Here is a 461,373-nt window from a genome sequence, read left to right on the forward strand (position 1 = left end):
GTACGAGGCGGCCTGCGCGGAGGCGCCCTCGCTCATGGTGTGCTCCTGGTAGTCCAGCAGGCGGGCGTCCACGCCGATCGCCTGCAGGGCGGCGAAGAAGGCGGAGATCGGACCGTTGCCGGAGCCGGACAGGACGGTCTCGGCGCCGTCGACGACCGCCTCGACGGTCAGCGTGTCCGTGCCGTCCGTGTCGGAGGTGGTCTGGCCGGAGCGCAGCTGGATGCGCCCCCAGGCGTTGTCCGGGTTGGGCAGGTACTCGTCCTGGAAGACGGACCAGATCGCGGCCGGGGTGACCTCGCCGCCCTCGGTGTCCGTCTTCTGCTGGATGATCTTCGAGAACTCGATCTGCATCCGGCGGGGCAGGTCCAGCTTGTGGTCGTTCTTCAGGACGTACGCGATGCCGCCCTTGCCGGACTGCGAGTTGACCCGGATGACGGCCTCGTAGGAGCGGCCGACGTCCTTCGGGTCGATGGGCAGGTACGGCACCGCCCACTCGATGTCGTCGACGGTCTTGCCCTGGGCGGCCGCGTCGGCCTCCATGGCGTCGAAGCCCTTCTTGATGGCGTCCTGGTGGGAGCCGGAGAAGGCGGTGTAGACCAGGTCGCCCGCGTAGGGGTGGCGCGGGTGGACCTCCATCTGGTTGCAGTACTCGGAGGTGCGACGGATCTCGTCGATCTGCGAGAAGTCGATCTGCGGGTCGACGCCCTGGCTGAACAGGTTCATGCCCAGGGTCACCAGGTCGACGTTGCCGGTGCGCTCGCCCTGTCCGAACAGGCAGCCCTCGATGCGGTCGGCACCGGCCATGATGGCCAGCTCGGCGGCAGCCACGGCCGTACCGCGGTCGTTGTGCGGGTGGACCGACACGCAGATGTGCTCGCGGCGGGTCAGGTTCCGGGACATCCACTCGAAGCGGTCCGCGTGCGTGGAGGGCGTCGAGCGCTCCACGGTGGCGGGCAGGTTCAGGATGATCTCGCGGCCCGGACCCGGCTGCCAGACGTCACAGACCGCCTCGCAGACCTCCAGGGCGAAGTCCAGCTCGGTGTCGGTGAAGATCTCGGGGCTGTACTGGTAGCCGAAGGTCGTGCGCTCGTCGAGCAGCTTCTCCGCGTACTCCATGACCAGGCGGGTGCCGTCCACGGCGATCTGCTTGATCTGCTCCTTGGAACCGCGGAAGACGACCCGGCGGAAGGTGGGCGCGGTGGCGTTGTACAGGTGGACGGTGGCGCGCCTGGCGCCGACCAGGGACTCCACGGTCCGTTCGATCAGGTCCTCGCGGGCCTGGGTCAGTACGGAGATGGTGACGTCGTCCGGGATCGCGCCCTCTTCGATGATGGAGCGCACGAACGCGAAGTCGGTCTCGCCGGAGGACGGGAAGCCGACCTCGATCTCCTTGTAGCCCATGCGCACGAGCAGGTCGAACATCTCGCGCTTGCGGGCCGGGGACATCGGGTCGATCAGGGCCTGGTTGCCGTCGCGCAGGTCGGTGGACAGCCAGCGCGGGGCCTTGGTGATCCGCTGCTCGGGCCAGGTGCGGTCGGGGATCCGGACCTGCTCGTACTGGCCGTACTTGTGGATCGGCATCCCGGACGGCTTCTGCAGCTGCGTCGCGTTGGTGATCGGCGTGGGACGGCTGACGAACGGGGACTGGGTCATGTGCGTTGGGCTCCTCGGGTCCAGCAAGAAGGACGGCCGACTGTCGAACGCAACACCAGGTCCCGCGGGGAGGGGGTCGGCCTACGACTACAGGCCCTCGCCGCGGCAGCTAAGGAGAAGCAGCCCGAAACGCATGATGTGCCGCAGCCTAGCCCAGGGACGTCGGAGACGGACGTCCCGTATCAGTATGCGGGACGGCGTCGGCGTCAAGGGCGAACAGTGACGCATCACTCCATTTCGCCAATCCTCGTCTCATCCCGTGACAGTGGGCTCACTCAGTGCCACATTGCGAGCATGACTCCCCAGACGCCCGTCTTCTGCTCGATCGTCCCTCCGCACCTCCTGGAGCACCTGGCGCACTCCGCGAACCCGGCCGTCGCCGCGGCCGCGCGCCGCACGCTCATCGCGGACGCCTCGGCCCGTACGTTCCGGATCCTGCCGCTGCCCGGCACCGCGCCCACGCTCAGCCCCGCCGAGGCCGGGAAGCCGCACCGCACGATCTACGACTGCGAGCGCGGCACCGACCTTCCCGGGACGAAGGTCCGCGGCGAGGGCGACGCCGCGACCGGGGACGCCACCGTCAACCGGGCGTACGCCGGCCTCGGTGCCACCTTCGACCTCTTCCTGAACGCCTTCGGGCACAACTCCATCGACGGCTCCGGGCTGCCGCTGCTCGCCTCCGTCCACTACGACGAGAAGTACGGCAACGCCTTCTGGAACGGCGAGCAGATGGTGTTCGGCGACGGCGACGACGAGATCTTCCTCGACTTCACCCTTCCCGTGGACGTCATCGGCCACGAGCTCGCCCACGGCTTCACCCAGTACTCGGCGAACCTGGAGTACTTCAGCCAGTCCGGCGCCCTCAACGAGTCGGTCTCCGACGTCTTCGGCTCCCTCGTGAAGCAGTACGCCCTCGGCCAGACCGCCGACACCGCCGACTGGCTCATCGGCGAGGGCCTCTTCCACCCGAACGTGGAGGGCGCGGCGCTGCGCTCCATGAAGGCCCCGGGCACCGCGTACGACGACGACGTCCTCGGCAAGGACCCGCAGCCCGGCCACATGGACGACTACGTCCGCACCGGCCGCGACAACGGCGGTGTCCACATCAACTCGGGCATCCCCAACCACGCCTTCTACCTGGCGGCGACCGAGCTGGGCGGCAACGCCTGGGAGCGGGCCGGGCAGATCTGGTACGACGTGATGACCGGCGGGACCCTCACCCCCGAGGCCCGGTTCTCCGAGTTCGCGGCGGCCACGGTGGTGGCGGCACGGGCGCGGTACGGCGACGGGGAGGAGATCCAGGCCGTCCTGAAGGCCTGGTCGGCGGTGGGCGTTCCGACCGACTGATTCGGCTGGTACACAGGTCCCATGCGGATTCGAGTGCGGCGCACGGGCGGTTTCGCGGGCATCGAGCGGTCGGCGGAGGTGGAGGTCTCGGGCCCCGAGTGGGAGTCCCTCGCCGGCGCCGTGCTCGCCGACGGCGACGACGAGCACCAGGGCGTGCCGGACGGCTTCCGGTACGAGATCACCGTCGACGCCCGCACGGTCCGCTGCCTCGACCCGCGTCTGACGGAAGCACAGAGGACCCTCGTCACGAGGGTCCTCAAGGAAGGCGCCTAGACCGTCCGCCGGCCTCCGGCCGGACGGTGGGGGCCGGCGGACGGTGGGGGCCGGGCTCAGAAACCGAGCTTGCGGAGCTGCTTCGGGTCGCGCTGCCAGTCCTTCGCGACCTTGACGTGGAGGTCGAGGAAGACCGGGGTGCCGAGGAGGGCCTCGATGTGCTTGCGGGACTTCATGCCGACCTCCTTGAGGCGACTGCCCTTCGGGCCGATGATGATGCCCTTCTGGCTGGGGCGCTCGATGTACACGTTGGCGTGGATGTCGAGCAGCGGCCGGTCCGCCGGGCGGTTCTCGCGCGGGATCATCTCCTCGACGACCACCGCGATCGAGTGCGGCAGCTCGTCCCGTACGCCTTCGAGCGCGGCCTCGCGGATCAGCTCCGCGACCATGACCTGCTCCGGCTCGTCCGTGAGGTCGCCCTCCGGGTAGAGCGGCGGGGACTCGGGAAGCAGCGGGATCAGCAGGTCGGCGACGAGCTGGACCTGCTTGTTGCCGACGGCGGAGACCGGCACGATCTGCGCCCACTCGAAGCCCAGCTCCTTGCCGAGCTGGTCGACGGCGATCAGCTGCTCGGCGAGGGTCTTGGAGTCGACCAGGTCGGTCTTGGTGATGATCGCGACCTTGGGGGTCTTCTTGATCCCGGCGAGTTCCTTGGCGATGAACTTGTCGCCGGGGCCGAGCTTCTGGTCGGCGGGCAGGCAGAAGCCGATCACGTCGACCTCGGCCCAGGTGGTGCGCACGACGTCGTTGAGCCGCTCGCCCAGGAGGGTGCGCGGCTTGTGGAGGCCGGGGGTGTCCACCAGGATCAGCTGCGCCTCGGGGCGGTGCACGATGCCGCGGACGGTGTGCCGGGTGGTCTGCGGCCGGTTCGAGGTGATGGCCACCTTCTGGCCGACCAGAGCGTTCGTGAGAGTGGACTTGCCCGCGTTGGGGCGGCCGACGAAGCAGGCGAAGCCGGCCCGGTGGACGGCTTCGGTTTCTTGGTTGCGAGCGCTCATGGGGGCCATTGTCCCCGATGAGCGCCCGCCTCACGTACTCACGTGCGCACTCGGCTCCGTGCGGGCCGCCCGGTGGCGCCGGATCCGCAGGCCCAGGAGGCCCGCGGCGCCCCCGACGAGCAGGGTCGCGGCGGCGAGCCAGGGCAGGGCGAGGAAGGACACCGTGCCGGTTTCCCGCACGTCCTTCGCGGTGGCGGTGAGGGTGATGTCGCCCCAGTCGAGCTGCGGGGAGCCGGTCCACCGCTCGGTGAGCCGGATCTTCTGCCGGGGCAGCAGCTCGGACGGCACCGTGGCGAGGTCGCGGGCGAGGAGGGTGCGTCCGAAGAGGCCCTCCGCCCTGAGGGCGACCTTGGGGTTGAGGGTGACGTTGCCCCGGTTGTGCAGCGTGTACGAGACGACCGCGCTGCTGGTGCCGGCGCCGGGGACCAGCGGCCGGTCCTGGTCGACGGTCACGTCCTCGACGCCGAGGGCGGGCACGGTCGGTCCGTTGACCCGCAGGTAGAGGCGGGCGGCGACGGCGCGCTGGACGCCGACGGCGACGGCGCCCTTCCCGCCGGGGCTGATCCGCTCGTCGAGGGCGACGAGCGCCCCCGGGTGGTCGCCGGGGTCGGCGTCGGCGGGGACGGTCAGCGTGTACCGGACGGTGACGGCGGAGCCGGGCGGGACGGTGATCCGGGTCCGCTCGGGCGTGATCCAGGCACCGGCGCCGGTCTGCCTCTCCCGCTGGGTGCGGACGGCGAAGCCGCCGTCCCGGTCGGTGTTGTAGGCGTCGGCGCCGTAGAGCCGGAAGGTCAGCGGGGCGGCCGTCTTGTTGGCGACGGTGACCTTGTCGGTGAGCGTGGAGCCCGGATCGGCGGTGAGGAAGAAGTAGGGGCGGCTGCCGAGCCGGGCGGCGGCCGGATAGACGGCCCACTCGCCGTTCTCGGCGGCCCGTGCGTGCGGGGCGGGGCCCAGGAGGAGGAGCAGGACGCTCAGGAGGAGTACGTACAGCGTGCGCACGAGTCGAAAACCCCCGGGGTGCGGAGCGGGCCGGCCGGGTGCGCGCCCGGCCCGCACGGTGGTCAGGACAGGGTGAGCGTCAGCACGCCCGCGTACGAGCCCGGCGCGGTGAAGGCCGGGACGTCGAGGGAGAGCCCCGCGTCGATCGTGAACTCGCCGCCCGTGAGGGCGCCGTTCGGCGTGGAGGCGAGGGTCGCGCCGCCGCTGCCGACCGGACCGGACGAGCCGGCCGCGCAGGCGCTGGGGCTGCCGGCCTTGGCGGTGCAGGCCGGGGTCCAGCTGAGGCCGCCGGCGCCGATGGAGCCGCCGGTGCCGGTGAAGTCGGTGACCTTGCCGGTGAGGGACCAGCCCGCGGGGCCGCCGCGGAAGTCCTTCACGGTCACCGTCTTGAGGTCGCCGGTCGCCGCGCCGCCCTGACCGAAGTCGACGGACGACAGCTCGACGGCGTCCCCCGCCTGGGTCATGGACAGCTCACCGGCGGTGACGGCCGCGGTGATGGTCTGGCTGTTCGGCGGCGCCGGTACGACGACCTTGTACGCGGCCGGGCCGGCGCCCTTGCCGGGGTCCCAGGCCGCCCCCTCGTAGGCCACGATCCCGGTGGTCGTCACGTCGTTGACCTTGAGGCGCGCGGCGAAGGAGCCCTCGCTGTCGGTCGTGACGGTCATCCTGTCCGCGGTCTCCGCCGCCCCGGCGCGGCCGACGACGGTGACGTCGGTGAGCGGGGTGAACTTCGACCCGTTGACGGTCACCCGGACGCCCGGGTCGCCGGACGCGGTGTCGAGGGCCAGCGCGCGGGTGTTGGGGCTGGTCACGGGGCTGGCGACGACCGTCTCCGAGACGGGGGCGGGCGGGTTGAGCACCGTGCAGGGGGTGTCCAGCTCCATGAGGTAGCTGGTGTGGATGTTGTAGTCGCCGGGCGAGAGGGTGATCGACCCGGCCTGGGTGACGGTGAACGTGCCGGTCATCGAGAAGGCCGGGAAGGAGCCCTTGCCGGGGACCGGCGGGTTCTTCTTGGGGCCGTTGACGGTGACCGCGCCGCTCTGGGCGCCGCCGAGGGTGACCTTGCCGCTGGGCGTCATGATGTCGGCCGGCAGCGCGAGGTCGACCGGGTTGGACGCGGCGGGCTTGGTGATCGTGTACGTCACGGTGACCGTCTCGCCGACCTTGGGACTGGCCTTGTCGACGGTGATCTCGGCGGTGGTGGTGCCCGTGATGGGCGGGATGCCGGCGATCGGCGGCGGGACGCAGCGGGTCTGGAATTCCACCGGCTGGGAGGTGGTCGTCGCGCCGGCCGGGGCCGCGAGCGCGCCTCCTGCGACCGCGAGCGCGGTGGCGCCGAGGACGGCGGTCCAGCGCCGTCTTCGGGCCGCCGCCCGGGATCGGGTGAGTGCCATGGGTGTGCCCCCTCCTGAGGGATGAGTGGGCGCCATTGACGGCTGCGGGCGGAGAGAAGTCAATGCAAGCGAGAGACATCGACTGATGACCCATCAGATACTGTCAAGATCCTCGAACCGAAGACGTTTCCGCAGGTCAGACATCCTTTCAGGGATGCCGGAACACGACGGAGACCGGTGCCGCCCAGGGCGACACCGGTCCGTGGGGTGCGGGGCTCAGCTGAAGACGAACGGTCCCGGCGACTGCGAGGTCAGCGCGTCACAGTTCACCGTGACCCCGAAGATCACCATCTTGAGGGCGACACCCGCGAAGTACGAGTTGAGGCTGTCGCCGGAGGCCACGGTCCCGCTGAGAGGTCCGATGGTCACGGGCCCCACGGGGAGCGCCGGGTTCTTCTTGCCGCTGAAGACCCGTGTACCGCCGCCGGCCTTGGCCAGCGTCAGCGTGGCGTTGATCTGGTCGGCGCCGACCGGGATCGGGGTCGTCACGGACGAGGTGAGGGTGATGGTGGCGGCGGTGCCGCTCTGCGTCGCGACGAGGGTGGCGCTGCCGCCACCCCACGAACCGCAGTCGTACGTCGCCGTGGCCGACCCCGGCGAGACGGCGGCGGCCGTCGGCGCGAAGGCGAGCGAGGCGGCGGCGATTCCTCCGGCGACGACCGCGACGGTCCCTAAGGTGCTTCTGCTTCTCATGGCGAGTTCGAACCCCTTCCGATGACGAACGCAGGGGGTGCGGACACTGCGTGGACGGTGAAGATCTGACGGTCCGTCGGGCGGACCGGTGTTCATTGAGACGCAGACGGCATGGGAAGGCAAGAGAAGATGCGGTGATCCTTCACAAACACACAAAAGCCAGGAGGACCCGGCGCGCACGCCAGGCCCTCCTGTCCGGTTCTCGTCGCCCGCCCGCGGGGCGACCGGGCCGCTCAGCCCGCGGTGACCGCCACGCGCAGCTGTCCGTCCGGGCCGGCCAGCAGGACCGGGGTCTCCGGGCCGCCCAGGTCCCGTACCGCCGCGCGGTCCTCGTCCGAAGCGGACTCGGCGCCGGACACGACGGCCGCCGCCTCCAGGGACCGGGCGCCGCTCGCCACCGCCATCGCGACCGCGGTGCGCAGGGCGCTCAGCTTGAGCGACTCCAGCTCCACCGTCCCCGCCACGTACGTACGACCGGTCTCGTCCCGTACGGCGGCCCCCTCGGGCACACCGTTGCGGGCGCGGGCGCTGCGCGCCAGCGTGATGATCTTGAGGTCCTCGGCGCCGAGGTCGCCGTGCTCGCTGCTGAGTGTCATGCCCTGAGCATAGGTCCGCCGCGGAACGCGGCCGCGACGGCCCCGAGGCCCGACCGGCGACACCCCCGGTGCCGGCGGGCGCCCGGGCCGGGCTCTCAGCCCGCGACCGGGTACATCGCCCCGCGGCGCCCCTCCGGCGACACCAGCCACTCCAGTTTCTCCGCCGTGCCGGCCTCCGGCAGCGGGGTGTGGAGCACGATCACCAGATCCGGGCGGGCCGGGACCCTCAACTGGGTCGCCTCGACGTACAGCGTGCCGACCAGCGGGTGCTCCAGCTCCTTGCGGTTCTGCCCGCCGGGGAGGATGTCCCGCCGCTCCCACAGCTCCGCGAACTCCGGGCTCAGCTCCTTGACCTCCTCGACGACCTGCCGGAAACCCTCGTCCTCGGGGCGCTCCGAGCACGCCGAACGGAACTGGGCGACGACCCGGGGGGCGATCTCCTCCCAGTGGCCCATGCGGGTGCGGTACAGAGGGTCGGTGAAGAAGGTGACCAGGCAGTTCTGCGCGCTGTCGGGACCCATCCCGAGCACGATCGCCGCCGCGTCGTTGTAGAGGACGGTGTTCCAGTACGCGTCCATGATGTGCGCGGGGAACGGCATCCACGCGTCGATGAGCCGCCGCAGCCCGTCGCACATGTCCCGGTCCTCCGGGGCCGTCTCCGGCGCCGGCGGGTTCAGCGCCGCCAGGACGTACAGATGGCGCCGCTCCGCCGGGCTCAGCCGCAGCACCCGCGCCACCGAGTCGAGCACCTGCGGCGAGACCGTGATGTCCCGGCCCTGCTCCAGCCACTGGTACCAGGAGACGCCGACGCCCGCGAGGACCGCGACCTCCTCCCGGCGCAGCCCCGGCGTGCGGCGGCGCGCGCCGCCGTCGGGGAGACCCGCCTCCGCGGGGCTCACCCGGGCCCGACGGCTCATCAGGAACTCGCGCAGTTCGCCGAGTCGGTGCTGCTTCGTCGTGGTGCTCTCGAGCGCGGTGGCCACGTGTGCTTCCTCCCCCTGGATGCCTGGTGGTACGACCAACAGGATAAGTTCCCGCTCCCCAGCCTTGTTCCCGGACGCCGAAGGTAGGGGTCATGGCAACCCTGACCTCTCCCCCCGCGGACACCGGCACCGAGACCGCCCCTCAGGCCGCTCCCCCCGTCCTCACCGGCCGCACCCGGCTCATCCTCTTCGTGCTGTGCGCCGCCCAGTTCATGGTCGCGCTCGACTTCTCCGTGCTGAACGTGGCGCTGCCCGTCCTCGGCGCCGACCTCGGCCTCGGCCAGTCCGCCCTCCAGTGGGCGGTCACCGCCTTCGCGCTGCCCTCCGGAGGCTTCCTGCTCCTCTTCGGCCGCGTCGGCGACCTCTACGGACGCAAGAAGCTGTTCCTCGCCGGACTCGCCCTCTTCGGCCTCGCCTCGCTGCTCGCCACCTTCGCCTGGAACCCGGCCGCCTTCCTCACCGCACGCGCCCTCCAGGGCATCGGCGCCGCCGCGATCGTGCCCACCGGCATGTCCCTGCTGACCACGACCTTCCCCGAGGGGCCGCTGCGCGACAAGGCGCTCGGCATCTCCGGCACCCTGCTCTCGCTCGGCTTCACCGTCGGCATGGTCCTCGGCGGCGTCATGACGGACACCCTCGGCTGGCGCTCCACCATGGGTCTGCTCGCCCTCTTCGCCGTGATCGTGCTGCCGCTGGCCCCCGGACTGCTCCCCGAGTCCCGCACCCCCGAGCGCCCCCGTCTCGACGTGCCCGGCGCGGTGACCGTCACCGGTGGTCTGCTCGCCCTGATCTACGCCCTGTCCACGGCCGCCGAGCGGGGCTTCGGCGGCACGGACGTGCTGGTCACCCTGGCGGCGGGGATCGTGCTGCTCGCGGTGTTCGTGCGGGTCGAGTCCCGGCACGCGGCCCCGCTGGTGTCGCTGCCGATGCTGCGGCGCCGCACGGTCGCCTTCGGCAACCTGGGCGGTCTGATCACCTTCTCGATGATGTCGACCGTCGTCTTCGTCCTCACCCTGTACCTGCAGGAGACGCTCGGCCTGTCGGCCTTCGCGACCGGACTGGTCTTCGGCGTGCAGGGCGTGATGTCGGTCGTGGCCGGCATGCTCGCGCCGAGGGTGATCGGCCGGATCGGCACCCGCGCCACCCTGGTCGGCTCGCTGGCCGGTCAGGGCGTGCTGACGGCCGCACTGCTCGGCCTGGGCGAGGACTCGGGCGTGGTGCTGGCGACCGTCGCCGTCTCGCTGGCCTCGATGTGCCACCTCGGCGCGATCATCTCGTACGGACTGACCGTCACCTCGGGCGTCCCGGACGCGGAGCAGGGCCTGGCGACCGGTCTGGTGACGACCACCCAGCAGGTCGGCCTCACGATCGGCATCCCACTGCTGGGCGTGCTCGCCACCACGGGCGGCGACCTGTTCGGAGGCGTGCGCACGGTCCTCGTCCTGGACGCGGCGATCGTCCTCGGCACGGCGGTCCTGGTCGGCCTCGGCCTGCGGCGCCGGTCCTGAACCACGCCGGCGGGAGAGCTACGGCCTGTCGAGACGGAGCCGTACGGCCTTCGGCAGACCCGCGACCACCAGGTCGTACGAGTCCTCGACGAGCTCCCGGACCATGCGGTCCGGGAGCTCTCCGACGCTCACCGTGTTCCAGTGCCGCTTGTTCATGTGATAGCCCGGGGTGATCGCCGGATGCTCCTCACGGAGCCGTACGGCGTCGTCCGGATCGCACTTGAGGTTGACCCGCAGCGGCTCGGCCTCGAGCCACGAGAGCGCGAACAGCTTCCCGGCGACCTTGAAGACGGAGACGTCGGGCCCGAACGGGAACTCCTCCGCCGCGTCGTTGAAGTCCAGGCAGAGGGCGCGCAGCTCGTCGGGGGTCATGCCTGCTTCTCCTCCGGTTCCAGGGGTTCCACCAGAACGGTGACGATCTTGTTCCGGCGGCCGGCCGGGGACTCGGCCGTCAGCCGCAGCGAACGCCCGTCCGGCAGCTCCACGACCGCCTTGGCGCCCGAGATCGGCACCCGGCCGAGCGCCTTCGCGAGCAGTCCGCCGACGGTCTCCACATCCTCGTCGTCGTACTCGTCGGGCCCCAGGCCGTACAGCTCGCCCAGGTCGCCGATGTCGAGGCGCGCGGTGACCCGGTGACTGCCCCCGCCGAGGTCCTGGACCGGCGGCAGCTCCCGGTCGTACTCGTCGGTGATCTCGCCGACGATCTCCTCCAGGATGTCCTCGATGGTGACGATCCCGGCCGTGCCGCCGTACTCGTCGATCACGACCGCGACGTGGTTGCGCTCCTGCTGCATCTCGCGCAGCAGGTCACCGGCGTTCTTGGTGTCGGGCACGAAGGTGGCGGGCCGCATCGCCGTCGACAGCACGTCGGACTCGGAGTCCCGGTTGATGTGCGTCTTGCGGACCAGGTCCTTCAGATACACGATGCCGACGATGTCGTCCTCGTTCTCCCCGGTGACGGGGATACGCGAGAAGCCGGAACGCAGCGCGAGGGTGAGGGCCTGACGGATCGTCTTGTACCGCTCGATGCAGATGAGGTCGGTACGAGGCACCATCACCTCCCGTACGAGCGTGTCGCCCAGCTCGAAGACGGAGTGCACCATGCGGCGCTCCTCGTCCTCGATCAGCGACTCCTGCTCGGCGAGGTCCACCATGGCCCGCAGCTCGGCCTCGGAGGCGAAGGGCCCCTTGCGGAAGCCCTTGCCGGGGGTCAGCGCGTTGCCGATGAGGATCAGCAGCTGCGGGATCGGCCCCATGATCCGGGCCAGCGGCAGCAGCACGTACGCGGCGGCCGTCGCCGTGTTCAGCGGGTGCTGGCGGCCGATGGTGCGCGGCGAGACGCCCACGGCCACGTACGACACGAGGACCATCACGACGATGGCGACGAGCAGCGCCTCCCAGGTCTCCGGGAAGGCTTCGATGCAGGCGTACGTGACGAGGACGCCGGCCCCCATCTCGCAGGCGACCCGCACCAGCAGGGCCACGTTGAGGTAGCGGGTGGGGTCGGAGGCGACCTGGGCGAGCTTCTCGGCCCCGCGCCGGCCGGATCGTACGGCCTCGGCGGCGCGGAAGGTGGAGACGCGCGCGAGACCGGCCTCGGCGCAGGCGGCGAGCCAGGCCACGATGACCAGGGCCACGGCACCGAGGATCAGCGAAACGTCCATCGGGGTCAGGAGACGGTCGGCGCCGGGGACGGGCCGGTGAGGCCCTTCTCCTCGCGCCAGCCGTCGACGATCGCCGCCTGGAGGCCGAACATCTCGGCCTTCTCGTCGGGCTCCTCGTGGTCGTACCCGAGCAGGTGGAGCACACCGTGGACGGTGAGCAGCTGGAGCTCCTCGTCCATGGAGTGCTCCGTCGGCGCGTCCTTGCCCTGCTGGGTGGCGACCTCGGGGCAGAGCACGATGTCGCCCAGGAGCCCCTGCGGGGGCTCCTGGTCGTCCTTCGCCGGCGGGCGGAGCTCGTCCATCGGGAAGGACATGACGTCCGTCGGACCCGGCAGGTCCATCCACTGGATGTGGAGCTGCTCCATCGCCTCCGCGTCCACGACGATCACCGAGAGCTCGGAGAGCGGGTGGATGCGCATGCGCGCGAGCGCGTAGCGGGCGATGTCGAGGATCGCCTGCTCGTCGACCTCGGTACCGGACTCGTTGTTGACGTCGATCGACATGTGTTCTGCGTTCTACTTCCCGTTGCGGCCGCGCCGATGCTCGCCGCGGTTGTCCTCGCGGCCCTCGTTGCGGAGGTCGTACTGCTCGTACGCGTCGACGATACGGCCGACGAGCCTGTGCCGGACGACATCCTGCGACGTGAGCGTCGAGAAGTGGACGTCCTGGACGCCTTCCAGGATGTCCCGGACCTGCCGCAGACCGCTCTTCGTCCCGTTCGGCAGGTCGACCTGGGTGACGTCACCGGTGATGACGATCTTCGAGTCGAAGCCGAGGCGGGTGAGGAACATCTTCATCTGCTCGGGGTTCGTGTTCTGCGCCTCGTCCAGGATGATGAACGCGTCGTTCAACGTCCTGCCCCTCATGTAGGCCAGCGGCGCGACCTCGATCGTGCCCGCGGCCATCAGCTTGGGGATCGAGTCCGGGTCGAGCATGTCGTGCAGCGCGTCGTAGAGCGGGCGCAGGTAGGGGTCGATCTTCTCGTAGAGCGTGCCGGGCAGGAAGCCGAGGCGCTCGCCGGCCTCGACGGCCGGGCGGGTCAGGATGATCCGGGTGACCTGCTTGGACTGCAGGGCCTGGACCGCCTTGGCCATGGCCAGATAGGTCTTTCCCGTACCGGCCGGACCGATGCCGAAGACGATCGTGTGCTTGTCGATCGCGTCGACGTACCGCTTCTGGTTGAGGGTCTTGGGACGGATCGTGCGACCGCGGTTGGAGAGGATGTTCTGCGTGAGCACCTCGGCGGGGGTCTCCTCGCCGCCCTCCGAACCGTTCCCGCTCGCCCTGAGCATGGCGATCGAGCGTTCCACTGCGTCCTCCGTCATCGGCTGACCGGTGCGGAGCACCAGCATCATCTCGTCGAACAGGCGCTGGATCAGCGCGACTTCCGCCGCGTCGCCGACCGCGCTGACCTGGTTGCCCCGGACATGGATGTCGGCCTGCGGGAACGACCGCTCGATCACGCGGAGCAGTGAGTCACCCGAGCCGAGGATGGTCACCATCGGGTGCTTGGCGGGGACGGTGAACTGTGCGCGGGCTTCGCCGGGCGCGCCGTTGTGGGATGTGGGCGTCTGAGTCATGGGCCGGCACTGTGGCCTGCACACACCTCCCGATGCAGGGCCGTCGCCGCTCGACCGCCTCTGGGCTACCAAGCCTACGACTCGGTGCCGACAAGCCCGTAGCGGTTTACGGTGCCGCCGTGGGCGGCGGGCACCCCGCGTGTTCTACGTGTGTGCCGCGCGGAACCCGATCGTCGGCACCGCCCTGCGCAGCGGCCAGGGGCGGGCGGGAGCGGGGAGGAGCCGCTCCAGGAAGGCGTAGCGGTCGCGCAGGGCCTCGGGGTCCTGGCTCTCGTGGACCTGGACGTGCTGCCACCACGCGGCGATCTCGCCCCAGGTGGGGGCTGACAGGGAGCCGCCGAACTCCTGGACGGAGAGGGCGGCGGTGAGCCCGGCGAAGGCGAGGCGGTCGGCGAGCGGCCAGTCGGCGAGGGTGCCGGTGACGAAGCCGGCGACGAAGACGTCCCCGGCGCCGGTCGGGTCGAGGGCGGAGACCTGGATGGCGGGCACCTCGGCGGTCTCGCCGGTGCCGCCGTCGACGGCGTAGGCGCCCTCGGAACCGAGGGTGACGACGGCGTAGCGGACCTTGTCGGCGAGGGCGCGGGCGGCGGCCCGGGGGCAGTCGGTCCGGGTGTAGCGCATCGCCTCGGCGGCGTTCGGCAGGAAGGCCTCGCAGTGCGCGAGGTCGGTGAGGCCGGCCAGGTCCCAGCGGCCGGTGTCGTCCCAGCCGACGTCGGCGAAGACCTTGGCGCCGCCGCGTGCGGCCTGGGCGACCCAGTCCTCGGCGCGGCCGGGGACGAGGGAGGCGACGGCCGCACGCGCGTGCGGCGGATAGGCGGGCAGGGCGCCGTCCGACGGCGGGGCCTCGTGGCCGTGGGAGACCATCGTGCGCTCGCCCTCGTAGGCCATGGAGACCGTGACCGGGGAGTGCCAGCCGGGGACGGTGCGGGAGAGCGACAGATCGATCCCCTCGCCCTGTTCGAGCGCGTCCCAGCAGTACTCGCCGTAGTGGTCGTCGCCGAAGGCGGCGGCGAGGGAGGTGCGGAGCCCCAGCCGGGCGAGGGCGGTGGCCATGTTGGCGACGCCGCCTGGGCTGGAGCCCATGCCGCGGGCCCAGGACTCGGTGCCGCGGACGGGTGCGGAGTCGAGGCCGGTGAAGATGATGTCGAGGAAGACAGTGCCGGTCAGGAAGACGTCGCAGGCGGGGTCGGTGGGCTCGCGCAGGCACACCAACGGGTCGACCCCGGCGTCCTGTTGCGGTTGGTCTCCCCTTGCTGTGGTCACGGCGGACTCCCCGGTCGTGGTGCGTGGATCGGCACCGTGGTGCGGATCTGGACAGTGTGCCCGATGGGTCTTGAGAGACGGGGTGACACGACACGACGCTCGCGCGATACCCATCCCAATCGACTCCAAACCAATTGTGACCCGTATCACGGACCGAATCGGGGGATTCCACCTTCTCCGCTCACTCGGATGCTTGATACACATGGTGCCGCGACCCCGTGGTCCACCGGGCGCCGTCTCACATCCCTGTTCAGTTCCTGGAACGCCCATGTCGTCGCGCCCGCGCGTCCCGGGGGCCCTCGTCGCCCTCGTCTCCCTCTTCACCGCCGGTTACCTCGCCCCGTACCTGCTGCCGACCGTCGTCGGCCGGCTCTCCGCCGGGCTCGGCCTCACTCCGGCACAGGCGGGCCTCGTGGGCTCCGTCCTGCTCCTCGGCTCCTCCACCGCAGGCTTCACGCTCGCCGCCCGCGGGGAACGGATCGGCCCCCGCCGGGCGGCCCGCGCGGGCCTGCTCGCGATGGCGGTGGGATACGGCTCCGCCGCCGCGACCGGCATCGTGCCCCTGGTGGTCGCGGGCGCGGTCCTCGGCGGCTTCGGCTCCGGTACGGCGACGGCGGTGGCGGCGGCCGGTATCGCCGGGCAGCGGGACCCGCACCGGGCCTCCACGCTCGGCCTGCTCTCGGTCTCGGCCACGGCGGGTGCGCTCTACCTCACCCTCCCGCACCTCTCCGGCGGCCACGCGCCGCCCCTGCTCGCGATCGCCTGCGCGGCGGCCCTGGTGTGGCCGCTGACGTCCAGGCTCCCGGGCGCCGTCCGGGAGCCCCGCGAGGCGGCCCCGACCGGCCCGCTCCCCCACCGCCCGGCGGGAGCGGTCCTGGCAGGCGGCATCCTGCTCTGGTCGCTCTCCCAGAACGCCCTGTGGGGCGTGAGCGGCCGCATCGGCCTCACCCAGGCCGGTCTCTCCGAGGTCACCGTGGGCGCGGTGTTCGCGGCGGCCCTCGGCGCGGGACTCCTGGGCGTCACGGCGGCCGGCGCACTCGGCTCCCGCCTGGGCCGGGCGGTGCCGATCGGTGTGGGCACGCTCCTCATCGCCGGCTGCGTCCTGCTCAGCTCGGCGGCCGGGGACCTCGCGTCCTTCGCGACCGGAGAGATCCTGTGGAACGCCTGCTACCCGGTGGTCCTCTCCTACCTCCTGGGCCTGGCCGCCTCCCTCGACCCCCGGGGCCGCTGGGCGGTCCTGGTCGGCGCGGCGTCCTCCCTGGGCGTGGCCTGCGGCCCCCTGGCGGGAAGCCTGCTGTCGGAGAGCGCCGGATACCCGGGCATGGGCCTGGTCCTGTGCGCCCTGCTGACGCTGGTCGCCGTCCCGATGACCGCGGTGGCCCGCCATGTCTCGGGCCGCCCCCTGGTCCCGGGCTCCGTGCGGCGCAGGGGCGGTGCGGCGGGCGCGGTCCTGGCGGGCACGGCGGCGGCGACCCCGCCGACAGTCCCGCAGATGGGCGCACCGGAACAGGAGATCGCCCCGGTACGGGTCCCGACGGGCCGCCGGCGTCTCGTGAAGTCGGCCTACAGACTGGCGAGACCGAGCGACCGGGGCTGAGGGGGCGCCTGCGGCGCGGGGGCCGGGGCGGAGCCCCCGTTCGGGAAGCGGCGGGTGGGGAAGGGGCCCCGCCGCAGGCGCCCCCCGCCCCCATCCCGCCCGCCTACTCCCCGTCGAACCCGTACGCCTCGACCTCGGCCAGGTACCGCGCCCGACGAGGCTCGTCGTCCTCCAGGAACGACGCCTCGAACGAGTTCCGCGCCAACTCCCGCAGCTGCTCCGACGACAGCCCCAGAGCCTCCCGCACCCCGTCGAAGTTGTCCCCCACATACCCCCCGAAGTACGCCGGGTCGTCGGAGTTCACGGTGACGAGCAGACCCGCCGCCATCATCTCCCGCAGCGGGTGATCACCCAGCACGTCGATCGCCCGCAGCCGCACGTTCGACAGCGGGCAGAGCGTGAGCGGCACCCGCTCCCGCACGAGCCGGTCGACGAGCTCCGGGTCCTCCATGCACCGCAGCCCGTGGTCGATCCGCTCCACGCCGAGGACGTCGAGCGCCTCGCGGACAAACTCCGCCGGGCCCTCCTCGCCCGCGTGGGCGACCCGGCGCAGCCCGAGCGCCGCGGCGGCCTCGTACACCTCGCGGAACTTGGCCGGCGGGTGGCCGACCTCCGCCGAGTCCAGGCCGACACCGGTGATCCGGTCCAGGTAGGGCTTCGCGGCGTCGAGGGTGGCCAGCGCCGACTCCGCCGACTCGTCGCGCAGGAAGCACATGATGAGCCGGGTGGAGATCCCGTACCGCTCCTCGGAGCGTTCGAGGGAGGCGCTCAGGCCCTCGACGACCGTGCCGAGGGGGACGCCGCGGGCGGTGTGCGCCTGCGGGTCGAAGAAGATCTCGGCGTGCCGGACGCCCTGGGCGGCGGCCCGCTCCAGATAGGCGTCGGTGAGATCGGTGAAGTCCTCGGCGGTGCGCAGCACCGCCATCAGGCCGTAGTAGAGGTCCAGGAAGGACTGGAGGTCGCTGAAGCGGTACGCCTCGCGCAGGGCTGCGGTGTCCGCGTACGGCAGGGTGACGCCGTTGCGCGCGGCGAGCGCGAAGGCGAGCTCGGGTTCGAGGGTGCCTTCGATGTGGAGGTGCAGTTCGGCCTTGGGGAGAGCCGTGGGGAGGGGCATGGGTGGTGCTCTATCTCTTCGGTACGGGGACCCTCATGAGGTCCTGGGCAATGCTCAGTTCGCCGTCGAACCCGGCCGCCCGTGCCTGCCGCCCGAACTCGGCCGGGTCGGAGTAGCGCTGCGAGAAGTGGGTCAGGACGAGGTGTCGCACACCCGCGTCCCGGGCGACCGACGCGGCCTGTCCGGCCGTCAGATGGCCGTGGTCGGTGGCGAGGCGGACGTCCTCGTCGAGGAAGGTCGATTCGATGACCAGCATGTCGGCGCCGTCGGCGAGCGCGTACACGCCGTCGCAGAGCCGGGTGTCCATCACGAAGGCGAACCGCTGACCGCGCCGGACCTCGCTGACGTCGTCGAGGGTCACGCCGTCGAGGACGCCTTCGCGCTGGAGGCGGCCCACGTCGGGGCCCTTGACGCCGTGCGCGGCGAGCCGTTCGGGCAGGATGCGGCGCCCGTCGGGCTCGGTGAGCCGGTAGCCGTACGACTCGACCGGGTGCGAGAGCACGCACGCGTCGAGGGTGTACGCCTCGGTGACGGCGAGCGGCCCGTCGGCGGTCACCGGCGCCTCGGCCAGCCGCACGGTCTCGCGGTAGGCCGTGGCGTACCGCAGCCGCTCGAAGAAGTGCTGCCCGCTCGCCGGGTAGTGCGCGGTGACGGGGTGCGGGACCTGGTCGAGGTTGATCCGCTGGATCACCCCGGCGAGGCCGAGCGAGTGGTCCCCGTGGAAGTGCGTGACGCAGATCCGGTCGATGTCGTGCGCGGCGACCCCGGCCCGCAGCATCTGCCGCTGCGTGCCCTCACCGGGGTCGAAGAGGATGCCCTGTCCGTCCCAGCGCAGCAGATAGCCGTTGTGGTTGCGGTGCCGCGTCGGGACCTGGCTTGCGGTCCCGAGCACGACGAGTTCCCGTACGGACATGGCGGCCGCCGGTCTAGCCGGGGGGCCAGTTGAGGCCGCGACCGCCGAGCACGTGCGCGTGGGCGTGGAAGACGGTCTGGCCGGCGCCGGCGCCGGTGTTGAAGACGATCCTGAAACCGCTGCCCTCGACCTTCTCCTGCGCGGCGACCTCTCCCGCCTCGCGCAGTATGTCGGCGGCGACCCCCGGGACGGCGGCGGCCAGGGACGCGGCGTCCGGGTAGTGGAGGCGCGGGATCACGAGGACGTGGCTGGGCGCCTGCGGGTTGATGTCGCGGAACGCGACCGTGGTCTCCGTCTCGCGCACGATCGTCGCGGGCACTTCCCCCGCCACGATCTTGCAGAACAGGCAGTCGCTCTGCGGCTCTCCGGCCATGGCCCGGGCCTCCTCGCCTCGTCGGTCGCTACACGCGCATGCTATCCGCCGCCTCGTCCGCCGCCGTGTCCCAGGTCAGTCCTTGGGCGCGCGGCGGTTGAGGGCCGAGCGGCTCACCCAGTACGTGATGATCACGGCCCAGAACAGCGGTGACCCGAGCCCGCCGACCACCCCGGCGTCGAAGGACCAGAGGGCCATCGACACCACCGAGTAGAGCCCGAGCAGCCCGACGGCGGCGGCCATCGCGATCACCGGCCGGCAGGAGCGCGCCACCAGGAGCATCGGGCGGCGCAGCCGGGGCGGCACCCGGCGGCTCATCCACAGCACCCAGGCGCCCCAGGCGCCGACGATCACGGCCGCGCCGATCACGAACGGCACGAGCGCCGCGGCGCCGGTCTCACCGTTGCGGACCGGAGCGGCGCCGAACGTCGAGGCGACGAAGCCGAGCAAGGCCACCCAGCGCGCCCCCGCCACGGTGTTCCAGGCCATGGCCTCCAGGTTGTAGCGGGCCTTGCGGTCCTGGAGGTCGAGCGCGGCGGAGGCGACGAAGCCCTCGGCGGCCTGGGTCCAGGCCCCGCGCCGGAACCAGCGGCGCCGCAGCCGCAGCAGCGACAGGTTGTTGTGGGCCTCGCTGCTCTGCGGGTTGAGCCGCAGCGTCGCCTCGTACGCCCGCTGCGCGGTGGCGTGGTCGCCCCGGCGCTGGGCGGTGAGCCCCACCAGGAAGTGGGCCGCGTCCTCCTCGGGGGCGAGACTCACGGCGGCCCGCGCCGCCTCGTACGCCTCGACGGTCCGCGCGGGCGTCCGCGCCTGCTCCGCGAACTGCGCGAGGGCGGTGCCGAGGGCGTAGTGGGTGCCCCAGTACTGCGGGGCGAGGCTGACGGAGTACCGGGCGGCGGTCTCGGCCTCCGGGAACCGCCGCAGTTCGAGCAGGATCTGGACGCGCATCAACCAGGCCATGAGCAGCTCGGGCTCGGCGCGCAGGGCCGCGTCCACGGCCTCCAGGGCTGCCTGGTGCTCCTCGGCGCGATGGTGGCAGCGGGCCAGCAGCACGAGCGCCTCGGTGTCCTCCGGTTCGCTCGCCAGGTGCTGGGCGACCAGCTGTCCGGCCTGCGCGAACCGCCCGGTGTCGTACAGGGCTTCGGCGCGCAGGAGGGTGGTAGGCGTGGTCACAGCTTGCGCTTCCGCTTGAGGTGGGCGAGGAGGTCGTCGTACAGCCCGCCCTCGTTGGCGAACATGGCGACGTTCCGGGCGGCCGCGAACCACGGCTCGGTGGACGGCTTGATCTGCTTGGCCGCGCCGAGCAGGTCCTTGGTGGTGATCAGCCGTACGGAGCCGGTGCGGGCGGAGTCGAGGAGCGCGGCCTCGGCGGCCGACTCGCAGACATGGGCGAGGTCGGCGCCGGAGAAGTCCTCGGTGACCTTGACGAGCTTGCCGAGGTCGACGGCCTCGATGGGGCGCTCGCGCAGGTGGTAGCGGAGGATCGCCTCGCGCGCGGTGGCGTCCGGCGGCAGCACGAGGAGCGTGCGGTCGAGGCGGCCGGGGCGGCGCAGCGCGATGTCCACGTCCCAGGGCACGTTGGTGGCGGCGAGCACGAAGACGCCCTCGTTGCCCGCGCCGCTGGCGATGCCGTCGAGCTCGGTGAGGAGCTGGTTGACGACGTTGCGCAGTCCGCTGTGGTGGGTGCGGGAGCGCTTGGCGCCGAGGGCGTCCAGCTCGTCGAGGAAGACGACGCAGGGGGCCTGGCGGCGGGCGGTCTCGAAGATGTCGTGGATGTTCTTCTCGGAGGCCCCGATCCACATGTCGAGGACGTCGGAGAGCGAGACGGTGAGGAAGTTCGCGCCCAGCTCGCCGGCGACGGCCCGCGCGATGAAGGTCTTGCCGCAGCCGGGAGGTCCGTAGAGGAGCAGACCGCCGCGCAGCGACTTGCCGTACAGCCTGCGCAGTTCGGGGTTGCGCATGGGGGCGAGGAAGGCGGCCTCCAGGCGCTCCTTGACCTCGTCCATGCCGCCGACGTCCGCGAGGCGTACGGCGCCGGGCGCGTCGACGTCCCAGGCGTCGGCGTCCCCGGCGGGGCCCTGGCCCTCGGCGGTCTGCGGGGCCTCCAGGAAGCGGGGGCCGACGACGTCCTGCACCTGCTGCTCGGCCGCTTCCCAGTCGAAGGCGGGGGCGCCGCCGACGGGCGGCGCGGGCGGCTCGGTCGGCTCGGGCCGCTCGGGCCGCTCGGGCCGCTCGGTCGGCTCGGGCCGCTCGGGCCGCTCGGGCCGCTCGGCCGGCGCGGGGCCGTTCTCCGTGGCGGCCGAGGTCGCGGCCGGCCCCGGCGCGGGCTCCGCGGGAGGTGCGGCGGGGGCCGTCGGCATCCCCATGGCCCGCATCATCAGCGCACGCGCGTCCGCGTCGCCCGGCGCGTGCTGGAGCGCGACGGCCGCCTCCGCGACGGCCTCGTCGTTCCGTTCCTCGGAGAGGAGGAGTTCGGCGAAGTGGAGACGCAGGGGTACGTCACCGGGGGCGGCGGCCACGGCGGCGCGCAGACTGCGGATCAGGGGGGACTCGTCGGCCATGCGGTCAGCCTAAGGAGCGCGCGGGGGCCGCCGTCCACCGGGTTCGATCCGTTGCGGACTCCGGACACTCCGCCGGACGCCACGGGACCGCGCCCCGCAGGCCGACGTCGGCGTCTAACTCCAGCGGCCCGTGCGGCCCAGGACGAGCGCCGTCGCCGCCGTGCCCGCCGTCGACGTCCGCAGCACGCTCCGGCCCAGCCGGTACGGCTTCGCCCCGGCCGTCTCGAACGCCGCGAGCTCCTCCGGGGAGACCCCGCCCTCGGGGCCGACGACCAGCACGATCGAGCCCTTCTCCGGGAGTTCGGCGGTCGCGAGCGCCCCGCTCGGGTGGTCGCGGTCCTCGTGCAGCACGGCCGCGAAGTCGGCGGTGGCGAGCAGCGCGGCGAGCTGCTTGGTCGTCATCGGCTCCGCGACCTCGGGGAACCGCGAGCGGCGCGACTGCTTCCCGGCCTCGCGCGCGGTGGACCGCCACTTGGCGAGCGCCTTGAGGCCCCGATCGCCCTTCCACTGCGTGATGCAGCGGGAGGCGGCCCACGGCACGATCGCGTCCACCCCGGTCTCCGTCATCGTCTCGACGGCGAGCTCGCCCCGGTCGCCCTTGGGCAGCGCCTGGACGACGGTGATGCGGGGCTCCTCCTCGGGGTCCTCGTGGACCTCGTCGACCCGCACGGTGAGCTGGTCCTTGCCCTCGGCGGCCAGCACCACGCACGCGGCCCAGCGGCCCCGGCCGTCGGCGAGGACGAGTTCCTCGCCCTCCCGCAGCCGCTTCACGGAGACGGCGTGGCGGCCCTCGGGGCCGTCCAGGAGGAAGCTCCCGGGGCCGGGAACGGCGTCGACGACGAAGACGGGTGCGGTCATGAGGCGCTCCTGTGGGGCAGCTCGGAGAGAGCGGTGTCGAGTTCGGCGGCCAGCACCTCGACCAGCTGCCCGGCGGGGAGTTCGCGGGCGAGCCGGTGGCCCTGACCGGCCCACAGGGCCATGCCCTGGGCGTCGCCCGCGGTGGCGGCGGCCTTGCGGACCGGGGCGGTCAGGTGGTGGATCTCGGGGTAGGCGGCGGGGGCGTACGGCCCGTGCTCACGCATGAAGCGGTTGACGAGGCCGCGCGCCGGACGCCCGGTGAAGGCCCGGGTGAAGGCGGTCCGGGTGTACAGCGGATCGGTCAGGGCCCGCTTGTGCAGCGGGTGGGCGCCCGACTCGGGGCAGCAGAGGAAGGCCGTGCCGAGCTGGGCGGCGTCCGCCCCGGCGGCCAGGACGGCGGCGATCTGCGCGCCGCGCATGATGCCGCCGGTCGCGACGACCGGCAGGGTCACGCTCTCGCGGACCAGGCCGAGCAGGGCGATCAGTCCGGTGCCCGGGACGTCGTCGGCGGGGTCGTCGCGGAACGTGCCCTGGTGTCCGCCCGCCTCGGCGCCCTGCACGCAGACGGCGTCCGCCCCGGCCTGCTGGGCGGCGAGGGCCTCCTCGGCGGAGGTGACGGTCACGATCGTGAACGTTCCCACACGCGCGAAGGAGGCGAGGACCTCGGGCGCGGGGCAGCCGAAGGTGAAGGAGACGACACGGACCGGGTCCTCCAGGAGGATCGCCAGCTTGGCGTCGTAGGCGTCGTCGCGGTGGTCGTCGGTCTCGCCCAGCGGGGTCTCGTACCAGGTGGCCTCGCCCGCGAGCTGATGCCGGTAGACCTCGACGGCGGCGGGGTCGGCGGGCCGCCCGGACTCCGGCAGGAAGAGGTTGACGCCGAAAGGACGTGCGGTGAGCCCGCGCACCTGCTTGATCTCCTGGTAGAGGCCTCCGGCCGTCTTGTACCCGCCCGCCAGGAAGCCGAGCGCCCCGGCCGCGCACACGGCTCCGACCAGCTCGGGAGAGGAGGCGCCACCCGCCATGGGGGCCTGCACGATCGGAAACCGAGAGAGATCGTTCAGTGCGGTGGTGGACATATGGGCATCGTGTCATGCCCCTGCTTCCGGACCGAATCCGTACGTCAGGTCACGGAAAGGGGCGACGACCGCGGTCCGCGGTCGTCGCCCCTTCCGTACGGGAATCCTGCCTACCGCCCGTTGAAGGCGTCCTTCAGGCGCGAGAACAGTCCCTGCTGCCCCGGCTGGAACTGCCCCGTGGGCCGCTCCTCGCCACGCAGCACGGCCAGTTCGCGCAGCAGGCGCTCCTGCTCCGCGTCGAGCTTCGACGGGGTCTGCACCTCGACGTGCACGATCAGGTCGCCCCGGCCGTTGCCGCGCAGATGGGTCACGCCCCGGCCGTGCAGCGGGATCGACTGGCCGGACTGGGTGCCCGGACGGATGTCGATCTCCTCGACGCCGTCGAGGGTCTGCAACGGCACCTTCGTGCCGAGCGCGCCCGCGGTCATCGGGATGGTGACCGTGCAGTGCAGGTCGTCGCCGCGCCGCTGGAAGGTCTCGTGCGGGGTCTCGTGGATCTCGACGTAGAGGTCGCCGGCGGGGCCGCCGCCGGGGCCGACCTCGCCCTCACCCGCGAGCTGGATCCGGGTGCCGTTGTCGACACCGGCCGGGATCTTGACCGTGAGGGTGCGACGGGACCGGACCCGGCCGTCGCCCGCGCACTCGGGGCACGGGGTCGGGACGACGGTGCCGAAGCCCTGGCACTGCGGGCAGGGGCGCGAGGTCATGACCTGGCCCAGGAAGGACCGGGTGACCTGCGAGACCTCACCGCGGCCGCGGCACATGTCACAGGTCTGCGCGGAGGTGCCGGGTGCGGCGCCCTCACCCGAGCAGGTCGTACACACGACCGCCGTGTCGACCTGGATGTCCTTGGTGGTGCCGAAGGCCGCCTCGTTGAGGTCGATCTCCAGACGGATCATGGCGTCCTGGCCGCGGCGGGTCCGCGAGCGCGGGCCGCGCTGCGAGGCCGTGCCGAAGAAGGCGTCCATGATGTCGGAGAAGTTGCCGAAGCCACCGGCCCCGAAGCCGCCCGCGCCGCCTCCGCCGGAGGCCGAGAGGGGGTCGCCGCCCAGGTCGTAGACCTGCTTCTTCTGCGGGTCCGAGAGGACCTCGTAGGCGGCGTTGATCTCCTTGAAGCGTTCCTGCGTCTTCGGATCGGGATTCACATCCGGGTGCAGCTCGCGCGCGAGCCTCCGGAAGGCCTTCTTGATCTCGTCCTGGGAGGCGTCGCGGCGCACGCCGAGTACGGCGTAGTAGTCCGTGGCCACTTACGACTCCGCCAGGATCTGTCCGACGTAACGTGCCACTGCGCGTACCGCTCCCATCGTTCCGGGGTAGTCCATGCGGGTCGGTCCGACCACGCCGAGTTTGGCGACTGCCTCGCCGCCCGAACCGTAGCCGACCGAGACGACGGACGTGGAGCTCAGCCCCTCGTGGGCGTTCTCGTGCCCGATACGTACGGTCATGCCCGATTCCTTGGCCTCGCCGAGCAGCTTGAGGAGCACGACCTGCTCCTCCAGAGCCTCGAGGACGGGCCTGATCATCAGGGGAAAGTCGGGTCCGAAGCGGGTCAGATTGGCGGTTCCGCCGATCATCAGCCGCTCCTCGTGCTCCTCGACGAGGGTTTCGAGGAGGGTCGCGAGCACGGTCGAGACCGTGGCCCGGTCCTCAAGCTCCTCGAAGGACTCGGGGAGGTCCTGCACCAGCTGTGGCACGTCGGCGAACCGGCGGCCGACGACCCGGCTGTTGAGCCGGGCCCGCAGGTCGGCGAGCGAGGACTCGCCGAAGGGCGCGGGGCAGTCGATGACACGCTGCTCGACGCGGCCGGTGTCCGTGATGAGCACCAGCATCAGGCGGGCCGGGGCCAGCGAGAGCAGTTCCACGTGCCGGACGGTCGAGCGGGTCAGCGAGGGGTACTGGACGACGGCGACCTGACGGGTCAGCTGGGCGAGCAGCCGGACCGTACGGCCGACGACGTCGTCCAGGTCGACCGCGCCGTCGAGGAAGTTGTGGATGGCCCGGCGCTCGGGCGTCGACAGCGGCTTGACGCCGGCGAGCCGGTCGACGAAGAGGCGGTAGCCCTTGTCGGTCGGAATGCGGCCGGCGCTGGTGTGAGGCTGGGCGATGAAGCCCTCCTCCTCCAGGACGGCCATGTCGTTGCGCACGGTGGCGGGCGAGACTCCGAGCTTGTGACGCTCGGTGAGCGCCTTGGAGCCGACGGGCTCCTCCGTCCCGACGTAGTCCTGGACGATGGCGCGCAGGACCTCGAGTCTGCGTTCGCTGAGCATCGTGCGCACCTCCAGCTGTCGTCGTCGTTCCGGTTGCTCCGCTTTTGGCACTCGCCCTGTCCGAGTGCCAGCGACCCCCCGGCCAGTGTACGGCGGCGGGCGTCGCTCCTGGCAAGGTGGCGACGCCTCCACCGGCTAGCGTCGCCGCATGGACGTGCATTGGGAAGCGTACGGATGGGAGCGGCTCGCGGACGGGGTGGGCCGGCGACGGCTGCCCGGGTGGGACGCCACGGTCGGACTGGTACTGGGTGAACGGGCGGTGCTGCTGTACGACACGGGCTCCTCGCTCGCGGAGGGCGCCGAGCTGCGGACCCGGATCGCGGAGCTCACGGGCGGCCGCAGAGTGACGCACATCGCACTGAGCCACCCCCATTTCGACCACGTTCTCGGCACGGCGGCGTTCTCCGGCGCGGAGGTCTTCGGCGCGGTGGGCTCGGACGAGCTCCTCGGCCGGGCGCGGGACCGGGAGGCGCTGCGCGCGGACGCCGTACGGCACGGGCTCGACGAGACGGAGGCGACGGAGGCGGTCGACGTCCTGGTGGCCCCGCGGCACGTGGTCTCCGGCGAGTGGACGCTCGACCTGGGCGGCCGGCAGGTCCTGCTGGCGAACGTCGGCCCCGGCCACACGGGCCACGACCTGGTGCTGCTGGTGCCGGGCGAGCGCGAGGTCGTCTTCTGCGGCGATCTGGTCGAGGAGTCGGGCGAGCCGCAGGCCGGCCCGGACGCGATCCCCTCCCGCTGGCCGGACGCTCTGGACCGGCTGCTGCGGCTCGGCGGCGAGGACGCGGTGTACGTGCCGGGGCACGGGTCGGTGGTGGACGCCACGTTCGTACGACTCCAGCGGGAGGAACTGGCAACGCGCTTCTCCGTCGCATAACGTCGCCCGAATGCGCAGCTACAACCCGGACTTGACGCCCCCCTGGAAGCGCTCGGCGCCCGTTCCCGAGGTTCCGGCCGACCGTGATCTGGTCGTCGAGGAGGTCACGACGGGCTTCTGCGGGGCGGTGATCCGCTGCGAGGCGGGCACGGTGACCCTGGAGGACCGCTTCGGCAAGCACCGTGTGTTCCCGCTGGACCCGCGCGGGTTCCTCCTGGAGGGCCGGGTGGTGACCCTGGTCCGCCCGTCGGCCGCTCCCGCCCGCCCCACCCGTACGGCGTCGGGCTCGGTGGCGGTCCCGGGGGCGCGGGCCCGGGTGGCCCGCGCGGGCCGGATCTACGTGGAGGGCCGCCACGACGCCGAACTGGTGGAGCGGGTCTGGGGCGACGACCTCCGCATCGAGGGCGTGGTCGTGGAGTACCTGGAGGGCGTCGACGACCTCCCTGCGATCGTCGCGGAGTTCGACCCCGCCCCGGACGCCCGGCTCGGCGTCCTGGTGGACCACCTGGTCCCGGGTTCGAAGGAGTCGAGGATCGCCGCTCAGGTGACATCACCGGACGTGCTGGTCGTCGGCCACCCGTACATCGACATCTGGGAGGCGGTGAAACCCGCCTCGGTGGGCATCCGGGCCTGGCCGCGGGTCCCCAGGGGGCAGGACTGGAAGACGGGCGTGTGCGAGGCCCTGGGCTGGCCGCCGAACACGGGCGCGGCCTGGCAGCACATCCTGTCGAAGGTGACGACGTACAAGGACCTGGAACCGGAGCTGCTGGGCCGGGTGGAGGAACTGATCGACTTCGTGACGGCGCCGTAGGAGGCCGTCACACCGCTCCCTTCCGGGCGAGGGGCGACCCCCGGTGACCGCCGGGGGTCACCCCTCGCTCCCGTGCCGACAGGGGTGCCCGGGCGGGGCGCGGTCGGGTAGCGTGCGCGGCATGTCGAGCCCCGAGTCGGACACGTCGGGGGCTTTCGGTCACGCCGTCGGCCCCCTGGACCCCCGAGTTCTCGCGGACCACTGAGTCCGCTCCGCAGGCCCCGGTCGTGCGGACCACGCGGGTACCCGTGGGTGCCGACCGCGGTGACGAGATGCCTCTGTCGTCTCTTCCTCACCCCGGAGCCACTCGATGCCCCTCCCGCTCTTCCTTCTCGCCCTGGCGGTCTTCGCCATGGGCACCTCGGAATTCATGCTCGCCGGCCTGCTGCCGGACATCGCCTCCGACCTCGGCGTCACGGTCGGCAGCGCGGGCCTGCTCACCTCGGCCTTCGCCGTCGGCATGATCGTCGGTGCGCCGCTCCTGGCCGCGCTCGCCCGCGCCTGGCCGGTACGGGCGAGCCTGCTCGCCTTCGTCCTCGTCTTCTCGGCGGCCCACGTCCTGGGCGCCGTCACGGACGGTTTCGCCGTCCTGTTCGCCACCAGGCTGGTCGCGGCCTTCGCGAACGCCGGCTTCCTCGCCGTGGCCCTGACCACCGCCACCCGGCTCGTACCGCCGGACCGCAAGGGGCGCGCGCTGGCCGTTCTGCTGTCGGGCACGACGCTGGCCACCGTCGCCGGGGTCCCCGCGGGATCGCTGCTCGGCACCCTGCTCGACTGGCGGGCCACGTTCTGGGCCGTCGCCGCTCTCTGCCTGCCCGCGGCCCTCGGCGTCCTCCGGGGCGTCCCGGCACGTCCCGCGCGGGAGGGTTCGGCCGAAGGGCCGGACCTACGCGCGGAACTGGCGCGGCTCAGGCATCCGCGGCTGCTCGTGGTGATGCTGCTCGGCGCCCTGGTGAACGCGGCGACCTTCGCGGGCTTCACCTTCCTGGCGCCCGTCGTCACCGGTTCGGCCGGGCTGGGCGAGCTGTGGGTCCCGGTCGCCCTCGTCCTCTTCGGGGCCGGGTCCTTCGCCGGGATCACTCTCGCGGGGCGGTGGTCCGACCGCTGTCCGGGCCTGGTCGTCGCGGTCGGCGGTCCACTGCTGCTCGTCGGCTGGCCGGCCCTGGCCGTGCTGGCCGAGGAGCCGGTCGCGCTGCTCACCCTGGTGTTCCTGCAGGGCATGGCGTCCTTCGCGCTGGGCGGGACGCTGATCGCGCGGGTCCTCTACGAGGCCGCGGGAGCCCCCACGATGGCCGGCTCCTACGCGACCGCCGCCCTCAACGTCGGAGCCGCCACCGGACCGCTCGTCGCCGCCGTCACCCTCCGGGCCGGAGCGGGGACGCTCGGCCCGCTGTGGGCGAGCGGCCTGCTCGTCCTGGGCGCCCTGCTGATCGCCCTGCCCTCCCGCAGGGTGCTCTCGGCCGCCTAGGGCCTGTCGTCAAACTCCCGTCGTCGCCCGGAGGGCGGCCCCGCGGCGTCTGGTGCGTGCTCTCGGTGTGCCGGGAGGAAGCCCTCGTACTGGACGTACTCGGGCTTTCGCCCGGTGCGGCGAGAGTGCGTGCCAGGCGTCGCGGGGCAGACGGGAGTTTGACGACAGGCCCTAGTACTCCAGCAGGACTTTGCTGTCTGACCTGCGGGTTTCGCTGGGCGGCTGGAGTGTAGCGGGACTTCGGTCGTGTGGGGGCGGTCTCAGGGAGACCGCCCCTCGATCGTGCGACAACGCCGCAGATAGTGACAGCAGCGGGGCAGCCTCCGAGGGTGATCACCGAGTATGCCGCCGCGCAGTGGGACGTCGAACTGGACGATCTCTTCCTGACCATCGGGCACCGCTTCGGCCGAGTCGAGCTCCGCCGCCGGATGCGTGACTATGTGCGCGGGCTGCTCGCCCCGGTGGCCCGCAAGAACAGCTGGCAGCTGGCGGAACAGGCCGGCCACCGCACGCCCGACGGCCTGCAGCACCTCCTCGCCGGATCGAAGTGGGAGCCCGACGACATCCGCGACGACCTGCAGGAATACGTTGCCGACAAGCTCGGCGAGGCCGACGGCGTCCTGATCATTGACGACACCGGGTTCATCAAGAAGGGCACCACCTCCGCCGGGGTCCAGCGCCAGTACTCCGGCACCGCCGGCCGGACCGAGAACTGCCAGATCGGCGTCTTCGCCGCCTACGCCACCACCCGCGGCAGGGCCCTGGTCGACCGCGAGCTCTACCTCCCGAAGTCCTGGACCGAGGACCGGGAACGCTGCCGCATCGCAAGGGTCCCCGACGAGCGGGAGTTCGCCACCAAGGGTGAACTGGCCCGGCACCTGGTGCTGCGGGCCCTCGCCTCGCCGCTGCCCATCGCCTGGGTCACCGCGGATTCCGCCTACGGTCAGGACAACCGATTCCGCCGGCTGCTGGAACAGTCGGGTGTCGGCTACGTGCTGGCCGTCCCCAAGTCCCAGTTTAGTGTGGGCTGTTCACGGATCGAGGTTCTGTTCGCGCAGGCTCCGGACGAAGCGTGGGAGAAGACCTCGTGCGGCGACGGCGCGAAGGGACCCCGCGTCTACCACTGGGCAGCGGTGCGGCTGCCGGCCGTCGCGGAGTTCGACTATCAGGGCGAGGTCCCTCACCGGATGCGCTGGGCACTGGCCCGGCGCAGCGTCAGCAAGCCCGACGAGATCGCCTACTACCTCGCCTACGCACCCCTTCAGGTCACCGTCCAGGAACTGGTGCGGGTCGCCGGGACCCGCTGGGCGATCGAGGAGTGCTTCCAGGCCGCGAAGAACGAATGCGGCCTGGACCAGTACGAAGTCCGCCGCTACGTGGGCTGGTATCGGCACATCACTCTGGCCATGCTCGCCCACGCCTTCCTGACCGCCACGGCATGCCAGCCCCGGGAAAAAGGGGCGGGACAGATGGGACAGCCGAGGCCATCGAACTCACAGTGGCGGAGGTTCGGCGACTCCTGGCAGCTTGTCGTGCCCGGCCCCCGCACCTGAGCGGACACCGAGGACTACATCACGCGCTGAGCTGGTCGAACTGGCGCCGCCGACGCCAAGCAGTCGCCCGCCGCTGCCATTACCTGCGGCGTTGTCGCACGATCGAGGGGCGGTCTCCCTGAGACCGCCCCCACACGACCGAAGTCCCGCTACACTCCAGCCGCCCAGCGAAACCCGCAGGTCAGACAGTAAAGTCCTGCTGGAGTACTAGGTGTGCGTCTGCCGGACAGGCCCTAGTCCACCAGGTCCCGCACCACCGCGTCGGCGAGCAGTCGGCCCCGCAGGGTCAGCACGGCGCGGCCCGTCTCGTAGGGCTCCGGGGCGAGGAGCCCGTCGGTCAGGGCCTTGGCGGCCGACGCGAGGCCCGCCGGCTTGAGGAGGGACAGTTCGACGCCCTCCTTGAGCCGCAGCTCCAGGAGGATCCGCTCCACCCGCCGGTCCTCGTCGGACAGCAGCTCCCGGCCGGCGCCCGGGGTCTTCCCGCCGGCCAGCGCCGCCGCGTACGCCCCCGGATGCTTCACGTTCCACCAGCGGACGCCGCCGACGTGGCTGTGGGCGCCGGGGCCCGCGCCCCACCAGTCGGCCCCGCGCCAGTACAGCTCGTTGTGGAGACAGCGCCCGGCCTCGGAGGTGGCCCAGTTGGAGACCTCGTACCACTCGAAGCCGGCGCCGGAGAGAACGTCCTCGGCGATCAGGTACCGGTCGGCGTGGACGTCGTCGTCGGTCATGGGGACCTCGCCGCGCCGGATGCGCCGCGCGAGCTGCGTCCCCTCCTCGACGATCAGCGCGTAGGCGCTGACGTGGTCGGGTCCGGCGCCGATGGCCGCGTCGAGCGAGGCCCGCCAGTCGTCGTCGGTCTCGCCGGGGGTGCCGTAGATCAGGTCGAGGTTGACGTGCTCGAACCCGGCGGCCCGCGCCTCACCGACGCAGGCCTCGGGGCGGCCCGGGGTGTGCGTCCGGTCGAGGATCTTCAGGACGTGCTGTCTGGCGCTCTGCATGCCGAAGGAGATCCGGTTGAACCCGCCGGCCCGCAGCTCCGCCAGATAGGCCGGGTTCACGGAGTCCGGGTTGGCCTCGGTCGTCACCTCGGCGTCGTCGGCGAGCCCGAACTCCTCGCGGACGGCGGCCAGCATCCGTACGAGATCACCGGCGGCGAGCAGCGTGGGCGTGCCGCCGCCCACGAAGACGGTCCGCACCGGCCGCGGGTCGTCCCCGAGGACCTTGCGGGCGAGCCGGATCTCCTCGACGACCTGCTCGGCGTAGTTGTCCCGGGAGGCGAGCACGCCGCCGGTCCCCCGCAGCTCGCTGGCCGTGTAGGTGTTGAAGTCGCAGTATCCGCAGCGCGTCGCGCAGTACGGCACGTGCAGATAGAACCCGAGCGGCCGCTCCCCCGCCCCTTCGAGGGCGTGCGGGGGCAGCGCCCCGTCGTCGGGAACGGACTCACCATCGGGCAGTACGGAAGGCATGAGCCCCATTGTCCCGTACTGCCCGAGGTGAACGCCCGGCCTGTGGACAACCTCTCCACAGGGTGCGGTCAGGACTCCCGCGACCCCGCGTACATCTCCTCGATGAGCGCCTTGTACTCGCGCTCCACCACCGGCCGCTTCAGCTTCAGGGACGGGGTCAGCTCGCCGTGCTCGATGTCGAGGTCACGGGGCAGCAGGCGGAACTTCTTGATCGTCTGCCAGCGCTGGAGGCCCTCGTTGAGGCGGTCGACGTAGCCCTGGACCATCGCGACGGTCTTCGGGTCGGCGACGACCTCGGCGTACGACGCGCCCGCGAGTCCGCGGTCGGCGGCCCAGCCGAGGAGGGTGGGCTCGTCGAGGGCGATCAGCGCGGTGCAGAAGTTCCGGTCGGCGCCGTGGACGAGGATGTTCGAGACGAACGGGCAGACGGCCTTGAACTGGCCCTCGACCTCGGCGGGCGCGATGTACTTGCCGCCGGACGTCTTGATCAGGTCCTTCTTGCGGTCGGTGATCCGCAGGTAGCCGTCGGCGGACAGCTCGCCGATGTCACCGGTGTGGAACCAGCCGTCGGACTCCAGGACCTCGTTCGTCTTCTCCGGCAGGCCGTGGTAGCCCTCCATGACGCCGGGGCCGCGCAGCAGGATCTCGCCGTCGTCGGCGATCCGGACCTCGGTGCCGGGGAGCGGCTTGCCGACGGTGCCGGTGCGGTAGGCCTCTCCCGGGTTGACGAAGGAGGCGGCGGACGTCTCGGTGAGTCCGTAGCCCTCCAGGATGTGGATGCCGGCGCCGGCGAAGAAGTAGCCGATCTCGGGAGCGAGCGCGGCGGAGCCGGAGATGCACGCGCGCAGGTTCCCGCCGAAGGCCTCGCGGATCTTGGCGTAGACGAGGGCGTCGGCGACCTTGTGCTTGGCGGTGAGGCCGAAGGGCGCGGAGGCGGTCCCGGTGCGGCGGAAGTTGTCCTGGGTGGCCTTGGCGTACTCGCGGGAGACGCCGGCCGCCCACTGGAAGATCTTGTACTTGGCTCCGCCGGCGGCACGGGCCTTGGCGGCGACGCCGTTGTAGACCTTCTCGAAGATGCGGGGCACGGCCGCCATGTAGGTCGGCTGGACGACCGGCAGGTTCTCGATGATCTTGTCGACGCGGCCGTCGACGGCGGTGACGTGCCCGACCTCGATCTGGCCGGAGGTGAGGACCTTGCCGAAGACGTGGGCGAGCGGCAGCCACAGGTACTGGACGTCGGCCTGGGTGACGAGACCGGTGGCGGCGATGGCCTTGGCCATGTACGACCAGTTGTCGTGCGGGAGACGGACGCCCTTGGGGCGGCCCGTGGTGCCCGAGGTGTAGATGAGGGTGGCGAGCTGCGTGGCGGTGATCGCCGCGACCCGCTCCTTGACCGCCTCGGGGTGCTCCACCAGGTAGCCCTTGCCGCGCGCCTCCAGCTCGGCGAGCGTGAGGACGAACTCGCCGTCGCTCTCCACCCCGGTGGCGTCGATGACGACGACGTGGCGGAGGTTCGGCAGTTCGGCGCGGCGCTCGACGGCCTTCGCCAGCTGGGCCGCGTCCTCGGCGATGAGGACCCGCGACTCGGAGTCGGAGAGGATGAACGCCGACTCCTCGGCGTTGGTCTGCGGGTAGACCGTGGTGGTCGCGGCGCCCGCGCACATGACGCCGAGGTCGGCGAGGATCCACTCGACCCGGGTGGAGGAGGCGAGGGCGACCCGCTCCTCGGACTCGACACCGAGGTCGACGAGGCCGGCGGCGATCGCGTAGACCCGTTCGGCGGCCTGCCCCCAGCTGAGCGACTTCCAGTCGTCGGGACCGGCACCGGAGGCGGCGGGCACCGGGTAGCGGTACGCCTCCGCATCCGGAGTCCGCTCGACGCGCTCAAGGAAGAGGGACGCCACGGAGGGCGGCCGGTTCTCGATCTGGGTCTGTGTGTCGCTCACGACGTCCTCCGGGCGGCGGCGGTGCCTTCTGGCGGTTCGTAACTAACTGGCGAGTAACCTTCGAGCCGGGATCAGAGTAAAGGCCCGAGGTCCGGCGCGTAAGGGCCTACAGGGCGCCGCTTCATAACGAACGGGCCCACGCGCACCTGGCGCGTGGACCCGTTGCATGCACAGGACAGCTACGTGGGACGCCCTGGTCTACTTCTTCTTGCCGGAGGACTCGTCGCTCGACAGAACGGCGATGAAGGCCTCCTGGGGCACCTCCACCGAGCCGACCATCTTCATGCGCTTCTTGCCTTCCTTCTGCTTCTCGAGCAGCTTCCGCTTACGGGAGATGTCACCGCCGTAGCACTTGGCGAGGACGTCCTTGCGGATGGCGCGGATGGTCTCGCGGGCGATCACCCGGGAGCCGATCGCGGCCTGGATCGGCACCTCGAAGGCCTGCCGCGGGATGAGCTCGCGCAGCTTGGCGACGAGCCGCACACCGTAGGCGTACGCGGCGTCCTTGTGGGTGACGGCCGAGAAGGCGTCGACCTTGTCGCCGTGCAGCAGGATGTCGACCTTGACCAGGCTGGAGGCCTGCTCGCCGGTGGGCTCGTAGTCGAGGGAGGCGTACCCGCGCGTCTTGGACTTCAGCTGGTCGAAGAAGTCGAAGACGATCTCGGCGAGGGGCAGGGTGTAGCGGATCTCGACCCGGTCCTCGGAGAGGTAGTCCATGCCGATCAGGGTGCCGCGACGGGTCTGGCACAGCTCCATGATCGCGCCGATGAACTCGCTCGGAGCGAGGATCGTGGCGCGTACGACGGGCTCGTACACATCGTCGATCTTGCCCTCGGGGAACTCGCTCGGGTTGGTGACCGTGTGCTCGCTGCCGTCCTCCATGACCACGCGGTAGACCACGTTGGGGGCGGTGGCGATGAGGTCGAGCCCGAACTCGCGCTCCAGCCGCTCACGGATCACGTCGAGGTGGAGCAGACCGAGGAAGCCGACGCGGAAGCCGAAGCCGAGCGCGGCGGAGGTCTCCGGCTCGTAGACCAGCGCGGCGTCGTTGAGCTGCAGCTTGTCGAGGGCCTCGCGGAGGTCCGGGTACTCGGAGCCGTCCAGCGGGTACAGCCCCGAGAAGACCATCGGCTTCGGGTCCTTGTAACCGCCGAGGGCCTCGGTGGCGCCCTTGTTCAGGGAGGTGATCGTGTCACCGACCTTGGACTGGCGGACGTCCTTCACACCGGTGATGAGGTAGCCCACCTCACCGACGCCGAGACCGTCGGACGGCGTCATCTCGGGAGAGGAGACACCGATCTCGAGCAGCTCGTGGGTGGCGCCGGTCGACATCATCTTGATGCGCTCGCGCTTGTTGAGCTGCCCGTCGACCACACGCACATAGGTCACGACACCGCGGTACGAGTCGTACACCGAGTCGAAGATCATCGCGCGGGCGGGCGCGTCGGCGACACCGACCGGGGCGGGAACGTCCCGGACGACCCGGTCCAGCAGCGCGTCGACCCCGACGCCGGTCTTCGCGGAGACCTTGAGGACGTCCTCCGGCTGGCAGCCGATGAGGTTGGCCAGCTCCTCGGAGAACTTCTCCGGCTGGGCGGCCGGCAGGTCGATCTTGTTCAGCACGGGAACGATCGTGAGGTCGTTCTCCATGGCCAGGTAGAGGTTGGCCAGCGTCTGCGCCTCGATGCCCTGGGCCGCGTCGACCAGCAGGACCGTGCCCTCACAGGCGGCCAGCGACCGGGACACCTCATAGGTGAAGTCGACGTGCCCAGGAGTGTCGATCATGTTCAGGATGTGCGTGTCGCCCTGACCCGGCCCCTCGGTCGGCGCCCACGGCAGCCGGACCGCCTGGGACTTGATCGTGATGCCGCGCTCCCGCTCGATGTCCATGCGGTCGAGGTACTGGGCACGCATCTGCCGCTGGTCGACCACACCGGTCAGCTGGAGCATCCGGTCGGCGAGCGTGGACTTGCCGTGGTCGATGTGCGCGATGATGCAGAAGTTGCGGATCAGAGCCGGGTCGGTACGGCTCGGCTCGGGCACGTTGGTAGGAGTCGCGGGCACGCAGGGTCTCGTCTCGGGGCGATGTCGGATCGATACGTAGGCTCCATGGTCCCATGCCCGTCGCCCTGCGCCCGGTTTGGGCGGTCAGGAGAGTGGCTGATACTGTGGACAGCTGTGTCTCGTGTGCCCTCTCAGCCTGCGAGACGCATCCAGAAGGAACATCGAACCTGTAAAGGCTCTTTTCGTGGCGAACATCAAGTCCCAGATCAAGCGGAACAAGACGAACGAGAAGGCGCGCCTGCGCAACAAGGCCGTCAAGTCCTCGCTCAAGACCGCGATCCGCAAGGCCCGCGAGGCCGTCGCCGCGGGTGACGTCGAGAAGGCCACCGTGGCTTCCCGCGCCGCCGCCCGCGCGCTCGACAAGGCTGTCTCGAAGGGCGTCATCCACAAGAACGCCGCCGCCAACAAGAAGTCGGCGCTGGCCACCAAGGTTGCCGCTCTCCAGGGCTGAGCTCTGATGTAACCGGCCGCACGGGACCCAGCGGGCCCTCTCTCCCGCTCCCACCCGGCCACCCAGGACTCGCACGCGGACGCGTTCGCCACGCGGGTGCGAGCCCACCAGCTCAACACCGAAGGCCCCACCACCTCCTTCCCCAGGAGCGGCGGGGCCTTCGTCGTACCCGGGGGCGCGTAGGGCCGAGGCGCAACCTCAGGCGAGTTCCACACAACCGGCACCAGGCCCACCCCGGCCACCCGCACGGCCCGGGCCCGCCCGACGCGGGCGCAACCACGGCGGCAAGCGCCTTCACCGAGCGCGCGGGCGCAGCCCGAGGCCCGACCCAATCCCTACCCGCCCCGCCGCATCCTCGCCGCCCGAGCCACCGCGACCACCGCCTTCTCCAGGGCGTACTCCGGGTCGTCCCCGCCGCCCTTCACCCCCGCGTCCGCCTCCGCGATCGCCCGCAGCGCCACCGACACCCCGTCCGGGGTCCAGCCCCGCATCTGCTGTCGTACGCGGTCGATCTTCCACGGCGGCATGCCCAGCTCCCGCGCCAGATCCGCCGGCCGCCCGCCCCGCGCCGACGACAGCTTGCCGATCGCCCGTACGCCCTGCGCCAACGCACTCGTGACGAGCACCGGTGCGACCCCGGTCGAGAGCGACCACCGCAGGGCCTCGAGGGCCTCCGCCGCACGCCCCTCCACCGCGCGGTCCGCGATGTTGAAGGAGGAGGCCTCGGCGCGGCCGGTGTAGTAGCGCCCGACGACGGCCTCGTCGATCGTCCCGTCCACGTCGGACGTGAGCTGCGCGACCGCGGACGCGAGCTCCCGCAGATCGCTGCCGATGGAGTCGACGAGCGCCTGGCAGGCCTCGGGCGTCGCCGAACGCCCCAGCGTCCGGAACTCCTGCCGCACGAACGTCAGCCGTTCCGCCGGCTTCGTCGTCTTCGGGCAGGCCACCTCCCGCGCCCCCGCCTTGCGCGCCGCGTCGAGCAGTCCCTTGCCCTTCGCGCCCCCGGCGTGGAGCAGGACGAGCGAGATGTCCTCGATCGGGTCGTCGAGGTACGCCTTGACGTCCTTGACCGTGTCGGCGGACAGGTCGTGGGCGTTGCGCACGACCAGCACCTTGCGCTCGGCGAAGAGCGACGGGCTGGTGAGCTCAGCCAGCGAACCGGGCTGGAGCTGGTCGGGCGTGAGGTCGCGAACGTCCGTGTCGGCGTCGGCGGCCCGCGCGGCCGCCACCACCGCCTGGACGGCACGGTCGAGGAGCAGGTCCTCCTGCCCCACGGCGAGCGTCACGGGGCCGAGGAGGTCGTCGGGGGAAGTCTTTCTGGTGGCCATCGCGATCCAGCATCCCACGGACCACCGACAGCAGGGCGATGCCCGAGAATGACGGGGTGAGTGAACGACACGTACTGGTACTCCCCGACCGCGACGCCGCCGAGGAGGTGGCCGGAGAACTCCCCGACCGTTTCGGCGTCGCCGAGGAACCGCAGCTCGTCCGGGACTCCCTGGCCGGGGAGGACGACGCCGAGGACGCCCAGTGGCTGGTGGTCGTCGAGGACCCTGACGGCCGGCTCGACCCGACGGCACTGGACTCCCTCGCGGCGGAGTACGAGGGCTGGCTGGAAGCCCCGTAGCGCCACGCCCCTCCCGGGTTGCGGGAGGATCCCTCAGCCCCGCCCGGCCTTGGGCACGATCTGCACGTCCAGATCGATGCTGATGCTCGACCCCACCGCCGCGATCCCCCGTGCCGGCAACGCCTGCCAGGTGAGCGTGAAGTCCTCCCGGTGCAGTTCGGTGGTGGCCCGGCAGGCGCACCGGGTCTCGCCCTCCAGACCGCTCCCGAGGCCCAGGTACCGGGTGTCGAGGGTGACCGTGCGGCTCACCCCGTGGAGGGTGAGCGCCCCGGTGACGGCCCACCGGCTGCCGCCCTTGTGCGTGAAGCGCTCGCTGGAGAACTCCAGCGTCGGATACGCCCCGACATCGAGGAAGTCACCGGACCGCAGGTGGTCGTCGCGCATCCGCACCCCGGTGTCGATGGAGGCGGCGTCGATGACGACGCGCATCGCGGAGCGCTCCACGCGGTCACCGATCCGGACCACGCCGGCGAAGCTGTTGAACCGGCCGTGGATCCGTGCGAGCCCGATGTGGCGTGCGGTGAAGCCGATCTGGGAGTGCGTCGGGTCGATCTCCCAGTCGCCGGGCTCGGGGAGCGGGGGCTGCGGGGCGATCTGGAGCAGCACGTCGTCGAGGCCGGTGTGACCGCCCTCGGTGACGACGGCCCTGCCGTGGTGCGGCGTGTACCCCTCGGCGGTGATCGCGAGCCGGTACTCGCCCGCCGGTACGGTCGCGAGCGCCGTGCCGTACGGGTCGGTCTCGCCGGCGATCACCTTGCGCCCGACCGCGTCGCTGAGGACGAACTCGGCCTGCCGGACCGGTTCGTGCACGGGGTCGAGCACCCGGCAGCTCAGCATCCCCGCCGAGGCGGGGACGATGAGGCCGGCGAGCGGGCCGCCTCGCACGGCGCCCGCCGCACGCTTCCCGAAGAGACGATCGAACATTCTTCACGCACCCCCGTGCGACTCGTTCACCATGCAACGAAGTCGCATTCGATCACCGCGGGGGCGTTCGGCGCAAACCGGTCACAAGGTGAACAAGCGTTACCGAGGGTTCGAATCGGAAATTCCGCCACGGACGACCGGCAGGGCGTCGAGCTCGATCCCGAACAGCTCCCGGTACGCGCCCCGCACCTCGTCCTCGCCGTCGAGGATCCGCTCGTCGCGCTCGCTCCCGGCCCGCGTGATCAGCTTCCGGTCGCTGAGGGTGATCCGGCCCTCCTCGGTGAGCAGGGAGCAGACGAGGCTCCGCGGGAAGTGCGAGTCGGGTGAGGTCCGGTGGTACCAGGCGCCGGCCGTGAAGTCGGCGAGCCCACGCGGCCGGAGCTCCACGCGGTACTGCGGCTTCCCGTCCCGCAGCACGTCCACGTCACCCTCGGCGGTGTCCACGAGCCGGAAGACACCACCCGGGTCCGCCTGGTCACTTCGGTCCTCGTAACGGAGCGGGAAGTGACTGTGGTCGCCGAAGCCGACGTCGGCGAGCCACCGCTCCCCGTCCACCGTCTCCACGAGCAGCGCCATGTGGTCGTACGGGATGCCCACCCTCCCCTCCGGCCCGAACACCCGCGCCTGGAGCAGCGACACCCGGTAGCCGAGCCCCCGGAGCAGCACGGCGAAGGCCGTGTTGATCTCATAGCAGAACCCTCCCCTGTGCGCGCCGATCACCTTGTCGAGCAGCGCCTTCTCCTCCAGGACGATGTCCTCTCCGAGGTGGATCGAGAGGTTCTCGAACGGCACGGTCCGCAGATGGCGCAGATGCAGCTCGCGCAGCCCTTCGGCGTCCGCGCGGTCCGGCCGTTCCGCGTCGATGCGCCGCAGGTAGGCCCGGACGTCCCCCGCTGTGGGGACGAAGGGGTCGGACGGGACGGGAGCCCCGGAAGGTACGGGGGACTCGGAGGGGACGGAAGCTGTCGGTCGCGTGGTCATGCCGCCAGTCTGCCCGGTCAGCCCTGCCCTCCCCCCGGCTGTCCGACCGGCTCCGACTCCTCTTTCGGAGAGGGCAGTTCCCGCATCCGCGGCAACGGCGAGGGCAGCACCCACAGCACGGCGAAGACGGCCCCGACGGTGGCGATCCACAGCGTCGGGCGCAGTCCGAGCGCGGTGCCGAGGAATCCGCCGACGAGCGCGCCGAGCGGACGGAAGCCGTGGTTGAGCGTCCGGAAGGCGCCCATGACCCGGGCCCGGACGGCGTCGGGTATCAGTGCCATCTGGAACGATCCCGCGGCGATGTCGACGATCATCACGCCGACGCAGGAGAGGAACTCGGCCAGGAACAGCACGAACACCACGAGTGGCAGCGGCCCGTCGGCCAGGGGTATCAGGACCAGGGGCAGGGTGAATCCCAGGAAGCCGGCGACGAGCGAGCCCCCGATGCCGATCCGCCGGACGACCGTCCCGCTGACCACCGCCCCGAGGAGACCGCCCACGGCTCCCGCTCCGAGGATCAGGCCGAGCAGCCCGGCACCGAGACCGAGTTCGGTGGTCACGTAGAGCACGAAGAGGGTGTGGAACATGTAGTTGAAGAACTGGACCGTGCCTGAGGCGGCGAACAGCGCCCGCATCGAGCGTTCCCGGACCACCCAGCGCAGCCCCTCGGTGAAGTGGCCCTTGGTCACGGGTGCAGGCAGGGGCTCGACGGGGTCGATCCGGGCCAGGTACCCGGCCGACACGAGATAGGTCAGGGCGTCCGCGACCAGGGCGAACGGGGCGGTGAGGAACTGCACGAGCAGTCCGCCGACCCCCGGCCCCGCCAGCCAGGCCGTCGAACGGCTCCCGTTCACCAGCGAGTTGGCCTGCACATAGCGCTCGGTGGGCACGAGCGCCACGAAGAGCGTGGTGTTGCAGACCTCGAAGAGCACGGTGAGCGCGCCGATCCCGAAGGCCACCACGTACAGCTGGGTGAGCGTCAGCACGTCGAGCAGATAGGCGACGGGGAGGGTCAGGACCAGCACCGCGCGCCCGATGTCGGCCGCGATCATCGCCCGTCTGCGACTGGTCTGCCGGTCGGCCCAGGCGCCGAACGGCAGGTTGAGCAGGAGCGCGGGCAGGAGCTCGGCGGCCTTGAGCCAGCCCATCGCGGCGGCGTCGGCACCGAGGACGAGGACGGCGGCGAGCGGGATCGCCATGAGGGATATCTGGTCCCCGGCGAGGGAGATGGTCTGGCCGGTCCAGTAGCGCCGGAAGGTCCGCTCGCGCAGCAGCTCCGGTACGCGTTCCACGAGAGTCATCCCGCTCACTCCTGCTCTCTGTCGGGGACGTCCAGATCCAGGTAGGCGATCCGCAGGACGCTGACGGGCCTGGCGCCCTCCGGGCGGAGGGACGGGTCGGAGGTCCGTGCCTCGTAGGGCCGGACCAGCGCGTCGATGCGTGATCCGAGGTCCGCCAGCTCCTCATGGGTCAGGTGGAGCAGCGAGTCGCCGAACTGCTCGGCCTCCTGCCACTCCCTCGGCAGCCGGTGCCGGTTCGCCATGGCCCGGGTGACCCGCTCGAAGTACTGCTCGGCGACGGCGGCGCTCAGCGCGTCGGCCGCCTGGGCGATCGACGGGTCCTCGCTGTACTCCGGCCACTCCGTGTACTGGGCCGTCGCCTGCCAGGGCTTCTCACGCCCCCGGCCGCCCGGCGCCTCCTCCACGAGGCCGTACTTGGCGAGTATCCGCAGGTGGTAGGAGCAGCTGGCCACGGACTCGCCGGTCAGCTCGGCGGCCCTGGTGGCGGTGAAGGGGCCGCTGCTGCGCAGCAGCCCCACCAGCGTCATCCGCAGGGGGTGGGCGTAGGCGCGCAGGGCCCGTGGGTCGGTGAGTCGGATGCTGCGGGGCCGCTGGCCCTCGGGCTGCGGGTCGATGATCTCCTCCGGCATGATGAAAAGGTATCTTTAGAAAGACTTCTTTACAAGGTTCTCTTCCTCCGCGCGTCACCCTCCCTCCGGTACGGCCACCAGCCCCGGCCCCGCCCCGACGACCGCGATCGCCCCGTCGCGGTCCGTCCGCAGGACCTTCGCCCCACCGGCCCGCAAGGACTCCACCGTCCGCGGCGAGGGATGCCCGTACGGGTTGTCGCTCCCCGTCGACACCAGCGCGATCCTCGGCCGCACAGCCCTTATCAGCCCCGGGTCCTGATGGGCCGAGCCATGGTGGGCGACCTTGAGCACGTCCACCGGCGCGAGCCCCGGATGAGCCCGCAGCAGTCCCCGCTGCGCCGGCGGCTCCAGATCACCGAGCAGCAGCAGCGTCAGCCCACCCACGGCCCTGACGAGCAGCGCGACACTGGCGTCGTTCGCCCCGCCGGAGCCCCCCGCCGCCCGTCCTCCCCCTGCTGCCCCGCGCCCGGCCGTCAGCGGCCACAGCACGGTCCACTGCAGCCCGCCGATCCTGCGCCGCTCCCCCGGCCCCGCACGGATCAGCGGCACCCGCGCGGCCGAGGCCGTCCGCCGTACGAACGCCGCCTGCGCCTGCGGCTCGTCGAGACCCGTCGTCTGGATCGCCCCCACCGACCGCCCCCGCAACACCCCCGGCAACCCGGCCACATGGTCCGCGTGGAAGTGGGTCAGCACCAACAACGGCACCCTGCGCACCCCGAGTCGCCGCAGACACCGGTCCACCGACACGGGGTCGGGGCCCGCGTCCACCACCACGGCCGTGTCCCCGCCCGCCGCGAGGACCGTCGCATCCCCCTGCCCCACCTGGCACATCGCGAACACCCAGCCCCGCGGCGGCCACCCGGTGGCCCACCGCGTCAGCGGCACCGGCCGTACCACCACGAGCAGCAGCAGGACGACGACCAGCCCGGCGACCGGCCCCCGGTACGGCAGCCTGCGCGCACCGAGAACCGCCACCACCGTCACCAGGGCCAGGGCGAGCCCGCCCCACCACCCACCGGGCCAGCTCAGCTCCGCCCCCGGCAGCGCGGCGCCCGTCCGGGCCACCCGCGCGATCCACCCCGCCGGCCACCCCGCCACCCACGCCAGCCCTTCCGCGGCCGGCATCCAGACCGCCGCCACGGCGAGCGTGGCGAAGCCCAGCACCGTCGCGGGCGCCACCGCGAGCTCCGCGAACAGATTCGCCGGGATCGCTACCAGACTCACCCGGGCGGCGAAGACCACCACGACCGGAGCACACACCGCCTGCGCCGCCAGGGACGCCGCCAACGCCTCCGCCAGACGGTCGGGCACCCCACGCCGACGCAACGCGTCGCTCCAGCGCGGAGCCACCGTCAGGAGGGCCCCGGTGGCGAGGACCGAGAGCAGGAATCCGTAACTCCGCGCGAGCCACGGGTCGTAGAGCACCAGCAGCAGGACGGCGGCGGCCAGCGCGGGGATCAGCGACCTCCGCCGGCCGGTGCCGATCGCGAGCAGCACGACCAGCCCGCACGCCGCGGCGCGCAGCACACTCGGATCGGGCCGGCAGACCACCACGAACGCGAGCGTCAGGGCTCCCCCGGCCACCGCCGTGACCCGCAGCGACATCCCCAACCTGGGCGCGAGCCCACCGCGCTCCACCTGATGCGCCCGCCCGGGACGCCCCACCAGCAGGAGCAGGACCACGGAGAGATTGCTCCCGGAGACGGCGAGCAGGTGAGTGAGATCGGTCGCCACGAAGGCGTCCCGCAGCTCCGACCCGATCCGCGAGGTGTCCCCGACGACCAGACCGGGCAACAGGGCCCGCGCGTCCGGGTCGAGGCCGTCGGTCGCCCGCCGCAGGCCGGCGCGCAGGTCCCCCGCCGTCCGCTGCAGCGCGCTCGGCGGGCCGACGACCCGAGGCGGTCCCCCACCGCCGACCTTGAGCACCGCCGCGAAGAGATCACCGGAACGCGAGGGCGGCGCGAGCCGGGCCCCTACCCGCAGCCGCGTGGACGGCAGCAGGCGCAGCCACTCCGCCCGCCCCTCCCCGGGCGGCACGATCAGCAGCACCGGGGCCCTCGTCCGGTGGACCGTCCCGTCCGAGCGCTCGACGCGGGTCACCTCGCCGTCCAGGACGACGGAGACCGGCACCGTCTCGCTGCCCCGCACCCGGGGCCGGGTGAGCCGGGCATCGGAGGTCACCGTCACCTCCAGCTGCGCTCGCGCGTACTCCCGTGCCAGGACCGGAACGGGCCCGCGCCGCAGATCCGCCGTGTGCAGCCCCGCCGACGCGGCCCCGGCGGCGGCGCAGAGCAGGACCCCGGCGAACGCCGTCGCCCGTAACCGCCACCCGGGTGCGCCCCGCCGCGTCGGCCCGCCCTCCGCCACGATCCGCTCGCCGGGCCGGGCGGTCCCGCCGAACCGGCGTGCCGCCCCAGGCGTCAGGAGGAGACAGCCTCCCACCAGGCAGACGACGACTCCCGCCACCGTCCACCACCCGGCGACCCCCACCGCGATCGCCGCCGCCACCCACGCGGCCACCGCGAGCGGGACGAGCCTGAGATCGGCCGGCCCCTCCTCCCATGAGGGCGCCCCGGCTCCGCGCCCGTCCTCCTCCGCCGCCCCCCTCGTCGCCTCGTCCGCCGGAACATCGGCCACCCTCGTCCCGTCCGGCTTCACGGCCGCACCAGCCGTTCGAGTTCGGCGAACCGTCGCTCGCCGATGCCGTTGACCTCGCGCAGCTCCCCGACCGACCGGAAACCGCCGTGCTCCGCACGATGGTCGACGATGTGCCGGGCGAGAACCGGACCGACGCCCGGCAAGGTGTCGAGCTGCTCGACCGTGGCCGTGTTGAGGCTCAACGGCACTCCGGGCCCGCCCCCACCCGCGCCACCTCCGGGCCCCGGTCCGCCGCCGGAGCCCAAGCCCGGACCCCCGGCCGGCATCCCCGGCAGCCCGACGAGCACATGCTCGCCGTCGAAGAGCACACGGGCCCGGTTGAGTCCGGTGAGATCGGCGTCGGGCCTCGCCCCACCCGCGGCGCGCAGGGCGTCCGCCACCCGCGAGCCCGCCGGCAGTGTCAGCACCCCGGGCCTGCGCACCTTGCCCCCGACGTCCACGATCACCCGCGCCCCACCCGCGCCAAGCCCCTGCGCCGGCCCCGGCCCGGTCCGGGTGGCGGGCGACGCGGGCGCGAGGGGTGCGGGGGGTACCGCGGCGACCCGCGCGGCGCGCACCAGCTCCGGAGCCCGCACCGGCTCCGGCCGCCCCGTCCAGAAATAGCCGCCCGCGAGACCCGCAGCCACGACCAGCACCACCGTCAGCGCGGCCAGCGCCCTCGGTTCGAGCCCGATCCGCGTCTGGACCCACACCGGGGTCCGGTCACGCAGCAGCGCCGCGAGCCGGGCCCGCGCCCCGGGCGGTGCATTAGGGTCCCGTACCCCCGAAGGAGATCCCCGCTCCGGCGCCGCCGGATCCGCGACCACGCCCTCGGCCGCCGCAGCCGCATCCTCCCCGGCCGCCGCGGCCGGGAACAGGTCGTCCCCTCGTCGCCGTACGACAGCCTCGGGAACCGCCCCGGCCCTCCTCACCCGCGTCCGCCTCCTGGCCCGCCCAGAAGCCGCGCCACGCGCTCCGGGGCGGCTCCTCCCGTCCGAGCCCGGCGTCCGGCCGGGACCGCTGGTCGGAGCGCCCGCCGCGTCGAGTGCGCCGGAGGTCGTCGATGAGATACGTGTACGAAGAGTCATGCGGGTGACGGTAGGAGTCACCGCCGTGCCGCGCGGGACTCAGCCACGTTCCGTGGACAGGGCCCCCGCTGTGGACAACTCCGTCACTCCCCCGGGTGATGGACCCGAGTACGGCCTCAGCGCGGCGAGACGACGACCGCGAGCAGCCCGGGTCCGGTGTGGGCGCCGATGACCGCTCCCACCTCGCTGACGTGCAGCTCCGCCACCCCCGGCACCCGCTCCCCGAGCCGGTCGGCGAGCGCGGCGGCCCGCTCGGGCGCGGAGAGATGGTGGACGGCGATGTCGACGGGGCCGGAGCCGGCACGCTCCACGGCGATCTCCTCGAGCCGGGCGATGGCCTTCGAAGCCGTGCGCACCTTCTCCCGCAGCTCGATCCGCCCGCCGTCGAGTTCGAGGAGCGGCTTCACCGCGAGCGCGGAGCCGAGCAGCGCCTGCGCCGCCCCGATGCGTCCGCCGCGGCGCAGATAGTCCAGGGTGTCGACGTAGAAGTAGGCGCAGGTCCCCGCGGCGCGCTTCTCGGCGGCGGCCACGGCCTCGTCGAGCGATCCGCCCGTCTCGGCGACCTGCGCCGCCGCGAGGGAGCAGAAGCCCAGGGCCATGCCCATCATGCGGGTGTCCACGACCCGTACAGGCACGGGAGCGTCCTTCGCGGCGAGCACGGCCGCGTCGTAGGTCCCGGAGACCTCGGCGGAGAGATGGAGGGAGACGATGCCCTTCGCACCGGCCTCCGCGGCCTCGCGGTAGGCCTCGGCGAAGATCTCCGGGCTGGGCCGCGAGGTGGTGACGGCCCGCTTCTTCTGCAGGGCCTCGACGAGCGCCTTGGCCGAGACCTCGGTGCCCTCCTCGAGGGCGCGGTCGCCGATGACGACGGTCAGCGGGACCGTGGTGATGGCGTGCCGCTCCCTGGTGTGGCGTGGCAGGTAGGCCGTGGAATCGGTGACGATCGCGACATGCCGGGACATGAGCGGGAGGTTACCCGCCGAGACCGGCGCGTGGCAGCCCGGCCCCCGTCGTGGGCGCTTCGACGCCGGCGAGCGCGCGCCCCGCCGGGAGCCCGGCGGGGCTTCCGCTTCCGCGGTCAGGTCAGGTGGTGGTCTCCGGGCGGGCCGACTTCTCCCACGGATAGGAGGTCACGCGGGGGTCGGGCGCGGTGATCTCGGACGGCCCGCCGCCGGCTCCCGGCCGCGAACTCCCGGAGGCGGCACCGTGGTCGCCCGTCGCCCGGCTCCCGGAAGTCGCTCCCGGCACCGTCCCCGAGGTCCCCGGCCCGGCCGTCCCGGAGGTGGTCTCCGGACCCGTCGTGGTCCAGTGCCGCAGCGCACCCGCCTCGACGTCGATCTGGGCGCTGAGCGACGACAGGTCGTCCTCGGCGAACCTGAGGGCCCGCTCCCGGGCGGCGCGCCTCAGCGCGTCGGCCGAGCTGGTGATCCGCTCGGTCCGCGCGGCGAGTTCGGGGAGCTGCCCGGACACCCAGGCCCGGTCGGGCTCGCGCTCGATTCGCTTGAGGTCCTCGTCCAGTTCGAGTCCGTGCGCGCTGAGCCGGTGGAACAGGTCCAGCGACTCCTTCAGCGAGGCGTCCTCGCCGACCCCGGCCTGCAGGGCCTCCTGCGTGGCCCGCATCGAGGTGCGCAGCGAGAGCCTGAGCCGGGCCAGCTCGCCCGCCGCCCCGGTCTGGCCGAAGCTCTTCGCCCGCAGCGTGGTGTCCTCCACGGTGCGCCGGGCCTGGTCGATCGTGCGATCCACGCCGCGCTTGGCGGCCTTGGCCGCCTTCACCGTGGCGTAGACCCCCAGCGCCACGAAGGACAAGAAGAGCAGCGCCATGATCGTGATAATCGTGGCTTCCATGTGCGCCCCTCCGGCGTCCGTCCGGTCCCCACGGTTGTGGTTCCTCCACGGTAAACGGAACGGGCAGGCCAGGGGTTCCATCGGAACCCCCAACCTGCCCGTAGGGGACATCCCTATGTGCGTCAGCCGGCAACGATGTTGACCAGCTTGGGCGCCCGCACGATCACCTTGCGGATCTCGGCGCTGCCCAGCGCGGCGACGACGTGCGCGTCGGCCAGGGCCAGCGTCTCGAGCTCCGCGTCGGTGATCGACGGGGAGACCTCCAGGCGGGCCTTGACCTTGCCCTTGATCTGCACGACGCAGGTCACGGTCTCGTCGACGACGTACGCCGGGTCGGCGACCGGGAAGCCCTGGTGGACCACCGAGTCGCTGTGGCCCAGCCTGCGCCACAGCTCCTCCGCGATGTGCGGGGCCAGCGGGGCGACCAGCAGGACCAGCTGCTCGGCGACCGACCGGGAGAGCGCGCCACCGGACTTCGTCAGGTGGTTGTTCAGCTCGGTGATCTTGGCGATGGCCGTGTTGAAGCGCATCGCGACCATGTCCTGCGCGACGCCGTCGATCGCCTTGTGCAGGGCGCGCAGCGTGTCCTCGTCGGCCGCCGTGTCGACGACGGTGACCTCGCCGGTCGACTCGTCGACGATGTTGCGCCACAGCCGCTGCAGCAGCCGGTACTGGCCGATCACCGCGCGCGTGTCCCAGGGGCGCGACACGTCCAGCGGACCCATCGCCATCTCGTACAGGCGCAGGGTGTCGGCGCCGTACTCGGAGCAGATCTCGTCCGGCGTCACGGCGTTCTTCAGGGACTTGCCCATCTTGCCCAGGACGCGGCTGACCTTCTCGCCCTCGTACCAGAAGCCGCCGTCGCGCTCCTCGACCTCGGCCGCCGGAACGGCGATGCCGCGCGCGTCGCGGTAGACGAAGGCCTGGATCATGCCCTGGTTGTAGAGCTTGTGGAACGGCTCGGCCGAGGAGATGTGGCCCAGGTCGAACAGCATCTTGGACCAGAAACGCGCGTACAGCAGGTGCAGCACGGCGTGCTCGGCGCCGCCGACGTACAGGTCGACGCCGCCGGTGGGCATGCCCTCGCGCGGGCCCATCCAGTACTGCTCGACGGCGGGGTCGACCAGCTGCTCGGAGTTGTTCGGGTCCAGGTAGCGCAGCTCGTACCAGCAGGAACCGGCCCAGTTGGGCATGGTGTTGGTCTCGCGGCGGTACGGGCGCGGACCGGCGCCGTCGCCGAGGTCCAGGGTGACGTGGACCCAGTCCTCGTTGCGGGACAGCGGGGTCTCCGGCTGGGTGTCCGCGTCGTTCGGGTCGAAGGTGCGCGGCGAGTAGTCCTCGACCTCCGGCAGCTCCAGCGGCAGCATCGACTCGGGCAGCGAGTGGGCGACGCCGTCCTCGTCGTAGACGATCGGGAAGGGCTCGCCCCAGTAGCGCTGGCGGCTGAACAGCCAGTCGCGCAGACGGAAGTTGACCGTGCCTTCGCCGATGCCGCGCTCGGCCAGCCAGTCGGTGATCCTCGCCTTGGCGTCGACGACGCCCAGGCCGTCGAGCGCCACGTCCTCGTTGGAGGAGTTGACCAGCTTGGCCTCGTACGAGGAGAAGGCCTCGTCCCAGGTCGACGGGTCGGTGCCGCGGTCGTCGCTCGGCTCGACGACGCAGCGCATCGGCAGCTCGAAGGCGCGCGCGAAGGCGAAGTCGCGGCTGTCGTGCGCGGGGACGGCCATGATGGCGCCGGTGCCGTAGCCCATCAGGACGTAGTCGGCGATGAAGACCGGGACCTGCTCGCCGCTGACCGGGTTGGTCGCGTACGCGCCGGTGAAGACGCCGGTCTTCTCCTTGGCGTCGGCCTGCCGCTCGACGTCGGACTTGGAGGCGGCCTGCTTGCGGTAGGCGTCGACGGCCTCGGACGGGGTGGCGTGTCCGCCGGTCCACACGTCGTGGGTGCCGTCGGGCCAGGCGGCCGGGACGATCTTCTCGACCAGGTCGTGCTCGGGCGCCAGGACCATGTAGGTGGCGCCGAACAGGGTGTCCTGGCGGGTGGTGAAGACGGTGATGGCGCCGGTGTCGCCGACCTGGAAGTCGACGCGGGCGCCCTCGGATCGGCCGATCCAGTTCCGCTGCTGCAGCTTGATGGCCTCGGGCCAGTCCAGCGCGTCCAGGTCGTCGAGCAGGCGGTCCGCGTAGGCGGTGATCCGCATGTTCCACTGGCGCAGCTTGGACTTGAAGACGGGGAAGTTGCCGCGCTCGGAGCGACCGTCGGCGGTGACCTCCTCGTTGGCCAGGACCGTGCCCAGGCCGGGGCACCAGTTGACGGGCGCGTCGGAGGCGTACGCCAGGCGGTACTCGCCCAGGACGTCGGAGCGCTCGGCGGCGGTCAGCTCGTTCCACGCGCGCGGGGAGCCGGGGACCTCACGCGTGCCGTTCTCGAACTGCGCGATCAGCTCGGCGATCGGACGGGCCTTGCCGGCCTCGTCGTCGTACCAGGAGTTGAAGATCTGCAGGAAGATCCACTGGGTCCACTTGTAGTACTCCGGGTCGATCGTGGCGAACGACCGGCGCTTGTCGTGGCCCAGGCCCAGCCGGCGCAGCTGGACCTTCATGTTCTCCATGTTGGCCTCGGTGGACACCCGCGGGTGCGTGCCCGTCTGCACGGCGTACTGCTCGGCGGGCAGGCCGAAGGCGTCGAAGCCCAAGGTGTGCAGCACGTTGTGGCCGGTCATGCGCGCGTGGCGGGCGAAGACGTCCGTGGCGATGTAGCCGAGCGGGTGGCCGACGTGCAGGCCCGCACCCGAGGGGTACGGGAACATGTCCATGATGAACTTCTTGGGCCGGGCGGCGATCGCGGGGTCGCCCGCCAGGTCACCGGTGGGGTTGGGGGCCTCGTACGTGCCCTCGGCGTCCCAGAAGTCCTGCCAGCGTGCCTCGATGTCGGCGGCCATGGCAGCCGTGTAGCGATGCGGGGCCGCCGTCTCGGCGGCCGTATTGATCTCGGTCATGGTCCTTGAAGCTCCATCGATCGTCTCTGCCCACTGCCACGGACTGCCGTGAAATGAAAAAACCCCTCGCACAGGAGGGGACGCCGCGCCGACTCCGGCGGATGTCTGTCATCCGCCGGGACTGATCAGCGCGGCTCGGTAAGCAGAAGGCGTACGGCACGCATGGCGCCAGGGTACCGCAGGGCCTGAGCGGGCCGCACCGACGTTCCACGGAGCGGAGCCGTGGCCGGCGGGGCCGAGGACGGCGAGCGAGAAGCCGGTGGCGTCGAAGCGAGTGGCGCCGGACGACGAAGAAGCGGGCCACCCGATCCGGGTGATCCGCTTCTTTTCTGTGGAGCTAAGGAGAATTGAACTCCTGACCTCCTGCATGCCATGCAGGCGCTCTACCAACTGAGCTATAGCCCCTTGCTTTCCGTCTCCGTTTCGGTTTCCCTCGCGGCGACAGACAGAACATTAACCGGCTTCCCGGCAGATCTCCAAATCGATTCTCCGGGCCCTCCTGACCTGCCGGGTAGGGTCGCCGACTGTGTCCGTCTCCGTGCTCTCCAAGACCCGCGCCCGGCCCTGGCCCCTGGCCACCGCCGCGGCGATCTGCCTGCTCTCGTTCGTGGCCTTCTGGGTGGCGCAACGCCTCGCCCACGTGAACATGCTCGACGTGATGGTCTACCGGGCCGAGGGCGAGACGGTCCGGGCGGGCGGTGATCTGTACGCGATGCGCGCGACCTCGGCGAACCTCGGGATGACCTACCCGCCCTTCGCGGCGCTGCTGTTCGTCCCGCTGACGCTGGTGAGCGTGCCCGTGATGCGGACGCTCGCCACCGCGGGGAACCTGCTCCTGGTGGTCGCGCTGGTGCAGCTGTCGCTCCAGCTGGTGCGCCCTTCGCTGTCGCGTACGGACCTGTGGCGTACGACACTGTGGGTCGCCGCGGTGGTGGTCTGGTGCGAGCCGGTGTGGACGACCCTGCGGTACGGCCAGATCAACCTGCTCATAGCGGTGGCGGTGCTCTGGGACCTCACCCGGCGCCGGGACAGCCGCTGGGCCGGTCTGGGCATCGGCCTGGCGACCGCGGTGAAGCTCACACCGGGGCTCTTCGTGGTCCTGCTGCTCGTCGCGGGCGTGCTGCTGTGGCGCCGGGACCGGAGCTGGAACACCTGGCTGCGCACGGCGGCGACGGCGACCGGGGTGTTCCTGGGGACGACGCTGGCGGTGGCTCTCGTGCTGCCTGCGGACTCGAAGCGGTTCTGGACGGAGACGCTCTTCGAGACCGGCCGGGTGGGCTTCGCCGAGGAGACCGCGAACCAGTCGATCCGCGGGGTCCTGGCCCGGCTGATGCACACCGACGACCCGGGCATGTGGTGGGCCGTGACCGCGGCCGTCCTGGGCGGTGTGGCGATGGTCCTCGCCGTACGGGCGGCGGTGCGGGGGGACAAGGCGGTGGCGGTGATCGTCTGCGCGTTCACGGCACTGATGATCAGCCCGATCTCCTGGTCCCACCACTGGGTCTGGTGCGTGCCCCTGCTGATCCTGCTCGCGGACCGCGCCACGCGCACGTGGCCGGTGACGGGAGCGGTGGCTCTGGCCTTCGCCTCGTTCGCGCTGTGGTGGGTTCCGCACGACCCGGGTCGGCCGGAACTCGACCAGAACGCGGGCCAGATGGTGCTGTCCGCGATCTATCCGCTGACGACCACGGCCCTGCTCGTGGGGTACGCGCTGACGCTGCGGCGTCAGGCCGTGGCGAAGGAGTAGAACCGCTTGAGGGTGCAGTGCTCGTCGAGGAGGCGGCCGTAGATCGGCTCCCCCTCGAGTTCGCGGTACGTCTCGATGGGGTCGCCTTTTATGATCAGCGCCCGCGCGCACTCCTCGCACCAGTACTGGAACCCCGTGTTGACGGGGTCCATGTCGCGCACGATGGGCGTGCCGCTGCCGCACCAGTCGCACTTCCGCCTGTGTGCACCCATCAGTCAGCTCCAGCTGTGGCCGCAGGCCGTGCACCCATAGGACACCCCGCCGTTGTCGCCGAGCACTTGGGTCACCCTCCCGTCCGGATCCTCGTCCCCCTCCGGCCGTCCGATTCTGCCATGGCCCCGCAAGGGGGTCAGCGTGCTCGACGCCACGGTCCGGCCGCCGCGCCGGCGAGGGCCGCGACTGCCAGGGCGATCATGGTCGTCCACAGCGCGTCGGCGGAGTTCTGTGCTCCGGACCCCTCCGCCGCGGCGAGGAACAGGGTCCCGAACGCGGCGACCCCGATGAGCTGACCGAGCTGGGTGACGGTGGCGAGCAGGCCGCTCGCGTCGGCCGCGTCCTCCGGTCGTACGGTGGCCAGCGCACCGGTCAGGGCGGGGCTGAAGGCCAGCGAGATCCCGGCGCCGAGCGCACCCAGGGCCGGATAGAGCCCCCAGCCACCGGCGCCGCCGTCCGCGAGCACCCCGCCCACGCCGAGGGCCCCCGCGGCGGCGAGCAGGAATCCGCCGGGGATCAGCGCGCGGTGGAACCGGGCCGGCCAGCGCCGCCAGGTCAGTCCTACGGCGCCGAAGACGACGGCGGCGGGACCGAAGGTGAGCCCGGCGCGCAGCGCGCTGTGGCCGAGTCCGCCCTGCAGATGCAGGGTGAGGGTGAACAGGAATCCGGCGTTGACTCCCATCGACACCGCGATCCACAGGACGGCCCGTCCCATGCCGGGGAGCCGCAGCACACGCGGGGCGATGAGCGGCGCGCCGCCGCGCCGGGCGAGGCGGGACTCGTACGCGCCGAAGAGGGCGAGGACCACCAGGGAGCCGCCGAGCGAGAGCCAGGACCACAGAGGCCAGTCCTCTTCCTGGCCGAGGACCAGGGGGACGGTCAGCAGGGACACGGCGCCGGCGAGCAGGACGAGGCCGGGGAGATCCAGGGCACGCGCACGCGTGGCCCGGGTCGGCGCGTCCTGGGGCAGGACGCGGGCGCCGAGGGCGAGCAGGGCGATGCCGATGGGGACGTTGACGAGGAAGACGGGCCGCCAGCCGGTGCCGAAGAGGTCGGCGCTCACCAGGAGCCCGCCCACGACCTGCCCGGCGGCGGCGCCGGTGGCCAGGACCGCGGAGTACGCGCTGAGCGCCTTCACGCGGCGCTCGCCGGTGAACTCGCGCTGGATGAGGCTCAGCACCTGAGGGATCATCAGGGCGGAGCCCGCGCCCTGCGCGATCCGGAAGGCGATCAACTGGTCGGTGCCCGCGGCGAGTCCGCAGGCGAGAGAAGCCGCGGTGAAGAGGGCGAGACCGCCGAGGTACATCCGACGGTGCCCGACGAGGGCGCCGAGACGGGCCCCGGTGATGAGCAACACCGCGTAGGCGACGGTGTATCCGGCGACGACGAGCTGGAGCGCGGCTCCGGACGCGGAGAGCTCGACACGGATCGTGGGCGCGGCGACGTTGACGATGAAGACGTCGAGGAGCGCCATGAACTGGGCGGCGAGGACCACGCCGAGCAACAGCCCGGGCCGGTTGTCGGTGCCACCGTCTTTACTGAGTACGGGACGTGTTGTGGTCGAGGTCATACGCCGAGCGTGACGTCGATCGGATACGGGTAACGAGAGCCCGCCGATGCTGGTACTGACACCACCTGGCAGCGGCGGCACGGGGACTCGACCATGGGGGTGTGACGATCGTGGCAGCGGTACCGACACAGCGACGCCGACGACCGGAGCTGGCCGCGTTCCTGCGCAGCCGCCGGGCCAGGGTGACACCGGAGGACGTCGGGATGCCTCCGGGGCTCCGCCGCCGCACGCCGGGGCTGCGCCGCGAGGAGGTCGCCCAGCTCTCCGGCGTCGGCGTCACCTGGTACACGTGGCTGGAGCAGGGGCGCCCGATCAACGCCTCGGCGCAGGTGCTCGACGCGGTGGCCAGGACACTCCGGCTGGACCGGCCCGAGCGCGAGCACCTCTACCACCTGGCCGAGGTGCCGTACGCGCCCGAACGGTCGGCATCGGACGTGGCGGTGGTCAGCCCGGAGATCCAGGGCATCCTGGACGCCCTGGACCCGCACCCCGCGGTGCTCTACAACGCGCGGTACGACGTGCTCGCGACCAACGCCATGTACGAGCTGCTCTTCTTCCAGGAGGGCCGGGACGATCTGGACACGGGCCCGTTCGGCATACGCAACGTGCTGTGGGCGCTGTTCAGCGTGCCCGGGCCCACCTGCCCGGTGGTGGACCGGAAGCGGGAGCTGCCGCTGATGGTGGCCCAGCTGCGGGGCGCGTACGGCCGCCATGTCGGGGAGCCGGCCTGGGAGGAGTTCGTACGGGCCCTGGCGGAGGCCAGCCCGGAATTCGCCCGGCTGTGGCGCAGCGGCGACGTGGTCCCGCCGGGGACACGGGTGAAGATCTTCCGCCACGAGCGGACCGGGGAGGTCCGGATGACCTCGGTCTCCCTCTCGGTGAACGGGATGCCGGAGTGCCGGATCGTGGCCTACACGCCGAACGACGAGGAGAGCCGCCACGGACTCGCGTCCCTGCGGGAGCTGACGGAACGACCGACCTCGTAGGACGGCCGAAACGGACCGACCCGACCGCCCCGACCGCCCCGACCAGTCGGCCGACGCACCCTGGAACGAGGGAACCGACCCTCGAAACGACGGGCCCCTGGAACGACGAATCCCGCCCCCTGCTGGGGACGGGATCCGGTGATTGTGGAGCTAAGGAGAATTGAACTCCTGACCTCCTGCATGCCATGCAGGCGCTCTACCAACTGAGCTATAGCCCCTCGTGTTCTTCGCGCTCTGCGCTGCGAACAAGAAGAACTTTAGCCTGTGACCTGCCGGAAAGTGAAATCCGGGTCCGGCAGGCCGGTCGTGGGGCTCAGTCGTCGTCGCCGAGGACCGGCTCGGGCAGCGTGCCCGCGTTGTGCTCCATCAGACGCCAGCCGCGCGCGCCCTCGCCGAGCACCGACCAGCAGCAGTTCGAGAGGCCACCGAGGCTCTCCCAGTGCTGGGACTCCAGACCGAGGAGCCGGCCGATGGTGGTGCGGATGGTGCCGCCGTGGCTGACCACGACGAGCGTGCCGTCCTCGGGAAGTTTGTCGGCGTGCTCCAGGACCACCGGGGCGGCCCGGTCGGCCACCTCGGTCTCCAGTTCGCCGCCGCCCCGGCGCACGGGCTCGCCGCGCTTCCACGCGGCGTACTGCTCGCCGTACCGCGCCACGATCTCGTCGTGGGTCAGTCCCTGCCACTCCCCCGCGTACGTCTCGCGCAGCGCGGAGTCGTGAGCGACGGCGTGGCCGGTGAGCACGGCCAGCTCGGCGGCGGTGGCCGCCGCCCGCTTCAGGTCGGAGGCCACGATGGCGTCCGGCTTCAGCGCGGCGAGCAGCCGGGCGGCCCGGCGCGCCTGGGAGACGCCGGTCTCCGTGAGCTCGATGTCGGTCGAGCCCTGGAAACGGCGCTCCAGGTTCCAGGAGGTCTGGCCGTGACGCCAGAGGACGATGCGGCGCCCAGTGCCGCTCTTGGTGGTGCTCAGCTCAGCTCACCGTCCGGTCCGTCGGGCAGCCCGGCGGCGTGCTCGGAGAGGTCGACGCCGGTCAGTTCGGCGTGCTCGGCACCCTTGCCGCGGGTCTTCGCCGCGTCCTCGGGGAGCTCGAGCTCGGGGCAGTCCTTCCACAGGCGCTCGAGCGCGTAGAAGACACGCTCCTCGCTGTGCTGGACGTGGACGACGATGTCGACGTAGTCCAGGAGGATCCAGCGCGCGTCGCGGTCGCCCTCACGGCGGACCGGCTTGGCGCCGAGGTCCTTGTTGAGGCGCTCCTCGATCTCGTCGACGATCGACTTGACCTGGCGGTCGTTGGGCGCGGAGGCGAGCAGGAAGGCGTCGGTGATCGACAGCACATCGCTGACGTCGTACGCGATGATGTCGTGCGCGAGCCGGTCGGCGGCCGCCTGAGCGGCGGCGTTGACGAGCTCGATGGAACGATCCGTGGCGGTCACAAGCAGGCTTTCGTCGGCGGTCCAGTACCCCTCCAGGGTCTCACGGACCGCCGACGGCCCCGCCAAAGTTTTCCGGAGCGCCGTTACCGGGCCCCCGGGACCTTGTAGTCCTGGCCCAGAATCACGGTCACGGCGGCCGCTCCCGAGGGCTTGCCCTTGGTGACCGAGCCGGCCGGCAGACCCAGCGTCTTGGCCACCTCGGCCGCCGTCGCCTTCTGGAGGTCGTCACCGTAGACGACCTGCGACTTCGCCTGGGTGTCCGCGTCGCCGCCGCCCACGAGGGCGAAGCCGCCGTTGATCAGGACGATCCGGGCCGCCTCGCTCGCCTTCTTGCCGGAACCGTCCCGGAGCGAGACCCGGGGGACGTCGCCCGCCTCGGGGGCGGTGACCTTTCCGCCCAGGATGTCCTTCACCACACTGTCGCTCGCGCCCTCGGTGAGCGCGCCGTCCTGGCCCACCGGGAGCAGGGCGGTCTTGTAGTCGCCGACCTTGGCGTGCTCGGCGAGCTTGGCCAGGGCGGCGCCCAGGTCCTTCTCGGAGAGCGAGGGGTCGAAGATCTGGGTGAGGCTCTCGACGGTCATCGTGGCGGACTCGGGATTGTCCGAGATCTTGCGCAGCACCGCGAACATGACCTGGCCGAAGCGCTGGAGCTGCTTGGTCTCGGCCTCGCCGGGGGCGCGGTAGGTCGCGTAGGCGACGGCGGCGCGGCCGTTCAGGGACTGCTTCTCGCCCTTCCTGACCAGCGGATCGGCGCCCTTCTTCGAATCCGGCACGTCGGTGTCGGTGTCCGTCTCGATTCCGCTGACAAGGTCGACGAGGGTGTCCAGGTACGGCGTGTCCAGGCGCCAGGTGCCGGCGATCGGGGCGCCGAGCAGGTTGCCGATCGCCTCGCGGGTCCCGCTGGAGCCGTCGTCCTCGACCGACTTGCCGAGGGTGGTGGCGGCGCCCTCTCCGTCGGCGACGACGACGGAGTTGGGGATCAGGACCGAGGTGCCCTGGCGGGTGGTGGTGTTGTTGACGAGCAGGACGGTGGAGGTGCCGCCTCCCGTGGTGTTGTGGAGGTGGACGACGATCGTGTCGCGCTTCTGCGGACCGGTCGCGGTGTTCCCCTTCGCCTCCTCCTCGGACCCTCCGGGGAGCATGCCCGCGGACCAGAGGTAGCCGACGCCGCCCACGACGGCGAGGACGAGCACGACGACGAGGGCGATGATCCGGTTGCGGCCCCGGCGCCTGGCCTCCTCACGCCGCTCGGAACGGCTCTCGGTGAACTTCAGCCAGTCGATGACGTCCTCGGAGTCCTCGTCCGGCTCCTCGATGAACGAGAACTGCTCGGTGCGGTACTCACGGTCGTCGGCGGCGGGCCGGGCCTGTGCGGGGCGCTCGGAGGCGGGGCGCTGGCCGGGGACCCCGGCGGGCGCCGCGACGGACGCGGCCGGCGCCACGGGGTGTGCGGCGGGGGCGACGGGAGCGGCGGCTTCGGGCTGGGCGGCCCACTGCTGCCCCGTGTCGTAGGAGGGGTAGCTGTAGCCCTGCTGTCCGTACGGGTCGTACTGCGGCTCGTGGGACGGCTGGGGCTGCTGAGCCTGCTGGGGCTGTCCTTGATACTGCTGGGGCTGCTGAGCGTGCTGCGGTTGCTGCGGCTGCCCCTGGTACTGCTGCTGCTCCGGATGCTGCTGCTGGGCGTACGGGTCGTAGCCGTAGCCCTGCTGCGGCTGCTGCTGTGCCTGCTGCTGGTGCTGCTGGTACACCGGCTGCCCGTACTCGTCGTAGCCGATGATCTGCGGCTGCGGATAGTACGGGTCGTACGGCTGCTGCTGGTCGTTCACCGGTGGCCCTCCCCGAAGCTCACTCGCCGCGGTACAGCTGGCGCTTGTCGATGTAGCGCACCACGCCGTCCGGGACCAGATACCAGACGGGATCGCCCTGTGCGACCCTCGCCCGGCAGTCGGTGGAGGAGATGGCGAGCGCGGGCACCTCGACCAGCGAGACACCGCCCTTGGGCAGTCCGTCGTCGGTGAGGTCGTGGCCCGGCCGGGTGACGCCGATGAAGTGCGCGAGCGAGAAGAGTTCCTCGGCGTCGCGCCAGGTGAGGATCTGCGACAGCGCGTCGGCCCCGGTGATGAAGAAGAGGTCCGAGTCACTGTTGAGGGAGCGCAGGTCCCGCAGGGTGTCGATGGTGTAGGTCGCCCCGCCGCGGTCGATGTCGATCCGGCTGACCGAGAACTGCGGGTTGGAGGCCGTCGCGATGACCGTCATCAGATAACGGTCCTCGGCCGCCGACACGGCCCGGTCGCTCTTCTGCCACGGCTGCCCGGTCGGCACGAACACGACCTCGTCCAGGTGGAACAGGGCGGCGACCTCGCTGGCCGCCACCAGGTGTCCGTGGTGGATCGGGTCGAAGGTTCCGCCCATCACCCCGAGTCGGCGCTTCCCGCGCCCGCCAGTAGGCATTTCCTGCTCTCCCATGCGTGCAGAGCCTACTGGCACGGCAGCGGACGCCTGATCAGGGTCGCCGGTTCAGCGGTCGCGGTTGAAGCGGGTGGTGATCCACAGCAGCAGGAGCAGGGCACCGAAGGCGCCGAAGCCGGTGAGGTAGGGGCTGAGGCTGTCGTGGTTGCCGCCGTGCTCGGCGCCCTCGGCGAGAGTGACCAGGTTGGCGGCGGTGCTGTGGAGGCTCATCTTCGGCAGACCTAACGATCGGGGATGGGAGCGGAGACTTCGCGCACATCGTATGCGGGCGGTCCCGGCGGGCTCACGCCGACTCAGGCACTCGCGTCACGGTCCGTGTTGCCGCTCGGACCGCCATCGGCGCCGCCGCCGGTGCCGGCGTCGCCCGAGTCGTCGGTGCGGTAGCCGCGCAGCAGGAACCAGGCGAGCAGCGCGCCGCCCACGATCGAGACCAGCAGGACGATGCGGAGCGTGTCACCCGGCCCCTGCTGCGCGGCGGCGGCGAGCAGGGCGGTGGCGGTGTCGACGGTGTCCGGCATGTCGGTCGTGCTCCTCGGTCGTCCTCGGTGCCCGAGTTATCCACAGGCCCCGGCACACGGTAGCGCCAGCACCTAGGCTGGGGTTCGTCAGGGGGACGAGCACCGACTCGTACGAACAGGGGGCATCCATGACCGAGAACGACCAGGGGAACGTGCCGAGCAGGCAGCGGAAGCGGTTCCCCGGCATCTCCTCGCGGGCCTACGAGCATCCGGCCGACCGCTCGGCGCTGGTGGCGGTGCGCAAGCTCAGCGGGTTCGACACGGTCTTCAAGGCGCTCAGCGGACTGCTGCCGGAGCGCAGTCTGCGACTGCTCTTCCTCTCGGACTCCGTCCGGGTGAGCGACGCGCAGTTCAGCCATCTCAACGACATGCTGCGGGACGCCTGTTACATCCTGGACCTGGAGAAGGTCCCGCCGATGTACGTGACGCAGGACCCGAAGCCCAACGCGATGTGCATCGGCCTGGACGAGCCGATCATCGTCGTCACCACCGGCCTGGTGGAGCTCCTCGACGAGGAGGAGATGCGTGCGGTCGTCGGCCACGAGGTCGGCCACGCCCTGTCCGGGCACTCCGTGTACCGCACGGTGCTGCTCTTCCTCACCGGCCTGGCCCTCAAGATCGCCTGGATCCCGCTGGGGAACGTCGCGATCATGGCCATCGTCACGGCCCTGCGCGAGTGGTTCCGCAAGTCGGAGCTCTCCGCCGACCGGGCCGGGCTCCTCGTCGGGCAGGACGTGCGGGCCTCGATGCGCGGTCTGATGAAGATCGCCGGCGGCAACCACCTCCACGAGATGAACGTGGACGCGTTCCTCGCCCAGGCCGACGAGTACGAGAAGGCCGGGGACCTGCGGGACTCGGTCCTCAAGATCCTCAACGTGCTGCCGCGCACGCACCCCTTCACCACGGTCCGGGCGGCGGAGCTGAAGAAGTGGTCGGAGAGCCGCGACTTCCAGCGGATCATGGACGGCCACTACCCGAAGCGCTCGGAGGACAAGGACACCTCGGTCACGGACTCCTTCCGCGAGTCTGCCGGGCACTATGCCGACACCGTGCGGACCAGCAAGGATCCGCTGATGAAGCTCGTCGGCGACATAGCCGGCGGCGCCGGCGACCTGGCGGGCGACCTGGGCGGGAAGCTGCGTAACGCCTTCGGCGGCGGCCAGGACCCGAAGAAGCCGGACGCCTCGGGGACGGACGGATCCACCGGGACCGCCGAGGACGGCAAGAGTGGCCCGGAAGGCACTGCCGGGGGCGCCCGGTAGCGCGGCGGGTTCGCGAGCGCCCCCGGTAGCGCGGCGGGTTCGCGAGCGCCCGCGCCCGGTGGCGGGATCACAGCGAGGGCTGAGCGCCCGGCGCCAGGGCTCCGCACAGGGAGGGGGCGGCGGGTCGGCCCGTGGCGTACGGGTCGGTGACCAGGGGTCCGCCGCCCGCCTCGGGGGCCCGCGCTCCGGCGAGGAGCGGCTTCAGGGAGCCGGTGGTGTCCGCGCCGCAGGCCTGGGGGCCCGCCTCGACGGTGCTGGTCACCAGCTCGGCCCGGTGCATGCGCAGGTCCTCCGGGTCGAAGCGGAAGTGCACCTCGCGGTGGACGGTGAAGAGCGAGGCCTGGCCGACCGGTCCCGCGCCCCGGGCCGCCGGGCGGAGGGCGTAGGTGTACGTGTGGTCCGCGGTGACGTCCAGGGTGTCGGGTCCGGTCTCCTCGAAGCGGAGAGTGCCCTGGACACGGACGGCAGGGTCCGCCAGGACGGCCTGGCGCGGGTCGAAGCGGACCAGCCAGGCGGCGAGGGCGTGCCGGCCGTCGTCGGCCGGTGCCTCCACGCTCCGGTCGAACTGTTCCAGCTGGTCGGGGTCGAGCAGCAGGCGCGCGGGCCGCACGGTGACCCCGGACAGGACGTCGGGTTCCAGGGACGAGGCCACCAGATACTCCTTGGCGATGCTCAGGGCGGCGACGACCTGGCTCTCGGCGAAATGGGTGGTGCGCCCGGCGACGGGGAAGTTGATGCCGGCGGCCCCCTTGCGGTACTCGGCGACCGGGCTGTGGTCGAAGAGCCGGTCGGGCAGACCGCCGACGACGGGGCCCTGCGGGGCGAGCGGGACCACCGTGGTCCGCAGTGGCTCGGCCCGCAGGTCGACGGGCGGCTGGTAGGGGTTGCGGACGCCCAGATAGATGGCTGTACCGAAGGCGAGGAGGATCAGCAGCACCAGCATGAGGGCCTGGCGGGAGCCGCTCCGGCCCTCCCAGGACGAGGGGCGGCTGCGGACGGCCTCGGCGTGCTCGCCGCCCATCCGCTCGCGGGCCGAGAATTCCTGGAGGTGGGCAGCGCGGACGAACGCCTCGTCGAAGACGACGGACCTGTACTCGTCCTCACCACCGGGGAGACCCTCGGGTGTCCCCTCAGGCGGGTCGCCACGCCCTGCCATACCTTCAGGGTAGGTCTGCGGGGGCTTCGATAAACGCCCAGGTACACGACAAGTTCGGAAGAATTCCGCCGTCAGGGTGAGTGCGCGGCGACGTGGAACCGTGCGGATCGGCCACCTGGGGGAAAGGGACCGCGCCGGGGCGGCTGCGGACCGCGTCGCGGGGGACGCGGAGCGTGCCTACTTGGGGGACGCGGAGCGGGCGGCGGGCGCGTAGGCGGCGGGCGGGGCCGGGTTCGGGTTGGGCGTGTCGACGCCGGTCGTGGCCGGCGGCGGGACCTGGTCCTGGCGGTTGGCGGCCGCACCCCGGTAGACGGCGCTGAACGCCAGGGCGACCATGCCGATGCCCATGACGAGGGCGAGGAGCCAGGCGACGGGCCGGTGCCAGCGGGCGCTGCCCCGGTAGGGGCGCAGGGCGCCGCCGTGGCGGCCGTAGGGGCTGGCGTCGTCGCCGATGTCGTCCGGCTCGTAGGTGAGGCCGGAGGAGTCGTGGAAGTCCTCGTAGAGGTCGTCGTCGCCCGATCCGCCGCCGGTGAGGGCGCGGGCCGACTCGGCCTCCGCGCGGGCCTGGGCGGCGGCGAGGAGCCGTTCGACGGCGCTGGGTTCGTGGACGGTCGCGGCCCGGACGAAGTCCTCGTCGAAGACCACGTCGGCGTAGACCTCGTCGGCGCCTCCGCGGTCGACAGAGTCCTCAGGGTCCCCGCCGTCCTGGAACGGCATGCCCCCCACGTCGTCCGGCACGGATTCAGAGTAGACCCGCGAGGTGGTTTTGGGCAGGGAGAGTGCGAACCCTCCCCGCCCGTACCGAAAGGAGTGGTTACCGCACGTGACCGTCACCGGTGACGATGTACTTGGTCGAGGTGAGCTCCGGGAGGCCCATGGGGCCCCGGGCGTGCAGCTTCTGGGTGGAGATGCCGATCTCCGCGCCGAAGCCGAACTGTCCGCCGTCCGTGAACCGTGTGGAGGCGTTCACGGCGACCGTGGTGGAGTCGACCAGCTGGGTGAAGCGGCGCGCCGCGGCCTGCGAGGTGGTCACGATCGCCTCGGTGTGGCCGGAGGACCAGGTACGGATGTGCTCGACGGCCTTGTCGAGGGAGTCGACGACGGCGGCGGCGATGTCGTACGAGAGGTACTCGGTCTCCCAGTCCTCCGGCGTGGCCGGTACGACGGTGGCCTTGGAGCCCTCGGCGAAGGCGGTGACCCGCTCGTCGGCGTGGACGGTGACGCCGGCCTCGGCGAGCGCGTCGAGGGCCCGGGGCAGGAAGGCGGCGGCGATGTCCTGGTGGACGAGGAGGGTCTCGGCGGCGTTGCAGACGCTGACCCGGTGGGCCTTGGAGTTGATCAGGATGTCGACGGCCATGTCGAGGTCGGTCTGCGCGTCGACGTAGACGTGGCAGTTGCCGGTGCCGGTCTCGATGACCGGGACGGTGGACTCCTCGACGACCGTCCGGATCAGGGAGGCTCCGCCGCGCGGGATGAGGACGTCGACGAGGCCGCGGGCGCGCATCAGCTCACGGACCGAGTCGCGGGACTCGCCGGGGACGAGCTGGATGGCGTCCGCGGGCAGTCCGGCGCCGCCGACGGCGTCGCGCAGGACCTTCACCAGGGCGCTGTTGGAGGCGTAGGCGGAGGAGGAGCCGCGGAGCAGGACGGCGTTGCCGGACTTGAGGCAGAGGGCGGCGGCGTCGACGGTGACGTTGGGCCGGGCCTCGTAGATGATGCCGACGACGCCGAGCGGGACGCGGACCTGGCGCAGGTCGATGCCGTTGGGCAGGGTCGAGCCGCGGACGACCTCGCCGACGGGGTCGGGCAGCGCGGCCACGTCGCGGACGTCGGCGGCGATGGCCCGGATGCGCTCGGGGTTGAGGGTGAGACGGTCGATGATCGCCTCACTGGTCCCGGCTTCGCGGGCCTTGGCGATGTCCTCGGCGTTGGCCTCGACGATCTCGGCGGTGCGCACTTCGAGGGCGTCCGCGATCGCCAGCAGGGCGTCGTCCTTGGCCGCGCGCGGGAGTGGCGCGATTTCGGCGGCGGCGCCACGGGCCCGGTAGGCGGCCCGGGTGACCGGGGACAGGTTGTCGAGGGGCGTGAGCGAGGTCATGCCCGCAGGGTACTGGCACCCCTGCGGACATCCCTCACGTATCCCGCACTCCGAGACGTGGCCCGGTCGTTCCGGGACGCCTCGCACGGGAAGGCGTCCTGAACACGACCCCCGTCCGGGAGCACACCCCGGTCAGTACGGGTGGACGCCGACCGGGGCGGCCGGCGGCGGGCCGTAGCCCTCCGCGATCCGCTGGTGGTAGGTCTCGCGGTCGATGACCTCGAGACCGACGATCTCCCACGGCGGAAGCTTGGCGGTCTGCCGGTGTTCGCCCCACAGGCGCAGGGCGACGGCCGCGGCGTCGTGCAGGTCGCGGGCCTCCTCCCAGTACCGGATCTCGGCGTGGTCGTTGGCATACCGGCTGGTCAGCAGGAAGGGGTGGTCGTGGGCCAGCTGTTCGAGCCCCCGGCGCACCTCCTTCAGCGGTGACTCCGCACCGGACACGCTGAGCGTGATGTGCCAGAGCTTGGACACGGGCTGTTCCTTGGCGCGTGCCTCACGTGCCTCGGGAACCTCGCGTGTCTCGGTGGTGGTCTCGGTCTTGGTGTCCGTGGACCTGTCCCGTGCCTCGTCGAAGTCGGCTCCGGCCTCGACACTGGTCAGGGCGCGTTCGGCAGTCCCTCGGGGCGGTGCCCCTGGGCGCGCTCGTCTCACCGGCGGCCTCCTGTGTGATGCGTGTGGTGCTGTACCCCGCCCTGCTCTCTTACCCCCGAGACAAAGTTGACCAGCCCGAGGCGGCACTTGGGGCGGTTTTGGTAAACGTCCCTTCCGGATGGCCGCACTTTCAGCCGTTTCGGGAGGGGCTCGAGGGTCAGCGGATGACGACCAGGTCGTCGCGGTGGACGACCTCGCGCTCGTACTCGGGGCCGAGCTCCTTGGCGAGCTCGGGGGTGGAGCGCCCGAGCATCCGGGGCATCTCCTTGGCGTCGAAGTTGACGAGACCGCGGGCGACGGCCCGGCCCGCGGTGTCGCGCAGTTCGACCGGGTCGCCCGCCACGAAGTCGCCCTCGACGCCCGCGACACCGGCCGCGAGCAGGGACTTCTTGCCCTCGACGACGGCGCGTACGGCTCCCTCGTCCAGGGTGAGGGAGCCCTGCGGGGTGGAGGCGTGCGCCAGCCACAGGAGCCGGTCGGCGGAGCGGCGGCCGGTGCGGTGGAAGTACGTACCGGTGTCGCGCCCGGCGAGGGCGTCGGCGGCACGGCTCGCGGAGGTGAGGACCACGGGGATGCCGGCGGCGGCGGCGATCCGGGCGGCCTCGACCTTGGTGACCATGCCGCCGGTGCCGACGCCCGCCTTCCCGGCGGAGCCGATCTCCACATGGGCGATGTCGTCGGGGCCGGCGACCTGGGCGATCCTCGACGTGCCGGGCTTGGACGGGTCGCCGTCGTAGAGGCCGTCGACGTCGGAGAGCAGGACGAGCAGGTCGGCGCGGACGAGATGGGCGACCAGGGCGGCGAGCCGGTCGTTGTCGCCGAAGCGGATCTCGTCGGTGGCGACGGTGTCGTTCTCGTTGACGACGGGCAGCGCGCCCATCGCGAGGAGCTGGTCGAGGGTCCGGTAGGCGTTCCGGTAGTGCGCGCGCCGGCTGGTGTCGTCGGTGGTGAGGAGGACCTGGCCGACGCGGACGCCGTAACGGGCGAAGGAGGCGGTGTACCGGGCGACGAGGAGGCCCTGGCCGACGCTGGCGGCGGCCTGCTGCCGGGCGAGGTCCTTGGGCCGGCGGGTGAGGCCGAGCGGTGCGAGGCCGGCGGCGATGGCACCGGAGGAGACGAGGACGACCTCCTTCTCGCCACCGCTGCGGACCTTGGCGAGCACGTCGACGAGGGCGTCGACGCGGTCGGCGTCCAGGCCTCCGGAGGCGGTGGTGAGGGAGGAGGAGCCGACCTTGACGACGATCCTGCGGGCCTCCGTCACAGAGCGCCTCGCCTCGCCCGGCTCTCCGGTCATCTGCGTCGTCACCTGTGCCGCCACCTGCGTCGTCCTCACTCGGCTGTCCTCCGCGCCGCGTGTTCCCGGCCGCGACTGCCAGGCAATCTACGCGAGCCGGGAGGGCTGCCGCTCCTCCGTTTCGCTCCCTGGACCGGAGCCGTCGGCGTCCTGTCCCTTGTCCCGGGGGACGAGGATCCGCTGGGAGATGAGGTAGGTGAAGGGGATGGCGACGACCGCCGCGACGAGTGGCGCGATCCTGTCGTCCATTCCGGCCCAGGTGACGAGCGCGTACAGACCGACGCTCTGCACCAGGTAGTTGGTGACGTTGGTGAGCGGGAAGAGGGCGAACTTCTTCCAGGTCGGCCGGGTGCGGTAGGTGAAGTACGTGTTGAGGAAGAAGGAGCCGATCATGCTGAGCACGAAGGCGAGCGAGTACGCGGCGAAGTACGGCATCCACGGGTGGAGCAGCAGGTAACAGCCGAAGAAGGTACCGGTGTTGACGCCGCCGACAAGTCCGAAGCGGAAGATCTCGGCGAGCCGCGCGCGCTTCGCCGAGGGAGCCACGTCCGCCATCAGCGCTCTCCGTCGACGGCCGCGACGTGGACGCGCTCGGCGACGGCGTGCGCGGCGGTACCGCGACCGAAGGAGCGGTGGGTCTCCTTCACGAGGAAGTGCGGGCGGCGCTTGGTCTCGTAGTAGATGCGGCCGATGTACTCACCGATCAGACCCAGCATCACCATCTGCACGCCGCCGAGGCCCACGATGATCGCGACCAGGGTGACGTATCCGGGGGCGGTGACACCGTGGGCGATGGCGGCGACGGCCACCCAGACCACGTAGAGGGCCGCGAAGCCGCTCAGCATCATCCCGAGCCAGAGGGCGATGCGCAGCGGACGGTTGTTGAAGGAGATCAGCCCGTCCATGCCGTAGTTGACCAGGGAGCTGAACTTCCACTTGGTCTCGCCGCCCTCGCGCGCGGCGTTCTGGTAGTCGAACGTGACGGTGTCGAAGCCGATCCAGGAGAACAGGCCCTTGGAGAAGCGGTTGTACTCGGGGAGCGAGAGCAGCGCGTCGACGGCGGGGCGGGAGAGGAGACGGAAGTCGCCGACGCCGTCGGTGAGTTCGACGTCGACCCAGCGGTTGACGGCCCGGTAGTACATACGGCTCAACGCGGAGCGGAGCTTCTTGTCGCCTTCGCGGGTCCGGCGCGCGATGACCTGGTCGTGGCCCTGGTGGTGCAGGTCCAGCATGCGCGCGAGGAGCTCCGGCGGGTGCTGGAGGTCGGCGTCCATGATGACGACGGCGTCACCGGTGGACTTGCGCAGGCCGGCCAGCATGGCGGCCTCCTTGCCGAAGTTTCGGCTGAAGGAGGCATACTGGGTGCGAATCGGGTGCAGTGCCGCTATTTCGCGCAGCTTGCCCAGTGTTCCGTCCGAGCTTCCGTCGTCCACGTAGCAGATCTCGTAGTCGACCGGGAGGGCGTCGAGCACCTGCCGCATCCGTGCGTCGAACAGTTCGACGACGTCCTCTTCGTTGAAGCAGGGGACGACGACGGAAAGTTTGGTCATGGAACGTTCACTCCATCGGGATGAGCGAGGGCGCGCCCTGAGTCGACGACCAGCAGGCCCTTCCTCGAACTGCGGGCTGCGGTCCAAGGCGGGTGAAGGCCGCGGGGGGCATGTCCCGAGCAACCGACTCGGTCGGCATGCCGTCCTTACAATAAAGCATCACGGAAGACCTTGAATCTGCGTGGCATTTCCACATAATCGCCACCTTGAGAGCGGCCGATGGCCAGGGGAGCTACCACCGGTGAGCAGAATCACCACCTCAGAGCACGGCGACGTACCGCTTCGGGAGGACGAAGCGGAGACCATCGCCCCAGGTGGGAACAGGTTCCGGCAGGCACTGAGCGGCGTCGGGCTGCTCGTCGCCGTCGGATCGGGCGCGCTCCTCGCGGTCGGCGCCTTCCTCGGCCTCTACGTACGGCCCACGTCGGACGACTGGTGCGTCCTCTGGAAGGCCCGGGACATGGGCCCGTTCGGGCTGGTCTCGGACTTCTACAACACCCAGAACGGCCGTGTCACCAACGCCTTCCTCAGCGGCGTGATCTACACCGACGACATGGTGGGCCCGAAGCTGCTGCCCGCCTTCCTGGTGGTGGCACTCGGCCTCGCGCTCTTCCTGCTCACCCGCGCCACGCTGCGCGCCCTCGGCCGTCCGCAGCCCCCCGCAGTGTTGCTCGTGGCCGCCGTGGGGCTCCTTGAGGCGCTGCTGTTCTTCGCCGGTACGCGCTCCTACCAGGTGCTGCTGTGGGCCCCGGCCACCATTTCCCACACGCTGCCGAGCGTGATCGGCCTCTGGGCCGTGGTCGTCGCCGTCTTCGCGGCCCGCAGCCCGCGCGCCCGGGTCGTCGGCGTGGTGACGGCGGTCCTCGTCGGCATGGCGATAGGGACGCTCAGCGAGCCGTTCACCATGGTGGCCGGCATCTCCGCGGCCGCCGTCGGCGTCCTCTGCCTGCCCCGCCTGGGCTGGGCGAAGGACTGGTACGCCTCCGTCTGGTGCGCCGCCGCCTGTGCCGGCCTCGCGGGCGGCCTCGCCCTCCTCTACACCTCTCCCGGTGCGCAGTGGCGCCGCGCGCAGGTCCCGAAGGAGCCGCTGACGCTCACGGAGGTGGGCGAGATCGTCGACGACTGGTGGCGCATGTGGCAGACGATCACCGACCAGTGGGCGTACGCGGGAGCACTCGCCGTCGGCGTCCTGCTGGGTCTGGGCCTCGTCTTCGCCGGCCCGTCGCGTGACCGTGCAGCCGCCCCCGCCGGGCGCCGCCCGCGGGGCGTGATGATCGTGGCGGCGCTCCTGCCGCTGCCGCTGCTCGCCCTCGCGAGCCTGGGCGTCGCGTACGGCCTGCGCAGCGGATACGGCATCACCGGCTGGACGTACGCCCGCACCTGGACGAACTTCCTCGTCCCGATGCTGCTCATCCTCTGCGCGTACGGCACGTGGGTCGGCCACCGGCTCGGCCGGCGGCTCGTGGCCCCCCGGCCCGCCGTCCGCGCCGCCCGTACGGTCACGCTGCTCGCGGTGGGCGGGCTCGCCGTGGCGAGCGTGATCGCCCTGGTGCATCCGGTGTACTCGATGACCACCGGCACGGTGGCGCGGAGCGTCGACTGGGACCGGCAGAACACACGGATCCGCGCGGACATCGCGAACGGCGCCACGGAGGTGACGTACCGACCCCTGGAGATCGGCTGGCTCGCGGAGCCCTTCTACACCCGGTCGTACGCGCGTGACTGGGTGTCCCAGTGCGCGGCCCGCTACTACGAGGTGGACCGCCTCAAGCGCCCCTGACGCCCGGCGGACGCTCCCGGCGTCCGGCGGACACCGCACGACGGCCCCTCCCGGCGTGTCGCGTCGGACACATCCGGCCGCCACGCCGAACCCCCTCTCCCCCGCTTCCGGAGGCCGGAAGCGGGGGAGAGGTGTGTTCCCCGTCACTCCGGAGAGGCGGCCGGGGGAGGACATGAGGTACCGTCCCGGCACTCACTGCCCCGTGTGGACGCCGCTGATCAGTCAACGCCCGTACGGGCGACTCCCGGCGCGTGAGAATGGTTGCCCCACGCGCGCGGCCCGCCCATCACGATCAGGACACGGCACATGCAGTAACCGCCGGAAGGCGCGACAAGCCGGGTGGGGAACACCAGGTAGCTTGGGTGTGTCTGGAGGAAAGACAAGTGGATCGAGGTGGAAGTGCCTGACGTCTCCGTGGTCGTCATCGCATACAACGACGCAGAGCGTCTGCCGACGGCCGTACAGTCGGTGCTGGAACAGACCCTGCACAGCGTCGAGGTCGTGATCGTCGACGACTGCAGCAAGGACGACACCTTCGCCGTGGCCCAGGCGCTCGCCGCCCGGAACCCTGACCGCGTCAGAGCGTTCCAGCTGCCGAAGAACAGTGGCGGCTGCGGCGCGCCACGAAACTTCGGCGTCCAGCGGTGCGCCGGCGATTACGTCATGTTCCTCGACAGTGACGACGTGCTCGAGCGCAACGCCTGCCGCAACATGCTGGAGGCCGCCGAGAGCACCGGCTCCGACATCGTCTCCGGCCTCTGCGTCCGTGTGCACCTCGACAGCCGGAACCAGAAGCGGACCTCCTGGTACCCCTGGCTCTACGCGACGACCCGCACCATCGAGTCGATCACCGAGCTGCCGGACCTGCTGACCTTCGACACCCTGTCGACGAACAAGTGCTACCGCCGCGAGTTCCTCCTCGAGTCCGGGCTGGAGTTCCCGGTCGGCATCCACTACGAGGACCTGCTCTTCTCGGCCCAGGCCTACGTCGCCGCGAGCCGGATCACGCTCATCCCGAACACGGTCTACTACTGGAACGTGCAGGAGAGCGCCGCCGCCAAGTCGATCAGCAACAGGCGCCACGAGATCGCCAACTTCGTGCACCGCATGGAGATCCACCGGCGCGTGGACGCCCTGCTGGAGAGCAAGGGCTACGACGAGCTCAAGTACCGCAAGGACATCAAGTTCCTCAAGCACGACCTGGTCCTCCACTTCCGGGACCTGGCGCTGCTCGACGAGGACTACCGGCGCGAGTTCGCCGCGGTCGCCAACGGCTACCTCGCCGAGATAGACCCGCAGGCGTACGACGAGGTGCAGCGCATGCACGCCATCTGCGCGTACCTGCTGAGCAAGGAGGACTGGGACAACCTCCTCCCGGCCACCGACGCGCTGACCAACTCCGGCCGCCTCACCTCCCCGCTCGCCGAGAAGGACGGGCAGGTCTACTGGTGCGCCCAGCACCTGGACACCGAGCAGGGCCGGCAGATCCTGGACGTCACCGCGTCCAACTTCCACTCCAGGCCGCTGACCTCGATCGTCCTGGGCAACCGGCTGACCTCGTACGCCAGTGCCGACGGTGTCGTCACCCTCGCCGGCCGCGTGGTCAACCCGCTGGGCCGGATCAGCCCCGACGCGGAGATCAGCGCGGTGCTCGAGTTCTCGGCCCGCCGGAGCGTCGGCGGCAAGACCGTCCAGGTCCCCGTCACGACGATCCGCCACGCCGGCGACCGCATCGAGTGGGAGGGCCGGGCCGACGTCGCCCGCACCGTCCGTCCGCTCGGCATCATCGACGCCGTCTGGGACGTCCGTCTGATCCTCACGGTCGACGGCCAGCGGCTCAGGACCCGGGTCTCCGTCGGCGGGACGCCCATCGACGAGGCCGACACCCTGCGGATCCGCCCGCGGCTCACCCAGCTGGTCTCCGACCGCTTCGTGCCCGAGGTCACCAAGAAGGGCAACCTGTCGTACGTCCTCGGTGCCGAGGGCAAGGCGGCCGTGCACACCTCGGCGATGATCGAGGGCGCCATGCACGGGCGCGCGGCCGGACTCGCGAAGACCAGCCTGAAGCGCCTGCTGAAGGCGAAGAAGGACCTGCGTTCGGGCGAGACCAAGCTCCGGGTGTACCACGAGTTCTACAGCAAGCTGCCGATCCGCAAGGGTCTGGTCGTCTTCGAGAGCCACCTCGGCAAGCAGTACAGCGACAGCCCCAAGGCGATCTACGAGGAGATGCGCCGCCAGGGCGTCCCCTTCGAGGCCGTCTGGTCGTACGCCGGGGCCAAGCCGACCGGCTTCCCCGAGGACGCCACCCTGGTGCAGCGCTGGAGCTGGCAGTACCTGCGCGCGCTCGCCCAGGCCGAGTTCTGGATCGACAACCAGGGCTTCCCGCTGCGCCTCACCAAGCGCCCGGGGACCACGTACATCCAGACGTGGCACGGCACCGCCCTCAAGCGGATGGGCTTCGACGAGCCCACCACGAAGGCGCGCGGACTGGCCTCGGCGGCCTCGTTCCAGCAGGCCCTGGACCGCTTCGACCACTTCCTGATCCGTGGCGAGCACGACCGGCGCACCCTCGCCCGGGGCTTCCGCCTCCGCGACGAGGTGCTGCTGCCGGTCGGCTACCCGCGCAACGACGACCTCGCCGAGGCGCGCCGCCGGGAGACCGAGACGGGTCACCGGGACCGTGGTCCGCTCGCCGCCGAACTGGGCATCGACCCGGAGAAGAAGGTCCTGCTCTACGCGCCGACCTTCCGTGCCGCTCCCGGTGGCAAGGTGCGCGCCTTCCAGGCGCCCTTCGACGTCGAGGAGTTCGCGGAGCGCTTCGGCGACACCCATCAGCTGCTGATCAGGACGCACTACCTGAACAGCGTGACGCTGCCGCCGTCGGTCCGGGGACGGGTCATCGACGTCTCCGGCCACCACGACATCACCCCGCTGCTCGCTCTCGCGGACGGGCTGATCACCGACTACTCGTCGGTGATGTTCGACTACGGGCTGCTCGACCGCCCGATGATCTTCTTCACGTACGACTACGACGAGTACGCCAAGGAGAACCGCGGCACGTACTTCGACCTGAAGAAGCGCGCTCCGGGTCCCGTCGTGGACACGGCGGAGGAGCTCTTCGGAGTGATCGCCAACTTCAAGGACGAGGCCGACACCAAGTACGCGGCGGCCCGTCAGCGGTTCAACACGGAGTTCAGCGAGTACGACCGGGGCGACGCGGCCCGTCAGATCGTCGCCAAGTTCTTCACCAGGAGCGGGAAGTGACCCAGCAGACCACCGTGTCGGGCCGCGACATCTTCATCGTCTCCAACAGCGTGGACGAGATGGGCGGTGTCACGACCTGGACCCACCAGATGGCCAGGGAGTTCACCGCCCGGGGCAACCGGGTCCACGTCATCGGCATCACCCCGGCACCCGAGGGACGTCGGCACGAGTTCCCCGACGCGCTGCCGTACGACACCACCACGCTGTACGACGGGCATCCGCCGCAGGTCCGCCCGCTGCGCGGACTCAAGGGCAAGCTCAACGCGGCCGAGCGCCGGCGCCACGCGGCGCGCGCCGCCGGCATGCGCGAGCGCGCCGACCGGATGACGGCGCTCTTCGCCGCCGCCGGGCCCGGGGCCGTCGTGATCGTGACCCAGGTCTGGGCCATGGAGTGGGTGGCGCTCGCCGACACGAAGAACCTCGTCGTCATCGGCATGAGCCACGAGTCGTACGCCGCCAGCGCCGGCTCCTCCCGGCTCGGCCGGGTGAAGCGGTACTACAAGGACGTCGACCGGCTCCTCGTGCTCACCCCGGGCGACGCGGACCAGTGGATCCGGGCCGGCATGGACAACGTCGGCCACATGGCCAACGCGCTGCCCTTCATGCCCGACACCCCTGCTCCGCGCACCGAGAAGGTCGTCGCCTGCATCGGTCGCCTCTCGCACGAGAAGGGGGTGGACATGCTGCTCGACAGCTGGGCCGAGATCGCGTCCCACCACCCCGACTGGAAGCTGCGGATCTACGGCGCCGGTGACGAGGAGGACGCGCTGCGGGAGCGGACCACGCTCCTCGGGCTCGACGGGTCCGTGGAGTGGATGGGGCGCACCAACGACGTCCTCGGGGCGCTCTCGCAGGCTTCGGTGTTCGCCCAGGCCTCCCGGGCCGAAGGTTTCCCGATCACCCTGCTGGAGGCGATGGCGGCGGGCGTGCCCTGTGCCGCGTTCGACTGCGCGCCGGGTGTCCGGGAGATCATCCGTGACGGCGAGGACGGTCTGCTGGCCCGCCTGGGCAACACGATGGAGCTCGGCGGTCACATCAACACGCTGATCACCGACAAGGAACTCCGCGACCGCATGGGCGACGCGGCCTTCGAGAACGTGAAGCGGTACGCCGCCGACGAGATCACCGACCGCTGGGAGGCGCTCTTCGCCTTCCTGGAGCGCTGACCGTTCCACTGCGGGCGGGAAGACAGACAGACGGAAGGGCCGGGGAGTCGAACTCCCCGGCCCTTCCGCTGTTTTCGCCCGATCGTGAGGGTCAGACCGCCGCGCCGCGGCGCGCGACCCAGCCGGCCCAGGCCGAGGAGATCATGTCGCGCACGTCGTGACGGGCCTTCCAGCCCAGCTCCGACTCGATGCGGTCGGCGGCGGCGACGACCCGGGCGGGGTCGCCGGGACGGCGCGGGGTGACGAGCGGCTCGGTGGTGTGGCCGGTGATCTCGTTGATCAGCTCGACCATCTCCGTGACGGAGACGCCCTCGCCGCGGCCGATGTTGACCGTCAGGTCGCGCGGCTCGCCGGCCTCGGCCCACTCCGCGAGCTTGCGCGCGGCGACGAGGTGCGCGTCGGCCAGGTCCTCGACGTGGATGTAGTCACGGATGCAGGTGCCGTCGGGCGTCGCGTAGTCGTCGCCGAAGATCCTCGGGGCCTCCCCCGCGTCCAGGCGCTCGAAGACCATCGGGACCAGGTTGAAGACCCCGGTGTCGGCCAGCTCGGGGGTCGCCGCGCCGGCCACGTTGAAGTAGCGCAGGCAGGCCGTGGAGATGCCGTGCGCCGCGCCGGCGGCGCGCACCAGCCACTCGCCGGCCAGCTTGGTCTCGCCGTACGGGCTCAGCGGCAGGCACGGGGTCTTCTCGGTGACGAGGTCGACGTCCGGCATGCCGTAGACGGCGGCGGAGGAGGAGAAGAGGAAGTTGCGCACGCCGGCGGCGGCGATGGCCTCCAGGAGGACCGTGAGACCGATGACGTTCTCGCGGTAGTAGTGCAGCGGCAGCTCGACGGACTCGCCGACCTGCTTCTTCGCGGCGAGGTGCACGACGCCGGTCACGCCGTGCTCGGCGATCGTCCGGTCCAGGACCTCACGGTCGAGCGTGGAGCCGACCACCAGGGGAACACCCGCCGGGATCCGGTCCTCGTACCCCGTGGACAGGTCGTCCAGGACGACGACCCGCTCGCCCGCCAGCGTCATGGCGCGGACCACGTGAGAGCCGATGTATCCGGCGCCACCGGTGATCAGATAAGTCATGGTGCCCCAAACCCTTTCACTGTGAACTGCGGGCAAGCCGACGGAGCCGGGCCCTGACCGCCCGAAAACCATCCCGGGCTCCGGGTGCGATCCGTACCGCCAGCGATCCGTTCGCCGTGGCGTACGGCTGCACCAGAAGTACACCGTACCGGCTGCTCGGAAGCACCGAGCGCCGCTGGGAGCCGTCCCGCGGGCGCAGCGAGGTGGCGAACGTCTCTCCGTTCGCGCATGTCACCGTGACCCCGATGTCCCACAGCTGGACGCCCTCACGGCCGCGGGACCGGCCGCTGCCGGCGAGCCCGGTGAAGCGGACCGGGACGCGGGCGGACCACCCGCCCTCCGCCCCGACGAAGCCGTCCGAGCCGTCGGAACCGTCCGAGCCGTCCGTCGCGGGGACGGCGCGCAGCTCGACGCGTTCCGTGCGCGCCGGCGCGGTGTCGCCGCGTGGCAGGAAGGCGAGTTCGGCCGTACGGGGGCCGGCCTCGGCCAGCCGTCCGTACAGGTCTCTGACCGTGAACAGCAGCTCGCCGCCGCCCCCGGTGCGCAGCCGCGCGTCCACGACGAGCGGCAGCTCGTCCAGCGGCAGCTCGTCGACGCCGTCCAGCCGTGCCTCCGGCAGGTCGTCGGCCCAGAGGGCGGCGGAGCGGTCGCCCGCGTACGGAGGGAGCAGGCGGGCCGGGTTCGCGGCCAGCCGGGACAGCCGGAGCAGATCGCGCGGCTCCTTCGCGGCCAGCAGGAACCGGGCGGCCCAGCGGGCGGGGGCGACCGCGGCGGCGATCTCCGGCTCGGCGAACGCGGCCAGGTACGCCCGGGTCAGCTGCCACCACTCGGCCCGGTGGGCGGCGTCGCGCAGCCGCAGATCCCGTGCGTACATGCGCAGGTCGTGTTCGAGGAACTTGGTGCGGCAGGCCGCCGCGAGTTCGGCGCGACCGGCCCGGACGAAGGTCTCGACGGCCGCGCGGTGGGCGGCGATCCTGGCCTCCCAGTTGGAGACGCCCTCCCGGTCCAGCGAGATCGACAGCTGGGCGGCGGCGCGGCGGACGTGCCAGACGTACACGGTCTCGGGGATCACGGCGACGCGCGGAGCGGCGGCGTACACCCGGGCGGTGAAGAGGAAGTCCTCGTAGACGAAGCGGCCCTCGGGGAAGAGGATGCCGTGCTCGGTGAGGAAGGCCCGGTCGTAGACCTTGTTGACGCAGAGGGTGTCGTGGACCAGGGGGCGGAGCTGGTCGGGGGTCTCCAGGACGGCGGGCTCCCGGTAGAGCGCGGGCTGCCAGCGGACGTCACGGCCTTCGGGCAGCTCACGCCGGACGCAGACGCCCACGGCCATCTCGGTGCCGTTCCGTTCGGCGGCGGAGACCAGGGCCTCGGCGGCGCCGTCCGGCAGGATGTCGTCGCTGTCCAGGAACATGACGTACGGGGCCGTGGCGGCCCTGATGCCGTCGTTGCGGGGGGAGCCGCAGCCGCCGCTGTTCTCCGTGCGGTGCACCACGCGCAGCCGGGGGTGCCGGGCGGCGAGCTCGTCGAGGACGCGGGCCGTGCCGTCCCGGGAACAGTCGTCGACCGCCACGACCTCCGCCACGACGGGCCCCTGGTCGAGCGCGGACCTGATCGCCTCTCCCACCAGCTCCTCGTCGTTGTAGGCGATGACGACGACACTGAGCCGACCGGCGGTCTCGGGCGGGGGCGCTGTACTCACACCAGGATCCTACGGGAGGCCCTCGTGCCACCGGCCGGGACGTACGACGGCCCCCGTACCCCCGGCGACGGGGTACGGGGGCCGCCGCGACGGGCCGGTCCCGCTAGAACGGGTCGAACTCGTCGAACTCGCGCTGCGGGTCGTCGCGCTCCGCCTCGCGGTCGCGGCGGCGCTGGGCGGCCGGACGCGGGGCTTCGAGACGGTGGTCCTCGCCTCGGCGGCCGAGCATCTCGGCGCCGGCCATCATCGTGGGCTCCCAGTCGAAGACGACCGCGTTCTCCAGGGAGCCGATCGCGACGCCGTCGCCGGCGCGGGCTCCGGCCTTCATCAGCTGGTCCTCGACGCCGAGGCGGTTGAGGCGGTCGGCCAGGTAGCCCACGGCCTCGTCGTTGTTGAAGTCGGTCTGGCGGACCCAGCGCTCCGGCTTCTCGCCGCGCACCCGGTACACGTCCTCGGACTCGTCGTACGTGACCGTGAAGCCCGCGTCGTCGACGGCCTTCGGACGGATGACGATACGGGTCGCCTCCTCCTTCGGCTTCGCCGCGCGCGCCTCGCCGACGATGCCGGCGAGGGCGAAGGAGAGCTCCTTGAGGCCGAGGCGGGCCACGGCGGAGGCCTCGAACACCTGGTACCCGCGGGCCTCCAGGTCCGGGCGGATCATGTCCGCGAGGTCCTGGCCGTCGGGGATGTCGACCTTGTTGAGGACGACGATGCGGGGCCGGTCCTCGAGGCCGCCGTACTGCCGCAGCTCCTCCTCGATGATGTCGAGGTCGCTGACCGGGTCGCGGTCCGATTCGAGGGTGGCGGTGTCCAGCACGTGCACCAGGACCGAGCAGCGCTCGACGTGGCGCAGGAACTCCAGGCCCAGGCCACGGCCCTGGCTGGCGCCCGGGATCAGACCCGGCACGTCGGCGATCGTGTAGACGGTCGAGCCGGCCGTGACGACGCCCAGGTTCGGGACGAGGGTGGTGAAGGGGTAGTCCGCGATCTTCGGCTTGGCGGCCGAGAGGACCGAGATGAGCGAGGACTTGCCGGCGCTCGGGTAGCCGACGAGCGCCACGTCGGCGACGGTCTTCAGCTCCAGGACGACGTCCCGGGCCTCGCCGGGCTCGCCGAGGAGCGCGAAGCCGGGGGCCTTGCGGCGCGCGGAGGACAGCGCCGCGTTGCCGAGGCCGCCGCGGCCGCCCTGGCCCGCGACGAAGGTGGTGCCCTGGCCGACGAGGTCGGCGAGCACGTTGCCGTCCTTGTCGAGGACGACGGTGCCGTCGGGCACGTTCAGGACGAGGTCCTGGCCGTCCTTGCCGGAGCGGTTGTCGCCGGCGCCGGGCTGACCGTTGGTCGCCTTGCGGTGCGGCGAGTGGTGGTAGTCGAGGAGCGTGGTGATCGCCTGGTCGACGACCAGGATCACATCGCCGCCACGGCCGCCGTTGCCGCCGTCGGGTCCGCCGAGCGGCTTGAACTTCTCCCGGTGAACGGAGGCGCAGCCGTGGCCTCCGTTACCCGCGGCGACATGCAGCTCGACGCGGTCCACGAAGGTGGTCATGGTTGTGCCTCCATCTGAATACGTGCGGAATGTCTATCTAGTAACACGCGAAAGGCGGACCCGCTTCCCGGCCGGGAAGTGAGGTCCGCCTCCGCAGAATGAACCGATCAGGCGACCGGAACGATGTTCACGACCTTGCGGCCACGGTGGGTGCCGAACTGCACCGAACCGGCCTGCAGCGCGAACAGCGTGTCGTCGCCGCCACGGCCGACGCCCGAGCCCGGGTGGAAGTGGGTGCCACGCTGGCGGATCAGGATCTCACCCGCGTTGACGACCTGACCGCCGAAGCGCTTCACGCCGAGCCGCTGGGCATTCGAGTCGCGCCCGTTCCGGGTGGACGATGCGCCCTTCTTGTGTGCCATGTCTCAGTCCCTCTTACTTCGCAGCCGCGGGGATACCGGTGACCTTGATCGCCGTGTACTGCTGGCGGTGACCCTGGCGACGGCGGTAGCCGGTCTTGTTCTTGTAGCGCAGGATGTCGATCTTGGCGCCCTTGTGGTGGTCCACGATCTCGGCCTGGACCTTGATCCCGGCCAGGACCCACGGGTCGCTGGTCACGGCGTCGCCGTCGACAACGAGCAGGGTCGAGAGCTCGACCGTGTCGCCAACCTTGGCAGTGGGAATCTTGTCAACCTCAACGATGTCGCCGACAGCAACCTTGTGCTGGCGACCACCGCTGCGCACGATGGCGTACACGCGGATCTCTCTCTCACTCGGAATCGAAAACCTCTGAAGCCAGCCGCTCACACGGACCCGAGGGCCCGCGGCGTTCCGGAATCGGACGAGCGGCCTCTCCCGACGAGCGGGAGGGAAGTGCTCAGAGGCGCGACGCGTCGATAGACACGCCGACGGTCTAGGTTACGGGCGGCTGCCTCGGAGGGTCAAATTCGCCCGTTCGGTACGGGCCGCCCCGGTGAGGGGCGGCCCGTACCCACCGGTCAGTCCTGGGCCGGGGCGGCGGTCTTCTCCGCCGCCTTCTTGGCCGGGGCCTTCTTGGTGGTGGTCTTCTTCGCCGCGGTCTTCTTGGTCGCCGCCGTCTTCTTGGTGGCGGCCTTCTTGGCCGTGGTCTTCTTCGCCGCGGTCTTGCGCGCCGCCGTCTTCTTGACGGGGGCGGGCTCGGCCTCGGCGGCCTGCGGAGCCGTCTCGGCGGCCTCGGCCGGAGCCGCGGTCACCACGACGACGGCCGCGTCCTCGGCGCCCGAGGGCGAACCGGCGGGAGCGGTGGCCTTGCGGACCACCCGGCGGCGGGCACGCGGCGGGGCGGCCACGGGGGCCTCCTCGACGACGGGCTCGGCGACCGGCTCCACCACGGCTTCGGCGACCGGCGCCACGACGGGCTCCGGGGCGGCCGCGACGACCGGCTCGACGACGGTCGGCGCGGCGGCCGGCTCCGTGGTCGAGACGACCGGGGAGGTCACCCGGCGGGTGGCACGGCGACGGGCACGCGGGGCCGGGGCGGCGGCCTCCTCGGCCACCGGCTCGGCGACGGCCTCGGCGACCGGGGCCACGACGGGCTCCGGCTCGACGACCGGCTCCGGCGCCGCCACGGGCTCCGGCTTGGGCTCGGCCTTCGGCTTCGCCTCGAACTCGACGGCCTCGGTCTCCACGACGGACCGCGCGGCGGCCGGCGCGGACACCCGGCGGGTCGCCCGGCGGCGGCCACGACCGCGCGTCGCGGCGGCCTCCGCCTCGGCGATGGAGCCGTACAGCTCCTCGTCCGCGGCGATCGGCTCGGGCAGGGCCACCGGAGCGGCCAGCTCGGCGGCGACCTCGGTCTCGGTCTCGGCCTCGTCGTCCGTCTCGGTGGACTCGGTGACCTCGGCGTGCTCGTGCTCGTGGGCGTGCTCGGCGCCGCCGCGGCCGCGCTTCTTCGAGCGCTTGCCGCCGCCACCGCCACCGGCGGTGGTCGGCTGCTCCATGTGCACGATGACGCCGCGGCCGTTGCAGTGGACGCAGGTCTCGGAGAAGGACTCCAGAAGGCCCTGGCCGACCCGCTTACGGGTCATCTGCACCAGGCCCAGCGAGGTGACCTCGGCCACCTGGTGCTTGGTCCGGTCCCGGCCCAGGCACTCCAGCAGACGGCGCAGCACCAGGTCGCGGTTGGACTCCAGGACCATGTCGATGAAGTCGATGACGACGATGCCGCCGAGGTCGCGCAGCCGGAGCTGACGCACGATCTCCTCGGCCGCTTCCAGGTTGTTCCTCGTCACGGTCTCTTCGAGGTTGCCGCCCTGGCCGGTGAACTTGCCGGTGTTGACGTCGACGACGATCATCGCCTCGGTCTTGTCGATCACCAGCGAGCCGCCGCTCGGCAGCCAGACCTTGCGGTCGAGCGCCTTCATGAGCTGCTCGTCGATCCGGTACGTCGCGAAGACGTCGACCTCGCTCGTCCACCTGGACAGGCGGTCGGTCAGGTCCGGGGCGACGTGGTGCACGTAGCCGTGGATGGTCTCCCAGGCCTCGTCACCGCTGACGATGACCTTGGAGAAGTCCTCGTTGAAGATGTCGCGGACGACGCGGACGGTCATGTCCGGCTCGCCGTAGAGCAGCGTCGGCGCGTTGCCGCTCTTCGCCTTCTTCTGGATGTCCTCCCACTGCGCCTGCAGTCGCTCGACGTCGCGGCGCAGCTCGTCCTCGCTCGCGCCCTCGGCGGCGGTGCGCACGATGACGCCCGCGTCCTCGGGGACGATCTTCTTGAGGATGGTCTTGAGGCGGGCGCGCTCGGTGTCCGGGAGCTTGCGGCTGATGCCGGTCATCGAGCCTTCGGGCACGTACACGAGGTAGCGGCCGGGCAGCGAGACCTGGCTGGTCAGACGGGCGCCCTTGTGGCCGATCGGGTCCTTCGTCACCTGGACGAGGACCGACTGGCCGGACTTGAGGGCGGACTCGATGCGGCGCGGGCCGTGGCCCATGCCGAGGGCCTCGAAGTTGACCTCACCGGCGTACAGGACGGCGTTGCGGCCCTTGCCGATGTCGACGAAGGCGGCCTCCATCGACGGCAGGACGTTCTGGACCTTGCCCAGGTAGACGTTGCCGACGTACGAGGTGGCCTGCTCCTTGTTGACGTAGTGCTCGACGAGCACGTTGTCCTCGAGGACGCCGATCTGGGTGCGCTCGCCGCTCTGGCGGACGACCATGACGCGCTCGACGGCCTCGCGGCGGGCCAGGAACTCGGCCTCGGTGATGATCGGGACGCGGCGGCGGCCCTGCTCGCGGCCCTCGCGGCGGCGCTGCTTCTTGGCCTCCAGGCGGGTCGAGCCCTTGATGGACTGGACCTCGTCGGCGCCGGTGCCGGGCTCGGCCTTCTCACGGGCCGGGCGGGGCTCGCGGACCTTGACGACCGTACGGACGCCTTCCTCGTCGGCGCCCTCGGCGTCGGCGGAGGCGTCGCCGCTGCGACGGCGGCGGCGACGACGGCGGCGGGAGCTGCTGGAGCCGCCGGCGAAGGACTCGGCCTCGTCGTGCTCCTCCTCGCCGTCCTCGGACTCCTCGGTCTCGTCGGAGTCGTCGGAGCGCGGCTCCTCGCCCTCCTCGGAGTCCTCGACCTCGGTGAGCTCGCCGCGACGACGGCGACGGCCGCCACGGCGGCGGCGACGGGACGGGCGGTCCTCGTACTCGTCGGTCTCCTCGGCCTCGTCGGCCTCCTCGACGTCGTCGGCGACGGCCTCGACCTCGGGCTCGTCGGCGACGGTGGCCGGGACGGGCTCGACGGCGACGGGCTCGCCACGGCGGCGACGGCGACGGCGGGAGCCCTCGGGGCGCTCGGCCGGCTCGGGGGTCTCCTCGACCTCGGTCTCGGCCTCGGCCTCGACGAGCTCGACCTCCTCGACCGTCTCGTCCTCGTCCGGCTCCACCGGGGCGGCGGCAGCGGCCGCGGCGGCGGTCTCCGGGGTCTGGAACATCGGCTCGGTGAAGACCGGCGCCTGGAAGACGGCGACGGAGGGGCGCGCGGCGCGGCGCGACTCGCGGGCCGGGGCGGGCTCGGAGGTGAACTGCGGGGAGGTCGCGCGGCGGCGGCCGCGGCCACGGGTGGCGGCGGTCTCGGCGGCGGCGACCTCGGCCTCGTCGGCGGTGATCTGCGCGACGGCGGCAGTCGGGAGGGACTCGCCGGTGGCGGGGACCTCGGTGGCGGCGGGGGCCTCGGTGGCCGCCTCGGGCGAGGTGACCTTACGGGTGGCCCGGCGGCGGGCACGCGGCGCGGGCGCGGCGGCCTCCTCCGCGATCTCGGCGGCCGGGGCGGGCGCGGCGGCGACCGCGGGTTCGGCGGCCGGAGCGGCGGCGACCACGGTCTCCGCGGCCTCGGAGGCGACACCCGCCGCACCGGCCGGGGCGGTGGCCTTACGGGTGGCACGGCGGCGGGTACGGGCGGGGGCGGCCTCGGGGGCCTCCTCGACGACCGGCTCGGCCGGCGCGACCGCGGCGGGCTCTTCGGGGGCCTCGGCGGCGACCGGGGAGGTCACCGGCGAGGTGGCCTTACGGGTGGCGCGGCGGCGCGTGCGGGCCGGGGCGGCCTCCTCGACGGCCTCGGGGGCGACGGCCTCGGCGGCGGGGGTCTCCACGACCGGCTCCGGGGTCTCCACGGCGGGTGCCGCGGTCTCCGCGGCCGGTGCGGTGGCCTTCCGGGTGGCCCGGCGGCGGGCACGCGGCGCGGGTGCGGCCTCGGTCTCGGCCGGGGCGGCCTCCACGGCCGCGGTCTCGGTGGCCGGCGCGGCCGCCGTGGTCTCCGCGGTCTCGGGGTTCGCGCCCGTCACCGGCGGACCGGCGGGGCGGGAAGCGGCGCGGCGCCTGCGGCGCGGCGGCAGCTTGTCACCGGGGGCGTTGGTGTCTTCGTTGGACTCGAGCATGCGGGGTTCTCCCGTCACGCTCCCGGGCGCCGCGTCTTGGTCCGGTCCGGCGGCACGGTCGCGCCTGGGGCGCGGTGCCGCCGTCCGGGGCGCGGGCGCCGCACGGGAGCTCTATGTCTGGCTCGCCGGTTCCGTCCGCACTGTGCGGACGGCCTGGCGAAAGTCTCCTGGTCAGTGCGCTGCCCGACCCAGGTGGCTCCCGAGTACCAGGGCGGCGCTACAACGACCGCTCCCTACGCGATGCCGGCACCCGGCGCCGTCGCAGAGGCGGTCTCGGCGGCCGTGGTAGATGCGGCCGTGACTGCCTCGCGGTCGGGCGCGAGCGGGTCGGTCACCGTGCCGGACTCCTCGTCGAAGAGCCCCTGCGCCAGCCTGGTCACCGCAGCGGGGACCGGCGGCGCCAGGTCGGCCACAGCTCGGAGACCGGACAGGACGTCGTCGGGTCGTACGGCAGGTGTCACGTGCCGAACAACCAGCCGCAGTATCGCACAGGCGCTGTCCAGCGGCCTATCACCCTGGGGATCGCCCTGGGGAGCGGCTGCCGTCAGCTCGGTGACCGCGGAGCGCGCGTCGAAGGTGCGGACGCCGTTCTTGGTCTTGCGCTGTACTTCCACGGTCTCGGCCGCGAGAAACGCCTCGACGGCCTTCGCCACGTCCTCGACAGTGACGCCTTCGAGGCGCAGCTCCCAGATGGAGGCGGTGAGCCGGTCGGCGAGGCCCGAGGTCCGGGCCTCGACGGCGTCGGTGATGTCGAGGCCGGCCGGGAGGGACTCGTCGAGCAGGATCCGCAGGGACTCCGGGTCGCGTGCCTCGGTGAGGGCGATCTCCAGGTATTCGGCCTCGGAGCCCGTGCCCGTGGGGGCGGCGTTGGCGTACGACACCTTGGGGTGCGGGGTGAAGCCGGCCGAGTACGCCATGGGCACCTCGGCACGGCGCAGCGCACGCTCGAAAGCGCGCTGGAAGTCACGGTGGCTGGTGAACCGGAGGCGGCCGCGCTTGGTGTAGCGCAGTCGGATGCGCTGCACCGCCGGTGCGGGCGGCGGGCCTTCGGGCTGTCGCTTGCCCAGTGGTTCTTCTCCTCGGTGCGGGGCGGGCGCGGGGGGCGCCGACCACGAGATGTACGGGTGGCCCTGGGGGTCCCGCCCGGTTCACCCCCGCTTTCGCAGGGAGATCTCGGGGGCGGGCGCCGCGCCGGGCACGTTCGTTGTACTACCCAGAGTACGCGCCCGGGCCGCCTCCGGTTCCCCGGACCCGGACGACCGGACTGAGCCGACCAGGGCACGCCAGGCGTCCCGGCGGGCCTCCCGCACGGCGGCGCGGGCCGAGGCGAGGGACTCCCGCACGGCGGCGCGGGTCGAGGCGAGGACCGCCTTCGCGACCAGGCCCGCCTGGACGGCGGCCCGGCGGGCGGGGGTCCAGACGCTGTCGCGGACCCAGTGGCCGACGGGGGTGCAGACGCTCCGCCAGAACCAGGTCACGGGTCGTCCGACCAGGGTCAGGAACGCCCGTCGGAGCGCGCGGCCGACGGCCAGCGACACATATCCGGCGACCCGCCAGCAGACGGCGAGCGCGTCCCGGACCTCGCGGGCGACGGGCACCAGGACCCGGGTCCAGAGCCAGACGAGGGGTCCGGCGATCCCGTACCGGACGACCGGCACGAGCACGAAGCGCCAGAGCCCCACCCAGGGCCACACGAACACGGCCCTGGCCGTCCCCGCCGCGGCGGCGGCGAGGCCGCGGCCCAGCCGGGGGAAGAACCAGCCGAGCCCCTGGCCCACCGGGGTGAGCACATACCGGTCGAACCACAGGACCGGCACGACGACGCCGTACCGGAGCAGCGGGACCAGGACGTACCGGAAGAGCGCGGCGACCGGTACGAACACCGCGTTCTCCAGCAGGAACAGGATCCCGGTGCCGAGCGGTGCGACGACCTGCCGGTACAGCCAGACGGCGGGTACGGCGATCCCGTAGCGGCAGACGGGCACGACCAGATACCTCCAGAGCCCCACCCACGGCCATACGAACAGGGCCCTGGCCAGCCACGCCGCGGCGACCGAGAGACCCCGCCACAGCAGGTCGGCCCCGACGGCGATGCCCCGCCACGCCCCTCCGAGGAACCGGGCGAGCCCCCGGCCGATGCCGCCGAAGAACCACGCCAGCCCGCGGCCGACTCCGGTGAACAACCAAGCAAGGCCCCGGCCGACCCGGGTGAACAGCCACCCGAGGCCTTGCCCCATCCCGGTGAGGACCCGCGCGACGCCCCGCCCCACCGGCGCGAGCGCCGCTCCGTACAGCCACCGGGCCGGTCGGGTCACCGTGTGACGGAACACCCACGCGACGCCTCGCCCCACCCCGGTGAACACCAGGCCGAGTCCCCGGTTCACGCCCGTCAGCGCCCACGCGAGGCCCCGGCCCGTCGGGCGGAGGACCGCGCGGTGGACGAAGCGGGCCGCGGCCGCGAGGGCGTCCCAGGCCATCCGGACCGGGAGGACGACGACCAGGACGACGATCCGCACCGGGATGCGGATCAGCGCCGGCGGAGGCGGGTTCTCCATGCTCATGCCGAACATGACGCGACGGCCCGGCGAAGGGTTTCCCCTTCTGCCGGGCCGTCGCCGGAGTGTTACCCGAACGGGCCTACTTCACGACCGACAGCGGCAGCAGCTTCTTGCCGGTCGGGCCGATCTGGATGTGGGTGTCCATCTGCGGGCAGACGCCGCAGTCGAAGCACGGGGTCCAGCGGCAGTCCTCGACCTCGGTCTCGTCGAGCGAGTCCTGCCAGTCCTCCCAGAGCCAGTCCTTGTCGAGACCGGAGTCCAGGTGGTCCCAGGGCAGGACCTCCTCGTAGGTGCGCTCGCGGGTCGTGTACCAGGCGACGTCGACGCCCCTCTCCGGCAGCGTCTTCTCGGCGCAGGCCATCCAGCGGTCGTACGAGAAGTGCTCGCGCCAGCCGTCGAAGCGGCCGCCGTCCTCGTACACCGCGCGGATGACCGCGCCGATGCGGCGGTCGCCGCGGGAGAGGAGACCCTCGACGATGCCGGGCTTGCCGTCGTGGTAGCGGAAGCCGATCGAGCGGCCGTACTTCTTGTCGCCGCGGATCTTGTCACGGAGCTTGCGCAGCCGCTCGTCCGTCTCCTCCGCCGACAGCTGCGGGGCCCACTGGAACGGGGTGTGCGGCTTGGGGACGAAGCCACCGATGGAGACGGTGCAGCGGATGTCGTTCTGGCCGGAGACCTTGCGGCCCTCGGCGATCACGTTCATCGCCATGTCGGCGATCTGGAGGACGTCCTCGTCGGTCTCCGTCGGCAGGCCGCACATGAAGTACAGCTTCACCTGGCGCCAGCCGTTGCCGTACGCGGTGGAGACGGTCCGGATGAGGTCCTCCTCCGAGACCATCTTGTTGATGACCTTGCGCATGCGCTCGGAGCCGCCCTCGGGGGCGAAGGTGAGGCCGGAGCGACGCCCGTTCCTGGTCAGCTCGTTGGCCAGGTCCACGTTGAAGGCGTCGACACGGGTGGACGGGAGGGACAGGCCCACCTTGTCCTCCGTGTACCGGTCGGCGAGGCCCTTGGCGATCTCACCGATCTCGGAGTGGTCCGCGGAGGACAGCGAGAGGAGGCCTACCTCCTCGAAGCCCGTCGCCTTGAGGCCCTTCTCGACCATCTCGCCGATGCCGGTGATGCTTCGCTCCCGCACGGGGCGCGTGATCATGCCGGCCTGGCAGAAGCGGCAGCCGCGGGTGCAGCCGCGGAAGATCTCGACGGACATGCGCTCGTGGACGGTCTCCGCGAGCGGCACGAGGGGCTGCTTGGGGTAGGGCCACTCGTCGAGGTCCATGACGGTGTGCTTCGAGACGCGCCACGGCACACCGGACCTGTTGGGCACGACACGGCCGATGCGGCCGTCCGGCAGGTACTCCACGTCGTAGAACCGCGGGATGTACACCGAGCCGGTCCTCGCGAGGCGGAAGAGGACCTCCTCGCGGCCGCCCGGCCGGCCCTCGGCCTTCCAGGCGCGGATGATCTCGGTCATGTCGAGGACGGCCTGCTCGCCGTCGCCGATGATCGCCGCGTCGATGAAGTCCGCGATCGGCTCGGGGTTGAAGGCCGCGTGGCCGCCCGCGAGCACGATCGGGTGGTCGACCGTCCGGTCCTTCGACTCCAGCGGGATGCCGGCCAGGTCGAGGGCGGTGAGCATGTTCGTGTAGCCGAGCTCGGTGGAGAAGCTCAGGCCGAAGACGTCGAACGCGCCGACGGGGCGGTGGCTGTCGACCGTGAACTGCGGGACCTCGTGCTCCCGCATCAGCTCTTCCAGGTCCGGCCAGACGCTGTAGGTGCGCTCGGCGAGGACGCCCTCGCGCTCGTTGAGTACCTCGTAGAGGATCATGACGCCCTGGTTGGGCAGACCGACCTCGTACGCGTCCGGGTACATCAGCGCCCAGCGGACATCGGCGGACTCCCACGGCTTGACCGTGGAGTTCAGCTCTCCACCGACGTACTGAATCGGCTTCTGCACGTGCGGGAGCAGAGCTTCGAGCTGCGGGAAGACAGACTCGGCAGCAGACATCTCGAACCTTCGTGAGCTGGCAGGGGGGCGACTCTCAAGCGTACCCCGGTGCTCAGCGGGCCAAGGACGCCGTGAGTTCCGGGGCCGAGGCCCTGGCCCAGACCCCGGGGAGCGCCCGCTCGGCGGCCGCCGCGGCGGCTTCCTCGTGTCCGTACAGAAGTCCCCAGGTGAAGGCCGATTCGCCGGCCCCGTGGGCCACGATCGCGAGCTCGCGCAGGGCGCCCCGGGCGACGACGGCGTCCTGGTGCTCACCGAGCAGGCTCTGGACGGCCTTCACCCGTTTCGCCAGCCGCTTCGCGGGCTTCCCGAGGGTGGGACGGGAGGCCTCGGCCGCGTAGCGGGCGCGTTTGGCGGCCTTGCGGGCCTCGTGGAGGGCGAGGTCGCGGGCGTCCTGGGGTTCGAGGGAGAGGGCGTGCGCGATCCGTCGGGCGAGGCGTTCGTGGTCCTTGCGGACGGCGTGGGCGAGGACCGTCCGGGCGTCTCCGGCGGCGTCCGCGCGCAGCGGCGGGTCGGCGAGGAGGGCGTCGAGCGCTCCGAGGAGGGCGAGGTGGCGGGCGGAGTCGAGGGCGGCGAGGGCCTGCCGGCGGGCGTTCCTGCCGAGGGCGGCGTCACGGCGGCGCAGCCGGGCCCGGACCGGGCCGAGGATCAGGGTGCGGGGCAGCTCGTCGAGGCGGGCGCGCAGCCGTTCGTCGAGGACCTCCTGGTCGCGGGCGACGCCGAGTTCCCCGGCGAGCCATTTCAGCTCCTCGCCGATCGGGTCGGTGGCCTCCCGGTCGAGGACCTTCCGGTACGTCTTGAAGGCGCTGCGCAGCCGGCGGCAGGCGACGCGCAGCTGGTGGACGGCGTCGGGCAGGTCGCGCCGCACGGCGGGGTCGTAGGTGACGATCGCCTCGACCTGTTCGCGGACGTAGGCCAGGACGGCGGCCCCGGCGGTGCCGGGGGCGGCGGGCGGCTGCGGCGCGGCCGCGGGCGCCTCGGGTTCCACGCCCGTCTCGGCGAGCGCGCGGGACAGTTTCGACGGGGAGTCGGAGGGCCGGATGCCGGCCTTCCTGAGGCGTTTCTCGACGGCGTCGAGGACGGCGGGGTCGGTGTCGTCGGCGAGTTCGACCTCGATCTCGGTCCAGGCGGCCTCTCCCCCGCTCGTGAGGCCCTCGGCGTGGACGGTGTCCACGGAGAGTTCGGCGAGGAGGACGCCGTCGCCGTCGCGGAGGTGGCGGACGTCGCGGGAGGAGCGGAGGCGGACGACGGGGACGACCTCGGTGTCCCGGACGCGGGACCGCAGGAGCCCCGCCAGGGACCGCGGGAGCGTGTCCGAGAGCGGGGCTCTGATCTCGTCGCGGATGCCGGAGGCGACGGGGAACTTGAGGTGCCAGCCGGCGTCCGCGCCTCCGGTGCGGCGGCGCAGGGTGAGCGCGTCGGCGGCGAGCCTCAGATCGGGTGTGTCGTAGTAGACGGCGTCGAGTTCGGTGACGCCCTCGTCGGTGACCGAGGCCACCCCGGCCGCCCGGGTCAGGTCCGGGAGGCCGGTCCGGGAGGTGGCTTCGTACTTCCGCTCGATCTCTCGCTTCGTGTCCGCCATGAATCGAATCTAGACGGGAAGTGAACACGGCGGGAGTACGCCCATCAGCCTGTCCGGAAATCCCGGCGGGCCGGACGTCCTCTAGGCCGTCATGGGCCGCTGGACCCTGATGGACTGGAGGAGTCCGATCGCCACCCACACCGCGAACATCGACGAGCCGCCGTAGGAGACGAACGGCAGGGGCAGGCCGGCGACCGGCATGATGCCGAGGGTCATGCCGATGTTCTCGAAGGACTGGAAGGCGAACCAGGCGATGATGCCGGCGGCGACGATCGTGCCGTAGAGCTCGGTGGTCTCGCGGGCGATCCGGCACGCCCGCCAGAGGATGACGCCGAGCAGCAGCAGGATCAGGCCGGCGCCGACGAAGCCCAGCTCCTCCCCCGCCACCGTGAAGACGAAGTCGGTCTGCTGTTCGGGCACGAACTGGCCGGTGGTCTGGGAGCCCTTGAAGAGTCCGGAGCCGAGGAGGCCGCCGGAGCCGATCGCGATCCGGGCCTGGTTGGTGTTGTAGCCGACGCCGGCCGGGTCGAGGTCGGGGTTGGCGAAGGCCGCGAAGCGGTTGATCTGGTACTCGTCGAGCATGCCGAGCGCGGTGACGAGGACCGCGCCGCCGACGCCGGCGCCGATCAGTCCGAGGACCCACCGGTTGGAGGCGCCGGAGGCGAGCAGCACGCCGAGCACGATGACCGCCATGACCATGACCGAGCCGAGGTCCGGCATCAGCATGACGATGCCCATGGGGAGCGCGGCCAGGGTGAGGGCCTTGGCGACGGTGCGGTGGTCGGGGTGGATCTGGTCGCCGGCGTCGACCTTCGCGGCCAGCAGCATCGCCATCACCAGGATGATCGTGATCTTCACGAACTCACTGGGCTGGAGCGAGAAGCCGCCGCCGACGACGATCCACGCGTGGGCACCGTTGATGGTGGCGCCCAGCGGGGTGAGGACGGCGAGGATCAGCACGATCGAGAGGCCGTAGAGGACCGGGACCGCGCCGCGCAGGGTGCGGTGGCCGAGCCAGATCGTGCCGATCATCAGCGCGACGCCGATGCCGGTGTTGAGCAGGTGGCGGAAGAGGAAGTAGTACGGGTCGCCGTTGTTGAGCTCGGTGCGGCCGCGGGTGGCGGACCAGACGAGCAGCGACCCGATGAAGGAGAGCGCGAGCGCGGAGAGCAGGATCGGCCAGTCGAGCCGGCGGACCACCGAGTCGCGGGCGGCCAGCTTGGCGAGCGTGCCGCGCTCGGGGGCGTACCGGGAGACGGAGAAGCCGTGGGGTGCGGTCATCGGTTCAGTCCCTCCGCCAGGTGGCGGGCGGGCCCGCGAGTTCCTGCTGGTCGGGCTTGTCGGGGTCGGCCTGGCCCGGATCCGCCGGGTCGGCCGGGTCGGTGTCGGCCGGCGGGTTCTGGGGCGCGTCGGGGTCGATCTTCCCGACCTCCGGGTCGTACGGCTTGACCTTCGGGGCGTCGATGGAGCCGTCGGCCTCGATCTTCGGGAGGGTCTTCTGCGGCTGCGGCAGCAGGGCCCGCCTGAGGTCCTGCTTGCCGGCGTCGTCGAGCCCGTAGAGCGCGTCGTAGATGTTGCGGACGGCGGGGCCGGACGCGCCGGATCCCGTACCACCCTGGGCGATCGTCATGACGATCGCGTAGTCCTTGGTGTACGTGGCGAACCAGGAGGTCGTCTGCTTGCCGTAGACCTCCGCGGTACCCGTCTTGGCGTGCATCGGGATCTTGTCCTGCGGCCAGCCGCCGAATCGCCAGGCGGCCGTACCGCGGGTGGCGACTCCCGCGAGGGCCTCCTCTATCAAGGCCTGCGTCTTGGTGTCCATGGGGAGCTTGCCGTGGGCCTTGGGCTTGATCTCGGTGACCTTCTTGCCGTCGGGGCTGATGATCGCCTTGCCGACGGTCGGGTTCCAGAGGGTGCCGCCGTTGGCGATGGCGGCGTAGATGGTGGCCATCTGGATGGGGGTGACGAGGGTGTCGCCCTGCCCGATGGAGTAGTTGACGGAGTCACCGGCGCGCATCAGGTTGCCTTCGAGGCAGTTCTCGTACGAGAGCTGCTGGACGTACGTGCCGCCCTTCTTGCCGATGCGGCACCAGTAGTCCTTGTTGTCCTTCCAGAAGTCCTGCTTCCACTTCCGGTCGGGGACGCGGCCGGTGACCTCGTTGGGGAGGTCGATGCCGGTCTCGGCGCCGAGACCGAACTGGTGGGCCGTCTTGTAGAACCAGTCGTTGGCGTTCTTCTTCGGCTTCATCCCGCCGTCCTTCTGCCACTGCTGGTGGGAGAGGGCGTAGTAGACGGTGTCGCAGGAGACCTCGAGGGCCTGGCCGAGGGTGATGGAGCCGTGGCCCTGGGACTCGAAGTTCTTGAAGACCTGGTTGCCGATGGAGTACGAGGACGGGCAGGGGTAGCGCCCGTTGAAGTCGTAGCCGGCGTTGACCGCGGCGGTCGTCGGGATGACCTTGAAGATCGAGCCGGGCGCCGCCTGGCCCTGGATGGCCCGGTTGAGCAGCGGGAAGTTGGAGCCCTTGCCGGTGAGGGCCGCGTAGTCCTTGGCGGAGATGCCGCCGACCCAGGCGTTGGGGTCGTAGTCGGGCTGCGAGGCCATGGCGACGATCCGGCCGGTCTTGTTCTCCATGACGACGACGGCGCCGGCGTCGGCCTTGTAGTTCTCGCTGGTGTTCTTGTCGTACGTCTTGCGGGCCTCCACCATCGCGTTGTGGAGCTCCCACTCGGCGACCGCCTGGACGCGGGCGTCGATGGAGGTCACGACGTTGGAGCCGGGCACGGCGGGGTCGCTCTTGGCCTGGCCGATGACGCGGCCGAGGTTGTCGACCTCGTAGCGGGTGACGCCGGCCTTGCCGCGCAGTTCCTTGTCGTAGGTGCGCTCCAGGCCTGAGCGGCCGACCTGGTCGGAGCGGAGGAACGGCGAGTCGGTGTCCTTGGCCTTCTCGATCTCCGAGTCGGTGACGGGCGAGAGGTAGCCGAGGACCTGCGAGGTGCGGGACTTGCCGGGGGCCGGGTAGCGGCGTACGGCGGTGGGTTCGGCGGTGATGCCGGGGAAGTCCTCGGCGCGCTCGCGGATCTGGAGGGCCTGCTGGGTGGTGGCCTCGTCCGTGACCGGGATCGGCTGGTAGGGCGAACCGTTCCAGCAGGGCTTCGGGGTCTGGGAGTCGCAGAGCCGGATCTTGTTGATGACCTCGTCGGGCTTCATGTCGAGGACGTCGGCGAGCCGGGTCAGGACGGCCTTGCCGTCGTCCTTCATCTTCATCAGCTCGGTGCGGGACGCGGAGACCACGAGCCGGGTCTCGTTGTCGGCGAGCGGGACGCCGCGGGCGTCCAGGACGGAGCCGCGCACGGCGGGCTGCACGACCTGCTGGACGTGGTTGTTCTTGGCCTCGTCCGTGTACTCCTTGCCGTTGCGGATCTGGAGGTACCAGAGCCGGCCCCCCAGGGTCAGCAGCAGCGAGAAGACGAGGATCTGGATGACGACGAGACGGATCTGGACCCGGGGGGTCCGCCCTGTCTCGGGAATGTTGCTCATACTGCCGGGGCCCCCTCGGTCACAGTCGCTTGACTCCCTTGATGCGTCCGGCCCGTGAGGCCCGGCTATGGGCGGTCTTCATCCGCAGGCCGCCGCGCTGGTTCCCGATCCGCAGGCCGGTGCCGGAGGAGAGCCAGCCGGAGGCGACGTCGGCGCCGTTGCCCCCGCCGGCGTCCGCGAGCGGATCGTTCTCCGCGCGGCGGGCCAGCGCCATGATGAGCGGCACCGTGAAGGGCGCGAGGAGCAGGTCGTACACGGCCGCGGTGAACAGCAGGAACCCCAGGCCGACATGGCGGGCGGCGGTGTCGCCGACGAGGGCGCCCACTCCCGCGTACAGCAGGGTGGAGCCGACGGCGGCCGCGACGACGACGGCCATCGGGCCGGCGGCGGAGGTCAGCCGGCCGTTCTCCGGGCGGGCCAGACCGACGAGGTAGCCGATGACGCAGAGCACGAGGGCGTAGCGGCCGGCGGCGTGGTCGGCGGGCGGGGCCAGGTCGGCGAGCAGGCCGGCGCTGAATCCGATGAGCGAGCCGCTGACCGGCCCGTACACCAGGGCCAGGCCGACCACGGTGAGCAGGACCAGGTCGGGGACGGCGCCGGGGAGCTGGAGGCGGGCGAGCACGGAGACCTGCACGACCAGGGCCACCACGATCAGGGTGGCGGAGAGGAGGATCCGGTTGAACTTCACGGTGTCACGTCCCCCTGGTCCTGGCCCTGCTGCTGGTTCTGGCCCTGCTGGTTCCGCTGTCCGTCGGCGGCCTGCCGCCCGTCCGGTGGCGTCGGTGTCACGGTGACCGTGACGGTCGGCGCGGGCTTGGGCTTCTGCGGCAGGACCATGTCGCGCGGGTCGGCGCGGGGGGCCTGGACGACGACGCCGACGATGTCGAGCTTGGTGAAGCCGACGTACGGGCGGACGTAGATGTTGCGGGTCAGTCCGCCGCCCGCGGGGTCGACGCGGACGACCTCGCCGACCGGGACGCCCGGCACGAAGGGCTTGTCGGCGCGCGAGCCGAAGGTGACGAGCCGGTCGCCGGGCTTCACCTTGGCCTTGCCGTTGAGGAGCTGCACGAGCAGCGGGCGGTCGCCCTGGCCGGTGGCGAAGCCGAGCTCGTCGGACTTCTCCATGCGCGTACCGACGGTGAAGTCGGGATCGTTGGCGAGCAGGACCGTGGAGGTCGAGGGGCCGACGGTGGTGATGCGGCCGACGAGCCCGGAGCCGTTCAGCACGGTCATGTCCCGCTTGATGCCGTCGCGCGCGCCCACGTCGAGGGTGACGGTCCAGGAGAAGCCCTGGGCCGCTCCTATGGCGATGACCTGCGCGCCCTTGATGCCGTACTGCCCGGCTCCGGCGGTCTTCAGGATGGAGTCGAGCTCGCGCAGCCGGTTGCGGTTGCGGTCGTCGCTGCCGAGCTCCGCCTTGAGCTCGGCGTTCTCCTTCTCCAGGGCGGCGATCCGGGTGTGGCGCTCGCCGGAGTCCCGGACCGCGCCTATGGCGTTGCCGATGGGATCGACGGCGGCCGCCACACCGTTCTCGACCGGCCCGAAGACCGCCGCTGCGGCCTGCCGGGCACCGTCGACGGGTGACTCCTGACCGCCGCGGATGTCCACCGTGATCAGTGCGAACGCGATGGCGATCAGCAGCACCAGGAGCAGCCGGCTCTCTCGTGTGTCCCTCACGTGCGGCGGCCGTGCCTTTCCTCGTGGTTCGGTTGTTCGACTGTGCGGTCGTACGGCCGTGCGATGGTGCCCGCGTGGGCCGTACGGGTGGTGCTAGCGGCGCGGCTGGGCGTCCAGGACCTGCTGGAGGGCCTCGAACTCCTCCACGCACTTTCCGGAGCCGAGCGCCACCGAGTCCAGCGGGTCCTCGGCGATGTGGATCGGCATTCCGGTCTCGCGGCGGAGGCGCTCGTCGAGGCCGCGGAGCAGGGCGCCGCCACCCGTGAGAACGATGCCGCGGTCCATCACGTCACCGGAGAGCTCCGGCGGGCACTTGTCGAGGGTGGTCTTCACCGCGTCGACGATGGCGTTCACCGGCTCCTCGATGGCCTTGCGGACCTCGGCGGCCGAGATGACCACGGTCTTGGGCAGACCGGAGACGAGGTCGCGGCCGCGGATCTCGGTGTGCTCGTCCTTGTCGAGGTCGTACGCGGAGCCGATGGTGATCTTGATCTGCTCGGCGGTGCGCTCACCGAGGAGGAGCGAGTACTCCTTCTTGATGTGCTGGATGATCGCGTTGTCCAGCTCGTCGCCGGCGACCCGGATCGACTGTGCCGTGACGATTCCGCCGAGGGAGATGACGGCGACCTCGGTGGTGCCGCCGCCGATGTCCACGACCATGTTGCCGGTGGCCTCGTGGACCGGGAGGCCCGAGCCGATGGCCGCCGCCATCGGCTCCTCGATGATGTGCACCTGGCGGGCACCGGCCTGCGTCGAGGCCTCGATGACGGCGCGGCGCTCCACTCCCGTGATGCCGGAGGGCACGCAGACGACCACCCGGGGGCGGGCCAGGTAGCGGCGCTTGTGGATCTTGAGGATGAAGTAGCGGAGCATCCGCTCGGTGATCTCGAAGTCGGCGATCACGCCGTCCTTCAGGGGCCGGACGGCGACGATGTTGCCGGGGGTCCGGCCGATCATCTTCTTCGCCTCGGCGCCCACGGCGAGGATGCCACCGGTGTTGGTGTTGATCGCGACGACGGACGGCTCGTTGAGGACGATGCCACGCCCCCTGACGTACACCAGCGTGTTGGCAGTCCCGAGGTCGATAGCCATGTCACGGCCGATGAACGACATTGAGTTCCCCTTGTTTCCCATGAGGATGCTTCGGGCCTTCCCCAGCGAGCGTTGACGGCTTCTCAGGCAGGCGAAACGGTGGCTGAAATGGGTGGCTGAAGGTGGTGCGGCGTGGAGTTTTCCATCGTAGTGCCGCCCGCCCGGATACCGCGCGGTGGTCCACCTCTGTACAGGTGACGGTAGGACGCGGCGATCCGTTCCCGGGATCGGCGTTCATATGCCTGGGGGCGACCGAATTCCTTCGGTCGCCCCACAGGCTGCTGCGTTCGGCTGACGCCGAGTCAGCGGAATCGGGTCGGCTCAGACCAGACCGGGGAAGAAGATCTTCAGCTCGCGCAGGGCCGACTCCTCCGAGTCGGAGGCGTGGATCAGGTTCTCCCGGACGATGGTGCCGAAGTCGCCGCGGATCGAACCGGGCGCGGCGGCGATCGGGTCGGTCGGACCGGCCAGCTGGCGGACGCCCTCGATGACCCGCTCACCCTCGACGACGAGCGCGACGACGGGGCCGGAGGCCATGAAGCCCATCAGCGGCTCGTAGAAGGGCTTGCCCTTGTGCTCGCCGTAGTGCTGCTCCAGGGTCTCCTGGTCCAGCTCGCGCAGCTCCAGGGCCGCCAGGGTCCAGCCGGCCTTGCGCTCGATGCGGCCGATGATCTCGCCGACCAGGCCACGGCGGACGGCGTCGGGCTTGAGCAGGACGAGCGTGCGCTGGCTCACGGGGGAACTCCTTCGGAAAAGCGTGTGCGGGACCTCCGAGGCTACAGGCCCCGCGCGCCCCTCGATTACGCAGCGTCAGGCCCTGCCGAGGCCCCTGCGGCCTGGGCCTCGGCCCACCGTGCCTTGATGTCGTCGATCCGTCGCCCATAGTGAACGGAGGCCCACCACAGACCGGCGAAAACCGCCCCGAGGAAGAACATCGTCGGCACGACGAAGCCGCTGAGGATCAGGCCGATCTGCAGGGCCCAGCCGAGCTGCACACCGCCGGGGCGGGTGACCATCCCACAGAGCAGCACCGAGATGACCATCGCGACACCGCAGACCCACCAGACGGTGGACATGGCGAGACTGTCGTCCTTCATCGCGACGAGACCGGCGAAGCCGATCACGAAGAACTCGCCGATGAGCGTCGAGGAACAGAGCGTACGCATCGGGTTCAGCCCCTTCGCAGCAGCAGCCGGGCGTCCCCGACCGTGAAGATCGAACCGGTCACGAGGACACCCGCGCCGCCGTACTCGGCCTCTTCCTCCGCGAGGGTGACGGCCGCCTCCAGGGCGTCGGGCAGCCGCGGCTCCACGACGACCCGGTCCTCGCCGAAGACCTCGACCGCGATGGCGGCGAGCGCGTCCACGTCCGTGGCCCGGGGATGGGAGTTCGCCGTGACGACGACCTCGGCGAAGATCGGCTCGAAGGCCTCCAGGAGGCCCTTGGCGTCCTTGTCTCCGCTCGTGGAGACGACGCCGACGAGCCGCGAGAAGCCGAAGGCCTCGGCCACGCCCTCCGCCGTCGCCCGCGCGCCGTGCGGGTTGTGCGCGGCGTCCAGGATGACCGTCGGGGACGAGCGGACGATCTCCAGACGGCCGGGCGAGGCCACCTGGGCGAAGGCCTGCCGGACCGTGTCGAGGTCCAGGGTCCGCGCGTGCTCCGAGCCGATGCCGAAGAAGGCCTCGACCGCCGCCAGTGCCACCGCCGCGTTGTGCGCCTGGTAGGCGCCGTGCAGCGGCAGGAAGATGTTGTCGTACTCGCCGCCCAGGCCGCGCAGGGTGAGGAGCTGCCCGCCGACCGCGACCTCGCGGGCGACGATGCCGAACTCCATGCCCTCACGGGCCACCGTGGCGTCCGCCTCGACGGCCTTCTTCAGCAGGACCTGCGCCGCGTCCACCGGCTGCTGGGCCAGGATCACGGTCGCGCCCTGCTTGATGATCCCGGACTTCTCACCGGCGATCTCGGCGGTCGTCCCGCCGAGCCGGTCGGTGTGGTCCAGGTCGATGGGGGTGACGACGGCGACGGAGCCGTCGATGACGTTCGTCGCGTCCCAGGTGCCGCCCATGCCGACCTCGACGACGGCCACGTCGACCGGGGCGTCGGCGAAGGCCGCGTACGCCATTCCGGTGAGGACCTCGAAGAAGGAGAGCCGGAACTCCTCACGGGAGTCGACCAGCTCCACGTACGGCTTGATGTCCTGGTACGTCTCGACGAACCGCTCGGCGGAGATCGGGGCGCCGTCCAGGCTGATGCGCTCGGTGATGGTCTGCACGTGCGGCGACGTGTACCGCCCGGTGCGCAGCTCGAAGGCGCCGAGCAGGGCCTCGATCATGCGGGCCGTCGACGTCTTGCCGTTGGTGCCGGTGATGTGGATCGAGGGGTACGCGCGCTGCGGCTCGCCGAGGACGTCCATCAGGGCCGCGATCCGGGTGACCGAGGGCTCCAGCTTGGTCTCGCCCCAGCGGGTGGACAGCTCGGTCTCGACCTCGCGGAGCGCCTTGTCGAGCTCCGGGTCCTCCGGGCGGCCCGGCACCGGGTCGCCCTGGGGCCGGCCGCCCTGGGTGCGCAGGGTGCGGCTGCCGGCCTCGATCACCGCCAGGTCGGGGTCGCGCTGGGTCTCGGTGTCGACGATGTCGTCGAACTGGTCGTCGCTCTGGTCGCTCGGCTCACTCACGGGGCCAGTCTACGGACGGGTTCCGACACCACGAGCGACAGGACCATGGACCCGGCCCTTTCGGGACTTTCGGTCCGCCGTCCGCCGTACCGGCCGGGCAAACTTGGCGATCATGGACATAGGGATCGACCTCGGCACGGCCAACACGCTCCTCTACGCACGGGGCGAGGGCATCGTGCTCGACGAACCGTCCGTGGTGGCGGTGCGGGAGGACTCACGGCAGGCGCTCGCGGTCGGTGCGGAGGCGAAGGAGACCATCGGGCGGACACCGGGTTCGATCACCGCGATCCGGCCCTTGCGGGACGGTGTGATCAGCGACTACGAGGCGGCCGAGGAGATGATCCGGCACTTCGTGCGCAAGGCCGTTCCGGGCCGCCGCCGGCCCCGCACCCGCATGGTGGTCTGTGTGCCGAGCGGGTGCACCCAGGTCGAGCGGAGGGCGATCGTGCACGCCTCGCTGTCGGCGGGGGCTCGGGCGGTCCATCTGATCGAGGAGCCGATGGCGGCGGCGATCGGAGCCGGACTGCCGGTCTCCGACCCGCGCGGCTCGATGGTCGTCGACATCGGCGGCGGTACGACGGAGGTGGCCGTGATCTCGCTCGGCGGGATCGTCACGGCCCGGTCGCTGCGGGTGGGCGGCGACCGGCTCGACGGTGCCGTCACCGAATTCGTCCGCAAGGAGCACTCGCTGCTGATCGGCGAGCGGACCGCCGAGGACGTCAAGGTCGCCATCGGCTCGGCCTGGCCGGTGCCGGGCGAGGAGGAACGGGAGGGGCGGACGTTCACCGTGCGCGGCCGGGAGCGGGTCGGCGGACTGCCCCGGACGGTGGAGCTGACCGTGCCCGAGGTGCGGGCGGCGCTCGACGAGCCGGTCGAGGCGATCATCTCGGCTGTGCGGGTCACCCTGGAGGAGTGCCCGCCTGAGCTCTCCGGCGACGTCATGGAGCACGGCATCGTGCTGACCGGCGGCGGGGCGCTGCTGCCGGGCCTGGACCTGCGGATGGCCTCGGCGACGGGCATCCCGGTCTTCGTCGCGGACCGTCCGCTGGAATGCGTGGTGCTGGGGTCGGGGCGGTGCGTGGACGACTTCGACGGGCTGCAGCGGGTGCTGGGGAAGGCGGAGACGGTCCGCTGAGCACGGGGGCGGGCGGGGCGGGCGGCGGGCCTCGGTGCGTCAGCCCGGGGCCTCGGCGCGTCAGCCCGGCGGGCGGCGGGCCTCGGTGCGTCAGCGGGTGGTGAGGCCTGTCGGGAGGAGGGCCGTCACCGCGTATCCGCCGCCCTGTCGGCGGGCCTTCAGGGTGCCGCCCATGCTGGTGACCCGCTCCTCCATCGAGAAGAGCCCCGTGCCGGTGGAGACCGGGGCCGGGTCCGGCGGGGTCCTCGGCAGCGGGTTGCGGACCTCGATGCGCAGATCGGGGCCCTCCACCGTGATCGCGACCGTCACGGGCAGCCCGGGGGCGTGCTTCGCCGCGTTCGTCAGGCACTCCCGTACGACCCGGTGGACGGCCGCCTGCCGCAGCGGCGAGAGGGCCTTGGCCTCCGCGGCCACGGTCAGCTCGACGGCGCTGCCCATCCGCTCGCTCTCCCGGGCGAGTTCGGCGAGCCCTTCGAGGCCGGGGGTGGCGGCGTCCCGGTCGGCGCGGCGCACGATCGTCTCGTTGAGCATGAGGTGGGCGCGCCGGGCGGTGTCCGCGAGCTCCTCGAAGTCCTTCCGGTGGGCCTCTCCCCTGGCCCGTACGGCGAGGACCTCGGCCCGCACCGCGAGCACGGTCAGCTCACGGCCGACCAGGTCGTGGACGTCCCGGCCGACGGAGATCCGCTCCTCCTGGACCGCCTGCCGGGCGGCCGCCTCGCGCCGCTGGGCCTCCAGAGCCCGGACCAGGTCCTGCCGGTACGCGGCGATGCCGACGCCCGCGGCGAGGACCCCGATCGGGACCACCAGGCTCAGGAAGTCGCTGAGGGTGTCGCCGTGCCGGGCCGGCCAGCCGGGCGTCAGGAAGAGGCCGTAGGCGACGGCGACGTACAGCAGGGTGGCGAGGACGGCGGCGCGCCGGCCCCGGTACCGGCCGATCGAGTACAGCGCGAACTGGATCATGGTCAGTTCGTGCAGCCAGCGCATCAGCCCCAGCGCCACCAGGTACGGCACCCAGGGCAGCCGGCGGCGGAGCACCAGGGTGGCGGCGCCGGCCGCGAGGACCAGGGTGGCGGTGACGCCGGTCAGGGAGTTGTCGGCGCGGGCGAGCCCCGGCACGTCCAGGCACATGAGGCCGAAGGCGCTGAGCGCGGCGACGACGTCGAGGGCGCGGGACGAGACCGCACACCGGTCCACGCGTCGGCGGAGCGCGGGGACGGTGGGGAGGCGGAGCATGCCTTCCATCATCCAAGGTCTTTCGTCCCGACGACGTGGACCTGAAGTCCCGTCTGATGTGAGATCGGGCACTTCGTCCCTTTTCCTGTCTGTGGGGACGGCGGGCGTGGGCCCGGTGGCCACAGGGCCCCGAGGCGTACGGGACGGCGCATGACGAAGGGGCCCGGAACCGTGTCACGGTTCCGGGCCCCTTCGTCATGCCGTGCTAGGCCTGCGGCAGGCTCGCCAGCTGGGCCTCGATGCGGGCGATGTCCTCGTCCGCCTTGGCGAGGCGGCCGCGGATCTTGTCGACCACGTTGTCCGGGGCCTTGGCGAGGAACGCCTCGTTGCCGAGCTTCCCGTTCGCCTGGGCCTTCTCCTTCTCGGCGGCCGCGAGGTCCTTCGCGAGACGCTTGCGCTCGGCGGCCACGTCGATCGTGCCCGACAGGTCGAGCGCGACCGTGGCGCCGGCGACCGGCAGGGAGGCGGTGGCGGCGAAGCCCTCGCCCTCCGGCTGGAGGCGCAGGATCTGGCGGATGGCGGCCTCGTGCGCGACGAGCGCGGTGCCGTCGACGGTGAGGCGGGCCGGCACCTTCTGGGCGTCCTGGAGGCCCTGCTCCTTGCGGAAGCGGCGGACCTCGGTGACGACCCGCTGGACGAGCTCGATCTCCTGCTCGGCGGCCTTGTCGCGGAAGCCGCTGTCCTTCGGCCAGTCGGCGATCACCAGGGACTCACCGCCGGTGAGGGTGGTCCACAGGGTGTCGGTGACGAAGGGGACGATCGGGTGCAGCAGCCGCAGCATGACGTCCAGGACCTCGCCGAGGACCCGTCCGGAGACCTTGGCGCCCTCGCCGCCGGCGAAGAACGTGGTCTTCGACAGCTCGACGTACCAGGCGAAGACCTCGTCCCACGCGAAGTGGTAGAGGGTGTCGGCGAGCTTCGCGAACTGGTAGTCCTCGTAGTACGCGTCGGCCTGCGCGACGGTCTCGTTGAGCCGGGACAGGATCCAGCGGTCGGTCGCCGACATGGCGGACGGGTCCGGCAGCGGGCCCTCGATCGTGGCGCCGTTCATCATCGCGAAACGGGTCGCGTTCCAGATCTTGTTGGCGAAGTTCCGGGACGCCTGGACCCAGTCCTCGCCGATCGGGACGTCGACGCCCGGGTTGGCGCCCTTGGCCAGGGTGAAACGCAGGGCGTCGGAGCCGTACTTGTCCATCCAGTCCAGCGGGTTGACCGTGTTCCCGAAGGACTTCGACATCTTCTTGCCGAACTCGTCACGGACCATTCCGTGGAACGCGATGGTGCGGAACGGCGGCTGGCCGTCCATCGCGTACAGACCGAACATCATCATCCGGGCGACCCAGAAGAACATCAGGTCGTAGCCGGTGACCAGGACGGAGTTCGGATAGAACTTGTCCAGGTCCGGGGTCTTCTCCGGCCAGCCGAGCGTGGAGAACGGCCACAGGCCGGACGAGAACCACGTGTCGAGGACGTCGGTGTCCTGCGTCCAGCCCTCGCCCGTGGGCGGCTCCTCGTCGGGACCGACGCAGACCAGCTCGCCGTCGGGACCGTGCCAGACGGGGATGCGGTGGCCCCACCACAGCTGGCGCGAGATGCACCAGTCGTTGAGGTTGTCGACCCAGTCGAAGTACCGCTGCGACATGTCGGCCGGGTGGATGTCGACCCGGCCGTCACGGACCGCGTCACCCGCGGCCTTGGCGAGGGTCTCGACCTTGACCCACCACTGCAGCGACAGACGCGGCTCCAGCGTCGTCTTGCAGCGCGAGCAGTGGCCGACGGAGTGGACGTACGGGCGCTTCTCCGCCACGATCCGGCCTTCGGCCCTCAGGGCGGCGACGATCGCGGAGCGCGCCTCGAAGCGGTCCAGGCCCTGGAAGGGGCCGTGGACGGTGATGACACCGCGCTCGTCGAGGACCTCGATGGACTCGAGGTCGTGGCGCTGGCCGATGGCGAAGTCGTTCGGGTCGTGCGCCGGGGTCACCTTGACGGCGCCGGTGCCGAACTCCGGGTCGACGTGCGTGTCGGCGACGACCGGGATGGTCCGGTCCGTCAACGGCAGCTTGATCTGCTTGCCGATCAGATGGGCGTAGCGCTCGTCGTCGGGGTGGACGGCGACGGCGGTGTCACCGAGCATCGTCTCCGCGCGGGTCGTCGCGACGACGATGGTGTCGTCGCCCTCGCCGTACTTCATGGAGACGAGCTCGCCGTCGTCGTCCTGGTAGTCGACCTCGATGTCGGAGATGGCCGTCAGACAGCGCGGGCACCAGTTGATGATGCGCTCGGCGCGGTAGATCAGGCCGTCGTCGAACATCTTCTTGAAGACGGTCTGGACGGCGCGGGAGAGACCCTCGTCCATGGTGAAGCGGTCCCGGCTCCACGCCAGGCCCTCGCCGAGGCGCCGCATCTGGCCGGCGATCTGCCCGCCGGACTCGGCCTTCCACTCCCAGACGCGCTCGACGAAGGCCTCGCGGCCCAGGTCGTGGCGGGACTTGCCCTCCTTGGCGAGCTCGCGCTCGACGACGTTCTGGGTGGCGATGCCGGCGTGGTCCATGCCGGGCTGCCACAGCGTCTCGAAGCCCTGCATGCGCTTGCGGCGGGTGAGGGCGTCGATCAGCGTGTGCTCGAAGGCGTGGCCCAGGTGGAGCGAGCCCGTGACGTTCGGCGGCGGGATGACGATCGTGTACGCGGGCTTCTCGCTCTTCGCGTCCGCCTCGAAGTAGCCGCGCTCTACCCAGCGCTCGTACAGCGGCCCCTCTACCTCGGCCGGCGCGTACGTGGTCGGCAGTTCGGTGGTGGGCGCTGTCTGCTGCTGAGTGTTCTCGGTCACGGGCCCAGTTTAGGGGTGTCCTCGCCCTGTCCCGAAACGCTTTGGTTCGGTAACGGTGTGGGCCCCGCCGCACTTCCGCGCCGGCGGTTCCGCCAGGATGTTCGGTAGGCATAAACATCCTGTGAGGGGAACCTGTCGATGAGCTACAACCAGCCGGGCCCGTACGGCCAGCAGCCGCAGCAGCCCGGGCCCTACGGCCAGCAGCCGGGCCCGTACGGGCAGCAGCCGCAGCAGCCGGGACCGTACGGCGCGCAGCCCGGTTACGGCTACCCCCAGCAGGCCCCGCAGGGCGTTCCGCCGCAGCAGCCGCCGTACGGCTACCCGCAGCAGCCCCAGCAGCCCGGCCCCTACGGCCAGCAGCCCCCGTACGGCGCCCCCCAGGGCCCCGGCGGCTACGTCCCCCACCCCCCGGCCCCGAAGAAGTCGAAGACGGGCTGGATCATCGGCGCCGTCGCGGTGGTGGCGGCGATCGGCGTGGGCGCGTACTTCGTCCTGGGCGGGGGCGGCGGCGCCTCGGTCGCGGACGACGGCCCGCACAAGCTGACGACGCCGGAGACGGTGCTGGGCGAGTACAAGAAGTCCGCCGGCAAGGGCTCCCAGAGCGACGACGACGACTTCGTCAAGGACGCCGAGAAGTTCGGCATGAAGAACCCGCAGCGCGTCTCCGCTTCGTGGGAGGTCAAGAACGACGCCAACCCGCTGGGCGCCAAGCTCCTGCAGTTCGGCGGCGCGTACGGCCAGATCGACGACCCGGAGAAGACCCTCGACGCCATCTTCGCGAACATGCGGGCCGAGGCCGCGAAGGAGAAGGACGGCAAGACCCAGCTGGTCGGCGACCCGAAGGAGTTCACGCCCGAGGGGCTCGACGGAGCGCTCCTGAAGTGCCAGGAGATCAAGCAGAAGACGGACACCGGAGCCGAGACCGGCGGGCTCGGCCCCAAGGAGATCGTCATCCCGGTCTGCATCTGGAGCGACCACAGCACGCTGGGGTACGTCATGCCCATGAACCTCGCCGATCTGATGGCCGGCAAGAGCACCTCGACCGAGGACGCCGCCGCCACCTCCGCCAAGCTCCGCAAGGAGATCCGCGTCAAGCTCTGACCGGTTCGCCGCACATGACGAAGGGGGTCCCGCCTCGGGCGGGACCCCCTTCGGTCGTTCTCGGCGTCAGGCCGACTTCTCGTGCCTGCCGTCGTTCTTCACGATCCGTGGGACCAGCGTCGGGTTCACGTTGTTGCGGACGACGTCCGCCGTGATGACCACCCGGGCCACGTCCTTGCGGGACGGGACCTCGTACATCACCGACTGGAGGACCTCCTCCATGATCGCCCGCAGGCCTCGCGCGCCGGTGCCGCGGAGGATCGCCTGGTCGGCGATGGCCTCCAGGGCCGGGCGGTCGAAGTCCAGCTCCACGCCGTCGAGTTCGAAGAGGCGCTGGTACTGCTTCACCAGGGCGTTCCGCGGCTCCACCAGGATCTGGAGGAGCGCCTCGCGGTCCAGGTTGTGGACGGAGGTGAGGACGGGGAGGCGGCCGATGAACTCGGGGATCATCCCGAACTTCACCAGGTCCTCCGGCATGACCTCCTGGAACTGGTCGCTCGCCTCGATCTCGCGCTTGGAGCGGATGGTCGCCCCGAAGCCGATGCCCTTGGCGCCCGCCCGCGACTCGATGATCTTCTCCAGGCCGGCAAAGGCGCCGCCCACGATGAAGAGCACGTTCGTCGTGTCGATCTGGATGAACTCCTGGTGGGGGTGCTTTCGGCCGCCTTGCGGGGGAACCGAGGCCGTCGTCCCTTCCAGGATCTTCAGAAGGGCCTGCTGCACGCCCTCGCCGGAGACATCGCGGGTGATCGACGGGTTTTCGCTCTTACGGGCGACCTTGTCGATCTCGTCGATGTAGATGATCCCGGTCTCGGCCTTCTTGACGTCGTAGTCGGCCGCCTGGATCAGCTTGAGCAGGATGTTCTCGACGTCCTCGCCGACATAGCCGGCCTCCGTCAGCGCCGTCGCGTCGGCGATGGCGAACGGAACGTTGAGCATGCGCGCCAGCGTCTGGGCCAGGAGCGTCTTGCCGGAGCCCGTGGGGCCCAGCAGCAGAATGTTGGACTTCGCCAGCTCGATGGCGTCGTCCCGACCCGCGCCGCCGCCGTTCTCGCCGGCCTGGACGCGCTTGTAGTGGTTGTACACCGCGACCGAGAGGGCCTTCTTCGCGGGCTCCTGCCCGACGACGTACCCCTCGAGGAACTCGTAGATCTCGCGGGGCTTGGGGAGTTCCTCCCAGCGCACCTCGCTCGTCTCCGCGAGTTCTTCCTCGATGATCTCGTTGCAGAGGTCGATGCACTCGTCGCAGATGTACACACCGGGTCCCGCGATGAGCTTCTTCACCTGCTTCTGGCTCTTTCCGCAGAACGAGCACTTGAGCAGGTCGCCGCCATCACCGATGCGTGCCACGAGGTGCTTCCCCTTCGCCTGGGAGCGCTTGGTTCAGCGACTCCTGGTGCCTCATATTCGACGGTACCTTGCCGGGCCCCCCGTTCGGGCCCCCCTTGGCACGGTTCACATGGTCGGGATTCGGCCACGCGTACCGTGCCACGGGAAGGTCGGGCGTCAGTGTGCCGCGGCTGCCGTGCTCTTACGGGTCGAGACGATCTGGTCCACGAGGCCGTACGCCAGGGCGTCCTCGGCCGTGAGGATCTTGTCACGCTCGATGTCGTCGCGGATCTTCTCGATCGGCGTCGAGGAGTGCTTGGCCAGCATCTCCTCGAGCTGGGTGCGCATGCGCAGGATCTCGCGGGCGGCGATCTCCAGGTCGGAGAGCTGCTCACGGCCGGTGCCGCCGGACGGCTGGTGGATCAGCACGCGGGCGTTCGGCAGGGCCATCCGCTTGCCGGGGGTGCCGGCCGCGAGCAGCACGGCCGCGGCGGAGGCCGCCTGGCCCATGCAGACCGTCTGGATGTCCGGCTTCACGAACTGCATCGTGTCGTAGATCGCCGTCAGCGCGGTGAAGGAGCCACCGGGGCTGTTGATGTAGATGGAGATGTCGCGGTCCGGGTCCATCGACTCCAGGCACAGGAGCTGCGCCATGACGTCGTTGGCCGAGGCGTCGTCGATCTGCACGCCGAGGAAGATCACGCGCTCTTCGAAGAGCTTGGCGTACGGGTCGTACTCGCGGATGCCCTGCGAGGTGCGCTCGACGAAGCGCGGCACGACGTAGCGGTTGTCCATCGGCGCGCCGGTGTAGAGGCCGCTCGCGGAGAGGTTGTTCTGCATCTGGGTGTTCACCGTCCTGGTGGCGTTCGGTGGGCTGGGGATCTTGGGCGGGCGGACGGGCTCAGGCGCCCGTGCCGCCGCCGCCCGGAACACCTGCGGCGTGCGTGATGATGTCGTCGATGAGGCCGTACTCCTTGGCCTCGTCCGCGGTGAACCAGCGGTCGCGGTCACCGTCGCGGATGATCGCCTCGACGGTCTGACCGGAGTGCTGCGCGGTGATCTCGGCCATCCGCTTCTTCGTGCGGAGCAGGTACTCGGCCTGGATCTTGATGTCGGATGCGGTGCCGCCGATGCCGGCGGAGCCCTGGTGCATCAGGATGTCGGTGTTCGGCAGCGCGAAGCGCTTGCCGGGGGCACCGGCGGTGAGCAGGAACTGGCCCATGGAGGCCGCCATGCCCATACCGATGGTGACGACGTCGTTCGGGATGAACTGCATGGTGTCGTAGACCGCCATGCCGGCCGTCACCGAGCCGCCGGGGCTGTTGATGTACAGGAAGATGTCCTTGTCCGGCTCGGCGGCCAGGAGGAGCATCTGAGCGGTGATCTTGTTGGCGATCTCGTCGTCGACCTGCTGGCCGAGGAAGACGATCCGCTCGCCGAGCAGCCGGTTGTAGACATGGTCGCCGAGGCCGCCACCGATGGACGGCTCACCCGCGGCGTAAGGCTTCAGATTCGTCACGTATCCACCTGCTCGTCTCCGACGGCCAAGGCCGTCTCAGCGTCTCGTACCGAGGGCACTGCCCTCTCTTCATGGACCCTAACGCGCAGGTAGGACAACGCCATCCCGGTTCCCGAACTGTTCGCTGGGAGCGCAAGGTAGTTGGGGGCGCGTGGCCGGGTCCTCGTACGTCCACGGGCCCGTACGCACTGGAGTGCGTACGGGCCCGTGGAGCGGGGTCCGCGCGGGGCGGAGGGCCCCTTACTTGTCCTCGGAGACCTCGGCCTCGCCGGTGACGGCCTCGACGGCCTCCGCGGCGGCCTCGACCTCGTCCTCGTCGTCGGAGAGGTCGACGACCTCACCGTTGCTGTCGAGGACCTTGGCGGCCTCGACGACGACCGCGAGGGCCTTGCCGCGGGCGACCTCGCCGACGAGCATCGGAACCTGGCCGCCCTCGGCCACGGCCTGGGCGAACTGGTCCGGGCTCATGCCGGAGGAGGCGGCACGGCGGAACAGGTGCTCGGTGAGCTCCTCGCGGGAGACGTCGAGCTTCTCCTTGTTGACGAGCTCATCGAGGATGAACTGCGTCTTGATGCCCTTCTCGGCCTGCTCCTTGGTCTCGGCCAGGAACTCTTCCTCGGTCTTGCCCTGGATCTCCAGGTACTTGGCGAGGTCGAGGCCCATCTGGCCGAGCTGGTGGTGCTCCAGGTTGTGCTTGCGGGTGTTGATCTCGTCCTCGAGAAGCTTCTCGGGCATCGGGACCTCGACCAGCTTGAGGAGCTCGTCGAGGACGCGCTCCTGGGCCTGGGTGGCCTGGTCGAACTGCTTCATGTTCTCGAGGCGCTTGCGGCTGTCGGCCTTGAGCTCGTCGAGGGTGTCGAACTCCGACGCCATCTGCGCGAACTCGTCGTCGAGCTCGGGGAGCTCACGGGCGGAGACGGTGGTGACCTTGACGGTGACCTCCGCGTCCTTGCCCTCGGCGGAGCCGCCCTTCAGCTGCGAGGTGAAGGTGGCCTCGCCGCCGGCCTCCAGGCCCTTGAGGGCCTCGTCGATGCCGTCGAGCAGCTCGCCCGAGCCGATGGTGTACGAGACGTCGCTCGCGACACCGTCGGGCAGGACCTCGCCGTCGACCTTGGCCTCGAGGTCGATGGTGACGACGTCGCCGTCCTGGGCGGCGCGCTCGACGGCGGAGGTCGAGGCGAAGCGCTCACGGAGCTGCTCCACGGACTTCTCGACGTCCTCGTCGGTGACCTCGACCGCGTCGACGGTGACCTCGATGCCGGAGTAGTCCGGGATCTCGAGCGTCGGGCGGATGTCGACCTCGGCGGTGAAGGCCAGCAGTTCGCCGTCCTTCAGCTCGGTGATGTCGACCTCGGGCTGGCCGAGCGGGTTGACCTCGGCCTCGTTGACGGCCTCGGTGTAGAACTTCGGGAGCGCGTCGTTGACGGCCTCTTCCAGCACGGCGCCGCGGCCGAACCGCTGGTCGATCACGCGAGCCGGGATCTTGCCCTTACGGAAGCCCTTGACCGTGACCTGCTGGTTGATCTTCTTGTACGCCGCGTCGAGGCTGTCCTTGAGCTCCTCGAAGGGCACCTCGACAGTGAGCCGAACCCGGGTCGGGTTCAGGGTCTCCACGGCGCTCTTCACGGTTCGGTCTCCTTGTGGCTGATTCCTGGAATCCACCGTCGCCGCGTGTAGCGGTTCCGGCGGGTCGGCCCGGTCAGAAAGACACACGGGCACGCAGCTTGCATAGTAACCGCAAGCGGGATGACGCCCACAACGTGATCAAGAGCGCGCCAGCTGTGCGCGTGATCGTCATGGTCGGGGTGGCGGGATTTGAACCCACGGCCTTCCGCTCCCAAAGCGGACGCGCTACCAAGCTGCGCCACACCCCGTCGGTGCGACACGTAGGGTACATGGACGGGGACTGTCCGGCGCCCCCTGATTTCGGGGTGTGCACGAAGGGCCCCCGAACCGCTACCATGCTCTTCGTGCCGCGGTCCTCGTGACCTGCGGCGCGATGCTGTGCGGGTGTAGCTCAATGGTAGAGCACTAGTCTTCCAAACTAGCTACGCGGGTTCGATTCCCGTCACCCGCTCCATACCTTCGGGGCCGGTCAGGAGAAGTCTTCTCCTGACCGGCCCCGAAGGCGTTCCACGGGCCGCCCGGGACACCCCCGGGACCGCGCGAGATGCCGGGTCGGGCGGACGGCCGCAGACTGGGCTGAGATCACGCCCCGTCCTTCTCCGCACCGGAGGCCGTCCATGAAGGACCTGAAGTTCGAGCAGAAGCGCTCGTTGTCCCGTGCCGAGGCGGCGGATCAGCTGACCGCCCTGGCCGACGCCCTGCGCAAGGGCGGGGAGGCCGACCTGGAGCTGGGGGCGGGAACCACGCTGACCATGCGCATCCCCGACGAGCTCCGCTGCGAGCTGGAATTCGAGGTGTCGGACGGGGAGATCGAGCTGGAGATCGAGTTCACGTGGCCGACGGGCCGCGCCCGGAGGAGCGCGCCCTCGAAGCCGGCCGAGTCGGCGAGGAGCGCACCTGCGAAGGCCGCGGACCCCGAGGACGAAGAGTCGGCGGAGACCGCGGCGTCGAAGAGCACGCCCGCGCGGGCGTCGAAGAAGACCACGGCGGCGAGGACGGCGAAGACCGCCGAGGCGGCCGCGCCGGCGAAGCGGGCGTCGCGCAAGGCGGCGGCCGGTCCCGCGTCGGCCTCCGGTGGCGGCCGGCGGACGAAGCGGGCGGCGGCGAGGACCACCGCGACCGCAGAGGCCTGAGGCAGGTCCCGGCGGCTCCCCGAAGTCGGTTCGGGACCTCGGCTCAGAACTTTATCGAGGCGACCGTCTGCGTTATCGAGTCCAGGAAGCGCTGGATGTCGTCCGCCATGCCGGTGGAGGCGAGGAAGAAGCCGAAGAGGACGGCGACCACGGCCGGGCCGCCCTTGAGGTTCCCCCCTCGGATCAGCACTACCAGGATGATTGCCAACAGCAACACCACAGACAGTGAAATGGCCACAACTGATCACACCCTTGGTCGGTCCCGCCTTGCCCACCAGGGAGCCCGTGTCCCGGAACACCCCCCGCTGCCTCCATGGTGCCACCAACCCCCCTGCCCCCGCTGCCTGGTGACGAATCGTCGTGAACAGGATCACGTCGCCTCGGGGGCGCGGGTCAGGAGCGGCGGGAGATGAGCAGCAGGGCCCGGTCGTCGTTGACGTCCTTGGCGACGGCCTCGATCAGGTCCCAGGCGACGCCGTCGAAGCCCTCCACGACGCAGCGGTCGGCCTCGCCGGTGAGGCGGTCGATGCCCTCGGCGATGTCCCGGTCGGCGGCCTCGACGAGGCCGTCGGTGAAGAGCATGAGGACGTCACCGGGGCGCAGGGAGCCCTTGTCCGGATGGAACTCGGCTCCGTCGTAGACACCGAGCAGCGGCCCGTCGGCCGCCTTCTCCTCCCAGCGCCCGCTGCCCGCGTGCAGCTGGAGGGCGGGCAGGTGGCCGGCGGAGAAGAGTTCGTAGTCGCCGGACTCCAGGTCCAGGACGAGGTGGATGGAGGTGGCGAAGCCCTCGTCCCAGTTCTGGCGGAGGAGATAGCCGTTGGCCGCGGGCAGGAAGCCGTGCGGCGGGAGCGAGCCGAGGAGTCCGCCGAAGGCGCCGGAGAGCAGCAGGGAGCGGGAGGCCGCGTCCATGCCCTTGCCGGAGACATCGGTGAGGACGACCTCCAGGGTGCGGCCGCCGTGGGTGCGGGCGGCGACGACGAAGTCGCCGGAGAACGACTGGCCGCCGGCCGGGCGCAGGGCCATCTCGCGGTGCCAGCCCTGCGGGAGGCGGGGCAGGGCGCTCTGGACGCGGATGCGCTCGCGGAGGTCGAAGAGCATGGTGCCGCCGCGCCGCCAGGGCACTCCGACCCGGGCCCGGAACTGGGCGATGAGCAGTCCGAAGAGTCCGCAGGCGGCGACGACCAGGACGGTGCCGGGGGTCACGCGCGCGGGGCCCTGGTTGTAAGGGCCGAGGACGATGGACTCGACGATGAGGGCGCCGGCGGCGGCCGCGTACAGACCGAGCAGGCTCGCGGGGCGCAGCAGCAGTCCGCCGGCCACGATCGGCAGCACGAGGGCGGCGGGTGCGCACCAGACGGGGTCGAGGATCGTTCCGAAGGCGATGGCCGGAATCATCAGCAGGAGTCCGGCGAAGGCGAGCCAGTCGGAGCCGTCCCCGCGGAAGTAGTCGACGCCGGATCTGCGCAGCGCGATGCGGGCCCGGCGGGCGCGTCGGCGCAGCCGGGCCGCGTACGTCTTCACTCCGCCGCGGTGTCCCATTGGCCTGGACCCTATCCATCCCGTCCGACATCGCGCAGGGGTACCCCTGTGACAATGTGCGTGAAATCGGGTCGCCCCGGGCGGGCGCCGCTGATATCGATGGCATATGACTACTGAACTGCGGGTTCTCGACCCGACCGAGTGGGACCGCTGGTACGGGGTCCTCGAACTCGCCTTCGGGGGTGTGCCCGAGGCGCCGGAGGAACGGCAGTTGTGGCGCGACCTGACCGAGTTCGACCGTTCCCTGGGGGTTTGGGACGGTGACCTGTGCGTCGGTACGGCGGGCGCCTTCTCGTTCCGGGTCACGGTGCCGGGCGGGGCGTCGGTGCCGGCGGGCGGGGTGACGATGGTGAGCGTGGCGGGGACGCACCGCCGGCGCGGGATCCTCACCTCGATGATGCGGCGCCAGCTCGACGACCTGCGGGCCGCCGGGGAGTCGATCGCGGTGCTGACGGCGTCGGAGCCGGAGATCTACGGGAGGTTCGGGTACGGCGTCACCGCGTACACGGCGCGGGCGACGATCGACACGACGCGGGTACGGCTCACGGTGCCGGAGGGTACGGACGGGGTGCGGATCCGGCAGGCCGATCTCACCGGGTCCTCGGCGGTGTGCGAGGACGTGTACGCGCGCCTCGTGCCGACGCGGCCGGGCATGCTCGCCACGATGCCCGGCTGGGAGCGTCTCGCGCTGCTCGACCCGGCGGCCGACCGGGAGGGGGCGTCGGCGCGGCTCTGCGTGCTGGCCGAGCGGGACGGGGAGGTCGTGGGGTACGCGCACTACACGATCAAGCCCGACTGGTCGTTCACGGGCTCCGCGGGCGTGGTGACCGTGCACCGGCTGTTCGGTCTCGACCCGGTGGCGGAGGCGGCGCTGTGGCGGTTCCTCTGCTCGGTGGACCTGACGTCGGAGGTGCGGATCCTCGGCCGGCCGGTGGACGACGGCTGGCAGCACCTGGTGAGCGACATCCGGCGCTGCGCGCCGCATCTGCGGGACGCGCTGCATCTGCGGCTGGTGGAGGTCGGGGCGGCCCTGGAGGCGCGGACGTACCAGGCGCCGGTCGACGTGGTGTTCGAGGTCGAGGACGCGTTCTGCCCGTGGAACGAGGGGCGGTGGCGGCTGGCCGGCGACCAGAAGGGCGCGACCTGCGTCCGGACCTCGGATCCTGCGGATCTGGCGTTGTCCGTACGGGAGTTGGGCGCCGCGTATCTGGGCGGGATCTCGCTGGCGTCGCTGGCGGGAGCCGGTCGGGTGCGGGAGCTGCGGGAGGGGGCCCTGGTGGAAGCCTCGGTGGCGTTCGGGTCGCCGGTCGCGCCGTGGCTGCCGCACGGGTTCTAGCGCTCCCGCACGGGTTCTAGCGCTGCCGCGCGGCTTCCGGCGGGGGCGCGCCCGCTAGCTCGGCTGACAGCCCGGGCACCAGAAGAGGTTGCGGGCGGCGAGGTCGGCGGTGCGGATCTCGCCTCCGCAGAGGTGGCACGGCAGGTGGGCGCGGCGGTAGACGTACACCTCTCCGCCGTGGTCGTCCAGGCGCGGCGGGCGGTTCATCGCCTCGGGCGTGTGCTCGGGGCGGACCGTGTCGATGCGGTTGAGGCGGACGCCCTCGCGCATGAGCTCCACCAGGTCCGTCCAGATCGCGTCCCATTCCCGGCGCGTCAGGTCCTTGCCCGCGCGGTAGGGGTCGATGCCGTGCCGGAAGAGGACCTCGGCGCGGTAGACGTTGCCGACGCCGGCGATGACCTTCTGGTCCATGAGCAGGGCGGCGATCGTGGTGCGGGACTTCGAGACGCGGTGCCAGGCCCGGTCGGGGTCGTCGCCGTCGCGGAGCGGGTCCGGGCCGAGGCGGTCGTGTATCGCCCGCTTCTCGGCGTCCGTGATCAGCGCGCACGTGGTGGGGCCGCGGAGGTCGACGTACGACAGAGGGTTCGCGAGGCGCAGCCGGACCGTGTCGGTGGGCGGCGGGGCCGGCGCGTCGGTGGTGTCCCCGAAGGTCACCTTGCCGAAGAGGCCGAGGTGGATGTGCACCCAGCCCATGCCGGCGAAGCCGAGGAAGAGGTGCTTGCCGTGGGCCTCGGTGGTGTCGAGGACGGTGCCGTCGAGCAGTGCCGCGGAGTCCGTGAACCTGCCCTGCGGGCTGGTCACCCGCACGGACCGGCCGCCGAACCGTTCCCGGTGGTCGGCGGCCAGTCGGTGGATCGTGTGCCCCTCGGGCATCAGGCGGTCGGCTCCTGCGGGTGGTGCGCCGGGATCGGGGGGAGCTCGCCGGTGTTCTCGTACGCGGTGAGCATGTCGATCCGGCGGGTGTGACGCTCGTCACCGGTGTACGGGGTGCTGAGGAAGATCTCGACGAACTTGGTCGCCTCTTCCCGGGTGTGCATCCGGCCGCCGACGGAGATCACGTTGGCGTTGTTGTGCTCGCGGCCGAGGGCGGCGGTCTGCTCGCTCCAGGCGAGGGCGGCGCGCACCCCCTTCACCTTGTTCGCGGCGATCTGCTCGCCGTTGCCCGAACCGCCGATGACGATGCCCAGGCTGTCCGCGTCCGCGGCCGTCTTCTCGGCGGCGCGCAGGCAGAACGGCGGGTAGTCGTCCAGGGCGTCGTAGATGTGGGGACCGCAGTCGACGGGCTCGTGGCCGTGTGCCGTGAGCCACTCGACGAGGTGGTTCTTGAGTTCAAAGCCGGCGTGGTCGGAACCGATGTAGACGCGCATGAAACCGAGTGTGGCATGTCGGGGGCCGGGTAGGCGGCAGCGGGGTCGGGACCTTCATCCGGCCTGGTACGGACCTTCGACTCTCGCGAAGTGGTCCGCGCAACGATCCGGAATGAGGTCTTCCGATCACACCCGTTCCCGGTGTTCAATGCTCGGGCTCGCGATCCGAGCGCCCCCCACACGCAAGGAAGCGTTCATGAACACGCAACCGACCCTGACGAAGGACGGCGAGGAGACCGGTACCCCCGGGGCACCGCACTCCTCCGACGGTCTCAAGGCCGGTCTCAAGAACCGCCACCTGTCGATGATCGCCATCGGCGGCGTCATCGGTGCCGGTCTCTTCGTCGGCTCCGGCTCCGGCATCGCCGCCGCCGGCCCCGCGATCCTGCTCTCGTACGCTCTCGTCGGCGCCATGGTCGTCTTCGTGATGCGGATGCTCGGCGAGATGGCCGCCGCCCGGCCGTCCTCCGGCTCCTTCTCCGCCTACGCCGACCGCGCGCTCGGCCGCTGGGCCGGATTCAGCATCGGCTGGCTCTACTGGTTCTTCTGGGTCGTCGTGCTCGCCGTCGAGGCGACCGCGGGCGCCAAGATCCTGGAGAGCTGGATCCCGGCCGTCCCGCAGTGGGGCTGGGCGCTCATCGTGATGGTGGTGCTCACCGCCACCAACCTCGGCTCGGTCGCCTCCTACGGCGAGTTCGAGTTCTGGTTCGCCGGCATCAAGGTCGTCGCCATCGGCGCCTTCGTCGTCATCGGCATGCTCGCCGTCTTCGGCGTGCTGCCCGGCTCGGACAACCCGGGCGCCGGATTCGCGCACCTCACCGACAGCGGGGGCTTCTTCCCGATGGGTGCGGGAGCGATCCTCACCGGTGTGCTGATGGTCGTCTTCTCCTTCATGGGCAGCGAGATCGTCACCCTGGCCGCCGGCGAGTCGGAGAACCCGCAGAAGGCCGTCACCAAGGCCACCAACAGCGTCATCTGGCGCATCGGCGTCTTCTACCTGGGCTCGATCTTCATCGTCCTGACCCTGCTGCCGTGGAACGACAAGTCGATCGTCGAGAAGGGCTCGTACGTCGCCGCCCTCGACTCCATCGGCATCGCGCACGCCGGTCAGATCATGAACGTGATCGTCCTCACCGCCGTGCTCTCCTGCCTGAACTCGGGCCTCTACACCGCCTCCCGCATGGCCTTCTCGCTCGGCCGGCGCGGCGACGCGCCCAAGGCCTTCGCCAAGGTCAACAAGCGGGGCGTGCCGGTCGCGGCGATCCTCGGCTCGGTCGTCTTCGGCTTCGTCGCGGTCTTCTTCAACTACAAGTGGCCGGACACCGTCTTCGCGTTCCTGCTGAACTCCTCCGGCGCGGTCGCGCTCTTCGTCTGGCTGGTCATCTGTGTGACCCAGCTCCGGATGCGCGGCATCATCCTGCGCGAGACGCCGGAGAAGCTCGTCGTGAAGATGTGGCTCTTCCCGTACCTGACCTGGGCGACGATCGGCATGATCGTCTTCGTCCTCGGCTACATGCTCTACGACGGCGGCAGCGCCCGTGAGCAGGTCGTCCTCTCGCTGCTCGTGGCCGCGCTCGTGATCGTGATCGCGCTGGTCAAGGAGCGGTTCACGAAGGCCTCGACGGAGGCCGCCACGGAGGTCTCCGAGCGCGTCTAGCACCGGGGCACCCGCACGAGAGGGCCCGCCGTTCCCCGGGGAACGGCGGGCCCTCTTCGTCCGCGCCTCGTCCCGTGCGTACGGGACGAGGGCTCAGCCCTTGCGGCCGAGGAACTTCCACGCGGTCGGCAGGACGCCCATCGCGAGCGCCGCCTTGAGGGCGTCGCCGATGAGGAACGGGGTGAGGCCCGCCGCGACGGCCTGGCCGAAGGTCATGCCGGTCGCGAGCGCCAGGTACGGCACGCCGACCGCGTAGATGATCGCGGAGCCCAGCACCATCGCGCCGGCCGTGCGGAGCACCGAGCGGTCCGCGCCGCGGCTGGCGAGGGCGCCGACGACGGTCGAGGCGAGCAGCATGCCGAGGACGTAGCCGAACGACGGCATGCCGTAGCCCGAGGAGGCCTGCGCGAACCACGGCACGCCCGCCATGCCCGCCACCGCGTACAGGGCCAGGGCGAGGAAGCCGCGGCGGGCGCCGAGCACCGTGCCGACGAGCAGGGCGGCGAAGGTCTGGCCGGAGACCGGGACCGGCGAGCCGGGGACCGGGACGGAGAGCTGTGCGGCGAGGCCGGTGAGGGCGGCGCCGCCGAGGACCAGGGCGATGTCGCGGGTGCGGCTCGCCGGGAGCAGGTCGGCGAGGACGGTGCCCGCACGGAGGGAACGGACGGGGGCGGCGGCGGTGCTCATCGGTACTCCGCGGGGGTGAGGGTGGGTGGGACGCCTTGACGGTATGCCAGGAGTGAACGCTCGATCACCGTCAGCCGCCGACAAAGCGACGGCCGGCTGATTCGTTGAGATCGAACAAACCCTGCCGATCGCGCCTCTCGCCACGTGACGCTTGTCACTGGGAACTCGTGCGTTGAGGTCCCTTTTGCGCCAGGGGTCGTTCACTGGAGAGACTGTGGGGTCTCCATAAACCGTCAGAGAGCACGAGCCCCCACATGCACGACTCCCCCGCCTCCGAACCGGAGCCCCTCTCCCACGGTCTGAAGCAGCGTCACCTGACGATGCTGGGGCTCGGCGGGGTGATCGGCGCCGGGCTCTTCGTCGGCTCCGGCGCGGGCATCGCCGTCGCCGGGCCCGGCATCGTGGTCTCGTATCTGATCGCCGGCGCCCTCGCGATGCTGGTCATGCGGATGCTGGGTGAGATGTCGGCGGCGATGCCCGCCTCGGGGGCGTTCTCGGTGCACGCCGAGCGCGCGCTCGGCCGGTGGGCCGGTTTCTCGGTGGGCTGGCTGTACTGGTTCCTGCTCGTCGTCGTCCTCGCCGTGGAGGCGACGGGCGCGGCGCGGATCGCGAGCGGCTGGGTGCCCGGCGTCCCGCAGTGGGGCTGGGTGCTGATCTTCATGGTCGTGTTCACCCTGGCCAACCTCGCCGCCGTGAAGAACTTCGGCGAGTTCGAGTTCTGGTTCGCGGCGCTCAAGGTCGGCGCGATCGTCCTCTTCCTGGTGCTCGGCACGCTGGCGATCGTGGGCTGGCTGCCGGACACCGACCCGGTGGGGCTCGCGAACCTGACCGGGCAGGGCGGGTTCCTGCCGAACGGCTGGTCGGGCGTGATCTCCGGGGTTCTCGCCGTCGTCTTCGCCTTCGGCGGTCTGGAGGTCGTCACGATCGCGGCGGCCGAGTCCGACGACCCGGCGCGGAACGTGGCCCGGGCGGTGCGGAGCGCGGTCTGGCGGATCCTCCTCTTCTACGTGGGCTCGATGCTGGTCATCGTGACGCTGCTGCCCTGGACGTCGATGGAGCCCGGCGAGTCGCCGTACGTCGCCGTCCTGGACGCGATCGGGGTGCCCGCGGCGGGCCAGATCATGAACGTGGTGGTGTTCGTGGCGCTGCTCTCGGCGCTCAACGCCAATCTGTACGGCTCCTCGCGGATGGTGTTCTCGCTGGCCGAGCGCGGTGAGGCGCCGAAGGGGCTGCTGCGGGTCTCCGGCGGAGGGGTGCCGCGCCGGGCGGTGCTCGCCTCGGTGGCCTTCGGCTTCGTCTCCGTACTCCTGAATCTGAAGTGGCCGGATTCGGTGTTCCTCTACATGCTCAACGCCGTCGGCGCGGTGCTGCTCTTCGTCTGGGCGCTGATCGCGGTCTCGCAGCTGCGACTGCGTCGCAGGATCGAGCGCGAGGCCCCGGAGACGCTGACGCTGCGGATGTGGGGCTTCCCGTGGCTGACCTGGGTGGCGCTCGCCGCGATGGGCGCGGTCCTGGTCCTGATGCTCTCCGACGACGCGGCCCGGCCGCAGGTGCTGTGGTCGGGTGCGGCGACCGGGGCGGTGCTGCTGGTGGCCTGGGCACGGGAGCTGCGCACGAAGCGAGGTTAGATCTTCACCTTGTGTGAAGGTCGTGCCCGTATAGCGGACATCCGTTCCCTGTGAGCGGTGGTGGCCCACAGACTGTGGGCTCCCTCCCCCGTCTCAGCTAGTGAACAGGGCTCGCCCATGTCTCGGACCACCGCGCCCGCGCCGGCCGACCGCAAGGACGGCGCGACCGCGACCGCCGAAGGCCTCACCCACGGCCTCAAGCAGCGCCATCTCTCGATGATCGCCCTCGGCGGCGTCATCGGCGCCGGGCTCTTCGTCGGCTCCGGCGCCGGTATCGCCGCCGCGGGGCCCTCGATCGTGATCGCTTACGCGATCTCCGGCATCCTCGTGATGCTGGTGATGCGCATGCTCGGCGAGATGTCCGCGGCGAACCCGGCCTCCGGCTCGTTCTCCGTCCACGCCGAGCGGGCTCTCGGCCCCTGGGCCGGCTTCACCGCCGGCTGGGCCTTCTGGTTCCTGCTCTGCGTCGCCGTCGGTCTGGAGGGCATCGGCGCCGCGAAGATCATGACCGGCTGGTTCCCGGACAGCCCCGAGTGGGCCTGGGTCGCGCTCTTCATGCTGGTCTTCTGCGTGACCAACCTCGCGGCCGTGAAGAACTTCGGCGAGTTCGAGTTCTGGTTCGCCGCGCTCAAGGTCGGCGCGATCGTCCTCTTCCTCGGCATCGGCGTCCTCGCGATCGTCGGCGTCCTGCCCGGCACGGACGCCCCCGGCACCACCAACCTCACCGGCGACGGCGGCTTCTTCCCGCACGGCTCCGAGGGCCTGATCGTGGGTCTGCTGGCCTCCGTCTTCGCGTACGGCGGTCTGGAGACGGTCACCATCGCCGCGGCCGAGTCGGAGCACCCGGTGCAGGGCGTCGCCAAGGCGGTCCGTACGGCGATGTGGCGGATCGCGCTCTTCTACATCGGTTCGATGGCGGTCATCGTCACCCTCGTCCCGTGGGGCGACAAGGCGGTCGTCGAGAAGGGCCCGTACGTCGCGACCCTCGACCACCTGGGCATCCCTGCGGCCGGCCAGATCATGAACGTCGTCGTGCTCGTCGCCCTGCTGTCGGCGATGAACGCCAACATCTACGGCGCCTCCCGCATGGCCGGTTCGCTCGTCTCGCGCGGCCAGGGCCCGAAGGCGCTCGGCCGCACCTTCGGCGGGGTCCCCCGCCCTGCGGTGCTCGTCTCCTCCGTCTTCGGCTTCGCCTGCGTGCTGCTCAGCTACTGGCGTCCGGACGACATCTTCGTCTGGCTGCTCAACACGATCGGCGCGATCATCCTGGTCGTCTGGTTCTTCATCGCCGCCTCCCAGCTGGTGCTGCGCCGCCGTACCGAGCGCGAGGCGCCCGAGAAGCTGGTCGTGCGGATGTGGGCCTTCCCGGTGCTCACCTGGGTGGCGCTCGCCGGCATGGCGGCGATCTTCGTCCTGATGGCCCGCGAGGAGGGCACGCGGGTGCAGCTGTACTGGACCGGTGGCCTCACGCTGCTGCTCGCCGCCGTCGGCTTCGTGCGGCAGAGGCTGCGCGGGCCGGTGGCCGAGGAGTCCTGAGCCCGTACCGCCCGACCTGACACCGCGCCCCGTGGAGCCGACGCTCCACGGGGCGCCTTGCTGTGCCGCGCCGCTTGCGGGCGGGCTCCGCGCCGCGCACCTCCGTAGGTGTGAACGACCGGCCCCGGACCGGCCTAGGACCAAGGGCTGATCAACTACGACACGCACCTGCTGTTAGCCTGCACTTGCATACAGGTTGCAATAAGACGTCAGGTGAGGGGCTCGGCAATGGCGATCTACACACTTCCGGAGCTGCCGTACGACTACGCGGCGCTGGAGCCGGTGATCAATCCGCAGATCATCGAGCTGCACCACGACAAGCACCACGCCGCGTACGTCAAGGGCGCGAACGACACCCTGGAGCAGCTCGAGGAGGCGCGCGACAAGGACCAGTGGGGCGCGATCAACGGCCTGGAGAAGAACCTGGCCTTCCACCTCTCCGGCCACATCCTCCACTCCATCTACTGGAACAACATGGACAGCCCGAAGGACGGGGGCGGCGGCGAGCCGCTGGCCGCCGATGGCGTCGGTGACCTCGCGGACGCGATCACCGAGTCCTTCGGCTCCTTCGCGAAGTTCAAGGCCCAGCTGACCAAGGCCGCCGCGACCACCCAGGGCTCCGGCTGGGGCGTCCTCGCGTACGAGCCGATCAGCGGCCGGCTCATCGTCGAGCAGGTCTACGACCACCAGGGCAACGTCGGCCAGGGCTCGGTCCCGGTTCTGGTCTTCGACGCCTGGGAGCACGCCTTCTACCTGCAGTACAAGAACCAGAAGGTGGACTTCATCGAGGCCATGTGGCAGGTCGTCAACTGGCAGGACGTGAGCAGGCGCTACCACGCCGCCAAGGCCTCCGTACCGCTGATCTCCTTCTGAGGGCCTGAGCCCGGCCGGCTCCCTCCGACGTCCCACTCGTGATCGTCTTCTCAACCTTCACGTGCGGGCGGATGAAAGAAGAACCCCCGTGATGACGTGAATCACGGGGGTTCTTCCATGGGCCGGAGCGGCCGCGCGGACTACGTGAAGCTGGGGTCCGCCGTCCGCGTGCGCTTGATCTCGTAGAAGCCCGGCGTCGAGGCCACGAGCAGGGTGCCGTCCCACAGCCGGGCCGCCGCCTCGCCGCGCGGGGTCGGGGTGACGACGGGCCCGAAGAAGGCCACCTCGTCGCCGTCGGCGCCCGGCACCGCGATGACCGGGGTGCCGACGTCCTGGCCGACCTTCTCTATGCCCTCCGTGTGGGAGGCGCGCAGCTCGGCGTCGTAGGTGTCCTTGTCCGCGTACTCGACCAGGTCCTCCGGCAGGCCGACGTCGCTCAGGGCGCCGGCGATCGCCTCGCGGGTCGGGCCCTCGCCGTTGTTGTGGAAGCGGGTGCCGAGCGCGGTGTAGAGCTTGCCGACGACCTCGTCGCCGTGCAGCTGCTGGGCGGCGACGACGACCCGGACGGGGCCCCAGGCCTGGGTCTCCAGCATCTCCCGGTACTCGGCGGGGACCTCGTCGAGGCGGTTCTCGTTGAGCACGGCCAGGCTCATGACCTTCCACCGCACGTCGACCGGGCGGACCTGCTCCACCTCCAGCATCCAGCGGGAGGTCATCCAGGCCCACGGGCACAGCGGGTCGAAGTAGAAGTCGGCGGTGGTCCTGCTCTCGGACATGTCACTCCTCGGTACGCCGTGGCGAAAAGAAAGGCGGAAAGACGACGGTGGTGCGCCGAAAGGAGGGAACCCCCGAACGCCCGACGGCATTCCCGTGTCCCGGGTGACAGCCGCACATGGGAAGATCGGTGCTGTTTCGAACGTGCCACGAAGGAGTGACCGTGCCCGGTGAGAACCTGTCCCGCGACGAGGCCCACGAGCGGGCGGAGCTGCTGTCCGTCGACGGGTACGAGGTCGTCCTCGACCTGCGCTCGGCGGTCGGCGACTCGGCCGAGGCCGTGCGCACCTTCCGCTCGGAGACGACGGTCCGCTTCCGCCGCACCGGCGAGGGCACGAGCACGTTCGTGGATCTGATCGCCCCGTCCGTGTCCGCCGTCACCCTCAACGGGCGCTCCCTCGACCCGGCGGTCGTGTTCGACGGCTCGCGGATCGCGCTCGACGGTCTGGCCGACGAGAACACCCTCGTGGTGGACGCGCAGTGCGCCTACAGCCGGACCGGCGAGGGCATGCACCGCTTCGTCGACCCGGAGGACGGCGAGGTCTACCTCTACACGCAGTACGAGCCGGCCGACGCCCGCCGGGTGTACGCCACCTTCGAGCAGCCCGACCTCAAGGCCCCGTACCGCTTCGCGGTGACCGCGCCCGAGGGCTGGACGGTCTGGTCGAACGGCGCGGGCGAACGGGACGCCGAGGGCGTGTGGCGGTTCGCCGAGACGGCGCCGGTCTCCACGTACATCACCTGTGTCGTGGCGGGCCCGTACCACTACGTCACGGACTCGTACACGCGGACGCTGGCCGACGGCACCGAGCTGGAGATCCCGCTCGGCGCGATGTGCCGCAAGGGGCTCGCCAAGCACTTCGACGCGGACGACGTCTTCCTGGTCACCAAGCAGGGCTTCGACTTCTTCCACGACAACTTCGACTACCCGTACCCCTTCGGGAAGTACGACCAGGCCTTCGTCCCCGAGTACAACCTCGGCGCGATGGAGAACCCGGGCATGGTGACCTTCCGCGAGGAGTACATCTACCGGGGCAAGGTGACGCAGGCGGCGTACGAGCGCCGGGCGAACGTCATCCTGCACGAGATGGCGCACATGTGGTTCGGCGACCTCGTCACCATGGTGTGGTGGGACGACCTGTGGCTGAAGGAGTCCTTCGCGGACTTCATGGGCTCCTTCTCGCTCGCCGAGGCGACCCGCTTCACCAACAGCTGGGTGACCTTCGCCAACAACCGCAAGGCCTGGGCGTACCGCGCCGACCAGCTGCCGTCCACGCACCCGATCACGGCCGACATCCGTGACCTGGAGGACGCCAAGCTCAACTTCGACGGCATCACCTACGCCAAGGGCGCGTCGGTGCTCAAGCAGCTCGTCGCGTACGCCGGCCGGGACGCGTTCCTGGAGGGCGCGCGCCGCTACTTCAAGCGCCACGCCTACGGGAACACGCGGCTCGCCGACCTCCTCACGATCCTGGAGGAGACCTCCGGCCGTGACATGAGGGCCTGGGCGAAGTCCTGGCTCCAGACCTCCGGCGTGAACACCCTGACGCCGGCCGTCACCTACGACGCCGAGGGCCGGATCACCGAGCTCGCGGTCCTCCAGGAGGGCGACGAGCTGCGCCCGCACCGCGCAGCCGTCGGCCTCTACCGGCTCTCCGACGGGCAGCTCGTCCGGTACGCGCGTGCCGAGGCCGACATCACCGGCGCCCGGACCGTCGTCGCCGACCTGGCCGGCGCGGAGAGGCCCGACCTGGTCCTCGTCAACGACGACGACCTCACGTACTGCAAGGTCCGGTTCGACGAGGGCTCGCTCGCCACGCTGCGCGCGCACCTCGGCGACATCACCGACCCGCTGGCCCGTGCCCTGTGCTGGTCGGCGCTGTGGAACCTCACCCGCGACGCCCTGATGCCCGCCCGGGACTTCGTCTCCGTCGTCCTCGCCTTCGCGGGCCGCGAGACCGACATCGGCGTCCTGCAGATGGTGCACGCCTGGGGCAAGGCGGCGGTCACCCACTACGCGGCCCCCGCGTGGCGCGAGGAGGGCGGGCGGCTGCTGGCCGAGGGCGCCCTGCGCGAGCTGCGGGTGGCCGAGCCGGGCAGCGAGCACCAGCTGACCTGGGCGCGGTTCTTCGCCGCGACGGCCTCGTCCGACGCCGACTTCCAGCTCCTGGAGGGGCTGCTCGACGGCACGGCGAAGATCGACGGTCTCGACGTCGACCAGGAGCTGCGCTGGTCGCTGCTCTCGCCGCTCGCCGCGCACGGCGACGCGGACGAGACGCGGATCGGCGAGGAGCTGAGCCGGGACGACACGGCGACGGGCAAGCGCCACCAGGTCCGGCTGCTGGCCTCGCGGCCGTCGGCGGCCGTCAAGGCGCAGGCCTGGGCGCAGGTCGTCGAGTCGGACACCCTGTCGAACGCGCTCGTCGAGGCGACGATCGCGGGCTTCACGCAGCCCTCGCAGCGCGAACTGATCGCCCCTTACGCGGAGAAGTACTTCGCGGTGATCGAGCGGCTGTGGGCCGAGCGGTCGATCCAGATCGGCATGGACGTCGTCCGGGGCCTGTTCCCGGGGCTCCAGGACGACGAGGCGACGCTGGACGCGACGGACGCCTGGCTGACGGCGCACGAGGCTGCCGCGCCGGCGCTGCGCCGGCTGGTCCTCGAATCGCGGGACGACCTGGCACGCGCGCTGCGGGCGCAGGACCGCGACCGCCTCGCGGGCTGACGCCCCAGGAAGGCCCGGTGGGGGCCGCGGACTCCGGTCCGCGGCCCCCACGGGGCCGTCCGGACCACGGCGCGGTCCTCATCGGGCCTTCCGGGTCCGGGCGCGCCCCTCATCGGCACTCGAACGCGCGTACTTTAGGACGGGCTTGTCCTCAATTGTCGACGAGCGTGTAACAGGGGTTAGGGCGGCCTTCGGGAGCGGAAGACCCCCGGCATGAACCACAACACCCCCATCACCCCCCGCCCCCTCCCCCTCTCCCCCCACACCGGCCGGGCACAACGTCTCGCCTCCGCCGACCAGTTGAGGGCCCAGGGCATCCCCGCCGGCGAGGTCGCCGCACACTGCCGGCCGGGTGCCTGGCAGCAGCTCCTTCCCGGTGTCTTCCTGCTCCAGGCGGGGCCGCCCACCAGCGAGGACCGGCTCCACGCCGCGCTTCTCTACGCCCGCAGGAGCGGGGCCGTCCCCCCGCAGGGTCCCGACGCGATGATCACCGGACTCGCCGCGCTGGCCCTGCACCGCTTCGCCTCCGCTCCCCCGCTCACCGCCCTGGACCGGATCGACGTCCTCGTCCCCCGCACCCGGCGGCTGCGCTCCACCGGCTGGGTGCGGGTGGTGCGCGCCACCGAGTCCCCCGAGCCGGTGCAGCTGACGGGTGTGCCCGTCGCCCCGGTCGCCCGCGCCGTCGCCGACGCGGTGTCCGGGCTCCCGGACGCGGAGACGGTACGCGGCCTGCTCACCGAGGCGGTGCGCGGCGGACACTGCGAACCGGGTGCGGTGGTACGTGAGTTGAGCCGCGCCCGGCTCCTCACCCGGCCGCACGTGGTGGACGCGGTGGACACGCTGCTCGCCGAGGGGCGCTCGCTCTCCGAGGAGCGGCTGTACGAGATGGTGCGGGAGTTCGCCCTGCCGGACCCGGTGTGGAACGTGGACCTGCGGCTGCCCGGCGGCCCGCACCTGGGCGGGGTGGACGCCTACTGGCCCGACCAGGCAGTCGCCGTCGAGCTGGACACCCGGGCGCCGCGGCAGGACGAGGACGCGCTCTGGTCCGAGTACACCCGCAAGCGGGAGCATCTGGAGCGGCTCGGCATCACGGTCGTCCACCTCACCCCGCGCAAGCTGCGCGAGGCGATGGACCAGCAGGCCACCGTGGTGCGGACGGCCCTGATGGCCGCGTCCGACCGGCAGCCCGCCGCGTATGTCGTCGTCCTGCCGCGGTGAGGGGTCAGCTCTTCGGCGTGACGCCGCAGAACTCGGCCTCCAGCACGGCGGTGCTGTCACCCGTCCAGTCGGCGTTGAAGTTCATGGCGAGGGAGTGCCCGCCGTCGCGGGTGGCGTGGGCCTCGGAGGAGGAACCGTGGATGCCGCCGCCGTGACCCCAGATCTCCTTTCCGCAGCTCAGCTTCTGCTTCATCAGCCCGAGCCCGTACCCGGTCCCGGGGAGTTCGGGCGACACCTGGACGGTGGTGGTCATCTCCTTCAGTTCGGCCTTCGGAAGCAGTCGGCCCTTGAGCAGGGCGCGGTAGAAGGTCTGGAGGTCGTTGGAGTCGGAGATCATCTCGCCGGCCGCGTAGGCGATGGTGGGGCTCAGCCGGCTGACGTCGTGGACCGGCGCGCCCGGGTCGGCGGAGAGCGTGGACCAGGCCGGGGAGCTCGGCCTCGGCATCCGCACATCGGTGCCGGGGACGCTCGTGGCGCGGAGCTTGAGCGGCTTGATGATGCGGTTCTCGACCGCCTTGCCGTAGGGACGTCCGGTGACCTTCTCGATCACCATCCCGGCGAGCACGTAGTTGGTGTTGGAGTAGTTCCAGTCGGTGCCGGGGGCGAAGTCCGGGGCATGGGTCATGGCGATGTCGACGAGCCGGCGCGGGGTCCACCGGTCGTAGCGGTGCTCCAGGAAGCCGGGGCCGAAGATCTTCTCCTGGAAGCCGGGGTCGGAGGTGACGCTGTAGACCCCGCTGGTGTGGTTGAGCAGCTGGCGGACGGTGATCCTGCGGCCGTCGTGGCCGTTGCCCCGGACGACACCGGGGAGCCACTTCTCGACCGGGTCGTCGAGGTCGAGCCGGCCCTCGGCCTGGAGCTGGAGGAGGACGGTGGCGGTGAAGGTCTTGGTGATGGATCCGACGCGGAAGCGGTCGTCGCCGCCGCGCTCGCCGGCCGTGCCGGTCCAGTCGCCGCGGCCGTCCCGCGCCTGGGCGACGGCACCGGGCACCCCCGCGTCGACGGCGGCCTGCAGCGCCGCGCGGGTGGCGGTGTGGTCACGCGCCGGGGCCGTCGGAGCGGACGCCGCCAGGGCCGGGGTGGCGAGCGCCGTGGCGGTGAGTCCGGCGACCAGGACGGCTGCGAGGACGGTGCGGGTCGTGCGTACGGCTGACATGCGGGCTCCCCTGAGACTCTGCCGCGGTGCGTGTACTGCGGTCGGCGGTGAGGACCGCGGGGCACTGCGGGAGGGTTGAGCGGGGTCGCACCGGTTGAGCGGTTTCCGGCCGATCTTCCGCCGTACGTCCGGTCCTCGGCCGTACGGTCCTCCGGTCCTCAGGTCATCGAGGGATCCGCGAGCCGGGAGCGGCCGGCCGGGGGCCGCTCCCGCCACAGGTCGAGGCCGATGTCGACGAGGCCGACGCGGGGCAGGCCGGGAACGGTGTCGAGGGGGTGCCAGGCGGCCAGGTCGGTGGAACCGCCGGTCTCGTTGCGCAGCGCGCCGCCGGTGATCCGGGCCTCGTAGACGATCCGGAGGCCCTGGAAGTCTCCGGGGCCCCCGAGGCGGCGCAGCCAGCCGCGGCGGATGGAGTCGATACCGAGGAGGGCGGTGGGCTCGGCGAGATAGCCCGTCTCCTCCTCCACCTCGCGGACCACGGTGGCCACGGGCTCCTCGCCGTGGTCCATGCCGCCGCCCGGCAGCGTCCACCGCTTGGTGCCGTCCTTCGCCACCCATCGGGCCAGCAGCAGCTGTCCGTCCCGTACGCACACGGCGTAGGCCGCCACCCTCAACTCCTGCTTCATGGAAAGAGGTTAGAACCAGTACGCGGGGTACGTCCGGCCGGTGACACGGGCGGCTCCGAGGCCGACGGCGACGAGCAGGAGGCAGGCGAGCGCGAGAAGGCCGAGAAACGACCAGAAGGGAGGCGCGGTGAGGGCGACGATCACGGCGGTGGCGGCGGCGGGCGAGTGCGGGGTCCGGGCCAGCGTCATCACGCCCAGGGCGAGACCGCCGGCGACGGCGGCGCCCCAGAGGCCGGGCCCGGCCACGGTCAGCACGGCGAAGCCGGTGAGGGCGGAGAGCAGCTGGCCGCCGACGACCGAGCGCGGCTGGGACAGCGGCAGGTCGGGGGCGCCGGCGACCAGGGCCATGCTCGCGGCGAGCGGCGGGACGAGCAGGGGCTGATCGAGCGCGGTCCCGACGGCGACCAGGAGGAGCAGGGCGGCGACGCTCCCCGCGGTGGAGCCGAGGAGGATCCGGGGCCGGGGGCGCGGGGGCGGGCCGGGGCGTCGGGGCGGGACCGCGGCTGCCGCCGGAATCGCGGAGGGGGCGGTTCCGGCGGCGGTCCCGGTCTCGGTCTCGGTCTCGGTCTCGGTGGGCAGGGTGTTCTCGGGGGCCGGGGTGGTGGTCACGGAGCGGTCCTCGGGGTCGGGTCGGCGGGTGGACGGGAGCGTGGGGCAGCGGGCCGGGGCGGGTCCGAGGGCCGCGCCGGTGGGGCGTGCCGTCAGGCCGCGGCCGGGTTGGCCGGGGAGTACTCCGGGGGCGACCAGCGCAGCGGGCTGCCGGCCGGGGTCTCGGCGGTGCGCTCGACACGGAAGCGGACGACGCGTCCCCCGGGGCCGTACTCGGTGTGGGCGAGACCGCTGAGCTGCAGGGTCGCCCCGGTCTCCCAGTCGAGGAAGAGCAGCCCCGCGCGCCCGTCGGACTCCAGGTTCCCCAGGGTCAGGAACATCGCGTTGCCCGGGTAGTCGCGCCAGCTGAGCTCGCGGGGCCCGTCGGCCCGGACGAACCCGGGGTTGCCCCCGCGATGGCTGGTGTCGACCCCGTCGGACGCGACGCTGGCCACGAAGAAGGTGTCCGCCGCCCGGACGTGGCGCAGCTGGGCGGGGGTGAGCTCCTCGCCGTGCCGGACGGTGCCGGTTCCGGGACGGGTGGGATCGGAGCCGTACCACTCTCTCTTCTGGAGGTATTTCGGGCAGTTGGAGAACACCTGCTCGGCCTCGATCGTGAAGCCGCGCGCGCTGGGGCGGGCGGTGCCGTTGAGGCGCATGCGGCGGCGGGTGCGGGGGTCGAGGGCGAGGGTGCCGACGGGCGTGCCGTCGGGGGTGATCGCGTCGGCGAGCGGGTCGTACGCGGGGACGCCGCCGGCGACGGAGACGGTGTGCGGGCCGGTGGCGCGGGTGAAGCCGGGCGCGCCGGTGAGCAGGCTCGCCCAGACGCGGCCGCCGTGGTCCGCCGCGCCGATCATCAGCATCGGCTGGGCCTCCAGGAAGGCGGCGGCGACGGGGCGGATGCCGGGGGTGATGGAGCGGGCCACGTGTTCGGCCGACTCCCGCACGCCGACGCGGGCCTGGACCGCCCGGGAGCCTCGGTGGTAGGCGGGCGGCACGGGGTGCGGGGTATGGGCTCGCATGGCGGTTCCTCCTTGGGGTGCGGGTCCGTTCCTGGTGCGACCGACCTCTTCGAGCTAACCTCTCAATTCCACTTTAGTGGTTAGTCACGACGAGCGTCAACCGCTCACGTACTCTTGAGGGGTTAGTTCAATCGAGAAGGGTTCCCGTCATGACCGCGATCGACCCACGGCCGCTCGTCGGCGAGCCCGTCGCCCTCGACCTGCTCAACACCCGCTGGAACGAGGACGGCGTCCGGCAGGACCTGCTCGCCGGGGTCGAGGGGCTCACCGTCTGGCTCGCCGCCAACGGGCTCGACGAGCGGTTCACCGCCGACGCCACCACCCTGCGCCACACCCTCACCGCCCGGGACGCGCTCGCCGCGCTCGTCGACCACCCCGGCGACCCCGCCGCCACCGCCCGCCTCGACGCCGTCCTCGGCCACGGCCGCATCCGGGCCACCCTCACCGCCGAGGGCCCCGGCGAGCGGCCCGAGTTCGCCGACCCCGCCTGGGGCCCCGGCTGGACCGCCGCCCGCGACTACCTCGACCTGCTGCGCACCGCCCCCGACCGGATCCGGGCCTGCGCCCACGAGGCGTGCATCCTGCACTTCTTCGACACCTCGCGGAACGGCACCCGCCGCTGGTGCTCGATGGCGATCTGCGGCAACCGCGCCAAGGCCTCCCGCCACTACGCGCGCACGAAGGAGAGCTGACCCTCGTTCGTCCCGTCCCTTGGACAATGGATTGGACAAGGCGACCCGGGACATACGCATCATGGACCGGCAGCAACCTGCACATACGTACGGAGGAGTCCCCGTGAAGGTCGGAATCGTCGGAGCCACCGGTCAGGTCGGCACAGTCATGCGCAGCATCCTGGCCGAGCGGAGCTTCCCCCTCGACGAGCTGCGGCTCTTCGCCTCCGCCCGCTCCGCCGGCACCGTCGTGGACGGCGTCACGGTCGAGGACGCCTCCACCGCCGACTACACCGGCCTGGACATCGTCCTCTTCTCCGCCGGCGGCGCCACCTCCCGCGCCCTCGCCGAGAAGGTCGCCTCCCAGGGCGCCGTCGTGATCGACAACTCCTCCGCCTGGCGCGGCGACCCCGAGGTCCCGCTGGTGGTCTCCGAGGTCAACGCGCACGCGATCAAGGACCGCCCCAAGGGCATCATCGCCAACCCGAACTGCACCACGATGGCCGCGATGCCGGTCCTCAAGCCGCTCCACCAGGAGGCCGGCCTCACCGCGCTGATCGCCACCACCTACCAGGCCGTGTCCGGCTCGGGCGTGGCCGGTGTCGCCGAGCTGCGCGACCAGGCGTGCGCCGTGGCCGAGACCGCCGACCGGCTGGCCTTCGACGGCGAGGCCGTCGCGTTCCCCGAGCCCACCGTCTACAAGCGCCCGATCGCGTTCAACGTGGTCCCGCTGGCCGGCTCCCTCGTCGACGACGGCTCCTTCGAGACCGACGAGGAGCAGAAGCTCCGCAACGAGTCCCGCAAGATCCTGGAGATCCCCGGCCTCAAGGTCTCCGGCACCTGCGTGCGCGTCCCGGTCTTCTCCGGCCACTCCCTCCAGGTGAACGTCCGCTTCGACCGCCCGATCAGCGTCGAGCGCGCCTACGAGCTGCTCAAGGACGCCGAGGGCGTCGTGCTCTCCGAGATCCCGACCCCGCTCCAGGCGGCCGGCAAGGACGCCTCGTACGTGGGCCGCATCCGCGTGGACGAGACCGTCGAGAACGGTCTCGCGCTCTTCCTCTCCAACGACAACCTGCGCAAGGGCGCGGCGCTGAACGCCGTGCAGATCGCGGAGCTGGTCGCGGCCGAGCTCAAGGGCGCCTGACACCCCGGAACGGTACGAGGGCGGTCATCCGGGGACGGGTGACCGCCCTCGTGCGTTCGCCGCGGGAAACGCCCCGTGTTCGCCCTGGGAAATGTCTCGTGCGCTGCCGACACACCCCGTGGAAGGATGGGCCAAACATCACAAAACCGAGGAGTTGACCGGGTGCCTGGCACAAACCTGACCCGTGAAGAGGCGCAGCAGCGGGCGGCGCTGCTCACCGTGGACGCGTACGAGGTCGAACTCGACCTCTCCGGTGCGCAGGAGGGCGGCACCTACCGGTCCGTCACCACCGTCCGCTTCGATTCCGCCGAGGCCGGTGCCTCGACCTTCATCGACCTCGTCGCCCCCGCCGTCCACGAGGTCGTGCTGAACGGCCACTCGCTGGACGTCGCCGCCGTCTTCCGCGACTCGCGGATCGCGCTGGCCCACCTCGTCGCGGGCCGCAACGAGCTGAAGGTCGTCGCCGACTGCGCGTACACCAACACCGGTGAGGGTCTGCACCGCTTCGTCGACCCTGTCGACGACCAGGCGTATCTCTACACCCAGTTCGAGGTGCCGGACGCGCGTCGCGTCTTCGCCTCGTTCGAGCAGCCCGACCTCAAGGCGACCTTCCAGTTCACCGTGAAGGCGCCGACGGGCTGGAAGGTCATCTCCAACTCGCCGACCCCGGAGCCCAAGGACGACCTCTGGGTCTTCGAGCCGACGCCGCGGATCTCCACGTACATCACCGCGCTGATCGTCGGCCCGTACCACTCGGTGCACTCCTCGTACGAGAAGGACGGGCAGAGCGTCCCGCTCGGCATCTACTGCCGTCCGTCGCTCGCCGAGTTCCTCGACGCGGACCACATCTTCGACGTCACGCGCCAGGGCTTCGACTGGTTCCAGGAGAAGTTCGCGTACGACTACCCGTTCGCGAAGTACGACCAGCTCTTCGTGCCGGAGTTCAACGCGGGCGCCATGGAGAACGCGGGTGCGGTCACCATCCGCGACCAGTACGTCTTCCGCTCCAAGGTGACGGACGCCGCGTACGAGCGGCGCGCCGAGACGATCCTGCACGAGCTCGCCCACATGTGGTTCGGCGACCTCGTGACGATGGAGTGGTGGAACGACCTCTGGCTGAACGAGTCGTTCGCCACCTACACCTCCGTCGCCTGCCAGGCCTCGGTGGCCGGCACCCGCTGGCCCAACGCCTGGACGACCTTCGCCAACGCGGAGAAGACCTGGGCCTACCGCCAGGACCAGCTGCCCTCCACGCACCCGATCATGGCCGAGATCAACGACCTGGAGGACGTGCTCGTCAACTTCGACGGGATCACGTACGCCAAGGGCGCCTCGGTCCTGAAGCAGCTCGTCGCCTACGTCGGCCAGGACGAGTTCTTCAAGGGCGTCCAGGCCTACTTCCAGGCCCACGCCTTCGGCAACACCCGCCTCTCCGACCTCCTCGGCGCGCTGGAGGAGACCTCCGGGCGCGACCTCAAGACCTGGTCGAAGGCGTGGCTGGAGACGGCCGGCATCAACATCCTCCGCCCGGAGATCGAGACCGACGAGAGCGGCTCGATCACCTCCTTCGCCGTCAAGCAGGAGGCGCCCGCGCTCCCCGCCGGCGCCAAGGGCGAGGCCGTGCTGCGCCCGCACCGGATCGCGATCGGCTTCTACGACCTCGACGCGGCGGGCAAGCTGGTCCGCACCGAGCGCCTCGAACTCGACATCGAGGCCGCCGGGCTGACGGCCGTCCCGCAGCTCGTGGGCAAGGCCCGTCCGGCGGTCGTCCTCCTCAACGACGACGACCTGTCGTACGCCAAGGTCCGCCTCGACGAGGTGTCCCTGAAGAACGTCACCGCGCACCTCGGCGACTTCGCCGAGTCCCTGCCCCGCGCCCTGTGCTGGGCCTCGGCCTGGGACATGACCCGCGACGGCGAGCTGGCCACCCGCGACTACCTGGAGCTCGTGCTCTCCGGTGTCGCCAAGGAGTCCGACATCGGCGTCGTCCAGTCGCTCCAGGGCCAGGTCAAGGCCGCCCTGGAGATGTACGCGGCGCCGGAGTGGCGCGAGGCCGGGCTGGCCCGCTGGACCGAGGCCACCCTCGCGCACCTGCAGGCGTCCGCGCCCGCGAGCGACCACCAGCTGGCGTGGGCGCGCGCCTTCGCGGCGACCGCCCGCACCCCGCAGCAGCTGGACCTGCTCGCGGCCCTCCTGGAGGGCCGCGAGAGCGTCGAGGGTCTGGCGGTCGACACCGAGCTGCGCTGGGCGTTCGTCCAGCGGCTCGCGGCCACCGGCGTCTACGACGAGTCGGAGATCGCGGGCGAGCTGGAGCGCGACCGCACCGCGGCGGGCGAGCGCCACGCGGCCACCGCGCGCGCGGCCCGCCCGACGGAGGCGGCGAAGGCGGAGGCCTGGGCTTCGGTCGTCGAGGACGACAAGCTGACGAACGCCGTGCAGGAGGCCGTGATCGGCGGCTTCGTGCAGGCCGACCAGCGCGAGCTGCTCGCCCCGTACACGGCGAAGTACTTCGCGTCGGTCAAGGGCGTCTCGGAGACGCGCAGCCACGAGATCGTCCAGCAGATCGTGGTCGGTCTCTACCCGAGCCTCCAGGTGTCGCAGGAGACCCTGGACGCGACGGACGCCTGGATCGCCGAGCACGACCCGGCCCCGGCGCTGCGCCGTCTGGTGACGGAGAGCCGCGCGGGCGTCGAGCGTGCGCTCCGGGCGCGGGCGGCGGACGCGGCGGCGGCGAAGTAGGCACCCCGCGGAAGCAGGGGGCCCCGGACCGTGCCGGTCCGGGGCCCCTTCGGCGTATCGGCGCTCCGCCGGTCCGGCACGCGCGGACCGGCGGAGGACCGGCCGTGAGGTCCGCCCGGCGGGCGGGCGTCGGCGCGCTGCCGCTCCGCCGGGCGGAAGTGCGGGGACGGGGCCGCGCTCAGCCGCCGAGCGCCGTGAACCGGGCGCGCAGGTCGGCCGCGCCCTGCTCGGTCAGCGCCCCGTGCAGCCGCATCCGGGCGACGCCGCCGTCGGGGAAGGCGTCGAGGCGGACATGGGTGACGACGGCCTGGGCGGGCAGCTTGAAGCGGTGCAGGGTGTCGGGCTGGAGCCTGGTGCGGGGGATGATCTCGAACCACTCCGCGCCGCCGGAGGGATCGCCGTTGCATCCCTGGAGGGCGACCCAGCCGGCCGAGTTGCCCTTGAGGTAGGCGGTGTCGATCTCGACGGCGCGGACGGCGCCCTGCGCGGCGAGCCGGAAGCGCACCCAGTCGTTGGTGCCGCGCACCCGGCGGCGGCGGTTCTCCCAGCCGTCGTCCATCTTGCGGGAGGTGCCGGGCAGGATGATCTGGGTCGGCGAGGAGTAGAACCTGTCCGAGGCGTCCTCGTACGAACCGCCGTTGAGTACGGAGATCAGGTCGAGGGTGCCGAGGAGCTCCAGCCACTCGGGGTCGGGCACGACCTCGCCGTGGACGCGGAGGCGGGCGATGCCGCCGTCGGGGTGCTGGCAGACGCGGAGATGGGTCCAGCGGCGCTCGGCGGTGACGGTGAAGCCGTTCGCGGCGTGGCCCCGGACGGGGGTCGGCGGCACGAGCTCCTCCCACGGGGCTTCCAGCAGCTCCGCGGGGCTCGGCGTGCCCTCCACCGAGGTGGCCTGGATGCTCACGCGCTGCGGGTAGTTGCCGCGGAAGTGGGCGGTGTCGACGATGATCCCGCGGATCACGCCGGGGGCGCCGAGGCGGACGATCGCCCAGTCGTGGTCCCCCGGGGCGGGGAAGACGTTCTCGGCGTCGGCGCCGCGGCGGCGACGTGTCTCCCAGCCGTCCATGATCTTGCCCTTGTGACCGAAGTGCTCGGGGTCGAAGACGGCCCGCTCACGGACGAGGAGGTTCTCCCGCTCGGCGAAGAACTCGTCGTTCGCGGCGACGACGCCGGCGCCGAGACGCCGGTCGGCGAGGTCGACCAGCTCGGTGAAGGAGAAGTCACCGGTCCGGTAGTCGGCGTACGGGTCGCCACCGGAGTACGGGGCGGCGTCGTTGGCGTGCGGGTCCTGGTCCTGGCTCGTCTCGAAGGTCATGCGTCGACTGTGCGCCCCGGGACCTGGTGGGTCCATCGAATGTTTTCGATGGACATCTTCAGTTCTGCTGAACGATGGAGCGGTGCGACCGGGTGCGCGGCGACAGGGGTCGGCCCGTCCTGCACAGCGCGAGGGGTCAGCCCCGCCGCACGGCGCGAGGGGTCAGCCCTGCTGGACGGTCTCCCGTTGGGCGGCCGCCTGCCGGAGCGCCCCCAGCACCCGTGCCACCGCCGGCCCCTCCTCCGCCCCGCGTCGTACCGCCGCGACGACATGGCGGCGCGGCTGGTCGGCGGCGAGGACGCGCATCACGACCCCGGCACCGCCCCGGCGTTCCGCGGAGGCCATCCGGGGGACCAGGGCGATCCCCATCCCGGCCTCGACCATGGCGAGGATCGCGGTCCAGCCGGAAGCGCTGTGGGCCTGCTCGGGCACGAAGCCGGCGGCCTCGCAGGCGGCGGTGGTGATCTCCGACCAGGGGCCCGAGCCGCCGAAGATCCAGGGCTCGGCGGCGAGGTCGGCGAGCCGCAGGCCGGGCGCGTCGGCATGCGGGTGCCCGGCGGGCAGGGCCACGTCGAGGGGGTCGGCGAGCAGCGGGACCCGGCTGAACTTGGGATCGCGCGCGGAGGGCGCGTGGGCGGCGAGCGAGAGCGCCAGATCCACCTCTCCGGCCGAGAGCAGCTCGTACGCCTCCGCCGCCTCGGCCTCCCGGATCCGGACGTCGAGCCCGGGGTGCGCGGCGCGCAGTTGCCGTACCGCGGGCACGACGAGCGCGGGCACGGCCGTGGAGAACGCCGCGACCCGCACCTCTCCGGCCTCGCCCCGCAGATAGCCGTCGAGTTCGGCGTCGGCGCGCTCCAGCTGGGCGAAGACCACCTCCGCGTGCCGCAGCACCAGGTGGGCGGCGTCGGTGAGCCGGACACGGCGGCCCTGGGCCTCGAGGACCCGGACGCCGAGCTGCTTGGCGAGGTTGGTGAGCTGCTGCGACACGGCCGAGGGGGTCATGAGCAGCGCCTCCGCGGTGGCGGTGACGGTGCCGCGGTCCCGGAGAGTGCGGAGGATCTGGAGCTTCTTGATGTCCCACTCGGTCATGGGGCGCAACCTACCGGGCGGAGCTGAGGGCCACTCCGCCGAGGATGAGCGCCATGCAGGCCACGCCGAGGGCGCCGAGCCGTTCGCCGAGCAGGGCGTACGAGAGGAGGGCGACGCAGACCGGCTGGAGGTAGTAGACGATCCCGGCGCGGGCGGCGCCGATGAGGGCGACGGCCCTGTTCCAGGCGAAGAAGGCGACGGCGGAGGAGCCGACGCCCACATAGAGCAGGGGGCCGACGGTGGCGACGCCCGCGGTGAACCCGCCCTGGACGGCGAGGGAGACGGCGTACGCGGGGGCGAGCATCAGCGCGCCGAGCAGGAAGGTGACGAAGAGGAAGGCGAGTCCGCCGATCTCCGGGGGCCTGCGCTTGAGCAGGGCGCTGTACGAGGCGAAGGACAGGGCCGCGGCGAACATCCACAGGTCGCCCGCCCCGAGGTCGACGGCGAGGGAGTCCTTTCCGACGAGCAGCAGGACGCCGACGACGGCCGCCAGCATGCCGAGGACGCGGCGGGTGCCGAGGCGTTCGCCGCCGATCCGGGACCAGACCGCCATGATCACCGGGGAGGCGGCCATGATCATGCCCATGTTGGTGGCGGAGGTGGTCAGTCCGGCCTGGTGCACCAGGGTGTTGTAGAGCGCGACGCCGAAGAGCGAGGCGAGCGCGACGAATCCGAAGTGCCGGCGGATCGCCTTCCGCTGCCGCCAGAACGGGCGGGCGGCGATCGGGGCGACGGCGACGAGGGCGATGATCCAGCGCCAGAAGACGGCCTGCACGGGTGGCACCGAGTCGGCCATGTCGCGGGTGGCGACGAAGCTGCCGGACCAGACGACGGTGGCGAGCAGGGCGAGGAGCACGCCGAAGCCGGCGCCTCGGGCGGGCGCCGGCTTCCGGGTGACGTCGGGGGTCGGGTGGCGTGCGGTGATCAGGCTCATGGGGCCTACCGTCGCACTCCCGAACCTTCCAGGTCCATCGAAACTTCCTGACCATTCTTTTCAGTTGAACTGAATGTTTCCGCGCCCGACTCGACGACCGGCCCGGCCTCCACGACGGGCCCGGCCTCCACGACGGGCCCGGCCTCCTTCGGGGCCCGGGGGCTCAGCTGGCCGGCCAGGGTGGCGCCGAAGGCGATCGCCATGCCGAGCAGCTGCACCGCGCCGAGTGCCTGACCGAGCGCCACCCAGCCGATGATCGCGGCGGTGATGGGCGAGAGCGGGCCGAGGAGGGTGGCGGAGGAGGCGCTGAGCCGCTCGATGCCGCGGAACCAGAGGAAGTACGAGATCGCGGTGTTGCCGAAGGCGAGGTAGGCGTACCCGGCCAGGTTGGTGCCGGTCAGGGCCGGCGGGGCGCCCTCGATCAGGAAGGCGATCGGCAGGATGATCAGACCGCCCGCGGTGAGCTGCCAGCCGGTGAGCGCGAGGGCGCCGACGCCCTCGGGGCGGCCCCAGCGCTTGGTGAAGACGATGCCGGCCGACATCGACAGCGACGAGAGCAGTCCGGCGAGCACGCCGACGGTGTCGAACGCGGCCCCGGCCTTCAGGACCACGAGGCTGACGCCGAAGGCGGCGGCGACGGCGGTGAGCAGGGTCTTCACCGTGGGCCTCTCGCCGAGGAACAGGGCGGCGAGGCCGACGACGAAGAGCGGGCCGACGGAGCCGACGACGGCGGCGACGCCGCCGGGGAGCCGGTAGGCGGCGAGGAAGAGCAGCGGGAAGAAGGCGCCGATGTTGAGGGCCCCGAGGACGGCGGACTTCCACCACCAGGCCCCCTGCGGGAGCTTGCGGGTGAGCGCCAGGATGAGGAGTCCGGCGGGCAGGGCGCGCATCAGACCGGTGAAGAGCGGGCGGTCGGGCGGCAGGAACTCCGTGGTGACGAAGTAGGTGGAGCCCCAGGAGATCGGGGCCAGGGCGGTCAGTGCGACGACGGCTGCCTTGCGGGACATGACGGTCTCCCCCTCGCTGCGGATGCCGTTCCGGGTGGACCGGACTGGCTTGGCGGTAATTAACTTACCACTAAGCTACTTACTTGCAAGTGACTTTCTTGCCATCGAGTCACGTGGAAGGGGAGACTGCCCGCATGGACACGAAGACCCCCGGCCCCGCCCACGACGCCGTCGACGCCATCACCGACCAGTGGGCGGCGGTCCGCCCCGACCTGGACACCGTGCCGATGGCCGTCTTCGGGCGGATCTACCGGCTCGCGAACGCCATGCGCGGCCGGGTGGACAAGGCGTACGCGCCCTACGGCCTGGCGCTCGGGGAGTTCGACGTGCTCGCGACCCTCCGCCGCTCCGGGGAGCCGTACACGCTGTCACCGCGCGAGCTGACGGCGACGCTGATGATCACCACCGGCGGGATGACCGGCCGGCTGGACAAGCTGGAGAAGGCGGGGCTCGTCACCCGCAGCCCCGATCCGCACGACCGGCGCGGACTGCGGGTCACGCTCACCGAGCACGGCCGGGAACTGGTGGACCAGTCCGTCACGGCCGGTCTCGCGCAGCAGCGGGCGGCCCTGGAGGGCGCGCTCGACGAGGAGGAGGCGGCGCAGCTGGCCGGGCTTCTGCGCAAGCTGCTGGCGACGACCGCCTAGGGGGTGTCACGCGCGGCTCTCCCGCGCGTCCACGCACGCGAGGGCGCCGCACGGTACGTCGTACCGTGCGGCGCCCTCGGCGGAGCGGAGGAGGAGGCGGTCAGGCCTTCTTGGACTTGTCGAGCACCATCACGAGCCCGGTGATCACCAGGAACAGCACCAGCGGTGCGGCCACGAACAGGCCGATGGTCTCGATGACCGACAGCTTGGGGGCCGGGTCGTCGCCGTCGTCGCGGGTGAGCGCGAGCGCGGGGGACGACATGAGCAGCATCATCAGCGTCGTACCGGCCGCGAGCGAGCCGGCGCGCAGTGCGTTCTTCTTGTCCACGGTGCAAACGTAGCGAACAGCTAATCGGACCGCGCGCCCGGGGGTGCCGTACGGGCGTCGGAAGGGGTGGTGCGGGCCTCCGGTACCGCCGTCCGCGCGTGGAGTTCGCGCAGCAGGGCGTGCGCCCGGGGCGAGGCGGCGAGCCGCTCCAGGGTCATCGGCTGCCCGTCCGCGCCGGCGAGCGGCAGCCGCCAGTTGGGGTACTCGTCCCAGGTGCCGGGCAGGTTCTGCGGTCGGCGGTCGCCCACCGCGTCCGGCAGCCAGACGCCCACCATCCGGGCCGGGGTGTCGAGCAGGAACCGGTGGACGGCCCTGATCTCGGCCTCCTCGGCCCCCGGGCCCTCCGGGAGCAGCCCGAGCCGCTGGAACAGGCCCAGCCACTCGGCGGTCTCGGCCGCGTCCGCCGCCCGCTCGCGTGCCAGATCCCCGGGCAGCAGGCCGAGACGGTGCCGCAGGGCGACATGGTCGCCGGAGAGCCGGGCGGCCGTCGGGGGCAGGTCGTGGGTCGTGGCGGTGGCGACGCACTCCGCGCGCCACTCGGCCGGGGCCAGCGGACGGCCGGAGGCCGCCCAGTCCCGCTCGAACCAGAGCACGGAGGTGCCGAACACCCCACGCGCGGCCAGCTCCTCCCGCACACCGGACTCGACCGTGCCGAGGTCCTCGCCGATGACGAGGGCGCCGGCGCGGTGGGCCTCCAGGACGAGGACGGCGAGCATGGCCCCGGCGTCGTACCGGACGTAGGTGCCTTCGGTGGGCTCGCGACCCTCCGGCACCCACCAGAGCCGGAACAGGCCCATCACATGGTCGATGCGCAGCGCGCCCGCGTGGCGCAGGAGTTCGCGCAGGAGTCCGCGGTACGGGGCGTAGCCCGTGGCGGCCAGGGCGTCGGGCCGCCAGGGCGGCAGGCCCCAGTCCTGGCCGCGGGAGTTGAAGGCGTCGGGCGGGGCGCCGACCGACATGCCGGCCGCGAAGGCTTCCTGCTGGGCCCAGGCGTCGGAGCCCTCCGGGTGGACGCCGACCGCCAGGTCGTGGACGATCCCGATCTCCATCCCGGCCTCCCGGGCCGCCGCGGCGGCGTCGGCGAGCTGCCGGTCCGTCAGCCAGGCCAGCCGGCAGTGGAAGTCGACCCGGGCGGCGAGGGCGGGGTCGTCGCGGACGACGGCCTCCGCCTCGCGCGGCGTGCGCAGTTCCTCCGGCCAGGTCCGCCAGTGGTGGCCGTGGCGCTCGGCGAGCGCCTGGTAGGTGGCGTGGTCCTCCAGCGCGCGGCCGCGCGCGGCGAGGAAGTCGTGGAAGTCGGCGCGTCTGCCGGGGCCGAGTTCGACACCGCCGACGACGAGTTCGAGGGCGCGTCTCTTGACCTCCCACACGGCGTCCCGGTCGATCACCGCGCCCTTGCCGAGGACGCGTTCGCGCAGGTCGGCGGCGTCGGCGAGGATCAGGTCGAGCTCCTCGCGGCGCTCGGGGCCGATCAGGGCGTACTCGGGGACCGCCTCGATCCGCAGATGGACCGGGTCGGGGAAGCGGCGCGAGGACGGGCGGTACGGGGAGGGGTCGCTCGGAGCCCCGGGCACGCCCGCGTGGAGCGGGTTGACCTGGACGAAGCCGGCGCCGTGCGTGCGGCCGGCCCAGTCCGCCAGTTCGCGCAGGTCGCCGAGGTCGCCCATGCCCCAGGAGCGGGTGGAGAGCAGCGAGTAGAGCTGTACGAGCAGCCCGTACGCGCGCCGCTCGGGGGCGGGCACGCGCGCGGGGGCGACGATCAGGGTGGCGGTGGCGGCGCGCCCGTCGGGGGCCTGCGCCTCGACCGTGTGGACGCCGGGGGGAAGGTGCTCCCAGTCCTCGCCGGTGACGACGGCGCCGTCCTCGGTGGTGACCCGGAGCCGGGTGCCGGGCGGCAGGTCCGCCGGCGGGCCGACGGGCTCCGCGCCGTGCCATCGGACCAGGGTCGGGGGCAACAGAAGCTCCCGGTCGGCCCGTTCGGCCGCTTCGAGGGCGGCGGCGACCGCTTCCGGCGTCGCCGCGTCCACGCCGAGGGCGCCGAGGACGGCCACCACGGTGGTGTCCGGCACGGGCACGGTGACCCCTGCGGAGGGGCTGTAGGCGGTGGCGACGCCGTGACGGGCGGCGAGACGGGCCAGGGTCACTTCACACTCCGGGGGACTCCGTGCCCGCACTTCCTGGGGCGGTGGGTTCACTGGTGAGGGGGGCAGCCACGGTCAGGGGCGGCTCGCTGGTGAGGGGCTCGGCGTCGGGCAGCGGCGGCTCGCTGGTCAGCGGTTCGTCCGTCCTGGCCGGCTGCTCCGGAATCCGTATCCGTCCGAGGTGCGGGGCGGTCGTGGTCACGGGGGTCTCCCGATTCGTCTCGACTGGTGGGACCTGGGTAACGACTGAGGCCTACCCACCGCACCTCGTTTTACCGGCGGAAAGCGGCGAAGTGACGTCACCTCGCCGACGGATCGCCGGGCAAAGCCGACACATCGGCCACGTGCATTGACACCTCAGTGCGACGGGTGGTGGGCTCGTGACCCACTCGTGACCAAACCGGCGAGCGGCCGGCGGCCCCGGCCGAAGGGAGACACCCGTGCACCTCGGGCACCTCGGGCGCAGCAGGCGCACCGCGACGGCTGTCGCCGCCGCCGTCATCGGCGGCCTTCTCGGCGGCGCGGTGCCGGGCTCGGCCCAGGCGGTCCCGGGGGCGGCCCCGAACGAGCGCCCGAAGGCGGCGCCGTTCGCACCGACGACGCCGTTCGCCCCGGCCACACCGTTCGCACCGACGACGCCGTTCGTCCCGAACGCACCCGGCGCCCCGGCAGACCCGGGCGCCCCCGGGGCTTCCCCGGCCACGGCCCCCTCCCCCGGCTCCACGGCCACCGGCTCCGCGCGCGTGCCCGCCGTCTGGCCGCGCCCGCAGTCGCTGACCGCCGCCGGGCAGGCCGTATCCCTCGGGGACGAGCTGACGCTGCTCGCGGACGCCGACGCCGATCCGTACGCCCTCGCCGCCCTGCGCGAGCTGCTGCGGGCCGCCGGGGTGCGGACCGTCCACACCGGGCTCCCTGGCCGGGGGCCGGTCCTCCGGGTCGCCGGCCCCTCCGGCGAGGCCGCCGAGGAGGCGCTGAGCGCTCTGCGGGTGCCGGACCGGCTCGATCTGCCGCGCGGCGGCTACCGGCTCGCCACGGGCCGCCTCGGAGGCCGGGACACGGTCGTCCTGGACGGAGTGGGCGGCGACGGACTCTTCCACGCCGTTCAGACGCTGCGTCAGCTGCTCGGCGGCGGCCGGGAGGTTCCGGGGGTCGTCGTGCGCGACTGGCCGGGCACGGCCGAGCGCGGGATCACCGAGGGCTTCTACGGGACGCCCTGGACGGCCGAACAGCGGCTCGCCCAGATCGACTTCCTGGGCCGCACCAAGCAGAACCGCTATCTGTACGCGCCCGGTGACGACCCGTACCGGGGCGTGCAGTGGCGCGACCCCTACCCGGCCGCGCGGCAGGCCGAGTTCCGCGCGCTCGCGGAGCGGGCCCGCGCCAACCACGTGACGCTCGGCTGGGCCGTGGCGCCCGCCCAGTCCATGTGCCTGTCCTCGGGCGGCGACCTGGCGGCGCTGACGCGGAAGCTCGACGCGATGTGGGCGCTCGGGGTGCGCTCCTTCCAGCTCCAGTTCCAGGACGCCTCGTACGACGAGTGGCACTGCGACCGGGACGCCGACACCTTCGGGCGGGGGCCGGAGGCCGCGGCCGCCGCGCACGCGCGCGTGGCGAACACGGTCGCCCGGCACCTCGCCGAGAGGTATCCGGACGCCGAGCCGCTGACGGTGATGCCGACGGAGTACTACCAGGACGGCGCGACCGCCTACCGCGCCCGGCTGGGCGAGACGCTCGACGCGGACGTGCGGGTGGCGTGGACCGGCGTCGGCGTCGTGCCGCGCGCGATCACCGGCGGGGAGCTGGCGCGGACGCGGGCGGCCCTGGGCCATCCGCTGGTCACCATGGACAACTACCCGGTCAACGACTACGCGCAGGACCGGTTGTTCCTCGGCCCCGCGACGGGCCGGGAGCCGGCCGTGGCCGCTGGTTCCGCGGCCTTCCTCGCACTGGCGATGGAGCAGCCCGCGGCCTCCCGCGTCCCGCTCTTCACCACCGCCGACTACGCCTGGAACCCGCGCGGCTACCGGCCGGAGGAGTCCTGGCGGGCGGCGGTCGACGACCTCGCGGGCCCGGAGCCCGCCGCCCGCGAGGCGCTGCGGGCGCTCGCGGGCAACGGCGCCTCGTCGGTGCTCGACCCGGCGGCGGAATCGGCGTACCTGAAGCCCCTCCTGGCGGCCTTCTGGGCCGCGCGCACGAGCGCGGGGGCCGACGCGGACCCAGGGCGGGAGACGTCGGCGCGGGAGCTGCGGGCCGCGTTCACCGTGATGCGCGAGGCTCCCGGACGGCTCGCGGGCGCCGCCGGCGGCGCCCTCGACGACGAGACCGGCCCCTGGCTCCGGCAGCTCTCCGGGTACGGCCGGGCGGGCGAGACGGCGGTCGACATGCTGGTCGCCCAGGAGTCGGGGGACGGGGCGGCGGCCTGGCGGGCGCAGTTGAGCCTGGAGTCGCTGCGGAAAGACCTCGCCGCGGGCCGGGTGACGGTCGGCGCGGGGGTGCTCGACCCGTTCCTCACGCGCGCGGTGGAGCGGGCGAAGGCCTGGACCGGCGCCGACCGGACGCCGAGGGTCCGTCCCGACCGGGGCACCGGCTCGTACACCGTCCGGCTCGACCGGGCGCGGCCCGTGGAGGCCCTGACCGTGATGACGGAGCCGGGCTCCGGGGACCCGGGCGACGCGCGCGTGGAGGCGTACGTCGAGGGCGAGGGCTGGCGGCCGCTCGGCCCGCTGTCGGCGTCCGGCTGGACGCAGGCGGACCTCAAGGGCCTGCGGGCGGAGGCGCTGCGGGTGGTGTGGAGCGGCGACGGTCCGGCGCCCGCGGTGCGCTCGCTCGTGCCGTGGTTCGCGGACGGGCCGCGCGCGACGCTCGGTCTGGCCCGGACGGAGACGGACGCGGAGATCGGCGGCCCGGCCCAGCGGGTGGACGTGGAGCTGTCGGGCCTGCGCGCCGGCGAGGTGCGGGGGCCGCTGACGGCGAAGGCCCCGAAGGGGATCACGGTCAGACTGCCCGAGCAGGCGGTGGTCGGGCGCGGTGCCCGGTCGACCGTGCCCCTGGAGGTGTCGGTGGCGCCGGACGCGCACGCGGGCACGTACCGGGTGCCGGTGTCGTTCGCGGGCGAGGAGCGGGTGCTGACGGTGCGGGCCTTCCCCCGTACGGCGGGCCCGGATCTGGCCCGGACGGCGACGGCCTCGTCCTCGGGCGACGAGACGCCGGACTTCCCGGCCGCCCTGGCGGTGGACGGCGATCCGGCCACCCGCTGGTCCTCGCGCGCGGAGGACGGCGCCTGGTGGCAGCTGGAGCTGCCGGAGCCGGCCCGGATAGGGCAGGTGGTGCTGCACTGGCAGGACGCGTACGCCTCCCGCTACCGGGTCCAGGTCTCGGCCGACGGGCGCGTATGGCGCACGGCGGCCACGGTCGCGGAGGGCCGGGGCGGCCGGGAGTCGGTGCGGATGGACGCGGCGGACACGCGCTTCCTGCGGGTGCAGGGCGACGCGCGGGCGACGCGGTACGGCTATTCGCTCTGGTCGGTGGAGACCTACGCGGTGGCCGCGCAGAAGGGGCCGGAGCGGCCCGGGCAGCCCGCCGGGAAGCCGGCGGAGCCGGCGGAGCCGCCTGCGGGCGCCGAGGGCACGCCGGCGGACCACGCGTCGGAGGGCACGCCGCCGGACGACGTGGCGGAGGGCACGACGGACGAGCGGCCCGCCCCCTGAGGGGCGCACCGCTCCCGTGCCGTGACCGCCCCCGCGTCCGTGCGCGCGTGACGGCGCGTACGGACGCGAAAGGCCCGGCTCAACCCGTCGTCAGCGCCCTCACGGGGGCGTCGGCGACGGAGTCGATCCGGGCCATCACATCCTCGGCACCGAACGGCTGGAGGTACGGCAGCCAGCGGGGGTCCCGGTGTCCGGTCCCGATGATCCGCCAGGCCAGGCCGGTCGGCGGGGCCGGTTGGTGGCGCAGCCGCCAGCCGATCTCGCGCAGGTGCCGGTCGGCCTTGACGTGGTTGCAGCGGCGGCAGGCCGCCACCACGTTCTCCCAGGCGTGCGTGCCCCCGCGGCTGCGGGGGATGACGTGGTCGACGCTGGTCGCGACGCCCCCGCAGTACATGCAGCGCCCGCCGTCGCGTGCGAAGAGGGCTCTGCGGGTCAAGGGAACGGGCCCCCGGTAGGGGACCCGCACGAAGCGCTTCAGTCGCACCACGCTGGGCGCGGGGACGACTTGGGTCTCGCTGTGCAGGAAGGCGCCGGATTCCTCGAGGCAGAGAGCCTTGTTCTCCAGGACGAGGACGAGTGCGCGGCGGAGCGGTACGACGCCGAGCGGCTCGTACGACGCGTTGAGGACCAGGACATGCGGCACGGATGCCTCCTATGACGCCGGCGGCGCGTGGCTCGCGCCGGGACGAACTGCTCTCAGTCTCTCCTCATGCCTGGTCGGAACGCCACCACGTACCGGGATCGGGGTGACGGGCCCGGCGTGTTCTCGACCACATCGGCATGTCTTCTTCTCTTTGCCCGGGTGAGGTCCGTCTCTCCCTCGAACAGGGCTACGGGACCATGTCCGACGCCCCGTTACTGTGGAAGCTCTGCGTACGCGATGCCTGGAGGTCCCCCGTGCTTTGGTCCGCTCTTGCGGCCGCCACCGAACCCGAGCCCGTTCCGGTGACCTTCGACGAGGCGGCGGAGAAGGCCACGAACGCGGCGAGCTGGGTGGAGGAGAACTGGTCCACCTGGCTGAACACGGGCCTGCGCATCGTGCTGATCCTCATCGTCGCGCTGCTTCTGAGGATGGCGGTCCGGAGGACCCTGACGAAGCTGATCGAGCGGATGAACCGTTCGGCGCAGGCGGTGGAGGGGACGGCCCTGGGCGGTCTCCTCGTGAACACCGAGCGCCGGCGGCAGCGCTCGGAGGCGATCGGTTCGGTCCTGCGGTCGGTGGCGTCGTTCCTGATCCTGGGCACGGCCGGGCTGATGATCCTGGGCGCCTTCAAGATCGATCTGGCGCCGCTGCTCGCCTCGGCCGGTGTGGCCGGTGTGGCGATCGGTTTCGGCGCGCGGAACCTGGTGACGGACTTCCTGTCGGGTGTCTTCATGATCCTTGAGGACCAGTACGGCGTGGGCGACTCGGTCGACGCGGGCGTGGCCTCCGGCGAGGTCGTGGAGGTCGGTCTGCGGGTGACCAAGCTGCGGGGCGTGGACGGCGAGATCTGGTACGTGCGCAACGGCGAGATCAAGCGGATAGGGAACCTCAGCCAGGGCTGGGCGACGGCGGGCGTGGACGTGACCGTCCGGCCGACGGAGGACCTGGAGCGGGTGCGGTCCGTGATCGTCGAGGCGGCGGAGTCCATGGCCAAGGAGGAGCCGTGGAACGAGCGTCTCTGGGGGCCGGTGGAGGTGCTCGGTCTGAACGAGGTGCTGCTCGACTCGATGACCGTCCGGGTCTCGGCGAAGACGATGCCGGGGAAGGCGCTGGGCGTGGAGCGCGAGCTGCGCTGGCGGATCAAGCAGGGCCTGGACCGGGCCGGCATCCGGATCGTGGGCGGGCTTCCGGCGCTGGCGGAGGAGTCGGCCGCGGATCCGACCGCGGGCATGGCGGCGCCGTCGGCCTTCGCCTCGGCGACCTCGCCGCAGTCGGCCGCGGCGACCCCGCTGCCCAGGGCGGACCTCAACAAGTAGGAACGGCGCAGGCACGCGCGTAGGGACCGCGCGGCGACGCGATCGTGGACGGCGCCCCCGCAGGTAACGCTTTGGTTGCCTTCGGGGGCGTCTCGCGTGCCCGGGTATTGACGCCCCCGTGACGGCCGCCTTATTTTCCTCCCACCGAATAGGAAACTTTCCTAACAGTACAGTCGGGGAGACACGCCGCCGCGAGGCAGCAGAATGGCCCGACCAGCAACCGAAGGGCAGGTGCGACCTCATGGCCGGTACGACTCCGGGAACCCCGGGCACGCCGCGCGTACTGCGCGCCATGAACGACCGCGCCGCCCTGGACCTGCTCCTGGAGCACGGCCCGCTCTCGCGGACCCGGATCGGCACGCTCACCGGCCTGTCCAAGCCGACCGCCTCCCAGCTGCTCGCCCGTCTCGAAGCGGCGGGTCTCGTCGTCGCCACCGGCACCACCGCGGGCCGCCCCGGACCGAACGCCCAGCTCTACGCGGTGAACGCGCGGGCCGCGTACGCCGCCGGACTCGACGTCAACCCGTTCCGCATCCACGCCGCCGTCGCCGACATCACGGGCGAGATCGTCGGCGAGTACGAGCTCCGCACCCCCGGCCGCGCCGCGTCCGGCGTCGTCCGCCAGGTCACCGACGCCCTCGACGGGGCCGTCAAGGCGGCCGGCATCACCCGCGAGGACGTCCGGCGCCTGGTCATCGGCACCCCCGGCGCCTTCGACCCGGCGACCGGACGCCTGCGGTACGCCTCCCACCTGCCCGGATGGCACTCCCCCACCCTCCTGGAGGAGCTGGCCGCCGTCCTGCCGATGCCGTTCGAGTACGAGAACGACGTCAACCTCGTCGCCGTCGCCGAACAGCGCGTCGGCGCGGCCCGCGGTCACACGGACTTCGCCCTGCTGTGGAACGAGGAGGGCCTCGGCGCCGCCCTCGTCCTCGGGGGGCGGCTGCACCGCGGCTTCACCGGCGGCGCCGGCGAGGTCGGCTTCCTGCCCGTCCCCGGCACCCCGCTCGTACGCCAGGTCACCAAGGCCAACTCCGGCGGCTTCCAGGAGCTCGCCGGGGTCCAGGCCGTGCCCCGGATCGCCCGCGCCATCGGCATCGACACCCCCGAGCAGCCGTACGTGGCGGTCGCGAGCGCGCTGCTCGCGCACGCCGCCGAGGCACACGGCGAGGACCCTCGGTACGCGGAGCTGCTCGACCGGTACGCCGAGCGCGTCGCCATCGGGCTCTCCTCCATCGTCTCGGTCCTCGACCCCGAACTCATCGTGCTGTCCGGTGACGTCCTCGTCGCCGGCGGCGAACCCCTCCGCGCGCGCGTGCAGTCCGAACTCGCCGACCTCGCCGCCTCCCGGCCACGACTCGTCCTCGCCGCCGTCCCCCGGCGCCCCGTGCTGCGCGGCGCCCTCGAAAGCGCCCTCGCCACCACGCGCGCCGAGGTGTTCGACACCTCGCGCTGACCCACCGACCGTCTCACCGCTCCACTCGTTCCCCTTCCCCCGTAAGTCCTCCGCCACAGGGAGACACCGTCATGCCCGTACGTCCGCGCAGAGCAGCCGCAGCGCTCGCCGCCACCGCCTCGATAGCACTCTTCGCCTCGGCCTGTACGGGCTCCGCGAACAACACGGCCGGCGACGACCCCAAGGCCGAGACCACGATCACCTTCTGGCACGGCTGGTCGGCGCCCGCCGAGGTCAAGGCGATCCAGAACAACATCGACCGCTTCACGAAGGCCCACCCGAACATCAAGGTGAAGGTCGTCGGCGGCATCAACGACGCCAAGCTCGGCCAGGCCCTGCGCGCGGGCGGTTCCAACGGGCCGGACGTGGCCGCCTCCTTCACCACGTCCAACGTCGGCAAGTTCTGCCACACCGGCGCCCTCGCGGACCTGAAGCCCTTCCTCGACAAGGACAAGGTCGACCTCGACAAGACCTTCTCGAAGGTCCTCCAGAACTACACCCAGTTCGAGGGCAAGCGCTGCTCCCTGCCGCTGCTCTCCGACGCCTACGGCCTCTTCTACAACAAGGACGCCTTCCGGAAGGCCGGCCTCGACCCCGAGGCCCCGCCGAAGACCTGGTCCCAGTTCGCCGAGGTCGCCAAGAAGCTCACCAAGGCCAAGGGCGACGGCTACGAGCAGCTCGGCTTCATGCCGAACTACCTCGGCTACGAGACCGTCCCGAGCCACTACATGTCGCAGTGGGACCACAAGTACTTCGACGAGAGCGGCAAGTCGCTCCTCGGTACGGACCCCGGCTTCGCCGAGATGCTGACCTACCAGAAGTCGCTGGTCGACGGTCTGGGCGGGTTCGCGAAGCTGGACAAGGTCCGCACCACCTACGGCGACGAGTGGGGCGCCAAGCACCCCTTCCACACCGGCCAGGTCGCCATGCAGCTGGACGGCGAGTGGCGGCTCAACTTCATCAAGGACGCCGGGGTGAAGATCGACGTCGGCGTCGCGCCGCTGCCCGTCGCCGACGACGAGGTCGCCGAGTACGGAAAGGGCTACCTCTCCGGCACGATCATCGGCATCGCGCCGCAGAGCAAGAAGCAGAACGCGGCCTGGGAACTCGTCAAGTACATGACGATGGACACCGAGGCCGTGGTGAACTTCGCCAACGAGATCGGCAACGTGCCCTCCACCCTGGAGGCGCTGAAGTCGCCGAACCTGAAGTTCGACGCGCGCTTCAAGACCTTCCTGGACATCGCCCGGCACCCCCAGTCCACCACCTCCGACGGCGCGGTGAACGGCACCACGTACCAGGACACCTTCCAGGACTTCGCCCAGAAGTACGAGAAGGGCCAGGTCCCGGACCTGAAGAAGGGCCTCGCCGACACGGCCGCCCAGATCGACCGCGACATCGCCCAGGCGAAGTAAGACCCGGGACCGGTATCTCATGTCCGACACCCTCGCCGGGCGTCAGGCGGCACTGCGGTCGAAGCGCGTGCGCAACGCGCTTCGCACCGCGGCGTTCATGTCGCCCTGGCTGATCGGCTTCAGCGTCTTCTTCGCGTACCCGCTCGTCTCGACCGTCTACTTCTCCTTCATGAAGTACGACGGGCTCAACCCGCCGACCTGGCGGGGCCTGGAGAACTGGGACTACGTCTTCTCCGACCTGCCGAAGTTCTGGCCGGCGATGCAGAACACCCTGTGGCTCGCGGTCGTCATGGTCACCTGCCGGGTCGCGTTCGGACTCGGCATCGGCCTGCTCATCACGAAGATCAAGACGGGTGCCGGAGTCTTCCGCACCCTGTTCTACCTGCCGTACCTGGCCCCGCCGGTGGCCGCGACCCTGGCCTTCGTCTTCCTGCTCAACCCGGGCACGGGACCGGTCAACTCGCTCCTGGAGGCCGTCGGGATCCCCGCGCCCTCCTGGTTCAACGACACCGCGTGGGCCAAGCCGGCCCTGACCGTCCTCGCCGTGTGGGGCGTCGGGGACCTCATGGTCATCTTCATGGCCGCGCTGCTCGACGTACCGAAGGACCAGTACGAGGCGGCGGAGCTGGACGGCGCCTCGGCCTGGCAGCGCTTCCGCTACGTCACCCTGCCGAACATCTCGCCGATCATCCTCTTCGCGGTGGTCACCGGGATCATCGGCGCGATGCAGTACTACACCCAGCCGATCGTGGCGGCGAAGATCGCCTCGGGCGTGATGGGCGGCTCCGGCCAGACCTTCGAGCCGGGCTATCCCGACGACTCGACGCTCACGCTGCCGCAGCTGGTCTACGACCTCGGCTTCGGCCGCTTCGACTACGGCGCGGCCAGCGTCGTGGCCCTCGTCCTGTTCGCCCTCTCCATGGCCTTCACGGCGCTGCTCATGCGCCGGCGGGGCGGCCTGATCGGCTCGGGTGACTGATCCATGACCTCCACATCGACCCTCGACCGGCCCGTCCGCCGGGTGTCCGCGGGAGCCGCCGAGAAGACGGCCCGCCGCAAGGCGCTCCTGCACTGGATCGCCGTGCACTCCCTCGGGATCGCCGCGGCCCTGTTCTTCGTGCTGCCGTTCGTCTTCGTCTTCCTGACGTCCCTGATGAGCGACCAGCAGGCACTCACGCGCGACCTCACGCCGAACTCCTGGCACTGGGACAACTACGTCCGGGTCTTCGAGACCCCGGGCTTCCTGGACTGGTGGAAGAACTCGCTGCTGTACGCCGGAGTCGGCACCGCGCTCGTCGTGGTGTCCTCGGTCCCGGTGGCGTACGCGCTCGCCAAGTTCCGCTTCCGCGGCCGCCATCTGTCGCTGCTGCTCGTCATCTCGATGATGATGCTGCCGCCGCAGGTGATCATCATCCCGATGTACCTGTTCTGGGCCAAGGAGCTGGACCTCTCCGGCACGCTCTGGCCCCTGATCATCCCGATGGCGTTCGGTGACGCCTTCGCGATCTTCCTGTTGCGGCAGTTCCTGCTGACGATCCCGAACGAGTACATCGAGGCCGCGCGCATCGACGGGTGCGGCGAACTGCGCACCCTCCTCAAGGTCGTGCTCCCGATGGCCAAGCCCGGCATCGCCGCCGTGGCCCTGTTCCAGTTCTTCTACTGCTGGAACGACTACTTCGGGCCTCAGATCTACACCTCCGAGAACCCGGCGGCGTACACGCTGAGTTACGGCCTGGAGTCCTTCAAGGGCGCGCACCACACCGACTGGAATCTGACCATGGCCGCGACCGTCCTGGTCATGGCCCCTGTGATCCTCGTCTTCTTCTTCGCCCAGAAGGCGTTCGTCGAGGGAGTCACACTGACCGGAGTGAAGGGCTGACTCACACCATGAAGCTCACTGTCGTGGGGGGCGGTTCCACCTACACCCCCGAACTGATCGACGGATTCGCGCGGCTGCGCGACACCCTGCCCATCACCGAACTCGTCCTCGTCGACCCGGCCGCGGACCGGCTCGACCTGGTCGGCGGTCTCGCCCGGCGGATCTTCGCCAAGCAGGACCACGGGGGTCGGATCACCACCACCTCCGACCTCGACGCCGGGGTCGAGGGCGCCGACGCCGTCCTGCTCCAGCTGCGGATCGGCGGGCAGGCGGCCCGCGAACAGGACGAGACCTGGCCCCTGGAGTGCGGCTGCGTCGGCCAGGAGACCACCGGCGCCGGCGGTCTCGCCAAGGCACTGCGCACGGTCCCGGTCGTCCTGGACATCGCGGAGCGGGTCCGGCGCGCCAACCCGGACGCCTGGATCATCGACTTCACCAACCCGGTCGGCATCGTCACGCGCGCGCTGCTCCAGGCCGGCCACAAGGCCGTCGGCCTGTGCAACGTGGCCATCGGCTTCCAGCGGAAGTTCGCCGGGCTGCTCGGCGTCGCCCCGTCCGAGGTCCATCTGGACCACGTCGGGCTCAACCACCTGACCTGGGAACGTGCCGTACGCCTCGGGGGCCCCGAGGGCGAGAACGTGCTGCCCCGGCTGCTCGCCGAGCACGGCGACACGATCGCCGACGACCTGCGCCTGCCGCGCCCGGTCCTGGACCGGCTCGGCGTCGTCCCCTCGTACTACCTGCGCTACTTCTACGCGCACGACGAGGTCGTCCGGGAGCTCGGCAGCAAGCCCTCGCGGGCCGCCGAGGTCGCCGCGATGGAGAAGGAACTCCTGGAGATGTACGGGGACCCGGCGCTCGACGAGAAGCCGGCCCTGCTCGCCAAGCGCGGCGGCGCCTTCTACTCGGAGGCGGCCGTGGACCTGGCGGCCTCCCTCCTGGGCGGCGGCGGTTCGCCGTACCAGGTGGTCAACACCTACAACAACGGCACGCTGCCGTTCCTGCCGGACGACGCCGTCATCGAGACGCAGGCCGCGGTCGGCGCCCACGGTGCCGCTCCGCTGCCGGTCGCCCCGCTGGACCCGCTGTACGCCGGTCTCGTCGCGAACGTCACGGCCTACGAGGACCTGGCGCTCGAAGCGGCGCTGCGCGGCGGCCGGGACCGGGTGTTCAAGGCGCTGCTCGCGCATCCGCTGGTGGGTCAGTACGCGTACGCCGACGGGCTCACCGACCGGCTGATCGCGCACAACCGGGAGCACCTCGCGTGGGCGTGAACCTGAACGCCGTGCTCCTCGCGGTCGACGCGGGGAACAGCAAGACCGACGTCGCGGTCCTCTCCCAGGGCGGCACCGTCCTCGGAGCGGCCCGCGGCGGCGGGTTCCAGCCGCCGGTGGTGGGGGTGGAGACGGCCGTCGACACCCTGGCGGAGATCGTGGGGCGGGCCTGGGCGGAGGCCGGCGGCGCCGGGCTCCCCCCGGCGTTCGCCCATGTCACGGCCTGTCTCGCCAACGCCGACCTGCCCGTCGAGGAGACCGCCCTCCAGGCCGAACTCCTCCGCAGGGGCTGGAGCCGGTCGGTGCGGGTGCACAACGACACCTTCGCCATCCTGCGGGCCGGGCTCGACGAGCCGCGCGGTGTCGCCGTGGTGTGCGGGGCGGGCATCAACTGTGTCGGGATGACCCCGGACGGCCGGACCGCGCGCTTCCCCGCGATCGGGAAGATATCCGGGGACTGGGGCGGCGGCAGCGGCATGGCCGAGGAGGCGCTCTGGTTCGCGGCACGCGCCGAGGACGGCCGCGGCGAGCCCTCGGAGCTGGCGCGGGCGCTACCCGCGCACTTCGGCCTGGAGACGATGTACGCCCTGATCGAGGCGCTGCATCTGGGTCTCGTGCCCTCCGAGCGGCGGCACGAGCTGACGCCGGTCCTGTTCCGGGTGAGCGCGGACGGCGACCCGGTCGCGCTGTCGCTGGTGCACCGGCTCGCCGAGGAGGTCGTCGCGCTGTCCGCGGTCGCGCTCGGGCGGCTCGGCCTCCTGGAGGAGGAGGCGCCGGTGATGCTGGGCGGCAGCGTGCTCGCCGCACGGCATCCGCAGCTGGAGGAGCGGATCCGTGAACTGCTCGCCGAGCGGGCGCCGAAGGCCGTCATCGGCTTCGTGACGGCGCCGCCGGTCCTGGGGGCGGGACTGCTCGCCCTGGACGAGGTCGCGGCAGGCCCGGAGGCGGCGGCCGGGCTGCGAGAGCACTACGGGGCCTGAGAAGGCCGTGGGGGTGTGGTCGCGGGGCGTCTCCTCTGCCGGAGGAGACGCCCCGCAGGCATGTTCACCTGTTCGAGCGATGTCCGATACGGAACCGATCACGGCTTCGTGACGTATTCAGAGTGAGGGGATTCGCCCGCGGATGTGCCGGGGGCATGCGGCACGATAAGAACAAGATCCAGTCAATCCCGGTGTGCGGACGGCCCCCTGCGGCCATACTGCAGGCCGGGACCGGCCGAAGTCGGCGACCCAGGGGGAGGTCACGTGACACACCCGCCGAACGCACCCGCCGCCCCGGCGGCGCGGAGCGCGGCGCAGGCGCCCGCGCGCCCGGCCGGCGTGCCCGCGCAGGCGTCGCCCGCGCCCGGCGCCGCCCCGCCCGCGGGGCGGAGCGCCTGGGCCGTGGGACGCGAGCGGCTGCGGGTCGCCACGACGACCGAGCCGGGCCGGCTCCAGATCCTCGGGGCCGTTCTCGCACTGCTCGTCGTCGCGTTCGGGGCGGTCACCGCCCTCCAGGTCGACGACCGGACGACCGCCGCCGACGACGTCGTCAGCCGCAGCCAGCCGCTGTCCGCCGACGCCGCCGCGATCTACCGCTCCCTCGCCGACGCGGACACCACCGCCGCCGGTGGCTTCCTCGCGGGCACCCTGGAGCCCGCGGAGTCCCGCGCGCGGTACGACCGGGACATCGCCACCGCCGCCCGACTGCTCGTCAAGGCCGCCGCGAGCACCGACGGTTCGGGCGAATCGGCCCGCGAGATCGCCACCCTCAACGAACAGCTCCCGCGCTACACGGGCCTGATCGAGCGCGCCCGCGCCGCCAACCGGCAGGGCCTCCCGCTGGGCGGGGCCTATCTGCGGTACGCCAACCAGCAGATGACCAGCATCCTGCTGCCCGCCGCCGAGCGGCTCTACGAGGCCGAGACGGTACGGCTCCACGAGGACGACGAGTCGGCGCGCACCTGGCCGTTGCCCGCCCTCGGCCTCGGACTGCTCACCCTCGCCGCCCTGGGCTGGGCCCAGCGCCGCACCTACGCGCGGACGAACCGGGTCTTCAACCACGGGCTGCTCGCCGCCACCGCCGCCACGCTGACCGTGCTGCTCTGGCTGCTCGCCGCACACACCGTCGCCCGCAGCGGCCTCGACACCGCGCGTACGCACGGGCAGGAATCCCTCCAGGCCCTCAACACGGCCCGGATCGGCTCGCTCACCGCCCGCGCCAACGAGCTGCTGACCCTGGTCGCCCGGGGCGCCGTCCTCACCGAGGACGGCAGGAACGACAAGTACGAGGCGGAGTACACGTCGAGCGCGGACACCCTGACGGGCGCGCTCGCCACAGCGCGGGAGCTGGCCGACGACGACGCCGGCCGCGTCCCCGTCGACGAGGCCGCCTCCCGCACGGCCGACTGGAAGCAGCGGCACAAGGACGCCCGCGCCAAGGACGACGCCGGCGACTTCGAGGGCGCCCTCGGCCGCATCGTCGGCCCCGCGGACTCGACGGGGCAGTCCTTCGACCAGGTCGACACCGCCCTGGACCGGGCCCTGGCGCACGAACAGACCGAGTTCACCCGCTCCGCCGGGGACGCCAGGGACGCGCTGACGGCGCTGCCGCTCGGCGCGCTGGCCCTCGGGATCCTGGGCGCGGCGGGCGCCGTGCTCGGCATCAACCGCAGACTGTCGGAGTACCGGTGAGAGGGGGCGGGATGCCGAACGGCACGTACCCGCTGGCGCGGCGGACGGCGCAGCGCTTCCGGGGCTGGGGCGGGGTGGCCGCGATGGCCGTGGCCTGCGGGCTCACCGCCTCGCTCACCCTGCTCCCGCTGGCCCACAGCGGCGACGCGGCGGCCGTGCCCGGCATCGCGGGCCCGGGGCCCGGCATCGGCACCGGGGTCCAGATCAAGGCGGACACCTGCGACAAGCCCTGGGCGTCGCTCACCCCCTCGACGGAGGACGGCCCGACGATCGAGGCGATCAGGAAGCGCGGGAAGCTCGTCGTCGGCGTCGACCAGTCCAGCTACCGCTGGGGCTACCGCAACCCGGAGACGCGCGCGCTCGAAGGCTTCGACATCGATCTGGCGCGGGCCGTCGCCAAGGACATCCTGGGCAGTCCGGACGCCGTCATCTTCCGGGCGATCCCCACGAACCAGCGGATCGCCGCCCTCGACAGCGGCAAGGTCGACCTCGTCGTGCGCACCATGACGATCAACTGCAAGCGGATCCAGCAGGTCGCCTTCTCCACCGCCTACTTCCAGGCCGGTCAGCAGGTCCTCGCGCCCAAGCTGGCCACGGACATCACCGGCTACGACACCTCGCTCAAGGGCAAGCGGGTCTGCACCGCCGAGGGGTCCACCGCCTACGAGGCCCTGGAGGAGAAGTCCTTCGGCGCGCTCTTCAAGGACGAGGCCGACGGCACCAAGGACGACAAGGACCTGCTGACCGTGCCCAACCAGCTGGACTGCCTGGCCAGGCTCCAGATGGGCGAGGTCGACGCCGTCGTCACCGACAACGCCTTGGCGGCCGGGCAGGCCGCCCAGGACCCGGCGGTCGAGCTCAAGGGCACCCCCTTCACCACCGAGTACTACGGCGTGGCCGCCAAGCTCGGCAACGACGACCTGGTCCGCCGGGTCAACCAGGTCCTCGTGGGCTACCGCCAGGGCCCCTGGCAGCAGGCGTACAAGCACTGGCTGGAGAAGGACCTGCCCGGGATAACCGGGCCGCCCGCTCCCCTGTACAAGTAGCGCCGGGCAGCCCCCGCACGACCAGCCCCGTACACGGAGAGGAAGAGGTGATCGATGGGCGTCACGGAACCCCCCGGTCCGGTGATGGACCGGGACGAGGTGGACCGTGCGCTGGCGCGCCTCGGAGCCGAGCACAAGGCGGTCGAGGACTCGCTCCTCGCACTCCAGGACCACGCGGGCCGCAGGCTGCTCGAAGGGGCGGAGCTGACCGGCACGACCCGGGACCGCTGGGTGGCGACCGAGCGGACCATCACCCTGCTCTGGACCTGCTTCGACGTGTACACCCGCGCCCTGCGGGACGCCCGTGAGGTGCGCGACCGGCGCCGCTGGCCCGGCCGTGAGGAGCTCGTCGAGCTGACCGACCGGCTGCGCGGCGAGAGCGTCCATGTGGCGGGCGGGGCGGGTGAACAGGGTCTGCTCACCGAGCGGTTCACCCTGGAGGGCCTGGTCCGGCGGATGAACGGGCTCTACGCGTCCTCGCTGGACGTGGTGGTGACCGCCGACGCGGTCTGGTCGGCGCTGCCCGCCCGGATAGACCTCCTCGCCGCCGAGCTGGGGCGGACGCGCTCGCTCGCCCACTCGGTCGGCGTGCGGCCCGGGGAGCACCCGGCGGGCGACGAGCTGGAGGACATCACCACCGAGCTGACCGCGCTGCGTTCCCAGGTCGTCACCGACCCGCTGGCCTTCTGGCGGCCGGCGGCGGGGAGTTCGGCGCCCGGCGGCGGCCGCCCCGACACCGGGCGGTACGACCGGGCGGCGCTGGCCCTGGAGGACATCCGGCGGGAGATCGAGGCGGTGCTCGCGGTCCGGCAGGACTCCGAGGACCGGCTGCTCCGGCTGCGGGACGTGCTGTCGCGGGCGGACCGTACGCTCGCCGAGGCGCGGGCCGCGCGCGGCGAGGTCCTGGCGAAGATCGCCGCCTCCGAGGTGCCGGCCGTGAGCGGGCCGCCGATCGTGCTGCAGGAGCGGCTCGTGGTGGCCGCCGAGTACCGCAGGCACGCCCAGTGGCACCGGCTCTCCCCGCTCCTGGAGTCCCTGGAGCGGGACGCGGAGGACGAACTGCTGCGGGCCCGGGAGTCGCTGACCGCGGTCACGGCCCCGCTCGCGGTCCGGGCCGAGCTGCGCGGCAGGCTCGACGCGTACAAGGCGAAGGTGGCGCGGCTCGGCGCGGCGGAGGACCCGCTGCTCGTGGAGCGGTACGACGCGGCCCGCCGGATGCTGTGGAGCGCGCCCTGCGATCTGCGGGTCGCGGAACAGGCCGTCCTGCGCTACCAGCAGGCGGCGGCGGACGTACTGTCCGGCCCGAGAGACGCGGGAGGACGACAGTGGTGAGCGGGGAACAGTGGTGAGCGGCGGGGAGACGGGCGTGGGGAGCTGTCAGCGTCCTTCGTGCGAGGGTTCGTACGAGGACATGGGAGGCGGCGAGCTGTACTGCGACACCTGCGGCCTCGCCCCGGTGGTCGCGGCCGGCGGGCTGATCGGTTCGACGCCCACGGGCGTGGCGGTGCCGGGACGAGGCACGGGCGTCGGCTCCGGCGTGGGCGGACCGGACTCCAGCTCCTCGCGGAGCAGTTCGCGGGCGTCCTCACGGGCCTCGTCGCGCTCCTCGACCTCGCGCCGTTCGGTCTCGGGGCGGCTCTCGCGCTCGCTCTCCGGGGCCTCCACGTCCCGCTCGGTGTCGGTGCGCAGTTCCGGTACGTCGACGGGCCAGTCCGCGCGCAACCGGCTGGGCGCCGGTCTGGTGTCGATCCCCGAGGTGCCGCGTCCCGACCCGCGGGGTGCGGTCATGGAGAACCCCGAGGTTCCCGAGCGGAAGCGTTTCTGCTCCCGTTCGGACTGCGGTGCTCCCGTGGGCCGTTCGCGCGGGGAGCGGCCGGGCCGTACGGAGGGCTTCTGCACCAAGTGCGGGCACCCGTACTCCTTCGTGCCGAAGCTGCGCGGCGGCGACATCGTCCACGGCCAGTACGAGGTCGCGGGCTGTCTCGCGCACGGCGGCCTGGGCTGGATCTACCTCGCCGTCGACCGGGCCGTCTCCGACCGGTGGGTCGTCCTCAAGGGCCTCCTCGACACCGGCGACCAGGACGCCATGGCCGCCGCGATCTCCGAGCGCCGCTTCCTCGCCGAGATCGAGCACTCCAACATCGTCCGCATCTACAACTTCGTCGAGCACCTCGACCAGCGGACCGGCTCCCTGGACGGCTACATCGTCATGGAGTACGTCGGCGGCAAGTCCCTCAAGGAGATCGCCAACGACCGGCGCACCCCGGACGGCCGCCGCGACCCGCTGCCGGTCGAACAGGCCTGCGCGTACGGGATCGAGGCCCTGGAGGCACTCGGCCATCTGCACAGCCGCAACCTGCTCTACTGCGACTTCAAGGTCGACAACGCCATTCAGTCCGAGGACCAGCTCAAGCTCATCGACATGGGCGCCGTCCGGCGGATGGACGACGACGAGTCCGCGATCTACGGCACGGTCGGCTACCAGGCGCCGGAGGTGGCCGAGGTCGGGCCGTCGGTGGCGAGCGACCTGTACACGGTGGCGCGCACCCTCGCGGTGATGACCTTCGACTTCCAGGGCTACACGAACGTCTTCGTGGACTCGCTGCCCGACCCGGACAACATCGCGGTCTTCCGCACGTACGAGTCGTTCTACCGCTTCCTGGTCCGCGCCACCGACCCGGACCCGGCACGCCGGTTCGCCTCCGCGCAGGAGATGGCGGAGCAGCTGACGGGTGTGCTGCGGGAGGTCGTGGCGCTCCAGTCGGGGCGGCCGCGGCCCGCGCTGTCGACGCTGTTCGGCACCGAGGTACGGGTCACGGACACGGCCCTGTTCGCCGAACTGACGGAGGACGTGTCGCAGCTCGGGTCCCGCCGGGGGCGCAAGCAGCCCGCGCTGCCCGCCGGGACCGCGGCCGGGGTGCCCGCCGGGACGGGGGCCGGGGTCGCGGGCGTCGCTCCTGGGCTCGCGGGGCTGCTCGCCCCGCTCGACACGCCCGCCACCGCGCTCGCGCTGCCCGTCCCGCGCGTCGACACGGGCGACCCCAACGCCGGCTTCCTCGCCGGTCTCGCCGCCGCCGCGCCCGGCGAACTCCTCGCCGCGCTGCAGGCGGCGCCCGCGCCCTCCGCCGAGCTGCGGCTGCGGACGCTGCGGGCCGAGCTGGAGCTGGGCGACCTGCCGTCCGCGGTCCGGACCCTGGCCGGTCTGGAGGAGCGCGACCCGGACGACTGGCGGGTCGTCTGGTACCGGGGCGTCGCCTCCCTGGTGACCGGCGACCACCAGCACGCGGCGCTCGCCTTCGACGCGGTCTACGACGCCTTCCCCGGCGAGCCCTCGCCGAAGCTGGCCCTCGGGATCTGTGCCGAGGTACTGGGCCAGCTGGACAACGCCGCCGAGTACTACCGCCTGGTGTGGGCCACCGACCCGAGCTTCGTCAGCGCGGCCTTCGGACTCGCCCGGGTGCAGCTCGCGGCCGGGGACCGGATCGGAGCCGTACAGACGCTGGAGTCCGTGCCGGAGGCCTCGATCCACTACACGGCGGCCCGGGTCGCGACCGTGCGGGCGCGGCTGCGTCGGCGCCCCGCGTGGGAGCCGCTCGCCGCCGATCTGACGGCGGCCGCCGCGCAGGTCTCGGCACTCCAGGGCTTCGGTCTGGACGCCGTGCGCCGGGAGCAGTTGTCGACGGAGGTCCTCGGGACCGCCCTCGACTGGGTACTCTCCGGGAGTCCCGGTGCGGAACCGGGCGGCGGCGCGCTGCTGCTCGGGAGTGAACTGGACGAGCGCGGACTGCGCTTCGGCCTCGAACGCTCGTACCGGGTGCTGGCCCGGCTCGCCCAGCGGGGCGAGGAGAGGATCGAACTGGTGGAGCGGGCCAACCGTTTCCGCCCCCGGACGTGGGTGTGAGGATGTCCCAGAAGCCGAAGCCGTCGCACGGCCTCACCGTCTGCCCGGACTGCGCGGAGCCGCTGGAGTCGGGTGACCGGTTCTGCGGGGCGTGCGGTCACGACCTGACGGCCGTGCCGGCCGCCGGGGTCGAGCCGGACCGCCCGACCGTGGCCATCGGCACCCCCGTGGCCTGGCCGGACGCCCCGCCCCGGGACCCCGGTTCGCTGTCGACCGCCACCCAGCACCCGGGCGACCTCCCGGGCACCGACTCGGGTGGCCACGACCTGCCCACCTTGGCGGTCCGCACGGACGGGCCGGTGCCGCCCGGCGCCGACCCCGCCGGGGAGACCACGGCCGGCAGCGGTGACTTCGAGCTGGCCGCGCCGGACCCGCGTGCTGCGGTACGGGTGGACCCGGCGCAGGCCGCGCCCGCACCCTCCCCCGCTCCGGCGGCGCAGGCTCCGGCCGCGCCCGCTCCGGCGGCGCAGGCTCCTGCACCGAACGCCGCCGCTCCCGGCTCCGCGCTGTGCGTGGCCTGCCGGGCCGGGCGGGTGGACACCGACGGCTACTGCGAGAACTGCGGGCACGCGCAGCCCCGCGAGCGCGACCACATGGAGCGGGAGCTCGACAGCGTCGCCGCCGTCTCCGACCGGGGGCTGCGCCATCACCGCAACGAGGACGCGTTCGCCGTGTCGGCGACCACGCTCCCGGACGGCTCCCCCGCCACGCTCGCGATCGTCTGCGACGGTGTGTCCTCGGCGACCCGGCCCGACGAGGCGTCCGCCGCGGCCGCCGAGGCGGCCGGTGCCTCGCTGCTCGCCGCGCTGCCCCGGGGCACGCACCCGCAGCAGGCGATGCACGAGGCGATCGTGGCCGCCGCCGAGGCCGTCAACTCCCTCGCGGAGGAGCCCGGCCAGGAAGGGGCCGAGCACGACCCCCACCGCCACCGCAACGCCCCCGCCTGCACGATCGTGGGCTCCGTCGTCGCCGACGGCCTGCTCGTCGTCGGCTGGGTCGGCGACAGCCGGGTCTACTGGGTGCCCGACGACCGGGGCACCCCGGCCGCGCGGCTCACCGAGGACGACTCGTGGGCCGCGCAGATGGTCGCGACGGGCCTGATGAACGAGGCGGAGGCGTACGCGGACGAGCGCGCCCACGCGATCACCGGCTGGCTGGGCGCCGACGCGTACGAACTGGAGCCGCACACGGCCGCGTTCAAGCCCGACCGGTCCGGCGTGGTCGTCGTCTGCACGGACGGACTGTGGAACTACGCGGAGGGCGCCGAGGACATGGCCAGAGTGGTCCCGCCCGACGCGTCCGACCGGCCGCTGCACAGTGCGCAGGTCCTCGTCGGGCATGCCCTGGACGGCGGAGGCCACGACAACATCACGGTCGCGCTCGTGCCGTTCACCGTCGCTCCCCCAGGGGCAGGATCCGCCTGAGCGGTCGCCGATCCCCTGTCCCGCCACCGATTGACCGTTGTTGCCCGAGGAGCCGTAAAGAATGGCGAACTTCTCCAAGTCGACCGTGCCGCAGTTCTCGGTGGACGTCTACCAGAACGAGTTCCTGCCCGAGGGCGGCCGGGACGTCAGCGCGATCGTCACGGTCACGTCGACCGGCGGCGGCACGACCGGCCGGCAGCAGCTCGTCCCCGGGGGCGGCGGCACCGCCGGTGTCGTGATCATGGTCGACTGCTCCGGCTCGATGGACTACCCCGCCACCAAGATGCGCGGCGCCCGTGAGGCGACCGCCGCCGCCGTCGACACCCTGCGCGACGGCACGGCCTTCGCCGTCGTCGCCGGTACGCACGTGGCGAAGGAGGTCTACCCGGGGAACGGCGGGCTCGCCGTCGCCGACGCCAGGACCCGTGCCGAGGCCAAGGAGTCACTGCGCCGGCTGAGCGCGGGCGGCGGCACGGCCATCGGCACCTGGCTGCGGCTCGCGGACCGGCTGCTCTCCAGCACCGGGCTCACCATCCGCCACGGCATCCTGCTCACCGACGGCCGCAACGAGCACGAGTCGCCGGAGGAGCTGCGGGCCGCGCTCGACGCCTGCGCCGGCCGCTTCACCTGCGACGCGCGGGGGGTGGGCACCGACTGGGAGGTCAAGGAGGTCACCGGGATCGCCTCGGCGCTCCTCGGCTCCGCCGACATCGTCGCCGACCCGGCCGCCCTCGCCGCCGACTTCACCTCGATGATGGGGCAGGCGATGGGCAAGGGCGTGGCGGACGTCGCGCTGCGGCTGTGGACCCCGGTCGGGGTGGAGATCGCCTATGTGAAGCAGGTGGCTCCGACGGTCGAGGACCTGACCGGCCGACGAACGGAGGCCGGACCGCGCGCCGGGGACTACCCCACGGGCTCCTGGGGCGACGAGTCCCGCGACTACCACGTGAGCGTGCGGGTCCCGCAGGCCGCCATCGGCCAGGAGATGCTGGCGGCCCGGGTCTCCCTGATCGCGCCGGACCCGCTGGGCGGCGATCCGAAGCCGCTGTCCCAAGGACTGGTACGGGCGGTGTGGACCGACGACCTGGCGATGTCCACGTCGATCAACCCCCAGGTCGCCCACTACACGGGCCAGGCGGAGCTCGCGGACGTCATCCAGCAGGGGTTGGATGCCCGCAAATCGGGCGATCACGACGGCGCGACGGCGAAACTGGGCCGCGCCGTGCAGCTCGCGGCAGCCTCCGGCAACGCGGATACGGCGAAACTGCTTTCGAAGGTGGTCGACGTCGTCGATGTGGCGACCGGTACTGTGCGTTTGAAGGCGAAGGTCGCGGAAGCGGACGAGATGACACTCGAGACCCGCTCCACCAAGACCGTTCGCGTCAAGAGGTAGCCCGGCCACGGGCCGGACGACGAGAGGGGGAAGCACCGACATGCCGACCTGCCCGAACGGACACCAGTCGGTCTCCGACGACTGGTGCGAGGTCTGCGGCCATCGCATGGCCGGGGCGGGTGCGCCGACGGGTGCCGTACCGCCGCCTCCCCCGCCGCCGCCCCCCGCGTACGGATATCCGGGCCCCGGTGGCCCCGGTGGCTACGACGCACCCGGTGCTCCCGGCGGCTTCGGCCCCGGTGGCGACCCGAACGCCACGGCCCAGGCGGAGCTCTGCCCGCAGTGCCGGACGCCGCGCGAGCACATGGCGCCGTTCTGCGAGGAGTGCCGCTGGAACTTCCTCACCAACACGGCGACCTCGTACACGCCGGTGGCCCCGCAGAACGTACCGTCCGCGCAACGGCCGGCGGGCCCGCCGCCCGGTCTGAACCTGCCGCCGGGCTTCCAGTCCACGCCGCCGCCCCCGCCGGGACCGCAGCAGGCTCCGCCGGGCCAGCCGGGTCCACAGGGTCCGCACGGCCAGCAGGGGCCGCCGCCGGGGCACGACCCGTTCGGTTACCAGGGCTCGCGGCCCTCGCAGGTGAACCGCCCGGCCGAGCCGCTGGGCGGCGACCCCACGCACCACCAGGCCCCGCCGCAGCGCCCGCCGGCGCAGCAGCCGCCCGGCCAGGGCGGTCAGGGCGACCCCTTCGGTCCGCCCGGCCAGCAGCCCCCCGCGCCGCCCGCCTACCTCCAGGCCCCCTCCGCTCCGGCCCAGGCCCCGGCGCCGCCCGCGCCGCCGCAGCCGCGCGCGGACGACGACTGGGTGCTCTCGCCGCCGTCGCAGCACCAGGCGCCGCCGCAGCCCCCGCAGCACCAGGGACCTCCGCAGCCTCCGCAGCACCAGGGTCCCCCGCCGCACATGGCACCCCCGCCGCCGCCACAGCAGCAGCAGTTCCAGGCTCCTCCGCAGCAGCAGTACCAGCCGCCGCGGCAGCCCCTGTCCTGGACCGCGGTCATCGGTCCGGACCGCGAGTACTTCATGGCGATGATGCAGCGCAGCGGCCCTGAGGCCGGCGGGCTGAACCTGCCCGCGTACTCGCCGGACAAGCACCTGCCGCTCCAGGGCAACCAGATCTCCATCGGCCGTCGCCGGCACTCCACCGGCGAGTCCCCTGACATCGACCTGGCGGTACCGCCGGAGGACCCGGGCGTCTCGCACCAGCACGCCGTGCTCGTGCAGCAGCCCGACGGCTCGTGGGCGGTGGTGGACCAGAACTCCACCAACGGCACCACGATCAACGGCGGCGAGGAGCCGATCCAGCCCTACGTCCCCGTCCAGCTCCAGGACGGCGACCGGGTGCACGTCGGCGCCTGGACGACCATCACGATCCGGGTGGGCTGAGTCCCTCCCGGACCAGAGGCCAGGCGTACGGCCCTCCGGGGCCGTCCAGCCACGCCCACTGCCGCTCGCCGCTGACCGTCACACCGAAGCGCTCCCGCTCCGGCCGCCCCTCGCGCAGCCAGAGCGAGAGCGCTTCGTTCCTGTCCAGGACCTGGTCCACCAGCCCCCAGAAGAAGTGGAAGCGCTCGTCCCCGGCCGGGCCGTGGCGCGGGACCCGTCCGGCGACGCCCCGCAACGCCACGAAGTACGCCGAGGTCGCGAGGAACCGTCCCTCCGCGTGGGTGGCGTCGTGCACCCGCAGCAGCAGGAGCCCGGTGGAGAGCGGGGCGAGCACCAGGGCGCCGGGCCTGCACTGGGTGAGCCAGGGGTACGGGACCGCGGGCAGCGCGCAGGTCGCCACGATCCGGTCGAAGGGGGCCCGCTCCGGGCAGCCCCGGGCACCGTCGGTGGCGATCACGGCGGGCCGGTACCCGGCGGCGGCCAGATGGGTCCGGGCCGACTCGGCGATCTCCTCGTCCAGGTCGACGGTGGTGACGTGCTCCGCGCCGAGGCGGTGGCAGAGCAGCGCGGCGTGGTAGCCGGTCCCGGCGCCGATCTCCAGGACGTCGCTCCCCTCGCGGACGTCGAGGGCGTCCAGCATCAGGGCCATCAGGGAGGGCTGGCTGGCGGAGGAGACCAGTTCCCCGTCCCGTACCCGGGTGGCGATCGCGGTGTCCGCGTAGGCCCCGCTCAGCCAGCGGGCCCGCCGCTCGGGCTCGGGGTCGCCGGACCAGAGCCGCTCGTAGCCGCCGGCGCCGGGGACGTAGTAGTAGGGCACGAAGAGGTGGCGCGGGACCTCGGCGAAGGCCTGCCGCCAGTGGGCGTCGGCCGGTACGCCCTCGGTCTCGATCTCCCGCACGAGCGCCCGTCGCGCCCGCGCGCCGGCCTCGGCGAACTCGTCCCGCCGCTCACCCATGCCTCCACTGTCCCGCCGCCCGGGGGCCCCGGCGAGCGGTCCTGGACCCCACGTCCTAGGACCGGGCATCTGAGACGATGGAACGGTGAACGAGATTCCCGGGGAAGCAGTGCAGGAGCAGACCTTCTACGAGCAGGTCGGCGGCGAGGAGACCTTCCGCCGTCTGGTCCGCCGTTTCTACGAGGGCGTCGCGGAGGACCCGCTGCTCCGGCCGATGTACCCCGAGGAGGACTTGGGCCCGGCCGAGGAGCGTCTCACGCTCTTCCTCATCCAGTACTGGGGCGGCCCCCGCACCTACAGCGACCACCGCGGCCACCCCCGGCTGCGGATGCGCCACGCTCCGTTCACCGTGGACCAGGCGGCCCACGACGCGTGGCTCCGGCACATGCGCGCGGCCCTGGACGACCTCGCCCTGGCCCCGGAGTACGAGGCCGAACTGTGGCGCTACATGACGTACGCGGCGGCCTCGATGGTGAACACGGCCGGCTGACGGCCGCCCTGGCCCCCGGCCGACGGCCCCCTTCCGCCCGCCCGTCGGCGCCCCCTCTCCGCCTCCGCGCGGCCCCGTCGGCGCTCCCGTCACCGCCCCCGCTCCCTCCCGTCCCCCTCGCCCCCCCACGGACGGACACATTCCGGAGCCGGAACCCCGAATAACGGTCACGATCGGATCAAGGTCGGCCCGCAAGCGGTTTCCAGCGGCACATGCACTCTGAAAGCATCCGAGAGAAGTTTCGGGAGCGTTCGGCACATGTTCGACGTGCGCACCGTGATCAGGGTGGCCAGGGGGATGGGTGACGGGGTTCGTATTTCTGCGCGTCAGGGCACACCGGCTGCTGCTCGCCGCGGCACTGCTCGCCGTGCTCCTGACGACCTCGGTGCTCGCCACCCTCGCCTCGTTCTCCGGGGCGATCGGGGACGCCGCGCTCCAGGCGGGGCTGCGGGGGCGCTCCGCCGCCGCAGCCTCACTGCTCGTGAGCGGGCAGGTGCCCGCCGCCAAGCGGGCGGGGGCCGAGGAGGCCGTGCAGGAGGGGATGCGGAAGACCTTCGACGGACTGCCCGTGACCGTACGGCGGCTGGAGCGCTCGGGGCCGTACGCGCTGCCCCGCGACCTGCAGCCGCCCGCCGCCCGTAAGGGCGACCCCGACCTGACGCACTTCGCCGCGCTCGACCGCTCGCGGCTCTCCCTCGTCAAGGGCGCCTGGCCCTCGGCCGCCCGCACGGCCGGGGTCGTCGAGACGGCGCTGCCCGAGGAGGCCGCGCGGCGGCTGAAGGTCGCTCCCGGGGCCGTGCTCGACCTCGTCGACCGGGTCGACGAGCGGAAGGTGAAGGCCCGGGTCACCGGCGTCTACCGGCCCACCGACACCGGCGACCTGTACTGGCAGCTGGACCCGGCCGGAGGCCGCGGCGTGCGGACGGTCGCCTTCACCACCTACGGGCCGCTGCTCGTCGACCCGGCCGTCATGGCCTCCGGCGCGCTGACCACCGGCGAGACGGCCTGGCTCGGCTCCGCCGACTTCACCGGCTTCACCACCGACCGCATCGACACCCTGCACGCCACCGCGACCGAGGGCCCGAAGGCGCTGGCCGGAGCCACCGACCGGTTCGGTACGACGATCACCGCGTCCACCGCGCTCCCCACCGTCCTGGAGCAGACCCAGCGGTCCCTGCTCGTCTCCCGCTCCACCCTGCTGATCGTCGCCGTCCAGCTGATCATCCTGGCCGCGTACGCGCTGCTGCTCGTCGCCCGGCTGCTCAGCACCGAGCGGTCCGGGGAGACCGCCCTGCTGCGGGCCCGCGGTGGTTCGCGGCGCCGGATCGCCGGTCTCGCCGCCGCCGAGGCCCTGCTGCTCGCCCTGCCCGCCGCGCTCGCGGCCCCCCTCCTCTCCGGACCGCTGACCCGGCTCTTCGCCGAGCGGTCCGCGCTCTCCTCCCTCGGCGTGGAACTCGACACGGCCCCGTCGCTCCAGGTGTGGCTGGTGGCAGCAGCCGTCGCCCTGTGCTGCGCCGCCGCCGTCGTCGCGCCCGCGCTGGCAGCAGGGGACGGTTCCGCCGTCACCCTGCGCAAGGGCCGCTCGGCCGCGCTGCCCGGGCCCGTACGGGCCGGCGCCGACCTCGGTCTGCTCGCCGTCGCCGCCGTCGCCTACTGGCAGTTGCAGCGGCCCGCCGCCGCGGGCGGCACGCTCGGCGCGGACGGGGACGGCGCCGGCTCCATCGACCCGGTCCTGGTCGCCGCGCCCGCCCTCGCCCTGCTCGCCGGAACCGTCCTGACGCTGCGTCTGCTGCCGCCCGCCGCCAAGCTGGCCGAGCGGCGCGCGGCGGGCGGCCGCGGTCTCTCCGCCGCCCTCGCCGGCTGGCAGTTCAGCCGCCGGCCGCTGCGCGGCGCGGGACCGGTCCTGCTGCTCGTCCTCGCCGTGGCGATGGGCATGCTGGCCATCGGGCAGAGCGGCTCGTGGGAGCGTTCGCAGCGCGACCAGGCCGACTTCCGCGTCGGCGCGGCCGTCCGCGTCCTCAGCGCGGGACCCGGCGAGCCCACCCAGACCGAGCAGCTCGGCGCCGTCCCCGGCGTCCGCGCCGTGGCTCCGGTGCACCGGACCACCATGGACCTGGCCGGGAAGAACGCGACCGTCCTGGCCGTGGACACCCGCAACGCCGCCGCCGGCATGCTGCTCCGCCCCGACCTCGCCGACGTCCCCGTCCGCTCCCTCCTCTCCCCGCTCGCCCCCGCGGCGACCACCCGCCCCGGGCTCCCGCTGCCCGTCGGCACCCGGACGCTCACCGCCGACCTGCGGCTCGCCGAGCCGACGGTCGCGGCCCGGGTCACGGCGGTCCTGGAGGACCCGAACGGCGTCCCGTACCGCCGGGCCATGGGACCGCTGCCCGCCGACGGCCGGACGCACCGGCTGACCCTGGACGTCGGCGCCATGACCGCGGGCCCCGGCGGCACCGCGGGCGACCGCGGCTCCGCCGGCCTGCTCACCCTCATCGGTCTGGAGTTCGCCGGGGAGATCATCGACGGCGCCGACGGCCCGCAGACCCTCGGCGTGGAGCGGCTCGGGGTCGTCGGCGCGGACGGCGGGGAGAAGGTCCACGACCCCGCGAAGGTACTCGGTTCCTGGACGCACTCCTTCGAGCAGACCAAGCAGGGCGACGCCCAGAGCCCCGTCCCCACCTCCGGTGTGCCCGGTGCCGCCGGCCCGGGCGGCCGCCCCGTCCCGTACCTGCTCACGTTCGCCGTCTCCGGCACCCCCGTGAGTGACGTGTTCTGGGCGACGGAGGAGTTCGTCGTACGGATGAAGGCTCCCGGGCCCAAGCCGCCGAGCCGCCTCTCGGCCGTGGCCACCAGGACCTTCATGACGGCGGCCGGTGCCGGTCCCGGCGACCGGATCGAGGTCTCCCTCGGCGGTCGCCGCGTCGACGTCGTCGTCGACCGGGTCGTCGACGAACTGCCCACCACCGGACCGGGCGCGCAGGCGGCGGCCACCGGCAGCCCGGCCATCACCCCCGAGGACGGCGGGACGATCCTCCTGGACCTGGCCTCCGTCAACCAGTTCCTCTCCACCGACGAGGCCTCGACCGTGTCGGCCACCGAGTGGTGGCTGACCGTCGACCCCGGCCGGGCCGACGAGGTCGCCGCCGCCCTGCGCGCCCGGCCCAACGCCGACCCCACCCAGGTCCTCGTCCGGGACGAGGTCGCCGCCGAGCTGCTCGGCGACCCGCTCGGGGCCGGTCCCAACGCCGCCCTGATGGCGGTCGCGGCCGCCGCCGCGGCGCTCGCCGCCGTCGGCTTCGCCGTCGGCTCGGCCGGCGCCATGCGGGAACGGTCCGCCGAGTTCGGCGTCCTGCGGGCGCTCGGCGCGCCCCGCCGCCGGCTCGCCCGGCTGATCGCCGCCGAACAGGGGCTCCTCATCGGCATCGGCCTGCTCATCGGCATCGGGCTCGGGGCCGTCCTGGCCCGGGCCGTCGTCCCGCTCGTCGTCCTGACCGGCCAGGCCGCCCGGCCCGTACCGCCGGTCCTGGTCGAACTGCCCCTGAGTCAGGTGGCGCTGCTGCTCGCCGGCGTCGCCGCGCTGCCGCTCGCCATGGTCGCCGCGATCGCCCTGCGGCGCACCGACCCGGCCGTGACCCTGCGCCACCAGGGGGAGAACTGATGTCCGGCACGGAGGGACAGAACCCCGGCCCGCCCCCGCCGGGCGGGACACCCGACGACACCACCGCCGCGCCGGACGCCGCCCCGGCGACCCCCGCGGCGCCCGACGCCGCATCCGACGCCGTCCGCAGGAAGGCTCCCGACATGCCCCGGTCCCGGTCGTCCCGGTCCCCCCGGTCCGAGAGGCCCGCCCGCGCCGTGGCGCCCTGGGTACGGACCCGGCTGCGGACCGCGCCCTGGGCCGCGGCCTCCCTCGCCGCCCTCGTCCTCGTCACCGCCTACCTCGCGGCCGCCCTGCCGCGCGCCATGGACGCGTACGAGTCCGAGGGACTCCGGCACGACATCCGGACCGCCGCACCCCGCGACAGCGTCCTCGAACTGACCGCCGAACCGCCGGGCCTCGAACTCCCGCTGTCCGCGCGCCGGGCGGGCCTGGCCCCCGCGGAGCTGACGAGACAGCGCGACGAGGTCCGCTCCCTGCTGCCGTCGCTGCTCCGCACCGACCCCGACCAGACCGTCCACGGCGTCCGTACCGTCAAGCGCGTCGAGGGGCTCGACCCGTGGCTGCCCCGGCCCGACGGCCTCTCACCCGAGTTCGTCGTCTCCTCCCCGTCCGGCCTGACCGGCCACACCACCCTGCGGCAGGGGCGGCCCGCCGCGGGCACGGCCGACCGCCCGGAAGCGGTGGTGACCACCGCCACGGCGAAGGCGCTGAGCCTCCGGCCCGGCTCCGTCGTGCACGTACCGGGCCGGGTCAGCGCGGCGCCGATCGCCCTGACCGTGACCGGCGTCGTGGACCCGCGCGACCCCGCGGGCGCGTACTGGTCCGTGGAACCGCTGCTGCGCACCCCGGCCCTCGCCCCGATCGTGGGCGACGAGGTCAAGTACTACTGGCAAGGGGCGCTGCTGCTCTCCCCCACCTCCGCGCCCGCGCTGCTCTCCACCACCGGAGAGCCGGAGGTCTACTTCCGGTACCTGCCCACCGCCGACCACCTCACGGGACGGGACGCCGACGCGCTGAGCGCCGCGCTCGCCTCGGCGGCCGGCGGCCCCGATCTGGTCCGGCTGCGCGAGGTCGTGGGCCCCACCGGCGCCCTGACCACGGGGCTCGACTCGATCGTCGACGGGTACCGCTCGATGCGCGAGGCGATCAATCCGGTGGTGGCCGTCGCCGTCTTCGGGATCGGCGCCGTCGCGGCGGTCGTCCTCGCCATGACCGGCGGTCTGTTCGTCGCCCGCAGGGACAGCGAACTCTCCCTGCTGCGCTCCCGCGGCGCCTCGCTCACCGGCATCGGGCTGCGGCTCCTCGGCGAGACCTCGGCGGTCGCCGTCCCGGCCGCGGCGCTCGCGCTGGGCCTCGCGGTGGCGACGGTACGCGGACCCGACGGCGGGTCCGGCGGCATCCCCCTGCTCCCCTCGCTCCTCGCCACCTGCGCCGTCGCCCTGCTCGCGATGCTCGTCCTGCCGCTGCGGGCCGTCGTCCTGCACCGGCGCCCGCGGCTGCACGGCGGGCGGGACGACCTGCTCACCGCACGCCCCTCGCGGCGCCGTACGGTCCTCGAACTCACCCTGCTCGTACTGGCCGTGGGCGCGGTCGCCTCGCTGCGGCTCCGCGGCACCGGCGACTCCGCGGATCCGCTGGTCAGCGCCGCGCCGGTGCTCGTCGGCCTGATCGCCGCCATGCTGCTCGTACGGATCTATCCCCTGCCGCTGCGGTGGGCGGCCCGGCCGGCCCGCCGACTGCGCGGAGCCGTCGGGCCGCTGGCCCTGGCCCGCGCCGGACGCTCGTCCTCGACGGGCATGCTCCCGCTGCTCGCGCTGGTGCTCGCGCTGACCACGGCGGCCTTCGGCGGCTCCGTCCTGGCCGGTGTCGCCGACGCCCGCGACCGGGCCGCGCTCCTGGCGACCGGCGCGGACGCCCGGATCGACGGCTCGGTCGAGTGGACCCCCCTGCCGGCCGGCCTCCCCGAGGCGGTGCGCGGTACGGCGGGGGTGCGGGACGTGACCCCGCTGCAGGTCGAGTACGGGGTGTCACTGCCGTCCTACCAGGGCACCTCCGCCCAGCCGATGAGCTCGGCGCTGGTCGGCGTCGAACCGGACTCGTACACCCGGCTCGCGCAGCGGACCGGCTTCGGCCCGTTCCCCGCGGCGCTCCTCGCCTCCACGGGCAAGGGCGGCAAGGAGGTCGCCGCGGACACGGAGCGCGTGCTGCCCGCGATCGCGTCACCCTCGGTCGCCGCGCGGCTCGGCAGCGCGCCACAGGAGATCGTGTCGGCGGCCGGGGTCTTCCGGGTGAAGGTCGTCGCCGTACGGCCGGCCACCCCGGCCCTGCAGGGCGCCGACTTCCTCCTCGTCAACGCGGCCGACCTCACCCACCGGACGGCCACGGCCCTGCTCGTCACGGGGCCGGAGGACGGCGCCGCGCTGCGGGCCACGGTGAAGGCGAGGTCCACCGGATTCCTGGTGTCCATGCGGGCCGAGGAACGGGCCGGCTACGTGGACTCTCCGCTCCAGTCGGGCGCCGAGCGGATGTATCTGGGCGCGATCGGCGCGGGCGCCGCGTTCGCCGTGGTGGCCGTGCTGCTCTCCCTGATGCAGAGCGCGCCGGAGCGGACCACGCTCCTCGCCCGGCTGCGCACGATGGGCCTGACCCGCACGCAGGGACGGCGGCTGCTCGGCCTGGAGGCGCTGCCTCAGGCGATCCTCGCGGCGATCGGCGGCACACTCGTCGGCTGGGCGACGGTGCCGCTGCTCGCGCCCGGCATCGATCTCTTCCGGCTCGCGCTCGCGACGACACCGGGGTTCGCCCCGCTGGACAGCGCGCCGCTGCGGGCCGACCCGTGGTCACTGGTGGTGCCCGCGGTCGCGGTCGTCCTGATCACGGCGGTGGCCGCGGCGGGACAGGCCTGGTGGGCTGGACGCAGGGGCTCGATCAAGGAACTCAGGGCAGGAGACGCACGATGACGAAGACCGACACGTCGATCCGGGCCGGCGCGGCCGGGTCCGCCTCCGACCCCACCACCCCGGAGGAGCTGGAGCGGAAGGCGACCGCGCGGCGCGACCGGCCCTCGTACGGCCATGACGCGCTCATCGCCTGCGACCGCCTCGTCCGGATCTTCACCACGGACGGGGTGGAGGTGCAGGCCCTCCAGGGGCTCGACCTCCTCGTGAAGGAGGGCGAGTTGATGGCCCTGGTCGGCGCCTCCGGCTCCGGCAAGTCGACGCTCATGAACATCCTCGCGGGCCTGGACGTGCCGACCGCCGGAGCGGCCCGGGTCGCGGGGGCCGATCTGCTCGCGATGGACGGCAAGGCGCGGCTGCGCTACCGCCGCGAGGTCGTCGGCTTCGTCTGGCAGCAGACCGCCCGCAATCTGCTCCCCTATCTGACGGCGGCCCAGAACGTGGCGCTGCCGATGCAGTTGAAGGGCCGGTCGAAGCAGAAGGCGGAGCGCGCCGAGGAGCTGCTCGCCATGCTGGGCATCGCGGACGCCCGCGACCGGCGGCCGCACCAGCTCTCCGGCGGTCAGCAGCAGCGGGTGGCCATCGCGGTCGCCCTGGCCAACAACCCGGCCGTGCTCCTCGCCGACGAACCCACGGGCGAGCTGGACTCCGCCACCGGCGAGCAGGTCTTCGCGGCCTTCCGCCGCGCCAACGAGGAGCTGGGCACGACGATCGTGATCGTCACCCACGACCAGGCGGTCGCCTCCGAGGTCCGCCGCACGGTCGCCATCCGCGACGGCCGCACCTCCTCGGAGGTCCTGCGCCGCACGGAGGTCGACGAGCAGGGCAAGGAGTCCCTGGTGGCCCGGGAGTACGCGATGCTCGACCGCGCGGGCCGGCTCCAGCTCCCGGCGGACTACACCCAGGCGCTCGGCATGGAGCACCGGGTGGCCCTGGAGCTGGAGCAGGACCACATCGGGGTGTGGCCCGACGACGCGGACGGCTGAGCAACCGGCGGACGCCGCCGGACGTCCCACCCTGCGGGGGTGATGTCCATGCCATCTAGCGATACGGGGAGCCCGTCGGGTACAAGCGGTGCGTCGCGTACGGGGAGCGGGGCGGGCCGCCGGGGAGGCTCGGCGGGCATGGGCCGGCCGGCGGGCGGCGCAGGCGGCTCGGTGGGCGCGGGAAGTGCGGCCGGCCTGGGGACCTGGGCGGCCACGCTCCTGCCCCTCCTCTGCGCGGTGGCCGTCTACGCCTGGTCGGCCTGGTCCTTCGGAAGCGCCTCGGCACCTTCCACCACGGTCGCCGTCACGGTCGGCGGGGCGGCGGTCCTCGCCTCGGCCGTGGCCTACTACCTGCTCGTCGACGGAGTGATGGGCCTCTGGGGCGCGCTGGCACTGGTCGGCGCACTGCTGCTCACGGTGGCCACCGCCGACCAGTGGGCCTCGCGCGGGGCGGTCGCGGACTGTGTCGTGGTCAAGGTCCGCGAGGAGAAGCACGTGTCGGTCGGCGAGGGCGGCGGCGAGCGGACCGTGTACCGCCACACCCTGCGCTGCCCGGGCGGCTATCCGTCGGCCCTGGCGGAGAACCGCCGGGTCGCCCCGGACGGCGGCGCGGTGCGTGTCGCCCACGATCCGCGGCGACGGGTGGCACCGGCGGTGGAGGGCTCGTCCCCGCCCTGGGGCCAGGCGGTCTTCGCCGTACTGCTGCTCGCGGCCGCGACGGCGGGGGCGCGCAGGTTCAGCCGCGCGGGCCGGCGGGAGCGGGAGGCTCGCTCAGGTCCATCAGGCCGGCCGCCGTCGGCCGGAAGCCGCACCGCTCGTGGAAACCGGTGAGATGGGGCTCGAAGTCCACGTGCAGCCAGTGCGCGCCGCGCTGCCGGGCGGCCTCGGCGGCGGCCCGCACGAGGGTGACGCCGAGCCCCTGGCGGCGCTCGTCGGGGTGGACGGTGGTGTCGAGGAGGAAGGCGTGCACGCCGCCGTCGCCGACGACGTTCACGTACCCGACGAGCCTCCCGGCCCGGCGGGCGGTCACGCGGAGGAGGCTGCGGGCCAGGACGGGACCGAAGTCGGTGTCCCGGTGCCCGGGCCAGGAGGCCCGGAAGAGGGTGTTGAGCTCGTCGCCCGTGAGCGCCGCGTCGACCTCGACGACGAGGTCCGTCACGCGGGGCCGCCGGGGGTGACGGTCAGCGACATGGGCGCCGTACGGAGCGCGATCGAGCCGTACGGGGTGCGGAGCCGCAGCCAGGGGCCGGAGGCGAAGAGGGCGACCGGGGCCTCGGTGTCCGCGGGCGGCAGAAAGCCGAGCGACAGCGCGGCGTGCACGGCCCGCAGCGGGAGTCCGGTGGCACCGAGGGTCCGGGACCAGATGTCGCGGCCGATCCGGTCGCGCTCGGCCCTGGTGCGCAGTTCCTCGGGCAACTCCTCGTCCCGCGACCGGAATTCGGCGACGGCCGCGGCGACCGCGCCGCGCATCTCGGCGGCGCCGGGCAGCCCGGCGACCGGCCGCCAGCCGGCGCGGGGCGGGAGGACGCCGGCCCACGGGGGGCCGGTGACGGACTCCGGGACGACCGCCTTGCCCGCCGACTCCTCGATGCCTTCGAGGAGTTCACCGGCGGAGACGGTGACGTCGAGGTCGACGGCGTCGACCAGCCGGGCCGTACGGATCGCGAGCACCTCGAAGGACGGCGGCCGGCCGAAGACGGCCAGCGCCCCGCCGCCCGCCTGGAGGCGGACGGCGGCGGCCCGGTCGTAGTGGACGAGCCGGGTCAGGAAGGCGGCGAGGGCCGCCGCCTCCCTGGCGTCGTCGAAGTGCAGCGGCGCGAGCACGGTCATGCTGCGGACGTCATCCCGTCGTCGACGTACTCCTGGAGGAACGCGCGCTCCTCGGCGGAGATCCTGCGCGGCCGTTGCGCCTCCAGGTCGAAGGGCACGACGACCGTGGACGCCCGTACGTACGTGACCTCGGGGTCCTTGATCTCGTACGCGATCGTCAGCGACGCCGCGCCTATCTTCGTCACCCAGGACTCGATGGTCACCGGCTGGTGCCGGTGGACCAGCGGCCGCACGTAGTCGATCTCGTGCCGGGCCACGACGGACCCGCCGGAGAACGAAGGGGAACCGTCCCCCGGCGCGAGCCGGAACATGAAGTCGATCCGCGCCTCTTCCAGGTACCGCAGGAAGACGACGTTGTTGACGTGCCCGAAGGCGTCCATGTCCGACCAGCGCAGGGGACAGCTGTAGATGTGGCGCACGCTCAGCCTCGGGTCAGCTTCTTGTACGTGGCGCGGTGCGGGCGGGCCGCGTCCGGGCCGAGACGCTCGATCTTGTTCTTCTCGTACGACTCGAAGTTGCCCTCGAACCAGTACCACTTGGACTCGCCCTCGTAGGCGAGGATGTGGGTGGCCACCCGGTCCAGGAACCACCGGTCGTGGGAGATCACGACCGCGGCGCCGGGGAACTCCAGGAGCGCGTTCTCCAGCGACGACAGGGTCTCGACGTCGAGGTCGTTGGTGGGCTCGTCGAGGAGCAGCAGGTTGCCGCCCTGCTTGAGGGTGAGCGCGAGGTTCAGACGGTTGCGCTCGCCACCGGAGAGCACACCGGCCGGCTTCTGCTGGTCCGGGCCCTTGAAGCCGAACGCGGAGACGTAGGCGCGGGAGGGCATCTCGACGTTGCCGACGTTGATGTAGTCGAGCTCGTCGGAGACGACGGCCCACAGCGTCTTCTTCGGGTCGATGTTGGCGCGGGTCTGGTCGACGTACGAGATCTTGACGGTCTCGCCGATCTTGACCGAGCCGGAGTCCGGGGTCTCCAGACCCTGGAGCATCTTGAAGAGCGTGGTCTTGCCGGCGCCGTTCGGGCCGATGACGCCGACGATGCCGTTACGCGGGAGCGTGAAGGACAGGTCGTCGATGAGGACCTTGTCGCCGAAGGCCTTGGAGAGGTTCTCGACCTCGACGACGATGGAGCCCAGACGCGGGCCCGGCGGGATCTGGATCTCGTCGAAGTCCAGCTTCCGCATCTTGTCGGCCTCGGCCGCCATCTCCTCGTAGCGGGCGAGACGGGCCTTGGACTTGGTCTGACGCCCCTTGGCGTTGGACCGCACCCACTCCAGCTCTTCCTTGAGGCGCTTGGCGCGCTTCTCGTCCTTCTTGCCCTCGACCTTGAGGCGGGTGGCCTTCTTGTCGAGGTAGGTGGAGTAGTTGCCCTCGTAGGGGATCGCGCGACCGCGGTCGAGCTCCAGGATCCACTCGGCGACGTTGTTCAGGAAGTAGCGGTCGTGGGTGACCGCGACGACGGCGCCGGAGTACTTCGAGAGGTGCTGCTCCAGCCAGTTCACCGACTCGGCGTCGAGGTGGTTGGTGGGCTCGTCGAGGAGGAGCAGGTCCGGGGCCTCGATGAGCAGCTTGCAGAGTGCGACGCGGCGCTTCTCGCCACCGGAGAGGTTGACGACCGGCCAGTCGCCGGGCGGGCAGCCCAGGGCGTCCATGGCCTGCTCCAGCTGGGCGTCGAGGTCCCAGGCGTTGGAGTGGTCCAGGTCCTCCTGGAGCTTGCCCATCTCTTCCATCAGGGCGTCGCTGTAGTCGGTGGCCATGAGCTCGGCCACCTCGTTGAAGCGCTTGAGCTTGCCCATCTGCTCGGCGGCGCCGTCCTGCACGTTCTCCAGGACGGTCTTCGACTCGTCGAGCTTCGGCTCCTGCATGAGGATGCCGACGGTGAAGCCGGGCGTCAGGAACGCGTCACCGTTGGACGGCTGCTCGAGGCCAGCCATGATCTTGAGAACGGTGGACTTACCGGCACCGTTCGGGCCGACCACACCGATCTTCGCACCCGGCAGGAAGCTCAGCGTCACGTCATCGAGGATGACCTTGTCGCCGTGCGCCTTGCGCGTCTTGCGCATCGTGTAGATGTACTCAGCCAAGAGAAACCGTCCGGCAAGGAGTGAGTGGGCAGATACACCCCATCTTGCCTGACCGCCACCCCTCGGGGCGAACCAGTAGCCGGGTCCCCCGCTGACGTGCGGCTTTCCGGATCACCCTGGTATCCGGTCTGTCACCGTTGGTCGCCCTCGTCCCTCTCTGCGCCGCCACCGGCCGCCGCGCGGGTCCCGATGGCGGCCCCGCCCGGCCACGGTCGCCGGGTCACGGGGGGCGGGGCGCGGGTGCCGGCCCCGGACGTACGACGACCCCGGACGCACCAGCGTCCGGGGTCGTGCGGTGATCACGGGGTGATCACGCGGTGAGGCGGATCAGTCCACGGGATCGAGTGGCGTCCCGGTGCAGGCGGGGCCGGCACCGGGGGCCTGGATCAGGCGCCGGCGGTCTTCTTCTTGCGGAGGAAGAACACCGCGCCGCCGCCGATCACGACGAGCGCGGCGGCGATGCCCGCGATCATCGGGGTGGCGTTGGAGCTGCCGGTCTCGGCGAGGTCGCCGCCACCGGTCGTGGTGGAGCCGGTGGTGCCGCCCGTGGTGTCACCGGTCGAGGGAGCGGTGGTCGACGGGGAGGGCTCGGTCGAGGGCTCCGTGGTGGGGGTCTCGGAAGGCTTCGGGCCGGGGGTGGCCGTCTTGCAGTCCAGGACGCCCTCGAAGGTCTCCTCGAAGCCGTTCGGGCCGGTGATGGTGAACTTGTACGCCTCGTCCTCGGCGAGCGGGACCGGGATGGTCTTCTTCTCACCGGGGGCGACGGTGTACGAGGTGCCCTTCAGGTCGAAGGTCCAGGCCTCGTCACCCTCGTTGGACGCGATGACCTCGAGGCCGCCCTTGGCGCAGTCCTTGGCGACCGTGACGGCCGGGACGGCACCCTTCTTCGCCCACGTGGCCGAGGCCTGGGCGGTGACGGTCGACTCGCTGGAGCCGGCCAGGATCAGGGTCTGGGACGGGCCGTCGATGGAGACGAACGCGCGGCCCAGGGAGACCTTGGTGGAGGCCTCGGCGGACAGAGAGGCGGTGCCGTCGGCGGTGCCGGCGGGAACGTCGAAGAAGACCTCGTCGCCGTTCTTCGCCTCGGTGACGGGCTTGCCGTCCTTGTCCACGATCTTGACGCCGTCCGGGGTGCCCGGAGCGGTCGTCAGCTTGGCGATCTGGGCGTTGGTGGAGACGGTGATCGGGCCGAGCCGCTCACCGGCCTTGCCCGCGACCGAGGACGGGGAGAGCGAGAGGGAGGCCTTCGGCTCCTCGAGCTTGACCGCGTCCTTCAGGAGCTGCTCGGTGAGCTTGCGGGCGTCGGCGCTCTTCGGCGTCGCCGTCACGCCGTCGGACAGGGTCCAGATGGCGGCCTGGGTGGCCGCCGCGGCCTCGTTCTTCGACAGGTCGACGTCGAGCTTCTTGCCGAGCTCCTCGGCGGAGTGCTTCGGGTAGCCGTTCTCGAGGATCCAGAGAATCTTTCCGGCGTTCCCGTTGTTGTGCAGGGAGGACTCGTCCCAGCCGACTTCCTTGTAGTCGAAGTCGTGCTTGGCCGGCGTCCGGAGGTCGATGCAGTAGGTCTGGAGAGTGCCCCCGCCCTCGACCTGCATCTTGAAGAGGCCGCCCTTGACGTCCCACTTCTCGCCGTTCTTCTCGGCGATCACGACGTCGTCCCGGTCGGTCATGCCGCCGAGCTTCGCCGTCACGCCGCCGGTGCCCGGGGCACCGTCTTCCGCCAGCGCCGGACCGGCCGTCGCTATCGCACCGGCCATGACAAGGCCGGAGACGAGGGTGGCTGCGGCGAGACGGGCAGCGCCTCGTCCACGAACTGAATACATTGCTTTCCCCTCCGGGCGAGTCGCTCCACGAACATGTTGATTCGCGTGGGGGGAGCGCACGCCAGCAGATCACAGACCCGATGGGCTCACGTGCCACATGAGTACCCGGGAATCCTAGGGATGCGGAACCCCCCGGTGCCCGGCCATACGGTCAGATAACCATTCCGAATCGGAATCGTTATCACGCAGGGCGAGTTGGTCGACAAATCGCCACGACGCATGGTCAGGGCACGGTCACCAACCGCGTCGCCGACTCCGCCGCGGCCTCCTCCGCCGCCACCGCCCACGGGTCCCGGTCCGGCGCCGGACCGAGCACCGGCGCCCTCTCCACGGCCCCCACCTGCGGTTCCGTCCGCGGCTCGGTTCCCGGCCCGGCCCCTGGCCAAGACCCCGACTCCGCCTCGGCCCTGAGCGGCCGTACCGCCCGCCGGAAGGCCGCCGTCCCCCGGCTCAGGTCGTGCCCCACCGCCAGCGCCGCCACGTCCACGAAGGTCTTGCGCTGTCCGTCCCGCTCATCCTCACGCACCCTCAGCCGACCGTGCACCACGAGCGGTTCCCCGACGGACACCGACGCCGCCAGATTGGCTCCGAGGGAACGCCAGGCCGACACCGTGTAGAAGCTGGTGGGCCCGTCGGACCAGAGCCCCTTCTCACGGTCCCAGCGGCGCGCCGTCACCGCGAAGCGGAACCTGGCGACCCCGCCCGTCGCCGTGTCCCGGTACTCCACCGCCGTCGCCACGTTGCCGACGAGCGTCACGGTCGTGTCGTTCATGGTCCGTTCCCCCACCCTGCGTTCACGCTGCTGTCTCTTCACCGGTCGGACACCATCGTGGGGCCGCGGAGAAGAAGCCGCCGGGGGCTGTGGACAGGGGCGGGAATGTGGACAACTCCCCCACCCGAAAGGGGGCTACCGGAGGCCCTCAGGAGGGGAAGGAACCCGCGTGACGAGGGCGCCGCTACCTCCCCCGCACCCCCGTCCGCGTCGCACCCAGCCGCCCCGCTCCGCCGCGGCCTCCGCCGACGATCCGTGCCGACGGGCGCGTGCCCACCACCGTCGCGTACTGCTCGCGCACCTCGCGGTAGCGCATCAGCTCCGCCGCCACCGGGTCGAGCACCCGGGCCCGGCCGCAGGCCGCCGCCGCCTCGCGCAGACGGCGTTCGGCCTCCTGCCCGTACCGGAGCGCGGGGCCCTTGACGGCTCCCTCGCAGGCCCATTCGACGAGCGGTCCGCCGATGATGCCGCCGAGCATGACGAGGACGGGCGGGAGCAGCCCCGGCTCGACGACGCCGACGATCTGCCCCACCAGCCAGAGGGCGCCGAAGATCTGCAGGAGCGTCATCACGGCCTGGGCGAGCACGGCCGCGGGCCACCAGGCGGGCCGGGGCGGCCGGGCCGCCGCGTCGCCGATGGTGACCGTGAGCTCGTCCAGGGCCTCGGGCAGCCCGTCCGCGCCGCGCGCCGCCGCCTCGCGCACGGCCTGTGCCCAGGACGCCGGGAGCCCGCGCGAGGCCTCGTCGGCGACGACCCGTACGGCCTGCTCCACCCGTTGGCGCGCCGTCAGCTCGTCCTCGACCGGGGGGGCGAGGTGCGGGTCGGTGGAGCCGTGCTCGCGGATCCGCTCGTACCAGCGGTAGAGGCGCAGCCAGGGGGTGCCGCAGGCCCGGATGGCGCCGCGGCGCCAGACCCGTTCGGCGGCCTCGCCCGCGGCCTGGGCGCCGACGGCGACGGCGAGCCGGTCGGTGAAGGCCTCGCGGGCGCGCTCGTCGAGCCCGGACCGTCCGTCGCCGAGGTAGGCGGGGCGGAGCCGGGCCGCGGCGGCGTCGACATCGGCGGCGAGCCGGCGCTCCGGAGCCGTACGCTCCTGGACGAATCCGGCGATCATCTCCCGTAGTTCGGGCACGCCCTCGCCGGTCAGGGCGGAGACGGAGAGGACGGTGGCGCCGGGTTCGCCGTGCTCACCGAGCGCGACGCCGTCCTCGTCGAGGAGGCGTCGGAGGTCGTCGAGGACGAGGTCGGCGGCCTCCGTGCCGAGCCGGTCGATCTGGTTGAGGACGACGAAGGTGACCTCCGCGTGCCCGGCGAGCGGCCGGAGGTAGCGCTCGTGGAGGGCCGCGTCGGCGTACTTCTCCGGATCGACCACCCAGATGACGGCGTCGACGAGACCGAGGACCCGGTCGACCTGGTCGCGGTGGGCGGTGACCGCCGAGTCGTGGTCGGGGAGGTCGATGAGGACGAGCCCCTGGAGCCCGGTGTCGGCGGCGCCGCCCGCGAGCGGTCTGCGGCGCAGCCGGCCGGGGACGGCGAGCCGGTCGAGCAGCCCGGCGGCACCCTCGGACCAGGAGAGCGCGATGGGCGCGGAGGTGGTGGGGCGGCGGAGTCCGGTCTCGGAGACGGGAACGCCCGCGAGGGCGTTGAAGAGCGTGGACTTGCCGCTTCCGGTGGCGCCGGCGATCGCGATCACGGTGTGCCGGGAGGAGAGCCGCTGCCGGGCGGCCGCCTCGTCGAGCACCCGGCCGGCCTCGGCGAGGGCCTCGCTCTCGACCCGGGTACGGGAGAGTCCGACGAGTTCGTGGAGGGCGTCGAGACGGGCACGGAGCGGCCCGCCGTAACTCCCGCCGAGCGGCGGCAGGGTGTCGGGCTCCTGCGGGTCGTCCACGCGGGGAGGCGCGTCGGCGACGGCGGCCCGTTCGGCGGCGCGGCGCGCGATCAGCCCGTCGTCCCAGCGCCCCGACCGCTCGCGGTCGCGGTCACCACCGTCTCCCCCGGCACCGGCAGGCGCACCGCCCCGGGCCTCGGCACCTCTCTCCCCGTCGGCACGTCCACCGGCGCGCGACTCGTCGTCGTCCACCACGTCACTTCTCCTTCTGCAGTACGGAGAGCGCGGCGATCAGCTCCGCCTGCGGCTCGGGGGTCACGTCGAGCGCTTCGAGGGGCGCGAGGCGCCGGTCGCGTTCGGCGTGCAGGACACGGTCGACGTACGAGAGGACGAGTTCGCCGCCCTTGTCGCGCAGACGCAGGGCGGCCTGGGCACCGAGGAGTTCGGCGAGGCGGTCGCCCGCGGCCCGGGTGCGGCGGCCGCCGAGGAGGGACGAGGCGAGGAGGGCGGCCACGGTGTCGGCCTCGGGAGCGGCCGTGCGGGGGGCGGAGGGGCGCTCGACGGTGCGCACCTCCTCCTCGACGATCTCCTCCAGGACGCGGCGCCAGCGCCGTACCTCCACGCCGATCCGCTCGGCCGTGTCGCGGTCGCCGCCGGCCCGGGCGGGGCCGAGGGCGTCGGCGGCGGGTTCGCGGCGCCAGGCGTCGCGGACGCGTTCCTCGGCGGCGGAGACGGCGCAGTGGAGGAGGGCGGCGAGGGACTCGGCGAGGGAGTCGAGGAGTTCGTCGGCGGTGCTGTCGCGGGGGTAGGCGCGCCAGCGGGTGCGGGCGTCGCCGGCGAGGACGGCGCCGCGGCCGAGCTGTTCGCGTACCCGCTTGGCCTGTTCGCCGTAGGCGGCTTCGACGGCGCCGCCGAGGCGGACGGAGGCGGCGTACTGGGCGGCGACGGCGGCGGCCAGTTCGGGGAGCCGGGCGTCGAGGGAGTCGATGACCCCGGTGGCGGTCCGTTCGGCGGCCTGCTGGCGGGCGGCGGGGTCCTCGGCGCGGTGGGCGAGCCAGCCGCGGAGGGCGGCGACGGCGGAGTCGGGGAGGAGGCCGCTGCCGCCGTCGGCGGACTCGGGGAGTTCGGGGATGGTGAAGCGGGGCACGTCGCCGAGGCCGGCCTTGTCGAGGAGGGCCTCGTACTGGCGGGAGACCTCGCCGATGACCTGGTGGGGGACGCGGTCGAGGACGGTGACGAGGGTGGCGTCGTACTCCTTGGCGGTACGGAGGAGGTGCCAGGGAACGGCGTCGGCGTATCGCGAGGCGGTGGTGACCATCACCCAGATGTCGGCGGCGCAGATCAACTCGGCGGCGAGGAGACGGTTCTCGACGACGAGGGAGTCGATGTCGGGCGCGTCGAGAAGGGCGAGGCCGCGGGGCATGGAGGCGGCGGTCTCGACGCGGAGCGCGTTCTCCTCGGGGGGCGGGGCGTCGTCGGCGTGGTCGTCGTCGGCCTGGGGCAGCCAGACGCGGGTGAGCTGCGGGAGGACCCGCATCCCGGCGAACCAGTGGTGGTCCTCGGGGTGGCAGACGAGCACGGGGGTGCGGGTGGTGGGCCGGAGCACACCGGACTCGCTGACGCGCCGCCCGACAAGGGAGTTGACGAGGGTGGACTTGCCCGCCCCGGTGGACCCGCCGACGACGGCGAGCAGCGGGGCGTCGGGATCTTTGAGCCGGGGCACCAGATAGTCGTCGAGCTGAGCGAGCAGCTCGGCCCGGGTCTGCCGGGCGCGTGGTGTGTCGGGGAGGGGGAGAGGAAGGCGCACGGCGGCGACACGGTCGCGCAGGGCGGAGAGTGCGTCGATCAGCTGAGGCCGTTCGTCCAAGGTCACCACATGCGAAGAATGCCCAATTTATGAGTGTTTTTGAAGCCTATTGCGGCTCTGCGCGCCGAAGAGAGGGGCGGCGACCGGAACCTCGGGCATAACGAGTGCACAACACCCGCCCCGAGCGGTGGAAAAAGCGCTGCGCGAATCGCACCTGCCTGCGATTATCGTTCCGCTTCACCGAACCTCCACATCGTGCCACGCAGGTGAAGCAACCGGGCCAAGGCGATCGGAGCCCTATCCTTGTCCCGGCAGGCCACACCCCACCCACAAGGGGCTCCTGGCCACACGGCCACCACCCGGCCCCCGTAGCTCAGTGGATAGAGCAGGTGCCTTCTAAGCACTTGGCCGCAGGTTCGAGTCCTGCCGGGGGCGCACAGATGAAGACCCTCCTTCGGGAGGGTCTTTTCGTCGGCCCGTGTGGGGATCCCGTGCGTGGACCGGGAGGGGTGGGTCCGAGCCGCAGGAGGCCACGTTGCGGCCATTGGCCGTGTCCCCGGTCCGGGGCGGCGGGCAGACTGAATGCCCGCCAGCCGGCAAGGGGAGTCGTTCATGCAGGTCGCCGTGGTCACCTTCGACGGGTTCAACGAGCTCGACAGCTTCATCGCCTCCGGCATCATCAACCGGTGCCGACGATCCGGCCTGGAGGCGTGGATCACCACCCCGACGCCGGTCGTCACGTCCATGAACGGTGTCGAGGTGTCCGGGCAGCGCCCGATGGAGTTCGTCCGGGAGGCCGATGTCGTGCTCATCGGCAGTGGGGTCAAGACGCGTGACGTGGTCGCCGACGACCGTCTGCTCGCCGCGCTTCCGCTGGACCCCTCCCGGCAGCTCATCGGTTCGCAGTGCTCCGGCGCGCTGGTCCTCGCCCGGCTCGGGCTCCTCGGGACGATGCCCGCGTGCACCGATCTGACGACCCGGCCATGGGTCGAGGCGTGCGACGTCACCGTCCTGGACGCGCCCTTCCACGCCGAGGGCGGCGTCGCCACGGCCGGAGGATGCCTGGCCTCGCAGTACCTCGCCGCCTGGGTGATCATGAAGACCCTCGGCGAGGACGCCGCTCGCGACGCCTTCGCGTACGTGGCCCCCGTGGGCGAGCAGCGGCAGACCGTCGACCACGTGATCCGTACGGTCCGCGCGGGCGTGGCCGCCCTGCGCTGACGTCACCGACTCGACGCGTACGGCGGCTGCTCGGCCCCACGCACCGGCGCCCGCTCCGGGGTGGAGCGGGCGCCGGTGCGTGGGGGGTCGGCCCGTCATCAGCTCCACGAGGTGCGGGCGTGCCGGACGGCTGAACAGGGCTGCCGCAAGGGCCGGCTGGGGGTGCGGTGCCGCCCCATGGGCCGGCGGATGTGTGCGGGCCTCGCTCCCGTCACTCGGTCGGCAGGTCCAGCTGGTACTCGTGCGTGCTGCGGTGGAAGCGGAAGCCCAGTCGGCGGTTCACCGCGATCATGTGGGTGTTCTCCTGAGCGTTGTCCGTCTCGATCTCCTCGATCCCGGGCCGCTCCTCCCGCAACCTGCGCACCATCTCCGTCTTGACCCACAGCCCGAGACCGTGGCCGCGGTGAGCGGGCGCCACGACCGTGTCGTACTGCAGGGCGCGCCGGGTCTCCCCGGAGCGGATGACGATCTCGGTGTAACCGGCCATCTCGCCCCCCTTGTCGAGCACGGCGGTCGTCAGCAGCAGGTCACCGCGGTCGGCCAGGACTTCGGCCATGGCGCGGACCCGGTCGGCGGTCCAGTTCTGGCTGCCGTAGTCCATGTCACCCATGGGCATGTCGTTCATCGCGTTCTTGACCGAGGCGAACGCCTCCGCCAGTTCGTCGGGAACCGTGCCGGTCCAGCCGACCAGCGTGTAGCCGGGGTGTTCGGTCCCGGCCTGCTCGACGTCGGCGTCCGCGACGTCGAGCAGCAGGTGGTCCAGGGCCAGGACGCGCCGGAAGCCGCGGGCGAGGCAGAAGGCGCCGGCCGGTCCGTCGCCGGGCGCGGCGGCCACCAGGCTGCGACGCTCCTCGTCCCGTGCCGCCCGTACGGCGGTGGCCAGCAGATGCGAGCCCACTCCCGAGCGGCGCCGGTCCGGGGTGACGTGCAGCTCCAGTTCCGCCAGGTGCCGCTGGCCGGGCGAGGTGAACAGGCGCAGGCCGGCCACACCGACCACGGCGCCGTCGGAGTCGGTGGCCAGCCACAGCAGGCGGCGGTCGTGCCGCCCGGTGACGGAGAGCCGGGCGTGGGTCTGCTCGAACGTGGGCAGGGGCTCTTCGGGCAGATCGGCGGCGAGCGAGGCCGACACGACCGCGTGCCAGGCGGTGGCGTCCTCGGTGGAGACCTGGGTGAGGGGGACGGCGTCGAACATGGGCGACCTCTCGGTGGGGACGGCTTCCGCCGCCTGTGCGGCGGTCGGTTCGGGAGAGCGGCTCGGGTGCTCCGGGCCAGCCTGGGTCATCGTGTGCGTCGAGGCCATCGCGTTTTCTCCCTCGGTGTGCCGCACGGGCGGCCAGTCGACCTCGATACGCGCCGCCGTGGCCGGGTAGTCGGTGAACACGCCGAGCGCACAGGGGCGATGACCTCGACGACGTGCCCGCCGGAGAGTGCGGCGCGCCGGGCCGCGTCGAGCCGCTCGTCGGAGACGAGGCCGCGGTCACGGACCACCGCGGCGGCCAGGCCCGGGACGGCCGCGGGCCCGGGGCCGCAGATCCCTGCACGGGCCCGGCCCCGGCTCGGTTCCGATGCCGCTTCCGTCTCCGACGGCGCTGCTAGCCTGCCGCTCATGATCAAGGGTGGCCCGGACGGCCGTATAGCCCGGCTGTCCCGCGTGGCCGGGGACAGCGGGCCGGAGCGTGTGCTGATCGCCGCCAGCTTCGTCAACCGGGTCGGGAACGGTCTCTTCAACGCTGCGTCGGCGCTCTACTTCACCTTGATCGTGGGCCTGCCCGCCGTCCAGGTCGGGACCGCGCTCACGGTCGCCGGTCTGATCGGCCTGTTCGCGGGGATACCGGGGGGCCATCTCGCCGACCGGCGCGGCGCACGCACGATCATGGTGTCGGCCCTGGCGGTCCAGGCGGTGTCGATGTCGGCTCTCGTGCTCGTCGAGAGCTGGACCGCACTGACGGTCCTCGCGACGGTCGACCAGATCGCCGCCGCGGCCGGCGGGGCCGCCTGGGGCGCCCTGGTGGCCCGGGTCGGGACCGAACGCCGGGCACTGTTCCGGGCGAAGCTGCGGACCTTCGTCAATCTGGGCGTCATCTTCGGCACGGTGGGTTCCGGGGTGGCGGTGGCGGTGGACACCCGCGGCGCCTATGTCGCCCTGATCCTCGGCAACGCGGCGAGCTTCGCCCTGTGCGCGCTGCTCCTGTTCCTGCTGCCGCACTATCCGCCGCTGCCCGCACCGCCACGAGCGCGCCGCTGGCTCGCCTTCTCGGACCGTCCGTACCTGACGTTCACCGCCCTGTTCGGGGCCATGGGGCTGCAGTACTCGGTGGTGTCGCTGCTCCTGCCGATCTGGATCGCCCAGCACACCGAGGCGCCCCGCTGGACGGTGGCGGCGGTGTTCGCCGTCAACGCGGCCTTCTGCGTCCTCCTGCAGACGCGGATCGGGTCGCGGATCGAGACCCCGCACGACGGCGGCCGGGCGTTCCGCAACGCGGGTCTGCTCTTCCTCGTCAGCTGCCCGATGATGGCGCTGGCGGCGTACACCCCGGTCTGGGCGGCGGTGGGCCTGCTGGTCGCGGCGATCTTCGTCCACAGCCTCGGGGAGGTCTGGGAGTCCTCGGCGGGCTTCGCCCTGGGGTTCGGGCTGGCTCCCGAGCACGCGCAGGGTCAGTACCAGGGTCTCCTCGGCCTCGGATTCAGCACGGGTCAGGCGCTGGCCCCCGCGATCCTCACCACGGTGGTGCTCGGCCTCGGCACGGCGGGCTGGCTGCTCCTGGCGGCGTTCTTCGCGGCCCTCGGCGCGGCCGGTCCCGCCCTGGCCCGCTGGGGCGTCCGCACCCGCCCGCAGCCGGCCGTCGCCGAGGAGGCGGCGGCGTGAGCGGGGAGTAGCGAGGACCAGCGGGGCCGGACGACGGAGGCCCTCCGCCCGCGCGCGGGCTCGTCCCGCGGGCTCGTCCCGCGGCTCCTCCGGCCTCCCGCCGTGGGTGCCCCCGCGCGGAACGTGGGTCATCCTGGGGGTATGGGTGCCGTGCGTGATGGGTCACCGGGGGTCGGGCGGAGTGGCGGTCGAGGGTCGCGCTCGGCCCTGGTCGGCGCGGTCGCCGCGCTCGTCGTGGGCTTCACCGCCTCGGCCGGTTGCGCGGGCGGCCCCGGTGGTGACGGCGGTGCCGGCCCGTCCACCGGTACGTCCACCGCTACGTCCACCGCTACGTCCGCCGGTGCCCACGGGCCGGTCCGGGCCGCCCCTGAGGTCCCTCTCCCGGTCTCCGCCCCTCCACCGACGCCCTCCCCCGCTCCCTCCACCTCGGTGGCGCCCTCGACTCGCGGGCCCGTCGCCGCCGAGCTCTCCATCCCCTCCATCGGTGTGGAGGACCTGGACGTCCTGCCGTACGAGGGGACGACCGACGACCGTGCCGGCACGCGCGTCCAGGACCGTGGCGTCGCCGCCAGTCCCCACGGCGCGCGCGGTGGTGTGGGGCCGGGTGAGATCGGCAACTACCTGGTGACCGCCCACCGGCTCTCCGCCGGCGGGCCGCTGCGGGAGCTGCCCTCGGTCGAGGTGGGGGATCAGGTGCTCGTCACCGCCGCCGGCACCGTCTACACCTACGAGATCGTCGAGACCCGGTCCACGTCCTTCCGCTCGGCCCGCTCGCTCGCCGAGCAGCGCGCCGCCGTGCCGGGCGAGCCGGGAGAGAAGCCCACCCGGGCCATGATCACGCTCTCCACCTGCGCGACCCCCGAGGACAACGCCGCGGGCAACTTCTGGCGGGACGCCCAGCACAACCCCGAGCACCGCATCGACAAGATCGGCGTCCTGACGTCCACGCGGCCCGCGTAGCCGCGCCCCGCGTCAGCGCAGGCGGTGCGGCAGGCGGACGCGGACCAGCGTGGTGTCCACGTCGCTGTCGACCAGGCGTCCGTTCGCGTCGAAGGCCTCCGGGCCGTCGGTCATGCCGAAGTCGTTGTCGTTGAGGAGGACCAGCGTCGAGGAGCCCTCCAGCGCGATGCCCTCGATCTTGCCGGGGACGCCCTCGACCGTGTTCAGGTCCACGACCAGGCGCTTCGCGAGGACCGGGGCGTCGGCGGCCGCCTCGTCGCCGAGCTGCTCCAGGGTCGGGCTCGCCGTCGTGTCCCACGGGGTGCCGAGGATGTCGGAGCCGCGACGGAGCCGCACCTCGTGCACGCGGGAGGACTTGTCGGTGCGCTCCTGGACCAGCAGACGGTCGCCGCCCAGCGCCACGATCGAGGAGATCTTCAGCTCCGACGTCTTCGTCTGGCCCGGCTCCACGACGCCCACCGGGTCGAAGCGGTACGCGTACTCCGCCGTGACCCGGTTCTCGCGGGTCGAGAAGCGCAGCAGGCGGGTGGTGCGGGAGTCCTCGCCCGCGGCCTTGTCGGGGTTGAGCAGCGGGCTCTGCAGTGCCAGCACCAGGTCGCCGCCGGGGAGCAGCGCCAGGCCCTCGAAGCCCCGGTTGATCTTGCGCTTGAGGAAGATCGACGGGAGGGACTCGATCACCGGGTAGTCGGCGCCGGTCAGGGCGAGGCCCTCGGGGACGTGGCGGGCGAGGACCCGGCCCTTGGCGGAGACGTGCACCAGCGACGGGCCGTACTCGTCCACGAGCCAGAAGCTGCCGTCCCGGTCCCGTACGAGCCCCTCGGTGTCGAGGCCGTTCGCGTTGTACGCGAGCGGGGTCGTGGCGTTGTAGTCGTACGGGGCCTCGTCGCGGCCCGGCTGGTTGGGCAGGCCCGTGACGGGCGCACCGGACTCGGTGGTGAGCGGGAGGGACTTCAGCATCTGGATCCTGCCACCGATCGCGCGGACCTTGACGATCGCCGGGTCGAAGCCGGGAACCGGGAACGTGCGCCGCTTCTCCTTGCCGACCGCTATCTGGCCGTTGGGGCCCCGGTCGGTGACCGTCCAGTACTCGCCGGGCCGCTCGGCGGGGTACAGGTCGCTGCCGATGCCGCCCAGGTCGACGTCCCGGTCGTCGTCGACACTGCCGGGCAGCAGACCGTTGCTGAAGGCGGCCAGCGGGATGTCCGGCAGGGTCGAGGTGGAGACGACCCGGGCGGCGGAGCCGTGCCGCGCCGGCTCGGCCTCGGCCGTACCCATGACCACCGTCAGCGCGAGCGCGGCGGACAGCGGCAGAACCACGACGGCGGGCCGGCGCATGAGGCGCGGATTCATCTGAACTCCCTTTGAGCACCTGGAATGCCGCCTCTGGCGGCGGCCTCATGGTCCAGTTCCGGCCACAACGACGGGCGTCGGGCGGGCGACCTCGGGGCGAGCCCTGGGTGAACGCACGACTCCGGCCCGCGGGTGTCGGTGCGGGAGAGGAGAATCGCGCCATGGTGATCACCGCGCGCGCCCTCAACCGCTCGACCCTCGCCCGGCAGCTCCTCCTCGACCGGGTGCCGATCGGTGTCGGGGACGCCGTACGCCGGGTGGTGGCCTTGCAGGCGCAGCAACCGGGTTCGCCCTACGTGGCGTTGTGGAACCGTGTCGCCGGCTTCGATCCCGCGCTGCTCGACGAGGCCGTCGAGGGCTACGAGTTGGTCCGGTCGACCTTGATGCGGCTCACGCTGCACCTGGTGCACGCCGAGGACTACCGGGCCTTCCGGGAGGGCATGGAGCCGACCCTGCGCGGTTCGCGGCTCCACGACCCGCGGTTCAGGGCGGCGGGGTTCACGGCCGACGACGCCGACGCGCTGCTGCCCGCTCTCCTCGAGTACGCCGGGGAGGCCCGGTCCGGGGCCCGGATGCGGGAGCGTCTCGAGGCGGCGCGGGGCGGTCCGGTGGAGGCCGTGGTGTGGCGGATGATCCGCCAGTACGCACCGCTGTGGCACGCGCCGACGGGGCCGCCGTGGTCGTTCGGGGCGGCGCAGTCGTTCGTGACGGCGAACGCGCCGCTGCCCGTGCTCGGTGATCCGGAGGCGGCGACGGCGGGGCTCGCCGTGCTGATCCGGCGCTATCTGGAGGGCTTCGGGCCCGCGTCCGTGGCCGACATGGCGCAGTTCACGCTGGCGCCCCGAGGGAGGGTGCGGGAGGCGGTACGGCTCATCGAGGGCGAGCTCGAACAGGTGGAGGGGCCCGACGGGATCCTTCTCCACGACGTGCCCGGGGCGCCCCGGCCCGACGAGGACGTCCCGGCGCCGCCCCGGCTGCTGGCGATGTGGGACAGCGTCCTGCTGGCCTATGCGGACCGCGGGCGCGTCATCCCGGCCGAGTACCGCAGGCAGGTGATCCGGGTGAACGGCGACACGTTGCCGACGCTGCTCGTCGACGGGTACGTGGCCGGGGTCTGGCGCCCGGTCGAGGGAGGCATCGAGGTCTCGGCCTTCCACCCGCTGCCCGCCCGGGTCTGGGCGGAGCTCGCGGGGGAGGCCGAGGCGCTCGACGGCTTCCTCGCCACCCGTGACCGTCGTGTCTACGGCCGTTACGACCACTGGTGGGTCAAGGGACTTCCCGTGGTGGAGACCCGGGTGCTGCCGGGACGCTGACCGCCCACCGGGACCTGCCGCCGGGACCTGCCGCCGGAGCCGTCGCCGGAGCCGTCGCCGGGGCAGGGAGCCGGGGCCGGGAGCCGGGAGCCATGAGCAGGGAGCCGCAGAGCCGCCGGCGAGAGTCACCGGCGGCTCTGCGGCAGGGGCTCAGCCCTTCGCCGTCACCAGCTGCCTGAGGGCGATGTTGATCCGGAGGACGTTGACGCGGGGCTCGCCGACGAAGCCGAGGATCCGGCCGTCGGTGTGGTCGGCGACCAGCTTGTCGACCGTCGCGACGTCCAGCTTGTTCACCTCGGCGATCCGGTGGACCTGGAGCTTCGCGTACTCCGGGGAGATGTGCGGGTCCAGGCCGGAGCCGGAGGAGGTGACCGCGTCGGCGGGGACGTCCGCGGGCCTGACCGTGTACGAGGCGGTCGAGTTGTCCTTGACGACGGCGGCCTTCGCGTCCTGGACCCACCGGATCAGCTCCGCGTTGTCGCCCGAGCGGTTGGTGGCGCCGGAGAGGATGATCGAGTACCGGGTGTTGACGCTGTTGGAGCCCAGGCCGTTCGACGGGCGCGGCTGGAACCACCTCAGGTCCGGCGCGGCGGTCTCCTCGCCGTCCTTCGGGGGCAGGTCGTAGGTCTGGCCGATCAGTTCCGAGCCGACGACCTTGCCGCTCGCGTCGGTGACCTCGGAGCCGTTCGCCTTGTCGGGGAAGGCCACTTGGGCGATCCCGGTGACGGCCAGCGGGTAGAGGACGCCGCACACGACGGTCAGGACGAGCAGGGCGCGGAGGCCGGCCCAGAGCAGGCGTCCCGTGCTTCCTACGGAGTTGTTCATGGTCGTCAGCCGATTCCGGGGATGAGGGAGAGGAGCACGTCGATGATCTTGATGCCGATGAACGGGGCGATCAGGCCGCCGAGGCCGTAGATCCCCAGGTTCCGCCGGAGCATGGAGTCCGCGCTGGACGGCCGGTAGCGCACGCCCTTGAGGGCGAGCGGGACCAGCGCGACGATGATCAGCGCGTTGAAGACGACCGCGGAGAGGATCGCGGACTCGGGCGAGGTCAGGCCCATGATGTTGAGCCTGTCGAGGCTCGGGTAGGCGACGGCGAACATCGCGGGGATGATCGCGAAGTACTTCGCCACGTCGTTGGCGATCGAGAAGGTCGTCAACGCACCCCGGGTGATGAGGAGTTGCTTGCCGATCTCGACGATCTCGATGAGCTTGGTCGGGTTGGAGTCGAGGTCGACCATGTTGCCGGCCTCCTTCGCGGCCGACGTGCCCGTGTTCATCGCGACCCCGACGTCGGCCTGCGCGAGCGCGGGGGCGTCGTTGGTGCCGTCGCCGGTCATGGCGACGAGCTTCCCGCCCGCCTGTTCGCGCTTGATCAGGGCCATCTTGTCCTCGGGCGTCGCCTCGGCGAGGAAGTCGTCGACGCCCGCCTCCTCCGCGATGGCCTTCGCGGTCAGCGGGTTGTCGCCCGTGATCATGACCGTACGGATGCCCATGCGGCGCAGTTCGTCGAACCGTTCCCGCATGCCCTCCTTCACGACGTCCTTGAGGTGGACGACGCCGAGGACACGCGCGCCCTCGTCGTCCTCCAGAGCCACCAGCAGGGGCGTGCCGCCGGCCTGGGAGATCCGGTCCGTGAGCGCCTGCGTGTCCTCGGAGACACTGCCGCCCCGCTCCTTCACCCACGCCACGACCGAACCGGTCGCTCCCTTACGCACCTTGCGTCCGGCCCCGTGCTCGACGAGGTCGACGCCCGACATCCGGGTCTGGGCGGTGAACTCGATCCACTCGGCGTCGGTCAGCTCGCCCTGGTGGCGCTCGCGAAGGCCGTACCTCTCCTTGGCGAGGACCACGACCGAGCGGCCCTCGGGCGTCTCGTCGGCGAGCGAGGACAGCTGTGCGGCGTCGGCCAGTTCGGCCTCGGTCGTCCCGGACACCGGGACGAACTCCGAGGCCTGACGGTTGCCGAGGGTGATCGTGCCCGTCTTGTCGAGCAGCAGCGTGGAGACGTCACCGGCGGCCTCGACCGCCCGGCCCGACATCGCGAGGACGTTGCGCTGGACCAGTCGGTCCATGCCCGCGATGCCGATCGCGGAGAGCAGCGCGCCGATCGTCGTCGGGATCAGACACACCAGGAGCGCCGTGAGGACGATGAGCGAGGTCTGTTCGTCGGCGCCCGCGTAGATCGCGAACGGCTTGAGCGTCACGACGGCGAGCAGGAAGACGATCGTCAGCGAGGCGAGCAGGATGTTGAGGGCGATCTCGTTCGGCGTCTTCTGCCGGGCCGCACCCTCGACCAGGTTGATCATCCGGTCGATGAAGGTCTCGCCGGGCTTCGTCGTGATCTTCACGACGATCCGGTCCGACAGCACCTTCGTGCCGCCGGTCACGGCGCACCGGTCGCCGCCGGACTCGCGGATGACCGGGGCCGACTCACCGGTGATCGCGGACTCGTCGACCGACGCGACGCCCTCGACGACGTCACCGTCGCCGGGGATGATGTCGCCGGCCTCGCAGACCACCAGGTCCCCGATGCGCAGCTCCGTGCCCGGGACCCGCTCCTCGGCCGTGCCGGTGATCCGGCGGGCGACGGTGTCGGTCTTGGCCTTGCGCAGGGTGTCGGCCTGCGCCTTGCCGCGGCCCTCGGCGACCGCCTCCGCCAGGTTGGCGAAGATCGTGGTCAGCCACAGCCAGGCGGTGATCGCCCAGCCGAACCAGTCGCCCGGGTTCGTGACCGCGAGCACGGTCGTGACGACCGAGCCGATCAGCACCACGAACATGACGGGGGACGTGACCATGACGCGCGGGTCGAGCTTCTTTATCGCGTCCGGGAAGGACGTGACCAGCTGCTTCGGGTCGAACAGTCCGCCGCCGACGCGTCCGGCCTCGGCCGGCCGGCCGCTGGGCGGCCCGGACTGCGGGGGCCGGGTGGGAGTGATGGTGCTCATGCTGCGAGCCCTTCGGCGAGCGGTCCCAGCGCGAGGGCGGGGAAGTAGGTGAGACCGGTGATGATGAGGATCGTGCCGACCAGCAGGCCGGTGAACAGCGGCTTCTCGGTCCGCAGGGTGCCCGCCGTCTCCGGTACGGGCGTCTGCTCGGCCAGCGAACCGGCCAGCGCGAGGACGAACACCATGGGCAGGAAACGGCCGAGGAGCATCGCGATGCCGATGGTCGAGTTGAACCACTGGGTATCCGCGTTCAGACCCGCGAAGGCCGAACCGTTGTTGTTGGCACCCGAGGTGTAGGCGTAGAGGATCTCGGAGAAGCCGTGCGCGCCGGAGTTCGTCATCGAGTGCGACGGCGTGTCCAGGGCCATCGCCACGGCGGTGAAGCCGAGGACGAGGGCGGGAGTGACCAGGATGTAGCAGGCCGCGAACTTGATCTCGCGGGTGCCGATCTTCTTGCCCAGGTACTCCGGGGTGCGGCCGACCATCAGACCGGCGATGAACACCGCGATGATCGCCATGATCAGCATGCCGTAGAGGCCGGAGCCGACACCGCCGGGCGCGATCTCGCCGAGCTGCATGCCCAGCATGGTGATGCCGCCGCCGAAGCCGGTGTACGAGGAGTGGAAGGAGTTCACCGCTCCCGTCGAGGTCAGCGTGGTGGCGACCGCGAAGATCGACGAGCCGCCGATCCCGAACCGGGTCTCCTTGCCCTCCATCGCACCGCCGGCGATGTCGAACGCCGGTCCGTGGTGGGCGAATTCGGTCCACATCATGAGCGCCGTGAAACCGAGCCAGATCGCGGCCATCGTGCCGAGGATCGCGTATCCCTGCCTGAGCGAGCCGACCATGCGGCCGAAGGTCCGCGTCAGCGCGAAGGGGATGACCAGGATCAGATAGATCTCGAAGAGGTTCGACAGACCGCTGGGGTTCTCGAAGGGGTGGGCGGAGTTGGCGTTGAAGTAGCCGCCGCCGTTGGTGCCCAGCTCCTTGATGACCTCCTGCGAGGCCACCGCCCCGCCGTTCCACTGCTGTGATCCGCCGGTGAACTGCCCCACCTCGTGGATGCCGGCGAAGTTCTGGATGGCGCCGCACGCCACCAGTACCAGCGCGCCGATCACCGAGATCGGGAGCAGGACGCGGACCGTGCCGCGGACCAGATCCGCCCAGAAGTTGCCCAGCTCGCCGGTACGGGACCGGGCGAAGCCGCGTACCAGGGCGACCGCGACCGCGATGCCCACCGCGGCCGACAGGAAGTTCTGCACCGCGAGGCCGCCGGTCTGCACGACATGGCCCATGGCCTGTTCGCCGTAGTACGACTGCCAGTTGGTGTTCGCGACGAAGGAGGCGGCCGTGTTGAAGGCCTGGTCCGGGTCGATCGACACGAAGCCGAGCGAGCCGGGGAGCGAGCCCTGCACCCGCTGGAGCAGATACAGGAAGAGGACGCTCACCGCGGAGAAGGCCAGGACGCCGCGCAGATAGGCGGGCCAGCGCATCTCCATCGACGGGTCGGCGCCGATGCCCTTGTAGATCCACCTCTCCACCCGCAGGTGCCTGTCGGAGGAGTAGACCCTGGCCATGTGGTCACCCAGCGGCCGGTAGGAGAGGCCGAGCGCGACCAGGAGGGCGAGGAGCTGGAGGACGCCGGCGAGAACGGGACTCATGATCGGCCTCAGAACCTCTCGGGCTTGACGAGGGCGAGGACGAGGTAGCCCAGGAGGGCGGCGGCCACCAGCAGACCGACGATGTTCTCGGCACTCACAGCTTGGCCACCCCCTTGGCGATGAAGGCCACCAGCGCGAAGACCGCGATCGTGGTGACGACGAAGGCCACGTCGGCCATCGTGAGCTCCCGGATGCAGGAAGAAGGAAGAACGGATTCTCGGACAGGACGAGGAAACCTCTCCCCGGCCGCCCCGCCGCCGCCGTTGACGTGCCCCTAACGCCGTCCGTGCCCCTCTTGACGCGTCCCGTACGTCCGGGTGACCTGGCCCACGGGGTCGTGGGCCCTCCCGGTTCGGCGCTCGGCCATTGCCAGTGGCCGGAAGGGGACATATCTTCGAGCGACACCTACGGACCGGGATGCTCGTCAGTCCCGGGGCGGTCCGCCGTTCACGGGCCGGACGGCGGGGAGCGGAACCCTCGGGGACGACGGGGCCGCTGGACGCCGGGCGTACGGGATATCCGTATCCACGTACCCGCAGGAGCTGAGCAGCACATGAGCAAGCACGTCCTGGCGCAGAACCAGTACGGCAAGGCCGAGAACCGCATCGTCGCCGTGACCCGGAAGGGCAATGACGGCGCGTGGCACGAGATCCGCGACCTGAACGTGTCGGTGGCGCTGCGCGGCGAGTACCGCGAGGTCCATCTGACCGGCGACAACGGCAACTGCCTGCCGACCGACACCACCAAGAACACCGTCTACGCCTTCGCCAAGGAGCACGGCGTGGCCTCCCCCGAGGCCTTCGGCATCCTGCTGGCCAAGCACTTCGTGACCTCGCAGGCGGTGATCCACGAGGCGCAGATCCGGGTGGAGGAGTACGCCTGGGACCGGATCTCCGTCCCCACCCGCAAGGAGCAGCACTCCTTCGCCCGCAAGGGCCAGGAGGTCCGCACCGCGCAGATCACCTACTCGGCGAACACCGGGCTCCAGGTCCTCTCGGGCCTCAAGGACCTCACCGTCATGAACTCGACGAACTCCGAGTTCCACGGCTTCATCAAGGACGAGTACACGACGCTCCAGGAGGCGTACGACCGGATCCTCGCCACCAAGGTCACGGCGCGCTGGGCGAACTCGGCCCCGGCGGCCGCGGACGAGGAGCACGACTGGGACCGCTCGTACCAGAAGGTGCGCCGTCACATGCTGGAGGCGTTCGCGGAGACGTACAGCTACTCGCTCCAGCAGACGCTGCACGCGATGGCCGACCGGGTCCTGGACAACGTCTCCACGGTCAACGAGGTCCGGCTCAACCTGCCGAACAAGCACCACTTCCTGGTGGACCTGGAGCCCTTCGGCCTCACGAACGACAACGAGGTCTACTTCGCGGCGGACCGGATGTACGGCCTCATCGAGGGCACCATCCACCGTGACGGCGTGCAGCCGGTGATCGCGACCAGCGACTGGATCACCGCCTGAGCCGTCGGATCACCACAGCCTGGCCGTCTCCACTCCCAGCCATACGGCTCCGAGTCCGGCGGCCAGGCTCACGGCGACGTTGAGCACCGCGTGCCCCTTCGCCCCGTCCTCGGACAGCTTCAGCGTCTCGTACGAGAAGGTCGAGTACGTCGTGAGCGCGCCGCACAGACCCGTGCCGAGCAGCAGGGAGAGCCGGGCCGAGGCCACCCCGGTGAGCAGCCCGAGGAGGAACGAGCCGACGACGTTCACCGTGAAGGTGCCCCAGGGGAAGCCGGGGCCGAAGCGGGCGCGCGCCGCGCGGTCCGTGAGGTAGCGCAGGGGGGCGCCGACGGCGGCGCCCGCGACGACCAGCAGCCAGTTCACGCGCGCCCCACCCGGCCCCGTCCCGCCCTCGCGCGGACGGCCCTGGCGCCGGTCACCCCGGCCCGGACGGCGGCGAGCGCGGCGACCAGGGTGCCGCCCAGGTAGAGCAGCCCGCGCGTGGGGTCGCCGGCGTCCAGCAGCCGCTGGGTGTCGAGGGCGTACGTCGAGAAGGTGGTGAACCCGCCGCAGAACCCGGTGCCCAGGAAGGGCCGGAGAAGAGGGTGCGGGGGTGCCGTGGACCACTCGGTCGGCCGTTCCGTCAGCAGGACCATCAGCCCGCCGAGGAGCGCGCAGCCGACCACGTTCACCGTGAACGTCGTCCACGGGAAGGCGCCTTCCGGGGTGGGCAGGAGCAGCCCCGCGCCGTAGCGGGCGGACGCGCCGAGGGCCCCGCCGACGGCCACCACCCCGACGACCGGCAGTTCCGCGCGCAGTCCCATGGCCGCAAGCCTACGAGCGACGGGTCAAGGCGAGGCGCACAGGCACGGCCCCCGGCCTGGGGCATTAACCGGGGTCCGGCCCGTGCAGCCTCGCTCTGCGATGGTCCGGCCACGCCGTGCGACGGGTCAAAGCCGGGCCGGTGAGTCTGTCAGATCCCCCTCGGGGTATTCCGGAAGGCCGCGGCGAGGGGTGGGCCGGCCTTCGCCGGTGGACCGCGAGAGGCCCGTGGACACCCCTCCGACCTGCGACGACACGTCGGGAGGTGGTCCGGCCACCATCCGGCGGCCGATTCGGGTGCCGGGTACACCTCGCCGCCGGAGGCCGGGCCGGGCGACGGTGGTGGTGCAGCGGGAGGGAGCTGCGCAACCTTCGGGCAGGAGTGTCGTGAGTACATCCGTCGCAACCAAGCGCAGGGCCGTGACCGGGTCCGTTCCGCCGGCCGTTCCCCTGGACGTCGTCAGGTCCGTCGGCGCGCCCGGCTCGCGCGAGGACGTCTACGCCGAGCTGTGTGCCGCGCTGTTCTCCGGCTTCCCGCGCCGGGACCAGCGGCTGAAGGCCGAGCAGTATCTGCACGGCCTGCTCACCGCGCAGGGCCGCAAGTCCATCCGTAACATCGCCGCTCAGATAGGCGGTCCGGCCGCCGAGCAGAGCCTGCACCACTTCGTGTCCAGCTCCACCTGGGACTGGCAGCCGATGCGGGCGTCGCTCGCCCGGTACCTCGAACGGAACAGCTGCCCGCAGGCCTGGGTGGTGCGGCCGATGCCGATACCGAAGGCCGGGGAGCACTCGGTGGGTGTGGACCGGCGGTTCGACCCGGAGCGCGGGCAGGTCTTCCACGGCCAGCAGGCGTTCGGGGTGTGGTTCGCGAGCGACGAGCTGAGCGTGCCCGTCAACTGGCGTCTGTTCCTGCCGGATCCCTGGGTGAACGACCGCACGCGGCGCGACCGCGCGGAGGTTCCCCAGGAGGCCGGCGAGGAGACGCTGGAGGAGTGCGCCGTCGCGGCGGCGCTCGACACGGCCCGCTGGCCGGACGTGACCCGCAAGCCGGTGCTGCTCGACATCCGGGGCGGCGCGGGACGGGCGGCCCTGACCCGGCTCGCCGGTGCGGGCGTGCCGGTCGTGGCGCGGATCGGTCCGGGTTCCCGGCTGGCGATCGCCGACCGTTCGCTGCCCGGCTTCGGGGCGGGTCCGCTGTCGGCGCTGCAGATCCTGGAGTCGCTCAAGGGCCTGCGCAGGCCGGTGAGCTGGGTGGACACGGTGGCCGGCGCGCGGACCTCGCGCACCTCGCTGGCCACGGCGGTGCGGGTGGCGCTGCCCGCGCCGGGCGGCGAGCGGATGCGTCCGCTGGTGCTGCTCGGCGAGTGGGACGACCCGCGGCGGCCCCCGGCCCGGGTGTGGATCAGCGATCTGACCGGCTCGCCGGTCGGCTCGCTGCTGCGGCTGACGAAGCTGGCCCGCCGGGTGGAGCGGGACTTCGTGGAGGTCGGCGAGGGGGCGGGGCTCCGGGACTTCGTGGGCCGTTCGTTCCGAGGCTGGCACCGGCACATCACGCTGGCCTCGGCCGCCCACGCGGCGACGGTCATGGCCGCCACCGACTGGGAGGCGCCCTACGGTTCCGGCTACGGATCGGGACGTACGGCGCGTACGGCGAGCTGAGCCGCGCGGGCGGCCACGCGGGGCGGTACGGGGTCAGGCGTTCCGCTCCGGCGGGCCCGCCGCCGGCCGGCCCGGGTCCGCCGTGGCGCGGCCCCTGGCCAGCACCTCCCGGGTGCGCTGGAGGCGCAGCGCCAGCTGGACCTCCAGGACCTGGCCGGGTTTCTGCCACTCGGGGCCGAGGAGTTCACCGATCCGTTCCAGGCGGCGCGAGACCGTGTTGGGGTGGACGTGGAGCGCCTCGGCCGCGTTGGTCGGGCTGCCGCCGGAGGCGAAGTACGCCTCCAGGGTGTGGGTGAGATCGGTGAACCGCTCGGCGTCGTAGTCGAGCACGGGGCCGATCGCCGCCTCGACGAAGCCGTCGACGTCGTTGTCGTCGGAGAGCAGCAGGCCGAGGAAGCCCAGGTCCTGCACGGACGCCGCCGAGCCGGTGCCGCCGAGGGCGCTCATCGCGTCCAGGCAGCGTCCGGCCTCCTGGTGCATCCGGGCGACGCCGTCCGGGCTCTGCCCGGGTCCGGCGGCCGCGACGGAGACGGGGTGGCCGAGCAGCGGGGACAGTTCGTCGGCGACGGCTCTGGCGGCGGCGGAGGCGTCGATGCCGGGGAGGAGCAGCACGATGCAGCCGCCCTGCACGGTCTTCAGACCGCTGAGGCGGTACGCGTACGAGGACGCCCACACCACGGCCCTGCCCTGTTCGCCGCCCTCCGGCCGGGCGAGCACGAGGACGTGCGGTCTGCGCAGGTCGACGCCGAGGCGGCGGGCGCGCTGGGCGATCTGCTGGGGCGCGTGCGGCGGGTCGGCGATGAGGTCGTCGAGGAGTTCGTCGCGGACGGGTCCTTCGGCGACGGCGGTGGAGCGGCGCATGAGGAGGAGGAAGGCGACGGACTGGGCGGCGAGTTCGAGGAGCCGTTCGTCCTCGCCGGTGAGTCCTCCGGCGGCGCGGATGACGAGGCCGCCGAGATCCTCGGACCCGGCGATGACGGGGGCGACCCAGGTGTCGTCGTCGGCGAGGACGGGGCGGCGGCGGGCGTGCGCGTCGAGCGAGGCCGTGGCGACGGCCTCCTCGACGAGGCCGGGTATGTCTCCGGCGGTGGCGAGGCAGCGGCCGCCCTGGTCGCGGATCATCACCGTGGCGTCGAGGGCGTCGGCGGCGGCCTTGGCGACGCTGCCGAGGTCCCCGCCGGCGAGGACCAGGCTCATGATCCGGCCGTGGGCCTCGCTGACGTGCCGCATCCGGGTGAGGCTGCTGCGGACCCGGGAGCTGTCCCGTTCGAGTTCGGAGACCTCGGCCCGTGTGCGGTCGAGCAGTCCGGCCTTCTCGACGGCGAGTGCGGCGAGGTCGGCGAGCGCGGTGAGGAGCCCGATCTCCTCGCCGGTGTGGTGGCGGACCCGCCGGTCGGCTCCGTGCAGGACGCCGATCACCGTGTCGCCGCTGCGCAGCGGTGCGGCCATGATCGCGTGCAGGTCCTCGGCGCGCAGGGCCGCCTCGGCGGCCTCGTCGAAGGCGGGGGCGTGGACGCCGGCGTCGAGGGAGCCGGAAGGAGCGAAGCGTTCGTCGGCGAGGTAGTCGGCGGTCCACACGGCCTCGCCGTGCGACTGGACGGCGCCGCCGAGTCCGTACCCCTCGGCGATCCGCAGACCGGGGGCGATCCTCGGGCCGCCGGCCTGTCCGGTGCGGGAGCCCTCGGTGGTGTGGACGTAGCAGGCTCCGTGCGGGCCACGCAGGGTCACGTACGCCAGGTCGAGGCCGAGGAGCCGCCGGGCCCGGCGGGTGATCACGCGCAGCAGGCTGTCGAGGTCGTACGACAGGGTGAGGTCGCGGGCGGTGTCGCTGAGCGTGGCGAGTCCGGCTTCGCGGCGCGCGTCCTGCTCGCGCCGGGCGTTCACCTCGTCGGCGAGGGCGACGGCCCGTTCGAGGCGGTCGAGTTCCACTCCTGCGAGTCCGGTGCGCCGGGCGTCGTCGAGGAGGGTGTCGAACCGGGCGGGCGGCGCCTGCCGGGCCAGCAGTTCGAGGACTCCGAGCAGCGCGTCGGCACCACCCGCTCCGTCCGCGCCGTGCATGGTCATGGCCCCGTCCCCCGTGGTCGAGCGAAATCGGGCACCTGGGAGGAAACCCGTACTGCTCGCCGAAAGTAATTCGGCTTCGGAAGTCGGTCAACGGTGAGTTCCCGCACTTCGTTCCCGGTGAAGGCCCCGGGAAGGCGTCCGGCTGGTCAGACCGGCCGTCCTCCGGGGGCTGTGATGTCGATCGGGCGGCCGCGTTCCGGGCCGCGTCGGGGCGTCAGCCCACGGAACCCGCCGGTACGAGCCGGGCTCGCGCGGGGCTGAACTGGGCGGGGACGCGGGACGCGTAGAGCGGGCGGACCTCGGTGTTCCGTACGGCGAGGACCGAGCGCTGGAGGCGGCGCAGCCGCGCCGAGGGCTCCATGCCGCTCTCCCCCTTGAGGGCCGCGCGCAGCCGCTCGTACACGGTGAGGGCCTCGTCGTGCTGGCCGCAGCGCAGCAGGGCCACCATGTAGTGGGCGTGGAGGGGCTCGTTGGTGCGGTAGCGGGCGACGAGCCCGGAGAGTTCGGAGACGAGGTCGGCGTGCCGGCCGAGGCCCAACTGGGCTTCCACCCACTGGTCGAGGACGCTCAGCCGCGAGGTCTCCAGGCGCTCGACCTCTCTGCGGAGGCGGGGCCCGGCGGCGACGCCCGCGTAGGGTTCGCCGCGCCACAGGGCGAGTGCCTCGCCGAGGCGGAGCGCGGCGCGGGCGAGGTCGCCGGCCTCCATGGCGCGGTATCCGGCGCCGGCCGCGCGCTCGAACTGCCGGACGTCGTTGGTGCCGCCGCCGGTGTCGAGCCGGTAGCCGCCGGGCTGGGAGACGAGGATCGCTTCGGCGGTGCGCCGGTCGGACCAGCCGGGCCCGGGCTCCGCCGAGGGGGCGCCGCGCAGGGCGCCGGTGATCAGGGTGCGCAACTCGGCTATGTGGGACTGGAGTTCGGCGCGGGCGCCGCGCGGCGCACCGGACGGCCAGAGCTCCTCGGTGAGCACCGTCACGGGGACGACCTGGTCGGCGCTGGCCGTGAGCAGGGCGAGGAGCTGCCGGGGCGCGGCGGCTGTCGGCGTGATCGACACCCCGTGCTCACGTACCGACAGTCCCCCCAGAATCCGGACGTCCACCTTGCCCCCTCCATGCCTGTGCGGTGTCAGCGCGCGGGATGACTCTCGATGATTAGAAAAGACCCCCGTAGGCATGTCAATAAGAAACCGGAGGGTACGGAAACCCAACCCGGGATATCGGGGTGATTCACCCCCTTTGGGGGGCTATAAGGACGTAAGATTTTCGTCACTGGCGCAGACCGACACATGCCTGAAGACTGTTTCCGGACTCGTAGGTACGCTTTCGCGGGACCCTTGTGGATGTTGAAGAGGCCGACACGCGCGAGTTCACGCCAGAAACAGTCCACCGGGTACGGTTCCGCGGCCGGTCGGCTGCTCACGCGACCGCCGGGCAGTCCGCGGGGGCTGCCCGGCGAGCCGGGAGCGGCAGGGCCGGGAAGGAAGGGGCGGGGCCGTGCGCTAGACGACGGCCGCGGCGGTCAGCAGGCCGAACGCCACGACGATCAGGGGCGTACGGATCCCGTGGAAGCCGTTCCAGCGCTTCTCGAAGGCGGACCGGACGGCCGCCGGCTCGCCACCGGTGGCCTCGGAAGCGGCCAGCGCGTTGTTCAGCGGGACGTTGCCCCCGATGGTGACCGCGTGGTTGAGGGCCGCGCACACGAGGCCCGCGAGCACCAGCCACTTCTGGGTGTCGGTCCGTCCGTCGACGGGGACGAGGAACGCGGCGACGGGGAAGGCGACCACTCCGAGGAAGACGCTCAGGAACACGCCCCTCGGGACGGCCTCGTTGATCCGGCGCATCGCGGTGACGAACTCGGCGTCCGTCAGACGGGCGAGCGCGGGCATGATCCCGGTCTGGAAGATCAGCATGAAACCGGCGTAGAGGCCGGTGCATCCGATGGCGAGGGCGAGCAGCAGGGAGGCCATGCGGCCATTCTCACCCGCTGCCCGCCCCACGTGTCAGCTGTACGGATCTCCGGATTTCGACTCACCCTCGTGGACGGCCCCTTCGGCCGGCCCGCGAAGCCCGTCGGCCTGCCGTACGGCCTCGGCCAGCTCCCGCACCACCGCGGAGCCCGACCGGCCGGCGATCGACTCGGCGCGCTCCGCGAGCACCCGGAGACCCGGGGCGCCCGGCAGGTCGCCGCCGCGCAGGGCGTCCGCGAAGTAGGCGCTGATCGCCGTCAGTTGCAGACTGTCGTGACCGCCGCCCCAGAGGTCACCGGTGAGGGCGGACGTGCCGACCGAGCCGGAACGCTCGTGGGGCGCGCGCGTGGCCGGGTCGAGCCAGCGGACGGTGGCGGTGGCCACCGGGCCGCTCGCCCCGGCCCTGGTCCTGACCGCGTACAGCGCGGTGACCGTGTGGCCGGCGCCGACCTCACCGCCGTCGACCCGGTCGTTCCGGAAGTCCTCGTCGGCGACCTCCCGGTTCTCGTAGCCGATCAGCCGGAACCGCTCCACGGTCCGCCGGTCGAAGGAGACCTGCGCCTTGGCGTCCCGGGCGCGCAGCTCGACATGGGCGGGCAGCTGGTCGACGAAGACCTTGCGGGCCTGCGCGGAGTCGGAGACGTACGTGGTCTGGCCGTCGCCCCGGTCGGCGAGCCGCTCCATGAGCGCGTCGCCGTAGTCACTGCCCACACCGACGCCGAAGAGGGTGATCCCGTACCGCTTCCGCTCCCCCTCGATGCGTTCCAGGATCGTCCCGGCCTCGGTGGCACCCGTGTTGGCGAGCGCGTCGGAGAGCAGTACGACCCGGTTGGTGGCGCCCTCGCGGTGGCCCTTGACGGCCACGTCGTAGCCGGTGCGGACGCCCGCCTCGACATTGGTGGACGAGCTCGTCGCGAGGGAGTCCACCACCTCGCGGATCCGGCCGCGGGCGTCGCCCACCCGGGTCATCGGCAGCCGGGTCTCGGCCTGGTCGCTGAAGGTGACGAGGCCGATCGAGTCGTCGTCGCGCAGCTCGTCGGCGAGCAGCCCGAGCGACTCCTTGACGAGGTCGAGCCGGCCCGGCTCGCCCATCGAGCCGGAGACGTCGACGACGAACGTGAGGGCGGCGGGCGGGCGTTCCCCGCTCCGGTCCGCCGCGCGCGTGGCGAGGCCGACCCGGACCAGGGACCAGCCGTCCTGACCGGCGCGGGCCCCGTCGAGGGTCACGCTGAAGCCGTTGTCCTCCGGACGCGGGTAGTCGGGACGGAAGCTGTTGACGAACTCCTCGGGGCGGACGGTCGCCGGGTCGGGCAGCCTTCCCTCGGCGAGGGTGCGGCGGGCGTAGCCGTACGAGGCGGTGTCCACGTCCAGGGCGAACGTGGAGAGGTAGTCGGCGGCGGGCGCGGAGGACGGCCGGCGGCCGTCCTCCCCCTCCGGGTTCACCGTGGCCGCTCCCCCGCCGGGGGCCGCCGGGGCGGTCCGGCCGCTCTCGCCCCGCGCCCGGTCGGCGCTGCTCCGTTCGTCGCCGGCGCCGCAGCCTCCGACGGCCAGTCCGGCCGCCAGCAGAGCCGCGGCGGTGGCCGAGAACCGGGCCCGTCGGCGTCCGACCGCCCACATGTCCTGTCGTCCCATGCCATCTCCCCCTCTTGGTAAGCCACTTGTGAATGTGACGAACGAGAGGGCCGCTGGGAGCAGTCGAAGGAGTTGCGGATGGATCTCGATGCGGCAACGGCGAACAGCGGCTCACGGGTATGGCATGGATTCGCCATCCTTCTCAACAGGGGTTGTCACCGTGTGCAGTCACATGCGTACATGGAGTGGACATCGATCGGGCGGGGGTGGTCAGCGGTGGCAGAGAGCGCGGGCTCCGTGATGCTCGCCCGTTCGGCGATGAACCGGGCCGCGACCGAGGGACAGCGGCCCGCGGGGCGCCCGGTCCGGGGTGCGCGGCGCATCAGCGCGGCGCTCGCCGGGCTGGCCGCTTCCACCCGGTACGAGTTGCTGACCTTCGACGACCCGGTCGCGTCGGCGGGCTGCGCGATCCCCGGGCCGTTCCTGGAGCTGGCGGAGGCCTGCATGCGGGCGGCGGCGGAGCGGGCCGGCGAGGTCCGGCGGATCGTGCCGCGGCACGCGTTGCCTCATCTGGAGGGCGGGCTCCGGCTCCCCGGCCGGGCCCGGCTCGCGGAGGCCATCCCGTTCAAGATGATCGTCGTCGACCGGACGGTGGCCGCGGTCCCGCTCGACCTGGAACTGCTCTACAACGGGCTGCTGCTGATCCGCGACCCGGTGGTGGTTCAGGCCCTCGCCCGGGCGCATCACGCCTGCTGGGTGACGGCCGAGGAGCTGACGTACGCGCCGCCGCCCCCACGGCCGCCGTGCGACCTGTCGCCGCAGCTGCGTCCGGTGCTCGACGCCCTGCTGTCCGGGGTCACGGACGAGACGGCGGCGGCCCGGCTCGGCATGTCCGCGCGCACCTACAGCCGGCGGGTGGGCGAGCTGATGGCCGCCCTCGGCACGACGAGCCGCTTCCGCGCGGGCGCGGAAGCGGCTCGAAGGGGGTGGCTGTGAGCAGAAGACCCTAGGGCCCCGGTCGGGACCGCCGACGCGGAATGCCGGGCGGGAGTCGCCGGTCGGGGCCTACGACACGATGTCCTTGCGGGCGAAGCCGCGGAAGGCGAGGGCGAAGAGGACGAGGGCGTACGTCAGCGAGATCGCCGTGCCCTTCACCATGCCGCTCCACTCCAGCTGCGGCTGGAGCGCGTCGATCCAGGCGAACTGCCAGTGCGCGGGCAGGTAGTCGCGCCAGTCGCCGAGCGCCGTGACCGCGTCCAGGACATTGCCGACGATCGTCAGGCCGACGGCCCCGCCGACCGCGCCGAGCGGGGCGTCGGTCCGGGTGGAGAGCCAGAAGGCCAGGCCTGCGGTGACCAGTTGGGAGGCGAAGACGAAGGCGACGGCGATAGCGATGCGGAGCACCGCGTCCCCGGCGGGCACCGCGCCGCCGGTGGGCAGCTGGAGCGGGCCCCAGCCGTAGGCGACCGAGCCCACGGCCAGGGCGACGAGCGGCAGGAGGATCATCGCGGCCGCGCTGTAGGCGAGGGCCACCACCAGCTTGGAGGCGAGGAGCCGGGACCGGGGCACGGGCGCGGCCAGCAGGTAGCGCAGGGAGGACCAGCTCGCCTCGGAGGCGACGGTGTCCCCGCAGAACAGCGCGACCGGGACGACGAGGAGGAACCCGGCCGAGACGAAGAGACTGGTCGCGGCGAAGTTGGCGCCGGAGGCGGTCGCCGTGTCCATCAGGGTGATACGGCCGCTCCCGCCGCGGTCCTGGTCGCCGCCGATCGCGAAGGCGATCAGCAGGACGAACGGCAGGGCGACCAGGATGCCGCCCATGATCAGGGTGCGGCGGCGCTTCCACTGGCGCAGGGCCTCGACGCGCAGCGGCAGGGTGCGTCCGGCGCGGTAGCCGGGGGCGGCGGACTCCGCGGGAGCCGGGGGGGTGTCGAGCAGCGGGCTCATGCGGCTCCTCCTCCGATCAGGGTCAGGAAGGCGTCTTCGAGGCGACGGTGCGGGCCGACGCCGGTCAGCGGCACGTCCAGGGCGACGAGTTCGCCGATGAGGGCGGTCGGGTCGAGGGTGTCGAGGAGGACGAGGATCCCGCCGTCGGTCCGGGTCGCCGCGGCGACGCCCGGGAGGGCGCCGACCTTCTCGACGAGCGCGTCGGGGACGGGCTCTCCGAGGGTGACGAGCAGGGTGTCGCCCGAATCGGTGATCTCGGCGACCGGTCCGGCCTGCACGAGCTGTCCCCGGTCCATGACGACGAGGTGGGTGCAGGACTGTTCGACCTCGGCGAGGAGGTGGCTGGAGACGATGACGGTACGGCCGCCGGCCGCGTACCGGATCATCACCTCGCGCATCTCGCGGATCTGCGGCGGGTCGAGTCCGTTGGTGGGCTCGTCCAGGATCAGCAGGTCGGGCAGGCCGAGCATGGCCTGGGCGAGGGCGAGGCGCTGCCGCATGCCCTGCGAGTAGGTGCGGACGGCCCGGTCGAGGGCGTTGCCCAGGTTGGCGATGCGCAGGGCCTCGTCGGCGTGGGCGTCCTCGGCGGGGCGGCCGGTGGCCTTCCAGTACAGGTCCAGGTTCTCCCGGCCGTTGAGGTGCGGCAGGAAGCCGGCGCCCTCGACGAAGGAGCCGACGCGGGAGAGGACCGGCGCGCCGGGCCGGATGGCCTGGCCGAAGACCCGGATCTCCCCCTCGTCGGGGGTGATCAGGCCCATCAGCATGCGCAGGGTGGTGGTCTTCCCCGCGCCGTTGGGTCCGAGGAGACCGAGGACCTGGCCCTGCTCGACGCGGAAGGTGAGGTCCTTGACGCTGTACCGGTCGCCGCCCTTGTACTTCTTGGAGAGCCCGGTGATCTGGAGCGGCACGGCGGTCGGTTCGGAGTCGGGAGCGGGGGCGGCGGTGCGGCGGCGGGCGGTGAGCAGCAGCGCGGCGGCGACGGCGAGGCCGAGGAGCGGCAGGCCCCAGACCCACCAGGGCAGGGCGGCGGCCTGGGTGTCGAGGCCGGAGGCGGTGGGGACGGTGAGCGGGCCCTCGACGGCGACGGTGTAGTCGGCGGGGACGGCCGGGGAGGCGTAGCCGAGGTCGGTGGCGGCGACGACGAGCCGGAGCCGGTGTCCGGCCTCCACCTCGTGGTCGATGGCGGGCAGGGTCAGCGTGACGCTCTTCCCGTTCCCGGCGCCTTCGACGCGGACGGGGGCGACGAGCTGCGCGGGCAGCACCTGCTGACGGCCGTCGGGCCCGACGTCGTACGCCTTGGCGAAGAGGACGGCGGAACCGTCGGTGGCGGTGGAGGTGACCTTGACGCGGACGGTCGGGGTGCCGGTGATCCGGAGCGGCTCGTCCTGCGGCTTCGCGTCGAAGCGGGCGTGCTGGCCGGGGAAGTCGAGGGAGAGGCCGACGCCGAGGGAGGAGAGGCCGGCGACCCCGCCGCCGAGGCCGGGGACGGCCGAGACGGCGGGTGGTGCGGCGCCGGCGGGGTTCGCGAAGGTCTGCGCCGGTCCGGCGAGCGGGATGCTCGCGCCGCCGGAGGTGAGGCCCGGGTAGCGGTCGGCGGTCGCGGCGCGCAGGGTGGCCTGCCCGTCGGTGGAGTCGACGCCGCCGGTACGGCTGACGCGGAAGGCGGGGCCGGTGTCGGCGGAGGTGTCCTTCTTCAGCCAGCGGTCGAACCAGGTGCTGATCCGCCGCTCGACGCGGTCGGTCTCGCGGTCGCCGCCGTCGTGGCCGCCGGAGATCCAGTCGACGGAGACGGGGGCGCCGTTGGCGGTGAGGGCGCGGGCCATGGCGTCGGACTGGGCCAGGGTGAAGAGCGAGTCGGACTGGCCCTGGACGAGGAGCGCGGGCACCTTGATCCTGGCGCCGACGGCGGAGGGGCTGCGGGCTTCGAGGAGGGCGCGGGCGGCGGCGTCGGGCTTCCCGGCGACGGCGACGCGTTCGTAGAGGGAGCAGAGCTCGGGGGTGAACCGGCCGCAGGCGGCCGCCCTGCCCCGGGGGGTCTCACCCGCGGGGGCCTTCCCGGTGGGGGCCTCACCCGCGGGCTTCTCCGTGGGGGGCTTCTCCGGCGTCGCCGGGGCTCCCGGCCGGTTCCCCGCGGAGAAGAAGATCCCGGCCCAGAGCTTCTTGAAGACGCCGTCCGGGAAGAGGGCGTCGGCGAGGTTCCAGTAGGTGATCTGCGGGGCGATGGCGTCGACGCGTGCGTCGTGGCCGGCGGCGAGCAGGGAGATCGCGCCGCCGTAGGAGGCGCCGGTGACGCCGACGCGCGGGTCGCCCGGCTTGTCGAGGAGGACCTCGGGCCGGGCGGCGAGCCAGTCGATCAGCTTCCGGGCGTCCTCGACCTCGTGGTCGGGGTCGTTGAGCCCGATCTCGCCGCCGGAGGCGCCGAAGCCGCGCGCGGACCAGGTGAGGACGGCGTAGCCGTCCCGGGCGAGCCGCTCGGCCTGGGCGCGGACGTCGTCCTTGGAGCCGCCGAAGCCGTGGCCGAGGAGAACGGCCGGCCGGCGTCCGCCGGCGTCGCCGGTGAAGTACGAGGTGTCGATACGGGTGCCGTCGAGGTCGAGCATCCGGTCCGCCCGGTGCACGGGCGGCGGATCGTCCGAGGCGACGGCGGTCCAGGTGCCGGCACCCGCGAGGACGGCGAGGACGGCGGTGACCGCGGCCCACCGGGGAAGTCGGAGTCGCATGGTGTCGAGCCTAAGCGGACCGCCTGTGCGCCACGGCTGCCCGGAGACGGAAGTACCCCACCTCCTCCGGTCGTACGCAGTACGGTCCGCGTACAGCAGGCGCGGTACGCGGAGACGCGAGCACACGGAGGCGGCGATGGAGATCCGGCAGGCGGCGACGGTGGCGGAGCTGCTGGCGGCGGGGCATCTGTACGACGAGCCGCCCCGGGAGGACTGGGCCGCGCGCTTCCTGGCGGCGCCGGGCCATCTGATGCTGATCGCGTACGCGGAGGACGGCTTCCCGGCCGGGTTCGTCTCGGGGATCGAGATGCTGCACCCCGACAAGGGGGCGGAGATGTGTCTCTACGAGCTGTCCGTGGACGAGGACCACCGGAGGCGCGGGGTGGGGCGGGCCCTGACGGAGGCGCTCCTCGCGGAGGCCGGGGCGCGGGGCTGCCGGGGCGCGTGGGTGGGCGTGGACACGGACAACGATCCCGCGCTCGCGACGTACGCGTCGGCGGGCGCGATGGACGAAGGGGTGTTCTCGATGCGCGGCTGGACCTTCACCGAGGCCGAGGCCCCCTGAGTCCGGGGACCGGCCAAGGACGCCGGGGGCCCGGATGCCGGGACCGGCCAGGACGCCGGCGCCGGATGCCGGGACCGGACCTGACGCCGGGACCGGCCGACGGCCCCCGGGGTGTGCTGTCAGCACCCCGGGGGCCGTCGCCGTGAACCGCCCGCGTCAGTGGTTGCGCGGGAAGCCCAGGTCCACGCCCGCCGGGGCGTCCGACGGGTCCGGCCAGCGGGTGGTGACGACCTTGCCGCGGGTGTAGAAGTGCACGCCGTCGTTGCCGTAGATGTGGTGGTCGCCGAAGAGCGAGTCCTTCCAGCCACCGAAGGAGTGGTAGCCGACCGGCACCGGGATCGGCACGTTCACGCCGACCATGCCGGCCTCGACCTCCAGCTGGAAGCGGCGGGCGGCGCCGCCGTCGCGGGTGAAGATCGCGGTGCCGTTGCCGAACGGCGAGGCGTTGATGAGGGCGAGGCCCTCCTCGTACGTCTCGGTGCGCAGCACGCAGAGCACCGGGCCGAAGATCTCGTCCTGGTAGGCCTTGGCCGTGGTGGGCACGTGGTCCAGGAGGGAGAGGCCGATCCAGTGGCCGTCCTCGTGGCCCTCGACCGTGTATCCGGTGCCGTCGAGGACGACCTCGCAGCCCTCGTCCGCCGCGCCGTGGACGTAGGAGGCGACCTTGTCGCGGTGGACGGCCGTGATGAGCGGGCCCATCTCGGAGGTCGGGTCGTTGCCGGGACCGATCTTGATCTTCTCGGCGCGCTCGCGGATCTTCTGGACCAGCTCGTCGCCGATGGAGCCGACGGCCACGACGGCCGAGATGGCCATGCAGCGCTCGCCGGCGGAGCCGTAGGCGGCGGAGACGGCCGCGTCGGCCGCCGCGTCGAGGTCGGCGTCGGGGAGCACCAGCATGTGGTTCTTCGCGCCGCCGAGCGCCTGGACGCGCTTGCCGTTGGCGGAGGCGGTGGTGTGGATGTGCCGGGCGATCGGGGTCGAGCCGACGAAGGAGATCGCGGAGACGTCCGGGTGCTCCAGGAGGCGGTCCACGGCCACCTTGTCGCCGTGCAGGACGTTGAAGACACCGTCCGGGAGGCCCGCCTCGGCGAGCAGCTCGGCGATCTTGAGGGAGGGCGAGGGGTCCTTCTCGCTCGGCTTGAGGATGAAGGTGTTGCCGGTCGCGATGGCGATCGGGAACATCCACATCGGCACCATGGCCGGGAAGTTGAAGGGGGTGATGCCGGCGACGACGCCGACGGGCTGGCGGATCGAGGCCACGTCCACCCGGTTCGACACCTGGGTGGAGAGCTCGCCCTTGAGCTGGGTGGTGATGCCGCAGGCCAGGTCGACGATCTCCAGGCCGCGGGCGACCTCGCCGAGCGCGTCGGAGTGGACCTTGCCGTGCTCGGCGACGATCAGCTCGGCGATGGCGTCGCGGTTGGCGTCGAGGAGCGCGCGGAACTTGAAGAGGATGGTGGTGCGCTGGGCGAGCGAGGAGGTGCCCCAGGTCGCCCAGGCGTCCTTGGCGGCGGCGACGGCGGCGTCGACCTCCTCGACGGAGGCGAGCGCGACCTTCGTGGTCACGGCGCCGGTGGCCGGGTCGGTGACCGGGCCCCAGTTGCCCGACGTGCCCTCGACGGTCTTGCCACCGATCCAGTGGTTGACGGTCTTGACGGTGTTCGTCATGACGAAATGCTCCTTCAGAGATGGCGGCGTCGGGCGGTGACGTGCCGGTCGTACTCCTCCCGGGCCTTGACCGCCGACGGGCGGGTCGAGGTCTCGGCCACGGGCACATCCCACCATGCCTGGGCCGGGGGCGGGCCCGACACAGTGTCTGGCGTTTCGGTCTCGACGTAGACACATGTGGGAACCGTCGCGGTCCGCGCGTCGGCGAGGGCTTCCCGCAGGTCACGGACGGTGCGGGGGCGCAGCACCCGCATGCCGAGGGAGGCGGCGTTGGCGCCGAGGTCGATGGGGAGCGGCGGGCCGGTGAAGCCGCCGAAGGTGTCCCGCCGGCGGTAGTCGGTGCCGAACCGCTCGGCGCCGACGGCCTCCGAGAGGCCGCCGATGGAGGCGTAGCCGTGGTTCTGGAGGATGACGACCTTGAGGGGCAGTCCCTCCTGGACGGCGGTGACGATCTCGGTGGGATTCATCAGGTACGTACCGTCGCCGACGAGGGCCCAGACCGGCCGGCCGGGGGCGGCGAGGGTGACGCCGATGGCGGCGGGGATCTCGTAGCCCATGCAGGAGTAGCCGTATTCGACGTGGTACTGGTCGACGGAGCGGGGCCGCCACAGCTTGTGCAGGTCGCCGGGGAGGGAGCCGGCGGCGTTGATCAGGATGTCGCTGCCGTCGACCAGAGTGTCGAGTACGCCGAGCACCTGGACCTGGGTGGGGCGGGCGTGCGGGTCGGGTGCGGCGTAGGCGGCGTCGGTCCGCTCCTGCCAGTCCCGTGTGGAGGAGGACCACTCGGCCGTGTCGTGCGGGAGGCCGTGCCGGTGGCCTTCGAGCGCCTCGGTGAGCGCTTCGAGTCCGGCTCGGGCGTCGGCGACGAGCGGGAGCGCCGCCTGTTTGTGGGCGTCGAAGGCGGTGATGTTGAGGTTGACGAACCGGGTGTCGGGGCCGAAGAGGGTGCCTGAGGCGGTGGTGAAGTCGGTGTGCCGGGTGCCGACGCCGATGATCAGGTCGCTGGTGCGGGCGAGGTCGTTGGCGGTCCGGGTGCCGGTGTGGCCGATGCCGCCGACGTCGCAGGGGTGGTCCCAGGGGAGGACGCCCTTGCCGGCCTGGGTGGTGGCGACGGGGAGGCCGGCCGACCGGGCGAGGGTGCTCAGGGCGTCCTGGGCCGTGCTGTACCTGACTCCGCCGCCGGCGATGATCATCGGCCGCCGGGCCTTTCCGATCGCCCGTACGGCCGCGTCGAGTTCGGCCGTGTCGGGCCGCGGCCGGCGCACGGTCCAGGTCCGTTCGGCGAGGAACTCCTCGGGCCAGTCGTACGCCTCGGCCTGCACGTCCTGCGGGAGCGCGAGGGTGACCGCCCCGGTGTCGGCGGGGTCGGTGAGGACGCGTACGGCGGCGAGGGCGGCCGGGACCAGTGCCTCGGGGCGGGTGATCCGGTCGAAGTAGCGCGACACGGGGCGCAGGCAGTCGTTGACGGAGACCTCGCCCGCGTACGGGACTTCGAGCTGCTGCAGGACGGGGTCGGCGGGCCGGGTGGCGAAGGTGTCGCCGGGCAGCAGGAGGACGGGCAGCCGGTTGACGGTGGCGAGCGCGGCGCCGGTGACGAGGTTGGTGGCGCCGGGGCCGATGGAGGTGGTGACGGCGTGGGTGCGCAGGCGGTTGGACTGTCGGGCGTAGCCGACGGCCGCGTGCACCATGGCCTGCTCGTTGCGTCCCTGGTGGAACGGCATGAGGTCGGGGTACTCGACGAGCGCCTGGCCGATGCCGGCGACGTTGCCGTGGCCGAAGATGCCCCAGGTCGCGGTGATCAGCCGCTGCCGTACGCCGTCGCGTTCGGTGTGCTGCGCGGCGAGGAAGCGCACCAGGGCCTGGGCGACGGTGAGCCGGACGCTCATGCGTATCCCTCCGTGTGGTCGGGGTGGAAGCGGATCCGCCACTCCCGTCCGGGGCCGGGGCCGGCCATGACGTTCAGGTAGTACAGGGGGTGTCCGGGCTGGGCGATCGACGGGCCGTGCCAGCCGTCGGGCACGAGGACGGCGTCGCCGTCGCGGATCTCGCAGAGGAGTTCGGCGCCTCCGGGCCGGGAGGGGGAGATCCGCTGGTAGGCGAGTCCGTGCGGGCCCTCGATCTCGTAGTAGTAGATCTCTTCGAGGACGGACTCGGTGCCGGGGCGGTGCTCGTCGTGCTTGTGCGGCGGGTACGAGGACCAGTTTCCGCCGGGCGTGACGACCTCGACGGCGATGAGCCGGTCGCAGGCGAAGGCGTCGGCGGAGGCGAAGTTCCGTACCCGGCGGGCGCGGTTCCCGCTGCCCCGGGCCTCGACGGGAACCTCCGGCGCGGGGCCGTAGCGGGCGGGGAGTCGTCGCTCGCACTTCGCTCCTGCCAAAGCGAAGCGGCCTCCCGCGCCGGAGGCGATCTGGGCGTGGGTGTCGCGCGGTACATAGGCGAAGTCGGTCACTCCGTCGAACACGCTCGCGCGGCCCGTGAGTTCGAGGATCTCGCCGTCGACGCGCACGCTACAGGCACCGGAGAGGGGAAGCACGACCCATTCGGAATCCCCGCTCTCGAAGGAGTGGATCCCGTCCGGTCCGAGGGTGAGGACCCGGAGGGCGGAGTACGTCCAGCCGGCCCGCCCGGGGTCGATGTCGAGCCCGTACGGGCCGCGGGCGGTGGTTCCGGCGGGGAGGTGGAGGGACGGGGGGTGGTGGGTGCTCATGACTCAGCCCTACCCCTTTTCCGTCAGGGTCCCCGAGCCCGTCGCGAGCGCCTCGGCGATCTCGGCGGCGTACGGCATGGCGGACGAGCAGGCGAGGCGGCCCGCGACGATCGCGCCGGCGGCGTTGGCGTGGCGGAGGGTGGTCTCCAGGTCCCGGCCCGCGAGCAGTCCGTGGACGAGCGCGCCGCCGAACGCGTCGCCCGCGCCGAGGCCGTTGACCACGTCGACCGGCAGCGGCGGCACCTCGGCGCTCGTGCCGTCGGCGGCGAGCGCGAGGACGCCCTCGGGGCCGCGCTTGACGACGGCGAGCCGGAGGCCGGAGTCCCCTCCGGCGGCGAGCAGCGCGCGGGCGGCCGCGTACGGTTCGCGCTCCCCCGTCGCCACCTCGCACTCGTCGAGGTTGCCGACGGCGACGGTGGCGTGCCGCAGGGCCTCGGCGTAGTACGGGCGGGCGGTCGCCGGGTCCGTCCAGAACATCGGCCGCCAGTCCAGGTCGAGGACCGTCACCTCCCGGCCCGACCTGGCCCGCAGCGCCTCAAGGGTCGCGGTGCGGCTGGGTTCGGCACAGAGGCCGGTGCCGGTCGCCCAGAGGACCCGGGCGGCGCGGAGGGCGTCGAGGTCCAGCTCGTGCGGATGGATCTCCAGGTCGGGGGCGCGCGGTCGGCGGTAGAAGGTGAGCGGGAAGTCGTCGGGCGGGAAGAGGGCGCAGAAGGTGACGGGGGTGGGGTGGGCGTCGACCTCGCTCACCCAGCGGTCGTCCACCCCGAAGCCCTTGAGCTCGCGGCGCAGATAGGTGCCGAAGGCGTCGGCGCCGGTGCGGGAGACGAGTGCGGTGCGCAGGCCGAGCCGGGCGGCGGCGACGGCCACGTTCGCCGGGGAGCCGCCGAGGAATTTGGCGAAGGTGTCCACCCGGTCGAGTCCGACCCCGGTCTGGAGCGGGTACAGGTCCACGCCGAGGCGCCCCATGGTGATCAGGTCGTACGGCTCCGACTCCACCCGCGCCACCTCTCGCGTCCGGCTTCCGCACCCAGGTCTAGCCGTCCGCCCGGAGGCGTGTCAACGATATGTCCGGACATTCTGACGAACAGGCGGTCGGCGGGGAACGGCTCGTGCGGGCCGGAGCGGCCTCCTTGACGCTGCTCGCGGGCCGCGGTCAAGGTGGCAGGCATGACGACGCCGTCACCGCAGCCGCCCCCGCCCTCGTCCCCGTCCCGGATCCGGATCGGCTCCGCGCCGGACTCCTGGGGGGTGTGGTTCCCCGACGATCCCCGGCAGGTGCCGTGGCAGCGCTTCCTGGACGAGGTGTCCGGCGCGGGCTACGGATGGATCGAACTCGGTCCGTACGGCTATCTGCCCACCGATCCGGCCGTCCTGACGGAGGAGACCGCGCGGCGCGGGCTGCGGGTCTCGGCGGGAACGGTCTTCACCGGTCTGCACCACGGCCCGGACGTCTGGGACCGGACCTGGGCGCACGTCGCCGAGAACGCGGCCCTGGCGCAGGCGGTGGGCGCGGGCCATCTGGTCGTCATCCCGTCGTTCTGGCGGGACGACCGGACGGGCGAGGTCCTGGAGGACCGGACGCTCACCGCCGCGCAGTGGCGGGACCTGACGGGGCTCACCGAGCGGCTCGGCCGGGAGGTGCGCGAGCGGTACGGGCTGCGGATCGTCGTCCATCCGCACGCCGACACCCATTTGGACGACGAGGAGAGCGTGACGCGGTTCCTGGACGCGACCGACCCGGAGGCGGTCTCGCTCTGTCTGGACACCGGGCACTACGCGTACGCCGGCGGCGACAGCGTCAAGCTGATCGAGACGTACGGCGAGCGGATCGGCTATCTGCATCTCAAGCAGGTCGACCCGGAGATCCTGGCGGGGGTGGTGGCCGAGGGGGTGCCGTTCGGGCCGGCGGTGGCGCGCGGGGTGATGTGCGAGCCGCCGTCCGGGGTGCCCGCCCTCGAGCCGGTGCTCGCGGCCGCGTCGGCCCTGGACGTGGACCTGTTCGCGATCGTGGAGCAGGACATGTATCCCTGCGAGCCGGACGTCCCGTACCCGATCGCGCTCCGCACCCGGGACTACCTCCGCTCCTGCGGGATGTGACCGGCGCGCGGCGGGCGCATATCTCTCCGGCCAGGGGTGACGCACGGGAACACGCCGATCTCCGGATGCCGCACTTTCGTCACACTCGTCCCTTCGGCGTCACACATATCTCCGTTACGCGGGCTTTCCGTCACAGGCGCTCGACAGGCGCTCTCCTCCTGTCTGACGGGGTCGTTGCAGGGGGCAATGGCTCAGTGATCGCCATCGCACGCCCGCAGCGCCCCCGAACGGCACCCCCGCCGCCGCTGCGTGGCGCGCAGGGAGGTACCCGGCATGACGGACAGCAGGCTCTGGTCGTACAAGGACATCGCCGCACACATCAGGGTGCAGCCCGACACGGTCCGCTCCTACCGGAAGCACGGACTGCTGCCGGCCCCCGACCACGTGGAGTCGGGCAAGCCCTACTGGTACGCGGACACGATCCGCGCCTGGGTCGCCAGCCGCCCCGGCAACCGGGGCCGCCGCGACTGACCCGACGCACCGCCCCTTCCCTCCCCGCTCCCTCCACCACAGGGCCGGACCCGGTCGTCCCGGGCCCGGCCCTCGGCGTGTCACGGGCGGAGCGAGGTCATCTCCCGGCGCTCCTCGGCCACCGTGCCCCCGTCGGGCGCCGGAGCCCGGGCCGGGCCCGGCGCGTCCGACTCGCTGATGCCGAAGCGGTCGTGGAAGCGCCGCAGCGGGCCGGGGGCCCACCAGGTGAAGCGGCCGGTCAGCTTCATGACGGAGGGGACGAGGAGGCTGCGGACCACCATGGCGTCCATGAGGACGGCGAGGGCGACACCGAGGCCGAGCATCTTGGTGTTGGTGACGCGGGAGGTGCCGATGGCGACCATGACGACGGCGAGGATCACGGCGGCCGCGGTGATGAGGCCGCCGGTGCGGCGCAGGCCGAAGCGGACGGCGTGCTCGTGGTCGCCGGTGCGGTCGTACTCCTCCTTGACGCGGGAGAGCAGGAAGACCCCGTAGTCCATGGAGAGTCCGAAGGCCACGCAGAACATGAGCACCGGCAGGGTGGTCTCGATGTCGCCGGTGGGGGTGAAGCCGAGGAGTCCCGCGAGGTGCCCGTCCTGGAAGACCCAGACCACCGCGCCGAACATCGCCGTGAGGCTGAGGGCGTTGAGCACGACGGCCTGGACGGGGATGAGGACGCTGCCGGTGAGCAGGAAGACCAGGAGCAGCGTGACGATCACGATGATCGCCGCGGCCCAGGGAAGCCGCTCGGCGAGGGCGTCCTTGGAGTCGACGAGGACGGCGGCCTGTCCGGTGACGGAGGTCTCGAACGGGGCCGGCGCGGCGCGCAGTTCGGCCACGGTCCGCTGGGCCTGGTCGCCGACGGTCTCGCCCTCGGCGACGACGGTGAAGTAGGCGTGGCCGCCGGCGGCGGTCACCGGCCCGTCGGCCCGGACGACGCCGTCGAGCGCACCGATCCGCTCGCGGAAGGCCGCGTACTGCGCGGGGGTGGCCGCGCCTTCGGCGAGGACGGTGAGGGTGCCGCCGGGGTCGCCGGGGAAGCCGTGCCGCAGCTCGTCCTGGACGACCCGGGAGGAGGCGGTGACGGGGAGCTGGCGGTCGTCGGCGGTGCCGAACCTCACGCCGAGGAAGGGCAGTCCGAGGAGGACGAGTCCGGCGGTGGTCAGGACGGCGAAGACCGGCGCCCTGCGCATCACGAGGGCGGCGGCCCGGCCCCAGCCCGTGCCCTCGGCGTCCCCTGCGGGGCGCGCGCCGGGCGCCCGGCCGCGCCGCAGGAGGCGTCGCAGGTCGAGCGCGTTGACCCGGTCGCCGAGCAGCACGAGGGCCGCCGGGAGCAGGGTGAGGGCGGCGGTCGCGGCGAGCAGGACCACGGCTATCCCGGCGTACGCGAAGGAGCGCAGGAAGTACTGCGGGAAGACCAGCATCGCGGCGAGCGAGACGGCGACGGTCAGGGCGGAGAAGAGGACGGTCCGCCCGGCGGTGCGCAGGGTGGTGCGGACGGCGGTGTACGTGTCGGCGCCGGCGGCGAGCTCCTCGCGGTAGCGGCGGACGACGAACAGGGCGTAGTCGATGGCGAGTCCGAGACCGAGGGCCGTCGTCAGGTTCTGTGCGAAGACGGAGACGTCGGTGAACTCGGTGAGGCCGCGCAGGACGGCGTTGGTGCCGAGGATGGCGACGATGCCGACGCCGAGCGGCAGCAGGGCGGCGACGGCGCTGCCGAAGACCATGACGAGCAGGACGAGGGTGAGGGGCAGGGCGATGAGTTCGGCCCGCAGCAGGTCCTCCTGGATGACCGTCTGCATCTCGTGGCGCACGGCGAGTCCGCCGCCGAGGGAGACCTCGACGGGGCCGTGGGTGCCCCGGTACTCGGGGGCGATCCGGTCGAGGACGGCGGCCGCGTCCTTCTCCTCGCCGGCGATCCGGGCGGCGATGACGGCCTTGCGGCCGTCCTCGGAGCGGAGGGCGGGCGAGCCGGTGGACCAGTAGGAGCCGACGCCGTCGACCCCCGGTTCGGCGTCGAGCCGCTCGGCGAGCCGGCGCGCCTCGGCGGCGACCGCGGGCGCGTCTGCGCCGGCGGCTCCGGCGTCGACGAGCAGGAGCAGATTGGGCTGGGAGCCGGGGAACTGGCGTCCCAGGGCCTCGGTCGCGTACGTGGACTCGGCGGCCGGGTCCTCCCAGCCGCCGCTGCCCATCCGGTCGGCGACACCGCCGCCGGCCAGGACGGCGAGGGCGGTGAGGACGAGGGCGACGAGGAGGGTCAGGCGGGGCCGTACGGTCACCAACCGCGTCCAGCCGCCCGCGGCCTCCCCCTTCGGAGAGCCGCCGCCACCTGCGGGGGACCCGCTGGATCCGGCCCCTCCGGGTGCTGATTTCTTGACTTCGGCCATGACGAGGTGTCCCCTTCACCTGACCCCTGTGCTCGCTTCCCGGCAGGTCACATGGGTCGCCCGTTGCCATAGACTGGCAAACACGAGTGATCACTCGCGTTTCTCAAGAATGCGAGCGACCTCTCGCGTTTGTCAAACGTGTTGAGGAGAGCTGGGGACAGCCATGTCCGAAGAACCGAAGCCGCGCCGCCGTCAGGCGCGGGGCGAGCGCCGTATCGCGCAGCTGCTCCAGGCCGCCGCGAACGTCTTCTGCGCGAACGGCTACACGGCGTCCAGCACCAACGCGATCGCCCGTGAGGCCCATGTCTCGCCCGGCACGCTCTACCAGTACTTCCCGAACAAGGAAGCCATCGCGATCGAGCTGGGCGAGCGCCTGCTGCACGAGATGCGCGAGGCCCACGGCCAGGCGTTCACCCCGGAGAACCTCGCCCTGCCGCTGCCCGGGCTCCTCGACGCCGTCGTCGACCCGCTGATCGAGTTCAACTGCGCCAACCCGGCCTTCCTCGCCCTGATGCACGGCTCCGAGGTCCCCGGCCGGATCGCGGAGGAGCACGACGAACTGCACGCGACCCTGCTCACCCGGGTACAGGAGGTGATCGCCCACTACGCGCCCGCCCTGCCCGCCGAGGAGCGCCTCCGGACCGCGAACATGGCCTTCGCCACCTTCAAGGGGGGCCTGGACCTCGTCCTCGCCGCGCCGGAGGGGGCCGAACGGGACGCCACGGTGGCGGAGTTGAAGACGCTCCTCCTGCGCTACCTCTCCCCCCTGGTCGAGGGCCCGGTCACCACGACTCCGAGCCGCTGATCCGCTCGGCCGGGAGACCCGTCGCCCCCGACCGCGACTTCAGCGCGACCAGCGGGAAGACGAGCACGGAGACCATGCCGGCCCCGACGAGCGCCGCCGCCTCGCCCGCCGTCATCGCCTTGTCGTCCACGCCGATGGTCGTGATGGCGACGACGAGCGGCAGCGCGGTGGAGCCGTACAGCACGAGCCCGCCGCGGTCCCGGCGGTCGAGGTCGCGCGGGGCGAGGAGCCAGATGGGCCCCCCGCGCACCACCAGGAAGAGCAGCAGGAAGGCCGGCAGCAGGATCAGGGTGCGGCCGCCGTCGAGGAGCGAGGCCAGATCGAACTCGATCCCGGTCACGACGAAGAAGACCGGCACGAGGAAGCCGAAGCCGACGCCCTCGATCTTCTCCAGGATCTGCGGCCCCGACTCGGGCGCGGCACCGGTCAGGACGAGCCGGGTGACGAGTCCGGCCGCGAAGGCGCCGAGCAGGACGTCGAGCCCGAGCGCCTGCGAGGCGCCCAGCATCACGGCGATCAGCAGGAAGACGAACCGGACCGCGAACTGGCCGCTGGTGTGCAGGGTCTTGGCGATGATCCGGGAGAACCACGGCGGGCGCGGCCGCAGCGCCCAGAACACCGCCCCGGCGGTGATCGCGGCGAAGACCGCGAGCAGCACGGTCGACTCGGCCGCGCCGCGTCCGCTGAGCAGCAGGGCCATCGCGATGATCGGGCCGAACTCGCCGACCGCGCCGAAGGCCATGACGACCGAGCCGAACCGCCCCTTGAGGTCGCCCGCGTCCCGGAGCACGGGCAGGACGGTGCCGAGCGCGGTGCTGGTCAGCGCGACACCGATGAAGACGCCCTTGGTGTAGCCGCCGCCGAGGAGGACCCCGGTGGCGAGTCCGAGGGCGAGGGCGGCCAGCCAGGCCCACACGGAGCGGCGGAGGGTGTCGCCGCGCACCTTGCCGAACTCGATCTCGTACCCCGCGAGGAAGATCAGCATGGTGAGGCCGAGCTCCGAGAGCCCGTCGATGAGCGCGTCCGGGCGGGCCCAGTCCAGGACGTCGGGGCCGATGAGGATGCCGAGCAGGATCTCGAAGATGACCAGGGGGACGGGAAGCCTGCGTCCGGCCCCGTAGGCGAGCAGCGGCGCCAGGACGGCGATCGCCATGATCAGGATGAGCGTGGTCCCCGATTGCGACATATCGGGTATTTACCATAAGGTCCAGTCGCCCGTCGGCGGTCGGCGGCTCCGGCGGCCGCCCACCGGCGCGGCGCGGCCGGGACCGAGTGGATTAATACCCCCTAGGGGTATAATCTGGTGGTGTACGGCCCTGAACCCACGAGGAGAACGCCATGTCCGCAGAGACGAAGACCGACCTCACCACCGTCTACCAGGTCAAGGGCATGACCTGCGGCCACTGCGAGGGCGCGGTGTCGAGCGAGATCTCCGGGCTCCCCGGCGTCTCGTCGGTGACGGCCGTCGCCTCCACCGGACAGGTGACCGTCGTCTCCGCCGCCCCGCTCGACGAGGAGGCCGTCCGCGCCGCCGTCGACGAGGCCGGCTACGAGCTGGTCTGACCGCTCCCCCGCCGACACCCCGCAGGGCCGTACCGTTACCGGTACGGCCCTGCTCCCCTTTGGAACCGCACATGACCTCCGGCACCACCGCACCCCCCGTCGACGCAGCGGTCACCGAGCTGACGATCGGCGGGATGACCTGCGCCTCGTGCGCGGCCCGCGTCGAGAAGAAGCTCAACCGCATGGACGGGGTGACCGCGACCGTCAACTACGCCACGGAGAAGGCGCGGATCGAACACCCCCCGGAGGTCGGGGTCGACGCGCTGATCGCCACCGTCGTCAGGACCGGCTACACCGCGGAGGAACCGCCCCCGCCCGAGCCCGAGCCGACCGCCGTACCGGAGGAGCGGGAGCCCGCGCGGGACCCCGGGCTCGCCTCCCTCCGGCAGCGGCTCCTCGTCTCCGCCCTGCTCTCCGCGCCCGTCGTCCTGCTCGCCATGGTCCCGAGCCTCCAGTTCGACAACTGGCAGTGGCTCTCCCTCACCCTCGCCGCCCCCGTCGTCGTCTGGGGCGGGCTGCCCTTCCACCGCGCCGCCTGGACCAACCTGCGGCACGGCGCCGCCACCATGGACACCCTCGTCTCGGTCGGCACCCTCGCCGCCTTCGGCTGGTCGCTCTGGGCCCTCTTCCTCGGCGACGCGGGCATGCCCGGCATGCGGCACGGCTTCGACCTGACCGTCGACCGCTCCGAGGCCTCCTCCGCGATCTATCTGGAGGTCGCGGCGGGAGTCGTCACCTTCATCCTCCTCGGCCGCTATCTGGAGGCACGCGCCAAGCGGAAGGCGGGCGCGGCGCTCCGGGCCCTGATGGAACTCGGCGCCAAGGACGTGGCCGTCCTGCGCGGGGGAACGGAGGTACGCGTGCCGGTCGCCGCGCTGCGGACCGGCGACCTCTTCGTCGTACGGCCCGGGGAGAAGATCGCCACCGACGGCACCGTCACCGAGGGAGCGTCGGCCGTCGACGCCTCCCTGCTCACCGGCGAGTCCCTGCCGCTCGACGTCACCGCGGGCGGCGAGGTCACCGGCGGCTGCGTCAGCGTCTCGGGACGGCTCGTCGTCCGGGCCACCCGCGTCGGCGCCGACACGCAGCTCGCCCGGATGGCCAAGCTCGTCGAGGACGCCCAGAACGGCAAGGCCGAGGTGCAGCGGCTCGCCGACCGGATCTCCGCCGTCTTCGTGCCGGTCGTGCTGCTCCTCGCGCTCGGCACCCTCGTCACCTGGCTGCTGCTGACCGACGACCCGACGGCCTCCTTCACGGCCGCCGTCGCCGTCCTGATCATCGCCTGCCCCTGCGCGCTGGGCCTCGCGACCCCGACCGCGCTGATGGTCGGCACCGGACGCGGCGCCCAGCTCGGCATCCTCATCAAGGGCCCCGAGGTCCTGGAGTCCACCCGCCGCGTCGACACGATCGTCCTCGACAAGACGGGCACGGTCACCACGGGCCGGATGCGGCTGGCCGGCGTGCGCGTCCACGGCGGGAAGTACGGCACCGACGCCGCCGACGAGACCGAACTGCTGAGGCTGGCCGGGGCCCTGGAGCACTCCTCCGAGCATCCGGTGGCCCGCGCGGTCGCGGCCGGCGCCGTCGAGCGCTGCGGGGAGCTCCCCGTGCCGAAGACCTTCGAGAACGTCCCCGGGCTGGGCGTACGCGGCTCGGTCGACGGCCGGCTGGTCCTCGTCGGCCGCGCCGCGCTGCTGACGGCGGAGGGCGTCGACGTGCCGGCGGGAGCGGAGCCCGGCGCCGTCCACGTCGCCTGGGACGGGGTCGCCCGGGGCACCCTGACCGTCGCGGACACCGTCAAGGACACCAGCGCGGAGGCCGTGGCCCGGCTGCGCGGCCTCGGCCTGCGGCCGGTCCTCCTCACCGGGGACCACCGGGCGGTGGCGGAGGCCGTGGCGGCGGAGGTGGGCATCGACGAGGTGATCGCCGAGGTGCTGCCCGAGGAGAAGGCGGAGGTCGTCCGTCGGCTCCAGGCGGAGGGCCGGACGGTCGCGATGGTCGGCGACGGGGTCAACGACGCGGCGGCCCTCGCCACGGCGGACCTGGGCCTGGCGATGGGAACGGGCACGGACGCGGCGATCGAGGCGAGCGATCTGACCCTGGTACGGGGTGACCTGCGGGTCGCGGCCGACGCGATCCGGCTCGCCCGCCGCACCCTGGCGACGATCAAGGGCAACCTCGGCTGGGCGTTCGGCTACAACGTGGCGGCGCTGCCGCTCGCGGCGGCCGGACTCCTGAACCCGATGATCGCGGGCCTGGCCATGGCCTTTTCGTCCGTCTTCGTCGTATCCAACAGCCTTCGTCTCCGCCGCTTCACGTGAATTCACCCACGCGTGACGCACAGGACCTTCACAAGGAGACCTAGATCACAGATATTGGGGGGTAACCATCTGGGCTGTTCGCGAGTCTAAGTGGGCGATGCCGAGAACGTCTTGGGGGACGTTCATGGAATGTCTTGGGGGACGTTCCAGGCAAGCGTTGGCCGGGGCACGTGCACCGGGGAGCTTTGAGCGGCCCTCCCGTACGTACCCCGGCAGACCGCGTCGCGCCGACCCGCACAGCTGCTGCGACACCCGCAGACGCCCGGCCCGGATCCCGTGGGGGGAATCCGCACCGGGACATGGGAAGCGCCCCGCTCGTCGACCCGTGGGGGGATCGACGGCGGGGCGCTTCCTCTTTTCGCGAGGGGCGTCCGAGCCGAAGGGCTAGCGGGCCTCGACCGGGACGAAGTCGCGGAGGACCTCACCCGTGTAGATCTGGCGCGGGCGGCCGATGCGGGAGCCGGGCTCCTTGATCATCTCGTGCCACTGGGCGATCCAGCCGGGCAGCCGGCCGAGCGCGAAGAGCACGGTGAACATCTCGGTCGGGAAGCCCATCGCGCGGTAGATGAGGCCCGTGTAGAAGTCCACGTTCGGGTAGAGGTTGCGCGAGACGAAGTACTCGTCGGAGAGCGCGTGCTCCTCCAGCTTGAGCGCGATGTCCAGCAGCTCGTCGGACTTGCCGAGGGCCGAGAGGACATCGTGCGCCGCCGCCTTGATGATCTTGGCGCGCGGGTCGAAGGACTTGTACACCCGGTGGCCGAAGCCCATCAGGCGGACGCCGTCCTCCTTGTTCTTCACCTTGCGGATGAAGGAGTCGACATCGCCGCCGTTGGCCTTGATGCCCTCGAGCATCTCCAGGACCGACTGGTTGGCGCCACCGTGCAGCGGGCCCCACAGGGCCGAGATGCCGGCGGAGATCGAGGCGAACATGTTCGCCTGCGAGGAACCGACCAGACGCACGGTGGAGGTCGAGCAGTTCTGCTCGTGGTCCGCGTGCAGGATCAGCAGCTTGTCGAGCGCGTTGACGACGACCGGGTCCAGGTCGTACTCCTGCGCGGGGACCGAGAAGGTCATGCGCAGGAAGTTCTCGACGTACCCCAGGTCGTTGCGCGGGTAGACGAACGGGTGGCCGATCGACTTCTTGTACGCGTACGCCGCGATCGTCGGCAGCTTCGCGAGCAGCCGGATCGTGGAGAGGTGACGCTGCTCCTCGTCGAACGGGTTGTGGCTGTCCTGGTAGAAGGTGGACAGCGCGGAGACCACCGAGGACAGCATCGCCATCGGGTGGGCGTCCCGCGGGAAACCGCGGAAGAAGTTCTTGACGTCCTCATGGACGAGCGTGTGCTGCGTGATCTCGTTCTTGAAGGTCGCCAGCTCGTCGACCTTGGGCAGCTCACCGTTGATCAGCAGGTACGCCACCTCAAGGAAGGTGGAGCGCTCGGCCAGCTGCTCGATGGGGTAACCGCGGTACCGCAGAATCCCCTGCTCACCGTCGAGGTAGGTGATCGCGGATTTATAGGCGGCTGTGTTGCCGTATCCGCTGTCCAGGGTGACCAGACCGGTCTGGGCTCGGAGTTTCCCGATGTCGAAGCCCTTGTCACCGACGGTGCTGTCGACCACCGGGTAGGTGTATTCACCGTCCGCGTACCGCAGTACTACAGAGTTGTCGCTCACGTCATCCCTCACCGACGTAGTGCCTCTTCTTCGAGGTGCCCTGACTGTCTCTACCATCCCCCATTTGGCTCAGGAGAGTGCACTCGGGGTCGACCATTGGGCCAATCGGCGGCACTCAGTGCCGCCAACCTTCATATCCTGCCCCCTTCGCCCCGGTTCCGGTAGTCCTCCGTGATCTTTCACACGAGGGCCGTCCCTGTGAGCCGAAACGCGAGTGCGGTAAAGCGCCTGCCTGCGGAGACCGTGCGGACCGCCTGGGCGATCGCCCGCCGGGAGCCGACCAGGACCACGAGCTTCTTCGCGCGGGTCACGGCCGTGTAGAGCAGGTTGCGCTGCAGCATCATCCAGGCACTCATGGTGACCGGGATCACCACGGCCGGATACTCGCTGCCCTGCGAACGGTGGATCGTGACCGCGTACGCGTGGGCGAGTTCGTCCAGCTCGTCGAAGTCGTACGGCACCTCCTCGTCCTCGTCCGTCCGCACGGTCAGCCTCTGCTCGACGAGGTCCAGCTGCGTCACGACACCGACGGTGCCGTTGAAGACGCCGTTGGCCCCCTTGTCGTAGTTGTTCCTGATCTGAGTGACCTTGTCGCCGACGCGGAAGACCCGGCCGCCGAACCGCTTCTCCGGAACGTCGGGACGGGCCGGGGTGATGACCTGCTGCAGCAGTCCGTTGAGCGAGCCCGCGCCGGCCGGGCCCCGGTGCATGGGGGCGAGGACCTGCACGTCACGGCGGGGGTCGAGGCCGAACTTGGCGGGAATCCGCCGGGCCGCGACATCCACGGCGACCCGGGCCGCGTCCTCGGTCTCCTCCTCGACGAAGAGGAAGAAGTCCGGCAGGCCCTCGGTCTTCGGCGGGGTGCCGGCGTTGATCCGGTGCGCGTTGGTGACGACGCCGGACTCCTGGGCCTGACGGAAGATCCGGGTCAGCCGGACCGCCGGTACAGGGCTCCCCGGGGCGAGCAGATCGCCGAGGACCTCGCCCGCGCCGACCGACGGAAGCTGGTCCACATCCCCCACCAGCAGCAGATGGGCCCCGGGTGCCACCGCCTTGACCAGCTTGTTCGCCAGGAGCAGGTCGAGCATGGAGGCCTCGTCGACCACGACCAGGTCCGCGTCGAGGGGCCGGTCCCGGTCGTAGGCCGCGTCGCCGCCCGGCTTGAGCTCCAGGAGCCGGTGGACGGTGGAGGCCTCCGCGCCGGTCAGCTCGGCGAGCCGCTTGGCCGCCCGGCCGGTGGGGGCGGCGAGGACGACCTTGGCCTTCTTGGCGCGGGCCAGCTCCACGATGGAGCGGACCGTGAACGACTTGCCGCAGCCGGGGCCGCCGGTGAGCACGGCGACCTTCCGGGTGAGCGCGAGCCGGACGGCCTCCTCCTGCTCGGGCGCCAGCGAGGCCCCCGTCCGGTCCGCGAGCCAGGCGAGGGCCTTGTCCCAGGCCACGTCCCGGAAGCCCGGCATCCGGTCCTCCTCGGCCCGCAGCAGCCGCCGGAGCTGCCCGGCGAGCGACAGCTCGGCCCGGTGGAAGGGGATCAGGTACACGGCGGTGACGGGCGTCCCCTCCGGGCCCGGCACCGTCTCCCGTACGACCCCCTCGGGGTCCTCCGCCAGCTCGGCGAGGCACTCGATGACCAGCCCGGTGTCGACCTGGAGGAGCTTCACCGCGTCCGCGATCAGCCGCTCCTCGGGGAGGAAGCAGTGCCCCTGGTCGCTTGACTGCGAGAGGGCGTACTGCAGTCCGGCCTTCACCCGGTCGGGACTGTCGTGGGGGATGCCCACGGCCTGGGCGATCTTGTCGGCGGTGAGGAAGCCGATGCCCCAGACATCGGCGGCGAGCCGGTAGGGCTGGTTCCGCACGACCGAGATCGAGGCGTCCCCGTACTTCTTGTAGATCCGGACCGCGATGGAGGTGGAGACGCCGACGCCCTGGAGGAAGACCATCACCTCCTTGATCGCCTTCTGCTCCTCCCAGGCCGCGGTGATCTTCCGCGTGCGCTTGGGGCCCAGGCCCGGGACCTCGATCAGCCGGCCGGGGGCATCCTCCAGGATCTGGAGGGTGTCCAGGCCGAAGTGCTGGGTGATGCGGTCGGCGAAGACGGGGCCGATGCCCTTGACGAGACCCGAGCCGAGATAGCGGCGGATGCCCTGGATCGTGGCGGGAAGCAGTGTCGTGTAGTTGTCGACACTGAACTGCTTGCCGTACTGCGGATGCGAGCCCCAACGGCCCTCCATCCGCAGCGACTCCCCCGGCTGCGCCCCGAGCAGCGCGCCGACCACGGTGAGCAGGTCCCCGGCGCCACGCCCGGTGTCGACACGGGCGACCGTGTACCCGCTCTCCTCGTTGGCGTAGGTGATCCGCTCCAGGACCCCCTCCAGCACGGCCGACCCCGGCCCGCGACCTTCGTTGGACATGACCCGAAGGTAGCGAACCGGTCGGACACCGCGGGAGGTCCTGTGGACGGCTCCCCTTCCGGGGCCCCGGGCACGGACGGGAGACCTCCCCCACGGCGGTCTCGGCGTGCCGGCGAACAGGGCAGGTCGTAGCGTTTTCGGCATGAGTGCATCCTTCGAGGACGACGTCCTGAACGAGCTGGGCGACGACAGGCTCCAGGAGATCGCCGGGCTGCTCGGCACGGACCCCGCGGGGGCGCGGGAGGTCGTGGGCGGTTCGGTGGCCGAACTCTCCGGAGAACTGCGCCAGGCGGCGGCCGAGCCGTCCAGCGCGGACGAGGTCCGCGCGGCCGTCGACGAGGTGACCTCGGCGGAGCCCCCGCTGCAGGGCGTGGCGGGCTTCGGCGGCCTGGCGGCAGGCGGACTCATGGCCGGGGTCCTGGGCCGGCTGGCCCGCCCGGCGGCCCACGCGATCGCGAAGAGGACGGGCATCCCGGCGGCCACGGCGACCCGGGCGGTCGACATCCTGGTCCCGGTGGTCCTCGCGGTCATGACGAAGCGCGCGGCGACGAGGAAGACGGGCGGCGCGGCGGCGGACGGCCTGGGAGACCTCCTGGGCGGGGGCCGCCGGTAACGCCGCACGCCTCGGCGACGGCCGGGGCACCCGTCCGCACAGCACCCCTCAGAGGTCGAGCAGCAGGACGTGCGGCGCCTGGGCGAGTGACAGCTCACGCACGGCGCCGCCGGGCCTCGTCCGTCAGATCTCCAGGAACCGTTCCAAGGTCTCCTCCAGGACCTCGGCACCGTCCCTCGCCCACAGGGCGTCGTTGAAGATCTCCACCTCCACCGGGCCCGTCCAGCCCGCCTTCTCCGTCAGGTCCGCCCAGGCCCGGAGGTCGATCGCGCCGTCGCCCAGCTGGCCCCGGCCGGTCAGGACACCCGCCGGGAGGGGGGTGGTCCAGTCGGCCAGCTGGAAGGAGTGGATGCGGCCCGCCGCACCCGCGCGTTCCACCGCCGCCGGGGCCCGGTCGTCCCACCAGAGGTGGTACGTGTCGACCACCACGCCCACCTGCTCCGGCGGGAAGTGCTCCGCGACGGCCAGCGCCTGGTCGAGGGTGGAGACCGCGCAGCGGTCGGCGGCGTACATGGGGTGGAGGGGCTCGACGGCCAGGCGGATCCCGCGCTCGCCCGCGTAGGGGGCCAGGGTGCCGATGGCCTCGGTGATGCGGGCGCGGGCCGAGAGCAGGTCAGGGAAGGCGGGGGTGAGGCCGCCGGAGACCAGGACGACGGTGTCCGTGCCGAGCGTGACCGCCTCGTCGATCGCCGCCCTGTTCTCCGCCTCCCAGCCGTCCGAGGTGAAGAAGCCGCCGCGGCAGAGGGTGGTGACCGTGAGGCCCGCGTCCCGTACGAGGCCGGCCGCCGCCTCCACGCCGTACTCCTGGACCGGTTCGCGCCACAGGCCCACGCCCCGGACCCCGAGCCGGACGCAGTGGGTGACCAGGTCGGGGAGCGACAGCTGCTTGACCGTCATCTGGTTGACGCTGAAACGGTCGAGGTTCATCGCAGGCCTCCCTGGACCGTCAGGAGGGCGCGCATGCGCGCCTCCGCGAGCTCCGGGTCGGGGAACAGGCCCAGGCCGTCCGCCAGTTCGTACGCCTTCGCGAGGTGCGGCAGCGAGCGGGCGGAGTGCAGGCCGCCGACCATCGTGAAGTGGTCCTGGTGGCCGGCCAGCCAGGCCAGCAGGACGACGCCCGTCTTGTAGAAGCGGGTCGGTGCCTCGAAGAGGTGCCGGGACAGGGCGACCGTCGGGTCGAGAGTGGCACGGAATCCGTTCGCATCGCCCGTGTCGAGCGTGCGTACCGCCTCCGCCGCGAGCGGCGCCAGGGGGTCGAAGATACCGAGCAGGGCGTGGCTGAAGCCCTGTTCGTCGCCGGCGATCAGCTCCGGGTAGTGGAAGTCGTCGCCCGTGTAGCAGCGCACGCCCTCCGGGAGGCGGCGGCGCAGTTCGACCTCGCGCCGGGCGTCCAGGAGGGAGACCTTGATGCCGTCGACCTTGTCCGGGTGCGCGGCGATGACCTCCAGGAACGTCTCGGTCGCGGTGTCCAGGTCGGCCGAGCCCCAGTACCCGTCGAGCGCAGGGTCGAACATCGAACCGAGCCAGTGGAGGACCACCGGTTCGCTCGCCTGGCGGAGGAGGTGGCCGTACAGGTCGAGGTAGTCCTCCGGGCCCGACGCCGTCGCGGCGAGGGCGCGGGAGGCCATCAGGATGGCCTGGGAGCCGGTCTCCTCGACGAGCGCGAGCTGCTCCTCGTACGCCTTGCGGACCGCCGCGAGGCCGGCGGGGCCGGCGACCCGGTCCGCTCCGGTGAGCTGGTCGGTGCCGACGCCGCAGGCGATCCGGCCGCCGACCGCCTTCGCCTCGGCCGCGCTGCGGCGGATCAGTTCGGCGGCCCCTGTCCAGTCGAGGCCCATCCCCCGCTGCGCGGTGTCCATGGCCTCGGCGACCCCGAGGCCGTGGGACCAGAGGTGCCGGCGGAAGGCGAGGGTGGCGTCCCAGTCGACCGCCGCGGGCGAGTCGGGTGTGGTGTCGGCGTACGGGTCGGCGACCACGTGGGCGGCGGAGAAGACCGTCCGGGAGACCAGGGGGCCGCCCCCGTTCAGGGCCCGCGGCTCGGTGCGCGGCGCGTACTCCCGTACGCCGCCGCCGATCTCGGGCAGGCGGATCACAGGCTCACCTCCGGGACGTCGAGGCGGCGGCCCTCGGCGGCGGACTTGAGGCCGAGTTCGGCGAGCTGGACGCCGCGGGCGCCGGCGAGGAGGTCCCAGTGGTAGGGCTCGTCGAGGACGACGTGCCGCAGGAACAGCTCCCACTGGGCCTTGAAGCCGTTGTCGAACTCGGCGTTGTCGGGGACCTCCTGCCACTGGTCGCGGAAGGGCTCGGTGGCCGGGATGTCCGGGTTCCAGACGGGCTTGGGGGTCGCCGAGCGGTGCTGGACGCGGCAGTTGCGCAGTCCGGCGACGGCGGAGCCGTGGGTGCCGTCGACCTGGAACTCGACGAGTTCGTCGCGGTTGACGCGGACGGTCCAGGAGGAGTTGATCTGGGCGATGGCACCGCCCTCCAGCTGGAAGATGCCGTAGGCGGCGTCGTCGGCGGTGGCCTCGTACGGCTTGCCCTGCTCGTCCCAGCGGCGCGGGACATGGGTGGCGACCTGGGCGGTGACGGAGGTGACGCGGCCGAACAGCTCGTGGAGCACGTACTCCCAGTGCGGGAACATGTCGACGACGATGCCGCCGCCGTCCTGCGTGCGGTAGTTCCAGCTGGGGCGCTGGGCGTCCTGCCAGTCGCCCTCGAAGACCCAGTAGCCGAACTCGCCGCGCACGGAGAGGATCTCGCCGAAGAAGCCGCCGTCGATGAGGCGCTTGAGCTTGAGCAGGCCCGGCAGGAACAGCTTGTCCTGGACGACGCCGTGCTTGACGCCCTTCTCGGTGGCGAGCCGGGCGAGTGCGAGGGCACCGGCGAGGTCGGCGGCCGTGGGCTTCTCGGTGTAGATGTGCTTCCCGGCGTGGACGGCCTTGGTGATCGCCTCGGCGCGGGCGGAGGTGACCTGGGCGTCGAAGTAGATGTCGACGGTGTCGTCGGCGAGGACGGCGTCGAGGTCGGTGGACCACTCGGTGAGGCCGTGGCGCTCGGCGAGCGTACGCAGGGCGGCCTCGCGGCGGCCGACGAGGACCGGCTCGGGCCAGAGGGTCTCGCCGTTGCCGAGGTCGAGGCCGCCCTGTTCGCGCAGGGCGAGGATCGAACGGACGAGGTGCTGGCGGTGTCCCATGCGTCCGGTGACGCCGTTCATGGCGATGCGGACTGTCCTGCGTGTCACGAAAGGTTCCTCTCCCCGGTGTTCCGCGCTTCGATAGAAAGCGCTTTCCATCGGCGATGACGCTAGCCTGCCGACATCGCCGTCGACAAGGCCCTGGAGGTACGCACACGATGACCGTCACCCTGGCGGACGTGGCCGCTCGCGCACGGGTCTCGCCCGCCACCGTCTCCCGCGTCCTCAACGGCAACTACCCGGTCGCCGAGTCGACCCGCGAGCGGGTCCTGCGGGCCGTGGACGAACTGGACTACGTCCTCAACGGGCCCGCCAGCTCACTCGCCGCAGCCACCTCCGACCTGGTCGGCGTCCTCGTCCACGACATCGCCGACCCGTTCTTCGGGGTGATGGCGAGCGCGGCGCAGAGCGCCATCGGGGAGAGCGGGTCGGGGCGCGGCGGCGGCGAGAAGCTCGCGGTCGTCTGCAACACCGGCGGCTCCCCCGAGCGCGAGCTGACCTACCTCACCCTGCTGCAGCGGCAGCGGGCCGCGGCCGTGATCCTCATGGGCGGCTCCATCGAGGACCCCGAGCACCTGGCGGCGACGACCGGCAAGCTGGCCAAGCTGGCGGAGGCGGGGACCCGGGTCGTGCTCTGCGGGCGCCCGCCGGTCACCGGCGACGCGAACGCGGCCGCGCTCGTCTTCGACAACCGGGGCGGCGCGCGGCGCCTCACCGAGCACCTGCTCGAACTCGGCCACCGGCGCATCGGTTACGCGGCCGGCCCGGCCGACCGGACGACGACCCGGCACCGCCTGGAGGGCCACCGGGCGGCGCTCACGGCGGCGGGGGCCGCGGAGGGGCCGACGGTCCACGGCGCCTACACCCGACAGGCCGGCTACGAGGCCACGGCCGAACTCCTCGACCGCGACCCGGACCTCACGGCCGTCGTCGCCGCCAACGACACCGTCGCGCTCGGCGTCTGCGCGGCCCTGCGGGAACGCGGCCTGTCGATCCCGGGCGACGTGTCCGTGGCGGGCTTCGACGACCTCCCGTTCTCGGTGGACGCGGTCCCGTCCCTGACGACGGTCCACCTGCCGCTGCACGAGGCGGGGATACGGGCGGGCCGCCTGGCGATGGGCACGGAGGACCCCCCGACGGGCGGCCTGGCCCGCGTCCCGGCGGAGCTGGTGGTACGGGGATCCACGGGGCGGCCGAGGAAGTAGCCGCCCGGAGCCTGCGGGACGCCGGAGCCTGAGGGGCGTCGGACCCCGCGGGGCCGGGTCGAGGTGGGCCGGGGAGGGGCCGGTCGCCGGGGGGAGCGAGTACCGCCGCACGGCCGCGAGTTACCGGGGTACGGACAGGGGGAAGGCCCGCGGGCGTCTGCGGACGGGACTGCGGCCGGGGGCCACGCGAGGGCCAAGTGGCCAGACGGGCGCGGGGGTTTGCGGCCGAAGGCCGCGAAGGGCGACCGGCCGGGCAGGCCGCGGGGAGTCGACGAGGAGTCGCCGGGCGTCCGCCACCGGGACCGAGTGGCCCGGCAGGCGCGGGAGCAGGCGCCCGGCCCCGTCGCGCCTCGACGATCCTCCCGGTCGCCGACGAGCGTGAGCCCGCCCGAGCGGGCGAAGACGTCGACGAGCACGCGCACACCGACGTGGGCCGGGGCGCCGACGAGCACCGCGACATCCGCGCGGGCGAGAACACCGGCCGGCGCCAGGACGTCCGCGTGGGCGATCGGGTGGCCCGACAGGCACCCGGGGTCGCGGCTTCGGCGCGGGCGGGGGCCCTCCATCGGATCCTGCGGCCCCGCAGTGCGTTCACCCCCAGTTCATTGCAACGAGCAACACCCCGAACGTTGCATTAGCCTTGAAACCGTTGCAACGAAATTCCTTAATCTACCTGCAGTTATGGCCATTTCATGCAACGAGCATGTTGCCAGCTTCATGAACGCAACGTAGCTTTTCCCTCATCGGAAACGGCGGGACCGAAAGCGGGACCGCCCCCAGAAGGAGAAGAGACATGCAGAAGTTCGCCACCACCGCCGCCATCACCACCGTCCTCGACATCCCCGCCGGCCGCATCCAGCTCATCGCCGCCGACCGCGCCGACGCCACCGTCGACATCCGCCCCGCGAACGCCGCCAAGGGCAACGATGTGAAGGCCGCCGAAGAGGTCGGCGTCGAGTTCGCCGACGGCGTCCTGCGGATCACCGCCGCCCCCGCGAAGAACAAGATCCTCGGCGACTCCGGCTCGGTCGAGGTCACCGTCCAGCTCCCGTCCGGCTCCCGCGTCGAGGCGAAGACCGCCGCCGCCGAGATCCGCGGTGTCGGACGCCTCGGCGACGTCACCGTCGAAGGCGCTCAGGGCACGGTCAGGCTCGACGAGACCGAGGGCGCCCGGCTCAGCCTGCTCGCCGGCGACATCACGGTCGGCCGCCTCGGCGGCCCCGCGGAGATCAGCACCCAGCAGGGTGACCTCCGTGTCGAGGAGGCCACCCGGGGGACGGTCGTGCTGCGCACCGAATCCGGCGCGATCGAGGTCGGCGCCGCCCACGGCGTCTCCGCCACCCTGAACGCCGGCACCGCCTACGGCCGCGTCCACAACGCCCTGACCAACACCGACGGCGCCGCCGCCGGTCTGAACATCCACGCCACCACCTCGTACGGCGACATCACCGCCCGCAGCCTCTGAACCGCCCCCGCCGGTGCGCACCCGGCTCCACGATCTTCGTCGACCGACTCCGAGGACGGACAAGCAGAATGAGCACCACTCAGAACTACCAGGCCGCCGAGCAGCTCCTCCGTCGTCCCGCCCGCCCCGGCGAGCTCGTCGTCGGTGACAAGGTCAGGCCGCAGTGGATCGACGGCGGCGCCCGCTTCCGGTACGCGGTGAGCGACGGGGACGGCAGGCGGTTCGTGCTGGTCGACCCGGCGGCCGGCACGCGGGAGCCGGCCTTCGACCACGCCCGGCTGGCCGCCTCGCTCGCCACCGCCGCCGGCCGGCCGGTCGACCCCGAGGCCCTGCCCTTCCTCGGCATCGAGACGGCCGGGAACGCGGTCATGTTCGTGGCCTTCGGCGCGTACTGGCGCTGCGATCTCACCCGTTACGTCTGCGAGCCGGCCGAGTTCGCCGCTCCGGGCAACCCGCTGGACGTGACGTCGCCCGACGGGAAGTCCGCGGTGTCCCAGCGGGGGCACGACCTGTGGGCCCGCTCGCTGTCCGACGGCCGCGAGTGGCCTCTGACCACGGACGGCGCACCCGGTCACGCCTACGGTCCGGGCCCCGCCGCGACCGGCAACTCCACCCTGCTGCGCAAGCTCGGCGTACCGTATCTGCCGCCCGCGGTGGCCTGGTCTCCGGACTCGACGAAGGTCCTCGCCCACCGGACGGACGAGCGCGAGGTACGCACCACCCACCTCGTGGAGGCGCTGCCCGCCGACGGGGGCGCGCCCCGCCTGCACAGCCAGCCGTTCGCGTACGCCGGGGACGAGCATCTGCCGCTGGCCGAACTGGTCGTCCTCGACGTCGCCGAGGGCACGGTGGTCCGCGCCGACACGGAGCCGCTGATCATGACCCATGTGTCGCCGATCACCGTGAAGTGGGCGTGGTGGGCCGCCGACGGCTCCGCCGTCCACTTCCTCGCCCGGCCCCGGGACCAGCACTCCCTCTCCCTGAACCGCCTCGACCCGGTCACCGGCGAGGTCACCACCGTGATCCGCGAGGCCGGGGAGACCCGGGTGGAGCCCAACCAGTGGATGACCGAGCCGCCCCTCGTACGGGTGCTCGCCGACGAGGTGCTGTGGTTCTCCCAGCGCGACGGATGGGGCCACCTCTACCGCTACGACCTGCACACCGGCGAGCTGCTCGGCCAGGTCACCTCGGGGCCGTGGCTGGTCCGGCGGATCCTGCGCGTCGACGAGGCCGCGCGGGTCGTGTACTTCACGGCCTCCGGGCTCGTCGACGAGGACCCGTACCGGCGCACGGTGTGCCGGGTCGGCCTGGACGGCACCGGCTTCACGAGGCTCACCGACGACACGCTCGACCACATCGTCACCCTGCCGGAAGGCCCTTACGGCCAGGAGTACTTCATCGACTCCGCGTCCACCGTCGACACCGCCCCCGTCATCACGGTCCGCGACTGGGCCGGAAGCGTGCTCGTTGAGCTGGAGCGCGCCGACATCACCAGGCTCGCCGCCACCGGGTGGACCGCGCCGGAGCGCTTCCGCGTCAAGGCGGCCGACGGCGAGACCGACGTCTACGGGGTGCTGTACCGGCCGCGGGACTTCGACCCGGCCGGGTCCTACCCGGTGATCGACAACCTCTACCCCGGCCCGCAGGTCAACCGGGTCGCGCCGTGCTTCGACCCCGGCGGCATGGGCCTGGACGCCGAACCCCTCGCGGCACTCGGCTTCGTGGTCATCGCCCTCGACGGCCGGGGCACTCCGGGCCGGAGCAAGGCCTTCCACGACGCCTCCTTCGGCCACCTGGCCGACGCGGGCTCGCTGGCCGACCATGTCGCGGCCCTCGGCCAACTGGCGGAGACCCGGCCGTGGATGGACCTGGAACGGGTCGGCGTCTTCGGTCACTCCGGGGGCGGGTTCGCCGCCGCCCGCGCGATGCTGGACTTCCCCGGGACGTACAAGGCCGGGGCCGCCCTCTCCGGCTCGCACGACGCCCGCTCGTTCAACGCGGGCTTCGTCGAGTCCTACGACGGCGCGGACGACCCCGCGGCCTGGGCCCGTACGTCCAACCTGGGCCTCGCCGACCGGCTGGCCGGAAAACTGCTGCTCGTCCACGGCGACATGGACGACCAGGTCCACCCTCAGCAGACCCTGCGGTTCGCCGACCGGCTGCTCGCCGCCGGCAAGGACTTCGAACTGCACGTGGTGCCCGGCGCCGAGCACACCTTCATCGACTGCCTGGCCCATGTCCGCACCCGCTGCTGGGACTTCCTGGTCCGTGAGCTGATGGGCACGCGGCCGCCCGCCTACCGCCCGGCGACCATCGTGATCGGCCCCGAGCTGCTCGCCGACATGTTCGCCTGACCACGACGCCGCGGAGACGGACGAAGGCCCGTCGGACCCCACCCCCGTGGGAGTCCGACGGGCTACTTCTCCGGGGTGAGGCCCGTTGCCGCCAGCACCGCGTCCACCGTCTCCGCCACGGTCAGGTGCGCGTTGTCGATCCAGACGCCCTCGTCCGACAGCTCCGCGCGCATCGCCTCGTCCAGGAACGCCCAGTCGGTCGTCAGGCGCTTGTCCCGGGCGTTGTTCCGTTCCCAGGCCTTGTCGGGGCCGGGGGCGAGGATCACCACCCGGAGGTCGGCCCCCTTCGCGTGGGCGCGGTAGTGGTCCAGGTGGGAGCGGCGGACGACCACGTCGTCGAGGACCGGAAGGAAGCCGGCCGCGGCGAAGCTGCCGGCGAGGAGACAGGCGTTGCGGGCGCGCAGCAGGATCTGGCGGTCCGCCTCCGGGTCGCCGTCCGGGGTCGGCCAGTGGCAGCCGCTCACGATGAGGGACTGGAGCCCGTCGACCTCGATGTGCGCCGCCCGGGCGAAGCGGGCCGCGAGAGCGGCCGCGACGGTGGACTTCCCGCTGCCGGGGATGCCGGAGAGCAGCACGGCCGCGGGTGCGGGCACGGGGGCGTCGACGGTGATGTCCTCGAAGGTCATAGGGGCCCTTCCTGGCTGATCGCGTGGTCCGCCGCGCCGAGCGGACGGCCGGTCGACGATACGGCCACGGGCTCCGGCGCCGCCACGGGGTTACGGGTCGCGGCGGCCCGTCGGCCCGGCGTGAACGACGTCAGGGCCACTCCCCCGACGAGCAGTGCCGCCGCGCACCAGCGGGCCGGGCTCACTCCCTCGCCCAGGACGAGCGCGGCCGAGGACATCCCGACGACGGGCACGAGGAGGGAGAAGGGCGCGACGGAGGAGGCCGGGTGGCGGCGGAGGAGCCAGCCCCAGGCGCCGAAGCCGAAGACGGTCGTGATCCAGGCGACGTAGACGATGACGCCGACGCCGGTCCAGTCGAGCCCGCGCAGGGCCGCGAGGTCGCGGTCGGGGCCCTCCAGGAGGAGGGAGAGGCCGAGCAGCGGCAGGACGGGCACGACGCTGACCCAGACCATGAAGTTGAGCGCGTCGGGTGGGGAGGCCTTGCGCGTCAGGACGTTGGAGGCGCCCCAGCAGGCCGCGGCGGCGATCACCAGGGCGAAGCCGACGAGGGACCCGGCCCCGCCCTCCTCGGCCGCGGCCACGCCGATGCCGACCAGGGCGACCCCCATGCCCGCGAGCTTGCGGCGGCCGGGCCGTTCGCCGAGGGCGGCGAAGGCGAAGAGGGCGGTGAAGACGGCCTGGACCTGGAGGACGAGGGAGGAGAGCCCGGCGGGGGCGCCGAGGTCCATGCCCGTGAAGAGGAGCCCGAACTTGGCGACGCCGAGGACGAGTCCCACCGCGATGATCCACCTCCAGGCCACGGTGGGCCGGCCCACCAGGAAGACGGCGGGCAGGGCGGCGGCGAGGAAGCGGAGGGCGGAGAAGAGCAGCGGCGGGAAGTGGTCGAGGCCGATCTCGATGACGACGAAGTTCACTCCCCAGACGGCGGCGACCAGGGCGGCGAGGGCGAGGTGGGCGGGGCGCATGCGATCGAGCATGGCCGCGCGGACCGTGTAGCACCAGCACGGGTTCCTTCATGATGGGATGTAGTAATGCTTCATCCACGGTGTACGCGGGGGACGAGGCGTGCTCGGCCGTCCCGCGTATCGAAGAGGAGGAGCGCCCGTGCTGGATCTCGGCCGTCTGCGCGCCCTGCACGCCGTCGCCGTCCACGGCAGCGTCGGTGCCGCCGCCACCGCCCTCGGCTACACGCCGTCCGCGGTCTCCCAGCAGATCGCGAAGCTGGAGCGGGAGACCCGTACGACCCTGCTCGAACGCAGCGGCCGCGGCGTCCGCCTCACCGACGACGCCCATCACCTCGCCGCCACCGCTCGGCAGCTGCTCGCCCTCGTGGAGGAGGCGGAGGTGCGGCTGGAGGAGCGGCGGGGCCGGCCCGCCGGGCGGCTGACCGTCGGCTGCTTCGCGAGCGCGGCGCGCGGGCTGATGCCCCGGGTGCTCGCGGAGCTGGGCCGGGTCCATCCCGAGGTCGACGCCCGGCTCTCGGAGGTGGATCCGCATGTGTCGGTCGATCTGGTGGCGCGCGGGGTCATCGACCTTGCGGTGGCGCACGACTGGGACATCGCCCCGCTTCCCGTACCGCCGGGGGTCGAGCAGGCGGTGATCGGCGACGACCTGTGCGACATCCTCGTCCACCGGGAGCATCCGCTCGCGGAGCGGGACTCGGTGCGCCGGGAGGAGCTGGCGGCGGAGCGGTGGATCTCGCAGCCGCCGGGGACGGTGTGCCACGACTGGCTGACGCGGACGCTGCGGGAGACGGGTTTCGAGCCGCTGATCGTCCATCAGGCGGAGGAGAACCACACGCAGGTCGCCCTGGTGGCGGCCGGTCTGGGCATCGCGCTGGTGCCGCGCCTGGGGCGCGGGGCACTGCCGGCGGAGGTGGTGCCGGTGCGGCTCGACCCGATGCCGACGCGTCGTCTGCACGCCATGTGGCGGACCGGCGCGGCGCGGCGCCCGGCGATCCGGGAGACGGTCCGTACGCTCCAGGACCTCTGGCCCGGGATCGCCGCCGTGGGTGATTCGTGCGCGGGTCCTTGACCTGGCAGTTACTTTCGGGCTATCCGTGACTCCTTGGAAGTTTCCTTCAACGGTGGCTTCCGAGGTTCTCGCGCATGGATTCCTCCAACCTCGCACGGCCGGAAGGAGCATCAGTGCACCACCGCGCCCCCGCCCCCTCCCGACGCACCCTCCTCACGGTGACCGCCGCCGCGGCAGCGGCCGCCGTCACCGGGGTGAGCACCCCCGCCCTCGCCGGGCAGGACCGGCACGACGACCGGAAACTCCGGCGGATCATCGACCGCATGTCCCTCGAGGAGAAGGTCGGCCAGCTCTTCGTGATGCGGGTGTACGGACACTCCGCCACCGCCCCCGACCAGGCCGACATCGACGCCAACCTGCAGGAGATCGGTGTCCGTACGGCCGCCGAGCTGGTCGAGCGCTACCACGTGGGCGGCGTCATCTACTTCTCCTGGGCCCACAACACCCGGGACCCGCAGCAGATCGCCGCGCTCTCCAACGGCATCCAGCAGGCGGCGCTCGCCCAGCCCACGCCGGTCCCCGCGCTCATCTCCACCGACCAGGAGCACGGCATCGTCTGCCGGGTGGGCGAGCCCGCCACCCTGGTGCCCGGCGCGATGGCCCTCGGCGCCGGCGGCTCGCACGCGGACGCCCGCGAGGCGGCGCGGATCGCGGGCGCGGAGCTGGCGGCCGTCGGCATCCGGCAGAACTACGCCCCGGTCGCGGACGTCAACGTCAACCCGGCCAACCCGGTCATCGGCGTCCGTTCCTTCGGCGCCGACCCGGCGGCGGTCGCCGGCCTGGTCGCCGCACAGGTCAAGGGCTATCAGCGGGCCGGGGTCGCGGCCACCTCCAAGCACTTCCCGGGACACGGCGACACCGCCGTCGACAGCCACTACGGGCTCCCGACGATCACCCACACCCGGGCCCAGTGGAGCGAGCTCGACGCCCCGCCGTTCCGGTCCGCGATCGCCGCCGGGATCGACTCGATCATGACCGCGCACATCGTGGTCCCGGCGCTGGACCCGAGTGAGGACCCGGCGACGCTGTCCCGGCCGATCCTCACCGGCATCCTCCGCGAGGAGCTCGGCTACGACGGTGTGGTGGTCACCGACGCGCTCGGCATGGAGGGGGTGCGCACCAAGTACGGCGACGAGCGCGTCCCGGTGCTCGCCCTGAAGGCCGGGGTGGACCAGCTGCTCAATCCGCCGAAGCTGGACGTGGCCTGGAACGCGGTCCTGAAAGCCGTCAAGGACGGCGACCTGACGGAGGCCCGGCTCGACGAATCGATCCTGCGGATTCTGCGGCTCAAGTCGAAGCTCGGCCTCTTCCGGAACGCGTACGTCACCCGGGCCGGCGTGGAGCGGGTGGTCGGCACCGCCGCCCATCTCGCCCGGGCCGACCGGATCGCCGAGGCCACCACGACCCTGCTCCTCAACGAGGGCGGCTTCCTTCCGCTGAGCCGGACCGGCCACCGCAAGGTCCTCGTCGTCGGCGCCGACCCGGCCTCCCCGTCCGGGACGACGGGCCCGCCGACGACGACGCTCGCGACCGCACTGACGGAGCTGGGGTTCACCGCGACCGCGCTCTCCACCGGGATCACCCCGACGGCGGCGGCGATCGAGCAGGCCGTGGCGGCGGCCGCGGGCAAGGACGTCGTCGTGGTGGGCACGTACAACGTCACCGCGACCAGCCCGCAGCGCACGCTCGTGGCGCGGCTGGTCGCGACGGGGGTCCCCGTCGTGACGATCTCGATCCGCAACCCGTACGACATCGCCCGGATCGAGGGCCAGCGGGCGACGCTCGCCGCCTACTCGTGGACCGATGTCGAACTCCGCGCCGCGGTGAGGGTCCTGGCGGGCAGGGTCAGACCCAGGGGCCGCCTGCCGGTCCCGGTGCAGAGCGCCGACGACCCGGCGAAGGTGCTCTACCCGGTCGGACACGGTCTGTCGTACCGCTGACACGACGGAGGGTGGGGTGCGCCGCCGGACGCACCCCACCCCCCTCGCGGCGGTTACGGCCGCAGGCCGTGCTCCTTCGTGGCGTCCTCGTCGACCTTCTGGTCGAGGCGCGCGTCGAAGCGGGCCAGCGGCTGCGCCGCCTGGACGGCCGGGGCGGGGACTCCGGCCCAGGCGAGGATGCGGGCGGTGGCGTTGTTCCGCTCGGCCTCGACGAGCCCGGCGACGTTCGCACCGTGGTTGGCGCCCGGCGCCACGTACACGTAGCTGTCGCGGGCGCCCTTGCCCAGGTGGAACTTCTCGGAGCCCCAGGGGTCGTTGCCGCCGTACACGAACAGCATCTTGTTCGCGTTCTTGCGGACCCAGTCGTCCACGTCACGCATGGCGTGCTGCTTGAACTTCATGGGGATCTCGCGCGGCACGAAGTTGCTCGCGGGCTGGTAGCCGTAGCGGCTCAGGCCCTTGAGGTGCGGCTGCCTGATCGTGGGCGAGCCGAGCTCGGTCGCCGCCTGGTAGTAGTACGGCGTGTACGGCTCCAGGCCCTGGTCGGTGTAGGCGGACCAGCCCGAGTAGGCGTCGATCGTGTTGTACACCTCGTCGTCGGTGGCGGTCTTCGCCACCGGGATCTGGTCGCAGACGTCCTCGCCGTAGTACTGCCAGAAGCCCCACACGAAGTCGAGGACGACGGCCTCGAAGGCCTTGTCGAGCGTGCCGACCGTGTTGAAGGTGGCGCCCTCCGACTCGGCCCACGCCTGGTACTTGGCCTCCAGGGGCGCGCGGCGGACGAGGGCCTCGCGCTGCAGGTTGTTCAGGCGGTCGCGGCAGTCCTTGGTGCCGACGGTCTCGAAGAACCGGTCGTAGGCCGAGTCCTCCTTGTTGACCACGTCGTTCGGGGCGACGTAGGCGACGACACCGTCCATGTCGCGCGGGTAGAAGCGCTCGAAGTAGGTGGCGGTCATGCCGCCCTTCGAGGCTCCGGTGGAGAGCCACTTCTGGCCGTAGATCTTCTTCAGCGCGGTGAAGATCCGGTGCTGGTCGCTGGCGGCCTGCCAGATGTCGAGCTTCGACCAGTCGGCGGGCTGCGGCCGGGACGGAGTGAAGAAGCGGTACTCCATGGAGACCTGGTTGCCGTCGATGATCCGCGTCGGCTCGGCGCGGCTCGGGGCCGTGCTCAGCGAGTAGCCGCTGGTGCGGAAGACGGTCGGGCGGCTCGTGTCCTTGTGGAGGACGGAGATCCGCTGGTCGAACGTGCCGGCCCACGGACGCCGGTGGTCGATCGGCTGCTTGTAGTTCAGGACGAAGAAGCGGTAGCCCGCGTACGGCTTCTCCTCGATCAGGCTCATCCCGGGGATCGCCAGGATGCGGTCCTTGATGTCCGTGCTCTGCGAGTCGACGACGGCCGTGCTGCCCGTGTCCGTGTCCGCGGCGGTAGCCACGCCGGTCGGTGCCACGGTGCCTATGAGCACCGAAAGCGACAGCGCCCATCTCAGCGACTTGCGCATTCACCCTCCCCTTGGTTCACAACGGTGTCGCGAACCTAGCGGGGGCAACGTGTGGACCGCCAGCCCCAGTTGATCCTTACTCTTGGACTTTCCTGTACATCAGCACAGGATCCAGCCGGTCGACGCGCCCCGCCCGGCCACCGAACCGCTCGCACGGACGCAGCGGTTGAGGGCGTGGACGGTGACGGGCCCGGCCTGGCGGTCGAAGCGTCCGGCCCGGACGGCGGGCCGGCCGCCGCGCGGCTGGAGGGAGACGGCCATCGGGCGCCGGGCGCCGGGGTTCCTGGCGACGGTCACGGCGCAGACGTAGTGGCGGGTCCGGTAGAGGCGGAGCTCTCCGGTGGCGAAGCTGAGGGTCCGGGTGGGCCTGCCCTGGCAGACGGAGACGGCCTCGGCGGTGCCGGCGCCGGCGCCGGGGACGAGGGTGGACGGGGTCAGGACGAGGGCGAGGGCGGCGAGGAGGGGCGCGAGGACTCGGGCGAGCAGCCGTGGGCCACGTCGTGCGGGCTGCGTGTCCGTGGGCATGTGTTCCCCTCCCGAGTGGTCCGGCGTACGGGCGTACGACGCGCCCCGCCTCGGAATGGTTGCCTCCGGCTGGGCGGGCGCCTGCCGGGTCCCGTCGACCGCTTCCCGGACGCGCGCCCTCCGCGTCCGGCGGGGCGATCGGGACGGGCGAGGCGGCACGGAGGCGGGGCTCGGGGCTCAGACCCCCTCGCGCCCCGCGCGCCCGGGCCCCGGGCGCGCGGTCTCATCCGCCGGACGCGCGGGTACTCACACCCGCTCCGGCTCCTCCTCGTCGACGCTCTCGCCGATGAACGTCCGCCACAGGGTCGCGTACCGGCCGTCCAGGGCGAGGAGCTCCTCGTGCGTGCCGTCCTCCACGACCCGCCCGTGGTCCATGACGACCACCCGGTCGGCGCGGGCGGCGGTGGTCAGCCGGTGGGCGACGACCAGGGTGGTCCGGCGGCCGGCGAGGCGGTCGGTGGCCTGGTTGACCTGGGCCTCGGTGGCCAGGTCCAGGGCCGCCGTGGCCTCGTCGAGCAGCAGGACGTCCGGGTCGACGAGCTCGGCGCGGGCCAGGGCCATGAGCTGGCGCTGACCGGCCGAGAGGTTGCGGCCCCGCTCGGCGACCTCGTGGAGGTAGCCGCCGTCAAGGGTCGCGATCATGTCGTGCGCGCCGACCGCACGGGCCGCCGCCTCCACCTCGGCGTCGGTCGCCTCGGGGCGGCCGTACGCGATGGCGTCGCGGACCGTCCCGGCGAAGAGGTACGCCTCCTGCGGGACGACGCCGAGCCGGTGCCGGTACGCGGTGAGGTCCAGGTCGCGCAGATCGGTGCCGTCGGCGGTGACCCGGCCGCCCGTCGGGTCGTAGAACCGGGCGACCAGCTTGACCAGGGTGGACTTGCCCGCACCGGTCTCGCCGACGAACGCGACGGTCTGACCGGCCGGGATGCGCAGGTCGATGCCGGTGAGCGCGGTCTCGCCCTTGGGGGCGCCGTCCTCGCCGCCGTACGCGAAGGAGACGTCCTCGAAGGCGATCTCGCCGCGCAGCGAGAGCACGTCCAGGGGGGCCGGCGCGACGGCCGTCGACGTCGGCTCCTGGAGGAGCTCCTGCATCCGCTTCAGCGAGACGGCTGCCTGCTGGTAGCCGTCGAAGACCTGCGAGAGCTGCTGCACGGGGGCGAAGAACAGGTCGATGTAGAGGAGATAGGCGACGAGCGCGCCGGTGGTCAGCGTGCCGCCGTCGATGCGGTTCGCGCCGACGATCATGACGGCCGCGGCGGCCACCGAGGACAGCAGGGTGACGAACGGGAAGTAGACCGAGATCAGCCACTGGCCCCGGACGCGCGCCTCGCGGTAGTGGTCGCTGCGCTCGGCGAACCGGGCGGCGCCGGACTCCTCGCGCCGGAAGGCCTGCACGATCCGGAGGCCCGAGACGGACTCCTGGAGGTCGGCGTTGACGACGCTGATCCGCTCGCGCGCCAGCTCGTACGCCTTCACGCTGGAGCGGCGGAAGTAGTACGTGGCGACGGCGAGGACCGGCAGGGTCGCGAAGACCACCAGGGCGAGCTGGAGGTCGAGCACGAGCAGCGCGACCATGATCCCGAAGAAGGTCACGACGGAGACGAAGGCGGTGACCAGGCCCGTCTGCAGGAACGTCGACAGAGCGTCCACGTCCGTGGTCATCCGGGTCATGATCCGGCCGGTGAGCTCGCGCTCGTAGTAGTCGAGACCGAGCCGCTGGAGCTGGGCGAAGATCTTCAGCCGCAGCGCGTAGAGGACCCGCTCGCCGGTACGGCCGGTCATCCGGGTCTCGGCGGTCTGCGCGACCCACTGCACGAGCACGGTGACCAGGGCGAGCGCGGAGGCCGCCCAGACGGCGCCGATCGCGAGCCGGTTCACGCCCTCGTCGATGCCGTGCCGGATCAGGACCGGGAGCAGCAGGCCGGCGCCCGCGTCGAGCGCGACCAGGCCGAGGCTGATGAGCAGCGGGGCGCCGAAGCCGCGGAGCAGCCGGCGCAGACCGTAGCTGTCCTCGGGCGAGACGGCGCGGGCCTCGTCGATGCCGGGGGTGTCGGTGGCGGGCGGCAGGGCCTCGACGGCGGCGAGCAGCTCGGGGGTGGCCCCGGGGGCGTCGCTCTCCCGGTCGGTGGTCTCGTCCCGTACCCACAGGGTGGGGGTGATGCCGCGCTCGGCGTCGAACTCGGCGTCCAGTTCGGCCCGCAGGGTGCGGTCCTCGGGGACCTCGGCCGGGGTGACGTGGCCGGGCGAGACGGCGCCCAGCTCGTCGGGGTCGGTGAGCAGACGGCGGAAGAGCGGGGAGCGCTCCTCCAGCTCGGCGTGGGTGCCGATGTCGGCGAGCCGGCCGTCCTCCAGGACGGCGATGCGGTCGGCGAGGCCGAGGGTGGAGCGGCGGTGGGCGATGAGCAGGGTCGTACGGCCCGCCATCACCGACTTCAGGGCCTCGTGGATCTCGTGCTCGACCTTGGCGTCGACGGCGGAGGTGGCGTCGTCGAGGAGGAGCAGCCGGGGGTCGGTGAGGATCGCCCGGGCGAGGGCGACGCGCTGGCGCTGGCCGCCGGAGAGGGTGAGGCCGTGCTCGCCGACCTTGGTGTCGTACCCGGCGGGCAGCTCGGCGATGAAACGGTCCGCCTGGGCGGCGCGGGCGGCGGCCTCGATCTGCTCCTGAGTGGCGTCCGGGAGGCCGTACGCGATGTTGGCGCGGACGGTGTCGGAGAAGAGGAAGGAATCCTCGGGGACGAGGCCGATCGCGGCGCGCAGCGAGTCCAGGGTGAGCTCGCGGACGTCGTGGCCGCCGACGAGGACGGCGCCGTGGGTGACGTCGTAGAAGCGCGGGAGGAGGAGGGAGACGGTGGACTTGCCGGAACCGGAGGCGCCGACGACGGCGACGGTCTCGCCGGCGCGGATCTCCAGCGAGAACCCGTCGAGGACGGGGCGGGTCCTGCCGTCGGCGCCGTCGTACGCGAAGGCGACGTCGTCGAACTCGACGGTGGCGGGCGCGTCGGCCGGAAGTTCCTTGGCGCCGTCCTTGATGACCGGCTCGGTGTCCACGAGGTCGAGGACCCGCTCGACGCCGGCGCGGGCCTGCTGGCCGACGGTGAGGACCATGGCGAGCATCCGGACCGGGCCGACGAGGGAGGCCAGGTAGGCGGAGAAGGCGACGAAGGTGCCGAGGGTGATCTGGCCGCGGTAGGCGAGCCAGCCGCCGAGGGCGAGGACGGCGACCTGGCCGAGGGCGGGGACGGCCTGGAGGGCCGGGGTGTACCGCGAGTTCAGCCGGATCGTCCGCAGCCGGCCGGCGAACAGCTTCCGCCCGGCCTCGCGGATCTTGCCGGTCTCCTGGTCCTCCTGGCCGAAGCCCTTGACGACGCGGACACCGGTCACGGCCCCGTCGACGACCCCGGCGACGACCGCCGCCTGCTGCTGGGCGTGCCAGGTGGCGGGGTGGAGACGGGTGCGGCTGCGCTTGGCGATGAACCAGAGGGCGGGGGCGACGGCGAGGGCGACGAGGGTGAGCGGCAGGGACAGCCAGGCCATGACGCCCAGCGAGATCAGGAAGAGCAGGATGTTCCCGATCGTCATCGGGAGCATGAACAGCAGGCCCTGGATCAGCTGGAGGTCGCTGGTGGCCCGCCCGATGACCTGTCCGGTGGACAGCTCGTCCTGCCGCCGCCCGTCGAGGCGGGTGATGGTGGCGTACATGTCGGTACGCAGGTCGTGCTGGACGTCGAGGGCCAGCCGTCCGCCGTAGTAGCGGCGGACGTACGTGAGGGCGTAGACGAGGACGGCCGCGCCGATGAGGAGGCCGGTCCAGACGCCGAGGTCCCGGGTCTTCGTCCCGATGACGTCGTCGATGATCACCTTGGTGACCAGCGGCACCAGGGCGAGCACGGCCATGCCGGCCAGCGAGGACCCGAGCGCGAGCAAGGTGTTCGCCTTGTAGCGCCACGCGTACCCGGCCAGCCTGCGCGCCCAGCCCTGCTGTTTTTCCCCGACCGCCGCCACGAGTGGCCTCCCGTTCGTCCTGCTCTACCGCATGCCCCAACACGGGTGGGCTGCGATTTCATCCCGCCGCAACAAAACGGGGCGAGGCTTCGTTCATACGTCCCCGGGGGGACGGGACCGTGGTCCCGGGACGGATGCGCCCGCACGATGGTAGGGATTCCGGGGGCCGTCGTCCGGCGGGCCCGTGGGCGCGGGGAAAGGGGTCGTACGTGGCGCGGGTCGAGGACGGCAGGCCGTATGCCTGGGGGCAGCTGTACGCGGCACTGCTCACGATCAGGGGGCTGGCGGCGGCCGGGCGGGTCGAGCCGGTGTCGGTTCAGCAGCTGGACCGGGCGGCGGGGAACCCCCGCAACATCTGCTGGCAGCTCCTGGGCGAGGCCGGGCACCAGGCGTTCCTCGCGAGGGAGCGGGGCGGGACCGTCGCAGACGCGGCCGTGGTGGTCATGGCCGACGCGGTCGGGCTGGTACCCGCACAGCGGGTGTCGCGGGACGGCCTGAACAAGGACGAGGCGCGGGAGTTCCGGCAGGGGTACGAGGCGCGGCTCGCGGCGTACCGGAAGGCGTGGGAGGGGCTCGTGGGGTGACGCGGCCGGCCCGCCGCCCGGATGGGCGGGCGGGCCCCCGCGGCCGTCAGAGGTGTGTCGGTTCGAACATGCGGAGCAGGGCCGGGAGAACGACGACCGAGGGGCCCGGGGTCGCGAGGGACTTCGCGAGGTCCGCCGTCAGGGACTCCGGGGTCGTCAGGGTCGCCGGGACGCCGAAGGACTCCGCGAGGGCCACGAAGTCCGGGCGGGCCAGCTCCGTGCCCGTGGCCTCGCCGAACGCGCCCGTCATGTACTCGCGCAGGATGCCGTAGCCGCCGTCGTCCACGATCAGCCACGTCACGTCGAAGCCGTACTGCTTCGCCGTCGCCAGCTCCGCGATCGAGTACATCGCGCCGCCGTCGCCGGACACCGCGAGCACCGGCCGGCTCGGGTCCGCCGCCGCCGCGCCGAGCGCCGCGGGGAAGCCGTAGCCGAGGCCGCCCGCGCCCTGCGCGGAGTGCATCGTGTTCGGGTGCTTCGCGTCGAAGGCCGACCACGCCCAGTACGCCAGGATCGTCATGTCCCAGAAGCTCGGGGAACGCTCCGGGAGTGCCTCCCGGACCGCCGCGACGATCCGCTGCTCCAGGCCCAGGCCCTGCGCCGCGATCCGGTCCCGGACCTTCGTCAGGACGGCCGAGACCCGCTCGGGGGCCGTGGGGTCCCGGCGCTCCGGAGCCGTCTCCAGGAGGGCCTGGAGCGCCAGCCTGGCGTCCGCGTGGATGCCGAGCGCCGGGTGGTTGGACTCCAGCTTCCCGGCGTCCGCCTCGATCTGGATCACCCGGCCGCGCGGCGCGAACGTGTGGTAGTTCGAGGACAGCTCCCCGAGCCCGGAGCCGACGACGAGCAGGACGTCCGCGTCCTCCAGGAAGTCGGTGGTGTGCCGGTCCTCCAGCCAGGACTGCAGCGACAGCGGGTGCTCCCAGGGGAACGCGCCCTTGCCGCCGAAGGTCGTCACCACGGGGATGTCGAGCCGCTCCGCGAGCGCGAGCAGCTTGCCCGAGGCGTCGGAGCGGACGACCCCGCCGCCCGCGATGACCGCCGGGCGCTCGGCGTTCGCCAGCAGGTGCGCGGCGACCGCCGTCAGCTCGGGGCGCGGCGCGATGTCCTCGGGCGTCGCGTCCATCGCCGTCACGACCGGCAGGGTGGTCTCCGCGAGGAGCACGTCCTGCGGGATCTCCACCCAGACCGGCCCGTGCGGGGCGGTGAGCGCCGACTCCCAGGCCGCGGCGATGGCCGACGGGATCTGGGACGGGGTACGGACCGTGTGGACCGACTTCACGATGTCCCGGAAGGACGCCTGCTGGTCGCGCAGCTCGTGCAGGTAGCCGTGGCGGCCGCCGCCGAGGCCGGCCACCGGGATCTGGCTGCCGATCGCGAGGACGGGCGCGGAGGCGGCTGCCGCCTCCTGGAGCGCGGCGAGCGACATGAGCGCGCCGGGGCCGGTGGAGAGCAGCAGCGGGGCCGCCTCGCCGGTGATCCGGCCGTACGCGTCGGCGGCGAAGCCCGCGTTGTTCTCGACGCGGAGGCCGACGTACCGGAGGGAGGAGCGGCGCAGGGCGTCGAACATGCCCAGGGCGTGCTGGCCGGGGAGGCCGAAGACGGTGGTGGCGCCGAGGCCGGTGAGGGTCTCGACGACGAGGTCGCCGCCGTTGCGCCCGGCGGGCGGGTTGAGCGCGGCCTCCGTCTGCGCGGCGGTGGGGCGCAGGACCAGGTCGTGGTCGTGAGTCATGGGGTCCCTTGGCGTGGCTGGTCGGTCGGGTGCGGGCCGGGCGGGCCGGTGGGCACAACCTGCGACAGCGGCCGGGCGCGGCGCAAGCCGCGCCCGGCCGGGGTCCTACTTCGCGGCGCGGCTCGCGGCGATCTGGCGGGACATGATCGTCGTGAGTTCGTACGCGGTGTGGGAGGCGGCGACCGCGGTGATCTCGGCGTGGTCGTAGGCCGGGGCGACCTCGACGACGTCCGCGGACACCAGGTTGCAGGAGGAGAGGCCGCGGAGGATCTCCAGGAGTTCGCGGGAGGTCATGCCGCCCGCCTCCGGAGTGCCGGTGCCGGGCGCGTGGGCCGGGTCGAGGCAGTCGATGTCGATGGAGATGTACAGCGGGCGGTCGCCGATCCGCTGGCGCAGCTGGTCGGCGACCTCGTCGGCGCCGCGGCGGTAGATGTCCGCCGAGGTGACGATGCCGAAGCCCATCTTCTCGTCGTCGGTGAGGTCCTGCTTGCCGTACAGCGGGCCGCGCGTGCCGACGTGGGAGAGCGCCTCGGTGTCGAGGATGCCCTCCTCGACGGCGCGGCGGAACGGGGTGCCGTGGGTGTACTCGGCGCCGAAGTAGGTGTCCCAGGTGTCGAGGTGCGCGTCGAAGTGGAGCAGGGCGACGGGGCCGTGCTTCTTGGCGACGGAGCGGAGCAGCGGCAGCGCGATGGTGTGGTCGCCGCCGAGGGTCATCATGCGGGCGCCGGAGTTCAGCAGGTCGTCCGCCGCGGCCTCGATGGTCTCGACGGCCTCGTTGATGTTGAACGGGTTGGCGGCGATGTCACCGGCGTCCGCGACCTGGGCGAGGGCGAACGGGGAGGCGTCCTGCGCCGGGTTGTACGGGCGCAGCAGGCGGGAGGCCTCGCGGATGGCGTTGCCGCCGAAGCGGGCGCCGGGGCGGTAGGAGACGCCGCTGTCGAAGGGGACGCCGACCACGGCGACGTCGGCGGTGCCGACCTCGTCGAGCCGCGGCAGCCGGGCGAACGTCGCGGGACCTGCGTACCGCGGGATGCGGGACGAGTCGATCGGGCCGCGCGGGGTGTTCTGGTCGCTGCTGCTCATGGTCGGGTCCTCCTGGGGTGTTTCGGTGGGGTCCGGTCGGGGCCTCGGGTCTCGGGGCCCCGTCCGGGGGTCTCGGTGCGGTCAGCCGGTCGCGGTGGCCGGGACGGTCTCCGGCGCCGGGTCGGCTTCGGGGGTCTCCCGGCCCGCGAGGCGGGCGCGCCAGTGCGCGAGCACGGCGGCGTCCGTCGGGCGGGTCGCCAGGGAAACGATCACATATGCGGCGAGCGAGGCCAACAAACCATAGTAAACAGGCTCATTTGCAAGGATTCCGTAAGTCCACATCAGGCCAATGACGGCCAGACCGCCGACGCCGACCGCGGCGAGCGCGCCCTGGACCGTGCCGCGGCGCCAGAGCAGTCCGCCGAGGATCGGCACGAGGAGCCCGCCGACCAGCAGGTTGTAGGCGACGGTGAGGGCCTGGACGACGTCGTTGAGTGCGATGGCGATGAGGATGACGGCGACGCCCATGACGAGGATGAAGACACGGTTGCCCTTCACCTCGTCGTGGTCGCTCGCCTCGCCGGAGCCCGCGCCGGTGACCTTGCCCCGGAGCCGCGACCAGATGTCGTTGTTGGCGACGGTGGCGCAGGCGATCAGCGCGCCGGACGAGGTCGACATGACGGCGGCGAGGGCGGCGGCGAGGACGAGACCCCGGACGCCCATCGGCAGCTCGTCCTTGACGATGGTGGCGAAGGCGTCGTCGGCGCTGGGCAGGGTCGGGTAGAGCACCTTCGCCGCGGTGCCGATGACGGCTCCGGCGAGGGCGTACACGAGGCAGTAGGTGCCGGCGACGGTGCCGCCCCACTTGGCGACCTTGTCCGTGCGGGCGGTGAAGACCCGCTGCCAGATGTCCTGGCCGATGAGCATGCCGAAGGTGTAGATCAGCACGTAGGTGAAGATCGTCTCGCCGCCGATGCCGAGCGGCTCGAAGTACGAGGTGGGCAGCGCGGCCTTCATCTCGGCGAAGCCGCCCGCCTTGACGACGGCGATCGGCAGCAGCAGGAGCAGCACGCCGATGGTCTTCACGACGAACTGCACCATGTCGGTGATGGTGATGGACCACATGCCGCCGAGCGTCGAGTAGGCGACGACGATGGTGCCGCCGAGGACGATCGCGAGCGTCCGGGGCAGGTCGAAGAGGACGTCGAAGATCGTGGCGTACGCGATGGTCGAGGTGACCGCGAGCATCAGCGTGTACGCCCACATGACGACGCCCGAGATGACACCGGCCCGGCCGCCGTAGCGCAGGTCGAGCATCTCGGAGACGGTGTAGACCTTCAGCCGGGCGATCCGGGCGGAGAAGAACACGCTCAGCGCGAGCAGGCCGAGGCCGATGGCGAAGACCATCCAGGCGCCCGAGAGGCCGTACTTGTAGCCGAGGCCCACGCCACCGATGGTCGAGGCACCGCCGAGGACGATGGCGGCCATCGTGCCGGAGTACATCCAGGGACCGAGGCGGCGCCCGGCGACCAGGAACTCGCTCTTGGACCTGGCGCGGCGCATGCCCCACCAGCCCATCGCGAGCATGCCGGCCAGGTACAGGGCGATCACTGTGTAGTCGACGGCCATGGGGCCTCCTTCGTTCACCTCGGTGGCGTGTCGTGCAGGGGAGTGACCGGAAGCTGATCGCGGGGACATCCGCCCGTACCCGCGGCCTCCGGTTGCCATGACAGTAGGTGGCCGGAAAGCGCCGATGAAGTGTACGTTTCCTCCACTGAACGGCCGGGGGATGTACGAAGGGCACATGACCATGACCTCCGCCGAGCCCGTCCCGACCCCTCCCGCGCCGCCGGTCTCGCTGACCGCGCTGCTCGCCCGGCGGGACCTCGGGCTGCGGCTCCTCGCCGGCCCCGAGGACGTCTCGATCCACTGGGTGCACACCTCGGAGATGGCCGACCCCTATCCGTACCTCCTCGGCGGTGAGCTGCTCATGACGGCGGGCGTGCAGCTGGCCGATCCGGCGCACTACGTGGAGCGGGTGGTGGAGGCGGGGGCGGCTGCGCTCGCCTTCGGTGTGACGCCGGTGTACGACACGGTCCCCGCCGAACTCGTCGAGGCCTGCGCCCGGCACCGCCTGCCGCTGGTCGAGGTGCCGCCGAGGACCCCGTTCACGGCGGTGGCCCGGGCACTGTGGCGGCTGATGGCGGAAGCCCGGCTGCACGAGCTCCGCCGGGTGACGGAGGCGCAGCAGTCCCTGGCGGCGGCCGCGGCCCGCCCGGCGCCGGTCCCGGCGGTGCTCGGCGCGCTCGCCTCGCGGCTCGGAGGACGGGCGGTGCTCTTCGGGGCGGACGGCACGGAGTCGGTGGCGGCCGGCCGGGAGGTGCCGGCCGGGGCGGCCCGAGCCCTGCGGGACCTCGCGGGCGTCCTCGGCCCGCGGCCGGGCGGCCCGGCCTCGGCGAGCGGCGACGGCGGCGGGCTCCGGCTGGCCGCGTACGCGCTCGGCGGCGGGGAGGGGCTGACGCTCGGGGTGGCGACGGAGCGGCGCGGCCCCGGGGACCACACGATCGCGGGCGTCGCGGTCGTCCTGCTGTCCCTGCTGACCGCCCCGCACCGGGGCGCGGAGGCGGCCGTGCGGGACGGGGCCCTCGTCCGGCTCCTGCTCGGCGCGGCACCGGACGAGATCGCGGACACCCTGGGCCCGGGCCCGTGGACGGTGGTCCACGCCTCGGGCGGCGACGGCACCCCGTTCGCCGCGGCCGCCCTGGCGGCGGCGCTGGGGACACCGTTGATGGACGCGGGCGGTACGGCCCCGGGGGCCGCGGGCGCGAGTGGCTCGGCTGCGGGGGCGACGGGCCCGGGCGGCAGGGCCCCGGCGGCCGCGGAGACGGCCGGTACGGCTCAGGGGGACGCGCCCGGGGTCGTACGCCTGCTCGTGCCCGCCGCCTCCCCCGTCACCGCCCAGTCCGGCTGGACGCTGGGAGCGAGCGCCCCCGTCGAGGCGGGCGACCTCGCGGCGGCGGACGCTCAGGCGGCGCGCGCCCTGCGGCGGGCGGAGGCGACCGGGGCGGAACTGGCGCGGCACCGGCCGGGCGGGATCGCCGCCCTGGTGGACCCGGACGAGGCCACCGCCCACGCGCGCGCCCTGCTGGCCCCGCTGAACACACCGCTCGCCGAGACCCTGCGCGTCTGGCTCTCGCTGCACGGCGGCTGGGACCGGACGGCCGTCGCGATGGACATCCACCGCAACACCGTCCGCCAGCGCATCTCCCGCTGCGCCGCCCTTCTGGGCCGGGACCTGGACGACCCCGACGTCCGGATGGAGCTGTGGTTCGCGCTCAAGTCCCGCTGAGGGCGGGGCCTCCGAGGGGCGGACCGAGAGGCCGGTACCCGGCCGGGTCAGCGCACGCCCGCGGCCTGGGCGGCCGCCAGCTCCTCGACCCGGCTGCGGTACCTCGCGGCCAGGCCTCCGCCGTTCGCGCCGGGCAGTCCTTCCGGACCGGCCCCGAGCGACTCCAGGACCGCGTCGGCGCGGGCCTGACGCCCCGCCAGCCCGTCCACCGTGTGCGGGTAGAGCAGGTCGAGCCCGCGCTTGTCGCCGGCCGACAGGTTCTGCCCGTCGCCGGTCGGCGCGCAGCTGCTGGGGGTGGACTTGTAGAAGAACGCCGGGAACCGGTACAGCATCACGGACTGCGTGTCGAAGGGCCCGGCGACCAGGTCCGGGGCGTCCACGGTGCGGAGATTGTGGTCCACCTTCGCGCGCGGCCACTTGTTCGGCTCACCCGCGAGGTAGGTGTAGATGCCGGGGCGCCGGCCCTGGGCGTCCGCCACGAAGACACCGCTCGGATCCTGCGTGGGCACGTACCCGGCCTCGTCCTCCCAGCGGAACTCGCCCTCGCAGGTGCCGCGCATGTTCTGGTGGGAGTGGTGGAACCCCAGGGCGTGCAGGAACTCGTGCCGCACGGTGCCCTCCCACCGGGCCGGCCTGTCGACCGCGAACCGCCCCAGGTTCAGGCTGCGTTGGCCGGGGTTTCCCCCGACCGGGCCGCCGCCCGCGCCGATGGCGCCGTCCGTGCTGTCGGTGCCCACCAGGGAGAAGAAGCCGGGCAGGTCGAAACTGACCCGGATCTCGGCGACCGGAACGGTGTCGGCGGTGGTCCACCGCCGGAAGGAGCCGGCCGCACCGTTCCCGCCGAAGTCGAGGGTCAGGTTGCAGGAGTCGGTGATCTGCCGCGTCGCTCCCGCGACGTCCGCGTGCAACTGGTCGTTCCCGTCGAGGAACGCGACCCGGAGCGTCCTGCCGGGGGGCCACTTCCCGATGTCGGTGACGAGGAACTCCAGGCCGCCGGCGGCCGACGCGCGCCTCCAGCGGTCCCGTACCTCGATCTCGGCGACGACCTCGTCGGGAAGGGATTCGAGAGGGAGGGATTCGAGTTCCATGACGCGTCCTTTCGCATCATCGTTCGGAATGAACGTGGATCCCCCCGGCCGACAGCGGTCCGGCGACGGACGGGCGGCTCGGCTCGCCTCACGAGCGCGCCGGCGTCGGAAGTTCACCTCCCAGTATCGCCCCATCGGAGGTGCTCTGCGACTTGACTGTCACTCTGAGTAGTTCGACCTGCGCCGTGATGACGCTGCGTCAGGACCAGAGCTTGTTCACGGCGGTCTTCGTCGTCGTCCTGAAGGCCGTCAGCGGGGCGTCCTTCAGGTCGCCCATCTGACCCCAGCGGACGAACGTGACGGTCCTGCCGTCACGACCCACCGCGAAGAGGTGGATGTCGGTGTTGCCGATCTCCGGGTCGGCGGTGTCCAGGCTGTAGACCCAGGCGCCCTCCTCGACGGCGAGCTTGCCGTGGGAGGCGCTGACGGCGTGCAGGCCCGGGTTCTGCCGCTCGAGGAGGGGGCCGCAGCCGGCGAGGGCCTTGCGGAGGGTGTCGACCAGCTTCACGGCGTCGGCCTCGGTGCGGGCGACGGTGGTGATCTGGACGCCGTTGGTGTCGAGTTCGGTGCTGAACTCGCGGTACCGGGTGTTCTGCGCCGGGATCTTGTACGGGGCGCAGAGGGCGCCGCCGTTCTCCGGGACGCCGGCGAAGACCGGTGTGGCGGTCCACGGGGTCGACGACGGCGGCATCTGGGAGGCCGCGAGGAAGGCGGGCTGGGCGGCGGCCTGCGCCGGTGCGATAGCGAGGGCCGCAAGGCCCAGGGCGGCAGCGGCGGCGGTGGCGACTGCGGTACGGAGCGTGTTCATGGTGGTGGATCCCCCGTCGGGTCGTTCGGTCAGTGCTCCACCAGCGTCGGGCCGGCGCCCGCCGCCTGCAACGGTGCCGCGCCCGCCCCCCGTCCCGGAACCATCCCACCCCCGCTGACGTGCAAGGACATGAAGCGTGGGACGCAGGGCCGAGGGGGATGGAATGCCGAAGGACGCCGCCGTCGAGGAGTTCGCGCGGCTCGTGCGCGCGCTGAAGGCGCGGGACGGGCGCAGTTACGAGGCGCTGGGCCGACGCCTGAGCGTCAGCGCGTCCACCCTCCACCGCTACTGCTCGGGCGCGACCGTCCCGGAGGAGTTCGCCGTGGTCGACCGCCTCGCCCTGCTGTGCGGGGCGGACGAGGAGGAGCGGCGGGCCCTGGAGACGGCCTGGACCCGCGCGGACGGTGCCCGCCGCCCGCCGGCACCGGAGCCCGGCGCGGAGTCGGCGCCCGGGCCCGACGCGGGGCCGGGGCCGGAGCCCGACCCGGGGCCGGAGCCCGAGCCGGGACCGGCCGCGGAGCCCGGGACGGCACCGCAGCCGGAGCCCGAGTCCGAGCTGGAACCCGTGCACGCGCGCGTGCCGGGCCCCCCGCCCGAGCGGCCCGGGCGCCGTTGGGGGTGGCCGGGCGTGGTCGGCGGGGCGCTGGCGGTCGTGGTGACGGTCGCCCTCGGAGCCGTACTCCTGCCCGGGAAGGCCCCCCGGCAGCCCGCCGCACCGCCGGCGCCGCTCACCTGGACGGTCGCCTCCGACCTCTGGGAGAACGGCTGCGGGCACACCTACCTCGTCCGGCGCACACCCCCTCCCCCGCCCGAGGCGGCCGACGCGCGGAGCTGGGCGGCGGCACAGGGGGCCGTGGACGGCGGGAAGACGCTCGTGCGGGTGTCGGTGCAAGGGAAGGGCGCGGCGGCCGTGGTGCTCCAGGCGCTGCACGTGCGGGTGGTCGAGCGGGGCGCTCCGCCGGCGTGGCCGGCGTACCGGATGGACGACGGGTGCGGCGGGGCGGTGACGCCTCGCCGGTTCGAGGTGGACCTGGACCGGCCGCGGCCCGTGGCGCGGTCGCTGGACGGGTACGACGCCTCCGGATCGGAGGGCCGGACGCTCCCCGCGGTCTCCTTCCCGTACGCGGTCAGCGCCGCCGACCCCGAGGAGCTGCTCGTCACCGCCGGGACGGCGGGCTGCGACTGCCGCTGGTACCTGGAACTGGTCTGGAGCTCGGAGGGCCGCTCGGGCACGGTGCGGATCGCGGACGAGACGGGGAAGCCCTTCCGCACCAGCGGGATCAAGGGGCGGCCGGTCCAGGAGTACGACGCCGTCGGTAGGCGCTGGATCACAGGCGAGGGCTCTGGACAGAGCGGGTGACCGCTGGGTAACTTCGAGGAGCAAGACTGAGCAAGCGCTTAGACAAGCGGACCAGGACCGGACACCGGACACGAAGGAGGCGGCTCGTGCGCCGTACCGTATTCAACGAGGACCACGAGGCGTTCCGGGAGACCATCCGCGCCTTCATCGAGGCCGAGGTCGTCCCGGTCTACGACGAGTGGTTCGCGGCCGGCCAGGCGCCGCGCGAGTTCTACGAGAAGCTCGGCGAGCTGGGCATCTTCGGCATCAACGTGCCCGAGGAGTTCGGCGGCGCGGGCCTGGACACCCACAAGTTCGAGGCCGTCCTCTACGAGGAGACCTCGCGCGCGGGTGTGCAGTTCGGCGGCTCCGGTGTCCACGTGCTGCTCGCCCTGCCGTACATCAAGATGCTCGCCACCGGCGACCAGAAGAAGCGCTACCTGCCGAAGTTCGTCACCGGCGAGGAGATGTGGGCCCTCGCGATGACCGAGCCGGGCACCGGCTCCGACGTCGCGGGCATGAAGACCACCGCCAAGCTCTCCGAGGACGGCACGCACTACGTCCTCAACGGCTCCAAGACCTTCATCACCGGTGGCGTCCACGCCGACCGCGTGATCGTCTGCGCCCGTACGTCGGCCCCGACGGCCGAGGACCGCCGCTTCGGCATCTCCCTCTTCGCCGTGGACACCAAGTCCGAGGGCTACTCCATCGGCCGCAAGCTGGACAAGCTGGGCCTGCGCACCTCCGACACGGCCGAGCTGGCCTTCGTCGACGTCAAGGTGCCCGTCGAGGACCTCCTCGGCGAGGAGGGCAAGGGCTTCTCCTACCTCGGCCACAACCTGGCCTCCGAGCGCTGGGGCATCGCCTTCGGCGCGTACGCGCAGGCCAAGGCCGCCGTGCGCTTCGCCAAGGAGTACGTGCAGGACCGCACCGTCTTCGGCAAGCCGGTCGCGCACTTCCAGAACACCAAGTTCGAGCTGGCCGCCTGCCAGGCCGAGGTCGACGCCGCCGAGGCCGTGGCCGACCGCGCCCTGGAGGCCCTGGACGCGGGCGAGCTGTCCCCGGCCGAGGCCGCGAGCGCCAAGCTCTTCTGCACCGAGGTCGCGCACCGCGTCATCGACCGCTGCCTCCAGCTGCACGGCGGCTACGGCTACATGAACGAGTACCCGATCGCGCGCCTGTACGCCGACAACCGCGTCAACCGCATCTACGGCGGCACCAGCGAGATCATGAAGTCGATCATCGCGAAGTCGATGGGCCTGTAAGTGCCGCAGTCGCACGACGCCCTGGACGGCCTGCTCGATCTGCTCGACCTGGAGCGGATCGAGCGGGACATCTTCCGGGGCGAGTCCCGCTCCGCGCTCGTCCCCCGTGTCTTCGGCGGCCAGGTGGCCGCCCAGGCCCTGGTGGCGGCGGGGCGGACGGTCCCGGAAGACCGTCTGGCGCACTCGCTCCACGCGTACTTCCTGCGTCCCGGGGACCCGGGCGCGCCGATCGTCTACACGGTCGACCGCATCCGCGACGGACGCTCCTTCACCACCCGGCGGGTCGTCGCCGTCCAGCACGGGCAGCCGATCTTCCACCTCTCGGCGTCGTTCCAGACGTACGAGGAGGGGCTCGACCACCAGGCGGAGATGCCGGCCGCGCCGGACCCGGAGTCGCTCCCCACACCGGCCGAGATGCTGCCCCGTCACCTCCCCCGCGAGGTCGCGGACCGGCTGATCGAGGCCAGGGCGGCCGTCGACCTCCGCTACGCCGACGTCCCCCCGTGGGGTTCGGTCGGGGAGCCCCGCGAGCCGCGCTCGCAGGTCTGGTTCCGCACCAACGGCAAACTGGCCGACGACCCCCTCCTCCACGTCGTCCTCGCCACGTACGTCTCCGACATGACGCTGCTCGACTCCGTCCTGCTCGCGCACGGGCGGGGCGGCTGGGCCGTCGGGGACGTCGTCGGGGCGTCCCTGGACCACGCGATGTGGTTCCACCGCCCCTTCCGGGCCGACGAATGGCTCCTCTACGACCAGGAGTCGCCGACCGCGTCCGGCGGGCGCGGCCTGGGCCAGGCCCGGATCTGGACGCAGGACGGCAGGCTCGCGATCTCGGTCATCCAGGAGGGTGTCGTTCGCGTGCCGCGCTGAGGACCGGACATAGCGTCCGGTCCATGGCGGAACAGAGCGAGAGCACGTTCACGGTGATCGTGGCGGCGGTGGCGAATCTGGGGATCGCCGCCGCCAAGGCCGTCGCCGGTGTCATCAGCGGATCCAGCGCGATGCTGTCGGAGGCCGCCCACTCGGTCGCCGACACCGTCACCGAGGTCATGCTGCTCACCGCGTTGAAGCGGAGCGAGAAGCCGGCCGACGAGGACCACCCGGTGGGCTACGCGGGCGAGCGGTACGTGTGGGCGCTGCTCGCGGCCGTGGCCACCTTCGTGGGCGGCGCGGTCTTCTCCGTCTACGACGGCATCCACACCCTCACCCACGGCGAGGAGCCGGGCGACCCGCTGGTCTCGTACATCGTGCTGGGCGTCGCCTTCGTCCTGGAGTCGTTCTCCCTGCGGACCGGCGTCAGACAGGTGAAGGCCGAGGCGGAACGGGCGCGAGCCCCCTTCGCCCGGTACCTGCGGCTCACCCCCGACACCACGGTCAAGGCCGTCGTTCTGGAGGACTCCGCCGCACTCGCCGGACTGATGCTCGCGGCCGGCGGCCTCCTCGGCGTCCAGATCACCGGCTCCGACGTCTGGGACGGCGTCGCCTCGATCCTCATCGGCGCGCTGCTCGTGTACGTGGCCTGGGTCCTGGGCCGCTCCAACGCCGAACTCCTCATCGGCCGGCCGCTCCCGAAGCACGTGCGGGCCGAGGTCCGTGAGGAGCTGCTCTCCGTGCCGCACATCGTGGACGTCCTGGAACTGACGACGCTGATCCAGGGGCCGGGCGAGGTCCTGATCGCGGCGAAGGTCGACTTCCGCGACGTCTCCTCGGCGGAGCAGGTGGAATGGGCCTGCGAGGACGCCGAGGACCAGCTCCGCGAACGGTTCCCGTCGATCCGCCGCGTCTACCTGGACCCGACACCGGGCGTGGAGCAGCGGCGGAACGGGACCCCGGAGTAGGGCCGTCAGGCGAGGCCCGCCGCGTTCAGGGTGTACGCCGTCATCGGTTCGTAGAAGCGCGGGTCGAGGACGTGGTCGTCCAGGGGAATCGTGACCTGCATCGTGCCCTCGGCCTCGCCGATGAACAGCGCGGGGTCGTTGCAGTCCGCGTACCCCACGGAGTCGATCCCCCGCTGGCCGGCCCGGCCGGCCCAGCCGTGGTCCGCGATCACCAGATCGGGCCGTCCGTCCTCGCCGAGCGCGTCGAGGATCGCGTTCATCGGCTCCGGGGAGTGGGTGTGCCAGAGGCTCGCGCCCCGCTCGAAGACCGCGACGTCGGCGAACTGCACGACGTACCCCTCGTCGGCGACGAGGCCGCCGGGGATCCTCACGATGTCGCAGCCCTGGGCGCGCAGCCCGGCGGCGACCCGGCTGTGGACGTCGATCAGGGCGCCGGGGTGCCCGGTCGCGAAGAGGACCCGCTCCTTGCCGGCTGCGGCCTTGCGCAACCGGGCGGCCATCCGGTCCAGACCGTCCACGGTGAGTTCGGGGTCGATGGTGTCCTGGCCGGCCCGGTGGGCCGGGTCGTCGATGACACCGCAGCGCTCGGCCATCACGGCGAGCACGTCCTGCTCGTCGGTCCAGCGGTCCCCGAGCTCCAGGCCGAGCCAGTAGTGCCGGTCGCCGTTGGCGAGCTTGCGGTAGTGGGAGAGGTTGTTGTCGCGCGGGGTGGCGACGTCTCCCGCGATCCGGGTGCGGACGAGGTGCTCGACAAGGGCGGGGCGGCTGAGTATCGGCATGGGGATCATTCTGGACGACGGCCCGCCCTTGTGGGCAATCGTTCCGTCCCGTGGACCCGCTCCGAGCTAGCCCCGGAGCGCGGCGAAGGCCCCGTGGGCCAGCCGCCGGAGCAGGTCCTCCATGGAGCGGCGCCCCATCGCGTCGAGGTGCGGGGTGGAGTTGAGCAGGCCGAACACCGCGTGGACCGCGGTCCGCGACTCCGACTCCCCCGCGTCCGGGTACAGCTCGCGCACCACCGTCACCCACAGCTCCACGTACTGCCGCTGGAGCTGCCGCACCCGCTTGCGGTCCTCGTCCCTGAGGCGGTCGAGCTCGCGGTCGTGGAGGGTGATCAGGGGCCGGTCGTCGAGGGCGAAGTCGATGTGGCCGTCGATGAGGGCGCCGAGGAGGGCCTCGGGGTCGCCGCCGGTCTCGCCGACCCGCAGCCGGCCGCCGTCGAGGAGCCGCTCGCTGATGCCGACGAGGAGTTCGGCGAGCATCGCGTCCTTGCCGGGGAAGTGGCGGTAGAGGCCGGGGCCGCTGATGCCGACGGCGGCCCCTATCTCGTCCACGCCCACGCCGTGGAAACCGCGCTCGGCGAAGAGGCGGGCGGCCTCCTTGAGGATCTGCTGGCGCCTCGTCGGGGCGTCGGTCCTGCCGGTGGCGGTCCGCGTCGCGGCCGGGGTCGTGGTCATGGATTCGATTCTAGACAACCCGGTTAGCGGTCGTTAACCTGAACGGCATACGTTAACGCTCATTAACCGAGCAAGGGAGCTCGAGGGATGCAGCAGGCACCTGTGCTGGCGAGTGCGGCGGATCCCGCCTCGCCGGCCTGGCAGGCGAACGAGGCGGCGCACCACGAGTTGGCGGCCGTCCTGCGCGCCAAGCTCGCGGCGGCGGCGCTGGGCGGCGGTGAGAAGTCCCGGGCCCGGCACACCGCGCGCGGGAAGCTGCTGCCGAGGGACCGGGTGGACACCCTCCTCGATCCCGGCTCCCCCTTCCTGGAGCTGGCGCCGCTCGCGGCGAACGGGATGTACGGCGACGCGGCCCCGGCGGCCGGGGTCATCGCGGGCATCGGCCGGGTCTCGGGCCGGGAGTGCGTGATCGTCGCCAACGACGCGACGGTCAAGGGCGGCACGTACTACCCGATGACGGTGAAGAAGCACCTCCGGGCCCAGGAGGTGGCCCTGGAGAACCGTCTCCCCTGCCTCTACCTGGTCGACTCGGGCGGCGCCTTCCTGCCGATGCAGGACGAGGTCTTCCCCGACCGGGAGCACTTCGGCCGGATCTTCTACAACCAGGCCCGGATGTCCGGTGCGGGCATCCCGCAGATCGCGGCGGTCCTCGGCTCGTGCACGGCCGGCGGCGCGTACGTGCCGGCGATGAGCGACGAGGCCGTGATCGTCCGGAACCAGGGCACGATCTTCCTCGGCGGTCCGCCGCTGGTGAAGGCGGCGACCGGTGAGGTCGTGACGGCGGAGGAGCTGGGCGGCGGCGAGGTCCACTCCCGGATCTCCGGCGTCACCGACCATCTCGCCGAGGACGACGCCCACGCCCTGCGGATCGTCCGGAACATCGTCGCGACGCTCCCGGAGCGCGGCCCGCTGCCGTGGTCGGTCGAGCCGGTCGAGGAGCCGAAGGTGGACCCGGCCGGGCTGTACGGCGCGGTGCCGGTGGACTCCCGTACCCCCTACGACGTGCGCGAGGTCATCGCCCGGGTCGTGGACGGCTCCCGCTTCCAGGAGTTCAAGTCCGAGTACGGGCAGACGCTGATCACCGGCTTCGCCCGGATCCACGGCCACCCGGTCGGCATCGTCGCCAACAACGGCATCCTGTTCGCCGAGTCCGCACAGAAGGGCGCGCACTTCATCGAGCTGTGCGACCAGCGCGGCATCCCGTTGGTCTTCCTGCAGAACATCACCGGCTTCATGGTCGGCAAGGCGTACGAGCACGGCGGCATCGCCAAGCACGGCGCCAAGATGGTCACGGCCGTGGCCACCACCCGAGTCCCGAAGCTGACGGTCGTCGTCGGCGGTTCGTACGGCGCGGGCAACTACTCGATGTGCGGCCGGGCGTACTCGCCGCGCTTCCTGTGGATGTGGCCGAACGCCAAGATCTCGGTGATGGGCGGCGAGCAGGCCGCGTCCGTCCTCGCGACCGTCAAGCGCGACCAGCTCGGCGACGGGTGGAGCGCGGAGGACGAGGAGGCCTTCAAGGCCCCGATCCGCGAGCAGTACGAGACCCAGGGCAGCGCCTACTACGCGAGCGCCCGCCTCTGGGACGACGGGGTCATCGACCCGCTGGAGACCCGGCAGGTCCTCGGACTCGCCCTGACCGCCTGTGCCAACGCGCCCCTGGGAGACCCCCAGTTCGGCGTCTTCCGGATGTGAGGGTGTGAGGACGTCCATGTTCGACACAGTGCTCGTCGCGAATCGCGGCGAGATCGCGGTCCGGGTCATCCGCACGCTGCGGGAACTCGGTGTGCGTTCGGTCGCGGTGTACAGCGACGCGGACGCCGACGCCCGGCACGTACGGGAGGCGGACACGGCGGTACGGATCGGCCCGCCGCCGGCCTCGGAGTCGTACCTGTCGGTGGAGGCGCTCCTCGACGCGGCCCGCCGGACGGGCGCGCAGGCGGTGCATCCGGGGTACGGCTTCCTCGCGGAGAACGCGGGGTTCGCGCAGGCGTGCGCGGATGCCGGGCTCGTCTTCATCGGACCGCCGGCCTCGGCTATCTCCCTGATGGGCGACAAGATCCGGGCGAAGGAGACCGTGAAGGCGGCGGGTGTCCCCGTCGTCCCCGGCGCGGCCGACCCCGAACTGGAGGAGGCGGCCCGCGCGCTGGGTGCTCCGGTGCTGCTCAAGCCGAGCGCCGGCGGTGGCGGCAAGGGCATGCGGCTGGTCCGCGACCTGTCGACGCTGACGGAGGAGATCGCGTCCGCGCGCCGCGAGGCCCGGGCCTCCTTCGGTGACGACACGCTGCTGGTGGAGCGGTGGATCGACCGGCCCCGGCACATCGAGATCCAGGTCCTGGCGGACGCCCACGGAAACGTGATCCACCTGGGCGAGCGCGAGTGCTCGCTGCAGCGCCGCCACCAGAAGATCATCGAGGAGGCGCCGAGCGTCCTGCTGACCCCGGAGATCCGGGCGTCGATGGGCGCGGCGGCCGTCGAGGCGGCGCGCTCCTGCGGATACGTCGGCGCGGGCACGGTCGAGTTCATCGTGCCGGGCGGCGACCCGTCCTCGTACTACTTCATGGAGATGAACACCCGCCTCCAGGTCGAGCACCCGGTGACCGAGCTGATCACCGGCGTGGACCTGGTGGAGTGGCAGCTGCGGGTGGCGTCGGGCGAGCCCCTTCCGTTCGCGCAGGAGGACATCACCCTCACGGGCTGGGCGATCGAGGCACGGATCTGCGCGGAGGACCCCTCCCGGGGCTTCCTGCCCTCGGGCGGCACGGTCCTGGCCCTGAACGAGCCGCAGGGGCAGGGGGTCCGCACGGACTCGGGCCTCTCGGAGGGCACGGAGGTCTCGTCCCTCTACGACCCGATGCTGTCGAAGGTCATCGTGCACGCCGAGGACCGGCCGACGGCCCTGCGCCGTCTCCGGGCGGCCCTGGCGGACACGGTGACCCTGGGGGTCCCCACGAACGCGGGCTTCCTGCGCCGCCTGCTCGCGCATCCGGACGTCGTCTCGGGCGCCCTGGACACGGGCCTGGTGGAACGGGACGCGGAGAGCCTGATCCCGGACGGCGTCCCGGACGAGGTGTACGCGGCGGCGGCGGCCGTACGGCTCGTGGAGCTGGCTCCGGCACCCCGGGACGGCTGGACCGACCCGTTCTCCGTGCCGAGCGGCTGGCGCCTGGGCGGCAGCCCCGCCCCGCTGCCCTTCCCGGTCCGCGCGGCGGGACTCGAACCCGTCGTCGCCGAGGCGCCGGCCGGCGCCCGGGTCACGGACGCCTCGGTGACGGTCACGGTGGACGGCGTCGTCCACCGCTTCCACCGGGCCGGCGACTGGCTGGGCCGCGACGGCGACTCCTGGCACGTCATGGATCACGATCCCGTCGCCGCCGCGCTCTCCGGCGCCCGGCACGGGGGCGCCGACACGCTCGCCGCGCCGATGCCGGGGACCGTGACCGTCGTGAAGGTGGCGGTCGGGGACGAGGTCGAGGCCGGGCAGAGCCTGCTGGTCGTCGAGGCGATGAAGATGGAGCACGTCATCTCCGCCCCGCACGCCGGCACCGTCACCGAGCTGGACGTCACGCCCGGTTCGACCGTCGCCATGGACCAGATCCTGGCCGTGGTGACGCCGCGCGAGGAGGAGGGCGCATGACCGCCGCGGGACTGCCCATGGTCGTGCCCGATCCCGCGCTGCCGGCCCGGGTGCGGATCCACGAGGTCGGCGCGCGCGACGGGCTGCAGAACGAGAAGGGCGCCGTCCCGACCGACGTGAAGGCGGAGTTCATCCGGCGGCTCGCCGCCGCCGGGCTCTCCACGGTCGAGGCGACCAGCTTCGTGCACCCCAGGTGGGTGCCCCAGCTGGCGGACGCGGAGGACCTGTACCCGCTGGTCCGCGATCTGCCGGTGCGGCTCCCGGTGCTCGTGCCGAACGAGCGCGGGCTCGACCGCGCCCTCGCTCTGGGCGTGCGTGAGATCGCCGTCTTCGCCTCCGCCACGGAGTCCTTCGCGAAGGCCAACCTGAACCGGACCGTCGACGAGGCCCTCGCCCTGTTCGCCCCCACGGTCACCCGTGCCATAGAGGCGGGGCTGAAGGTGCGCGGCTATCTGTCGATGTGCTTCGGCGACCCGTGGGAGGGTGCCGTCCCGGTCGAGCAGGTCGTCCGCGTCACCAAGGCCCTCGCCGAGATGGGCTGCGACGAGCTGAGCCTCGGCGACACCATCGGCGTCGCCACTCCCGGGCATGTCGAGGCGCTGCTGACCGCGCTCGGCGAGGCCGGCGTCCCCGCCTCCCGCCTCGCCGTGCACTTCCACGACACCTACGGCCAGGCCCTGTCCAACACGCTCGCCGCGCTCCGCCACGGAGTGACCACGGTCGACGCCTCCGCCGGCGGCCTCGGCGGCTGCCCGTACGCGAAGAGCGCGACCGGCAATCTCGCCACCGAGGATCTCGTGTGGATGCTCGACGGTCTCGGCATCGAGACCGGGGTCGATCTGGCCGCCCTCACCGCCACAAGCGTGTGGATGGCCGACCAGCTGGGCCGGCCCAGCCCCTCCCGTACCGTCCGCGCCCTCTCCCACAAGGAGTGACGTCCCCCATGTCTCTCGACCACCGGCTCTCCGCAGAGCACGAGGAACTCCGCCGTACCGTCGAGGCGTTCGCGCACGATGTCGTGGCGCCGAAGATCGGCGACTACTACGAGCGGCACGAGTTCCCGTACGAGATCGTCCGCGAGATGGGCCGTATGGGCCTGTTCGGGCTGCCGTTCCCCGAGGAGTACGGCGGCATGGGCGGTGACTACCTGGCGCTCGGCATCGCCCTGGAGGAGCTGGCCCGGGTCGACTCCTCCGTGGCGATCACCCTGGAGGCGGGTGTCTCGCTCGGCGCGATGCCCGTGTACCTCTTCGGTACGGACGAGCAGAAGCGCGAGTGGCTGCCGAGGCTCTGCGCCGGCGAGCTGCTCGGTGCCTTCGGGCTCACGGAGCCGGGCGCGGGTTCGGACGCGGGCGGCACGCGGACGACGGCCGTGCGCGACGGCGACCACTGGGTCATCAACGGTTCGAAGTGCTTCATCACCAACTCCGGTACGGACATCACGGGTCTGGTGACGGTCACGGCGGTCACCGGGCGCAAGCCCGACGGCCGTCCGCTGATCTCCTCGATCATCGTCCCGTCCGGCACCCCGGGGTTCACCGTCGCCGCTCCGTACTCGAAGGTCGGCTGGAACGCCTCGGACACCCGTGAGCTGTCCTTCGACGACGTCCGCGTCCCGGTGGAGAACCTGCTGGGCGAGGAGGGCCGCGGGTACGCGCAGTTCCTCCGGATCCTCGACGAGGGCCGGGTCGCGATCGCGGCGCTGGCGACGGGTCTGGCGCAGGGCTGTGTCGACGAGTCGGTGAAGTACGCGAAGGAACGTCACGCCTTCGGCCGGCCGATCGGCGACAACCAGGCCATCCAGTTCAAGATCGCCGACATGGAGATGCGGGCGCACATGGCCCGGATCGGCTGGCGGGACGCGGCCTCGCGGCTGGTCCGCGGCGAGACGTTCAAGAAGGAGGCGGCGATCGCGAAGCTGTACTCCTCGACGGTGGCCGTGGACAACGCCCGTGAGGCGACGCAGATCCACGGCGGCTACGGCTTCATGAACGAGTACCCGGTGGCCCGGATGTGGCGCGACTCGAAGATCCTGGAGATCGGCGAGGGTACGAGCGAGGTCCAGCGCATGCTGATCGCGCGGGAGTTGGGCCTCCAGGCCTGACCTCGGCCAGGTCCGCACGAAGGGCCGTACGCCGGTCCGCACGGAGGGCCCGCCGCCCCGAGGGGGTGGCGGGCCCTCCCCCGTTCCAGGGTTGATGAGGTTAGGCTAACCTATGTTTTCATGACGATCTCCGAGACCGCCCCCTTCCAGTTCTTCCACCTGCGGGTGGACCGGACCCGGCGGCTCGGCCCGTCCCTGGTCCGGGTCACCTTCACCGGTGACGAGCTGAGGAACTTCGCCGCCGGCGGCCGCGATCAGTCGCTCTCCCTCTTCCTGCCGCACCCCGGCCAGGACGCGCCCGCGATGCCGCCGCTGGACGATCCGGACATGTACGCGATCCTCGGCGCCTGGCGCGCGATGCCCGACGACGAGCGGGCCGTGATGCGTTCGTACACCGTCCGCGAGCAGCGGGCCGAGCCGGAGCACCCCGAGAACGCCGTCGACATCGACTTCGCGATCCACGAGGACGGCGGCCCCGCCTGCCGTTGGGCCTCGCGGGCCACCCCCGGCGACCGCGTGGTCGTCCTCGGCCCGGCGGTCCCCGACAACACCGGTGTCCGCTTCCGGCTGCCCGAGGACGCCGACTCCGTCCTGATCTGGGCCGACGAGACGGCCCTTCCGGCCGCCTCGGCGATCCTGGAGTGGCTGCCGGCCGAGACCCGCGCCCAGGTGTTCCTGGAGGTGCCGTACTCCGGCGACCGTACGGAACTGGCGACCCGGGCGGACGCGACCGTCACCTGGCTCGTACGCGAGGAGGGGGCTCCGTCCGCCGTGGACGCGGTGCGCGGCGTCGGACTGCCCGGGCGGGCCCCGTACGTCTGGATCGCGGGCGAGTCGGGCGCGGTGAAGGCGCTGCGCCGGCACTTCGTGCGGGACCGTGAACTCGACCGGCGCCGGGTGACGTTCGTCGGCTACTGGCGCAAGGGTCTGTCCGAGGACGCGTTGCGTGAGGTTCCGGACGCAACGCAGGAAGACCTGTAGCCGGTTCGCCGGCCGACGAACCGGACACTCCGGGCGTTACGTGCGTCAACTCCTGTGACCCATGAGGGGCGAGGGGCCGTTGCGATGAAAAGTTAGGTTAGGCTAACCTTGTTTTCACCGTGTCGCCCCTCGCCCCTTTCCCCTGTCCGGAGGGCGCGACCGAGCCCCGTACCTGGAGGCCCCCCACATGCGCTCTCACCTGCTCAACGACGCCACGGCGGAGAGCTACCGACGCTCCGTCACCGAGGGAGTCGAGCGGGTGGCGGACAAACTCGCCGCGACGCGAGGTCCGTTCACCGGAGTGACCCCCGCCGAGCTCGCGCCCGTCATCGACGCCGTCGACCTCGACAAGCCGCTCGGCGACGCCTCCGCCGCACTCGACGAGCTGGAGAGCGTCTACCTCCGCGACGCCGTCTACTTCCACCACCCCCGCTACCTGGGCCACCTCAACTGCCCGGTGGTCATCCCCGCCGTCCTCGGCGAGGCCGTCCTCTCGGCGGTCAACTCCTCGCTCGACACCTGGGACCAGAGCGCGGGCGGCACCCTCATCGAGCGCAAGCTCGTCGACTGGACCAACGGCCGCATCGGCTTCGGCCCCGACGCCGACGGCGTGTTCACCAGCGGCGGTTCGCAGTCCAACCTCCAGGCGCTGCTGCTCGCCCGCGAGGAGGCCACGGCCGGGCGAGGCGGGTGGGAAGGGCCGGCCGACCTGTCGAGGCTCCGGATCTTCTCCTCCGAGTGCAGCCACTTCAGCGTCCAGAAGTCGGCGAAACTCCTCGGCCTCGGCATGGACGCCGTCATCTCCATCCCGGTCGACCGTGACAAGCGGATGCAGTCCGTCGTCCTCGCCGCCGAGCTGGAGGCCTGCCGCGCCGAGGGCCTCGTCCCGATGGCGATCGTCGCCACCGCCGGCACCACCGACTTCGGCTCCATCGACCCGCTGCCCGAGATCGCCGCCCTGGCCGCCGAGTACGGCGCCTGGATGCACGTGGACGCCGCCTACGGCTGCGGACTCCTCGCCTCCCCGACCCGCCGTCACCTCCTGGACGGCATCGAGCGGGCCGACTCGGTCACCGTCGACTTCCACAAGTCCTTCTTCCAGCCGGTGAGCTCCTCCGCGATCCTGGTCCGCGACGGAGCCACCCTGCGACACGCGACCTACCACGCGGACTACCTCAACCCGGCCAGGACGGTCGCCGAGCGGATCCCCAACCAGGTCGACAAGTCCCTCCAGACCACCCGCCGCTTCGACGCGCTCAAGCTGTGGATGACCCTGCGCGTGATGGGCGCCGACGGTGTCGGCGGGCTCTTCGACGAGGTCTGCGACCTGGCCGCCGAGGGCTTCGCGCTGCTCGCCGCCGACCCGCGCTACGAGGTCGTGGTCGAGCCGCGGATCTCCACCCTCGTCTACCGCTACGTCCCGGCCGCCGCCGCCTCCCCCGAGGACGTGGACCGCGCCAACCTGCACGCCCGCAAGGCCCTGTTCGCCTCCGGCGAGGCCGTCGTCGCCGGCACCAAGGTCGACGGCCGCCAGTACCTCAAGTTCACCCTGCTCAACCCCGAGACCACCGCGGCCGACATCGCCGCCGTCCTCGATCTGATCGCCGGCTACGCCGAGCAGTACCTGGGAGAGACCCTTGTCCACGCCTGAGACGACCGAGATCCACGACTTCATCGGCATCGGACTCGGTCCGTTCAACCTCGGCCTCGCCTGCCTGACCGAGCCGATCGACGAGCTGAACGGCCTCTTCCTGGAGTCGAAGCCGGACTTCGAGTGGCACTCGGGGATGTTCCTCGAAGGCGCCCACCTCCAGACCCCGTTCATGTCGGACCTGGTCACGATGGCCGACCCGACCTCGCCGTACTCCTTCCTGAACTACCTGAAGGACAAGGGGCGGCTGTACTCGTTCTACATCCGCGAGAACTTCTACCCGCTGCGGACCGAGTACAACGACTACTGCCGCTGGGCCGCCGGGCGCCTCTCCTCCGTCCGCTTCTCGACGACCGTCGCGACCGTGACGTTCGACGAGGCCGCTGAGGTCTACGTGGTGACCACCGAGGCCGGAGAAACGTTCCGCTCGCGTCGTCTGGTCCTCGGCACCGGCACCCCGGCGTACGTCCCCGAGACCTGCCGGGGCCTCGGCGGCGACCTGATCCACAACTCGCGCTACCTCCCCAGCAAGGAGGAGCTCCAGAAGAAGAAGTCGATCACCCTGGTCGGCAGCGGCCAGAGCGCCGCCGAGATCTACTACGACCTCCTGAGCGAGATCGACGTCCACGGGTACCGGCTCAACTGGGTCACCCGCTCACCGCGCTTCTTCCCGCTGGAGTACACCAAGCTCACGCTGGAGATGACGTCGCCGGAGTACGTGGACTACTTCCACGCGCTGCCCGAGCAGACCCGCTACCGCCTGGAGACCCAGCAGAAGGGCCTCTTCAAGGGCATCGACGGAGAGCTCGTCGACGCCATCTTCGACCTGCTCTACCAGAAGAACCTCGGCGGCCCCGTGCCCACCAGGCTCCTCACCAACTCCGCCCTGCACGCCGCCGCGTACGACGACACCAGCGGCACGTACACCCTCGGCTTCCGCCAGGAGGAGCAGGAGAAGGACTTCACCCTGGAGACCGAGGGCCTGATCCTCGCCACCGGGTACAAGTACGCCGTCCCCGCCTTCCTGGAGCCGGTCCGCGACCGCCTCAACTGGGACGGTCAGGGCCGCTTCGACGTGGCCCGCAACTACGCGATCGACACGACGGGCCGCGGGGTGTTCGTCCAGAACGCCTCGGTGCACACCCACTCGATCACCTCCCCCGACCTCGGCATGGGGGCGTACCGCAACGCGTACATCATCGGGGCGATGCTGGGCTACGAGTACTACCCCGTCGAGAAGACCATCGCCTTCCAGGAGTTCGCCGCATGACCGTCCGCTTCCGCCCGCTCGACCCCGTCCAGGACGCGGAACTGCTCCACGGCTGGGTCACCCATCCCAAGGCCGCGTTCTGGATGATGCAGGACGCGAGCGTCGAGGACGTCGTGCGCGAGTACACGGCCTTCGCCGAGCACCCGCACCACGAGGCGTTCATCGGCCTCGTCGACGGGGTCCCCTCGATCCTCATGGAGCGCTACGACCCGGCCCACCTGGAGCTGGTCGGTCTCTACGACCCGCTGCCCGGTGACGTCGGCATGCACTTCCTCGTCGCCCCGACCGACACCCCCGTGCACGGCTTCACCCGCAAGGTGATCACCGCCGTGATGGCCGAGCTGTTCGCCGACCCGGCGACCGCCCGGGTGGTCGTCGAGCCCGACGTGTCCAACAAGGCCGTCCACGCGCTCAACGAGGCCGTCGGCTTCGTGCCGGAGCGGGAGATCCAGAAGCCGGAGAAGAAGGCGCTGCTGAGCTTCTGCACCCGGGAACAGTTCGAGGCCGCCGCGGGAGTCGCCGTATGAGCACCATCGATGTGACGGACCCCGTCGCGCACCTCACCCCGGAACTCTGGGCGGACGCCAACCGCGCGCTGATCCGCAAGGGTCTCGCGGAGTTCGCCCACGAGCGGCTCCTCGACCCGCGCGAGCTCGGCGAGAGCCGCTACGCGGTCGTGTCCGACGACGGCGCCACCGAGTACCGCTTCACCGCGGACCGGTACGCCCTCGACCACTGGCAGGTCTACGCCGAGTCGATCAGCCGCCACCGCGGCGACGAGCAGCTCCCGCTGGACGCGCTCCAGTTCATCACCGAGTTGCGCGGCGCCCTCGGCCTGAGCGACGAGGTCCTGCCCGTCTACCTGGAGGAGATCTCGTCCACGCTCGCCGGTACGGCGTTCAAGGCGACGAAGAAGCCGGTCACCTCCTCCGAGCTGACCCGCGCCGGCTTCCAGGCGATCGAGACGGGGATGACCGAGGGCCACCCCTGCTTCGTCGCCAACAACGGCCGGCTCGGCTTCGGCGTCGACGAGTTCCGCGCGTACGCCCCCGAGGCGGCGAGCCCGATCCACCTGATCTGGCTGGCGGCGCGGCGCGACCGCACCACCTTCACGGCCGGCGCGGGCATCGACTACGACACCTTCGTCCGCGCGGAGCTGGGCGACGCGACGGTGGACGGCTTCGCGGCGACGCTGGCGGCCCGCGGCCTCGACCTGGCGGACTACCTCCTCATCCCCGCCCACCCGTGGCAGTGGTGGAACAAGCTGTCCGTCACCTTCGCGGCCGAGGTCGCGCAGCAGCGCCTGGTGTACCTGGGCGAAGGCGACGACACGTATCTGGCGCAGCAGTCGATCCGTACCTTCTTCAACACCTCGGACCCGGCCAGGCACTACGTCAAGACGGCCCTCTCGGTCCTCAACATGGGCTTCATGCGGGGTCTGTCGGCCGCGTACATGGAGGCCACCCCGGCCATCAACGACTGGCTGCACACCCTCATCGAGTCGGACGCGACCTTCCGGTCGGCCCGCTTCTCGATCATCCGCGAGCGGGCGGCCGTCGGCTACCGGCACCTGGAGTACGAGGCCGCGACCGACCGCTACTCGCCGTACCGCAAGATGCTGGCGGCGCTCTGGCGCGAGTCGCCGGTGCCGACGCTCGCCGAGGGCGAGCGGCTCGCGACGATGGCGTCCCTGGTCCACGTGGACCACACGGGCGCGTCGTTCGCGGGTGCGCTGATCAAGGAGTCGGGCCTGGAGGCCCGGGTCTGGCTCCGCCGGTACCTGGACGCCTACCTGCTGCCGGTCCTGCACAGCTTCTACGCGTACGACCTGGCGTTCATGCCGCACGGCGAGAACGTGATCCTGGTCCTCGACGAGCACGGCGCGGTGTCCCGGGCGATCTTCAAGGACATCGCCGAGGAGATCGTCGTCATGGACCCGGCGGCGGTCCTGCCGCCGGCGGTGGAGCGGGTCCGCGCGGAGATCCCCGAGGACATGAAGGTCCTCTCGGTCTTCACGGACGTCTTCGACTGCTTCTTCCGCTTCCTCTCGGCGACGCTCGCCACGGAGGGCGTCCTCGACGAGGACGGCTTCTGGCGGACGGTCGCGGAGTGTGTGCGCGGCTACGAGCGGTCGAAGCCGGAACTGGCGGACCGGTTCGCCCAGTACGACATGTTCGCGGAGACCTTCGCCCTGTCGGCCCTGAACCGCCTCCAGCTCCGCAACAACAAGCAGATGGTCGACCTCTCGGACCCGTCGGCGGCCCTCCAGCTCGTCGGCGACCTGGTCAACCCGATCGCCCGTTTCGCCTGACCTTCCCCGGACCGAGGGGAGCCCCGGCGGAGTACGGTCCCCGCCGGGGCTCCCGTCCGCTCCGGTCGCGCTCCGTACCGCGACCGGCCCGGCAGCCCCGGAGGAACCCCGCCTTCCCGGACGCCCGACGGCTACGGCTGGGTCACATCCCCGGCAGACCGGCCCGGAGGGCCCGCTCCGGCCCGCAGGATGAGGGCATGAGCCGTCACCCCGTCCGTACCGCCGTCCTCGGCGTCCTCCTGTCCGCAGGCCTCGTCACCTCGGTCGGCGGCTGCGCCGACCCGTCGGACGATCCGCGTGCGACCGCCTCCCGCGAGGGCATGCGGTACTGCCCGGCGCCCAACGAGCCGCCGCTCGCACCGCAGACGCCGTGCATCTCGCAGGATCCCGCCCAGAAGTACGCGGAGAACCACGGCTACCGGCGCCAGACGGCGATCACCGAGGAGCAGCGTGCCGGGGCGCGGGGCAGGGCGGAGGACCTCGCCGAGGCCCTGCGGGGCCTGACGGGCAGGCCGGTGGGCGCGTCCGAGGTGCGGGCGGCGGCGGCCGTCGCCCTCGGCCTGGAGCCGGGGGACATCGAGTACCGGGCGGGCGCCGACGGCAAGGGCAAGGGCCTGCAGAACATCGACGTCGGTGGCGGCGAGGGCAGGGTCTGCGTCAACGGCCGCATCGACGACCAGGGCCGGGTCACCGCCGAGGTCGCCGGCCGCACCTTGGACGGCACGTGCCTGCCCGGGCTCGGAGGCCACTGAGCCGTCCCGTACAACCATTCGGGCGGTCGGTGGTCTCACTCGGCGGAAAGGGAACACATGCGCGAGATGATGAAGCGGGGTCTGGCATCGCTGCTGGGCCTCGCGACCCTGGGAACCGTCGCCGTCGCCACGGCCGCGCCGGCCCAGGCGGCCGTGAGCGACTGCCCGGCGGGCTACTTCTGTGCCTGGACGCAGGAGAACGCGAAGGGGTCGATGCTCAAGACGAAGACGAACATGGCCACGATGGGCTCGTGGGGCACCCGGTTCGGCTCGTACATCAACCGGACGTCCGCGTACGCCTGCATGTACGAAGCGCCGAACTACAAGGCGTACGAGGGCTACTGGTCGGAGAACCCGTCGAGCAACGGCTCCTGGACCACCGGGCCGATGTTCGGCATGGCCTCGCTGAAGTTCGTCCGGGCGGAGCGCGAGTGCTCACAGCCGGCGTACCCCTCGTGGTACGCGGAGCAGTCCCCGACGGTGGCCGGCTTCGGTGACATGAACCGGGACCGCAGGGCCGACGTCCTCGTACGGGACCTGGTGGGGCGGCTCTGGTTCCTGCCCGGCGACGGCACGGGCCGGATGGTCGGCTCCGGCGGCTGGAACGGCATGAACGCCTTCGTGCGCCACGGCGACTTCACCGGAGACGCCCGCGAGGACCTCGTCGCCCGCGAGGGTGCGACCGGCAGGCTGTGGCTGTACCCCGGCACGGGGACGGGCACGCTCGGCGCCCGCAAGCTCATCGGCTCCGGCGGCTGGAACGGCATGAGCCGGATCACCGGCGTCGGCGACCTGTCCCGGGACGGCCGCGCCGACCTGGTGGCCGTCGAGCACTCCACGGGCAGGCTCTGGCTCTATCCGGGCACCGGCTCCGGCCGCATCGGGGCCCGCAAGCTGCTCGGCTCCGGCGGCTGGAACACCATGAACACCCTCGTCGGCGCCGGCGACACGAACGGCGACGGCCGCGTCGACCTGATCGCCCGGGAGAAGGCCACGGGCAGGCTCTGGTCCTACGCGGGCACCGCCTCCGGCGGCATCGGGGCGCGCAAGCTGATCGGCTCCGGCGGCTGGAACGCGATGGACACCTTCCTCGCGGTCGGTGACTCCACCGGCGACGGCCGGCCCGACCTGTCCACCGTCACCAACAGCGACTACGCCATCGACGGCTTCCGCGGGCACCCGGGATGGCTGGTCGGCTACCGCGGTCTCGGCACCGGCGCCTTCGCGGCCGGTGTGCGCGACGACGGCGAATGGTGGGGCCTCAACGGCGCCTTCTGACCTCCGGCGTCCCCCCGCACGGGCCGTGCCGACGCACGCCGGTGCGGGGGGCAGGAAGTCAGGGCCGGCCGGTCCGGTCCCGCCCCCCACCGTCCCCCTCCGGTCCCGCCGACCACCCGTTACTCCGCCGGCCAGGGGACCTCCGGGGAGCGGTAGTAGTCGATGCCCAGGGCGTCGAACCTCGGGGCCTGCTCCGCGAGGCGGACCTTGTAGGTGTCCCAGTCGTGGGTCGCCGCCGGGGACCAGCCCAGTTCCGCCAGGCCCGGCAGGCGCGGGAAGGCCATGACGTCCAGGTCGTCCGTGGTGGCCAGCGTCTCGGTCCACAGCGGGGCCTCGATGCCGCGGACGGAGTCCTCGGGGGCGCCCGCGAGATAGCCGGCCGGGTTCCAGTCGTAGGACCTGCGGACCTCCACATAGCCCGCCCAGGCGAGGCCGAGCTTGGTGTCCTTCGTGTACTTCATGTCGAGGTAGGTGCGGTCGGCCGGGGAGAGGATCAGCCCGGTGCCGTTCCTGGCGGCGGCCGCGACCCGCTCCTTCTCTTCCGTGGGCGTCCGGTCGAGGCCCCAGTACTGGACGAGGGCGCCGTCCGCCGGGGTCGTGCCGGTCAGCTGGTGCCAGCCGACGACCTTCTTGCCGTACTTCGCGACGACGGGCTGCACCTTGTCCATGAAGGTCACGTAGTCCGCGTGGCTGGTGGAGTGCGCCTCGTCGCCGCCGATGTGGAGGTACCGGCCGGGGGTGAGCGCGGCGATCTCGCGGATCACGTCGTCGACGAAGTCGTACGTGGCGGCCTTCGGCACGCACAGGGAGCTGAAGCCGACCTTGGTGCCGGTGTAGAGCGGCGGGGCGACGCCGTCGCAGTTGAGCTCGGCGTAGGAGGCGAGGGCGGCGTTGGTGTGGCCGGGCAGGTCGATCTCGGGGATCACCTCCTGGTAGCGGGAGGCGGCGTACCGGACGATCTCCTGGTACTGCGCCTTGGTGTAGAAGCCGCCGGGGCCGCCGCCGACCTCGGTGGAGCCGCCGTAGGTGGTGAGCCGGGGCCAGGAGTCGACGGCGATGCGCCAGCCCTGGTCGTCGGAGAGGTGCAGATGGAGGGTGTTGACCTTGTAGAGCGCGAGCTGGTCGATGTACCGCTTCACCTCGTCGACGGTGAAGAAGTGGCGGGAGACGTCGAGCATGGCGCCCCGGTAGGCGTACCGCGGGGTGTCGGTGATCGTGCCGCCGGCGATCTTCCAGGGGCCGGTCTGGACGCTCTTGCGCTCGACGGCGGAGGGCAGCTGCTGGCGCAGGGTCTGGACGCCGCGGAAGAGCCCGGCGGGTTCCCGCGCGGTGAGGACGACGCCGTCCGGGCCCGAGCTGAGCCGGTAGCCCTCGTCGCCGAGCGCGGTGTCGCCGGGGCTGAGCCGGAGCCGGATGCCGCCGGCGGCGGCCACGTCGTCGACGACGGGCAGCGGGAAGCCGGTGGCGGGGCGGAGCAGTCCGGCGAGGTAGCGGCCGAGCTCCCGGGTCGTGCCGTCCACGCCGATGCGGGTGGTCCGGGTGAGGGCGTAGGGCTCGCCCTCGGGGGTGACGGAGGCGGGTACGGGCACGATGCGGCCGAGCGGGCGCACCTCGGGCTCGGCGGCGGCCGCGGCGTTCTTGCCGTCCGCCGTGCTGTCGGCGGCGGCCTCGCCGCAGCCGACTCCGGCGGCGGCGACCAGGAGCAGGGATCCGATCAGGCGCGGAATCCTTCGGCGCTGTGTCACAGGCTGGTCCCCTTCAGGCTTTGGATCAGGCGTTGGACGCGTCTGTCGAGTTCTATATCCGAACCGTCACCATGCGTACCGCCGAGGTTCCCACCCGTCAAGGTATGGACCAATCACCCCGGATTTCGAAGTGATCATGGCCATCCTGCCCGATATCGGGCAGGATTCTTGCGAACAGGGAGGGCTGACCCCCAATATTCATGGGTGCTCGAACGCCGCCCGTCGCACGACGACCTCATCGACCACCTGGTCCGCAGCACCGCGCTCCAGCGCGGTGAGGCCGCCCGGGTGGTACTCGACGTGCTGGCGTACTTCGACGAGACGACCGAGGAGTTCGTCCGTCGCCGCCACCGCGAACTGCAGTCCGGCGGGGCCGTGAACACCGAGATCTTCGAACGGATCTCGGTGGAACTGCCCCATCGGGCCGTGGCGCCGCCGGAGCTCTCGCTCCGGCAACTGCGCCGCATCGTCTACGGCTGAGGCGCGAACGAGCACGGCGAGCACGCTCACCAACCTGGAGGGGTTTCACCTTTATGTGCGGAATTGTCGGTTACATCGGAAAGCGCGACGTCGCCCCGCTGCTCCTCGAGGGCCTGGCGCGTCTGGAGTACCGGGGCTACGACTCGGCCGGCATGGTCATCACCAGCCCGAAGGCCGCCGGCCTGAAGATGGTGAAGGCCAAGGGTCGCGTCCGTGACCTGGAGGCCCGTGTCCCCAAGCGCTTCACCGGCACCACCGGCATCGCCCACACCCGCTGGGCCACCCACGGTGCGCCGAGCGACCTCAACTCGCACCCGCACCTGGACCCCGAGAACAAGGTCGCGGTCGTCCACAACGGCATCGTCGACAACGCCCAGGAGCTCCGCGCCAAGCTGGAGGCCGACGGCGTCGTCTTCGCCTCCGAGACGGACACCGAGGTCATCACCCACCTCATCGCCCGCTCCCAGGCCACCACCCTCGAGGAGAAGGTCCGCGAGGCGCTCAAGGTCATCGAGGGCACCTACGGCATCGCCGTGATGCACGCGGACTTCAACGACCGCATCGTCGTTGCCCGCAACGGCTCGCCGGTCATCCTCGGCATCGGCGAGAAGGAGATGCTCGTCGCCTCCGACGTCTCCGCCCTGATCGCCCACACCCGCCAGGTCGTCACCCTCGACGACGGCGAGATGGCCACCCTGAAGGCCGACGACTTCCGTACGTACACGACCTCGGGCGCGTCCACCACCGCCACCCCTGAGACCGTGGAGTGGGAGGCCGCCTCCTACGACATGGGCGGTCACGACACGTTCATGCACAAGGAGATCTCCGAGCAGCCCGACGCGGTCGACCGCGTGCTGCGCGGCCGGATCGACGACCGCTTCTCCACCGTGCACCTGGGCGGCCTGAACCTGGACCCGCGCGAGGCCCGCACCATCCGCCGGATCAAGATCCTCGGCTGCGGCACCTCGTACCACGCCGGCCTCATCGGCGCCGGGCTCATCGAGTCCATGGCCCGCATCCCCGCCGACGCCGAGCCGGCCTCGGAGTTCCGCTACCGCAACCCGGTCGTGGACCCCGACACCCTCTACATCGCCGTCTCCCAGTCCGGTGAGACCTACGACGTGCTCGCCGCCGTCCAGGAGCTCAAGCGCAAGGGCGCCCGCGTCCTCGGCGTGGTCAACGTGGTCGGCTCCGCCATCGCCCGCGAGGCCGACGGCGGCGTGTACGTCCACGCCGGCCCCGAGGTCTGCGTCGTCTCCACCAAGTGCTTCACCAACACGGTCACCGCCTTCGCGCTGCTCGCCCTGCACCTGGGCCGCATCCGCGACCTGTCCGTCACCGACGGCAAGCGCATCATCGAGGGCCTGCGCAAGCTGCCCGCGCAGATCCAGGAGATCCTCGAGACCGAGGACGAGATCAAGAAGATCGCCGCGGAGTACGCCGGCGCCCAGTCGATGATGTTCATCGGCCGCGTCCGGGGCTACCCCGTCGCCCTCGAGGCCTCCCTGAAGCTCAAGGAGATCTCCTACATCCACGCCGAGGCCTACCCCGCCTCCGAGCTGAAGCACGGCCCGCTCGCCCTCATCGAGCCGGCCCTGCCGACGGTCGCGATCGTCCCCGACGACGACCTGCTGGAGAAGAACCGCGCCGCCCTGGAGGAGATCAAGGCCCGCAGCGGCCGCATCCTCGCGGTCGCGCACCAGCCGCAGGCGAAGGCCGACCACACCATCGTCGTGCCGAAGAACGAGGACGAGCTGGACCCGATCCTGATGGGCATCCCGCTCCAGCTCCTCGCCTACCACACGGCGCTCGCCATGGGCCGCGACATCGACAAGCCGCGCAACCTGGCCAAGTCCGTCACGGTCGAGTAGCAGCGGCCTCGGGGCCTGTCCCCCCGAGCCGCGCCGCCGGGCCTGTCCCCCGGAGGTTCGACCGGACACGAACAGTCCCCGTGCATCCCAGGTGCACGGGGACTGCTTCATTCCCGGGCGCCCGCGGTCAGCCCGTACGAGCGACCCGATCGGTCAACTCGCCGCCGCCGCGCTGCGGTTCGCCCTGCCGAGCGCGGTCGGCCAGCCGGCCACCGCGGCCGTGGCGCCGTACCACGCCACCAGGCCCGCGACGGCCGCCGCCCAGCCTCCCGCCTTCGCGAGCCCGCCGTTGTCGGCGAGCGCCCCGATGCCGAGCAGCAGGAGCGCGACGAACAACAGCCCGTACACGCCCTGCCCGAACAGTCCGCTGCCCGAGGCGGCCAGCGTCAGAGTGAGCGCCAGGAGCGCCCACAGGAGCAGGAAGACGCCCACGGCGTCGGCGGACACCCCGCCGCCCGCCGCGGTGCCCCAGGTGAACCAGAAGGCGCCGAGCGCCGCGAACGCCGTGCCCTCACCCTTGTCGCCCGCACGGAGGGCGAGCAGTCCGACGAGGAAGAGCGTGACCCCGCCGACCCAGGTGGCGAGGCCCGCGGCATCCGCTGCCGCGACGTTGTCGATGACACCCGTGCCGCCCAGGCCGAAGGCCAGCAGGGTCAGTCCGAGTGCGAGGTGGCCGAGAGTGGAAGTGGTGTTTCCCGCGGCGACTTCGTTGTTCACGGCGGGCTCCCTTCAAGTGCGCAGGTGTACTGCGTGAGCTGCTGTGTTCCGGTGACGCTTATGTACCCTTCACAAGCACACAATTCACCTGAGGAAGGCCGAAATTATGGCGGGATGACGTCAGTTGAGAAGGAGACCTGACGGGCCGTACGGGGCGGCAGAGGGTCTCGCACCCGACGGAAGGGGTTCTCGTGCGCGACGGAAGGGGTTCTCGTGCGCGAGGACGGCGGAGCTCCCGTACGCGAGGGAGGGCGCCCGGGCGCCCTACGGGATGACGATCACGGGCCGCTGGGCGCGGCGCGCGAGGCGGCCGGCCACCGAGCCGAAGATCCGGCCGACGATCCCGTGCGTGGAGCCGACCACGATCGCGTCGGCCGAGTACTCCCGGCCGACCTCCTCCAGCTCGTGGCAGATGTCGCCACCGCGCTCGACGAGGATCCAGGGCACCTCGGAGAGGTGCTCGGCACAGGCCAGCTCCAGGCCGAGGACCTCGGTCCGGTGATCGGGCACGTCGACGAAGACGGGGGGCTCGCACCCGGCCCACACCGTGGTGGGCAGCCTGTTGGCCACGTGCACGATGATCAGGCCCGAGCCGGAGCGCCTGGCCATGCCGATGGCGTACGCGAGGGCTCGCTCACTGGACATGGAGCCGTCGAAGCCGACGACGACCCCGTGCCGGAAGGCCGGGTCGCAGGCGTGACGTGGCTGTTCGACCGCGAGGGGGTCGACCGTGGAATCGGCGACGCGCTTGCGGTCCGCGGGTTCGGAGAATTCGTGACCGGCCATCGGTGTCTCGGCGAAGAGGGTCCTCGTGGGAAGGGACGGGGAACGGAGGGGACGGAACAACGGGTGGCGGCGGAGCCTGTGTCCGGGAATCATCTTCCCAAGCCCATACCCCCAAGGGTACGGCGACACTCCTCTCCTGCCCAGAGCCCGCCGTGCCACTGCCCGGCGTGCGCCCCGCTCGCGCGCGGCGTTCCAGGGAGCATGCCCGAGCGGCTCGGGATCTGGCAATGCCGGTTGTGCCCTACAGGTGTCCGTACAGGGGCCAAACGGACGTCGCCGAGAGTGACCGTAACGTTCCGCTTCTCGTTGCCACAGGTCCAGCCCACCGTCGCAGGGAGACCGCCCGTGCCCGCACCATCGACAGCCGCCGGCCAGACCTCCACCTCCCCCGCCGCCCGCGCCGCCGCGCTCACCGGGCCCCGCGGCCGCCGCCGGGCGCCCGTGCTCGGCCCGGCCGGCGCCGCCGACCCGGATCCGGGCAGCGGGCCGGGAGCGGCGGGGGCGGTCCCGCGCGCGGGGGCGGGCGGGGGGACGGGTACGGGGACGGGCGGCGGGACGGGCGGCGGGACGGGCGCGGCCGGCGGCGCCGCGGACCAGCAGGCCGGTGACGTCGTCCGCTGGGCGGTCTTCTGCTGCGTCCTGGTCCCGGTGGTCCTGCTCGTCTACGGCAGCTCGCTCGGCGGCGCCGCCGGGACCGCGCTCGGCCTCGTCTCGGTGACGGCGGCCTGCCGGGTGCTGCTGCGGCGCTCGGAGCAGGGGATGCGGAGCGAGTGTGCCCGCGGCAGGCGGCGCGGCTCTGGCACCCCCTAGGTTTCCGGGGGTGCAAACCGGCACCAATCAGGGCGCCTGTAAGGCCCGCCCCCCGTGGAGTTGACAGGTTCGTACACGCGAACCCATATGTTTTCAGCCAACTTCCATCCGTCGGCGAGTCCTTGGCGGAACGGTTGCCCAACCCGGGTGCCGGCACCCGAAAATGCCCCGCCCCAAGGGCTCGCACCCCCCGCGTACGGGGGCGTTCGCCACCCCGGCCCCTCCCCGGAGGCCCTCCCGACGGAAGACTTCACGATCGATCGCTTCGCGCCAAGTGGCCTTGTCGACAATCCACCGGATGAAGAACTTGTCACGCCGGCTCCATGGAACGCAGTAGATTCGATCATGGGTACCGAAGACTGGGGTCTCGTGCAAAACCGAGGGGAAACGTGCAGGAGCGACACGACCAGGGAGACGCGAACACCGAGGGGGGCTTAGCGTCATGAGCCAGGACTCCACCGCACCGGAGGCCGCACGGAAGCTGACCGGGCGGCGCCGTCGCGAAGTCGTCGCGGTGCTGCTGTTCAGCGGCGGCCCCATCTTCGAGAGCTCCATCCCGCTCTCCGTGTTCGGCATCGACCGGCAGGACGCCGGTGTGCCCCGCTACCGACTGCTCGTCTGTGCGGGCGAGGACGGACCGCTGCGGACCACCGGTGGACTCGAACTGACCGCGCCGTACGGCCTGGAGGCGATCAGCCGGGCGGGCACCGTCGTCGTCCCGGCCTGGCGGTCGATCACCTCGCCGCCACCGCCGGAGGCGCTCGAAGCGCTGCGCCGCGCCCACGAGGAGGGCGCGCGGATCGTCGGTCTGTGCACCGGGGCGTTCGTACTCGCCGCGGCCGGCCTGCTCGACGGCCGCCCGGCGACGACGCACTGGATGTACGCGCCGACGCTCGCCAAGCGCTATCCGTCGGTCCATGTGGACCCCCGGGAGCTCTTCGTCGACGACGGGGACGTGCTGACCTCCGCGGGCACGGCGGCCGGAATCGATCTGTGTCTGCACATCGTGCGGACCGACCACGGCACGGAGGCCGCAGGCGCCCTGGCGCGCCGGCTGGTCGTCCCGCCGCGGCGCAGTGGCGGTCAGGAGCGCTACCTCGACAGGTCTTTACCTGAGGAGATCGGCGCCGACCCGCTGGCCGAGGTCGTCGCCTGGGCACTGGAGCACCTCCACGAGCAGTTCGACGTGGAGACCCTGGCTGCCCGCGCGTACATGTCACGGCGGACCTTCGACCGCCGGTTCCGCTCGCTGACCGGTTCGGCCCCCCTCCAGTGGCTGATCACCCAGCGGGTGCTGCAGGCGCAGCGGCTGCTCGAGACGTCCGACTACTCGGTCGACGAGGTCGCGGGCCGATGCGGCTTCCGCTCGCCGGTGGCGCTGCGCGGTCACTTCCGGCGGCAGCTCGGCTCCTCCCCGGCGGCCTACCGGGCGGCGTACCGGGCGCGGCGTCCGCAGGGCGACACCGCCACGGCGGTGCTCGACCCGGTCGTGCCCGCCCAGGTCGTGGCCGGAATGCGGCGCCCGGGGTCCCCGCTGGACCAGGGGAAGCCGCAGTCCGACGTCTACGCTCCGGGGCGCCCTTCGCTCCCGGGCCAGCGCAGCGCGCCGTAGCGAGAAAGACCGCCGCCGCCACAAGCGGCGCGACGCAGGAACGGCGGGCCCTCGGGGACATCTCCCCCGGGGGCCCGTCGGCGTTGTCCGGGGGCCGCTCGGGGGGCTCCGTGCGGCGCGACGCGGGGCCGAGGGTGCCCTCGACCCGCTCCGACATGGGAAAGAGCCCCTAAGGTGGACGCATGAACGATCGCATGGTGTGGATCGACTGCGAGATGACCGGGCTCTCGCTGACGGACGACGCACTCATCGAGGTGGCCGCACTGGTCACCGACTCGGAACTGAACGTGCTCGGCGACGGGGTGGACATCGTGATCCGCCCGCCGGACAGGGCCCTGGAGACCATGCCCGAGATCGTGCGCCAGATGCACACGTCCTCGGGGCTGCTCGACGCGCTCGCCGGCGGCACCACGCTCGCCGACGCGGAGGCCCAGGTCCTCGCGTACATCCGCGAGCACGTCAAGGAACCCGGCAAGGCTCCCCTGTGCGGGAACTCGGTCTCCACGGACCGCGGCTTCCTCGCCCGGGACATGCCCGCCCTGGAGAGCCACCTGCACTACCGGATCGTCGATGTCTCCTCGGTCAAGGAGCTGGCCCGCCGCTGGTACCCGAGGGCGTACTTCAACAGTCCGGAGAAGAACGGCAACCACCGGGCGCTCGCCGACATCCGCGAGTCCATCGCGGAGCTGCGCTACTACCGCGAGGCGGTCTTCGTCCCGCAGCCCGGCCCCGACTCCGAGACCGCGAAGCAGATCGCGGCACGGCACGTCGTACCGGCCGAATAATCCCCTCCACGGAGGGCCGCTCGCGCCCGCACATCAATGCGGGCGCGAGCACCCTCCAGGACCCTGTAGACTTCTTCTCGGCCGGTCGGGGAAACCCTCGGGAAAACCGCCGGTCATGGTGGGTATAGCTCAGACGGTAGAGCACCTGGTTGTGGTCCAGGATGTCGCGGGTTCGAGTCCCGTTACTCACCCTTCTGATTCAGGCCCCGGTTCGATACGAACCGGGGCCTGAGTCGTTCTCCGGCTACGTTCCCGGCGCGCACCTGAGGTCCGTCGGGGGCGGGTTGGTCCCGGACCAGGTGCCGTTGAAGCCGAACGCGGTCGAGCCGGCCGGGGGAAGCGTCGCGTTGTACGCGAGGTGGGTGGCCGTCACCTCCGCCGCGGTCTGGGTCACCGCCGCGTTCCACGCCTGGGTGACGCGCCGGCCGGCGGGCTGGGTCCAGCGGACGGTCCAGCCGTCCAGCGGGGCCGTACCCGTGTTCCGGAGGGTGACCTGGGCCGTGAAACCGCCCGTCCACTGACTGGTGACGGTGTATGTGACGGAGCACACACCCGGGGTCGGCGGGGTCACCGGGGAGAGGGTCTCGGCGATCCCGGCGTACGCGGGCTTGGGCCGGAGGTTCTCGTCGTACGGCGTCGCCGCGCCCTGGCCCGGGAAGAAGTCCGGGATCCAGGAGTCGGAGTCGGTGAAGCCCCAGACGGTGACGCCCGCGCAGCGGGTGACGGCGAGGCAGGCGCGCAGGACGGAGGCGTAGTCCGCCTTCTGCTGGGCGAGCTGCCCGGCCGTGGCCGGCAGGGTCATCCTGATGTCGAGTTCGGTGATCGCCACGTCCACGCCGAGTTCGGCGAAGCGGCGCAGGTTGGCCTCCAGGGAGGCGGGGACCCGACCGAGCACGAGATGGGCCTGGAAGCCGACCCCGTCGACCGGGACGCCCTGGGCGAGGAGCCGCTTCACCAGGGCGTACATGCCGTCGCTCTTCGCGCCGACCGCGTCGGTCGAGTAGTCGTTGAGGTAGAGCCTCGCGGCCGGGTCGGCGGCGCGGGCCGCGCGGAAGGCGTCCGCGATGTACGACTCGCCGAGGGCCGCTCCCCAGAGCGAAGGACGCAGGGTGCCGTCCTCGGCCAGTGGTTCGTTGACGACGTCCCAGTGGTCGATCCGGCCCTTGTAGCGGCCGGCCTCCGCGGTGACGTGCTCGGTCATGAGGGTGCGCAGCTGCTCCGCGGTCCAGCCGCCGCCGGTGAGCCAGCCAGGGAGCTGGCTGTGCCAGACGAGGGTGTGGCCGCGGACCCGCTGGCCGTGGGCCTCGGCGAAGGCGACGACCCGGTCCGCGCCGGTCCAGTCGTGGGTGCCCCGGCCTGGCTCGACGGAGTCCCACTTCATCTCGTTGCCGGGGGTGAGGGAGCCGAACTGGGCCCCGGCCACGTCCGCGTACCCGCCGGTGAGCCTCCCCGCGGTGACGGCGCTGCCGAGGTAGACACCACGGGCCTCGGCGAGGTCCCGCAGCGGGGTGTCGGCGGCGGAGGCGGGGCCGGCGGGGGTGAGGACGGCGGCGAGGAGGGCCGTGCCGGCGATCAGACGACGGAGCATGTCGCCCCTCCGAGGGTGAAGGCGGCCGGCACGGGGTTGGTGCCGGTCCAGGTGCCGGTGAAGCCGAAGGAGGCGGAGGCGCCGGGGGCGACGGCGGCGTTCCAGCCGGCGTTCCGGGCGGTGACGGCGGTGCCGGTCTGGACCGGGATCGCGTTCCACATCTGGCCGACGCGCTGGCCGGCCGGGTGGTCCCAGCCCAGCGTCCAGCCGGTCCACGCGGTGGTGGAGGTGTTGGTGAGGGTGACATCGGCCTGGAAGCCGCCCTGCCACTGGTTGGTCACCCGGTACGCGACCTTGCAGGCGCCTCCGGCCGGGGGCGTGCCCGGGCCGGTGCCGTCGCCGCCGCCGGTCTCGCTCGTGTCGCCGTAGATGATGCCGCGGCCGTTGGTGGAGACGTACACCCGGCCGTAGACGCGCGGGTCGCCGGTGATCGCGCCGCCCGTCCAGCCCCACTGGTGGGCGTCGTCGTTGACGCGGACCCAGCTGGTGCCCGCGTCGGTGGAGCGGAAGATGCCGCGGACCCCGCCGATCTTCGCGCTGCTGAACAGGGTGGGGTACGTGGCTCCCGGAGCGGCCTTGCCGAAGCCGACGGTGTCGGCCTGCTCGACGCCGGGGATCCGGGTGAAGGTGGCGCCGCCGTCGGTGGAGTGCCAGAGGCCGTAGGCGGCGTCGGGGGCGCCGCCGGAGAGCCAGATGTCGCCCTTCCTGCCGGGGACGGCCTTGAAGCGGACGTCGCCCTCGGCGGGGAGGCCGGTGGCGCGGGCGGTGAAGCTCGCGCCGCCGTCCGTGCTGGCGTAGAAGGTGCCGGACGCGAAGCCGTAGAAGGTGAGCGGGTCGACGCGGTCGGACTCGACGGCCGCGCCGGCGGGGATGCCGGTCGAGGCGGTCCACGCCCCGCCGGTGCCGGTGTGGACGCCGGTGCCGGCCGGGCTCCAGACGAAGCGGGTGCCGTCGGCGCCCGCCGCGACCGTGCCTCCGCCGGTGACGCCCGGGGGCTCCTGTCCGGCCCGCCAGCCGGCGCCGTTGTCGGTGGAGAAGGCGACCCGCGGGCCCCCGTCGAGGTGGCCGGCGCGGACGACGGTGTCGGGCTCGGTCTCGGCGAAGTCGACGCTGGTGGTGGAGGTGAAGTGGGGGCCGGTGAACATCATCGACGGGACCTTGGTGAGGTCCGTGTGCCGGAAGCCGCCGATGTCGCCGAGCGCGCTGATCAGCGGGGCGCCGGAGGGCGGCGAGGCCAGGTCGAGGACGGCGGTCTCCTCCAGGCCCCGGACCATGGGCCGGATCGTGAAGGGCGTGCCGGTGTCCCACTTTCCGAGGTCCTCGGTGCCGTACACGGTGGCGCCGGTGCCGTACATCATGCGGTCGGAGTCGAAGGGGTCGATCTCCAGGGCCTCGGTCATCCAGCCGAGCTTGGGGGTCCGCTCGGGCGGGGCGGGGTTCGCGCCCCAGGTCAGCCAGGGCACGGAGGAGACGTCCATCGTGTAGCGGTCGGACCGGTTCGGGTACGAGGTGTAGTCCCAGGCCCTGGTCCAGCTGCCGCCGCTGTCGGTGGAGCGGAAGATCTGGGTGTCGGGGTACCAGGAGCTGTAGCCGGAGACCATGACGGTGCCGGGCCGTCGGCGGTCGACGGTGAGGCCGCTGAAGCCGTAGTAGGTGTCGGCCTCGGCGACGGGGCTGATGTCCGTCCAGGTGCCGGTGGCCGTGGCGTACCGCCAGACCTGGCCCTTGGCACCGTCGTACGGGCCGGCGGTGTCGCTGTACGCGAGGTAGAGGTAGCCGTTCTCGGCGTCGAGGACGCCCTTGTGGGCGAGGTATCCGGTGGGCTGGCCGGGGAGCCGGGTCCAGGTGGCTCCGGCGTCGGTGGAGCGGTAGACGGCGTTCTGTCTGTCGCCGACGCCGACGTAGATCGTGCGGGTCGCGGTGCCCGCCGTACCGGTGGACTCGTCGAAGGTGACCCAGACGATGCCCTGGCGGTCGGAGTTGTAGCCGCTGGTGTCGGCCGGGTCCTGCTGGTGGTTGCCGGGGTTGGTGAAGGAGGTGACCCTCGACCAGGTGGCGCCGGAGTCGGTGGAGCGCCAGAGGCCGTTGCCGCTGGGGGTGCCGAGGTAGAGGATCCGGTTGTCGTGCGGGTCGACGGCGAGGCGCTCGCCCATGCCGCGGCCGGGCATGTTGCCGCCGAGCTTGAAGGGGAGGTCGGCGCGCTGCCAGGTGGCACCCCGGTCGGCGGAGCGCAGGACGGCGCCGTTGCCGGGGTCCCAGTCGTTCGTGTACGTGCCGACGGCGGCGTACACCCGGTCGGGATCGACGCTGTCGGAGGCGAGCCCGACGACTCCGGTGTGACCCCAGTGGTCCCAGTCGACGGAGTCGAGGAGCGGGGTCCAGGAGGAGTCGGCCTGGTTCCAGCGGTAGGCGCCGCCGATGTCGGTGCGGGCGTAGACGAGGTTCCTCTCGGTCCGGTTGAAGACGATGCCGGGGACGAAGCCTCCGCCGTCGACCCGGACGTTCTTCCAGGTGTACGAGGAGGCGGCCGCGGCGGCTTCCACGGGGGCGGGGGCTTCCGGTGGGGCGGCCGTGGCCGGTGCCGCTCCGGTGAGGGGGCCCGCCAGGAGACCGGCGGTGAGGGCGAGCCCCGCGAGCAGGGGGCGTGTGCTGCTGCGCATGGATATCCCGTCGAAGGGTGTATGGGAGCGCTCCCACTATTGAGGTGGTGTCAGAGCACGGTCAAGGTGCGGGGATCGTCGAAGACGTTCGACGGGACCGGTGCCGAACGCCCCTCGCCCGCCGCCGGTCCGGGCGGACCCCGACCGGCGGCGGACAGGGGTGCGCGCCCCGGCCGGGAGGTGGGGTGTCTCCGGCCGGGGCGCGCGGTGTGGGGGGCGCTGTGGCTCCTGGGGGACCTGACGGTCCGGGGCTACTTGTAGGCGGCGAAGGCCTTCGTGAAGGCCAGCGGCTGCTGGAGGATCGAGGAGCAGGTGGCGTCGGCGCGGTTCACGGCGCCGTCCGGGCACTGCTTGTCCCGGGTCGAGGACCACATCGAGAGCCAGCCGAGGCCCTTGGACCTCGCGAAGTCGACGAGCTGGGTGGCGTCGTCGACCTTGAAGACCTCGCTCACGACGTCGTTGACGCCGATCATCGGGGTGACGGCGACGGCCTTCCAGGCGGCCGCGTCGGAGAGCCCGAGGACACCCTTGATCTGCGCCTGGGTCGCGGTCGCGGCCTGGATGGCGTACGCACCCATGTCGGCGCTGTAGGCCGGGCCGTAGTCCATCGCCATGATGTTGACGGCGTCGACGCGGACCCCGTTGCGCCTGGCGTCGGCGAGCAGGTCGATGCCGGGCTGGGTCAGGCCCTCGGGCATGACCGGCAGGGTGAAGGAGACGTTCAGACCGGGGTGGGACTTCTGGAGCTGGGCGATCGCCTGCGAGCGGCGGGTGTTGGCGGCGGTGTCCGGCAGGGCCCCGCCCTCGACGTCGAAGTCGACCTTGGTCAGCCTGTACTGGTCGATGACCTTGCCGTACGCGGCGGCCAGCGCCGAGGACGAGGAGCAGTTCAGGGCCAGTTCGTGCCCGGCGGCGCCGCCGAAGGAGACCCGGACGTCGCCGCCCTTGGCGCGCAGGGCGCCGATCTGGGAGGCGACCTTGTCGTTCGCCAGGTCGGTGACCCCGCCCCACAGCGGGGCGCAGGAGCCGCCGGAGGTGATGAAGGCGAGGTTGAACTCCTTCACGCCGGTGGCGTCGGCGGTCGCGAGGAGGCCGTACGCCGGGTAGAGCGACGTGTCGACGTAGGGGGCGTACCTGGCGGCGGTGACGGGCCCGCCGGTCGCGGTCGCCGTGGGCGTCGGGGTGGGGGTGGCCGTGGGCCGGGGAGGCGCGGTGGTGGTGGCGGTCGCGGTCGGCCGGGGGCCCGTGGTGGCCGTGGCGGTCGGGGTCGGCTCCGGGGTCGCCGTGGGGGTGGGGGCGGTCGTGGTGGGGCGGCCGCTGGGGGTGGGGGCGGTGCCTCCGGCGGAGCAGGCCGCCTTGTTGATACGGCAGTTGCCGGGGTCGCCGGCCTGTCCGGCGGCGGAGGTGACGAAGCCGACGGTGACGGACCGGCCGGGCGCGAGCTGCCTGTTCCAGTCGGCGGGCCTCACGGTGACATGGCTGCCGGAGACGGTGTGCTCGCCGTTCCAGAGGGAGCTGATGGTCGTGCCGGCCGGCAGGTCGAACTCCAGGGTCCAGTCGGACTGGGCGGCGGAGGTCTCGTTGGTGACGACGTACTGGCCGGTGTAGCCACCGGTCCAGGAGCTGGTCCTGGTGTAGGCGGCGCCGACCGAGGCTGCCTGGGCCGTACCGGTGAGCGCGAACGCGGCACCGCCGACGACCGCGGCGGCGACGACCGCGCCGACGACCTTGGTCCTGGTGCTCGCCCTGCGCCGGTGCGAACTCGTGCCCATCGCGTGCCTGCCTCTGCGTGCCGGGGGTGGGGAAGGGGTGCGGCAGCAAGCTAGCGACTGGGAAACGGACAAACAGGCGTCCGGGGACACGGGTGGGGATCCTTAGGCTCCGCTTAAGGAAGGCATCGGAACCACGAAAGGTTGGGGCGCGGCCGGTGCCGGTCAGCCCTCGGCGGCCCTGCGGGTGCCGGTTCCCCCGCGTCGGCGGCGGGCCGGGCGGTGACCGCGGCGGCCGGACGTGCCGCCCGTGCGGCGTCCGTCGAGGCCGATCCAGACGCGGACCTCGGTGCCGCCGAGCACCGAGTGACCGATGCGGACGTCGCCGCCGGTGGTCTCCGCCATCCGCCGCACGATGTCCAGGCCGAGGCCCGTGGAGCCGTCCCGGGAACCGCTGTTGCCCCGGGCGAGCGCGGCGGCCGGGTCGGCGATGCCGGGGCCCGCGTCGGAGACGAGGACGATGACCGCGTCCTCGCCGTTGTGGACGTCGATCGAGAAGGCCGTGGCCTCGGGGGTGTGCCGGAAGACGTTGCCGAGCAGGGCGTCGAGCGCGGCGACGAGTTCGGGGCGGGCGACCGGGATGCGGACCGGGCGGTCGACACCCGCGACGCGGACCCGGCGTCCCTCGTCCTCGGCGAGCGCCGACCAGAACTCCATGCGCTCGCGCACCACTTCGGCGGCGTCGCAGCCCGCGCCCGGTCCGGTCGCCTGGGTCTGCGGCTTCGCGTCCCGGGCGGTCCGGATGATGATGTCGACCTCGCGTTCCAGCTGTTCGACGGCGGCGCGGGTCTGCTCGGCGGCCGGTCCCGAGCCCAGCGAGGCCGCGTTGAGCCGGAGCACGGTGAGCGGGGTGCGGAGCCGGTGGGAGAGGTCGGCGGCCAGCTCCCGCTCGTTGGCGAGGAGCTGGACGACCTGGTCGGCCATCGAGTTGAACGCGACGGCGGCCGACTTGAGTTCGGGCGGCCCCTCCTCGGGGACGCGTGCGCCGAGCCTGCCCTCGCCCAGGTCGTGGGCGGCGCCCGCGAGCCGTTGCGCGGGCTGGACCATCCGGACGCCGAGCCGGTCGGCGACGGCGACGGAGCCGACGATCAGGGCGATGCCGACTCCGGCGAGGACCAGCCAGGCGGTGGCGACACCGTTGGACACCTCGCCCTCGGCGACGAAGAGTTCGACGACGGCGACCTTGCCGCTGCTGAGCGCGGTGGGCTGGAGCAGCGCGAAGCCGCCCGGTACCTCGGCGATGGACGCCCGGCCGAGCCGGCGGGTGGCGGCCAGCTCCTCCTCGCGGGCCCGCCGGGTGCCGATCTCCAGGCCCGGGTCGCCGGGTTCGGCGGCGGGCACGTGGACGGCGAGCCGTCCGGCGGCCCCGTCCTCGGTGGTGGCGACGGCCTTGTCGAGCTCGTCGCGGTCGGTGGTGATGGCGAGTACGGGGGCGAGGCCGGCGGCCCGCCGTTCGGCGTTGGAGAACGCCCGGTCGCGGGCCATCTCCTTGACGACGAGCCCGAGGGGGACGGCGAAGGCGACGACGACCATGGCGGTGACGGCGAGCGACACCTTGACGAGCGCCCATCTCACGGCTGCGGCTCCCGGGGCGGCTCCAGCTTCACGCCGACCCCGCGCAGGGTGTGCAGATAGCGGGGCCGTGCGGCCGTTTCGCCCAGTTTCCGCCGCAGCCACGACAGATGGACGTCGATGGTCTGGTCGTCCCCGTACGACTGCTGCCACACCTCGGCGAGCAGCTCCTTGCGGGGGACGACGACCCCGGGCCGTCCGGCGAGGAAGGCGAGCAGATCGAACTCGCGCCGGGTCAGGTCCAGGGGCGCCCCGTCGAGTTCGGCCTGCCGGCGCAACGGGTCGACGGTGAGCCCGCCGACCTGGATCACCCGCGGCGGCGGTGCCTCGCCCGCGGCGGACCGGGCCCGGCGCAGGACGGCGGCCATCCGGGCCGAGAGGTGGTCGACCGAGAACGGCTTCACGAGGTAGTCGTCGGCGCCGGCGTGCAGCAGCCGTACGATCTCCGCCTCGTCGTCGCGGGCGGTCGCGATGATCACCGGTACGTCCGTGATCCCGCGCAGCATCTTGAGGGCCTCCGACCCGTCCAGATCGGGCAGTCCGAGGTCGAGGATGACCACGTCGAACCGGAAATGGGCGACCTCGCGCAGCGCCTCCAGGGCCGTACCGACGCTCCGTACCGTGTGGGAGGCCTCGGAGAGCCGGCGGATGAGGGCGGAGCGCACGAACTGGTCGTCCTCGACCACGAGCACACTTGCCATGGGCCGCACCGTACGCCATTCGGGGGAATGTGAGGCAAGGAGCACCCTGCGGTGAGGGCGGGGACGGTGTGGTGCAGTATGGCCCGGATGCGAAGAGGACTCGTTCACGCCCTGGCCTGGTCGCTCGCCACCGGCGCGGCGGTCACGCTCTCCTGGTGGGGAGTGCACACGGTCATGTCCGGGACGGTGTACGACCCGCCGCGCGCGCTGCCCCTCCCGGCCGGCGGCGCCGGTGTGCCGGAGTCGCCGGGGACGGGCGGCAGCGATCCGCTCTCCTCCTCGACCCGTCGGCCCGAGTCCGTCGAGCCCACCGCGGCCGTCACGCGGAAGCCGACGCCGAGCGGCGACCGTTCGACCCCGGCCACCCCGTCCGCGGCCCCCTCGCGGACGGCGCGGCCGACGACCCAGGCGCCCCCCGCGACGACGCCCCCCGCCGACTCGGACGTGAAGACGTACACGGTGGACGGCGGCCGGGTCACCTTCGACCTGGGCGAGAACTCGGCCGAGCTGGTCTCGGCGATCCCCGCCTCCGGCTGGCAGATGCAGGTGTGGAAGCAGACGACCTGGATCCGGGTCACGTTCACGGCGAACGGCCGTGAACTGTCCGTCTTCTGCGTCTGGCACGACACCGCGCCCCGTGTGGAGATCGACGACCGCGCCGTCTGACGCGCCGCCCGCAGGGCCCGCCCGGTCAGCGGAAGACGGACGCGGGCGGTACGGGTGAGGGCTTGGCGCTCGCGTCGGTGACCGGCGCCGCTCCCCCGGCGAAGTCGGCGAGGGCCCGCCCGTGTTCGACCCGGCCCGGGTGCGGGTCGGTGGCGACCCGGCGGGTCAGCTCCGCCACCGGCAGTTCCCGGTCGGAGGCGAGCAGCACCGCGTTGCCGAAGCGGCGGCCGCGCAGCACCGTCGGGTCGGCGGTCAGGGCCAGCTCGGGGAAGACGGACGCGGCGGTGGCGATCTGGCCGCGAAGATGCGTCAGCGGCGGGCCGTCGGCCAGGTTCGCGGCGTAGAAGCCGCCGGGCCGCAGCACCCGCCGTACCTCTCCGAGGAACTCGGTGCTGGTGAGATGGGCCGGGGTGCGGGCCCCGCTGAACACATCGGCGATGACGAGGTCGGCCCAGCCGTCCTGGACCTTGGCGAGCCCGGCGCGGGCGTCGGTGGAGCGGACCCGGATCCGGGCCCCGGCGTCGAGCGGCAGCTCGCGGCGGACGAGCTGTACGAGGAGCCCGTCGAGTTCCACGATCTGCTGCGTGGAACGGGGCCGGGTCGCGGCGACGTACCGGGCGAGGGTGAACGCGCCGCCGCCCAGGTGGACGACCTGGAGCGGCCGGTTCGGCGGGGCGACGAGGTCGGCGATGTGGCCGAGGCGCCGCTGGTACTCGAAGGTGAGGTGGGCCGGGTCGTCGAGGTCCACGTGCGACTGCGGGGCGCCGTCGATGAGCAGGGTCCAGGCGCGGGGGCGCTCCCGGTCGGGTATGAGTTCGGCGAGCCCGCCGTCGACGGTCTCGACGACGGAGGCGGCGGAGGCCGCCCGGTCGCGCTGTCTGTTCCTGGCCACAGGCCCATTATCCGGGCATGCGCCCCGGCCCCGCCCGACGGCCCGGGCCGGTGGCGGCGGGAGCCGGGCGGCCACCCTCAGTGGCAGCCGTCCGCCGCCTCGATGAGCCGGGCCGCCTCGCCGAGCGCCTCGCGCAGGACGGCGGGGTCGGTGACGGGGTCGGTGTCGCCGGGGGGCAGCAGCCAGCCGGCGGGGCGGGGCGCGTCCCCGGCGGGTTCGGGCAGCTCCGGCAGCTCGGGGAGGCGCAGGCCGCGGCCCGAGGTCCGGGTGCACTCGCTGCCGGGCATGTCCCAGGCGGCGGCCGTGCCGGGCGGGACGAGGAAGCCGAGGGTGTCGCAGGTCCCGTCGTGGACGACGGGGCCGACGGCGGGGACGGCGCCGCGCCGCAGGATGTCGACGGCCTCGAGGCCCTGCCGGACCGGCACGGTCACCAGGTCCCAGGGTTCGGCGGGCTGCGGGGCCGCGGCCGGAACCCGGCTCCGGTCCTGGGGGACGGTCTGGGACGCGCGGGCGTCCGGGGCGGGCGCCTGGCGCGTGGCCGACTGGGAACCGATCTCCGACATGGGACCCCTCCTCGCTCCTGAGGAGACACGTTCCGTCTCTCCCTTACGGTTCAACGCCCGTGCGCGTCAACGGCTACGGCGCCATGCCGCCGCAAAGGATGGCAGTTCATGGCAGATCACAGGCGAGATATCCGATTTGTAGCCAAACTCTGCGTACGCATCCGGTCACAGCGGGTACGTTCTTGCCGCCGGACCACCCGGCAGCACAGGAGAGGGCTCGGCCATGGCGATGTCACGGGCAGTTCCCAATCTCGCCTTTCGCCGGCTCCGCGGGCAGCATTCGCCGGCGGAGTTCGCCGCGGCGGTCCGCCGGGCGGCGCGGGAGATCGGCGAACAGGTCGCGTGCGACGCCCGCTACATCGGGCGCGTGGAAGCGGGCGAGATCCGTTGCCCCAACTACGCGTACGAGCGGGTCTTCCTGCACATGTTCCCCGGTCTGGGTCTCTCCGACCTGGGCTTCTCCGCGCGGGAGACGGTGCGCGGCCGGCGGCAGCCGGTCGCGGCCGGGGCTCCGGCTCCCGCGGCACTCCCGACCCGGAACGATGAGGAGAGCGACGTGCTGCGTCGCGCATTCATGACGAGCGGCTCCGCCACCCTGGCGGCCGCCTCGCTGGGACTCGGCGGCCCCGCCGTCGCGATCCCCTCCCCCCGCGGCACCCACCGGATCGGCGACGCCGAGGTGCGGGCCGTCGAGGACGCCGTGCGGCGGATCCGTCTGCTCGACGACCGGCACGGCGCCGACGGGCTCTACAAGGTCGCCGCCCACCCGCTGCGGGCCGCGTACGCGCTGCTCGACACGGGCACCATGGCCCGCCGCTCCACCGAGGACCGGCTGCACGCGGGCGCGGGCGAACTCTCCCTCTCGGTGGGCTGGCTGGCCCACGACTCGGGCCGGCACGACGACGCCCGGTCGCATTACGCCGAGGCCCTCGCCACCGCGCGCGTGTCGGGGAACGCGGCCCTGGAGGCGCACGCCTTCTGCAACACGTCGTTCCTCGCCCGGGACACCGGCCGGTTCCGCGAGGCGGTGCGGGCGGCGCAGGCGGGCCTGCGGGCCGCGCAGCCGCTGGACTCGGCCCGGTTGCTCTCGCTGCTCTCGCTGCGGGAGGCGGCGGCGTGGGCCGGGCTCGGCGACCGGTCGGCCTGCGAGCAGGCCCTCGGCCGCGCCCACGACTTCTTCGACCGGGGCCCGGCGGACGACGACCCCGAGTGGATGTCGTTCTTCGGGGAGCCGGAGCGGGAGGCCCTGGAGGCCCAGTGCTGGTCGGCCCTGGGCGACTGGGGCCGGGCGGCCCGCCACTCCCACCGGGCCACCGTCCTGCAGAACCCGCACTTCGCGCGGAACCTGGCGCTCTACCGCGCCCATCTCGCCAAGAACCTGGCGCAGGCGGGCCGCCCGGACGAGGCCGCGGCGGAGGCGAAGCGGGTGGTGGACTCCCTGGAGGGGATCGCGTCGGCCCGGATCCGCGGCATGCTCTCGGACACCCGCCAGGTCCTGGCCTCGTACTGACCGGCGGCCGGGAGCCACTGCTCCCGGTGCCCGCTGCCGCCTACTCCAGGTGCCCGGTGTCGTTCCAGCGCTCGATCGCCGGGGCGCCGTACGCCCAGCCCAGGACGGACAGGCTCGTCGGGTCGAGGCGGATGCGGGAGGCGAAGGAGACGTCCTCACCGAGCCAGCGGGCGCCGATCGACCGCAGGATGTGGCCGTGGGCGAAGACCAGGACGTCACGGTCGGCCGAGCGGGCCCAGTCCACGACCTCGTCGGCGCGGTCCGACAGCTGCGCGAGGGTCTCTCCGTCCGGCACCGCGTCACGCCAGATGAACCAGCCCGGCCGGATGTCCTGGATCTGCGGCGGGGTCAGCCCCTCGTACGCCCCGTAGTCCCACTCCATCAGCGCGTCCCAGGGCTCGGCCCGCTCGCCGAAGCCCGCGAGCTCGCAGGTCTCGCTCGCGCGGACCAGGGGGCTGGTGCGCACCTCGACCCCGGGCAGTCCCTTCCAGGGGCCGCGGTGGAGCCGCTCGCCGAGGAGCTTCGCGCCGCGCCGCCCCTCTTCGAGGAGCGGTATGTCGGTCCTGCCGGTGTGCCGGCCGAGCAGCGACCACTCGGTCTGGCCGTGTCGGGCGAGCAGGATGCGCGGTGCCATGGGACGGGTCTCCAGGGGTTCACGGTGCGGACGTGCCTGTCTCCATCATCGCCCACGTGGATTCGGGGTGACGTGCGGGCAACCCCCGGGCGGCGTCCGGCGTCCCCTCCCCCGGGGCGATCACCGGCAGGGGGGACCTTTTCGTATGCGCAAGCCACGCTGGTGGGCCGAACTGGCGCTGATCGTGGTCGTGTACGCGGCCTATTCGGGCGGGCGGCTGCTGGTCCGGGGCGACGAGGCCTCCGCCGTCGAGCACGGGCTGGCGATCCTCCGCCTGGAGCGGCTCCTCGGGATCGACGCCGAGCACCCCCTGAACCGGCTGTTCACGGACGTGCCCGCCCTCGGGATCCCGGCGGACTTCGCGTACGCCTCGCTGCACTACCTGGTCACCCCGGCGGTCCTGGTCTGGCTCTTCCTCCGCCGCCCCGCCCGCTACCGGGCCGCCCGGACCTGGCTGATGGTCTCCACCCTGCTCGGCCTGGCCGGCTTCACCCTGCTGCCCACCTGCCCGCCCCGGCTGCTCGACCCGGTGTACGGCTTCACCGACACGATGGCGCACTTCAGCGCGTACGGCTGGTGGGGCGGCGAGGCCAGCGCGCCGCGCGGGCTCGGCGGTCTCACGAACCAGTACGCGGCCATGCCCAGCCTGCACGTCGGCTGGGCGCTGTGGTGCGGGGTGATGCTCTGGCGGTACGGGCGGACACCGGTCACGAAGGCGCTCGGGGTGGCGTATCCGCTGGTCACGACGTTGGTCGTGATGGGGACCGCCAACCACTATCTGCTCGACGCGGTGGCCGGCGCGGCCGTGATGGGCGCCGGTCTGCTCCTCACCCCGTACGCGCTGCGGCTCGCCCGGCGGCTGCGCGGGACGGCGGAAGCGCCCCCGGTTGTCAGTGCCGGATGCGAGACTTCCACGGGTGAGCGCATCCCCGGACAGCGGTCTGTCCCGACCTCCGCAGACGACACGTCGAGAAGAGGCCTCCCCGGCTCGAGCGAAGCCGAGAGCCTGGGAAAGGCTCGCTGAGCTGCGCGGACCGGCCACTCCGCCGCGTCCGCTGGACGCGCGGGCCCTCGCGGCGCTGGCCGCCAACCCCGGCTGCCGGCGCCGGGCCCTGCTCGACGGCGCGGGGGTCGACAAGTCCGCGCTGGCCGCGAAGCTCGGCTCCCCCGCCCCCTTCGGGCAGTCGCAGTTCGCGATCGTCCGGGGCAACTCCTTCGAGGCGAAGGTCAAGGCGGACGGCGGCCGCGAGCTGCTGCGCCTGATCGGGGTCGAGGAGCCCGGCGCGGTGTCCGTGCCCGAGCTGGCCGCCGCCGGACCCGAGGGACGGGTGGCGCGCACCGCGCTCGCCCTGCGGGAGGCGACGTCGGCGGGGACCTGGACGCTGCTCGACCATCCGCTGCTCGCCCTGGAGGTGGCCGGTTCGCCGGTGTACCTGGAGCCGGACGCGGTGGTGGTCGGGCCCGACGGCGGGTGGACGGTCGTGGAGATCAAGTCCTTCCCGATGGTCGACGGCGCGGCGGACGCCTCGAAGGTCGGCGCGGCGGCCCGGCAGGCCGCCGTGTACGTGCTCGCGCTCGAACGGGTGGCGGCGGTGACCGGGGGCGCCCGGGTCGCCCGGTCGGTCCTCCTCGTCTGCCCGAAGGACTTCTCCAACCTGCCGACGGCCTCGGTCGTCGACGTGCGCAAGCAGCGGTCGGTCACCCGGCGCCAGCTCGACCGGCTGACCCGGATCGACGAGATCGCGGCGGCCCTGCCGGAGGGCGTCAGCTTCGATGTGGCGGAGCATTCGGCCGAGGAGCTGGCGGCGGCCGTGGAGTGCGTGCCCCACCAGTACGCGCCGGAGTGCCTGGCCGCCTGTGAGCTGGCCTTCCACTGCCGGTCGCGGTCCCGGCAGGCGGACGCGGTGGAGACGCTGGGCCGTTCGGTACGCGGCGAGCTGGGCGGCCTGGCCACGGTCGGCGCGGTCCTCGCGGCGGCGCGGGGCGAGGAGGGCGACCCGGAGGATCCGGCGGTGGCGGCACTGCGCCGGGCGCGGGCGCTGCGCGAGGAAGCCCTGGCGGAAGCGGGGGCACGGACATGTCGCTGATCTCCACCCTGGCCCGGATGGAGGCGGTCGAGTCCGGGCGGGCGCAGCCCCTCGCGACCGTCCGGCACCGGCGGGTCTCCGAGCGGCCGCTCGTCCTCGTGCCGCTGACCACGGCCGGCGAGGCGGGCGCCCCGCTGGGCGCCCTCGTCGGCACCGACCCGGAGGACCCCCGGCTCCTGGTGGTGGCCCAGCCCCGGGACCGGGACCTGCGGTTCGCGTTCCTCGCCGACCTGGCGGAGGAGGTCCTGCCGTACATCGACTCCTTCACCGGCGTCGTCGAGGCGGCGGAGAGGAGCGAGGTCGACCCCGAGACCAACAAGAAGGTGAAGGTCGAGGTCGAGCTGTGCGCGGACGCGCCGCAGCTGATCGTGCCGAGCCGGGCGGGCATCGAGTACGTACGGCTGCTCGGGCGGTCGACGCGGTTCCGGCGGACGGCCGAGCAGGACCCGGAGACGCCGTTCCCGGCGCCGCCGCGCGTGCCGCTGCTGGGGCGCTGGCTGACGCACTTCGGCGACCGGGCCCGGGTGCCCGGCTCCTCGCTGCTGCTGTCGGCCACCGATCTCCTCAACCGGCACTGGGCGACCGGCCAGTCCTCCCTGGAGGACCAGCACCTGGGCGCCCTGCTCGCCTGGATCGATCCGCACGACGGGGAGCCGGGCGCCGAGGCGGCGCTGCGGGCCGAGACCGGGCGGGACTCCGAGGGGCAGCTGCTGTGCCCGCCCGCCGGTCCCGCCACCGATCCCGCCTTCGACAACCGGCTCCTCGCTCCGGCGATCGAGCGGTACGACCGGGCCCGGCAGGCCGTCGGCGCCGCCGAGGACGGGGAGGCGGCCGAGCGCGGACTCGGCGAACTGCACCGGTCCGAGCGGGAGCTGCGCCGGCTGGTCGTCGCGCAGATGAGGCCGACCTGGGACGCGGTCTGGCGGGCGGTCGGCCTGCTGCGGGAGCTGCCCGAGGGGGCCAGGGTCGAGGACCGCTGGACCCGCGACCGCTGGTCGTTCACCGCCCACCGGGACCGGGTCACCGCGGGTGAGCCGCCGCAGCCGCGCCGGGACGACGCGGTGACGGCGGCCCGCAAGCTCGCCGCGCGCGAGCAGGCGCAGGGCCAGCTGGAGGCGCAGGAGGCCCTCGACGATCCGCTGGTGCTCGCCGGGCGGCGGCTGTCGGGCGAGGCGTTCACGGCCGAGGTGGCCGAGGTGACGATGGCGTGGACGGAGTCCAAGCGGCCCGCGCCCCGCCCGCTGCTCACGGTCCGCACCGAGGACCGGCCGCACCTGGGCGAGAAGGTGAAGGTGTACCGCTCGCTGGACGGGAAGCCGCAGTCGGCGGAGTTCGTGCGGTACGAGGAGGACGGGGCGCTGCTGCTGCGTCTCCTCGACCGGATGGGCCGCTCGAAGGAGCCCGCGGAGGGCTCGGTGCCGGAGAAGGGCGAGCGGATCGCCTGGACGCTCTTCGAGCACGACCAGCGGGTCGGTCCACAGCTGCCGGAGGCGGAGGAGACGCCCTGGACGCACGGCGGTCCGCCCCGGACCGACGCCGTGGAACTGCCCGACGCCGTGACCGTGGAGGACGTGCTGTGACCGTGTTCGACCTCTCGACGCCGCCGGTCGGCGACGCGGCGCCCTTCGATCCCTCGGCCGCCGCGGGCAAGGCGACGGCCGACATCCTCGCCGCCACCCTGCGCGGCACCGCGCGCGGGGTCGTCGTGGACTCCCCGCCGGGCGCGGGGAAGTCGACGCTCGTGGTGCGGGCCGCGCTCGAACTGGCCGCCGCCGGACGCCCCCTGATGGTGGTGGCCCAGACGAACGCGCAGGTGGACGACCTGGTGCTGCGGCTGGCCGAGAAGGAGCCGGACCTGGAGATCGGCCGGCTGCACTCGAACGACAGCGATCCGTACGACAAGGCGCTCGACGATCTGGACAACGTACGGAAGTCGGCGAAGGCCGGTGAGCTGACCGGGCTGCCCGTCGTCCTCTCCACGGCCGCCAAGTGGGGGCACGTGAAGAACGTCGAGCCGTGGGCGCACGCGATCGTCGACGAGGCGTACCAGATGCGCTCGGACGCGCTGCTCGCCGTGGCGGGGCTCTTCGAGCGGGCGCTGTTCGTGGGCGATCCCGGGCAGCTGGACCCGTTCTCGGTGGTGGGCGCGGAGCAGTGGGCGGGGCTCTCGTACGACCCGTCGGCGAGCGCTGTCTCCACCCTCCTCGCGCACAACCCGGACCTGCCGCAGCACCGGCTGCCGGTGTCCTGGCGGCTGCCCGCCTCGGCGGCGCCGCTGGTGTCGGACGCGTTCTACCCGTTCACGCCGTTCCGCAGCGGCACCGGGCACGGGGACCGGAGGCTCTCCTTCGCGGTCGCGTCGGACGGTTCGGGCCCCGACCGGGTCCTCGACGAGGCGGCGGAGTCGGGCTGGGGCCTGCTCGAACTGCCGGCCCGGCACACGCCCCGCACCGACCCGGAGGCGGTCGGCGCGGTCGCCGTCGTGGTGCGCCGGCTCCTCGACCGGGGCGGGGCCGCGGTCTCGGAGCGCGCGGACACCCCCGTCCCGCTGACGCCCGACCGGGTCGCGGTCGGCACCGCCCACCGCGACCAGGCGGCGGCGATCCGGGCGGCCCTCGCCGAACTGGGCGTCACGGGCGTGACGGTGGACACCGCGAACCGGCTCCAGGGGCGTGAGTACGACGTGACCGTCGTCCTCCATCCGCTGTCCGGGCGCCCCGACGCGACGGCCTTCCACCTGGAGACGGGCCGGCTGTGCGTCCTCGCCTCCCGGCACCGGCACGCGTGCGTGGTGGTCTGCCGGGCGGGCGTCACGGACCTGCTCGACGCGCACCCGTCGGCCGATCCGGTCCAGCTGGGCGTCGCCGTGTCGTTCCCGGACGGCTGGGAGGCGAACCACGCGGTCCTCTCCCACCTGGAGGAACACCGAGTCGCCTGGACGCCCTGAGGCGGGCCCCGCGGTCCCGGTGGCCGTCCCGGGGCGGGGCGCCCCGGGGGACCTCCGGTGTCACGGGGTGTGGCGCGCGGCCAGGGTGAGGAGTTCGTCCACCGACCACTGGTCGTAGACGTGCTCGCCGTACTTCACGGCGGCCACCCGGCCGTCGGGGGTGATCAGGAAGTCTGCGGGGAGACCCAGCCGGCCGGCGGGCTGGGTGCCGGCCGGCAGCCGGCCCCGGCCCCGGAGCAGTTCCCAGGCGTCGCGGAGCACGCCGCCGGCGATCGCGGGCCAGCCGCGCGGGTCGAGCAGGGCCCGGCGGTGGGACTCCACGCCGAACGCGGTGTACAGCGCCTTGTCGGGGTCGGCGACGACGGCGAAGGGCAGGTGCGCCACGTGCTCGCGCAGCTCCTCGGCGGGCGAGTGGAAGAACACGACCTCCCGGATCCCGGCCCGCTCGATCTCGTCGTGCCGCCGGGCCACCGCGCGCAGATGGAGATTGCAGACGGGGCAGCCCGCGAAGCGCCGGAACTGCACGTGGGTGGTCCGGCCGGGGTCCGGGAGGGTCAGCTCCGGGCCGATCACGGGGGTGAGGGCGCGGCTCGGCACGAGGTCGCCGGGGGCGGGCCGGGCGCGGGACGGGGTCGCGGGGGACATCGCGGGCGAGCTGGTCGACGGGGCTGTCCGGGGCATGCGCATGGGACACCATCCTCGTAGGCGTACGGCGTACTCCTAACAGCGTAGGCGTAGGTCGTACGCTGTCAACCGTCATGCCACGCCCCCGCTCCCTCACTCCCGACCGGCTGGCCGCCGCCGCACTCGCCGTCATCGACCGCGACGGACTGGCCGCCCTCTCGATGCGCACCGTCGCCAGGGAACTCGGCATGAGCCCCATGGGGCTCTACCGCTACGTCGCCGACCGCGAGGAGCTGGAGGCGCTCGTGGTCGACCGCGTCCTGGGCGACGTCGACACCACCCCGCCCCCCACGGACGCGCCCTGGCGGGACCGGATCGAGACCATGGCCGGACGGCTCCGCGACGCCGTCGTCCGCCACCCCGAGGCCGTCCGGCTGACCCTGGCCCACCGGCACCGCGCACCCGGCGGCCTGATGTGGTCGGAGACCGTGCTCGGCATCCTGACCGAGGCCGGCATCGACGGACCGCGCCGGGTCGTCGCCCTGCGCGCGCTCCACGGGTACCTCACCGGCGCCATCCAGCTCGAACACCTCGGACCGCTGGCGGGAGCGGGCACCTCGGCCATCGCCGCGCTGCCCGAGGACAGGTTCCCCCACCTGACCCAGACCGCGCGGACGGCCCGCGAGGTCGACCCCGACCAGGAGTTCTTCGGCGGCCTGCGGCTGCTCCTGCGCGGCCTCGACGGCTGACCGCGCCCCGGCACCCGACGCCCTCTTGCGGGGAGCGGGACAATGGAAGACGGCCCGGGGTTCCGGGCCGCCCGTGTGCGAAGAGCCGGTGCGCGACGCGCCGGTGCGTACAGCGTGAACGTGAGCGTGAAGAGGAGAGCGACGATGGCGGAACCCGCGGAGCGGAGCGGACAGCGGCGGCTCAGGCCGGCACCGCTGGTCTTCGAGCCTGCCGAGGCGACCGCCGACCCGGAGCACTTCTTCGACCTGGAGTCGATAGACGATCCGCGCGAGCTGCTCTCCCGCGCGACGGAGCTGACGCTGGCGTTCCGCGCGGCGACGGACCGGGCGACCGAGTTCCAGGCGATCGCTGCGGCGCAGCTGGCGGATCCGCGCCGGTTCGACCGCCTGACGCCGGCGGACGTCGCCGAGCGGGCGGAGTGGACCGAGGACTACGCCCGGAAGATGATCGAGTTCGGCCGCGACCTGATCAGGACGAACGGCCGGCCGCCGGAGGACTGAGCCTCCCGACGGCCCGAGAGCCCTCCGGTGCGCCCCCCGGGCCACCCGGAGGGCTTCGTCGTATCTGGCCGAGGGCTTCGTCGTACCTGGCCGAAAAAGCACCCCTGGCATATGCCGAGTGCGCACGATACTCCTCCCTCCCCCCTTCTGTCCGGAATTCCATGAACTCTCGGCGACCGGAGCGTGACAGCCGGTAGATCTGGAGGTATGACGACGTGGACGCGCGACGAGGCCCAGCACGACATCTTCCGGTTCCTCCGGGAGGGCGACGAGGGGCGTCACCAGACCGCCCGGGTGACCGCCGACGGCGCCTCCTGGCTCGCCTCCGCCACCGGGAGCCGCGAGGCCGCGCTGACCCGCTGGGAGTCCCGGCCCGCCTCACCGGCGGCGCTGCCCTGCGGGGCCGTCTTCGACGTCGTGAACGTGGACCCGGTCTTCGGGCGCCGCATGCTGGACCGACTGTGGGAGGAGGGCCCGGGTTCGGGGCCCGTCGCGATGCACCGGGGCCGGATGATGCTGTTCACCGCGCCGGGCACGGCCCAGCGACTGCCGGCCCTGCTCGACTGGGAGGAGTGGGGCGACGCCGTCCCCCGGCCGCTCTGTCACGGACTCGGGGACGCGGTGACGGTGCCGCCGCTGGTGCCGTCCGGCCCCGGCGGGCCCCGCTGGCTGGTGGCGCCCGACACCCGGAATCCGTGGCTGCCCGGCCCCGAGGTCGTGCTCTGGGCCTGCGTGCGGGCCGTCCGGGCGGCTTCCGCCGCCGACGTGCGGGTATCGATTTTTCCTCCCGCCGATCCGGGTGCTAATGTCTACGACGTCAGCAGGCGCCGCTAGCTCAGTTGGTTAGAGCAGCTGACTCTTAATCAGCGGGTCCGGGGTTCGAGTCCCTGGCGGCGCACAGACAGAGGAAGCCCCTCGCGGAAGCGAGGGGCTTCTTCGTTTCCCGGTGTCCCCGGTCCCGGCCGCTCAGTCGACGGACGGCGGGGTGATCCTGACCGTCCAGGCACCCGCCCCGGTCCGTTCCGCGACCTCCACGCGCACCCCCGTCCCGGGCACGGTGAGCGTCTCGCCCTCCTCCAGCGGGGCGTCCGCGAGCGGCGGGTAGACCGAGCGGTCCCAGCAGGCGTCCGTGCGCGGGTGCGCGTCGACGACCTCGACGGGGCCGTCGCCGGAGGCCGCGTTGCCCCGGACCCGGTAGACGAGGACGCCCTCGGTGCAGGTCTCGGCGTCGTTCCCGGCGCTGCCCCGGGCCTCGACGGCGAGGACGGTGTCGGGACCCGTACGGACCACGGCGAGCCGGGTGCCCAGGCTGGCGCCGGGCGTCGGCTGGGCGTCGGTCGGCTCCAGGCTCACCATCCGGGGGCCCGTTCCCTGGACACAGGCGATCTGGGCGCGGGAGAGCCAGCCGAGCTTCCACTTGTGCCAGCCGAACAGGTCGGGCGAGAGCCCGAACTGGCTGCCCATGACGTCCCAGTCACCCACATGGGTGTCCCAGTCGCCCTTGCCGTCCGCCGGACGGTGATAGAGGTCGGGCAGGTCGAAGACGTGCCCGGTCTCGTGGGCCAGGACGTTCCGGTCGGGCGGATGCCGCTCGAAGACGGTGACGACCCGCTTGATCTCGGTGCCGTCCACCTCCATCGGCTTCTCGAGGTTGACGACCTTCGTCGCGTCCGAGTCGACACCGGGCGCGTCCGGGTCGGCGACCAGGTAGACGATGTCGTACCGGGAGAAGTCGACCCTCGCGTCGGCGGCGGAGATCGCGTCCCGGAGGTAGGCGGCGCGCTGCCCCGCGTCCCAGTCACGCCGTATGTCGTACGCGCTCGACTCCTTGGGCATCGGGGTCCAGACGCGCTGGACGTGCGGGCGCAGACTGAAGCGCCCGTAGGAGGCGCGGGTGAAGAACTCGCTGGTGGCGGGGAAGTGGTCGGCGGCGAGTTCGGCCGGCTGGGTGAGCGGCTCGGCGTCCGGGAACGACAGGAAGATCATGACCGCGTCGAGGGTGCGGTCGGGGCGCGGATACGACCTGTTCCAGGTGTCGAGCCCGAGCGAGTGATGGGCCGCCGTACGGGGCAGGGCGCAGGGGCTCGCCGAGGGGGCGCCGACGGCGGGCCCGGCGACGAGCCCGGTGGCGGCCAGGGCGGCGAACGAGGTGAGGGCCGCCGCGCCGGCGCGGAGCCGCGAGCGTTCCACTCCCCCGGGTGGCTGCTGACCCCTCACGTGGACCTCCGGATCGGGAATGCGGGACACCCCACCCACCTTGTGACGGTTTGCGGCGTTTCGCATGTTTCCGCTGCCCCGGTCGGGTGAGGGCACGCCATGGGGTCGACGCGACACGAGCCCGGTTCGACTCACGGAAAGTCACATTCGGTCACGACCTCGTCGACCCGTGTCAGACCCGCGCAGAAACGATCGGGCGAGGTACGGCGGTGGGCGGTCTCACAGCGCCGGGAGCCCCCCGCGGGCGCCTCGGAGCTGGAAGCCTCCCCCGTACGGGCTCTATGATCGGCACACTCTTCCTCGGCCGACCGTCCCGACCACATGTGACCGGCCCGACTGCACTACGGGAGCGAGCGGTGAGCGGAACCCCCGAAGGACCGGTGCACCCAGAGCCGCCGGAGACGCGCGCGGCGGAATCCGCACTCACGGAGCGTCACCCCCCGTACGGCGGCGAGCCACGCGTCGGCTGCTCCCCCTCCGAACTCCGCGACTACCGCGCCGCCTTCCGCGCCGCCCACCTCGCGATGGCCGTCATCGACCAGGACGGCGTCGTCGTCACGGCCAACGACTCCTTCGGCACCCTCCTCGGCGCCGGGCCGGAGGCGCTCCGCGAGCAGGCCGCCGCCGACCTCGTCGACCTCGCGTCCGACGGGCGCACCTGGCACGCGTACCGCGAGGTGCTGCGCGGCCAGCGCTCCCGCTTCCGCTGCACCCGCCGCCTCAAGCACGCCGACGGGCGCTCGCTGTGGGCCGAGGTCACCGTCGCCCCCATGCCCGACAGCCGGCACGTCCTGCTGTCGATCGCGGACATCAGCGACCGGCGCGAGCTCCAGGCCCGGCTGCGGCACCTCCAGATGCACGACCCGGTGACCCGGCTGCCCAACCGCGCCCTGTTCTTCGAGCGTCTCTCGGCGGCCCTGGAGGCCTCGGCGCAGGACGCGGCGGACATCGCGAGCGCCGCGGCCATCGCGGGCACCGCGAGCGCCTCGGCCACGACGGGGGCGGCGGGCCCGGTGGGCTCGACGGGTGCCACGGGCCCCGGCGCCACGATCAGCTCTTCGTACGAGTCGTACGGGTATGGCAGAACAGGGCGGATCGGTCTCTGCTACCTCGATCTCGACGGCTTCAAGGCCGTCAACGACACCCTCGGCCACCGCGTCGGCGACCGGCTCCTCGCCGCCGTCGCCGCCCGTCTGACCGAGTGCGCGGACAGCGACGGCTACACCCGCAGCGGCGGCCATCTCGTGGCGCGGCTCGGCGGGGACGAGTTCGCGATCCTGGTCGAGGACTCCAGCGGCACGGAGCAACTCGCCGACCTGGCCCGCTCGGTGCTGTGCGCGCTCCAGCGCCCCTTCGACCTCGGCGGTCAGCGGCTCTCGGTCTCCGCCTCGATCGGTGTGGTCGAGCGCTCCGGGTCCGGCACGACGGCGACGGCCCTCATGCAGGACGCCGACACCACGCTGTACTGGGCGAAGGCGGACGGCAAGGCCCGCTGGACGCGCTTCGACCCGGAACGCAACGCGCACCGGATGACCCGGCAGGCGCTCTCCTCCACCCTGCGCCCGGCCGTGGAGCGCGGGGAGTTCGCCCTGGAGTACCAGCCGCTGGTGGATCTGACGGACGGCGCCGTGCGCGGGGTGGAGGCGCTGGTGCGCTGGAACCACCCGCAGTTCGGCGTCCTTCCGCCGAATCGGTTCGTCGGCATCGCCGAGGAGGACGGCTCCATCGTGGAGCTCGGCCGCTGGGTGCTGCGCACCGCCTGCCGGCAGGCCCGGCAGTGGCAGAAGGACCATCCGCGCGAGCGCCCGATCTTCGTCAGCGTCAACGTGGCGGTACGGCAGGTCTGGGACTCCGACCTGGTCGCCGACGTGGCCGGCATCCTCGCGGAGACGGGGCTCGCCCCGCACCTGCTCCAGCTGGAGCTCACCGAGTCGGCCGTGATGGGCTCCGCGGGCCGGCCGCTCCAGGCGCTCCAGGCGCTGAGCGACATGGGCGTGCGCATCGCGATCGACGACTTCGGCACCGGCTACTCGAACCTCGCCTATCTGAGCCGGCTGCCGGTCTCGGTGCTCAAGCTGGACGGTTCCTTCGTCCGCGGCTTCCAGGACGAGGAGCACGCCAACCCGGCGGACGAGCTGATCGTCGAGGCACTGGTGCAGCTGGCGCACCGGCTGGGTCTCACGGTCACGGCCGAATGCGTGGAGACCTCGGGACAGGCGAGCCGGCTGCGCAGGATCGGCTGTGACACGGGGCAGGGCTGGCTGTACTCGCGGGCGGTGGCGCCGGACCGCATCGCGGAACTGATCGGCACGGAGCCGCTGCCGGTCTGAGCCCGGGACGCCGGGCGGCCGGGCGTGGGGTGGTCGTCCCAGGCCCGGCACCGCTCCGGGCCGGAGGCATGGAACTGCCCCCGGCCGGAGGGACATTCCGGGCGGGGGCAGTGGTTCATGCGGGGGTCAGCGGGGCACGTGAGCTTCCCGGGTCCCGGTCAGGGCCTCAGCAGGCGCCCTGGTCCTTCCAGACACCCCACTCGCCGGTGGTGCCGGGGGCCTCGTTCTGCGTCCACCACTGGGCGAGCCACTTGCGGCCGTTGTGGGAGACGACCGTGCCGCCGTTGTAGACCGTGCCGGCCACGTACGCCGGGACCGAGCCGCAGCCCGTGGGCGGGGTCGTCGGAGGCGTGGTGGGCGGGGTGGTCGGAGGCGTCGTCGGCGGAGTGGTCGGCGGGGTGGTCGGCGGGGTGGTGGTGGAGCCGAGCGCCGTGTTGATCTGCTTCAGCAGGGTGGCGTTCTCGTCCAGACCGAGGAGCGAGTACATCATCGCGCCGCCCAGGCCGCGCTGCTTGGCGTAGTCCACCCGGGCCTGGATGGAGCGCTGGTTGAGGCCGGTGAAGAACTCGCCGTCCTTGTAGAAGTACGAGGCCTTCGCCTGGTCGTCCCAGAAGGTCGTCGCCGCGTTGTCGACGATGCCGCCGAGCTCCTTGTAGTGCGCGATGCCGGCCTGCTGGCTGAGCGGGCGGACGTTGGAGCCGCCGGTCGCGGTGCCCGCGAGGCCGTTGGCGGACCCGGCCGGGACGCCCTTCCAGCCGCGGTAGTAGAACTCGTAGCCCAGGGTCAGCTTGTTGGCGGGGAAGCCGCCGGCGATGCCGTAGGCGGGCTTGCCGTCGATCCAGGAGTCGATCGCGTTGTCGATCGAGTACTTCTCGGTGCCCGGGGCGATCACGTCGGTCGGGTCGTTCGAGCCGGAGTACAGCGGGGACTGGTGGTACGTCGGCCCGTCGCCGTCCCAGGCGCCGTGCATGTCGTACGTCATGATGTTGGCGTAGTCCAAGTACTGGCCGATCTTGTCGGTCTCGATGTACTTGATCTTGTCCTGGCCGGCCGGCATGGCGGCGGTCAGCATGTACTTCTTGCCGCCGTTGGCGGCGCCGTACTCGTCGAGCTGCTTGCGGAACTCGGCGAGGAGCAGCGTGAAGTTCTGCTTGTCCTCGGGGGCGTAGTGGTTGCCCAGGTGACCGCCGGAGGAGCCGGGGTACTCCCAGTCGATGTCGATGCCGTCGAAGATGCCGGCCGCCGTGCCCGCGCCGCCGTAGCCGCCCTCGACGGGCAGGTTGCCCTTGATGTACTGGTCGATGCAGGAGGAGACGAGCTTCTTGCGGCTCGCGTCCGTCTTGGCCGCGTCGCTGAAGTACTTGGAGTAGGTCCAGCCGCCGAGCGAGATGTTGATCTTCAGGTGGGGGTACTTCGCCTTCAGTTCCTTGAACTGGTTGAAGACGCCCACGATCGGCTGGTCCCACTTGTCGGCGACGCCGTCGACGGAGTCGGCCGCGCTGAAGGACTTCTGGTAGTCGGCGTACGAGTCGCCCGCACCGTCACCCGCGTTGGGGTTGTTGTCGTCACCCGCGGCCTTGTTGGCCTCGAAACAGGTGAGGTTGGTGGGGTGGATGTTGCCGAACGAGTAGTTGATGACGTCCAGCTGGCCCGCGATGCCCCGGGTGTCGAGGTGCTTGGGGTAGAACGCGTTGCCGTAGACGCTCCACTGGTCGTAGTACGCGATGCGCACACCGCCCGCAGCGGCAGTGGTCGAGGTGTCGGCCGCCTGGGCGGAGCCCAGGCCGACGGTCGCCGCGAGGGCGCCGGCGGCGAGGGCCGTGCTGAGAAGCGCGGCGATCAAGGGCTTACGGGGGTGCACGTGCGGCCTCCATCGGGGGGAGTGCGGGGGTGGTGCCGTACAGGAGCTGGAGCAGTGATAACCGGCACGTGAACAGTGCGTCAATGGTCTGAACCAGATTGAGGACTAGACCAATTCGAGGAAGAAAGGCCTCGTCAGAGGCGCGCAGCACAAAACGGAACCGCCCGCCACCATCGGTGACGAGCGGTTTAAGGTTCACTTAGGGGTGGAGCGGGGCGGGATCCGTGCAGGAACCAACCGGCCCCGGGAACCGGGGTTTTTACCCGGGCGCCCCCGGCCCGGAACAGCGGGCGCGCCCTACTCCTCGGGCAGCTCGGGGAGTTCGTAGGCGTCCGCGATGAGCTCGTAGCTCCGCAGCCGCGCCTCCCCGCCGTGCGCGTTGGCCGTGATCATCAGCTCGTCCGCGCCGGTCCGCTTCCTGAGGTCGTCCAGGCCGGTACGGACCTCGTCCGGGGTGCCGTACACGATGTTCGTCAGCCACTCGTTCACGAACTCCCGCTCGGCGGGGCTGAACCCGTACGCCTCCGCCTCCTCCGGCGTCGGCACGAGACCGGGCCGGCCGGTGCGCAGCCGCAGCATCGCGAGGGCGCCGGAGAGAACCTGGCGGTGCGCCTGCGCCGCCTCGTCGGCGGCGAGCGCCGAGACGCCGATCATCGCGTACGGCGCGTCGAGCACCTCGGAGGGGCGGAAGGACTCCCGGTAGAGGTCGAGCGCCGGGATCGTGTTCCTGGCCGAGAAGTGGTGGGCGAAGGCGAAGGGCAGCCCGAGCAGGCCGGCGAGGCGCGCGCTGAAGCCGGACGAGCCGAGCAGCCAGACCGGCGGCCGTCCCTTCGGTCCCTGCACCGGGCCGGGCACGGCGTGGATCCGGGCGTACCGGTGGCCGTCCGGGAAGTCGTCGTCCAGGAAGCGGGTCAGCTCGGCGAGCTGCTCCGGGAAGTCGTCCGCGCCCTCGTTGAGGGTGGCGGTGCGGCGCAGCGCGGCGGCCGTCGCCCCGTCGGTGCCGGGCGCGCGCCCGAGCCCGAGGTCGATCCGGCCCGGGGCGAAGGCCTCCAGGGTGCCGAACTGCTCGGCGATGACCAGGGGGGCGTGGTTGGGCAGCATGACGCCGCCCGAGCCGAGACGGATGCGCGTGGTGTGGGCGGCGAGGTGGGCGAGGATCACCGCCGGGGACGAGGAGGCGACGCCGGGCATGGAGTGGTGCTCGGCCACCCAGTGCCGGTGGAAGCCGCGCCGCTCGGCGAGCCTGCTCAGCTCGACACTGGTGGCGAGCGCCTGGGTCGCGGTCCTGCCGCTGCCCACGGTCACCAGGTCCAGCACGGACAGCGGCACGGGCGCGGAGCCCCGCGCCTCTCCTCGAATAGCGTCGGTCACCTTCGGGACCCTCCTCGGCACACGTACGGACTCAGGGACGACCCGTGGATCGGCTGAACGACCCGCGGACCGGCTTGGACTCGATGACAACAGGAGGGTGTCTCCGTTTATTCCGGGGCGCCTCCGATGGTTATCGGCCACCGCGCGGGGCCGGAAGGCGACCGGAACGACCGCCACCGTGTCCGTTTCCCCATAAAAAATCTCGCGTTCCCCCAGGGCCGAACACCTACGCGAGCCCCCTCGCGCACGGCCCTGACCTGAGACTCTCGGGGTCACTCATGACCAGGGCATATGCCAGAGTGCCGCACCCGAGGCCAGGGCCCGGGCGCTCCGCATCATTCTCGCCAACAGCCGCCCCGCAAAAGGCCCTTGGCGGCTATCGTGGTACGAAAGCTTGCGGTCACAACCTGGTAGGGGGAAACCGTGGCGCTGAAGCCCGAGCCCACCGCGCCGTTCCACTCGGTGCAATACGCCTTGCGCGTCCTCGAGACGATCTCACGGCACGGTGGCGGAGTGACGGACGTCCAGATCGCGCGCGAAGCCGGCCTGCCCGTGGCACACCTCTCCTCGCTGCTCCTCATGCTCCGCCGTGAGGGGTACGTCGAGCAGGTCGCCGACGGCGCGTACGTGATCGGGGACTCCCTCGTCCTCCTCGGCTCCGGCATGACCCGCCGCGAGGCCCTGGAGGCGAAGCTCCAGGAGACCCTGACCGAACTGCGCGACTCCGTCGGCGCGGCGGTCTACATCAGCCGGTACATCGACGGCGAGGTGAAGATCACCCAGTTCGCCGACGGTCCGCGCACACCCAAGGTCAACGAGTGGGTCGACTTCCGCTCGGCCGCGCACGCCAGCGCGGTCGGCAAGTGCCTGCTCACCCAGCTCGACCAGAACGGACGCCGGGACCACCTGTCCCGGCACAAGATCGCCCGGCTGACCTCCCGGACGATCACCAGCGAGCGCATCCTCTTCTCCAAGCTGGACAGCCAGCCGCCGACCGTCCCGGTGCTCGACCTCCAGGAGTACGCGGTGGGAACGGTCTGCGCGGCCGTTCCGCTGACGGCCGGCTCGGCCGTGGGCTGCCTGGCCCTCTCCCTGCCGATCGAGCACGCCCACCGGCTGCGCTCGGCGGCGGACACGCTGAACCGGCGGGCGGCGCCGGTGGTCATGGCGCTGGCGATCTGAGAGACCCGGGCCCCGGGAGCCCCGGGAGACCGGCGTCGTCCGGGGCATTCGGGGGCCCTCGCGGCGTGGCCGCGCGGGGTGGTCATGAGCACCCCGCGGGACCGGGTAGTATTTTCTCTGTCAGCAAGCGCCGCTAGCTCAGTTGGTTAGAGCAGCTGACTCTTAATCAGCGGGTCCGGGGTTCGAGTCCCTGGCGGCGCACAGACGGAAGAAGCCCCTCGCGGAAGCGGGGGGTTTTTTCGTGTGCGGTGCCCTCGCGACGCGGGGTCTGACGGCAGGCCCTAGGCGCGGAGGTAGGTCAGGACCGCGAGGACCCGGCGGTGGGTGTCCTCGGCCGGCGGCAGATCCAGCTTCGCCAGGATGTTGCCGATGTGCTTGCCGACGGCGGCCTCGGTCACCACCAGACGGCGGGCGATCGCGCCGTTCGAATGGCCCTCCGCGACCAGGCCCAGGACCTCGCGCTCGCGCGGGGTCAGTGCCTCCAGCGGATCCCGGTGCCGGCGGAGCAGCTGCCGTACGACCTCGGGGTCGACGACCGTCCCGCCGTCCGCGACCCGGGCGAGCGCGTCCAGGAACTCCTCCACCTGGCCCACCCGGTCCTTGAGCAGATAGCCGACGCCGGTGCCGTCCCCCGCGTCCAGGAGATCCGCGGCGTAGCTGCGCTGCACGTACTGGCTGAGGACGAGGACCGGCAGCGCCGGGCGCTCGGCGCGGAGCGCGACCGCCGCGCGGAGCCCCTCGTCCTGGAAGCCGGGCGGCATCCGGACGTCGGTCACGACGATGTCCGGGCCGTGGGCGGCGACCGCCTCGCGCAGCCCGTCGGCGTCCCCGACGGCGGCGACGACCTCGTGGCCGAAGCGGGCCAGGAGCCCGATCAGTCCCTCCCGGAGGAGGACGCTGTCCTCGGCGAGGACGACGCGGAGCGTGCGCTCAGTGCGGGGCATGGGATCTCCACTCGGAGGAGGGTCGGCCCGCCCGGCGGGCTCATGATCGTCAGTGTGCCATCGAGGACGGCGAGGCGGTCGGCCAGGCCGGTGAGACCGGTGCCCGCGGCCGGGTCGGCGGCGCCGCGCCCGTCGTCCCCGACCTCGATCCGGAGGACGCCGGCGGTGTGCCGGGCGGTGATCGAGGCCCGGCTCGCCCCGCTGTGCTTGCCGATGTTGGCGAGGGCCTCGCAGCCGGCGAAGTATCCGGCGCTCTCGACGGACTCCGGCAGCCGGGGCAGTTCGACATCCGTGGTGACGGGCACGGCGGACCGGTCGGCGGCGTCGGCGAGGGCCGGGCCGAGGCCGTAGTCGGCGAGGACCTGTGGATGGATGCCGTGGATCAGCTCGCGCAGCTCGGTCAGCACCCGCCCCGCCTCCGCGTGCGCCTTCGCCAGCTGGTCGGCGAGCGGGCCGCCCGGCGGGGCGTCGAGACGGGCGAGCCCGAGGGTCATCGTGAGGGCGACCAGACGCTGCTGGGCGCCGTCGTGCAGATCGCGTTCGATCCGGCGGCGCTCGGCCTCGAAGGCGTCGACGAGCCGGGCGCGGGAGGCGATGACCTCGCCGATCGCGCCCTGCCCGGCGGCGTCGCGGGGGGTGAGCAGGGCGCGCACGAGGGCGGCGCGGGCGCCGGCGACGGCGGCGAGCGGGTAGGCGAGGGCGACGAGGAGCAGGGCGCCGAGGAGGGCGGCGCCGAAGGCCTCCGGGTAGGAGGTCACCAGATACGCCTTGACGACCTTGGCCTCCTCGCCGTCCACGGCCAGCTGGACCGGCGCGCTGAGGAGCAGCACGGGCAGGCCTATGCCGACGGCGACGACGAGGAGGTCGAGCGGCCACAGGACGGTGGCGAGGAGCAGGGCGTACGCGAACTCCCGCCAGGTCGCCTGCTCCCCCACCCGGAGCCGGAGCCAGGCGGCGAGGCCGGGGGCGGCCGGGACGCGGTGCGGGTCGGGAGCGGGGTCGAGGTCGACGAGGCGGAGACGGCGGCGCTCGACGCCGCCGACGGCGAGGCCGGAGAGGAGGAGCGGGGGCAGCCCGACGAGCAGCACGGAGAACAGCCCCAGCAGCACGAACACGGCACAGGCGACGGCCCCGAGGAGCGCGCCGGTCGCCAGGTAGGCGACGGACCTCCAGGGCCATGAACTGCGCGGGAAGCGGGGGCGGGTGAGCGCCTGCCAGGGGGTACGGGGAGCCATGCGGCCAGATTAGGGGCGGGGTGGGACCGGGGCGATGGGCCTACCGGGCGTACGGGCACTAGCCCTGGCCCTACCTCCAACAGCCCCTGCTGCCCTCCCGCACACCCACGGGAACCGCCCCGGTCGCGGCCGCCGCCCACCCCGGTCGCGGCCGCCGGGAACCCCCGGTCGCGGCCGCCGGGAAACCCGTGAGCGGCGGCCGGGAACCCCGGCTCCGGCCTCGCGGAAGCCGTGTGGTCCGCTCAGCCGGGCAGCGTGACGAGCCCCGCCTCGTAGGCGGTGATCACGAGCTGGACCCGGTCCCGGGCGCCCAGTTTGGTGAGCAGCCGGGACACGTGCGACTTGGCGGTGGCCACCGTGATGAAGAGGTCGTCCGCGATCTCGGTGTTCGTCCGGCCGCGCCCGATGAGGGTCAGGACCTCCCGTTCCCGCTCGGTGATGCCCTCGACCGGACGCGGGGAGCTCCGCGCGGGGCGCCCGGCGAAGTCGGCGATCAGCCGGCGCGTGACGGCGGGCGCGATCAGCGCGTCGCCGGCGGCGACCACCCGGATCGCCGCGAGGATGTCGTTCAGGGCCATGTCCTTGACCGCGAAGCCGCTCGCCCCGGCCCGCAGCGCGCCGTAGACGTGGTCGTCCTCGTCGAAGGTGGTCAGGACGAGCACCCGCGTCGTGGTCGGGCCCGCGGTGATCAGGCGGGTGGCCTCGATGCCGTCCATCCCGGGCATCCGGATGTCCATCACCACGACGTCGGGGCAGGTGTCCCTGACCTGCTGGACCGCCTCGGCGCCCGTCGCGGCCTCACCGACGACCTCCAGGTCGGGGTGGTCGGCCATGACCAGGCGCAGCCCTGACCGCACCAGGGGCTGGTCGTCGGCGAGGACGACGCGTACGACGGCGGTCACCGGGCCTCCGCCGCTCCGACGGGGGCGGGCAGCGGCAGCCGGGCCGCCACCCGGAAACCTCCCTCGGGACGTGTCCCGACGCGGAGTTCCCCGTTCAGCAGGGCCACCCGTTCCCGCATGCCCACGAGACCGAAGCCCTGGGACGGGCCGTTCCCGGTGGCACCGCGCCCGTCGTCGACGACCTCCACGGTCAGCTCCTCGTCGCCATGGTCGATGAGCACCCGACAGCGTCCGGTGCCCGCGTGGCGGACCACGTTGGTCAGCGCCTCCTGAACGATACGGAAGGCGGACAGGTCGATGTCGCCCGGCAGGGGGCGTTCCTCCCCGCTGCGGCGCACCTCCACCTGGACCCCCGCGTCGGCCGTGGCCGCCGCCAGCCGGTCGAGGTCCGCCAGCCCCGGCGAGGGCCCGAAGGCCGCCGGGTTCTCCGGGGACGCGGCGACCGGGTCCGCCTGACGGAGTGCCACCAGGGTGCGCCGGAGCCCCGAAAGGGTCTCCCTGCTGGTGACCTCGATGGCCCGCAGGGCCTCGGCGGCCTCCGTGGGCCGGGTCCGGATGACCTGGCTCGCCGCCCCGGCCTGGATGGCGATGATGCCGATGCTGTGCGCGACCATGTCGTGCAACTCCCGTGCGATCCGCAGCCTTTCCGCGATCACGGCCTCGGCCGTCTCCTGGGAGCGCAGCACCGCCGCGTGCTCGCGGCGCTCGCGGCTCAGGAGCCCGCCCGCGCAGGTCACGGCCGCCGCCAGGAGGGCGACCAGGACGTCGACGATCAGGTCGTCCCCGTGCGAGAAGCCGCCGATGACCAGGAGCTGGACGAGGAGGGACCCGGCCACGGCGGCGATCGACGTGCGCCGTGGCCGGGTGGCGACGATGAGGCCCAGGACGAGGTCCACGGCCAGATACGACAGGAACCGGCCCTGGTACGAGGCCGCCAGCTCGGCACGGGGGCCCTGAGGGCCCACCACCACCGCGGTGGATCCGAGGAGCGTGAGCGCCAGGGCCAGGAGCGGCGCGCGGCGCACCACCCCGACGAGCAGGCTCAGCGCGAGCAGCGCCCCGACTCCGTGGACCGTGCCCGAGGCGCGGGGGGCGCCTCCCACGAGCAGAGCCACCGTGAGGAGGTACAGCGCGCCTCCCGACCAGGCCGTGATCTTGGTTCCCGTCATCGCTGGTGTGGCCTCTCAGGAGGAAGAGGAAGGCCACGCTGTGCGGTGCGCACGGGGAGCGGGGCGGTCGGCAGGGCATCCATCCCCCGACACTATCCAGGCGCCGCCCCCGGGGAATCGGCCCGTGGACGTACGCCCACGGGCGAACGCGGCCGCGGTCTTGCCGTCCACGGCCCGATGACCGGACGAGGCCCTCCCGGCAGGGTTGTTCCCGTGATCGAAGTCAACGAACTCACCAAGCGATACGGCGGCAGGACCGCCGTGGACCGGCTGTCCTTCACCGTGCGGCCGGGCCGGGTCACCGGCTTCCTGGGCCCCAACGGCGCCGGCAAGACCACCACCCTGCGGATGATCCTCGGCCTGGACGCGCCGACCGGCGGCACCGCCACCGTCGGCGGCGTCCCCTTCGGCAGCCGCTCACGCGGCCTGCGGCACGTCGGCGCGCTCCTCGACGCGGGCCAGGTCCACGGCGGGCGCACCGCCGCCTCCCATCTGTCCGCCCTGGCCCGCAGCAACGGGATCTCCCCGCGCCGGGTGGAGGCGGTGCTGCTCGAGGTGGGCCTGGCCGAGGCCGCGTCCCGCCGCGTCGGCGGCTTCTCGCTCGGCATGAAGCAGCGGCTCGGGATCGCCACCGCGCTGCTCGGCGACCCGCCGGTGCTGCTGTTCGACGAGCCGGTCAACGGCATGGACCCGGAGGGCGTGCTGTGGATGCGCCGCCTCTTCCGGCGCCTCGCGGCCGAGGGCCGTACGGTCTTCCTCTCCAGCCATCTGATGTCGGAGATGGAGAACACCGCCGACCAGCTGGTCGTCATCGGCCGGGGCCGGCTCATCGCCGCCGAGTCGGTGCGGGACTTCGCCGCGCGCAGCGCCCGTTTCAGCGTCGTGGTGGGCACCCCGCAGGCCGCCGAGCTGGCCGCGGTACTGACCACCGCGGGCGCCTCCGTCGAACCGGAGGGCTCGCCCGGCACCGAGAGGATCGCCGTGACCGGGCTCCCGGCGGACCGGATCGGAGCGCTCGCCTTCGAGAACCGGATCCGGCTCCACGAGCTGACCACCCGGTCCGCCTCCCTGGAGGAGGCCTTCATGGAACTCACCGCCGACAGCATCGAATACCAGGCAGGACAGCCCCGATGACTCCAGCAACCGCCGTCCCCCCGGCCACCTCCTTCCCACCCGTCACCGAGCCGCCCGCCCGCTTCCGTGACCTGCTCGCCTCCGAGTGGATCAAGATCCGGTCCCTGCGCTCGACCCCGTGGGCGCTCGCGCTCATCTCCCTGTTCGTCATCGGGTCCGCCGCCGTGGCGGCACTGGCGGCGACCGACGACCTCCGGACGACGAGCCCGGCCGGGAAGGCCGATCAGGGATTCCTCGTGTTCGCCGCGTTCCCCCCGGCCGGGTACATGACGCTGATGCTCGTCGCCGGCAGTGTCGGCGCCCTCACCGTCGTGAGCGAGTACAGCAGCGGTCTGATGCGCACCACCACCGTGGCCGTGCCCGCCCGTGGTGCGGTGGTCCTGGCCAAGGCGGTCGTCACCGCCGCGCTGTGGACCGTGGTCGGCGCGGCCGTCTCCACCGGCGGCTTCCTGGTCTCCCAGGCCGTCCTGAACGGAGAGCGGGCCGGGGTTCCGCTCACCCATCCCGGAGTGCTCCGTGCGCTGGTGGCGTCCGCCCTGCTGGCCCCGGTCTCCGCGCTGGTCGGCCTCGGCCTCGGCGCGCTGCTCCGGCACAGCGCCGCCACCATGGTCACCAGTGCCTTCACCCTGGTGATGCTGCCGCCGTTCTTCTCGCAGAGCGCCCGATGGTCCGCCGCCGTCAGCCATGCGATGCCGGTCACGGCGTGGAAGCGCCTGGCCCAGACCTGGGAACCGGAGCCCGAGTCGCTCGCCCACAGCGCCACCGTCCCCGGTTCGTGGGCCGTGTACGCCCTCTGGCCGCTGATCGCGGTGGTCCTCGCCGTGGTGGTCGTGCGGCGCCGCGACGTGTGAACGGGACGGGTGGCCGCGGCTCGTGGGCGTCAGGGGTGGCGGGTGGGATCCGGGTACTGCGGGCGGAGGGTCTCGGCCGTCGCCTCCGTCAGGCGTTCGTACGTGGTCCCCGCCCCGGGCCGCCACCAGACGGGGTCCCCGCAGAGGAAGGACTCGCGGCGCAGAGCCACCCGATGGATCTTGTTCGTCGCCGTGAGGGGGAGCTCCGGCATCACCCGGACGAAACGCGGCGGCATCTTCGTCCCCAGGTCCCGCTGCTCCGCGAGGAACGCCGCGAACTCCGCGGGATCGAAGACCGCCCCCTCGCGCAGCGCCAGCGCCGCCATCACCTGGTCCCCCGCCACCGGGTCCGGTATCGCGTAGACCGCCACCCCCGCGGCCCGGTCCCAGCGGGCCAGGATGTGCTCGATCATCGCCGCGGCCAGGTTCTCGCTGTCGACCCGCAGCCGGTCGTCCGTACGGCCCGCGAAGTAGAGGTAGCCGTCCGCGTCCCGGTAGAAGAGGTCGCCCGTCCAGTACCAGCCGTCGCGCAGCCGCGCCGCCTCCGCCTCCGGGTTGCGCCAGTAGCCCTCGAAGGCGCTGCGGCCCCGGTTGACGAGTTCCCCGACCGCCTCGGCGGCGTTGAGGAGCCGGCCGGTGGCGGAGAAGCGGGCCGACTCGCACTCCCGGCCCGTCTCCGCGTCCACGACCGCCAGGTCGTCGGTCGGCGCCGCCCGGCCCACCGCGCCCGTCGGCGTGCCCGGCGTCCGCTGGATCGACGCGCCGCCCTCCGAGGAGCCGTACCCCTCCACGAGCGGCACCCCGAAGCGCTCCCGGAAGCGCGCCGCGTCCACCGCTCCCGCCTCCGTGCCGAAGCCGAGGCGGAGCCGGTGCGCGCGGTCCTCGGGGGTGGGCGGGGTGGCCAGGAGGTACTGCACCGCCCGGCCGACGTAGGTGAAGTAGGTGGCGTCGAAGCCCCGTACGTCCGAGAGGAAGCGGGAGGCCGAGAAGCGGGCCCTCAGCGCCACCCCCGCCCCGGCGACCAGCGCCGGTGCCCAGTCCGCGATCACCGCGTTCCCGTGGAACATCGGCATGCAGACGTAGTGGACGTCGTCCGGCCCGACGGAGAAGTGGGATGCGAGCGAGGCCCCGGCCGCCGCCAGCCGGCCCTGGCCGCAGAGCGCCGCCTTCGGCGCGCCCGTCGAGCCGGACGTGAAGGAGAGCAGGAAGCGGCTGTCGGGCCGTACGGGGCCGAGGCGCGCGTCGCCCGGGCGGGCGGAGGCGCACGGCGCGAGGAGTTCACGGTACGCGTCGGTGTCCGTGACCAGGATCCGCACGCCGGGCAGCGGAAGGCCGTCGAGGAGCGGCAGGTGGGCGCGCTGGGTGACCAGGACCCGGCAGGCCGTGTGCCGGATGTCGCGGGCGAGTTCGGCACCGCGCCGGGTGGGGTTGATCCCGGCGACGGCGGCCCCCGCGAGGGCCGCCGCGCTGAGCCAGAGCGGGTACTCCGGCGTGTTGTCGAGCAGGATGCCGAGGTGCGGCTCGCCTCCCGGCACGGGGGGCATCAGGTCCACGAGCAGGGCGGCCCGCGCGGCGGCGCCGGCGGCGACCTGGTGGTGGGTGAGGGTGTGGTGCTCGTCCCTCAGCCCGATCCGGTGGTCGCCCCATTGGCGCCGTACGAGTTCCGCGACGGTGTCCGCACCCCTCATGGGCCGGACTGTAACTGACGTATCGTCAGAACTGAACGCCTCGCCGGGCTCCGAACGGCCGGGGCTCACCGGCCGTCCGGCGCCCGGCGCCCGTCAGGGTCCGGCCCGTCGGGGCCCGACCCCCCTCAGGGTCGGGAGCCCGTCCGGGACACGGCGTCCGTCAGGGCCGGCGTCCGCCGCGATGGGGCGCACGGTCAGAACTCGCGACGGGCGATCAGAACTTGACGTCCGAGCACGCGTAGAACGCGTTCGACGTGTCCGCGATCGTCCACACCGCCAGGATCAGATGGCGGCCCGTCTTGCCCGCCGGGATCGTCCCGGAGTGCGAGAGGGTCGCCGGCGGCTGCTGATTGTTGTAGGGGACGGTCAGGAACGGCTGGGGGTCCAGCATGGCCCGGGTCAGCTTCTGGCTCGGGTTCCAGCCGTTCTTGGTGATGTAGTACTTGAAGTCGGTGGTGGCGTGCCGGGCCGTGAACTGCCAGCGGAAGCTGTAGCTCTGCCCCGACGTGAGCTGTGTCGCGGGCCACGCACCGCCCCTCGGGTCGTCCAGCTGGGCGAACTGCGAGAGCCCGGCGGAACAGATCTTGCCGTCGGCGGGACCGGCGGCGGGGAAGCCCTTGGGGCCCTCGACCGACTGGGGCTCCCACTGTATGGAGCCGCAGTTGGTCACGGTGCCGTTGGCGCAGAGCTTCTGACGGCTGATCGGCGAGTCGGTGTAGCCGTGGCTGCCGGCGCTACCGGTGGCGAAGAGGGTGACGCCGGCGACGCCGAGCGCCACCACCGCCGCCCCGACTGACTTTTTGCGCATGCTTCGCTCCTGGAGAACGTGGGGGAGTTCCGTCGGGCCGTGCGCGCACGCGTGCGGTGGTACGTCGTACCGATTTTGGTCTGGACCAAGTACCAAGGTATGGACGGAAGTTGAACATGTCCATCCCTTCACGCCCCCTCTACAGGACCCGTCCGCCCCGTGTAGAACGCCACCGTCAGGTCCTTGACCAGCGCCTTGCGCTCGTAGTCGTCGAGCTCCACCAGACCACGACTGGTCAGCCGGTGGACCACGTCGTCCACCGCGTCCACCACCGAGGTGAGCACGCTGTCCCGGTGCTTCGCGTCGATCGCCGCGATCCGGCGCCGGCGCATCGCCGCCGCCACGTCCGGCGCGTACTCGATGCGGGTCGGCTGCGCCGAGAACACGTCCACGCCCACCGGGGCGCACTCCGCCGACAGCATCCGGGTCAGCGCCTCGCCGACGGCCTCCGCGTCCCGGAGCGTCGGGGCGTCCTCGTGGAAGGCGTCCGCCGGAAGCTGCGACAGCACCCGCGCCATGGCCGCCTCCACCTGCTCCCGCAGATAGTCCTCGTGCCCGTCGACGCCGAGCGCCGCCCGGACGGTGTCCCGCACCCGCCACACCACGAGCACGGTGACGTCGAGCGCGGTGCCCTTGGCGTCCACCGCCGACAGCGGCTCACTGCGCCAGTGCCGGAGCCGTACGTCGACACGGCGCCGCAGCAGGAGCGGGCTGACCCAGAGCAGTCCGGTACGGCGGACCGTGCCCCGGTAGTCGCCGAACAGGGTCAGCACCCAGGCGTAGCCGACCCGGCCGCGGCCGAGCCCGCCGAGCGCGAACAGGGTGAGGACGACGCCGAGCGCGAGGAGCGCCCACTGGCCGAGATGGATGCCGTTGTACGGACGTCCCGGCAGCCGCAGCATCCGGGCCGCCTCCTCGGGCACGGCCCCGGCCCACCACACGACCGCCGCGCATCCGGCGAGCGCGAGCGCGCCGCCGACCACCCCGACCCATCCGGGCAGCACCGGCCCGGGACGCTCGACGAGGGCGGGGTCGGCGGTGGGGGCGGGCCGGGAGGGGTGGGCGGAGACGGCGACGGGGGGCTTGGCGGCCTGCGTCCCGGGGCGGGCCTTGGGCTGCGCCGCGGACCGCGCCGCGGGATGCGGGTCGAGGGACGCGTTGAGGGAAGTGGCCGGCGGGGACGTCGGCTTCAGCTTCGGTTTCGGCTTCTGCTTGGACTTGGCCCGCCGCGCGGGCTCGGTCCCGGCGGCGTCCGCCGGGGGCTGCGCCTGGTTCGGGGCCGCGACCTTCGAGGGGCCCGGGATGGCGGGACCCGTGCCGTTCCTGGACAGCGTGGGCGCGGCCATGGCGACGGTGTCGGGACCTCCGTCGTCCTCGCCGGCCGTGAAGGGCACGGCGTTCCGCGGCTCGTCGCGGAAGAGGAGGTGCACCGGGATCGAGCCGGTGGTCTCGGCCCCGATCACGTTCCTCCGCCGCGCGACCCGCACGACGGCGGCGACGGGCACGGCGACGGCGGCGACACCGGCCCCGGCGATCCGCCCGAAGTCAGGGGTGTCAGCGCGGCCGGCGGGACGGTCGGGCCCGGGATCGACGGTCGGCGCGGCAACCGCGACGGGAACCGCCGCGGGACCACCGGACCGCACGGTGACGGTGGCCTTCGAGGGCGAGGGGGAACCGGGACGGGCGTGCCGGCCCGCGCCGGACGTCGCGGTGCCGGGGTAGGCGGGCACGACGGGCTGGACCCGGGTGACCACGGGGGCGGCTCCGGCCGTGGCCGAAGTCCCCGCCGCCGCACCGGAAGCGGGGGCGGCCGGGGGTACGGACCCGACCGGGCGTGCGGCACCGGCCGGGGGCGCGGACCCGACCTGGGACGTGGCGCCGACCGGGGGTGCGGACCCGGCCGAGGGTGAGGACCCGGCAGGGAGCGTGGTGCCGGTCTGAATCGCGGACTCGACCGGGGGCCTGGCGCCGGCCGGGGACGCGGTGCCGACCGGGAGTGCGGACCCGGCCGGGGACGCGGTGCCGACCGGCCGGACCGGTAGTGCGCCGGAAGGCCGCCCCGCGTCACCCGGCTGCGGACCGACCGGCCCGGCCCCCTGCCCCGGCGAAGTGCCGGCCGGGTCCTTCGACGTGTCCGTTCTCGTCGCCGCCTCCGCCGCGGCGCCGCCTCTCGCACCCGGTTCGGGCCACACCGGGACCCTGCGCGCGGTCCCCGGCTCCGCAACGGGCGCCGAGGGTGCCGACCCGCCCGCCGCAGCGGGCTCCGGCGCGTCGCCCACGACAGGCGCGGGCGCGGCACCGGCCGACGCGACCGCCTCCGCGACGGCACCTTCGGGCGTCGGCGTGCCGCTCTCCGCGGCTGCGCCCGCCACCGGCGCGCCCTCCCCCGGCTGCCCCGTGACCGACGGCGCGGGCGCATCCGCCGTAACCGCCGTCTCCGTCAGCCCCGTCGGCGCGGTCGGTTCCGTCGGTTCCGTCGGCGCGGTCGGCTCCGTCGGTGTCTCACGTCGGGTCGGCGGAGTGCCCGGGGGCGCGCCCTGGGGAGGGGACGTGCGCGGGAGGGTGCCGTCCGTCAGGCGGCGGGCCGTGCGGGCCGCGTCACGTGAGGCCGCCGCGCCGGAGTCCGCGGGGTTCGGGGTCGATGCCGTCATTCGGGTCCACCTCATGCTCTCGGGGTCATCGGAACAAGCGCCGCCAGGTCTCCGGGCCCGGGTAGCCGTCGGCCGCTGCGCCGCGCCAGCCCTGTGCCCGCTGGAACGCCTCGACGTTGCGGCGGTCCGCCTCCGTCCAGCGCGGACCGGGTCCCGACAGGTAGTGCTTGCCGAAGCCCCGCTTCACCAGTTGTTTGCCCAGCTTCTCCACATATGCGTTGGATTGGCCCGGACGGAAGGAGCCACGCCCGGGAAATGCCGTCGCATTCGAACTCGACCCGCTCGAACCACTCGAACCGCCGATGTCCTTGCCCCCGCCGGTCACGAGGAGCTTCCACGTCTCCGGGCCGGGCAGGCCGTCCGCCTCCTTGCCCTTCCAGCCCTGCGCCAGCTGGAACGCCTGCGTCGCGCGCCGGTCCGCCTCGCCCCACTTCGGGCCCGGCCCCTTGCTGTAGTACCTCTTGCCGCCGCGGTCGACGAGGAGCCGCCCGAGCTGGGTGATGTACGCGTTGTCGGCGCCCGTGCCGAACATCGCCACGCCGGGGTACGGAGTCGCCGCCTGACTCGCCCCGCCGGTGCCGCCGGCGGCCAGGCCCTTGTACCGGTAGGCCACGTACCGGCTGGAGTTCTCCCAGTACGCCATCGGCGTCGCCTGCTTCCGCGTACGCGGCTTGGTCTGCTCGTACGCGACGTAGGAGGTGTGGGTGTAGTCGGTCCAGCCGCCGAAGATCGTGACGTGCGAGCCGCGCGTCGGGTTCGCCGGGTTGTGGAAGAGCAGGATGTCGCCGGGCTGGAGCTCGGTGCGGTCGATGCGGTCGGCGAAGCGGTCGAGGCTGCCGGTCCACTCGTTGGCGCGGAGGTTCCAGGCCATCGAGATGTAGCCGGAGCAGTCCTGGCGGTAGCCGTCCGACCAGTACTTCTCCATGGAGTACGGGACCTGGGCGGTCACCCACAGTTTGGCGCGGTTGACGATCTCGGTCCGGGTCGTCGTCCGCAGCGTGCCGGTCGAGATCTGACTGGTCGTCGGAGTCGCGTTCGGGGAGGGCCGCCCGCCGGGGCCCGGGGCTCCGTGCAGTGGCCCGCGGCCGCCCTGGGGGGTGTCGGGCTCGGGATACGCGGCGCGCGCGGACGCGTCCGCCGGGTCGGTCGCGGCGGACGCGTCCGCGAGGTCCGCGGGGGTGAACGGGACGGAGGGCGGCGGGAGGGCCGTCGCCGCGGCGGCACCACCGGCGCCGAGGGCGACGCCCGCGGCCGTCATCAGGACCAGGGCACGCCGCGCGCCGTGCGCCGCCGGATGCCCGCCCACCCGGACCGGCAGGCCGAGCGCGAGGTCACGCCGCTGCCGGGCACAGCCCGGGCAGCCGCAGTCGGCCGCGGGTACGAACTCCTCGAAGACCGGCACGCTCATGCGATTCCCCTCCACACTCGTCAAGATCTTTTGGCCCTTGGTTTCGGGCGTCAGTGTCTCAACTGTCTGGACAAATCGCATTTTGACGGATCGAAGGCCTGATAAGACCATCCGACAGGCCGGAGGTGACCGTAATTGGTCAGGAGCACACCCGGACGTCGGGTAGAGTTCTCTCTGTCAGCAGGCGCCGCTAGCTCAGTTGGTTAGAGCAGCTGACTCTTAATCAGCGGGTCCGGGGTTCGAGTCCCTGGCGGCGCACGCAGAGTCAAGACCCCCTCACCGATGGTGAGGGGGTCTTGGTCGTTTTCCGGCCATCTTCGCCGACGCGAACGGGCGGGAGACGCGGGCCGGTTCCCAGGAGCTCGGGTCGCGCGGCCGTCGCGGCCCGGGGTGCGGTGGAGCGGCGCGCGGGCGGATCGGTCGTGAGCGGCGTGACACGACAGTCCTCTGGGCCGGGCGGGGCAGGGCCCTTACAGTGTCCGGAACCTCGACCTCCCGCGGCGGCGCCGGGCCCCTCCCGCGTCCGTGAGCCCCGCGGTGGAGGACCGGCCCGGTCGGCGGCGGCGGGACGCCCGCCGTCGACCGGGGCCAGGTCCGCCCAGGTCCTCCTGCCGGACCCGGTGGTCGCTTCCGGGCGGGTGTCCGGTCAGGGTGCGGTGGCCGCTGTCAGGTAGGCCGAGACCACCACGTTCGCCGTGTACGCGTTCGACCCGCGGTCGAACGTGCCGCCGCACGTGATCAGGCGGAGTTCCGCCCGATGGGGGTCGCGCGCGCCGTAGACCCTGGCCGCGTCGAAGTCCTCGCGCGGGTAGACCTGGACGTCGTCCACCGTGAACTCGGCGACCGATCCGTCCGTACGGGTGATGCGGACCTTCGCGCCGGGGCGGGCCGCGCTCAGCCCGTAGAAGACCGCCGGCCGTGTCGCCGTGTCGACGTGGCCGACGAGGAGCGCCGGGCCCGCCGCGCCCGGCCGGGTGCCGGAGCCGAACCAGCCGACCGTGTGCGGCATCTCGTACGGCGGCGGATCGATCGCCCCCGTGCTGTCCAGGCCCCGCGCCACGACGGGCGCGGCGATGCCGAGGGACGGGATCTCGACCCGGCGGGGCTCGACGGGTGCGAGCGGGTCCCTCGCCGGGGGCAGGGCGACGCCGAGCGGCCTGCCGACGGCGGCGATGTCCCCGGTGGTCGGCGCGGAGCCGGCCCCGGGGCCCTCGGTGACCTCGCGTCCCCACATCCAGAGCCCGAGCAGGAGCAGCGCCCAGGCCACGCCGGTGACGAGTCGCCCGGTGCCCGCCGGGCGGGAGCCGGACGGCGCCGTCATTCCGTACCCGGCCCCGAGCCCGTACCCGTACCCGTACCCGCGTCGCGGCGGCGGGAACTGCGGAAGGCGACCGCCACGGCGGCGACGGCCGCGAGACCGAGGCCGAGCAGGGTGTACGGGGTGCCGAGGCCGCTCTCGCTGGTGGTCTGGGCGACACCGGGCGCGGCCGGGGCGGCGAAGGCGGCGGTGCCGCCGCCGCCCGCGCGGACCGGGGCGACCGGGCTCGGGTGGTGGGTCGGCTCGTGCGTCGGCTCGTGGCTCGGCCTGTGCGTGGGCTCGTGGGTCGGCTTGTGCGTCGGCTCGTGCGTCGGCTTCTGGCGCTCGACGCGCACGGTTCCGACATCCGGGTGGTCGTGACCGTCACAGGTCACGCTGACCCGGTACGTGCCGTTCTCGAGCCGGGTCTTGATCGTGGTGTCGCCGAACAGCGGGGCACCCCCGCCGTCCCGGCCGGTGAGTTCGGCGTCCGCGACGAACGCCGGGGACTTCGCCGCACCCGTCGTGCCCTTGCAGCCCTGGACGCGGACGTCGATGTCGGCGCCGGGCGAGGCGGTGGACGGGGTGATGGTGACCTTCACCCCGTCGTGGGCGTACGCGCTACCGGCCGTGGGTGCCAGTACGAGTACCAGGGCCGCCCCTGCGGCACGGAGAGCAATGGGACCTGAACGCATCGTGACCTCCTGATACTGGCAGGGTCACCCGGATCGGGGCTTCTCGCATCCGCAGGGGCGCCGGCGGGCGGCCGCTACACCCGGTCGACGATGTCCGCGATCGACTTCACGATCTTGGACGGGCGGAACGGGAAGCGGTCGATCTCGGCCTCTCCGGTGAGGCCGGTGAGGACCAGGAAGGTCTGCATGCCCGCCTCCAGGCCCGCCAGGATGTCGGTGTCCATCCGGTCGCCGATCATGGCGCTCGTCTCGGAGTGGGCGCCGATGGCGTTCAGGCCGGTGCGCATCATGAGCGGGTTCGGCTTGCCGGCGAAGTACGGCTCCTTGCCGGTGGCCTTCGTGATGAGCGCGGCGACGGAACCGGTGGCCGGCAGCGGGCCTTCGAGGGAGGGGCCGGTCTCGTCCGGGTTGGTGCAGATGAAGCGGGCGCCGGCGTTGATGAGCCGTACGGCCTTCGTCATCGCCTCGAAGGAGTACGTACGGGTCTCGCCGAGCACTACGTAGTCCGGGTCGTGGTCGGTGAGGACGTAGCCGATGTCGTGGAGGGCGGTGGTGAGTCCCGCCTCGCCGATCACGTACGCGGTGCCGCCCGGGCGCTGGTCGTCGAGGAACTTGGCGGTCGCGAGGGCCGAGGTCCAGATGTTCTCGACGGGGACCTCCAGGCCCATCCGGGCGAGGCGGGCGTGCAGGTCACGAGCCGTGTAGATCGAGTTGTTGGTGAGGACCAGGAAGGGCTTCCCGGTCTCCCGCAGCTTCCTGATGAACGCGTCGGCGCCGGGGATCGGCACGCCCTCGTGGATGAGGACGCCGTCCATGTCGGTCAGCCAGGATTCGATCGGCTTGCGCTCTGCCATGGGTGCGGGACTCCTGCCGTACAGACGTGCGGTGTGCTGGGGGCGCCGCGACAGCGCTGTGGCGACGCCCCCAGCCTAATCAAGAGGTCGTGACCTTGACCCCGTCGATCACCCAGTACCAGTTGTTGGCACCGGTGTAGCGGAAGCGGAAGCTCACGCTGGACGCGCCGGCCGGGACGGCGACCGTGAGGGACTGGGGCTGCGAGACGACGTCGGCGGTGTAGCTCTTCACGAGGGTCGGGGCGCCGCCGTTGAAGACGGCCTGGACCTGTGCGGTCTGGCTGCCCTCCTGGCGGTAGAAGGTCGTGAAGTCCAGGGTGACCCGGCTCGCGCCCGCCACGCTGTACGCCGGGGTGACCAGCGTCGAGTCGTACGTTCCCGAGAACGCCTTGTCCGCCCACTCGTCGGAGTCGGCGACGGCGAAGACGCCCCGGGCACGCACGTTCAGCTCGCGGGACTGGTCGCGCTGGGAGCGGGACCAGAACTCGTCGGTGGTGAAGGACCAGCCGCGCCACTCGGCCATGCCGCCGGTGCCCATGGCGTTGTCGATGACGGACCAGCCGCCGGGCGCGGTGTGGGTGAAGCCGAGGATCCCGGCGGGGATGCCGGTCTCGTCGACGCGGCCGGCGAGCGACCCGTACAGGCTGTCGAAGGGGTCGGTGGAGCGCTCCTGGACCGGCTTGCCGTCGAGGCCCCAGGACGCGGCGGGGGTGATGCCGAGCTGGCGGAAGACGGTGGCGGCGACGTCGACGAGCCGGGTGTCGATGGGGCGGGCTCCGGCGGCGATGCCCGGGCCCTGGGCGAGGACGAAGGTGCGCCGCTCCTCGATGGAGGAGCCGCCGTGGCCGCCGCCGTCGGTGTGACCGTGGTCGGTGGCGACGATGACCGTCCAGCGCTCGGTGGCGTACGCCGGGCGGGCCTTGATCGCGGCGAGCAGCCGGCCGAGGTAGCCGTCCTGGACGTCGATCGCGTCGAGGTACTTGCTGTGCGCGGCCCCGTAGTTGTGGCCGATCTCGTCGGTCTCGCCGAAGTAGACGAAGAGGACGTCGGGGTTCTGGTTGCGCAGGATGTCCTCGGTGATGTCGGTGATCACGAGGTCGTTGACGACGTAGTCGTTGTCGTAGACGAGCTTGGCGTCGGCGCCGGGGGTGACGGTGCCGTGGGTGTCGAGCTCGGGCCAGTCGACGGCGGCGAAGAGCGAGAGCTCGGGGCGGACCTGGTTCAGGCGGGCCAGGAAGCCGGGGTACCGGCCGTAGTTCTTGCCGGCGAAGGTGTTGTCCTTCACGCCGTGCTTGTCGGGCCAGACGCCGGTGGAGACGGTGGACCAGCCGGGGCCGGAGGAGGTCGCGGCCATCGGGCCGGCGTAGAGCAGGGAGCGGCCGAAGGTGCCGTTCGCCATGAGGGACTTGAGGTGCGGGGCCTTGGCGGCGTCGATCCGGTCGTGGCGCAGGCCGTCCATGCCGACGACGAGGACCTTGTCCTTGCTGGTGCCGTCGGGGAGCGTGGGCGCGGCGGCGGCCAGGGCGGCGGGGGCGGTGGCGAGACCGGTGGCGGCGACGGCCGCGGTGGCACCGGCGGCGGCGAGCACGGTGCGTCGGGAGATGCCGGTGATCGGCATGTCGGAGTCCTCCGTGGGCGGGGTCGATGGGGTACGGGGACGCGCCAACGCCCCTGATTCCTCAGGGGCGTTGATCGTCGGTCCGTACCCGTTATCTTTCCGCGATGTCCGGGGGCGTTCCAGGGTCGTGCGGTGAACTCTTGGTGGCGGGAGGCGATGTGTCAGCTGCCCGTGGCCGACTTCCACGCGTCGACGTACGTCTTGAGGTTCTTGTCGATGTCGGCCCAGTCCGGCTCGAAGACCTCGACGCCCTGCATCAGTTCGGCCAGTGCGATGGCGTTGGCGTCCGTGGCCTTGACGTCCTTGCGGGCCGGGAAGCCGCCGCCGATCGCGCTGACCTCGCGCTGGGCCCCCTCGGTCAGCATGAAGTCGAGGAGCTTCTTGCCGTTCTCGGTGTGCGGGGCCTTGGCCACCAGGCCGGCCGCGTACGGCAGGGCGAAGGTGGTGGGCCTGCCCGCGCCCTTGGCCGGGAACCAGATGCCGAGGTTCGGCATGGACTTGGACTGGGCGAAGTTCATCTGCACATCGCCGTTGGCGACGAGGAGCTCGCCCTTGTCCACCTTGGGGGCGAGCTTGGAGGTGGAGGAGGACGGTCCGACGTTGTTGGCCTGGAGCTTCTTCAGGTACTCCATGGCCGGCTCCCGGCCGCCGAAGTCGTGCATCGCCTTGATGAGGACGGCGGTGCCGTCGCCCGCGACGCCGGGGGTGGAGTACTGGAGCTTGTCCTTGAACCGGCCGTCGAGCAGCTCCTCCCAGGAGGTGGGGGCGGCGGGCAGCTCCTTCTTGTTGTGGATGAAGCCGAAGTAGTTGTTGACGACCGAGGTCCAGGTGCCGTCGCTCGCCTTGTCACCCCCGCCGACCTGGTCGGCGCCCTGCGGGGTGTACTTCTGCAGGAGGCCCTTGGAGCCCGCCTGCTGGATGAAGGGCGGCAGGGTCACGATGACGTCGGCCTGGGTGTTGCTCTTCTCGCGGAGGGCGCGCTGCACCATCTCCCCGGAGCCGCCCTCGACGTACTCGACCTTGATGCCGGTCTTCTTCTCGAAGTCGGCGAAGACCTTGTCGTACCAGCCGTCTCCCGCCTCGCCCTTGAGGCCGTCGGCGCTGTAGACGGTGACGGTCCTCTCGTCGGACGCGGCGGAGGAACCACCGCAGGCGGTGAGGCCAGCGGCGAGGACGAGGGAGCCGGTGACGGCGGCGATCGGCTTGGCGTACGAACGCATAACGTCGTTTTCTCCTGAAGATCTTGAGCGGAAGGACGCTCGGGGAAGGTCGGGGGACGGCAGATCTAGCGGAAGGAAGCCTTGGTACGGATGCGGGAGACGGCGAGCAGGGCCAGCAGGGTGGTGGCCATGAGGACCACGGCCAGCGCCGATCCGGTGAAGAGGGAACCGCGGTCGGTGGCGGTGAAGATGAGCACCGGGAGCGGCATCCAGTCCGGCGGGTAGAGCATCATCGTGGCGCTCAGCTCGCCCATGGACAGGGCGAAGCAGAGTCCGGCGGCGGCGTTCAGGGAGGGCAGCAGGAGCGGCAGCCTCACCCGGAGCAGGACGTACGAGGGGCGGGCGCCGAGACTGGCCGCCGCCTGCTCGTACGAGGGGTCGAGCCGCTGGATCGCGGCCGACACCGACTGGTGGGCGAACGCCGTGACGAGCACGGTGTGCGCGAGGATCACGATCCAGCGCGTGCCGTTGAGGAGCACCGGCGGCTGCGAGAAGGCGACGAGGACGGCCAGGCCGACGACGACGGACGGCACGGCGACCGGCAGCATGAACAGCGCGTCGAGGACCCTCTTGCCCTTCCTGCCGAGCGCGGCCCCGGCGAGCGCGGCCCAGGTGCCGACGGTCAGCGCGATCAGGCTCGCGGTCAGGGCCGTCACCAGGCTGGTGGTGAGGGCCTGGAGGGACTCCCCGCGGACGGCCGCCGCGTAGTGCCCGGTGGTCGGTCCGGAGGGGAAGGCGCCGGACCAGTTCGTGGAGAACGAGGCGGCGACGATGACCAGGAGGGGGAGGGCGAAGAGCGGGACGAACAGGACGGCGAAGGTGGCCCAGGCCGTCCACCGGCCCGTACGGCTATGCACCAGCACGTCGGCTCACCCCCCGGTAGAGGAGGTAGAGGCCCACGGAGAGGGCCACGTTGACGACGGCGACGACACAGGCGGCCGCGTAGTCGGACTCGAGAATCGCCTTGCTGTACACGAGCATCGGGAGGGTCGTGACGCCCTTGGCCCCGGTGAAGAGCACGATCCCGAACTCGTTCAGGCACATGACGAGGACGAGGCTGCCGCCGGCGGCGAGCGCGGGCAGCGCCTCCGGCAGGATCACCTGCCGGACGATCCGCAGCGGCCGGGCGCCGAGCGAGGACGCGACCTCCAGCTGGGCCGTCTCCATCTGCGAGAAGGCCGCGAGCAGCGGCCGCATCACGAACGGGGTGAAGTACGTGATCTCGGCGAGGAGGACGCCCCACGGGGTGGTCAGGAACCGGAAGGGGCCCGAGGGGTCCCCGGTGACGTCCGTCCAGACGCCGTTGGCCATGCCGACCGTGCCGTAGAGGAACAGCAGGGCGAGGGTGATCAGGAAGGACGGGAAGGAGAGGAAGACGTCGATGAACTTCGACACCGCCTTCCCGCCGGGGAACGGGACGAACGCGATCACGACCGCGAGCACGAAGCCGAGGACGAGGCACCCGGCGGTGGAGGCGACCGCGAGCCACACCGTGGTGACGAGGGCCTCGCGGAAGGACGTGGAGGCGAAGACGTCACCGTACGCGCCGGGGGCCATGGACTCCTGGACGACGAGCGCGAGCGGGTAGAGGAAGACGACGGCGAGCACGGCGACGGGTGGGAGGGCCCAGACCCAGCCGGGGGTGGAGCGGTGGGTCCGGGTGGCCGTCGCCGCCGGGGCGGCGGTGCTCACGGCGCTAGCCATCGGAGACCCCCGCTCCCAGGAGCACCGCGTCCTCGGGTGCGAAGTGCAGCGTGACCTCGGTCCCGAGCAGCGGTGTCTCCCGCAGCTCCCGCACGTCGGCCTTCACCCGGTGGCCGCCGACCTCCACGTACAGCCGGTGCGTGGACCCCCGCCACTGGACCTCGCTGATCCGGCCGCGCAGCGCGTTCGGACCGTCCCCGAGGCCGACCAGATGGGGCCGGACGCAGAGGGTGGCGCCCGCGCCGGGGACCGGACCGGGCGTGCCCTCCCCGGCGACCTTCAGCTCGGTCCCGTCGAAGACGACGCCGTCGCTGCCGACCGTCACCGGCAGCAGGTTGGCGTTGCCGACGAACGAGGCGGTGAACTCCGTGCGCGGCCTGCGGTACAGGTCCTGCGGGGTGCCGCAGTCCTGGAGCCGGGCCTTGTCCATGACCGCGATCCGGTCCGCGAGGGTCAGCGCCTCGACCTGGTCGTGGGTGACGTACAGGATCGACACCTCGGGCAACTCGCGGTGGAGGCGCGCCAGTTCGGCCAGCATGCCGGAGCGCAGCTGCGCGTCGAGCGCGGAGAGCGGCTCGTCGAGGAGGAGGACCTGGGGCCGGATGGCGAGGGCGCGGGCGATGGCGACGCGCTGCTGCTGGCCGCCGGAGAGCTCCCGGGGGTACCGGTGGGCGTAGGCCGCCATGCCGGTCATCTCCAGGGCCTCGGCGACCCGGCCGGCGATCTCGCCCTTGGGGACCTTCTGCGCCTTGAGGCCGAAGGCGACGTTGGCCTCGACCCGCAGGTGCGGGAAGAGGGCGTACTGCTGGACGACCATGCCGATCCCCCGCTTGTACGGCGGGAGGCCGGTGACGTCACGGTCGCCGATGAGCACCCGCCCGGAGGCCGGCCGCACGAACCCGGCGACGGCCCGCAGCGCGGTGGTCTTGCCGGAGCCCGAGGGCCCGAGGAGGGCCATGACCTCGCCGGGCTCGACGGTCAGGTCGAGCCGGTCGAGCACGGTGGTGCCGCCGTACGCGACGGACACGGCGTCGAAGCGGATGCCGCTGGTCATGCGTCCGACTCCCCCAGCAGCGAGGGCAGTTCGGCGATCGAGGTGAGGACGTGCGTCGCGCCGTGCTCCCTGAGCGCCGCCTCGTCGTGCGCACCGGTCAGGACGCCCGCGACGATCCCGGCGCCCGAGCGGACCCCGCTGAGCATGTCGTACGAGGTGTCGCCCGCGACCACGAGCTGCCGGACGTCGTCCACGGCTCCGGTACGGAGGAAGGCCGCGAGGACCATGTCCGGGTACGGGCGTCCGCGACCGCCGGCGTCCGCCGGGCAGAGGGTCAGTTCGACCAGGTCCCGCCAGCCGAGCGCGTCGAGGATGGCGTCCTGGGTGACCCGGGCGAACCCGGTGGTGAGGACCACCCGGCGGCCCTGGGACCTCAGTTCGGCGATCGCCTCGGCGGCGCCGGGTACCGGGGCGATCCGGCCGCCGGAGACCAGTTCGCCGTAGGCCGCCTCGAAGGCCAGGTTGGCCTGCCGGGCGCGGGCCTCGTCACCGCCGAAGAGGTGGCGGAAGACGGAGATCTTGGACTCGCCCATGGTGGCGCGGACGTAGTCGATCATCGTGGCCGGGTCTTCGCCGAGCCGCTCGGCGGCGGCGGTGAAGGCCTGCTCGACGAGGCCGCCGTCGGCGACGGTGGTGCCGGCCATGTCGAGGACGACGAGGCCGTGCCCGTCCGCGGAGTCCATGCGGTTCACGCGGTCCGTGGGGTTCGTCCGGTCCGTGGGGTTCGTCCGGTCCGTGGGGTTCGTGGGGTTCATGTGGTTCACCAGCCCAGTTCGTCTGCGGTCTTCTCGGCGATGGCGGGCGAGCAGGTCATGCCGCGGCCGCCGGGCCCGGTCACCAGCCACACGCCGTCCCGGACCCGCTGGCGGTGGACGACCCGGCTGGTGTCGACGCACTGCGCGTACACCCCGGCCCAGCGCCGCTTGATCTTCGGCAGCGGGCGGCCGAGGAAGGACTCGACGACGCGGGTGAGGTGCTCGTAGGGGTCTTCGAGGGTGTCGAAGGCGAACGGGTGCTCGTACTCGTGGGTGTCGCCGATGGTCAGTCCGCCGTCGAGGCGCTGCACCATCAGGAGCTGCATCCTGTGCGCGGCGGCGGTCGGGTCCTGCGGCTGCGCGGCCTGGAGGGAGTCCAGGGCCTCGGAGGCGTACGCCGGGTAGTAGCGGAAGGAGTCGGCGTCGGCGACGGAGGTGGTGAGCGCCTCGCCGAGGGGCTCGGTCTGCATCATCTGGAGCCGGACACGGCGGACGGGGATCTCGCCGGCGACCTCGCGGACGAGGCCGGAGAGCCAGGCGCCGGTGCACAGGACGACGGCGTCGCCGCTGTGGACCTCGCCGCGGTCGTCACGGACCGCGTTCTCCCCCACGACGTCCCGGACCTCGCGGTTCGGCAGGAAGGTGTACTTCCCGGTGGCGAGGAGGGCCTCACGGAGGGCGAGCTGGGCGAGGCGGGGTTCGACGGCCGCGTCCCGCTCGCACCAGAGCGCCGCCTCGAACGCGCCGCGCAGGGCCGGGTTGACCGCGCGGGCCTCGTCGGCCGTCAGCAGCTTGTAGCCGCGGGCGGCGGCGTCGGGGCGGGCCACCGCGGCCTCGGCGACGGCGAGTTCCAGCGCGTTCCGTACCGGGGTGAGCGAGCCGATGGCCCGGAAGCCCAGGCCGGGGACCCGGGCGCCGATGCCCTCCCAGAGCTCCCGGGCGCGCAGGGCGGTGTCCAGTTCCTCTCCGCCCGCCCGTCCGCTCACCCAGATCTGGCCGAAGTTGCGGAGGGACGCTCCGCGCGCCTCGGCCTCGCGCTCGATGTGTACGACCTCGTGGCCGCGTTCCACTGCGTGCCAGGCGTGCATGGTTCCCACCACGCCGGCTCCTACGACGATCACCTTCATGCCGTCGACGGTCCTGGGAACGGGTGACCCGGACGGGGCCGGTGGGCGACCGGACGGTGAACGGCCCGACAAGCTTGGACCAGACCCGTTACCTTCCTGTGATCCAGAGGGGGTCGTGATGGTTCCCGGCGCGCGGCCCGCCGTTCCCTCCCGGGATCAGCCCTGCCGCCCCAGGTGGGCGGTGAAGCTGAACCGGTCGCCCCGGTAGAGGGTGCGGACCCGCTCCAGGGGCCGCCCCTCGGTGTCCCGGGAGATGCGGTGGAGCAGCAGCATCGGCAGGGCCGGCGGCGTCCCCACGAGGAGGGCCTCGCGGGGCGTCGCGAGGACCGTCTCGATGCGCTCGTCGGCATCGCCGAAGGAGATGCCGAGGCGGTCGTGGAGGTACGAGTAGAAGGAGGAGTCCGGGTCGAACTCGGTGTCCAGGCGCGGGGCGCGGGCCTCGGAGACATAGGTGCTCTCCAGGCCGACCCGCTCGTCGTCGGCGAGGAGTACGCGCTCCATGTGCCAGACGGGCTCGCCGCGTTCGGCGCCGACCTCCGGGGCGAGCGCCTCCGGACAGGGGAACCGGTCGAGCGAGATGAGGCTGCGGCCGGGGCGGAGGCCCTGCCGGCGGACACCCTCCGTGTAGCTCGCGAGCGAGAGCGGCTGTTCGAGCTTGGGGCCCGCCACGACCGTGCCCCGGCCCTGGCGGCGCAGCCGCCCCTCCAGGAGGAGTTCGCGCAGCGCCTGCCGGACGGTCTCGCGGGACACCTCGTACCGGACGGCGAGGTCGCGCTCGGTGGGCAGCAGCCCACCCTCCCCCAACTCGTCCACCATCACGGCGAGTCTGGCCTTCACGGCGTAGTACTTGGGCACGCGGCCGTGCTCCGGGATGCCGGAGTTCACGGGGGCGCCCGGGGTGCCGGGGGTGTTCTGGTAGTTCACCGGGGGATGGTCGCAGACGGGGATGAACGGGAAGGTGTACGTGGCATGACTCACCGGTGCCGGGCCCGGCGGGCGGACCGGAACAGCACCGCGCCGAGGAGGACGAGGGCGGCCGCGAGGGGGGCGAGGAGCATGACGTACTCCTCCGACTCCCTTCCTGTGGTGGCGAGTTCGCGGTCAGGACCGGCGAGCACGAGGTCTTCCGGGTCCGCGGCGGTGGAGCCCGGCGGGCGGGGCGTGACCCCGGGCGGCCGGGAGGGGGTGGCCGGGGCGGGGGTGCCGGATGTGTCAGGTGCGGGGTCGTCGGCACCGGTGGAGCGGTTCGGGGCGACCGGGCCCACGGTGAGGCGGTAGTCGCCGGACTCGCCGACCCAGTCGCCGTCGGCACCCCGGCGCTGGACGACCGCGGCGTTCACGACGACCGCACCGGGGGTGGTCCGGGCATGGAACCCGAGCCGTACGGAGACGGTGAGGGTCTGGCCCGCGGGGACCGTGAAACCGCCGAAGCCGTCGGGGCCGTCGACGCCGGTCGACGTGCCGAGGCCGTCGGGGCCGGTCGAGCTGCCGGGGCCGTCGGGGCCGGTGAACGCGCCGACGTTCTCGGCCTGTTCGGTCGCCTCGAAGGTGACGGGCCGCCAGCGCGCGGCCCCTTCGTCGTAGAACTCGAACCGGATCTGCCCGGGCCGCAGCGCCCGCTGCTCGTCGGTGAGGACGAGCACGGGATGGATGCCGGAGCAGACGCCGTCGGTGGTGTTGGTGAGATCGAGCTTCCACTCCTGGAGGGGGCCGCCCGCGGGGTAGTCCGCCGGCCCGCCGTGGATCCGCGTGTCGAGGGGGAAGGCGGAGCCGGAGGGCGTGCCGCAGGCGGGGGCGGGGGGATCCGGGGCGGGGATGTCGGGTGCGGCCTGCGCCGGGGCGGGGGCCGTCGTCGAGGGGGCCGAGGGGGCCTGGGCGGTCAGGGCGGGTGGCGCCAGGGCCAGGTGGGCGGTCGCGGTGGCCGCCAGAGCGGCCGCCGTGGTGAGGGCACGGGCGCTGCGGGGCCGCAGGGGGACGGATGCCATGGGGCGGAGGCCTTTGCTTGCTCGCGGACGAACGGGGCGGCCGCGACGCTGCCATGCCGCCGGGGCGGGGGCGGGCAGCGACACCGCGCCCGCCCCCGGACGGCCCGGCCGGTCCGCCCGATCGGCCTACTGTCGTACGTACTTCTTTACCTATCGGCCCTCTCGCTCACCGGCCTCCTTCCTGACGACCGGAGCGCGGCCTCCATCCCGAAGACCGGAGCGCGGCCTCCATCCCGAAGGCCGGAGCGCGGCCTACTTCCCGAAGACCGGGGCGAGGATCAGCCAGGCGGCCCCCGCCGCCACCGCGTCCCCCTCCCCCGCCACCCCCACCGGGGCCGTCAGGCCGAGCCCGGTGAGGACCTCCCGCACCCCGCCCGCGAACACCTCCGGCGCGGCGAGGACCAGCCGGCCGCCGAGCAGGACCTGGTCGATGTCGAGGAGCCGTACGACGTTGGCCGCGCCCGCGCCGAGGATGCGCGCGGCCCCGGCTCCGTCGCCGCGCGCGACCGCCGCGAGGCACAGGACCTCCAGGCAGCCGCGCCCGCCGCAGCCGCACGGGGGCCCGTCGAGCTGGACGGTCTGGTGGCCGAGTTCACCGGCGCCCGTCCTGTCCCCCCGGAGCGGCGCCCCGCCGAGGACGAGGCCGGCGCCGAGCCCCGTACCGAGGTGGACGTAGGCGAAGGAGCCGGGGGCGCCGGGGCGGACGGCGAGGCCGAGGGCGGCGGCGTTGGTGTCCTTGTCGAGGACGACGGGCAGCCCGAGGCGCCGGGCCAGCTCCTCGCGGACGGGGTGGCCGTCCCACTCGGGGAACCCGGTCACGCGGCCCGGGACTCCGGCACGGTGGTCGAGCGGCCCGGGCATGGCGACACCGACACCGAGGACGAGGACGGACGCGGGCGCGGCGGCGGGCGCGGGTGCGCGAGCGGGCTCGCGCCCGGTCGCGCGGGCACGCTCCGGCTCGACGGCGTGGGCGGGCTCCGGCTCGGACGCGCGGGCAGGCTCCGGCCCGACGCCGGGGGCGGGCTCCGGCTCGGCCGCGGGGGCGGCGGCACCGGCCAGCAGCGCCCGTACCTCCTCCGTCACCGCGTCCAGGACCGGGCCCGCGCCCGCCCCGAGGTCCAGGGCGCGCGTGCGCCGGTCGACGACCGCGCCCGCGAGGTCGGTGAGCAGGGTGGTCAGTTCGTCGCGGTCCAGGTGGACGCCGACGGCGTACCCGGCGGTGGGGACGAGCCGCAGGACCGTACGGGGCTTCCCTCCCGTCGAGGCACGGTGGCCGGCCTCCGCCGCGAGGCCCTCGGACCGGAGCCGCGCGGTGATCTTGCTGACGGCCTGTGGGGTGAGCCCGGTCCGCTCGGCCAGTTCGAGGCGGCTGATCCCGGTCTCGCCCGCGGTGCGCAGCAGGTCGAGCACGAGCGCCGCGTTGGGGCTGCGCAGGGCCGGCACGTTCACTCCACCACTCCGATCAGGTCCGTCTCCACCTGCCCATTGTCGCTGCCGCTTGCACTTTGGCAACACCGTTGCTTAAGTGAGGGGCATGACTGGCACCCCCCGCACCCCCCTCCGCGTCGGCCTCGTCGGCTACGGCCTCGCGGGCTCCGTCTTCCACGCCCCCCTGATCGCCGCGTCCGAGGACCTCGCCCTCGCCGCCGTCACCACCGGCAACCCCGAGCGGGCCGCCGAGGCCCGCGCCGCCCACCCGGGGGTCCGGGTCGTGGCCGCTCCCGAGGAGCTGTGGGCGGACGGGGCGGCGGACGAGCTCGACCTGATCGTCGTCGCCTCCCCCAACAAGACGCACGTCGCGATCGCCACGGCCGCCCTGGAGGCGGGGCTGCCGGTCGTCGTCGACAAGCCGCTGGCCGGCACCGCCGCCGAGGCCCGCGCCCTCGCGGCCCTCGCCGAGGAGCGGGGCCTGCTGCTCTCCGTCTTCCAGAACCGCCGCTGGGACAACGACTTTCTGACCCTGCGCCGGCTCCTCGGCGAGAAGGCGCTCGGCGAGGTCCAGCGCTTCGAGTCCCGCTTCGAGCGCTGGCGCCCGCTGCCCAAGGGCGGCTGGCGCGAGTCCGGCGCGCCGTCGGAGATCGGCGGCCTGCTCTACGACCTGGGCAGTCATGTCGTCGACCAGGCCCTGGTCCTCTTCGGCCCGGTGGTCTCCGTGTACGCCGAGTCGGACGTCCGCCGGCCGGGCGCCGAGGCCGACGACGACACCTTCCTCGCGCTCACCCACGCGAGCGGCGTCCGTTCGCACCTGTACGTGAGCGCCACCACCGCCCAGCTGGGTCCCCGCTTCCGGGTGCTCGGGCAGCGCGCGGGCTTCGTGAAGTACGGCCTCGACCCGCAGGAGGCGGCCCTCCGCGAGGGGCTGCGCCCGGAGCCGGGCGGGGTGTGGGGCATGGAGCCCGAGGAGCTGTGGGGCCGGCTCGGCTCCGGCGAGTCGCCGCTGACCGGCGGCGGGACCCCGGTCGAGTCGCTGCCGGGCGACTACCCGGCGTACTACGCGGCCGTCGCGGCCGCCCTGCGCGGCACCGGCGAGAACCCGGTGACGGCGCACGAGGCCGCGGCCGCGCTCGACGTCCTGGAGGCGGCGAAGCGGTCCGCCCGCGAGGGCGTCACGGTGACGCTGTGAGCGACCGGGAAGTGGGCGAACTGGAGGCGCAGGAGGCCAGGCTGGTCCTCCCCCGCTTCACGTACGAGGACGCCTGGACGCTCGGGAGCATGCTCGTCGGCATCGCCCGCGAGCGCGGGGCGCCGGTGGCGATCGACATCAGGCGCGGGCCGCAGCAGCTGTTCCACTGCGCGCTGCCGGGGTCGAGCGCGGACAACGACGCCTGGATCGACCGCAAGCGCCGGGTCGTCGAGCGGTACGGCGTCAGCTCGTTCCTGGTCGGCGCTCGGTTCCGCGCCAAGGGGACGACCTTCGAGGCGTCCTCGCGCCTCGACCCCGACCGGTACGCGGCGCACGGCGGCGCGTTCCCGGTCGCGGTCGAGGGCGCGGGCGTGATCGGCTCGGTCACGGTCTCGGGGCTGCCGCAGGCCGAGGACCACGCGATGGTCGTCGAGGCGCTGGAGCGGCTCCTCGGCTCGTACGCCTCCGCCGCCGCCTCCGCCACCGGCTGACGAGGACGGCGGCGCCCCACGCGGGGCGCCGCCGTCCTCCCGGAGAGGGAGGCGATCGGGTCAGGCGCTCTTGAGCTCCTGCCGCTGCCGCCCCAGGCCGTCGACCTCCAGCTCGACGACGTCACCGGGGCGCAGGTACGGCTTGGGGTCCGGCTGCCCCATGGCGACACCCGCGGGGGTGCCGGTGTTGATGATGTCGCCCGGGTGGAGCGTCATGAAGCGGCTGACGTACCGGACGACCTCGGCGACGGGGAAGATCTGGTCCGAGGTGTGGCCGTCCTGCTTGAGCTCGCCGTTGACCCAGAGGCGCAGGCCGAGCGCCTGCGGGTCCGGCACCTCGTCGGCGGTGACGAGCCAGGGGCCGAGCGGGTTGAAGGTCTCGCAGTTCTTGCCCTTGTCCCAGGTACCGCCGCGCTCGATCTGGAACTCGCGCTCGGAGACGTCGTGGGCGACGGCGTACCCGGCCACGTGCGCGAGGGCCTGCTCGTCGGTCTCCAGGTAGCGGGCGGTGCGGCCGATGACGATCGCGAGCTCCACCTCCCAGTCGGTCTTCACCGAGCCGCGCGGGACGAGCACGGTGTCGTCCGGGCCGACGACGGTGTCGGCGGCCTTGAGGAAGACGACGGGCTCGGCCGGGGTGGCCTGGCCGGTCTCGGCGGCGTGACCGTGGTAGTTCAGCCCGATGCACACGACCTTCCCGATCCGGCCGACGGGCGGGCCGACGCGCAGCCCGGTGGCGTCGAGCGCGGGCAGCACGCCGGCACCGGCGGCGGCCCGTACCCGGTCGAGGGCGGAGGCGTCGGCGAGCAGACTGCCGTCGATGTCGTCGACCAGCGCGGACAGGTCGCGAAGCGTCCCGTCCTGGTCGAGCAGGGCGGGACGCTCGGCTCCGGGCGGGCCGACACGCAGCAGCTTCATGGACTTCTCCCTGTGGTCGAGGCGGGCCCGGGAAAGGACCCTGAGGTACCCCGGCCGATGGAGTGCGGCCATCGGAGGATTGGTCGATCCTCCAAGACATCAGGTCACTCTGCAAGACCCCGTTCAGCCACTGGACCCTTACGCGCGAGTAGCAAGCGGCGCGGCGGGCTCCTTCTCCGCCCGTTCCCGGAAGAGCAGGGTGCGCTCGACGGCCGTCCAGGTGGTGCTCGTGACGACGTAGAGGGCGGCGGCGAGGGGGACGACGGCGACCGTGATCAGGGTGGCGAAGGAGAGCAGCGGCATCACCTTGGCGATGGCTCCCGCGCCCGGCGTGGGCTGGCCCAGATCCATGGGCTGGGCGGCGAGCTGCGCCTTCGTACGCCGGTACGTGTACGTGGCCACGGCGGCGACGAGCGCGAAGAGGACGAGATAGACCCGGCCGGCCGGGCCGAAGGGGCCGCCGTGGTCGAGGGCGTCGGCCCAGTGGTCGCCCAGCGGGGCGGCGAACAGGGCGTGCCCGGCCATCCGGTCACCGGCGAACAGGTGGTACATCAGCAGGAACGCGGGCGCCTGGAGCAGGCTGGGCAGGATCCCGGCGAACGGCGAGACCTTCTCCCGCGCGTGCAGCTCCGTCACCGCCTTGCGCAGCTTCTCGGGATTCTTGGCGTGCTTCTTGCGGAGCGCCGCGAGTTCCGGCGCGATCCGGGTGCGCGCCTTCTGCCCGCGGGCGGAGGCCCGGGACAGCGGGTGGACCGCGAGCCGTACGAGCATCGTGAAGAGGACGATCGCGGCGGCCGTGGCGGTGGTGGCGAAGAGCGGTTCGAGCAGGGCGGCGAGCCGCTCGACCAGCGAAGCGAAGACGGACATGGGGGAGCCCTCCGTGGGGTCTCGTCGTGCCGGGGAGATGTCGGGTCTCGGCATGACGGATCCGCGCGAGGGATGCCCGGTGCGGTGTCCGGGCGAGCGTGTCCTGGGTGAGGTGGTGCGGGGCTCCCTACGCGGCCGTCAGGAGGGGACGGCCGGGAGCGCGGGGTCTGCGACGCCCCGCGGCGTCGGGATCGCGCTGGGGCAGGAAGGCGGTGCGCCGCTCGCGGTCGCGGATGGCGGTGCGCACGGCGGTGGGCGGCACGGCCGGGGCCGTACGGGCCCCGAACAGGGCGCAGACGACGGTGGTCGCGGCGAGCGCGACCGCGGCGGAGACGCCGCCGCCGTCGGAGAGCAGGAGGTCGGCGAGGGCGAGGAGGAAGAACAGCGGCGCGAGGACCCGCAGAGCAAGGCTCCTGGTCGTCATTCCGCGCCTCCTTCCTCTCGTCGCTCAACAGTTTCCCACCGAGAGGACGTGCGAGGCGCACCCGGAGTTCCCCGGCTCAGCCCTTCGTGTGATCCAGGGCGAGGAGGAGCCTGCGGGGCGCCAGCAGGGCGCGGCTGACCGGGTCCGCCGGATCCCGGTCGAGCCCGTCGCCGGGCCGCATCTCGACGTCGGCGGGCGGTACGGGGACGCGGCAGGCCGGGCACTCGCCGTACGGGCCGAGTTCGGTGCCGCAGTCGGCGTGGTGGAAGTGGCGCACCGCCAGGGCTCCGGGGACCTCGGCCCGCCCCCAGGCACCGAGCGAACGCAGGACGGGCCAGAGGGCGAGACCGCGGTCGGTGAGCACGTACTCGTCGCGCGGGGGCGACTCCTGGTAGCGCCGGCGGTCGAGGACACCGGCCTCGACGAGGGCCTGGAGGCGGGCGGCGAGGACGGCGCGGGGAGCGCCGAGGTGCACGAGGAAGTCGTTGTAGCGGCGGACGCCGTAGAAGGCGTCGCGCACGACGAGCAGGGTCCAGCGCTCACCGATGACCTCGAGGGCGCGGGCGATGGAGCACTGCTGGTGGGCGTAGTCCTTGCCGAGAGCCATGCAACCCATCGTACCCAATGAAGGTTCATTCACTGAACCTTGCTGCTACCTTGAGGGGAGAGTTCATTCACCGAACCGACCGGTGGAAAGGTTCCCGCCATGCCGCAGCCCGCGTCCACCGCCCCCGCCCCGCCCCACGGCCTCCGCGCCGACGCCCGGACCCGCCCCGGGGCCACGCTCGCCGTCACCGCCGCGGCCACCGCCGTCGCGCTGATGAACTACACCGCCCCGATGCTCACCCTCCCCGACATGGCCGCCGCCTTCGGGACCCCGGCCTCCGCCCGGGCCTGGCTGCTCAACGGCACCCCGCTCGGCCTCGCCGTCCTCCTCCTGGTGGCCGGCAGCCTCGCCGACGCGCACGGCCGCCGCCGGGTCTTCCTCCTCGGCACCCTCGCCCTCGGCCTCACCACCGCCCTCGGCGCCTTCGCGGGCTCCACGGCCACCTTCACCGCGGCCCGGATCGCCCAGGGCGCGGCGAGCGCGGCGGTCCTCGCGGGCAGCCTCGGCCTGCTGGCCCAGGCGTATCCGGCGGGACGCGACCGGATCAGGGCCACCGGGATCTGGGGCGCGTCCGTCAGCGCCGGCATCGCCCTGGGCCCGCTCCTCGCGGGCGCGCTGAGCCTGGTGGACTGGCGGCTCGCGTACGAGGTCCTCGGCACGGCGGCGCTGGTGACCGCGGCGGCCGGGGCGCGCCTGCTGCCGGGCGACAGGGCGGCGGAGACGTCCGGCGGCGCGCGCGCCCGCCCCGACCTCGCGGGCGCAACGGCCCTCGGCCTGGCCCTGGCGGCCCTGCTCACCGCCCTCACCCTCGGCCGGGACGGCTGGCTGCGCCCCCAGGTGGGCCTGCTGCTGCTCGCCTCGCTCGTCCTGACGGCCCTTTTCGTGCGGGTCGAGCGGCGGAGCCGTACGCCCATGGTCGATCTGGCGCTGCTGCGGCGGCCGGCGTTCCTGGCGTCGACGCTGGGGGCGCTGTTCACGGGACTGGCGGTGATCGGCCTGTTCAGCGTGGTGCCCGCGCTGCTCCAGGGCGGTGCCGGGATGTCACCCCTGGGCGCGGCGTGGCTGTTCGTCCTGTGGTCGGGCACGGCGTTCGTGGTGGCTCTGCAGACCCGCCGGCTCGCGGGCCGGCTCTCCGCCCCGTACCAGCTGGCCCTGGGTTTCGTCCTGTCGGCGGCGGGGGTCCTGGCTCTGCTCGGCGGCCTGGAGGGCGCGGCCGGCGCCTGGCCCCGCCTCCTCCCGGGCCTCCTGGTGGCGGGCGCGGGCAGCGGACTCCTGAACGCCGCCCTGCCACGCCTCGCGGTCGACTCCGTACCACCGGAGCGCGCGGCGATGGGCTCGGGCGCCAACAACACCGCCCGCTACATCGGCTCCTCGGCGGGCGTGGCCCTGATGCTGGCACTGGCGACGGCGGGCTCCGACACGGCGGTCCTGGTGTCTGCGGCACTGGCCCTGACGGGCGCGGCGCTCACGCTGACCCTCGGCCGGAAGGACTCACGCTGACGCGGGACGGACGGCGCTCGGCCGGAAGGACTCACGCTGACGCCGGACGGACGGCGCTCGGCCGGAAGGGGTTCACGCTGACGCCGGACGGACGGCGCTCACCCCGAGGCCCGGCCTCCATCGGCATCCCGGCCTCCGTCGCCATCCCGCCCGCCGGTGGCATTCGGCCCGCCGGCGGCATTCGGCCCGACCGCGGCCTCATGCCCGCCGACGGATCTCAGCCCGACGGCGGCGTCGGTGTACTCCTCCAGGGCGAGGACGTCCTCGTCGGCGCGCCGGTCACCGCGCTCGGGCGGCCCGTACAGACTCACCGCCACGCTCACGAGCAGATTGACGACCAGGGCGAGCAGCCCGGCGTTGACGCCCCACAGCGGATCGTTCCCGGAGAAGACGAGCGCGCAGACGACGGACACCCCGACCACGAGCCCGCACACCCCACCCACCACCGTCATCCGCCGCCACGCGAGCCCCAGCAACACCAGGGGCAGGAGCTGGGCCATCCCCTCGTACGAGATGAGGGAGAGGCGGACGAGGGTGTTGGGCGCGGTGTACGTCATGAGGAGCGCGAGCGACCCGGCGACGACCACGACGATCTGCGAGAGCCCCTTCTCACGAGCCCGCAGCCGGGGCACGAGACTGAGCACGCTCCGCCCCCACATGGTGCCGATGACCAGCATGAACACGGCCATCGGCACGATCGAGGAGAGCGCGGCCGCGACGCCGACGATCCCGACGGCCCAGGCGGGCAGCGCGTCCGTGATCAGCTTGAACAGCGCGAGGTTCGACTCGGCCCCGACGAGCCCGGGAACGACGAAGAGGGCGGCGGTGCCGAGGAGCATGGGGACGAAGAGCAGGACGTTGTACGCGGGCAGCCAGACGGCGTTGCGGCGGAGGGTGTCGGCGTCGCGAGCCCCGAGGTACCCGGCGACGGTGGTGGGGAAGATGACGACGGTGAGGGAGTTGAGCACCGTGGTGGAGGCGAACCAGCCGACCCCGTAACCGCTCTCCTCACCGCCGTGCCCGGGAAGCTTGAGCCACTCGCCCTTCTCGTCGACGAGCCGCCCGAAGAACTCCCCGAAGCCGCCGAAGTAGTGCAGGGGCACGTACACGAAGAGGAAGCCCAGGGTGAGCACGACCAGGGCGTCCTTGAGCACGGACACCCAGGCGCTCCCCCGCAGTCCGCTCACCACCACGAAACCGGTGGTGACGGCGAAGGCGAGGAAGTAGGCGAGGTCGAGGCCGATGGTCCCGTACGAGATCGTGGACACGACCACGCCCATGCCGGTGATCTGCAGCTGGATGTACGGCAGGAGGAACACGGTCGCGAGGACGGCGACGGCCGCGCCGAGCCAGGGCCGGCGGTACCGGTGGGCGGTCATGTCGCTGAGCGCGACGAGCCCGTGCTTGCGGGCGTACCCCCACAGCATCGGCCCGACGACGTAGCCCACGGCGTAGCCGCAGGACATGTAGGCGACGACGTAGAGCACGGGGGCGCCGTAGTTGTAGCCCCAGCCGGCGGCGCCGAGATAGCTGAAACTCGTGTACCCCTCCCCCGCCATGAGCACCCAGATGAAGACCGGCCCGAGCGAACGCCCGCCGACGGACCAGGCGTCGAGCCCACCGGTCTGGTGCCGGCGCACGGCGAGCAGCCCGAGGACGACGGTGAGCACCATGAACACACCGAAGACGGACACGGCGACGGCGGCGGAACTCACGACCGGTCCCCCCGCCGGGCGAGCGCGACGGCCACGGGAGTGACGAGGGTCGCCCCGAACAGCCAGAGAACGAACAACGGCACCCGGTTCACGAACGGCAGCGCGACGACGAACAGGAGGTACGGAAGGAGGAGCCACAGCAGGTGGGGCCGACGTCTGATCACCCGGCCGAGCCTAACGACGGGACCAGCTTCGCCCAGACGACGAGCCGGTAGGCGCTGCTGAACTCGGGGGTGCAGGTGGTGAGGGTGAGATAGGCGCCGGGGGCGTCGTACCCGTACGAGGGCTTGACGATCGACCGGGGCACGGGCCGGACGACCCCGACGTCACGCGGAGCGGTGCGGGGCAGGATCCGGTCGACGCGATAGGTGTACGTGGCCCCCCGGGTCCGCACGGTGACGAGGTCCCCCTCGGCGAGCCGGTCGAGGTACCGGAAGGGCTCGCCATGGGTGTTGCGGTGCCCGGCGAGAGCGAAGTTCCCGACGCGTCCGGGGGCGGCGGTGCCGGGATAGTGCCCCACGTACCCCTTGTCGAGAACGGACCGCCTGGAGACACCGCGGGCGACCGGGACGGTGAGTCCGAGGCGCGGGATACGGAGGACGGCGAAGGCCGCGGAGTCCGTGTCGGGCCCGCCCTGGGCGGCATCGGCGGTGGGACGGTCCGGCTCGGCGGAGGGGGCGACGGATGCGACGGGGGGAGCGCCGGAACGGGAGGGATCGGAGGTACGGGCGGGGCCATCGGCACCAGGGGTGGTGTCGGGGGCAGGGGGAGAGATGTCCCACTCCCGCTCCAGCACCCGCACCTGCTGGAGGGCCTCGGCACGGGCCTGCCGGTTGGTCCACCACAGCTGGTGCGCCACGAGCAGCAGCACGACGACGCCACAGGTGACGACCGTCTCGGCGGCGACCCACAGCAGGCGCGCACCCCTACGGCGCCGCCCCCGCGACTGGACGACGACCGGCACCCGCTGCCCCACCCTGGCCCGCACGCGGGGCACGATATGCGCTGAGGCGCCAACTCTCCAGGCCCGTACAGCAGTACGGTGGAGGGCATGCGCCCCGACACTCCTGCCGCCCACGCCACCGAAGCCGAGCGCCTGCTGCGCACGGCCGCGCAGTACCCGGGAGACCGGGAACGCCTCCACCTCCGGGCCGCGGCACACCTGGAACTGGCGGGCGACCGCCAGGCAGCGACGGCCCTGTACGACACGCTGCTCTCCTCCTCCCCCGCGGACCCGCTCCTGATCAGGTCGCTCAAGGCGGCGAACCTCTGGGAGTACGGTCACGAGGCGGAGGCCCGCGCGATCATCGACGGCATCCGGCGCGCACGTCCCGCGGACGCGGCGCCGTGGCAGATCGCGGCGGAGACGCTGGAGGCGCACGACGAGCTGGAGGCGGCGGAGAAGACGCTGACGGAAGCGGCGGCGCTGCTGGTCACGTCCGCGGAACTCCCCCACGCGACGCAGTCGCTCCTCATGACCCGCCACCGCGTCCGCCGCATGCTGGCGCTGGACCACGACGCGTGGGACGACCAGGCGGACCGCCTGCACACGGCGGCCGTCCCCCTGGACGAACTCCACGACCCGAAGCGCCTGTGGTCCCTGGGCTCGGAGGACCCGGCGGAACTCCAGGCGGAGATCGCCCGCCTCCGCTCGGAACTCGGCACCTACCGCACGGCCCTCTCCCGCCCGTTCCCGGTGGCGGTCCTGCACTGGCCGGAACCGGAACTGGACGAGCTGCTGGCGGCGTACCCGGAACTGGAGGCGGAGTACCCCACGTACCGCGCCCACCTGACGGACATCGAGGCCTCCCTCCGCGAACTCGCCCAGGCGGGCACCCCGAACCTGGGCATCGTCCGCGCGACGGTCCCCTCGTACGAAGCCTTCGCGGCCTCGGAATCCACCCACCCGTCGAACGCGGACCTGCTCCCCCAGTACGCGACGACCCTGGCGGCCAGGGGACGGGCGACGGCGTGGCCACCGGTCTGGACGGACCCGTGCTGGTGCGGCCGGGGGGCTGCGTACGGGGAGTGCCACGGGTCGGAGTGATCACTGGCCGGTCCGGCAGAATGCTGGTGCGGCTCGGAGCGGGGGTACGGGGAGCGCCAGGGGCGGAGTGATCCGAGTCGCACATCGGGCGTGGACACATCCGGGGGAGCTGACAGCAGTGCAGGAATCCTTTCTTCCTTTCGACATCGCGGCCGCGCATAACGTGGCAAGCCGGCTCAGCTGCTCCCCGGAACCTGACGCCGCCGTCTCCGAGGTGGCTGCCTGGCTGGAGCAGCGGCAGGCGGCCCAGGTCATAGGAGACTCGATACGGCAGGCATTCGACGAAGTGCTGGACGGCCAGCGCACCGGCCGCTTCGATATCGACACGCTGGAGAAGACCGAGAAGACCTACCTCGGCACCAAGGTGGAGATCATCCTGAGGAGCGCCTTCGGCCTGGGCCGCGGCCGGAGCATGGACTACGTGATCGCAGGTCATGAGGTCGACTCGAAGTTCACCGTCGGACAGAACTGGACCATTCCGTCAGAGGCCGACGGGCACATCTGCCTTCTCGTCTCCGCCAACGACCGGAAAGGTGAGTTCGCCGCGGGAATCCTGCGCATCAGCGACGACGTGTTGAATCCTGGCAGGAACCGGGACGGCAAGCGAACGCTTTCGGCGTCGGGGCGGAACGCAGTCCTCTGGATTACCAGCCGGGCAAGGCTTCCGGAGAACATCCTTCTCCGCACCAGCCAAGCCGACCGGGAAGCGATCTTCGGAGCTGGCGGAGGAAGAAGCGGACAGCTGCGTACCGACGAGCTGTTCCGGCGGGTTCAGGGACGAGTCATCAACCGGAACACCGTTCTCACCGTCGCCCGGCAGGACGACAGCCCCAAGCGGGTCCGCGACGCCCGAAACAGGCTGCGCTCCGAAGGCATCGCCATCCTCGGGCATCTGAATCCGCACCCTCAGATCGCCCTGGCACTCGGCCTCGACGTTCCGGGAAAGGGATCGTGGCTTTCCACGGCCCTTACTCAAGTCGGCTCCGAGAGCAACCGGGCCAGGGCCGAAATCAATGGGCTCTTCTACGCTGTTCCCCTCCCCGGGGAACAGCCGACCGTCCCCGCGCCGCTGTAGGGGCCGCCAGCACCATGGACAATCCACGCCAGAGGGACACCCGCCCACCGGCTGGGGAGCCGGAACTCCCGCCGGGTTCCTGGGCCTCATCCGCCGCCCGCCGGCGCAATATGCAGGCCATCCGTAGCCGCGATACGAAACCGGAACAACTGGTCCGGAGGCTGCTGCACGCGCAGGGGCTGCGCTACCGCGTCGCCGCCAGGCCGGTGGCCGACCTGCGGCGGACGGCGGACATCGTCTTCCGGCCGGTGAGGGTCGCGGTTTTCATCGATGGGTGCTACTGGCACGGATGCCCCGAGCATTACGTGCCGCCCAAGACGAACCCCGGCTACTGGTCGGACAAGGTCGCCGGCAACATGGCCCGCGACCGGGACACGGACGCGCGGCTGCTGGAGGCGGGTTGGACCGTCCTCCGCTTCTGGGAGCACGAGGCACCCGCCGAGTGCGCCCTCCGGATCGCCGCCGAAGTGGAGAAGCGCCGTGCCTGTGCCCGTGCGGAAAAGAAGGGCGCGGACCCAGGCACGGACACTCCTTGATCAGGACTGCTGTACGTCCCTCTCCCGGGCGGCCTTCAGGACCTCCATGATCGAGCGGCCCACGGCCTCGGCGACCGGCGGCGGGAAGGCGTTGCCGACCTGCCGGTACTGAGCCGTCTTGCCCCCGTCGAAGATCCAGTCGCGCGGAAAGCCCTGGATGATCGCGGCCTGTTCGACCGTCAGCATCGGGCCGTCCACACCGAAGAGATCGCGGTCCGCCGAGTTCTTCTTCTCGGCGGTCTCGGTGTCATTGGCGACCCCGAGGCCCGACACACCCAGCTGCTTCCAGGCCGCCTTGGCCCGGCTCGGACCGAGGTCGGCCCCGCCGTGCTTCTTGGAGCCGCCCACGAGCGTGGGGGCGATGCCGGCGCTGCCCTTGGCCCTGAGCTCCGCGTGCCGCTCCGACGCCTTCCGGTGCCACCTCTCCAGGGCATCCCGCGCTTGCTGCTCACGGACGCCGCCGTAGTGGACGGCGTACCGCGCCTCCATCGACTCCTTCAGCGCCTCCGCGACGCTGAACGGCTCCTCGTGCGTCGGCGTGGGCCACTCGTACTTCACGTCCTTCAGGACGTCTTCCCGGATGGCGACGAGAATCGCACGCGGCCGGAGCTGTGGGACCCCGAAGTTGCTGGCCTCCAGAAGACCCCAGTGACAGACCCGGTAATTCATCCCCTCTACGGTGACGACGGTCCCGTCTACCTCGCGGTACGAGCCACCCGCGAGCCTGGCCTTGATGTAGTCCCGGTAGTCCTCGAATTTGGGGTCCAGGATGCCCCGCACGTTTTCAATCATGACCGCCCGGGGGCGGAGCTTTCCCACGAGATCGAGCATGCGCGGGAAGAGATCCCTCTCGTCGTCCCTGCCCAGCTGCTTTCCCGCGTGCGAGAACGGAGGGCACGGCACGCCGCCGGCCAGGAGGTCCAGCTCCTCCGGCTGGAGCGGCGCCCCATCCCGGCGGATGGTTTCGAGGGGCTCGAAATCCTGCACGTCCGAGTGGCTGAGGTCACAGTGCCGCAGCTCCCACGCCCAGTCCGGCCGCGTCTCGATGTTCCGCCGCAGCGTCTCCCTGGCGTTCTTGTCGATCTCCACGAGCGCGAGGTGCCGGAAACCCGCGCGATGCAGGCCGATGGCCTGTCCGCCGGCTCCAGCACAGATCTCGATCGAGGTGAACTCCGATGCAGTGCTGGCCATGCACCCTCCTTCATACCCGAACCCCGGCTGGCGCCTTGTGCCACCAGCCATCACAGAGGGTGACAGACCCCACTGACAACGCGACCTGAAAGTAGACAGCGCCCACATAAGTGTGCGGCATCAGGCACGGGTGTCTGACCGCGCCTCGGGCGGATCGGGAGCGTACTCCTCGCACCGCGCCCACGGTGACTAACCCGCCACACTCCTGAACAGAGTGAGGATCAGGATGCCGAGGGTGAGCGCGCCGGCGAAGGCTCCGGCTCCCCAGCGGACCGAGGCGAACATCGTCTCCCCCTCCGCCCTGGAGAGGGCGAAGGCAGTGGCGGCAGCGACGACCGAGACGAAGACGGCGAAGCCGATTCCGACGATCAGGGCCAGAGAAATGTGCAGCATAAAGGGACTCCTGTGCAACGTGAGCGAGGAGGCGGTCCGGATTCGGGCGCCACAGAGACCGGAGCGGCGACTTCGACCCACCCCGTGCTGGTGTTCTTCGGAAATGCCCCGAGGGCTGTGGGCTAGCGCCCCAGGCTGGCCTCCGTGGGAAGGCTGGCCCGCATGATGAGCTCGGCGGAGCTTCCGAGACCGGCTCCCATCAGCGCCAGGGCGAGCCGCATCGTGGCGTCCGCGCCACGCTGCCCGTCGGCGAGGAGCAGCGCCTCGGCCAAGTCCGCGTCGCCGGTGGTGTGGAGCGCGGCGACGGCGGCGCAGAACTCGGCCTCGCTGAAGGCCCTGCTGGCCGACCAGGCCGTACCGACAAGGTGCCGGAGGTTCCCCGATACCCGCGCCGCCCGCAGGATCCCCAGGGTTTCAGCCACCGCGCCGCTCTCGGTGACCTCCCGGCCCGTCTCCGCGGCCTCCGGCTTCTCCCGGTTCTCCGGGTCCTGTGACGAGTAACCCGGCTTCTCCGAGCTCTTCGGGTTCTCGCCGGTCTCCAGCAGCCCGGTGTTTCCAGAGTTCCGCCGGTCCTGCGCCGGTCCCGTTGCCGGAATGGTGCCGGGTGCCGGGTCGTCCGTACCGGGTGCCTGAGCAGGCAGCCCCCCGATGACGGACGCGGCGTGGACGTCGCGGTCGAGCCGGTTCAGCCACGCATACGCGCGCAGCTCTTCAAGGGCGGCCAGGCTCACCGGCGCGTCACCGGCCGAGTTCGCCCGTGCCGCCGCGAAGAGGACGCGAAGGTCCGACTGCCAGGGGATTCGGCGGCCGGTCCAGTAGTTGGACAGGGTGCTGGGTGCAATGCCCAGCTGCTGTGCGCGGGCGCCCTGCTTGGGGGACCTCATCGCGTTGACCAGCGCGCGGAACTGCGTGGCGAACTCGATGCGACCAGGCGTGCAATCTTCCCAGAACGTTTCCCGTACCTGGCCCAGAGCGGCCATTGAACCTCCAGAGACGAACGTATGTGTCGCACATTCAGTCTGACGCGATCATGCGCAGGACAACACAGGAACCAGTCGTTCCGCCGAACCCGGATGTTTGCATTGCTGTGGGCTCCGCCTCCCGGTGTTTGCGTTTCCGCCAGCCCGTGCCCCCACATGTTTGCGTTGGGCCGCAAACACCCGGGACAGCTTGATCTACTGGCCGGCGCCCGCTTCCAATGGAAGGCAAATAGATCCGGGCGCCGGCGACCGCACGCGGACGCAGACCCCTGGTCGGCCTTAAGGAGATCATCGTGGTGGACACCGACATTCCCTCGTGGCGGACCAGCACGCAGGGGACCATGGTCCGCTGCGCGCTCTGGCTCGTCACCGAGGTCGGCGTGGATTCGGTCTTCACCAAGACCCAGCTGCGCGAGGCGTTTCCAGAGACCTCACAGATCGACCGCCGCATGCGGGATCTCCGGGTACACGGCTGGGTGATCGCAACGAATCGCGAGGACCCCACCCTGTCCCCGAGCGAGCACCGGTTCGTCGAGCAGGGGGCCGAGGTCTGGAAGCCCGGCCAGGCGCGGATCAAGCCTGCCGCCGCCGGCATCAGCGCTCCGCAGCGCCGTGAGATCCTCGACCGGGACGACCACCTCTGCCGGGTATGCGGCATCGCCGCCGGTGAGGCGTACGACGGCGGCGTCGAGACCGCCCAGCTGGACATCGCCCGCCGCGAGGTGCTGAAGCCGGGCGGCAGGACCGTCGAGCTGGTCATCGAGTGCCGGCGGTGCAGGATCGGCGGCCGGGGCCGACAGACCGACATCACGGAAATCCTCGGCCGGCTGGCGAAGATGAGCGGTGTGGAGCGCGAGCTCTTCGCGCAGTGGGTGGCGGCCGACCATCGGGACTTCAGCACCATGGAGCGCCTGTGGGGTGAGTACCGCAGTCTGCCGGCGGAGTCCCGTGAGACGGTCCGCGCGGCGGTCAGGCGGCCGTAGCACACCGTGGCGGAGAGCTGGACGGGAAACGGGCCGAGGCCCGGAGTTGAGGAGAATCGTGGGAATGCTGGCATTCGCTCTTCCGCCGAAGGGCCCGGAGAACACCGAGCTCGTCGCACGGCGGCTCCGTGAGTCCACCGAAGCGAACAAAATCAGCGAGACCGTCACCGTGGAGTGGAACGGTCGTCCGATCCACGTCGGTGTCATCGACATGCCGCTGCGGGACGTCTACTACAACCCGGCGACTCACCGCATCAGGGCTCAGCGCGACCACGACCCCGACCTCGCCCGCGGGCTGGAGTGGGATCCCTGGAGCGTGGAAAGCCAGGAATACCTCGACCGGCTGCTGAGGGGAAAGCCCGCCAGCCCTGACGAGACGGACCCGGACTTCGAAGCTCTGCTGGAAAGCCTGCGCTCCGTCGACCAGCAGGAACCCGGGCTCATGACGCATGAGGGCATCCTCGTGAACGGCAACACGCGTGCCGCGGCCCTGCGCCGGCTGGGGCGGGCCTCGATCCGGGTCGGCGTCCTTCCCTCTTCCTTCACCTGGGACGACATCAACGCGGTCGAGCTGACCCTTCAGCTGCGTCCCGACAAGCGCCGTGACTACTCCTACATCAACCGCCTGATCGCCATGGAGGAGCAGGAGCTGATGGGTCGGGAGGAGGCAGACATCGCACGCGACTTCCACATCCAGCTCAAGACCTTCCGGCAGGAGCGGTGGATTCTCGGAGTGATCCGGGACATGATCGAGCGCAGTTCCACGCCAGAAGGCTCCCAGCTCGGCCTCTCGGACTTCGAGGGCCACCAAGAGAACCTGAAAGAGCTGCACCGTACGTACGAGAAGGTGCGGGCTTCGAGCCAGGAAAAGGCCGAGCGGGTCAAGGAGAACCGGATCGCGGCCATCATCCTGGACTTCGCCAAGACCAAGACCCGTGTCATCGGGGAAGACTTCCAGGGGACCTACCTGGAGGGAAGCCTGCCCACGCTGTTCGAGGCCGCCAGTTCCGGCGGGGAGAGCGCGGCCGGCCCGGCCGGAATCTCCATCCCCGGTCTGTCCGTCGTCGTCGCCCCGCCCTCGGACCCGGTCATCCGGGCCCGGGCCGTGACCGACCAGATCCTCCAGGCCCGCGCCACCTGGTCGTCCCGCAACGTTCCGGACGCCGTACGCGAGGCCGCTCAGCGCGAGATCGCCGAAGCCCGCAAGGGGATGCGCCGCGCACTGGACGCGGCGGAGCGGGACGACCGGCTCAGGAAGGTCAGGCAGACCACCGCGGAGCGTCTCGACGACGCGCGCGCGTCGATCGACCAGAGCGTGAGCGATCTGGTGCAGGCGCTCGGTAGCAACAGTCTCGACGAGGCGAGTTTCGACAGCGCGCTGCTCAGGGTACGGAGCAGTCTCGCGAAGCTGGCACGCCAGGCCAGCCGTGGTGTCAGCACGCGCGGTGAGGGCGTCAGCTGGCTGATCAAGGCGAGCGAGGACTGAGCGTGGCCGACGCCGAAGAGCCTTCGCTCAGAATCAGCTTTGACGAGACCCGTACGAAGGTGGTGTTCCGGAGCCGCGCGGACGGCCAGGGTCATCTCGTGCGGTTCATCGCACGGTACGGCAGCGGGAGCCAGCGCGGTCCTCAGGCCGCGGATGTGGACCTGGAGGAGTTCCTCGCCCAGCTGCCTCTGCTGACCCACTGGTACGACCCGCAGGGTGTCACCTTCTCACCCGATCTGAAGGCGCTCGCCGAAGGATCGGTTCGGGATTCACAGGCGGTAGAAGCCCGGCTGGAGGCGGGGCAACGCGGCGAGCAGGTACGGGGAGAGGTCTCGCCCTCTGACGTCCCGGCGCTCCTCGGCCCGGCCTGGACGGCTCCGCTGACCAGTTTCCAGCAGCGCGACATCGCAAAGCTGCTGTCCCTCACGCACGGCGCCAACTTCAGTGTCCCCGGGGCAGGCAAGACCCGCGCAGCCCTGGCGGTATACGCGGCCCTCCGGCAGGCCGGCAAGGTCCGGCGGCTGCTGGTGGTCAGCCCGAAATCCGCCTACGAGGCATGGACCGACGAAGCTGCCACGTGCTTCTCCGTTCCCCCCGTTCTCCGCGTCTTCCAGCGGTCTGAGGACAGCGGTGCGGAGATCCTGCTCGTCAACTACGAGCGGCTGAGCCGGCAGCAGTCCCAGCTCGCTGAGTGGCTCTCGGCCGCCCCGGCGCTCATGGTCCTGGACGAGGCCCACCGCATGAAGCTGGGCGTCCGGGGCACGTACGGCGCCAGCTGCATGGCGCTAGGGCCCCTGGCCGCGCACCGCCTCATCCTCACCGGGACCCCTGCGCCGAACGGCGCCAAGGACCTGGAGAGCCTCCTCTCGTTCGTCTGGCCCGGGCACGGGCGGCGAGCCGTGGACCAGGCGGTGGCGGGAGGGGACCTCGCGCACGCGAGCCGGGTGCTGAGACCGCTCTTCACCAGGACGACGAAGAACGAACTCCAGCTCCCCCCGGTGGACATACGGGTGAAGTACGTCCAGCTTCCTGAGGCACACCGCCGCCTCTACGCCGCGCTCAAGAACCAGCTCACCGACCTTCAGGACCGCGAGCAGGAGGAGTTCACCCGGCTGGGCAAAGTGCTCGTCTACCTGATGATGGCCAGTACGAACCCAGCCCTGCTGGAGTCCGGCTCGGACCGGTACCAGCCCCTGCCGCTGGTCGCGGCCCGGCGCCCGGCGGACCCCGGTCTCCCCCTGCTGGACCTCATGCGGGAGCTTCCGCGCTACGAGCTGTCCCCGAAGTACGAGGCCGTTCTGCGGACCGTGACAGAGAATGCCCGCGCGGGCCGCAAGACACTTGTCTGGTCGACGTTCGTCAGGAACCTGACGACGCTCGCGGCGTCTCTCGGTTCGCTCCGCCCAGCAGTGGTCCACGGCGCCACCCCGGACCGGGACGAGCAGATCCGCAGGTTCCGCGAGGACCCGGACTGCATGGTGCTCCTCTCCAACCCGGCCACGCTGGGCGAGGGGATCAGCCTCCACCACGTCTGTCACGACGCCGTCTACCTCGACCGCGATTTCGCGGCCGGCCGCTACCTCCAGAGCCTCGACCGGATCCACCGGCTCGGACTCGCCCCGGGTACGGAGACCCGCGTGACGGTGCTCGTCACCGAGGGGACGATCGACACCGTCGTGCACGAGCGCCTGGGCCGCAAGCTGGAGTTCATGGGCCAGATCCTCGACGATCCGGTCGTACGGGAGCTGGCGGACCCGGAGGAGGATCTCACTCCGTGGGGAATGGACTCCGCCGACCTCCATGCGCTGCTCGGTCATCTGCAGCAGCCGTGAGCACCGGCCTCTCCGCGTGGACAGCAGCCGCTGCCCCGGCCAATGACCCTCACGGTCCGAGGTCAAGGGATCGCCGCGATCCCCGTTCCGCAATCGCGGAATCCCCTCTGCCGCCGAGGTGGACGAGCGCGCCCGGGTCGCACTCCGACGAGTAGCCTGACGGCCTCGAATCCGCTGCACAGACAAGTGGCGGACTCTACAGGGGAGAACGGGGAGAACCATGCCTGAACAGGTCATCGAGGTGCCGGTCATCGCCGACGTGGTCGGGGGCCATGCCGGGCGCCTGGACGACTTCAAGGGCGGCGTCGAATCGGTCATCCGTCTGCGCCCGGAATTCCCCGTGGAGACCTTGCAAGGCATCGAGGAGTTCTCGCACCTCCAGGTCACGTGGTTCTTCAACCTCGGATCGCGGGACGATGTCGCGCTGCATGCGCGTAGCCCTCGGGACAATCCCGCTTGGCCGGCGACCGGCACCTTCGTTCACCACAATCATCGGCGTCCAGCCAGGCTGGCCACTTCCTTTCCGAGGCTGCTCAAGGTCGACGGGCGCGACCTGCACGTCGTGGACCTCGACGCCGACGACGGCACTCAGGTCGTGGATCTTGTGGCGGTATTCCACGAAATGCTCCCTCGTGGGCCCGTGACTCAGCCTAAGTGGCCGGGGGAGATGCTGGCGGACTATTGGCGAGACGCGTCAGAGCGCTGACGACCTCTGGCTTTCGGGCCAAGGCAGGCCCTGGGGGTGGGCCGGGTGTGGGGCTTCTGGTGGGACCGCCCTCTTTCCGAGAGTCGCTCCTTCCGGCGGCGCGTCAAGGGCGCTCCCTGCGGTCGCGTCGGCTTCGCCGATTCCGCTGCGCTCCACCCTTGACCCACCACCTCCAGGAGCGAAGACACTCTCGGAGGGCGGTCCGGGGGCGGGGTCCACGCCGGGCTTCGGGTAGTGGCCACTCACCGTGGGCGGGCGTGGGGCCGGTGGGGTGGGGCTGGGTTCGCGGCCGGGGTCGGTGGGGATCCGTCGACTCGTGCGAGGTGCGCGGTTGTTGGATGGGGCGGCCGGGCGGCGCTCAGCGACGAAAGGCCGGCTCGGGGCGGGGCTTCAAGCCCCGCTGGTCACTCCCGGCGGGTCGAAGCGCGAGTAATTCGACATTACTCCGAGTAACCCACCGGGGAGGGAAGGGTGAATGGGGTGAATCGCCCTTATCGGGCGATGAAGTGCAGGAAACTCTCGCCACCCGCTCCCACCACCCACCGGACAGCGACCAGCGGGGCCTGAACCCCCACCCGACGACGACAGTCCGCCGCCAAGCCAAGCCGGGCCGCCCCATTCAACGACCGCGCACCCCGAAACAAGAGAAAGCGGCCCACCCCGCCCCGCCGCGAACCCAGCCCCACCCCACCGGCCCGCAAGGCGCCCACGCCGACCCCGGCCACTGCCCGAACCCCCGCGCGGCCCCGCCCCCGGCCGCCCTCCGAGTGTGAAAAGGCGGCCTGCGCCGCCGGGTCAAGGGTGGGCGCAGCCCATCGCGCAGCGACGCCGAAGGCGCCCTTGACGCGGTGGTGCAGGACGCCACACTCGGAAAGAGGGCGGCCGCACCCGCACTCTCGTTGCCGGTTCGGGCTAGTCGGCGAGCAGCGCCGCATCCACCGCCGCCGCCGCGTGGAGTCGTGCGGTGGGGAAGACCGGGACCGGGCTGTCCTCGGCCCCGATGAGCAGCTCGATCTCCGTGCAGCCCAGGATGATGCCTTCCGCGCCGCCCGCGACCAGGTCCGCGATGACCTTCTGGTACGCGGTGCGTGACTCCTCCCGCACGATGCCCAGGCAGAGTTCCTCGTAGATCACGCCGTGGACCATCGCGCGCCCGTCAGCGTCCGGGATCCGCACGTCCAGTCCGGCCGCTTCCAGGCGCCCTCGGTAGAAGTCCTGCTCCATCGTGAACGCCGTTCCCAGCAGGCCCACTCGGCGCAGCCCCGACTCCCGTACGGCGTCCGCTGTGGCGTCGGCCAGGTGCAGCAGCGGGACCGACACCGCCGCCCCGACCTGGTCGGCGACCTTGTGCATGGTGTTGGTGCAGATCAGGATCATCTCCGCGCCGGCCGCCTCAAGGGCCTGTGCGGCCGCCGCCAGGATCTCGCCCGCTTCCGTCCAACGGTTCTGGACCTGCAGCTGCTCGATCTCCGCGAAGTCCACCGAGTAGAGCACGCAACGCGCCGAGTGGAGCCCGCCCAGGCGGTCACGCGTGAACTCGTTCAACAGGCGGTAGTACTCCGCCGTCGACTCCCAGCTCATCCCGCCGATCAGCCCGATCGTCCTCATCGCCACGCCCCTCACACGCACGAGGAGTTCCGCCGCTCCTCTACTCGGTCACCCACACGAGCGTTCTTCGCCTGACGCGCCCGCTCACCGGCGATCAGTGCGGTACCTTCGCGCAAAACGGCCCCCGCCGATGGTTGCAGCCGTCAGCGAGGGCCTGAACCACTAGTGGAAATAGGCCTCCACCGTGATCTACCGGCACTTTAACGCGCCCTCCCATGCCTTCAGTCAGTTCTCGCACGAGATCATTCGGCATCCCCGGCTCACCTCCGACGCCGTCCGGCTCCTGACCTGGCAGCTCTCCCTCCCGCAGAACGCACGCGAGTCCCTTTCCTCGACCGCCCAACGGGCCCGGATCGGGGGATGCGCCTTCACCCGCGCCAAGCGGCAGCTCAAGGAGGAAGGGTTCGTGCATGAGCGGCGAGTTCAGGGGCCCGGTGGCCGGTGGACCACCCAACAGCTCGTCTCCAGTACCCCGTTGACCGCCGGTGAGGCCGCCAAGCTGCTCGCCCGGACACCCCTCCCCGCCTGCACCGAACCCGTAACCCCGCAGGTCGCGCCGAGTCCCCGGAAACCGGCCGCCGGTCGGCCGACCACCCCGTCGACCGGCGGTCATCCAGATGAAGACCTCAAGGAAGACACCTCCCACCTTCCGGCCGAGCCGGCCGCGGCCGTCGACAGCGCACCCACCAGCCCCCACGCCGAGGACGCCCGCGCCCTCGTCGGGGCTCTGCCCCTCCTCTCCCCCGCCCTCCGCCACATCCCGCCCGGCATGCGCGACGAACTCACCCGCCTCGCCGCCCGCTGGCTCGACGCCGGGCACTCGTCCGCCGACGTCCACGAGCACGTCCTCCGCGGCCTGCCCGGCGCCGGGACGCCCGTTCACCGACCCGGCGGGCTCGTCCGCCACCTTCTTCGCGACGTACCGCCCCGCGTCCTGCCGACCCCGCCTCCATCAGCCCCGATCCGGCTCTCCGTCCGCCTCGAAGGCGCACGCGAGTGCGCGGGCCACCACACCCAGCCCATGCTGTTCCGGCCGCTCGCCGACGAGACCCTGTGCGCCGAATGCGCCGCGCCCGCCCGAGAAGGGCGACGTCCGAACCCCCTCGTAGGCTCGAACCCGTAGAAACCCGCGCCGACCGAAAGGCCCCGTCATGCCCCGCATCCCCTCCCCCGTCGTAGCCGCCGCCGGGCTCGTCGGTGGTTATGCCGTCGCCCGGTGGACCAAGAAGCGGCCTCTCGGGGGCGTCGTGCTCGCCGGGGCCGGGGCCGTCGCCGCTCGGGAGTGGCAGCAGGCCGGTGGGGCCAAGGTCGCCGCCGGGCTCGGTGCCGCCTACGTCGCCGCGTTCGCCGGGTCCCATCCGCTCGCCAAGAAGATCGGCGCCTGGCCCGCGGTGTTCTCCGTCGCCGGGGGCATGGCCGCCGCCTCCTGGGCCGTCACCCGCGACCGGAGCTGACTTCTCTCCGGGGGCCGTCACCCGCGGCGAGCAGGACCCCCTGCCCAGCCGCCCGTCCCCCCTCACCCCCCGGCCGCGTGGCTCACCGTGTAGATCAGGAGGCCCGCCAGGGCGCCCACCACCGTGCCGTTGATGCGGATGAACTGGAGGTCGCGGCCGATGTTCGCCTCGATCTTCTTCGAGGTCTGGGTGGCGTCCCAGCCCGCGACCGTGTCCGTGATCAGGGACGTGATCTCGTGCCGGTACGTCGTGACCACGTAGGCCGCCGCGTCCTCCGCCCAGCCCTCCACCTTCGTCTGGAGGCGGGCGTCCGTCGACAGGCGGTTGCCCAGGGAGATCAGGGAGGCGCGGGCGCGGAGGCGGAGTTGGCTGCGATCGTCCTCCGCGGCCGCGATGATCAGGTTGCGGACCGAGGACCAGGCCGAGGCGATGATGTCCTGGACCTCCGGGCGGGCCAGGAGGTCCGACTTGAGGCGTTCGACGCGGGCCCGGGTGTCCGTGTCCGCCTGGAGGTCGGCCGCGAAGTCGGTGAGGAAGCGGTCGATCGCACCGCGCGCCGGGTGGCCCGGCATGTCGCGCATCTCCGTCACGAAGCGGAGGAGTTCCTTGTAGACGCGCTCGCCGATGCGCTTGTCCACGAAGCGCGGCGTCCAGCCCGGCGCCCCGCCCTGGACCGCGTCCATCACCGAGTCACCGTGGGTCACCAGCCAGTCGTGCGCCCTGGTGCAGACGAGGTCCACCGCCCGGTGGTGCGCCCCGTCCTGGACGATCTTCTCCAGCGTCTTGCCCAGGCCCGGCGCGATCTCCGCGGCCTCCGCCCGCCGGGTGATCGCCTCGCCCACGACCGCCTGTACGTCGGAGTCGCGGAGGACCGTGAGCGCGCCGCGCAGTGCCGTGGAGAGTTCCGCCGTCACCCGGTCCGCGTGCGCCGGGTCCGCCAGCCACCCGCCCAGCCGGCTGCCGATGGAGAGTGCCGCCAGCCTGCCCCGTACGACGTCGGCCGACAGGAAGTTCTCGCCGACGAACTGGCCCAGCGACGCCCCCAGCTGGTCCTTCTTCGTCGGGATGATCGCGGTGTGCGGGATCGGCAGGCCCAGGGGGTGCCTGAACAGGGCCGTCACCGCGAACCAGTCCGCCAGCGCACCGACCATGCCGGCCTCCGCCGCCGCCGCGACATAGCCCGTCCAGGGCCCCCAGCCGGCGTTCTCCGCCCAGGTCGCCAGGGCGTAGATCACCGCCACGACGAGCAGCAGCGCCGTCGCCAGCGACTTCATCCGGCGGACGCCTCTGCTCTTCTCCTCGTCCGCCGCCGTGTACGAAAAACTCACCATGGGCCTGACCTCCTACATCAGGGACTCCCGGCGCTCGTCCCGAGTTCCCCCGTACATCTTCGCGATCACCGTCTCGATGTCCGGCTCCCGCACCGAGAGGTCGAGGAGGGGATACGCCGCCGCCACCTCCGCCACCAGCGGGGCCGCCGAGGCGGTCGCGGGGAAGGCGAGCCACTGGCGGGGGCCCTCCGAGCGTACGAAGCGGGCGCCCGGGACGTCGATCGGCGGCAGCTCCCGCTCCAGGTCCACCACCAGGAGCCGCTCGCTCTCGCCCACCGCGTGCAGGCCCGTGAGCTTCCCGTCGTACATGAGGCGGCCGTGGTCGATCACCATCACCCGGGAGCACAGCTGCTCGATGTCCGTGAGGTCGTGGGTGGTCAGGAGGACGGTGGTGCCCCGGGTGGTGTTGAGGTGGCCCAGGAACTCCCGCACGCGCGCCTTCGACACCACGTCCAGGCCGATCGTCGGCTCGTCCAGGTACAGGACCTCCGGGTCGTGCAGGAGCGCCGCCGCGATGTCCCCGCGCATCCGCTGCCCCAGTGACAGCTGCCGCACGGGCACGTCGAGGAGCTCCCCGAGTTCCAGGAGCTCCACGCAGCGGTCCAGGTTCTCCCGGAAGCGGGCGTCGGGGATCCGGTACATCCGGTGCGTCAGCCGGTACGAGTCCCTCAGCGGCAGGTCCCACCAGAGCGTCGTCCGCTGGCCGAAGACCACCCCGATCCGTTGCGCCAGACGGGTGCGCTCGCGCGCGGGGTCGATGCCCGCGACCCGCAGCCGGCCACCGCTGGGGGTCAGGATGCCCGTGAGCATCTTGATCGTCGTCGACTTCCCCGCGCCGTTCGGGCCGATGTAGCCGACCATCTCCCCGCGTTCGACCGCGAAGCTGATGCCGTCGACCGCCCGGACCTCCTTCTTCTCGCGGCGGAACAGGCCCGCGCGTCTGCGCACCGTGAAGACCTTCTCCACCTGCCGCAGTTCGATGAACGACACCTTCTGCCCTCAGCTTCCCGTCGATCGGTACGCGCGGACCCCGGCCCGCCACGCGACCCCCGCCACCCCGCAGCACACCGCCGCCACCAGCGGCGACGCGAACGCCGCCCACTCCGGCACCCCCGCCGGGGCCGGCCGGTCCAGTACGTACAGCGCCGGCAGCCAGTTCACGAACGCCAGCGGTACGACGTACACCACACCCCGCACCAGGTCCTGCGCGAAGATCGTCGGCGGGTACTGGAGAAGGGTGTTCCCGCCGTACGTGAAGGAGTTCGTCACCTCCGCCGCGTCCTGGATCCAGAACAGCGACGACGCGCCGACGACCATCACCGCCGCGAAGATCACCGCCCCGCTCACCACCGTCACCGGCAGCAGCAGCACCTTCAGCGGCGTCCACGCCACGTCCAGCAGGCACAGGCTCCAGATCAGGACGACGAGGCCCTGCGTGACCCGGCCGAACCGCTTCAGCGCGAACTTGTCCCCGGCGATCTGCGCGAGCAGCGGCGCCGGGCGCAGCAGGAACGTGTCCAGCGAGCCGTCCCTGACGCGGGCCCCCATCCGCTGCAGCGAGCCCATCGTCAGGTCCGCGATCCCGAACGCCGTGCCCGCCGTCCCGTACAGCAGGGCGACCTCGGCGAAGGCGAAGCCGCCCAGTCCCTTCACCTGACCGAACATCAGCAGGATCGCGACGAAGTCGAAGAACGTGACGCAGAAGTTGGTGAAGAGCGCGATCAGGAAGGACGCCCGGTAGGTCATCGTCGAGCGGATCCACATGCCCGCGACCATCCGGTACGTCCGCCAGGCGTCGGCCAGGCGGCCGGGGGCGGGCCCCGGGCCGTGGGCGGCTCCGGTCAGCACGCTCGTACGCGTCCCCTCAGCCACCCTGGACCACCACCTTCCGCGTCGCCGCGGCCTGGACCACCCGGCCCGCGGCCAGCAGCACCAGTGCCCAGCCGCCCTGGAAGGCGTACGCCCCCGCCAGTCCCCAGCCCTCGTACGTCCCCAGGTACACATCGGCCGGCACCTGGAGCAGGGAGGCCCACGGCAGGGCTCGCGCGACCTCGCCGAGCGTGCCCGGGAAGACGTTCAGCGGGAGCAGCATCCCGGAGAAGAACAGGCCGCCCAGCCAGGCCACCTGCACCACGCCCTGGCCGTCGAGCAGCCAGAACGCGCTCATCGCCACCACGTACCAGAGCGCGAAGCCGACCGTGGAGCCCAGCGCCACCGCCACCAGGAAGGCGAGCCACGCGCCCGGGCCCGCCGGGAGGGTGAAGCGGAAGGCCAGCCAGCCGACCGCCATCGGGGCGATCCCGCGGCCGAGCAGCTGATAGGCGGACCTGCCCAGATTCGCCGAGAACCACCAGGTCTGGAGGTCGGCGGGGCGGTAGAGGTCGACCGCGATGTCGCCGGTCCTGATCCGCTCGATCAGCTCGTTCTCGAAGCCGCCGCCCATCATCCCGCAGACCGTGAGCAGCCCCTGTCCGATCCACACGTACGCGAGCGCGTCGTCCATCGAGTAGCCGCCGAGGTGCGGGCGCTCGTCCCAGAGGGCGATGTACGTGTACGACAGGACGAGGCCGAAGACGGAGTTGGTGAACACCCCCGCGGCCGTCGCCACCCGGTAGGTGGCGTGGCGCCGGAAGCCGCCCGCGGCCACCGTCGCGTACAGGCGCAGCATGTCGCTCCCTTCCGCACGCGCGGTCCGCGAAGCACCGAAAAACGCCGAAGCGCACGACCTTAGCGAAGGGCCTCGGCGTGCCGCGACCGGATTTCTCGTCAGCTTCGGGTCGTATTCAGGACTTTCGTCGCCTTGGGGGCAATATGAGGTGCCATGCCCCCTTCCTCCGGTACGAGCGACTCCGACGCCCCCCGGCCGGCCCGCCCCACGGGCTGGGAGCCGAGGGACCCCACCCTCTGCCCTCCCCCACCGCGCACGCCGAAGCGCCGTCCCCGCCGCCTCCTGCGCACCTTCTTCGGGCTCCTCCTCCTCGGCACCCTGCTGCTCGCCGGCGCCTTCGCCGCCGGGTACCTCCTGGTGGAGATCCCGCCCGCCAACTCCGCCGCGCTCGCCCAGTCCAACGTCTACCTCTACCGGGACGGCACCACCCTCGCCCGCGACGGCGAGGTCAACCGCGAGAACGTGCGGCTCGACCGCGTCCCCCTCACCGTCCGGCAGGCCGTCCTCGCCGCCGAGGACCGCGACTTCCACACCTCGCGCGCCGTCGACCCCAAGGCGATGGTCCGCGCCGCCTGGAACACCGTCACCGGCAAGGGCCGCCAGTCCGGCTCCACCATCACCCAGCAGTACGTCAAGAACTACTACCTGGGCCAGGAGCAGACCCTCACCCGCAAGGCGAAGGAGTTCTTCATCGCGATCAAGCTCGGCCGCGAGAAGAGCAAGGAGGACATCCTCCAGGGCTACCTGAACACCAGCTACTTCGGACGCAACGCGTACGGCCTCCAGGCCGCCGCCCGCGCCTACTACGGCAAGGACGTCGCCGACCTCGACACCGCCGAGGGCGCCTACCTCGCCTCCGTCCTCAAGGCCCCCAGCGCCTACGACGTCACCACCCACCCCGAGAACCGGGCCAAGGCCGTCGCCCGCTGGAACTACGTCCTCGACGGCATGGTCACCGAAGGCTGGCTCAGCCGCGCCGACCGCGCCGCCGCCCGCTTCCCCACCCCCCAGACCGCCCGCCCCGCCACCGGCCTCTCCGGACAGCGCGGCTACCTCGTCCAGGCCGTCGAGGAGTACCTGACCGGGCACGGGATCGTCGACGAGAAGACCCTCGCCGGCGGCGGCTTCCGCATCACCACCACCCTCGAACCCGCCAAGCAGGAAGCGCTCGTCCAGGCCGTCGAGGAACAGGTCATGTCCCGGCTCGACCCCGCGAACGCCCCCGCCGACCGGTACGTACGGGTCGGCGCCGCCGCCGTCGACCCGGCCGACGGCAAGGTCCTCGCCCTGTACGGCGGCATCGACTACACCCAGCAGTACGTCAACAACGCCACCCGGCGCGACTACCAGGTCGGCTCCACCTTCAAGCCCTTCGTCTTCACCGCCGCCGTCCAGAGCGGCGCCCAGACCCAGCACGGCGAGCCGATCACCCCGTACACCGTCTACGACGGCAACAACCGGCGGCCGGTCGAGGGCTGGCACGGCGCCCCGTACGACCCCTCCAACGAGGACGACGAGAGTTACGGCGAGATCCCCGTCGGCACCGCGACCGACCTGTCGGTGAACGCCGTGTACGCCCAGATGGCCGTCGACGTCGGCCCCGGGCACGTACGGCGCACCGCGGTCGCCCTCGGACTGCCCGGCTCCACCCCCGACCTCACCGCCTCCCCCTCCATCGCGCTCGGCCCGGCCACGGCGAGCGTCCTGGACATGGCGACGGCGTACGCCACCCTCGCCGCGCACGGCCGCCACGGCGCGTACTCCCTCGTCGAGGGCCTCAGCAGGGACGGCGAGGGGCTGCCCGTACCCACCCCGGAGTCCCGGCAGGCGGTGAGCCGCGAGGCCGCCGACACCACCACGGCCGTCCTGCGGAGCGTCGTCGAGACGGGCACGGGAACGGCCGCGCTGGCCGCCGGACGCCCCGCCGCCGGCAAGACCGGCACGGCCGAGGACGACAAAGCCGCCTGGTTCGCCGGCTACACGCCGGAACTCGCCACGGTCGTCGCCGTGATGGGCCAGGACCCCGAGTCCGGCCGGCAGGAACCGCTGTACGGCGCCCTCGGCCAGCCCCGGATCAACGGAGGCGGCACGCCCGCCGAGATCTGGGCCGAGTTCACCCGTGAGGCGCTGGCGGGAACGGCACCGCGGGCCTTCGACCTCCAGCTGATGCCGGGGGCGGAGGAGATGCCGCCGCTGCCACCGCTCCCGGACGCCTCTCCCGAAGCGTCCGACGCCTCCGCCGCCCCTGACGCCTCCGGCCCACCCGAGGCATCAGGTGCACCCGAGGCATCAGGGACACCCGAGACCTCCACGGCTCCCGATGCCGCCGAGGACGCGTACGAACGGGGCGAGGCGGGCCCGGGAGCCGCGTCACGCGGCCCCCGGCCCCCGCGCGCCACCCCCGGTCAGTGACCCGAGGTCGCCTTCAGGCCCACGACGGCGACCAGCAGCAGACAGACGAAGAAGATCCGGGCGGCGGTCGCCGGCTCACCCAGCACCACCATGCCGAGCACCGCCGCACCGGCCGCGCCGATACCCACCCACACGCCGTACGCCGTACCGATCGGCAGGGTCTTGGCGGCCTGCGACAGCAGCACCATCGAGGCGACGATCCCGGCACCGGTGAACACGCTGGGCCAGAGCCGCGTGAAGCCGTCGGTGTACTTCATCCCGATCGACCAGCCGACCTCGAGCAGACCCGCGACGACAAGAAGAACCCAGGCCATGACGAACACCTCCGCGAGACGGAACAACAGGGGTGCGTCGTCTTGTCGGAATCCCGGTACGGCGCGTCTCGTCGGGTGTCCCCAGGCTAGCAAAGAACGACGGAGGGCCCCGGTGACCATGGTCACCGGGGCCCTCCGAGGCACATCAGGTCAGAGATACAGCCCGGTCGAGTCCGTCGTCCCCTGGAACCGGTCCGCGGCCACCGCGTGCAGATCACGCTCCCGCATCAGCACGTACGCCACGCCCCGCACCTCGACCTCGGCACGGTCCTCGGGGTCGTACAGCACCCGGTCACCGATCTCGACCGTACGGACGTTCTGCCCCACCGCGACCACCTCGGCCCAGGCGAGTCGACGGCCGACGGCGGCGGTCGCCGGAATCAGGATGCCCCCGCCCGAGCGCCGCTCCCCCTCCGGGGAGTCGGTGCGGACCAGGACGCGGTCGTGGAGCATCCGGATGGGCAGCTTGTCGTGCGTGTTCTCGCTCACGGTGTGAACCTACCCGCCCGGGTACACCACCCGGGGCCGGGAGGGGTCATCCCCTGCCCTTGCGGGAGGAGGCGGCCAGCAGCCCGACGACCGCGACGACGACGAGCGCCGCCGGCACCACGCGCTCCAGGCGGGGGGCGCCGTCCTCATGGGTGAAACGTGCCTTCACATCCGAGACCACCCGGTTGACGGCGACGAAGGCGCGTCCGGCGGTCTGGTCGACCGTCGAGGCGACCTTGGCCTTCGCGTCCCCGATGATCGTCTTCGGGTGCATCCGAATGCCGATCTCGTCGAGAGTGACGGCGAGCTGCTCGCGCCGGCGGACGATGTCCGCCTCGATCTGCGCAGGGGTCCTGGCCTCCGACACCGCGCTGCCTCCGTAGTCGTGATCCGGGTGGGTCGTGATCCGGTCGTTGATCGGTCCTTGTGGACAGTCTGTCAGCTCTGCCGCCGCCGGGCTGTCCCCGACCCCCATTAGGCTCTGAATGCGTACGCGAACGATCTCGAGGAGAGCCAGCCATGAGCGAGCGACTGCAGCCCGGCGACACCGCCCCCGCCTTCACCCTGCCCGACGCGGACGGCAACGAGGTCTCGCTCGCGGACCACAAGGGCCGCAAGGTCATCGTCTACTTCTACCCGGCGGCGCTCACACCCGGCTGCACCAAGCAGGCCTGCGACTTCACGGACAACCTGGACGTGCTGGCGGCGGCGGGCTACGACGTCATCGGCGTCTCGCCGGACAAGCCCGAGAAGCTGGCGAAGTTCCGCGAGAAGGAGAACCTGAAGGTCACCCTGGTCGGCGACCCGTCCAAGGAGATCCTCGAGGCGTACGGCGCCTTCGGCGAGAAGAAGCTGTACGGCAAGGTCGTGACCGGCGTGATCCGCTCCACCGTCGTCGTCGACGAGGACGGCAAGGTGGAGCACGCCTTCTACAACGTGAAGGCGACGGGCCACGTGGCCAAGATCCTCCGGGACCTCTCCATCGAGGCCTGACCGCCGCCCCGGCGACGTGACGGACGTCCCAATCCCGGACGACTTCCGTTTGTGAACGGCATGACCGTGCAGAAGGTCCTCTGGAGTTTTTTCCGGAGAGAGGACGTACGGCCATGCCGGCCACAGACCGCGACGGCCCCGTGACCGACCCCGAGGCACAGAGGCGTCACCCCCTGCTGTTCAAGGCCGTCAGCCGGCGACGACAGCCCCGGCTGCGCCGCACCGACATCACGGTCACCGACGAGGCGGCCGTCAAGCGGGCCGTGAAGGCCGCCTCGCTGGGCAACGCCATGGAGTGGTTCGACTTCGGCGTCTACGCCTACCTCGCCGTCACCCTCGGCCATGTCTTCTTCCCGTCGGGCAACGACACCGTCCAGCTGCTCTCGTCCTTCGCGACGTTCGCCGTCGCCTTCCTGATCCGCCCGCTCGGCGGCATGGTGTTCGGCCCGATGGGTGACCGGCTGGGCCGCAAGAAGGTCCTCGCCCTGACGATGATCCTCATGGCCGTCGGCACCTTCGCCATCGGCCTGATCCCGTCGTACGCCTCCATCGGCTTCTGGGCGCCGGTCCTGCTCGTCTTCTTCCGGATGCTCCAGGGCTTCTCCACCGGCGGCGAGTACGGCGGCGCCTCCACCTTCATCGCCGAGTACGCCCCCGACCGCCGCAGGGGCTACTTCGGCAGTTTCCTGGAGTTCGGCACCCTGGCGGGCTACGTCGGCGCGGCGGGCCTGGTCACCGCGCTCACCGGCTGGCTCGGCTCCGACACCATGGAGGCATGGGGCTGGCGCGTGCCCTTCCTCGTCGCGGGCCCGCTGGGCCTGGTCGGCCTCTATCTGCGACTGCGGCTCGACGAGACGCCCGCCTTCCAGAAGCTGGAGAACGAGACGGGGCGCGCCTCCGAGGCGGCCGACGCGGTGGAGACCTCCACCAAGGGCGACCTGGCGAAGATCTTCCGGCAGCAGTGGCCGACGCTGATCCTGTGCATCGCGCTGGTCGGCGCGTACAACATCACCGACTACATGCTGCTGTCGTACATGCCGACGTACCTCTCCGACGAGCTCGGCTACAGCGAGACGCACGGCCTGCTGATCCTGCTGCTCGTGATGGTCCTGCTGATGCTGGTCATCACCCAGGTCGGCCGTCTGAGCGACCACTTCGGCCGGAAGCCGATCCTGATGGCCGGCATGCTGGGCTTCCTCTTCCTGTCGCTGCCCGCGTTCCTGCTGATCGGCCAGGGCGGCGTGCCCGCGATCACGGCGGGCATGCTGATGCTCGGCCTGTCGCTGGTCTGCCTGCTCGGCACGATGTCGGCGGCGCTCCCGGCACTCTTCCCGACGGACGTCCGCTACGGCTCCCTGTCGGTGGGCTACAACCTGTCGGCGTCGCTGTTCGGCGGTACGACCCCGCTGGTGATCACGGCACTCATCGGCGCGACCGGCAGCAATCTGATGCCGGCGTACTACGCGATGGGCGCGGCGCTCGTCGGCGTGGTCGCGGTCGCCTGCATGAAGGAGACGGCCCGACAGCCCCTGGAGGGCTCCCCGCCGTCGGTGGAGACCCCGGAGGAAGCGGCGGAACTGGTCATGTCCCAGTCCCCGGAACCGAAATTCTGACCCCGCCACCCCGCCTCAGGAACGGCCCGCCCCGGACACCCCGGCGCGGGCCGTTCCGTTCTTCGTACGGGATATGACGTGACCGTCCGATATGCGGGTCGTTGATACGCCGCCCCGAAGGGTCTTCGCGCGAAAACCGCGTTCGGCTCCACCGCGCGCTCACCGAGGTAGGCGTCCCGTATCGCTGCGCCGAGTGCGGCAACGAAGGTTCGTGGAGAGGTGGGCCCATTGCCCTGCAGATCGACCACGTCAACGGGAACCGGCTCGACGATCGCCGGAGAACCTCCGCTGCCTTTGCCCCAACTGCCACTCGAAGACCGCTACGTGGTGTCGAGGCGGCGGGCGCCGCCATCCGACGTAAGACATCCATGCTCACGCCAAGCACAGGCCCGCTACCATGGTAGGCGACCAGCGGCCTTGGCGGAACGGCAGACGCCTCGCGTTTAGGTCGCGATGGGAGAAATCCCGTGAGGGTTCGAATCCCTCAGGCCGCACACACCGTCAAATCGAAGGCCTCGCCCAAAGTTGCTCAGGGCGAGGCCTTCGCTGTTGCCCTCAGCCCAGCAGTTCCCTCACCACCGGGGTCAGGGCCCGGAAGGCCTTGCCTCGGTGGCTGATCGCGTTCTTCTCCGCCGGGGTCAGTTCCGCGCAGGTGACCTCGTGGCCGTCCGGCTGGAGGATCGGGTCGTAGCCGAAGCCGTTCGTGCCGACCGGGGTGTGGCGGAGGGTGCCCGGCATCGTGCCTTCGACCACGCGTTCCGTGCCGTCCGGGAGGGCCAGGGCCGCCGCGCAGGCGAAGTGGGCGCCGCGGTGTTCGGTCGCGATGTCGGAGAGCTGGGCCAGGAGCAGGTTCAGGTTCGCGCGGTCGTCGCCGTGCGTGCCGGCCCAGCGGGCCGAGAAGATGCCCGGGGCGCCGTTCAGTACGTCGACGCAGAGGCCGGAGTCGTCGGCCACGGCCGGCAGGCCGGTGGCTCGGGCGAGGGCGTGGGCTTTGAGGAGGGCGTTCTCGGCGAAGGTGACGCCGGTCTCCTTGACGTCGGGGATCTCCGGGTACGCGTCCGCGCCGACGAGTTCCAGGTCGAGGCCTGCGTCGGCGAGGATCGCGTGAAGTTCGGTGATCTTGCCCGGGTTGCGGGTGGCGAGGATCAGACGGGTCATGCCATCGATTATCCCGGGGTGCAGACCTTGCCGATCTCGGTGGCCGCGTCGGTGATGGGAGCGATGTCCGGGGTGGTGTCGCCGTTCTTGACGGCGGTGCGGACGGTGTCGACGCCCTTGGAGAGGTCGTCGACCGCCTTGGAGAGGTCGGCGTTGTCCGTGGTGTTCTTGAGGTTGCCCAGTTCCGTGGAGATGGAGTTGAGGGACTCCTCGATCTGCGTGGCGTCGTTCGAGGCGTTGGAGACCGCCTGCTGAAGGTTGCTCACCGAGGTGGCTATCGCGTCGGCGGTCTTGACGCAGTCCATTGCTTTGTCGAGGGCTCCGCAGCCGCTCAGGACGGTGGTGAGTGCGGCGGCCGTGGCCACGGCGAGTGCGAGACGGCGCTTCAAGGCGGGTCCTCCCCCAGATACGAACGTGCGAACGACGGACGGGCGCACGGAGCTTATCCGTACGGGCCCGCCCGTCAGGACGCAGTCAGGGGTCAGAGGGTTCCTTCGAGGGCCTTGCGCTGGATCTCGGCGAGTTCGGCGCAGCCGCCGGAGGCGAGGTCGAGGAGGGCGTTGAGCTCGTCGCGGTCGAAGGGCTCGGCCTCGGCGGTGCCCTGGACCTCGACGAAGCGGCCGTCGCCGGTGCAGACGACGTTCATGTCGGTGTCGGCGCGGACGTCCTCCTCGTAGCAGAGGTCGAGGAGGGGGACGCCGTCGACGATGCCGACGGAGACGGCGCCGACGGTGCCGGTGAGGGGCTTGCGGCCGGCCTTGACGAGCTTCTTGCCCTGGGCCCAGGTGACGGCGTCGGCGAGGGCGACGTACGCGCCGGTGATGGCGGCGGTGCGGGTGCCGCCGTCGGCCTGGAGGACGTCGCAGTCGAGGACGATGGTGTTCTCGCCGAGCGCCTTGTAGTCGATGACGGCGCGCAGGGAGCGGCCGATGAGGCGGGAGATCTCGTGGGTGCGGCCGCCGATCTTGCCGCGGACGGATTCGCGGTCGCCGCGGGTGTTGGTGGCGCGCGGGAGCATGGAGTACTCGCCGGTGACCCAGCCTTCGCCGCTTCCCTTGCGCCAGCGCGGGACGCCTTCGGTGACGGAGGCGGTGCAGAAGACCTTGGTGTCGCCGAAGGAGATGAGGACGGAGCCCTCGGCGTGCTTGCTCCAACCGCGTTCGATGGTGACGGGGCGGAGCTGTTCGGGGGTACGGCCGTCGATACGAGACATGGGACGAGCCTAGCCGCGCCGGAACCCTGGTGATGAAGGACCCGTTCCGCGGGTGGCCGGTGATGGCTGGTGATGGTCGGTCATGGCGGGCGGGCGTGACGGGCGGTCATGCCGAAGGGCCCGTTCCCCTGCCGGAACGGGCCCTTCGGTTGATGCGGCTGCTTACATCATGTCTTCGATGTCGGCGGCGATCGGGTCGGCGTCGGTGCCGATGACGACCTGGATCGCGGTGCCCATCTTGACGACGCCGTGGGCGCCGGCGGCCTTGAGGGCGGCCTCGTCGACCTTGGACGGGTCCACGACCTCGGTGCGCAGGCGGGTGATGCAGCCTTCGACCTCTTCGATGTTCTCGATGCCGCCGAGCCCGGCGACGATCTTCTCAGCCTTGCTGGCCATGTGTTTCTCCCTGTCCGTTCCGTTCGCGCGTACGCGAATCTCGGCGCACCTGTGGTCCGCTTTGTCACGGTAACCCACGGTTGGCCCAACTTCGCGAGCGAGTGCCGCCGTTCTGCCGAATGATGACGATCACCGGCGGCCTGTCCTCAGTGGGCTCCGGGGAGCCTATCGCAACTGGTCTACACCAGTGTGCAACGTGACGCGGACCCGGCTTGTTCCGGGCAGGGAGGACGCCGATGAGTACCGACAGCGCTGCGGCGCAGCCGAAGAAGTCCGTGTGGGGCGGGCTCTTCCAGGGGCTCCAGAAGATGGGCCGCAGCCTCCAGCTCCCCATCGCCGTCCTCCCGGCCGCGGGCATCATCAACCGGCTCGGGCAGCCGGACGTGTTCGGCGCGGACGGTCTCGGCTGGGACGACGTCGCCAAGGTGATGGCGGGCGCGGGTGGCGCCCTCCTCGACGGAAGCCTCGGTCTGCCGCTGCTGTTCTGCATCGGTGTCGCGATCGGCATGGCGAAGAAGTCGGACGGCTCGACGGCGCTCGCGGCCGTGGTGGGCTTCCTCGTCTACTACACGGTGCTGCGCCAGTTCCCGAAGGACTGCCCCTCGGGCACCAAGGACATCGGCGGCGGCTGCCTCGGCGTCGACGACTCCTTCGCCGGCTACACGTACCAGAACCCGGGTGTCTTCGGCGGCATCGTGATGGGTCTGCTCACCGCGTATCTGTGGCAGCGCTACCACCGGACGAAGCTGGTCGACTGGCTGGGCTTCTTCAACGGCCGCCGCCTCGTCCCGATCATCATGACGTTCGTGGCGATCGCGTTCGCCGCGATCTGCCTGTGGATCTGGCCGCCGATCGGTGACGCCCTGGAGAGCTTCAGCGACTGGCTGGTCGGGCTCGACGAATGGGGTGCGGGCATCTTCGGTGTGGCGAACCGGGCGCTGCTCGTCATCGGCCTGCACCAGTTCCTGAACGTGCCCATCTGGTTCCAGTTCGGTACGTACGAGAAGCCGGACGGCACGGTGGTCCACGGCGACATCCCCATGTTCCTGGCGGGCGACCCGAACGCCGGCCAGTTCCTGACGGGCTTCTTCCCGATCATGATGTTCGCGCTGCCCGCGGCAGCGCTGGCGATCACCCACTGTGCGAAGCCGCACCGACGCAAGGAGGTCGGCGGTCTGATGCTGTCGGTGGCGCTGACCTCGTTCGTCACCGGCATCACGGAGCCGCTGGAGTACTCGTTCCTCTTCATCGCGCCACTGCTGTACGCGGTCCACGCGGTGCTGACGGGCGTGTCGATGGCGGTGACGTGGGCGCTCGGCGTGAAGGACGGGTTCAGCTTCTCCGCGGGCCTGATCGACTACGTGATCAACTGGAACCTGGCGACGAAGCCCTGGCTGATCATTCCGATCGGCCTCGGGTTCGCCGTCGTCTACTACGCGATCTTCCGGTTCGCGATCACCAGGTTCAACCTGCAGACGCCCGGCCGCGAGCCGGACGAGGTGGGGGACGAGATGGAGCGCGAGAACGTCAAGTGAGACGGCGCGACAACGTCAGGTAGCGCCGCGCTCACGCGCCGGAGCCTGACCGTTTCGGGGCTTTCGCCCCTCCCGTAAGACCCGCGAAAGGCCCCTGGACCTGACGGTCCGGGGGCCTTATGTCGTGCATTTCCAGCTATGGCTGAGCACACAAAATTCGCAGGTTCCTTATCTAAGTCTCACGTGCTACAACTGGTCTACACCACTCATTGGTGTAGACCACGCGGTCCAGACCACCGCGTTCCACGAGACGTCGCCGTCCCCCCTTTTCACTGTCCTCTGGCGGCGCCTTGCCTTACTGGAGGAAGTTGATGAGTACGGCCACCGCCCAGGCCGCCGCTCCCGCGAAGAAGCGCGGATCCGGCCTGTTCCAGGGCCTGCAGAAGGTCGGTCGCAGCCTGCAGCTGCCGATCGCCGTTCTGCCGGCCGCGGGTATCTTGCTCCGTCTCGGCCAGCCCGACGTCTTCGGCGCGGACGGTCTCGGCTGGGACAAGGTCGCCTCTGTCTTCGCCACCGCCGGCGGCGCGGTCTTCGACAATCTGCCCCTGCTCTTCTGCATCGGCGTCGCCATCGGCTTCGCCAAGAAGGCGGACGGCTCCACCGCCCTGGCCGCGCTCGTCGGCTTCCTGGTCTACAGCAATGTGCTGAAGGCCTTCCCCGTCGCCGAGGCCGTCGTCAACACGACCGCCAACAAGGGCGTCGACGTCGCCGCGAAGTACAACAACCCGGGTGTCCTCGGCGGCATCCTGATGGGTCTCATCGCGGCCGTCCTGTGGCAGAAGTTCCACCGGACCAAGCTCGTCGACTGGCTCGGCTTCTTCAACGGCCGCCGTCTCGTCCCGATCATCATGGCCTTCGTCGGCACCCTCGTCGGTGTCGTGTTCGGTCTGGTCTGGGAGCCCATCGGTGAGGGCATCTCCAACTTCGGCGAGTGGATGACCGGCCTCGGCGCCGGTGGTGCCGGCCTCTTCGGTCTCATCAACCGCGCGCTGATCCCCGTCGGCATGCACCAGTTCGTGAACACCGTCTCCTGGTTCCAGATCGGTGACTTCACCAACGCCGCCGGCGAGGTCGTCCACGGTGACCTCAACCGCTTCTTCGCCGGTGACCCCAGCGCCGGAATCTTCATGTCGGGCTTCTTCCCGATCATGATGTTCGGCCTCCCGGCCGCCGCCATCGCCATCGCCCACGCCGCTCGCCCCGAGCGCCGCAAGGCCGTGATGGGCATGATGGTCTCCCTCGCGCTGACCTCCTTCGTCACCGGCATCACGGAGCCGATCGAGTTCACGTTCATGTTCATCGCGCCGGTCCTGTACGCGATCCACGCCGTCCTGACCGCCGTGTCCATGGCCGTCACCTGGGCCTTCGGTGTCCACGCGGGCTTCACCTTCTCGGCAGGCGGCATCGACTACCTGCTGAACTGGAACCTCGCGACCAAGCCGTGGCTGATCATCCCGATCGGTCTCGTCTTCGCGGCGATCTACTACGTGGTCTTCCGCTTCGCGATCACCAAGTTCAACCTCCCGACGCCGGGCCGCGAGTCCGACGAGGAGATCGAGGACCTCACCAAGGCGTGAGCCTCACCCCGCAGCACGGAAGGGCCCCGGAACCGCACGGTTCCGGGGCCCTTCCCGTGGTCGCCCGAGGCCCTTCCCGTCACCGGGAGGAGGGACCTCAGATCTCGTAGACCGCGCCAGGTCTCGCCAGCTCCGACGGGCCCGTGTACACCTGGCGGGCGTCCGCCAGGTTCCGCTCGCCGTCCGTCCACGGCGGGATGTGGGTCAGGACGAGCCGGCCCACCGACGAGCGGGTCGCCTCGGCACCCGCCTCGCGGCCGTTGAGGTGGAGGGCCGGGATGTCCTCCTTGCCGTGGGTGAAGGAGGCCTCGCAGAGGAAGAGGTCGGAGCCCTCGGCGAGCTTGTGCAGCGACTCGCAGACCCCGGTGTCCCCGGAGTACGTCAGCGAGCGGCCGCCGTGCTCGACCCTGATGCCGTACGCCTCGACCGGATGGCACACCTTCTCCGTACGGACGGAGAACGGGCCGATCTCGAAGGCCTCCGACTTCAGCGTGCGGAAGTCGAAGACCTCGCTCATCGAGGTGGGCGAGGGGGTGTCCGCGTACGCCGTGGTCAGGCGCTGCTCGGCGCCCTCCGGTGCGTAGACGGGGATCGCGTCGCAGCGACCGCCCTCGTGCCGGTAGTAGCGGGCGACGAAGTACCCGCACATGTCGATGCAGTGATCCGCGTGCAGATGGCTGAGGAAGATCGCGTCGAGGTCGTACAGACCGATGTGTCGCTGCAGCTCGCCCAGGGCGCCGTTGCCCATGTCGAGAAGCAGCCGGAAGCCGTCGGCCTCGACGAGGTAGCTCGAACAGGCCGAATCCGCGGACGGGAACGACCCGGAGCAGCCGACGACGGTGAGCTTCATGGAGCGTGAACCTCCGTGGACGGATACGGAAAGCGCGCTGAGGAAGGGGGAGGCTGTGCGGTCTGTCGAGCGTAAGGCGCGCCAGGGCCTGTCGCTCCTTTGCGGTGGCCCGTTGTGGGCGAACTCACGGGCTCTGTCACCGGTTCGGATGGATGGCGGGCCGCGTCGGCGCCGTGAGCCGCGCGCCGGTACCGTCTTGAGGTATGGACACGTCATGGTGGCCCGCGCTGGTCGCGGTCGTGGTGATCGCTCTGGTGGTGGCGCTCGCCGACGGATGGCGGCGCTCGTCGCGCCGCCCCTCGGGACGGCCGTCGGGACGGCCGTCGGGACGGCCGTCGGGACGGACCCGGCCGCCCGGCCGGCCCACCGGGCCGCGGAAGGCTCCGTCGCGGTTGCCGCGGGCCGCGGAGATCTGGTGGGCGGACGTGCCCTTCGAGGACGGGCCCGGGTCGAAGGACCGGCCCTGTCTCGTGCTGTCGGTGCGCGGGGACCACGCCCTCGTCGCCAAGATCACCAGCAAGTACCACGACGAGCGGCCGGGAGTGATCTCGCTGCCGCCGGGTGCGGTGGGGGACGCGCAGGGGCGGCCGAGCTTCCTGGAGACGGACGAGCTGCGCGAGGTGCCGGTCGCGGACTTCCGCCGGAAAGCGGGAACGGCGGACCCGGTCCTGTGGGACCAGGTCCGCCATCTCGCGCGCTAGGGCCTGTCGTCCTAGGGCCGGGGGAAGGGTTCGGGCCGTCGAGGCCCTAGGCCCAGAGCTGGCCCTGGACCGCTTCGATCGCCTCTTCCGTGGTGGCCGCCGTGTAGAGGCCGGTGGAGAGGTACTTCCAGCCGCCGTCGGCGACGACGAAGGCGATGTCCGCGCTCTCGCCCGCCTTCACCGCCTTGTTGCCGACGCCGATGGCCGCGTGCAGGGCCGCGCCCGTGGAGACGCCCGCGAAGATGCCCTCCTGCTGGAGGAGTTCGCGGGTGCGGGTGACCGCGTCGGCGGAGCCGACGGAGAAGCGGGTGGTGAGGACGGAGGCGTCGTACAGCTCCGGGACGAATCCCTCGTCGAGGTTCCGGAGGCCGTAGACGAGGTCGTCGTACCGCGGCTCGGCGGCGACGATCTTGACGTCGGGCTTCTGCTCGCGCAGGTAGCGGCCGACGCCCATGAGGGTGCCGGTGGTACCGAGGCCCGCCACGAAGTGGGTGATGGAGGGGAGGTCGGCGAGGATCTCGGGGCCGGTGGTGGCGTAGTGGGCGCCCGCGTTGTGCGGGTTGCCGTACTGGTAGAGCATCACCCAGGTCGGGTTCTCGGCCGCGATCTCCTTGGCGACGCGTACCGCCGTGTTCGATCCGCCCGCCGCGGGGGACGAGATGATCTCGGCGCCCCACATGGAGAGCAGCTGGCGGCGCTCTTCGCTGGTGTTCTCGGGCATGACGCAGACGATGCGGTAGCCCTTGAGCTTGGCGGCCATGGCCAGGGAGATGCCGGTGTTGCCGCTGGTCGGCTCCAGGATGGTGCAGCCGGGGGTGAGGCGGCCGTCCTTCTCCGCCTGCTCGATCATGTGGAGCGCGGGGCGGTCCTTGACCGAGCCGGTCGGGTTGCGGTCCTCCAGCTTCGCCCAGATGCGGACGTCGTCCGAGGGCGAGAGCCGGGGGAGGCGGACGAGCGGCGTGTTGCCGACCGCCGCCAGCGAGGAGTCGTAGCGCATGTGGATCAGACCATGCCACCGGCGACGGCCGGCAGGATCGTGACGCTGTCGCCGTCGGTGAGCTTGGTGTCGATGCCGTCGAGGAAGCGGACGTCCTCGTCGTTGAGGTAGACGTTGACGAAGCGGCGGAGCTTGCCCTCGTCGACGATGCGGGCCTCGATCCCGGCGTGGCGGGACTCCAGGTCGGCGAAGAGCTCGGAGAGGGTGGCGCCGCTGCCCTCGACGGCCTTCTGGCCGTCGGTGTAGGTGCGGAGGATGGTCGGGATGCGGACCTCGATGGCCATGGCGTGGGCTCCTGTCGGAAGTGGCGTGATGGGCGCGCTGCTGGGGCCCCCGCGCGGAGGGGGGTCGTACGTAAGTGCGCTCGGCCGGTCGCTCGGAGCGCAGCGCGGGACGATCAGATCGCGCTGGCGAGGCGGCACAGGTCGACGTGCAGGCGCGCGACGAGCAGCACTGTGCCCGGAGTCTCTTCGCTCACGTCGTGGGAAACCATGGGCTCATCGTATCGATTCCCGGTCCGGGTTCCGGAATGTGATCTCACATGGTGGATGATTCCTGCCCGCCTGCCGGACGGTGCACGAAGAGGACCGTGGGGTTCCCCGTCCGCGGATGCGGGATGACCTCGGCATCCACTCCGTAGACGGCGTCGAGCAGGGCCGGGGTGAGGACTTCGGCGGGTTTTCCGCCAGTGACGAGCCTTCCGCGCTCCAGGACGTAGATCCGGTCGCAGTACGCCCCCGCGAGGTTGAGGTCGTGCAGCGCGAGCAGGTTGGTGGTGCCCAGGGTGCGGACGAGGGCGAGGACGTCGAGCTGGTGGCGGATGTCCAGGTGGTTGGTGGGTTCGTCGAGGACGAGCAGGGCCGGGTCCTGGACGAGGGCCCGGGCGACCAGGGCGCGCTGGCGTTCGCCGCCGGAGAGGGTGGGGTACGGGCGGTCGGCGAGGTCCGCGAGGCCGACGCGGGCGAGGGCGTCCTCGGCGCGCTCGCGGTCGGCGCCGGTGTCGCCCTCCCAGAACCGTTTGTGCGGGGAGCGGCCGAGGGCGACGAGTTCGCCGACGGTGAGTTCGAACTCCAGGGTGCCGTCCTGGGGAACGGTGGCGACACGGCGGGCGCGGGCCTTGGGGCCCATGGCGTGGAGGTCGTCGCCGTCGAGGAGGGCGCGGCCCGCCGTGGGGGTGAGGGTGCCGTAGACGCAGCGCAGGAGGGTGGTCTTGCCGCTGCCGTTGGGGCCGATGAGGCCGACGGTCTCGCCCGGGCGGACGGTGAGGTCGACGGAGCGGAGCCGGCTCTCGTACGAGAGTCCGTGCAGGCTCAGTTCGGTCACAGCGGTGCTCCTTCCGGGCGGCGGCGCATCAGCCAGAGGAAGAACGGGCCGCCGGTGAGGGCGGTGAGGATGCCGACGGGGATGTCCTGGGGTGCGGCGACGGTCCGGGCGCCGAGGTCGGCGAGGACCAGGGCGAGCGCTCCGCCGAGCGCGGCGACCGGGAGGAGCCGGCGGTGCGGGGCGCCGACGGCGAGCCGGGCGGCGTGCGGGGCCATCAGGCCGACGAAGCCGACGGCTCCGCTGGCGGCGACCATGACGGCGGTAACGAGGGAGGCGAGGACGAAGACGGCGGCGCGGAAGCGGGCGGTGTCCAGGCCGAGGACGGTGGCGCCCTCCTCGCCGACGAGGAGCAGGTCGAGCGGGCGGGCGAGGGTGAGCAGGGCGCCGACGCCGACGGCGAGGACGGCGGCGGGCAGGGCCAGGGTGTCCCAGCGGGCGCTGCCGAGGCCGCCGAGGGACCAGTACATGGCCTCCTGGAACTGCTCGGGGCGTCCGGCGACGACCAGGAGCAGGGTGGCGAGGGCGGACAGGATGTAGGAGACGGCGACTCCGGCGAGGACGAGCCGGGTGCTGGTCAGGGTGCCGCCGCGGCGCGCGAGCCCGTAGACCAGGACGAGGGAGAGCAGGGCGCCCGCGAAGGCGCCCGCGGGCAGGGCGAGCGTGGTGGTCACGCCGCCGACGAGGCCCACTCCCCCGCCGGCGACCAGGACGAGGACGGCTCCGGCGGAGGCGCCGGAGGAGATCCCGAGGAGGAACGGGTCGGCGAGCCGGTTGCGGACGAGGGCCTGGAGGACGGCGCCGACGACGGCGAGTCCGGCGCCGACGACCGCGCCGAGCAGGACCCTGGGCAGTCGTACGTCGAGGACGATCGTGCGGTACGGGGAGGGGCCGGCGGCGCGCCCGGTGAGGACGTCGATGACCTGGCCGGGCGGGATGCGGACGGAGCCGAGGGCGAGCGAGGCGGTCGCGGCGGCGGCCAGGGCGAGGAGGAGTCCGGCGACGACGAGCGCGTACCGCGGGGTCCCGCCGCCGGCCGCCGTCTTCCCGGGCGGCCCCGGGCGGCCGGTCCGGGCCGGCCGGGGGGCGGGGGCCAGCCGCGCGCCCGGTCGGGCCGGTTCGGTCGGGGGTTCGGACGCGGTGGCGGTCCCGCCCGGCCCGCGCCCGGCGGTCCCGCCGGGCGGCTGCGGGCGGGACGGGGGGCGCGGCGGGGCGGGCGGGTCCTCCGGGGTGCCCGCGACGCGGGCCTCCGTGCTCATCGGGCCGGGTGGAGCTGGGCCGCCAGCTTGTCGACGGCCCCGGGAACGCGGACGCCGAGGACGGTGTCGGAGAGCGGCATCACGGCGAACCGGCGGTTCTTGATCGCGGGGACGTCCTTGAGGGCCGGGTCGTCGAGGAGCCGCTTCTTCTTCTGTTCGACGGTGGTGGAGCCGTAGTCGTAGATGACGACGACCTCGGGCTTGCGGGCGACGACCTGTTCCCAGGTGGCGTCGCCGAAGGCCTTGTCGAGGTCGGCGAAGACGTTGCGGCCGCCGGCGCGGGTGATCAGCTCGTTGCCGATGCCCTTGCCGCCGGCGGTGAACGCGGTCTTGTCGCCGCTGTCGTAGACGAAGACGGAGACGGGTGCGGTGCCCTTGAGGCGCTTCCCGGTGGCGGCGACGGTGGCCTTCGCCTCCCGGACCCATGTGTCGGCCCGGTCGGCGACGCCGAACGTCCGCCCGATCTCGCCGACTTCGCGGTAGAGGTCGTCGACGGAGGGCGAACCGGACGGGCAGTACTCGGTGTTGAGCCGGGTGTCGATGCCGGAGCGCTTCAGGTCGTCGCGGCTCCGGCCGTCCTTGCTCGCGAAGGCGGAGGAGTAACCGCCGTACACGAAGTCGGGGTTCGCGGCGAGCAGGGCCTCCTTGGAGGGGTACTCCTTCGCGAGGACGGGGACGGAGTCGTAGGCCTTCTTGTAGGCGGGGAGGATCGCGTCGTCGAGGTAGGCCGTGCCGACGAGGGACTTCTCCAGGCCGAGGGCGAGCATGACCTCGGTGACGTGCTGGTTCATGGTGACCGCGCGCTTCGGCGGAGCCTCGAAGGTCGTCTTCACACCGCAGTTGGAGACGGTGTACGGGAATCCCGGGGCGGCCTTGGCGGCGGGGCCGTCCGGCGCGGAGGCCGAGCAGGCGGCGAGCAGCGGAAGCAGGGCGGCGGCGGACAGCAGGGGCGTCAGGGGCAGCCGGGTGCGACGGGGCCAGGACATGACGGAACGTGCCTCCTCCGGGGATTTCCACGTCCCCGATCGGTGGTGAGAAGGCGGCAGGTCAGTTCCTGGCTTCCGCCTCCCGGAGGAGACGGTCACAGTGGCGGGACCGTGCCGGATTCGCACCGGCTTCCTGGGTCCTGCCGCCCGTAGGTCCCGGCCAGTGTCTCAGGCGTCGTACTCCTCGACGACCTTGACCTCTTCCTCCGTCACGACGCCCTCGACGATGGTGAAGGAGCGGAACTGGAAGGGGCCGGCGCCGTCGCTGTCGGCGGTGGAGACGAGGACGTAGTGGGCCTGGGGCTCGTTGGCGTACGAGATGTCCGTGCGGGACGGGTAGGCCTCGGTCGCGGTGTGCGAGTGGTAGACGATGACGGGCTCCTCGTCCCGGTCGTCCATCTCGCGGTAGAGCTTGAGCAGGTCCGCGGAGTCGAACTCGTAGAAGGTGGGCGAGCGGGCGGCGTTGAGCATCGGGATGAACCGCTCGGGGCGGCCGGTGCCGACCGGGCCCGCGACCACGCCGCAGGCCTCGTCGGGGTGGTCCGCGCGGGAGTGTTCCACGATCTGGTCGTACAGAGCCCGGGTGATGGTCAGCATGCCGACAGGATAAGCCGACGGGCCGCTCCGTACCGGGGAGTGGTACGGAACGGCCCGTATGCCGAGACGATCGAGGTCAGAGCCGTTTGGGGACGACCCGGGCCGACCGCCCGCGGGGTCCGTCAGGACCGCTTGGCGAAGGCCGCGCCCTCGGGGTTGCGGGACTTCAGGACCAGGTAGGAGACGCCGAGGATGAGACCCCAGACCGGGGCGGCGTACAGCGAGACCCGGGCGCCCTCGTCGATGCCCATCATCACGATGACCATGCCGATGAAGAGGAGCGCGAACCAGCTGGTGTACGGGGCTCCCGGGGCCTTGAAGGTGGACTCGGGGAGCTCGCCGCGGTCGGCCTTGGCCCGGTAGCGGATCTGGCAGACCAGGATCATGATCCAGGCCCACATGCCGGAGATGGTGGCGAAGGAGACCACGTACTCGAAGGCCTTGCCCGGGGCGACGTAGTTGATCCAGACGCCGACCAGCATCAGCGAGGCCGAGAAGGTCAGGCCGAGCAGCGGGGTGCCGCTCTTGGTGAGCTTGGTGAAGACCTTCGGGCCCTGGCCGTTGAGCGCGAGGTCGCGCAGCATGCGGCCGGTGGAGTACATGCCCGAGTTGCAGGAGGAGAGGGCGGCGGTCAGCACCACGAAGTTGACGATGGCGGCGCCGACGCCGAGGCCCATCTTCTGGAAGGCGGCGACGAACGGGGAGACGCCCGGCTGGAACTCGGTCCACGGGACGACCGACAGGATCATGATGAGCGCGCCGACGTAGAAGACGGCGATGCGCCACGGCACGGTGTTGATGGCCTTGGGCAGGACGGTCTTCGGGTCCTTGGACTCGCCGGCGGTGACGCCGACGAGCTCGACGGCGAGGAACGCGAACATGACGATCTGCAGGGTCATCAGCGTGTTGCCGATGCCGGTGGGGAAGAAGCCGCCCTGGTCCCACAGGTGGGTCACGGAGGCGGTGTCGCCGGCGTCGGAGAAGCCGATGGTGAGGATGCCGGCACAGATCAGGATCATGCCGATGATGGCGGTGACCTTGACCATCGAGAACCAGAACTCCAGCTCACCGAAGAGCTTCACGGAGATCAGGTTGGCGCCGTAGAGGACCACCGTGAAGACCAGTGCGGAGATCCACTGCGGGATGTCCCACCAGTACGTCATATAGGTGGCCGCGGCGGTGACTTCGGTGATGCCGGTGACGACCCAGAAGAGCCAGTACGTCCAACCGGTCACGAAGCCCCAGAACGGGCCGACGAACTCCCGTGCGTACTCCGCGAAGGAGCCGGACACGGGGCGGTACATGAGGAGCTCGCCGAGGGCGCGCATGATGAAGAAGATGACCAGGCCCGCGATGGCGTACGCGAGGATCAGGCTGGGCCCCGCCTTGGCGATGGCCTTGCCGGCGCCGAGGAAGAGGCCGGTGCCGATGGCACCGCCGATCGCGATCATCTGGATCTGCCGGGCGCCGAGGCCACGCTGGTAGCCCTCGCCGCCGTCCACGGCCCCGTCGGTGCCGTCGTGCTGCTTGTCGACCTGCACAGAGGTCATGGTGATGCGCCTTTCTCCATGCTGATCCGCGCGACTGCGAGTGCGTCTGCCGCGGATCAGATCCTGATCCCCCCGGATGTGGATGGAGTGCTACCGGCGGTCAGCCGGTCAAAGCGCCCTCGGGAACAGGGGTGGCGTCCCCGAGCGGTCGTGAAGATTTATCACGGGGTGGGACGCGATCGAGGGAGTTACGTGTGGCGCACACCACAGAAAACGGCGGGCGAAAGGGATTCAAGACGGCAAAGCGGACGCTCTGATAACGCATTCGTTACCCGGATTTGAGCGTCCGCTGAGCGAACATCCCGTCACGGAGGGATGTCCGGAGGGGATCGGCCGTCAGGACATCAGGGTCTCGACGAGGGACTCCTGGAGCGCCCCCAGCCAGAGGTACGCCATCACCATCGGCTTGCGCGGGTCGGAGTCCGGCAGCCGGTACAGCTGCTCGCCCTCGTCGTCGGTGACCTCCAGGCGGGTGCCGATGGTCAGCCGGAGGTCGTTGAGCGCGCCGAGCCAGGCGCGGGACTCGTCCGGGGTCAGCTTCAGGACGGCGCCGCCCTCTCCCGCCGTGTCGGCGGAGAGCGCGTCGAGGGCGCGGACGACGACGAGGGCGTCCTCGCGCTTGCGGGCCCGCAGGTCGTTCTCGGTGAAGCGGCGGAAGTCCGAGGCGGCCGCCCGCAGCTCCTCGCTGTCGTCCCCGTAGGCGTCGGGGAAGAGGCGCTTGAGGGCGGGGTCGGACGGCGGCTTGCTGGGGCCCTCGGCGAAGAGCGCGGCCAGCGGGTCGGCGTCCTTGGCGGGCTCGTCGCCCGGCCCGATCAGCTCCATGAGCTGGACGGCGAGGGAGCGGAGGATGGAGATCTCGACGTCGTCGAGGGCGACGGCCGCGCCGCCGCCGGGCAGGGTCTCGAAGTGGCCGGCCATCAGCCGCGGTCCTGGGTGAGGGTCGCCCAGAGGCCGTAGCCGTGCATCGCCTGCACGTCGCGCTCCATCTCCTCGCGGGTGCCGCTGGAGACCACCGCACGGCCCTTGTGGTGCACGTCGAGCATCAGCTTGTGCGCCTTGTCCTTGGAATAGCCGAAGTACGCCTGGAAGACGTAGGTCACGTAGCTCATCAGGTTGACCGGATCGTTGTGCACGAGGGTCACCCAGGGCACGTCCGGTTCGACGACCGCGGAGACCTCCTCGGCCGATTCCGTACGTTCGATCTCAATAGGCGCGACGCTCACTCACCCCATGCTGCCACCCCGGAGGGCCCGTCGCACAAACGGGTCACCCGCCCGTCACCCGCTCGCCGCACTATTCGTCACTCTGACGATTTCTGCGCTAGCATCGCTGACATGAACGCTGCGGACCTTGGGCTGCCGGTGGACGTGCCGTCGACCGCGCTCTTCACCGATCAGTACGAGCTGACCATGCTCCAGGCCGCCCTCCGGGGCGGCACCGCCGACCGGCGCTCGGTCTTCGAGGTCTTCACCCGGCGACTGCCCGAGGGACGGCGCTACGGCGTCCTCGCGGGCGTCGGCCGGGTCCTCGACGCCGTCGAGAACTTCCGGTTCGACCCCGCCGTCCTGGGCTTCCTGCGGGAGCAGGGAATCGTCGACGAGCCGACCCTGGAATGGCTCGCCCGCTACCGCTTCACCGGCGACATCTGGGGCTACCCCGAGGGCGAGGTGTACTTCCCCGGCTCGCCCGTCCTGCGCGTCGAGGGCTCCTTCGCCGAGTGCGTGCTCCTGGAGACGGTGATCCTCTCCATCCTCAACCACGACTCGGCCATCGCCGCCGCCGCCTCCCGCATGTCGGCCGCGGCCGGCGGGCGCCGCCTGATCGAGATGGGGGCCCGGCGCACCCACGAGCTGGCGGCCGTCGCCGCCTCCCGCGCCGCGTACGTCGGCGGCTTCGACTCCACCTCGGACCTCGCGGCCGGCTTCCGCTACGGCATCCCGACCGTCGGCACCTCCGCCCACGCCTTCACGCTCCTCCACGACAGCGAGCGGGACGCCTTCCGCGCCCAGGTCGACTCCCTCGGCCGCGGTACGACCCTGCTCGTCGACACCTACGACGTGGCCGAGGCCGTCCGGACGGCCGTCGAGGTGGCGGGGCCCGAGCTCGGGGCCGTCCGGATCGACTCCGGCGACCTGCTGCTCGTCGCCCACCGGGTCCGGCAGCAGCTCGACGAGCTCGGCGCGCGGGACACCAGGATCGTCGTCACCTCGGACCTCGACGAGTACGCCATCGCCTCCCTCGCGGCGGCCCCGGTCGACGCGTACGGCGTGGGCACCCAGCTGGTCACCGGCAGCGGCCACCCGACCTGCTCCATGGTCTACAAGCTGGTCGCCCGCGCCTCGTCGGCCGACCTCAAGGCCCCCCTCACCCCGGTCGCCAAGAAGTCCCTCGGCGGCAAGGCCTCGGTCGGCGGGCGCAAGTGGGCGGCACGCCGGCCCGACGCGTACGGCGTCGCCGAGGCGGAGGTCCTGGGCACCGGTCCGGTCCCGCCGGAGCTCGCCGACCACCAGTTGCTGGTCGAGCTGGTCAAGGGTGGCGACGTGGTGGCCCGGGAGCCCCTGGAGGCCGCCCGGGCCCGGCACATCGCGGCCCGCGCCGGGCTGCCGATGTCGGCGATCCAGCTCTCCCGGGGCGAGCCGGTGCTGCCGACGGAGTACTTCTAGGGGGTGTCGTCACACTTCCGTCGTCGCCCGCGGCGCAGACGGAAGTGTCACGACAGGCCCTGGGGCCTCGGAGACCGGACCTGCCCCCTCCCGGTGGGCGGGCCGAGTCTCTAGGCTCGGTCCCACCCCTCCCCGACGTGTTAAGGACACCCGCCATGCACCGCGCATTGATCGTTGTGGACGTTCAGAACGACTTCTGCGAGGGCGGCAGCCTCGCGGTGACCGGTGGCGCCGACGTCGCCGCCGCCATCACCGACCTGGTCGGCCAGACGGCGGGCAGCGCCTACCGGCACGTGGTCGCCACCCGTGACCACCATGTCGACCCGGGCGCGCACTTCGCGCCGGCCGGCGAGGAGCCGGACTACGTCACCTCCTGGCCGGTGCACTGCGTGGCCGGCACGGAGGGGGTCGGCTTCCACCCGAACTTCGCGCCGGCCGTCGCCAGCGGGGCGATCGACGCCGTCTTCGACAAGGGCGCGTACGACGCGGCGTACAGCGGCTTCGAGGGGCACGACGAGAACGGGCGGACGCTCGCGGAGTGGCTCCGCGAGCGGGAGGTCACCGAGGTCGACGTGGTGGGCATCGCCACCGACCACTGTGTGCGGGCCACGGCCCTGGACGCGGCCCGCGAGGGCTTCCGCACCCATGTGCTGCTCGATCTGACGGCCGGCGTCGCGAAGGAGACGACGGACCGGGCCCTGGAGGAGCTGCGGACGGCGGGCGTGGAGCTGACCGGCAAGCCCGTGGTGGCCTGAGCGGTTCGCGGGGGCCCGCCGGGCGGTCGCGCGCGGAGGCCCTGAGGCCGTACTCCGCCGGGCCCGGGCGGCGGCTCAGGCCGCCGGTTCCCTGGGGAGGGACCGTACGGGGTGCCAGAGCTCCTGGGCGGCGCCGGGCGCGGATCTCCACAGCAGGCCGTCGGGGTGGTGGAGGACGGCCGTGATCTCGTCGGGGGTGGGCGGCTCGGTGTTGCCCCGGAGGTAGACCGCCCGCAGACCGAGGTTCCGCAGCCGGGTCAGGGCGCGGGCACGGTTCGCGGCGTGGACCAGGAAGCGGACGCTGGCGCCGTCGCGGGCCGGGCTGGGCAGCCCTATCGCGACGACCACGCTGCCTCCCGGCAACTTGCAGAACCCTCCGTTGGGCATGCGGAACCACTCCCCCGTGGATCGACTGTCAATAAGAACATCGGTCTGATGCGTCAGACGCACCTAAACACGATCGGCCGCCGCCCGCTAGAGGGGCGACGGCCGATCATGCTTTGACCTGCGGTTTTACCGATTACTTCGTGGACGGACCCACGCGGACCGTGATCGTCTCGCCGTTCTTCGGCTCCTGGACGACCTGGATCTTGGTGTTGGTGTCAGTTACCTGGACACCGGCGCGCGCCGTCTCCTGGAGCCAGTACGTGCCCTTGCGGTCGTCGAAGACCGGGTTGCCCGGCAGCGACGGGACGAACGCCGCGACGTCGGCCTTGTGGAGCAGGAGGCTGTCGGTCTTGTACGTGCCGAAGGTGGAGTCGTAGGCCTGGACGCGGTTGCGCATCAGGCTGCCGTCCTTGAACTTCAGCGGCGTCGGGTGGGAGTCGACCGGAAGGATCAGACCCTGGCCCGGGTGGACCGCGGTGTTGTTGTCCTTCTGGGAGAGGTCCCACTTCCAGATGAGCAGACCGTTCTGGTACGGGTAGTGCTCGACCCAGCTGGCCTTGTCACCGGTGAACCCGAAGTTGTACGGGCCGACCTTGAGGGTGGCGTCGTACGAGACGTACTGGCGGTTCTCCGCGATGTAGTACTGCTCGTACTCCTTCGTGAAGCCCTTGCCGACCCGCGAGAAGCCCTTGGCCGCCCAGCCGTTGTCACCGTTCTCGGCGTTGTCCGAGAAGACGGTGGCACCGTCGGCGGTCAGCGTGATGGCGTCGGCCGTGAAGCCCTTGCCGCCGGCGCCGCCGTCCGTCTGGTAGCGGAAGCGGAGGTCGAACTTCTTGCCCGCGTAGGCGTCGAGGCCGTAGACGAGCTCCTTGTGCGTGCCCGAGACGTCGGTCAGCGCCGGGGCGCCGCTGGCGTCGCGCGGGAGCGGCTTGCCGTCGGCGGTGCCGTCCAGGGCCGTCCAGTTGGCGCCGCCGTCGGTCGACACCTCGGTGTAGAGGTAGTCGTAGTCGAGCTCGATGTCGTACCAGCCCTTGAGCTTCAGGGAGGCGGACGTCTTGCCCGTCAGGTCGACGGAGCGGGTCAGGGTGTTCTTGAGGTCGTCACCCATGTTGCTCCACCACTGCGTGGCACCCTCGGCGGGCGCGACGACATCGGTGGTGACGGCCTTCTTCGGCAGCTCGACGACGAGCGCCTGGGGGTTCTTGGTGTTGTACTCGGCGACGCCCAGCTTGTGGGTGGAGTTCCACTTGCGGGCCTCGTTGGCGACCTTGGTGTAGTTCAGCCAGCCGAGCTGCAGCTTGTCCCAGGCGTTCATGTCGCCGGGCAGGTCGCCGATGGCGTCCTTGCCGCGGCCGAGCCAGGAGCCGGAGGACATGAGCGACCAGAAGCCGGTCGAGTTCTCGGCGCCCTTGAGGCCGGAGGTGTCGTACAGGTCCGGCAGACCGAGGTCGTGGCCGTACTCGTGCGCGAAGACGCCGAGGCCGCCGTTCTCCGGCTGCATCGTGTAGTCGCCGACCCAGATGCCGGAGTCACCGATCTGCGTGCCGCCGGCCTTGTTGTTCGCCGGACCGGTCTTGCCCGCGTTGGTGCCGTAGGCGTACCAGCGGTGGGCCCACAGGGCGTCGCTCGCCTGGGCGCCGCCGCCCGCCGACTCGTCCTCGCCCGCGTGGACGATCTGGAAGTGGTCGATGTACCCGTCGGGCTCGTTGAAGTTGCCGTCGCCGTCGAAGTCGTACCGGTCCCACTGGTCGTACTGCGCCAGGTCGGCCTTGATCTGGGCGTCGGTACGGCCCTTGGCCTTCTGGTCCGCGGTCCACGCCGTGACACCGTCGCGGACGGCGTCCCAGACGTTGGAGCAGTTGCTGTTGCCGCAGTAGTTCGAGCCGTAACGGGCCTCGTTGTACTCGACCTTGACCCAGTCGGAGACTCCGCCGTCGACCGAGTACCGGCCGGACGAGGTCTTCTCGTAGTAGGTCTTCAGCGACTGCTTGGGCTGTCCCTTGGCGTCCTTGCCGGTGCCGAAGTACAGGTCCTGGAAGTGCTTCTGGTTGTAGTCCGCCTGCCATTCCGTGGAGTTGTCGTGCGCACGGTCCGGCTGGGCTATCTGGTTGTGCAGGGGACCGGGCGTGCCGCCGAACTTCGGCTTCAGGTCGGTCGTGTCGTCGTCGGCGCGGTCGACGAGGGTGGTGGTGTCCACCTTGTCGCCGAACTCGACGAGGATCGTGAAGATCTTGTCCGTCTTCTCACGGCCGAGCTCGACGTACTTCTTGCTGTCGAGCTTGACGACCTGGGAGCCGTTGCGCCGCTCCACCTTCGACTCGCCGCTCAGCACCTGCTCCAGGGCAGCCTTGCGCTGCTGCTCCTGCTGCTTGCTGTAGGGACCCTCGAGGTCGTGGTCGACCGCCGTCTTGTCGACACCGGCGCCGGGCGCCGGGTCGTGACGGACATCGGACGGCGTCACGCTGCCGTGATTGTCCGCCCATGCGGTGGTGAAGGTCGAGGCGGTGGCGGCGGTGGCCGCGAGCGCCACAACAACTGCGGACGTTCTGATCGCCCGTCGTCTGTTGGTCACTTGATATGTCCTCCCCGGCGCCCGCGCTTCGGACCGAAGGTGGGGTGTCCGTCCGGCGGGTCGCGCGTCACAAGTGACGACATTCGACCGGAGGTACGCAAGAAAAGACAGATCTTGACTTGCACATACCAACTGCACTATGCGGGAGGTGAATTCCGATTATCGGACGATCGACGGGCACCTTACGGGAAAAAATCACACGACCCGTGACTCCGTGCGCCCCCCGTGCACCCCGTGCCCCCGCATCCTGGGTGAGGGCACGCTTACTTCGGCTCCGCCCGGGCATCCACGCTCTGAGAGTCGAACCGATGTCCTGAGAGGGCGGTACATGTCATGCAGCGTCCGAACGCCGCACAGCTCACCTACGGTTCGGCCACCGTCGTGCTCGCGACCGTCGCCCTGCTGCTGCTCTCCGGCACGACGACCACGCTCGGGATCACGGTGATCAGCCTCGCCGGCCTGCTGCTCGGACTGCTCGTGGCGGTGACGATGCCCCCGCGGACGAGCGCCGTCAAGACCGCCGCACCGACTCCGGCACCCGCCGCCCGCGAAGAGGTCCGGGTACCGACCGCGCGCGTGGGCGCGGGAGTCGACACCCGGACCGGTTCGTGACACCTCGTCCGTATACGTCGTCCCCGTCGGCTCCGCGCGGACGACGTCGGTCCGGCTACTGCGGGACGGAGACCACCACCGTCTTCGCCGCCTTGTCGTGCAGACCCTGCTTGTAGGGCTTGTCGACCAGGATCAGGATCAGCAGGAGCAGCGGCCACAGGCAGGCGCAGCAGACCAGAGCCGGCACCCACAGGACGATCGCGCGCAGCAGCGACTGGCTCATGGGGGGCGTCGAGCCGTCGTTGAGCATCGCGACCCGCAGCTTCATCCACTTCTTGCCGAGGGTCTGGCCCGCCTTGGCCGTCATCACGGTGTCGTACGCGACGAACGCGACGATCGTGATCAGCTGGAAGATCAGCTGGCTGCCGCCGTTGAGGCTGTTGACCGTGTCGCCGAAGTCGTTGCCGTCCTCGGTCGCCCGTGAGTAGACCTTGAACGGGATGCCGATGATCGCCAGCGGGATCGCGATGATCAGCCAGTCGATGACGCGGGCGATGATGCGCTTGCCCGACTCGGCGAGCGGCGGCATGCCGGAGAGCGGATCGGTCCCTCCGTACCCGGCGCCGTAGCCGCCGTACGGGGGCGGGGGCGGCGGCGCGTTGTCGTACGGGGAGCCGCCAGGGGAGCCGTACGGCGAACCGCCCGCGGGTCCGTACGGACTCCCGGGCGGCGGACCTCCCGGCGGGGGGCCTCCGGGCGGGGGGCCTCCCGGCGGAGGCCCTTCCGGGGGCGGTCCGGCGGGCGGCGGCTGGCCGGCGGAGGGCGGCGGAGGCTCCTGCGGCCTCTTGAGGAACGGGTCCTCCTCGGGCGGCTGGCCGGGCGGCGGCTGGTCGGTGCTCATGGGGGCAGTGCATCCCGGGCCGGGCGCCCCCGCAAGGAATCACCGCCCGTTCGGGGGACCCCCGGCCGTCAGGGGCCGTCCGGCCCCGCCGCGGCACGGCCGCCCGGGGCTCAGCGTGCCACGAAGGTACGGGCGGCCTTGTCGTGCCAGCACTGCCGCCACGGGCGGTCGAAGAGGCACCACAGCACGTTGAGGACGCCGAGGGCCAGCAGCCCCAGGACGCTGTAGACGAGCCAGCGGCGCAGGGCCGCGCCGAACCGCGGCGGCTGGTGCGCCTCGATGTCCCGCACCTCGATCCCGCACAGCTTCTTGCCGAGCGTGCGCCCCCACCTGGCGGTCGGCAGCGCCTCGTACAGCACGCCGATGACGAAGAAGGCGGCCAGCGCGATGCCGAACTGCACCGAGGTCGTGCCGTCGACCAGCCACACCTGGACGGTGACGCCGGACTGCCTGGCCGCCTCGATCTTGCCGTCGATGTGGTCGAGGGCAGCGGTCACGAACGGGAAGGCCGCGCCCCCGACGAGCGCGCCCAGGACGAGGGTGTCGATCAACCGGGCGGTCAGCCTCCGGCCGAGCCCGGCGGGACGCGCGGAGGCCTGCGCGCGGGCCGCCTGGACGAACAGGTCGTCGACGGGCGGCTTCCAGGGGACGACGGGCTGCTGCGGGTCCTGCGACTGGGGCTGCGGCTGTTGTGCCTGCGGCTGCGGCTGCTGGGCCCAGGAGGGGGCCGTGGGCGCCGGGGCGGGCGCCTGGCGCGCGGGCGCGGGGGCGGTCCCCGCGGCGGGCTCCGGGGCCGGCTGGGGGGCCGGCTGGGGCCGGGGGGCCTGCGGGGCGGGCTGCGGCTGAGGCGCCGCGGCAGGGTTCGGGGCGGGGATCGGTGTGACCGGCATCCCGCCGAGGCGTGCCGCTCCCCCGGTGGCCCGGGGGTCCGCCGCCGGGGCGGCGGACCGTGCCGCGCTCTCGGGCTCGGATTCACCCGCACCGGCGACCGGCCAGTCGGCCGGGGTGCGCGGGTCGGGGGTCCGGGGCGCGCCCCAGGAGACCTTCTGGTCGAGGTCGCCGCCGAAGCCGGTCTGGCGGGAGGTGTCCGCCTGCCAGGCGGAGGCGGGTTCCGCGGGGGCCGGCTCCTCGTCGAAGAAGACGGGTCCGGTCTCCTCCACGGTGGGCGCGGGGGCGAGGGCGGGCGACCGGTCCTGCGCGGGAAGCTGCGCGGGCGCCGGGACCTGGGCCTGGGCCGGAACGGAGGCGGCGGGCCGCACGGGCTCGGGAGCGGGCTGCGGCTGCGGCGGGTACGGCTGCCGCTCGGGGAGCCGGTGCTGCGGCTGGACCGGCTGGAGCTGCTGCTCGGGGAGCTGCTGCCGCGGCGGGAGCTGCTGCTCCTGGGGCCGCTGCGGCTCGATCCGCGCGGGCTGCCGCGGCTGGACCGGCTCCGGCTCGGGCCGGGCCGGCTGCGCCGCGGCCGGTGCGGGCGCCGGGCCGGAGGCCAGGATCGGGCCGGCCGGGATCGACGAGGCCGGCGGACCCGGCGGAACCTCACCGTCCGTGGGCGCGGGCCTGCTCGTACCGGGAACCCAGGCGCCCCCGTTCCAGAACCGGATGTACCCGGGAATGGACGGGTCCGGGTAGTACCCCGCCTGCGGTACCTCTCCGCCGCCTCCAGGAGGAGTAGCCACTGCCCCGACTCCGTTCAGTCACAACGCCCTTGAACCGCGCGGCCGCGTGCCGGGCGTGCCGCGCCCAAGGAGGACAGTAACGAAGAACGTCCCCGAGGGAACAAAGAGCCCGTGAGAAAGGGCGCCTTCGAGGGGGACACGTACCGGAATCGATCACTCCCGGTGATGTTCGGGCCGGGACATGCGCGCCGCACCCCCGGCCCGGAAGAACTTCCCGAAAAAACTTCCCGAAGTCGCGTAATGAGCCGCGGGTACCCCGCTCTCTCCCGGTGAAGGCCCGCACGGGCCGGTCCACGAGAGGGAGACGACCATGCAGAACACCGACAACACCACCGTCGAGCGCGAGCTGGAGCTCAAGCTGGTGCTCTCGCCCGAGCGCGCCGTCCCCGTCCCCGCCCGGCTCGCCTACCGCACGGACGACCCGTACGCCGTCCACATCACCTTCCACATCGGCACCGACCACCCGGTCAACTGGACGTTCGCGCGCGAACTCCTGGTCGAGGGCGTGTTCCGGGCCTGCGGGCACGGTGACGTGCGGATCTGGCCCACGAAGGTCGACGGCCGCGGCGTCATCCTGATGGCGCTCTCCTCCCCCGACGGCGACGCCCTGCTGGAGGCCCCCTCCGCGCAGGTGTCCGCCTGGCTGGAGCGGACCCTGCGCGCGGTGCCGCCGGGCACCGAGGCCGAGCGGCTCGGCATCGACGACGGACTCGCCGAACTCCTGGCGACCACCGTGATCGCCGACGAGCTGTGGCTGCGCGACCCCTGGCCGTCGGACGAGTCGCAGGACGGCGAGCTGTGAGCCCCGTACCCCCGCGGCCCCTCGGGCCACCCGTGTCAGAAGAGCTTTCCGGGATTGAGCAGTCCCAGCGGGTCGAAGGTGGCCTTGATCCCGCGCTGGAGCTCGAGTCCGACCGGCCCCAGCTCCCGTGCCAGCCACTCCTTCTTGAGGACGCCCACGCCGTGCTCGCCGGTGATCGTGCCGCCGAGCGCGAGCCCGAGCGCCATGATCTCGTCGAAGGACTCCCGCGCGCGCCGCGACTCGTCCTCGTCGGTGTGGTCGAAGCAGACGACGGGATGGGTGTTGCCGTCACCGGCGTGCGCGCAGACCCCGATGGTCAGGTCGTACTTCTCCGCGACCGCCGCCGTGCCGGCGAGCATCTCGGCGAGCCGCGTACGCGGCACGCACACGTCGTCGATCATCGTCGCCGGCTTGATCGTCTCCAGGGCCGTGAGGGAGAGGCGGCGTGCCTGGAGGAGGAGTTCGGACTCCGCGGCGTCGGCGGCCGGGACGACCTCGGTGGCGCCCGCCGCCGCGCACAGCTCCGCCACGGCGGCCAGATCGGCGGCCGGGTCGGGGGTGTCGAAGGCACACAGGAGCAGGGCCTCGGTGGTGTCGGGCAGACCCATGCGGGCCATCGTGTTGACGGCCTGGACGGTGGTGCGGTCCATCAGTTCGAGCAACGACGGGGTGTGGCCGCGCTCCATGATCGTGCAGACGGCCGCACAGGCGGCGGCCGCGGAGGGGAACTCGGCGGCCAGCACGAGCTGCGCCGGGGGCTGCGGCTTGAGCTGGAGCACCGCCCGGACGACGATGCCGAGGCTGCCCTCAGAACCGACGAAGAGCCTGGTCAGGTCATAGCCGGCGACGCCCTTGGCGGTGCGGCGGCCGGTGGTCAGGAGCCGGCCGTCGGCGAGGACGACGTCGAGGCCGAGGACGTACTCGGCCGTCACCCCGTACTTCACACAGCACAGACCGCCTGAGGCGGTGCCGATGTTTCCGCCGATGGTGCACGTCTCCCAGCTGGACGGGTCCGGCGGGTAGGAGAGGCCGTGCTCGGCGACGGCCCGTGACAGCACCGCGTTGACGACACCCGGTTCGACGACGGCGATCCGGTCGACCGGGTTGATCTCCAGGATGCGGTCCATCTTGACCAGGGAGAGCACGATGCAGCCCTCGGAGGCGTTGGCGCCGCCGGAGAGGCCCGTGCGGGCTCCCTGCGGGACGACGGGGACGCGGAATTCGGTCGCGGCGCGCATGACGTGCTGCACCTGCTCGACGGTGCGCGGGAGCACGACGACGGCCGGGGCACCGGCCTCGCAGAAGCTCGCCATGTCGTTCGCGTAGGAGGCGGTCACGTCCGGATCGGTGAGCAGCGCCTCGGCGGGCAGCCCGGCACGCAGCCGCGTCAGAAGATCGTCCATGACTCCAGCGTGGCACCCGGGGCCATCGGTGTGAACCCGCCGGGGCGGGCGCTTCGTGTGCTCTTCGTACAGGTGCGGGCGGGCGCACAGTGAGCGCCATGAAGACGCAGAACGTGTCGAGGACGGTCCTCGCGGCCGGAGTGGGCGCGGTGCTCGCGGCGACGGCGCTCCTTTACGTCCCCGAGTTCCTCGACCAGGGGCCGCCGCGTCCGCCCGGCCCGGCGGATCGGGCGGCGGTCGCGGCCCACGCGGGCGCGCAGGCCTCGCTCCCCGACCTGGCCGCGCTCATCACCGACCGCGAGAGGTGGCTGCGCGACCACCCGGACGACGACGCGTCCTGGGCGGAGCTCGGCGCGGCGTACACGGAGCGGGGCGCGCGCCTCGGTGACGTACGGGACTTTCCGCGCGCCGAGAGGGCGTTGCGGCGCTCGCTGGCCGAACGGCCCGCCGCGCGCGGCAACACGGCCGCCGAGCTGGGTCTGGGGGCGCTCGCGGGGGCGCGCGGCGACTGGACGTCGGCCAGGGAGTGGGGCGAGAAGGTCCGGAAGGCGGAGCCGCGCCGCTGGCCCGTGTACCCGGTCCTGATGGACGCGTACAACGGCCTCGGGGACTACAAGGCGGCCCAGAAGGCGATGGAGACCCTGGCGGGGCTCCACGCGGGCGCGATGGTGCGGACGAGGGCCGCGGGGAGCTACCGCGACCGGGGTTGGCGTGAGGACGCCGACGCGGCGGCGCTCGACGCGGTGGCGCTGGCGGACACCGCCCCGGACAAGGCGGCGGCGCTGGGGCGGCTCGGCGACCTGGCGTGGGAGCGGGGCGAACCGGACGAGGCGCTCGCCCGGTTCTCGGCGGCGCTGTCGCGGGTACGGGACCACGGGCCCTCGCTCGCGGGCCGGGCGCGGGCGCTGGCGGCGCTGGGCCGCACGGACGAGGCGCTGCGGGAGTGGCGGGCGGCGCTGGCCCGGCTGCCGCTGCCGGAGTACGTCCTGGAGGCGGGCGAGCTGGCCGAGTCGCTGGGCATGGACGGGGACGCGCGGGCGCTGTACGGGCGGCTGCGGAGCGGCACATGGGCGGACGGGGAGGTGACCCTGGCGCTGCTCGACGCGGACCACGGCAACGCGGCGGCGGCGGTCACCCGGATGCGGGCGGAGTGGGCGCGCGGGCACCGCTCGGTGCGGGTGGCGGACGCGCTGGGGTGGGCGTTGTACCGGGCGGGCCGGCCGAAGGAGGCGCTGGAGTACGCGACACGGGCCACGGAGGAGGGGCTGCGGAGCGCGCTCTTCGCTTACCACCGGGGCGAGATCGAGCGGGTCCTGGAGGAGTCCGGCCCGGCCCGCCGGCACCTGGCGGAGGCGCTGCGGATCAACCCGCACTTCTCGCCGCTGCTGGCGCCGAAGGCGGCGGAGTCGGTGGCGGCGCTCGGCGAGCCCTCGGACGAACTCCCGAAGGAACTCCGCCCGGAGCCGGAACCGCGCCCGGAGAAGCCCCGGCGGGCGGAACCGGTGTCGGCGCCGAAGCCCACGGCGGCGGCACGGGGTTAGCGCGCCGTGTGACGGCGCCCCGGCCCACCCCCCGCGTGGGCCGGAGCCCGCCGGATCGGGTGCCCGCCACGGTGCGGGCCGGACGGGCGGCGAGGCCCGCCCGGCGCGGGCCGGGCCCGGCAAGGCGCGCCGCCGCCCCTGCCGTTGGGGCCGGGCCGTGCGCGGGGTGCCGCCCTCCGGCCGGCTGGGCGCGGGCCGTCGGGCGTGCCACAGGGCCCGGGGCGTGGCCCCGGGCCCTGGTCGTGCGCGCGGCGGCTAGAGGTTGCCGCGCTTCTCCTGCTCGCGCTCGATCGCCTCGAACAGCGCCTTGAAGTTGCCCTTCCCGAAGCCCATCGAGCCATGGCGCTCGATCATCTCGAAGAAGACCGTCGGCCGGTCCTGGACCGGCTTGGTGAAGATCTGCAGCAGGTAGCCGTCCTCGTCGCGGTCGACGAGGATCTTCAGCTCGCGCAGGGTCTCGACGGGCACGCGGGTCTCGCCGGCCCACTCGCCGAGGGTGTCGTAGTACGAGTCGGGGGTGTCGAGGAAGGAGACACCGGCGGCCCGCATCGCGCGCACGGTGGCGACGATGTCGTTGGTGGCGAGGGCGATGTGCTGGACGCCGGCGCCGCCGTAGAACTCCAGGTACTCGTCGATCTGCGACTTCTTCTTCGCGATCGCGGGCTCGTTGATCGGGAACTTCACCTTGAGGGTGCCGTCCGCGACGACCTTCGACATGAGCGCGGAGTACTCGGTGGCGATGTCGTCGCCCACGAACTCCTTCATGTTCGTGAAGCCCATGACCTTGTTGTAGAAGCCGACCCAGTCGTTCATCTTGCCGAGCTCGACGTTGCCGACGCAGTGGTCGATGGCCTGGAAGGTGCGCTTGGCCGGCGGCTCGACGATCGGCTTGGCGGCGACGAAGCCCGGCAGGTAGGGGCCGTCGTAGCCGGAGCGTTCGACGAGGGTGTGGCGGGTCTTGCCGTACGTGGCGATCGCCGCGAGGACGACGGTGCCGTGCTCGTCCTTGATCTCGTACGGCTCGGCGAGGCCGGTGGCGCCGTGCTCGACGGCGTAGGCGTACGCGGCTCGGGCGTCCGGCACCTCGATGGCCAGGTCGACGACGCCGTCGCCGTGCTCGGCGACGTGGTCGGCGAGGAAGCGGCCCCGGTCGGTCGCGGCCTTGATGACGGAGGTGAACACGAACCGGGCGGCGCCGTTGGTGAGGACGTAGCTGGCGGTCTCGCGGGTGCCGTTCTCCGGTCCGGAGTAGGCGACGAGCTTCATGCCGAAGGCCGTGGAGTAGTAGTGCGCGGCCTGCTTGGCGTTGCCGACGGCGAAGACGACCGCGTCCATTCCCTTCACGGGGAAGGGATCGGCCTGCCGCGCGGTGGAGGGGGTGTGATCGATGGTCTCAGTCATGGGAGCAGAGTCCCGCCGTTCTGCAAGGTGCGCAAGAGTTCGCCGATCTACTGGTCATGTTGCACAGCGACCGGCCAGTATGGCCATGCGACTTGTACATCCTGACCACGAGGAGACCGTTGTGGCGATCGATCATCTGGACGGCCGGCTCATCACGCTCCTCGCGCGTGAGCCGCGCATCGGGGTCCTGGAGGCCTCCCGGCGGCTCGGGGTGGCGCGGGGGACGGTGCAGGCGCGGCTCGACCGGCTCCAGGCGAGCGGCGTGATCAGGGGGTTCGGACCGCAGGTGGACCCGGCGGCGCTCGGCTATCCGGTGACGGCGTTCGCGACCCTGGAGATCAAGCAGGGGCAGGGGGCGGACGTGCGGGGGCATCTGGCGACGGTGCCGGAGGTGCTGGAGCTGCACACGACGACGGGCCACGGCGACATGCTCTGCCGGCTCGTCGCCCGCTCGAACGCGGACCTCCAGCGGGTGATCGACAAGGTGGTGGCGTTCGAGGGGATCGTGCGGGCGTCGACGGCGATCGTGATGGAGAACCCGGTACCCCTGCGGATCATCCCGCTGGTGGAGCAGGCGGCGCGGGAGTGAGGTGACCGGCCCGCCCGAATGAATGCAAAGAACTAGTTGCAAAGAAAGCCTTGCAACTAGTTCTTTGCAACTCTACGCTCGGACCATGCCCGAGCCCGAAGCCTTCCCGACCCGCCCCCTGGACCCGCGCACCCTGCGCGGGCTCGCCCACCCCCTGCGCATCCAGCTGCTGCGCGCCCTGCGCACCCACGGGCCCGCCACCGCCTCCCGACTCGCGGAGCGACTGGGCGAGTCCAGCGGCGCGACCAGCTACCACCTGCGCCAGCTGGCGGCCCACGGCTTCGTCGAGGACGACCCGACGCGCGGCAAGGGGCGGGAGCGGTGGTGGAAGGCCGCCCAGCAGGGCCTGACCGTCGACGAGACGCTCTCCAGGAACCCGGACCCCGAGGTCCGCGGCGCCCTCGACCTCTACGTCCACGAGATCGCGACCATCCACACCCAGGAGCTGAGCACCTACCTCGGCACCCGGCACGAGTGGGGCGACGCCTGGCTCGGCGTCTCCGACATGAGCGACTTCACCCTGCGCCTGCCCCCCGAGAAGCTCCGCGAGCTCGACAAGAAGCTGCACGCCCTCATCGCGAGCTACCGGGACGCCGAGGAGGCCGACGCCCCCGACGCCGAGCGCGTACGGATCCATCTGCACGCGTTCCCGCAGCACGAGAACTGACGGAAGGAACCACGGAGTCATGCACGCCGACATTCACCTCCAGCTCCACCAGCTGCACGCCGCCGAACTCCATCGCACGGCCGCCGCCACCGCACCGCGCGTCCCCGGCCCCACCCTCCGCGTCCAACTCGGCTGGCGCCTCGTCGAGTTGGGTCTGCGTCTGGCCACTCCCGCACAGCGCGGCCCGATCGCCCTGGCAGCATGACCACTCCGGGGGGAAACGAGGCGGACACGGCGAGACCGGGCGGCCCGGGGACGGGCACGACGCGGCGGGACCGAGTCCCCCTCGCCACCGTCCTCACCGCCAACGCCGTCTCCATCACCGGCAATTCACTCACCCTCATCGGCGTCCCCTGGTTCGCGCTCGACACCACGGGAAGCCCCGGCAAGGCAGGCGTCGTCGCCTTCTGCGCGGCCCTGCCCGTCCTCGTCTCCGCCATCGCCGGCGGCCCGGTCATCGACCGGATCGGCCGCCGCCGGGTCAGCATCGCCTCCGACCTGGTCTGCGCCCTCGCGCTGGCCGCCATCCCGCTCCTCGACAGCCTCGGACTCCTGCGGTTCTGGATGCTGTGCGCGCTGATGGCCGTCACCGGCCTCTTCCACGCACCCGGCGAGACCGCACGGCACGTCCTCGTCCCCGACCTGGCCCGGCGCGCCGACACCCCGCTCTCCCGCGCCGCCAGCCTCTACGACGCCGTCTCGCGCGGCGCCCGCATGACCGGCGCCGCCCTCGCCGGACTGCTCGTGGCCTTCATGGGCGCCGACACCGTCCTGTACGTCGACGCGGCCACGTTCGGCGTCTCCGCGCTCCTCGTCGTCGCGGGCCTGCGCGGCGTCCCCTCCGCCGAACCCGCGCGCGGAGCCCCGCCGCTCTCCCCCGCCGCCTACCGGGCCGATCTGCGCGAGGGCTACTCGTTCCTGCTGCGCACCCGGCTGCTGCTCGCCGTCAACCTCACGGTGATGACGACCAACGGCCTGGCGCAGAGCTGGAGCGCGGTCCTCCTGCCGCTGCACGCCCGCGAGGCGCTCGGCGGCTCGGCCTCGCTCGGCCTGCTCATCGCGGTCTCCGGCGGCTGCTCCCTCGCCGGCGCCCTGCTCTACGGGGCCGTCGGCCACCGCCTCCCGCGCCGCCCGGTCTTCGCGGCCGGGTTCCTGCTCACCGGCGCCCCCGCGTACGTGACCGCGGCCCTCACCGACACCACCGCGCCCCTGCTCGTGGCCATGGCCCTCGGCGGGCTCGGGGCGGGCGTGCTGAACCCGATCCTCACCACGGTCTTCTACGAGACCGTCCCCGAGGACCTGCGCAGCCGCGTCGGCGGCGCCAGCACGGCCTCCGTCCTGCTCACCGCACCGCTCGGCGGAATCGCCGCCGGATTCCTGGTGGAGCGCACCCAGCTCACCACCGCGCTGCTCACCATCGGCGGCATGTACTTCCTGGCCACCCTCTCGCCGCTGGTGTTCCCCTCCTGGCGGGGAATGGAAGCCCCGGGAAAGACCGACGGCGCCACGCCCGGAACCGACCCCGCCGGTCCAGCCGGAACCGACCCCGCCGGTCCAGCCGGGACCACCCCCTCGGGTGCTCCCGGGAGCGACCCCGCACCCGGCGTCAGCAGGCGGGAACCTTCGCGTCCTGCCCCTGCTCCAGAGCCTTCAGGGACGACACCGCGTCGCTGAGCGCCGTGACGGGGATGAGCCGCATCCCCTTCGGCAGCTCGGCCTGGGCGTCCGAGCACTCGGCCTTCGGTACGAGGAACACGGTGGCCCCGTCGCGCGCGGCGGCCTGGGTCTTCAGCGAGACGCCGCCGACGGCGCCGACCGAGCCGTCCGCGTCGATCGTCCCCGTACCGGCGATGATCCGGCCGCCGGTGAGATCGCCGCCGGAGCCGTCGCCGTCGAGCTTCTCGACGATGCCGAGGGAGAACAGCAGCCCGGCACTGGGCCCGCCGATGTCGGCGAGGTGCAGGGTCACCTTCACCTTCTCGGGGTCCTCGTCGAGGTAGTCGAGTGCGGCGAGCGTGGCCGCGTCCTGCGACTCCTTCATCTGGCCCAGGTTGTGCTTCTCGACCTCGGCGTCGGACTTCCCCGGCGGGTAGACGGAGTCGCGCGGCAGGACGGCCCGGTCCGTGCGGAACCAGGCGTCGGTCACGTCCCCCAGGTCGACGTCCGTGGACGGCCCGGTCGCGACGATCGTCGTCATCCGCAGCTGGCCCTCGGAGGGCCGGACCGGGGCGCCGGTGATCGTGATGACCTCCTGCCCCTTGTCCTCGCCGAGCACATCGGCGGTCGTACCGGGCTGCGCGATGGCGTAGGGCAACGGCGCGAGCGCGACGACGGCGAAGAGCGCGACGACGGGCAGCGCGCAGACCGCGAGCGCCTTGGGACGGGAGAGACTGGAGAGCACGCCCCCAATCTACTGGGGCGGCCGCCCCCACCGGGCCGGGGGCGCGGAGCCGCCGGGCGCGTGCCCGTACCCGGACCCGGGCACGGGCAGGTGGCGGGCGATGGCTCCCGGGTCCTCGTGGAGGCATCGGCGACGCGGCGGACGGCGCCGCCGTACGAGGGCCGCCCCCGGGGCCGTGGATCCGGAGGCGGCACGGCGGCACTCACGGGCAGCCGTGCCGAGCGGCGCCCGCTCCCGGCCGCCGCGGGGCCGCCCTGCGGGCGACGACGGGAGGGTGACGGCAGGCCCTAGCGGAGCGCGTCGGCGACCTCACGCGCCGCGTCCACGACCCGCGGTCCGACCCGCTCCGGCACCGCGTCCGCGAGCATCACGACGCCGACACTGCCCTCGACACCCGTCACGCCGACGAGCGGGGCGGCCGCGCCGCTCGCACCCGCCTCCAGCTCGCCGTGGGTGAGGGTGAAGCCCGGTTCGATCAGGCCGCCCTGCCGGGCGGCGAGGATGGCGCGGCCGGCCGCGCCACGGTCGAGCGGGTGACGGAAGCCGGCCCGGTAGGCGACGTGGTAGTCGGTCCAGGTCGGTTCGACGACCGCGACCGCGAGTGCCTCCGCGCCGTCGACCAGCGTCAGATGGGCCGTCGCCCCTATGTCCTCGGCGAGCGAGCGCAGCGCGGGGAGCGCGGCCTCCCGCACGAGGGGGTGGACCTGGCGGCCGAGCCGGAGCACGCCGAGGCCGACGCGGGCACGTCCGCCGAGGTCGCGGCGGACGAGGGCGTGCTGCTCCAGGGTGGCGAGCAGACGGTAGACGACGGTCCGGTTGACACCGAGTTTGTTGGACAACTCGGTGACGGTCAGGCCGTGGTCGGTGTCGGCGAGCAGTTTGAGGACTCTGAGTCCCCGGTCGAGCGTCTGGGAGGTCTCCGCGGTCACGACGCCCTCTCCTTCGGAGTGAGTGGCGGCGGGCTCTCACGGGGTTGCGTCACCGGTCCCGTCGGCGACGCACGTCAGAGGCCGCCGGCAGGAAGGGGTACACCGGCTGCGCTCCGCGGCGGCGCTGCCACGGGGCGATTGCTTTTGAGCCGGGACAGTAGCGACCCGCTCCGCTCAGCGGAAGACCTCGTCCAGAATCCGGGCGCCGGCGAGCGAATAGAGACGGTTCGGGACCTTCGTCGGTCGCACGCGGGACTTTGGCTGACAAGATCGGCTTTGTCGTACACGTAGCGTGGAAGGGCCCGGAGGCCGACCGTGGGGGCCGGTCTCCGACGCCGGTCCCGCCGCGGTTCCTTCACCGGTTCCGCCGCCGCGGGACGAGTGAGGCCCGTACGAACGCCGTCGTACGGGCCTCAGTCACGCTCAGGGGCGGGGTGGCCGGAACGGGTCACCGCATCCGGGTGGCCCGCTTCCGCGGGCGGGAATCACCGCATCCGGGTGGCCCACTCCTGCACCTTCTTGATCCGTTCCCGGATCTGGCCGGCGGTGGCCTCCGCGCTGGGCGGCCCGCCGCAGACCCGGCGGAGCTCCGTGTGGATCACACCGTGGGGCTTGCCGGTCTGATGGACGTACGCGCCGACCATGGTGTTGAGCTGCTTGCGCAGCTCCAGAAGCTCCTTGTGGGAAACGACAGGGCGCCGCTCGGCGGGAAGTTCGAGCAGATCCGCCTCCTCGTCCGGCTTCTTGCGGCTGTGCGCGATCTGCCGGGCCTGGCGCTTCTGGAGGAGCAGCTGGACCTGGTCGGGTTCGAGGAGACCCGGGATGCCGAGGTAGTCCTGCTCCTCTGCGCTGCCCGGGTGGGCCTGCATGCCGAACTCGGCGCTGTTGTAGAGGACGCGGTCGAAGACGGCGTCGGACTCCAGCGCCTCGAAGGGCAGCATGTCCTGCTCGCCGGTGTCCTCGTCCTGCTGCCGCTCCGCCTCGGCGAGTTCCTTCTCGGACTCGGCGTACGGGTCCTCCTCGCCCTGCTTCTTCGGCTTGTCGAGGACGTGGTCGCGCTCGACCTCCATCTCGTTGGCGAAGCCGAGGAGGCTGGGGATCGTCGGAAGGAACACGGAGGCGGTCTCGCCGCGCCTGCGCGAACGCACGAAGCGGCCGACGGCCTGGGCGAAGAAGAGCGGGGTCGAGATCGTCGTCGCGTACACCCCCACGGAGAGGCGGGGCACGTCGACGCCCTCGGACACCATGCGGACGGCGACCATCCAGCGGTCGTTGCTCTCGCTGAACTCGTCGATGCGGTTCGAGGCGCCGGTGTCGTCGGACAGCACGACGGTGGCCTTGGTACCGGTGATCTCGCGGATCAGCTTGGCGTACGAGCGGGCCGAGTCCTGGTCGGAGGCGATGACGAGGCCGCCCGCGTCCGGGATGGACTTGCGGACCTCGGTGAGCCGCTGGTCGGCGGCGCGCAGGACGTTCGGCATCCAGTCGCCCTTCGCGTCCAGGGCGGTCCGCCAGGCCTGCGAGACGGCGTCCTTCGTCATCGGCTCGCCGAGCCGGGCGGCGATCTCGTCTCCGGCCTTGGTCCGCCAGCGCATGTTGCCGCTGTAGGAGAGGAAGATGACGGGCCGGACGACACCGTCGCCGAGGGCGTTGCCGTAGCCGTAGGTGTAGTCGGCGGAGGACCGCCGGATGCCGTCGTTCCCCTCCTCGTACGTGACGAAGGGGATCGGGTTGGTGTCGGAACGGAACGGGGTGCCGGTCAGCGCGAGGCGCCGCGTGGCGGGCTCGAAGGCCTCCAGGCACGCCTCGCCCCAGGACTTGGAGTCACCGGCGTGGTGGATCTCGTCGAGGATGACGAGGGTCTTGCGCTGCTCGCAGCGGTTGCGGTGGAGCATCGGGCGGACGCCCACACCGGCATAGGTGATGGCGACGCCGTCGTACTCCTTGCTGAGCGGCCCGGCGCTGTAGTCCGGGTCCAGCTTGATCCCTATCCGCGCGGCGGCGGCGGCCCACTGCTTCTTGAGGTGCTCGGTGGGCGCGATCACGGTGATCTGCTGCACGACGTGGTGGTGCAGCAGCCACGACGCGAGGGTCAGGGCGAAGGTCGTCTTGCCGGCGCCTGGTGTGGCGACCGCGAGGAAGTCACGGGGCTGCTCCTGGATGTATCTCTCCATCGCGCCCTGCTGCCAGGCACGCAGCTTGCCGGCGGTACCCCACGGGGCCCGTCCTGGGAAGGCGGGAGAAAGGTGATGGGAGGAAGTGGTGGTAGTAGTCACGATCTCCGGGTTCGACGCTCGTCCAGATATGACAACCGGGCCACCTTACCGGCGGCCCGGCCGGAACGTCGTACGCGACGGGGCGGGCGGGCCCCGGGTGCGACTCAGCTCACGTCGCCTCGTGGAGGCCCCGGAGCCTCCGCGCGATCAGGGTGACGTCCTCCAGCTCACCGGCCGCCACCTCGATGACCAGCTTGTACGCCTCGTCCTGGTCGACCTCGACCATGTCCCGGCCGTTGAGGTCGAGGAAGACGACCGTGCACATCCACGCCATGCGCTTGTTGCCGTCCACCAGGGGGCGGTTCACGGCGAGCGACTGCAGCAGAGAGGCGGCCTTCTCGAAGAGGTCGGTGTACGCCTCGATCCCGTACATCTGCGACCGGGGACGGTGTACGGCCGACTTGAGCAGGCCGAGGTCGCGCACGGCGATCCGCTGCCCGGCGCAGGCGAGGTCCGCGAGTTCGAGGACCTCTTCGGCGGTCAGGTACTTCATCTACTCCCCCAGCCGCTTCAGCAGCTCCGCGTGACGCAGGGCGTACTTGGCGCCGAGCTTGCGCACGGCCTCCCGATCGACCTCCTGTTCCAGGTAGCGGTCGATCGCCTGGAGTACCACGGCGTGCATGCTCCGGCCCTCCTCCTCAGCGCGGAGCTTGAGGGCCTCTTGCTGGTCGTCGCGGAGACGCAGGTTCATAGCCATACCGCAACGGTACCAATGGCGGGGTCAGAGTGGTACCACCCGGCTCAGGCCCGTACCGGGGCCGCGTGCAGCCGCGTCGCGACCCACGCGCCCACCGCCGCGACCCCCGCCATCGGCAGGAAGACGGCCGCGAAGGCCCCCGGGTGGGAGCCCGTGGACGCGGAGGACGTGACGGCGTGGCCGACCGCGCCGCCGCCGAGCGCGGCGAAGGCCGCGCCGCCCGCGGCGAGCAGCAGGACGTTCGAGAGGCCGTCGGAGATCTGGAGGGCGGCGGAGTTCGCGCCGACCTCCTCGGGCGCGGAGAGCTTCATGAGGAGCACGCTCGTCGAGGCGATCACGGCCCCCATGCCGAGACAGCCGAGCCCCCAGGCCGCCGCGACCACCCACACCGGCACGGCCGTGATCAGCACGGTCGGCGCCGCCGCGATGGCGATCGCGACCAGGACCATGCCGAGGACGACGAGCCGTTCCCGGTACGGCTCCGTCCACGGCCGGGCCTGGACCCAGGAGCCGAGGGCCCAGGTGAGGCCGCCGGCGGCGAGGGAGAGGCCGGCCAGGGTGGGACTCAGGCCCCGCTGGGTGACCAGCATCAGCGGCACGAAGGACTCCGCCGCGATGAAGGCACCCGCGGCGATGCCCCGGAGCAGGACGACGGACGGCAGACCGCGGGCTGCCCGGTAGGTGCCGTGCGGCAGGAGCCCGCGGACGGCGGGCACGAGGAACGCGATGCCGGCCGCCGCCGGCAGCAGGGAGAGCCACCGCAGCTCCTGGCCCGCGTACTGGAGCAGCGCCGCCCCCGCCGAGATGCCGAGCGCGAGCCGGATCCGGCGCCGGTCCCAGGGCGCGACGGGCGCGGCCGGGTCGGCCGGACCCGAGGCGGTGCGGCGGATCGCGGGGAGCGCGAGGGCCAGCGGGAAGACGACGAGCACGGGGATGCCGACGAAGACCCAGCGCCAGCCGAGGTGCTCGGTGATCGTTCCGGCGGCGAGCGGTCCGACGACGGAGGGGACGACCCAGCTCGCGGCGAACGCCGCCATGATCGCGGGTCTGAGGTGCTCGGCATAGGCCCGGCCGACGACCACGTACAGGGCGACGATGACGAGCCCCCCGCCGAGGCCCTGGACGGCCCGCCCGAGGATGAACATCCACATCGCGCCCGCGGTCCCGGAGAGCAGCAGTCCGGCGGCGAAGGCGCTGATCCCGGCGGTGAGCGGCGCGAGCGGCCCGAGCCGGTCGGACCACTGTCCGGCCAGGACCATGGCGAAGAGGCTGGTGGTGAAGTAGGCCGAGAAGGCGAAGGCGTAGAGGGGGATGCCGTTCAGCTCGCGGGCGGCCACGGGCATGGCCGTGCCGACGGCGGTCGCCTCGAAGGCGATGAGCAGGACGACGGAGACCATGCCGATGCTGAGCGCCCGGTGGGCCGGATCGAGGACGGACCCCTGGGTGACGACGACGGTGTCGGCGGTGCCGACCGTGGTGCCGATGTCGTGCGGGGCAAGGGATCCGGGTCTCCGGGCGACGTCGGCGGCTATGTCCGCGTCCGCCTCGGCGTCACGGGGTTCGAGGGCGCTCATTCCCCCAGAGTAAGAGGTGAAGAAGCAAATGACCCCTGTCAGGAGTCCCGGAACGACTCGGTCCTTGGACGTACGCCGGACGCACCGGGGACCGCACCACGGCCGCGCCACGGACGCAACCGCAAGGCCCACCACGGCCGCGCCACGGACAGAACCGCAGACCCACCACGGCCGCCCCCGCCCACCCCGGACGCCCCACTGTGAACGCCGTGTGGCAGCACCGTTGCAGTCACGTGGCACGACCCCGTGACCCCTTGAGCCCCTCCCTGCACCCGCCTACGGTCGTACTCGTTGCACCACATGACCGTGTGCCCGAGTGGTTGAGGGGCTCGCCTGCAAAGCGAGTTACGTGGGTTCGAATCCCGCCACGGTCTCCAAGGAACCTCCTCGCACACCCGAGCCTCATCCGCGGGCTCGGCCGTGAACGCCGACCGCATTCGCCCCAGCAAGGCGCGCGCCACCGGACTCCCCGATCGCCACCCTCGGGCTCCGCGCCCGAGCACGGTCCGCCGGGAATCACCCGGGCTCTCGGGAGCCTCACGCCGCCCGTACGAGCCCTTCACGTTCGCAACCAGGACAGCCCGGGACTTCCCGGACCCCGCCCTCCTCGGCCCGTCCCGACCCGCCTCCCCCTCACCTCAACCGCCCCTTCGCGTCTCGGTAGGCTCGTCCCCGCCCCGTCACCACGGGCGCACGGACGACGGGGGGCACGAACGGTGGAACAGTCGCGCGCACAGCACGCGTCTGCGGGGCACGCATCCGTACGGCGGGAATCGGCGCGCCAGGAATCCGCGCGGCGGATCGGCCCGTACCGGCTGATCACCCGTCTCGATCCGCCCCGGAGCGTCCTGCCCTGCCGCCGGTTCGTGGCCCGCACCGAGGACGGCGAGCACACCGTGCTGCTCAGCACCCCGCTGCCCGGCACCGATCCGGCCCGGTTCGCCGTGGAGGCCGACGCGGGACGCCACCTCCTCGGCCCGTGGGTCGCCCCGGTGACGAACGTGGCCGGTCCCGGTGAAGCCCCCTGGTACGCGAGCCCGTACATCCCCGCGCTCCCGCTGCCCGTGGCGCTCGCCGTCCACGGCGGCCCGCTGCCCGAGACCACCGTCCGGGCCGTCGGCGCCACCCTCGCCGAGGCGCTGGCCGCCGCCCACGGCCAGGGCCTCACCCATGCCGGGGTGTCCCCCGCCGCCGTCCTGCTCACCGCGGACGGTCCCCGGCTGACCTGCTTCGGCGCGGTACGGGCCGCCTCGGCCGACGGCGAGCCGCGCACCGGCCTGCCCGGCCTCGACCCCGGGGCGCTCGCCCCCGAACAGGCCTCGGGGGGCCGCCCGCGCTCGCCGGGCGACATCTTCGCGCTGGGCGCGGTCCTCGCGTACGCCGCCACCGGTCACACCGTGCCCGAGCGGGACGAACTCCCGGCCGCCCTGCGCCCGGTGATCTCGTCCTGCCTTGCCCGCGACCCGGCCGACCGGCCGACGGCGGCCGCCCTGATGACCGCGCTCGCCCCGCCGACGACACACGGGACGGTCCTGAACTCGGCCGGCTCGCTCCTCGCCCCGGGCTGGCTGCCGGGACGGGTGGTGGCGGCACTGGCCCGCCAGTCCTCGGAACTCCTCGCCGCCGAACTCCCGGAACAGGCAAGGACCTGAGACCCCGGACACCCCGGAGAACCGGAAACGGCCCGGTCACCCCGGACCCCCGGAAGGCCCCGCAGGTGACCGCTCCGGTCCTCCCTCCGGTCCTCCCTCCTCCCCTGCCCCTCCCGCCCTCCCCCGGATCTGACGGACCTCATCCATGCTGTCGCCCCTGACCCACGACGACCCGGCCGCGGTCGCCACGTACCGGCTCATCGCCCGCCTCGGTTCCGGCGGCATGGGAACGGTCTATCTGGCACGCACCCCCGGCGGTCGTACCGTCGCCCTGAAGACCGTGCACGCGCGGCTCGCCACCGACCCGGCCTTCCGGGCCCGTTTCCGGCTGGAGACGGACGCGGCGCGGATCATCGGCGCGCGCCACGGCGCGGCTGTCGTCGACGCGGACCCGCTGGCCGAGACGCCGTGGCTGGCCACCGAGTACGTCCTCGGCCCGCCGCTCGACGACGCGGTCGCGCTCGGCGGCCCGCTCCCCGAGCCGACGCTCCGCGCCCTCGGCGCGGCGCTCTCCGGCGCGCTGGCGCAGCTGCACTCCTCGGACGTGGTGCACCGGGACCTGAAGCCCTCGAACGTCCTGGTCACCGCGTACGGCCCGAAGATCATCGACTTCGGTATCGCGCGGGCGGCCGGGGACGACCATCTGACCCGTACGGGCGCGGCGGCCGGCACACCCGCGTTCATGTCGCCGGAGCAGGCGAGCGGACAGGAACACCCGCCCGCGGGCGATGTGTTCGCGCTCGCGGGCGTGCTGGTCTTCGCCGCGACCGGCCACGGCCCGTTCGGTACGGGCTCCGCCGCCGACCTCCTGTACCGGGTCCGCTACGCGGAGCCCGACCTCTCCGGCGTACCGGAGGCACTGCTGCCGCTCCTGACGGCCTGTCTGTCGAAGGACCCGGCGGCCCGCCCCACCACGGGCACGCTGGTCGAGCGACTCCACGACGGCCACGGCGAGTTCGCCGACCACCTGCCGCCCCTGGTCCTGACCGACATCGCCCGCCGGGCCACGGACGTCTGGCTGCACGCCCCCCACCGGCTGCCGGCCCCGGCGGGCTCGGCGGAGCCGGGGGCGGCGGAGACGGTGGCCGCCGCGCCCGTCTCCCGGCGCCGGCTGTTCTCGCTGGGCGGCGCGGCGCTGCTCGGTGTGGCGGGAGCGGGAGGCGGAGTGTGGGCCTGGCTGGGCTCGCAGGACACCCCCCAGGCCACGGGGGCCACTCCGACCGCCACGGGCCCCACGGCCGTCCCCGCCCCGACCTCGGCGGACGGGTCGCCGAAGGCCCTGTGGCAGGGGACGTCCCTCGACCGCGAGGAGGCGACCACCCAGCTGCTCGCCGGGGACGTCGTCGGGTTCGCGGAGACGGTGGCGTTCCGGGTCCTGGACCCGAAGGACGGCCGCGCGCTCTGGGAGGATGCCCTGGATCCTCGCCAGGTCAGCAGCGACGGCACCAACTTCTACGCGTCGGCCGGCTCGTACGAAGGACCGGGCGAGCTGCGCGTCCGTACGCTCGACCCGCGCACCGGCGACGACGCGGCCCGGCAGATCGTCCTCAAGGGCTTCGACGGCACGAACTCGGGCACCGAACTCCTCACCGTGTCCGGCGGCGTGCTCTACGCCGCCTCCCGCCTCGGCAAGAAGGAGATCGACTCCGACGCCAACGAGCGCGGCTGGCACCTGCTCGCCGTCGACCTCCGTACGGGCAAGGAGGCCTGGCGCCAGGCGTACGAGTGGGACGGTGTCCGCCCCTGGCTCTCGCAGGTCGTCGGCGACCGGCTCATCCTCGGCAAGAACAGCGGCGACCTGGAGTACTTCGTGGTTCAGGCGCGTGACCTGCGCGACGGCCGGCAGCTCTGGGAACGGCGCATCGCCCTGAAGGACTCCCAGTCCTACAAGCCCGGCCAGCTGGCGATCGACGAGCGCCATGTGTACATCGGCGGCGACCGCCTCCGCGCCCTGCGCCTCACCGACGGCGGGACCGCCTGGCAGTACGGCTCCGGTTCCACCTACTTCGGTCTGCCGGCCGTCGCACGCGACGTCGTCTACGTGCAGGAGCAGCGGGACTCCCCCGGCATCGTGCTCCTCTCGGCCGACAAGGGCGTCCTGCGCTGGACGGAGAGGGCCGCGGGCCGTGCCCTGACCCCCGAGTACCTCTCCGTCCCCGTGGTCGGCGACAAGTACGTGTACGCCCCCGTGCGCGGCGGGCTGAGCGCGGTGGATCTGGAACTCCACAGCTCGGCCTGGGTGTTCCCCACGGACGCGAGCCGGTACGTCGTCGACAAGGAGCGGACCCGGATCATCGGGGCGGGAAAGACGTCCGTGACGGCCATCCCGATCGCCTGACCCGCGCCTCGCCGCCGCGCGCATGAGCGGCCACCGACCATCCTCCCTCCACTCCCTTCCCGGAGAGCCCCGTGACCACGCAGCCCCTCACCACCGGCGATCCGCTCCGGCTCGGCCCGTACCGCCTGCTCGGCGTCCTCGGCGAGGGCGGCATGGGCAAGGTGTACGTCGGCCGGGACGGCGACGGCGCTCCCGCGGCCGTCAAGGTCCTGCGGCCCGAACTCGCCCACGACCGGCACCTCGCCCAGCGCTTCGTCCGCGAGGCCGACATGGCGCGGGCCGTCACCAGCACGGGCGTGGCCCGGGTTCTCGGGGCGCAGACCGAGGGCGGACGGCCGTGGATCGCCGCCGAGTTCCTCGCCGGGCCGACGCTCGACGAGGCGGTCCGGGCGTACGGACCGATGGACGGGCCGGCGGTCCGCGCGCTCGCCGTGCGGCTCGCCCGCACGCTGCACGACATCCACGCGGCCGGCCTGATCCACCGCGACCTCAAGCCCGCGAACATCGTGCTCACCTCCACCGGCCCGCGGATCATCGACTTCGGCATCGCCCGCCCCGAGCACGGGCTCACCCTGACGACGACGGGACAGATCCCGGTCACCCCTGGGTACGGGGCTCCCGAGCAGGTCCTCGGCCAGCGCGTCGGGCCGGCGTCGGACGTCTTCTCGCTCGGCGCGGTCCTCGCGTACGCGGCGAGCGGGCGGCGCGCCTTCGACGGCGCGCACGTGCCGGCCGTCCAGTACGAGGTGGTGCACGGGACTCCCGACCTGAGCCTGGTCCCGCCGGAGCTGCGGGAGCTGATCGAGCCGTGCCTGGCGAAGGATCCGGCGTACCGTCCCCGGCCTCCGCAGGTCGCGGAGGCCTTCGCCCCGCCGAAGGGCGCGGACCGGGTCTGGCGCAAGGGGCCGCTCGCCGATGACATCAAGCGGCGCGAGACGGCCACGAAGCGTCTGACCGCGCCCGCGGAGACCGTCGTGCCGTCCGGTTCACCGTCCCGGCGCCGCTTCCTCACCGGCGCCGCCGTGAGCGTGGCGGTCCTGGGCGCCGGTGGCGGGGCGGGCGCGTGGTGGCTGAACCGGGAGGAGAAGCCGAAGGCCTTCGACGTGCCACCGGCCGTGCGAACGCCGGAGGCGGCGTTCGTCTCGGCCATCGACACCACCCCGGGCGAGGTCCCGAAGCCCCTGTGGGGCCCGCTCGACGTGGTGGCGGCCGGGGGCGAACTCCCCCTTCCCGTACGAGACGTGGTGATCGTCCAGGCGAAGACCGGCGGTCTGCTCGCCCTCTCCGTCACGGACGGGAAGGAGCGGTGGCGGGCCCGGGACATCGACGCCGACGCGGGTTTCGTCTCGGTCGGCGACCGCATGGTCGTGGGCGTCGACAAGGAGGGCGTCCTGAATGCCTTCGCCGCCTCCACCGGCGCGCCCGTCTGGCAGACGGGCAGCGACGTCGACGATGTCCTGGCCGCCGACGACACCCACGTCTACCTGGTGACGAAGGACAACGAACTCCGCGCCGTCAACGCCTGGACCCTGGCGACGACATGGTCACGCCCGATGACCTCCCCCCGCTCCCAGAACGGCCCGGCGAAGGCCGCCGTGGGCAGGAAGCGGCTCGTCGTGCACGGCAGGGACGGCCATGTCGCCGCGCTCTACACCGAGAACGGCGAGACGGACTGGGACATCAAGGGCCAGGGCACCGACGGCCAGGCGCCGGCGCTCGGCCAGAACAACATCGCCTACCTGGGCGGTCACAGCCTGATGGCCCGCCGCCTCGACCGCGGCGACTACCTCTGGGCCGAGGAGTCCCTGACCACGGAGGCCGGGGAGCCCGGCTTCGGCTCTCCGGCCGTGGACGGGGATCTCGTCGTCGCGGTGCGGAAGTACAGCGTCTACCGCCTCGGCACCCTGCCGGATTACCACACGGCCGAGTCGAAGTGGAGCAAGGTGCTGGACGGCTTCGGCCTCAGCTCCGACCCGGTCAGCCCCCCGGTCGTGGAGGGGACGACGGTCTGGGTCCACGGCCTCGAAGACCGCGTCGAGGTCATCCACAAGGTGTCGGGCGACCTTCTCTTCAACGCGAAGATGCAGGGCCAGGGCCCCTACCAACTGGCGAGCGACGGCAACCGCGTCTTCCTCGCCCGCGCGGGCCGGATCGTGGCGATGCCGGTGTTCGGGGTGTAGTCCGGTGCTCGGGGTGGGGGCCGGCGCTCGGGTGTGGGCCGGTGCTCGGGGAGGGGCGTTGCTCGGGGAGGGGCCGCCTCACGGCCGCGCCGTCGCCGGCACCCCCTCGGCCAGCTCCGTGCCCGCACACCCCAGCTCGTCGGCCACGTGGCGGGCCGCCGCGTTGGCGAGGGTGATCAGCCGGGTCCGGTGCTCCAGATCCGTGTCCGGGATGCCGGCCGGGCCCCAGATCCTCGTCTCGACGACGATCTCGTGGGCCGGTGCCTTGAGGCGGCAGGAGAAGTAGACGGCGCCCAGGCCGGAGGAGGCGAAGGCCTCACGTCCCGAGGTGTAGGAGGTCACCTTCGGGGCGAGGTTCGAGCCCAGGTAAGGCCCCTCCCCCACCGCGTTCACCTCGATCTTGAGGTTCTTCGGTCCGCCCTCGGCCGGCACGAGGCCGCAGTACGTCACCGGCTGCGGCTGGTAGGAGTCGGCCCAGGGCGCGGCCGCGTCGTCGCGCAGCCTGGCGAGGGCCTTGTCCGGCTTCGAGTAGTTGTCCTCGAAACGACCGCTGCCCAGGACGGCCTTGAGCGCCGTCGTGGCCGCCCCGTCCTCGGCGAAGCCGCCGCAGACCTCCGCCGCCGCCAGGCCCTGCGGTTCCTCGGCGCCGCCGCCGCCGTTCCCCCCGGAGCAGCTCGTGAGGAGGGCTGCCACGGCCGCGGCCGCCCCGAGGCGCGTCAGAGCGGACCGCATGCGCATCACTTCTTCTCGTACGGGTCGGGGAGCGCGTTGTCCCGGGCGTGCAGACGCGCGCCCCGGACCTGGTCGACCAGCATCTCGTCCAGGTAGTTCCGGTCCCGCTCGCTCCAGCCGGGCGCGTTCGCGTAGGCGATGCCGGGGCGGAGCGAGTTCTCCTTGCCCATGGCCAATGCCTCGTTCTTCAGGTCGTCGGACTTCTTCTTGAGCAGCTCGTCCTTCTCGTACTTCTCGGCCATGTCGTCGGCCTCCATGCCGATGAAGGTCGTCACGGCGCCGCCCACCGTCTCGGCGGCCAGCGGTACGAGTACGCCACCGGCACCGCCGGTGAGGGCGACGACACCGCCCGCGGCGGCCGCGCCGATGCCGAACTTGACCCATTCGGTCGTCCGGCCGACGGCCTTCTTGTGCTCCTCGGAGTCCTTCTCGTAGTCCTTGTCGATCTGCGCCATACGGGATTCGTCCATGATCCCCTGCGCCTCGGACCCGATACGGAGCGTGGTGCGGGCGTCGGTGAGGTCGCGCTCGTCGAAGGTGGACCCGGGCTTGGGGCCGACCTCGTCGAGGACGCTCGTCGTGTAGAGCATCTCGGCGGCCGAGAGGGTGGCGTGGCCGGTCTCGCTCTGGGACACGATGCCCATGAAGTTGACGGCGTCGCCGCGGTTCCAGAGCAGTCCGGTGTCGAACTCCTCGCCGAAGCGGGACTTTCCCCTGTCGTCGTTGTTGCCGAAGGGCGAGTTCTTCTTCTCCTCCATCGTCGTGTCGCTGTCCGTCTCCAGGGAGCGGTTCAGCTCGTCGATGTAGGCGGCGCCCATCTTGCCCAGGCTGTCGTCGATGCCCGGCTGCTCGTGCATGTACTTGGGATCGTTGCCGTACCGCTCGACGACCTTCTGCATGACCTCCGCGTTCTCCGTGGTCCGTACGTCCTTGAGGCCCTCGGCCTCGGCGTCGTACGGGTGGCCGGTCGTCGCGGACTCCAGGGCGTGCCCGAGGGCGTTGTAGCCGGGCTCCTTGGTCCTGTCACCCTTGTCGTTGAGCTCCTCGGGCCACTCGCGGTCCTTGGTGAAGTAGTCGAACGGGTCGATCTTCTTGTCGTCCTTGGTGTTCTCGGGCGTGAGGTCGACGCTTCCGTTGAAGAAGTCCGTCGACGCCTTGGGGTTGTGCCCGAGCCCCTCCATGAAACCGATCATGGGGTCGTTGCCGAGGTCGCCGCCCTGCCAGTTCAGGTGGCTCGGCATGCCGCCCATGGCGTGCCAGGCCCGGTCGGCCGGCAGGCGTCCGTCGTGCGTCATCTTCCGCTCGGTGATGACGAGCCCGTTGCCGTAGTCCTTGAGGAACTTGTCGTCGTAGTCGCCGACCCGCATCAGGTTGCTCATGACCTGGAAGCCGTACGGGCTGGTGCCGCGCGTCTGGATGGGCTCGCTTCCGGCCTTGATGACGTCGGCCTTCCACTGCTCCATCTCGGGGCTGGTGGAATGGGTCGCGGTGGCGAGCGTCAGACTCCAGTTCGTCTGGAGTTCCTTGAGCTTGTCGCGGTGGTCGACACCGAGGCGCGAGCCGTCGCTCGGGTCGCCCATGTCGGCCCAGTACTCCATGCTGCCCTTCGGCCCCACCTCCAGGGCGAACTTCTCGGCGAAGTACGGGTCCTTCTGGTTGGCCTTGAAGAGGGCGTTGAGCTTGTCGATCTCCGCCGGGGTGGCCTCGTCGCCCTTCTTGTACAGCTCGTAGGCGGCGTGCGCGTCCTCGGCGTCCTGCGCCTTCGAGGCGGCGGCGAGCGAGTCGTAACCCGTACCGGAGAAGTTGTTCTTGTCCGTGCCGACGAGGCCCCGCAGCGCTCGCGATGCCACGTCGTCGGCGTTGTTCGCCCGGTCGATCGCGGCCTTGATCGCCGACCGCATCGCCTCGAAGTCGGCCTGTTCGGGCTTGGGGCCGTCGTAGTCCTTGGCCCGGCGGTCGGGGTGGATCAGGTAGCTGACGACGCCGTCCTGGTCGATGCGGATGCCCTTGCCCGGGGCCTGCTCGACCAGTTTCTCCAGCTCGCTCTTCGCCGCCTGGAACTCGGTGTGGGCGTCGCGCAGGATGTTGCGGATGCTGGTCGCCCCGACGAGGGCGTCGCCGAACTCCTTGGCGGTCTTCCTGACGAACGCCTGGGTCACCCCGGCGTTCTCGCCCTTCCAATCGGCCTTCTCCGCCTTGCCCTTGAGGCCGGTCTCGGCCTTGTCCTTGCTCTTCTCCAGCTTGGACACCGCCTCCGACCAGACAGAGGAAGCCTCCTGGAGGCTGCCGAGCCGGGCGTGGAGAACCTGGTCGAACTTCAGCATCTAACGTCCCTCGTCAGCCGTTTCCGTACCGCGCCGTGCCGTGCCGTGCCGTGCCGTCGGCCTACTTGAAGTGCGCGTCGATCGTGGACATGGAGAAGTTCGTGATCAGTACTTCCTCATGGTTGGCGTGGCTGGTGACCGTGTCCTCGAGGTGGTTGTGGATGTGCGCACAAGCACTGATGAGGGTCTCGGCCTGGTCCCGCCACATGTCCCACATGGCCCACATCGCCGATCCGGTCTGGAACCCGTCCCCGTCAAGGCTCTTGGCCGCCGTGTCCGTCTGGGCGCCGGCGTGGAAGGCGTCCCGCTCGAACCAGTGGAACAGCTCCTGGGCCTCGTTCCCGATGGCCTTGAGGTCGGCGGAGGTCACCTTGTAGTCGCTGGGACCACCACCACCGCCGCCTTCGGCGGGCACACCGTTGAGCCTCATCGCCGCGGTCTCGCCGCGGACTTGGCTCCACTCCTCGTCGAACGACATCTACTTCCCCATGAGTGAGTTACGGATGTCCGGCAGCGGGGCGGATTCAGCCCCGCCGCGAACGGAGCACGGGTACGGCGACCGCGGCAGCGATCAGCACGGCCGCGCCGATGCCGAGGCCGATCCACAGGCCGGCGTCGCCGCCCTCGTCGCTCGACGCCTGTGGCGCCGCCGCGGGCGCGTCGGAGGACGCGGAGGGCACGGCGGAGGGGGCGCCCGCCGACGACTCGGCCGAAGGCGACTCCGACACGGTGGCGTCGAGATCGTCGATGGGCCGGACGTCGGCCGGACCCGGGTCGCCGGGCGTCTTCAGCGCACGGAGCGGGCGGACCGCGCCGAAACCGACGTAGTCGCTGCGCTTGGGTCCCTCGGTCGGCGGCGAGATGGTGTTGAGCATGACCTTGAGGACCTGGTTGTTGGTCCAGTCGGGGTGCTTCGACCACACGAGCGCGGCGGCGGCCGAGGCGAGGGCGGTGGCGTCACTGGTACCGGTGGAGGAGCAGATGCCGGTGCCCCCGCCGCAGGCGGCGACGGTGTCCTTGCCCGGAGCCACCATGTCGACCTGTGGGCCGACCTGGGACATGGGAATGCGTGTCAGCTTCTTGTCGACCGCGCCGACACCGACGACGCCCGGGGTCGCGGCCGGGTACATCGGCTTGTTGCCCTTCTGAGCATCGTTGCCGACGCCCGCGAAGATCAACGCGCCCTTGTCCAAGGCGTACTTCACCGCGCTCGTGACCTGCGGCGAACCTGTCTCCACGGCGATCGAGACGTTGATGACCTTGGCCCCGGAATCCACGGCGAACCGGATCGCGCCGGGCAGGATCCGGTTGAACTCCGCGTCCGCCGCCGCCTGGCTCTGAGTGTCGTCGTCCCCACTCGGCACGCGGATCGGGAGGATCTTCGCCCCGGGAGCCAGCCCGAAGGCACCGTTGCCACCGTCACGCTCACCCGTTCCGGCGATGAGGCCCGCCATCCCGGTGCCGTGGCCGTCGAAGTCGGTGGACTCGTCGCCGGGCTTGGCCGGGTAGAAGTCCTTGCCCTTGAGGACTTGCCCTCGAAGGTCGGGATTGTTCTTGTCCACACCGCTGTCGATGACCGCGACGGTCACGCCCTTACCGGTGCTGAGCTGCCAGATCTCCTCCGCGCCCATCGCGGTCAGGTGCCACTGCCTGTCACGGACGCCCGCCGCGTGGGCGGGAACGGAAGCGATGCCCACCAGCAGCATCCCCAAGGCGGCCGAGGCGGTGACTCGGGCACGGCTCCGACGAATACTGCTGGTACGCATCTGCTTCCTCGCGCTGATCAGTCGATGACGGGCGGCGCCACGCGGCGCCCCTGCTGCCAGGTCTCCTCGTCCTCGACCAGGTAGTCGGGACGCTCTCCGTTCGTCTCCTCGCGGTCGCCGGGCCGCGCCGGGTTCCCTCGCACGAGGCCGGAGCCACCGGGCGTGAAGGGACGCGCGGCGTTGCCGGCGCCCCCGGCGGCACCGGCACGCTGCGTCTTGCCGCCGACGACTCCACCGCTCTCGCCGGCGAGCCGGCGTCCACCGGTGATGCCCTGTCCGGCGCCCGAGCCGCCCATCTGGCCGCCCATGCCGCCGCCCATGGGCGCGCGGCCCATGCCCGTGCCGTTGCGGCCGCCCGGCTCGGTGCCGATGACGGTGCTGCGCGGAAGGCCCGTCTGAGGACGGCCCTGCGTGCTGGGCACGGCCTTGCCGCCGCTGATGCCCTCACGGGGACCGCCCAGCGGGCCGGGACCCGTCAGGCCGCGCGGGCCGGTGTTGCCCATCGGATTGCGCGTGCCGCCGGTGACCGGACCGGTGGGAGGCAGCGCCCCGGGTCCGCCCTTCGACGGAAGCGTGGGCATGCCCGTGGTGGGCACGAACGGAGGCGCGCTGCCGTCCGGCTTCGTGATCGGCGGCGGGGTGCCCGGGGTCTGCGTCGTGGGTCCGGGCAGGGTGGTCGGCGGCGTCCTGGTGTCGACGCTGTCGATGCCGAGGTCCACGGGCACGTCGGGCCGCACATCCGGCCGGACGACATGCGTCGGCCCGGTCGTGTCGTGGGTCGGCGGGAGGGGGACGTTCGTGTCCGGCGTCGTGCGGGTGTCCGGCTGGGGGTGGGTGGTCTGCGTCCCCGTGCTCCGGTCGGTGCCCGTCGACGTTCCCGTGCTCTGCGGCGAGGAACCGACGTAGTCGGTGCCGCCCGTGACGCGGCCGGAACTCGCCGGCACGAAGTCCCCCGGCGGCGGCGGGAACGTCGGCGGCTGGACGCTCGTCATGTGGAAGCCCGACCAGAAGTACGCGGACGAGAGCTTCCGCATCTCCTCCTCCGCCGCGCGCTTGGTCTCCGCCTCCTTGGCCTGGATGGCCTTGAGTTCCTCGCTGGCGGAGATCGACCTGCTCGCGTCACGGGCCACGCCCGCCGCGTCGGGGTCGTTGTGGTACTTCTGCGCGGCGGCCAGGTTCGCCTTGGCGGACTCGTGGGAGGTGTAGCGCGGCATGGCGCTCTTGGCACTGGCGATGGCCGCTGCCGTCTTGTGCATCTCCAGGGCACCGTTGCCGCTGTACTCGCTGAGCGACTTGGTCGAGCTGACCACGCCGTCGGCCCACACGTTGAAGGCCTTCTCGGCTTCGCCCTCCCATTCCACCCGGGTCGAGCGGTTCTTGAGCTGGTCCGCGATCTCCAGGAGCTTCTCGGCCGCCGCCTTCAAGCGGTCGCCCGCGATCCTCACACCGGATTCGCTGGCCTCGTCCAGCCAATCCAGCATCTGCTGGTGCGTCATGGAGGTGAAATCGGTTCCGCCTCCGCCGCCGCCGCCCTCTGCTGGCCTCATCCTTCGCCTCTTCCCCGTGTCCCCGACATTCCGTCCGCGCCCGTCCTAGCGGAGGGAGCCGACTCCGTCGCCCGTCTGGTCGGTCCCGGTCTCCGGGACGCGCCCCGCCTCGCGGTCCGCCTTCGCCTTGGCGTCATCGGTCCGCTGGTGAATGTTGATCATCTTCTGCTTGACGTCGTCGTCCATCTGCTCGAAGCCGTCCTTCGACGCGACGACCGCGATGCCCATGCCCTCCAGGCAGTCCTGCAGCAGGCCGGAGAGCTCGGTCAGCTGCCCGAGGACGGTCTCGTACGAGGAGTAGATGCCGTTCGCCTCGCCCCAGGCCGCACCGCCTCCGCCGAACTTGACGCGTCCCAGCGGGTCGGCCTTCATCTTGCCCGTCCCGGCCTCCGAGGAGGTGAGCATCTCGATCAGACCGTCGATGCTCGTCTTGAACTCGGACATGGTCTCCGTGTTGTAGCGCACCGCGTCGGCGCTCATCGGCCGCATCCCGTACCCGCCCCCGTCCACGTAGGCTTGCATGCCCGCGTTCCTCCCCCGTCGAACTGCTGTCCGCACCCTGCAAAGTCCAGAAGTCCACTGTAGTCAGGAACGACGACAGTGCGCACCTCCGGGTTGCACAAGCAACGGACATCACAGGGTTACGAATTGGGCACGGCCACCGCTGCCTGCGGGCGGATCGGGAGGCGGTTGACCGGGCGGCCCGTCGCCGCGCGCACCGCTGAGGCCACTGCGGCGGGTGAGGTGACGACCGGGATCGCGCTGGCCGCCTTCGCGCCGAACGGCGCGACGACGTCCCGCTCTTCGACGAGTTTCACGATGCGAATGTCCGGGGCGTCCAGGGATGTCGGGAGTGCGTAGCCGGTGAAGTCGGGGTGCCGGACCAGGCCCCGGGCGGTGCGGAGGTTCTCCGTGAGGGCCGCGCCGACGCCCTGGGTGACGCCCGCCTCGATACGGGTCGCGAGCTGGGCCGGGTTGAGGACGCGGCCGACGTCCTGGGCGACGGCCATCTCCACGACGCGTACGGCGCCGAGTTCGATGTCCACGTCGACCACCGCGCGGATCGCGCAGAACGCGAGGCCGACGAACGCGTCGCCCTGGCCCGCCTCGTCGAGCGGCTCCGTGGGGTGCGGGCGGCACTGGGCGGTGGCCCAGAGCTCCTTGCCGTCCATCGCCTCCGTGACCGTCGTCGACAGCACGCCGTCGTACGAGGTGATCTTGCCGTCGGTGATCTGGAGGAGCTCCGTGGACATGCCGAACTGGTGGGCCAGCGGCTGGAGGAGCTGCGTGCGGACCATCTTCGCGGCCCGCTCCACCGCCCCGCCGGAGACCCAGGTGTGGCGGCCGTGCGCCGCGGGCCCCGCCGGCGGCTGGTCGGTGTCGACGGGGGCCACGTGGACCTCGTCGATGCCGAGCGTGTCCTGCACGATCTGGCGGGCGAGGGTCGAGAAGCCCGAACCGGTGTCCACGGCCGAGCAGATGACCGTCGCCACCCCGTCCTGGACCCGCACCGTCGCGGTCGAGACCTCGTCCGTGCCCTCCGCGCCCAGCATGTGCACCATGCCCAGCGCGTAGCCCACGCCCCGTCGCACCGCGCCCGGTTCGCCCGCGCCCTCGGGGCCGCCGGGCAGCAGCCACTCGCCCTCCGGGGTGTCCTTGGGGAGCGGGGGCAGCGGGAAGTCCCGTACGGCGGAGAGGAGTTCGGCAACGGGGGCGGGGCAGGTCACCGTCTGGCCCGTCGGCAGGATGTCGCCGGTCGACATCACGTTCCGCATGCGCAGCTCCGCCGGGTCCACGCCCAGCTTCGCCGCGATCTTGTCCATCTGCGCCTCGTACGCCGCGCACACCTGCATCGCGCCCTCGCCGCGCACATGGCCGGAGGGCGGGTTGTTCGTACGGACCGCCCAGCCCTCGACGAAGGCGTGCGGGACGACGTACGGGCCGCAGGCGAAGGCCACGGCCGCCGCGAGCGACTCCGACGAGGAGTCGGCGTACGCGCCCGCGTCGAGCAGGATCTGCGCCTCCACCTTCACCAGGTGTCCCTCCGCGTCCGCGTGGTGCCGGTAGCGCAGCAGGGTGGGGTGCCGGTGGGCGTGCCCGAGGAAGGACTCCTCGCGCGTGGCGGTGAGCTTGACCGGGCAGCCGGTGCGCAGGGCCAGCAGGCCCAGCGGGATCTGGAAGCCCGGGTCCTCGCGGTCGCCGGTGGCGCCGGGCACGCCCGTGACCACCAGTTTGACCTGCTCCGGCGGGAGGCCGAAGCAGGCGGCGGCCAGGTCGCGGTCGGTGTGCGGGTCGGTCGAGGCGGTGTAGAGCTCCACGCCGCCGTCGGGGCGCGGTACGGCCAGGCCCGCCTCGGCGCCGATGGGCGCCGGGTCCTGGCGCCCGATGCGGTACAGGCCCTCGACGACGATCTCGCCCGTCACGTCCGGGTCGCCGAAGCGCAGCGGGATGTGCCGGATCAGGTTCCCGTCGGGATGCAGCGCCTCGGCCGCGAACGCCTTCTCCGGGTCCGTCACCGGGTCGAGCACCTCGTACTCGACGGCGATCGCGGCGGCGGCGAGCCGGGCCGTGTCGGGGTGGTCGGCGGCGACGGCGGCGATCGCCTCGCCGTGGTGCCGGACCAGGTCGGCGGCGAACACCGGCCGGTCGGCGACCCGCCGGCCGTACGTCGCCGCGCCCGGCACGTCCGCGGCGGTCACCACGGCCCGGACGCCCGCCATGGCGGTGGCCGCGCTCGTGTCGACGGAGACGATGCGCGCGTGCGGGTGCGGGGAGCGCAGGATCGCGGCCCAGAGCAGTCCCTCGGCCCACAGGTCGGAGGCGTACGGGAAGGTGCCCTCGGTCTTCGCCCTCGCCTCGGCCTGCGGAAGCGAGGTGCCGAGGCCGTGCGCGGCCGGCTCCTGACCCAGGGCCCCGGGGGTGTCCAGGACCGGGATCGTGGGAACGGCGGTGATCGCGTCGCTCACGCCATGCCTCCGTCGTGCGGGTGGGGGATCTGGTGCGGGACCCGGGGCTCTTCGGCGGCCTCGGACGCGGTGGCCGCGGCGCTGGCCTCGCGCTCGGACACGACGTCGCGTACGGCTTCGAGGACGCCCCGGTAGCCGGAGCAGCGGCACAGGTTGCCCGCGAGCGCCTGGCGGGTCTCCAGTTCGGTGGGGGCGTGGTTGCCCTCGAGGAGGTCGTGCACGGTCATGCACATGCCGGGGATGCAGAAGCCGCACTGGACGGTGCCGCACTTGGCCATGGCGCGCTGCACGTCCGACGGCTCCCCGTCGACGGCCAGGCCCTCGACCGTCCGCACCTCGCTCCCGGCGGCGGTCGCCGCGGGGACCAGGCAGGAGGCGACGAGCCGGCCGTCGACCTGCACGTTGCACGCGCCGCACTCGCCCTGCGAGCAGCCGTCCTTCGCCCCGGCGAGGCCGAGGCGCTCGCGCAGGACGTAGAGCAGCGACTCGCCGATCCAGGAGCCGGTGACGGGCCGGTCGGCGCCGTTGACCCGGAGGGTGTACGAGGTGTGGGGGTGCTCGTCACTGTCGGTGGAGGCGGCGAGGATCGCGGCGGGGGCGGACTCCGGAGCGGTGTCCGCCTCCGGTGCCCGGCCGGACGCGCCGGCGTCGGACGGATCGGACACGTCGGACGGATCGGACGCGTCGGACGCCTCGGGTGCTTCCCGCTCGCCCTCCGCTTCCCGCACCTCCGCCCCGGCCGCCTCGCCCTCCGGGCGCGCGCCCGGCTGCTCGGCGTCCGCGTCGGCGTCGGCAGGCTCCGCGACCGGCTCGGTGGCCGGTCCGGCCACCGGCTCCTCCGGCAGGGCCCAGGGTGCCGGGGCGCCGCCCGGCAGGGTCGCCGGGGCCTCCGCGTACGGCCGGACAGCCGAGGCGGCGAAGTCGCCCGACTCCTCGGCGGAGGCAGCCTCTTCGGCCACCTCGCTCATCTCCGGTACGGCCGGGATCTCCCACTGGCCGGTGGTGCCCGGCCCGGCGGGAGGCGTCACCTCCGTGAAGCGCCACTCGGACGTCGCGTGCGGGTCCTGCTCGAAGTGCTCGGCGTACTCCGCGCGCCCGGCCTCTCCGGCGGCGTACCCGGCCTGCCCGGCGGCGTACGCCCCCTGGCCGCCCTGCTCGCCGTACCCGCCCTGCTCCGCGTACCCGCCCTGCTCCGCGTACTCCGTCCCGTCGAAGTACTGCGTCTGCTCCGCCCGCGTGGGCAGGTGGACGTTCCACGTGCCCGTCGCCGACGGGTCCGTCGCCGGGTTGAGCGGCTGCAACGGGGTGATCATCGGCGGTACGTAGCCGTGGCCGGGCGCCTCCAGGGGCACACCGTCCAGCATGAAGTCGGGCGGCAGCTGGACGAACGCGGTGGCGTCGCCGTCGTACCCCTCGCTCTGCGGGATCGGCTCCCAGCCGCCGGAGTCCTGCTGCTGACCCTGCTGTTCGTTGCTCACGACAGTGCCCTCCCGAGTGCCCGTCGGGCGAGTGCGGCGACGGTGCGCCGCAGATGCAGTACGGCCGGGGGCAACACGTCGTCGCCCGGCGGGTCCGGGATGCAGGCGGCGGCCACGTACTCGCCGAACGCGGCGAGCGCCTCCGGGGCGAGACCCCGGTCGTTGTCCCAGTCGACCAGCGAGGCGATCCAGCGCTCGGCCTCCAGCGGGCGCAGCGGCATCGGCGCGACGGCGCCGACCGCGCAGCGCACCCCGCGCCGGGCCGGGTCGAGGACGACGGCGACGGAGGCGGTGGCGCGGGCTGGGCCGGTCCGGCCGGTGGCCTTGACGAAGACCTGGGGGGCGTGGAGCAGCGGGACGCGGACGAAGGCGACGAGTTCGCCGGGGGCCAGCAGGTCGCGGCCGGCGAGCAGGTGGGAGACGGGGATCTCGCGGCTGCCGAGCGGCCCCAGGACGACCAGGTCGGCCTCCAGGGCGGCGAGGACGGGCAGCGAGTCGCCGGTGGGCGCGGCGGTGACGACGTTGCCGCCGAGGGTGCCCGCGTTGCGGATCTGGGGCGGTCCGGCGGCACGGGAGGCGGCGGCGAGGGCGGGGATGAGGGCGGCGAAGTCGGGGCGGCCCATGCGCGCGTGGGTGAGGCCCGCGCCGAGCAGGGCGTGGCCGTCCTGGTACTGCCAGCCGCGGATCTCGTTGATGCGGCTCAGACCGACCAGTCCGGCGGGGCGGAGCTGCCCCTTGTTGACGGCTGCCATCAGGTCGGTGCCACCGGCGACCGGGACGGCGGCCGGCATGGCCGTGAGCGCTGCCACGGCCTCGTCGAGCGAGGCGGGCAGCGTCACGGACTGCGCCGTCTGTGGTGCGTGCGTGGTCAACCCGCTGCCCCTTCCCGGTGTCCCGGTGGTCCCCGAATGTGCCCGGCGGTCGCGCCTGCGTGTGGGCGTACCGTACGTGCTCACAGGCCGGACGTGGCAACTCTGGCACATCTTCCGAGCGGTCCGGCGCGAGGGCCCGCGAAGGACTGTTCCGTCCGGGACGCCCCGACGCGTGACGGTAACTTCCGTTTCGCCGCTCTTGGGTGAAGGGGGATGTCGGGTCCCTCACACGATCGGGGGCGTCCCCTCCAGAGGCCGCCCCAGGACCCCGGGGCGCCGCTGCCGGGGGTGGGGTCCGGCGGGCGGGCGATAGTCCACGCCGAGGGCGTCCAGGCGCCTGTAGTGGGTGTGCATCCGGCGGGCGAAGGCCGGGTAGTCACGTGCCTCGGGGGCGGGCAGCGCGGACCAGGCGACCTCGGCGAAGGCGGCGAGGCGCGGGAAGACCTGGTAGTCGACGCGGGACCGGTTCTCCATCACCTCGGTCCACACGTTGGCCTGGGTTCCCAGGATGTGGGCGGCGGCCTCGGGCGAGAGGCCCGGCGGGACGGGCTCGAAGCGGTAGACGTCCTCCAGGCTGCGGACGTACCCGATGGGCATCGGTTCGTCCTCGCCCGGCGCCTGACGGTGGTCCAGGTACACCTGCTGCTCGGGGCACATGACGACGTCGTGGCCGGCCTCGGCGGCGGCGATCCCGCCCCCGTACCCCCGCCAGGACGACACGGCCGCGCCGTCGGCGAGGCCGCCCTCCAGGATCTCGTCCCAGCCGATGAGCCGCCGGCCGCGGGCGGCGAGCCAGCGGTCGAAGTGGCGGATGAACCAGGACTGGAGCTCGTCCTCGTCGGCGAGCCCGAGTTCCTCGATGCGGGCCTGGGCGGCCGGGGAGGCCTTCCACTGGTCCTTGGGGCACTCGTCGCCGCCGACGTGGACGAAGGGTGACGTGGCCGCCGGGAAGAGGTCGAGGACCTCCTCGAAGACGCCTTCGTAGAAGCGCAGGACCGCCTCGGTGGGGGCGAGGACGTTCGGGTTGACGCCCCAGGTGTCCCAGACGGTGAGGGCGGCGGTGTCGACGACGTCGGTGTTGCCCAGCTCGGGGTAGGCGGAGATGGCGGCCTGCGAGTGGCCGGGGAGGTCGATCTCCGGGACGACGGTGATGTGCCGCTCGGCGGCGTACGCGACGATCTCGCGGATGTCGTCCTGGGTGTAGAACCCGCCGTGCGGGGTGTCGTCCCAGAGCGGCGAGGCCCGGTGCCCCCACTTGCTGCGGGCCCGCCAGGAGCCGACCTCGGTCAGCCGGGGGTGGCGCTTGATCTCGATGCGCCAGCCCTGGTCGTCGGTGAGGTGGAAGTGGAAGACGTTGAGCTTGTGGGCGGCGAGCAGGTCGAGGTAGCGCAGGACGTCGTCCTTGGGCAGGAAGTGCCGGGAGACGTCGAGCATGAGACCGCGCCAGCCGAAGCGGGGACGGTCCTCGACGGTGACGTACGGGAGGTCCCGGGGGCCGCCGCCCACGGGCGCCCTGCGGTACGCCTCGGGGCCGAGCAGCTGGCGGAGGGTCTGGGCGCCCCAGAACACCCCGGCGGGGCCGCCGCCCTCGATGACGACGGCGGCGTCGGGGTTCTCCGTGGTGAGGCGGTAGCCCTCGGGGCCGTGCTCCCGTTCCACGTCCTCGCTGACGCGCAGCCGGATCGCGTGCGGGCTGCTGCCGTCGGCGAACGGCAGCCCCGTGGCGGCGCCGAGGACGGTGCGGAGCCAGCGGGCGGTGGACCCGGTGCCGGGTCCGGCGTCGAGGGTGGTCCGCTCGTCGAGCGAGAAGTGTCCGGGGGAGTCCGCGCGCGCGTCCTGGAGGAGCGGCGCCGGGATCAGGTCCGTGCCGGGGTACGGGTCGGTGGTCATCGCGTCAGTCCTTCACCGCCCCGCCCAGTCCCGAGACCAGGCGGCGCTGTACGAGTACGAAGAAGACGAGCACCGGGACGGTCATCACGGTCGAGCCGGCCATGATGCCTCCCCAGTCGTTCTCGTCGGGCTTGAAGAAGACGAGCAGGGCCATGGGCAGGGTCGACTGCGAGGTGTCGCTGATGATGAACGACTTCGCGAAGAGGAAGTCGTTCCAGGTCGAGATGAACGAGAAGACGCTCGTCGCGACGAGGCCCGGGAGGACCAGCGGGAAGAGGATCTGCCAGAGGAAGCGGGTGCGGCTGGCCCCGTCGATCTGGGCCTGTTCCTCCAGGGCCTCCGGGACCGCCTTGACGAAGCCCCGCAGCATCCAGATCGCGAACGGCAGCGAGAAGGCGATGTGCGGCAGGATCAGCGAGCCGAGGGTGTTGAGCTGGCCGGCGTCCCGCATGAGGAAGAACAGCGGGATGGTCAGGGCCTCGACCGGCACCATCTGGGCGACCAGGAACATGATCAGGAGCGTCGTCCGGAACTTGAAGCGGAACCGGGTGACGGCAGTCGCCGCGAGGAAGGCGATCAGCGCGGAGGCGAGGACGACCGTGCTCGCCACGATCAGCGAGTTCAGGAAGTAGCGGCCGAAATCCTGCTGTTCGAAGACGCGCCGGAACGAGTCGAGGGACGGGGAGAGCGTCCACGGCCGCGGCTCGGTGGACTGGATCTCGCCGGCCTGCTTGAAGGCCGAGAGGACCATCCAGTACAGCGGGAAGGCGACGGCGGCCGCGACGAGCAGGGTGACGGCCTCGGCGGCGAGCCGTCCCGGGCGGCGGATGCGGAAGGCGGTCGGGGCGCTCACAGTTCTTCTCCCTGACGTCGCAGGAGGCGCAGGTAGACGAGCGTCACGGCCAGCAGGATCAGCAGCATGACGACGCCGATCGCCGAGCCCAGGCTGTACTGGGACGAGGCGAAGGCCTTCTGGTAGGCGTACACGTTGAGGACGAGGTTCTGGCCGGCGATGCCGCCGCCGTTCGTCATCACGTAGATCTGGGTGAAGACCTTGAAGTCCCAGATGATCGACTGGATCGTGACGACGACCAGGATCGGCCGGAGCACCGGCGCCATGACCGAGCGCCAGATCCGCCACTGCGAGGCGCCGTCGAGGGCGGCGGCCTCCAGGACCTCGGACGGGATGGCCTTGATGCCCGCGTAGACGGTGACCATCACGAACGGGAAGGAACACCAGACGACTTCGAGGAGGACCAGGGCGAAGGCGCTGTACCGCCCGTACGTCCAGGAGAAGTCGCCGAGCCCGAGCAGCTTGTTGACGGGCCCGAAGTCGGGGTCGAAGAGGAAGACCCAGACGGTGGACCCGGTGATCGCGGGCGTGGCCCAGGCGCCCAGTGCGGCCATCATCAGGACGAACCGGGGCAGGGCACGCACGCGCGTGAGGAGGACGGCGAGGGCGCAGCCGACGGCGAGCGTGGTGACGACGCAGGCGGCGGCGAAGAGGACGGTGGCGAGGAGGACCTGCCAGAACTGGGGGTCGGCGAAGAGGGTCGTGTAGTTGCCGAAGCCCTTGAAGGAGGTCGGTTCGCCGCCGCTGACCTGGGCCTGGGTGTACTCCAGGAAGGAGATCAGGCCGAGCTGGTAGACGGGGTAGACGAGGAGTCCGCCGAGGACGGCGAGGGCGGGCAGCAGGTACAGCCAGGGTGTCCAGGGCCGGTGGCCCCGGGGGCCGCCGCGGCGGCCCGGCCGGGGGGCCGGGGGCGCGGCGGCACCCGGCCGCTTCTCGGTGACGGCGAGCTGGTTCGTCATGCGGCTCAGCCCGCCGGCGCGAAGGCCGCGTCCATCTTCTTCGCGGCGTCGTCGGCCGCGGCCTCGACGTCCTTACGGCCGCTGACGACCTCCTGGAACATCGTGGGCAGGACGAGGGAGGCGTCGATCTGGCCCCAGCCGGGGGACGCGGGGACGAACTTCGTTCCGGCGCCGAGGGTGTCGATGAAGGGCTTCACGAAGGGCTGCCGCTGGGCGGCGGCGGTCCGGACGTCCGTGAACGTGGGGAGGAAGCCCATCGCGTCGAAGAGCTTGCCCTGGGTGTCCTTGCCGGTGAGGGACGTGAGGAGGTCGACGGCGAGGCTGCGGTGGGAGGTGCTCTTGAGGACGCCGATGTTGTTGCCGCCCGCGAAGGCCGGGGCGATGGAGCCGGGGGTGGTGCCGGGCAGCGGGACGACGGCGTACTTGCCCTTCACGGTGCCGGCCTCGACGGCGGCGTGGCTGAAGTCGCCGCCGATGGCCATGGCGGCCTTGCCCGAGGCGAAGGCGGTGACGGTGGCGTTGCCGCCCATCTGGGCACACTTGGCGGCGGGGCAGTTGTCGTCGCCGAAGAGCGAGGTGTACGTGCTGATGCCCTTGCGGGCGGCCTCGCTGTTGACGGCGGCCTTGTACGCGTCGCCGTTCGCGGTGGCGAGTTCGCCGCCGGCCGCCCAGACGAAGGGCATGGCGCCGTAGGTGTACGCGCCGCCGACGGCGATGCCGTACAGCTCGGGCCTGGCCTTGCGGATCTTCTTGGCGGTGGAGACGAGTTCGGCCTGGCTCTTGGGGGCGGCGAGGCCGAGTTCCCGGAAGACGTCGGTGCGGTAGTAGAGGGCCCGGACGCCGACGAACAGCGGGGCGCCGTAGACCTTTCCCCCGACGGTGACGGACTGCCGGGCGGTCGGGTCGGTGTCCTTGGCCTCGTCCCAGGCGCCGAACTCGGCGCTGATGTCGGCGAGTCCGCCGTCCTTGACGTATCCGGCGGTGTCGGTGTTGCCGTACTCGATGAGGTCGGGCGCGGACTTGGGGTCGTTGAAGGCGGCCTTGACGCGCTGGGCGCGGGTCTCGACGGGTATGTACTCGACCTCGACCTTCGCGCCCTGGTGCCGCTTCTCGAAGGCGGCGACGGCCTGCGAGACGACCTGCTCCTTGGGCTTGTTGCTCACCTCCTGGAAGAGCCAGACCCGCAGGGTGCCGGTCTTCTCGTCCGCCGTGGCCTTGCCGTCGGACGTCTGGGGCGCGCAGGCCGTGGCGGTCAGACCGGCCAGCACGAGCGCGGCGGCCGAGGCGGTGAGGCGGGCGGTGACGGGGGTCCCCCCTGCTCGGACGGGGCCGAGGGCTCGGGGGAGGGCAGGAAGCTTCATGACGGATCCCCTCCGGATGCGTGCGTTGCAACATGCGCAATGCGCGTTTCGTTCTGCACAACACGCGTGAGATTAGGCGCGCCTCCGGTGGCCCGACAAGAGGTCTCGACCACCTCAACCACTCCGTGACCGGCGAACGCACCCTGTGCAACGGCTCCGAGCCCCGCAGAACGGGAACGGCCCCCGTCCACGCGCCCCGGAGAACGAGAACGGCCCCCGTCACGCGTACCGGAGTACGCGTGACGGGGGCCGTCCCCGACGTTCAGGACGTCAGGACGCCTCTACTTGTCCTTGCCGCCCTTGTCCTTGTCGCCTCCACCGGCGCCCATGGATTCGTAGATCTCCTTGCACATCGGACAGACCGGGTACTTCTTGGGGTCGCGCCCCGGCACCCAGACCTTTCCGCACAGCGCCACGACGGGCGTGCCGTCGAGGGCGCTCGCCATGATCTTGTCCTTCTGGACGTAATGGGCGTAGCGCTCGTGGTCGCCGTCACCGTGGGACACCTGCGGCGTCGGCTCGACGAGGGTTCCCGTACCTGCCCCGCGCTCGGGCTCGAGAGTGCTCATGGGACCCAAGGGTACCCACGCCCGGGACGGGACAGAGCCCTCCGTGGCGGCGGTCACGGGGCGTCCGTGGCCGCCGGAGCGGAGCGCTTCCAGCGGGCGGGGATCCGGCGGACGAGCCAGCGGTTGGCCGGCTCCTCGACGAAGCGGTAGAGAGCCCAGGACATCACGAGGATGACGAGGCCCATCCCGAGCATGGTGAAGAGCGCCGAGTCCCGGTCGGGGATCCGGCCCCACTCGTAGGTGGCGAGGCGGCTGACCGAGTGGTGCAGCAGGTAGAAGCTGTACGACCAGACGCCGAGCAGGATGAGCGGCTTCTTGTTGAGGACGCCCTTGTGGCCCGCGAGCTCACGCTGGACGAACGCGATGATGATCAGCGCGGCGAGCACGGCCAGGGTCGGCCGCAGCGTGTACTCCAGCTGCGCGTCGTAGGCCGAGGACAGGCGCTCCCGCAGCTCGAAGTAGGCGTAGACGTACACGCCGAGCAGGGCCAGCGGCACGATCGGGCGCAACGGCACCCGCAGACCGCGGCGGATCAGCAGGGCGACGGTCATGCCGAGGAGGAACTGCGGCAGGTAGACGGCGGGGTGCCGCATGACCCAGCGGGCCGTCTCGGAGTCGAGGTTGTCGAAGGACCACCAGGCGACGGCCCACATCGCGAGGAGACCCGCGACGGTCAGCCCGACCAGGAGCGGGGTGCGCATCCGGACGACGAAGCGGGCGAGCAGTGGGAAGAGCGCGTAGAAGAGGATCTCGACGCTGAGCGTCCAGGTGACCGGGTTGCCGGGCAGGGTCGGCGTGGCCTCCGGGAGCCAGTTCTGGACCAGGAAGAGCGACGCGATGAACGACTTCCACTCGACGGCCTCGTCGGCGCGCACGTAGAAGACGTAGTAGGCCAGCACCGCCGCGACCAGGGTCGCCGGCCAGATGCGCGCGACCCGGCGGATGTAGAAGGCGATCGGGTGCTCGTACGGCTTGTACACCCAGGTCAGCAGGAAGCCCGAGAGGACGAAGAAGAACGTGACGCCGTGGGCGCCCATCTCCGAGTACGGGAAGATGGACGGCGCCCGGCCGAAGCCCGTCTTGCCGCCGACTCCGGTGAAGTGGTGCGCGAACACGGCGAAGGCCGCGAAGAACCTCAGACTCGTCAGCGAGTCGAGGCGAGGGGGAAGCGCGGATCCGACCGACCCGTCGGCCTGCTTCGGGACCCGGCCGACCCGGGTGGCGGTTATGACAGGCACGTGTCTTCTCTTGATCGTCTGGGCGCGAGTGATGCGCACAATGGCTCAGGAAAGTCGGCTCATCGTACGCATCGTGTCCTCGATCGGACACACGTGCGTACCCAGGAGTTCACCCGTCGGCGCGCCGGACAGCGCCCACCAGCGCCGTCGCCTCAGTTCAGCGAGGGATCGTCCGGGTACGTCGCGATCATCGCGAGGTCACCGCGCTGCCGCCGGAGGACCTGCCGCCAGAGCGACTCGGGCTGCGGCGAGGAGACGTCGCCGGGCTCCGACTCGACCACGTACCAGGCCCCGTCGCCGAGCTCGGTCTCCAGCTGGCCGGGGCCCCAGCCCGCGTACCCGGCGAAGATCCGCAGCGAGCCCAGGGCCGGCCCGAGCAGCTCGGGCGGGGTCTCCAGGTCGACCAGGCCGATCGCCCCGTACACCCGCCGCCAGCCGAGCGGGCCCTCGTCGCCGGGGATCACGGCGACGCCGAGCGCGGCGTCGAGGGAGACGGGGCCGCCCTGGAAGACGACCCCGGGTTCGCCGGCGAGGCCTGCCCAGGGGGCGAGGATGTCGCCGACGGTCACCGGCGTCGGCCTGTTGAGGACCACACCGAGAGAGCCCTCGTCGTCGTGGTCGAGCAACAGCACCACCGCACGGTCGAAATTCGGGTCCGCGAGGGCGGGGGTGGCGACGAGCAGCCGTCCTGTGAGCGAGGACACCTCGGTCATGCGACACATGATCCCGCATCTTCGGCGTTCGCGGGCGGTCTCGGACGGTACGGAGGGACCCGGTGTCCGGAACTCGCCGACCGCCGCAGATCAGAGGGGACGGGGCGGGGCCGTGACGGCGCCCGGGCGGCACAAGCGGACGGTAACGCTCCGCAAGATCACGGGAACAGAGGGTGTTGTGCCGAATTCATTACATCTGACAGGCCCCCCGAGGCACCCAAGAGAGGTCTCATGGCCCCTTACCCTTTTCACTGGCCACCCGACCGACCCTCCCCCTAGCTGCGCAGGGGGGACCCCCACCGGAACGCGAGATTCATGACCGGCACAGACAGCCATGATGTACTGCTCGTCCATGGCGGAACCCCGCTGGAGGGCGAGATCCGCGTCCGCGGCGCGAAGAACCTCGTGCCCAAGGCGATGGTCGCCGCCCTCCTCGGCAGCGGCCCCAGCCGCCTGCGCAACGTGCCCGACATCCGTGACGTCCGGGTGGTCCGCGGACTGCTCCAGCTGCACGGGGTGACGGTCCGTCCGGGCGAGGAGCCCGGCGAGCTCGTCCTCGACCCGACGCACGTCGAGTCGGCGAACGTCGCCGACATCGATGCCCACGCCGGTTCGTCCCGCATCCCGATCCTCTTCTGCGGCCCGCTGCTGCACCGCCTCGGCCACGCCTTCATCCCGGGCCTCGGCGGCTGCGACATCGGCGGCCGGCCCATCGACTTCCACTTCGACGTGCTGCGCCAGTTCGGCGCCACCATCGAGAAGCGGGCGGACGGGCAGTACCTGGAGGCCCCGCAGCGTCTTCGCGGTTGCAAGATCCGGCTGCCGTACCCCTCGGTCGGTTCGACCGAGCAGGTGCTGCTGACGGCGGTGCTCGCCGAGGGCGTCACCGAGCTGTCGAACGCCGCCGTGGAGCCCGAGATCGAGGACCTCATCTGCGTGCTGCAGAAGATGGGCGCGATCATCTCCATGGACACCGACCGGACCATCCGGATCACCGGTGTCGACCGCCTCGACGGCTACACCCACCGGGCGCTCCCGGACCGCCTGGAGGCGGCCTCCTGGGCGTCCGCGGCGCTCGCGACCGAGGGCAACATCTACGTGCGCGGCGCCCAGCAGCGCTCGATGATGACCTTCCTCAACACCTACCGGAAGGTGGGTGGCGCCTTCGAGATCGACGACGAGGGCATCCGCTTCTGGCACCCGGGCGGCTCGCTCAACGCGATCCACCTGGAGACGGACGTGCACCCCGGCTTCCAGACGGACTGGCAGCAGCCGCTGGTCGTGGCCCTGACGCAGGCCTCCGGCCTCTCCATCGTCCACGAGACGGTGTACGAGTCCCGGCTCGGCTTCACCTCCGCGCTCAACCAGATGGGCGCTCACATCCAGCTGTACCGCGAGTGCCTCGGCGGTTCCGACTGCCGCTTCGGGCAGCGCAACTTCCTCCACTCGGCGGTCGTGTCCGGACCGACGAAGCTCCAGGGCGCCGATCTGGTCATCCCCGACCTGCGCGGCGGCTTCTCGTACCTGATCGCGGCGCTCGCGGCACAGGGCACCTCCCGCGTGCACGGCATCGAGCTGATCAACCGCGGCTACGAGAACTTCATGGAGAAGCTCGTCGAGCTCGGCGCCAAGGTCGAGCTCCCGGGCAGCGCGCTGGTCTGACCGGTCCGTCCGCGCGCGGGGACCCGCCTCCCCGCGCGCGGACCCGGCGTCCGACCGCGTCAACGGGCCTCTGACGGGCAAACGAAAGGGCGGCCACCCCCTGACAGGGTGGCCGCCCTTTCCGTGCCTCCAGGCTGCCTTACGCGGCCTTGGCGGCCTTACTTGCCCTTGGCGGCTTCCTTGAGCTTCGAGCCCGCGGAGACCTTCACGCTGTAGCCGGCCGGGATGTTGATCGGGTCGCCGGTCTGCGGGTTACGAGCGGTGCGAGCGGCACGGTGGGTGCGCTCGAAGGTCAGGAAGCCGGGGATGGTGACCTTCTCGTCGCCCTTGGCGACGACCTCACCGACGGTCTCGGCGAGAGCGGCCAGCACGGCGTCGGCGTCCTTGCGGGTCACCTCGGCGCGGTCGGCCAGGGCGGCCACCAGCTCACTGCGGTTCATGTTGTTACTCCCGTGTTCTTCTTGCCTGTGAGGCGTGCCACGCGGCGGAAGCCGCGTGATTGGGTACAGCGAAGCCGATGCTGCCAGGGCCTTCGGACAGTCCCCGGACCCGGGTCTAATGACAGACCCTCGCGCCCAAACACGCATCCTGCCCCCACCAGCGGCGGGAACGCCAATCCGGCACCCCCTGGGGTCACACGAAAAGCGCCAGAGCCCCGTGGTGGTGACGTTCTGTCGACTCCACGAAAACCATACGGAGCCGAAAAGCCACCCTAAAGGCGGGTTTACGGCTCCGCGAATCGCGACGCGCCGTCAGCGCCCAGTCGCCGCAGGGCCGCCGGCCGCCGCCTTCGCCGCGTTGCGCACGGCTCCGGCGACCGCACCCGCGACCTTGTCGTTGAAGACCGACGGGATGATGTAGTTCGGATTCAGCTCGTCCTCGGTGACGACGTCGGCGAGGGCCGTGGCGGCCGCCAGCATCATCTCCGTGTTGACGGTACGGGACTGGGCGTCGAGGAGACCGCGGAAGACACCCGGGAAGACCAGCACGTTGTTGATCTGGTTCGGGAAGTCCGAGCGGCCCGTGGCGACGACGGCGGCCGTCTGGCGCGCGGCGGCCGGGTCGACCTCCGGGTCGGGGTTCGCGAGCGCGAAGACGATCGCGCCCTCCGCCATCGCGGCGACGTCGTCCGCGCCCAGCAGGTTCGGGGCCGAGACGCCGATGAAGACGTCCGCGCCCACCACGGCCTGCTTGAGGGTGCCGGTGACGCCCTCCGGGTTGGTGTTGTCGGCGATCCACCGCAGCGGGGTGCCGGGGGCGGCGTCGACGAGGTCCTCACGGCCCGCGTGCACGACGCCGTGGATGTCGGCGACGACGGCGTGCTTGACGCCCGCGGCGATGAGCAGCTTGAGGATGGCCGTACCGGCGGCGCCGGCACCGGACATGACGACCCGTACGTCACCGATGCCCTTGTTGACCACGCGGAGCGCGTTGGTGAGGGCGGCGAGGACGACGATGGCGGTGCCGTGCTGGTCGTCGTGGAAGACCGGGATGTCGAGGGCCTCGCGCAGCCGGGCCTCGATCTCGAAGCAGCGGGGCGCGGAGATGTCCTCGAGGTTGATGCCCGCGAAGCCGGGGGCGATGGCCTTGACGATGGCGACGATCTCGTCGGTGTCCTGCGTGTCGAGGCAGATCGGCCAGGCGTCGATGCCGGCGAAGCGCTTGAAGAGCGCGGCCTTGCCCTCCATGACGGGCAGGGAGGCCATCGGGCCGATGTTGCCGAGGCCGAGGACGGCGGAGCCGTCGGTGACGACCGCGACCGAGTTGCGCTTGATGGTGAGGCGGCGGGCGTCCTCGGGGTTCTCGGCGATCGCCATGCACACCCGGGCGACGCCCGGGGTGTAGATCATGGAGAGGTCGTCACGGTTGCGGATGGGGTGCTTGGACGCCATCTCGATCTTGCCGCCGAGGTGCATCAGGAACGTACGGTCGGAGACCTTGCCGAGGACGACGCCCTCGATGGTGCGCAGCTGCGCGACGATCTCGTCGGCGTGCGCCGTGGAGGTCGCGGCGATGGTGACGTCGATACGGAGCTTCTCGTGGCCGGAGGCGGTCACGTCGAGGCCGGTGACGGATCCGCCGTGGGACTCCACCGCCGTGGTGAGCTGGGAGACCGCGGTTCCGCTCGCGGGAACCTCCAGCCGGACCGTCATCGAGTACGAGACGCTGGGCGCCGTTGCCATGGCCGACTTCCTCTGCTTTTCCTGAGCTTCGTTGCTACGCCGCCCCGGCTGGTTGCCCGGCGGCGCCCTCCGATGGTCGCACCTACCTGCCGGTAGCAGGTAATGCGGTCATTTTGTTTTCGGAAAGTAGTTTCCACCATACGAGAAGCGTCCGGGAAGCAGAAGAGGTCCCCGTCACCAGCGGTGACGGGGACCTCAACTTCGTACATACGTCTAAGTGGCACCGACCCGCCATGCTCGCCTCGCGGCAAGTGGTCCCTCAGAGGGACGAAGGTTGGGCCCGGGGGCTTGGATCGAGCCGGTGCCACGACAAGGCTAACAAACCACCCTGGTCGGTGATTCCAGCGCCACAGGTTGACCTGAAATCGGCGTCTCCCGCCCCGCGGGATCAGTCCCTCAGCAGATCCGGGACCCCCGCCTCGTCCGGCATGTCCGCCGCCGCCGCGACCACCGTGAGCTGCTGCGTCGCCCGGGTCAGGGCCACATAGAGGACCCGCAGGCCGGCCGGCGACTCGTCCGCGATCTCCGCGGGCGAGACCACGACCGTGGCGTCGTACTCCAGGCCCTTCGCCTCCAGCGAGCCGAGCGCCACCACCCGGTCGCCCAGCTCGGCCAGCCAGCGGGCCGCCTCCTGGCGCCGGTTCATGGCGACGACGACACCGACGGTGCCCTCGACCCGCTCCAGGAGCAGCCGCGCCTCGGACCGAACAGTTTCAGCCAGGTCGGGCTTCCCGGCGGTCTCCCCCACCGGTACGAAACGGGGCTCGACGCCCGTCGAGCGGACCGCGCGCGGCGACTCCTTGCCCGGCATGGCGAGGGCGAGCACCTTGGCCGCCAGCTCGGCGATCTCGGCCGGGTTCCGGTAGTTCACGGTCAGCTCGAAGCGACGCCGCGGCCGGGACCCGAGGGCCTCGTCGCGGGCCGCCGCGGCCTCGTCCGGATCCGACCAGGAGGACTGCGCCGGGTCGCCCACGACCGTCCAGGTGGCGTGCCGGCCGCGCCGCCCGACCATCCGCCACTGCATGGGCGTGAGGTCCTGCGCCTCGTCGACGATCACGTGCGCGTACTCGGTGCGCTCCGCGGCGAGCCGCTCGGCCCGCTCCCGCTGGGTCTCCTCCCGTACGGGCATGAGCTCCTCAAGGCCCGTGAGCTGGTCGAGCGGGTCGTACTCGCGCTTCTTCCGCGGCCGGGACGGGGTCCCGACCAGGGTGTGCAGCTCGTCCAGGAGCGCCACGTCGTGGACGGACAGCTCCGTGCGGCGCAGCGAGCGGGCGAGCCGCCGCACCTCGCCCGGGTTGAGGATGCGACGGGCCCAGCGGCCGAGCCGGCGCTCGTCGGCCATCGCGTCGAGGACCCGGCGCGGGGTGAGTTCGGGCCACCAGGCGTCGAGGAACCCGAGGAACGAGTCCTCCGTCGACACGTCCTCGTCGAACGAGGAGCGCAGTTCGGCGGCGAGCTCGGGGTCGCTGTGGCGGCCGACCGCGCCCGACTTGGCGTACAGCGCGTCCAGGAGCAGCCGGCGGGCGCGCGGACGCAGCAGGTTGACCGGGGCGGTGCCGCCGAGGACGTTGTGCCGGATGCGCCGCAGCTCGTCGGCCTCCAGCTCCAGCCGGCGGCCGAAGGCGACGACGCGCAGCCGCGTCGGCGTACCGGTGGGCACGGCCGGCTCGTCGTCCTCGTCGCCCAGGGCGAGCTGGGCCTGAGCCCTGGGCGCGGGGGTCTCCAGGGCGCCGCGGGCGGCCTTGCGAAGCACGTGCAGCATCCGGGAGGAGCCCTTGATCCGGGCGACCGCCGGATCGTCGTAGGCGGTCGCCTCGGCGCCGTCGACCAGGCTGCCGACCGCGCGGATGGCGACCTGCCCCTCCTCGCCCAGGGAGGGCAGGACGCCCTCGGTGTACGAGACGAGGAGCGGGGTCGGCGAGACGATCAGGATGCCGCCCGCGTAGCGCCGCCGGTCCTGGTAGAGCAGATAGGCGGCCCGGTGCAGCGCGACCGCCGTCTTCCCCGTGCCCGGCCCGCCCTCGACGTACGTCACGGAGGCGGCGGGCGCGCGGATCACCAGATCCTGCTCGGCCTGGATGGAGGAGACGATGTCCCGCATGGTGTGGCTGCGGGCCTGGCCGAGGGCGGCCATCAGGGCGCCGTCGCCGATGACGGGCAGCTCCCGCCCGGCCAGGGTGGCCCGTAGCTCGGGACGCATCAGGTCGTCCTCGACACCGAGGACCTGGCGGCCCTTGGAGCGGATGACCCTGCGGCGTACGACCCGGCCCGGATCGACCGGCGTGGACCGGTAGAAGGGCGCGGCGGCGGGTGCGCGCCAGTCGATGACCAGCGGCGCGTAGTCGGAGTCGAGAACGCCGATCCGGCCGATGTGGAGTGTCTCGCCGATCTCGGCGGTGTTGTCCGGCCGTACGGCGTCCTCGGCGGGCTCGACGGAGGTGTAGGCCCCGTCGGGGCCCTTCTTGCCGTCCTTCCCCTCCAGCAGATCGATCCGGCCGAAGAGGAAGTCCTCGAACTCGTTGTTGAGCCTGTTGAGGTGGATGCCGGCCCGGAAGACCTGGGCGTCGCGCTCGGCGAGCGCGCCGGGCGTGCCGACCTGGCCCCGCTGGGCGGCGTCGTTCATCAGGAACTCCGCCTCGTGGATCTTCTCCTCCAGTCGGCGGTAGACGTGATCCAGATGTTCCTGCTCGACACCGATCTCACGGTCTCTGACCGTGTCCACGGCTTCCTGCGCGGCCACCTAAGGCCCCCTTCTGACGTGCACTGGGCAGCCGTCGAGCGTACGCCACCGGAAGGCACCGTGTCAGGCGAGATCACCGTAAGCCGTCCCCGACCCTCCTCACCGCCCCCCAGCCACCCCCGTCGTGGGCCCCCGCCCCCACCGGGGGCGGCACCCTCGCCCTCGCCCGCGCCCGCGCCCGCGCCCGCCGAGGAGGCGCCCTAGTCCTCGTACTTCTCCTCCGACGCCACGTCCAGCGCCAGGCGGTATCCCCGTTTCACCACCGTCTGGATCAGCTTCGGCGTGCCCAGGGAGGCGCGCAGGCGGGCCATCGCCGTCTCCACCGCGTGTTCGTCCCGCCCCGCGCCCGGCAGCGCGCGCAGCAGGTCCGCGCGGGAGACCACCCAGCCGGGGCGGCGGGCGAGGAGGCCCAGGAGGGCCATTCCGGCGGGCGGGACGGGCCGCAGGAGGCCGTCTACGAGAACGGCTTGCCCGCGGACCTCCACCCGGTGTCCCGCCACGGGCAGGATCCGTGCGCGGGCGGGCAGTTCCTTGCAGAGCAGCTGGACGAGCGGCCCGAGCCGGAACCGCTCGGGAGCGTACGTGTCGATGCCCTCGGCCTGGAGCGGCAGCGCCGTCACGGGCCCCACGCACACCGCGAGGACCTCGTGCCGCAGCGCGGCGACGAGCGCGGACCGTACGCCCTTCTCCTCGGCCCGCGACAGCAGCGACACCGCGGCGGGCGCGCTGGTGAAGGTGACCGCGTCCACGGCTCCGGAGAGGACCGCGTCGAGGAGCCGGTCGAGCGGCCCGATGTCCTCCGGCGGCATCCAGCGGTAGACGGGGACGCCGACGACCTCCGCCCCGCCGGCCGTGAGCGCCTCGACGAAGCCGGGCAGCGGCTCCCCGTGCAGCTGGAGCGCGATCCGCCGGCCTTCGACGCCCTCGGCGAGGAGCCGGTCGAGGACCTCGGCCATGGACTCCGAGCCGGGTGACCAGGACTCGGTGAGTCCGGCGGCCCGTACGGCTCCCTTGACCTTGGGTCCCCGGGCGAGGAGTTCGACGTCGCGCAGGACGGCGAGGAGTTCCTCGCCGTATCCCCAGCCCTCCGCCGCCTCGACCCAGCCCCGGAAGCCGATCGCCGTGGTGGCGACGACGACGTCCGGGGCGTGGCCGATGAGCTCCTTGGTGGCGGCGAGGAGTTCGGTGTCGTCCGCGAGGGGCACGATCCGCAGGGCCGGCCCGTGGACGACGGCCGCGCCACGCCGGCGCAGCAGCGCGATGAGTTCGTCCGCGCGCCGCGCCGCGGTGACGCCGACCGTGAAGCCGGCGAGGGGCCCGGCGGGGCCGTTTTCTTGCTGCTCGTCCATGGGGTCAGAGCCTGACGGGGACGCGTGACGGTCTCGGTTCGCCCGTATTTCCTGATCGTTACGGTCCGCGCCGGGCACCGGACATCACACCTTCGCGTAGCCGGGCCGGGTCTCCGGCTCGGTGACGTTCCCGGCGTCCTCGGAGGCCCCGGAGGAGGCCGTCGAGGAGACCCCGGAGGGGACCGCGGCCGGAGAGCGAAGGTATACCGCCCAGGTGACGACCATGCAGGCCGCGTAGAAGGCCAGGAAGGCGACGAAGGCCGCCGTGCCGGTCCCGGAGGTCTGGAAGGACTGGCGGAAGGCGAGGTTGATGCCGAGGCCGCCGAGCGCGCCGACCGCGCCGATGAGGCCCATCGCGGCGCCGGAGAGCCGCCGTCCGTAGGCCTCGGCGGTCTCCCCCGCGAGGCCCTTGCGGTGCCCCTGGGCGAGGAAGATCGCCGGGATCATCTTGTACGTGGAACCGTTGCCGAGGCCGCTGAGGACGAAGAGGCCGATGAATCCGACGAGGAAGACGGTGAGGGACTCGATCACCGAGGCGTAGATGACCACACCGGTCGCGAGGGCCATCGCGGCGAAGGTCCCCAGGGTGATGCGGGCGCCGCCGTGCCGGTCCGCGAGGGAGCCGCCGATCGGCCGGATGAGGGAGCCGAGCAGCGGGCCGATGAAGGTGAGCGAGGCGGCCTGGAGCGGGGTGCGGCCGAACTGGGTCTGGAGGACGAGGCCGAAGGCGAAGCTGTAGCCGATGAAGGAGCCGAAGGTGCCGATGTACAGGAAGGCCATGATCCAGGTGTGGCGGGCCCGGACGGCCTCCTTCGCGGCGCCGGTGTCGTTCTTCACGGGGGCGAGGTTGTCCATGAAGAGCGCGGCGCAGGTGGCGGCGACGACGACCAGCGGCAGGTAGACGCCGAGCACGATCCTCGGGTGCACGGCGCCCGCGGTGCCGATGACGAGGAGGCCGACGAGCTGGACGACGGGCACGCCGATGTTGCCGCCGCCCGCGTTGAGCCCGAGCGCCCAGCCCTTCTTCCGCAGCGGGAAGAAGGCGTTGATGTTGGTCATCGAGGAGGCGAAGTTGCCGCCGCCGACGCCGGTGAGCGCCGCGACCAGGACGAAGGTGGTGTACGAGGTCCCGGGCTCCATGACCGCGAAGGCCAGGCCGGTGGGCAGCAGGAGCAGCAGGGCGCTGAACACCGTCCAGTTGCGGCCGCCGAAGCGGGCGACGGAGAAGGTGTACGGGATGCGGATCAGCGCGCCGACGAAGGTCGCGGTCCCGATCAGGAAGAACTTGCCGGCCGCGTCGACGCCGTACTGCGGTCCCATGAAGAGCACCATGACCGACCACAGGCTCCAGACGGAGAAGCCGATGTGCTCGGAGAGGACGGAGTAGAGCAGGTTCCGTCGTGCGATCCGCTCACCCTTCTCGCGCCAGAAGGTCTCGTCCTCCGGCTCCCACTGTTCGATCCACCGGCCGCCCATGTCGTACCTCCGCGGGTGTCGGGTCCTGGGGCGTCCACAGCCCCGGTCCACCTGTCCACGACGCTAGGGAGGCCGCGTTTCGGCCCGGTGCCGCGAGGTGACGTCAGCGGAACCTTGCTCTCACCCGGAGCGCGGAGCCCCTGTGAGCGCGGGCCCCCCTTTCCCGGCTCGGTTCGCCTCCGGGCGCCTGCAGCCGGGCTCACGGCCCCGACCGTGCTCGACCCCCTTCGTTCCTCAGGGGGCCTCCGCGCGCTCGGGGCCGTTCCCCGCGGGCGCGCGACAGCCCCGGCTCAGGCCTCCGGCAGCCCCGGCTCCCCCTCGGGCAGCCAGGACCCCGCCGGGCGGGCGTGCCAGCCCTCCCTGGCGCCGATCTCGGCGGCCGCGGCCCGCAGCGCGTCCAGACCGGGGTGGCGCAGCCCCTTGCGCCACACCAGGCTCACGGGCGACAGAGGTACGGGGTCGACGAGCGGCCGCAGCACCGAACCCGGCATGGGCGGGAAGTCGACGACGGCGAGCACCGGGTTGCGGTGCTTGGCCATGATCCGGCGGAACTCCTCCTTGCCGACGGCGAGCGGCGCGGGCGGGGCGATCTCGATGCCGCGCCCGGCGAACAGCCGGGCGGCGAGGTCGGTCCACTCGGGCGTGCGGTCGTTCCCCGCGCCCGCGTAGATCCGTTCCCCGGTGAGCGCGGCGAGCGGCACCTCGGGCAGGCGGGCGAGCGGGTGGTCGTCGGGGAGGATCACGGCCATCCGCTCGTACCGCACGAACTGGGAGTCGAGCCGCGCCCGCAGCCCGGCGTCGAGGCCGCCGTACCGGCCGAAGGAGGTGTCGAGCCGTCCGGCGAGCATCTCCCGTACGGCGCCGGTGAGTCCGCTCTCGTAGCGGGCCATCAGCTCCTGCTCCGGGGCGAGTTCACGTGCCCGGCGCAGGACGTCCTCGGGGGCGAGGCCCGGGCTGTTGAGGTCGACGAGGAGGGGCCGGGGCGCGGCCCGGAAGGCCTCGGTCAGCTCGTCGTGCGCGGCCAGTACCCGCAGCGCGTACGGGAGGAGGCGCTCGCCGTCGGGTGTGAGGGAGACCTGCCGGGTGGTCCGTACGAAGAGCTCGGCGCCCAGTTCGCGCTCCAGGCGCCGGATGTCACGGCTGAGGGCCTGCTGGGCGACGTAGAGGCGGGCGGCGGCGCGGGTGAAGTGGAGCTCCTCGGCGACGGCGGTGAAGGCGCGCAGGAGGCGGGGGTCGGCATCGCGCGGCGCTCCGGACGCCGGCAGGGGGGAAGGTACCGGGGAGGGTGAGGGCGCGGCGGAGGGACGGGAGGACGAGCGCATCGCCGCATTCAACAACACAGCTGCGTGAATGACCACCGGACAGGTGTTGGACCCGCCCGGCCCCCTCCGGCGAGCCTTGGTCCATGCCGCACCCGGACCTCACCCTCACCCCGGCGGGCCCGGCCCTCGCCCCCCGCTACGACGACCGGCGCACCACCGCCCCCGGCAGCCCCACCCACACCCGCACCACCGCCAGGACCGGCGTCCGCGCCGGCGTCCACACCCCCCGCAACTCCTACCTCCGCCTCTTCGCGGTCCCCGGCGCCCGCGGTTTCATCGCCGGCAATCTGATCGCCCGGCTGCCCATGGGCATGTTCGGCGTGAGCGCCGTGATCATGATCGCGGCGGCCTACGACTCGTACGCCCTCGCGGGTGGCGTGACCGCCACCGGCATGGCCGCCGGGGCCCTCACCGCCCCCTGGATCGCCCGGCTCGTCGACCGGTACGGCCAGGCGCGGATCGCGGTCCCCGCCACCGCCTACGCCGTCCTCGGCCATCTGGTGCTGCTGCTCTGCGTCCACGAGAAGGCGCCCGTCTGGGCACTGTTCGCCACGACCGCGCTCACCGCCACCTCACCCAACACGGGTGGCATGTCCCGGGCCCGCTGGGCCCATCTCCTCAAGGGCGACCGGGACGCCCTGCACACCGCCAACGCCTTCGAGCAGGCCACCGACGAGCTCTGCTTCATGCTCGGCCCGGTCGTCGCCGCCCTGCTCTGCTCGACGCTCTTCCCCGAAGCCGGCACTCTCGCCGGCGCGGCCCTGTTCCTCAGCGGCGTCCTGATCTTCGCCGCCCAGCGCTCCACCGAGCCGCCGGTCTCCCCCCGTACCGCCTCCGGCTCCCCGCTGAGGGTGCCCGGCATGGCCCCGCTCCTGGCGGTCTTCCTCGCCACCGGCGCGGTCTTCGGCTCCATGGAGGTGGTGACCGTGGCGTACGTGGACGGCCCCGTCGCCGGTCCGGTGCTGGCCCTCCAGGCCGCGGGCTCCTGTGCGGCGGGCCTCCTCTACGGCCGCGCCCGCCGTACGGTCCGGCTCCGCACCTGCCTGGCCGCGATGACCGTCCTGATGACGATGCCTCTGCTCGCCGCCTCGACCGGCTCCCTGCCCGCCCTCGCCGCCGGGCTCCTCCTGGCGGGCATGGCGACGGCTCCGACGATGGTGACGGGCATGGGCCTGGTCCAGCGCCTGACCCCGGCGTCCCAGCTCAACGAGGGCATGACACTGGCCGTGACCGCCCTCCTCGGCGGCATCGCGGCCGGCTCCGCCACCGGCGGCTGGGCCGCCGACCACGCCCCGTTCGCGGCCTTCGGCTTCCTGGTCCCCGCCACCGCGGCCGCCGTGGCTCTGGCGCTCTGCGCGGCCACCAGGGTCGGGGGCCGGGCATGACGAAGGCCCGGCAGTCTGGTGACTGCCGGGCCTTCGCCCACATGGGATGAGATGTCCGAGGAGGCGGGCCTCCCGGACGCTCGGTGGAGATGGCGGGAATCGAACCCGCGTCCAACGGTACGGAAACAGGGCTTCTCCGTGCGCAGTCCGCTACGAGTTTCTCAGCCCCGGAGATCACACGGACAAGTCTCCGACGGGCTCAGTCACTGTTTGATTTCCCTCCAGCCCCCGTGACCGGGGCTAGAGGTTTAGATCCCTAAATGACGCCAGGATCCGGGTCGGGACCACCCCCGGGCTGACGCTCCTCACAGAGGCTTCTGGTCGTTACCTAAAATTAGGCAGCGAGGGCGAAGCGGGAGTTATCGCTCTTGGAGTTGGCGATTATTGGTTGCGACATATGGTTAACGAGATCATTGCCGCTTCCTCGACACGCTTCCCCTGCATCGGTATCCGCTGTCGAAACCGATCATCCCCATGTTGTTTTTTCAAGGTGCGCACCCCTTGCGGGGCAGGCACGGCCCATCGTACGTGACCGACGGGTGCTGTCGCCAGCGTATTGATCGCCGCGCGGCTCCGCGGCGGGGGCGCGGTGCGCGCTACCCGGCCTGCGCCGCCCGCTGCTTGCGCTTGGCCGCCGCGATGGCCCGGTTCGTCTCGCGGGTGTCCTGCTTCTCGCGCAGGGTCTGGCGCTTGTCGAACTCCTTCTTGCCCTTGGCGAGCGCGATCTCGACCTTGACCCGGCCGTTCAGGAAGTACAGCGCGAGGGGCACGATCGTGTGGCCCGTCTCCTGCGACTTCGCCTCCAGCTTGTCGATCTCCTCGCGGTGCAGCAGCAGCTTGCGCTTCCGCTTCGCCGAGTGGTTCGTCCAGCTGCCCTGCATGTACTCGGGCACGTGGATGTTGTGCAGCCACGCCTCGTGCCGGTCGATCTGCACGAAGCCGTCGACCAGCGAGGCGCGGCCCATCCGCAGCGACTTCACCTCGGTGCCCATGAGCACCAGACCGCACTCATAGGTGTCGACGATGTGGTAGTCGTGGCGCGCCTTCTTGTTCTGCGCGATGATCTTGCGCTCGGGCGCCTTGTCCTGGTTCTTCTTCGCAGGCTTGCCCTGCACGTTCACGAGTCCTTTTGCCATAGTGCGGTCATTTTCGCACTACGAGCCCCCTCCGAGGCCACTCAATACCGTCTTCGCCCGTTCTTCCGCCCGTTCCCCGGCGGTCAGGTCGGGGGTGATGCCCCGGCCGTCGACGGCGTGACCGGCCGGGGTGCGGTAGTGGCCGACGGTCAGCTCGGCGACGGAACCGTCCGGCAGGGTGCTCGGCATCTGGACCGAACCCTTGCCGAAGGTGCGCGAGCCGACCGTGACGGCCCGGCCCCGGTCCTGGAGGGCGCCGGTCAGCAGCTCGGCCGCGCTCATCGTGCCGCCGTCGATCAGGGCCACCAGGGGCCTGCCGGTGTCGCCGCCGCCCTCCGCGTACACGGCCCGCTGCTCGCCCCGCACGTCGTACGTGGCGACCAGACCGCCGTCGAGGAACGCGGAGGCGGCCACGGCGGCCTCGGTGACCAGGCCGCCGGCGTTGCCCCGCAGGTCCAGGAGGACGCCGGCGTCGGCCGGGGCGGCCCGTACCGCGTCCCGCACGCGCGTGCCCGCGCCCTTGGTGAAGGCGGCGACCCGGATCAGCAGGGTCCCGTCGTCGAGGCGGCGGACGGTGACCGGGTCCGTGGCGAGCCTGGCGCGGTGCAGGGTCCGGGTCCAGGCCGCGCGGCCGCGCTCGACCCGGAGGGCGACGGAGGAGCCGGGGACGCCGTCGCCGCGCAGGAGGGCGACGACCTCGGAGACGGAGAGACCGTCGACCGGGCGGCCGTCGACGGAGACGAGCCGGTCGTCGGCCCGGATCCCGGCCCGCTCGGCGGGGCCGCCGCTCTGCACCCGGGTCACCCGGACCCTGCCCCCGGCCGCCCGGCCGGCGGAGAGACCCACACCGGTGTAGGCGCCGTCGAGGGCCTGCTCGAACTCCGCGTACTCCCTCTTGTCGTACACCGCGCCCCAGCGGTCCCCGCTGCGGCTGACGAACTCCTCGGCCGCCTGCTTGCCCGACTTGCCGTCCGCCATCGCGTCGGCGGCGGCACGGTTCAGGGCGGCGCTGTCGACCGTCCCGGAGTCCCGGGACGCCTCGCCCGCGCGCAGGGTGGCCCCGGTGCGCCCGGCGGCCTCCTGCCGGGGCAGCGAGCCGGTGGCGGCGGCGGTGGCCAGGACCCCGGTGAAGACCAACGTCAGAACGGCCCCACGGAGCACTCCGCGGGGCCGGATACAGAGATGGTCGGTGCCGGCCGGCATGGCGCCCACTCTAGGACAAGCCGATGGCGCCGCACGGGCTTTGCCCGTACGACGCCATCCGCCGTCAGTGGTGTCTTCTCACACCTTCAGGTACTTGCGCAGCGCGACGAAAGCCGCCACCGCGGGCATCAGCAGCCCGATGGCGATCACCAGCGGCAGCTTGGCGAGGACGGCGTCCCAGCCGATGAAGTTGACGAGCTGCATCTTCTCCGCGAGCGCGATGCCGTGGTCGATCAGGAAGTACCGGCCGACGAGCAGCAGCACACAGGCGACCGCGCCACCCAGGAGTCCGGCGAACGCCGCCTCCATGATGAACGGCATCTGGATGTAGAAGCTGGACGCGCCGACGAGCCGCATGATCCCGGTCTCGCGGCGGCGGCTGAAGGCCGAGACGCGGACCGTGTTGACGATCAGCATCAGCGCGATGACCAGCATCAGCCCCATGACGCCGAGGGCGGCGATGTTCATGCCGTTCATCAGGTCGAAGAGGTTCTGCAGGATGCCCCGCTGGTCGGCGACCGACTCGACGCCGTCGCGTCCGGCGAAGGCGGTGGCGACCACCTTGTACTTCTCCGGGTCCTTGAGCTTGACCCGGAACGACTCCTGCATCTGGTCCGGCGTCACGACGGAGGCGATGGCGGTGTCGCCGTACTGCTCCTTGTACCGCTTGAACGCCTCGTCGGCCGTCTCGTGCATGACGGTGTCGACGATGTCCATCTTCTTCAGATCGGCCTCGATCTGCTCCTTCTGCTGCGCCGTGACCGCGCCCTTGGCGCACTTGGCCGCCGAGGCCGCGTCGGCTTTGTTGCAGAGGAAGATGGAGACGTTGACCTTGTCGTACCAGTAGTCCTTCATCGTGCTGACCTGCTCGCGCATGAGCAGCGCACCGCCGAACAGGGCGAGCGAGAGGGCCACGGAGACGATGACGGCGAACGTCATCGTGAGATTGCGCCGGAGCCCGACGCCGATCTCGGAGAGCACGAACTGAGCGCGCATGGTGTGTTGAGTCCCCTACCTGCTCAGTGCTGGTAACCGTAGACGCCGCGGGCCTGGTCGCGGACGAGACGGCCCTTCTCCAGCTCGATGACGCGCTTGCGCATCTGGTCGACGATGTTCTGGTCGTGGGTCGCCATGACGACGGTGGTCCCTGTCCTGTTGATGCGGTCGAGCAGCTTCATGATGCCGACCGAGGTCTGCGGGTCGAGGTTGCCGGTGGGCTCGTCGGCGATCAGCAGCATCGGGCGGTTGACGAAGGCCCGGGCGATGGCGACGCGCTGCTGCTCACCACCGGAGAGCTCGCCGGGCATCCGGTCCTCCTTGCCGCCGAGCCCGACCAGGTCGAGCACCTGCGGCACCGCCTTGCGGATCTCGCCGCGCGGCTTGCCGATGACCTCCTGCGCGAAGGCCACGTTCTCGGCGACGGTCTTGTTGGGAAGGAGGCGGAAGTCCTGGAAGACGGTGCCGAGCTGACGCCGCATGTGCGGCACCTTCCAGTTGGAGAGCCGGGCCAGGTCCTTGCCGAGGACGTGCACCTGGCCTTGGCTGGCACGCTCCTCACGGAGGAGCAGCCGCAGGAAAGTCGACTTTCCGGAGCCGGACGAACCGACGAGGAAGACGAACTCCCCCTTCTCGATCTCCAGGGATACATCCCGGAGCGCGGGGCGGTTCTGCTTCGGATAGGACTTGGAGACGTTGTCGAATCGGATCACGAATGCACCACGGTCGGCCGGGAGTAGGTGTGCGTGACCTTACGCGACCCGGGAAGACCCGCGCAGTCGCGGTTCCGGCTTGCGACGTTTATCCTTTTCGCCCTCGCGGACGGAGCGGTCGCGATCCGGCGGGGCGCGCCGAAACGCCGCCGAGCTGGCACAGTGGTAGGGGGAACGTCCGGACACCGTCGGACGTTGTCCTGGTGTGAAACCCAGTGCGGGAGGAGGAGAGCGCATGACCTACGACCGACTGGTGTGCGCCAACTGCGCGGCCCCGGTCGCCGAGGGCCGCTGCCCCGTCTGCCGCGCGAACCGGGAGCGACTGACCCCCCAAGGTGGTCTGTCGCCCGCGATGCTGCTGACGCTGGCGATCGCCCTGCTGGCGGCGATCGCCCTGCTCGCGGCGGTCCGTACGGTCTAGCGGACCGCACGGTGTCCACACGAGCCGGAACCATGAGGAAGGGCCGGGGAGCGTCTCCCCGGCCCTTCCTCACGCTCTGTACGTCATACGCCGTACGGATCCACGCCCGCGGCGGGATCAGACGGCGGTACGGCCACCGCCGACGAGACGCGGCAGCATACGGAAGCCGATGCCACCGGCGATCATGGTCGCGGCGCCGATGATCAGGAACGAGGTCTCGGCCGCACCGGTCTCGGCGAGCTCCTCCTTCGCCTGACCCTGCTGCACGGGCTGCGAGCCGGCGTTGTTGGTGTCCGTGTTGCTGTTGCCGCTGTCCACGCACTCGGCGCCGTCGAGGTCGACGGTGCAGGTGCCGGCGTCACCGTTGTCGGTGCCGTCGCCCGGGGTGGTCGGCGACTCCGTCTGGCCGGGACCGTCCGTGTCACCCGGCTCCGGCTCGGTCGGCGGCACGGTGACCGGCGGCTCCGTGGTCGGCGGCTCCGTGACCGGCGGCTCGGTCGTCGGGGGCTGCGTGGTGGGCGGCTCCGTGGTGGGCGGCTCGGTGGTCGGAGGCTCCGTGGTGGGCGGCTCCGTCGTCGGCGGCTCGGTGGTGGGCGGCTCCGTGGTCGGAGGCTCCGTGGTGGGCGGCTCCGTCGTCGGCGGAGTCGTCTCCTCGCACCCGGCGGTACCCGGGATGCACGTGGGCGTCGGGTCCGGAGTCTCACCGAAGGCGCCCACGGCCTGCGCCGCACCCGCCGCGGTCAGCGACGCACCGGCCGCGATCACCGCACCGGCGGCGATGCGCGCGAAACGGACTCGCATCTGCTTGGTCATCTGGCTGCTACCCCCAGTAGCTCATCATCGTCATGGGGCAGCGCTCGGGGCACGCGGCAGAGGCGGCTCACCACTGGGCCCACCCCCGCTCGCACACGCCCCAGAAATGCGCATGCCAGTACGCCACCCTTCCGAGTTTCCGATGCAGCGTCAAGGTCGTTGCGCGTGCGATGCCCGAAAGATCACATGGTGTCCCACATGCGACGATGCAACTGTGACGTAAACCCGGAACTCCGGGCCGCGCGCCGCCAGTTCCCTTGTCGACAAAGCTCCCCGACCACCCCGTTTCCGCTTGCGTCAGCGAATCCGCTGACCGGACGGCGGCCACCGCACCACACGACGACGGGCCCCGCACCATGACGGTGCGGGGCCCGAACGTGCGGTGTTCCGGGGTTACTTGTCCTGCTGCTTGCGCCAGCGGATGCCCGCCTCGAGGAAGCCGTCGATCTCGCCGTCCAGGACGGACTGCGGGTTGCCGACCTCGAACTCCGTACGGAGGTCCTTGACCATCTGGTACGGGTGCAGGACGTACGAGCGCATCTGGTTGCCCCAGGAACTGCCGCTGTCCTTGAGGGCGTCCATCTTGGCCCGCTCCTCCTGGCGCTGGCGCTCCAGCAGCTTGGCCTGCAGGACGTTCATCGCGCTCGCCTTGTTCTGGATCTGCGAGCGCTCGTTCTGGCAGGAGACGACGATGCCGGTCGGCAGGTGCGTGATGCGCACGGCCGAGTCGGTGGTGTTGACGCCCTGGCCGCCGGGGCCCGACGCGCGGTAGACGTCGACGCGCAGCTCGGACTCGTCGATCTCGACGTGGTCGGAGGACTCGACGACCGGCAGGATCTCGACACCGGCGAAGGAGGTCTGGCGACGCCCCTGGTTGTCGAAGGGCGAGATGCGGACCAGGCGGTGGGTGCCCTGCTCGACGGAGAGCGTGCCGTAGGCGTACGGCGCCTTCACCACGAAGGTGGTCGACTTGATGCCGGCCTCCTCCGCGTACGAGGTCTCGTAGATCTCGGTCGAGTAGCCGTGGCGCTCCGCCCAGCGCAGGTACATGCGCTGGAGCCGCTCGGCGAAGTCGGAGGCGTCGACGCCGCCGGCCTCGGCGCGGATGTTGACCAGGGCCTCGCGCTCGTCGTACTCGCCGGAGAGGAGGGTGCGGACCTCCATCTCGTCGAGGGCCTTGCGGACGGAGGTCAGCTCCGTCTCGGCCTCGGCGAGGGTGTCCGGGTCGTCCATCTCCTCGGCGAGCTCGAAGAGCACCGCGAGGTCGTCGATGCGCCCGCGCAGGGTCTCGGCCTTGCGGACCTCGGCCTGCAGGTGCGAAAGCTTGCTCGTGATCTTCTGCGCCGCCTCCGGGTCGTCCCACAGGGACGGGGCCGCGGCCTGCTCTTCGAGCACGGCGATGTCGGCCCTCAGCTTCTCGAGGTCCAGGACGGCCTCGATCGACCCCATGGTCGAGGAGAGGGACTTCAGCTCTTCGGATACATCGACGACTGCCACGCGTCCAGCGTAACGGCTCGCCGCCACTGTTACGGCAGTGAGGACTGCTTGGAGTCCTGCGGCGGGGTGCCGGCGTCCCCGGAGACGGCCAGGTAGCCGCCCGCGCCGAGGGCGCCGGCGACCACCACCGCCGCGATCGTGAGGGTGATCCTGCGCTTGCGGACCGCCTCGGCCTTGTGGCGGGCCGAGCCGGGTCTGCGGGCTCCCGCGGGGCGGGGAGCGCGGGCCGTGCCCAGGGGGCCGCCGGAGAGCTCGTCGGGCGCCGGGACCCGCATGGAGGTGTGGGTGTCGCGGTTGGAGTCGGCTGAGGCGCCGGGGACGAGCGGGACGGCGGCCCGCCGCGGGCCGGGCTCCCCCGCGCCCGCACCGGTCGCGTAGGCGTCCTCCTCGTACGGCTCCGCCGCCGGCTCCGCGTCCGGCTCGTCCACGTCCAGCGGCGGGATGCCCTTGAGCAGCGGCAGGACGTCCTTCAGACGGGCGGCGAGTTCGGAGGCGCGCAGCCGGGAGGCCGGGGCCTTGGCCAGGCACTGCACGATCAGCTGCCACAGCTCCTCGGGGATCCCGGGCAGCGGGACCACCGTCTCGGTCACGTGGCGGCGCAGCACGGCGCCCGGGTGGCCGCCGCCGAACGGGGTGAAGCCGGCGAGCAGCTCGTACAGGACGGTCGCGAGGGCGTAGATGTCGACGGCGGCGCGCGGCGGGAGGCCCTCGACGATCTCGGGGGCGAGGTAGTCGGGGGTGCCGATGATCCGGGTGGCCTTGGTGCGGCCCGGCGTGTCGATCAGCTTGGCGACGCCGAAGTCGGTGAGGAGGGCGGGGTGGGCGCCGCCGGGTCCGAGCGGTCCCTCCATGTCGAGCAGGATGTTCTCCGGCTTGACGTCCCGGTGGACGATCCCGGCGGCGTGCGCTGCCGCGAGGGCGTCGGCGACGTCGGAGACGATCGCGACGGCGGCCTCGGGGGCGAGCCTGCGTTCCCGGTCGAGGCGGGTGCGCAGGTCTGTGCCGCGCACGAGGTCCATGACGAGGGCCAGGTCGTTGCCGTCGACGACGAGGTCGCGGACCTTGACCACGCGGGGGTGGTCGAGGCCGAGCAGGGCGGTCCGCTCCTGCACGAAGCGGCCGACGAGCTCCTGGTCGGAGGCCAGGTCCTCGCGCAGCAGTTTGACGGCGACGGGACCCTCGGGCCCCTCGCCGAGCCACACCGTTCCTGCACTGCCCCGCCCCAGGATCTGGTGGGTGGTGTAGCGGCTGCCGATGTTCCGTGCCAAGACTGCTCCCTCAGCGGCTGCGGTTCGCGTGCAAAGTTACGCGTCCGCAGCCGCCGGACGTCACTTCCGAGGGGAAATCACCCCTCGGAAGTCGATAAATCGGCAGTATTACGGGGCCCTAGGGGGTCACTGCCCTGTCGTACCGCCGGTAGCACCGGTGGAGTCGCCGAGCTCGGAGAACCAGTCGGTGACCTTCGAGATGCCGTCGCCGATGGCCTCCCAGTAGCCCTTGCCCTCGGCGATCCAGTCCTGGAGCGGGGTCAGCTCCCAGACGAGCCAGCCCGCGACCACGAACAGCACGATCATGACCAGACAGCCCTTGAGGCAGCCGAGGCCGGGGATCCGCACCGGGTTGGCGCTGCGCTGACGCGGCGGGCGCGGCTCGCGCGGGGCCGGGGCCTGGGGCGGCGGCTGCGGCGGCGTGTACTGCTGCTGGGGCTGCGCGTACTGCTGCGGGGCGGGCGGCGGCGCGTACTGCTGCGGCTGGTGCTGCTGCTGCGGCGGGTACGGCTGCTGCTGCGGCCGCTGCTGCGCGGGACGCTGCTGCTGATACGGCTGCGGCGGCTGCTGCCCGTACCGCCCCTGCTGGCCTTGCTGCCCCTGCTGGCCTTGCCCGCCCTGCTGCCCGTACTGGCCGGGCCGCTGGTCCTGCGGGGGCTGCTGGCGCTGCGGGCGGCGGCGCAGCGGGTCCTGGCTCGGGTCCAGGTACTGCACCTGCGTCTGCTCGTTGCGGTCGCGGGCCGCGCGGAGCTGGCTCTGCCAGGGGTGCGGCTCCTCGGACTGCGCGCCCTGCGGAGGCTGCGGCGGTACGGGGGGCATGACGGCCGTCGGGTCGGCGGCGCCCGCCGACCCGCTGGTCGGCATGACGCTGGTCGCGCCGGCGGGGTCGTACCGCGGCGGCGTCCCGGCGCCGCTCGGCAGCACCTGGGTGGGGTCGGCAGCGCCCGTCTCGGGGGTCCCCGGGACCGGCGCGGGCGCCGGGTCCGGCGCGAGGAGCGCGCCCACGCCCTCGGCCGCCTCGATCTGTGCGGGCGTGGAGTGCACGCCGATGCCGGCGGCGACCGCGCGCAGACCGCGCGCGAGGTTCACCGCGCTCGGCCGCCGGTCCGGGTCCTTGCTGAGGCAGCGCTCTATGACCGTCCACAGGGGTCCGGGCACGGTCGAGGGCCGGCGGGGCTCCTCGCTGAGGTGCCGGTGGAGGACCTCCAGGGCGGTGCCGCCCGCGAACGGGGGACGGCCGGTGACCAGCTCGTAGAGCAGGATGCCGGCGCCGTAGATGTCGACGGCGGAGGTCTGCGGGCGGCCCTCGGCGGACTCCGGCGCCACGTACGCGGGCGTGCCGACGAATTCGTGGGTGCGGGTCAGGCCCGGGGAGTCCGCGAGGCGCGCGATGCCGAAGTCGGTGAGCATCGGGTGCATCTGGCCGCCCTGCTCCGCGAGCAGGACGTTGGCCGGCTTCAGGTCGCGGTGGACGACGCCGTCGGCGTGGCTGGCGGCGAGCGCGTCGGCGATCTGGGCGGTCAGGAGGGCGGCGGCGACCGGGGTGAGCGGGCCGCTGTCCCGGATGTACCGGTGCAGGTCGGGGCCCTCGACGAGGTCCATGACGAGCGCGAGGACATCGCCCTCGACGACCAGGTCGCGGGTGCGCACGATGTTGGGATGGGTGAGCCGGAGCAGCACGGACCGCTCGCGCAGGAAGCGCATCACGATGTCCGCGTCGTTGGCCAGCTCCTCCTTGAGGACCTTGATCGCGACGGTCTCGCCGGGCTGGCCGGGCACGGCCGCCTCGGCGCCCGCCGTCTCCCGCTGGCGGGCTCGCCAGACGGTGCCCGTGGCGCCGCGGCCGAGCGGCTCCTCGAGCAGGTACTTGCTGCCGATAGGCCGCACGTCACGCGCTCCCTGCTGATCGTCGTCCTGGGGTGATCCGGTGGCTCCCGGGGTCCCTGTCCTCTGTTGTGACCCGTCCGGGTGTCCGACCCACTTTAGTGCGGCCGAACGGGGTACAGAGCGGTCGTCCACAGGCCGATTCCGATTCCGGCGGCCCGTCGGCGAGCTGCCGGGGACGGGCCGGTGCCGTGCCGCCGCCGGTGGCGGCACCCCTTCCTTCCGGGACGGCCCGGGCGGGTCCGGTCTGTCCGAAAGAAGACGCTTCCGGAGGCGGGACGGTTGCCGGGCATGTTCCGAAGGCATGCTCAACCAGGCACTTTTACGTCCACAGCCGACCATTCAAGATCACTTCCGGCCGACCCGGGGGCGGGTTGTCGGTGGCAGGTGCGAGGATGCCTCCAGCACGTCGCATCGGTGGGGTCGGGAGCCCCCGCGCCGTGCCGACCTGTACCGGGCGACGCGTCCGTGCCGGGTGGGGGGAGTCACAGGGCGGTTCCCCTGCCGGGCATCACGCAGAAGGGACCGCTGACGGCGATGCAGATCCGGCTGACCGTCCTCGCGCCGTACGCCGGCCATGGCGCCGGACGTACCTGCGACGTGCTCGTCACGGCCCCCGCCGGGACGGCCCTGGCCGCCGTGGCCTCGAATCTCGCCGCCGCCGTCACCGGCCCGGAGACCTCCGCCTCGGGCACCACCGTGCTCTACGCGGGCGCGGAGCGGCTCGACGGCCGCCGCTGTGTGCTCGGCGAACCCCCGCTGGTCGACGGCGCGGTCCTCTCCCTCCAGGTCCCCGGCCCCGACGACCGCGTCGGCGAGGCCGCCGCGGCCCGGCTGCACGTGGTGGCGGGCCCGGACGCGGGCGGAGTGCACCTGCTGCACGGCGGAGCGATCAGAATCGGCCGTTCCGTGGACGCCGACGTACCGCTCGACGACCCCGACGTCTCCCGCGCGCACTGCACCGTGACCGTCGGCGAGGACGGCCGGGTCACCGTCGCCGACCGCGGCTCGACGAACGGCACGACGCTCGACGGCGCCCCGGTCGGCGACCGCCCGGTCGCCTTCCGGCCGGGCGCGCTCTTGCGCCTCGGCGAGTCCGCCCTCCGGCTGACCGGCCCCGGCGACGACCTCGGCGGTACGGAGACGAGGGCGACGGCCCCCGACGGCGAGGGCCACCTGCGCGTGGCACCGCCCGGGGCCGACGGACGGGCTCCGACGGTCGACCGGCCCGCCCCCGCGGGCGTGCCCCGCGCGGTCGGCGGCCCGGTGGACGACACCACCCACGGCGGGGCGCGCGGCATCCCGCTCGGCGGGCCCCGCGAGAGCGCGTACGACGACCCCTACGGCCCGGGCGGCGCCCGCGAGCGCGGGGCCGACTTCCCCGGCACCGGCCACGCCCGCGCCGACGACCACCCCGGCGGTCACGACGGGCCCGACGGCGGCGGCGAGGCCCACAGCAGGACGCGCCCGTCCCGCACCGACACCGCCCCGGCCGGCTCCCCGCGCGCGGGGAGCGGTGGCAAGCGGGGCCTCGGCGCCTGGGCCCGGCGCCTGGCCGGCGGACGCGAGGGCCTCCCGGCGCCCGCCGCCGACCCCCGTACGGCACCGGACACCCACGCGGGCGCCCGGCTCGGCGCCGGAGCCCGGGACGGCTCCCCCGCACCCGTGCCGATGGCCGACACCTGGCCCGACCCCGCCACCGTGCTCCTCACCGCCCTCGGCCCCGGGCCCCGGCTCTGGGAGCGCGGGCCGGACCACCCCGAAGCCCTGGCGGTCCGGCTCGGCACCACCGACCGCGCCGACCTCTCCGGCGTCCCGGTCACCGTGGGGCTGCGGGAGGCCGGCTCACTGGGCCTGGCCGGCCCCGCCGACCGGCTCGGCGGTCTCGCCCGCTCGGTCGTCGCCCAGCTCGCCGCCCTGCACTCCCCCTCCGACCTGGAGATCGTGCTGATCAGCGCCGACCGGAACCGCCCCCTGGAGGAGCGGCGCCGGTCCTGGGGCTGGCTCGGCTGGCTCCCGCACGTCCGGCCGGCCCACGGCCAGGACTGCCGGCTGCTCCTGGCGTACGACCGCGAGCAGGCCCAGGCCCGTACGGCGGAGCTGACCCGGCGGCTCGACGACGGTCCGCTCGGCCCCGGCTGGCCCAGCGCCGACCGCGCGTCCGTCGCCGAGGCGGCCGCCCGCCACGAGGGTCCTTCGACGGTCGTGATCGTCGACGGCGACCCCGGTTCGGCCGCCCTGCGCGAGACCGTCGCGCGGCTGGCCGGAGCCGGAGCGGCGGCCGGGATCCATCTCCTGTGCCTCGCCGAGGCGCCCTCGGCCTCCCCGGTCTCCCCCGTGGCAGCCACCTACGAGACGGCGTGCGCCGCGTCCCTCGCGTTCCGCGAGTGCGGGGCCGCCGCGCTCCTCAGCGGGGACGTGGCGACAGCGCTGCGCCTGCTCAGGACCTCCGGCGGACGGGTCGCCGGGCACGGCACGGTCGGTGTCGTCGACGCGGTCTCGGTCGCCTGGGCCGAGCGGTTCGGCCGGGCGCTCGCCCCCTTGCGTACGGACACGACGACCGCGCCCGGCGCGCGTGCCGCCGCGCTGCCCCCGTCGGCCCGCCTCCTCGACGAGCTCGGGCTCGCCCGCGCCACCCCCGCCTCCCTGATGGCCCGCTGGGCCTCCGCCGGGGACGGCACGGCCGTCCTGGGCGCGGGGCCGCGCGGGCCGCTGGCCGTGGACCTCACCCGCGAGGGCCCGCACCTGCTGATCGAGGGTCCCGCGGGAAGCGGTCGGACGGAGCTGCTCCGTTCGATCGCCGCCTCCCTCGCGGCCGGCGGCCGCCCCGACCGGCTCGGCCTGCTCCTGGTGGACGGGGCGGGCGGCGACCGCGGCGAAGGACTCGCCGTCTGTACGGAGCTGCCGCACGTCACGGAGCACCTCGTCGCCTCGGACCCCGTGCGGATGCGGGAGTTCGCGCAGGCCCTGGGAGCGGAGCTGAAGCGCCGGGCGGAGCTGCTCGGCGACGGCCACTTCGCCGACCGCCGGGGGACGCGCGCGGCGCCCGCGGCGACCGCCGCCGACCGGCTGATCGGCCAGCGTGCCCCGAGCGCGGCGGAGTCCGTGCCCCAGGGAGCCCGCGCGACCGTCCGGCTCCAGGACTCCGGCGACCTCGCGGACCGGCCGAGCGGGCGCACCCTGCGCACGGGCGACGGCACGATCGGCTCCCTGCCGAGCACGCGAAGCGGCCGCGCGGACGGCCCGTACCCCGCGTCGGAGGACCTCGGCGGCCGCCCGAGCGGCCGGATCACCTACACGGGCGACCTCGAAGGCCGGCCGAGCGGGCGGAACGCGTACCCGGGCGATCTCGACAGCCGGCCGAGCACGCGGAGCGCCTATCCCGGTGCCGACGACCTCGGCGGCCGGGGCAGCGGCCGGATCGCGTACCCCGGGTCCGAGGACCCGACCGGGCGTCCCAGCAGCCGCACCCTGCGCACGGGCGACGGCGACCTCACCGACCACCCGAGCGGCCGGGTGGCCCGCGCGGGCGCGGAGGACCTCGGCGGCCACGGCGGCGGACGGGTGCCCCGACCCGGCGACGGTTCGCTCGACGAGCGGTCCGGTGCCCGGACACGGGCGGCCGCCGACGCGTTCCTGACCGATACGCCCAGCGGCCGCCTGCCGCGCCGGGACGGCGACGGCCGATCCGGCGGCCGCACGCTCCGCACCGGCGACGGCGACCTCACGGACCGTCCGAGCGGGCGCGTGTCCCGCACCGGGGCGGAGGACGTCACCGGTCACGGCAGCGGGCGCGTGTCCCGGCCCGGCGACGGCGACCTCGGCGGACACCCGAGCGGCCGCGTGTCCCGGCCCGGCGACGGCGACCTCGCCGACCGCTCCTCGGGGCGCGTTCCCCGGCCCGCCGGGGAGGAGACGGCCGGGCGGATCCCCCGGCCCGCCGGGGGCGAGCAGGGGTTCGGACGAGCCTCGGGCGGACCCGCCCACCTCCCCCGGCTCATCGTTCTCGTCGACGACTTCGACGCCCTCGTCGCCCCCGCGCTCGGTGCCTCCGGGCGGCCCGCCGCCGGCTCCGTCGTGCGGGCCCTGGAGGCCGTCGCGCGGAACGGC

At 72.3% G+C, this 461,373-nt stretch carries 386 protein-coding genes, 11 tRNA genes, 1 other RNA gene and 2 riboswitches (2 of these 400 cut by a window edge); of the genes, 146 read left to right on the forward strand and 252 right to left on the reverse strand.

Going from position 1 to position 461,373, the window contains the following annotated elements:
• Positions 1–1,653 carry the 5' portion of a 2-isopropylmalate synthase gene (leuA, locus tag OG392_RS12455; protein WP_329278602.1) on the reverse strand. Its footprint begins 111 nt before the window's first position, so 1,653 of the gene's 1,764 nt are visible here — the first part of the coding sequence; it begins with the start codon at positions 1,651–1,653; its stop codon lies off the left edge, out of view.
• A 294-nt stretch (positions 1,654–1,947) separates the two neighbouring features.
• Here leuA and OG392_RS12460 point away from each other — a divergent pair, with 294 nt between their 5' ends.
• A complete protein-coding gene (locus tag OG392_RS12460; RefSeq protein ID WP_329278605.1) occupies positions 1,948–3,000 on the forward strand; it encodes a M4 family metallopeptidase in 1,053 nt (350 codons plus the stop codon).
• 21 nt (positions 3,001–3,021) lie between these two features.
• Positions 3,022–3,273 (forward strand): protealysin inhibitor emfourin, encoded by a 252-nt coding sequence (locus tag OG392_RS12465; RefSeq protein WP_329278607.1) that lies wholly within the window; start codon positions 3,022–3,024, stop codon positions 3,271–3,273.
• Positions 3,274–3,329: 56 nt separating this feature from the next.
• Here the strand turns inward: OG392_RS12465 and era are convergent, their stop codons facing one another.
• From era to OG392_RS12495, 6 genes are all read right to left on the reverse strand, one after another.
• Positions 3,330–4,280 carry a GTPase Era gene (era, locus tag OG392_RS12470; RefSeq protein ID WP_374115426.1) on the reverse strand — a complete coding sequence of 317 codons (951 nt, stop codon included), beginning with the start codon at positions 4,278–4,280 and terminating at the stop codon, positions 3,330–3,332.
• Between the two features lie 21 nt (positions 4,281–4,301).
• Positions 4,302–5,270, reverse strand: a complete 969-nt coding sequence (locus OG392_RS12475) for a WxL protein peptidoglycan domain-containing protein (protein ID WP_329278609.1) — start codon at positions 5,268–5,270, stop codon at positions 4,302–4,304.
• Between the two features lie 62 nt (positions 5,271–5,332).
• Positions 5,333–6,664: a beta-xylosidase gene (locus tag OG392_RS12480; RefSeq protein WP_329278611.1), complete on the reverse strand. Its 1,332-nt coding sequence runs from the start codon at positions 6,662–6,664 to the stop codon at positions 5,333–5,335.
• A 216-nt stretch (positions 6,665–6,880) separates the two neighbouring features.
• A complete protein-coding gene (locus OG392_RS12485) occupies positions 6,881–7,357 on the reverse strand; it encodes a hypothetical protein (protein ID WP_329278613.1) in 477 nt (158 codons plus the stop codon).
• A gap of 233 nt (positions 7,358–7,590) precedes the next feature.
• A complete protein-coding gene (locus OG392_RS12490) occupies positions 7,591–7,953 on the reverse strand; it encodes a cytidine deaminase (RefSeq protein ID WP_148004180.1) in 363 nt (120 codons plus the stop codon).
• Between the two features lie 95 nt (positions 7,954–8,048).
• The gene (locus tag OG392_RS12495) at positions 8,049–8,870 is read right to left on the reverse strand and encodes a helix-turn-helix transcriptional regulator (protein ID WP_443055069.1); all 822 of its coding nucleotides are present in this window, start codon (positions 8,868–8,870) and stop codon (positions 8,049–8,051) included.
• Positions 8,871–9,028: 158 nt separating this feature from the next.
• Here OG392_RS12495 and OG392_RS12500 point away from each other — a divergent pair, with 158 nt between their 5' ends.
• Positions 9,029–10,444, forward strand: coding sequence for an MFS transporter (locus tag OG392_RS12500; RefSeq protein ID WP_329278620.1), 1,416 nt, complete (start codon positions 9,029–9,031; stop codon positions 10,442–10,444).
• An 18-nt stretch (positions 10,445–10,462) separates the two neighbouring features.
• Here the strand turns inward: OG392_RS12500 and OG392_RS12505 are convergent, their stop codons facing one another.
• The 5 genes from OG392_RS12505 to OG392_RS12525 form a co-directional block, all read right to left on the reverse strand.
• A complete protein-coding gene (locus OG392_RS12505) occupies positions 10,463–10,816 on the reverse strand; it encodes an MmcQ/YjbR family DNA-binding protein (protein ID WP_329278622.1) in 354 nt (117 codons plus the stop codon).
• On the reverse strand, positions 10,813–12,108 hold the full coding sequence (locus OG392_RS12510) for a hemolysin family protein (RefSeq protein WP_329278623.1): 1,296 nt from the start codon (positions 12,106–12,108) through the stop codon (positions 10,813–10,815). The genes OG392_RS12505 and OG392_RS12510 overlap by 4 nt, the downstream gene beginning before the upstream one ends.
• A gap of 5 nt (positions 12,109–12,113) precedes the next feature.
• A complete protein-coding gene (ybeY, locus tag OG392_RS12515; RefSeq protein WP_030317475.1) occupies positions 12,114–12,611 on the reverse strand; it encodes an rRNA maturation RNase YbeY in 498 nt (165 codons plus the stop codon).
• A 12-nt stretch (positions 12,612–12,623) separates the two neighbouring features.
• Positions 12,624–13,688 (reverse strand): PhoH family protein, encoded by a 1,065-nt coding sequence (locus tag OG392_RS12520; RefSeq protein WP_329278627.1) that lies wholly within the window; start codon positions 13,686–13,688, stop codon positions 12,624–12,626.
• 144 nt (positions 13,689–13,832) lie between these two features.
• The gene (locus OG392_RS12525) at positions 13,833–14,951 is read right to left on the reverse strand and encodes a carbohydrate kinase family protein (RefSeq protein WP_329278629.1); all 1,119 of its coding nucleotides are present in this window, start codon (positions 14,949–14,951) and stop codon (positions 13,833–13,835) included.
• A 268-nt stretch (positions 14,952–15,219) separates the two neighbouring features.
• Here OG392_RS12525 and OG392_RS12530 point away from each other — a divergent pair, with 268 nt between their 5' ends.
• A complete protein-coding gene (locus OG392_RS12530) occupies positions 15,220–16,548 on the forward strand; it encodes an MFS transporter (RefSeq protein WP_329278631.1) in 1,329 nt (442 codons plus the stop codon).
• 103 nt (positions 16,549–16,651) lie between these two features.
• On the opposite strand, the gene OG392_RS12535 is transcribed toward OG392_RS12530, so the two are convergent.
• The 9 genes from OG392_RS12535 to hrcA form a co-directional block, all read right to left on the reverse strand.
• Positions 16,652–17,662, reverse strand: coding sequence for an adenosine deaminase (locus OG392_RS12535; RefSeq protein WP_329278633.1), 1,011 nt, complete (start codon positions 17,660–17,662; stop codon positions 16,652–16,654).
• 10 nt (positions 17,663–17,672) lie between these two features.
• Complete coding sequence (locus OG392_RS12540; RefSeq protein WP_329278635.1) at positions 17,673–18,575, reverse strand: ribonuclease Z; 903 nt, start codon at positions 18,573–18,575, stop codon at positions 17,673–17,675.
• A 13-nt stretch (positions 18,576–18,588) separates the two neighbouring features.
• Complete coding sequence (locus OG392_RS12545) at positions 18,589–18,948, reverse strand: histidine triad nucleotide-binding protein (protein ID WP_329278638.1); 360 nt, start codon at positions 18,946–18,948, stop codon at positions 18,589–18,591.
• A 75-nt stretch (positions 18,949–19,023) separates the two neighbouring features.
• Positions 19,024–20,118 (reverse strand): tetratricopeptide repeat protein, encoded by a 1,095-nt coding sequence (locus OG392_RS12550; protein WP_329278641.1) that lies wholly within the window; start codon positions 20,116–20,118, stop codon positions 19,024–19,026.
• Positions 20,115–21,506, reverse strand: a complete 1,392-nt coding sequence (locus OG392_RS12555; RefSeq protein WP_329278644.1) for an ATP-binding protein — start codon at positions 21,504–21,506, stop codon at positions 20,115–20,117. The genes OG392_RS12550 and OG392_RS12555 overlap by 4 nt, the downstream gene beginning before the upstream one ends.
• 114 nt (positions 21,507–21,620) lie before the next feature.
• Positions 21,621–22,364, reverse strand: coding sequence for a 16S rRNA (uracil(1498)-N(3))-methyltransferase (locus OG392_RS12560; RefSeq protein ID WP_329278647.1), 744 nt, complete (start codon positions 22,362–22,364; stop codon positions 21,621–21,623).
• Positions 22,361–23,440 carry a nitronate monooxygenase gene (locus OG392_RS12565; protein ID WP_329278649.1) on the reverse strand — a complete coding sequence of 360 codons (1,080 nt, stop codon included), beginning with the start codon at positions 23,438–23,440 and terminating at the stop codon, positions 22,361–22,363. The genes OG392_RS12560 and OG392_RS12565 overlap by 4 nt, the downstream gene beginning before the upstream one ends.
• A gap of 110 nt (positions 23,441–23,550) precedes the next feature.
• Positions 23,551–24,687: a molecular chaperone DnaJ gene (gene dnaJ, locus OG392_RS12570; RefSeq protein ID WP_329278651.1), complete on the reverse strand. Its 1,137-nt coding sequence runs from the start codon at positions 24,685–24,687 to the stop codon at positions 23,551–23,553.
• Positions 24,688–25,707 carry a heat-inducible transcriptional repressor HrcA gene (hrcA, locus tag OG392_RS12575; protein WP_329278654.1) on the reverse strand — a complete coding sequence of 340 codons (1,020 nt, stop codon included), beginning with the start codon at positions 25,705–25,707 and terminating at the stop codon, positions 24,688–24,690.
• 148 nt (positions 25,708–25,855) lie between these two features.
• Between hrcA and OG392_RS12580 the strand changes: the two genes are divergently transcribed.
• The 4 genes from OG392_RS12580 to OG392_RS12595 all read left to right on the forward strand — a co-directional run bounded on the left by OG392_RS12580 (position 25,856) and on the right by OG392_RS12595 (position 30,416).
• Positions 25,856–26,584, forward strand: a complete 729-nt coding sequence (locus OG392_RS12580) for an MBL fold metallo-hydrolase (protein WP_329278657.1) — start codon at positions 25,856–25,858, stop codon at positions 26,582–26,584.
• Between the two features lie 10 nt (positions 26,585–26,594).
• The gene (locus OG392_RS12585; protein WP_329278660.1) at positions 26,595–27,395 is read left to right on the forward strand and encodes a DUF3097 domain-containing protein; all 801 of its coding nucleotides are present in this window, start codon (positions 26,595–26,597) and stop codon (positions 27,393–27,395) included.
• Between the two features lie 310 nt (positions 27,396–27,705).
• Positions 27,706–28,863, forward strand: coding sequence for a Cmx/CmrA family chloramphenicol efflux MFS transporter (locus OG392_RS12590; RefSeq protein WP_329278663.1), 1,158 nt, complete (start codon positions 27,706–27,708; stop codon positions 28,861–28,863).
• A 329-nt stretch (positions 28,864–29,192) separates the two neighbouring features.
• Complete coding sequence (locus tag OG392_RS12595; protein WP_443054638.1) at positions 29,193–30,416, forward strand: IS701 family transposase; 1,224 nt, start codon at positions 29,193–29,195, stop codon at positions 30,414–30,416.
• A gap of 233 nt (positions 30,417–30,649) precedes the next feature.
• Here OG392_RS12595 and hemW read toward each other — a convergent pair whose 3' ends face one another.
• The 3 genes from hemW to lepA form a co-directional block, all read right to left on the reverse strand.
• Positions 30,650–31,891, reverse strand: a complete 1,242-nt coding sequence (hemW, locus tag OG392_RS12600; RefSeq protein WP_329278666.1) for a radical SAM family heme chaperone HemW — start codon at positions 31,889–31,891, stop codon at positions 30,650–30,652.
• Positions 31,892–31,950: 59 nt separating this feature from the next.
• Positions 31,951–33,828, reverse strand: coding sequence for an AMP-dependent synthetase/ligase (locus tag OG392_RS12605; RefSeq protein ID WP_329278668.1), 1,878 nt, complete (start codon positions 33,826–33,828; stop codon positions 31,951–31,953).
• A 198-nt stretch (positions 33,829–34,026) separates the two neighbouring features.
• A complete protein-coding gene (gene lepA / locus OG392_RS12610; protein ID WP_030317510.1) occupies positions 34,027–35,892 on the reverse strand; it encodes a translation elongation factor 4 in 1,866 nt (621 codons plus the stop codon).
• Positions 35,893–36,076: 184 nt separating this feature from the next.
• Here lepA and rpsT point away from each other — a divergent pair, with 184 nt between their 5' ends.
• Complete coding sequence (gene rpsT / locus OG392_RS12615) at positions 36,077–36,343, forward strand: 30S ribosomal protein S20 (RefSeq protein ID WP_266965826.1); 267 nt, start codon at positions 36,077–36,079, stop codon at positions 36,341–36,343.
• Between the two features lie 335 nt (positions 36,344–36,678).
• Here the strand turns inward: rpsT and holA are convergent, their stop codons facing one another.
• Positions 36,679–37,671, reverse strand: coding sequence for a DNA polymerase III subunit delta (holA, locus tag OG392_RS12620; protein ID WP_329278674.1), 993 nt, complete (start codon positions 37,669–37,671; stop codon positions 36,679–36,681).
• A 38-nt stretch (positions 37,672–37,709) separates the two neighbouring features.
• On the opposite strand from holA, the gene OG392_RS12625 reads away from it, so the two are divergent.
• The gene (locus tag OG392_RS12625; RefSeq protein ID WP_194481545.1) at positions 37,710–37,970 is read left to right on the forward strand and encodes a hypothetical protein; all 261 of its coding nucleotides are present in this window, start codon (positions 37,710–37,712) and stop codon (positions 37,968–37,970) included.
• 33 nt (positions 37,971–38,003) lie between these two features.
• Here OG392_RS12625 and OG392_RS12630 read toward each other — a convergent pair whose 3' ends face one another.
• From OG392_RS12630 to OG392_RS12675, 10 genes are all read right to left on the reverse strand, one after another.
• On the reverse strand, positions 38,004–38,894 hold the full coding sequence (locus OG392_RS12630; protein WP_329278676.1) for a YceI family protein: 891 nt from the start codon (positions 38,892–38,894) through the stop codon (positions 38,004–38,006).
• A 99-nt stretch (positions 38,895–38,993) separates the two neighbouring features.
• Positions 38,994–39,875, reverse strand: a complete 882-nt coding sequence (locus OG392_RS12635; protein WP_329278678.1) for an arylamine N-acetyltransferase family protein — start codon at positions 39,873–39,875, stop codon at positions 38,994–38,996.
• 17 nt (positions 39,876–39,892) lie between these two features.
• Complete coding sequence (locus OG392_RS12640) at positions 39,893–41,176, reverse strand: MFS transporter (protein ID WP_329278680.1); 1,284 nt, start codon at positions 41,174–41,176, stop codon at positions 39,893–39,895.
• 5 nt (positions 41,177–41,181) lie between these two features.
• Positions 41,182–41,805: a winged helix-turn-helix domain-containing protein gene (locus OG392_RS12645; RefSeq protein ID WP_329278683.1), complete on the reverse strand. Its 624-nt coding sequence runs from the start codon at positions 41,803–41,805 to the stop codon at positions 41,182–41,184.
• Positions 41,806–41,859: 54 nt separating this feature from the next.
• The gene (locus OG392_RS12650; protein WP_443054763.1) at positions 41,860–44,442 is read right to left on the reverse strand and encodes a ComEC/Rec2 family competence protein; all 2,583 of its coding nucleotides are present in this window, start codon (positions 44,440–44,442) and stop codon (positions 41,860–41,862) included.
• Between the two features lie 17 nt (positions 44,443–44,459).
• Positions 44,460–45,530 carry a ComEA family DNA-binding protein gene (locus OG392_RS12655; protein ID WP_329278685.1) on the reverse strand — a complete coding sequence of 357 codons (1,071 nt, stop codon included), beginning with the start codon at positions 45,528–45,530 and terminating at the stop codon, positions 44,460–44,462.
• A 116-nt stretch (positions 45,531–45,646) separates the two neighbouring features.
• On the reverse strand, positions 45,647–46,492 hold the full coding sequence (locus OG392_RS12660) for a DegV family protein (protein WP_329278687.1): 846 nt from the start codon (positions 46,490–46,492) through the stop codon (positions 45,647–45,649).
• Between the two features lie 121 nt (positions 46,493–46,613).
• Positions 46,614–47,375, reverse strand: coding sequence for a hypothetical protein (locus OG392_RS12665; protein ID WP_329278689.1), 762 nt, complete (start codon positions 47,373–47,375; stop codon positions 46,614–46,616).
• Between the two features lie 122 nt (positions 47,376–47,497).
• The gene (leuS, locus tag OG392_RS12670; RefSeq protein ID WP_329278691.1) at positions 47,498–50,374 is read right to left on the reverse strand and encodes a leucine--tRNA ligase; all 2,877 of its coding nucleotides are present in this window, start codon (positions 50,372–50,374) and stop codon (positions 47,498–47,500) included.
• 332 nt (positions 50,375–50,706) lie between these two features.
• Positions 50,707–50,779 (reverse strand) — tRNA-Ala (locus OG392_RS12675).
• Positions 50,780–50,900: 121 nt separating this feature from the next.
• On the opposite strand from OG392_RS12675, the gene OG392_RS12680 reads away from it, so the two are divergent.
• A complete protein-coding gene (locus tag OG392_RS12680) occupies positions 50,901–52,121 on the forward strand; it encodes a glycosyltransferase 87 family protein (protein ID WP_329278693.1) in 1,221 nt (406 codons plus the stop codon).
• Here OG392_RS12680 and OG392_RS12685 read toward each other — a convergent pair.
• Positions 52,100–52,333: a hypothetical protein gene (locus tag OG392_RS12685; protein WP_017239283.1), complete on the reverse strand. Its 234-nt coding sequence runs from the start codon at positions 52,331–52,333 to the stop codon at positions 52,100–52,102. The two genes, OG392_RS12680 and OG392_RS12685, sit on opposite strands and share 22 nt — an antisense overlap.
• Before the next feature lie 137 nt (positions 52,334–52,470).
• Positions 52,471–53,904, reverse strand: a complete 1,434-nt coding sequence (locus OG392_RS12690; protein WP_329278698.1) for an MFS transporter — start codon at positions 53,902–53,904, stop codon at positions 52,471–52,473.
• 101 nt (positions 53,905–54,005) lie between these two features.
• On the opposite strand from OG392_RS12690, the gene OG392_RS12695 reads away from it, so the two are divergent.
• Positions 54,006–54,890 carry a helix-turn-helix transcriptional regulator gene (locus OG392_RS12695; RefSeq protein WP_329278700.1) on the forward strand — a complete coding sequence of 295 codons (885 nt, stop codon included), beginning with the start codon at positions 54,006–54,008 and terminating at the stop codon, positions 54,888–54,890.
• A 145-nt stretch (positions 54,891–55,035) separates the two neighbouring features.
• Here OG392_RS12695 and OG392_RS12700 read toward each other — a convergent pair.
• From OG392_RS12700 to OG392_RS12730, 7 genes are all read right to left on the reverse strand, one after another.
• Positions 55,036–55,108 (reverse strand) — tRNA-Ala (locus OG392_RS12700).
• A 95-nt stretch (positions 55,109–55,203) separates the two neighbouring features.
• On the reverse strand, positions 55,204–55,857 hold the full coding sequence (locus tag OG392_RS12705) for a histidine phosphatase family protein (protein ID WP_329287232.1): 654 nt from the start codon (positions 55,855–55,857) through the stop codon (positions 55,204–55,206).
• Entirely contained in the window at positions 55,854–56,321 is a 468-nt protein-coding gene (rsfS, locus tag OG392_RS12710; protein WP_187624535.1) for a ribosome silencing factor, read from the reverse strand. The genes OG392_RS12705 and rsfS overlap by 4 nt, the downstream gene beginning before the upstream one ends.
• Positions 56,322–56,404: 83 nt before the next feature.
• Positions 56,405–58,147 carry an LCP family protein gene (locus OG392_RS12715; protein ID WP_329278704.1) on the reverse strand — a complete coding sequence of 581 codons (1,743 nt, stop codon included), beginning with the start codon at positions 58,145–58,147 and terminating at the stop codon, positions 56,405–56,407.
• Between the two features lie 19 nt (positions 58,148–58,166).
• A complete protein-coding gene (gene nadD, locus OG392_RS12720) occupies positions 58,167–58,787 on the reverse strand; it encodes a nicotinate-nucleotide adenylyltransferase (RefSeq protein ID WP_079042300.1) in 621 nt (206 codons plus the stop codon).
• Between the two features lie 51 nt (positions 58,788–58,838).
• Complete coding sequence (locus OG392_RS12725; protein ID WP_015033566.1) at positions 58,839–59,000, reverse strand: hypothetical protein; 162 nt, start codon at positions 58,998–59,000, stop codon at positions 58,839–58,841.
• Between the two features lie 83 nt (positions 59,001–59,083).
• A complete protein-coding gene (locus tag OG392_RS12730; protein WP_329287697.1) occupies positions 59,084–59,308 on the reverse strand; it encodes a hypothetical protein in 225 nt (74 codons plus the stop codon).
• A gap of 128 nt (positions 59,309–59,436) precedes the next feature.
• Between OG392_RS12730 and OG392_RS12735 the strand changes: the two genes are divergently transcribed.
• Positions 59,437–60,570, forward strand: coding sequence for a M48 family metallopeptidase (locus tag OG392_RS12735; protein WP_329278709.1), 1,134 nt, complete (start codon positions 59,437–59,439; stop codon positions 60,568–60,570).
• 67 nt (positions 60,571–60,637) lie between these two features.
• Here the strand turns inward: OG392_RS12735 and OG392_RS12740 are convergent, their stop codons facing one another.
• From OG392_RS12740 to OG392_RS12770, 7 genes are all read right to left on the reverse strand, one after another.
• Entirely contained in the window at positions 60,638–61,726 is a 1,089-nt protein-coding gene (locus OG392_RS12740; protein WP_329278711.1) for an SCO2583 family membrane protein, read from the reverse strand.
• A gap of 177 nt (positions 61,727–61,903) precedes the next feature.
• Positions 61,904–62,464, reverse strand: coding sequence for an SCO2584 family spore wall biosynthesis protein (locus OG392_RS12745; RefSeq protein WP_329278713.1), 561 nt, complete (start codon positions 62,462–62,464; stop codon positions 61,904–61,906).
• 76 nt (positions 62,465–62,540) lie between these two features.
• Complete coding sequence (locus tag OG392_RS12750; protein ID WP_329278715.1) at positions 62,541–63,824, reverse strand: glutamate-5-semialdehyde dehydrogenase; 1,284 nt, start codon at positions 63,822–63,824, stop codon at positions 62,541–62,543.
• 132 nt (positions 63,825–63,956) lie between these two features.
• A complete protein-coding gene (locus OG392_RS12755; protein ID WP_329278717.1) occupies positions 63,957–64,478 on the reverse strand; it encodes a hypothetical protein in 522 nt (173 codons plus the stop codon).
• A gap of 157 nt (positions 64,479–64,635) precedes the next feature.
• Entirely contained in the window at positions 64,636–65,772 is a 1,137-nt protein-coding gene (gene proB, locus OG392_RS12760; RefSeq protein WP_329287234.1) for a glutamate 5-kinase, read from the reverse strand.
• An 87-nt stretch (positions 65,773–65,859) separates the two neighbouring features.
• Positions 65,860–66,327 carry a GtrA family protein gene (locus OG392_RS12765; RefSeq protein WP_329278719.1) on the reverse strand — a complete coding sequence of 156 codons (468 nt, stop codon included), beginning with the start codon at positions 66,325–66,327 and terminating at the stop codon, positions 65,860–65,862.
• On the reverse strand, positions 66,327–67,322 hold the full coding sequence (locus tag OG392_RS12770) for a glycosyltransferase family 2 protein (RefSeq protein WP_329278721.1): 996 nt from the start codon (positions 67,320–67,322) through the stop codon (positions 66,327–66,329). Before OG392_RS12770 ends, OG392_RS12765 begins: the two co-directional genes overlap by 1 nt.
• A gap of 241 nt (positions 67,323–67,563) precedes the next feature.
• Between OG392_RS12770 and OG392_RS12775 the strand changes: the two genes are divergently transcribed.
• The 3 genes from OG392_RS12775 (at position 67,564) to OG392_RS12785 (ending at position 73,532) form a co-directional block, all read left to right on the forward strand.
• Positions 67,564–69,102, forward strand: a complete 1,539-nt coding sequence (locus OG392_RS12775) for a DUF6056 family protein (protein WP_329278724.1) — start codon at positions 67,564–67,566, stop codon at positions 69,100–69,102.
• Positions 69,103–69,495: 393 nt separating this feature from the next.
• A complete protein-coding gene (locus OG392_RS12780) occupies positions 69,496–72,366 on the forward strand; it encodes a bifunctional glycosyltransferase/CDP-glycerol:glycerophosphate glycerophosphotransferase (RefSeq protein ID WP_329278725.1) in 2,871 nt (956 codons plus the stop codon).
• 59 nt (positions 72,367–72,425) lie between these two features.
• Positions 72,426–73,532, forward strand: a complete 1,107-nt coding sequence (locus OG392_RS12785; protein WP_329287236.1) for a glycosyltransferase — start codon at positions 72,426–72,428, stop codon at positions 73,530–73,532.
• A 91-nt stretch (positions 73,533–73,623) separates the two neighbouring features.
• Here the strand turns inward: OG392_RS12785 and galE are convergent, their stop codons facing one another.
• The 18 genes from galE to folC form a co-directional block, all read right to left on the reverse strand.
• A complete protein-coding gene (gene galE, locus OG392_RS12790) occupies positions 73,624–74,610 on the reverse strand; it encodes a UDP-glucose 4-epimerase GalE (protein ID WP_329278727.1) in 987 nt (328 codons plus the stop codon).
• A 16-nt stretch (positions 74,611–74,626) separates the two neighbouring features.
• Positions 74,627–76,309 carry a glycosyltransferase family 2 protein gene (locus OG392_RS12795; protein WP_329278729.1) on the reverse strand — a complete coding sequence of 561 codons (1,683 nt, stop codon included), beginning with the start codon at positions 76,307–76,309 and terminating at the stop codon, positions 74,627–74,629.
• Positions 76,310–76,412: 103 nt separating this feature from the next.
• Positions 76,413–77,852, reverse strand: coding sequence for a GTPase ObgE (gene obgE / locus OG392_RS12800; RefSeq protein WP_329278731.1), 1,440 nt, complete (start codon positions 77,850–77,852; stop codon positions 76,413–76,415).
• Between the two features lie 107 nt (positions 77,853–77,959).
• Entirely contained in the window at positions 77,960–78,214 is a 255-nt protein-coding gene (gene rpmA, locus OG392_RS12805; protein ID WP_030317577.1) for a 50S ribosomal protein L27, read from the reverse strand.
• 13 nt (positions 78,215–78,227) lie between these two features.
• Entirely contained in the window at positions 78,228–78,548 is a 321-nt protein-coding gene (gene rplU / locus OG392_RS12810; protein ID WP_056558958.1) for a 50S ribosomal protein L21, read from the reverse strand.
• A gap of 242 nt (positions 78,549–78,790) precedes the next feature.
• Entirely contained in the window at positions 78,791–82,696 is a 3,906-nt protein-coding gene (locus tag OG392_RS12815) for an Rne/Rng family ribonuclease (protein WP_329278737.1), read from the reverse strand.
• Positions 82,697–82,929: 233 nt separating this feature from the next.
• Entirely contained in the window at positions 82,930–83,721 is a 792-nt protein-coding gene (locus OG392_RS12820) for a TIGR03936 family radical SAM-associated protein (RefSeq protein WP_329278739.1), read from the reverse strand.
• Between the two features lie 123 nt (positions 83,722–83,844).
• Positions 83,845–85,257, reverse strand: coding sequence for a hypothetical protein (locus OG392_RS12825; protein ID WP_329278741.1), 1,413 nt, complete (start codon positions 85,255–85,257; stop codon positions 83,845–83,847).
• A 76-nt stretch (positions 85,258–85,333) separates the two neighbouring features.
• On the reverse strand, positions 85,334–87,262 hold the full coding sequence (locus OG392_RS12830) for a TIGR03960 family B12-binding radical SAM protein (protein ID WP_329278743.1): 1,929 nt from the start codon (positions 87,260–87,262) through the stop codon (positions 85,334–85,336).
• A gap of 52 nt (positions 87,263–87,314) precedes the next feature.
• Positions 87,315–88,841 (reverse strand): CYTH and CHAD domain-containing protein, encoded by a 1,527-nt coding sequence (locus OG392_RS12835; RefSeq protein WP_329278744.1) that lies wholly within the window; start codon positions 88,839–88,841, stop codon positions 87,315–87,317.
• An 81-nt stretch (positions 88,842–88,922) separates the two neighbouring features.
• Entirely contained in the window at positions 88,923–90,122 is a 1,200-nt protein-coding gene (rodA, locus tag OG392_RS12840) for a rod shape-determining protein RodA (RefSeq protein ID WP_329278746.1), read from the reverse strand.
• Between the two features lie 4 nt (positions 90,123–90,126).
• On the reverse strand, positions 90,127–92,379 hold the full coding sequence (gene mrdA, locus OG392_RS12845; RefSeq protein WP_329278748.1) for a penicillin-binding protein 2: 2,253 nt from the start codon (positions 92,377–92,379) through the stop codon (positions 90,127–90,129).
• A gap of 19 nt (positions 92,380–92,398) precedes the next feature.
• Positions 92,399–93,067 carry a rod shape-determining protein MreD gene (gene mreD / locus OG392_RS12850; protein ID WP_329278750.1) on the reverse strand — a complete coding sequence of 223 codons (669 nt, stop codon included), beginning with the start codon at positions 93,065–93,067 and terminating at the stop codon, positions 92,399–92,401.
• Positions 93,064–94,056 (reverse strand): rod shape-determining protein MreC, encoded by a 993-nt coding sequence (mreC, locus tag OG392_RS12855; protein WP_329278752.1) that lies wholly within the window; start codon positions 94,054–94,056, stop codon positions 93,064–93,066. The genes mreD and mreC overlap by 4 nt, the downstream gene beginning before the upstream one ends.
• Before the next feature lie 93 nt (positions 94,057–94,149).
• Entirely contained in the window at positions 94,150–95,169 is a 1,020-nt protein-coding gene (locus OG392_RS12860; protein WP_030317599.1) for a rod shape-determining protein, read from the reverse strand.
• A 300-nt stretch (positions 95,170–95,469) separates the two neighbouring features.
• On the reverse strand, positions 95,470–95,883 hold the full coding sequence (gene ndk / locus OG392_RS12865) for a nucleoside-diphosphate kinase (RefSeq protein ID WP_329278755.1): 414 nt from the start codon (positions 95,881–95,883) through the stop codon (positions 95,470–95,472).
• Positions 95,884–95,948: 65 nt separating this feature from the next.
• Entirely contained in the window at positions 95,949–96,314 is a 366-nt protein-coding gene (locus tag OG392_RS12870) for a DUF4233 domain-containing protein (protein ID WP_030317602.1), read from the reverse strand.
• A 5-nt stretch (positions 96,315–96,319) separates the two neighbouring features.
• Positions 96,320–97,822 carry a bifunctional tetrahydrofolate synthase/dihydrofolate synthase gene (gene folC, locus OG392_RS12875; RefSeq protein WP_329278756.1) on the reverse strand — a complete coding sequence of 501 codons (1,503 nt, stop codon included), beginning with the start codon at positions 97,820–97,822 and terminating at the stop codon, positions 96,320–96,322.
• A gap of 112 nt (positions 97,823–97,934) precedes the next feature.
• Here folC and OG392_RS12880 point away from each other — a divergent pair, with 112 nt between their 5' ends.
• Complete coding sequence (locus tag OG392_RS12880) at positions 97,935–98,957, forward strand: rod shape-determining protein (RefSeq protein WP_329278758.1); 1,023 nt, start codon at positions 97,935–97,937, stop codon at positions 98,955–98,957.
• A gap of 90 nt (positions 98,958–99,047) precedes the next feature.
• Here OG392_RS12880 and OG392_RS12885 read toward each other — a convergent pair whose 3' ends face one another.
• Together OG392_RS12885 and OG392_RS12890 are read right to left on the reverse strand one after the other, a co-directional pair.
• A complete protein-coding gene (locus tag OG392_RS12885) occupies positions 99,048–100,190 on the reverse strand; it encodes a sensor histidine kinase (protein ID WP_329278760.1) in 1,143 nt (380 codons plus the stop codon).
• Between the two features lie 205 nt (positions 100,191–100,395).
• A complete protein-coding gene (locus OG392_RS12890; RefSeq protein ID WP_329278762.1) occupies positions 100,396–103,017 on the reverse strand; it encodes a valine--tRNA ligase in 2,622 nt (873 codons plus the stop codon).
• 138 nt (positions 103,018–103,155) lie between these two features.
• Between OG392_RS12890 and OG392_RS12895 the strand changes: the two genes are divergently transcribed.
• Positions 103,156–104,118, forward strand: a complete 963-nt coding sequence (locus tag OG392_RS12895; protein ID WP_329278764.1) for a hypothetical protein — start codon at positions 103,156–103,158, stop codon at positions 104,116–104,118.
• A gap of 66 nt (positions 104,119–104,184) precedes the next feature.
• Here the strand turns inward: OG392_RS12895 and clpX are convergent, their stop codons facing one another.
• The 5 genes from clpX to OG392_RS12920 form a co-directional block, all read right to left on the reverse strand.
• Complete coding sequence (gene clpX / locus OG392_RS12900) at positions 104,185–105,468, reverse strand: ATP-dependent Clp protease ATP-binding subunit ClpX (protein WP_024755522.1); 1,284 nt, start codon at positions 105,466–105,468, stop codon at positions 104,185–104,187.
• Between the two features lie 156 nt (positions 105,469–105,624).
• Positions 105,625–106,287, reverse strand: coding sequence for an ATP-dependent Clp protease proteolytic subunit (locus tag OG392_RS12905; RefSeq protein WP_329278767.1), 663 nt, complete (start codon positions 106,285–106,287; stop codon positions 105,625–105,627).
• Positions 106,288–106,348: 61 nt separating this feature from the next.
• Complete coding sequence (locus OG392_RS12910) at positions 106,349–106,966, reverse strand: ATP-dependent Clp protease proteolytic subunit (RefSeq protein WP_329278769.1); 618 nt, start codon at positions 106,964–106,966, stop codon at positions 106,349–106,351.
• A gap of 240 nt (positions 106,967–107,206) precedes the next feature.
• Positions 107,207–108,592 (reverse strand): trigger factor, encoded by a 1,386-nt coding sequence (tig, locus tag OG392_RS12915; protein WP_329278771.1) that lies wholly within the window; start codon positions 108,590–108,592, stop codon positions 107,207–107,209.
• Positions 108,593–108,763: 171 nt separating this feature from the next.
• Positions 108,764–108,840, reverse strand: a tRNA-Pro gene (locus OG392_RS12920).
• Between the two features lie 132 nt (positions 108,841–108,972).
• Between OG392_RS12920 and OG392_RS12925 the strand changes: the two genes are divergently transcribed.
• Positions 108,973–109,046: transfer RNA gene (locus OG392_RS12925), tRNA-Gly, on the forward strand.
• Between the two features lie 163 nt (positions 109,047–109,209).
• A complete protein-coding gene (locus OG392_RS12930) occupies positions 109,210–109,725 on the forward strand; it encodes an amphi-Trp domain-containing protein (protein ID WP_329278773.1) in 516 nt (171 codons plus the stop codon).
• Positions 109,726–109,768: 43 nt separating this feature from the next.
• Here OG392_RS12930 and OG392_RS12935 read toward each other — a convergent pair whose 3' ends face one another.
• A complete protein-coding gene (locus OG392_RS12935; protein WP_015033610.1) occupies positions 109,769–109,963 on the reverse strand; it encodes a hypothetical protein in 195 nt (64 codons plus the stop codon).
• Between the two features lie 155 nt (positions 109,964–110,118).
• Positions 110,119–111,264 (reverse strand): PP2C family protein-serine/threonine phosphatase, encoded by a 1,146-nt coding sequence (locus tag OG392_RS12940; protein WP_329278776.1) that lies wholly within the window; start codon positions 111,262–111,264, stop codon positions 110,119–110,121.
• Between the two features lie 106 nt (positions 111,265–111,370).
• On the opposite strand from OG392_RS12940, the gene OG392_RS12945 reads away from it, so the two are divergent.
• Positions 111,371–112,600, forward strand: coding sequence for a GNAT family N-acetyltransferase (locus OG392_RS12945; protein WP_329278777.1), 1,230 nt, complete (start codon positions 111,371–111,373; stop codon positions 112,598–112,600).
• Between the two features lie 54 nt (positions 112,601–112,654).
• Here the strand turns inward: OG392_RS12945 and OG392_RS12950 are convergent, their stop codons facing one another.
• Both OG392_RS12950 and OG392_RS12955 read right to left on the reverse strand, forming a co-directional pair.
• On the reverse strand, positions 112,655–113,473 hold the full coding sequence (locus OG392_RS12950; RefSeq protein WP_329278778.1) for an Fpg/Nei family DNA glycosylase: 819 nt from the start codon (positions 113,471–113,473) through the stop codon (positions 112,655–112,657).
• The gene (locus OG392_RS12955) at positions 113,473–113,967 is read right to left on the reverse strand and encodes a ribose-5-phosphate isomerase (RefSeq protein ID WP_329278780.1); all 495 of its coding nucleotides are present in this window, start codon (positions 113,965–113,967) and stop codon (positions 113,473–113,475) included. Before OG392_RS12955 ends, OG392_RS12950 begins: the two co-directional genes overlap by 1 nt.
• Before the next feature lie 196 nt (positions 113,968–114,163).
• On the opposite strand from OG392_RS12955, the gene OG392_RS12960 reads away from it, so the two are divergent.
• Complete coding sequence (locus tag OG392_RS12960) at positions 114,164–115,624, forward strand: amino acid permease (RefSeq protein ID WP_329278782.1); 1,461 nt, start codon at positions 114,164–114,166, stop codon at positions 115,622–115,624.
• A 93-nt stretch (positions 115,625–115,717) separates the two neighbouring features.
• Here OG392_RS12960 and OG392_RS12965 read toward each other — a convergent pair whose 3' ends face one another.
• A complete protein-coding gene (locus OG392_RS12965; RefSeq protein WP_329278785.1) occupies positions 115,718–116,311 on the reverse strand; it encodes a biotin transporter BioY in 594 nt (197 codons plus the stop codon).
• Positions 116,312–116,565: 254 nt separating this feature from the next.
• Here OG392_RS12965 and OG392_RS12970 point away from each other — a divergent pair, with 254 nt between their 5' ends.
• The 3 genes from OG392_RS12970 to OG392_RS12980 all read left to right on the forward strand — a co-directional run bounded on the left by OG392_RS12970 (position 116,566) and on the right by OG392_RS12980 (position 120,348).
• Complete coding sequence (locus OG392_RS12970) at positions 116,566–117,939, forward strand: amino acid permease (protein WP_329278787.1); 1,374 nt, start codon at positions 116,566–116,568, stop codon at positions 117,937–117,939.
• Between the two features lie 117 nt (positions 117,940–118,056).
• Positions 118,057–119,475, forward strand: coding sequence for an amino acid permease (locus OG392_RS12975; protein ID WP_329278790.1), 1,419 nt, complete (start codon positions 118,057–118,059; stop codon positions 119,473–119,475).
• A gap of 228 nt (positions 119,476–119,703) precedes the next feature.
• A complete protein-coding gene (locus OG392_RS12980) occupies positions 119,704–120,348 on the forward strand; it encodes a superoxide dismutase (protein WP_329278792.1) in 645 nt (214 codons plus the stop codon).
• A 140-nt stretch (positions 120,349–120,488) separates the two neighbouring features.
• On the opposite strand, the gene OG392_RS12985 is transcribed toward OG392_RS12980, so the two are convergent.
• Entirely contained in the window at positions 120,489–121,124 is a 636-nt protein-coding gene (locus tag OG392_RS12985; protein WP_329278794.1) for a mycothiol-dependent nitroreductase Rv2466c family protein, read from the reverse strand.
• Between the two features lie 161 nt (positions 121,125–121,285).
• On the opposite strand from OG392_RS12985, the gene pepN (OG392_RS12990) reads away from it, so the two are divergent.
• Positions 121,286–123,847: an aminopeptidase N gene (gene pepN, locus OG392_RS12990; RefSeq protein WP_329278796.1), complete on the forward strand. Its 2,562-nt coding sequence runs from the start codon at positions 121,286–121,288 to the stop codon at positions 123,845–123,847.
• Positions 123,848–124,060: 213 nt separating this feature from the next.
• Entirely contained in the window at positions 124,061–125,065 is a 1,005-nt protein-coding gene (locus tag OG392_RS12995) for a hypothetical protein (protein WP_329278798.1), read from the forward strand.
• A gap of 4 nt (positions 125,066–125,069) precedes the next feature.
• Here OG392_RS12995 and OG392_RS13000 read toward each other — a convergent pair whose 3' ends face one another.
• The 4 genes from OG392_RS13000 to OG392_RS13015 all read right to left on the reverse strand — a co-directional run bounded on the left by OG392_RS13000 (position 125,070) and on the right by OG392_RS13015 (position 128,457).
• Complete coding sequence (locus OG392_RS13000) at positions 125,070–126,221, reverse strand: serine hydrolase domain-containing protein (protein ID WP_329278800.1); 1,152 nt, start codon at positions 126,219–126,221, stop codon at positions 125,070–125,072.
• 158 nt (positions 126,222–126,379) lie between these two features.
• Positions 126,380–126,847 carry an NUDIX hydrolase gene (locus tag OG392_RS13005; RefSeq protein WP_329278802.1) on the reverse strand — a complete coding sequence of 156 codons (468 nt, stop codon included), beginning with the start codon at positions 126,845–126,847 and terminating at the stop codon, positions 126,380–126,382.
• Positions 126,848–126,856: 9 nt separating this feature from the next.
• Positions 126,857–127,456: an HPP family protein gene (locus OG392_RS13010; protein WP_443054764.1), complete on the reverse strand. Its 600-nt coding sequence runs from the start codon at positions 127,454–127,456 to the stop codon at positions 126,857–126,859.
• A gap of 92 nt (positions 127,457–127,548) precedes the next feature.
• Complete coding sequence (locus tag OG392_RS13015; RefSeq protein ID WP_329278804.1) at positions 127,549–128,457, reverse strand: pyridoxamine 5'-phosphate oxidase family protein; 909 nt, start codon at positions 128,455–128,457, stop codon at positions 127,549–127,551.
• Between the two features lie 149 nt (positions 128,458–128,606).
• Between OG392_RS13015 and OG392_RS13020 the strand changes: the two genes are divergently transcribed.
• The 3 genes from OG392_RS13020 (at position 128,607) to pepN (OG392_RS13030) (ending at position 133,011) form a co-directional block, all read left to right on the forward strand.
• On the forward strand, positions 128,607–129,149 hold the full coding sequence (locus OG392_RS13020; protein ID WP_329278806.1) for a CGNR zinc finger domain-containing protein: 543 nt from the start codon (positions 128,607–128,609) through the stop codon (positions 129,147–129,149).
• A 103-nt stretch (positions 129,150–129,252) separates the two neighbouring features.
• Complete coding sequence (locus OG392_RS13025; protein WP_329278808.1) at positions 129,253–130,272, forward strand: aspartate-semialdehyde dehydrogenase; 1,020 nt, start codon at positions 129,253–129,255, stop codon at positions 130,270–130,272.
• Positions 130,273–130,434: 162 nt separating this feature from the next.
• On the forward strand, positions 130,435–133,011 hold the full coding sequence (pepN, locus tag OG392_RS13030; protein WP_329278809.1) for an aminopeptidase N: 2,577 nt from the start codon (positions 130,435–130,437) through the stop codon (positions 133,009–133,011).
• A 178-nt stretch (positions 133,012–133,189) separates the two neighbouring features.
• On the opposite strand, the gene alc is transcribed toward pepN (OG392_RS13030), so the two are convergent.
• The 4 genes from alc to OG392_RS13050 form a co-directional block, all read right to left on the reverse strand.
• A complete protein-coding gene (gene alc, locus OG392_RS13035; protein ID WP_329278811.1) occupies positions 133,190–134,326 on the reverse strand; it encodes an allantoicase in 1,137 nt (378 codons plus the stop codon).
• Positions 134,327–134,488: 162 nt separating this feature from the next.
• Positions 134,489–135,415 carry a LysR family transcriptional regulator gene (locus tag OG392_RS13040; protein ID WP_329278813.1) on the reverse strand — a complete coding sequence of 309 codons (927 nt, stop codon included), beginning with the start codon at positions 135,413–135,415 and terminating at the stop codon, positions 134,489–134,491.
• 10 nt (positions 135,416–135,425) lie between these two features.
• The gene (locus OG392_RS13045) at positions 135,426–136,349 is read right to left on the reverse strand and encodes a DMT family transporter (protein WP_329278815.1); all 924 of its coding nucleotides are present in this window, start codon (positions 136,347–136,349) and stop codon (positions 135,426–135,428) included.
• Between the two features lie 5 nt (positions 136,350–136,354).
• Positions 136,355–137,356 carry an EamA family transporter gene (locus OG392_RS13050; protein ID WP_329278817.1) on the reverse strand — a complete coding sequence of 334 codons (1,002 nt, stop codon included), beginning with the start codon at positions 137,354–137,356 and terminating at the stop codon, positions 136,355–136,357.
• Positions 137,357–137,490: 134 nt separating this feature from the next.
• On the opposite strand from OG392_RS13050, the gene OG392_RS13055 reads away from it, so the two are divergent.
• Positions 137,491–138,003, forward strand: coding sequence for a MarR family winged helix-turn-helix transcriptional regulator (locus OG392_RS13055; protein ID WP_329278819.1), 513 nt, complete (start codon positions 137,491–137,493; stop codon positions 138,001–138,003).
• 100 nt (positions 138,004–138,103) lie between these two features.
• On the opposite strand, the gene OG392_RS13060 is transcribed toward OG392_RS13055, so the two are convergent.
• Genes OG392_RS13060 through OG392_RS13070 form a run of 3 tightly spaced genes read right to left on the reverse strand, consistent with a single transcriptional unit; the run spans position 138,104 to position 140,671 of the window.
• Complete coding sequence (locus OG392_RS13060) at positions 138,104–138,331, reverse strand: hypothetical protein (protein ID WP_329278821.1); 228 nt, start codon at positions 138,329–138,331, stop codon at positions 138,104–138,106.
• Between the two features lie 20 nt (positions 138,332–138,351).
• The gene (malQ, locus tag OG392_RS13065; protein WP_329278823.1) at positions 138,352–140,472 is read right to left on the reverse strand and encodes a 4-alpha-glucanotransferase; all 2,121 of its coding nucleotides are present in this window, start codon (positions 140,470–140,472) and stop codon (positions 138,352–138,354) included.
• 1 nt (position 140,473) lies between these two features.
• The gene (locus OG392_RS13070; protein ID WP_329278826.1) at positions 140,474–140,671 is read right to left on the reverse strand and encodes a hypothetical protein; all 198 of its coding nucleotides are present in this window, start codon (positions 140,669–140,671) and stop codon (positions 140,474–140,476) included.
• Between the two features lie 238 nt (positions 140,672–140,909).
• On the opposite strand from OG392_RS13070, the gene OG392_RS13075 reads away from it, so the two are divergent.
• Positions 140,910–144,176 (forward strand): beta-N-acetylglucosaminidase domain-containing protein, encoded by a 3,267-nt coding sequence (locus OG392_RS13075; RefSeq protein WP_329278828.1) that lies wholly within the window; start codon positions 140,910–140,912, stop codon positions 144,174–144,176.
• 79 nt (positions 144,177–144,255) lie between these two features.
• Here the strand turns inward: OG392_RS13075 and OG392_RS13080 are convergent, their stop codons facing one another.
• On the reverse strand, positions 144,256–144,819 hold the full coding sequence (locus OG392_RS13080; protein WP_329278830.1) for an HNH endonuclease: 564 nt from the start codon (positions 144,817–144,819) through the stop codon (positions 144,256–144,258).
• Positions 144,820–145,073: 254 nt separating this feature from the next.
• Here OG392_RS13080 and OG392_RS13085 point away from each other — a divergent pair, with 254 nt between their 5' ends.
• The 14 genes from OG392_RS13085 (at position 145,074) to OG392_RS13150 (ending at position 163,979) form a co-directional block, all read left to right on the forward strand.
• Positions 145,074–146,135, forward strand: a complete 1,062-nt coding sequence (locus tag OG392_RS13085; RefSeq protein ID WP_329278833.1) for a mechanosensitive ion channel family protein — start codon at positions 145,074–145,076, stop codon at positions 146,133–146,135.
• A gap of 241 nt (positions 146,136–146,376) precedes the next feature.
• Entirely contained in the window at positions 146,377–147,591 is a 1,215-nt protein-coding gene (locus tag OG392_RS13090) for an ROK family transcriptional regulator (RefSeq protein WP_329278836.1), read from the forward strand.
• A 71-nt stretch (positions 147,592–147,662) separates the two neighbouring features.
• A complete protein-coding gene (locus OG392_RS13095; RefSeq protein ID WP_329278838.1) occupies positions 147,663–149,006 on the forward strand; it encodes an ABC transporter substrate-binding protein in 1,344 nt (447 codons plus the stop codon).
• Between the two features lie 19 nt (positions 149,007–149,025).
• On the forward strand, positions 149,026–149,985 hold the full coding sequence (locus OG392_RS13100; protein ID WP_329278841.1) for a carbohydrate ABC transporter permease: 960 nt from the start codon (positions 149,026–149,028) through the stop codon (positions 149,983–149,985).
• A 3-nt stretch (positions 149,986–149,988) separates the two neighbouring features.
• Positions 149,989–150,885, forward strand: a complete 897-nt coding sequence (locus OG392_RS13105) for a carbohydrate ABC transporter permease (protein WP_329278843.1) — start codon at positions 149,989–149,991, stop codon at positions 150,883–150,885.
• Positions 150,886–150,893: 8 nt separating this feature from the next.
• Complete coding sequence (locus OG392_RS13110) at positions 150,894–152,159, forward strand: 6-phospho-beta-glucosidase (RefSeq protein ID WP_329278845.1); 1,266 nt, start codon at positions 150,894–150,896, stop codon at positions 152,157–152,159.
• A complete protein-coding gene (locus OG392_RS13115) occupies positions 152,150–153,139 on the forward strand; it encodes an N-acetylglucosamine kinase (protein ID WP_443054766.1) in 990 nt (329 codons plus the stop codon). The genes OG392_RS13110 and OG392_RS13115 overlap by 10 nt, the downstream gene beginning before the upstream one ends.
• A 264-nt stretch (positions 153,140–153,403) precedes the next feature.
• The gene (locus OG392_RS13120; protein ID WP_329278847.1) at positions 153,404–154,831 is read left to right on the forward strand and encodes a hypothetical protein; all 1,428 of its coding nucleotides are present in this window, start codon (positions 153,404–153,406) and stop codon (positions 154,829–154,831) included.
• A gap of 11 nt (positions 154,832–154,842) precedes the next feature.
• Entirely contained in the window at positions 154,843–155,877 is a 1,035-nt protein-coding gene (locus OG392_RS13125; RefSeq protein ID WP_329278849.1) for a glutamate ABC transporter substrate-binding protein, read from the forward strand.
• Positions 155,878–155,931: 54 nt separating this feature from the next.
• Complete coding sequence (locus tag OG392_RS13130) at positions 155,932–157,209, forward strand: hypothetical protein (protein WP_329278852.1); 1,278 nt, start codon at positions 155,932–155,934, stop codon at positions 157,207–157,209.
• Positions 157,210–157,288: 79 nt separating this feature from the next.
• Positions 157,289–159,778 (forward strand): serine/threonine-protein kinase, encoded by a 2,490-nt coding sequence (locus OG392_RS13135; RefSeq protein WP_329287240.1) that lies wholly within the window; start codon positions 157,289–157,291, stop codon positions 159,776–159,778.
• Positions 159,775–161,202 carry a PP2C family serine/threonine-protein phosphatase gene (locus tag OG392_RS13140; RefSeq protein WP_443054767.1) on the forward strand — a complete coding sequence of 476 codons (1,428 nt, stop codon included), beginning with the start codon at positions 159,775–159,777 and terminating at the stop codon, positions 161,200–161,202. The genes OG392_RS13135 and OG392_RS13140 overlap by 4 nt, the downstream gene beginning before the upstream one ends.
• Before the next feature lie 61 nt (positions 161,203–161,263).
• Entirely contained in the window at positions 161,264–162,595 is a 1,332-nt protein-coding gene (locus tag OG392_RS13145) for a vWA domain-containing protein (RefSeq protein ID WP_329278855.1), read from the forward strand.
• A 40-nt stretch (positions 162,596–162,635) separates the two neighbouring features.
• Positions 162,636–163,979: an FHA domain-containing protein gene (locus OG392_RS13150; protein ID WP_329278857.1), complete on the forward strand. Its 1,344-nt coding sequence runs from the start codon at positions 162,636–162,638 to the stop codon at positions 163,977–163,979.
• On the opposite strand, the gene OG392_RS13155 is transcribed toward OG392_RS13150, so the two are convergent.
• Positions 163,960–164,934, reverse strand: coding sequence for a methyltransferase domain-containing protein (locus tag OG392_RS13155; protein ID WP_329278859.1), 975 nt, complete (start codon positions 164,932–164,934; stop codon positions 163,960–163,962). The genes OG392_RS13150 and OG392_RS13155 overlap by 20 nt on opposite strands.
• A gap of 85 nt (positions 164,935–165,019) precedes the next feature.
• Here OG392_RS13155 and OG392_RS13160 point away from each other — a divergent pair, with 85 nt between their 5' ends.
• The 5 genes from OG392_RS13160 to OG392_RS13180 all read left to right on the forward strand — a co-directional run bounded on the left by OG392_RS13160 (position 165,020) and on the right by OG392_RS13180 (position 173,859).
• The gene (locus OG392_RS13160) at positions 165,020–165,424 is read left to right on the forward strand and encodes a globin (protein WP_329278861.1); all 405 of its coding nucleotides are present in this window, start codon (positions 165,020–165,022) and stop codon (positions 165,422–165,424) included.
• A gap of 301 nt (positions 165,425–165,725) precedes the next feature.
• Entirely contained in the window at positions 165,726–169,082 is a 3,357-nt protein-coding gene (locus tag OG392_RS13165) for an FtsX-like permease family protein (protein ID WP_329278863.1), read from the forward strand.
• 143 nt (positions 169,083–169,225) lie between these two features.
• The gene (locus OG392_RS13170) at positions 169,226–172,045 is read left to right on the forward strand and encodes an FtsX-like permease family protein (RefSeq protein WP_329287242.1); all 2,820 of its coding nucleotides are present in this window, start codon (positions 169,226–169,228) and stop codon (positions 172,043–172,045) included.
• Positions 172,042–173,028 carry an ABC transporter ATP-binding protein gene (locus tag OG392_RS13175; protein ID WP_329278864.1) on the forward strand — a complete coding sequence of 329 codons (987 nt, stop codon included), beginning with the start codon at positions 172,042–172,044 and terminating at the stop codon, positions 173,026–173,028. Before OG392_RS13170 ends, OG392_RS13175 begins: the two co-directional genes overlap by 4 nt.
• 138 nt (positions 173,029–173,166) lie before the next feature.
• On the forward strand, positions 173,167–173,859 hold the full coding sequence (locus tag OG392_RS13180; RefSeq protein WP_329278867.1) for a hypothetical protein: 693 nt from the start codon (positions 173,167–173,169) through the stop codon (positions 173,857–173,859).
• Here the strand turns inward: OG392_RS13180 and OG392_RS13185 are convergent.
• From OG392_RS13185 to OG392_RS13220, 8 genes are all read right to left on the reverse strand, one after another.
• Positions 173,765–174,187 (reverse strand): GNAT family N-acetyltransferase, encoded by a 423-nt coding sequence (locus tag OG392_RS13185; RefSeq protein WP_329278869.1) that lies wholly within the window; start codon positions 174,185–174,187, stop codon positions 173,765–173,767. The two genes, OG392_RS13180 and OG392_RS13185, sit on opposite strands and share 95 nt — an antisense overlap.
• Complete coding sequence (locus OG392_RS13190; RefSeq protein ID WP_329278871.1) at positions 174,184–174,858, reverse strand: hypothetical protein; 675 nt, start codon at positions 174,856–174,858, stop codon at positions 174,184–174,186. The genes OG392_RS13185 and OG392_RS13190 overlap by 4 nt, the downstream gene beginning before the upstream one ends.
• The gene (locus OG392_RS13195) at positions 174,855–175,277 is read right to left on the reverse strand and encodes an acyl-CoA thioesterase (RefSeq protein WP_266965987.1); all 423 of its coding nucleotides are present in this window, start codon (positions 175,275–175,277) and stop codon (positions 174,855–174,857) included. Before OG392_RS13195 ends, OG392_RS13190 begins: the two co-directional genes overlap by 4 nt.
• A 2-nt stretch (positions 175,278–175,279) precedes the next feature.
• On the reverse strand, positions 175,280–176,944 hold the full coding sequence (gene ettA, locus OG392_RS13200; RefSeq protein ID WP_073913822.1) for an energy-dependent translational throttle protein EttA: 1,665 nt from the start codon (positions 176,942–176,944) through the stop codon (positions 175,280–175,282).
• Positions 176,945–177,330: 386 nt separating this feature from the next.
• Complete coding sequence (locus OG392_RS13205; RefSeq protein WP_329278876.1) at positions 177,331–178,764, reverse strand: LAETG motif-containing sortase-dependent surface protein; 1,434 nt, start codon at positions 178,762–178,764, stop codon at positions 177,331–177,333.
• A 223-nt stretch (positions 178,765–178,987) separates the two neighbouring features.
• The gene (locus OG392_RS13210; protein WP_329278878.1) at positions 178,988–179,536 is read right to left on the reverse strand and encodes a single-stranded DNA-binding protein; all 549 of its coding nucleotides are present in this window, start codon (positions 179,534–179,536) and stop codon (positions 178,988–178,990) included.
• Positions 179,537–179,720: 184 nt separating this feature from the next.
• Complete coding sequence (locus OG392_RS13215; RefSeq protein WP_443054768.1) at positions 179,721–181,616, reverse strand: GTPase; 1,896 nt, start codon at positions 181,614–181,616, stop codon at positions 179,721–179,723.
• Position 181,617: 1 nt separating this feature from the next.
• Positions 181,618–183,228, reverse strand: a complete 1,611-nt coding sequence (locus OG392_RS13220; protein WP_329287246.1) for a dynamin family protein — start codon at positions 183,226–183,228, stop codon at positions 181,618–181,620.
• A 302-nt stretch (positions 183,229–183,530) separates the two neighbouring features.
• Between OG392_RS13220 and OG392_RS13225 the strand changes: the two genes are divergently transcribed.
• Together OG392_RS13225 and OG392_RS13230 are read left to right on the forward strand one after the other, a co-directional pair.
• A tRNA-Arg gene (locus OG392_RS13225) sits at positions 183,531–183,603 on the forward strand.
• 177 nt (positions 183,604–183,780) lie between these two features.
• Positions 183,781–184,389: an AraC family transcriptional regulator gene (locus OG392_RS13230; RefSeq protein ID WP_329278880.1), complete on the forward strand. Its 609-nt coding sequence runs from the start codon at positions 183,781–183,783 to the stop codon at positions 184,387–184,389.
• A gap of 211 nt (positions 184,390–184,600) precedes the next feature.
• Here the strand turns inward: OG392_RS13230 and OG392_RS13235 are convergent, their stop codons facing one another.
• Positions 184,601–185,689: a GNAT family N-acetyltransferase gene (locus OG392_RS13235; RefSeq protein WP_329278882.1), complete on the reverse strand. Its 1,089-nt coding sequence runs from the start codon at positions 185,687–185,689 to the stop codon at positions 184,601–184,603.
• A gap of 306 nt (positions 185,690–185,995) precedes the next feature.
• On the opposite strand from OG392_RS13235, the gene OG392_RS13240 reads away from it, so the two are divergent.
• Together OG392_RS13240 and OG392_RS13245 are read left to right on the forward strand one after the other, a co-directional pair.
• A complete protein-coding gene (locus OG392_RS13240) occupies positions 185,996–187,255 on the forward strand; it encodes an MFS transporter (protein WP_329278884.1) in 1,260 nt (419 codons plus the stop codon).
• Between the two features lie 141 nt (positions 187,256–187,396).
• Entirely contained in the window at positions 187,397–188,215 is an 819-nt protein-coding gene (locus tag OG392_RS13245; protein WP_329278887.1) for a class E sortase, read from the forward strand.
• A gap of 12 nt (positions 188,216–188,227) precedes the next feature.
• Here the strand turns inward: OG392_RS13245 and OG392_RS13250 are convergent, their stop codons facing one another.
• Entirely contained in the window at positions 188,228–189,565 is a 1,338-nt protein-coding gene (locus OG392_RS13250; RefSeq protein ID WP_329278889.1) for an esterase-like activity of phytase family protein, read from the reverse strand.
• A gap of 161 nt (positions 189,566–189,726) precedes the next feature.
• Here OG392_RS13250 and OG392_RS13255 point away from each other — a divergent pair, with 161 nt between their 5' ends.
• On the forward strand, positions 189,727–190,878 hold the full coding sequence (locus OG392_RS13255) for a winged helix DNA-binding domain-containing protein (protein WP_329278891.1): 1,152 nt from the start codon (positions 189,727–189,729) through the stop codon (positions 190,876–190,878).
• 150 nt (positions 190,879–191,028) lie between these two features.
• On the opposite strand, the gene OG392_RS13260 is transcribed toward OG392_RS13255, so the two are convergent.
• Genes OG392_RS13260 through kdpF form a run of 4 tightly spaced genes read right to left on the reverse strand, consistent with a single transcriptional unit; the run spans position 191,029 to position 195,585 of the window.
• Positions 191,029–191,703: a potassium-transporting ATPase subunit C gene (locus tag OG392_RS13260; protein WP_329278894.1), complete on the reverse strand. Its 675-nt coding sequence runs from the start codon at positions 191,701–191,703 to the stop codon at positions 191,029–191,031.
• Positions 191,704–191,708: 5 nt separating this feature from the next.
• Positions 191,709–193,826, reverse strand: coding sequence for a potassium-transporting ATPase subunit KdpB (gene kdpB, locus OG392_RS13265; RefSeq protein ID WP_329278896.1), 2,118 nt, complete (start codon positions 193,824–193,826; stop codon positions 191,709–191,711).
• Entirely contained in the window at positions 193,823–195,487 is a 1,665-nt protein-coding gene (gene kdpA, locus OG392_RS13270) for a potassium-transporting ATPase subunit KdpA (RefSeq protein WP_329278898.1), read from the reverse strand. The genes kdpB and kdpA overlap by 4 nt, the downstream gene beginning before the upstream one ends.
• A gap of 8 nt (positions 195,488–195,495) precedes the next feature.
• Positions 195,496–195,585: a K(+)-transporting ATPase subunit F gene (gene kdpF, locus OG392_RS13275; protein WP_033204243.1), complete on the reverse strand. Its 90-nt coding sequence runs from the start codon at positions 195,583–195,585 to the stop codon at positions 195,496–195,498.
• A 455-nt stretch (positions 195,586–196,040) separates the two neighbouring features.
• On the opposite strand from kdpF, the gene pucL reads away from it, so the two are divergent.
• On the forward strand, positions 196,041–196,958 hold the full coding sequence (gene pucL, locus OG392_RS13280; RefSeq protein ID WP_329278902.1) for a factor-independent urate hydroxylase: 918 nt from the start codon (positions 196,041–196,043) through the stop codon (positions 196,956–196,958).
• A 9-nt stretch (positions 196,959–196,967) separates the two neighbouring features.
• Here pucL and crcB (OG392_RS13285) read toward each other — a convergent pair whose 3' ends face one another.
• Complete coding sequence (gene crcB / locus OG392_RS13285) at positions 196,968–197,321, reverse strand: fluoride efflux transporter CrcB (RefSeq protein ID WP_329278903.1); 354 nt, start codon at positions 197,319–197,321, stop codon at positions 196,968–196,970.
• Positions 197,318–197,761: a fluoride efflux transporter CrcB gene (gene crcB, locus OG392_RS13290; protein ID WP_329278905.1), complete on the reverse strand. Its 444-nt coding sequence runs from the start codon at positions 197,759–197,761 to the stop codon at positions 197,318–197,320. Before crcB (OG392_RS13290) ends, crcB (OG392_RS13285) begins: the two co-directional genes overlap by 4 nt.
• 385 nt (positions 197,762–198,146) lie before the next feature.
• Between crcB (OG392_RS13290) and OG392_RS13295 the strand changes: the two genes are divergently transcribed.
• The gene (locus tag OG392_RS13295; protein WP_329278907.1) at positions 198,147–199,418 is read left to right on the forward strand and encodes an IS701 family transposase; all 1,272 of its coding nucleotides are present in this window, start codon (positions 198,147–198,149) and stop codon (positions 199,416–199,418) included.
• Between the two features lie 33 nt (positions 199,419–199,451).
• Here the strand turns inward: OG392_RS13295 and OG392_RS13300 are convergent, their stop codons facing one another.
• From OG392_RS13300 to OG392_RS13315, 4 genes are all read right to left on the reverse strand, one after another.
• Positions 199,452–201,482 carry a helix-turn-helix domain-containing protein gene (locus OG392_RS13300; RefSeq protein ID WP_329278909.1) on the reverse strand — a complete coding sequence of 677 codons (2,031 nt, stop codon included), beginning with the start codon at positions 201,480–201,482 and terminating at the stop codon, positions 199,452–199,454.
• Positions 201,483–201,696: 214 nt separating this feature from the next.
• Entirely contained in the window at positions 201,697–202,578 is an 882-nt protein-coding gene (locus OG392_RS13305) for an AfsR/SARP family transcriptional regulator (protein ID WP_329278910.1), read from the reverse strand.
• A gap of 399 nt (positions 202,579–202,977) precedes the next feature.
• Complete coding sequence (locus OG392_RS13310; RefSeq protein WP_329278911.1) at positions 202,978–203,445, reverse strand: anthrone oxygenase family protein; 468 nt, start codon at positions 203,443–203,445, stop codon at positions 202,978–202,980.
• A 33-nt stretch (positions 203,446–203,478) separates the two neighbouring features.
• The gene (locus OG392_RS13315; RefSeq protein WP_329278913.1) at positions 203,479–205,077 is read right to left on the reverse strand and encodes a vWA domain-containing protein; all 1,599 of its coding nucleotides are present in this window, start codon (positions 205,075–205,077) and stop codon (positions 203,479–203,481) included.
• A gap of 216 nt (positions 205,078–205,293) precedes the next feature.
• Here OG392_RS13315 and OG392_RS13320 point away from each other — a divergent pair, with 216 nt between their 5' ends.
• The gene (locus OG392_RS13320; RefSeq protein WP_329278916.1) at positions 205,294–206,013 is read left to right on the forward strand and encodes a helix-turn-helix transcriptional regulator; all 720 of its coding nucleotides are present in this window, start codon (positions 205,294–205,296) and stop codon (positions 206,011–206,013) included.
• A gap of 69 nt (positions 206,014–206,082) precedes the next feature.
• Here the strand turns inward: OG392_RS13320 and OG392_RS13325 are convergent, their stop codons facing one another.
• Both OG392_RS13325 and OG392_RS13330 read right to left on the reverse strand, forming a co-directional pair.
• On the reverse strand, positions 206,083–206,964 hold the full coding sequence (locus tag OG392_RS13325) for an ABC transporter permease (RefSeq protein ID WP_329278918.1): 882 nt from the start codon (positions 206,962–206,964) through the stop codon (positions 206,083–206,085).
• Positions 206,961–209,684: a CocE/NonD family hydrolase gene (locus tag OG392_RS13330; RefSeq protein ID WP_329278920.1), complete on the reverse strand. Its 2,724-nt coding sequence runs from the start codon at positions 209,682–209,684 to the stop codon at positions 206,961–206,963. Before OG392_RS13330 ends, OG392_RS13325 begins: the two co-directional genes overlap by 4 nt.
• Before the next feature lie 136 nt (positions 209,685–209,820).
• On the opposite strand from OG392_RS13330, the gene OG392_RS13335 reads away from it, so the two are divergent.
• Positions 209,821–210,249 (forward strand): GNAT family N-acetyltransferase, encoded by a 429-nt coding sequence (locus OG392_RS13335; protein ID WP_329278923.1) that lies wholly within the window; start codon positions 209,821–209,823, stop codon positions 210,247–210,249.
• A gap of 156 nt (positions 210,250–210,405) precedes the next feature.
• On the opposite strand, the gene mmsA is transcribed toward OG392_RS13335, so the two are convergent.
• The 4 genes from mmsA to iolC are packed head-to-tail and all read right to left on the reverse strand — an operon-like array spanning position 210,406 to position 215,590.
• Complete coding sequence (mmsA, locus tag OG392_RS13340; protein ID WP_329278926.1) at positions 210,406–211,917, reverse strand: CoA-acylating methylmalonate-semialdehyde dehydrogenase; 1,512 nt, start codon at positions 211,915–211,917, stop codon at positions 210,406–210,408.
• 14 nt (positions 211,918–211,931) lie between these two features.
• Positions 211,932–213,803, reverse strand: a complete 1,872-nt coding sequence (gene iolD / locus OG392_RS13345) for a 3D-(3,5/4)-trihydroxycyclohexane-1,2-dione acylhydrolase (decyclizing) (RefSeq protein ID WP_329278928.1) — start codon at positions 213,801–213,803, stop codon at positions 211,932–211,934.
• Positions 213,800–214,624 carry a 5-deoxy-glucuronate isomerase gene (iolB, locus tag OG392_RS13350; RefSeq protein ID WP_329278929.1) on the reverse strand — a complete coding sequence of 275 codons (825 nt, stop codon included), beginning with the start codon at positions 214,622–214,624 and terminating at the stop codon, positions 213,800–213,802. The genes iolD and iolB overlap by 4 nt, the downstream gene beginning before the upstream one ends.
• Before the next feature lie 9 nt (positions 214,625–214,633).
• Positions 214,634–215,590, reverse strand: a complete 957-nt coding sequence (gene iolC, locus OG392_RS13355; RefSeq protein WP_329287247.1) for a 5-dehydro-2-deoxygluconokinase — start codon at positions 215,588–215,590, stop codon at positions 214,634–214,636.
• Positions 215,591–215,791: 201 nt separating this feature from the next.
• Between iolC and OG392_RS13360 the strand changes: the two genes are divergently transcribed.
• Together OG392_RS13360 and OG392_RS13365 are read left to right on the forward strand one after the other, a co-directional pair.
• On the forward strand, positions 215,792–216,721 hold the full coding sequence (locus OG392_RS13360) for a sugar phosphate isomerase/epimerase family protein (RefSeq protein WP_329278931.1): 930 nt from the start codon (positions 215,792–215,794) through the stop codon (positions 216,719–216,721).
• A 273-nt stretch (positions 216,722–216,994) separates the two neighbouring features.
• The gene (locus OG392_RS13365; protein ID WP_266966106.1) at positions 216,995–217,192 is read left to right on the forward strand and encodes a helix-turn-helix transcriptional regulator; all 198 of its coding nucleotides are present in this window, start codon (positions 216,995–216,997) and stop codon (positions 217,190–217,192) included.
• An 80-nt stretch (positions 217,193–217,272) separates the two neighbouring features.
• Here the strand turns inward: OG392_RS13365 and OG392_RS13370 are convergent, their stop codons facing one another.
• Positions 217,273–219,579, reverse strand: a complete 2,307-nt coding sequence (locus tag OG392_RS13370; RefSeq protein ID WP_329278934.1) for an MMPL family transporter — start codon at positions 219,577–219,579, stop codon at positions 217,273–217,275.
• Positions 219,580–219,742: 163 nt separating this feature from the next.
• On the opposite strand from OG392_RS13370, the gene OG392_RS13375 reads away from it, so the two are divergent.
• Positions 219,743–220,384: a TetR/AcrR family transcriptional regulator gene (locus tag OG392_RS13375; protein ID WP_329278936.1), complete on the forward strand. Its 642-nt coding sequence runs from the start codon at positions 219,743–219,745 to the stop codon at positions 220,382–220,384.
• Here the strand turns inward: OG392_RS13375 and OG392_RS13380 are convergent.
• Positions 220,362–221,570: a cation:proton antiporter gene (locus OG392_RS13380; protein ID WP_329278939.1), complete on the reverse strand. Its 1,209-nt coding sequence runs from the start codon at positions 221,568–221,570 to the stop codon at positions 220,362–220,364. The genes OG392_RS13375 and OG392_RS13380 overlap by 23 nt on opposite strands.
• A gap of 152 nt (positions 221,571–221,722) precedes the next feature.
• Between OG392_RS13380 and OG392_RS13385 the strand changes: the two genes are divergently transcribed.
• Both OG392_RS13385 and OG392_RS13390 read left to right on the forward strand, forming a co-directional pair.
• On the forward strand, positions 221,723–221,947 hold the full coding sequence (locus OG392_RS13385) for a heavy-metal-associated domain-containing protein (protein ID WP_329278941.1): 225 nt from the start codon (positions 221,723–221,725) through the stop codon (positions 221,945–221,947).
• 71 nt (positions 221,948–222,018) lie between these two features.
• Entirely contained in the window at positions 222,019–224,268 is a 2,250-nt protein-coding gene (locus tag OG392_RS13390; RefSeq protein ID WP_329278943.1) for a heavy metal translocating P-type ATPase, read from the forward strand.
• Positions 224,269–224,652: 384 nt separating this feature from the next.
• Here OG392_RS13390 and OG392_RS13395 read toward each other — a convergent pair whose 3' ends face one another.
• Entirely contained in the window at positions 224,653–225,942 is a 1,290-nt protein-coding gene (locus OG392_RS13395; RefSeq protein WP_329278945.1) for a citrate synthase, read from the reverse strand.
• A 179-nt stretch (positions 225,943–226,121) separates the two neighbouring features.
• The gene (gene recD2, locus OG392_RS13400) at positions 226,122–228,353 is read right to left on the reverse strand and encodes an SF1B family DNA helicase RecD2 (RefSeq protein WP_329278947.1); all 2,232 of its coding nucleotides are present in this window, start codon (positions 228,351–228,353) and stop codon (positions 226,122–226,124) included.
• Between the two features lie 142 nt (positions 228,354–228,495).
• On the opposite strand from recD2, the gene OG392_RS13405 reads away from it, so the two are divergent.
• A complete protein-coding gene (locus OG392_RS13405; protein WP_329278949.1) occupies positions 228,496–228,966 on the forward strand; it encodes a DUF937 domain-containing protein in 471 nt (156 codons plus the stop codon).
• A 123-nt stretch (positions 228,967–229,089) separates the two neighbouring features.
• Here OG392_RS13405 and OG392_RS13410 read toward each other — a convergent pair whose 3' ends face one another.
• From OG392_RS13410 to OG392_RS13420, 3 genes are read right to left on the reverse strand one after another with little or no spacing between them, the layout of a single operon-like run.
• The gene (locus OG392_RS13410; RefSeq protein WP_329278952.1) at positions 229,090–229,893 is read right to left on the reverse strand and encodes a sugar phosphate isomerase/epimerase family protein; all 804 of its coding nucleotides are present in this window, start codon (positions 229,891–229,893) and stop codon (positions 229,090–229,092) included.
• Positions 229,890–231,059, reverse strand: a complete 1,170-nt coding sequence (locus OG392_RS13415; RefSeq protein ID WP_329278955.1) for a dihydrodipicolinate synthase family protein — start codon at positions 231,057–231,059, stop codon at positions 229,890–229,892. The genes OG392_RS13410 and OG392_RS13415 overlap by 4 nt, the downstream gene beginning before the upstream one ends.
• Positions 231,056–232,207: a Gfo/Idh/MocA family protein gene (locus tag OG392_RS13420; RefSeq protein WP_329278957.1), complete on the reverse strand. Its 1,152-nt coding sequence runs from the start codon at positions 232,205–232,207 to the stop codon at positions 231,056–231,058. The genes OG392_RS13415 and OG392_RS13420 overlap by 4 nt, the downstream gene beginning before the upstream one ends.
• A gap of 110 nt (positions 232,208–232,317) precedes the next feature.
• Between OG392_RS13420 and OG392_RS13425 the strand changes: the two genes are divergently transcribed.
• The 3 genes from OG392_RS13425 to OG392_RS13435 all read left to right on the forward strand — a co-directional run bounded on the left by OG392_RS13425 (position 232,318) and on the right by OG392_RS13435 (position 237,183).
• Entirely contained in the window at positions 232,318–233,364 is a 1,047-nt protein-coding gene (locus OG392_RS13425; RefSeq protein ID WP_329278959.1) for a LacI family DNA-binding transcriptional regulator, read from the forward strand.
• 793 nt (positions 233,365–234,157) lie between these two features.
• Positions 234,158–234,829, forward strand: coding sequence for a DUF4097 family beta strand repeat-containing protein (locus OG392_RS13430; protein WP_329278961.1), 672 nt, complete (start codon positions 234,158–234,160; stop codon positions 234,827–234,829).
• A 68-nt stretch (positions 234,830–234,897) separates the two neighbouring features.
• A complete protein-coding gene (locus tag OG392_RS13435) occupies positions 234,898–237,183 on the forward strand; it encodes a S9 family peptidase (RefSeq protein WP_329278963.1) in 2,286 nt (761 codons plus the stop codon).
• A gap of 62 nt (positions 237,184–237,245) precedes the next feature.
• On the opposite strand, the gene OG392_RS13440 is transcribed toward OG392_RS13435, so the two are convergent.
• Positions 237,246–237,809 carry an AAA family ATPase gene (locus OG392_RS13440; protein WP_329278965.1) on the reverse strand — a complete coding sequence of 188 codons (564 nt, stop codon included), beginning with the start codon at positions 237,807–237,809 and terminating at the stop codon, positions 237,246–237,248.
• A complete protein-coding gene (locus OG392_RS13445; RefSeq protein ID WP_329278967.1) occupies positions 237,806–238,774 on the reverse strand; it encodes an EamA family transporter in 969 nt (322 codons plus the stop codon). The genes OG392_RS13440 and OG392_RS13445 overlap by 4 nt, the downstream gene beginning before the upstream one ends.
• Before the next feature lie 139 nt (positions 238,775–238,913).
• Between OG392_RS13445 and OG392_RS13450 the strand changes: the two genes are divergently transcribed.
• Both OG392_RS13450 and OG392_RS13455 read left to right on the forward strand, forming a co-directional pair.
• Positions 238,914–239,843: a LysR family transcriptional regulator gene (locus tag OG392_RS13450; protein ID WP_329278969.1), complete on the forward strand. Its 930-nt coding sequence runs from the start codon at positions 238,914–238,916 to the stop codon at positions 239,841–239,843.
• 113 nt (positions 239,844–239,956) lie between these two features.
• Positions 239,957–241,783, forward strand: coding sequence for a glycoside hydrolase family 3 protein (locus tag OG392_RS13455; protein ID WP_329278971.1), 1,827 nt, complete (start codon positions 239,957–239,959; stop codon positions 241,781–241,783).
• Between the two features lie 53 nt (positions 241,784–241,836).
• Here the strand turns inward: OG392_RS13455 and OG392_RS13460 are convergent, their stop codons facing one another.
• The 3 genes from OG392_RS13460 to OG392_RS13470 form a co-directional block, all read right to left on the reverse strand.
• Complete coding sequence (locus tag OG392_RS13460) at positions 241,837–243,282, reverse strand: aminopeptidase (protein WP_329278972.1); 1,446 nt, start codon at positions 243,280–243,282, stop codon at positions 241,837–241,839.
• A 99-nt stretch (positions 243,283–243,381) separates the two neighbouring features.
• The gene (locus tag OG392_RS13465; protein ID WP_329278974.1) at positions 243,382–243,807 is read right to left on the reverse strand and encodes a hypothetical protein; all 426 of its coding nucleotides are present in this window, start codon (positions 243,805–243,807) and stop codon (positions 243,382–243,384) included.
• Positions 243,808–244,053: 246 nt separating this feature from the next.
• Entirely contained in the window at positions 244,054–247,809 is a 3,756-nt protein-coding gene (locus OG392_RS13470) for an ABC transporter ATP-binding protein (RefSeq protein ID WP_329278976.1), read from the reverse strand.
• 209 nt (positions 247,810–248,018) lie between these two features.
• Here OG392_RS13470 and OG392_RS13475 point away from each other — a divergent pair, with 209 nt between their 5' ends.
• Positions 248,019–248,393: a hypothetical protein gene (locus tag OG392_RS13475; RefSeq protein ID WP_329278978.1), complete on the forward strand. Its 375-nt coding sequence runs from the start codon at positions 248,019–248,021 to the stop codon at positions 248,391–248,393.
• A 46-nt stretch (positions 248,394–248,439) separates the two neighbouring features.
• Here the strand turns inward: OG392_RS13475 and OG392_RS13480 are convergent, their stop codons facing one another.
• The 3 genes from OG392_RS13480 to OG392_RS13490 all read right to left on the reverse strand — a co-directional run bounded on the left by OG392_RS13480 (position 248,440) and on the right by OG392_RS13490 (position 252,774).
• On the reverse strand, positions 248,440–250,122 hold the full coding sequence (locus tag OG392_RS13480) for a thiamine pyrophosphate-binding protein (protein ID WP_329278980.1): 1,683 nt from the start codon (positions 250,120–250,122) through the stop codon (positions 248,440–248,442).
• A gap of 105 nt (positions 250,123–250,227) precedes the next feature.
• Complete coding sequence (gene speB / locus OG392_RS13485; RefSeq protein ID WP_329278982.1) at positions 250,228–251,205, reverse strand: agmatinase; 978 nt, start codon at positions 251,203–251,205, stop codon at positions 250,228–250,230.
• 81 nt (positions 251,206–251,286) lie between these two features.
• Positions 251,287–252,774 (reverse strand): sodium:solute symporter, encoded by a 1,488-nt coding sequence (locus tag OG392_RS13490; RefSeq protein WP_329278984.1) that lies wholly within the window; start codon positions 252,772–252,774, stop codon positions 251,287–251,289.
• A 175-nt stretch (positions 252,775–252,949) separates the two neighbouring features.
• Between OG392_RS13490 and OG392_RS13495 the strand changes: the two genes are divergently transcribed.
• Complete coding sequence (locus OG392_RS13495) at positions 252,950–254,494, forward strand: PucR family transcriptional regulator (RefSeq protein ID WP_329278986.1); 1,545 nt, start codon at positions 252,950–252,952, stop codon at positions 254,492–254,494.
• A gap of 47 nt (positions 254,495–254,541) precedes the next feature.
• Here the strand turns inward: OG392_RS13495 and OG392_RS13500 are convergent, their stop codons facing one another.
• Positions 254,542–255,582, reverse strand: coding sequence for a hypothetical protein (locus OG392_RS13500; RefSeq protein ID WP_329278988.1), 1,041 nt, complete (start codon positions 255,580–255,582; stop codon positions 254,542–254,544).
• 199 nt (positions 255,583–255,781) lie between these two features.
• Positions 255,782–256,390, reverse strand: a complete 609-nt coding sequence (locus tag OG392_RS13505) for a hypothetical protein (RefSeq protein ID WP_329278990.1) — start codon at positions 256,388–256,390, stop codon at positions 255,782–255,784.
• 163 nt (positions 256,391–256,553) lie between these two features.
• On the opposite strand from OG392_RS13505, the gene OG392_RS13510 reads away from it, so the two are divergent.
• The 4 genes from OG392_RS13510 to OG392_RS13525 all read left to right on the forward strand — a co-directional run bounded on the left by OG392_RS13510 (position 256,554) and on the right by OG392_RS13525 (position 260,832).
• Complete coding sequence (locus tag OG392_RS13510) at positions 256,554–257,750, forward strand: helix-turn-helix domain-containing protein (RefSeq protein ID WP_329278992.1); 1,197 nt, start codon at positions 256,554–256,556, stop codon at positions 257,748–257,750.
• Positions 257,751–257,836: 86 nt separating this feature from the next.
• The gene (locus OG392_RS13515; RefSeq protein ID WP_329278994.1) at positions 257,837–258,994 is read left to right on the forward strand and encodes an acyl-CoA dehydrogenase family protein; all 1,158 of its coding nucleotides are present in this window, start codon (positions 257,837–257,839) and stop codon (positions 258,992–258,994) included.
• Entirely contained in the window at positions 258,995–259,864 is an 870-nt protein-coding gene (tesB, locus tag OG392_RS13520; protein WP_329278997.1) for an acyl-CoA thioesterase II, read from the forward strand.
• Between the two features lie 23 nt (positions 259,865–259,887).
• Positions 259,888–260,832, forward strand: coding sequence for a cation diffusion facilitator family transporter (locus OG392_RS13525; protein ID WP_329279000.1), 945 nt, complete (start codon positions 259,888–259,890; stop codon positions 260,830–260,832).
• A 5-nt stretch (positions 260,833–260,837) separates the two neighbouring features.
• Here the strand turns inward: OG392_RS13525 and OG392_RS13530 are convergent, their stop codons facing one another.
• Complete coding sequence (locus OG392_RS13530) at positions 260,838–261,611, reverse strand: phosphatase (protein WP_329279002.1); 774 nt, start codon at positions 261,609–261,611, stop codon at positions 260,838–260,840.
• A gap of 66 nt (positions 261,612–261,677) precedes the next feature.
• Positions 261,678–262,286, reverse strand: a complete 609-nt coding sequence (locus OG392_RS13535; RefSeq protein ID WP_329279004.1) for an SACE_7040 family transcriptional regulator — start codon at positions 262,284–262,286, stop codon at positions 261,678–261,680.
• 87 nt (positions 262,287–262,373) lie between these two features.
• Between OG392_RS13535 and OG392_RS13540 the strand changes: the two genes are divergently transcribed.
• From OG392_RS13540 to OG392_RS13590, 11 genes are all read left to right on the forward strand, one after another.
• Positions 262,374–263,981 carry a carboxyl transferase domain-containing protein gene (locus OG392_RS13540; protein WP_329279007.1) on the forward strand — a complete coding sequence of 536 codons (1,608 nt, stop codon included), beginning with the start codon at positions 262,374–262,376 and terminating at the stop codon, positions 263,979–263,981.
• 16 nt (positions 263,982–263,997) lie between these two features.
• Complete coding sequence (locus OG392_RS13545; protein WP_329279010.1) at positions 263,998–265,923, forward strand: acetyl/propionyl/methylcrotonyl-CoA carboxylase subunit alpha; 1,926 nt, start codon at positions 263,998–264,000, stop codon at positions 265,921–265,923.
• Entirely contained in the window at positions 265,920–266,858 is a 939-nt protein-coding gene (locus OG392_RS13550) for a hydroxymethylglutaryl-CoA lyase (RefSeq protein ID WP_329279013.1), read from the forward strand. The genes OG392_RS13545 and OG392_RS13550 overlap by 4 nt, the downstream gene beginning before the upstream one ends.
• Positions 266,859–266,866: 8 nt before the next feature.
• Complete coding sequence (locus OG392_RS13555) at positions 266,867–268,027, forward strand: acyl-CoA dehydrogenase family protein (RefSeq protein ID WP_329279016.1); 1,161 nt, start codon at positions 266,867–266,869, stop codon at positions 268,025–268,027.
• 120 nt (positions 268,028–268,147) lie between these two features.
• Positions 268,148–269,008: a siderophore-interacting protein gene (locus OG392_RS13560; protein ID WP_329279018.1), complete on the forward strand. Its 861-nt coding sequence runs from the start codon at positions 268,148–268,150 to the stop codon at positions 269,006–269,008.
• 187 nt (positions 269,009–269,195) lie between these two features.
• Positions 269,196–270,659 (forward strand): pyridoxal phosphate-dependent decarboxylase family protein, encoded by a 1,464-nt coding sequence (locus tag OG392_RS13565; protein ID WP_329279020.1) that lies wholly within the window; start codon positions 269,196–269,198, stop codon positions 270,657–270,659.
• Positions 270,646–271,929, forward strand: coding sequence for a lysine N(6)-hydroxylase/L-ornithine N(5)-oxygenase family protein (locus tag OG392_RS13570; protein WP_329279023.1), 1,284 nt, complete (start codon positions 270,646–270,648; stop codon positions 271,927–271,929). The genes OG392_RS13565 and OG392_RS13570 overlap by 14 nt, the downstream gene beginning before the upstream one ends.
• The gene (locus OG392_RS13575) at positions 271,926–272,456 is read left to right on the forward strand and encodes a GNAT family N-acetyltransferase (protein WP_329279025.1); all 531 of its coding nucleotides are present in this window, start codon (positions 271,926–271,928) and stop codon (positions 272,454–272,456) included. Before OG392_RS13570 ends, OG392_RS13575 begins: the two co-directional genes overlap by 4 nt.
• The gene (locus OG392_RS13580; protein ID WP_329279027.1) at positions 272,453–274,240 is read left to right on the forward strand and encodes an IucA/IucC family protein; all 1,788 of its coding nucleotides are present in this window, start codon (positions 272,453–272,455) and stop codon (positions 274,238–274,240) included. Before OG392_RS13575 ends, OG392_RS13580 begins: the two co-directional genes overlap by 4 nt.
• A 197-nt stretch (positions 274,241–274,437) precedes the next feature.
• A complete protein-coding gene (locus tag OG392_RS13585; RefSeq protein ID WP_329279030.1) occupies positions 274,438–274,992 on the forward strand; it encodes a precorrin-3B C(17)-methyltransferase in 555 nt (184 codons plus the stop codon).
• A 57-nt stretch (positions 274,993–275,049) separates the two neighbouring features.
• Entirely contained in the window at positions 275,050–276,270 is a 1,221-nt protein-coding gene (locus OG392_RS13590; RefSeq protein ID WP_329279032.1) for an FG-GAP-like repeat-containing protein, read from the forward strand.
• Between the two features lie 119 nt (positions 276,271–276,389).
• Here OG392_RS13590 and OG392_RS13595 read toward each other — a convergent pair whose 3' ends face one another.
• The gene (locus tag OG392_RS13595; RefSeq protein ID WP_329279035.1) at positions 276,390–278,015 is read right to left on the reverse strand and encodes a beta-N-acetylhexosaminidase; all 1,626 of its coding nucleotides are present in this window, start codon (positions 278,013–278,015) and stop codon (positions 276,390–276,392) included.
• Positions 278,016–278,219: 204 nt separating this feature from the next.
• Between OG392_RS13595 and OG392_RS13600 the strand changes: the two genes are divergently transcribed.
• Together OG392_RS13600 and glmS are read left to right on the forward strand one after the other, a co-directional pair.
• Positions 278,220–278,495, forward strand: coding sequence for a hypothetical protein (locus OG392_RS13600; protein ID WP_329279037.1), 276 nt, complete (start codon positions 278,220–278,222; stop codon positions 278,493–278,495).
• 53 nt (positions 278,496–278,548) lie between these two features.
• Positions 278,549–280,366 (forward strand): glutamine--fructose-6-phosphate transaminase (isomerizing), encoded by a 1,818-nt coding sequence (glmS, locus tag OG392_RS13605; protein ID WP_329279039.1) that lies wholly within the window; start codon positions 278,549–278,551, stop codon positions 280,364–280,366.
• A 153-nt stretch (positions 280,367–280,519) separates the two neighbouring features.
• On the opposite strand, the gene OG392_RS13610 is transcribed toward glmS, so the two are convergent.
• Together OG392_RS13610 and OG392_RS13615 are read right to left on the reverse strand one after the other, a co-directional pair.
• On the reverse strand, positions 280,520–281,083 hold the full coding sequence (locus OG392_RS13610; RefSeq protein WP_329279041.1) for a GPR1/FUN34/YaaH family transporter: 564 nt from the start codon (positions 281,081–281,083) through the stop codon (positions 280,520–280,522).
• A 264-nt stretch (positions 281,084–281,347) separates the two neighbouring features.
• Positions 281,348–281,869 carry a universal stress protein gene (locus OG392_RS13615; RefSeq protein WP_327162191.1) on the reverse strand — a complete coding sequence of 174 codons (522 nt, stop codon included), beginning with the start codon at positions 281,867–281,869 and terminating at the stop codon, positions 281,348–281,350.
• A 345-nt stretch (positions 281,870–282,214) separates the two neighbouring features.
• Between OG392_RS13615 and OG392_RS13620 the strand changes: the two genes are divergently transcribed.
• From OG392_RS13620 to OG392_RS13635, 4 genes are all read left to right on the forward strand, one after another.
• Entirely contained in the window at positions 282,215–282,679 is a 465-nt protein-coding gene (locus tag OG392_RS13620; RefSeq protein WP_329279046.1) for a hypothetical protein, read from the forward strand.
• 442 nt (positions 282,680–283,121) lie between these two features.
• A complete protein-coding gene (locus tag OG392_RS13625; protein ID WP_329279048.1) occupies positions 283,122–284,291 on the forward strand; it encodes a helix-turn-helix domain-containing protein in 1,170 nt (389 codons plus the stop codon).
• A gap of 182 nt (positions 284,292–284,473) precedes the next feature.
• A complete protein-coding gene (gene orn / locus OG392_RS13630) occupies positions 284,474–285,076 on the forward strand; it encodes an oligoribonuclease (protein ID WP_329279050.1) in 603 nt (200 codons plus the stop codon).
• Between the two features lie 118 nt (positions 285,077–285,194).
• Positions 285,195–285,267: transfer RNA gene (locus OG392_RS13635), tRNA-His, on the forward strand.
• A gap of 53 nt (positions 285,268–285,320) precedes the next feature.
• Here OG392_RS13635 and OG392_RS13640 read toward each other — a convergent pair.
• From OG392_RS13640 to OG392_RS13660, 5 genes are all read right to left on the reverse strand, one after another.
• Positions 285,321–286,664, reverse strand: coding sequence for an endo-1,4-beta-xylanase (locus OG392_RS13640; protein ID WP_329279052.1), 1,344 nt, complete (start codon positions 286,662–286,664; stop codon positions 285,321–285,323).
• The gene (locus OG392_RS13645) at positions 286,649–289,324 is read right to left on the reverse strand and encodes a cellulose binding domain-containing protein (protein WP_329279053.1); all 2,676 of its coding nucleotides are present in this window, start codon (positions 289,322–289,324) and stop codon (positions 286,649–286,651) included. The genes OG392_RS13640 and OG392_RS13645 overlap by 16 nt, the downstream gene beginning before the upstream one ends.
• Positions 289,325–289,575: 251 nt before the next feature.
• On the reverse strand, positions 289,576–291,096 hold the full coding sequence (locus tag OG392_RS13650) for a glycoside hydrolase family 18 protein (protein WP_329279055.1): 1,521 nt from the start codon (positions 291,094–291,096) through the stop codon (positions 289,576–289,578).
• A gap of 162 nt (positions 291,097–291,258) precedes the next feature.
• A complete protein-coding gene (locus OG392_RS13655) occupies positions 291,259–292,668 on the reverse strand; it encodes a sensor histidine kinase (RefSeq protein ID WP_329279056.1) in 1,410 nt (469 codons plus the stop codon).
• On the reverse strand, positions 292,665–293,366 hold the full coding sequence (locus OG392_RS13660) for a response regulator transcription factor (RefSeq protein WP_329279058.1): 702 nt from the start codon (positions 293,364–293,366) through the stop codon (positions 292,665–292,667). The genes OG392_RS13655 and OG392_RS13660 overlap by 4 nt, the downstream gene beginning before the upstream one ends.
• Before the next feature lie 78 nt (positions 293,367–293,444).
• Between OG392_RS13660 and OG392_RS13665 the strand changes: the two genes are divergently transcribed.
• On the forward strand, positions 293,445–294,032 hold the full coding sequence (locus tag OG392_RS13665; RefSeq protein ID WP_329279060.1) for a hypothetical protein: 588 nt from the start codon (positions 293,445–293,447) through the stop codon (positions 294,030–294,032).
• Between the two features lie 25 nt (positions 294,033–294,057).
• On the opposite strand, the gene OG392_RS13670 is transcribed toward OG392_RS13665, so the two are convergent.
• Both OG392_RS13670 and OG392_RS13675 read right to left on the reverse strand, forming a co-directional pair.
• Positions 294,058–294,924: a spermidine synthase gene (locus OG392_RS13670; RefSeq protein ID WP_329279063.1), complete on the reverse strand. Its 867-nt coding sequence runs from the start codon at positions 294,922–294,924 to the stop codon at positions 294,058–294,060.
• Positions 294,925–295,001: 77 nt separating this feature from the next.
• Positions 295,002–295,487 (reverse strand): hypothetical protein, encoded by a 486-nt coding sequence (locus OG392_RS13675; protein ID WP_329279065.1) that lies wholly within the window; start codon positions 295,485–295,487, stop codon positions 295,002–295,004.
• Between the two features lie 223 nt (positions 295,488–295,710).
• Here OG392_RS13675 and OG392_RS13680 point away from each other — a divergent pair, with 223 nt between their 5' ends.
• Positions 295,711–296,997, forward strand: coding sequence for a tetratricopeptide repeat protein (locus OG392_RS13680; RefSeq protein WP_329279067.1), 1,287 nt, complete (start codon positions 295,711–295,713; stop codon positions 296,995–296,997).
• A 40-nt stretch (positions 296,998–297,037) separates the two neighbouring features.
• On the opposite strand, the gene OG392_RS13685 is transcribed toward OG392_RS13680, so the two are convergent.
• Positions 297,038–297,631, reverse strand: a complete 594-nt coding sequence (locus OG392_RS13685; RefSeq protein ID WP_329279069.1) for a histidine phosphatase family protein — start codon at positions 297,629–297,631, stop codon at positions 297,038–297,040.
• Positions 297,632–297,776: 145 nt separating this feature from the next.
• On the opposite strand from OG392_RS13685, the gene OG392_RS13690 reads away from it, so the two are divergent.
• The 4 genes from OG392_RS13690 to OG392_RS13705 are packed head-to-tail and all read left to right on the forward strand — an operon-like array spanning position 297,777 to position 302,665.
• Positions 297,777–298,655 (forward strand): phosphatase PAP2 family protein, encoded by an 879-nt coding sequence (locus OG392_RS13690; protein ID WP_329279071.1) that lies wholly within the window; start codon positions 297,777–297,779, stop codon positions 298,653–298,655.
• Positions 298,549–299,718 (forward strand): hypothetical protein, encoded by a 1,170-nt coding sequence (locus tag OG392_RS13695; RefSeq protein ID WP_329279074.1) that lies wholly within the window; start codon positions 298,549–298,551, stop codon positions 299,716–299,718. Before OG392_RS13690 ends, OG392_RS13695 begins: the two co-directional genes overlap by 107 nt.
• Positions 299,709–301,298 carry a hypothetical protein gene (locus tag OG392_RS13700; protein WP_329279076.1) on the forward strand — a complete coding sequence of 530 codons (1,590 nt, stop codon included), beginning with the start codon at positions 299,709–299,711 and terminating at the stop codon, positions 301,296–301,298. Before OG392_RS13695 ends, OG392_RS13700 begins: the two co-directional genes overlap by 10 nt.
• Entirely contained in the window at positions 301,295–302,665 is a 1,371-nt protein-coding gene (locus tag OG392_RS13705; RefSeq protein ID WP_329279078.1) for an AAA domain-containing protein, read from the forward strand. The genes OG392_RS13700 and OG392_RS13705 overlap by 4 nt, the downstream gene beginning before the upstream one ends.
• 60 nt (positions 302,666–302,725) lie before the next feature.
• Here the strand turns inward: OG392_RS13705 and OG392_RS13710 are convergent, their stop codons facing one another.
• Positions 302,726–303,352, reverse strand: coding sequence for a peroxiredoxin-like family protein (locus OG392_RS13710; protein WP_329279080.1), 627 nt, complete (start codon positions 303,350–303,352; stop codon positions 302,726–302,728).
• Between the two features lie 71 nt (positions 303,353–303,423).
• On the opposite strand from OG392_RS13710, the gene OG392_RS13715 reads away from it, so the two are divergent.
• The 4 genes from OG392_RS13715 (at position 303,424) to OG392_RS13730 (ending at position 305,437) form a co-directional block, all read left to right on the forward strand.
• Positions 303,424–304,038, forward strand: coding sequence for a TetR/AcrR family transcriptional regulator (locus tag OG392_RS13715; RefSeq protein WP_329279082.1), 615 nt, complete (start codon positions 303,424–303,426; stop codon positions 304,036–304,038).
• Positions 304,039–304,182: 144 nt separating this feature from the next.
• Complete coding sequence (locus OG392_RS13720; RefSeq protein WP_329279084.1) at positions 304,183–304,539, forward strand: hypothetical protein; 357 nt, start codon at positions 304,183–304,185, stop codon at positions 304,537–304,539.
• Between the two features lie 207 nt (positions 304,540–304,746).
• A complete protein-coding gene (locus OG392_RS13725) occupies positions 304,747–305,373 on the forward strand; it encodes a bifunctional DNA primase/polymerase (protein ID WP_329279086.1) in 627 nt (208 codons plus the stop codon).
• Positions 305,364–305,437: transfer RNA gene (locus OG392_RS13730), tRNA-Lys, on the forward strand. Before OG392_RS13725 ends, OG392_RS13730 begins: the two co-directional genes overlap by 10 nt.
• 68 nt (positions 305,438–305,505) lie before the next feature.
• Here OG392_RS13730 and OG392_RS13735 read toward each other — a convergent pair.
• A complete protein-coding gene (locus OG392_RS13735; protein ID WP_329287249.1) occupies positions 305,506–306,756 on the reverse strand; it encodes a M6 family metalloprotease domain-containing protein in 1,251 nt (416 codons plus the stop codon).
• Between the two features lie 356 nt (positions 306,757–307,112).
• Here OG392_RS13735 and OG392_RS13740 point away from each other — a divergent pair, with 356 nt between their 5' ends.
• Positions 307,113–309,086, forward strand: coding sequence for a putative bifunctional diguanylate cyclase/phosphodiesterase (locus tag OG392_RS13740; protein ID WP_329279091.1), 1,974 nt, complete (start codon positions 307,113–307,115; stop codon positions 309,084–309,086).
• Positions 309,087–309,252: 166 nt separating this feature from the next.
• On the opposite strand, the gene OG392_RS13745 is transcribed toward OG392_RS13740, so the two are convergent.
• Together OG392_RS13745 and OG392_RS13750 are read right to left on the reverse strand one after the other, a co-directional pair.
• On the reverse strand, positions 309,253–310,947 hold the full coding sequence (locus tag OG392_RS13745) for a glycosyl hydrolase family 18 protein (protein ID WP_329279094.1): 1,695 nt from the start codon (positions 310,945–310,947) through the stop codon (positions 309,253–309,255).
• 297 nt (positions 310,948–311,244) lie between these two features.
• Entirely contained in the window at positions 311,245–312,318 is a 1,074-nt protein-coding gene (locus OG392_RS13750) for an LLM class flavin-dependent oxidoreductase (RefSeq protein ID WP_329279097.1), read from the reverse strand.
• Positions 312,319–312,741: 423 nt separating this feature from the next.
• On the opposite strand from OG392_RS13750, the gene OG392_RS13755 reads away from it, so the two are divergent.
• Positions 312,742–313,500, forward strand: a complete 759-nt coding sequence (locus OG392_RS13755; RefSeq protein WP_306327246.1) for an IclR family transcriptional regulator — start codon at positions 312,742–312,744, stop codon at positions 313,498–313,500.
• Between the two features lie 127 nt (positions 313,501–313,627).
• A tRNA-Lys gene (locus OG392_RS13760) sits at positions 313,628–313,701 on the forward strand.
• Positions 313,702–313,781: 80 nt separating this feature from the next.
• Here OG392_RS13760 and OG392_RS13765 read toward each other — a convergent pair.
• The 4 genes from OG392_RS13765 to OG392_RS13780 all read right to left on the reverse strand — a co-directional run bounded on the left by OG392_RS13765 (position 313,782) and on the right by OG392_RS13780 (position 317,750).
• The gene (locus OG392_RS13765; protein WP_329279099.1) at positions 313,782–314,444 is read right to left on the reverse strand and encodes a response regulator transcription factor; all 663 of its coding nucleotides are present in this window, start codon (positions 314,442–314,444) and stop codon (positions 313,782–313,784) included.
• Positions 314,375–315,679, reverse strand: coding sequence for a sensor histidine kinase (locus OG392_RS13770; protein ID WP_329279102.1), 1,305 nt, complete (start codon positions 315,677–315,679; stop codon positions 314,375–314,377). Before OG392_RS13770 ends, OG392_RS13765 begins: the two co-directional genes overlap by 70 nt.
• 242 nt (positions 315,680–315,921) lie before the next feature.
• A complete protein-coding gene (locus OG392_RS13775) occupies positions 315,922–316,581 on the reverse strand; it encodes a response regulator transcription factor (RefSeq protein WP_329279105.1) in 660 nt (219 codons plus the stop codon).
• Entirely contained in the window at positions 316,578–317,750 is a 1,173-nt protein-coding gene (locus OG392_RS13780) for a sensor histidine kinase (protein WP_329279107.1), read from the reverse strand. The genes OG392_RS13775 and OG392_RS13780 overlap by 4 nt, the downstream gene beginning before the upstream one ends.
• A 213-nt stretch (positions 317,751–317,963) precedes the next feature.
• On the opposite strand from OG392_RS13780, the gene OG392_RS13785 reads away from it, so the two are divergent.
• Both OG392_RS13785 and OG392_RS13790 read left to right on the forward strand, forming a co-directional pair.
• Positions 317,964–318,884, forward strand: coding sequence for an ABC transporter ATP-binding protein (locus tag OG392_RS13785; RefSeq protein WP_329279109.1), 921 nt, complete (start codon positions 317,964–317,966; stop codon positions 318,882–318,884).
• Positions 318,881–319,735 (forward strand): ABC transporter permease, encoded by an 855-nt coding sequence (locus tag OG392_RS13790; protein ID WP_329279111.1) that lies wholly within the window; start codon positions 318,881–318,883, stop codon positions 319,733–319,735. The genes OG392_RS13785 and OG392_RS13790 overlap by 4 nt, the downstream gene beginning before the upstream one ends.
• Before the next feature lie 29 nt (positions 319,736–319,764).
• On the opposite strand, the gene OG392_RS13795 is transcribed toward OG392_RS13790, so the two are convergent.
• From OG392_RS13795 to OG392_RS13810, 4 genes are all read right to left on the reverse strand, one after another.
• A complete protein-coding gene (locus tag OG392_RS13795; RefSeq protein WP_329279114.1) occupies positions 319,765–321,423 on the reverse strand; it encodes an AMP-binding protein in 1,659 nt (552 codons plus the stop codon).
• 214 nt (positions 321,424–321,637) lie between these two features.
• The gene (locus OG392_RS13800; protein WP_329279116.1) at positions 321,638–322,231 is read right to left on the reverse strand and encodes a lytic polysaccharide monooxygenase auxiliary activity family 9 protein; all 594 of its coding nucleotides are present in this window, start codon (positions 322,229–322,231) and stop codon (positions 321,638–321,640) included.
• 128 nt (positions 322,232–322,359) lie between these two features.
• Complete coding sequence (locus OG392_RS13805; protein ID WP_329279118.1) at positions 322,360–323,985, reverse strand: SPFH domain-containing protein; 1,626 nt, start codon at positions 323,983–323,985, stop codon at positions 322,360–322,362.
• Positions 323,986–324,907: 922 nt separating this feature from the next.
• Positions 324,908–326,290 (reverse strand): peptidoglycan-binding protein, encoded by a 1,383-nt coding sequence (locus OG392_RS13810; RefSeq protein WP_329279120.1) that lies wholly within the window; start codon positions 326,288–326,290, stop codon positions 324,908–324,910.
• Positions 326,291–326,474: 184 nt separating this feature from the next.
• Between OG392_RS13810 and OG392_RS13815 the strand changes: the two genes are divergently transcribed.
• A tRNA-Lys gene (locus OG392_RS13815) sits at positions 326,475–326,548 on the forward strand.
• 388 nt (positions 326,549–326,936) lie between these two features.
• Here the strand turns inward: OG392_RS13815 and OG392_RS13820 are convergent.
• The 13 genes from OG392_RS13820 to OG392_RS13880 all read right to left on the reverse strand — a co-directional run bounded on the left by OG392_RS13820 (position 326,937) and on the right by OG392_RS13880 (position 340,048).
• Entirely contained in the window at positions 326,937–327,611 is a 675-nt protein-coding gene (locus OG392_RS13820) for a class F sortase (RefSeq protein ID WP_329279122.1), read from the reverse strand.
• Complete coding sequence (locus tag OG392_RS13825; protein WP_329279124.1) at positions 327,608–328,282, reverse strand: PT domain-containing protein; 675 nt, start codon at positions 328,280–328,282, stop codon at positions 327,608–327,610. Before OG392_RS13825 ends, OG392_RS13820 begins: the two co-directional genes overlap by 4 nt.
• 74 nt (positions 328,283–328,356) lie before the next feature.
• Positions 328,357–329,136 (reverse strand): HAD-IIA family hydrolase, encoded by a 780-nt coding sequence (locus tag OG392_RS13830; protein ID WP_015033821.1) that lies wholly within the window; start codon positions 329,134–329,136, stop codon positions 328,357–328,359.
• A 79-nt stretch (positions 329,137–329,215) separates the two neighbouring features.
• Positions 329,216–330,754, reverse strand: coding sequence for an alkaline phosphatase family protein (locus OG392_RS13835; RefSeq protein WP_329279126.1), 1,539 nt, complete (start codon positions 330,752–330,754; stop codon positions 329,216–329,218).
• Positions 330,755–330,915: 161 nt separating this feature from the next.
• Positions 330,916–331,974 (reverse strand): 2-aminoethylphosphonate ABC transporter substrate-binding protein, encoded by a 1,059-nt coding sequence (locus OG392_RS13840; protein ID WP_329279128.1) that lies wholly within the window; start codon positions 331,972–331,974, stop codon positions 330,916–330,918.
• Positions 331,975–332,039: 65 nt separating this feature from the next.
• Positions 332,040–332,837 carry an ABC transporter permease gene (locus OG392_RS13845; RefSeq protein WP_329279130.1) on the reverse strand — a complete coding sequence of 266 codons (798 nt, stop codon included), beginning with the start codon at positions 332,835–332,837 and terminating at the stop codon, positions 332,040–332,042.
• A complete protein-coding gene (locus tag OG392_RS13850) occupies positions 332,824–333,678 on the reverse strand; it encodes a 2-aminoethylphosphonate ABC transporter permease subunit (protein WP_329279132.1) in 855 nt (284 codons plus the stop codon). Before OG392_RS13850 ends, OG392_RS13845 begins: the two co-directional genes overlap by 14 nt.
• Positions 333,671–334,732 (reverse strand): ABC transporter ATP-binding protein, encoded by a 1,062-nt coding sequence (locus OG392_RS13855; protein WP_329279133.1) that lies wholly within the window; start codon positions 334,730–334,732, stop codon positions 333,671–333,673. Before OG392_RS13855 ends, OG392_RS13850 begins: the two co-directional genes overlap by 8 nt.
• A complete protein-coding gene (locus tag OG392_RS13860) occupies positions 334,729–335,487 on the reverse strand; it encodes a phosphonatase-like hydrolase (protein ID WP_443054770.1) in 759 nt (252 codons plus the stop codon). The genes OG392_RS13855 and OG392_RS13860 overlap by 4 nt, the downstream gene beginning before the upstream one ends.
• 5 nt (positions 335,488–335,492) lie before the next feature.
• Entirely contained in the window at positions 335,493–336,614 is a 1,122-nt protein-coding gene (locus OG392_RS13865; RefSeq protein WP_329279134.1) for a TIGR03364 family FAD-dependent oxidoreductase, read from the reverse strand.
• A 156-nt stretch (positions 336,615–336,770) separates the two neighbouring features.
• Positions 336,771–337,538 carry a GntR family transcriptional regulator gene (locus OG392_RS13870; protein WP_329279136.1) on the reverse strand — a complete coding sequence of 256 codons (768 nt, stop codon included), beginning with the start codon at positions 337,536–337,538 and terminating at the stop codon, positions 336,771–336,773.
• Between the two features lie 50 nt (positions 337,539–337,588).
• A complete protein-coding gene (locus OG392_RS13875; protein WP_329279139.1) occupies positions 337,589–338,599 on the reverse strand; it encodes a hypothetical protein in 1,011 nt (336 codons plus the stop codon).
• A gap of 252 nt (positions 338,600–338,851) precedes the next feature.
• Positions 338,852–340,048 carry an ROK family transcriptional regulator gene (locus OG392_RS13880; protein WP_329279141.1) on the reverse strand — a complete coding sequence of 399 codons (1,197 nt, stop codon included), beginning with the start codon at positions 340,046–340,048 and terminating at the stop codon, positions 338,852–338,854.
• Positions 340,049–340,133: 85 nt separating this feature from the next.
• On the opposite strand from OG392_RS13880, the gene OG392_RS13885 reads away from it, so the two are divergent.
• Entirely contained in the window at positions 340,134–341,222 is a 1,089-nt protein-coding gene (locus tag OG392_RS13885) for a Gfo/Idh/MocA family oxidoreductase (RefSeq protein ID WP_329279144.1), read from the forward strand.
• Positions 341,219–341,713 carry a heme-degrading domain-containing protein gene (locus OG392_RS13890; RefSeq protein WP_329279147.1) on the forward strand — a complete coding sequence of 165 codons (495 nt, stop codon included), beginning with the start codon at positions 341,219–341,221 and terminating at the stop codon, positions 341,711–341,713. Before OG392_RS13885 ends, OG392_RS13890 begins: the two co-directional genes overlap by 4 nt.
• 60 nt (positions 341,714–341,773) lie before the next feature.
• Here OG392_RS13890 and OG392_RS13895 read toward each other — a convergent pair whose 3' ends face one another.
• The 4 genes from OG392_RS13895 to OG392_RS13910 all read right to left on the reverse strand — a co-directional run bounded on the left by OG392_RS13895 (position 341,774) and on the right by OG392_RS13910 (position 344,538).
• Positions 341,774–342,631, reverse strand: a complete 858-nt coding sequence (locus OG392_RS13895) for a fumarylacetoacetate hydrolase family protein (protein WP_329279150.1) — start codon at positions 342,629–342,631, stop codon at positions 341,774–341,776.
• A 138-nt stretch (positions 342,632–342,769) separates the two neighbouring features.
• The gene (locus OG392_RS13900) at positions 342,770–343,498 is read right to left on the reverse strand and encodes a YidC/Oxa1 family membrane protein insertase (protein WP_329279152.1); all 729 of its coding nucleotides are present in this window, start codon (positions 343,496–343,498) and stop codon (positions 342,770–342,772) included.
• A gap of 127 nt (positions 343,499–343,625) precedes the next feature.
• On the reverse strand, positions 343,626–343,922 hold the full coding sequence (locus OG392_RS13905) for a DUF6412 domain-containing protein (protein ID WP_329279154.1): 297 nt from the start codon (positions 343,920–343,922) through the stop codon (positions 343,626–343,628).
• A gap of 76 nt (positions 343,923–343,998) precedes the next feature.
• Positions 343,999–344,538 carry a winged helix-turn-helix transcriptional regulator gene (locus OG392_RS13910; protein ID WP_329279156.1) on the reverse strand — a complete coding sequence of 180 codons (540 nt, stop codon included), beginning with the start codon at positions 344,536–344,538 and terminating at the stop codon, positions 343,999–344,001.
• 90 nt (positions 344,539–344,628) lie between these two features.
• On the opposite strand from OG392_RS13910, the gene OG392_RS13915 reads away from it, so the two are divergent.
• Positions 344,629–346,029, forward strand: coding sequence for an MFS transporter (locus OG392_RS13915; RefSeq protein ID WP_329279159.1), 1,401 nt, complete (start codon positions 344,629–344,631; stop codon positions 346,027–346,029).
• Positions 346,030–346,127: 98 nt separating this feature from the next.
• Here the strand turns inward: OG392_RS13915 and OG392_RS13920 are convergent, their stop codons facing one another.
• The 3 genes from OG392_RS13920 to OG392_RS13930 are packed head-to-tail and all read right to left on the reverse strand — an operon-like array spanning position 346,128 to position 348,732.
• Positions 346,128–347,702, reverse strand: a complete 1,575-nt coding sequence (locus OG392_RS13920) for a sodium:solute symporter family protein (RefSeq protein ID WP_329287251.1) — start codon at positions 347,700–347,702, stop codon at positions 346,128–346,130.
• Between the two features lie 38 nt (positions 347,703–347,740).
• The gene (locus OG392_RS13925) at positions 347,741–347,908 is read right to left on the reverse strand and encodes a hypothetical protein (RefSeq protein ID WP_266966298.1); all 168 of its coding nucleotides are present in this window, start codon (positions 347,906–347,908) and stop codon (positions 347,741–347,743) included.
• The gene (locus OG392_RS13930) at positions 347,905–348,732 is read right to left on the reverse strand and encodes a class E sortase (protein ID WP_329279162.1); all 828 of its coding nucleotides are present in this window, start codon (positions 348,730–348,732) and stop codon (positions 347,905–347,907) included. The genes OG392_RS13925 and OG392_RS13930 overlap by 4 nt, the downstream gene beginning before the upstream one ends.
• 63 nt (positions 348,733–348,795) lie before the next feature.
• Between OG392_RS13930 and OG392_RS13935 the strand changes: the two genes are divergently transcribed.
• The 3 genes from OG392_RS13935 to OG392_RS13945 all read left to right on the forward strand — a co-directional run bounded on the left by OG392_RS13935 (position 348,796) and on the right by OG392_RS13945 (position 351,402).
• Positions 348,796–349,791, forward strand: a complete 996-nt coding sequence (locus OG392_RS13935; protein WP_329279164.1) for an SEC-C domain-containing protein — start codon at positions 348,796–348,798, stop codon at positions 349,789–349,791.
• Between the two features lie 118 nt (positions 349,792–349,909).
• Positions 349,910–350,866, forward strand: a complete 957-nt coding sequence (locus OG392_RS13940; protein ID WP_329279167.1) for a NaeI family type II restriction endonuclease — start codon at positions 349,910–349,912, stop codon at positions 350,864–350,866.
• Positions 350,867–350,880: 14 nt separating this feature from the next.
• Positions 350,881–351,402 (forward strand): very short patch repair endonuclease, encoded by a 522-nt coding sequence (locus OG392_RS13945; protein ID WP_329279168.1) that lies wholly within the window; start codon positions 350,881–350,883, stop codon positions 351,400–351,402.
• Here the strand turns inward: OG392_RS13945 and OG392_RS13950 are convergent, their stop codons facing one another.
• The 3 genes from OG392_RS13950 to OG392_RS13960 all read right to left on the reverse strand — a co-directional run bounded on the left by OG392_RS13950 (position 351,403) and on the right by OG392_RS13960 (position 353,966).
• Entirely contained in the window at positions 351,403–352,593 is a 1,191-nt protein-coding gene (locus tag OG392_RS13950) for a DNA cytosine methyltransferase (RefSeq protein ID WP_329279169.1), read from the reverse strand.
• Positions 352,594–352,782: 189 nt separating this feature from the next.
• Entirely contained in the window at positions 352,783–352,986 is a 204-nt protein-coding gene (locus OG392_RS13955) for a hypothetical protein (protein WP_329279170.1), read from the reverse strand.
• A 122-nt stretch (positions 352,987–353,108) separates the two neighbouring features.
• Entirely contained in the window at positions 353,109–353,966 is an 858-nt protein-coding gene (locus tag OG392_RS13960) for a hypothetical protein (RefSeq protein WP_329279172.1), read from the reverse strand.
• Between the two features lie 293 nt (positions 353,967–354,259).
• On the opposite strand from OG392_RS13960, the gene OG392_RS13965 reads away from it, so the two are divergent.
• The 4 genes from OG392_RS13965 (at position 354,260) to OG392_RS13980 (ending at position 358,973) form a co-directional block, all read left to right on the forward strand.
• Positions 354,260–354,949, forward strand: a complete 690-nt coding sequence (locus OG392_RS13965; protein ID WP_443054771.1) for a hypothetical protein — start codon at positions 354,260–354,262, stop codon at positions 354,947–354,949.
• A 64-nt stretch (positions 354,950–355,013) separates the two neighbouring features.
• A complete protein-coding gene (locus OG392_RS13970) occupies positions 355,014–356,435 on the forward strand; it encodes a transcriptional regulator (RefSeq protein WP_329279174.1) in 1,422 nt (473 codons plus the stop codon).
• Positions 356,436–356,437: 2 nt separating this feature from the next.
• Positions 356,438–358,267: a DEAD/DEAH box helicase gene (locus OG392_RS13975; RefSeq protein WP_329279176.1), complete on the forward strand. Its 1,830-nt coding sequence runs from the start codon at positions 356,438–356,440 to the stop codon at positions 358,265–358,267.
• A gap of 220 nt (positions 358,268–358,487) precedes the next feature.
• Positions 358,488–358,973: a TrmO family methyltransferase domain-containing protein gene (locus OG392_RS13980; protein WP_329279178.1), complete on the forward strand. Its 486-nt coding sequence runs from the start codon at positions 358,488–358,490 to the stop codon at positions 358,971–358,973.
• A gap of 912 nt (positions 358,974–359,885) precedes the next feature.
• On the opposite strand, the gene OG392_RS13985 is transcribed toward OG392_RS13980, so the two are convergent.
• Positions 359,886–360,581, reverse strand: a complete 696-nt coding sequence (locus tag OG392_RS13985) for an aspartate/glutamate racemase family protein (RefSeq protein WP_329279180.1) — start codon at positions 360,579–360,581, stop codon at positions 359,886–359,888.
• 184 nt (positions 360,582–360,765) lie between these two features.
• Here OG392_RS13985 and OG392_RS13990 point away from each other — a divergent pair, with 184 nt between their 5' ends.
• Both OG392_RS13990 and OG392_RS13995 read left to right on the forward strand, forming a co-directional pair.
• Positions 360,766–361,704: a hypothetical protein gene (locus OG392_RS13990; protein WP_329279182.1), complete on the forward strand. Its 939-nt coding sequence runs from the start codon at positions 360,766–360,768 to the stop codon at positions 361,702–361,704.
• A 28-nt stretch (positions 361,705–361,732) separates the two neighbouring features.
• Positions 361,733–362,035, forward strand: a complete 303-nt coding sequence (locus OG392_RS13995) for a hypothetical protein (protein WP_329279184.1) — start codon at positions 361,733–361,735, stop codon at positions 362,033–362,035.
• A gap of 62 nt (positions 362,036–362,097) precedes the next feature.
• On the opposite strand, the gene OG392_RS14000 is transcribed toward OG392_RS13995, so the two are convergent.
• The 4 genes from OG392_RS14000 to OG392_RS14015 all read right to left on the reverse strand — a co-directional run bounded on the left by OG392_RS14000 (position 362,098) and on the right by OG392_RS14015 (position 366,031).
• A complete protein-coding gene (locus tag OG392_RS14000) occupies positions 362,098–363,366 on the reverse strand; it encodes a DUF445 domain-containing protein (RefSeq protein ID WP_329279185.1) in 1,269 nt (422 codons plus the stop codon).
• A 12-nt stretch (positions 363,367–363,378) separates the two neighbouring features.
• On the reverse strand, positions 363,379–364,356 hold the full coding sequence (locus tag OG392_RS14005) for an ABC transporter ATP-binding protein (RefSeq protein WP_329279187.1): 978 nt from the start codon (positions 364,354–364,356) through the stop codon (positions 363,379–363,381).
• Positions 364,357–364,365: 9 nt separating this feature from the next.
• Positions 364,366–365,142, reverse strand: a complete 777-nt coding sequence (locus OG392_RS14010) for an ABC transporter permease (RefSeq protein WP_329287253.1) — start codon at positions 365,140–365,142, stop codon at positions 364,366–364,368.
• Between the two features lie 88 nt (positions 365,143–365,230).
• On the reverse strand, positions 365,231–366,031 hold the full coding sequence (locus tag OG392_RS14015) for an ABC transporter permease (RefSeq protein WP_329287254.1): 801 nt from the start codon (positions 366,029–366,031) through the stop codon (positions 365,231–365,233).
• Positions 366,032–366,187: 156 nt separating this feature from the next.
• Here OG392_RS14015 and OG392_RS14020 point away from each other — a divergent pair, with 156 nt between their 5' ends.
• Positions 366,188–368,446 carry a transglycosylase domain-containing protein gene (locus OG392_RS14020; protein WP_329279189.1) on the forward strand — a complete coding sequence of 753 codons (2,259 nt, stop codon included), beginning with the start codon at positions 366,188–366,190 and terminating at the stop codon, positions 368,444–368,446.
• Here OG392_RS14020 and OG392_RS14025 read toward each other — a convergent pair.
• The 3 genes from OG392_RS14025 to OG392_RS14035 form a co-directional block, all read right to left on the reverse strand.
• Positions 368,440–368,760 carry a DMT family transporter gene (locus tag OG392_RS14025; protein WP_329279191.1) on the reverse strand — a complete coding sequence of 107 codons (321 nt, stop codon included), beginning with the start codon at positions 368,758–368,760 and terminating at the stop codon, positions 368,440–368,442. The genes OG392_RS14020 and OG392_RS14025 overlap by 7 nt on opposite strands.
• A 31-nt stretch (positions 368,761–368,791) precedes the next feature.
• A riboswitch (guanidine-III (ykkC-III) riboswitch) is annotated at positions 368,792–368,861 on the reverse strand.
• 49 nt (positions 368,862–368,910) lie between these two features.
• A complete protein-coding gene (locus tag OG392_RS14030; RefSeq protein ID WP_015033852.1) occupies positions 368,911–369,249 on the reverse strand; it encodes a GroES family chaperonin in 339 nt (112 codons plus the stop codon).
• A gap of 46 nt (positions 369,250–369,295) precedes the next feature.
• Positions 369,296–369,616 carry a DUF3618 domain-containing protein gene (locus tag OG392_RS14035; protein ID WP_329279192.1) on the reverse strand — a complete coding sequence of 107 codons (321 nt, stop codon included), beginning with the start codon at positions 369,614–369,616 and terminating at the stop codon, positions 369,296–369,298.
• A gap of 152 nt (positions 369,617–369,768) precedes the next feature.
• On the opposite strand from OG392_RS14035, the gene bcp reads away from it, so the two are divergent.
• From bcp to OG392_RS14050, 3 genes are all read left to right on the forward strand, one after another.
• Positions 369,769–370,242 carry a thioredoxin-dependent thiol peroxidase gene (gene bcp / locus OG392_RS14040; RefSeq protein ID WP_030324905.1) on the forward strand — a complete coding sequence of 158 codons (474 nt, stop codon included), beginning with the start codon at positions 369,769–369,771 and terminating at the stop codon, positions 370,240–370,242.
• A gap of 113 nt (positions 370,243–370,355) precedes the next feature.
• Positions 370,356–371,855, forward strand: a complete 1,500-nt coding sequence (gene proP / locus OG392_RS14045; protein WP_329279194.1) for a glycine betaine/L-proline transporter ProP — start codon at positions 370,356–370,358, stop codon at positions 371,853–371,855.
• A 411-nt stretch (positions 371,856–372,266) separates the two neighbouring features.
• A tRNA-Leu gene (locus tag OG392_RS14050) sits at positions 372,267–372,349 on the forward strand.
• A gap of 61 nt (positions 372,350–372,410) precedes the next feature.
• Here OG392_RS14050 and rdgB read toward each other — a convergent pair.
• The 4 genes from rdgB to OG392_RS14070 all read right to left on the reverse strand — a co-directional run bounded on the left by rdgB (position 372,411) and on the right by OG392_RS14070 (position 374,661).
• Entirely contained in the window at positions 372,411–373,013 is a 603-nt protein-coding gene (gene rdgB, locus OG392_RS14055) for an RdgB/HAM1 family non-canonical purine NTP pyrophosphatase (protein WP_329279196.1), read from the reverse strand.
• Between the two features lie 8 nt (positions 373,014–373,021).
• The gene (locus OG392_RS14060) at positions 373,022–373,402 is read right to left on the reverse strand and encodes a hypothetical protein (RefSeq protein ID WP_329279197.1); all 381 of its coding nucleotides are present in this window, start codon (positions 373,400–373,402) and stop codon (positions 373,022–373,024) included.
• 92 nt (positions 373,403–373,494) lie between these two features.
• Positions 373,495–374,226: a ribonuclease PH gene (gene rph / locus OG392_RS14065; protein ID WP_266966328.1), complete on the reverse strand. Its 732-nt coding sequence runs from the start codon at positions 374,224–374,226 to the stop codon at positions 373,495–373,497.
• 162 nt (positions 374,227–374,388) lie between these two features.
• Positions 374,389–374,661 (reverse strand): glucose PTS transporter subunit EIIB, encoded by a 273-nt coding sequence (locus tag OG392_RS14070; protein ID WP_073914414.1) that lies wholly within the window; start codon positions 374,659–374,661, stop codon positions 374,389–374,391.
• Between the two features lie 197 nt (positions 374,662–374,858).
• On the opposite strand from OG392_RS14070, the gene OG392_RS14075 reads away from it, so the two are divergent.
• Both OG392_RS14075 and OG392_RS14080 read left to right on the forward strand, forming a co-directional pair.
• Entirely contained in the window at positions 374,859–376,157 is a 1,299-nt protein-coding gene (locus OG392_RS14075) for a PTS transporter subunit EIIC (protein ID WP_329279200.1), read from the forward strand.
• 311 nt (positions 376,158–376,468) lie between these two features.
• Complete coding sequence (locus tag OG392_RS14080; RefSeq protein WP_329279201.1) at positions 376,469–377,734, forward strand: PTS transporter subunit EIIC; 1,266 nt, start codon at positions 376,469–376,471, stop codon at positions 377,732–377,734.
• A 97-nt stretch (positions 377,735–377,831) separates the two neighbouring features.
• On the opposite strand, the gene OG392_RS14085 is transcribed toward OG392_RS14080, so the two are convergent.
• Complete coding sequence (locus OG392_RS14085; protein WP_329279203.1) at positions 377,832–378,584, reverse strand: MBL fold metallo-hydrolase; 753 nt, start codon at positions 378,582–378,584, stop codon at positions 377,832–377,834.
• A 203-nt stretch (positions 378,585–378,787) separates the two neighbouring features.
• Between OG392_RS14085 and OG392_RS14090 the strand changes: the two genes are divergently transcribed.
• Entirely contained in the window at positions 378,788–379,285 is a 498-nt protein-coding gene (locus tag OG392_RS14090; RefSeq protein WP_329279205.1) for a type II toxin-antitoxin system PemK/MazF family toxin, read from the forward strand.
• 46 nt (positions 379,286–379,331) lie between these two features.
• Here the strand turns inward: OG392_RS14090 and OG392_RS14095 are convergent, their stop codons facing one another.
• From OG392_RS14095 to clpS, 10 genes are all read right to left on the reverse strand, one after another.
• Positions 379,332–380,282, reverse strand: a complete 951-nt coding sequence (locus tag OG392_RS14095) for a PLP-dependent cysteine synthase family protein (RefSeq protein WP_329279207.1) — start codon at positions 380,280–380,282, stop codon at positions 379,332–379,334.
• Between the two features lie 5 nt (positions 380,283–380,287).
• Positions 380,288–380,566, reverse strand: a complete 279-nt coding sequence (locus tag OG392_RS14100; RefSeq protein ID WP_329279209.1) for a MoaD/ThiS family protein — start codon at positions 380,564–380,566, stop codon at positions 380,288–380,290.
• A gap of 113 nt (positions 380,567–380,679) precedes the next feature.
• Entirely contained in the window at positions 380,680–380,775 is a 96-nt protein-coding gene (locus OG392_RS14105) for a putative leader peptide (protein ID WP_329279211.1), read from the reverse strand.
• Between the two features lie 44 nt (positions 380,776–380,819).
• Positions 380,820–381,605 (reverse strand): ABC transporter ATP-binding protein, encoded by a 786-nt coding sequence (locus tag OG392_RS14110; protein WP_329279213.1) that lies wholly within the window; start codon positions 381,603–381,605, stop codon positions 380,820–380,822.
• Complete coding sequence (locus OG392_RS14115) at positions 381,602–382,861, reverse strand: FecCD family ABC transporter permease (RefSeq protein ID WP_329279215.1); 1,260 nt, start codon at positions 382,859–382,861, stop codon at positions 381,602–381,604. The genes OG392_RS14110 and OG392_RS14115 overlap by 4 nt, the downstream gene beginning before the upstream one ends.
• Positions 382,858–383,847, reverse strand: a complete 990-nt coding sequence (locus OG392_RS14120) for an ABC transporter substrate-binding protein (protein WP_329279217.1) — start codon at positions 383,845–383,847, stop codon at positions 382,858–382,860. Before OG392_RS14120 ends, OG392_RS14115 begins: the two co-directional genes overlap by 4 nt.
• A 42-nt stretch (positions 383,848–383,889) precedes the next feature.
• Positions 383,890–384,023, reverse strand: a riboswitch (cobalamin riboswitch).
• Positions 384,016–384,444 carry a M67 family metallopeptidase gene (locus OG392_RS14125; RefSeq protein ID WP_266966335.1) on the reverse strand — a complete coding sequence of 143 codons (429 nt, stop codon included), beginning with the start codon at positions 384,442–384,444 and terminating at the stop codon, positions 384,016–384,018. It overlaps the preceding riboswitch by 8 nt.
• A gap of 122 nt (positions 384,445–384,566) precedes the next feature.
• Complete coding sequence (locus OG392_RS14130; RefSeq protein ID WP_329279220.1) at positions 384,567–385,994, reverse strand: amino acid permease; 1,428 nt, start codon at positions 385,992–385,994, stop codon at positions 384,567–384,569.
• Between the two features lie 336 nt (positions 385,995–386,330).
• Positions 386,331–386,912 (reverse strand): DUF2017 domain-containing protein, encoded by a 582-nt coding sequence (locus OG392_RS14135; protein ID WP_329279222.1) that lies wholly within the window; start codon positions 386,910–386,912, stop codon positions 386,331–386,333.
• Positions 386,912–387,217 (reverse strand): ATP-dependent Clp protease adapter ClpS, encoded by a 306-nt coding sequence (gene clpS / locus OG392_RS14140; protein ID WP_030222252.1) that lies wholly within the window; start codon positions 387,215–387,217, stop codon positions 386,912–386,914. Before clpS ends, OG392_RS14135 begins: the two co-directional genes overlap by 1 nt.
• 111 nt (positions 387,218–387,328) lie before the next feature.
• Between clpS and OG392_RS14145 the strand changes: the two genes are divergently transcribed.
• Both OG392_RS14145 and OG392_RS14150 read left to right on the forward strand, forming a co-directional pair.
• A complete protein-coding gene (locus OG392_RS14145; RefSeq protein ID WP_329279225.1) occupies positions 387,329–388,657 on the forward strand; it encodes a nicotinate phosphoribosyltransferase in 1,329 nt (442 codons plus the stop codon).
• Between the two features lie 155 nt (positions 388,658–388,812).
• Positions 388,813–389,412 carry a nicotinamidase gene (locus tag OG392_RS14150; RefSeq protein WP_329279227.1) on the forward strand — a complete coding sequence of 200 codons (600 nt, stop codon included), beginning with the start codon at positions 388,813–388,815 and terminating at the stop codon, positions 389,410–389,412.
• Between the two features lie 75 nt (positions 389,413–389,487).
• Here the strand turns inward: OG392_RS14150 and OG392_RS14155 are convergent, their stop codons facing one another.
• Positions 389,488–389,799, reverse strand: a complete 312-nt coding sequence (locus tag OG392_RS14155; protein WP_209495058.1) for a hypothetical protein — start codon at positions 389,797–389,799, stop codon at positions 389,488–389,490.
• A gap of 133 nt (positions 389,800–389,932) precedes the next feature.
• Entirely contained in the window at positions 389,933–392,371 is a 2,439-nt protein-coding gene (locus tag OG392_RS14160) for an immune inhibitor A domain-containing protein (protein WP_329279231.1), read from the reverse strand.
• Between the two features lie 333 nt (positions 392,372–392,704).
• Between OG392_RS14160 and OG392_RS14165 the strand changes: the two genes are divergently transcribed.
• A complete protein-coding gene (locus tag OG392_RS14165) occupies positions 392,705–392,983 on the forward strand; it encodes a hypothetical protein (RefSeq protein ID WP_329279234.1) in 279 nt (92 codons plus the stop codon).
• Between the two features lie 55 nt (positions 392,984–393,038).
• On the opposite strand, the gene OG392_RS14170 is transcribed toward OG392_RS14165, so the two are convergent.
• Both OG392_RS14170 and OG392_RS14175 read right to left on the reverse strand, forming a co-directional pair.
• The gene (locus tag OG392_RS14170) at positions 393,039–393,824 is read right to left on the reverse strand and encodes an RDD family protein (RefSeq protein WP_329279237.1); all 786 of its coding nucleotides are present in this window, start codon (positions 393,822–393,824) and stop codon (positions 393,039–393,041) included.
• A gap of 110 nt (positions 393,825–393,934) precedes the next feature.
• The gene (locus tag OG392_RS14175) at positions 393,935–395,497 is read right to left on the reverse strand and encodes an RDD family protein (RefSeq protein ID WP_329279239.1); all 1,563 of its coding nucleotides are present in this window, start codon (positions 395,495–395,497) and stop codon (positions 393,935–393,937) included.
• A 310-nt stretch (positions 395,498–395,807) separates the two neighbouring features.
• Here OG392_RS14175 and OG392_RS14180 point away from each other — a divergent pair, with 310 nt between their 5' ends.
• Positions 395,808–396,299, forward strand: a complete 492-nt coding sequence (locus OG392_RS14180) for an SsgA family sporulation/cell division regulator (RefSeq protein WP_329279241.1) — start codon at positions 395,808–395,810, stop codon at positions 396,297–396,299.
• Between the two features lie 35 nt (positions 396,300–396,334).
• Here OG392_RS14180 and OG392_RS14185 read toward each other — a convergent pair whose 3' ends face one another.
• Complete coding sequence (locus OG392_RS14185; RefSeq protein ID WP_329279244.1) at positions 396,335–397,702, reverse strand: FAD-binding oxidoreductase; 1,368 nt, start codon at positions 397,700–397,702, stop codon at positions 396,335–396,337.
• A gap of 98 nt (positions 397,703–397,800) precedes the next feature.
• On the opposite strand from OG392_RS14185, the gene OG392_RS14190 reads away from it, so the two are divergent.
• On the forward strand, positions 397,801–399,243 hold the full coding sequence (locus OG392_RS14190) for a tetratricopeptide repeat protein (protein ID WP_329279246.1): 1,443 nt from the start codon (positions 397,801–397,803) through the stop codon (positions 399,241–399,243).
• Between the two features lie 255 nt (positions 399,244–399,498).
• On the opposite strand, the gene hppD is transcribed toward OG392_RS14190, so the two are convergent.
• Entirely contained in the window at positions 399,499–400,644 is a 1,146-nt protein-coding gene (gene hppD / locus OG392_RS14195) for a 4-hydroxyphenylpyruvate dioxygenase (RefSeq protein ID WP_329279248.1), read from the reverse strand.
• Between the two features lie 121 nt (positions 400,645–400,765).
• Here hppD and OG392_RS14200 point away from each other — a divergent pair, with 121 nt between their 5' ends.
• From OG392_RS14200 to OG392_RS14215, 4 genes are all read left to right on the forward strand, one after another.
• Positions 400,766–401,233: an Lrp/AsnC family transcriptional regulator gene (locus tag OG392_RS14200; protein ID WP_329279250.1), complete on the forward strand. Its 468-nt coding sequence runs from the start codon at positions 400,766–400,768 to the stop codon at positions 401,231–401,233.
• Between the two features lie 85 nt (positions 401,234–401,318).
• Entirely contained in the window at positions 401,319–401,900 is a 582-nt protein-coding gene (locus OG392_RS14205) for an ArsR/SmtB family transcription factor (RefSeq protein ID WP_329279251.1), read from the forward strand.
• A 19-nt stretch (positions 401,901–401,919) separates the two neighbouring features.
• The gene (locus OG392_RS14210; protein WP_329279252.1) at positions 401,920–402,105 is read left to right on the forward strand and encodes a hypothetical protein; all 186 of its coding nucleotides are present in this window, start codon (positions 401,920–401,922) and stop codon (positions 402,103–402,105) included.
• On the forward strand, positions 402,102–403,574 hold the full coding sequence (locus OG392_RS14215; RefSeq protein ID WP_329279253.1) for an MFS transporter: 1,473 nt from the start codon (positions 402,102–402,104) through the stop codon (positions 403,572–403,574). The genes OG392_RS14210 and OG392_RS14215 overlap by 4 nt, the downstream gene beginning before the upstream one ends.
• On the opposite strand, the gene OG392_RS14220 is transcribed toward OG392_RS14215, so the two are convergent.
• The 6 genes from OG392_RS14220 to OG392_RS14245 all read right to left on the reverse strand — a co-directional run bounded on the left by OG392_RS14220 (position 403,507) and on the right by OG392_RS14245 (position 409,777).
• Positions 403,507–404,301: a S16 family serine protease gene (locus OG392_RS14220; RefSeq protein ID WP_329279254.1), complete on the reverse strand. Its 795-nt coding sequence runs from the start codon at positions 404,299–404,301 to the stop codon at positions 403,507–403,509. The genes OG392_RS14215 and OG392_RS14220 overlap by 68 nt on opposite strands.
• A 287-nt stretch (positions 404,302–404,588) precedes the next feature.
• Positions 404,589–405,230, reverse strand: coding sequence for an IclR family transcriptional regulator (locus OG392_RS14225; RefSeq protein ID WP_015033894.1), 642 nt, complete (start codon positions 405,228–405,230; stop codon positions 404,589–404,591).
• Positions 405,231–405,715: 485 nt separating this feature from the next.
• Entirely contained in the window at positions 405,716–407,509 is a 1,794-nt protein-coding gene (locus tag OG392_RS14230; protein ID WP_329287256.1) for a DEAD/DEAH box helicase, read from the reverse strand.
• 106 nt (positions 407,510–407,615) lie between these two features.
• On the reverse strand, positions 407,616–407,999 hold the full coding sequence (locus OG392_RS14235; RefSeq protein ID WP_329279256.1) for a type II toxin-antitoxin system death-on-curing family toxin: 384 nt from the start codon (positions 407,997–407,999) through the stop codon (positions 407,616–407,618).
• Positions 408,000–408,197 (reverse strand): Arc family DNA-binding protein, encoded by a 198-nt coding sequence (locus OG392_RS14240; RefSeq protein WP_329287259.1) that lies wholly within the window; start codon positions 408,195–408,197, stop codon positions 408,000–408,002. It lies immediately after the preceding gene.
• Between the two features lie 50 nt (positions 408,198–408,247).
• On the reverse strand, positions 408,248–409,777 hold the full coding sequence (locus OG392_RS14245; protein ID WP_329279258.1) for an MFS transporter: 1,530 nt from the start codon (positions 409,775–409,777) through the stop codon (positions 408,248–408,250).
• A gap of 302 nt (positions 409,778–410,079) precedes the next feature.
• On the opposite strand from OG392_RS14245, the gene OG392_RS14250 reads away from it, so the two are divergent.
• The 4 genes from OG392_RS14250 (at position 410,080) to OG392_RS14265 (ending at position 415,947) form a co-directional block, all read left to right on the forward strand.
• A tRNA-Cys gene (locus OG392_RS14250) sits at positions 410,080–410,154 on the forward strand.
• Positions 410,155–410,493: 339 nt separating this feature from the next.
• Entirely contained in the window at positions 410,494–411,429 is a 936-nt protein-coding gene (locus OG392_RS14255; protein WP_443054773.1) for a serine/threonine protein kinase, read from the forward strand.
• Positions 411,430–411,574: 145 nt separating this feature from the next.
• A complete protein-coding gene (locus OG392_RS14260; protein ID WP_329279260.1) occupies positions 411,575–413,767 on the forward strand; it encodes a protein kinase domain-containing protein in 2,193 nt (730 codons plus the stop codon).
• 71 nt (positions 413,768–413,838) lie between these two features.
• A complete protein-coding gene (locus tag OG392_RS14265; protein WP_329279262.1) occupies positions 413,839–415,947 on the forward strand; it encodes a protein kinase domain-containing protein in 2,109 nt (702 codons plus the stop codon).
• 78 nt (positions 415,948–416,025) lie between these two features.
• Here OG392_RS14265 and OG392_RS14270 read toward each other — a convergent pair whose 3' ends face one another.
• The 16 genes from OG392_RS14270 to OG392_RS14345 form a co-directional block, all read right to left on the reverse strand.
• Positions 416,026–416,679 (reverse strand): hypothetical protein, encoded by a 654-nt coding sequence (locus tag OG392_RS14270; RefSeq protein ID WP_329279264.1) that lies wholly within the window; start codon positions 416,677–416,679, stop codon positions 416,026–416,028.
• Between the two features lie 5 nt (positions 416,680–416,684).
• A complete protein-coding gene (locus OG392_RS14275) occupies positions 416,685–419,003 on the reverse strand; it encodes a DUF6571 family protein (RefSeq protein WP_329279267.1) in 2,319 nt (772 codons plus the stop codon).
• A 61-nt stretch (positions 419,004–419,064) separates the two neighbouring features.
• Entirely contained in the window at positions 419,065–419,481 is a 417-nt protein-coding gene (locus tag OG392_RS14280) for a hypothetical protein (protein ID WP_329279268.1), read from the reverse strand.
• A gap of 46 nt (positions 419,482–419,527) precedes the next feature.
• Positions 419,528–420,709, reverse strand: coding sequence for a type VII secretion-associated serine protease mycosin (gene mycP / locus OG392_RS14285; RefSeq protein ID WP_329287262.1), 1,182 nt, complete (start codon positions 420,707–420,709; stop codon positions 419,528–419,530).
• Positions 420,710–420,786: 77 nt separating this feature from the next.
• Complete coding sequence (locus OG392_RS14290; RefSeq protein ID WP_329279270.1) at positions 420,787–422,316, reverse strand: hypothetical protein; 1,530 nt, start codon at positions 422,314–422,316, stop codon at positions 420,787–420,789.
• A gap of 45 nt (positions 422,317–422,361) precedes the next feature.
• Positions 422,362–422,838 (reverse strand): hypothetical protein, encoded by a 477-nt coding sequence (locus tag OG392_RS14295; RefSeq protein WP_329279273.1) that lies wholly within the window; start codon positions 422,836–422,838, stop codon positions 422,362–422,364.
• A gap of 119 nt (positions 422,839–422,957) precedes the next feature.
• The gene (locus tag OG392_RS14300; protein WP_443054774.1) at positions 422,958–425,282 is read right to left on the reverse strand and encodes a xanthine dehydrogenase family protein molybdopterin-binding subunit; all 2,325 of its coding nucleotides are present in this window, start codon (positions 425,280–425,282) and stop codon (positions 422,958–422,960) included.
• Complete coding sequence (locus tag OG392_RS14305; protein ID WP_329279276.1) at positions 425,279–426,760, reverse strand: (2Fe-2S)-binding protein; 1,482 nt, start codon at positions 426,758–426,760, stop codon at positions 425,279–425,281. The genes OG392_RS14300 and OG392_RS14305 overlap by 4 nt, the downstream gene beginning before the upstream one ends.
• A complete protein-coding gene (locus OG392_RS14310; RefSeq protein WP_329279277.1) occupies positions 426,757–427,632 on the reverse strand; it encodes an FAD binding domain-containing protein in 876 nt (291 codons plus the stop codon). Before OG392_RS14310 ends, OG392_RS14305 begins: the two co-directional genes overlap by 4 nt.
• 225 nt (positions 427,633–427,857) lie before the next feature.
• Positions 427,858–429,522, reverse strand: coding sequence for a beta-N-acetylhexosaminidase (locus OG392_RS14315; RefSeq protein ID WP_329279279.1), 1,665 nt, complete (start codon positions 429,520–429,522; stop codon positions 427,858–427,860).
• A gap of 4 nt (positions 429,523–429,526) precedes the next feature.
• Positions 429,527–430,375 (reverse strand): carbohydrate ABC transporter permease, encoded by an 849-nt coding sequence (locus OG392_RS14320; RefSeq protein ID WP_329279281.1) that lies wholly within the window; start codon positions 430,373–430,375, stop codon positions 429,527–429,529.
• On the reverse strand, positions 430,372–431,334 hold the full coding sequence (locus OG392_RS14325; RefSeq protein ID WP_329279283.1) for a carbohydrate ABC transporter permease: 963 nt from the start codon (positions 431,332–431,334) through the stop codon (positions 430,372–430,374). Before OG392_RS14325 ends, OG392_RS14320 begins: the two co-directional genes overlap by 4 nt.
• Positions 431,335–431,339: 5 nt before the next feature.
• On the reverse strand, positions 431,340–432,695 hold the full coding sequence (locus tag OG392_RS14330; protein ID WP_329279285.1) for an extracellular solute-binding protein: 1,356 nt from the start codon (positions 432,693–432,695) through the stop codon (positions 431,340–431,342).
• Between the two features lie 281 nt (positions 432,696–432,976).
• Positions 432,977–433,264, reverse strand: a complete 288-nt coding sequence (locus tag OG392_RS14335; RefSeq protein ID WP_024761666.1) for a DUF3039 domain-containing protein — start codon at positions 433,262–433,264, stop codon at positions 432,977–432,979.
• A 53-nt stretch (positions 433,265–433,317) separates the two neighbouring features.
• A complete protein-coding gene (locus OG392_RS14340) occupies positions 433,318–434,502 on the reverse strand; it encodes an acyltransferase family protein (protein WP_329279289.1) in 1,185 nt (394 codons plus the stop codon).
• A gap of 152 nt (positions 434,503–434,654) precedes the next feature.
• Entirely contained in the window at positions 434,655–435,215 is a 561-nt protein-coding gene (locus OG392_RS14345) for a YqgE/AlgH family protein (protein ID WP_329279293.1), read from the reverse strand.
• A 315-nt stretch (positions 435,216–435,530) separates the two neighbouring features.
• Here OG392_RS14345 and murA point away from each other — a divergent pair, with 315 nt between their 5' ends.
• Positions 435,531–436,877: a UDP-N-acetylglucosamine 1-carboxyvinyltransferase gene (gene murA, locus OG392_RS14350; protein ID WP_318210058.1), complete on the forward strand. Its 1,347-nt coding sequence runs from the start codon at positions 435,531–435,533 to the stop codon at positions 436,875–436,877.
• 158 nt (positions 436,878–437,035) lie between these two features.
• Here murA and OG392_RS14355 read toward each other — a convergent pair whose 3' ends face one another.
• The 6 genes from OG392_RS14355 to OG392_RS14380 form a co-directional block, all read right to left on the reverse strand.
• Positions 437,036–437,317 (reverse strand): HU family DNA-binding protein, encoded by a 282-nt coding sequence (locus OG392_RS14355; RefSeq protein ID WP_017237029.1) that lies wholly within the window; start codon positions 437,315–437,317, stop codon positions 437,036–437,038.
• A gap of 312 nt (positions 437,318–437,629) precedes the next feature.
• A complete protein-coding gene (locus OG392_RS14360; RefSeq protein ID WP_329279300.1) occupies positions 437,630–439,060 on the reverse strand; it encodes an NAD-dependent malic enzyme in 1,431 nt (476 codons plus the stop codon).
• A 388-nt stretch (positions 439,061–439,448) separates the two neighbouring features.
• Entirely contained in the window at positions 439,449–441,800 is a 2,352-nt protein-coding gene (locus OG392_RS14365) for a HelD family protein (RefSeq protein WP_329279302.1), read from the reverse strand.
• Between the two features lie 200 nt (positions 441,801–442,000).
• The gene (locus OG392_RS14370; RefSeq protein ID WP_329279305.1) at positions 442,001–443,149 is read right to left on the reverse strand and encodes a uroporphyrinogen-III synthase; all 1,149 of its coding nucleotides are present in this window, start codon (positions 443,147–443,149) and stop codon (positions 442,001–442,003) included.
• 84 nt (positions 443,150–443,233) lie between these two features.
• Entirely contained in the window at positions 443,234–444,625 is a 1,392-nt protein-coding gene (locus OG392_RS14375) for a nitrate/nitrite transporter (protein ID WP_329279307.1), read from the reverse strand.
• A gap of 290 nt (positions 444,626–444,915) precedes the next feature.
• A complete protein-coding gene (locus OG392_RS14380; RefSeq protein WP_329279309.1) occupies positions 444,916–445,947 on the reverse strand; it encodes a LysR family transcriptional regulator in 1,032 nt (343 codons plus the stop codon).
• Positions 445,948–446,030: 83 nt separating this feature from the next.
• Between OG392_RS14380 and OG392_RS14385 the strand changes: the two genes are divergently transcribed.
• Complete coding sequence (locus tag OG392_RS14385) at positions 446,031–447,332, forward strand: MFS transporter (protein ID WP_329279310.1); 1,302 nt, start codon at positions 446,031–446,033, stop codon at positions 447,330–447,332.
• Between the two features lie 81 nt (positions 447,333–447,413).
• Here OG392_RS14385 and ssrA read toward each other — a convergent pair.
• From ssrA to ftsE, 5 genes are all read right to left on the reverse strand, one after another.
• Positions 447,414–447,806, reverse strand: a transfer-messenger RNA (tmRNA) gene (gene ssrA, locus OG392_RS14390).
• 122 nt (positions 447,807–447,928) lie between these two features.
• The gene (gene smpB, locus OG392_RS14395; RefSeq protein WP_051820739.1) at positions 447,929–448,468 is read right to left on the reverse strand and encodes an SsrA-binding protein SmpB; all 540 of its coding nucleotides are present in this window, start codon (positions 448,466–448,468) and stop codon (positions 447,929–447,931) included.
• An 18-nt stretch (positions 448,469–448,486) separates the two neighbouring features.
• A complete protein-coding gene (locus tag OG392_RS14400; RefSeq protein WP_329279315.1) occupies positions 448,487–449,671 on the reverse strand; it encodes a S41 family peptidase in 1,185 nt (394 codons plus the stop codon).
• A gap of 78 nt (positions 449,672–449,749) precedes the next feature.
• Positions 449,750–450,667 carry a permease-like cell division protein FtsX gene (gene ftsX / locus OG392_RS14405; RefSeq protein WP_329279316.1) on the reverse strand — a complete coding sequence of 306 codons (918 nt, stop codon included), beginning with the start codon at positions 450,665–450,667 and terminating at the stop codon, positions 449,750–449,752.
• A 23-nt stretch (positions 450,668–450,690) separates the two neighbouring features.
• Positions 450,691–451,380, reverse strand: a complete 690-nt coding sequence (gene ftsE, locus OG392_RS14410; RefSeq protein WP_030223113.1) for a cell division ATP-binding protein FtsE — start codon at positions 451,378–451,380, stop codon at positions 450,691–450,693.
• A gap of 235 nt (positions 451,381–451,615) precedes the next feature.
• Here ftsE and OG392_RS14415 point away from each other — a divergent pair, with 235 nt between their 5' ends.
• Positions 451,616–451,801, forward strand: coding sequence for a hypothetical protein (locus tag OG392_RS14415; RefSeq protein ID WP_030324454.1), 186 nt, complete (start codon positions 451,616–451,618; stop codon positions 451,799–451,801).
• 117 nt (positions 451,802–451,918) lie between these two features.
• Here the strand turns inward: OG392_RS14415 and OG392_RS14420 are convergent, their stop codons facing one another.
• The 4 genes from OG392_RS14420 to OG392_RS14435 form a co-directional block, all read right to left on the reverse strand.
• Positions 451,919–452,614: an LPXTG cell wall anchor domain-containing protein gene (locus OG392_RS14420; protein ID WP_329279319.1), complete on the reverse strand. Its 696-nt coding sequence runs from the start codon at positions 452,612–452,614 to the stop codon at positions 451,919–451,921.
• Positions 452,615–453,007: 393 nt separating this feature from the next.
• Positions 453,008–454,111: a peptide chain release factor 2 gene (gene prfB, locus OG392_RS14425; protein WP_329279322.1), complete on the reverse strand. Its 1,104-nt coding sequence runs from the start codon at positions 454,109–454,111 to the stop codon at positions 453,008–453,010.
• A 29-nt stretch (positions 454,112–454,140) separates the two neighbouring features.
• Complete coding sequence (locus OG392_RS14430) at positions 454,141–455,379, reverse strand: serine/threonine-protein kinase (protein ID WP_329279324.1); 1,239 nt, start codon at positions 455,377–455,379, stop codon at positions 454,141–454,143.
• Positions 455,380–455,505: 126 nt separating this feature from the next.
• The gene (locus OG392_RS14435) at positions 455,506–457,266 is read right to left on the reverse strand and encodes a serine/threonine-protein kinase (protein ID WP_329279326.1); all 1,761 of its coding nucleotides are present in this window, start codon (positions 457,264–457,266) and stop codon (positions 455,506–455,508) included.
• A 534-nt stretch (positions 457,267–457,800) separates the two neighbouring features.
• On the opposite strand from OG392_RS14435, the gene OG392_RS14440 reads away from it, so the two are divergent.
• Positions 457,801–461,373, forward strand: the 5' portion of a protein-coding gene (locus OG392_RS14440; RefSeq protein ID WP_329279328.1) for an FtsK/SpoIIIE domain-containing protein. Its footprint extends 408 nt past the window's final position; only the first 3,573 of its 3,981 coding nucleotides appear in the window; it begins with the start codon at positions 457,801–457,803; the stop codon falls past the right edge of the window.

The organism is Streptomyces sp. NBC_00691 (genome assembly GCF_036226665.1).
GTDB lineage: Bacteria > Actinomycetota > Actinomycetes > Streptomycetales > Streptomycetaceae > Streptomyces.

What these genes read in the sequence shown, in the direction of transcription:
- OG392_RS12730 (WP_329287697.1), bottom strand. Translation starts at nt 59,308, where the DNA reads ATGCCGGACACCGTCGACACCGCCACCGCCCTGCTCGCCGCCGCCGCG.
- OG392_RS13535 (WP_329279004.1), bottom strand. Translation starts at nt 262,286, where the DNA reads ATGACCACGACCCCGGCCGCGACGCGGACCGCCACCGGCAGGACCGAC.
- OG392_RS13175 (WP_329278864.1), top strand. Translation starts at nt 172,042, where the DNA reads ATGACGAAGACCGACACGTCGATCCGGGCCGGCGCGGCCGGGTCCGCC.
- OG392_RS13380 (WP_329278939.1), bottom strand. Translation starts at nt 221,570, where the DNA reads ATGTCGCAATCGGGGACCACGCTCATCCTGATCATGGCGATCGCCGTC.
- OG392_RS14270 (WP_329279264.1), bottom strand. Translation starts at nt 416,679, where the DNA reads ATGCGGTCCGCTCTGACGCGCCTCGGGGCGGCCGCGGCCGTGGCAGCC.
- OG392_RS12895 (WP_329278764.1), top strand. Translation starts at nt 103,156, where the DNA reads ATGAGCTACAACCAGCCGGGCCCGTACGGCCAGCAGCCGCAGCAGCCC.
- OG392_RS13210 (WP_329278878.1), bottom strand. Translation starts at nt 179,536, where the DNA reads ATGAACGACACGACCGTGACGCTCGTCGGCAACGTGGCGACGGCGGTG.
- OG392_RS14025 (WP_329279191.1), bottom strand. Translation starts at nt 368,760, where the DNA reads ATGGCCTGGGTTCTTCTTGTCGTCGCGGGTCTGCTCGAGGTCGGCTGG.
- OG392_RS13530 (WP_329279002.1), bottom strand. Translation starts at nt 261,611, where the DNA reads ATGCCGATACTCAGCCGCCCCGCCCTTGTCGAGCACCTCGTCCGCACC.
- OG392_RS13895 (WP_329279150.1), bottom strand. Translation starts at nt 342,631, where the DNA reads ATGAAGCTGCTGCGTGTCGGCCCGCCCGGAGCCGAGCGTCCCGCCCTG.
- OG392_RS12460 (WP_329278605.1), top strand. Translation starts at nt 1,948, where the DNA reads ATGACTCCCCAGACGCCCGTCTTCTGCTCGATCGTCCCTCCGCACCTC.
- OG392_RS12770 (WP_329278721.1), bottom strand. Translation starts at nt 67,322, where the DNA reads ATGACCAAACTTTCCGTCGTCGTCCCCTGCTTCAACGAAGAGGACGTC.
- OG392_RS13180 (WP_329278867.1), top strand. Translation starts at nt 173,167, where the DNA reads ATGGGCCGGCCGGCGGGCGGCGCAGGCGGCTCGGTGGGCGCGGGAAGT.
- OG392_RS12685 (WP_017239283.1), bottom strand. Translation starts at nt 52,333, where the DNA reads ATGGGTGCACACAGGCGGAAGTGCGACTGGTGCGGCAGCGGCACGCCC.
- OG392_RS12495 (WP_443055069.1), bottom strand. Translation starts at nt 8,870, where the DNA reads ATGAGCCGTCGGGCCCGGGTGAGCCCCGCGGAGGCGGGTCTCCCCGAC.
- OG392_RS13995 (WP_329279184.1), top strand. Translation starts at nt 361,733, where the DNA reads ATGCCCCGCATCCCCTCCCCCGTCGTAGCCGCCGCCGGGCTCGTCGGT.
- rodA (WP_329278746.1), bottom strand. Translation starts at nt 90,122, where the DNA reads ATGACCGCACCCCACGGCTTCTCCGTCTCCCGGTACGCCCCCGAGCGC.
- OG392_RS13325 (WP_329278918.1), bottom strand. Translation starts at nt 206,964, where the DNA reads ATGAGCCCGCTGCTCGACACCCCCCCGGCTCCCGCGGAGTCCGCCGCC.
- OG392_RS14120 (WP_329279217.1), bottom strand. Translation starts at nt 383,847, where the DNA reads ATGTCCTGGCCCCGTCGCACCCGGCTGCCCCTGACGCCCCTGCTGTCC.
- OG392_RS14235 (WP_329279256.1), bottom strand. Translation starts at nt 407,999, where the DNA reads ATGAAGTACCTGACCGCCGAAGAGGTCCTCGAACTCGCGGACCTCGCC.
- OG392_RS12665 (WP_329278689.1), bottom strand. Translation starts at nt 47,375, where the DNA reads ATGGAAGCCACGATTATCACGATCATGGCGCTGCTCTTCTTGTCCTTC.
- OG392_RS13970 (WP_329279174.1), top strand. Translation starts at nt 355,014, where the DNA reads ATGCTGGCATTCGCTCTTCCGCCGAAGGGCCCGGAGAACACCGAGCTC.
- OG392_RS12645 (WP_329278683.1), bottom strand. Translation starts at nt 41,805, where the DNA reads ATGCCGGAGGAGATCATCGACCCGCAGCCCGAGGGCCAGCGGCCCCGC.
- OG392_RS13370 (WP_329278934.1), bottom strand. Translation starts at nt 219,579, where the DNA reads ATGGCCGAAGTCAAGAAATCAGCACCCGGAGGGGCCGGATCCAGCGGG.
- hemW (WP_329278666.1), bottom strand. Translation starts at nt 31,891, where the DNA reads ATGGGGCTCATGCCTTCCGTACTGCCCGATGGTGAGTCCGTTCCCGAC.
- mmsA (WP_329278926.1), bottom strand. Translation starts at nt 211,917, where the DNA reads ATGACGAACACCGTCAAGACCGTCAACCACTGGATCGGTGGCAAGACC.
- OG392_RS13155 (WP_329278859.1), bottom strand. Translation starts at nt 164,934, where the DNA reads ATGGGTGAGCGGCGGGACGAGTTCGCCGAGGCCGGCGCGCGGGCGCGA.
- OG392_RS13960 (WP_329279172.1), bottom strand. Translation starts at nt 353,966, where the DNA reads ATGGCCGCTCTGGGCCAGGTACGGGAAACGTTCTGGGAAGATTGCACG.
- OG392_RS13830 (WP_015033821.1), bottom strand. Translation starts at nt 329,136, where the DNA reads ATGGCAGAGCGCAAGCCGATCGAATCCTGGCTGACCGACATGGACGGC.
- OG392_RS12945 (WP_329278777.1), top strand. Translation starts at nt 111,371, where the DNA reads ATGACTACTGAACTGCGGGTTCTCGACCCGACCGAGTGGGACCGCTGG.
- OG392_RS13540 (WP_329279007.1), top strand. Translation starts at nt 262,374, where the DNA reads ATGCAGCAGGCACCTGTGCTGGCGAGTGCGGCGGATCCCGCCTCGCCG.
- OG392_RS14125 (WP_266966335.1), bottom strand. Translation starts at nt 384,444, where the DNA reads ATGCTGACCATCACCCGGGCTCTGTACGACCAGATCGTGGAACACTCC.
- OG392_RS12960 (WP_329278782.1), top strand. Translation starts at nt 114,164, where the DNA reads ATGAACACGCAACCGACCCTGACGAAGGACGGCGAGGAGACCGGTACC.
- OG392_RS13660 (WP_329279058.1), bottom strand. Translation starts at nt 293,366, where the DNA reads ATGGCAAGTGTGCTCGTGGTCGAGGACGACCAGTTCGTGCGCTCCGCC.
- OG392_RS13590 (WP_329279032.1), top strand. Translation starts at nt 275,050, where the DNA reads ATGCGCGAGATGATGAAGCGGGGTCTGGCATCGCTGCTGGGCCTCGCG.
- OG392_RS13555 (WP_329279016.1), top strand. Translation starts at nt 266,867, where the DNA reads ATGTCTCTCGACCACCGGCTCTCCGCAGAGCACGAGGAACTCCGCCGT.
- glmS (WP_329279039.1), top strand. Translation starts at nt 278,549, where the DNA reads ATGTGCGGAATTGTCGGTTACATCGGAAAGCGCGACGTCGCCCCGCTG.
- obgE (WP_329278731.1), bottom strand. Translation starts at nt 77,852, where the DNA reads ATGACCACCTTCGTGGACCGCGTCGAGCTGCATGTCGCCGCGGGTAAC.
- hrcA (WP_329278654.1), bottom strand. Translation starts at nt 25,707, where the DNA reads ATGCTCAGCGAACGCAGACTCGAGGTCCTGCGCGCCATCGTCCAGGAC.
- leuS (WP_329278691.1), bottom strand. Translation starts at nt 50,374, where the DNA reads ATGACCGAGATCAATACGGCCGCCGAGACGGCGGCCCCGCATCGCTAC.
- OG392_RS12835 (WP_329278744.1), bottom strand. Translation starts at nt 88,841, where the DNA reads ATGGCGGACACGAAGCGAGAGATCGAGCGGAAGTACGAAGCCACCTCC.
- proP (WP_329279194.1), top strand. Translation starts at nt 370,356, where the DNA reads ATGCCGGCCACAGACCGCGACGGCCCCGTGACCGACCCCGAGGCACAG.
- OG392_RS14400 (WP_329279315.1), bottom strand. Translation starts at nt 449,671, where the DNA reads ATGCCGGCCGGCACCGACCATCTCTGTATCCGGCCCCGCGGAGTGCTC.
- OG392_RS13795 (WP_329279114.1), bottom strand. Translation starts at nt 321,423, where the DNA reads ATGAGGGGTGCGGACACCGTCGCGGAACTCGTACGGCGCCAATGGGGC.
- OG392_RS14355 (WP_017237029.1), bottom strand. Translation starts at nt 437,317, where the DNA reads ATGAACCGCAGTGAGCTGGTGGCCGCCCTGGCCGACCGCGCCGAGGTG.
- OG392_RS13330 (WP_329278920.1), bottom strand. Translation starts at nt 209,684, where the DNA reads ATGCGACTCCGACTTCCCCGGTGGGCCGCGGTCACCGCCGTCCTCGCC.
- OG392_RS14415 (WP_030324454.1), top strand. Translation starts at nt 451,616, where the DNA reads ATGACCTACGACCGACTGGTGTGCGCCAACTGCGCGGCCCCGGTCGCC.
- OG392_RS13765 (WP_329279099.1), bottom strand. Translation starts at nt 314,444, where the DNA reads ATGCCCCGCACTGAGCGCACGCTCCGCGTCGTCCTCGCCGAGGACAGC.
- holA (WP_329278674.1), bottom strand. Translation starts at nt 37,671, where the DNA reads ATGGCCACCAGAAAGACTTCCCCCGACGACCTCCTCGGCCCCGTGACG.
- OG392_RS13905 (WP_329279154.1), bottom strand. Translation starts at nt 343,922, where the DNA reads ATGACGACCAGGAGCCTTGCTCTGCGGGTCCTCGCGCCGCTGTTCTTC.
- orn (WP_329279050.1), top strand. Translation starts at nt 284,474, where the DNA reads ATGAACGATCGCATGGTGTGGATCGACTGCGAGATGACCGGGCTCTCG.
- OG392_RS13715 (WP_329279082.1), top strand. Translation starts at nt 303,424, where the DNA reads ATGCCACGCCCCCGCTCCCTCACTCCCGACCGGCTGGCCGCCGCCGCA.
- OG392_RS14295 (WP_329279273.1), bottom strand. Translation starts at nt 422,838, where the DNA reads ATGCAAGCCTACGTGGACGGGGGCGGGTACGGGATGCGGCCGATGAGC.
- rdgB (WP_329279196.1), bottom strand. Translation starts at nt 373,013, where the DNA reads ATGACCCGTCTGATCCTCGCCACCCGCAACCCGGGCAAGATCACCGAA.
- hppD (WP_329279248.1), bottom strand. Translation starts at nt 400,644, where the DNA reads ATGACTGAGACCATCGATCACACCCCCTCCACCGCGCGGCAGGCCGAT.
- OG392_RS12465 (WP_329278607.1), top strand. Translation starts at nt 3,022, where the DNA reads ATGCGGATTCGAGTGCGGCGCACGGGCGGTTTCGCGGGCATCGAGCGG.
- OG392_RS13615 (WP_327162191.1), bottom strand. Translation starts at nt 281,869, where the DNA reads ATGGCCGGTCACGAATTCTCCGAACCCGCGGACCGCAAGCGCGTCGCC.
- OG392_RS13780 (WP_329279107.1), bottom strand. Translation starts at nt 317,750, where the DNA reads ATGACGGGAACCAAGATCACGGCCTGGTCGGGAGGCGCGCTGTACCTC.
- OG392_RS13130 (WP_329278852.1), top strand. Translation starts at nt 155,932, where the DNA reads ATGGGCGTCACGGAACCCCCCGGTCCGGTGATGGACCGGGACGAGGTG.
- OG392_RS13525 (WP_329279000.1), top strand. Translation starts at nt 259,888, where the DNA reads ATGGCGGAACAGAGCGAGAGCACGTTCACGGTGATCGTGGCGGCGGTG.
- OG392_RS14190 (WP_329279246.1), top strand. Translation starts at nt 397,801, where the DNA reads ATGAAGACGCAGAACGTGTCGAGGACGGTCCTCGCGGCCGGAGTGGGC.
- OG392_RS12555 (WP_329278644.1), bottom strand. Translation starts at nt 21,506, where the DNA reads ATGGCCGACGAGTCCCCCCTGATCCGCAGTCTGCGCGCCGCCGTGGCC.
- speB (WP_329278982.1), bottom strand. Translation starts at nt 251,205, where the DNA reads ATGAGCAGCAGCGACCAGAACACCCCGCGCGGCCCGATCGACTCGTCC.
- OG392_RS13385 (WP_329278941.1), top strand. Translation starts at nt 221,723, where the DNA reads ATGTCCGCAGAGACGAAGACCGACCTCACCACCGTCTACCAGGTCAAG.
- OG392_RS13720 (WP_329279084.1), top strand. Translation starts at nt 304,183, where the DNA reads ATGGCGGAACCCGCGGAGCGGAGCGGACAGCGGCGGCTCAGGCCGGCA.
- OG392_RS12535 (WP_329278633.1), bottom strand. Translation starts at nt 17,662, where the DNA reads ATGCCCCTCCCCACGGCTCTCCCCAAGGCCGAACTGCACCTCCACATC.
- OG392_RS12540 (WP_329278635.1), bottom strand. Translation starts at nt 18,575, where the DNA reads ATGTCCGTACGGGAACTCGTCGTGCTCGGGACCGCAAGCCAGGTCCCG.
- OG392_RS12885 (WP_329278760.1), bottom strand. Translation starts at nt 100,190, where the DNA reads ATGCTCCGCCTCCCCACCGTCCCCGCGCTCCGCCGACGCGTGGACCGG.
- OG392_RS13235 (WP_329278882.1), bottom strand. Translation starts at nt 185,689, where the DNA reads ATGGCCTCGACGCACACGATGACCCAGGCTGGCCCGGAGCACCCGAGC.
- OG392_RS13460 (WP_329278972.1), bottom strand. Translation starts at nt 243,282, where the DNA reads ATGCGCAAGTCGCTGAGATGGGCGCTGTCGCTTTCGGTGCTCATAGGC.
- OG392_RS12785 (WP_329287236.1), top strand. Translation starts at nt 72,426, where the DNA reads ATGGGCGGTGTCACGACCTGGACCCACCAGATGGCCAGGGAGTTCACC.
- OG392_RS14215 (WP_329279253.1), top strand. Translation starts at nt 402,102, where the DNA reads ATGACCACTCCGGGGGGAAACGAGGCGGACACGGCGAGACCGGGCGGC.
- OG392_RS13855 (WP_329279133.1), bottom strand. Translation starts at nt 334,732, where the DNA reads ATGACCAGCGGCATCCGCTTCGACGCCGTGTCCGTCGCGTACGGCGGC.
- OG392_RS12640 (WP_329278680.1), bottom strand. Translation starts at nt 41,176, where the DNA reads ATGACTCTCGTGGAACGCGTACCGGAGCTGCTGCGCGAGCGGACCTTC.
- OG392_RS14375 (WP_329279307.1), bottom strand. Translation starts at nt 444,625, where the DNA reads ATGGGCGGCCGGTGGATCGAACAGTGGGAGCCGGAGGACGAGACCTTC.
- OG392_RS12955 (WP_329278780.1), bottom strand. Translation starts at nt 113,967, where the DNA reads ATGCGCGTCTACATCGGTTCCGACCACGCCGGCTTTGAACTCAAGAAC.
- OG392_RS13810 (WP_329279120.1), bottom strand. Translation starts at nt 326,290, where the DNA reads ATGAGCGTGCCGGTCTTCGAGGAGTTCGTACCCGCGGCCGACTGCGGC.
- OG392_RS13680 (WP_329279067.1), top strand. Translation starts at nt 295,711, where the DNA reads ATGGCGATGTCACGGGCAGTTCCCAATCTCGCCTTTCGCCGGCTCCGC.
- OG392_RS14155 (WP_209495058.1), bottom strand. Translation starts at nt 389,799, where the DNA reads ATGCCCAACGGAGGGTTCTGCAAGTTGCCGGGAGGCAGCGTGGTCGTC.
- OG392_RS12980 (WP_329278792.1), top strand. Translation starts at nt 119,704, where the DNA reads ATGGCGATCTACACACTTCCGGAGCTGCCGTACGACTACGCGGCGCTG.
- OG392_RS13710 (WP_329279080.1), bottom strand. Translation starts at nt 303,352, where the DNA reads ATGCGCATGCCCCGGACAGCCCCGTCGACCAGCTCGCCCGCGATGTCC.
- OG392_RS13640 (WP_329279052.1), bottom strand. Translation starts at nt 286,664, where the DNA reads ATGCTCCGTCGTCTGATCGCCGGCACGGCCCTCCTCGCCGCCGTCCTC.
- pucL (WP_329278902.1), top strand. Translation starts at nt 196,041, where the DNA reads ATGAGCAAGCACGTCCTGGCGCAGAACCAGTACGGCAAGGCCGAGAAC.
- OG392_RS14380 (WP_329279309.1), bottom strand. Translation starts at nt 445,947, where the DNA reads ATGCGCTCGTCCTCCCGTCCCTCCGCCGCGCCCTCACCCTCCCCGGTA.
- OG392_RS12765 (WP_329278719.1), bottom strand. Translation starts at nt 66,327, where the DNA reads ATGGCGGACGTGGCTCCCTCGGCGAAGCGCGCGCGGCTCGCCGAGATC.
- rpmA (WP_030317577.1), bottom strand. Translation starts at nt 78,214, where the DNA reads ATGGCACACAAGAAGGGCGCATCGTCCACCCGGAACGGGCGCGACTCG.
- OG392_RS13500 (WP_329278988.1), bottom strand. Translation starts at nt 255,582, where the DNA reads ATGGAACTCGAATCCCTCCCTCTCGAATCCCTTCCCGACGAGGTCGTC.
- OG392_RS13850 (WP_329279132.1), bottom strand. Translation starts at nt 333,678, where the DNA reads ATGGCTAGCGCCGTGAGCACCGCCGCCCCGGCGGCGACGGCCACCCGG.
- OG392_RS12725 (WP_015033566.1), bottom strand. Translation starts at nt 59,000, where the DNA reads ATGAGCCTCCACAGCACCGCCGCCAACCTGGTCACTCTCGCCGAGGGC.
- OG392_RS13005 (WP_329278802.1), bottom strand. Translation starts at nt 126,847, where the DNA reads ATGAAGCAGGAGTTGAGGGTGGCGGCCTACGCCGTGTGCGTACGGGAC.
- OG392_RS13675 (WP_329279065.1), bottom strand. Translation starts at nt 295,487, where the DNA reads ATGTCGGAGATCGGTTCCCAGTCGGCCACGCGCCAGGCGCCCGCCCCG.
- OG392_RS13915 (WP_329279159.1), top strand. Translation starts at nt 344,629, where the DNA reads ATGCCGCAGCCCGCGTCCACCGCCCCCGCCCCGCCCCACGGCCTCCGC.
- OG392_RS13900 (WP_329279152.1), bottom strand. Translation starts at nt 343,498, where the DNA reads ATGTCCGTCTTCGCTTCGCTGGTCGAGCGGCTCGCCGCCCTGCTCGAA.
- OG392_RS13910 (WP_329279156.1), bottom strand. Translation starts at nt 344,538, where the DNA reads ATGGGTTGCATGGCTCTCGGCAAGGACTACGCCCACCAGCAGTGCTCC.
- OG392_RS13145 (WP_329278855.1), top strand. Translation starts at nt 161,264, where the DNA reads ATGGCGAACTTCTCCAAGTCGACCGTGCCGCAGTTCTCGGTGGACGTC.
- OG392_RS13000 (WP_329278800.1), bottom strand. Translation starts at nt 126,221, where the DNA reads ATGTCAGCCGTACGCACGACCCGCACCGTCCTCGCAGCCGTCCTGGTC.
- OG392_RS13955 (WP_329279170.1), bottom strand. Translation starts at nt 352,986, where the DNA reads ATGCTGCACATTTCTCTGGCCCTGATCGTCGGAATCGGCTTCGCCGTC.
- OG392_RS12490 (WP_148004180.1), bottom strand. Translation starts at nt 7,953, where the DNA reads ATGACACTCAGCAGCGAGCACGGCGACCTCGGCGCCGAGGACCTCAAG.
- OG392_RS14085 (WP_329279203.1), bottom strand. Translation starts at nt 378,584, where the DNA reads ATGAAGCTCACCGTCGTCGGCTGCTCCGGGTCGTTCCCGTCCGCGGAT.
- OG392_RS13335 (WP_329278923.1), top strand. Translation starts at nt 209,821, where the DNA reads ATGGAGATCCGGCAGGCGGCGACGGTGGCGGAGCTGCTGGCGGCGGGG.
- OG392_RS14260 (WP_329279260.1), top strand. Translation starts at nt 411,575, where the DNA reads ATGCTGTCGCCCCTGACCCACGACGACCCGGCCGCGGTCGCCACGTAC.
- OG392_RS12965 (WP_329278785.1), bottom strand. Translation starts at nt 116,311, where the DNA reads ATGAGCACCGCCGCCGCCCCCGTCCGTTCCCTCCGTGCGGGCACCGTC.
- OG392_RS12480 (WP_329278611.1), bottom strand. Translation starts at nt 6,664, where the DNA reads ATGGCACTCACCCGATCCCGGGCGGCGGCCCGAAGACGGCGCTGGACC.
- OG392_RS13135 (WP_329287240.1), top strand. Translation starts at nt 157,289, where the DNA reads ATGGGAGGCGGCGAGCTGTACTGCGACACCTGCGGCCTCGCCCCGGTG.
- OG392_RS12825 (WP_329278741.1), bottom strand. Translation starts at nt 85,257, where the DNA reads ATGAGCATGGAGAACCCGCCTCCGCCGGCGCTGATCCGCATCCCGGTG.
- rph (WP_266966328.1), bottom strand. Translation starts at nt 374,226, where the DNA reads ATGTCTCGTATCGACGGCCGTACCCCCGAACAGCTCCGCCCCGTCACC.
- OG392_RS13125 (WP_329278849.1), top strand. Translation starts at nt 154,843, where the DNA reads ATGCCGAACGGCACGTACCCGCTGGCGCGGCGGACGGCGCAGCGCTTC.
- era (WP_374115426.1), bottom strand. Translation starts at nt 4,280, where the DNA reads ATGGCCCCCATGAGCGCTCGCAACCAAGAAACCGAAGCCGTCCACCGG.
- OG392_RS13230 (WP_329278880.1), top strand. Translation starts at nt 183,781, where the DNA reads ATGCAGGTCGCCGTGGTCACCTTCGACGGGTTCAACGAGCTCGACAGC.
- OG392_RS12970 (WP_329278787.1), top strand. Translation starts at nt 116,566, where the DNA reads ATGCACGACTCCCCCGCCTCCGAACCGGAGCCCCTCTCCCACGGTCTG.
- OG392_RS12530 (WP_329278631.1), top strand. Translation starts at nt 15,220, where the DNA reads ATGTCGTCGCGCCCGCGCGTCCCGGGGGCCCTCGTCGCCCTCGTCTCC.
- OG392_RS13435 (WP_329278963.1), top strand. Translation starts at nt 234,898, where the DNA reads ATGAGCACCACTCAGAACTACCAGGCCGCCGAGCAGCTCCTCCGTCGT.
- OG392_RS12880 (WP_329278758.1), top strand. Translation starts at nt 97,935, where the DNA reads ATGGACATAGGGATCGACCTCGGCACGGCCAACACGCTCCTCTACGCA.
- OG392_RS13375 (WP_329278936.1), top strand. Translation starts at nt 219,743, where the DNA reads ATGTCCGAAGAACCGAAGCCGCGCCGCCGTCAGGCGCGGGGCGAGCGC.
- OG392_RS14020 (WP_329279189.1), top strand. Translation starts at nt 366,188, where the DNA reads ATGCCCCCTTCCTCCGGTACGAGCGACTCCGACGCCCCCCGGCCGGCC.
- OG392_RS13945 (WP_329279168.1), top strand. Translation starts at nt 350,881, where the DNA reads ATGGACAATCCACGCCAGAGGGACACCCGCCCACCGGCTGGGGAGCCG.
- OG392_RS13840 (WP_329279128.1), bottom strand. Translation starts at nt 331,974, where the DNA reads ATGCGTTCGTACGCCAAGCCGATCGCCGCCGTCACCGGCTCCCTCGTC.
- OG392_RS12580 (WP_329278657.1), top strand. Translation starts at nt 25,856, where the DNA reads ATGGACGTGCATTGGGAAGCGTACGGATGGGAGCGGCTCGCGGACGGG.
- OG392_RS13040 (WP_329278813.1), bottom strand. Translation starts at nt 135,415, where the DNA reads ATGACCGAGTGGGACATCAAGAAGCTCCAGATCCTCCGCACTCTCCGG.
- OG392_RS14170 (WP_329279237.1), bottom strand. Translation starts at nt 393,824, where the DNA reads ATGAGCACCGACCAGCCGCCGCCCGGCCAGCCGCCCGAGGAGGACCCG.
- OG392_RS12830 (WP_329278743.1), bottom strand. Translation starts at nt 87,262, where the DNA reads ATGTCTGCTGCCGAGTCTGTCTTCCCGCAGCTCGAAGCTCTGCTCCCG.
- OG392_RS12735 (WP_329278709.1), top strand. Translation starts at nt 59,437, where the DNA reads ATGACCGAGAACGACCAGGGGAACGTGCCGAGCAGGCAGCGGAAGCGG.
- OG392_RS14240 (WP_329287259.1), bottom strand. Translation starts at nt 408,197, where the DNA reads ATGAACCTGCGTCTCCGCGACGACCAGCAAGAGGCCCTCAAGCTCCGC.
- OG392_RS14385 (WP_329279310.1), top strand. Translation starts at nt 446,031, where the DNA reads ATGCCGCACCCGGACCTCACCCTCACCCCGGCGGGCCCGGCCCTCGCC.
- OG392_RS13935 (WP_329279164.1), top strand. Translation starts at nt 348,796, where the DNA reads ATGCGCCCCGACACTCCTGCCGCCCACGCCACCGAAGCCGAGCGCCTG.
- OG392_RS12505 (WP_329278622.1), bottom strand. Translation starts at nt 10,816, where the DNA reads ATGACCCCCGACGAGCTGCGCGCCCTCTGCCTGGACTTCAACGACGCG.
- OG392_RS13105 (WP_329278843.1), top strand. Translation starts at nt 149,989, where the DNA reads ATGACCTCCACATCGACCCTCGACCGGCCCGTCCGCCGGGTGTCCGCG.
- OG392_RS13835 (WP_329279126.1), bottom strand. Translation starts at nt 330,754, where the DNA reads ATGCCGATCACCGGCATCTCCCGACGCACCGTGCTCGCCGCCGCCGGT.
- OG392_RS13510 (WP_329278992.1), top strand. Translation starts at nt 256,554, where the DNA reads ATGCCGAAGGACGCCGCCGTCGAGGAGTTCGCGCGGCTCGTGCGCGCG.
- OG392_RS14280 (WP_329279268.1), bottom strand. Translation starts at nt 419,481, where the DNA reads ATGTCGTTCGACGAGGAGTGGAGCCAAGTCCGCGGCGAGACCGCGGCG.
- OG392_RS14150 (WP_329279227.1), top strand. Translation starts at nt 388,813, where the DNA reads ATGCACCGCGCATTGATCGTTGTGGACGTTCAGAACGACTTCTGCGAG.
- OG392_RS12625 (WP_194481545.1), top strand. Translation starts at nt 37,710, where the DNA reads ATGCCCGAGAATGACGGGGTGAGTGAACGACACGTACTGGTACTCCCC.
- OG392_RS12930 (WP_329278773.1), top strand. Translation starts at nt 109,210, where the DNA reads ATGAAGGACCTGAAGTTCGAGCAGAAGCGCTCGTTGTCCCGTGCCGAG.
- OG392_RS13255 (WP_329278891.1), top strand. Translation starts at nt 189,727, where the DNA reads ATGGTGATCACCGCGCGCGCCCTCAACCGCTCGACCCTCGCCCGGCAG.
- OG392_RS13315 (WP_329278913.1), bottom strand. Translation starts at nt 205,077, where the DNA reads ATGGGACGACAGGACATGTGGGCGGTCGGACGCCGACGGGCCCGGTTC.
- OG392_RS13625 (WP_329279048.1), top strand. Translation starts at nt 283,122, where the DNA reads ATGAGCCAGGACTCCACCGCACCGGAGGCCGCACGGAAGCTGACCGGG.
- OG392_RS13885 (WP_329279144.1), top strand. Translation starts at nt 340,134, where the DNA reads ATGACTGGCACCCCCCGCACCCCCCTCCGCGTCGGCCTCGTCGGCTAC.
- OG392_RS14420 (WP_329279319.1), bottom strand. Translation starts at nt 452,614, where the DNA reads ATGACCAAGCAGATGCGAGTCCGTTTCGCGCGCATCGCCGCCGGTGCG.
- OG392_RS14000 (WP_329279185.1), bottom strand. Translation starts at nt 363,366, where the DNA reads ATGGTGAGTTTTTCGTACACGGCGGCGGACGAGGAGAAGAGCAGAGGC.
- OG392_RS12940 (WP_329278776.1), bottom strand. Translation starts at nt 111,264, where the DNA reads ATGGGACACCGCGGCGGAGTGAAGACGTACGCGGCCCGGCTGCGCCGA.
- OG392_RS14360 (WP_329279300.1), bottom strand. Translation starts at nt 439,060, where the DNA reads ATGGCAACGGCGCCCAGCGTCTCGTACTCGATGACGGTCCGGCTGGAG.
- OG392_RS14135 (WP_329279222.1), bottom strand. Translation starts at nt 386,912, where the DNA reads ATGGCCGGCCACTTCGAGACCCTGCCCGGCGGCGGCGCGGCCGTCGCC.
- OG392_RS13050 (WP_329278817.1), bottom strand. Translation starts at nt 137,356, where the DNA reads ATGTCCCGCAAGGCAGCCGTCGTCGCACTGACCGCCCTGGCCCCGATC.
- OG392_RS13110 (WP_329278845.1), top strand. Translation starts at nt 150,894, where the DNA reads ATGAAGCTCACTGTCGTGGGGGGCGGTTCCACCTACACCCCCGAACTG.
- murA (WP_318210058.1), top strand. Translation starts at nt 435,531, where the DNA reads ATGACCGGCACAGACAGCCATGATGTACTGCTCGTCCATGGCGGAACC.
- OG392_RS12485 (WP_329278613.1), bottom strand. Translation starts at nt 7,357, where the DNA reads ATGAGAAGCAGAAGCACCTTAGGGACCGTCGCGGTCGTCGCCGGAGGA.
- OG392_RS12630 (WP_329278676.1), bottom strand. Translation starts at nt 38,894, where the DNA reads ATGTTCGATCGTCTCTTCGGGAAGCGTGCGGCGGGCGCCGTGCGAGGC.
- OG392_RS14210 (WP_329279252.1), top strand. Translation starts at nt 401,920, where the DNA reads ATGCACGCCGACATTCACCTCCAGCTCCACCAGCTGCACGCCGCCGAA.
- OG392_RS14370 (WP_329279305.1), bottom strand. Translation starts at nt 443,149, where the DNA reads ATGGACGAGCAGCAAGAAAACGGCCCCGCCGGGCCCCTCGCCGGCTTC.
- OG392_RS13020 (WP_329278806.1), top strand. Translation starts at nt 128,607, where the DNA reads ATGACCGCGATCGACCCACGGCCGCTCGTCGGCGAGCCCGTCGCCCTC.
- alc (WP_329278811.1), bottom strand. Translation starts at nt 134,326, where the DNA reads ATGACCTTCGAGACGAGCCAGGACCAGGACCCGCACGCCAACGACGCC.
- OG392_RS12815 (WP_329278737.1), bottom strand. Translation starts at nt 82,696, where the DNA reads ATGCTCGAGTCCAACGAAGACACCAACGCCCCCGGTGACAAGCTGCCG.
- OG392_RS14075 (WP_329279200.1), top strand. Translation starts at nt 374,859, where the DNA reads ATGAGTACCGACAGCGCTGCGGCGCAGCCGAAGAAGTCCGTGTGGGGC.
- OG392_RS13360 (WP_329278931.1), top strand. Translation starts at nt 215,792, where the DNA reads ATGACGACGCCGTCACCGCAGCCGCCCCCGCCCTCGTCCCCGTCCCGG.
- OG392_RS13495 (WP_329278986.1), top strand. Translation starts at nt 252,950, where the DNA reads ATGACCATGACCTCCGCCGAGCCCGTCCCGACCCCTCCCGCGCCGCCG.
- OG392_RS14205 (WP_329279251.1), top strand. Translation starts at nt 401,319, where the DNA reads ATGCCCGAGCCCGAAGCCTTCCCGACCCGCCCCCTGGACCCGCGCACC.
- iolD (WP_329278928.1), bottom strand. Translation starts at nt 213,803, where the DNA reads ATGAGCGTCCGGCTCACCGTCGCCCAGGCCCTGGTGCGCTTCCTCGCC.
- ftsX (WP_329279316.1), bottom strand. Translation starts at nt 450,667, where the DNA reads ATGCGCGCTCAGTTCGTGCTCTCCGAGATCGGCGTCGGGCTCCGGCGC.
- OG392_RS14180 (WP_329279241.1), top strand. Translation starts at nt 395,808, where the DNA reads ATGCAGAACACCGACAACACCACCGTCGAGCGCGAGCTGGAGCTCAAG.
- OG392_RS12510 (WP_329278623.1), bottom strand. Translation starts at nt 12,108, where the DNA reads ATGGACGTTTCGCTGATCCTCGGTGCCGTGGCCCTGGTCATCGTGGCC.
- iolB (WP_329278929.1), bottom strand. Translation starts at nt 214,624, where the DNA reads ATGAGCACCCACCACCCCCCGTCCCTCCACCTCCCCGCCGGAACCACC.
- OG392_RS13095 (WP_329278838.1), top strand. Translation starts at nt 147,663, where the DNA reads ATGCCCGTACGTCCGCGCAGAGCAGCCGCAGCGCTCGCCGCCACCGCC.
- OG392_RS13580 (WP_329279027.1), top strand. Translation starts at nt 272,453, where the DNA reads ATGAGCACCATCGATGTGACGGACCCCGTCGCGCACCTCACCCCGGAA.
- OG392_RS13170 (WP_329287242.1), top strand. Translation starts at nt 169,226, where the DNA reads ATGCCCCGGTCCCGGTCGTCCCGGTCCCCCCGGTCCGAGAGGCCCGCC.
- kdpB (WP_329278896.1), bottom strand. Translation starts at nt 193,826, where the DNA reads ATGAGCACCATCACTCCCACCCGGCCCCCGCAGTCCGGGCCGCCCAGC.
- ybeY (WP_030317475.1), bottom strand. Translation starts at nt 12,611, where the DNA reads ATGTCGATCGACGTCAACAACGAGTCCGGTACCGAGGTCGACGAGCAG.
- OG392_RS12995 (WP_329278798.1), top strand. Translation starts at nt 124,061, where the DNA reads ATGAACCACAACACCCCCATCACCCCCCGCCCCCTCCCCCTCTCCCCC.
- OG392_RS14115 (WP_329279215.1), bottom strand. Translation starts at nt 382,861, where the DNA reads ATGAGCACGGAGGCCCGCGTCGCGGGCACCCCGGAGGACCCGCCCGCC.
- OG392_RS12860 (WP_030317599.1), bottom strand. Translation starts at nt 95,169, where the DNA reads ATGTCGTTCATCGGCCGTGACATGGCTATCGACCTCGGGACTGCCAAC.
- OG392_RS13430 (WP_329278961.1), top strand. Translation starts at nt 234,158, where the DNA reads ATGCAGAAGTTCGCCACCACCGCCGCCATCACCACCGTCCTCGACATC.
- OG392_RS13770 (WP_329279102.1), bottom strand. Translation starts at nt 315,679, where the DNA reads ATGGCTCCCCGTACCCCCTGGCAGGCGCTCACCCGCCCCCGCTTCCCG.
- kdpA (WP_329278898.1), bottom strand. Translation starts at nt 195,487, where the DNA reads ATGAGTCCCGTTCTCGCCGGCGTCCTCCAGCTCCTCGCCCTCCTGGTC.
- OG392_RS14100 (WP_329279209.1), bottom strand. Translation starts at nt 380,566, where the DNA reads ATGGCCATCGAGGTCCGCATCCCGACCATCCTCCGCACCTACACCGAC.
- OG392_RS14165 (WP_329279234.1), top strand. Translation starts at nt 392,705, where the DNA reads ATGCAGCGTCCGAACGCCGCACAGCTCACCTACGGTTCGGCCACCGTC.
- OG392_RS14095 (WP_329279207.1), bottom strand. Translation starts at nt 380,282, where the DNA reads ATGCGCTACGACTCCTCGCTGGCGGCGGTCGGCAACACGCCGCTCGTC.
- OG392_RS13240 (WP_329278884.1), top strand. Translation starts at nt 185,996, where the DNA reads ATGATCAAGGGTGGCCCGGACGGCCGTATAGCCCGGCTGTCCCGCGTG.
- OG392_RS13390 (WP_329278943.1), top strand. Translation starts at nt 222,019, where the DNA reads ATGACCTCCGGCACCACCGCACCCCCCGTCGACGCAGCGGTCACCGAG.
- OG392_RS13245 (WP_329278887.1), top strand. Translation starts at nt 187,397, where the DNA reads ATGGGTGCCGTGCGTGATGGGTCACCGGGGGTCGGGCGGAGTGGCGGT.
- OG392_RS13865 (WP_329279134.1), bottom strand. Translation starts at nt 336,614, where the DNA reads ATGAAGGTGATCGTCGTAGGAGCCGGCGTGGTGGGAACCATGCACGCC.
- OG392_RS13310 (WP_329278911.1), bottom strand. Translation starts at nt 203,445, where the DNA reads ATGGCCTCCCTGCTGCTCGCCCTCGCCATCGGATGCACCGGCCTCTAC.
- OG392_RS14275 (WP_329279267.1), bottom strand. Translation starts at nt 419,003, where the DNA reads ATGCTGAAGTTCGACCAGGTTCTCCACGCCCGGCTCGGCAGCCTCCAG.
- OG392_RS13585 (WP_329279030.1), top strand. Translation starts at nt 274,438, where the DNA reads ATGAGCCGTCACCCCGTCCGTACCGCCGTCCTCGGCGTCCTCCTGTCC.
- OG392_RS12740 (WP_329278711.1), bottom strand. Translation starts at nt 61,726, where the DNA reads ATGGCAGGGCGTGGCGACCCGCCTGAGGGGACACCCGAGGGTCTCCCC.
- OG392_RS12520 (WP_329278627.1), bottom strand. Translation starts at nt 13,688, where the DNA reads ATGACTCAGACGCCCACATCCCACAACGGCGCGCCCGGCGAAGCCCGC.
- OG392_RS13480 (WP_329278980.1), bottom strand. Translation starts at nt 250,122, where the DNA reads ATGACTCACGACCACGACCTGGTCCTGCGCCCCACCGCCGCGCAGACG.
- OG392_RS13090 (WP_329278836.1), top strand. Translation starts at nt 146,377, where the DNA reads ATGGCCGGTACGACTCCGGGAACCCCGGGCACGCCGCGCGTACTGCGC.
- OG392_RS13490 (WP_329278984.1), bottom strand. Translation starts at nt 252,774, where the DNA reads ATGGCCGTCGACTACACAGTGATCGCCCTGTACCTGGCCGGCATGCTC.
- OG392_RS13505 (WP_329278990.1), bottom strand. Translation starts at nt 256,390, where the DNA reads ATGAACACGCTCCGTACCGCAGTCGCCACCGCCGCCGCTGCCGCCCTG.
- OG392_RS12655 (WP_329278685.1), bottom strand. Translation starts at nt 45,530, where the DNA reads ATGACTCTTCGTACACGTATCTCATCGACGACCTCCGGCGCACTCGAC.
- OG392_RS14105 (WP_329279211.1), bottom strand. Translation starts at nt 380,775, where the DNA reads ATGGTTTCCCACGACGTGAGCGAAGAGACTCCGGGCACAGTGCTGCTC.
- recD2 (WP_329278947.1), bottom strand. Translation starts at nt 228,353, where the DNA reads ATGTCCAACGAAGGTCGCGGGCCGGGGTCGGCCGTGCTGGAGGGGGTC.
- OG392_RS12950 (WP_329278778.1), bottom strand. Translation starts at nt 113,473, where the DNA reads ATGCCCGAGGGGCACACGATCCACCGACTGGCCGCCGACCACCGGGAA.
- smpB (WP_051820739.1), bottom strand. Translation starts at nt 448,468, where the DNA reads ATGGCAAAAGGACTCGTGAACGTGCAGGGCAAGCCTGCGAAGAAGAAC.
- OG392_RS14010 (WP_329287253.1), bottom strand. Translation starts at nt 365,142, where the DNA reads ATGGTCGCGGGCATGTGGATCCGCTCGACGATGACCTACCGGGCGTCC.
- OG392_RS14330 (WP_329279285.1), bottom strand. Translation starts at nt 432,695, where the DNA reads ATGAAGCTTCCTGCCCTCCCCCGAGCCCTCGGCCCCGTCCGAGCAGGG.
- OG392_RS13425 (WP_329278959.1), top strand. Translation starts at nt 232,318, where the DNA reads ATGACCGTCACCCTGGCGGACGTGGCCGCTCGCGCACGGGTCTCGCCC.
- mycP (WP_329287262.1), bottom strand. Translation starts at nt 420,709, where the DNA reads ATGCTGCTGGTGGGCATCGCTTCCGTTCCCGCCCACGCGGCGGGCGTC.
- OG392_RS12500 (WP_329278620.1), top strand. Translation starts at nt 9,029, where the DNA reads ATGGCAACCCTGACCTCTCCCCCCGCGGACACCGGCACCGAGACCGCC.
- nadD (WP_079042300.1), bottom strand. Translation starts at nt 58,787, where the DNA reads ATGGGAGAGCAGGAAATGCCTACTGGCGGGCGCGGGAAGCGCCGACTC.
- OG392_RS14315 (WP_329279279.1), bottom strand. Translation starts at nt 429,522, where the DNA reads ATGACCACCGACCCGTACCCCGGCACGGACCTGATCCCGGCGCCGCTC.
- OG392_RS12590 (WP_329278663.1), top strand. Translation starts at nt 27,706, where the DNA reads ATGCCCCTCCCGCTCTTCCTTCTCGCCCTGGCGGTCTTCGCCATGGGC.
- OG392_RS13440 (WP_329278965.1), bottom strand. Translation starts at nt 237,809, where the DNA reads ATGACCTTCGAGGACATCACCGTCGACGCCCCCGTGCCCGCACCCGCG.
- OG392_RS14130 (WP_329279220.1), bottom strand. Translation starts at nt 385,994, where the DNA reads ATGACCTCTGTGCAGGTCGACAAGCAGCACGACGGCACCGACGGGGCC.
- OG392_RS13800 (WP_329279116.1), bottom strand. Translation starts at nt 322,231, where the DNA reads ATGCGCAAAAAGTCAGTCGGGGCGGCGGTGGTGGCGCTCGGCGTCGCC.
- OG392_RS13790 (WP_329279111.1), top strand. Translation starts at nt 318,881, where the DNA reads ATGACTCCAGCAACCGCCGTCCCCCCGGCCACCTCCTTCCCACCCGTC.
- OG392_RS13980 (WP_329279178.1), top strand. Translation starts at nt 358,488, where the DNA reads ATGCCTGAACAGGTCATCGAGGTGCCGGTCATCGCCGACGTGGTCGGG.
- OG392_RS13465 (WP_329278974.1), bottom strand. Translation starts at nt 243,807, where the DNA reads ATGCCCACGGACACGCAGCCCGCACGACGTGGCCCACGGCTGCTCGCC.
- OG392_RS13550 (WP_329279013.1), top strand. Translation starts at nt 265,920, where the DNA reads ATGACCGCCGCGGGACTGCCCATGGTCGTGCCCGATCCCGCGCTGCCG.
- OG392_RS12560 (WP_329278647.1), bottom strand. Translation starts at nt 22,364, where the DNA reads ATGACCGCACCCGTCTTCGTCGTCGACGCCGTTCCCGGCCCCGGGAGC.
- OG392_RS13950 (WP_329279169.1), bottom strand. Translation starts at nt 352,593, where the DNA reads ATGGCCAGCACTGCATCGGAGTTCACCTCGATCGAGATCTGTGCTGGA.
- OG392_RS12585 (WP_329278660.1), top strand. Translation starts at nt 26,595, where the DNA reads ATGCGCAGCTACAACCCGGACTTGACGCCCCCCTGGAAGCGCTCGGCG.
- OG392_RS13575 (WP_329279025.1), top strand. Translation starts at nt 271,926, where the DNA reads ATGACCGTCCGCTTCCGCCCGCTCGACCCCGTCCAGGACGCGGAACTG.
- OG392_RS13445 (WP_329278967.1), bottom strand. Translation starts at nt 238,774, where the DNA reads ATGCGCCCCGCCCACCTCGCCCTCGCCGCCCTGGTCGCCGCCGTCTGG.
- OG392_RS13820 (WP_329279122.1), bottom strand. Translation starts at nt 327,611, where the DNA reads ATGACGGCGCCGTCCGGCTCCCGCCCGGCGGGCACCGGGCGACTCGTC.
- OG392_RS14335 (WP_024761666.1), bottom strand. Translation starts at nt 433,264, where the DNA reads ATGAGCACTCTCGAGCCCGAGCGCGGGGCAGGTACGGGAACCCTCGTC.
- OG392_RS13645 (WP_329279053.1), bottom strand. Translation starts at nt 289,324, where the DNA reads ATGCGCAGCAGCACACGCCCCCTGCTCGCGGGGCTCGCCCTCACCGCC.
- OG392_RS13365 (WP_266966106.1), top strand. Translation starts at nt 216,995, where the DNA reads ATGACGGACAGCAGGCTCTGGTCGTACAAGGACATCGCCGCACACATC.
- OG392_RS13100 (WP_329278841.1), top strand. Translation starts at nt 149,026, where the DNA reads ATGTCCGACACCCTCGCCGGGCGTCAGGCGGCACTGCGGTCGAAGCGC.
- OG392_RS14185 (WP_329279244.1), bottom strand. Translation starts at nt 397,702, where the DNA reads ATGGACGATCTTCTGACGCGGCTGCGTGCCGGGCTGCCCGCCGAGGCG.
- OG392_RS13250 (WP_329278889.1), bottom strand. Translation starts at nt 189,565, where the DNA reads ATGAATCCGCGCCTCATGCGCCGGCCCGCCGTCGTGGTTCTGCCGCTG.
- OG392_RS12870 (WP_030317602.1), bottom strand. Translation starts at nt 96,314, where the DNA reads ATGCGTACGCTCTGTTCCTCGACGCTCATCGGCGAGTTCTTCGTGATC.
- iolC (WP_329287247.1), bottom strand. Translation starts at nt 215,590, where the DNA reads ATGGGGCGCCTCGGCGTGGACCTGTACCCGCTCCAGACCGGGGTCGGA.
- galE (WP_329278727.1), bottom strand. Translation starts at nt 74,610, where the DNA reads ATGACTTATCTGATCACCGGTGGCGCCGGATACATCGGCTCTCACGTG.
- OG392_RS13300 (WP_329278909.1), bottom strand. Translation starts at nt 201,482, where the DNA reads ATGACCATGCACGGCGCGGACGGAGCGGGTGGTGCCGACGCGCTGCTC.
- OG392_RS12660 (WP_329278687.1), bottom strand. Translation starts at nt 46,492, where the DNA reads ATGTCCCGGCATGTCGCGATCGTCACCGATTCCACGGCCTACCTGCCA.
- proB (WP_329287234.1), bottom strand. Translation starts at nt 65,772, where the DNA reads ATGACCGGAGAGCCGGGCGAGGCGAGGCGCTCTGTGACGGAGGCCCGC.
- OG392_RS13150 (WP_329278857.1), top strand. Translation starts at nt 162,636, where the DNA reads ATGCCGACCTGCCCGAACGGACACCAGTCGGTCTCCGACGACTGGTGC.
- OG392_RS14290 (WP_329279270.1), bottom strand. Translation starts at nt 422,316, where the DNA reads ATGAGGCCAGCAGAGGGCGGCGGCGGCGGAGGCGGAACCGATTTCACC.
- OG392_RS13650 (WP_329279055.1), bottom strand. Translation starts at nt 291,096, where the DNA reads ATGGGCACGAGTTCGCACCGGCGCAGGGCGAGCACCAGGACCAAGGTC.
- OG392_RS13560 (WP_329279018.1), top strand. Translation starts at nt 268,148, where the DNA reads ATGACGATCTCCGAGACCGCCCCCTTCCAGTTCTTCCACCTGCGGGTG.
- OG392_RS13260 (WP_329278894.1), bottom strand. Translation starts at nt 191,703, where the DNA reads ATGAACAACTCCGTAGGAAGCACGGGACGCCTGCTCTGGGCCGGCCTC.
- OG392_RS12690 (WP_329278698.1), bottom strand. Translation starts at nt 53,904, where the DNA reads ATGACCTCGACCACAACACGTCCCGTACTCAGTAAAGACGGTGGCACC.
- OG392_RS14245 (WP_329279258.1), bottom strand. Translation starts at nt 409,777, where the DNA reads ATGAGCGCCCTCGAACCCCGTGACGCCGAGGCGGACGCGGACATAGCC.
- OG392_RS14080 (WP_329279201.1), top strand. Translation starts at nt 376,469, where the DNA reads ATGAGTACGGCCACCGCCCAGGCCGCCGCTCCCGCGAAGAAGCGCGGA.
- OG392_RS12635 (WP_329278678.1), bottom strand. Translation starts at nt 39,875, where the DNA reads ATGACCACGCGACCGACAGCTTCCGTCCCCTCCGAGTCCCCCGTACCT.
- OG392_RS12905 (WP_329278767.1), bottom strand. Translation starts at nt 106,287, where the DNA reads ATGCAGAACAACCTCTCCGCGAGCGGCCTCTACACCGGCGCGCCGATG.
- OG392_RS13055 (WP_329278819.1), top strand. Translation starts at nt 137,491, where the DNA reads ATGGACACGAAGACCCCCGGCCCCGCCCACGACGCCGTCGACGCCATC.
- OG392_RS14090 (WP_329279205.1), top strand. Translation starts at nt 378,788, where the DNA reads ATGGACACGTCATGGTGGCCCGCGCTGGTCGCGGTCGTGGTGATCGCT.
- OG392_RS13565 (WP_329279020.1), top strand. Translation starts at nt 269,196, where the DNA reads ATGCGCTCTCACCTGCTCAACGACGCCACGGCGGAGAGCTACCGACGC.
- OG392_RS13545 (WP_329279010.1), top strand. Translation starts at nt 263,998, where the DNA reads ATGTTCGACACAGTGCTCGTCGCGAATCGCGGCGAGATCGCGGTCCGG.
- OG392_RS13860 (WP_443054770.1), bottom strand. Translation starts at nt 335,487, where the DNA reads ATGAACCCCACGAACCCCACGGACCGGACGAACCCCACGGACCGGACG.
- OG392_RS14345 (WP_329279293.1), bottom strand. Translation starts at nt 435,215, where the DNA reads ATGACCGAGGTGTCCTCGCTCACAGGACGGCTGCTCGTCGCCACCCCC.
- OG392_RS13685 (WP_329279069.1), bottom strand. Translation starts at nt 297,631, where the DNA reads ATGGCACCGCGCATCCTGCTCGCCCGACACGGCCAGACCGAGTGGTCG.
- OG392_RS12565 (WP_329278649.1), bottom strand. Translation starts at nt 23,440, where the DNA reads ATGTCCACCACCGCACTGAACGATCTCTCTCGGTTTCCGATCGTGCAG.
- bcp (WP_030324905.1), top strand. Translation starts at nt 369,769, where the DNA reads ATGAGCGAGCGACTGCAGCCCGGCGACACCGCCCCCGCCTTCACCCTG.
- OG392_RS13700 (WP_329279076.1), top strand. Translation starts at nt 299,709, where the DNA reads ATGTCGCTGATCTCCACCCTGGCCCGGATGGAGGCGGTCGAGTCCGGG.
- OG392_RS13410 (WP_329278952.1), bottom strand. Translation starts at nt 229,893, where the DNA reads ATGAACCTCGACCGTTTCAGCGTCAACCAGATGACGGTCAAGCAGCTG.
- OG392_RS12975 (WP_329278790.1), top strand. Translation starts at nt 118,057, where the DNA reads ATGTCTCGGACCACCGCGCCCGCGCCGGCCGACCGCAAGGACGGCGCG.
- OG392_RS13875 (WP_329279139.1), bottom strand. Translation starts at nt 338,599, where the DNA reads ATGGCATCCGTCCCCCTGCGGCCCCGCAGCGCCCGTGCCCTCACCACG.
- OG392_RS14145 (WP_329279225.1), top strand. Translation starts at nt 387,329, where the DNA reads ATGAACGCTGCGGACCTTGGGCTGCCGGTGGACGTGCCGTCGACCGCG.
- crcB (WP_329278905.1), bottom strand. Translation starts at nt 197,761, where the DNA reads ATGGGACTGCGCGCGGAACTGCCGGTCGTCGGGGTGGTGGCCGTCGGC.
- OG392_RS14325 (WP_329279283.1), bottom strand. Translation starts at nt 431,334, where the DNA reads ATGACGAACCAGCTCGCCGTCACCGAGAAGCGGCCGGGTGCCGCCGCG.
- OG392_RS12750 (WP_329278715.1), bottom strand. Translation starts at nt 63,824, where the DNA reads ATGACCTCGCTCACGCCCCTCGACAACCTGTCCCCGGTCACCCGGGCC.
- OG392_RS13405 (WP_329278949.1), top strand. Translation starts at nt 228,496, where the DNA reads ATGAGTGCATCCTTCGAGGACGACGTCCTGAACGAGCTGGGCGACGAC.
- OG392_RS13205 (WP_329278876.1), bottom strand. Translation starts at nt 178,764, where the DNA reads ATGTATTCAGTTCGTGGACGAGGCGCTGCCCGTCTCGCCGCAGCCACC.
- OG392_RS13190 (WP_329278871.1), bottom strand. Translation starts at nt 174,858, where the DNA reads ATGACCGTGCTCGCGCCGCTGCACTTCGACGACGCCAGGGAGGCGGCG.
- OG392_RS12985 (WP_329278794.1), bottom strand. Translation starts at nt 121,124, where the DNA reads ATGTCCGAGAGCAGGACCACCGCCGACTTCTACTTCGACCCGCTGTGC.
- OG392_RS13690 (WP_329279071.1), top strand. Translation starts at nt 297,777, where the DNA reads ATGCGCAAGCCACGCTGGTGGGCCGAACTGGCGCTGATCGTGGTCGTG.
- OG392_RS13665 (WP_329279060.1), top strand. Translation starts at nt 293,445, where the DNA reads ATGGCCCGGATGCGAAGAGGACTCGTTCACGCCCTGGCCTGGTCGCTC.
- OG392_RS13985 (WP_329279180.1), bottom strand. Translation starts at nt 360,581, where the DNA reads ATGAGGACGATCGGGCTGATCGGCGGGATGAGCTGGGAGTCGACGGCG.
- OG392_RS13920 (WP_329287251.1), bottom strand. Translation starts at nt 347,702, where the DNA reads ATGGTGCTCACCGTCGTCCTCGGGCTGCTCGCCGTGCGCCGGCACCAG.
- OG392_RS12545 (WP_329278638.1), bottom strand. Translation starts at nt 18,948, where the DNA reads ATGGCCGGAGAGCCGCAGAGCGACTGCCTGTTCTGCAAGATCGTGGCG.
- OG392_RS13015 (WP_329278804.1), bottom strand. Translation starts at nt 128,457, where the DNA reads ATGCGAGCCCATACCCCGCACCCCGTGCCGCCCGCCTACCACCGAGGC.
- OG392_RS13045 (WP_329278815.1), bottom strand. Translation starts at nt 136,349, where the DNA reads ATGAGCCTGATCACCGCACGCCACCCGACCCCCGACGTCACCCGGAAG.
- OG392_RS13725 (WP_329279086.1), top strand. Translation starts at nt 304,747, where the DNA reads ATGACGACGTGGACGCGCGACGAGGCCCAGCACGACATCTTCCGGTTC.
- OG392_RS13825 (WP_329279124.1), bottom strand. Translation starts at nt 328,282, where the DNA reads ATGCGTTCAGGTCCCATTGCTCTCCGTGCCGCAGGGGCGGCCCTGGTA.
- mrdA (WP_329278748.1), bottom strand. Translation starts at nt 92,379, where the DNA reads ATGAGCAACATTCCCGAGACAGGGCGGACCCCCCGGGTCCAGATCCGT.